The 461,373-nt window shown below is 64.6% G+C and carries 379 protein-coding genes, 3 tRNA genes, 1 other RNA gene, 2 pseudogenes and 1 riboswitch (2 of these 386 cut by a window edge); of the genes and pseudogenes, 146 read left to right on the top strand and 239 right to left on the bottom strand.

The features are described from left to right. The 3 genes from AC56PL_RS05010 to AC56PL_RS05000 form a co-directional block, all read right to left on the bottom strand. Window positions 1-748: the 5' portion of a GNAT family N-acetyltransferase gene (locus tag AC56PL_RS05010; RefSeq protein ID WP_497153164.1), read on the bottom strand. The gene continues 62 nt to the left of window position 1, outside the view; 748 of the gene's 810 nt are visible here — the first part of the coding sequence; its start codon is at window positions 746-748; its stop codon lies off the left edge, out of view. A gap of 162 nt (window positions 749-910) precedes the next feature. After that, the gene (locus tag AC56PL_RS05005) at window positions 911-1,867 is read right to left on the bottom strand and encodes an FAD-binding protein (RefSeq protein WP_495515276.1); all 957 of its coding nucleotides are present in this window, start codon (window positions 1,865-1,867) and stop codon (window positions 911-913) included. A gap of 51 nt (window positions 1,868-1,918) precedes the next feature. Further along, window positions 1,919-2,704, bottom strand: a complete 786-nt coding sequence (locus AC56PL_RS05000) for an electron transfer flavoprotein subunit beta/FixA family protein (RefSeq protein WP_495515275.1) — start codon at window positions 2,702-2,704, stop codon at window positions 1,919-1,921. Between the two features lie 225 nt (window positions 2,705-2,929). Here AC56PL_RS05000 and AC56PL_RS04995 point away from each other — a divergent pair, with 225 nt between their 5' ends. The 3 genes from AC56PL_RS04995 to AC56PL_RS04985 are packed head-to-tail and all read left to right on the top strand — an operon-like array spanning window position 2,930 to window position 6,634. After that, window positions 2,930-3,733, top strand: a complete 804-nt coding sequence (locus AC56PL_RS04995) for a class I SAM-dependent methyltransferase (RefSeq protein WP_497153163.1) — start codon at window positions 2,930-2,932, stop codon at window positions 3,731-3,733. 41 nt (window positions 3,734-3,774) lie between these two features. Next, the gene (locus AC56PL_RS04990; protein WP_497153566.1) at window positions 3,775-5,310 is read left to right on the top strand and encodes a 1,4-alpha-glucan branching protein domain-containing protein; all 1,536 of its coding nucleotides are present in this window, start codon (window positions 3,775-3,777) and stop codon (window positions 5,308-5,310) included. 31 nt (window positions 5,311-5,341) lie between these two features. Then, window positions 5,342-6,634, top strand: a complete 1,293-nt coding sequence (locus AC56PL_RS04985; RefSeq protein ID WP_497153162.1) for a glycosyltransferase family 4 protein — start codon at window positions 5,342-5,344, stop codon at window positions 6,632-6,634. 28 nt (window positions 6,635-6,662) lie between these two features. Here the strand turns inward: AC56PL_RS04985 and AC56PL_RS04980 are convergent, their stop codons facing one another. Then, the gene (locus AC56PL_RS04980; RefSeq protein ID WP_495515272.1) at window positions 6,663-7,418 is read right to left on the bottom strand and encodes an acyltransferase; all 756 of its coding nucleotides are present in this window, start codon (window positions 7,416-7,418) and stop codon (window positions 6,663-6,665) included. 102 nt (window positions 7,419-7,520) lie between these two features. Between AC56PL_RS04980 and AC56PL_RS04975 the strand changes: the two genes are divergently transcribed. Continuing rightward, window positions 7,521-8,858 (top strand): outer membrane protein assembly factor BamB family protein, encoded by a 1,338-nt coding sequence (locus AC56PL_RS04975; RefSeq protein WP_497153161.1) that lies wholly within the window; start codon window positions 7,521-7,523, stop codon window positions 8,856-8,858. Between the two features lie 14 nt (window positions 8,859-8,872). Here AC56PL_RS04975 and AC56PL_RS04970 read toward each other — a convergent pair whose 3' ends face one another. Further along, window positions 8,873-10,066, bottom strand: a complete 1,194-nt coding sequence (locus tag AC56PL_RS04970; protein ID WP_495515270.1) for a THUMP-like domain-containing protein — start codon at window positions 10,064-10,066, stop codon at window positions 8,873-8,875. A gap of 36 nt (window positions 10,067-10,102) precedes the next feature. On the opposite strand from AC56PL_RS04970, the gene AC56PL_RS04965 reads away from it, so the two are divergent. Further along, window positions 10,103-10,840, top strand: a complete 738-nt coding sequence (locus tag AC56PL_RS04965; RefSeq protein ID WP_495515269.1) for a GmrSD restriction endonuclease domain-containing protein — start codon at window positions 10,103-10,105, stop codon at window positions 10,838-10,840. A 68-nt stretch (window positions 10,841-10,908) separates the two neighbouring features. Here AC56PL_RS04965 and AC56PL_RS04960 read toward each other — a convergent pair whose 3' ends face one another. Next, the gene (locus AC56PL_RS04960; RefSeq protein ID WP_497153160.1) at window positions 10,909-11,874 is read right to left on the bottom strand and encodes a class I SAM-dependent methyltransferase; all 966 of its coding nucleotides are present in this window, start codon (window positions 11,872-11,874) and stop codon (window positions 10,909-10,911) included. Between the two features lie 47 nt (window positions 11,875-11,921). Then, the gene (locus tag AC56PL_RS04955; protein WP_495515267.1) at window positions 11,922-12,710 is read right to left on the bottom strand and encodes an enoyl-CoA hydratase-related protein; all 789 of its coding nucleotides are present in this window, start codon (window positions 12,708-12,710) and stop codon (window positions 11,922-11,924) included. Between the two features lie 46 nt (window positions 12,711-12,756). On the opposite strand from AC56PL_RS04955, the gene ligD reads away from it, so the two are divergent. Next, window positions 12,757-13,722 carry a non-homologous end-joining DNA ligase gene (gene ligD / locus AC56PL_RS04950; protein WP_495515266.1) on the top strand — a complete coding sequence of 322 codons (966 nt, stop codon included), beginning with the start codon at window positions 12,757-12,759 and terminating at the stop codon, window positions 13,720-13,722. A gap of 40 nt (window positions 13,723-13,762) precedes the next feature. On the opposite strand, the gene AC56PL_RS04945 is transcribed toward ligD, so the two are convergent. The 8 genes from AC56PL_RS04945 to ctaD (AC56PL_RS04910) all read right to left on the bottom strand — a co-directional run bounded on the left by AC56PL_RS04945 (window position 13,763) and on the right by ctaD (AC56PL_RS04910) (window position 23,698). Beyond that, window positions 13,763-14,578 carry an NUDIX hydrolase gene (locus AC56PL_RS04945; protein ID WP_497153159.1) on the bottom strand — a complete coding sequence of 272 codons (816 nt, stop codon included), beginning with the start codon at window positions 14,576-14,578 and terminating at the stop codon, window positions 13,763-13,765. Beyond that, complete coding sequence (locus AC56PL_RS04940) at window positions 14,575-15,405, bottom strand: ATP-binding cassette domain-containing protein (protein WP_495515264.1); 831 nt, start codon at window positions 15,403-15,405, stop codon at window positions 14,575-14,577. Before AC56PL_RS04940 ends, AC56PL_RS04945 begins: the two co-directional genes overlap by 4 nt. 70 nt (window positions 15,406-15,475) lie before the next feature. Beyond that, complete coding sequence (locus tag AC56PL_RS04935) at window positions 15,476-15,940, bottom strand: cupin domain-containing protein (RefSeq protein WP_497153158.1); 465 nt, start codon at window positions 15,938-15,940, stop codon at window positions 15,476-15,478. A gap of 39 nt (window positions 15,941-15,979) precedes the next feature. Beyond that, complete coding sequence (locus tag AC56PL_RS04930; protein ID WP_497153157.1) at window positions 15,980-16,756, bottom strand: aminoacyl-tRNA hydrolase; 777 nt, start codon at window positions 16,754-16,756, stop codon at window positions 15,980-15,982. A 2-nt stretch (window positions 16,757-16,758) separates the two neighbouring features. Further along, on the bottom strand, window positions 16,759-18,018 hold the full coding sequence (serB, locus tag AC56PL_RS04925; RefSeq protein ID WP_497153156.1) for a phosphoserine phosphatase SerB: 1,260 nt from the start codon (window positions 18,016-18,018) through the stop codon (window positions 16,759-16,761). 1 nt (window position 18,019) lies between these two features. Further along, entirely contained in the window at window positions 18,020-19,789 is a 1,770-nt protein-coding gene (gene ctaD, locus AC56PL_RS04920) for an aa3-type cytochrome oxidase subunit I (protein ID WP_497153155.1), read from the bottom strand. Between the two features lie 146 nt (window positions 19,790-19,935). Then, window positions 19,936-21,717, bottom strand: coding sequence for an aa3-type cytochrome oxidase subunit I (ctaD, locus tag AC56PL_RS04915; RefSeq protein ID WP_497153154.1), 1,782 nt, complete (start codon window positions 21,715-21,717; stop codon window positions 19,936-19,938). A 199-nt stretch (window positions 21,718-21,916) separates the two neighbouring features. Next, entirely contained in the window at window positions 21,917-23,698 is a 1,782-nt protein-coding gene (ctaD, locus tag AC56PL_RS04910; protein WP_495515259.1) for an aa3-type cytochrome oxidase subunit I, read from the bottom strand. A 258-nt stretch (window positions 23,699-23,956) separates the two neighbouring features. On the opposite strand from ctaD (AC56PL_RS04910), the gene AC56PL_RS04905 reads away from it, so the two are divergent. Continuing rightward, window positions 23,957-24,934 carry an ABC transporter substrate-binding protein gene (locus AC56PL_RS04905; RefSeq protein WP_497153153.1) on the top strand — a complete coding sequence of 326 codons (978 nt, stop codon included), beginning with the start codon at window positions 23,957-23,959 and terminating at the stop codon, window positions 24,932-24,934. Window positions 24,935-25,038: 104 nt separating this feature from the next. Continuing rightward, complete coding sequence (locus AC56PL_RS04900) at window positions 25,039-25,530, top strand: carbonic anhydrase (protein ID WP_495515257.1); 492 nt, start codon at window positions 25,039-25,041, stop codon at window positions 25,528-25,530. 14 nt (window positions 25,531-25,544) lie between these two features. Here the strand turns inward: AC56PL_RS04900 and AC56PL_RS04895 are convergent, their stop codons facing one another. Next, entirely contained in the window at window positions 25,545-26,918 is a 1,374-nt protein-coding gene (locus AC56PL_RS04895) for a DUF2252 family protein (protein WP_495515256.1), read from the bottom strand. Between the two features lie 123 nt (window positions 26,919-27,041). Continuing rightward, entirely contained in the window at window positions 27,042-27,995 is a 954-nt protein-coding gene (locus tag AC56PL_RS04890; protein WP_497153152.1) for a GlxA family transcriptional regulator, read from the bottom strand. A gap of 142 nt (window positions 27,996-28,137) precedes the next feature. Between AC56PL_RS04890 and AC56PL_RS04885 the strand changes: the two genes are divergently transcribed. Beyond that, window positions 28,138-28,770, top strand: a complete 633-nt coding sequence (locus tag AC56PL_RS04885; protein ID WP_495515254.1) for an isochorismatase family protein — start codon at window positions 28,138-28,140, stop codon at window positions 28,768-28,770. Window positions 28,771-28,855: 85 nt separating this feature from the next. On the opposite strand, the gene AC56PL_RS04880 is transcribed toward AC56PL_RS04885, so the two are convergent. Continuing rightward, a complete protein-coding gene (locus tag AC56PL_RS04880; RefSeq protein ID WP_495515253.1) occupies window positions 28,856-29,188 on the bottom strand; it encodes a PLDc N-terminal domain-containing protein in 333 nt (110 codons plus the stop codon). A gap of 280 nt (window positions 29,189-29,468) precedes the next feature. On the opposite strand from AC56PL_RS04880, the gene AC56PL_RS04875 reads away from it, so the two are divergent. Then, window positions 29,469-29,924 carry a hypothetical protein gene (locus AC56PL_RS04875; protein WP_497153151.1) on the top strand — a complete coding sequence of 152 codons (456 nt, stop codon included), beginning with the start codon at window positions 29,469-29,471 and terminating at the stop codon, window positions 29,922-29,924. A gap of 93 nt (window positions 29,925-30,017) precedes the next feature. After that, window positions 30,018-31,454, top strand: a complete 1,437-nt coding sequence (locus AC56PL_RS04870) for a hypothetical protein (RefSeq protein WP_495515251.1) — start codon at window positions 30,018-30,020, stop codon at window positions 31,452-31,454. A gap of 66 nt (window positions 31,455-31,520) precedes the next feature. On the opposite strand, the gene AC56PL_RS04865 is transcribed toward AC56PL_RS04870, so the two are convergent. From AC56PL_RS04865 to zapE, 7 genes are all read right to left on the bottom strand, one after another. Beyond that, entirely contained in the window at window positions 31,521-32,954 is a 1,434-nt protein-coding gene (locus tag AC56PL_RS04865; protein WP_497153150.1) for a DUF2252 domain-containing protein, read from the bottom strand. A 22-nt stretch (window positions 32,955-32,976) separates the two neighbouring features. Further along, entirely contained in the window at window positions 32,977-33,771 is a 795-nt protein-coding gene (locus AC56PL_RS04860; protein WP_497153149.1) for a DUF427 domain-containing protein, read from the bottom strand. A 116-nt stretch (window positions 33,772-33,887) separates the two neighbouring features. Then, on the bottom strand, window positions 33,888-34,886 hold the full coding sequence (gene nrdF / locus AC56PL_RS04855; RefSeq protein ID WP_497153148.1) for a class 1b ribonucleoside-diphosphate reductase subunit beta: 999 nt from the start codon (window positions 34,884-34,886) through the stop codon (window positions 33,888-33,890). Window positions 34,887-34,941: 55 nt separating this feature from the next. Further along, window positions 34,942-37,146 carry a class 1b ribonucleoside-diphosphate reductase subunit alpha gene (gene nrdE, locus AC56PL_RS04850; RefSeq protein WP_495515247.1) on the bottom strand — a complete coding sequence of 735 codons (2,205 nt, stop codon included), beginning with the start codon at window positions 37,144-37,146 and terminating at the stop codon, window positions 34,942-34,944. After that, on the bottom strand, window positions 37,122-37,652 hold the full coding sequence (nrdI, locus tag AC56PL_RS04845) for a class Ib ribonucleoside-diphosphate reductase assembly flavoprotein NrdI (protein WP_497153147.1): 531 nt from the start codon (window positions 37,650-37,652) through the stop codon (window positions 37,122-37,124). The genes nrdE and nrdI overlap by 25 nt, the downstream gene beginning before the upstream one ends. Window positions 37,653-37,736: 84 nt before the next feature. Beyond that, window positions 37,737-37,988 carry a glutaredoxin-like protein NrdH gene (nrdH, locus tag AC56PL_RS04840; protein ID WP_495515245.1) on the bottom strand — a complete coding sequence of 84 codons (252 nt, stop codon included), beginning with the start codon at window positions 37,986-37,988 and terminating at the stop codon, window positions 37,737-37,739. A 303-nt stretch (window positions 37,989-38,291) separates the two neighbouring features. Then, on the bottom strand, window positions 38,292-39,239 hold the full coding sequence (gene zapE / locus AC56PL_RS04835; RefSeq protein WP_497153146.1) for a cell division protein ZapE: 948 nt from the start codon (window positions 39,237-39,239) through the stop codon (window positions 38,292-38,294). Between the two features lie 41 nt (window positions 39,240-39,280). Here zapE and AC56PL_RS04830 point away from each other — a divergent pair, with 41 nt between their 5' ends. Beyond that, a complete protein-coding gene (locus tag AC56PL_RS04830; RefSeq protein ID WP_495515243.1) occupies window positions 39,281-39,844 on the top strand; it encodes a TetR family transcriptional regulator in 564 nt (187 codons plus the stop codon). A 104-nt stretch (window positions 39,845-39,948) separates the two neighbouring features. On the opposite strand, the gene AC56PL_RS04825 is transcribed toward AC56PL_RS04830, so the two are convergent. Next, complete coding sequence (locus tag AC56PL_RS04825; protein WP_495515242.1) at window positions 39,949-40,545, bottom strand: NAD(P)H-dependent oxidoreductase; 597 nt, start codon at window positions 40,543-40,545, stop codon at window positions 39,949-39,951. Between the two features lie 92 nt (window positions 40,546-40,637). Between AC56PL_RS04825 and AC56PL_RS04820 the strand changes: the two genes are divergently transcribed. After that, window positions 40,638-41,360 (top strand): TetR/AcrR family transcriptional regulator, encoded by a 723-nt coding sequence (locus AC56PL_RS04820; protein WP_497153145.1) that lies wholly within the window; start codon window positions 40,638-40,640, stop codon window positions 41,358-41,360. Window positions 41,361-41,371: 11 nt separating this feature from the next. Here AC56PL_RS04820 and eccB read toward each other — a convergent pair whose 3' ends face one another. Beyond that, the gene (gene eccB / locus AC56PL_RS04815) at window positions 41,372-42,820 is read right to left on the bottom strand and encodes a type VII secretion protein EccB (protein WP_495516046.1); all 1,449 of its coding nucleotides are present in this window, start codon (window positions 42,818-42,820) and stop codon (window positions 41,372-41,374) included. 88 nt (window positions 42,821-42,908) lie between these two features. Between eccB and eccE the strand changes: the two genes are divergently transcribed. Then, window positions 42,909-44,582, top strand: a complete 1,674-nt coding sequence (gene eccE, locus AC56PL_RS04810) for a type VII secretion protein EccE (protein ID WP_497153144.1) — start codon at window positions 42,909-42,911, stop codon at window positions 44,580-44,582. Here the strand turns inward: eccE and manA are convergent. The 3 genes from manA to AC56PL_RS04795 all read right to left on the bottom strand — a co-directional run bounded on the left by manA (window position 44,576) and on the right by AC56PL_RS04795 (window position 48,437). Next, a complete protein-coding gene (manA, locus tag AC56PL_RS04805; protein ID WP_497153143.1) occupies window positions 44,576-45,808 on the bottom strand; it encodes a mannose-6-phosphate isomerase, class I in 1,233 nt (410 codons plus the stop codon). The two genes, eccE and manA, sit on opposite strands and share 7 nt — an antisense overlap. After that, window positions 45,808-46,908, bottom strand: a complete 1,101-nt coding sequence (locus AC56PL_RS04800) for a hypothetical protein (protein WP_497153142.1) — start codon at window positions 46,906-46,908, stop codon at window positions 45,808-45,810. Before AC56PL_RS04800 ends, manA begins: the two co-directional genes overlap by 1 nt. A 107-nt stretch (window positions 46,909-47,015) precedes the next feature. Further along, window positions 47,016-48,437, bottom strand: a complete 1,422-nt coding sequence (locus AC56PL_RS04795) for a phosphomannomutase/phosphoglucomutase (protein WP_497153141.1) — start codon at window positions 48,435-48,437, stop codon at window positions 47,016-47,018. A gap of 98 nt (window positions 48,438-48,535) precedes the next feature. Between AC56PL_RS04795 and AC56PL_RS04790 the strand changes: the two genes are divergently transcribed. Continuing rightward, a complete protein-coding gene (locus tag AC56PL_RS04790) occupies window positions 48,536-49,753 on the top strand; it encodes a phosphatase PAP2 family protein (protein WP_497153140.1) in 1,218 nt (405 codons plus the stop codon). On the opposite strand, the gene AC56PL_RS04785 is transcribed toward AC56PL_RS04790, so the two are convergent. Next, window positions 49,674-50,099 (bottom strand): DUF3499 family protein, encoded by a 426-nt coding sequence (locus tag AC56PL_RS04785; protein ID WP_495515235.1) that lies wholly within the window; start codon window positions 50,097-50,099, stop codon window positions 49,674-49,676. The two genes, AC56PL_RS04790 and AC56PL_RS04785, sit on opposite strands and share 80 nt — an antisense overlap. Before the next feature lie 75 nt (window positions 50,100-50,174). Between AC56PL_RS04785 and AC56PL_RS04780 the strand changes: the two genes are divergently transcribed. Continuing rightward, window positions 50,175-50,681: a metallopeptidase family protein gene (locus tag AC56PL_RS04780; RefSeq protein ID WP_495515234.1), complete on the top strand. Its 507-nt coding sequence runs from the start codon at window positions 50,175-50,177 to the stop codon at window positions 50,679-50,681. 196 nt (window positions 50,682-50,877) lie between these two features. Here AC56PL_RS04780 and AC56PL_RS04775 read toward each other — a convergent pair whose 3' ends face one another. Further along, the gene (locus AC56PL_RS04775; protein ID WP_028462746.1) at window positions 50,878-51,111 is read right to left on the bottom strand and encodes a WhiB family transcriptional regulator; all 234 of its coding nucleotides are present in this window, start codon (window positions 51,109-51,111) and stop codon (window positions 50,878-50,880) included. Between the two features lie 494 nt (window positions 51,112-51,605). Here AC56PL_RS04775 and cofD point away from each other — a divergent pair, with 494 nt between their 5' ends. From cofD to AC56PL_RS04760, 3 genes are read left to right on the top strand one after another with little or no spacing between them, the layout of a single operon-like run. Beyond that, window positions 51,606-52,628, top strand: coding sequence for a 2-phospho-L-lactate transferase (cofD, locus tag AC56PL_RS04770; protein WP_497153139.1), 1,023 nt, complete (start codon window positions 51,606-51,608; stop codon window positions 52,626-52,628). 10 nt (window positions 52,629-52,638) lie between these two features. After that, window positions 52,639-54,012, top strand: coding sequence for a coenzyme F420-0:L-glutamate ligase (locus AC56PL_RS04765; RefSeq protein WP_497153565.1), 1,374 nt, complete (start codon window positions 52,639-52,641; stop codon window positions 54,010-54,012). Beyond that, window positions 54,009-54,575 (top strand): NUDIX hydrolase, encoded by a 567-nt coding sequence (locus AC56PL_RS04760; RefSeq protein WP_497153138.1) that lies wholly within the window; start codon window positions 54,009-54,011, stop codon window positions 54,573-54,575. Before AC56PL_RS04765 ends, AC56PL_RS04760 begins: the two co-directional genes overlap by 4 nt. A gap of 24 nt (window positions 54,576-54,599) precedes the next feature. Here the strand turns inward: AC56PL_RS04760 and glgC are convergent, their stop codons facing one another. After that, the gene (gene glgC, locus AC56PL_RS04755) at window positions 54,600-55,817 is read right to left on the bottom strand and encodes a glucose-1-phosphate adenylyltransferase (RefSeq protein WP_495515231.1); all 1,218 of its coding nucleotides are present in this window, start codon (window positions 55,815-55,817) and stop codon (window positions 54,600-54,602) included. 158 nt (window positions 55,818-55,975) lie between these two features. Here glgC and glgA point away from each other — a divergent pair, with 158 nt between their 5' ends. Then, window positions 55,976-57,145 (top strand): glycogen synthase, encoded by a 1,170-nt coding sequence (gene glgA, locus AC56PL_RS04750; protein ID WP_497153137.1) that lies wholly within the window; start codon window positions 55,976-55,978, stop codon window positions 57,143-57,145. On the opposite strand, the gene AC56PL_RS04745 is transcribed toward glgA, so the two are convergent. The 11 genes from AC56PL_RS04745 to dapE form a co-directional block, all read right to left on the bottom strand. After that, complete coding sequence (locus AC56PL_RS04745) at window positions 57,118-57,954, bottom strand: putative RNA methyltransferase (protein WP_497153136.1); 837 nt, start codon at window positions 57,952-57,954, stop codon at window positions 57,118-57,120. The two genes, glgA and AC56PL_RS04745, sit on opposite strands and share 28 nt — an antisense overlap. A 41-nt stretch (window positions 57,955-57,995) precedes the next feature. After that, a complete protein-coding gene (locus tag AC56PL_RS04740; RefSeq protein ID WP_023963302.1) occupies window positions 57,996-58,163 on the bottom strand; it encodes a DUF3117 domain-containing protein in 168 nt (55 codons plus the stop codon). Between the two features lie 130 nt (window positions 58,164-58,293). Then, window positions 58,294-58,614: a DivIVA domain-containing protein gene (locus AC56PL_RS04735; RefSeq protein WP_495515228.1), complete on the bottom strand. Its 321-nt coding sequence runs from the start codon at window positions 58,612-58,614 to the stop codon at window positions 58,294-58,296. 18 nt (window positions 58,615-58,632) lie between these two features. Beyond that, window positions 58,633-59,355, bottom strand: coding sequence for an acetoacetate decarboxylase family protein (locus AC56PL_RS04730; protein ID WP_495516044.1), 723 nt, complete (start codon window positions 59,353-59,355; stop codon window positions 58,633-58,635). Between the two features lie 32 nt (window positions 59,356-59,387). Continuing rightward, window positions 59,388-60,254 (bottom strand): SDR family oxidoreductase, encoded by an 867-nt coding sequence (locus AC56PL_RS04725; RefSeq protein ID WP_497153135.1) that lies wholly within the window; start codon window positions 60,252-60,254, stop codon window positions 59,388-59,390. Between the two features lie 132 nt (window positions 60,255-60,386). Then, entirely contained in the window at window positions 60,387-61,403 is a 1,017-nt protein-coding gene (locus tag AC56PL_RS04720) for a glucosyl-3-phosphoglycerate synthase (protein ID WP_497153134.1), read from the bottom strand. Beyond that, window positions 61,400-62,212 carry a dihydropteroate synthase gene (folP, locus tag AC56PL_RS04715; RefSeq protein WP_495516043.1) on the bottom strand — a complete coding sequence of 271 codons (813 nt, stop codon included), beginning with the start codon at window positions 62,210-62,212 and terminating at the stop codon, window positions 61,400-61,402. The genes AC56PL_RS04720 and folP overlap by 4 nt, the downstream gene beginning before the upstream one ends. A gap of 130 nt (window positions 62,213-62,342) precedes the next feature. Then, on the bottom strand, window positions 62,343-64,061 hold the full coding sequence (locus AC56PL_RS04710) for a long-chain-acyl-CoA synthetase (protein ID WP_497153564.1): 1,719 nt from the start codon (window positions 64,059-64,061) through the stop codon (window positions 62,343-62,345). A 158-nt stretch (window positions 64,062-64,219) separates the two neighbouring features. Next, window positions 64,220-64,759, bottom strand: coding sequence for a TIGR00730 family Rossman fold protein (locus AC56PL_RS04705; RefSeq protein ID WP_495515225.1), 540 nt, complete (start codon window positions 64,757-64,759; stop codon window positions 64,220-64,222). Further along, window positions 64,756-65,535 (bottom strand): TIGR00730 family Rossman fold protein, encoded by a 780-nt coding sequence (locus tag AC56PL_RS04700; protein ID WP_495515224.1) that lies wholly within the window; start codon window positions 65,533-65,535, stop codon window positions 64,756-64,758. The genes AC56PL_RS04705 and AC56PL_RS04700 overlap by 4 nt, the downstream gene beginning before the upstream one ends. Window positions 65,536-65,597: 62 nt before the next feature. Continuing rightward, window positions 65,598-66,710, bottom strand: coding sequence for a succinyl-diaminopimelate desuccinylase (gene dapE / locus AC56PL_RS04695; protein ID WP_497153563.1), 1,113 nt, complete (start codon window positions 66,708-66,710; stop codon window positions 65,598-65,600). An 88-nt stretch (window positions 66,711-66,798) separates the two neighbouring features. On the opposite strand from dapE, the gene AC56PL_RS04690 reads away from it, so the two are divergent. Further along, entirely contained in the window at window positions 66,799-67,209 is a 411-nt protein-coding gene (locus AC56PL_RS04690) for a VOC family protein (protein ID WP_495515223.1), read from the top strand. On the opposite strand, the gene AC56PL_RS04685 is transcribed toward AC56PL_RS04690, so the two are convergent. Beyond that, complete coding sequence (locus AC56PL_RS04685; protein WP_497153133.1) at window positions 67,191-67,880, bottom strand: helix-turn-helix domain-containing protein; 690 nt, start codon at window positions 67,878-67,880, stop codon at window positions 67,191-67,193. The two genes, AC56PL_RS04690 and AC56PL_RS04685, sit on opposite strands and share 19 nt — an antisense overlap. A gap of 172 nt (window positions 67,881-68,052) precedes the next feature. On the opposite strand from AC56PL_RS04685, the gene dapD reads away from it, so the two are divergent. Further along, on the top strand, window positions 68,053-69,003 hold the full coding sequence (gene dapD, locus AC56PL_RS04680) for a 2,3,4,5-tetrahydropyridine-2,6-dicarboxylate N-succinyltransferase (RefSeq protein ID WP_497153132.1): 951 nt from the start codon (window positions 68,053-68,055) through the stop codon (window positions 69,001-69,003). A 103-nt stretch (window positions 69,004-69,106) separates the two neighbouring features. Here the strand turns inward: dapD and AC56PL_RS04675 are convergent, their stop codons facing one another. The 3 genes from AC56PL_RS04675 to fdxA all read right to left on the bottom strand — a co-directional run bounded on the left by AC56PL_RS04675 (window position 69,107) and on the right by fdxA (window position 72,416). After that, on the bottom strand, window positions 69,107-70,771 hold the full coding sequence (locus AC56PL_RS04675; RefSeq protein ID WP_497153131.1) for an AAA family ATPase: 1,665 nt from the start codon (window positions 70,769-70,771) through the stop codon (window positions 69,107-69,109). A gap of 194 nt (window positions 70,772-70,965) precedes the next feature. After that, window positions 70,966-72,081, bottom strand: a complete 1,116-nt coding sequence (gene dapC, locus AC56PL_RS04670) for a succinyldiaminopimelate transaminase (RefSeq protein ID WP_495515217.1) — start codon at window positions 72,079-72,081, stop codon at window positions 70,966-70,968. An 8-nt stretch (window positions 72,082-72,089) separates the two neighbouring features. Beyond that, window positions 72,090-72,416, bottom strand: coding sequence for a ferredoxin (fdxA, locus tag AC56PL_RS04665; protein ID WP_331887121.1), 327 nt, complete (start codon window positions 72,414-72,416; stop codon window positions 72,090-72,092). A 355-nt stretch (window positions 72,417-72,771) separates the two neighbouring features. On the opposite strand from fdxA, the gene AC56PL_RS04660 reads away from it, so the two are divergent. Together AC56PL_RS04660 and AC56PL_RS04655 are read left to right on the top strand one after the other, a co-directional pair. Further along, on the top strand, window positions 72,772-73,320 hold the full coding sequence (locus AC56PL_RS04660) for a cysteine dioxygenase (protein WP_497153130.1): 549 nt from the start codon (window positions 72,772-72,774) through the stop codon (window positions 73,318-73,320). A gap of 52 nt (window positions 73,321-73,372) precedes the next feature. Continuing rightward, a complete protein-coding gene (locus AC56PL_RS04655; RefSeq protein ID WP_495515215.1) occupies window positions 73,373-73,756 on the top strand; it encodes a rhodanese-like domain-containing protein in 384 nt (127 codons plus the stop codon). Window positions 73,757-73,766: 10 nt separating this feature from the next. Here AC56PL_RS04655 and AC56PL_RS04650 read toward each other — a convergent pair whose 3' ends face one another. From AC56PL_RS04650 to typA, 6 genes and pseudogenes are all read right to left on the bottom strand, one after another. Continuing rightward, window positions 73,767-74,522: a hypothetical protein gene (locus tag AC56PL_RS04650; RefSeq protein WP_495515214.1), complete on the bottom strand. Its 756-nt coding sequence runs from the start codon at window positions 74,520-74,522 to the stop codon at window positions 73,767-73,769. Between the two features lie 17 nt (window positions 74,523-74,539). Continuing rightward, window positions 74,540-75,841 (bottom strand): annotated as a pseudogene (gene cofG / locus AC56PL_RS04645) (7,8-didemethyl-8-hydroxy-5-deazariboflavin synthase CofG); the annotation flags it as partial. Window positions 75,842-75,936: 95 nt separating this feature from the next. Next, a complete protein-coding gene (locus tag AC56PL_RS04640) occupies window positions 75,937-76,347 on the bottom strand; it encodes a hypothetical protein (protein ID WP_495515213.1) in 411 nt (136 codons plus the stop codon). Then, window positions 76,347-77,219, bottom strand: a complete 873-nt coding sequence (gene mshB, locus AC56PL_RS04635; RefSeq protein WP_497153129.1) for an N-acetyl-1-D-myo-inositol-2-amino-2-deoxy-alpha-D-glucopyranoside deacetylase — start codon at window positions 77,217-77,219, stop codon at window positions 76,347-76,349. Before mshB ends, AC56PL_RS04640 begins: the two co-directional genes overlap by 1 nt. 18 nt (window positions 77,220-77,237) lie before the next feature. Beyond that, window positions 77,238-79,139, bottom strand: a complete 1,902-nt coding sequence (locus AC56PL_RS04630) for an ABC transporter family substrate-binding protein (protein ID WP_497153128.1) — start codon at window positions 79,137-79,139, stop codon at window positions 77,238-77,240. A 106-nt stretch (window positions 79,140-79,245) separates the two neighbouring features. Next, window positions 79,246-81,156 (bottom strand): translational GTPase TypA, encoded by a 1,911-nt coding sequence (typA, locus tag AC56PL_RS04625; RefSeq protein ID WP_495515210.1) that lies wholly within the window; start codon window positions 81,154-81,156, stop codon window positions 79,246-79,248. A 173-nt stretch (window positions 81,157-81,329) separates the two neighbouring features. Here typA and AC56PL_RS04620 point away from each other — a divergent pair, with 173 nt between their 5' ends. After that, a complete protein-coding gene (locus AC56PL_RS04620) occupies window positions 81,330-81,512 on the top strand; it encodes a hypothetical protein (RefSeq protein WP_495515209.1) in 183 nt (60 codons plus the stop codon). A gap of 24 nt (window positions 81,513-81,536) precedes the next feature. Here the strand turns inward: AC56PL_RS04620 and AC56PL_RS04615 are convergent, their stop codons facing one another. The 4 genes from AC56PL_RS04615 to AC56PL_RS04600 form a co-directional block, all read right to left on the bottom strand. Beyond that, window positions 81,537-81,953 (bottom strand): (deoxy)nucleoside triphosphate pyrophosphohydrolase, encoded by a 417-nt coding sequence (locus AC56PL_RS04615; protein ID WP_497153127.1) that lies wholly within the window; start codon window positions 81,951-81,953, stop codon window positions 81,537-81,539. Then, the gene (locus AC56PL_RS04610) at window positions 81,922-83,004 is read right to left on the bottom strand and encodes an ABC transporter ATP-binding protein (protein WP_497153126.1); all 1,083 of its coding nucleotides are present in this window, start codon (window positions 83,002-83,004) and stop codon (window positions 81,922-81,924) included. Before AC56PL_RS04610 ends, AC56PL_RS04615 begins: the two co-directional genes overlap by 32 nt. Continuing rightward, window positions 83,005-84,588: an ABC transporter permease gene (locus AC56PL_RS04605; RefSeq protein ID WP_497153125.1), complete on the bottom strand. Its 1,584-nt coding sequence runs from the start codon at window positions 84,586-84,588 to the stop codon at window positions 83,005-83,007. It abuts the gene before it with no gap. A 65-nt stretch (window positions 84,589-84,653) separates the two neighbouring features. Then, a complete protein-coding gene (locus AC56PL_RS04600; RefSeq protein ID WP_497153124.1) occupies window positions 84,654-85,679 on the bottom strand; it encodes a thiamine ABC transporter substrate-binding protein in 1,026 nt (341 codons plus the stop codon). 439 nt (window positions 85,680-86,118) lie between these two features. Here AC56PL_RS04600 and AC56PL_RS04595 point away from each other — a divergent pair, with 439 nt between their 5' ends. The 4 genes from AC56PL_RS04595 to AC56PL_RS04580 all read left to right on the top strand — a co-directional run bounded on the left by AC56PL_RS04595 (window position 86,119) and on the right by AC56PL_RS04580 (window position 89,976). Further along, a complete protein-coding gene (locus tag AC56PL_RS04595) occupies window positions 86,119-86,880 on the top strand; it encodes an Rv1157c family protein (protein ID WP_495516040.1) in 762 nt (253 codons plus the stop codon). 249 nt (window positions 86,881-87,129) lie between these two features. Next, the gene (locus tag AC56PL_RS04590; RefSeq protein WP_497153123.1) at window positions 87,130-88,029 is read left to right on the top strand and encodes a hypothetical protein; all 900 of its coding nucleotides are present in this window, start codon (window positions 87,130-87,132) and stop codon (window positions 88,027-88,029) included. A gap of 34 nt (window positions 88,030-88,063) precedes the next feature. Beyond that, the gene (locus AC56PL_RS04585; RefSeq protein WP_497153122.1) at window positions 88,064-89,248 is read left to right on the top strand and encodes a lipase family protein; all 1,185 of its coding nucleotides are present in this window, start codon (window positions 88,064-88,066) and stop codon (window positions 89,246-89,248) included. Between the two features lie 8 nt (window positions 89,249-89,256). Continuing rightward, window positions 89,257-89,976: a lysoplasmalogenase family protein gene (locus AC56PL_RS04580; RefSeq protein WP_497153121.1), complete on the top strand. Its 720-nt coding sequence runs from the start codon at window positions 89,257-89,259 to the stop codon at window positions 89,974-89,976. A gap of 17 nt (window positions 89,977-89,993) precedes the next feature. Here the strand turns inward: AC56PL_RS04580 and AC56PL_RS04575 are convergent, their stop codons facing one another. After that, a complete protein-coding gene (locus AC56PL_RS04575; RefSeq protein WP_495515201.1) occupies window positions 89,994-91,466 on the bottom strand; it encodes a sugar porter family MFS transporter in 1,473 nt (490 codons plus the stop codon). 299 nt (window positions 91,467-91,765) lie between these two features. On the opposite strand from AC56PL_RS04575, the gene AC56PL_RS04570 reads away from it, so the two are divergent. Both AC56PL_RS04570 and AC56PL_RS04565 read left to right on the top strand, forming a co-directional pair. Continuing rightward, on the top strand, window positions 91,766-92,350 hold the full coding sequence (locus AC56PL_RS04570) for an HhH-GPD-type base excision DNA repair protein (RefSeq protein WP_495515200.1): 585 nt from the start codon (window positions 91,766-91,768) through the stop codon (window positions 92,348-92,350). 57 nt (window positions 92,351-92,407) lie between these two features. Beyond that, the gene (locus AC56PL_RS04565; protein WP_495515199.1) at window positions 92,408-93,163 is read left to right on the top strand and encodes a hypothetical protein; all 756 of its coding nucleotides are present in this window, start codon (window positions 92,408-92,410) and stop codon (window positions 93,161-93,163) included. Here the strand turns inward: AC56PL_RS04565 and AC56PL_RS04560 are convergent. The 10 genes from AC56PL_RS04560 to AC56PL_RS04515 form a co-directional block, all read right to left on the bottom strand. Further along, window positions 93,160-94,503, bottom strand: a complete 1,344-nt coding sequence (locus AC56PL_RS04560; protein ID WP_497153120.1) for a WS/DGAT/MGAT family O-acyltransferase — start codon at window positions 94,501-94,503, stop codon at window positions 93,160-93,162. The genes AC56PL_RS04565 and AC56PL_RS04560 overlap by 4 nt on opposite strands. Before the next feature lie 80 nt (window positions 94,504-94,583). Beyond that, window positions 94,584-95,894, bottom strand: coding sequence for an NtaA/DmoA family FMN-dependent monooxygenase (locus AC56PL_RS04555; protein ID WP_497153119.1), 1,311 nt, complete (start codon window positions 95,892-95,894; stop codon window positions 94,584-94,586). Beyond that, entirely contained in the window at window positions 95,891-96,739 is an 849-nt protein-coding gene (locus tag AC56PL_RS04550; protein WP_497153118.1) for an ABC transporter ATP-binding protein, read from the bottom strand. Before AC56PL_RS04550 ends, AC56PL_RS04555 begins: the two co-directional genes overlap by 4 nt. Then, complete coding sequence (locus tag AC56PL_RS04545) at window positions 96,729-97,595, bottom strand: ABC transporter ATP-binding protein (RefSeq protein ID WP_497153117.1); 867 nt, start codon at window positions 97,593-97,595, stop codon at window positions 96,729-96,731. Before AC56PL_RS04545 ends, AC56PL_RS04550 begins: the two co-directional genes overlap by 11 nt. Further along, entirely contained in the window at window positions 97,585-98,445 is an 861-nt protein-coding gene (locus AC56PL_RS04540) for an ABC transporter permease (protein WP_497153116.1), read from the bottom strand. The genes AC56PL_RS04545 and AC56PL_RS04540 overlap by 11 nt, the downstream gene beginning before the upstream one ends. 7 nt (window positions 98,446-98,452) lie before the next feature. After that, window positions 98,453-99,478, bottom strand: coding sequence for an ABC transporter permease subunit (locus tag AC56PL_RS04535; protein WP_495515193.1), 1,026 nt, complete (start codon window positions 99,476-99,478; stop codon window positions 98,453-98,455). Then, window positions 99,475-101,004, bottom strand: coding sequence for an ABC transporter substrate-binding protein (locus AC56PL_RS04530; RefSeq protein WP_495515192.1), 1,530 nt, complete (start codon window positions 101,002-101,004; stop codon window positions 99,475-99,477). Before AC56PL_RS04530 ends, AC56PL_RS04535 begins: the two co-directional genes overlap by 4 nt. A gap of 35 nt (window positions 101,005-101,039) precedes the next feature. Further along, the gene (locus AC56PL_RS04525; RefSeq protein ID WP_497153115.1) at window positions 101,040-102,422 is read right to left on the bottom strand and encodes an LLM class flavin-dependent oxidoreductase; all 1,383 of its coding nucleotides are present in this window, start codon (window positions 102,420-102,422) and stop codon (window positions 101,040-101,042) included. 149 nt (window positions 102,423-102,571) lie between these two features. Further along, window positions 102,572-103,936, bottom strand: coding sequence for an aminotransferase class I/II-fold pyridoxal phosphate-dependent enzyme (locus tag AC56PL_RS04520; RefSeq protein WP_497153114.1), 1,365 nt, complete (start codon window positions 103,934-103,936; stop codon window positions 102,572-102,574). Between the two features lie 44 nt (window positions 103,937-103,980). Continuing rightward, window positions 103,981-104,679 carry an alpha/beta hydrolase gene (locus tag AC56PL_RS04515; protein ID WP_497153113.1) on the bottom strand — a complete coding sequence of 233 codons (699 nt, stop codon included), beginning with the start codon at window positions 104,677-104,679 and terminating at the stop codon, window positions 103,981-103,983. A 224-nt stretch (window positions 104,680-104,903) separates the two neighbouring features. On the opposite strand from AC56PL_RS04515, the gene AC56PL_RS04510 reads away from it, so the two are divergent. Together AC56PL_RS04510 and AC56PL_RS04505 are read left to right on the top strand one after the other, a co-directional pair. Next, entirely contained in the window at window positions 104,904-105,905 is a 1,002-nt protein-coding gene (locus tag AC56PL_RS04510; RefSeq protein ID WP_497153112.1) for a GlxA family transcriptional regulator, read from the top strand. A 1-nt stretch (window position 105,906) separates the two neighbouring features. Next, entirely contained in the window at window positions 105,907-106,650 is a 744-nt protein-coding gene (locus tag AC56PL_RS04505) for a DJ-1/PfpI family protein (protein WP_495515187.1), read from the top strand. Between the two features lie 19 nt (window positions 106,651-106,669). On the opposite strand, the gene AC56PL_RS04500 is transcribed toward AC56PL_RS04505, so the two are convergent. Then, the gene (locus tag AC56PL_RS04500) at window positions 106,670-107,323 is read right to left on the bottom strand and encodes a response regulator (protein WP_497153111.1); all 654 of its coding nucleotides are present in this window, start codon (window positions 107,321-107,323) and stop codon (window positions 106,670-106,672) included. Further along, window positions 107,320-109,389 (bottom strand): sensor histidine kinase, encoded by a 2,070-nt coding sequence (locus AC56PL_RS04495; RefSeq protein WP_497153110.1) that lies wholly within the window; start codon window positions 109,387-109,389, stop codon window positions 107,320-107,322. The genes AC56PL_RS04500 and AC56PL_RS04495 overlap by 4 nt, the downstream gene beginning before the upstream one ends. Window positions 109,390-109,548: 159 nt before the next feature. Between AC56PL_RS04495 and AC56PL_RS04490 the strand changes: the two genes are divergently transcribed. The 3 genes from AC56PL_RS04490 to AC56PL_RS04480 all read left to right on the top strand — a co-directional run bounded on the left by AC56PL_RS04490 (window position 109,549) and on the right by AC56PL_RS04480 (window position 112,801). Next, a complete protein-coding gene (locus tag AC56PL_RS04490; protein WP_495515184.1) occupies window positions 109,549-110,235 on the top strand; it encodes a hypothetical protein in 687 nt (228 codons plus the stop codon). A gap of 116 nt (window positions 110,236-110,351) precedes the next feature. Next, window positions 110,352-112,619 (top strand): carbon starvation CstA family protein, encoded by a 2,268-nt coding sequence (locus AC56PL_RS04485; protein ID WP_497153109.1) that lies wholly within the window; start codon window positions 110,352-110,354, stop codon window positions 112,617-112,619. Next, window positions 112,616-112,801 carry a YbdD/YjiX family protein gene (locus AC56PL_RS04480; protein WP_497153108.1) on the top strand — a complete coding sequence of 62 codons (186 nt, stop codon included), beginning with the start codon at window positions 112,616-112,618 and terminating at the stop codon, window positions 112,799-112,801. Before AC56PL_RS04485 ends, AC56PL_RS04480 begins: the two co-directional genes overlap by 4 nt. Before the next feature lie 25 nt (window positions 112,802-112,826). On the opposite strand, the gene AC56PL_RS04475 is transcribed toward AC56PL_RS04480, so the two are convergent. The 3 genes from AC56PL_RS04475 to AC56PL_RS04465 form a co-directional block, all read right to left on the bottom strand. Next, window positions 112,827-113,636 (bottom strand): CPBP family intramembrane glutamic endopeptidase, encoded by an 810-nt coding sequence (locus AC56PL_RS04475; RefSeq protein ID WP_497153107.1) that lies wholly within the window; start codon window positions 113,634-113,636, stop codon window positions 112,827-112,829. A gap of 61 nt (window positions 113,637-113,697) precedes the next feature. Continuing rightward, the gene (locus AC56PL_RS04470) at window positions 113,698-114,783 is read right to left on the bottom strand and encodes an oxidoreductase (RefSeq protein ID WP_495515180.1); all 1,086 of its coding nucleotides are present in this window, start codon (window positions 114,781-114,783) and stop codon (window positions 113,698-113,700) included. After that, window positions 114,780-115,724: an SDR family NAD(P)-dependent oxidoreductase gene (locus tag AC56PL_RS04465; RefSeq protein ID WP_497153106.1), complete on the bottom strand. Its 945-nt coding sequence runs from the start codon at window positions 115,722-115,724 to the stop codon at window positions 114,780-114,782. The genes AC56PL_RS04470 and AC56PL_RS04465 overlap by 4 nt, the downstream gene beginning before the upstream one ends. A 119-nt stretch (window positions 115,725-115,843) precedes the next feature. Between AC56PL_RS04465 and AC56PL_RS04460 the strand changes: the two genes are divergently transcribed. Continuing rightward, window positions 115,844-116,416 (top strand): TetR family transcriptional regulator, encoded by a 573-nt coding sequence (locus AC56PL_RS04460; protein ID WP_495515178.1) that lies wholly within the window; start codon window positions 115,844-115,846, stop codon window positions 116,414-116,416. 71 nt (window positions 116,417-116,487) lie between these two features. Here AC56PL_RS04460 and AC56PL_RS04455 read toward each other — a convergent pair whose 3' ends face one another. Beyond that, on the bottom strand, window positions 116,488-117,420 hold the full coding sequence (locus AC56PL_RS04455) for an SDR family NAD(P)-dependent oxidoreductase (RefSeq protein ID WP_497153105.1): 933 nt from the start codon (window positions 117,418-117,420) through the stop codon (window positions 116,488-116,490). 125 nt (window positions 117,421-117,545) lie between these two features. Continuing rightward, window positions 117,546-117,612: riboswitch (guanidine-III (ykkC-III) riboswitch) on the top strand. 21 nt (window positions 117,613-117,633) lie between these two features. Here AC56PL_RS04455 and AC56PL_RS04450 point away from each other — a divergent pair. After that, complete coding sequence (locus AC56PL_RS04450; RefSeq protein WP_495515176.1) at window positions 117,634-117,948, top strand: SMR family transporter; 315 nt, start codon at window positions 117,634-117,636, stop codon at window positions 117,946-117,948. A gap of 34 nt (window positions 117,949-117,982) precedes the next feature. Here the strand turns inward: AC56PL_RS04450 and AC56PL_RS04445 are convergent, their stop codons facing one another. Then, window positions 117,983-118,630, bottom strand: coding sequence for a TetR family transcriptional regulator (locus AC56PL_RS04445; protein ID WP_495515175.1), 648 nt, complete (start codon window positions 118,628-118,630; stop codon window positions 117,983-117,985). 56 nt (window positions 118,631-118,686) lie between these two features. On the opposite strand from AC56PL_RS04445, the gene AC56PL_RS04440 reads away from it, so the two are divergent. Continuing rightward, entirely contained in the window at window positions 118,687-120,033 is a 1,347-nt protein-coding gene (locus AC56PL_RS04440; protein WP_497153104.1) for a cytochrome P450, read from the top strand. Here AC56PL_RS04440 and AC56PL_RS04435 read toward each other — a convergent pair whose 3' ends face one another. Continuing rightward, on the bottom strand, window positions 120,034-120,471 hold the full coding sequence (locus tag AC56PL_RS04435) for a hypothetical protein (RefSeq protein WP_495515173.1): 438 nt from the start codon (window positions 120,469-120,471) through the stop codon (window positions 120,034-120,036). Window positions 120,472-120,712: 241 nt separating this feature from the next. Here AC56PL_RS04435 and AC56PL_RS04430 point away from each other — a divergent pair, with 241 nt between their 5' ends. After that, window positions 120,713-122,125 (top strand): family 43 glycosylhydrolase, encoded by a 1,413-nt coding sequence (locus tag AC56PL_RS04430; protein WP_497153103.1) that lies wholly within the window; start codon window positions 120,713-120,715, stop codon window positions 122,123-122,125. Between the two features lie 9 nt (window positions 122,126-122,134). Here AC56PL_RS04430 and AC56PL_RS04425 read toward each other — a convergent pair whose 3' ends face one another. Next, entirely contained in the window at window positions 122,135-124,144 is a 2,010-nt protein-coding gene (locus AC56PL_RS04425; protein ID WP_497153102.1) for an MDR family MFS transporter, read from the bottom strand. Between the two features lie 162 nt (window positions 124,145-124,306). Here AC56PL_RS04425 and AC56PL_RS04420 point away from each other — a divergent pair, with 162 nt between their 5' ends. The 5 genes from AC56PL_RS04420 to AC56PL_RS04400 are packed head-to-tail and all read left to right on the top strand — an operon-like array spanning window position 124,307 to window position 128,602. Next, the gene (locus AC56PL_RS04420) at window positions 124,307-125,428 is read left to right on the top strand and encodes an ABC transporter substrate-binding protein (protein ID WP_497153101.1); all 1,122 of its coding nucleotides are present in this window, start codon (window positions 124,307-124,309) and stop codon (window positions 125,426-125,428) included. Next, window positions 125,409-126,482, top strand: a complete 1,074-nt coding sequence (locus AC56PL_RS04415; RefSeq protein ID WP_497153100.1) for a FecCD family ABC transporter permease — start codon at window positions 125,409-125,411, stop codon at window positions 126,480-126,482. Before AC56PL_RS04420 ends, AC56PL_RS04415 begins: the two co-directional genes overlap by 20 nt. Window positions 126,483-126,522: 40 nt before the next feature. Then, complete coding sequence (locus AC56PL_RS04410) at window positions 126,523-127,266, top strand: ABC transporter ATP-binding protein (RefSeq protein WP_497153099.1); 744 nt, start codon at window positions 126,523-126,525, stop codon at window positions 127,264-127,266. Then, a complete protein-coding gene (locus AC56PL_RS04405; protein ID WP_495515167.1) occupies window positions 127,263-127,931 on the top strand; it encodes a hypothetical protein in 669 nt (222 codons plus the stop codon). Before AC56PL_RS04410 ends, AC56PL_RS04405 begins: the two co-directional genes overlap by 4 nt. Further along, window positions 127,928-128,602 (top strand): hypothetical protein, encoded by a 675-nt coding sequence (locus AC56PL_RS04400; RefSeq protein WP_497153098.1) that lies wholly within the window; start codon window positions 127,928-127,930, stop codon window positions 128,600-128,602. Before AC56PL_RS04405 ends, AC56PL_RS04400 begins: the two co-directional genes overlap by 4 nt. Before the next feature lie 75 nt (window positions 128,603-128,677). On the opposite strand, the gene AC56PL_RS04395 is transcribed toward AC56PL_RS04400, so the two are convergent. The 3 genes from AC56PL_RS04395 to AC56PL_RS04385 form a co-directional block, all read right to left on the bottom strand. Further along, a complete protein-coding gene (locus AC56PL_RS04395; protein WP_497153097.1) occupies window positions 128,678-129,115 on the bottom strand; it encodes a carboxymuconolactone decarboxylase family protein in 438 nt (145 codons plus the stop codon). 19 nt (window positions 129,116-129,134) lie between these two features. After that, a complete protein-coding gene (locus AC56PL_RS04390) occupies window positions 129,135-130,382 on the bottom strand; it encodes an amidohydrolase (protein WP_495515164.1) in 1,248 nt (415 codons plus the stop codon). A 165-nt stretch (window positions 130,383-130,547) separates the two neighbouring features. Further along, on the bottom strand, window positions 130,548-132,974 hold the full coding sequence (locus AC56PL_RS04385; protein WP_497153096.1) for a glycoside hydrolase family 31 protein: 2,427 nt from the start codon (window positions 132,972-132,974) through the stop codon (window positions 130,548-130,550). 359 nt (window positions 132,975-133,333) lie between these two features. Between AC56PL_RS04385 and AC56PL_RS04380 the strand changes: the two genes are divergently transcribed. Both AC56PL_RS04380 and AC56PL_RS04375 read left to right on the top strand, forming a co-directional pair. After that, on the top strand, window positions 133,334-134,713 hold the full coding sequence (locus AC56PL_RS04380) for an NAD(P)-binding protein (protein ID WP_497153095.1): 1,380 nt from the start codon (window positions 133,334-133,336) through the stop codon (window positions 134,711-134,713). Between the two features lie 142 nt (window positions 134,714-134,855). Next, window positions 134,856-135,146, top strand: a complete 291-nt coding sequence (locus AC56PL_RS04375; protein ID WP_497153094.1) for a hypothetical protein — start codon at window positions 134,856-134,858, stop codon at window positions 135,144-135,146. Window positions 135,147-135,484: 338 nt separating this feature from the next. Here the strand turns inward: AC56PL_RS04375 and AC56PL_RS04370 are convergent, their stop codons facing one another. The 5 genes from AC56PL_RS04370 to AC56PL_RS04350 all read right to left on the bottom strand — a co-directional run bounded on the left by AC56PL_RS04370 (window position 135,485) and on the right by AC56PL_RS04350 (window position 143,452). After that, window positions 135,485-137,125 (bottom strand): hypothetical protein, encoded by a 1,641-nt coding sequence (locus tag AC56PL_RS04370; RefSeq protein ID WP_497153093.1) that lies wholly within the window; start codon window positions 137,123-137,125, stop codon window positions 135,485-135,487. A gap of 77 nt (window positions 137,126-137,202) precedes the next feature. Beyond that, complete coding sequence (locus AC56PL_RS04365) at window positions 137,203-139,272, bottom strand: heavy metal translocating P-type ATPase (RefSeq protein ID WP_497153562.1); 2,070 nt, start codon at window positions 139,270-139,272, stop codon at window positions 137,203-137,205. A 422-nt stretch (window positions 139,273-139,694) separates the two neighbouring features. Continuing rightward, window positions 139,695-140,909, bottom strand: coding sequence for an HNH endonuclease signature motif containing protein (locus AC56PL_RS04360; protein ID WP_497153092.1), 1,215 nt, complete (start codon window positions 140,907-140,909; stop codon window positions 139,695-139,697). Between the two features lie 288 nt (window positions 140,910-141,197). Continuing rightward, on the bottom strand, window positions 141,198-141,890 hold the full coding sequence (locus AC56PL_RS04355) for a response regulator (protein WP_497153091.1): 693 nt from the start codon (window positions 141,888-141,890) through the stop codon (window positions 141,198-141,200). After that, window positions 141,887-143,452 (bottom strand): sensor histidine kinase, encoded by a 1,566-nt coding sequence (locus AC56PL_RS04350; RefSeq protein ID WP_497153090.1) that lies wholly within the window; start codon window positions 143,450-143,452, stop codon window positions 141,887-141,889. The genes AC56PL_RS04355 and AC56PL_RS04350 overlap by 4 nt, the downstream gene beginning before the upstream one ends. Before the next feature lie 105 nt (window positions 143,453-143,557). On the opposite strand from AC56PL_RS04350, the gene AC56PL_RS04345 reads away from it, so the two are divergent. From AC56PL_RS04345 to AC56PL_RS04335, 3 genes are all read left to right on the top strand, one after another. Continuing rightward, the gene (locus AC56PL_RS04345) at window positions 143,558-144,955 is read left to right on the top strand and encodes a cation:dicarboxylate symporter family transporter (RefSeq protein ID WP_495515154.1); all 1,398 of its coding nucleotides are present in this window, start codon (window positions 143,558-143,560) and stop codon (window positions 144,953-144,955) included. Window positions 144,956-145,396: 441 nt separating this feature from the next. Continuing rightward, window positions 145,397-146,482: an SDR family oxidoreductase gene (locus AC56PL_RS04340; RefSeq protein ID WP_497153089.1), complete on the top strand. Its 1,086-nt coding sequence runs from the start codon at window positions 145,397-145,399 to the stop codon at window positions 146,480-146,482. 64 nt (window positions 146,483-146,546) lie between these two features. After that, window positions 146,547-147,527 carry a pseudouridine synthase gene (locus tag AC56PL_RS04335; protein WP_497153088.1) on the top strand — a complete coding sequence of 327 codons (981 nt, stop codon included), beginning with the start codon at window positions 146,547-146,549 and terminating at the stop codon, window positions 147,525-147,527. A gap of 17 nt (window positions 147,528-147,544) precedes the next feature. Here AC56PL_RS04335 and AC56PL_RS04330 read toward each other — a convergent pair whose 3' ends face one another. The 5 genes from AC56PL_RS04330 to AC56PL_RS04310 form a co-directional block, all read right to left on the bottom strand. After that, window positions 147,545-147,886 carry a DUF1801 domain-containing protein gene (locus AC56PL_RS04330; RefSeq protein ID WP_497153087.1) on the bottom strand — a complete coding sequence of 114 codons (342 nt, stop codon included), beginning with the start codon at window positions 147,884-147,886 and terminating at the stop codon, window positions 147,545-147,547. 26 nt (window positions 147,887-147,912) lie between these two features. Next, on the bottom strand, window positions 147,913-148,269 hold the full coding sequence (locus tag AC56PL_RS04325) for a zinc ribbon domain-containing protein YjdM (RefSeq protein ID WP_497153086.1): 357 nt from the start codon (window positions 148,267-148,269) through the stop codon (window positions 147,913-147,915). Beyond that, complete coding sequence (gene ychF, locus AC56PL_RS04320) at window positions 148,262-149,341, bottom strand: redox-regulated ATPase YchF (protein WP_495515149.1); 1,080 nt, start codon at window positions 149,339-149,341, stop codon at window positions 148,262-148,264. The genes AC56PL_RS04325 and ychF overlap by 8 nt, the downstream gene beginning before the upstream one ends. 83 nt (window positions 149,342-149,424) lie before the next feature. Then, on the bottom strand, window positions 149,425-150,651 hold the full coding sequence (locus AC56PL_RS04315; RefSeq protein WP_495515148.1) for an AI-2E family transporter: 1,227 nt from the start codon (window positions 150,649-150,651) through the stop codon (window positions 149,425-149,427). Window positions 150,652-150,867: 216 nt separating this feature from the next. Next, a complete protein-coding gene (locus tag AC56PL_RS04310) occupies window positions 150,868-151,116 on the bottom strand; it encodes a hypothetical protein (RefSeq protein ID WP_497153085.1) in 249 nt (82 codons plus the stop codon). 210 nt (window positions 151,117-151,326) lie between these two features. On the opposite strand from AC56PL_RS04310, the gene AC56PL_RS04305 reads away from it, so the two are divergent. From AC56PL_RS04305 to AC56PL_RS04295, 3 genes are all read left to right on the top strand, one after another. After that, window positions 151,327-152,844: an AlkA N-terminal domain-containing protein gene (locus AC56PL_RS04305; RefSeq protein ID WP_495515146.1), complete on the top strand. Its 1,518-nt coding sequence runs from the start codon at window positions 151,327-151,329 to the stop codon at window positions 152,842-152,844. Beyond that, window positions 152,841-153,362 (top strand): methylated-DNA--[protein]-cysteine S-methyltransferase, encoded by a 522-nt coding sequence (locus tag AC56PL_RS04300; protein ID WP_495515145.1) that lies wholly within the window; start codon window positions 152,841-152,843, stop codon window positions 153,360-153,362. The genes AC56PL_RS04305 and AC56PL_RS04300 overlap by 4 nt, the downstream gene beginning before the upstream one ends. Window positions 153,363-153,450: 88 nt before the next feature. Then, complete coding sequence (locus AC56PL_RS04295) at window positions 153,451-154,602, top strand: DNA recombination protein RmuC (RefSeq protein WP_495515144.1); 1,152 nt, start codon at window positions 153,451-153,453, stop codon at window positions 154,600-154,602. A gap of 145 nt (window positions 154,603-154,747) precedes the next feature. On the opposite strand, the gene AC56PL_RS04290 is transcribed toward AC56PL_RS04295, so the two are convergent. Next, entirely contained in the window at window positions 154,748-155,215 is a 468-nt protein-coding gene (locus AC56PL_RS04290; RefSeq protein ID WP_495515143.1) for a hypothetical protein, read from the bottom strand. A 124-nt stretch (window positions 155,216-155,339) separates the two neighbouring features. Between AC56PL_RS04290 and AC56PL_RS04285 the strand changes: the two genes are divergently transcribed. Beyond that, a complete protein-coding gene (locus tag AC56PL_RS04285) occupies window positions 155,340-156,269 on the top strand; it encodes a DUF6542 domain-containing protein (protein WP_497153084.1) in 930 nt (309 codons plus the stop codon). Window positions 156,270-156,295: 26 nt separating this feature from the next. On the opposite strand, the gene AC56PL_RS04280 is transcribed toward AC56PL_RS04285, so the two are convergent. Further along, window positions 156,296-157,102, bottom strand: coding sequence for a fructosamine kinase family protein (locus AC56PL_RS04280; RefSeq protein WP_497153083.1), 807 nt, complete (start codon window positions 157,100-157,102; stop codon window positions 156,296-156,298). A gap of 6 nt (window positions 157,103-157,108) precedes the next feature. Here AC56PL_RS04280 and nadE point away from each other — a divergent pair, with 6 nt between their 5' ends. After that, window positions 157,109-157,933: an NAD(+) synthase gene (gene nadE / locus AC56PL_RS04275; RefSeq protein WP_495515140.1), complete on the top strand. Its 825-nt coding sequence runs from the start codon at window positions 157,109-157,111 to the stop codon at window positions 157,931-157,933. Here the strand turns inward: nadE and AC56PL_RS04270 are convergent. The 3 genes from AC56PL_RS04270 to AC56PL_RS04260 form a co-directional block, all read right to left on the bottom strand. Next, on the bottom strand, window positions 157,902-158,852 hold the full coding sequence (locus AC56PL_RS04270; RefSeq protein WP_495515139.1) for an SDR family oxidoreductase: 951 nt from the start codon (window positions 158,850-158,852) through the stop codon (window positions 157,902-157,904). The two genes, nadE and AC56PL_RS04270, sit on opposite strands and share 32 nt — an antisense overlap. 28 nt (window positions 158,853-158,880) lie before the next feature. Continuing rightward, on the bottom strand, window positions 158,881-160,233 hold the full coding sequence (locus AC56PL_RS04265) for an N-acetylmuramoyl-L-alanine amidase family protein (protein ID WP_497153082.1): 1,353 nt from the start codon (window positions 160,231-160,233) through the stop codon (window positions 158,881-158,883). 246 nt (window positions 160,234-160,479) lie between these two features. Continuing rightward, the gene (locus AC56PL_RS04260) at window positions 160,480-161,094 is read right to left on the bottom strand and encodes a TetR/AcrR family transcriptional regulator (protein ID WP_497153081.1); all 615 of its coding nucleotides are present in this window, start codon (window positions 161,092-161,094) and stop codon (window positions 160,480-160,482) included. Window positions 161,095-161,190: 96 nt separating this feature from the next. On the opposite strand from AC56PL_RS04260, the gene AC56PL_RS04255 reads away from it, so the two are divergent. Further along, window positions 161,191-162,153 carry a zinc-binding dehydrogenase gene (locus AC56PL_RS04255; protein ID WP_497153080.1) on the top strand — a complete coding sequence of 321 codons (963 nt, stop codon included), beginning with the start codon at window positions 161,191-161,193 and terminating at the stop codon, window positions 162,151-162,153. Window positions 162,154-162,172: 19 nt separating this feature from the next. Here AC56PL_RS04255 and AC56PL_RS04250 read toward each other — a convergent pair whose 3' ends face one another. Beyond that, entirely contained in the window at window positions 162,173-163,195 is a 1,023-nt protein-coding gene (locus AC56PL_RS04250) for a CobW family GTP-binding protein (RefSeq protein ID WP_497153079.1), read from the bottom strand. 7 nt (window positions 163,196-163,202) lie between these two features. Next, on the bottom strand, window positions 163,203-164,060 hold the full coding sequence (gene trhO / locus AC56PL_RS04245; RefSeq protein WP_495515134.1) for an oxygen-dependent tRNA uridine(34) hydroxylase TrhO: 858 nt from the start codon (window positions 164,058-164,060) through the stop codon (window positions 163,203-163,205). 18 nt (window positions 164,061-164,078) lie between these two features. On the opposite strand from trhO, the gene AC56PL_RS04240 reads away from it, so the two are divergent. Together AC56PL_RS04240 and AC56PL_RS04235 are read left to right on the top strand one after the other, a co-directional pair. Then, complete coding sequence (locus tag AC56PL_RS04240) at window positions 164,079-164,792, top strand: hypothetical protein (RefSeq protein ID WP_497153078.1); 714 nt, start codon at window positions 164,079-164,081, stop codon at window positions 164,790-164,792. 80 nt (window positions 164,793-164,872) lie between these two features. After that, window positions 164,873-165,421 (top strand): DUF4190 domain-containing protein, encoded by a 549-nt coding sequence (locus tag AC56PL_RS04235; RefSeq protein WP_497153077.1) that lies wholly within the window; start codon window positions 164,873-164,875, stop codon window positions 165,419-165,421. A gap of 3 nt (window positions 165,422-165,424) precedes the next feature. Here the strand turns inward: AC56PL_RS04235 and AC56PL_RS04230 are convergent, their stop codons facing one another. The 9 genes from AC56PL_RS04230 to AC56PL_RS04190 all read right to left on the bottom strand — a co-directional run bounded on the left by AC56PL_RS04230 (window position 165,425) and on the right by AC56PL_RS04190 (window position 175,809). Beyond that, window positions 165,425-165,799: a hypothetical protein gene (locus tag AC56PL_RS04230; protein WP_497153561.1), complete on the bottom strand. Its 375-nt coding sequence runs from the start codon at window positions 165,797-165,799 to the stop codon at window positions 165,425-165,427. Between the two features lie 68 nt (window positions 165,800-165,867). Continuing rightward, window positions 165,868-166,503, bottom strand: a complete 636-nt coding sequence (locus AC56PL_RS04225) for an LON peptidase substrate-binding domain-containing protein (protein WP_497153076.1) — start codon at window positions 166,501-166,503, stop codon at window positions 165,868-165,870. 64 nt (window positions 166,504-166,567) lie between these two features. After that, complete coding sequence (locus AC56PL_RS04220; protein WP_497153075.1) at window positions 166,568-167,428, bottom strand: SDR family NAD(P)-dependent oxidoreductase; 861 nt, start codon at window positions 167,426-167,428, stop codon at window positions 166,568-166,570. A gap of 55 nt (window positions 167,429-167,483) precedes the next feature. Further along, window positions 167,484-168,047: a DJ-1/PfpI/YhbO family deglycase/protease gene (locus AC56PL_RS04215; RefSeq protein WP_495515129.1), complete on the bottom strand. Its 564-nt coding sequence runs from the start codon at window positions 168,045-168,047 to the stop codon at window positions 167,484-167,486. A 53-nt stretch (window positions 168,048-168,100) separates the two neighbouring features. Next, a complete protein-coding gene (locus AC56PL_RS04210) occupies window positions 168,101-169,192 on the bottom strand; it encodes an NAD(P)H-dependent amine dehydrogenase family protein (protein WP_497153074.1) in 1,092 nt (363 codons plus the stop codon). Between the two features lie 373 nt (window positions 169,193-169,565). Continuing rightward, on the bottom strand, window positions 169,566-171,137 hold the full coding sequence (locus AC56PL_RS04205; protein WP_497153073.1) for a GMC family oxidoreductase: 1,572 nt from the start codon (window positions 171,135-171,137) through the stop codon (window positions 169,566-169,568). Then, window positions 171,134-172,642, bottom strand: coding sequence for an aldehyde dehydrogenase family protein (locus tag AC56PL_RS04200; protein ID WP_497153072.1), 1,509 nt, complete (start codon window positions 172,640-172,642; stop codon window positions 171,134-171,136). The genes AC56PL_RS04205 and AC56PL_RS04200 overlap by 4 nt, the downstream gene beginning before the upstream one ends. Further along, the gene (betT, locus tag AC56PL_RS04195; protein ID WP_495515125.1) at window positions 172,639-174,816 is read right to left on the bottom strand and encodes a choline BCCT transporter BetT; all 2,178 of its coding nucleotides are present in this window, start codon (window positions 174,814-174,816) and stop codon (window positions 172,639-172,641) included. The genes AC56PL_RS04200 and betT overlap by 4 nt, the downstream gene beginning before the upstream one ends. Window positions 174,817-175,041: 225 nt before the next feature. Further along, window positions 175,042-175,809 (bottom strand): SDR family NAD(P)-dependent oxidoreductase, encoded by a 768-nt coding sequence (locus tag AC56PL_RS04190; RefSeq protein WP_497153560.1) that lies wholly within the window; start codon window positions 175,807-175,809, stop codon window positions 175,042-175,044. Window positions 175,810-175,980: 171 nt separating this feature from the next. Between AC56PL_RS04190 and AC56PL_RS04185 the strand changes: the two genes are divergently transcribed. The 5 genes from AC56PL_RS04185 to AC56PL_RS04165 all read left to right on the top strand — a co-directional run bounded on the left by AC56PL_RS04185 (window position 175,981) and on the right by AC56PL_RS04165 (window position 183,878). Beyond that, on the top strand, window positions 175,981-176,520 hold the full coding sequence (locus tag AC56PL_RS04185; protein ID WP_497153071.1) for a VOC family protein: 540 nt from the start codon (window positions 175,981-175,983) through the stop codon (window positions 176,518-176,520). A gap of 95 nt (window positions 176,521-176,615) precedes the next feature. Beyond that, a complete protein-coding gene (gene benA / locus AC56PL_RS04180; RefSeq protein ID WP_495515123.1) occupies window positions 176,616-178,001 on the top strand; it encodes a benzoate 1,2-dioxygenase large subunit in 1,386 nt (461 codons plus the stop codon). Further along, window positions 177,998-178,513 (top strand): benzoate 1,2-dioxygenase small subunit, encoded by a 516-nt coding sequence (benB, locus tag AC56PL_RS04175; protein ID WP_495515122.1) that lies wholly within the window; start codon window positions 177,998-178,000, stop codon window positions 178,511-178,513. Before benA ends, benB begins: the two co-directional genes overlap by 4 nt. An 11-nt stretch (window positions 178,514-178,524) precedes the next feature. Further along, window positions 178,525-181,179 carry a benzoate 1,2-dioxygenase electron transfer component BenC gene (benC, locus tag AC56PL_RS04170; RefSeq protein WP_497153070.1) on the top strand — a complete coding sequence of 885 codons (2,655 nt, stop codon included), beginning with the start codon at window positions 178,525-178,527 and terminating at the stop codon, window positions 181,177-181,179. Window positions 181,180-181,220: 41 nt separating this feature from the next. Further along, entirely contained in the window at window positions 181,221-183,878 is a 2,658-nt protein-coding gene (locus tag AC56PL_RS04165; RefSeq protein ID WP_497153069.1) for a helix-turn-helix transcriptional regulator, read from the top strand. A gap of 3 nt (window positions 183,879-183,881) precedes the next feature. On the opposite strand, the gene AC56PL_RS04160 is transcribed toward AC56PL_RS04165, so the two are convergent. The 3 genes from AC56PL_RS04160 to pcaD all read right to left on the bottom strand — a co-directional run bounded on the left by AC56PL_RS04160 (window position 183,882) and on the right by pcaD (window position 186,284). Next, a complete protein-coding gene (locus AC56PL_RS04160; protein ID WP_495516037.1) occupies window positions 183,882-184,661 on the bottom strand; it encodes an IclR family transcriptional regulator domain-containing protein in 780 nt (259 codons plus the stop codon). A 97-nt stretch (window positions 184,662-184,758) separates the two neighbouring features. After that, complete coding sequence (locus AC56PL_RS04155) at window positions 184,759-185,538, bottom strand: IclR family transcriptional regulator domain-containing protein (protein ID WP_495515119.1); 780 nt, start codon at window positions 185,536-185,538, stop codon at window positions 184,759-184,761. Beyond that, window positions 185,535-186,284, bottom strand: coding sequence for a 3-oxoadipate enol-lactonase (pcaD, locus tag AC56PL_RS04150; protein WP_495515118.1), 750 nt, complete (start codon window positions 186,282-186,284; stop codon window positions 185,535-185,537). The genes AC56PL_RS04155 and pcaD overlap by 4 nt, the downstream gene beginning before the upstream one ends. Before the next feature lie 91 nt (window positions 186,285-186,375). On the opposite strand from pcaD, the gene AC56PL_RS04145 reads away from it, so the two are divergent. The 3 genes from AC56PL_RS04145 (at window position 186,376) to AC56PL_RS04135 (ending at window position 188,879) form a co-directional block, all read left to right on the top strand. After that, window positions 186,376-187,125: a CoA transferase subunit A gene (locus AC56PL_RS04145; RefSeq protein ID WP_482135271.1), complete on the top strand. Its 750-nt coding sequence runs from the start codon at window positions 186,376-186,378 to the stop codon at window positions 187,123-187,125. Next, the gene (locus AC56PL_RS04140) at window positions 187,122-187,769 is read left to right on the top strand and encodes a CoA transferase subunit B (RefSeq protein WP_497153068.1); all 648 of its coding nucleotides are present in this window, start codon (window positions 187,122-187,124) and stop codon (window positions 187,767-187,769) included. Before AC56PL_RS04145 ends, AC56PL_RS04140 begins: the two co-directional genes overlap by 4 nt. 138 nt (window positions 187,770-187,907) lie before the next feature. Further along, on the top strand, window positions 187,908-188,879 hold the full coding sequence (locus AC56PL_RS04135; RefSeq protein WP_495515116.1) for a hypothetical protein: 972 nt from the start codon (window positions 187,908-187,910) through the stop codon (window positions 188,877-188,879). Between the two features lie 81 nt (window positions 188,880-188,960). Here AC56PL_RS04135 and catC read toward each other — a convergent pair whose 3' ends face one another. The 5 genes from catC to AC56PL_RS04110 all read right to left on the bottom strand — a co-directional run bounded on the left by catC (window position 188,961) and on the right by AC56PL_RS04110 (window position 193,785). Further along, window positions 188,961-189,242, bottom strand: a complete 282-nt coding sequence (catC, locus tag AC56PL_RS04130; RefSeq protein ID WP_497153067.1) for a muconolactone Delta-isomerase — start codon at window positions 189,240-189,242, stop codon at window positions 188,961-188,963. A gap of 28 nt (window positions 189,243-189,270) precedes the next feature. Then, window positions 189,271-190,392 carry a muconate/chloromuconate family cycloisomerase gene (locus AC56PL_RS04125; RefSeq protein ID WP_497153066.1) on the bottom strand — a complete coding sequence of 374 codons (1,122 nt, stop codon included), beginning with the start codon at window positions 190,390-190,392 and terminating at the stop codon, window positions 189,271-189,273. Window positions 190,393-190,398: 6 nt separating this feature from the next. Continuing rightward, window positions 190,399-191,253, bottom strand: a complete 855-nt coding sequence (catA, locus tag AC56PL_RS04120) for a catechol 1,2-dioxygenase (protein WP_495515113.1) — start codon at window positions 191,251-191,253, stop codon at window positions 190,399-190,401. 223 nt (window positions 191,254-191,476) lie between these two features. Beyond that, window positions 191,477-193,036, bottom strand: coding sequence for an alpha/beta fold hydrolase (locus tag AC56PL_RS04115; protein WP_495515112.1), 1,560 nt, complete (start codon window positions 193,034-193,036; stop codon window positions 191,477-191,479). Between the two features lie 164 nt (window positions 193,037-193,200). Beyond that, window positions 193,201-193,785 (bottom strand): TetR-type transcription factor C-terminal domain-containing protein, encoded by a 585-nt coding sequence (locus AC56PL_RS04110; RefSeq protein ID WP_495515111.1) that lies wholly within the window; start codon window positions 193,783-193,785, stop codon window positions 193,201-193,203. Window positions 193,786-193,893: 108 nt separating this feature from the next. On the opposite strand from AC56PL_RS04110, the gene AC56PL_RS04105 reads away from it, so the two are divergent. The 5 genes from AC56PL_RS04105 (at window position 193,894) to AC56PL_RS04085 (ending at window position 199,418) form a co-directional block, all read left to right on the top strand. After that, entirely contained in the window at window positions 193,894-195,669 is a 1,776-nt protein-coding gene (locus AC56PL_RS04105; protein ID WP_497153065.1) for an acyl-CoA dehydrogenase, read from the top strand. A 64-nt stretch (window positions 195,670-195,733) separates the two neighbouring features. Beyond that, window positions 195,734-196,519, top strand: a complete 786-nt coding sequence (locus AC56PL_RS04100) for an SGNH/GDSL hydrolase family protein (protein WP_497153064.1) — start codon at window positions 195,734-195,736, stop codon at window positions 196,517-196,519. Between the two features lie 360 nt (window positions 196,520-196,879). Continuing rightward, window positions 196,880-197,728, top strand: a complete 849-nt coding sequence (locus tag AC56PL_RS04095) for an SGNH/GDSL hydrolase family protein (RefSeq protein ID WP_497153063.1) — start codon at window positions 196,880-196,882, stop codon at window positions 197,726-197,728. Window positions 197,729-197,859: 131 nt separating this feature from the next. After that, window positions 197,860-198,915 (top strand): zinc-dependent alcohol dehydrogenase family protein, encoded by a 1,056-nt coding sequence (locus tag AC56PL_RS04090; RefSeq protein WP_497153062.1) that lies wholly within the window; start codon window positions 197,860-197,862, stop codon window positions 198,913-198,915. 110 nt (window positions 198,916-199,025) lie between these two features. Beyond that, on the top strand, window positions 199,026-199,418 hold the full coding sequence (locus tag AC56PL_RS04085; RefSeq protein WP_495515106.1) for a cupin domain-containing protein: 393 nt from the start codon (window positions 199,026-199,028) through the stop codon (window positions 199,416-199,418). Window positions 199,419-199,430: 12 nt separating this feature from the next. Here AC56PL_RS04085 and AC56PL_RS04080 read toward each other — a convergent pair whose 3' ends face one another. The 3 genes from AC56PL_RS04080 to AC56PL_RS04070 form a co-directional block, all read right to left on the bottom strand. Continuing rightward, complete coding sequence (locus AC56PL_RS04080; protein WP_497153061.1) at window positions 199,431-201,428, bottom strand: hypothetical protein; 1,998 nt, start codon at window positions 201,426-201,428, stop codon at window positions 199,431-199,433. Between the two features lie 197 nt (window positions 201,429-201,625). Next, window positions 201,626-201,698, bottom strand: a tRNA-Ala gene (locus AC56PL_RS04075). Window positions 201,699-201,821: 123 nt separating this feature from the next. Further along, window positions 201,822-202,568: a DsbA family protein gene (locus AC56PL_RS04070; protein WP_497153060.1), complete on the bottom strand. Its 747-nt coding sequence runs from the start codon at window positions 202,566-202,568 to the stop codon at window positions 201,822-201,824. 78 nt (window positions 202,569-202,646) lie between these two features. On the opposite strand from AC56PL_RS04070, the gene AC56PL_RS04065 reads away from it, so the two are divergent. Beyond that, the gene (locus AC56PL_RS04065) at window positions 202,647-203,450 is read left to right on the top strand and encodes a VIT1/CCC1 transporter family protein (RefSeq protein ID WP_495515103.1); all 804 of its coding nucleotides are present in this window, start codon (window positions 202,647-202,649) and stop codon (window positions 203,448-203,450) included. A gap of 15 nt (window positions 203,451-203,465) precedes the next feature. Here AC56PL_RS04065 and pgm read toward each other — a convergent pair whose 3' ends face one another. Continuing rightward, a complete protein-coding gene (gene pgm, locus AC56PL_RS04060) occupies window positions 203,466-205,106 on the bottom strand; it encodes a phosphoglucomutase (alpha-D-glucose-1,6-bisphosphate-dependent) (protein ID WP_497153059.1) in 1,641 nt (546 codons plus the stop codon). 214 nt (window positions 205,107-205,320) lie between these two features. On the opposite strand from pgm, the gene AC56PL_RS04055 reads away from it, so the two are divergent. Together AC56PL_RS04055 and AC56PL_RS04050 are read left to right on the top strand one after the other, a co-directional pair. Then, window positions 205,321-206,508: a lipase family protein gene (locus AC56PL_RS04055; protein ID WP_497153058.1), complete on the top strand. Its 1,188-nt coding sequence runs from the start codon at window positions 205,321-205,323 to the stop codon at window positions 206,506-206,508. Next, window positions 206,502-207,086 carry an alpha/beta hydrolase gene (locus AC56PL_RS04050; protein WP_497153057.1) on the top strand — a complete coding sequence of 195 codons (585 nt, stop codon included), beginning with the start codon at window positions 206,502-206,504 and terminating at the stop codon, window positions 207,084-207,086. The genes AC56PL_RS04055 and AC56PL_RS04050 overlap by 7 nt, the downstream gene beginning before the upstream one ends. Window positions 207,087-207,187: 101 nt before the next feature. Here the strand turns inward: AC56PL_RS04050 and AC56PL_RS04045 are convergent, their stop codons facing one another. The 3 genes from AC56PL_RS04045 to AC56PL_RS04035 form a co-directional block, all read right to left on the bottom strand. Further along, a complete protein-coding gene (locus tag AC56PL_RS04045) occupies window positions 207,188-208,033 on the bottom strand; it encodes an aldo/keto reductase (protein WP_497153559.1) in 846 nt (281 codons plus the stop codon). Between the two features lie 85 nt (window positions 208,034-208,118). Next, window positions 208,119-208,486: a transfer-messenger RNA gene (gene ssrA / locus AC56PL_RS04040) on the bottom strand. A gap of 210 nt (window positions 208,487-208,696) precedes the next feature. Beyond that, window positions 208,697-210,394, bottom strand: coding sequence for a cutinase family protein (locus tag AC56PL_RS04035; RefSeq protein WP_497153056.1), 1,698 nt, complete (start codon window positions 210,392-210,394; stop codon window positions 208,697-208,699). A gap of 434 nt (window positions 210,395-210,828) precedes the next feature. On the opposite strand from AC56PL_RS04035, the gene AC56PL_RS04030 reads away from it, so the two are divergent. Continuing rightward, window positions 210,829-214,731 (top strand): WD40 repeat domain-containing protein, encoded by a 3,903-nt coding sequence (locus AC56PL_RS04030; protein WP_497153055.1) that lies wholly within the window; start codon window positions 210,829-210,831, stop codon window positions 214,729-214,731. A gap of 33 nt (window positions 214,732-214,764) precedes the next feature. Here AC56PL_RS04030 and smpB read toward each other — a convergent pair whose 3' ends face one another. The 7 genes from smpB to AC56PL_RS03995 all read right to left on the bottom strand — a co-directional run bounded on the left by smpB (window position 214,765) and on the right by AC56PL_RS03995 (window position 220,205). Then, window positions 214,765-215,238 (bottom strand): SsrA-binding protein SmpB, encoded by a 474-nt coding sequence (gene smpB, locus AC56PL_RS04025; RefSeq protein WP_495515097.1) that lies wholly within the window; start codon window positions 215,236-215,238, stop codon window positions 214,765-214,767. A gap of 99 nt (window positions 215,239-215,337) precedes the next feature. Next, window positions 215,338-216,243 (bottom strand): permease-like cell division protein FtsX, encoded by a 906-nt coding sequence (gene ftsX / locus AC56PL_RS04020; RefSeq protein ID WP_495515096.1) that lies wholly within the window; start codon window positions 216,241-216,243, stop codon window positions 215,338-215,340. Window positions 216,244-216,349: 106 nt separating this feature from the next. After that, the gene (gene ftsE, locus AC56PL_RS04015; protein WP_495515095.1) at window positions 216,350-217,039 is read right to left on the bottom strand and encodes a cell division ATP-binding protein FtsE; all 690 of its coding nucleotides are present in this window, start codon (window positions 217,037-217,039) and stop codon (window positions 216,350-216,352) included. Window positions 217,040-217,121: 82 nt separating this feature from the next. Continuing rightward, window positions 217,122-217,619 carry an Rv3103c transmembrane domain-containing protein gene (locus tag AC56PL_RS04010; protein ID WP_495515094.1) on the bottom strand — a complete coding sequence of 166 codons (498 nt, stop codon included), beginning with the start codon at window positions 217,617-217,619 and terminating at the stop codon, window positions 217,122-217,124. Then, the gene (locus AC56PL_RS04005; protein WP_495515093.1) at window positions 217,616-218,554 is read right to left on the bottom strand and encodes a mechanosensitive ion channel domain-containing protein; all 939 of its coding nucleotides are present in this window, start codon (window positions 218,552-218,554) and stop codon (window positions 217,616-217,618) included. The genes AC56PL_RS04010 and AC56PL_RS04005 overlap by 4 nt, the downstream gene beginning before the upstream one ends. A gap of 75 nt (window positions 218,555-218,629) precedes the next feature. Continuing rightward, entirely contained in the window at window positions 218,630-219,748 is a 1,119-nt protein-coding gene (prfB, locus tag AC56PL_RS04000; protein WP_497153054.1) for a peptide chain release factor 2, read from the bottom strand. A gap of 49 nt (window positions 219,749-219,797) precedes the next feature. Continuing rightward, window positions 219,798-220,205: a hypothetical protein gene (locus AC56PL_RS03995; protein ID WP_495515091.1), complete on the bottom strand. Its 408-nt coding sequence runs from the start codon at window positions 220,203-220,205 to the stop codon at window positions 219,798-219,800. Between the two features lie 64 nt (window positions 220,206-220,269). Between AC56PL_RS03995 and hisN the strand changes: the two genes are divergently transcribed. Genes hisN through AC56PL_RS03980 form a run of 3 tightly spaced genes read left to right on the top strand, consistent with a single transcriptional unit; the run spans window position 220,270 to window position 222,487 of the window. Further along, window positions 220,270-221,079: a histidinol-phosphatase gene (gene hisN / locus AC56PL_RS03990; protein WP_495516035.1), complete on the top strand. Its 810-nt coding sequence runs from the start codon at window positions 220,270-220,272 to the stop codon at window positions 221,077-221,079. Between the two features lie 26 nt (window positions 221,080-221,105). Then, window positions 221,106-221,768, top strand: coding sequence for an MBL fold metallo-hydrolase (locus AC56PL_RS03985; protein WP_497153053.1), 663 nt, complete (start codon window positions 221,106-221,108; stop codon window positions 221,766-221,768). 56 nt (window positions 221,769-221,824) lie between these two features. After that, window positions 221,825-222,487, top strand: coding sequence for an MBL fold metallo-hydrolase (locus tag AC56PL_RS03980; protein ID WP_497153052.1), 663 nt, complete (start codon window positions 221,825-221,827; stop codon window positions 222,485-222,487). Between the two features lie 10 nt (window positions 222,488-222,497). Here AC56PL_RS03980 and AC56PL_RS03975 read toward each other — a convergent pair whose 3' ends face one another. The 3 genes from AC56PL_RS03975 to AC56PL_RS03965 all read right to left on the bottom strand — a co-directional run bounded on the left by AC56PL_RS03975 (window position 222,498) and on the right by AC56PL_RS03965 (window position 223,926). Then, window positions 222,498-222,944 (bottom strand): DUF2752 domain-containing protein, encoded by a 447-nt coding sequence (locus AC56PL_RS03975; RefSeq protein ID WP_497153051.1) that lies wholly within the window; start codon window positions 222,942-222,944, stop codon window positions 222,498-222,500. Beyond that, a complete protein-coding gene (locus AC56PL_RS03970; RefSeq protein ID WP_495515087.1) occupies window positions 222,941-223,360 on the bottom strand; it encodes an NINE protein in 420 nt (139 codons plus the stop codon). The genes AC56PL_RS03975 and AC56PL_RS03970 overlap by 4 nt, the downstream gene beginning before the upstream one ends. Before the next feature lie 146 nt (window positions 223,361-223,506). Continuing rightward, window positions 223,507-223,926 carry a nuclear transport factor 2 family protein gene (locus AC56PL_RS03965; protein ID WP_495515086.1) on the bottom strand — a complete coding sequence of 140 codons (420 nt, stop codon included), beginning with the start codon at window positions 223,924-223,926 and terminating at the stop codon, window positions 223,507-223,509. Window positions 223,927-224,191: 265 nt separating this feature from the next. Here AC56PL_RS03965 and AC56PL_RS03960 point away from each other — a divergent pair, with 265 nt between their 5' ends. The 4 genes from AC56PL_RS03960 (at window position 224,192) to AC56PL_RS03945 (ending at window position 228,837) form a co-directional block, all read left to right on the top strand. Then, window positions 224,192-225,559 carry an acyl-CoA dehydrogenase family protein gene (locus AC56PL_RS03960; RefSeq protein WP_495515085.1) on the top strand — a complete coding sequence of 456 codons (1,368 nt, stop codon included), beginning with the start codon at window positions 224,192-224,194 and terminating at the stop codon, window positions 225,557-225,559. 63 nt (window positions 225,560-225,622) lie between these two features. Continuing rightward, window positions 225,623-226,846, top strand: a complete 1,224-nt coding sequence (locus AC56PL_RS03955) for an acyl-CoA dehydrogenase family protein (RefSeq protein WP_495515084.1) — start codon at window positions 225,623-225,625, stop codon at window positions 226,844-226,846. Between the two features lie 189 nt (window positions 226,847-227,035). Next, on the top strand, window positions 227,036-228,166 hold the full coding sequence (locus AC56PL_RS03950; protein WP_497153050.1) for a lipid II:glycine glycyltransferase FemX: 1,131 nt from the start codon (window positions 227,036-227,038) through the stop codon (window positions 228,164-228,166). Between the two features lie 338 nt (window positions 228,167-228,504). After that, entirely contained in the window at window positions 228,505-228,837 is a 333-nt protein-coding gene (locus AC56PL_RS03945) for a transglycosylase family protein (RefSeq protein WP_495515082.1), read from the top strand. Here AC56PL_RS03945 and AC56PL_RS03940 read toward each other — a convergent pair. From AC56PL_RS03940 to AC56PL_RS03920, 5 genes are all read right to left on the bottom strand, one after another. Next, entirely contained in the window at window positions 228,828-229,907 is a 1,080-nt protein-coding gene (locus AC56PL_RS03940) for a zinc-binding metallopeptidase family protein (protein WP_497153049.1), read from the bottom strand. The two genes, AC56PL_RS03945 and AC56PL_RS03940, sit on opposite strands and share 10 nt — an antisense overlap. A 306-nt stretch (window positions 229,908-230,213) precedes the next feature. Continuing rightward, complete coding sequence (locus tag AC56PL_RS03935) at window positions 230,214-230,693, bottom strand: DUF5709 domain-containing protein (RefSeq protein WP_495515080.1); 480 nt, start codon at window positions 230,691-230,693, stop codon at window positions 230,214-230,216. A gap of 147 nt (window positions 230,694-230,840) precedes the next feature. Beyond that, window positions 230,841-230,914: transfer RNA gene (locus AC56PL_RS03930), tRNA-Met, on the bottom strand. Between the two features lie 218 nt (window positions 230,915-231,132). After that, window positions 231,133-231,206 (bottom strand) — tRNA-Met (locus AC56PL_RS03925). Between the two features lie 86 nt (window positions 231,207-231,292). Continuing rightward, complete coding sequence (locus tag AC56PL_RS03920; RefSeq protein WP_497153048.1) at window positions 231,293-234,280, bottom strand: UPF0182 family protein; 2,988 nt, start codon at window positions 234,278-234,280, stop codon at window positions 231,293-231,295. Between the two features lie 284 nt (window positions 234,281-234,564). On the opposite strand from AC56PL_RS03920, the gene AC56PL_RS03915 reads away from it, so the two are divergent. Beyond that, window positions 234,565-235,170, top strand: coding sequence for a PPA1309 family protein (locus AC56PL_RS03915; protein ID WP_495515078.1), 606 nt, complete (start codon window positions 234,565-234,567; stop codon window positions 235,168-235,170). Between the two features lie 4 nt (window positions 235,171-235,174). Here AC56PL_RS03915 and AC56PL_RS03910 read toward each other — a convergent pair whose 3' ends face one another. After that, a complete protein-coding gene (locus tag AC56PL_RS03910; RefSeq protein WP_497153047.1) occupies window positions 235,175-236,230 on the bottom strand; it encodes a YlbL family protein in 1,056 nt (351 codons plus the stop codon). A gap of 132 nt (window positions 236,231-236,362) precedes the next feature. Here AC56PL_RS03910 and AC56PL_RS03905 point away from each other — a divergent pair, with 132 nt between their 5' ends. The 3 genes from AC56PL_RS03905 (at window position 236,363) to AC56PL_RS03895 (ending at window position 240,112) form a co-directional block, all read left to right on the top strand. Beyond that, the gene (locus AC56PL_RS03905) at window positions 236,363-237,724 is read left to right on the top strand and encodes a zinc-dependent metalloprotease (protein WP_495515076.1); all 1,362 of its coding nucleotides are present in this window, start codon (window positions 236,363-236,365) and stop codon (window positions 237,722-237,724) included. A 123-nt stretch (window positions 237,725-237,847) separates the two neighbouring features. Further along, window positions 237,848-238,747: a hypothetical protein gene (locus AC56PL_RS03900; RefSeq protein ID WP_495515075.1), complete on the top strand. Its 900-nt coding sequence runs from the start codon at window positions 237,848-237,850 to the stop codon at window positions 238,745-238,747. 48 nt (window positions 238,748-238,795) lie between these two features. After that, a complete protein-coding gene (locus AC56PL_RS03895; protein WP_495515074.1) occupies window positions 238,796-240,112 on the top strand; it encodes an AarF/UbiB family protein in 1,317 nt (438 codons plus the stop codon). A 73-nt stretch (window positions 240,113-240,185) separates the two neighbouring features. Here the strand turns inward: AC56PL_RS03895 and AC56PL_RS03890 are convergent, their stop codons facing one another. Both AC56PL_RS03890 and AC56PL_RS03885 read right to left on the bottom strand, forming a co-directional pair. Continuing rightward, entirely contained in the window at window positions 240,186-240,509 is a 324-nt protein-coding gene (locus tag AC56PL_RS03890; protein WP_495515073.1) for a WhiB family transcriptional regulator, read from the bottom strand. A 498-nt stretch (window positions 240,510-241,007) separates the two neighbouring features. Next, window positions 241,008-243,092 carry a UvrD-helicase domain-containing protein gene (locus AC56PL_RS03885; protein WP_495515072.1) on the bottom strand — a complete coding sequence of 695 codons (2,085 nt, stop codon included), beginning with the start codon at window positions 243,090-243,092 and terminating at the stop codon, window positions 241,008-241,010. Window positions 243,093-243,246: 154 nt separating this feature from the next. Here AC56PL_RS03885 and AC56PL_RS03880 point away from each other — a divergent pair, with 154 nt between their 5' ends. Next, window positions 243,247-243,471: a mycoredoxin gene (locus AC56PL_RS03880; protein ID WP_495516034.1), complete on the top strand. Its 225-nt coding sequence runs from the start codon at window positions 243,247-243,249 to the stop codon at window positions 243,469-243,471. Between the two features lie 19 nt (window positions 243,472-243,490). On the opposite strand, the gene nudC is transcribed toward AC56PL_RS03880, so the two are convergent. Both nudC and AC56PL_RS03870 read right to left on the bottom strand, forming a co-directional pair. Continuing rightward, window positions 243,491-244,435 carry an NAD(+) diphosphatase gene (gene nudC / locus AC56PL_RS03875; protein ID WP_495515071.1) on the bottom strand — a complete coding sequence of 315 codons (945 nt, stop codon included), beginning with the start codon at window positions 244,433-244,435 and terminating at the stop codon, window positions 243,491-243,493. Window positions 244,436-244,715: 280 nt separating this feature from the next. Beyond that, window positions 244,716-245,951, bottom strand: a complete 1,236-nt coding sequence (locus AC56PL_RS03870; protein WP_495515070.1) for an amidohydrolase family protein — start codon at window positions 245,949-245,951, stop codon at window positions 244,716-244,718. A gap of 226 nt (window positions 245,952-246,177) precedes the next feature. On the opposite strand from AC56PL_RS03870, the gene AC56PL_RS03865 reads away from it, so the two are divergent. Then, on the top strand, window positions 246,178-246,870 hold the full coding sequence (locus tag AC56PL_RS03865; protein ID WP_497153046.1) for a TetR/AcrR family transcriptional regulator: 693 nt from the start codon (window positions 246,178-246,180) through the stop codon (window positions 246,868-246,870). A gap of 112 nt (window positions 246,871-246,982) precedes the next feature. Here the strand turns inward: AC56PL_RS03865 and AC56PL_RS03860 are convergent, their stop codons facing one another. Next, window positions 246,983-248,992, bottom strand: a complete 2,010-nt coding sequence (locus tag AC56PL_RS03860) for an aconitate hydratase (RefSeq protein WP_497153045.1) — start codon at window positions 248,990-248,992, stop codon at window positions 246,983-246,985. A gap of 244 nt (window positions 248,993-249,236) precedes the next feature. Continuing rightward, window positions 249,237-250,307, bottom strand: a complete 1,071-nt coding sequence (locus tag AC56PL_RS03855; RefSeq protein WP_495515067.1) for an NAD-binding protein — start codon at window positions 250,305-250,307, stop codon at window positions 249,237-249,239. A gap of 158 nt (window positions 250,308-250,465) precedes the next feature. Here AC56PL_RS03855 and AC56PL_RS03850 point away from each other — a divergent pair, with 158 nt between their 5' ends. After that, window positions 250,466-250,879, top strand: coding sequence for a DoxX-related protein (locus tag AC56PL_RS03850; protein WP_495515066.1), 414 nt, complete (start codon window positions 250,466-250,468; stop codon window positions 250,877-250,879). A gap of 41 nt (window positions 250,880-250,920) precedes the next feature. Here AC56PL_RS03850 and AC56PL_RS03845 read toward each other — a convergent pair whose 3' ends face one another. Both AC56PL_RS03845 and AC56PL_RS03840 read right to left on the bottom strand, forming a co-directional pair. Beyond that, entirely contained in the window at window positions 250,921-254,301 is a 3,381-nt protein-coding gene (locus tag AC56PL_RS03845; RefSeq protein ID WP_497153044.1) for an ATP-dependent helicase, read from the bottom strand. Next, the gene (locus tag AC56PL_RS03840) at window positions 254,294-257,662 is read right to left on the bottom strand and encodes an ATP-dependent helicase (protein WP_497153043.1); all 3,369 of its coding nucleotides are present in this window, start codon (window positions 257,660-257,662) and stop codon (window positions 254,294-254,296) included. The genes AC56PL_RS03845 and AC56PL_RS03840 overlap by 8 nt, the downstream gene beginning before the upstream one ends. A 129-nt stretch (window positions 257,663-257,791) precedes the next feature. Here AC56PL_RS03840 and AC56PL_RS03835 point away from each other — a divergent pair, with 129 nt between their 5' ends. Continuing rightward, the gene (locus AC56PL_RS03835) at window positions 257,792-258,571 is read left to right on the top strand and encodes an alpha/beta fold hydrolase (RefSeq protein ID WP_495515063.1); all 780 of its coding nucleotides are present in this window, start codon (window positions 257,792-257,794) and stop codon (window positions 258,569-258,571) included. Window position 258,572: 1 nt separating this feature from the next. Next, window positions 258,573-258,863 (top strand): MGMT family protein, encoded by a 291-nt coding sequence (locus tag AC56PL_RS03830; protein WP_495515062.1) that lies wholly within the window; start codon window positions 258,573-258,575, stop codon window positions 258,861-258,863. A gap of 71 nt (window positions 258,864-258,934) precedes the next feature. Here the strand turns inward: AC56PL_RS03830 and AC56PL_RS03825 are convergent, their stop codons facing one another. The 10 genes from AC56PL_RS03825 to AC56PL_RS03780 all read right to left on the bottom strand — a co-directional run bounded on the left by AC56PL_RS03825 (window position 258,935) and on the right by AC56PL_RS03780 (window position 272,317). Then, a complete protein-coding gene (locus AC56PL_RS03825) occupies window positions 258,935-259,633 on the bottom strand; it encodes a CbiX/SirB N-terminal domain-containing protein (protein WP_495515061.1) in 699 nt (232 codons plus the stop codon). Further along, window positions 259,630-260,796, bottom strand: coding sequence for a uroporphyrinogen-III synthase (locus AC56PL_RS03820; protein ID WP_497153042.1), 1,167 nt, complete (start codon window positions 260,794-260,796; stop codon window positions 259,630-259,632). The genes AC56PL_RS03825 and AC56PL_RS03820 overlap by 4 nt, the downstream gene beginning before the upstream one ends. A 19-nt stretch (window positions 260,797-260,815) precedes the next feature. Beyond that, a complete protein-coding gene (gene nirD, locus AC56PL_RS03815; protein WP_495515059.1) occupies window positions 260,816-261,181 on the bottom strand; it encodes a nitrite reductase small subunit NirD in 366 nt (121 codons plus the stop codon). Further along, entirely contained in the window at window positions 261,165-263,750 is a 2,586-nt protein-coding gene (nirB, locus tag AC56PL_RS03810) for a nitrite reductase large subunit NirB (RefSeq protein WP_497153041.1), read from the bottom strand. The genes nirD and nirB overlap by 17 nt, the downstream gene beginning before the upstream one ends. Then, window positions 263,747-265,213 carry an FAD-dependent oxidoreductase gene (locus tag AC56PL_RS03805; protein WP_497153040.1) on the bottom strand — a complete coding sequence of 489 codons (1,467 nt, stop codon included), beginning with the start codon at window positions 265,211-265,213 and terminating at the stop codon, window positions 263,747-263,749. Before AC56PL_RS03805 ends, nirB begins: the two co-directional genes overlap by 4 nt. Further along, window positions 265,210-267,348, bottom strand: coding sequence for a molybdopterin oxidoreductase family protein (locus AC56PL_RS03800; protein ID WP_497153039.1), 2,139 nt, complete (start codon window positions 267,346-267,348; stop codon window positions 265,210-265,212). Before AC56PL_RS03800 ends, AC56PL_RS03805 begins: the two co-directional genes overlap by 4 nt. Then, on the bottom strand, window positions 267,345-268,829 hold the full coding sequence (locus AC56PL_RS03795; protein WP_497153038.1) for a nitrate/nitrite transporter: 1,485 nt from the start codon (window positions 268,827-268,829) through the stop codon (window positions 267,345-267,347). Before AC56PL_RS03795 ends, AC56PL_RS03800 begins: the two co-directional genes overlap by 4 nt. A gap of 199 nt (window positions 268,830-269,028) precedes the next feature. Continuing rightward, window positions 269,029-269,883 (bottom strand): TIGR02569 family protein, encoded by an 855-nt coding sequence (locus AC56PL_RS03790; RefSeq protein ID WP_495516033.1) that lies wholly within the window; start codon window positions 269,881-269,883, stop codon window positions 269,029-269,031. Window positions 269,884-270,012: 129 nt separating this feature from the next. Then, window positions 270,013-271,179 carry an adenylyltransferase/sulfurtransferase MoeZ gene (moeZ, locus tag AC56PL_RS03785; RefSeq protein ID WP_495516032.1) on the bottom strand — a complete coding sequence of 389 codons (1,167 nt, stop codon included), beginning with the start codon at window positions 271,177-271,179 and terminating at the stop codon, window positions 270,013-270,015. A gap of 136 nt (window positions 271,180-271,315) precedes the next feature. Continuing rightward, window positions 271,316-272,317, bottom strand: coding sequence for a DUF3152 domain-containing protein (locus AC56PL_RS03780; protein ID WP_495516031.1), 1,002 nt, complete (start codon window positions 272,315-272,317; stop codon window positions 271,316-271,318). Window positions 272,318-272,614: 297 nt separating this feature from the next. Here AC56PL_RS03780 and fasR point away from each other — a divergent pair, with 297 nt between their 5' ends. Then, complete coding sequence (gene fasR, locus AC56PL_RS03775) at window positions 272,615-273,295, top strand: HTH-type transcriptional activator FasR (protein ID WP_482135332.1); 681 nt, start codon at window positions 272,615-272,617, stop codon at window positions 273,293-273,295. Window positions 273,296-273,306: 11 nt separating this feature from the next. Here the strand turns inward: fasR and AC56PL_RS03770 are convergent, their stop codons facing one another. Together AC56PL_RS03770 and AC56PL_RS03765 are read right to left on the bottom strand one after the other, a co-directional pair. Beyond that, window positions 273,307-273,540, bottom strand: coding sequence for a DUF3107 family protein (locus tag AC56PL_RS03770; RefSeq protein ID WP_495515054.1), 234 nt, complete (start codon window positions 273,538-273,540; stop codon window positions 273,307-273,309). 147 nt (window positions 273,541-273,687) lie between these two features. After that, complete coding sequence (locus tag AC56PL_RS03765; protein WP_495515053.1) at window positions 273,688-274,383, bottom strand: ferritin-like fold-containing protein; 696 nt, start codon at window positions 274,381-274,383, stop codon at window positions 273,688-273,690. 221 nt (window positions 274,384-274,604) lie between these two features. Between AC56PL_RS03765 and AC56PL_RS03760 the strand changes: the two genes are divergently transcribed. Beyond that, on the top strand, window positions 274,605-276,353 hold the full coding sequence (locus AC56PL_RS03760) for a DEAD/DEAH box helicase (protein ID WP_497153558.1): 1,749 nt from the start codon (window positions 274,605-274,607) through the stop codon (window positions 276,351-276,353). 6 nt (window positions 276,354-276,359) lie between these two features. Continuing rightward, a complete protein-coding gene (locus AC56PL_RS03755) occupies window positions 276,360-277,586 on the top strand; it encodes an Rv3212 family protein (RefSeq protein ID WP_497153037.1) in 1,227 nt (408 codons plus the stop codon). A gap of 41 nt (window positions 277,587-277,627) precedes the next feature. Here the strand turns inward: AC56PL_RS03755 and AC56PL_RS03750 are convergent, their stop codons facing one another. Further along, window positions 277,628-278,419 (bottom strand): AAA family ATPase, encoded by a 792-nt coding sequence (locus tag AC56PL_RS03750; RefSeq protein ID WP_495515051.1) that lies wholly within the window; start codon window positions 278,417-278,419, stop codon window positions 277,628-277,630. Between the two features lie 89 nt (window positions 278,420-278,508). On the opposite strand from AC56PL_RS03750, the gene AC56PL_RS03745 reads away from it, so the two are divergent. Next, on the top strand, window positions 278,509-279,162 hold the full coding sequence (locus AC56PL_RS03745) for an acid phosphatase (protein ID WP_497153036.1): 654 nt from the start codon (window positions 278,509-278,511) through the stop codon (window positions 279,160-279,162). Between the two features lie 26 nt (window positions 279,163-279,188). Here the strand turns inward: AC56PL_RS03745 and AC56PL_RS03740 are convergent, their stop codons facing one another. After that, window positions 279,189-280,091, bottom strand: coding sequence for an imine reductase family protein (locus AC56PL_RS03740; RefSeq protein ID WP_495515049.1), 903 nt, complete (start codon window positions 280,089-280,091; stop codon window positions 279,189-279,191). Window positions 280,092-280,172: 81 nt separating this feature from the next. On the opposite strand from AC56PL_RS03740, the gene AC56PL_RS03735 reads away from it, so the two are divergent. After that, complete coding sequence (locus AC56PL_RS03735) at window positions 280,173-280,502, top strand: winged helix-turn-helix transcriptional regulator (RefSeq protein WP_497153035.1); 330 nt, start codon at window positions 280,173-280,175, stop codon at window positions 280,500-280,502. A gap of 17 nt (window positions 280,503-280,519) precedes the next feature. Here AC56PL_RS03735 and AC56PL_RS03730 read toward each other — a convergent pair whose 3' ends face one another. Continuing rightward, the gene (locus AC56PL_RS03730; protein ID WP_495515047.1) at window positions 280,520-280,999 is read right to left on the bottom strand and encodes a hypothetical protein; all 480 of its coding nucleotides are present in this window, start codon (window positions 280,997-280,999) and stop codon (window positions 280,520-280,522) included. Window positions 281,000-281,116: 117 nt separating this feature from the next. Between AC56PL_RS03730 and AC56PL_RS03725 the strand changes: the two genes are divergently transcribed. After that, on the top strand, window positions 281,117-282,118 hold the full coding sequence (locus AC56PL_RS03725; RefSeq protein WP_497153557.1) for a diacylglycerol/lipid kinase family protein: 1,002 nt from the start codon (window positions 281,117-281,119) through the stop codon (window positions 282,116-282,118). A 269-nt stretch (window positions 282,119-282,387) separates the two neighbouring features. Then, entirely contained in the window at window positions 282,388-282,642 is a 255-nt protein-coding gene (locus AC56PL_RS03720; protein WP_023955875.1) for a WhiB family transcriptional regulator, read from the top strand. 223 nt (window positions 282,643-282,865) lie between these two features. Here the strand turns inward: AC56PL_RS03720 and AC56PL_RS03715 are convergent, their stop codons facing one another. Both AC56PL_RS03715 and AC56PL_RS03710 read right to left on the bottom strand, forming a co-directional pair. After that, entirely contained in the window at window positions 282,866-284,371 is a 1,506-nt protein-coding gene (locus AC56PL_RS03715) for a sensor histidine kinase (RefSeq protein ID WP_497153034.1), read from the bottom strand. A 37-nt stretch (window positions 284,372-284,408) separates the two neighbouring features. Next, on the bottom strand, window positions 284,409-284,627 hold the full coding sequence (locus AC56PL_RS03710; protein ID WP_495515045.1) for a biotin/lipoyl-binding carrier protein: 219 nt from the start codon (window positions 284,625-284,627) through the stop codon (window positions 284,409-284,411). A 121-nt stretch (window positions 284,628-284,748) separates the two neighbouring features. Here AC56PL_RS03710 and AC56PL_RS03705 point away from each other — a divergent pair, with 121 nt between their 5' ends. Beyond that, window positions 284,749-284,823, top strand: a complete 75-nt coding sequence (locus tag AC56PL_RS03705; RefSeq protein WP_369758845.1) for a 50S ribosomal protein bL37 — start codon at window positions 284,749-284,751, stop codon at window positions 284,821-284,823. 52 nt (window positions 284,824-284,875) lie between these two features. On the opposite strand, the gene rsrA is transcribed toward AC56PL_RS03705, so the two are convergent. After that, on the bottom strand, window positions 284,876-285,187 hold the full coding sequence (gene rsrA / locus AC56PL_RS03700) for a mycothiol system anti-sigma-R factor (RefSeq protein WP_495515044.1): 312 nt from the start codon (window positions 285,185-285,187) through the stop codon (window positions 284,876-284,878). Next, complete coding sequence (locus AC56PL_RS03695; protein WP_495515043.1) at window positions 285,184-285,918, bottom strand: sigma-70 family RNA polymerase sigma factor; 735 nt, start codon at window positions 285,916-285,918, stop codon at window positions 285,184-285,186. The genes rsrA and AC56PL_RS03695 overlap by 4 nt, the downstream gene beginning before the upstream one ends. A 129-nt stretch (window positions 285,919-286,047) precedes the next feature. On the opposite strand from AC56PL_RS03695, the gene AC56PL_RS03690 reads away from it, so the two are divergent. Further along, window positions 286,048-286,530 carry a YbaK/EbsC family protein gene (locus tag AC56PL_RS03690; protein WP_495515042.1) on the top strand — a complete coding sequence of 161 codons (483 nt, stop codon included), beginning with the start codon at window positions 286,048-286,050 and terminating at the stop codon, window positions 286,528-286,530. A gap of 10 nt (window positions 286,531-286,540) precedes the next feature. Here AC56PL_RS03690 and AC56PL_RS03685 read toward each other — a convergent pair whose 3' ends face one another. Beyond that, the gene (locus AC56PL_RS03685) at window positions 286,541-286,951 is read right to left on the bottom strand and encodes a winged helix-turn-helix transcriptional regulator (RefSeq protein ID WP_495515041.1); all 411 of its coding nucleotides are present in this window, start codon (window positions 286,949-286,951) and stop codon (window positions 286,541-286,543) included. A 126-nt stretch (window positions 286,952-287,077) separates the two neighbouring features. Here AC56PL_RS03685 and AC56PL_RS03680 point away from each other — a divergent pair, with 126 nt between their 5' ends. Further along, window positions 287,078-287,980, top strand: a complete 903-nt coding sequence (locus AC56PL_RS03680) for an NADP-dependent oxidoreductase (RefSeq protein ID WP_497153033.1) — start codon at window positions 287,078-287,080, stop codon at window positions 287,978-287,980. Between the two features lie 4 nt (window positions 287,981-287,984). On the opposite strand, the gene AC56PL_RS03675 is transcribed toward AC56PL_RS03680, so the two are convergent. The 4 genes from AC56PL_RS03675 to AC56PL_RS03660 form a co-directional block, all read right to left on the bottom strand. Beyond that, the gene (locus AC56PL_RS03675) at window positions 287,985-289,313 is read right to left on the bottom strand and encodes a diacylglycerol/lipid kinase family protein (RefSeq protein WP_497153032.1); all 1,329 of its coding nucleotides are present in this window, start codon (window positions 289,311-289,313) and stop codon (window positions 287,985-287,987) included. 10 nt (window positions 289,314-289,323) lie between these two features. After that, the gene (locus AC56PL_RS03670) at window positions 289,324-289,719 is read right to left on the bottom strand and encodes a DUF5313 family protein (protein WP_495515038.1); all 396 of its coding nucleotides are present in this window, start codon (window positions 289,717-289,719) and stop codon (window positions 289,324-289,326) included. Continuing rightward, window positions 289,716-290,456, bottom strand: coding sequence for an SOS response-associated peptidase family protein (locus AC56PL_RS03665; protein WP_495516028.1), 741 nt, complete (start codon window positions 290,454-290,456; stop codon window positions 289,716-289,718). The genes AC56PL_RS03670 and AC56PL_RS03665 overlap by 4 nt, the downstream gene beginning before the upstream one ends. Window positions 290,457-290,560: 104 nt before the next feature. Next, window positions 290,561-291,310 carry a hypothetical protein gene (locus AC56PL_RS03660; RefSeq protein ID WP_495515037.1) on the bottom strand — a complete coding sequence of 250 codons (750 nt, stop codon included), beginning with the start codon at window positions 291,308-291,310 and terminating at the stop codon, window positions 290,561-290,563. 133 nt (window positions 291,311-291,443) lie between these two features. Between AC56PL_RS03660 and aroA the strand changes: the two genes are divergently transcribed. Together aroA and rsgA are read left to right on the top strand one after the other, a co-directional pair. After that, complete coding sequence (gene aroA / locus AC56PL_RS03655; RefSeq protein WP_497153031.1) at window positions 291,444-292,706, top strand: 3-phosphoshikimate 1-carboxyvinyltransferase; 1,263 nt, start codon at window positions 291,444-291,446, stop codon at window positions 292,704-292,706. Next, complete coding sequence (rsgA, locus tag AC56PL_RS03650; RefSeq protein WP_495515035.1) at window positions 292,703-293,695, top strand: ribosome small subunit-dependent GTPase A; 993 nt, start codon at window positions 292,703-292,705, stop codon at window positions 293,693-293,695. Before aroA ends, rsgA begins: the two co-directional genes overlap by 4 nt. A 16-nt stretch (window positions 293,696-293,711) precedes the next feature. On the opposite strand, the gene AC56PL_RS03645 is transcribed toward rsgA, so the two are convergent. Together AC56PL_RS03645 and AC56PL_RS03640 are read right to left on the bottom strand one after the other, a co-directional pair. Further along, a complete protein-coding gene (locus AC56PL_RS03645; protein WP_495515034.1) occupies window positions 293,712-294,965 on the bottom strand; it encodes a fatty acid desaturase in 1,254 nt (417 codons plus the stop codon). A gap of 112 nt (window positions 294,966-295,077) precedes the next feature. Further along, on the bottom strand, window positions 295,078-296,385 hold the full coding sequence (locus AC56PL_RS03640; protein WP_497153030.1) for a fatty acid desaturase family protein: 1,308 nt from the start codon (window positions 296,383-296,385) through the stop codon (window positions 295,078-295,080). Window positions 296,386-296,802: 417 nt separating this feature from the next. On the opposite strand from AC56PL_RS03640, the gene AC56PL_RS03635 reads away from it, so the two are divergent. Next, a complete protein-coding gene (locus AC56PL_RS03635; RefSeq protein ID WP_495515032.1) occupies window positions 296,803-298,242 on the top strand; it encodes a DEAD/DEAH box helicase in 1,440 nt (479 codons plus the stop codon). 71 nt (window positions 298,243-298,313) lie between these two features. On the opposite strand, the gene AC56PL_RS03630 is transcribed toward AC56PL_RS03635, so the two are convergent. The 10 genes from AC56PL_RS03630 to mtrA all read right to left on the bottom strand — a co-directional run bounded on the left by AC56PL_RS03630 (window position 298,314) and on the right by mtrA (window position 311,572). Beyond that, window positions 298,314-299,435: a 2Fe-2S iron-sulfur cluster-binding protein gene (locus AC56PL_RS03630; protein ID WP_495515031.1), complete on the bottom strand. Its 1,122-nt coding sequence runs from the start codon at window positions 299,433-299,435 to the stop codon at window positions 298,314-298,316. 128 nt (window positions 299,436-299,563) lie between these two features. Beyond that, the gene (locus tag AC56PL_RS03625; RefSeq protein ID WP_495515030.1) at window positions 299,564-300,103 is read right to left on the bottom strand and encodes a DUF6912 family protein; all 540 of its coding nucleotides are present in this window, start codon (window positions 300,101-300,103) and stop codon (window positions 299,564-299,566) included. Window positions 300,104-300,137: 34 nt separating this feature from the next. Further along, the gene (locus tag AC56PL_RS03620; RefSeq protein WP_495515029.1) at window positions 300,138-301,574 is read right to left on the bottom strand and encodes a wax ester/triacylglycerol synthase family O-acyltransferase; all 1,437 of its coding nucleotides are present in this window, start codon (window positions 301,572-301,574) and stop codon (window positions 300,138-300,140) included. A gap of 129 nt (window positions 301,575-301,703) precedes the next feature. Continuing rightward, window positions 301,704-302,279, bottom strand: coding sequence for an Rv3235 family protein (locus tag AC56PL_RS03615; RefSeq protein WP_497153029.1), 576 nt, complete (start codon window positions 302,277-302,279; stop codon window positions 301,704-301,706). A gap of 183 nt (window positions 302,280-302,462) precedes the next feature. Then, window positions 302,463-305,309: a preprotein translocase subunit SecA gene (secA, locus tag AC56PL_RS03610; protein WP_497153028.1), complete on the bottom strand. Its 2,847-nt coding sequence runs from the start codon at window positions 305,307-305,309 to the stop codon at window positions 302,463-302,465. A gap of 198 nt (window positions 305,310-305,507) precedes the next feature. Then, window positions 305,508-306,164 (bottom strand): ribosome hibernation-promoting factor, HPF/YfiA family, encoded by a 657-nt coding sequence (gene hpf, locus AC56PL_RS03605; protein WP_497153556.1) that lies wholly within the window; start codon window positions 306,162-306,164, stop codon window positions 305,508-305,510. A gap of 440 nt (window positions 306,165-306,604) precedes the next feature. After that, window positions 306,605-307,303, bottom strand: a complete 699-nt coding sequence (locus tag AC56PL_RS03600; protein ID WP_497153555.1) for a ComF family protein — start codon at window positions 307,301-307,303, stop codon at window positions 306,605-306,607. Window positions 307,304-307,435: 132 nt separating this feature from the next. Further along, window positions 307,436-309,205, bottom strand: coding sequence for an MtrAB system accessory lipoprotein LpqB (lpqB, locus tag AC56PL_RS03595; protein WP_495515026.1), 1,770 nt, complete (start codon window positions 309,203-309,205; stop codon window positions 307,436-307,438). 49 nt (window positions 309,206-309,254) lie between these two features. Beyond that, on the bottom strand, window positions 309,255-310,898 hold the full coding sequence (gene mtrB / locus AC56PL_RS03590; RefSeq protein ID WP_495515025.1) for an MtrAB system histidine kinase MtrB: 1,644 nt from the start codon (window positions 310,896-310,898) through the stop codon (window positions 309,255-309,257). Then, window positions 310,895-311,572 carry an MtrAB system response regulator MtrA gene (mtrA, locus tag AC56PL_RS03585; RefSeq protein WP_495515024.1) on the bottom strand — a complete coding sequence of 226 codons (678 nt, stop codon included), beginning with the start codon at window positions 311,570-311,572 and terminating at the stop codon, window positions 310,895-310,897. Before mtrA ends, mtrB begins: the two co-directional genes overlap by 4 nt. 104 nt (window positions 311,573-311,676) lie before the next feature. Here mtrA and AC56PL_RS03580 point away from each other — a divergent pair, with 104 nt between their 5' ends. The 4 genes from AC56PL_RS03580 to AC56PL_RS03565 all read left to right on the top strand — a co-directional run bounded on the left by AC56PL_RS03580 (window position 311,677) and on the right by AC56PL_RS03565 (window position 314,683). Further along, complete coding sequence (locus AC56PL_RS03580) at window positions 311,677-312,312, top strand: dTMP kinase (RefSeq protein ID WP_495515023.1); 636 nt, start codon at window positions 311,677-311,679, stop codon at window positions 312,310-312,312. A gap of 117 nt (window positions 312,313-312,429) precedes the next feature. Beyond that, window positions 312,430-312,942, top strand: a complete 513-nt coding sequence (locus tag AC56PL_RS03575; protein ID WP_495515022.1) for a nuclear transport factor 2 family protein — start codon at window positions 312,430-312,432, stop codon at window positions 312,940-312,942. A gap of 175 nt (window positions 312,943-313,117) precedes the next feature. Next, the gene (locus tag AC56PL_RS03570) at window positions 313,118-313,930 is read left to right on the top strand and encodes an Rv0361 family membrane protein (protein ID WP_497153027.1); all 813 of its coding nucleotides are present in this window, start codon (window positions 313,118-313,120) and stop codon (window positions 313,928-313,930) included. A gap of 45 nt (window positions 313,931-313,975) precedes the next feature. Next, window positions 313,976-314,683, top strand: a complete 708-nt coding sequence (locus AC56PL_RS03565; protein ID WP_495515020.1) for a hypothetical protein — start codon at window positions 313,976-313,978, stop codon at window positions 314,681-314,683. A gap of 92 nt (window positions 314,684-314,775) precedes the next feature. On the opposite strand, the gene ahcY is transcribed toward AC56PL_RS03565, so the two are convergent. The 16 genes and pseudogenes from ahcY to AC56PL_RS03485 all read right to left on the bottom strand — a co-directional run bounded on the left by ahcY (window position 314,776) and on the right by AC56PL_RS03485 (window position 326,303). Further along, entirely contained in the window at window positions 314,776-316,251 is a 1,476-nt protein-coding gene (gene ahcY, locus AC56PL_RS03560) for an adenosylhomocysteinase (protein WP_495515019.1), read from the bottom strand. 40 nt (window positions 316,252-316,291) lie between these two features. Further along, complete coding sequence (locus AC56PL_RS03555) at window positions 316,292-316,951, bottom strand: TetR/AcrR family transcriptional regulator (protein ID WP_497153026.1); 660 nt, start codon at window positions 316,949-316,951, stop codon at window positions 316,292-316,294. A gap of 35 nt (window positions 316,952-316,986) precedes the next feature. Further along, window positions 316,987-317,166 (bottom strand): rubredoxin, encoded by a 180-nt coding sequence (locus AC56PL_RS03550; protein WP_497153025.1) that lies wholly within the window; start codon window positions 317,164-317,166, stop codon window positions 316,987-316,989. Then, complete coding sequence (locus tag AC56PL_RS03545; protein WP_495515016.1) at window positions 317,163-317,333, bottom strand: rubredoxin; 171 nt, start codon at window positions 317,331-317,333, stop codon at window positions 317,163-317,165. Before AC56PL_RS03545 ends, AC56PL_RS03550 begins: the two co-directional genes overlap by 4 nt. Continuing rightward, complete coding sequence (locus tag AC56PL_RS03540; protein WP_497153024.1) at window positions 317,330-318,586, bottom strand: alkane 1-monooxygenase; 1,257 nt, start codon at window positions 318,584-318,586, stop codon at window positions 317,330-317,332. The genes AC56PL_RS03545 and AC56PL_RS03540 overlap by 4 nt, the downstream gene beginning before the upstream one ends. 174 nt (window positions 318,587-318,760) lie before the next feature. Next, window positions 318,761-320,302 (bottom strand): amino acid permease, encoded by a 1,542-nt coding sequence (locus AC56PL_RS03535; protein WP_495515014.1) that lies wholly within the window; start codon window positions 320,300-320,302, stop codon window positions 318,761-318,763. Between the two features lie 142 nt (window positions 320,303-320,444). Continuing rightward, a pseudogene (locus AC56PL_RS03530) lies at window positions 320,445-320,609 on the bottom strand (cation diffusion facilitator family transporter); the annotation flags it as partial. Between the two features lie 236 nt (window positions 320,610-320,845). Beyond that, complete coding sequence (locus tag AC56PL_RS03525) at window positions 320,846-321,130, bottom strand: WXG100 family type VII secretion target (RefSeq protein WP_497153023.1); 285 nt, start codon at window positions 321,128-321,130, stop codon at window positions 320,846-320,848. 43 nt (window positions 321,131-321,173) lie between these two features. After that, window positions 321,174-321,512, bottom strand: a complete 339-nt coding sequence (locus tag AC56PL_RS03520; protein WP_495515012.1) for a WXG100 family type VII secretion target — start codon at window positions 321,510-321,512, stop codon at window positions 321,174-321,176. A 115-nt stretch (window positions 321,513-321,627) separates the two neighbouring features. Next, window positions 321,628-322,470 carry an ESX secretion-associated protein EspG gene (locus tag AC56PL_RS03515; RefSeq protein ID WP_495516025.1) on the bottom strand — a complete coding sequence of 281 codons (843 nt, stop codon included), beginning with the start codon at window positions 322,468-322,470 and terminating at the stop codon, window positions 321,628-321,630. Between the two features lie 5 nt (window positions 322,471-322,475). Next, window positions 322,476-323,510 carry a PPE domain-containing protein gene (locus AC56PL_RS03510; protein WP_497153022.1) on the bottom strand — a complete coding sequence of 345 codons (1,035 nt, stop codon included), beginning with the start codon at window positions 323,508-323,510 and terminating at the stop codon, window positions 322,476-322,478. Between the two features lie 16 nt (window positions 323,511-323,526). After that, window positions 323,527-323,832, bottom strand: coding sequence for a PE domain-containing protein (locus tag AC56PL_RS03505; RefSeq protein ID WP_495515010.1), 306 nt, complete (start codon window positions 323,830-323,832; stop codon window positions 323,527-323,529). 19 nt (window positions 323,833-323,851) lie between these two features. Then, window positions 323,852-325,189: a hypothetical protein gene (locus AC56PL_RS03500; RefSeq protein ID WP_497153021.1), complete on the bottom strand. Its 1,338-nt coding sequence runs from the start codon at window positions 325,187-325,189 to the stop codon at window positions 323,852-323,854. A 30-nt stretch (window positions 325,190-325,219) separates the two neighbouring features. Further along, window positions 325,220-325,537 carry a hypothetical protein gene (locus tag AC56PL_RS03495; protein ID WP_495515008.1) on the bottom strand — a complete coding sequence of 106 codons (318 nt, stop codon included), beginning with the start codon at window positions 325,535-325,537 and terminating at the stop codon, window positions 325,220-325,222. Between the two features lie 137 nt (window positions 325,538-325,674). Beyond that, on the bottom strand, window positions 325,675-325,995 hold the full coding sequence (locus AC56PL_RS03490) for a YbaB/EbfC family nucleoid-associated protein (RefSeq protein ID WP_497153020.1): 321 nt from the start codon (window positions 325,993-325,995) through the stop codon (window positions 325,675-325,677). Next, entirely contained in the window at window positions 325,992-326,303 is a 312-nt protein-coding gene (locus AC56PL_RS03485; RefSeq protein ID WP_497153019.1) for a hypothetical protein, read from the bottom strand. The genes AC56PL_RS03490 and AC56PL_RS03485 overlap by 4 nt, the downstream gene beginning before the upstream one ends. Window positions 326,304-326,541: 238 nt before the next feature. On the opposite strand from AC56PL_RS03485, the gene AC56PL_RS03480 reads away from it, so the two are divergent. After that, window positions 326,542-328,014, top strand: coding sequence for a MinD/ParA family ATP-binding protein (locus AC56PL_RS03480; RefSeq protein WP_497153018.1), 1,473 nt, complete (start codon window positions 326,542-326,544; stop codon window positions 328,012-328,014). A 27-nt stretch (window positions 328,015-328,041) separates the two neighbouring features. Continuing rightward, entirely contained in the window at window positions 328,042-328,545 is a 504-nt protein-coding gene (locus tag AC56PL_RS03475; protein WP_495515004.1) for an NINE protein, read from the top strand. A 107-nt stretch (window positions 328,546-328,652) separates the two neighbouring features. Here AC56PL_RS03475 and truA read toward each other — a convergent pair whose 3' ends face one another. From truA to infA, 8 genes are all read right to left on the bottom strand, one after another. Then, entirely contained in the window at window positions 328,653-329,558 is a 906-nt protein-coding gene (truA, locus tag AC56PL_RS03470; protein WP_495515003.1) for a tRNA pseudouridine(38-40) synthase TruA, read from the bottom strand. Between the two features lie 19 nt (window positions 329,559-329,577). Continuing rightward, on the bottom strand, window positions 329,578-330,141 hold the full coding sequence (gene rplQ / locus AC56PL_RS03465) for a 50S ribosomal protein L17 (protein WP_495515002.1): 564 nt from the start codon (window positions 330,139-330,141) through the stop codon (window positions 329,578-329,580). A 53-nt stretch (window positions 330,142-330,194) separates the two neighbouring features. Continuing rightward, window positions 330,195-331,250: a DNA-directed RNA polymerase subunit alpha gene (locus AC56PL_RS03460; protein WP_020109366.1), complete on the bottom strand. Its 1,056-nt coding sequence runs from the start codon at window positions 331,248-331,250 to the stop codon at window positions 330,195-330,197. Window positions 331,251-331,340: 90 nt separating this feature from the next. Continuing rightward, on the bottom strand, window positions 331,341-331,946 hold the full coding sequence (rpsD, locus tag AC56PL_RS03455) for a 30S ribosomal protein S4 (RefSeq protein WP_495515001.1): 606 nt from the start codon (window positions 331,944-331,946) through the stop codon (window positions 331,341-331,343). A gap of 24 nt (window positions 331,947-331,970) precedes the next feature. Further along, on the bottom strand, window positions 331,971-332,378 hold the full coding sequence (rpsK, locus tag AC56PL_RS03450) for a 30S ribosomal protein S11 (RefSeq protein ID WP_020109368.1): 408 nt from the start codon (window positions 332,376-332,378) through the stop codon (window positions 331,971-331,973). A 3-nt stretch (window positions 332,379-332,381) separates the two neighbouring features. After that, on the bottom strand, window positions 332,382-332,750 hold the full coding sequence (gene rpsM / locus AC56PL_RS03445) for a 30S ribosomal protein S13 (protein ID WP_482135384.1): 369 nt from the start codon (window positions 332,748-332,750) through the stop codon (window positions 332,382-332,384). 180 nt (window positions 332,751-332,930) lie between these two features. After that, window positions 332,931-333,044, bottom strand: coding sequence for a 50S ribosomal protein L36 (gene rpmJ, locus AC56PL_RS03440; protein WP_026917227.1), 114 nt, complete (start codon window positions 333,042-333,044; stop codon window positions 332,931-332,933). A gap of 137 nt (window positions 333,045-333,181) precedes the next feature. Then, window positions 333,182-333,400: a translation initiation factor IF-1 gene (infA, locus tag AC56PL_RS03435; RefSeq protein WP_020109371.1), complete on the bottom strand. Its 219-nt coding sequence runs from the start codon at window positions 333,398-333,400 to the stop codon at window positions 333,182-333,184. 341 nt (window positions 333,401-333,741) lie between these two features. Between infA and AC56PL_RS03430 the strand changes: the two genes are divergently transcribed. The 8 genes from AC56PL_RS03430 to AC56PL_RS03395 all read left to right on the top strand — a co-directional run bounded on the left by AC56PL_RS03430 (window position 333,742) and on the right by AC56PL_RS03395 (window position 345,075). Next, window positions 333,742-334,113, top strand: coding sequence for an L-rhamnose mutarotase (locus tag AC56PL_RS03430; RefSeq protein ID WP_497153017.1), 372 nt, complete (start codon window positions 333,742-333,744; stop codon window positions 334,111-334,113). 112 nt (window positions 334,114-334,225) lie between these two features. After that, window positions 334,226-335,611 carry an MFS transporter gene (locus AC56PL_RS03425; RefSeq protein ID WP_497153016.1) on the top strand — a complete coding sequence of 462 codons (1,386 nt, stop codon included), beginning with the start codon at window positions 334,226-334,228 and terminating at the stop codon, window positions 335,609-335,611. A 1-nt stretch (window position 335,612) separates the two neighbouring features. After that, window positions 335,613-336,782: an L-rhamnose isomerase gene (rhaI, locus tag AC56PL_RS03420; RefSeq protein WP_497153015.1), complete on the top strand. Its 1,170-nt coding sequence runs from the start codon at window positions 335,613-335,615 to the stop codon at window positions 336,780-336,782. Window positions 336,783-336,842: 60 nt separating this feature from the next. Next, window positions 336,843-338,879 carry a bifunctional aldolase/short-chain dehydrogenase gene (locus AC56PL_RS03415; protein WP_497153014.1) on the top strand — a complete coding sequence of 679 codons (2,037 nt, stop codon included), beginning with the start codon at window positions 336,843-336,845 and terminating at the stop codon, window positions 338,877-338,879. Continuing rightward, window positions 338,876-340,357, top strand: a complete 1,482-nt coding sequence (locus tag AC56PL_RS03410; RefSeq protein WP_497153013.1) for a rhamnulokinase — start codon at window positions 338,876-338,878, stop codon at window positions 340,355-340,357. Before AC56PL_RS03415 ends, AC56PL_RS03410 begins: the two co-directional genes overlap by 4 nt. Beyond that, window positions 340,354-341,601 (top strand): alpha-hydroxy acid oxidase, encoded by a 1,248-nt coding sequence (locus tag AC56PL_RS03405; RefSeq protein ID WP_497153012.1) that lies wholly within the window; start codon window positions 340,354-340,356, stop codon window positions 341,599-341,601. The genes AC56PL_RS03410 and AC56PL_RS03405 overlap by 4 nt, the downstream gene beginning before the upstream one ends. Before the next feature lie 101 nt (window positions 341,602-341,702). Continuing rightward, window positions 341,703-342,713, top strand: a complete 1,011-nt coding sequence (locus AC56PL_RS03400) for a substrate-binding domain-containing protein (RefSeq protein ID WP_495514994.1) — start codon at window positions 341,703-341,705, stop codon at window positions 342,711-342,713. A 103-nt stretch (window positions 342,714-342,816) separates the two neighbouring features. After that, the gene (locus AC56PL_RS03395) at window positions 342,817-345,075 is read left to right on the top strand and encodes a molybdopterin-containing oxidoreductase family protein (RefSeq protein ID WP_497153011.1); all 2,259 of its coding nucleotides are present in this window, start codon (window positions 342,817-342,819) and stop codon (window positions 345,073-345,075) included. Here the strand turns inward: AC56PL_RS03395 and AC56PL_RS03390 are convergent. Then, window positions 345,059-345,868, bottom strand: a complete 810-nt coding sequence (locus AC56PL_RS03390; protein ID WP_495514992.1) for a TIGR03620 family F420-dependent LLM class oxidoreductase — start codon at window positions 345,866-345,868, stop codon at window positions 345,059-345,061. The genes AC56PL_RS03395 and AC56PL_RS03390 overlap by 17 nt on opposite strands. A gap of 114 nt (window positions 345,869-345,982) precedes the next feature. On the opposite strand from AC56PL_RS03390, the gene AC56PL_RS03385 reads away from it, so the two are divergent. Together AC56PL_RS03385 and dtd are read left to right on the top strand one after the other, a co-directional pair. Further along, on the top strand, window positions 345,983-346,636 hold the full coding sequence (locus tag AC56PL_RS03385) for a hypothetical protein (protein ID WP_497153010.1): 654 nt from the start codon (window positions 345,983-345,985) through the stop codon (window positions 346,634-346,636). Between the two features lie 9 nt (window positions 346,637-346,645). Further along, a complete protein-coding gene (gene dtd / locus AC56PL_RS03380) occupies window positions 346,646-347,083 on the top strand; it encodes a D-aminoacyl-tRNA deacylase (protein WP_497153009.1) in 438 nt (145 codons plus the stop codon). A 17-nt stretch (window positions 347,084-347,100) separates the two neighbouring features. Here the strand turns inward: dtd and map are convergent, their stop codons facing one another. The 9 genes from map to rpsH all read right to left on the bottom strand — a co-directional run bounded on the left by map (window position 347,101) and on the right by rpsH (window position 352,682). Beyond that, window positions 347,101-347,892, bottom strand: a complete 792-nt coding sequence (map, locus tag AC56PL_RS03375) for a type I methionyl aminopeptidase (RefSeq protein ID WP_495514989.1) — start codon at window positions 347,890-347,892, stop codon at window positions 347,101-347,103. Window positions 347,893-347,923: 31 nt separating this feature from the next. Next, entirely contained in the window at window positions 347,924-348,469 is a 546-nt protein-coding gene (locus tag AC56PL_RS03370; protein ID WP_495514988.1) for an adenylate kinase, read from the bottom strand. Next, window positions 348,466-349,791, bottom strand: a complete 1,326-nt coding sequence (gene secY / locus AC56PL_RS03365; RefSeq protein WP_495514987.1) for a preprotein translocase subunit SecY — start codon at window positions 349,789-349,791, stop codon at window positions 348,466-348,468. The genes AC56PL_RS03370 and secY overlap by 4 nt, the downstream gene beginning before the upstream one ends. A 186-nt stretch (window positions 349,792-349,977) precedes the next feature. After that, window positions 349,978-350,418, bottom strand: a complete 441-nt coding sequence (rplO, locus tag AC56PL_RS03360) for a 50S ribosomal protein L15 (RefSeq protein ID WP_495514986.1) — start codon at window positions 350,416-350,418, stop codon at window positions 349,978-349,980. 5 nt (window positions 350,419-350,423) lie between these two features. Continuing rightward, window positions 350,424-350,603 (bottom strand): 50S ribosomal protein L30, encoded by a 180-nt coding sequence (rpmD, locus tag AC56PL_RS03355; protein WP_084835423.1) that lies wholly within the window; start codon window positions 350,601-350,603, stop codon window positions 350,424-350,426. Between the two features lies 1 nt (window position 350,604). Then, window positions 350,605-351,276, bottom strand: a complete 672-nt coding sequence (gene rpsE / locus AC56PL_RS03350) for a 30S ribosomal protein S5 (RefSeq protein ID WP_482135400.1) — start codon at window positions 351,274-351,276, stop codon at window positions 350,605-350,607. A 37-nt stretch (window positions 351,277-351,313) separates the two neighbouring features. Beyond that, window positions 351,314-351,733, bottom strand: coding sequence for a 50S ribosomal protein L18 (gene rplR, locus AC56PL_RS03345; RefSeq protein ID WP_495514985.1), 420 nt, complete (start codon window positions 351,731-351,733; stop codon window positions 351,314-351,316). A gap of 1 nt (window position 351,734) precedes the next feature. Further along, on the bottom strand, window positions 351,735-352,271 hold the full coding sequence (gene rplF / locus AC56PL_RS03340; RefSeq protein WP_495514984.1) for a 50S ribosomal protein L6: 537 nt from the start codon (window positions 352,269-352,271) through the stop codon (window positions 351,735-351,737). A 12-nt stretch (window positions 352,272-352,283) separates the two neighbouring features. Then, entirely contained in the window at window positions 352,284-352,682 is a 399-nt protein-coding gene (gene rpsH, locus AC56PL_RS03335) for a 30S ribosomal protein S8 (protein ID WP_084835419.1), read from the bottom strand. A gap of 368 nt (window positions 352,683-353,050) precedes the next feature. On the opposite strand from rpsH, the gene AC56PL_RS03330 reads away from it, so the two are divergent. Together AC56PL_RS03330 and AC56PL_RS03325 are read left to right on the top strand one after the other, a co-directional pair. Continuing rightward, window positions 353,051-354,427, top strand: a complete 1,377-nt coding sequence (locus tag AC56PL_RS03330) for an AIM24 family protein (protein ID WP_497153008.1) — start codon at window positions 353,051-353,053, stop codon at window positions 354,425-354,427. Between the two features lie 50 nt (window positions 354,428-354,477). Continuing rightward, window positions 354,478-354,816 carry a DUF4262 domain-containing protein gene (locus tag AC56PL_RS03325; protein ID WP_497153007.1) on the top strand — a complete coding sequence of 113 codons (339 nt, stop codon included), beginning with the start codon at window positions 354,478-354,480 and terminating at the stop codon, window positions 354,814-354,816. Window positions 354,817-354,905: 89 nt separating this feature from the next. Here the strand turns inward: AC56PL_RS03325 and AC56PL_RS03320 are convergent, their stop codons facing one another. From AC56PL_RS03320 to AC56PL_RS03300, 5 genes are all read right to left on the bottom strand, one after another. Continuing rightward, window positions 354,906-355,091, bottom strand: coding sequence for a type Z 30S ribosomal protein S14 (locus AC56PL_RS03320; protein ID WP_023955966.1), 186 nt, complete (start codon window positions 355,089-355,091; stop codon window positions 354,906-354,908). A 1-nt stretch (window position 355,092) separates the two neighbouring features. Continuing rightward, window positions 355,093-355,671 carry a 50S ribosomal protein L5 gene (gene rplE / locus AC56PL_RS03315; RefSeq protein ID WP_495514981.1) on the bottom strand — a complete coding sequence of 193 codons (579 nt, stop codon included), beginning with the start codon at window positions 355,669-355,671 and terminating at the stop codon, window positions 355,093-355,095. Window position 355,672: 1 nt separating this feature from the next. After that, a complete protein-coding gene (gene rplX / locus AC56PL_RS03310; protein ID WP_020109915.1) occupies window positions 355,673-355,987 on the bottom strand; it encodes a 50S ribosomal protein L24 in 315 nt (104 codons plus the stop codon). A 1-nt stretch (window position 355,988) separates the two neighbouring features. Next, entirely contained in the window at window positions 355,989-356,357 is a 369-nt protein-coding gene (gene rplN, locus AC56PL_RS03305; protein WP_495514980.1) for a 50S ribosomal protein L14, read from the bottom strand. 207 nt (window positions 356,358-356,564) lie between these two features. Continuing rightward, window positions 356,565-356,831 carry a LuxR C-terminal-related transcriptional regulator gene (locus tag AC56PL_RS03300; RefSeq protein WP_495514979.1) on the bottom strand — a complete coding sequence of 89 codons (267 nt, stop codon included), beginning with the start codon at window positions 356,829-356,831 and terminating at the stop codon, window positions 356,565-356,567. 202 nt (window positions 356,832-357,033) lie between these two features. On the opposite strand from AC56PL_RS03300, the gene AC56PL_RS03295 reads away from it, so the two are divergent. The 3 genes from AC56PL_RS03295 to AC56PL_RS03285 all read left to right on the top strand — a co-directional run bounded on the left by AC56PL_RS03295 (window position 357,034) and on the right by AC56PL_RS03285 (window position 358,798). Next, window positions 357,034-357,552, top strand: a complete 519-nt coding sequence (locus AC56PL_RS03295) for an MTB12 C-terminal domain-containing protein (RefSeq protein WP_497153006.1) — start codon at window positions 357,034-357,036, stop codon at window positions 357,550-357,552. 177 nt (window positions 357,553-357,729) lie between these two features. Beyond that, window positions 357,730-358,287, top strand: a complete 558-nt coding sequence (locus AC56PL_RS03290) for a DUF4190 domain-containing protein (protein ID WP_497153005.1) — start codon at window positions 357,730-357,732, stop codon at window positions 358,285-358,287. A 1-nt stretch (window position 358,288) separates the two neighbouring features. Continuing rightward, window positions 358,289-358,798 (top strand): VOC family protein, encoded by a 510-nt coding sequence (locus AC56PL_RS03285; protein ID WP_482135411.1) that lies wholly within the window; start codon window positions 358,289-358,291, stop codon window positions 358,796-358,798. Between the two features lie 16 nt (window positions 358,799-358,814). Here the strand turns inward: AC56PL_RS03285 and AC56PL_RS03280 are convergent, their stop codons facing one another. After that, complete coding sequence (locus tag AC56PL_RS03280) at window positions 358,815-359,582, bottom strand: SDR family oxidoreductase (protein WP_495514976.1); 768 nt, start codon at window positions 359,580-359,582, stop codon at window positions 358,815-358,817. A gap of 149 nt (window positions 359,583-359,731) precedes the next feature. Here AC56PL_RS03280 and AC56PL_RS03275 point away from each other — a divergent pair, with 149 nt between their 5' ends. From AC56PL_RS03275 to AC56PL_RS03260, 4 genes are all read left to right on the top strand, one after another. Continuing rightward, window positions 359,732-360,331, top strand: a complete 600-nt coding sequence (locus AC56PL_RS03275; protein WP_495514975.1) for a TetR/AcrR family transcriptional regulator — start codon at window positions 359,732-359,734, stop codon at window positions 360,329-360,331. Window positions 360,332-360,433: 102 nt separating this feature from the next. Further along, window positions 360,434-361,465: an endonuclease domain-containing protein gene (locus AC56PL_RS03270; RefSeq protein ID WP_497153004.1), complete on the top strand. Its 1,032-nt coding sequence runs from the start codon at window positions 360,434-360,436 to the stop codon at window positions 361,463-361,465. Then, the gene (locus tag AC56PL_RS03265) at window positions 361,462-362,109 is read left to right on the top strand and encodes a hypothetical protein (RefSeq protein ID WP_497153003.1); all 648 of its coding nucleotides are present in this window, start codon (window positions 361,462-361,464) and stop codon (window positions 362,107-362,109) included. Before AC56PL_RS03270 ends, AC56PL_RS03265 begins: the two co-directional genes overlap by 4 nt. Next, window positions 362,106-365,348, top strand: a complete 3,243-nt coding sequence (locus tag AC56PL_RS03260) for a helicase HerA domain-containing protein (protein ID WP_497153002.1) — start codon at window positions 362,106-362,108, stop codon at window positions 365,346-365,348. Before AC56PL_RS03265 ends, AC56PL_RS03260 begins: the two co-directional genes overlap by 4 nt. Window positions 365,349-365,414: 66 nt before the next feature. Here the strand turns inward: AC56PL_RS03260 and rpsQ are convergent, their stop codons facing one another. Genes rpsQ through rpsJ form a run of 11 tightly spaced genes read right to left on the bottom strand, consistent with a single transcriptional unit; the run spans window position 365,415 to window position 370,735 of the window. Continuing rightward, on the bottom strand, window positions 365,415-365,705 hold the full coding sequence (gene rpsQ / locus AC56PL_RS03255) for a 30S ribosomal protein S17 (RefSeq protein WP_495514971.1): 291 nt from the start codon (window positions 365,703-365,705) through the stop codon (window positions 365,415-365,417). Continuing rightward, window positions 365,702-365,944 (bottom strand): 50S ribosomal protein L29, encoded by a 243-nt coding sequence (rpmC, locus tag AC56PL_RS03250; RefSeq protein ID WP_482135418.1) that lies wholly within the window; start codon window positions 365,942-365,944, stop codon window positions 365,702-365,704. Before rpmC ends, rpsQ begins: the two co-directional genes overlap by 4 nt. Then, window positions 365,944-366,360, bottom strand: a complete 417-nt coding sequence (gene rplP, locus AC56PL_RS03245) for a 50S ribosomal protein L16 (protein WP_482135419.1) — start codon at window positions 366,358-366,360, stop codon at window positions 365,944-365,946. The genes rpmC and rplP overlap by 1 nt, the downstream gene beginning before the upstream one ends. 3 nt (window positions 366,361-366,363) lie before the next feature. Continuing rightward, window positions 366,364-367,197, bottom strand: a complete 834-nt coding sequence (gene rpsC / locus AC56PL_RS03240) for a 30S ribosomal protein S3 (protein ID WP_495514970.1) — start codon at window positions 367,195-367,197, stop codon at window positions 366,364-366,366. Continuing rightward, the gene (gene rplV, locus AC56PL_RS03235) at window positions 367,197-367,598 is read right to left on the bottom strand and encodes a 50S ribosomal protein L22 (protein WP_495514969.1); all 402 of its coding nucleotides are present in this window, start codon (window positions 367,596-367,598) and stop codon (window positions 367,197-367,199) included. The genes rpsC and rplV overlap by 1 nt, the downstream gene beginning before the upstream one ends. Then, entirely contained in the window at window positions 367,599-367,880 is a 282-nt protein-coding gene (gene rpsS / locus AC56PL_RS03230; protein ID WP_331883974.1) for a 30S ribosomal protein S19, read from the bottom strand. It abuts the gene before it with no gap. 19 nt (window positions 367,881-367,899) lie between these two features. Next, window positions 367,900-368,736 carry a 50S ribosomal protein L2 gene (rplB, locus tag AC56PL_RS03225; protein ID WP_020109931.1) on the bottom strand — a complete coding sequence of 279 codons (837 nt, stop codon included), beginning with the start codon at window positions 368,734-368,736 and terminating at the stop codon, window positions 367,900-367,902. A 40-nt stretch (window positions 368,737-368,776) separates the two neighbouring features. Then, a complete protein-coding gene (gene rplW / locus AC56PL_RS03220; protein ID WP_331883968.1) occupies window positions 368,777-369,082 on the bottom strand; it encodes a 50S ribosomal protein L23 in 306 nt (101 codons plus the stop codon). A 5-nt stretch (window positions 369,083-369,087) separates the two neighbouring features. Next, a complete protein-coding gene (gene rplD, locus AC56PL_RS03215) occupies window positions 369,088-369,759 on the bottom strand; it encodes a 50S ribosomal protein L4 (protein WP_495514968.1) in 672 nt (223 codons plus the stop codon). Further along, on the bottom strand, window positions 369,759-370,412 hold the full coding sequence (gene rplC, locus AC56PL_RS03210; RefSeq protein ID WP_028463742.1) for a 50S ribosomal protein L3: 654 nt from the start codon (window positions 370,410-370,412) through the stop codon (window positions 369,759-369,761). The genes rplD and rplC overlap by 1 nt, the downstream gene beginning before the upstream one ends. 17 nt (window positions 370,413-370,429) lie before the next feature. Further along, window positions 370,430-370,735, bottom strand: a complete 306-nt coding sequence (rpsJ, locus tag AC56PL_RS03205) for a 30S ribosomal protein S10 (RefSeq protein WP_003938093.1) — start codon at window positions 370,733-370,735, stop codon at window positions 370,430-370,432. A 561-nt stretch (window positions 370,736-371,296) separates the two neighbouring features. Here rpsJ and AC56PL_RS03200 point away from each other — a divergent pair. The 11 genes from AC56PL_RS03200 to AC56PL_RS03150 all read left to right on the top strand — a co-directional run bounded on the left by AC56PL_RS03200 (window position 371,297) and on the right by AC56PL_RS03150 (window position 382,759). After that, a complete protein-coding gene (locus tag AC56PL_RS03200; RefSeq protein ID WP_497153001.1) occupies window positions 371,297-372,061 on the top strand; it encodes a response regulator transcription factor in 765 nt (254 codons plus the stop codon). Further along, window positions 372,058-373,071, top strand: a complete 1,014-nt coding sequence (locus tag AC56PL_RS03195; RefSeq protein WP_497153000.1) for a HAMP domain-containing sensor histidine kinase — start codon at window positions 372,058-372,060, stop codon at window positions 373,069-373,071. The genes AC56PL_RS03200 and AC56PL_RS03195 overlap by 4 nt, the downstream gene beginning before the upstream one ends. A 54-nt stretch (window positions 373,072-373,125) precedes the next feature. Then, on the top strand, window positions 373,126-374,667 hold the full coding sequence (locus AC56PL_RS03190) for a DUF4153 domain-containing protein (RefSeq protein ID WP_497152999.1): 1,542 nt from the start codon (window positions 373,126-373,128) through the stop codon (window positions 374,665-374,667). A gap of 25 nt (window positions 374,668-374,692) precedes the next feature. Beyond that, complete coding sequence (locus tag AC56PL_RS03185; protein WP_497152998.1) at window positions 374,693-375,181, top strand: hotdog fold domain-containing protein; 489 nt, start codon at window positions 374,693-374,695, stop codon at window positions 375,179-375,181. 169 nt (window positions 375,182-375,350) lie between these two features. Next, window positions 375,351-375,836, top strand: a complete 486-nt coding sequence (locus AC56PL_RS03180) for an Rrf2 family transcriptional regulator (protein ID WP_495514963.1) — start codon at window positions 375,351-375,353, stop codon at window positions 375,834-375,836. Continuing rightward, window positions 375,833-377,089, top strand: coding sequence for a globin domain-containing protein (locus AC56PL_RS03175; RefSeq protein ID WP_497152997.1), 1,257 nt, complete (start codon window positions 375,833-375,835; stop codon window positions 377,087-377,089). The genes AC56PL_RS03180 and AC56PL_RS03175 overlap by 4 nt, the downstream gene beginning before the upstream one ends. Window positions 377,090-377,191: 102 nt before the next feature. Next, window positions 377,192-377,914, top strand: a complete 723-nt coding sequence (locus tag AC56PL_RS03170; protein ID WP_495514961.1) for an FCD domain-containing protein — start codon at window positions 377,192-377,194, stop codon at window positions 377,912-377,914. Window positions 377,915-378,138: 224 nt separating this feature from the next. Continuing rightward, entirely contained in the window at window positions 378,139-379,677 is a 1,539-nt protein-coding gene (locus tag AC56PL_RS03165; RefSeq protein WP_497152996.1) for an NCS1 family nucleobase:cation symporter-1, read from the top strand. Window positions 379,678-379,768: 91 nt separating this feature from the next. Continuing rightward, complete coding sequence (locus AC56PL_RS03160) at window positions 379,769-380,578, top strand: aspartate/glutamate racemase family protein (RefSeq protein ID WP_497152995.1); 810 nt, start codon at window positions 379,769-379,771, stop codon at window positions 380,576-380,578. 76 nt (window positions 380,579-380,654) lie between these two features. After that, window positions 380,655-381,521, top strand: coding sequence for a glycosyltransferase family 2 protein (locus AC56PL_RS03155; RefSeq protein ID WP_497152994.1), 867 nt, complete (start codon window positions 380,655-380,657; stop codon window positions 381,519-381,521). Between the two features lie 320 nt (window positions 381,522-381,841). Beyond that, a complete protein-coding gene (locus tag AC56PL_RS03150) occupies window positions 381,842-382,759 on the top strand; it encodes an alpha/beta fold hydrolase (RefSeq protein WP_495514957.1) in 918 nt (305 codons plus the stop codon). 74 nt (window positions 382,760-382,833) lie between these two features. Here the strand turns inward: AC56PL_RS03150 and AC56PL_RS03145 are convergent, their stop codons facing one another. The 3 genes from AC56PL_RS03145 to AC56PL_RS03135 form a co-directional block, all read right to left on the bottom strand. After that, on the bottom strand, window positions 382,834-416,826 hold the full coding sequence (locus tag AC56PL_RS03145) for a non-ribosomal peptide synthase/polyketide synthase (protein ID WP_497152993.1): 33,993 nt from the start codon (window positions 416,824-416,826) through the stop codon (window positions 382,834-382,836). A 315-nt stretch (window positions 416,827-417,141) separates the two neighbouring features. Continuing rightward, window positions 417,142-417,567 (bottom strand): hypothetical protein, encoded by a 426-nt coding sequence (locus tag AC56PL_RS03140; RefSeq protein WP_497152992.1) that lies wholly within the window; start codon window positions 417,565-417,567, stop codon window positions 417,142-417,144. Window positions 417,568-417,866: 299 nt separating this feature from the next. Beyond that, the gene (locus AC56PL_RS03135; protein WP_495514955.1) at window positions 417,867-418,190 is read right to left on the bottom strand and encodes a hypothetical protein; all 324 of its coding nucleotides are present in this window, start codon (window positions 418,188-418,190) and stop codon (window positions 417,867-417,869) included. Between the two features lie 352 nt (window positions 418,191-418,542). On the opposite strand from AC56PL_RS03135, the gene AC56PL_RS03130 reads away from it, so the two are divergent. The 3 genes from AC56PL_RS03130 (at window position 418,543) to AC56PL_RS03120 (ending at window position 421,594) form a co-directional block, all read left to right on the top strand. Beyond that, complete coding sequence (locus AC56PL_RS03130; RefSeq protein ID WP_497152991.1) at window positions 418,543-419,517, top strand: ATP-binding cassette domain-containing protein; 975 nt, start codon at window positions 418,543-418,545, stop codon at window positions 419,515-419,517. Beyond that, a complete protein-coding gene (locus AC56PL_RS03125) occupies window positions 419,514-420,332 on the top strand; it encodes an ABC transporter permease (RefSeq protein WP_495514953.1) in 819 nt (272 codons plus the stop codon). Before AC56PL_RS03130 ends, AC56PL_RS03125 begins: the two co-directional genes overlap by 4 nt. A 323-nt stretch (window positions 420,333-420,655) precedes the next feature. Further along, complete coding sequence (locus AC56PL_RS03120; RefSeq protein WP_497153554.1) at window positions 420,656-421,594, top strand: ABC transporter permease; 939 nt, start codon at window positions 420,656-420,658, stop codon at window positions 421,592-421,594. 92 nt (window positions 421,595-421,686) lie between these two features. Here the strand turns inward: AC56PL_RS03120 and AC56PL_RS03115 are convergent, their stop codons facing one another. The 3 genes from AC56PL_RS03115 to AC56PL_RS03105 all read right to left on the bottom strand — a co-directional run bounded on the left by AC56PL_RS03115 (window position 421,687) and on the right by AC56PL_RS03105 (window position 458,086). Next, on the bottom strand, window positions 421,687-421,914 hold the full coding sequence (locus AC56PL_RS03115; RefSeq protein WP_495514952.1) for an MbtH family NRPS accessory protein: 228 nt from the start codon (window positions 421,912-421,914) through the stop codon (window positions 421,687-421,689). A 140-nt stretch (window positions 421,915-422,054) separates the two neighbouring features. After that, a complete protein-coding gene (locus AC56PL_RS03110) occupies window positions 422,055-448,403 on the bottom strand; it encodes a non-ribosomal peptide synthase/polyketide synthase (protein WP_497152990.1) in 26,349 nt (8,782 codons plus the stop codon). 68 nt (window positions 448,404-448,471) lie between these two features. Beyond that, complete coding sequence (locus AC56PL_RS03105; protein WP_497152989.1) at window positions 448,472-458,086, bottom strand: amino acid adenylation domain-containing protein; 9,615 nt, start codon at window positions 458,084-458,086, stop codon at window positions 448,472-448,474. Between the two features lie 1,345 nt (window positions 458,087-459,431). Here AC56PL_RS03105 and AC56PL_RS03100 point away from each other — a divergent pair. The 3 genes in view from AC56PL_RS03100 to AC56PL_RS03090 are tightly spaced (each overlapping or abutting the next) and all read left to right on the top strand, a layout consistent with a single transcriptional unit that may run on beyond the window. Then, window positions 459,432-460,379 (top strand): ATP-binding cassette domain-containing protein, encoded by a 948-nt coding sequence (locus AC56PL_RS03100; protein ID WP_497153553.1) that lies wholly within the window; start codon window positions 459,432-459,434, stop codon window positions 460,377-460,379. Continuing rightward, entirely contained in the window at window positions 460,376-461,185 is an 810-nt protein-coding gene (locus AC56PL_RS03095) for an ABC transporter permease (RefSeq protein ID WP_495514948.1), read from the top strand. The genes AC56PL_RS03100 and AC56PL_RS03095 overlap by 4 nt, the downstream gene beginning before the upstream one ends. Next, window positions 461,182-461,373 carry the beginning of an ABC transporter permease gene (locus AC56PL_RS03090; RefSeq protein WP_497152988.1) on the top strand. Its footprint extends 942 nt past the window's final position, so 192 of the gene's 1,134 nt are visible here — the first part of the coding sequence; it begins with the start codon at window positions 461,182-461,184; its stop codon lies off the right edge, out of view. The genes AC56PL_RS03095 and AC56PL_RS03090 overlap by 4 nt, the downstream gene beginning before the upstream one ends.

Genomic DNA, 461,373 nt, shown 5'->3' with positions numbered 1-461,373 from the left:
GGCCGTCGAGGACCGTTACGAAATCGGCGACACCGAAGTCCGGGTCGTGTGCGGGCTCCCCGCAGATCCACGCGCCCATTCGGAGGTAGCCGGTGAGCAGAGGCGGCATCCGCAGCCTCGGTGACGGGTCGATGTCATCGAGATGCACTCCGTCGATTTCGACGCGGCGGTGCGGAAAGGCCTGCCACGGTCCGGCGTGCCGGTTACGCACGTGATCGCGGATCCCGCGGACCTGTGCGCCGGGACGGTCACACGACGGATCGCCGGAGATGGGTACCGAGGTGGCACCCATGAGGTAGCGGTATCCGCTGCGCTCGAGGTAGGCCAAGATGCCCGACCACATCAGTGCCAGCACCGCGCCGGATCGGTGTGCGGCGTCGACGCATGCTCGTCCCATCTCGATCGTTTGTGGTGCGATGCCGTCGAGTTCGGTGATGTCGAATTCGGTTGCGAGATATGGTCCGCCCGCGGCAATCGCGCCCGGCGGCGGCAGCAGGCGGTAGCTGCCGACCACGTCTCCGCTCAGATTGTGTCGGACCACCAGATGATCGCAATGTTCGTCGAAGCGATCGGTGTCGCGTTGATCCGCGGAGGCCGATGCCGGCGCGGTGAAGCCCGGCTCGCCGGCGAAGACGCGGTAACGCAGCCGGGCGATGGTGTCGATGTCGGAGAGGTCGTTGCTCAGATACAGGCTGTAGGTAGGGCCGGAGACGAGTGCGGTGTCGCGCTGTGCGGCATATGTCCTCATGGGCATAGGTGTATCGACCGCGCCGTACCGGGCGACTGCGCAGACGTTAGGTGTCGGTGCCAATTGGGTGAACAGGCAGGGTGGATGAACAGCAAACGACCCTCCACCCGATTCGGGTGAAGGGTCGTTCGATTGCCTGCGAAGCGCGGAGGCGCTAGGCGCTCACTTGCGCGCCTTGACCGCCTCGGTCAGCTGCGGGGCGACGTTGAACAGGTCGCCGACGATGCCGAAGTCGGCGATCTCGAAGATGGGTGCCTCTTCGTCCTTGTTGACAGCGACGATCGTCTTCGAGGTCTGCATACCGGCCCGGTGCTGGATGGCACCGGAAATGCCGAGTGCCACGTAGAGCTGGGGCGACACGGTCTTGCCGGTCTGACCGACCTGGAACTGTCCCGGGTAGTAACCGGAGTCGACGGCCGCACGCGAAGCGCCGACAGCGGCACCCAGCGAATCGGCGAGTTCTTCGACGACGGAGAACTTCTCGGCACTGCCGACGCCGCGGCCACCGGAGACCACGATGGTGGCCTCGGTCAGCTCGGGGCGATCGCCACCGATGTTCGGCTCGATCTTGGTGATCTTGACGGCGTTCTCGGGAACCTCGGGAACCTCGATGTCGACACGCTCACCGGCACCGGGCGCGGGAGCGGCCTCGACGCCACCGGGGCGGATCGAGAACACGGGGACATCGCCGCCGGCCTGAGCCTCGACGGTGTACGCGCCACCGAAGATCGAGTGGACGCCGATGCCGCCCTCTTTCACGTCGATGACGTCGGCGAGGACACCCGAACCGAGACGGGCAGCGAGACGGCCCGCGATTTCCTTGCCGTCGACCGTGGCAGCCACGATCACGCCTGCCGGAGCGGCCTGCTCGACGAGGGTGCCGAGGATGTCGACCTTGGGGGTGACGAGGTAGCCGTCGACTGCGTCGGACTCTGCGACGTAGACCTTTTCAGCGCCGGCTTCTTTCAAGCCGTCGATGATGGCGTCGGCGGTTCCGGGCTTGCCGGCGACAACCACCGACGGGCTGCCCAGGGCGCGGGCAGCGGTGATGAGCTCAGAGGTGACCTTCTTCAGGGCCCCTTCGGCGTCCAGCTCAGCGAGGACAAGTACTTCAGCCATGGCTTTTACTCCTTGGATGGTGGTCGATGTGGTGGTGTGTGGCGGAGAAGATCAGATGATCTTCTGGCCGACCAGGAACTCGGCGACCTTCGTGCCGCCGTCACCCTCATCGACGACCTTTTCGCCTGCGGTCTTCGCAGGCTTCGGGGTTGAGGCGGTGACCGTCGATCCGGCGTTGGCCAGACCGACCTCTTCGGGTTCGACGCCGATGTCCGCGAGCGAAAGGATCTGAACCTCTTTTTTCTTTGCTGCCATGATGCCCTTGAAGGACGGGAAGCGGGGTTCGTTGATCTTCTCGCCGACGCTGACGATCGCGGGCAGAGCCGATTCGAGGTGGAAGATACCCTCGTCGGTCTCACGCTCACCGGTCAGCTTCTCGCCGTCGACGGTCAGCTTGCGCAGGTGGGTCAGGTGCGGCAGTTCGAGGTACTCGGCGATGATCGCGGGCACGGCGCCGACGCGGCCGTCGGTGGCCTCGTTACCTGCGATGACCAGCTCGACACCTTCAACGGTACCCAGCGCACGGGCGAGAACCCACGCGGTCTGGATGGCGTCGCTGCCGTGCATTGCGTCATCTTGGACGTGGATAGCCTTGTCAGCACCCATCGACAGCGCCTTACGGATCGCATCGGTGGTCCGGGCGGGGCCCACGGCCAGCACGGTCACCTCGCCACCGTTGGCTTCTTTGATCTGCAGGGCCTCTTCGACGGCCTTCTCGTTGATCTCGTCGAGCACAGCGTCGGCAGCTTCGCGATCGAGGGTGTAGTCACCGTCGCTGAGCTTCCGCTCGGAGTACGTGTCAGGGACCTGCTTGATCAGAACGACAATATTTGTCATGGGTCTACGTCGACCTCCTGCGTAGGGTTCTGGACAACTTACCCGTCGGTAAGTACGCCTTGTTCTGTACCACCTTAGCGCGCACAAAGAGGAGGTCGACCACCCGATTCTGTCACAATGACCTCCGTCACATTCCTACGGTCGTGAACGCTCGGCGACGAAGATCTGAACTCTGGTTCCAAGTCGCCCTTCAGGTCCGACTCCGCGACCACTAGGCTCCCCTAAATGGCCAACCGCACGCGTGGATCGCAGGACACCGTCACCCAGCCCGACACGGGTGAATCGGTGCCGCCCGCGCTTGCCCTCACCGGCGAACGAACGGTTCCCGGCATCGCCGAGGAAAACTACTGGTTCCGCCGTCACGAGGTGGCCTATGAATACATACTGCAACGTTGCAGCGGTAAAGACGTGCTCGAAGCCGGATCCGGCGAGGGCTATGGCGCCGATCTGATCTCGACCGTGGCCGGCGGTGTCACCTGTGTCGACTACGACCTGTCCGCGGTGCAGCACACCCGCGCCCGCTATCCGCAGCTCACCATCCATCAGGCCAACCTGATCGACCTGCCCATCGCCGCCGAATCGGTGGACACGGTCGTGAATTTCCAAGTGATCGAACACCTCTGGGATCAGCCCGCATTCGTTGCCGAATGTCTGCGCGTCCTACGCCGTGGGGGCGAACTGCTGATCTCGACCCCCAACCGGATCACCTTCTCCCCCGGTCGCGACACCCCCCTCAATCCTTTTCATACGCGCGAACTGAATCCCGCCGAACTGCGCGAGCTCCTCGAAGACGCCGGTTTCACGGTCACCGAAACACTCGGGGTGTTCCACGGCGCCGGCATGCGCACCCTCGACAGCAAGTGGGGTGGTTCGTTCATCGACGCCCAGATCGAACGCGCCCTGTCCGGGCAGCCCTGGCCGCAGGAGCTGACCGATGACGTCGCCGGGGTCGGGACCTGCGACTTCGACATCAGCGACACCGACCTCGATGCGAGCCTCGACCTGCTGTTCATCGCGGTGAAGCCTTGAGGGACAACGCCTTGCCCGACAAGGCGAGCCCGGCACCGGGCATGTTCAGTCTGGTGCTGCATTCCCATCTGCCCTGGCTGGCCAATCACGGTCGCTGGCCGGTCGGCGAAGAATGGCTCTATCAATCGTGGGCCACGTCGTACCAGCCGGTGTTCGCCGCGCTCCGACGACTCGCCGCCGATGGCTTCACCGACCAGCTGACGCTGGGCATCACGCCGGTCCTGGCCGCCCAGCTCGACGATCCTCACTGCCTGAGCTCGATGTACGAGTGGCTCGCCGATTGGCAGCTCCGTGGCGCCGAGGCCGCGATCTCCCGCGCCGACACCGGTAGCACCGCACGTCCCACCGCATCGATCAACGAGCTCGGTACTCGTGAATACCGCAGTGCCGCAGCTGCATTGGACGACTTCGAAACACATTGGCGCCATGGCGGTTCCGCGCTGATCCGCTCCGTTGTCGACTCCGGCACCATCGAGTTGCTCGGCGGACCACTGGCCCACCCGTTTGCGCCACTCCTCGATCCCCGACTGCGTGAGTTCTCGCTCCGCGAGGGTCTGTACGACGCGCAGCAACGGTTCAACACCCGCCCCGAGGGGATCTGGGCACCGGAATGCGCCTACGCGCCGGGTATGGAGGCCGACTACCAGGCCGCCGGTGTCCGGCACTTCATGGTCGACGGCCCGGCTCTGCACGGCGACACCAGCCTTGGCCGCACGGTTGGCGACAGTAATGTGGTCGCCTTCGGCCGCGACCTGCAGGTGTCCTATCGGGTGTGGTCACCGAAATCGGGCTACCCGGGCAACAGCGCCTACCGCGACTTCCATACGTACGACCATCAATTCGGCCTCAAACCGGCGCGGGTCACCGGACGAACCGTCGCGGGGCCGGACAAGAAGCCCTACGAACCGGCCCGCGCACAGGCCGCACTACGCCGCCACGTCGACGACTTCGTCACCTGTGTCCGCGAACGATTGATCAGCGAGAGCCGACGAATCGGCCGTCCGGCGCATGTGGTCGCCGCGTTCGACACCGAACTGTTCGGTCACTGGTGGCACGAGGGACCGCAGTGGCTCGAAGCCGTCCTGCGCGCCCTGCCCGAGGCCGGGATCACCGTGGGCACACTGAAAACCGCACGCGATGAGGGCTATGTCGGGGCGCCCGTGGAGCTGAGCGAGTCATCCTGGGGTTCCGGAAAGGACTGGCGGGTCTGGAACGGTCCGGTCGTCGAGGATCTGGTGCGGATCAACGCCGAAGTGGTGTCGGCGGCGCTGGCCACCGTCCAGAAGCGCCGCGATCAGCAGCCCATGCGGGATCACGTCAGCGATCAGATCCTGCGCGAGACACTGATGACGCTGTCATCGGACTGGCCGTTCATGGTGTCCAAACAGACCGCGGCCGACTACGCCCGTAATCGTCTCTACACCCATGCCCACGCGACACGGGAGATCTGCGATGCCGCCGACCGAGGGCGGGAATCGGTTGCGGCACAACTGTCGTCGCAATGGAACCGGGCCGACAACCTGTTTGCCGGACTCGATGCACGTCGATTGAATTTTGCGGGGCGGGAAACACCATGAGATTGCACGAGATTCGGATGGCGGGGGCAGCATGAAGGTTCTGATCGTGTCGTGGGAGTACCCACCCGTGGTGGTCGGGGGCCTGGGCAGGCACGTGCACCATCTCGCAGTCGAACTCGCCCGCGCCGGGCACGATGTGGTGGTGCTGTCGCGGCAACCCGGCGGCAGCGACGGATTGACCAATCCCGGCACCGATGCCGAAAGCGAGGGTGTTCGCGTGATCGCCGCGGCCGAGGATCCGCCGCACTTCGTCTTCGGCGAAGACATGATGGCCTGGACTCTCGCGATGGGGCATTCACTCCTGCGCGCCGGGCTCAAGTTGGGTGACTCGAAAAACCTTGCTGCCGAAGGCCCGTGGATTCCCGACGTGGTCCACGCCCACGACTGGCTGGTCGCCCACCCGGCGATCGCGCTGGCCGAGCACTTCGATGTCCCGCTGGTCAGCACCATCCACGCCACCGAGGCCGGCCGCCACAGTGGTTGGGTCAGCGGTCGGGTGAACCGGCAGGTCCACTCGGTCGAATGGTGGCTCGCCGCCGAATCCGACGCGCTGATCGCCTGCTCGCAATCCATGCACGACGAGGTGAACCGGCTGTTCGGCCCAGAACTCGCCGAGATCCACACCATCAACAACGGCATCGACGTACAGGCCTGGCCTTTTGCTCAGCGCGTCGCCCACGGTGGGCCGCCGAGGCTGCTCTACGCCGGCCGCCTCGAGTACGAAAAGGGTTTGCAGGACGCGATTGCCGCACTGGCCCGCATCCGCCGGTCGTTTCCCGGCACCACACTGACCGTCGCCGGCGACGGCACGCAGCTCGACTGGCTGCAGGAGGTCGCGCGCAAACATCGTGTGTCACGGGCCATCAGGTGGGTCGGCAGTGTCGACCGGATCGGCCTGACCACGCTGATGCACGACTGTGACGCGATCGTCCTACCCAGCCGATACGAACCGTTCGGACTGATCGCCCTCGAGGCGGCCGCCACCGGCATCCCTCTGGTGACGTCCACCGCCGGTGGGCTCGGTGAGGCGGTCACCGACGGTGTCACCGGGATGAGTTTCGCACCCGCCGACGTGGCGGGTCTGACGGCTGCGATCCGCGGGGTCCTCGGCGATCCAGATGCCGCTCAGCAACGTGCCATCGCCGCCCGCGCCCGGGTGGCCGACGGTTTTGCCTGGAACCAGGTCGCCGAACGTACCGCCGGGGTCTATCTCGCTGCGAAGCGCCGCATCCGGCGCCCACTGGGCCGGCCCGACATCGTCGAACGTCCACTGCCCGAACGTGACCCGGCGGTGCCGGTGGTCGCCGCGCTTCCCGCCGACTGACAACAACGAGCGCAGGCCCCGTGTCCGGCTAGTGCTTCCGTGATGCCTGCGCGGCAGCCTTCTTACGTTCGATATCGGCCAGGGCACGCTCGAGTTCGGCACGCTCCTGCGCGTTCGATGCCCAGTCATCCTTGCGGTTCTTGACCACGCGGGCCGGTGATCCGACGGCGATGGAGAAGTCCGGGATCGTGCCCTTCACCACCGCATGGGCTCCCAGGACGCACCCGCGTCCGACGATCGTGTTGCGCAGCACGGAAACCTTGGTCGCGATCCAGGTGTCCGGGCCGACCCGCACGGGGCCCTTCACGATGCCCTGATCCTTGATCGCCACGGTGATGTCGTCCATCTTGTGGTCGAAGTCGCAGATGTACACCCAGTCGGCAACCAGCGTGGAGGCGCCGATCTCGATGTCGAGGTAGGCGTTCACGACGTTGTTCTGACCGAAGACGACCTTGTCGCCGATCCGCAACGAACCCTCGTGACAGCGGATGGAATTGCCGTCGCCGATATGAACCCAGCGACCGATCTCCATGCGGGCGAGCTCAGGGGTCGAATGGATCTCGACGTTCTTGCCGAGGAACACCATGCCCCGCAGGATGATGTGCGGATTGGCCATCTTGAACCGAAGCAACCGGAAGTACCGGACCAGGTACCAGGGGGTATAGGCCCTGTTCTGCACCACCCAGCGCAGCGAATCCCGGGTCAGGAAGCGGGCCTGCCCGTCATCCCGTCGCAGACCTGCACGCCACCGGCGACGCAGTGGCGCATTCCACATGCTCGTCATGGCTACGAAGACTAACGGGGGACGCCGATACCCGAGGTCGTGGGTCCCGCGCGATAGGCTCAGGCCCGATCAAGGCGAAGGGACGCAAGAATCACGATGAGGATGATGGAGACGCGGCCGAGCTCGACCACCAAACGGTCCGGGCGCCGGGTGAGTGCGCGGGCGGGCGCGGTGTTGGTGCCGATTCTCGCCGTACTCCTGAGCTCCTGTTCGGACGGTGTGGACGATGTCCGGTCCGTGGCCAGCGCGGGCTGGTCGAGCTACGGCGGCAACGCGCAGAACTCCAACTTCGCCTACCCCGAGATCCGGAGCGACCTGACGCTGTCGTGGTCGCGGCCGGTCGGTGGCCAGATCAGTGCTCCCCTGACGATCTCGGGGCGTTCCAATGTCAACGTCACCGCCACCACCGACGGCGGGTGCAACACCTTCCAGTTCGACCAGCGTGCCGGTCGCAAGAACTTCTGCAAATATCTCGGAGACGGTGTCGATCTGAACTCGATGCTCGTCGACCAATACGAGAACATCTACATCGGGCGGGCCGGGACGTTCTTCGGTCTCACCGGTAGCGGCGACACCAGGTGGCAGTTCGGTGTCGTCGGGGTCCCGTTGTCGGCCAAGTTCGCAAACCCCGGTTCGGTACTGATGGTCAGTCACCTCGGACAGGTCCTGCTGTTCGACTCCCAGACCGGCAAATTGCAGGCCCCCGGGATCGCATTGGTGCCCGGCGTCGACCCCACCAAACCACTCGAGGGTCTCGGAGACTGCATCACGGGCGGGCCGGCGTGCCCCGTTCAGGCACCACCTGCGGTCGACGACAACCGCGATCGCTTCTACCTCAACTTCTGGCCGAGAGGCGAGATCGCCTCTGGCGTCCGCGCATTCGACTACGGCGAGCAGGACGGCAGCCGCTCCATCCGCGAAGCCTGGAGCGCAGAGATCCCCGGTGGCGTGATCGGGCCACCGACCCTCTCGATCGACCGCTCCACGCTGTACGTGTTCAACCGCCTCGGCAGCATCTACGCGCTGGACGCGCAGACCGGTGAGCCGAAATGGGACTACTTCGTCGGCAACTTCGGCTTCGCCACGATGACGGTGGCCCCGGACGGACTGTTCATCCCGACCGGACCGCTCAATTCCCCGGTCCGGGCGTTCCGCGACGAAGGCGATAAAGCCGTTCCGGTGTGGGAGCGCACCGATCTGCAATCGGTCAGCCTGGCAACGCTGACCAACTCGGGCACCGCGTGGACCGTGGTTCGAGAACCCGGCGAAGACAACCTCACCCTGACCGAGCTGGACTCCGGTGATGGCACCACTAAACGCACCCTCGAGCTTCCGCGCGCTGTCGGTTTCACCACCGGTGTTGCCGTATCCGCGTCGGGCCAGGTGGCCGTGGCCACCCATCTCGGCGAGGTCTTCTTTTTCGACTCTCCCAAGAACTGACACCGCTGCGCCGACTACGTGCGGCGAACCCCGGCCTCACAGATGAACATGACCCCGCGACGGCCGATGCGGGTGATCACCACTGCCAGCGATCGTGAACCCTTGAGCTTCAGCCGCTTCCGCAGGGCATCGGGGTCGACGTCGATGCCGCGCACCAGGATCTCCAGTGCGCCGCAGTCGAGTTCGGCCAGTCGGCGTTTGAGCTGTTTCTCGGAGTAGGAAAGCTGTTCCAGCACCCGCCAGCCCCGCTCCCCGACCGGTAGTTCGTCGCCACTGAGGTATGCGATCTGGGGGTCGAGCTGCCACAGGTCGTGGGCTTTGGCGTAGTGCCGGACCAGACCCGCACGGATCACTGCGCCGTCGGGATCCATGATCCAGGTGCCTGCCTCATCAACACCGGCACTGTCGTCGGCGGCGTCGGTGATCTCGAATGTCGTACCTGTACCGGTCCGGATCACCGTGGCACGGCGCGTCACCCCAGGTGTCGGCTCGGTCCACAGGCAGGCCTCACGGACTCCCCCGTCGAGCGAAACCACCTGCACCTCACCGGTGAATCCATGGCGCTCCCGCAACAGGTCGTAGTCCAGGCCGGGTGCCGACTTCACCACCAGTGGCTTGCCGGCATAGACGTCGAGGACGTCGAGCAGCGGTGGTTCGGTGTCCTCGATCCGGAAGCTGCGACGGCCACCGCTACGCCGGGCCGGGTCGGCGATGAACACGTCGGCATCACTGCTGGGCACCAACGCATCTGCCCGGCGCAGTGTCGCTGCGGGGACGTTGTTCTCGGCCATCGCCAATCGCACCTCGTCGAGGTCGCTGCCGATCACATCGCCGAGGCCGTCTTGCCGAGCCAGTGCGGCGAGATCCGCGCCGATGGAACAGGTGACGTCGTGAACCCTGGCCCCCGGATAGCGGGCTGCCAGTTCGATCGCCCGGTGATCGGCCACCGGATAGGCCGTCGCCTGCTGCAACGCATCCGCGGTCAGCAGCAGTCGCTCGGGATCACGAAGTTTGCCAATCGCCTTGCGCCGCAACGTGACCGTCTCGACCAGCGCGGCCTGGTGTGGCGAGAACCTCCGTGCAAGTTTCTCGATGTCACCGAGCATCGTGTCGGGTTGCAGCACAAGCGAATCAGCAAACGCCAGGGCGCTGCGTCCGGCATCGGAACGCAGATATGCAACGTCGTCGATCGAGAAGTCGTAGCCCACGGGTATAACTGTAACGATGTCGAATTCGAGGAGATCGTGAGTAGTAAATCTCGGGGCGCGGGAATCCTGGCAGTTGTGATCGCGGCCGTGATCGGAGGAGTCGCCTGTACGGAAATATCCGGCGACACCCTCGTTTCGGCCCCGCCATCGGCCACACCGCAGCTCACCAACCCAATAGAAGCTGCCGCACCGGTATCAAGTGATTTCGACGCTGCCCGTACCCAATTGGAGATGCTGGCGGTCAAGGGCCGCGCACCCAAAACCGGTTACGCCCGTGACGAGTTCGGACAATCCTGGACCGACGACGTGAATGTGGAATTCGGTCACAACGGATGTGACACCCGCAATGACATCCTGCGCCGCGACCTCGCCGAGGTCACCGCCAGGCCAGGCACCCGGGAGTGTGTGATCCTGACCGGAGTGCTCGTCGATCCGTACACGGGCAAGACCATCGACTTCGTCCGCGGCGAAAAGACCTCTACCGCAGTGCAGATCGATCATGTTGTCGCATTGTCAGATGCCTGGCAGAAAGGTGCGCAGCAACTGACTCCCGAGCAGCGCACCGATCTCGCCAACGATCCGATGAACCTTCAGGCCACCGACGGACCCACCAATTCACGCAAGGGCGCCGGTGACGCCGCCACCTGGCTACCGCCGAGCAAGGCCTACCGGTGCACCTACGTGGCCCGCCAGATCGATGTGAAGGCCCGTTACGACATCTGGGTCACCGCTGCCGAAAAGGAAGCGATGACCCAGATCCTGACCACCTGCTGACCGAAGTTGGTGGGTTCTGGTGAGCGCGACCTGCGCATTTACTCGCCAGAACCCACCACTTCCGGTTTTTACTCGGGCTTGGTGCCGGTGATGATGACGTTGTAGAAGAACTTCGGGGGGACGACCTTGCGGAGGACGTTCTCGTCCAGCCAGGTGAGGTTCTTCCAGCCGCCGAAGGCGAAACGCGCCCAGCCCCAACCGAGCTTTCCGGGCGGAACCGCTGCCTCGAAGGTGCGGACCGGCCATCCGAGCATCGCTGCCGCGAACTCTTCGGTTGCGGTCTTCACATTCACCGCACCTGCCGAGCGCGACATCTTCTCGAGGTCACTCGGATCGAACGTGTGGATGTCGACAACCGCTTCGAGCGCTGCGGCCCGGGACGACTCATCGAGCTCCGCCTGCGGTCGGCGCCAGCTCTGCAGCGGACCGAACTTGGTGACGGTGGTGGTGGCAGCCCAGGTGGCCCGGGACAACCAGCGTGCGTAGAAGTCACCGATGGTCGACGGTTCGCCGGCGAAGATGAACCGGCCGCCCGGCTTGAGCACCCGGATGACCTCGCGCAGCGACTTCTCGACGTCCGGAATGTGGTGCAGCACAGCGTGCCCGACCACCAGATCAAACGTGTTGTCGTCGTACGGGATCGTCTCGGCGTCCGCCACGCGGCCGTCGACGTCCAGACCCAGGTGCTCGGCGTTACGCAACGCCACCTTGACCATGCCCGGAGACAGGTCGGTGACCGACCCCTTCTTGGCGATGCCGCCCTGCATCAGGTTCAGCAGGAAGAAGCCGGTGCCACAACCCAATTCGAGGGCGTGCTCGTACGGCAACGGCTCGTCGCCGGCCACCGCGTCGAAACGGCCACGCGCATAGTCGATGCAGCGCTCGTCGTAGCTGATCGACCATTTGTCGTCATACGACTCGGCTTCCCAGTCGTGATAGAGCACCTGGGCGAGCTTGCTGTCGTGCAGTGCTGCCTGCACCTCGTCCGCGGTTGCGTGCGGATTGGGTGCGGGATCGTTGGGAGACGAAGTCATACGCTCTACAACCACTTTCGCATCGATGTGCTTATTTACCGAGGTGCTTATTTGCCGACGAACTTGGCTTTGCCTGGACCGTTCTCGATGAACGAGGCCATACCGATCTTGCGGTCCTCGGTGGCGAACAGCGCCGCAAAGACGTGCTCTTCGATCTTCAGGCCGGTGGTCAGGTCGGTGTCCAGGCCTTCGTCGATGGCAGCCTTGGCGGCCGCGATCGCAACACTGGCCGCACCGCTGAACTGCGAGGCCCACTTGAGGGCGGCGTTGTACACCTCATCGGGTGCGACGACCTCATCGACCAGACCGATCTCGAGGGCTTCGGCGGCACCGACGAAGCGTCCGGTGAAGACGAGGTCCTTGGCCTTGGCCGGTCCGATCAGACGCGCGAGACGCTGTGTGCCACCGCCACCGGGGATCAGGCCGAGCAGGACCTCGGGTACGCCGAGCTTCGCGTTGTCGCCGGCGATCCGGCGGTCTGCGCCGAGCACCACTTCGAGTCCGCCGCCGAGCGCGTAGCCGGTGATGGCCGCGACTGTAGGCTTCGGGATGGTCGAGATCGAACCGATATCGCTCTGCAGCCGACCGGCCACCTTGCGCATCTCGGCGTAATCCATGTCGTTCATCTCTTTGATGTCGGCACCGGCCGCAAGGACCTTGGGTCCGCCGTAGACAACCACGGATTTGATGTCATCGCGCAGGGTCGCCTCGCGGGCGGCCTGCGCCAGTTCGGTCTGGACCTGACGGCTCAGCGCGTTCATCGGCGGGCGATTCAGAAGGATGGTTCCGACCCCGGGAAAGTCCTCAGAGGTCTGCAACGATACGAACTCAGGCATGCCTGGCAGGCTACCGGGTCCACCGCCGATACCCTACTGTCGGGTAATGGCAACAAGCTCGCACGGCGAGCCGGTTGAGGTCCAGGTCGGTGAGCGCCTCGTCCGCGTCTCGAGTCCTCAGCGCGTGTACTTCCCGGCGCGCGGTGAAACCAAGCTCGACCTCGTCCACTATTACCTTTCGGTCGGCGACGGCATCGTGCGCGCATTGCGGGATCGACCCTGCATGTTGCACCGGTATCCCAAGGGGGTGGCCGGCCAGAAAGTTCATCAGAAGCGGATCCCCGCCGGCGCTCCGGACTGGCTCGAAACCGTCAACATCTACTTCCCCCGATACGGCAGGACCGCCGACGAAGTCTGTGTGACCGAACTGGGCAGCGTGATCTGGGCCGTGCAGATGTCGACCGTCGAATTCCATCCGTGGAACTCCCGCCGCTTCGACACCGAGAAGCCCGATGAGTGGCGGATCGACCTCGATCCGATGCCGGACTGTTCATTCGACCGGGTCCGCCGCAGCGCACACGTCGCCCATGAGGTGCTCGATGACCTCGGCATGCGCGGGTTCCCCAAGACCTCGGGCGGTTCCGGATTGCACATCTACGTCCGCATCGAACCCGAATGGGGTTTCGCCGATGTCCGGCGGGCGGCGCACGCGTTTGCCCGTGAGGTCGAACGCCGCGCACCTTCCGAGGTCACCACCACGTGGTGGCGCAAAGACCGCGACCCGACAACCGTTTTCGTCGACTACAACCAGAACACCCGCGACCACACCATCGCCAGCGCCTATTCGGTACGCGGCAACCCCGAAGGCACGGTCTCGACACCGATCACCTGGGACGAGATCGACGACGTCGAGCCTGCGGCGTTCACGATCGCCACCGTCCCGGCCCGCTATGCCGACCTCGGCGATCTACATGCCGAGATCGACGACAAGGCCTATCGCCTGGACACGCTGCTCGAGTGGGCCGACCGTGACGAGCGTGACGGCGCCGAACCCACACCCGATCCCGAATGACCGACGATCGCGTCGGTTTCGGCCCACTCGACGGGTCAGGTCACTTCAGGAACGTGCGCTCGACGCCGTAGACATCTTCTTCGTCGAACACGATCCGGACGTGTTCGCCGGTCGAGACGAGGGTGGGCTCGATGGCCTCGATGGTCCGCTCACGGCTGAGTGCTTCGTCGACGCTGCCGCATTCGGTCAGGTCACGCAGTTGCGCCCAGGTCGGCGGCAGGAGCAGCGTGTTGCCCGCCTCCCAGTCCGCGAGGGCGGCCGCCGGTGTGCTCCAGCCACTCTCGGAGGCCTCGGTGGTCTCACCGTCGGCGTGCTGGCCCTGCGGGAGTACCGCAAGGAAGAAGCGGGTGTCGTAGCGCCTGCGCTCCCCGAGCGGGGTGATCCAGTGCGCCATCGGACGCAGCAGATCGGCCCGCAACAGCAACTTGTGGTCGCGGAGGAACTGGGCGAACGACAGCGACTTGTCGACCAGCGCCGCACGGTCCGCGCTCAGCGCCGAGGTGTCGGGAAATGTCCCATCGACGTCGGCGGCCAGCAATACACCGCATTCTTCGAACAGCTCGCGGACCACCGCGCACACCAACTCTTGTGCGGTCGCCGGATCGGTGTGGAACTGATCTGCCCACCAGTGCTCATCCGGACCGACCCAGGCGAGGTCGGCCTCGGCATCGCGAGAGTCAACGCCGCCGCCGGGAAAGACGGTCACGCCGCCTGCGAAGTCCATGGCTTTGACCCGGCGCATCAGAAATACGTCGATCGGGGTCTCGGGTTGCTGATTCTCGCGAATCAGCACCACGGTCGCGGCACCGCGGATCGGGACCGATTCCGGATCCTCCGCGAAGGTGAACCTACTCATTCTGCACGCCGCCGATGCCCGCCCGCGCGGCGCGATCGCCTGGCGAAGTAACGGCCGCCCGACCTGGTCAGGACGATCGACTGGCTGAAGGCCGCCGACAGGTTCGCCGACGTCACGACGTCTTCCATGAGTCCCTGCGCCACCACCACGCCCTCCTTCAGCAGCATCGCGTGTGTGAACCCGTTGGGGATCTCTTCTACGTGATGTGTCACGAGAACGGTCGCGGGAGCATCGGGATCGGCGGCCAGCACCTCCAGGCGCGCCACCAGTTCTTCACGACCACCGAGGTCGAGTCCGGCCGCCGGTTCATCGAGCAGGAGCAGTTCGGGATTGATCATCAGCGCCCGCGCCACCAGCACTCGCTTGCGCTCGCCTTCGGACAGCGTGCCGAACTTCCGGTTCGCCAGATGCTCGGCGCCCATCGACTCGAGCATCTCCAGCGCCTGATCGCGATCGACCTGGTCGTAGACCTCTTTCCAACGCCCCAGGACCGCGTAACCGGCCGAGACCACCAGATCACTGACCACCTCATCGGAGGGGATGCGATCGGCGAGCATCGCCGACGTCACGCCGATCCGCGCGGTCAGCTCCCGCACCTCGGTGCGCCCGACCGGCTCCCCGAGCAGAAACGCACTACCGCTGCTCGGATGGGTCTCGGCGGAAGCCATCCGCATCAGCGAGGTCTTGCCCGCGCCGTTGGGTCCCAGGATCACCCACCGTTCGTCGAGTTCCACCTTCCAGGTGATGGGCCCGACGAGGTTGTTTCCCTCACGTCGCAGCACCACATCTTCAAAGTCGATCAGCAGGTCTGGATCCGTTTCACGCACCCCCCTATCGTGCCGCACGGCATTGCCTCACACGGCGCCCAGGTTGGAGTGTCGGGAAACGAAACGAAAATCAGTTCTGCCCGAAATCGGGTTCGACCATCGAGAAATCGGCAAAATCGAAGCCGGGCACCACAATACAACTCACCAACGACGCCTCATCGCCGTGCGGCGAAGCGCGCTGCCATTGACCGGGTATCACCACATATTGGGGATGGTGACCGGCAAGCACGTCCGATCCGACGTACACCGTGTGTTCATCCGCCGGCGCGGCGCCAAGACCTCCCAGGCCCAACGCCACCGGAGCACCCCGGTGATGCAGCCAGATCTCGGACCCGCGCACGGTATGCCACGCCGATTGTTGTCCGGGCATGAGCAGGAAGAGGATCGCAGTGGCGCCCGACCGGCCGGCAGGATATCCCTGCGGTAGCACCGATTTCGGGATGGTCAGATCACTGATCCAGGTCTGGCGGTAGAACCCACCTTCCGGGTGTGGCGACAGATCGAGGTTCACAGCCCAGTCCGGAAATTCGGTCATGGATTCGAGCCTAGTCACCCGCGGCGGCCGTCGCAGACCTCATAGCGCGGCGATCACGGTCACCGAACCCGGTGCGATCTCGGTGAATCCGGCATCGCGGACCGCGACTGCCGTTCCGCCGGCATCGGCCGACAGCAACTGTTCCCACCGCGATTTCGACGACATCCGGACGCGAACCGGGCACCCGTCAGAAAACCATTGCGCTGCTTGACCGAGATCCATCAGTTTGACCGCCAGCATCGACGCATGACCGACCTGTGCCGCCAGCTTGCCCACCGACATCTCCAGGGTCGGGTTGACCCACAGGGCCGGACGGCCGGCATCAGCGTCGACATCGGATGGCGGGTTTTCACCGCGATCGTCGACCTCGGTACCACCGATCTGTAGTCGCGCGATCCGGCGATCGGTCTGACCCACCGGGCCCGGCACGATCGCTCTGGCCTGCGCCGACCCGTACGTGGCGGTGACCCCCTGAACATCCTGAGCCGCTTCCCAATGCGCGCCGCGGGCACGGCGGGCGATCTTCCGGATCCGGGCATCGCACCAGTTGTCCATCGCCGCCGCCCACGGACCACCCGGCCCGCTGCGCTCATCGAGACATAGCAGCGCCACCGCGGATGCGGCGGCGGTGAGCAGGTCGATCCGGTCAACCGGCTCCGACTTCGGGATGTGCAACACCATCTGCATCGCCAACACCTGTCCGGGATCGTCCGGATCGCTGTGTCCGCCAACGTATCCGACCAGGCGTTGGTAGCGCTGCCCGAACGTGTCCGGGCGCTCGACGGCGTCCGGATCCTCCGGCACTTCGGGTTCCATGGTCAATTGAGTGGCACGCGACGCATGACACCATCGACGGCATCTGCTGCTTCGATCTCGTCGCGCGTGACGCCGAGAATGAAAAGCACCGCGTCGAGGAACGGATGCGACAGCGCCGCGTCGGCAACTTCCTTCAGAGCCGGCTTGGCGTTGAACGCGATCCCCAATCCGGCAACCGTAAGCATGTCGATGTCGTTGGCACCGTCACCCACGGCGATCGTCTGCTCCATCGGTACACCCACGCTGTCGGCGAAGGCCCGCAGCGCGGTGGCCTTGCCGGCCCGGTCGACGATCTCGCCGATCACCTTGCCGGTCAACTTGCCATCGGCGATGTCGAGGGTGTTCGCCTTCACGAAGTCCAGTTCGAGCTCGTGCGCCAACGGTTCGATGACCTGACGGAAACCACCCGAGACCACACCGCAGTGGTAGCCCATCCGGTGCAATGTGCGAATGGTCGTGCGGGCACCCGGCGTCAGCTCGAGTTCGTTCGCGACCTCGTCGAGGACGGATACATCCAGACCCTCGAGTGCTGCGACGCGCTGATGCAGCGACTCGGCGAAGTCGAGTTCACCGCGCATCGCGGCCTCGGTCACGGCGGCGACCTCGGCCTCACGCCCGGCCCGGGCCGCGAGCATCTCGATGACCTCGCCCTGGATCAACGTCGAGTCGACATCGAAAACAATGAGTCGTTTTGCGCGTCGGGCCAGGCCACCGCGTTCGACGGCCACGTCGATGCCGTACTGACTCGCGATACCGGCCAGGCCCTTGCGGAGCGCGGCGTCGGCGGCGACACTGTCGCGGTCGACGCTGATCAGGAGTTCGAGTCCGGTGACCGGATAGTCGGCGATGCCGCGGATCGAGTCGATGTTGCAGCCCTGGCGGGCCAACTCCCCGGCGAGTGCACTGAAACCCTTTGCACTGACCGGACTTCCGAGAACAACCACCGCATGGGTCGAGAGCCGCCGGGTTGCGTTGTCGGCGCCGACCTCGACGGTGACGTCGATGCCCACCGAATCCATCGCCTGCTCGACGACCTCTTGGAGTTCTTCGCTGTCGCCGAAGCATTTCACCAGGACACCCAGCGTCAGGCGCGCCCGGATCACGACCTGTTCGACATCGAGAATGCTGACCTGCCGGTTAGACAATGCTCCGAACAGCACTGAGCTGACGCCCGGTTTGTCGTGTCCGGTGACAGTGATGAGGACAGTGGTTCCTTCGGTACCCGCGGACGCATTGGCACCGGGGTTGATGTTGCTGGTCACGTCAGTTCTGATCGGATTCTGTGGAGGATTCGTGGCTACCGACCTCGAGCGGCCCGTGCTTGGCCGCTTCGGCTTTCTCACTGGTGTGACCCACATGGGCTTCGTCGCGCATACGTCCAACCATATGCGGGTAGTGCAATTCGAATGCAGGCCGCTCCGACCTGATGCGCGGAAGCTCGGTGAAGTTGTGCCGCGGCGGCGGACACGTAGTAGCCCATTCGAGCGAGTTGCCGAAGCCCCACGGGTCATCGACGGTGACAACCTCGCCGTAACGGTAACTACGGAACACATTCCACAGGAACGGCAACGTCGAGACACCGAGGATGAACGCACCGATCGTCGAGACCACATTCAATTCGGTGAATCCGTCGGTACTCAGATAGTCCGCGTAACGACGCGGCATACCCTCACCGCCGAGCCAGTGCTGCACCAGGAACGTCATATGAAAACCGATGAATGTCAACCAGAAGTGGATCTTGCCCAAACGCTCGTCGAGTAACCGTCCGGTCATCTTCGGGAACCAGAAGTAGATGCCCGCGTAGGTGGCGAACACGATCGTCCCGAACAGCACGTAATGGAAATGCGCGACCACGAAGTAGCTGTCGGTGAGTTGGAAGTCGAGCGGTGGACTCGCCAGGATCACACCGGTCAGACCACCGAACAAGAACGTGACGATGAAGCCGACCGCAAACATCATCGGCGTCTCAAAAGTCAGATGACCCTTCCACATCGTGCCGATCCAGTTGAAGAACTTCACGCCGGTCGGCACCGCGATCACAAACGTCATGAACGAGAAGAACGGCAACAGCACCGCACCGGTGGCGTACATGTGGTGCGCCCACACCGCCACCGACAGCGCCGCGATCGCAAGGGTCGCGTAGATGAGCGTGGAGTAGCCGAAGATCGGCTTGCGGCTGAAGACCGGGAAGATCTCCGAGACGATGCCGAAAAACGGCAGCGCCACGATATACACCTCGGGATGGCCGAAGAACCAGAACAGGTGCTGCCACAAGATCACCCCACCATTGGCCGGGTCGTACAAAACAGCATCGAACTGACGGTCGACCTCCAGCCCCATCAGAGCTGCGGTCAGCAGCGGAAACGCCATCAAAATCAGGACACTGGTCACCAAAATGTTCCAGGTGAAGATCGGCATCCGGAACATCGTCATACCCGGCGCACGCAAGCAGGCCACCGTGGTCACCATGTTGACCGCACCGAGAATGGTGCCCAGCCCCGACACACCCAGCCCCATGATCCATAGGTCGCCGCCCGGTCCGGGCGAATGGATCGAATCAGTCAAGGGCGTGTAGGCGGTCCAACCGAAGTCGGCCGCGCCGCCGGGGGTGATGAAGCCGAGCAGCGCAACGGTCGAGCCGAACAGGAACAGCCAGAAGCTGAACGCATTCAGTCGCGGGAACGCAACGTCGGGAGCACCGATCTGCAGCGGAAGCACAACATTGGCAAAACCGATGACGATCGGGGTCGCATACATCAGCAACATGACGGTGCCATGCATGGTGAACAGCTGGTTGTATTGCTCGGTCGACAAGAACTGCAGACCGGGAACGGTGAGCTCGGCGCGCATCAACAGCGCCATCAAACCGCCGATGAGAAAGAACGCAAAACAAGCGACCAGATACATGATGCCGATCAACTTGTGATCGGTGGTCGTCAACATTTTGTAGAGGAACGTCCCTTTGAGCCCGGTGCGCTGGGGGTAAGGCCGCACCGGCACAACCGAGGTCGTGGGCTTGTCTACCGCGGTCACGGGATCCCCCTACCTGCAGGTCGGCCGCGACGTCCAACGATCCTTGATCAGTGACCGCGACTCACGAGCTCGGCACGATTCTTGGATCTGATCGTAAACCCAAACGACGACAGAAACCGGCCATCTCCTACGAACCGTAGGAGGTCTCAGCTCGGATCCGGATCCGAAGACGCCTCGTGGGTGCCGACCGTCAGTGCATCGCGACGCGCTTTCTCTGCGTGGTCGCTGGTCTTCCCGTGGCCAAGGCCGACATGTGCCTCGTCGCGCATGCGATCGATCATGTGCGGGTAGTGCAGCTCGAACGCAGGCCGCTCCGAACGAATCCGGGGAAGCTCGGTGAAGTTGTGCCGCGGCGGCGGGCAGCTGGTGGCCCATTCGAGCGAGTTGCCAAAGCCCCACGGATCATCGACCGTGACAACCTCGCCGTAACGGTAACTTCGGAACACATTCCACAGGAACGGCAGCGTCGAGACACCGAGGATGAACGCACCGATCGTCGAGACCACGTTGAGCATGGTGAATCCGTCGGTACTCAGATAGTCCGCGTAACGGCGCGGCATGCCCTCACCGCCGAGCCAGTGCTGCACCAGGAACGTCATATGAAAACCGATGAATGTCAACCAGAAGTGGATCTTGCCCAAACGCTCGTCGAGTAACCGTCCGGTCATCTTCGGGAACCAGAAGTAGATGCCGGCATAGGTGGCGAACACGATGGTTCCGAAGAGCACGTAGTGGAAATGCGCGACCACGAAGTAGCTGTCCGAGACGTGGAAGTCGAGCGGTGGGCTCGCCAGGATCACACCGGTCAGACCACCGAACAAGAACGTGATGATGAAGCCGACCGCAAACATCATCGGTGTCTCGAATGTCAGATGACCCTTCCACATCGTGCCGATCCAGTTGAAGAACTTCACACCGGTTGGCACTGCGATGAGGAATGTCATGAACGAGAAGAACGGCAACAGCACCGCACCGGTGGCGTACATGTGGTGCGCCCACACCGCCACCGACAACGCCGCGATCGAGAGCGTGGCGAAGACCAAACCGCTGTAACCGAAGATCGGTTTGCGGCTGAAGACCGGGAAGATCTCCGAGACGATGCCGAAAAACGGCAGCGCCACGATATACACCTCGGGGTGCCCGAAGAACCAGAACAGGTGCTGCCACAAGATCACCCCGCCATTGGCCGGGTCATACAAAACAGCATCGAACTGACGGTCGACCTCCAGCCCCATCAGAGCTGCGGTCAGCAGCGGAAACGCCATCAAAATCAGGACACTGGTCACCAAAATGTTCCAGGTGAAGATCGGCATCCGGAACATCGTCATACCCGGCGCACGCAAGCAGGCCACCGTGGTCACCATGTTGACCGCACCGAGAATGGTGCCCAGCCCCGACACACCCAGCCCCATGATCCACAGGTCGCCGCCCGGTCCGGGCGAATGGATCGAATCAGTCAAGGGCGTGTAGGCAGTCCACCCAAAGTCTGCTGCACCACCAGGGGTGATGAAGCCGAGCAGCGCAACGGTCGAGCCGAACAGGAACAGCCAGAAACTGAACGCATTCAGTCGCGGGAACGCAACGTCCGGAGCACCGATCTGCAACGGAAGCACAACATTGGCAAAACCGATGACGATCGGGGTCGCGTACATCAGCAACATCACGGTGCCATGCATGGTGAACAGCTGGTTGTATTGCTCGGTCGACAAGAACTGCAGACCGGGAACAGTGAGCTCGGCGCGCATCAACAGCGCCATCAAACCGCCGATGAGAAAGAACGCAAAACAGGCGACCAGATACATGATGCCGATCAACTTGTGATCGGTGGTCGTGAGCATTTTGTAGAGGAACGTCCCCTTGAGCCCGGTGCGCTGGGGGTAAGGCCGCACCGGCACAACCAAGGTCGTGGGCTTGTCTACCGCAGTCATGGGGTTCCCCCTACCTGCACAGGTCGGACGCGATCTGACCCATTCTCGATCAGTGACCGCGACTCACGAGCTCGGCACGATTCTTGGATCTGATCGTAAACCCAAACGACAACAGAAACCGGCCATCTCCTACGAACTGTAGGAGATGACCGGTTTCAGTTTGTCAAAGACCTGGGGTCAGCCTGTTAGAGACCTGAGGTCAACTCGGATCCGGATCCGAAGACGCCTCGTGGCTGCCGACAGTCAGCGGTTCGCGACGCGCCTTCTCTGCGTGGTCGCTGCTCTTCCCGTGGCCGGGTCCGACATGAGCCTCGTCGCGCATGCGATCGATCATGTGCGGGTAGTGCAGCTCGAACGCAGGCCGCTCCGAACGAATCCGGGGAAGCTCGGTGAAGTTGTGCCGCGGCGGCGGGCAGCTGGTGGCCCATTCGAGCGAGTTGCCAAAGCCCCACGGATCATCGACGGTGACAACCTCGCCGTAGCGGTAGCTACGGAAGACGTTCCACAGGAACGGCAGGGTCGAGGCTCCGAGGATGAAGGCACCGATCGTCGAGACCACGTTGAGCATGGTGAATCCGTCGGTACTCAGATAGTCCGCGTAGCGGCGAGGCATGCCCTCGTTGCCCAGCCAGTGCTGGACGAGGAAGGTCATGTGGAAGCCGATCATGGTCAACCAGAAGTGGATCTTGCCCAAACGCTCGTCGAGCATGCGTCCGGTCATCTTCGGGAACCAGAAGTAGATGCCGGCGTAAGTGGCAAACACGATGGTGCCGAAGAGCACGTAGTGGAAGTGTGCGACCACGAAGTAGCTGTCCGAGAGGTGGAAGTCGAGCGGCGGGCTGGCGAGCAGCACACCGGTCAGACCACCGAACAAGAACGTGATGATGAAGCCGACCGAGAACAGCATCGGCGTCTCGAAGGTCAAATGCCCCTTCCACATCGTGCCTATCCAGTTGAAGAACTTCACACCGGTCGGCACCGCGATGAGGAACGTCATGAACGAGAAGAACGGCAGCAACACCGCACCCGTGGCGTACATGTGGTGCGCCCAGACCGCGACAGACAGTGCCGCGATCGAGAGCGTGGCATAGACCAGACCGCTGTAACCGAAGATCGGTTTGCGGCTGAAGACCGGGAAGATCTCCGAGACGATGCCGAAGAACGGCAGCGCGATGATGTACACCTCGGGGTGCCCGAAGAACCAGAACAGGTGCTGCCAGAGGATCACACCACCATTGGCCGGGTCATACAGGTTCGCACCGAACTGACGGTCGACTTCCAGACCCATCAGAGCTGCGGTCAGCAGCGGGAACGCGAGCAGGATCAGGACGCTGGTCACCAGGATGTTCCAGGTGAAGATCGGCATGCGGAACATGGTCATACCGGGTGCGCGGAGGCAGACCACGGTGGTGATCATGTTGACCGCGCCGAGGATGGTGCCAAGACCGGACACACCGAGTCCGAGAATCCACAGGTCGGCGCCTGCGCCGGGCGAATGCACTGCGTCGGTCAGCGGCGTGTAAGCCGTCCAACCGAAGTCAGCTGCACCACCGGGGGTGATGAAGCCGAGTAGCGCAACGGTGGAGCCGAACAGGAACAGCCAGAAGCTGAACGCATTCAGTCGCGGGAACGCAACGTCCGGAGCACCGATCTGCAGCGGAAGAACGACATTGGCGAAGCCGATCACGATCGGGGTCGCATACATCAGAAGCATCACGGTGCCGTGCATCGTGAACAACTGGTTGAACTGCTCTGTCGACAAGAACTGCAGGCCGGGAGCGGCGAGCTCGCTTCGCATCAGCAGGGCCATCAGGCCACCGATGAGGAAGAATGCGAAACACACAACCAAGTACATGATGCCGAGCATCTTGTGATCAGTTGTCGTCAGCATCTTGTAGATGAACGACCCCTTTGGCCCCGTGCGCTCGGGGTAAGGCCTCACCGGAACCACCTGCTTGGTGGGCTGGTCTACCGCGGTCACTGATCCTCCTACCTGCGTGGCCACTCCGGTCCGTCGCGGCGAAAAATCTTCCGCTCACGACATGAGGGCACGGCGATGAATGTGCGCTGTGAAGATGGTAAACCCTCCCTTGCGAAGCAGCTGCGCGGGCTCCTACGAACTGTCGTATTTCGATGCGGTGCTCTCGATCCGGCGTACCGAGGGCAACCTTTGCCAAAGGGGTCAGTGCTAGTTTGGTCGGGAATTCGACCACCTCCAGACAACATCGAAAGAGTGGCAGTGAGCGATGTGATCCGCCCTCGGCGCGGCATGGCGGTGTTGGCATTGGCAGCGTTGGTCAGTGTCGGCGTGACCGGTTGTATCGACTCGACGGTGCCCGGTGGCGAGGGTTCGGTCGAAAGGACCACCTCCCGCGTTGCCGCGGTCGATCTGGTCGACCCAGATCGGGATGCCGACACGACGTGTCAGCCGACTGCCCCGCTCGACCCCGGCGCACCTGATCCGCTGCGGATCCTGGTGGCCGACCCGAGCCTGCTCGACGCGTTGTGCGCGCTCGGGCTCCAGGAGCGTGTGGTCGCGACGACAACTACCGACGGCACGCTGCCGACCTATATGGGCGATGCGGTGCATTCGCTGCCCACCATCGGCGACGTCGCAGACCCCGATACCGCCAAGGCTGCCTCCACCGACCCCGATCTGGTGCTGACGGTCGGGAACTCCCCTCTCACCGCCGCACTCGGCGATGTCCCGGACGCAACAGTCGATCCGAGAGCGGACTGGAAGCAACGGTTTGTCGCGGTCTCGGCCGCGGTCGGACGGACCGAGGCCGGAGACGAACGGCTACAGGGATATCTCGACACCGCCGCGACCATCGGGAAACGCAACGGAGCTCGATTCACCCAGGTGTCCCTGGTGCAGTTCACCGCAGATTCCACCATCGTCATGGGCACCGACACGTTTGCCGCGCGGGTCTTGACCGACGTCGGCGCACAACGTCCCCCGGGTCAGCGTGAACCCGAACCGACAGTGCTCGATGACAAGAACTTCGAGATCGCCGACGGCGACATCATCTACATCGGCTTCGACGGCCCCGAAGGCCAGGACTACGGCACGCCGGTTCTGGAGACCGATCGCTGGCTCGACATGGGCGCGCCCGCCTGGGGTCGCTCGCGGATCGTCGAAGATCAGGTCTGGTTCGGTAGCGGTGGACTCTGTGCTGCCAACATCGTCCTGCTCAACCTCCGCGGCTCCCTCTGAAACTCTCCTGAAACCGGGTTCATGCAGGTCAGCGCCACGAAACGAATTGCGATCACGGTGAGGGCAACCTTGTGCCCGGCGCACGCGGGGATCAGCATGAGTGCATGACTGTTACCGACGAATACCTGGAGAACAACCGCGCATACGCGGAGACCTTTTCTGGACCACTACCGTTGCCGCCGAGTCGTCACGTCGCGGTGCTCGCCTGCATGGATGCCCGGCTCGACGTCTACCGCATCCTCGGACTCGGCGCAGGCGAAGCCCATGTCATCCGCAACGCAGGCGGCGTGGTCACCGATGACGAGATCCGATCCCTGGCCATCAGCCAGCGACTGCTCGGGACCACCGAGATCATCCTGATCCACCACACCGACTGCGGAATGCTGACGTTCACCGACGACGAGTTCAAACGCGGCATCCAGGACGAGATCGGCGTCAAGCCGCCGTGGTCGGCCGAGTCCTTCCCCGACCTGGACGAGGACGTCAAGCAGTCACTCACCCGGATCGAGAACTCGCCGTTCATCACCAAGACGACGTCGTTGCGCGGCTTCGTCTTCGATGTCGCCACCGGCAAACTGGGCGAAGTCACGCGCTGACGCCGCCGCACCCTTCATGGGACGTCCGGCCAGCCCTTCTCCGACGGAATGTCGCCGTTCTCGACCGCCCGGGCCAACTGGGCATGATCGGCGGCATTCTGGTCGGCGTAGGCGCTGGCGAAGGCGACAAGCGCATCTTCGGCCTTGTGGCTGTGACCCAGGTAGTTCGCGATCGCTGCCGCATCCCCGCTCCGCGCATGCGCACGCGCCAGAACATGTCCGCAGGCAGCGGCAAATCGTGGCAGGACCGGGGCAACACCCTCGCCTTTCGGTATCACCTTCCCGTCCCGGTACTGCCGGACGTAGAAGTCGAGATCCAAGTTCAGCTCGGGATACTGAAACGACGTCCATCCCACGAACATGTCGGTTGCACTTTGAATCAGGTGTTGCCCCTGCACAACTCGGGCACCGTGATTGTCGTACTTGCTCTTGCCGAGGAACTGTTCGTAGACCGATGGTCCGGCTTGTTTGATCTGGAGGAACAACGGGTCCCCGGTGCGCTGCTCTTCGAGGAGGGTCAAGAACACCCGCATCCCCACGCTGCCGACACCGACCACCTGCCGCACCGCGTCGACGGCGTCATATCGGGCGAGGAGGCTTTCGAGATGGTCCGGGACCGACTTGTGATATTCGGCGAGCACGCTCCGCAGAATCTGCTCGGCAGCATCGCCGAAGCGGTGGGTGCGGTACGGCGGGTCTTCGGTGATCCTTCGCCGGCCTTCGACCGTCGTGAGGAGCTTCTTCGACGCACCCCGACTGGTGCGCTTGCGCGCCCGGCTCTCGATCAATTCGTCGAGGGCCTCCTCGTTCTCCTTTTTCGCATACTGGAGTAGTTGCTCGACCTCGATCCGGTCATACCAGACATCGATCTGCGGCATCTCGGAGTAGTGCTTGATGTTCTTGCGATAACTGCGATAGGCGTGTCGAACCGCCTCTTGCCCAGCCGATTCCGTCAACCCGTTGTCCCGTGCCAACACGATCACACTGGCGAGGTAGCGCTTGAGATCCCATTCGAACGGTCCCGGCAGGGTCTCGTCGAAATCGCGGAGGTCGAAGACCAGATGCCGTTCGGGCGAGATCCACATCCCGTAGTTGAGGATGTGGGCGTCGCCGCACATCTGAACCATGATCCCGGTGTGCGGTGTGGACGCGAGATCGGCAGCCATCACCGCAGCAGCGCCCCGATAGTAGGTCCATGGCGAGTGACTCATCCGCCCATGCCGGATCGGCAGCAGATCGGGGGCGCGAATGTCGCTCTGCGCCAATATCGTTGCCAGCGCATCATGCCCCCGCTTGGCGGGGTCCCACTGCCCCAGCTCGCGCCGGGAAACACGCGTCCGGGAGTCGCGGCCAACCTGTGAGTCTTGGGAAACCGAAGCAATCGTCATTTCTGCACCTCGCTGCACCTGGGTCACTGCCAAGTATTGCAGCCAGAGGCCGTCAATATCGGAAAGACTCCAGACCCACCCGGGGCAATCGGATGATGGAAAATCTGAGTCGCTTTGTGGGGATCACCGGCCGATAGTCGCGAACTGCCGACGGTAGGCCGTTGGTGTTGTGTTGTAAGCGGATCCGAAGTTCTGCCGAAAAGTGACACCGCTACCGAATCCACACGCCGATGCGATCTCGTCGATGCCCCAATCGGTTGTCTCGAGGAGCACGCGGGCCTCATTGAGCCGTTGCTCGAGCACCCAGCGCGCCGGAGTGGTTCCGGTCGCCTGATGGAACTGCCGCACGAAACTCCGCCTGCTCATCCGGGCCTGCTCTGCGAGCCGGTCGACCGATAGGGTCTCGTCGAGCCGTCCCAGCGCCCACTCCTGCACCACCGATATTGCCGTGTCCTCGGCGGGCCGGGCGAGGGGGCGCTCGATGTACTGCGCCTGCCCGCCGTCGCGGTGCGGTGCGACAACCAGACTGCGGGCGACCCGCGTCGCCACCGCCGATCCGAGATACCTGCGTACGAGGTGCAGGCAGGCATCGATCGACGACGCGGTGCCCGCAGACGTCATCACGTCGCCATGATCGATGTAGAGCACCGAGGCGTCGATCTGACTACCGGGACTGCGCTGCGCCATCTCCGGCATCATCTCCCAGTGCGTCACCGCCGAACGACCCTCGAGTACACCGGCATCGGCGACCGCAAACGCTCCGAGGCACAAGCCGGCAATCAGCGCCCCGCGCTCGTGTGCACCCACAAGCTCGCTTCGGAAGGTGGCCGTGAGCGGTTTGAGCGGAAGCGGCCATGACGGAATGATCACGACGTCGGCCCACCCGACCGCGCTCGGATCCGCCACGTCGCCAACCGAATAGCCCTCGGCCGTCCGCACCGACCCGGGCCGGTCGGACCACAATCTCGTTTCCCAATCCGACGCCAACCCGAGACGCCCCAGTTCACCGAAGACCATCAGCGGCGCTGCGAGATGGAACATCGTGATGCCGTCGAAGGCGTAGATCGCGATCCGCATGCGCACTCCCAAGTTGGCGTGATCTCATCGAAATTATGCATCTATGCCACTGGCAGGCGGTGCTGAATCGACGGAACAATCTAAGGCGTCCACCTTTCACCGGGTTCCGATCCGTGAATTGCACCGCCATCCAGGAGTCATCATGACCGCACCGCGCCGCGCCCTTGTAGTTGTCGATGTCCAGCAGGAGTACTTCGACGGACCGCTCCAGATCCAGTACCCGCCACGCGAGGAGTCGCTGGCGAACATCGTCGGCGCCATCGAGGTCGCCGATGCACACGGGATCCCGGTGGTCATCGTGTCGCACCACATGCCCGAGGGTGCCCCGGTCTTTGTCGAAGGGACGCCCGGATGGTCGCTTCATCCGGACATCGAAGCGGCAGGTAGCGGTCCCCGAAAAGCGGTCCACAAGCAGTACGGCAGCGTTTTCGCGGGCACAGACCTCGCAACATGGTTGCGGGACAACAACATCGATACCATCACCCTGGTCGGGTTCATGACAAACAACTGCGACCTGGCATCAGCAGTGGAGGCAGAAGGCCTGGGCTTTGCCGCGGAGATCCTGTCCGATGCCAGCGGCGCGATCAACCTGGCAAACGAGGTGGGCAAGGTGTCGGCCGAGAACCTGCACAACACCCTCATGGTGCTGTTGCACTCCAACTTTGCCGCAGTCGGCACCACCGCCGGGTGGACCGACGCAGTAGTGGCCGGCACCGAATTGCCCAAGAGCAACCTCGTTGTCTCTGCCATCGAGGGCAGTGCTGCCACAGTCTGACGAAAACCCCTCGGGAGCGACCTCAACTCATACGGCGATCCGAAACAGGCTGGTGCAGAGACATTCTGCCGTCATCAGTGCGGACTCACTCGCCACTCTCCCTGCGCCGGCGGTCGATTTCAGCCTGCCGCCGTTGCTGTTGCGCGCGTTCCCGAACTTGCCGGAGAAACTCCTCGTCGGCCTTCGGGTCTTGCGGTTCGAAGCGGCCGGGCTCGTCGTATTCGGGATACCCCAAGGCGGTGGCCCGGCCCGAACCGCTCAATCGTCCGTGCGACGTCCCAACGGGCCTGCCCGCGAAGAACCACACGATCGAGCCGACCATGGGCAGCACGATCACCAGCAGCAACCACCCCCACCGCGGCAGTCCCCGCACTCCGGCGTCGTCGCTTCCGATGATGTCGACCAACGCCGCAATCATGATCACAAGCACAATCAAACCCAGATACGGCACAATCAAGCCCCTCGTTTGTCTCCCCATTAATCGGCCCACTATCGCACACATCAGTATCGAAACAAATGTGGTATCCACAACCGGAATGTTCATTCCTTCGAAGGACGCGGCGCTCGATTGTCGCGGTGTATCAACATATTCCACAGTTCCGCCCGGCAACAACAATGCACGCCGACCTGGTGAACAAACCTTCGGACTCAATACGCCGAATCAGTAACATCACTTGCTTTGATTACGACACGAAGACATGAAGCTCTCCCGAATGGTCCGCATTTCGCCGTGTCTCGCCGCATTGTGTATGGCAGCGGTAGCCGCGATGGCGCCCGCGGCCGCCGCCGAAGTCGTTGATGTCACCGTGGTACCCGGCCTCAGCACCGGTTCCACCACCGCTTACGGCGCCGGCTGCACGTATCTCGTGATCGCCAGAACCGCGGACTCCCCCGGCACTCCGAGTACCGCCGAGGTCTCGTTCATCGACTACAACCGGGCTTCGATCTTCCTTCCCCAGGACCTCATCTTCGAGACGGTCAACCCCTACTACGTCACCCCGGTGATCTTCGACCACGCCCTCACGCTGTGGACCCCGACCGCACCCGGGCAACACGCCATCATGGCCTACCAGACGTCAGCCGGTGGACCCGTCGAGACCGTCCTGGTCAAACCCGCCACGCCAGTGGGCCCGGCCTGCCTCGTCGCACCCTGATCCACGCCGATGACCACAGATGGTGAGATTCTGCGGCACTGGCGGCAGATACGAGCACTGAACTACGGGACAGTCGGCCGGACAGTGCATGGGGTGGCACAGTATTCGGATCCCGGGCACACCGAAGAGTTCTGGTTCGACCCACCTTCGTTCTGGCGCACCGATACCCGCGGCGCCATCACGATGATCACGACCGACACTGACGAATACCGCCGTTCCCCCAATGGCATGGTCCACACCGCGTTGAACGATGGCACCATGCGTTTCATGTCCGTGCTCGGAGCGCACGTCAAACTCCTACTGGACGCCCATCGCAGCTGGCCCCTACCCGGTGGCCATGATTTCGGCACTCTTCCCGACCCCACGCACATCAGTGAAACGAACGTGCACGGACGGCACGGTTGGCGCGTCGAGTTCCCCGAGTCCGAACACCGTGGTGCGCAAACATTCGTCGTCGACGCCGAGACCGGATTGGCGATTGCCTGGTACAGCGGCACCGACCAGATCGAGTTGATCTCGTACGTGCTGGACGAGGTATTCGACCCATCCCTGTTCACGTGGACCGGCGAGGTCATCGAAGAGGCCGAAGAAATGTCCACGATGCAAGCCGAGCACGCGGCGAAACAGCGTCTCCTCGAGGACATTCCACGTCCTGCACCGACGTGGTTTCCGAGTGCCGTCGATGTGTCGGTGACCGACGGTGACCCCGCCACCGGAGCCGTGGATCTGAGCATGTCTGTCAGCGGGCCCTACTGGACGGTGCGCAGGTGGCTCACCGGCACCGACGACCCGCCGGAGTCCTTCCTCGCCTCCCACTACGGCGAGGCGGTCCGCGACGTCGGCGAGACCTGGACTCATGAACTGCGCTACTCGTCGGGGACAATGACCGACACTGACGCGCACCGGATCCTCGCGTCGATACCACCCGTCACGCCACCGCGACCGGCCGCCGAGATCGTGGCCGAGATCGATACCGCTCGGGCCGACCACCAACAGGCCCTGACCACCCCGGGCACGACCGCCGAGACCGGAGTTGTGTATGCCGGTCCGGTTCACGTCAGCTATTCGCAGTATTACCTTCAGTCTCAGGATGTCTGGGACGGTGATTACATGGCTGCGTTCGCCGGCCAGAACAACGGCCTGGTCGGTACCCGGTGCCGCGAGCAAGTGGTATTGGTCAGCGGACTACACACCGGAACCATCTCCGTCACCGTGGAAATCACCGACACACGTCCTGACCCGGACACTTCGGCCTGGGACGAGATCGTGGAAGCACCACTGACAGTCGATTCACCGCTAGTGCTCAACGACTGGGACGGCGGGGAACCCGGCATTGAACTACCCATCTCCCGCGGGACCTACCGGCTTCGCTACTGCGCCAACAACATGGATGCGGCCAGCGACGCCGACGTCGGTGAATACATCGACGAATATCGCATCACCATCTGGCCCAGCCCCCTCGCCGACGACGAGGTGATCAAACAAACCGCCGACATCGCCGTCTACTGGAACACTCAAGCGCATCGCTGACGGCGCGCGGGGTTACACAACCACCCTGAACATGGCGCACCACTCGTGCGTGGCCGTTCAGTCCACTCATTCCGACCAGCCCTCGACCGCCTCCACCCGACCGTCGTCGATGGCCTTCACCAGTTGCGCGTGGTCGCGATCGTTCTGGTCGGCGTAGGCAAAGGCGTATGACACAAACGCCTCTTCGACCTTGTCCGATGTTCCGAGGTAGTCGGCGATCGCGGCGGCATCACCGCTGCGGGCATGTGCCCGGGCGAGTACATGCCCGCAGGCCGAGGCGAACTGCGGTAACCGGGAGGCGATGACCTCACCCTTGGGAATCACCTTGCCGTCGCGGAATTGCCGAACGTAGAAGTGCATGTCGTTGATGGTCGTCCAGCCGACGAAGGAGTCGGTGGCGCTCTGAATCATGCGCTGACCGTGCACCACCCGCTCACCATGATTGCCGTAATGACTCGCAGGCAGGAACTGTTCGTATACCGACGGACCGGCCTGCTTGATCTGCAGGAAGAGCGGATCCCTGGTCCGGCGTTCCTCGATCAGCGTCAAGAACACCCGCATTCCGACGCTGCCCACACCCACCACCTGACGGACCGCGTCGACAACATCGAAACGCGATAGCAGGCTCGAGACATGGTCGGGGACCGAATTCTGATACTTCCCGATGATCTGATCGAGCATCGCCGCATGCTCGGCGAGCGCGTGGGTCCGAAATGGTGGATCCTCACTGATCATCCGTTGTCCGTCAAGCACATTCGTGAGCTTTTTCGACGCACCGCGACTTGATCGTTTGCGGGCCTGCTTGTCGATCATCGCGTCGAGGCGGCCTTCGTCGTCCTGCGCGGTGTATTCGATGAGCTGCTCGACGTCGACCCGGTCGTACCAGACGTCGATCTCCGGCATCTGCGCGTAGAGCCCAATCCATTCGCGATAACCGCGGTACGCCTCTGACACGGCCAGCTTGGCGTCGGATTTCGAGACGTTGTTGCTCCGCGCCAACACCACGAGGCTGGCCACAAAACGCTTCACATCCCATTCGAACGGCCCAGGAAGGGTCTCGTCGAAGTCGCGCAGATCGAAGACGAGATTGCGTTCGGGGGTATTCCACAGTCCGAAGTTGAGGACGTGCGCATCTCCGCACAGTTGCACGGTGATACCGGTATCGGGCGTCGAGGCGAGGTCCGCCGCCATCACCGCCGCCGCGCCCCGGTAGTACGTCCACGGCGAATGACTCATCCGTCCGTGCCGGATCGGCAACAGGTCGTCGGCGCGGATCGTATTCTGCGCCAAGATGGTCTCGAGCGGGTCGTGTCCTCGCGTTGCCGGGTTCCACTCCCCCAGCGACCGCCGCGGGACGAGTTTGCGCGAGGCGCGTCCGGCACCGCGATGCTCCGGAACCCGGGCACGGCCGATCAGAGTGCCGCCACCGCCCTGCCAGAGAATGTTTCCCGCATTGTCTTGGGCGGCAGGGCCGGTTGCCGCGCTGGTGGTGGTCGTCACTCCGGAATTATTGCAGGCGAACTCACTGCGACCACGGCGTCACCGGCCGCTGACCCCGGACACCGTCGACGACGAAGTCGACTTTCTCCTGATAGAAGCAGATCCGCCCGGTGATCTGATGCATCTCCGGCGGCGGATTCTCATAGCTCCACGCGATGTCGATGCCGGCGTCGCCGAGGCTGGGCGCGGACCAGTGGGTGGCCTCCCCCTTGTACGCACATGTTGTCGACGTGTTGCTGCGCACCAGATCTGCCAACACGTCGCCGGGTGAGAGATAGAACCGCGGCGGCAGGTGGGTTTCGAACAGCATCAGTGGATGCCCGGATTCGGCCAGGATGTCACCACCGGAAATCACGTGGACCACGCGGGCGCTGTGCCGGATATCTATGCGTGAGAACGGATCTCGAGGATGTCCGAAGATCCGCTCGTCCTCTTCGAACCAATCGAAGGGATTGAAGTCGAGCACGGCATACCCGTCGAGATCGTCGGGCAGGAACGCACCACCCGGGCCGGCCTCACCCCGAACAACTGCGGTGCGACCCGCACAGGTGTGCTGCGCAAAGCCGTTGCTCGGATCGAGCATCCCGGTGGGCATCTCCCCGACGGTGAACGGACGGATTTCTTCCAGCGGCGTTCGCAGGTCCGCGACCGGGACGGCATACGAGGGAACGATGCGCTGCGGTTCCCAGACCAGGATGGCCTGATCGGTGCGCGCGATGCCGTGATCGGCCGACGACACCGTCACCATCTTGGCCGTGGGTTCATATCGCAGACTCCCGAGCTCCGACATCAGGTACTGCCGCATCATGGTCGCCATCGTGACCACCTCCGCTCACCACCATACGACTGATCGTGGGCCCACTCGATGGAAAGAGACAACCTCCGTACCGAGGTGTCGGTACGGAGGTTGTTTGTCTTACAAGACCCAGACGGTCAGAAGTCCCAGTCGTCGTCTTCGGTGTTGACGGCCTTGCCGATGACGTACGAGCTACCCGACCCCGAGAAGAAGTCGTGGTTCTCGTCGGCATTGGGTGAGAGTGCCGACAGGATCGCCGGGTTCACATCGGTCTCGTCCCGCGGGAACATCGCTTCGTAACCCAGGTTCATCAGGGCCTTGTTCGCGTTGTACCGCAAGAACTTCTTCACGTCTTCGGTCAGGCCGACGTCGTCGTAAAGCGCTTCGGTGTAATCGATTTCGTTGTCGTAGAGCTCGAACAGCAGCTCGAAGGTGTAATCCTTGAGCTCCTGCCGACGCTCGGGTGTCTCCGTCTCCAGCGCCCGCTGGTACTTGTACCCGATGTAGTAACCGTGCACGGCCTCGTCGCGGATGATCAGCCGGATCAGGTCCGCGGTGTTGGTGAGCTTTGCCCGAGATGACCAGTACATCGGCAGATAGAAGCCGCTGTAGAAGAGGAACGACTCGAGCAGGGTCGAGGCGATCTTGCGCTTGAGCGGGTCGTCGCCACGGTAGTAGTCCATGACGATCCGAGCCTTGGCCTGGAGCTGTTCGTTCTCCTCCGACCAGCGGAACGCCTCGTCGATCTCCTTGGTGGAGCACAACGTGGAGAAGATCGAGCTGTAGCTCTTGGCGTGCACCGACTCCATGAACGCGATGTTCGTCAGCACAGCTTCTTCATGCGGGGTGCTCGCATCGGGGATAAGGCTGACAGCGCCGACCGTGCCCTGGATGGTGTCGAGGAGCGTCAGACCGGTGAACACGCGCATGGTGAGCTGCTTTTCCAGCTCGGTGAGGGTGCCCCACGACGGGATGTCGTTGGACACCGGCACCTTCTCGGGCAGCCAGAAGTTACCGGTCAGGCGATCCCAGACCTCGGCGTCCTTCTCATCGGGCACCCGGTTCCAGTTGATCGCCGAGACGCGGCTGACCAGCTTGATCGGCGCTCCGTCGGCGGGGCTATGGGTGGAGGTCATCGTGCTCCCCTGATGTTCGAAAGTGATGTGGCAAAAGGTGTTGTGTCACAGGTATTTACAGCATGCACGAAACGCAATTTTCCACCTCGGTCCCCTCGAGGGCCATCTGACGCAAACGGATGTAGTACAGCGTCTTGATGCCCTTGCGCCATGCGTAGATCTGCGCCTTGTTCACATCGCGGGTGGAAGCGGTGTCCTTGAAGAACAGGGTCAGGCTCAGGCCCTGATCGACGTGCTGCGTCGCCGCGGCGTAGGTGTCGATGATCTTCTCGTAGCCGATCTCATACGCGTCCTGGTAGTACTCCAGGTTGTCGTTGTCCATGAAGGGCGCCGGGTAGTAGACGCGGCCGATCTTGCCCTCTTTACGGATCTCGATCTTCGCCGCAACCGGGTGGATCGAGCTCGTCGAGTGGTTGATGTAGCTGATCGAACCGGTCGGCGGGACGGCCTGCAGGTTCTGGTTGTAGATGCCGTGCTCCTGCACGCTCGCCTTCAACTCGACCCAGTCGGCCTGCGTCGGAATCGTGATTCCCGACTGCGCGAACAACTCTCGGACCTTGGCGGTCTCCGGCTCCCACACCTTCTCGGTGTACTTGTCGAAGAACTCACCGGTCGCGTACTTCGACCGCTCGAAGCCGCCGAACGCCTTGCCCCGCTCCTTGGCGATCCGGTTCGATGCGCGCAGCGCGTAGAACAGCACCGTGTAGAAGTAGATGTTCGTGAAGTCGATGCCCTCTTCGGACCCGTAGTAGACGCGCTCACGCGCCAGGTACCCGTGCAGGTTCATCTGCCCGAGACCGATCGCATGCGAGTCGTCGTTGCCCTTCTGAATCGAGGGCACCGAGGTGATGGCGGTCTGATCCGACACCGCGGTGAGTCCGCGGATCGCGGTCTCGATGGTCTGCGCGATGTCCGGCGAATCCATCGTCTTGGCGATGTTGAGCGAACCAAGGTTGCACGAGATGTCTTTACCGATGTGCTCGTACGAGAGGTCGTCGTTGAACGTCGATGCAGTCGAGACCTGCAGGATCTCCGAGCACAGGTTGGAGTGGGTGATCTTGCCGTCGATCGGGTTGGCGTTGTTCACCGTGTCCTCGAACATGATGTACGGGTAGCCCGACTCGAACTGCAGCTCGGCGAGGGTCTGGAAGAACTCACGCGCCTTGATCTTGGTCTTGCGAATCCGGCGGTCGTCGACCATCTCGTGGTACTTCTCGGTCACGTTGATATCGGCGAACGGCACACCATAGATGCGCTCGACGTCGTACGGACTGAACAGGTACATGTCGTCGTTCTTCTTGGCCAGCTCGAACGTGATGTCCGGGATGACCACACCCAGCGAGAGGGTCTTGATGCGGATCTTCTCGTCCGCGTTCTCACGCTTGGTGTCGAGGAAGCGGTAGATGTCGGGGTGGTGAGCGTGCAGGTACACCGCGCCTGCACCCTGACGGGCACCGAGCTGGTTGGCGTAGCTGAACGAATCCTCGAGCAGCTTCATGATCGGGATGACACCGGAACTCTGGTTCTCGATCTTCTTGATCGGCGCACCGTGTTCACGAATGTTGGTCAGCAGCAACGCAACACCGCCGCCGCGCTTGGACAGCTGCAGCGCGGAGTTGATGGAACGGCCGATCGACTCCATGTTGTCTTCGATACGCAGCAGGAAGCACGACACCGGCTCGCCGCGCTGCTTCTTGCCCGAGTTGAGGAAGGTCGGGGTGGCCGGCTGGAACCGTCCGTCGATGATCTCGTCGACCAGGGCCCGCGCCAGGATGGTGTCGCCGTCGGCCAGCGTGAGCGCGACCATCGAGACCCGATCCTCGAAACGCTCGAGGTATCGCTTGCCGTCAAATGTCTTGAGCGTGTACGAGGTGTAGTACTTGAACGCACCCAGGAAGGTCGGGAACCGGAACTTCTTGCTGTACGCGTGGTCGAACAGACCCTTCACGAACCCGCGGTCGTATTTGTCGAGAACCTCTGCCTCGTAATAGTTTTCCTTCACCAGGTAGTCGAGCTTCTCGTCCAGGTTGTGGAAGAAGACCGTGTTCTGGTTGACGTGCTGGAGGAAATACTGGTTGGCCGCTTCGCGATCCTTCTCGAACTGGATCTTGTTGTCGGCGTCGTACAGGTTCAGCATCGCGTTGAGCGAGTGGAAGTCCATCTCCTCCGGCTGGTGGCCGGACGGATCTGCGTGGACGCCCGACTTGCTGGCCGAGGTCCCTGACCTTGAGTCGGTTACTGGGGTTGCGGTTGGCGACACTGTGAAAACTCCTGTGATTGCGCAAATTCGTGGAGACCGGAGCGGACCCGGTCGACGTCGTCGGCGTCACCCATCAGTTCGAACCGATACAGATAGGGCACCTGGCATTTAGTTGAGATGATGTTGCCGGCGAAACAGAACTCTTCACCGAAATTGGTGTTGCCGGCGGCGATGACGCCGCGGATCAGCGAACGATTGTGTTTGTTGTTGAGGAACTTGATGACCTGCTTCGGCACAAACCCTGAGTTGCGCCCCGGCTGGCCGACTTCCCCGCCATCCGATGCCTTGCCGCCACCATAGGTGGGACTGATCAGAATGTACGGCTCGTCGACGGTGAAGGATCCGTCGTGATCGATGAGTGGAATTCGCCGTGCCCGCATCCCGAGCTTTTCGACAAATCGGTGCGTGTTCTCCGAGACGCTCGAGAAGTAGACGATCAGCGGGGACTCGGAGAACTCAGCAACAGCGAACTCAGCCGCGGCGGCATGTTCGGGAACCTTCCCCATGTCCCGACCTCCACGAAATTGCTGACAGGTGATACTTGAACCAACTAGAACTACGGACCGCCTCGCGGACGGGGCCCGGGCAGATCAGGCAGCCGCTGCGACCAGAGCCTTGATGCGGTCCGGACGGAATCCCGACCAGTGGCTGTCACCGGTGACGACAACCGGAGCCTGCAGGTAACCGAGCGCCATGACGTAGTCGCGGGCCTCGGAGTCCTCGGTGATGTCGACGATGTCGTAGTCGAGACCGTTCTTGTCGAGGGCCTTGTACGTGGCGTTGCACTGAACGCAAGCAGGCTTTGTATAGACGGTGATCGTGGCGGTTGTCGCAGTAGTCATAATTCCCCAGAACTCCTTTGTGACGGAACCGATGATTGCTACCCACACCAGCACCAGATAGCGGCAAGACTTGACTTTCAAATAGTTATCCCGGCGGCTCTGCAGTGGAGAACTTGGCTGCGCTTTCGTTCCAACACCGTAGTGCCGTTCGGTGTTCCAAACACTACACCTAGTGTCTGACAAACGGTACCGACACAACACGTTGCGAATGACATTCATGAAAGTCCCAGGTCACGGGATCTGCACCAGCATGAATTTCGGCGTGTCTCGACGCGCCGGGCGTGTCCCCACAAGTCACATCCGTCACTGCGCGGCACCGGGCACCCTCATTGCACACCGCAACCCCGACAATCGGCTCCGCAGTCGCGCGCCGTCACGCACACCAGAGCACGATGCCAGCAGTTCGGTGACCGGGTGCGGGGTCGTCAGCCACAACGAAATCGAGCGGTCCGCCGCCACATCCACCAGGTGGGTGAAACGCACCGACCAATCCGGCGCACATCGGTCGAGCAGCGGTATGTCACGGATATGCCAGCCGGCCACGGAACCACGGTCGGTCATCCGATCCGCCTGGAACAGATAGTCGCGCGCCGACAGCGGCTGCCCACACACCTGATCGAAGGCACGGGCATCGGCCGAAGGGATCTCGACGAAGCCCCCGGCAAGTCGCCCGGCGTCGCCCGTCCGATAGTCACGATCTCCGGCGAGTTCGACCACCTCGGCCATCTCACGCAGGAGCGCAACACCAGGTGCGAACACCGGTCGAAACAACGGATCGGGCAGTAGCTCCTCTGGCACCAGGTTCGATGTCGCCACCAGGACGATGCCGCGCGCCCGCAGCTCACGTAGCAACCGGATGAGCAGCGTCGCGGTCCCGGGGTCGTGCACATGGAACTCGTCGAACACCACGACCTGAACACCGTCGCCGATCACCTGGCGGCAAGCGAGCTCGATCGCGCCCCGGCGTCCCGAATGCATGGTGACGGCGCGCTGCAGATCGTCGAAGAACTCGTGAAAATGCCATCGCACCAGTTCAGTCGCCCCCACCTGACCGATCATGCGATCTACCAGCATCGTCTTGCCGCGGCCAGGCGCACCCCACAGATAGAGGCCCGCAACCCTCCGTGGTCGACGATGCAGAAAACGGTGTGGCGGTTCGCGCATTTCTGCAAGCAGACGCCCCAGCTGCGCATCGACGACGCGTTGCTCGGGATCGAGTTCATCCTCTACATACGTAGAGCCACCAGACATGTGATGACCATATCTCTACGGAAGTAGAGGACAATGATCGTGTGACGGGCCAGACAAACGATCGACGCGAGCTCATCGCAGACGCAGCCGTCCGGCTCATCGCCGAGGCCGGTATCCACGGACTGAGCCATCGCGCGATCGATCGGCGACTCGAACTCCCGAACGGATCGGTGTCCTATTACTTCCGCACCCGGACTGCCCTGATCGACAGCGCCATCGAAGCCATCACCCGGCGCGCGCGCTCGGCGTTTACGCAAGCGGCACCAAAGCCAGACGGTAGGGATGCCGCACAGACCGTCGCCGATTACCTCGACGACCTACTGATGCACCGGGACGCGGATGCACGGGCACGATACGCACTGCTCGCCGAGGTCGCGGGCGACCCGGATCGGGTACGAACGCTGCGTGATTGCCTGTTTTCCGAACAGGATTCGCTGACGCTGATGCGGGCGATCGGATCATCCGAACCGGAGTCGGACGCCGCCGATCTGATCAGCCTCTGCGAAGGCCTGGTGTTCGACGGCATCACCGGCAGACGCGACGAAACCGGACGCCGGGACACGATGACCCGCACAGTGGACCGATTCTTGCGCGGCCTCCGATAGGACCGACCCACGGCAAAGGCACACGTTCCGGTCATAACCACACGTTGCGACGTGTGGTTATGACTGGAACGTGTGCCTTTGCCGAGATTTAGATCTTGTAGGACTCAGGCGTCGACGGAGGCCGAGCGATCGACCAGCACGGCAACGGCCGCACGCAGGATCTCGACAACCTCGGGGACGTCGGCGATGTGCTTGCCGTCGAGGCTGCCGATCGCCAGATGCAGATCCACCTCTTCGACGACCTTGCCGCCGGCGATACCGACCGCGCGGGCGGTATCGGCGTGCGACCACTTGCCGCCGTACTGCGCGAGCGCCGCACCGAGCACGCCCACAGGCTTGCCGCTGATCGCGCCGGAGCCGTAGGGACGCGAGAGCCAGTCGATCGCATTCTTGAGGACGGCGGGGATGGTGCCGTTGTATTCGGGCGTGGCGATGAGAAGCGCATCGGCATCGGAGACCGCCGCGCGCAGCTGCGTCACGGACTCGTCGACCTCATCGATGTCGAGGTCTTCGTTGTAGAAGGGCAGCTTCTCCAGACCGCTGTACACCGCGACGTCAACACCCTGCGGTGCGTTGTCGGCCGCCACTTCGGCGAGAACCCGGTTGACGGAATCGCGCCGAAGACTTCCCACCAGGACAAGGATCTTCGCGGTGGCGCCAGACGCCTCGTTCGTGCCAGTAGCTGTACCGGTCAAGGTCACTCCTCGTTGTTTCGCATTACTAATTGCCAAGTCCAGTTCATTCAACCGGACCCTGGTCCGAACGTATTCCCGATGTGGCTACCGTTACAGTCATGGCTGTGCCCAAGCCCCCTGCGCACTCGACTCCGAGTGCAGACCAGTCGCGAACCGGCACATCTGACGCCGCGATACCCCTCCTGACCACATCCACCACGGCACGACCGGCTCATCCTGCGCCGATGTCACTCGTCGCGCCTGCCGAGTCCGAACGCGCGGACGCCGCCCGCAACCGTCAACTCTTGTTGGAGGCCGCCACCCGACTCATCGACCGCCACGGAGCATCCGCGGTCACGATGGACGCCGTGGCTCGCGAGGCCGGGGTGGGCAAGGGCACCGTTTTCCGCCGCTTCGGCAATCGGTCCGGCCTCATGATCGCGCTGCTCGATCATTCGGAGTCCGCGCTACAGCAGGCCTTCATGAGTGGACCACCGCCGCTCGGACCCGGAGACGAGGTCGACCCACTCGACCGACTGATCGCCTACGGTCGCGCTCGACTGGCCACCACTGCCGCGCACCTCGACGTTCTGCTCGAAGCCGAAGACAGTGGACCACAACGATTTCTACATCCCACCCGCACTGTATCGGTCATCCACACCCGAACGCTGCTCGAGGCCATGGGGTTTTCAGGCGACCTCGAGTTGATGTGCATCGCGGTACTCGCTCCACTCGACGCGCCGGCGATCCATCATCTGCACAACCACAGGCACCTGTCCTTCGACCAGATCGCAGACCAGTGGGAATCACTGGTTCGGTCGCTCAAGCCCCCGAAGACCTGACCTGACTCGGTTCAGTTCTCGGGTGCGCCGATCCGGGTTCCGGCGAGATCCGGCGACATCCCGTCGTGCGAGACCAGCGCATTGCTCTGCGAGAGAGTCGGGCCCGCGGCCAGCAGTGAGATGATCGACCAGGGGGCAGGCACCGGACTCTCCCCCAGTCCCAGTGCAATCGCAGTGTTCTGATCCGGGATACCGAACCGAACGCCCGAATCACTCACGTAGAACAGCGATTCGGCCCGGGTACTGTCCGGCTCGGAGCCGGTGACCCGGATGTAATGCCCGCGGCCCGGTTCGACGAACACCGCATCAAGTCCGGGCCCGGGTCCGTCGGCGCCGGCGAGCAACACCGGCTCTGATTTCGAACCGAGCGGCAACGTCGATCCGAGCAGGACCCCGCGGACCGCCTGATGATCGTCCTTGGTGCGCGACCACGCGCTACACAACACCGGGTCCGCATCCACATCGGTCAGGACCGGTGTGACCGCCGGGAAGTCTGTCACCGGCAGCTCCTCGATGGTGTCGACTCCGGTCAGAGCACCTGGGCCCACCGTCGGGACACTGCCACCACCGGCGGTGTCGGCCTGCCTGATCACCTCGGCGGCGACCTCGCCGATCTGTTGAACACCCTTCGTCAACGCTACGTAATAGGTTGTCCCACCGGACAAACCGGTCACCTTGATCACCGATCCGACGGGTATGGCGCTCCCCAGCGCCGATGGTGCACCCGCACCGGAGATCGTCGGAACCACAACGGGTTCGACTTCCGGGATGGCGTTGAGCAGACCGGGGCTCACCATCCGCACCGGCGCCCCGTCGATGCCCAGCGCGCGCCGCACCGGAACGCTGTCGGTATCGATCCGGGCCCGCTTCCCCTCGAAGACGAGATAGGTGTCATCGCCGACGGTGACCAGGGAGGCATCACCTGCCGTTGCCTCCCGAATCCGATCGCCTAGTGCTGGTTCGCCGGCGACGACCGTGGTGACGACATCATCACCGGCCACCGTGTCGCACACCGTCCACTGCGAGACGTCGGCCGACCGCGGTCCCGGCAACGCCACCGGTGCACCGGGTATCCCGAGCAACGGGCCCCGCGGATATCCGGTGAGCTTCTTCTCGGCGATCGACTTCGGTGATTCGTCGCTGCCGCTGATCAACCGCGCAGAGGCGAGGTTGAGAACCGGATGCAACCTGTCGTCGACCACGACATACATCGCGCCGGCCTTCTTGCTCACGATGATCTTCGAATCACCCACGGTGCCTTGTGGTTTGATGAGTCCGTACACGCCGAATCCGGCCAACACCAGCAGCGCGAGAACCAACCCGACCAGCAGTGAACGGGCTTGTGACCGCATCGGGTCGTGCAACATCCTCACGTCGCGCCGAATCAGCGCGTGCTCGAGTCGGCGTAGCAGAAAGCGATAGCCGTTGACCTGAGCTTTCGTCGTCAATTGAGCAGGCAAAATATTCCCCCCCATCCTCCCGCCGTGTAGCGTATAGCAGCATTGAGCTCCGGGGTACGCCCGGAGTTCGACCATTGGATCGGGGCCGATGGCTGTGGGGGGGTTCATGATTGTTGTGGTCGCGATCGAGCTGTTGATCGGCGGCGCGCTCGTGCTGTCATATGACAACGGCGCGCTCTGGTGGATTGCGCTGGTCGGCGCCGTTGTCTTGTCAGCGCTGTTGGTCGCGTTGCCCGGCCGGGCGTCAGTGGCGCGGTTGTTGATGTTGCGGCTCGGACTCTGGCGTCGCCGTTTGCTGCGTGGTTCCGAACCAGACGGATCGAAGCCGGATCAGGCACCGTTCGACATCCCGGTTCCCGACGAGTCTCCCATCGGCGCCCGATGGGACGGCACGTCCCTGGTCACGGTCCTCCGGATCGACACACCGCCTCCGGCGATCGGACTACTCGACCCCCGTGGATGTACCGGAATCCCCGGTGTCCCGCTCTCTGCACTCGCCGAGAGCGTTCGCCAGTTCGACATCGAACTCGAATCGATCGACGTCATCAGCCACGGCATCCGCTCGCACGGCAACGGCCGCGTGGCGCAGGTCTACCTGCGCACACTGGGCCCGCTCCCGGCCACGGCCTACCGGTCGGTCCTCGTGGTCCTTCGGCTCGATCCCTCCCGGTGCCCGGAGGCGGTCGCCCGCCGCGGCGGCGGATCCGAAGGCGCGCTGCGCACCGCGATCGTCGCCACCCGTCGGGTCGCCAACCGGATCGGTGGTCGCGGACTGTCCGCAACCGCGTTGACCGCGGCGGAGATCACCGCGGCGACAACCCAACTCGCCCATGGCGCCGGTGGCGCAGAGGTGTCCGAGAGCTGGGATTCGGTGTCGGTCGGTCGATTGCAGATGTCGACATATGCGGTCTCGCCCGAACACCTTGCCCCCACTCTCGACGCGGTATGGGCTGTCCAGTCGGTGTCGACGACCGTCACGTCACGACTTCGTTCGACACCAGACGGAGAAATCTCGCTACGCACCCTGGTCAGGTTCAACACCCTGGCCCCCGAACAAAACAAGAGCGCCGGGCGTCCCGAGATCGCCGGGCTGCTCCCCCTCCATGGCCGCCAGCGCGCCGCCCTCGCCGCCAGCTTGCCCGTCGGCGCCGCCGACCGCCTGCCCCCGATCGCCGAACACACCATCTCCGGTGACGATCTGGCGCAGGTCTTTCTGGCCGCGGCCGGATGTGGCCAGCTCATCGGCGCCGACCACAGTGGACGCGCCGTGGCGGTCGACCTACTCGGTGGCCGACCGCATCGGGTCTCGATCGCCGGTGGGTTGCACCTGGCCCAGCAGGTACTGCTACGCGCGATCGGTGTCGGCGCCCGGGTACTGATCTACAGCGACCGTCCCGTCGACTGGCAGCAGTTCATCACGGCGATAGGCGATCCCGGACTCGTGGCATTGGCAGGCGGACGGGTCTTCCCGGGGCATTTCACCGTCGCGATGTTCGACGGTCTGACCCCGACCACTGTCGATGCATCGACGATCATCTCGTTGACACCTCCCGGAACGCACACCGAAGCCGCCGACGTCAGGCTTGTACAGAATCATGCTGCACCCCAGGACATCTGGATCTCGACACCCGGTGGCTCGGCGATGGTCACCATGGTCGCGACCGGGGATGAGATCAGCTTCATCGGCAACAGCCTGCCCTCGACCACCGGCGCCCCGGTACCCGGCCGGCATGCAGTTGCCGGGGCCTCCCCGGTCTATTGACCAGGGACCAGGGCGCGGAAGAACACGCTCCGCGCACTGGCCGCATGGACCACGACGTCGGGATCACAGTCCGCAAGCCAGACTGCGTGTCCTTGCGGGACCAACAGACTGGTGCCAGTCCCCCTCAACTCGATCGCACCGGACGTACACAGCAGGATCTGCGGTCCGGGCACGTCGAACAGAATCGATGACGGCTTGTGGATACCGGTGCCGTCGAGCTCCACCATCGACAGCCGGAACTCCGAGATCGGTGTCTGATAGATCAATTCGGCATTGAGGGTGCGCAGCGTCGGGGTGACGTCGGACGCGGCAACCGGGGTGAAATCGAGCACCCGGAGCAATTCGGGCACGTCCACGTGCTTAGGGGTCAGCCCACCGCGCAGGACGTTGTCGGAGTTGGCCATCACCTCGACAGCCGTGCCGCCCAGGTAGGCGTGCAGATTGCCCGCAGGCAGGAACAGACCCTCGCCCGGACGCAGCGAAATCCGGTTGAGCAGCAACACCGCCAGCACGCCGGAGTCGGCCGGGTAACTCTCGCCGATCTCCAGGAATGTTCGGACCGCGGCCCCGAAGTGGCCGTTGCCGGCCGCCAGATACCGGATGGCTCCGTCGAGTACCGCGGGGATCAGAGTTGTCAGCGCCGATTCCGGAAGCGTGATCCAGGTGGTGAACAACGCTCGCAATCCTTGCGAATCAGGTTGTCCCGCCAGCATTCCCAGGTAGGCGTCGAGCTCGGGCACCTGTAGTGCGCGCAGCAGGTCGACCGTTTCACCGACATCACGGAAACCCGCGAGCGCTTCGAACTCGGTGATGGCCACGACCAATTCGGGCTTGTGGTTGTCATCCCGGTAATTGCGGTGCGGCGCGCCGACCTCGATCCCCTGGGCATTCTCCCGGGCGAATCCGTCTTTTGCCTGTTCCAGACTGGGATGCGCCTGCAACGACAAGGGCTCATCTGCCGCAAGGATTTTCATCAGGAACGGCAGGCGCCCCTGATACCTCTCGGAGCACGCCGCACCGAGCTGACCCCGCGGATCCGCTTCGACGACGTCGAGCAGGGTCTTACCCTCTGCCCCACCGCCGACCGGTGCCGGAGCCGCCGGATGTGCACCGAACCAGAGTTCGGCCTCCGGATGCGGGCTCGGAGTGGGCAATCCACGCAGCTCCGCCAGCGCAGTTCGCGAACCCCAGGCGTATGGCCTGATCACACCGTCGAGCAAGTGCATCAGTGGCTGCCGACCAGCCGCAGGTACGCACCGGCCATATCGGCGCGTAACGCGAGAATCATCAGAGGCACAAGGTCTTCCATACCTGCAGCCCGGCCCGTGGGTTCGGCGCTGGGCTGCTCGGCGGGCCCGCTCGTCAGGATGTCGACATCGGCCAGCGATGCGGTGCGCTGACGGGCCAGCCATTCCCGATCCGGGGTGGTCAGCAACTGCACACGCACAGGCTCGCTCGGTATCGGACCGTCGATCGCAGCGTCATGAAATATCGGATCGTAGTCAGCCGGCATGGTGCCACCGTACCTCGCCAGCAATGCGCCCGCAGCGAGGACTTCGCCGAGATCCGTTGCGGTACTGACCACTCCGGCACCTGCGAAAACCGTCCGCGACGCGTGGATCGCGACGACCATCCCGGCTGCCGTATCCCCTGTCCAGACCGTTCTACGATCCGCAACACGAACCGCCAGTTCCTTTGCCGCGTTGTGAAACAACTCATGTCCGGGATGGTTTCCGGCAGCTTCCGAATCCAACTCGTCGGCCATGACCGACAGATCCGGATGTCGGCCTTCGAACCGCACCGCACGCAATCCGTCCAGTACTGCGAACATCGCAGCCACATAGTGCGCGAACCGATACGGCGCGGGGACATGTACGCGCGGTGACAGATCCACCACCGGACCGGACAGCGCCTCGCGTAACGGTCCCTCGACCGGTCCGGCGACGACGACCTCGGCGCGGCGGCGGCCGGCCCTGGCCGCCGCATCCGCAAGACGCGGGTCCCCGGCGTCGTCCCCGGCGATCACCACCACGTCCAGCGGCCCGATCCAGGACGGCACGGCTCCGCACTTGATGAGCGGGACATCGATGTGCGGGCCGGCCAATGCCATCACGAGATCGACGGCCCGCCCGGAGGTGCCGTCACCGCAGACCACGACCACCGCGCGGGGCAGCAATCGTTCGAGCGGCTCGAGCACACCTTCGGACCGGGCCGCGGCCATCGCGCGACACTGGGCGCCGGCCAGGGCCGAAGCCGGCAGCAGGCCTTCGACATCGGCGTCGAGCAACGCGGCGACGTCGTCGATTTCAGGCGCTCCGGTCAACATGGCTCCAGCCTAGTGCCGTGAGTCGAAAGTTTCTTGCGGGTATCCGGTGTCGCAGCTCGAACACCGGAGACAGCAAAAGGGCTTTCGACTCGCGGCAGTAGTGCCCATCAGCCCCGAACGACCCCCAGGATCCGTTCGGTCAGCTCATTCACCCGTTCGGTGGTCGCGGCCTCGACATTGAGCCGCAGTAGCGGTTCGGTGTTCGACGCCCTCAGGTTGAACCACGAACCATCGGCGAGATCGACCGTCACACCGTCCATCTGCGTCGTACCGGCGATCTCGTCGGCGAAATCGGCCAGCACCGCTGCCGTACGCGCTGCCTGATCGTCGACGGTCGAGTTGATCTCACCGGAACTGGCGTAGCGCTCGTACCGGGCCATCATCTTCGACAACGGCTGATCCGACGCCCCGAGGGCCGCGAGCACATGCATCGCCGCGAGCAGGCCCGAATCAGCACCCCAGAAGTCGCGGAAGTAGTAGTGGGCCGAATGCTCGCCACCGAAAACCGCTCCGGTTTCCGCCATCTGCGCCTTGATGAACGAATGACCAACTCTGGTCTCCAGTGGCTCACCACCCAGTTCGCGGACGAGTTCCGGGACCGCCCGGGAGGTGATCAGGTTGTGGATCACGATGCTGCCGGGGTGCTTCGCGAGTTCACGCTCGGCCACCAACGCGGTGACTGCGGACGGAGACACCGGATCTCCCAGTTCATCGACCACAAAGCAGCGGTCGGCGTCTCCGTCGAAGGCCAGGCCGATGTCGGCGCCGGTCTCCTTCACATAGGCCTGCAGGTCCACCAGATTCTTGGGATCGAGCGGATTGGCCTCATGGTTGGGGAATGTTCCATCGAGCTCGAAGTACAGTGAACGCACGGTGAACTCCTCGGAACCACCCAGGACCACCGGAACTGTGTGACCACCCATGCCATTGCCCGCATCCACGGCGACTGTCAAGTGCCGCAGACCGGAAAGATCGACGAGCTTGTGCAGAAACGCCGCATAGTCCTTCAACACGTCGCGCTCGTCCAGCGATCCTCTCGCGACGGGCGTACTTGCATCATCGGGTCCTTCGACCAGTTCACGCGAGATGGTCGCCAGCCCACTGTCCTGGCCAACCGGTTTTGCGCCGGCCCGGCACATCTTGATGCCGTTGTAGCTCGCCGGATTGTGGCTTGCGGTGAACATCGCGCCCGGCCGGTCGAGATCTCCGGAAGCGAAGTAGAGCTGGTCGGTGGAGGCCAGCCCGATGAGGGTCACGTCGAGTCCCTCGTCCAGGGCGCCGTCGGCAAACGCCGCAGCCAGTTCGGGGGACGACTCGCGCATGTCGTGTCCGACCACCAGCGCCGATTGGCCTTCACTCTTCATCAGACGTGCGAACGAACCACCCACAGCGCGGACGAAATGGACATCGATCTGCTCTCCGACAAGCCCTCGAACGTCGTAGGCCTTGATGACGGCACTCACCAGCTCACGGCTGAAGAGTTGCGCGGGACGATCCACGGATTGGCTCCTTCTATGTCGGTACAGCATCACGATCTTGCATACACACAGTCGCCGGCGCGGCCGTTCCATGGAGCTCGAAACGTGCCACCGGCCGGGTCGGTCGACAGCGGGGTCAGCACCCAATCATGACCGACCTACAGACCCCGAAAACCGACACCCCTCCAACATCTTGGTACTCCCGGCTCCGATTCGCTGAGTTCAAAGCTGCCCGCCTCGGTGCGGAGAGATTGAACTTGACGCTCATCCGGCGCGTGACCGTGACGATCTGGGCGCTGACGCTGCTCGTCTTGCTGGCCACCCGGACCATGTCGTTCGGCCGGTCCTACGTGCTTGTCGCGCTGGCAATCGGCCTGGCCGCCGCGTCTATCGGCCGACGCAACATACTGTCGGTGATCCGTGACTGGCTGCCGTTCGGCGTACTGCTCGCGGTGTACGACTCCACGCGCGGTCTGGCCGCATTCCTCGGTATGCCCACCCAGTGGCATCTCGCGGTCGACGCCGACCGGTGGATGTTCCATGTGGTGCCGACCGTGTGGCTGCAAGAGCATCTCAAGATGGCTGACGCCCAGTGGTGGGAAGTGTTCACGAGTTTTGTGTACATGTCCTACTTCATCGTCCCCTACGCGGTCGCCGGCTTCCTGTGGCTCCGCGACCGGGTGCAGTGGCGCCGGTTCGTGTTGCGGCTCATCACTATTTTCTTCCTCGGACTCATCGGCTACGTCCTGGTTCCCGCGGCTCCTCCATGGGCGGCCGCCAAATGCACCTCGGCCGAACTGGTCGGCGGGCCGGCCTTCCCGTCGTGCATCACCACACCCGAGCAGATCGTGCCCGACAACATCCTCGGTCAAGTGGAGCCCGAACACGAAGGTGCTGCCCCCTACATCGAGCGGATCTCCAGCCGCGGCTGGGAGGTGCTGCACATCGGTCCGGTGCGGGACGTGATCGAGGTCGGACAGGACAAGTCCAATCAGGTCGCCGCGATCCCGTCCCTGCACGCCGGGGTCACCGCGTTGCTCGCCATGTTCATGTGGGGCCGGACGAGAGCGTTCGGGCGCACCGTCTACACCGGCTACGCGCTGGTGATGGCGTTCACCCTGGTGTATTCGGCCGAGCACTACGTGATCGACCTGATCCTCGGGTGGGGTCTGGCCGCATTTGTGATGGTGATCTGCCACTACGGCGAAAAAGCCTGGTACAAGCGGAAAGGGCGCGATCCGGAGAGCACCACCGCATCCGCGGCGGCCGAACCTGCGAGGGTGGAACTCAGTCCACCGGATCAGGCAACACTCGAAGGTGTCCACGTCGACCCGGTCGCGGGCGCGGAAGCGGGTCGGGACCGTTGACCGGGGTCTGCGCCCGACTCAGATGAGGCGCAGAGTCGGCGCTGGGCACGGCGGACACGTGCGAGACCAAGGAGCCACCGGAGGCTTCGCGAACGGCCTCGGCCAGCGCCGTCAGATCGTCCTCATCACGGCCAGGCGCGGCGAATCCACCCGCGCTGCGCAGCATCTCCCAGCCACGCGGAACGGTGATGCGGGTTGCGTGGGTGTCGCACAGATCCCACGAGTGCGGTTCGGGAGAGGTCGCCAACGGCCCGACCACCGCGGTCGAATCTGAATACACAAAAGTCAGCGTTGCGACCGCCGGGTTGGCGCAGCCGGGCCTGGAACACTGACGTGGAAGCCTCACGGGTGGAAGATTATCCCTATCCCCTGGCGGGTCGAAGTAGGACACACCGCACAGACCTGCCTAGACTTGCGACTTATGGCACCCATTCGTCCTCCGCTGGTCCGACCACGGCGTCGACGATCGGTTCGAGGTGTTCCCCGGGTCCGCGATCGTCGTGGTCGTGGCCTGCGATCATCCCTGCTCCCGGTCCACGTGCCGGCCTGGACGAGCCGCTCACAGTCGTTCGACGCGGTGGTTCTGGAAGCCTTTGCCGAGATCGATGCCCGCTGGCACGACCGGCTCACCGGACTGGACATCGCGGTCGACGAGGTGCCGCGGATGCTTCCCCGGGATCCCGACACCGTGCAGTGGCCTGCCGAGGTCACCGCCGACGGCCCGATCCCGCTGGCCCGACTGATCCCGCCGGGCATGGACGCGGACGGCCGGGCGACCAAGGCCCGCATCTTGCTGTTCCGGCGACCACTGGAGAGTCGCGCCAAGAAGGGCGCAGACCTGTTGGACCTCGTCCACGAGGTACTCGTACAGCAGGTTGCCGCCCACCTGGGCGTCGACGAAGACACAATCGACCCGCCGCCCCAATAGGGACAGACGGGTCGCCATGTGCCATAACCGTGACCAGGAGTCGCGGTGTGCAGAAATTGTCTTGCAATTGGTTTGTGCCGAAAAGCCAATTGGTTTGTGCCGAAAAGCATTGTGCCGCAACAGTTAAAACTGCGCGGCCATCCCCCGATACCACCCCGTGAACATCACCGACGATCGGTGACCGAACCCCGCCGAACTAGACGATGCCGCGCTTGATGCGCCGGCGCTCGCGCTCCGACAAGCCGCCCCAGATGCCGAACCGCTCATCCTTGTGCAGCGCATACTCGAGACACTCCGCGCGTACCTCGCATCCCTGGCAGATCCGCTTTGCCTCGCGGGTCGAGCCACCCTTCTCAGGGAAGAATGCTTCGGGATCGGTTTGGGCACAGAGCGCCCGGTCCTGCCACTGATCTTCGACGATGTCGAACATCTCGTCGAATGCAGTGGTGACCAAGCTCAGTCTGGGACGTTCGTTCTGACGGTCCTCGGGTGCGTTCAATTGCGAATCGACTTGCGGTTCAAGGCTGTTGGTAGCCATGTGTTCCAGAGCCATCGCCCCGCCTCCTCATCTGGACTTCGAATTGTGCAGTTGGTCAGTCATATTCGAACAAGTGATCGATTCCTATGCCCCGCAACAATTCTCGTTGTCAAAACTGGGAATGACACTGATGTGATTAGACACGGTTTCGGGGGTCCAGGTCAAGCCGCGAGCGAAATTGCTTTACCACCCCATCGGGTGATTCCAGAGTCTCGACACGGCGTTGATGGCCAAAAAGACACTCGTCACGATTCGAACAGTTCGAACACCGCGCAATCGCCGACTGGGGCCCGACCCACCCGATGATACGTGCCCGCAGTGGCGATGCGGGAGCGAAAGCAGCGGGCAATCCGAGTCCCCGGCGGGCGGCACTAGGGTGGTTCCTTGTGAAGGTGACCGTTCTTGTTGGTGGCGTCGGTGGCGCCCGATTTTTGCAGGGTGTTCGTGAACTCCTTGGACACACGTCGTTCCCCGACGTCCTGGCGGAGGGGCGACCTCCCTCTGAACATGAAGTGACGGCGGTGGTCAACGTCGGCGACGACGCCTGGATGCACGGCGTGCGCATCTGCCCGGACCTCGACACCTGTATGTACACCCTCGGCGGCGGCATCGACACCGATCGCGGGTGGGGCCGCCGCGGCGAGACGTGGCATGCAAAAGAAGAACTGTCCGCCTACGGCGCCGACCCCGACTGGTTCGGGCTCGGTGACCGCGACCTGGCCACCCATCTCATCCGCACTCAGATGCTCGACGCCGGATACCGGCTCAGCGACATCACCGCAGCCCTGAGCAAGCGGTGGGATCCGGGGGTACGTCTGCTGCCTGCCACCGATGACCGGCACGAGACCCATGTGGTGGTCACGCGAACCAGTTCGATCGGGACCGAGGTTTCGGAAGAGAAGGTGGCGATCCACTTTCAAGAATGGTGGGTTCGCCACCGCGCCCAGATCCCGACGCACGGCTTCGCGCAGGTGGGTTCCGACGACGCCAAGGCTGCTCCCGGGGTGCTCGAGGCGATCGCCGAGGCCGACATCATCCTGTTCGCCCCGTCGAATCCCGTGGTCAGCGTCGGCGCCATCCTCTCGGTGCCGGGCATCCGCGGAGCCCTGCGCACCGCATCGGCACCGGTGGTCGGCATCTCCCCCATCATCGGCAACAGCCCGCTGCGCGGCATGGCCGATGAATGCCTGTCGGTGATCGACGTCGAGACGACCGCCGAAGCCGTCGGCAGACACTATGGCGCCCGCAGCGCCAACGGTGTGCTCGACGGCTGGCTCATCGCGCCCGGCGACACCGCCGACGTCCCCGGCGTGAAAGTCGCCTCAGTGCCACTGTTGATGACCGATCCCGCAACCACCGCGCAGATGGTCCGCGACGCCTGCGATCTGGTGGGTGTGTCCTATGAGTGAGTCCGCGTCGATGAATGAGTCCGGGCCCGGGCCTCACGCCCCTCAGGACCATGCCGCCCCGGGCAGCATCGAGATCATCCCGATCCCGGGTCTGCCCCGCTTCAACCCAGGCGACGATCTCGCCGCGGCGCTGGCCGAGGCCGCCGGATGGATCCGTGACGGCGACATCCTTGTCGTCACGAGCAAGATCATCTCGAAGATCGAGGGCCGCATGGTCCCGGCGCCCACCGATCCGGACGAGCGGGACGCCGCGCGCCGCGCTCTGGTCGATTCCGAGGCCGTCCGGGTGGTCGCGCGCAAGAACCGCACGTTGATCACCGAGAACAAACTGGGGATCATCCAGGCGGCCTCCGGTGTCGACGGATCGAATGTCGGCAGCGACGAATTGGCGTTGCTCCCTGTCGATCCCGATGCCAGCGCGGCCGCCCTGCGGGCGTCGCTGCGTGAGCGTCTCGGCGTAAACGTGGCTGTGTTGATCACTGACACGATGGGACGCGCGTGGCGCATCGGACAGACCGATGCCGCAATCGGGGCCGCAGGAATCGCCGTCACGCACCCCTACGAGGGGTCGGTCGACGAGTACGGGAACCCGCTCGTCGTCAGCGAGATCGCTGTCGCCGATGAACTGGCCGCCGCCGCCGACCTGGTCAAGGGCAAGCTCGGTGAGATTCCGGTGGCCGTCGTCCGCGGGCTAGATCCGCGCGAAAATGGAACCACGGCAAGGGATCTCGTACGCCCAGGCGAGGAAGACCTGTTCTGGCTCGGTACTGCCGAGGCACTCGAACTCGGCCGCAGGCAGGCATTGCTGATGCGACGGTCGGTGCGCACGTACACCGACGAGCGGGTACCGGAACAGATCATGCGGGCCGCTTTTGCCGAGGCGCTGACCGCTCCGGCTCCGCACCACAGCCACCCGGTGCGGTTCATCTGGCTACGAGACGACATTCGCCGCACCGCACTGCTCGATGCGATGGCCCGACGCTGGCGTGAGCATCTGACCGACGACGGCAAAACCGAGGTGTCGATCGGCAAGCGCGTGGCCCGCGGTCAATTGCTGTACACCGCACCCGAAGTGGTGATCCCGGTCCTGACCGGCGATGGCCGTCACGACTACCCCGACGATGAGCGCACGGCCGCCGAGCACACCATGTTCACCGTGGCAGGCGGCGCCGCGGTCCAGGGTCTGCTGGTCGCGCTCGCAACACGGTCGGTGGGTAGCTGCTGGGTGGGGTCGACGATCTTCGCTCCCGACCTCGTCCGCAGCGAACTCGACCTGCCTGCCGACTGGGAGCCGCTGGGCGCCGTGGCGATCGGCTATCCCACCGACCCCACCGACCGGCCCCGCCCGGCCGCGGTCATCGATTCACTGGTGGTGGAACTGTGAGCGGAAAGACCCTGCACGCATCGGCCACCGACCTCCTCACCCGGTGGCAAACCCCTGATCCACACCAGGATTCGCTGCGGCACACGGTCTTGGCGTTCTTGGCAGCCGCGCCCCGCGGATGCCTGCGTGAATGTGCTGCGGGCCACATCACCGCGTCGACGATCGTCTTCAACTCGGCGCGCACCCATGTGCTGCTGACGCTGCATCCGCGGGTCGGCAAATGGATCCAGCTCGGTGGTCATTGCGAAGAGGGCGACACCACGATCACCGACGCGGCCACCCGCGAGGCCCAGGAAGAGTCCGGTATCACCGACCTGCGGATCGTCGACGAACTCGTCCAGATCCACACCCATCCGATCACCTGCTCGCTCGGGGTCCCGACCCGGCATCTCGACCTGCGATTCGCTGCCTTCGCCGACGACCTCCCGGACGGCTCACTGCCCGAGTTCGTTCAGAGCGACGAGTCCGTCGACCTGGCGTGGTGGCCGATCGACGCACTGCCCGACAACACCGAACATCCGGCGATACCGGACCTGATCACCGCCGCCCTCAACCGGTTCTGACCGCAGGCCCCCGGGCCCCGCGGATCAGACCCGGATACCCTTTCCGATCGCGACCACACCGCCTGCGCTGAACGCGAACCGTTCGCGGTCGCGGGTTTCGTCGACGCCGACGATCTCGCCGTCCGTGACCACAACGTTCTTGTCCAGGATGGCTTTACGGACCACTGCACCCTTACCGACCCGGACGCCGGGCATCAGCACACTGCCTTCGACGGTGGCACCGTCCTCGATGATCACGTTGGAACTGACCACCGAGTTGCGGACGGTGGCCGCGGAGATGATGCTGCCCGCCCCCACCATCGACTCCTGCGCGAGTCCGCCTTTGACGAACTTGGCCGGCGCCACGAGGTAGTCGGCCGAGCCGTGGATGGGCCAGCGCCGGTTGTACAGGTTGAAGATCGGGTGCACCGAAACCAGATCCATGTGGGCGTCGTAGAAGGCGTCCAACGTGCCGACGTCACGCCAGTAGCCGCGGTCGCGGTCGGTGGCGCCGGGAACCTGGTTGTCCTTGAAGTCGTAGACGAACGCCTCGCCCCGCTCGACGAACGCCGGGATGATGTCGCCGCCCATGTCGTGGTCGGAGTCGCTGTTGTCGGCGTCGAGTTTGATCGCCCGCACGAGGGCATCGGCGGTGAAGACGTAGTTTCCCATCGACGCGAAGGTGGCATCGGGGTCGTCGGGGGTGCCGGGCGGATCGGCGGGCTTCTCGAGGAACTGGGTGATCCTGCCGCTGTCATCGGCATCGATGCAGCCGAAGGCGGTGGCCTCACTGCGCGGGACGCGGATCCCGGCCACCGTGCATTCGGCACCTGAGGCGATGTGCGCCTCCACCATCTGCTCCGGGTCCATCCGGTAGACGTGGTCGGCACCGAAGACCACGATGTAGTCGGGCTGCTCGTCGTAGACCAGGTTCAACGACTGGAAGATCGCGTCGGCGCTACCGGTGTACCACCGCGGACCGAGCCGTTGCTGGGCCGGGACCGGCGTGATGTATTCACCGTTGAAACCGGACGGCCGCCACGTCTGGGAGATGTGCCGGTCGAGTGAATGGGATTTGTACTGGGTGAGCACGCACAGGCGCGAGTACCCGGCGTTGACGAGGTTGCTGAGCACGAAATCGATCAGACGGTATCCGCCACCGAATGGGACGGCTGGCTTGGCGCGGTCCAGTGTCAGGGGAAAGAGCCGTTTGCCCTCGCCGCCCGCAAGAACGATCCCAAGGACGTGGCGCTGTGAAATCACCCTCTCAACCTATCCGCCAACCGACTGTGCGGCCATAGAGAGGTGCAGATCTTTTCGAAATCGTTTGGCCCCACCCGATTACACCTGCCGTCCCCGGGCTCTGTGATCTTTCCTGCCACCATTGGCGTACCGCTGTCCACCCGGCTAGCGTCAAGGTCATGCGCGTGGCAATGATGACCAGGGAATATCCGCCAGAGGTATACGGCGGGGCCGGGGTTCACGTCACCGAACTGGTCCGGCACCTGCGCACATTGGCCACCGTCGACGTGCATTGCATGGGTGCGCAGCGCCCAGGCGCCGAAGTCCACGGCGTCGATCCGGCGCTGATCGGCGCCAATCCGGCCATCACCACACTGTCGTCGGATCTGCGGATGGCGGTTGCCGCCGAAGGCGCTCAGGTCGCGCACTCCCACACCTGGTACACGGGCCTGGCCGGACATCTCGCCGCGCAATTGCACGGCATACCCCATGTACTGACGGCACATTCACTGGAACCACGCCGGCCATGGAAAGCCGAACAGCTCGGCGGCGGCTACCGGGTGTCGAGTTGGGTCGAGAAGAACGCCATCGAGTACGCCGACGCCGTGATCGCGGTGAGTTCGGGTATGCGGATCGATGTCTGCGACGCCTATCCCCGCCTGGATCCGGAAAAAGTACACGTGGTTCGAAACGGCATCGACACCCAGATCTGGCACCCGGTGGATCCGGCGGAGTCGGATGCCACACTGACCGCACTCGGTGTGGATCCACACCGTCCGATTGCTGCGTTCGTCGGCCGGATCACGCGACAGAAGGGTGTACGCCATCTGGTCGCGGCCGCCCACCACATGGATCCCGATCTGCAGCTCGTCCTGTGCGCAGGCGCACCCGACACCCCCGAGATCGGAGCCGAGATCGCCGCGGCCGTCGACGAACTCTCCCAGACGCGCTCGGGGGTGTTCTGGGTCCGGGAGATGCTGCCCACCAACAAGATTCGCGAAATACTATCTGCGGCAACGGTTTTTGTCTGCCCCTCGATCTATGAACCACTGGGCATCGTGAACCTGGAGGCCATGGCCTGCGGGACGGCGGTGGTCGCCTCAGATGTCGGCGGGATTCCCGAGGTGGTGCGCGATGAGGTCACCGGCCTGCTGGTTCACTACGACGAAGACAAAACCCGCGACTTCGAACACGATCTCGCCCACGCCGTCAACCGGGTGATCGCCGATCCGGAATTGGCCCGGGCGATGGGTGAGGCAGGCCGAGCGCGGGCGATTGCCGACTTCTCCTGGGATTCGATTGCCGAGCACACCCTGCGGATCTACGAATCCGTCTGCAAGACCGCCTGATACACCGCGACGGTCACCGACGCGGTGACGGTCACCGGATCAGGCAACGTGGACAGTTTCGTATCGACCTCGGCCCTGGTGAGATGAAACGCCGACGGGCCCATCAGCACCACGTCCGCGACGTCGTCGTGCGTGAGTTCGATCTGGTATTCCACCAGTGCTCGGTCGGTGCGGACGAAATGCCCGGACATGCTGTTGCCGATGCGTTCTGACTTGTCCTTGTCGACGCCGATCATCCCGACCTCCGACACCAATTCACCCAGGTGCCGCGGCGTCGGGGACACAACCACCAACATTCCGCCCGGGCGCAGTACCCGCGCGAACTCGGAGACGTTCCGAGGCGAAAAGATCGACAACGCAACGTCGATCGCGTCATCGGCGATCGGAAACCGCTGCCATCCGTCGGCCACCACGGCTCCGATGGAATCGGATAGACGACTCAGCTGACGCGCAGCCGACTTGGAAAGATCAAGTCCCACACCGCGTCCGCGGCAAGCCTTGACGGCGGCGGCGAGATAGTGTCCGGTGCCGGCACCGACATCGAGAATTGTTGCCGCAGGAGGGCATTGCCGCGCGACCGCCGACATGATCGGATCGAAGAATCCATTGTCGAGGAATCGGGTTCGCGCGGCGAGCATGTCGGTGGTGTCTGAGCGAAAATTGCTACCGGCCCCGCCCAACAGAGTGACGTACCCCTGTCGAGCGAGGTCGAAGCTATGGCCCGCCGGGCACCACAGGGTGCGGTCGGCGAGTTCAAGCGATCCTCGGCACACCGGGCAACTCAACAGATCGACCACAGCGGTCAACACGCGTTCGATCGTCTCCTTCAGTTGCCTTTACGGCGTGGCAATCAGGCGGTCACCCCGCGCAATTCTTCCCCCAGTGCTGCCGCCTCGTCCGAGGTCAGCTCGACAACCAGTCGGCCACCGCCCTCGATGGGGATGCGAACAACGATTCCTCGCCCCTCCTTGGTTGCTTCAAGGGGACCGTCCCCGGTCCGTGGCTTCATCGCCGCCATTTCTGCTCCCTTCAGGTTCGCTGCCGCAGTCGGCGTCGAAGTCTGATCTTATTAGGTCGATACCAGTGTTTGCTGACACCGCACGTTCGGTGCTGCGTGGTCGCGCTCCATACTACGGACCGCGGAGCCGTTATTCTTCCCGTTGCGCAGGGCTTTCGGCCTCTTCACGAGCTTGAAGATCGTGCAGTGCGTTCCGAAGCTCGTCGAGTTCGCGGGCGAGTTTCTCGAGCGCCCAGTCGACCTCACCGGTTTTGTAGCCACGGGTCACCTGGGCAAAGCGCAGTGACCGCACGTCCTCACCGGTGATTCCGGCCCGTGGTAGACGGGTCAGAGTGGTCCCCCGCTCCAGCGGGGGAAGATCCTCCGAACGACCGAAGACCAACCAGACGACGGCGAACACCACACCGATCACGACGACCATGATCAGCAGGTACAGCAGAAGTGTCAGCACGTCATCCACTATTCCAGGTCAGCCGGAGTGGTGTTGCGGACCGCTACGCTCCTCGGCATTTTCGAAGGTCATCTCGATGTGACCGACCGACGAGGTCATCAGCGCATGCCGACCCAGCTGCAGTTGCCGTAGCTCGTCTGCGATCGGATGTGACCCGAGTTGCAACCGCGCACCCCCGAGCCGGGTTCGCGTCTCTGCGGTCCGATTGAGCACCCAGGGCGTCTCACGCGTGACACCGCCGATGTGCGAGTACGCGCGAAGCACCGCGGTCGCATCAGAATCCGGAACCTTGAACCCCGGCCGGACCGTGAGCGCGACAATCAATTTTCCCGCTTCGCTCACGGCACCCCTCTTAGTTGCCGACGAATGGTCGACGTCGAAGTCTGCCAACGTTTTCGGAAAACCCCAGATCGCACGGCCTGCGGCGAGTGTGAAGTCACCGTCGACCGGGAGACGATGCACCAGGGCGCGAGCCTGCCCGGTCGCCAGCGCCCGGAGATTTCCCAAAATCGTCGACTTCCCGGGCGTGTCGGGATCTTCGAGCAGCATGCACACCCCAAACTCGTTGTACGGGCCGAGATCTCCGTCCACGTAGTCGACGAACACCAGCATGCACATCGTCCTACCCGGCCTGACCTGCATCACCCGGAGGCCGGTGTCGTCGATCATCGCCTGTGCCGCAACGGCAGAAGCTGTGAACCCGGCCACAAAACAGCTCGCATGACGGATCCGGACCGGCATCTGGACCTCGGTACCGAGCACCTCATAGGACGTCACGAGGTCACCGCATCTGTTGAAATGGTCGAGGTGTCGACGACGCCACGCAATCCTTCAGTGCCGAAGAGTGGTTCGAGCATCGAACTGAAGTCCGGCCCACGACGCAACATCTGGCCGCCGTCGACATTGATCACCTGCCCGGTGATCCAGGTCGATTCGGCGCCGAGCAAGAACAGAGCCAGACCAGCGACATCCTCGACCTCACCCACCCGCTGGAGCGGAGTGCTGATCCGGTAGTCCTCACTGAGTGCGGGATCCTGTGTGACGAGCCCGACCAGCTCGGTCCGCGTCAGTCCGGGGCGGATGCCGTTGACGCGAACATTGCTCGCGCCCAATTCGTCTGCGGCCAACGCGACCAGATGATCGACCCCGGACTTGGTGACCCCGTAGGCACCGAACCATCGGTGCGTATTGCTCGCAGCGATCGACGAGATCGCGACGATGGAACCGCCACCGCCCCGAACCAGTTCGCGCGCACCGTGTTTGATCGTGAACATCGTGCCGTTCAGATTGAGGTCGACGGTTCGCTTCCAGGCCTCAGTGTCCATCTGGGTGATCGGCCCGATGGTTTCGCTGCCACCGGCACAGGCGACGATCCCGTCGAGGCGGCCGGTACGCTGCGTTGCCGCGGCCACCGCCCCGGCGACCTGCTCCTCGGACGTGATGTCCGCGGGGTGCGCGAACACAGCGCCGTTTCCGGCGCCCGCGTTGAGCGTGTTGGCCACCCTCTCGAGTCTCTCGGCTCCGCGGCCGACGATGGTGACCTGCGCGCCGCGCTCATAGAGCAGTGCCGCGATCCCCTCCCCGATCCCGCTGCCACCACCGGTGACCAGAACTGACTTACCCACCATTGAATCCGACATCGACCCACTCCCCGTAGAACTAGAACATGTTCTAACTACGGTAGCTCGCAAAGCCCGCATACGCGCCACATACACGAAGACGAGCCGCATGAATGCGGCTCGCCTTCGTGGTACCGGCTCGTCTTTGGGGCGCTATGAAGCCCGGCGACCACGGACAGGGACCGGCGGGCGCAGCGTGTTCATCGCCGGCCGATCGGTCAGGTGGACTTCGGTGGTCTTCGGGATGAAGGTGCCATCGGGCTGGATCTTGAACTGTGTGAGGCCCACGCCGGAATCGACTATCCCGCAGCGACCCATCAACGTGCCGACGATCTGACGGCTCATCACTCCGAGCTCCACCAGCGGACGATTGCGGTGTGTCCGAACGCCCAGGTTCACCTGGCCGATGCCCGCCATGCCGTAACGGTCATAGGTGTCGACCAGCAGGCCGATCTCCACGCCGTAACCGGGCGCGAACGGCACCGCACACAACAACTCGCGAGTGCCTGCGTACTCCCCGCCCAGCGGCTGCAGCACCGCGGTCAACTCGGGTTTGAACGAGGCCAGCAGCGGGCGGGCGACGAGTTCGGTGACCCGGCCACCCCCATTGGCGTCCTCGCCCGCTCCGGTGCGCAACGGACGGCGGTAGAACCCCTTCACCAACTGGATCTCGGGGTTGATGAGAAGTGGGCCGAGAAGCTTGGGTACGAACATCGGATCGGGATCGATCAGATCGGAGTCGACAAATGCGATCAGGTCGCCGGTGGCCGCAGCCAGCGAACGCCAGAGCACCTCGCCCTTGCCACGCACGGGTTCGATCTCCGGGACAGCCTCTTCTCGGCTGACAACGCGAGCACCCGCTGCGGTCGCCCGCTCCGCGGTGGCATCGGTGGATCCGGAGTCGAGCACGATCAGTTCGTCGACGAGGGTGCCGACCAGCGGGCGAATCGAGGCGATCACGTCCGCGACGGTGTCTTCTTCGTTCAATGCCGGCAGTACAACCGACACGGTGCGGCCGTTCTTGGCCGCGACAAGTTCCTCGACGGTCCAGTCAGGACGGTCCCAACTGTGGTCGGCGGCCCAGCGGGCCGAAGGTGAGTCCTGCGGTGCCGATGCGATCGGCGCCCATGCACGTTCGGTTTTTCCGGTGACTTGCTTCCCAGCGGTCATGCCAAACCCCTTACTGTTCGGGCAGGTGGCCTGGTGCCCACTATCGCGGCCACCATGTCGACCACCCTTCGTGTGGCGGCTACCTCGTGGACGCGAAACACCCGGGCCCCCGAGGAGGCTGCCAGTGCCGTCGCGGCCAGAGTCCCCTCCAACCGATCTTCCAGGCCTACACCCAGAGTCTCCCCTACAAAATCCTTGTTGCTGAGCGCCATCAGGACAGGCCAACCGGTATTAACGAGAACGTTCACGTGACGTAACAAAGTCAGCCCGTGATGAGTATTTTTGCCGAAATCGTGAGTCGGATCGATCACAATTGAGTCGCGATTCACGCCCGCCGCGAGGGCTCGATCGGCGGCACCGGTCACCTCGGCGAGGACGTCGGAGACCACATCGGGGTACCGCACGCGGTGCGGGCGGGTACGCGGGACCGCACCCCCGGTATGCGAGCAGACGATCCCGACGGACAGCTCTGCCGCCACCGACACCAGGTCGGGATCGGCTCCGGCCCACGTGTCGTTGATCAGGTCCGCCCCCGCCGCAACCGCCTCGCGGGCCACATCGGCCCGCCACGTGTCGACGCTGATGATGAGGCCGGGGTGCGCGTCGCGGATCCAGGCGATCATCGGCAGCACACGCCGAATCTCTTCAGCAGCGTCCACGAGGTCGCCCGGACCGGCTTTGACACCCCCGATGTCGACGATGTCGGCGCCCTCGGCGACCACCTGATCGACCCGCGACTTGGCGGCATCGTCGGTGAAGCTCGCGCCACGGTCATAGAAAGAATCCGGAGTGCGGTTGACGATGGCCATGACCAGCGCACGATCAGTGGCAACCGGACGGCCACACAGAGTGGGTGACACCGCGACCTCCGGCAGCGGCGCCCCCGTTGTCGGTGTCCCGGGCGGGCCGGAACCCGCCCCGGCAGCACTGGGACGCAAGCTAGCCTCTGGGTACTTTCGCTCCGGCGACATCATTTGGATAGTCATCGTAGAACTTGACATACCCTTCGGCACGTCCGGTCAAAACATAGAGATCGTCATCGCCCACATCGGTGAAACCCTGTTCACGAAGCTCGACCTTTCGGTTCTTGAAGGTCGACGTCTGTTCGAGTTCCGGCACGACCCGGACGAACAGCGGAATCGCATACGACGGCAACTGCTCGTACAGATAGGTGCCCAATTCCTTCGGGTCGAGTTCCGCGCCGTCGCGCAGGGTGATGGCCGCCATCCCGGCTTTGCCGTCGCAGCCGGGGACCTCGACGCCGTAGACCACCACATGGTCGATCGAGCTGACCCCACCCAGCGCGGCCTCGATCTCGGTGGTTGCCACGTTCTCACCCTTCCAGCGGAAGGTGTCGCCGAGACGGTCGACGAATGCGATGTGATTCATCCCGAGATCGCGGACCAGATCACCGGAGTTGAACCAGCGGTCGCCGGATTTGAAGGCATCAGTGATGATCTTCTTGTTCGACGCGTCGGAGTCGGTGTACCCATCGAACGGAACCTTCGACGAGATCTCCGAGATCAGCAGGCCCGCTTCACCTTTGGCAACCTTGGCCAGCCGGCCCTGTGCGTCCCGCGCGGGTTCACCGGTCTCGTGGTCGTATTCGACGATCTTGAACGGCAGCGGGCAGAACCCGGCAGTCCGGTCGATGTTGAAGACATTGATGAAGGCCAGGTTCAGCTCTGAGGCACCGTAGAACTCAACCACCCGTTCGATCCCGAAACGCTTGGCGAAGTCGTCCCAGATCTCCGCACGCATGCCGTTGCCGACAATGGTCTTGATCCCGTTGGTGGCGTCGGTGGGCTTCTCCGGCTGCGCCAGCAGGTAACGGCACAACTCGCCGATATAGCAGAACGCGGTCGCCCCGTTGAGTTCGACGTCGTCCCAGAAGCCCGAGGCCGAAAACGACTTGCCGATGGCCAGGCAGGCACCAGAGGCCAGCACCGATGACAGCGCGACCGTCAGCGCATTGTTGTGATAGAGCGGCAGCGGCGAATACATCGTGTCGGTGTGCCGGAGGCGCACGCCCATCCCGCCGATACCGTCCATGCTCGTCATCCAACGGTAGTGCGACATGATGCTGGCCTTCGGCAAACCCGTTGTGCCGGAGGTGAAGATGTAGAAGGCCTTGGTCGACGCCGGGAGCTCGGCCGTGACCTCGGGATTGCTCTCGCTCAAACCCTCTGCTTGCGCATCGAGTTCGGTGAAGTCGACTGTGACGGAGGGTAGTTCCGACTTGTCGACGGATTCGAGCACGTCGGACACCTGCGGGTCGACCACCAGCACGACCGCATCCAGGATCCCCACGCTGTGGGACAGGACCTGCCCACGCTGGTTGTAGTTGAGCATCCCGGCCACCGCACCGAGTTTCACCGTCGCCAGCATCACCATCAATGTCTGCGGATGGTTCTTGGCCAGGACCCCGACCACATCGCCGACACCGACACCTTTGCCCGAGAGGAAGTCTGCGTACCGATTGATCTGACGGTTTGCCTCACGGTAAGTGATCGACTCGCCCTCGAACCGGACGAAGGGACGATCCGGGTGCTTGGCGACCACTTTGTTGAAGACCGAGCCGATGGTGCCCTGCGCCTTCGGCCGTCGCAGAACGAGTCCAGGCGCATGCCGGATGACCCCGGGAAGATCCGGGACCATCGCAACGGCGCCCCTGGCCACGTCGACTAGTCCAACACTGGTCCGGTTCTCGCTGACCACATAAGCTCCGATGCTCGTGATTTGTCCTGGCCCAACTATCGGGGTGCTCGCTGAACTATCAACGGTAAAGCCCCCCCGGTGATGAAGGTTACAGATAATCAGAGAGGAACCGCACAACCTGCCAGGGCCTCGGCCACCGTCTTGGTCCGCACCAATCGGTCCAGCGCTGATCTCGAGACGAAACCCGATTCGATCAGGGTCTCCAGCCAGTCGAGCAGCGGCGCATAGTGACCGTCGGGATCGAGCAGTACCACCGGTTTGGTGTGCATCCCGAGGTATCCGGCGGTCCAGGTTTCGAACAGCTCTTCCAGGGTGCCGATGCCACCGGGCAGCGTGATGAAGGCGTCGGCCTTGTCCTCCATCAACTGCTTGCGCTGGCGCATCGTGTCGGTGACCACCAACTCGTCGGCGTCGACATCTGCTACTTCCCTCTCCACCAACGCCATTGGGATGATTCCGATGGTGTGTCCACCGGCCGCGCGGGTGGCGTGGGCGACCGCACCCATCATCGAGACGTTGCCACCACCGGAGACCAGCGTGTGCCCGCCCGCACCGAGTGCGGTGCCCAGTTCGGTGGCCAACGCCAGATGGTGGTCGGCGACCGGGCCGGATGCGCAATACACGCAGATCGCGCTCATGCCTGGTCCTCCGGTGTGCCGGTCTGCTTCTGCACCTCGTGCTCCCGCTGCCGCGACGCCTTGACGATTTCCACCGCTTCGGCGACGGAGTCGGTCACCTGCAGCAACTCGACGTCCGCCACTGACACAAACCCCTGTTCGGTCAGCGTTCCCTTGATCCAGTCGAGCAGTGGTCCCCAGAACTCGGTGCCCAGCAACACGATCGGGAACTGGGTGACCTTGCGGGTCTGTACCAGCGTGAGCGCCTCGAACAGCTCGTCGAGCGTGCCGAAGCCGCCTGGCAGACAGACGAAGGCCTTCGCATACTTCACGAACATCGTCTTGCGGACGAAGAAATATCGGAAGTTGACCCCGAGATCGACCCACTCGTTCAGCACCTGCTCGAACGGGAGCTCGATGCCCAAACCGATGGACAGTCCCTCGTTCTCGCAGGCACCCCGGTTGACCGCCTCCATCAGGCCCGGTCCACCGCCGGTGATCACCGGATATCCGGCCTCGGCCAGCGCGGCACCGAGTTCACGGCCCAGGTTGTAGTACGGGGTGTCGCGCGCGGTCCTGGCCGACCCGAACACCGTGACGGCAGGCGGCACCGTCGACATGTTGTCGAAACCCTCGACGAACTCGGACTGGATGCGCAGCACCCGCCAGGGATCACGCGCAGAGTCCGCCGACCTCAGCAAACGCTGATCGGTGGTCTGGGTTGGGGAGGACGGATCTTCGCGGATCCGCGCTGCTCCGCGATAACTCAGCCGGGTGTCGCGATCAGGAGGTGCCATGACAAAGACGCTAGCAATGTGCAATGCGTCGCGTCCGACAGGCAAGCTCGGCGCAGCCGACCTCAGCCGAGCAGGTACCGCCGCAAGATGTCGGTCACCTCGGTGATCTGCGCGGTGGGCACCCGCTCGTCGCGCTTGTGCGCAAGGTTCGGGTCACCGGGCCCGAGATTGACCGCCGGGATACCCAGCGCAGAGAACCGCGAGACATCGGTCCATCCGTACTTCGCGCGGAACCGGCCGCCTGCCGCGGCAACCAGCTTCGCGGCCGCCGGATTCGACAACCCCGGAAGCGCACCGCCGGCCGCGTCGGTGATCTCAAAGGTGACGGCACCTGAATCGATTGCGGCGGCGAAGACTTCACGAACGTGCGCCGTGGCCTGTTCCACCGAGCGGTCCGGCGCGAACCGGAAATTGACGTCCACGCTCGCCACGTCGGGCACCACGTTGCCTGCGACCCCGCCGTCGATGCGGACCGCGGACAGGCCCTCGCGATACTCGCATCCGTCGATGTCGACCCAGCGCGGCGAGTAGTCGGCCATCGTGTGCAATACCGAACCGAGTTTGTGGATGGCGTTGTCCCCCAACCACGAACGGGCCGAATGCGCGCGGGTGCCCGATGCGGTCAGCCGTGCTCGCAAGGTGCCCTGGCAGCCGGCCTCGATCTGACCGGCCGTCGGCTCACCGAGGATCGCGACGTCGCCCACGAGCCAGTCGGGCAGCTCGCGTTCGATGAATCCCAGGCCGTTGTACTTGGCCGCGATCTCCTCGCAGTCGTAGAAGATCAAGGTGAGGTCGGCGGTCGGTTCATCGAGCGTGGCCGCCAGATGCAGGAAGACCGCGTCGCCGGATTTCATGTCGACCGTTCCGCAGCCATGGAGCACATCGCCTTCGGGGCTGTTGTGCTCGCGCCGACTCGGCACGTTGTCGGCGATGGGGACTGTGTCGAGGTGTCCGGCGAGGACCACGCGCCGATCGAGACCGCGGTTCGTTCGCGCCAGAACGCGGTTGCCGTGGCGGAACACCTCAAAACCCTTGGTCTGCTCCCGCAGGGCCGCCTCGACCGCATCGGCGATCGCGGCCTCGTCGTGGCTCTCGCTGGCGATGTCGACAAGCGCTGCCGTCAGGTCGATCGGATCGGCATGCAGGTCCAGGGCTCTGGTGGTCACGGTGAACACCGTAGTCGCCGACCCATGGCGGTCACGAGTCCCCTGATGTCCGAAATGTTCATGACTCGTCACCGCAGCCACAGATAACGTCGATGACATGACGTCTTCCACATCACCTGTGCCGACCCTCAATGCGATCTCGATCGTTGTCGACGACATGGCCGCGACACTGGCGTTCTACCGCGCCTGCGGCCTCGACTTCCCCGCCGACGCCGACGCCGCCCCGCACGCCGAGACCACTGCCGCCGGCGGGTTCCGGATCCTCTTCGACACCGCGGCCAGTGTGGCCACGTTCAATCCGGGCTGGTCGGCTGCTGCCGGCGGCCAGCGCATATCCCTGGCCTTCGAGTGCTCCGGCCCGTCGGAGGTCGACGCCAGATACGCAGCGTTGACCGCGGCCGGTCATACCGGAGAACTCGAACCATTCGACGCTTTCTGGGGTCAGCGGTATGCGTCCGTCCAGGACCCGAACGGCAACGGCGTCGACTTCTACGCCGCACTCGGCTGATCACCGAACTCCGTCGGTGATCGGTGCGTCACCGCCCGGAACTCGCGGAACATGTGGGCATAATCCGCGTATCCGCAGTGGTGCGCGGTGTCTGACAGAGCGTGGCCGCCGCGAATCCGCGCCATCGCAACGTTGACCCGCAGGATCCGCTGCAACGACTTGGCGCCGAAACCGTAGTGATGTCGCGACCAGCGTTGCAGCTGGCGGGGACTGGCGTCGATCCGCTGCGCCACCTGCGTGACCGGGGCGCCCGCCACCAACAGCGCCGTGGCCGGTTGCAACCAGCGTGGCGGTGGCCTCACATCGAGTTCGGCGGCCGCATGACGTTGCAATTCGGCGGCCCGATCGGCGGAATCCGCCACCCGGTGGTGCAGGCGGCGGGCCGGACCGGCTCCGACAAGGTCGGCCAGCGCGATCCGCCTGTTCACCAATTCATCTGCGGCGCAACCGAGAACAAGCGGCGCGATTCCGGGATCAAAACGCAGCGCGACCATCTCATCGGCGCCGGACGCGGCCATCGGGGACGTATCCGGACCGGCGACGAGCAACCCACCGGGTGTCCAGATCAGGTCCATGCAGCCGTCCGGCAAGATCTCCGCCACCTCGGATCCACCGGTCCGCGACCACACCGTCGCCGGGACCAGCGTCGATCGCCATTCCGCATAGGTCACCGCGGAAACGGCAACTACCGGTCGCGCTCCGCTCCGCTGCGTCTCCGACAAGATTGGTCGAGCTCCGCTCCGCTGCGTCTCCGGCGCAACCGGTCGAGCTCCGCTCCGCTGCGTCTCCGCCGACATGCTCTCCAGTATCCCGCCACCAAACGCCACGCGTAAACTCCTGCGCGTGACCAATGCATCTGGAGCCTCCGCAATCGGCATCGCCACCATCACCGACTCGGGCGCAGTGCTCGACACCCGGTACCCCTCACCCGAGCTGGGTGAGCAGTCCGCGTCCGGGACCACCGAGCTCGCCGCCGACGAGACCCCCGCCGAACTGACCTCGCTGGTGGGCACCGACGCCGACCGCGGTGTGCGGACCGTTGCCGTCCGCACGTCCATCGTGCTCGCCGACGCCCCGGCCGACGCCCACGATGCGTACCTGCGTCTGCACCTGCTCTCGCACCGGCTGGTCATCCCCCACGGCCTCAACATGGATGGCGTCTTCGGGAAACTGTCGAACGTTGTGTGGACCAATTTCGGTCCGTGCGCCGTCGAAGGGTTCGAGGTGACCCGGGCCAAGCTCAAGGCCCGCGGCCAGGTGACCGTCAACGGTATCGACAAGTTCCCGCGCATGGTCGATTACGTTGTGCCGAGCGGAGTTCGGATCGCCGACGCCGGCCGGGTGCGCCTGGGAGCACATCTCGCCGAGGGCACTACCGTCATGCATGAGGGCTTTGTGAACTTCAACGCCGGCACCCTGGGTGCGTCGATGATCGAGGGCCGCATCTCGGCCGGTGTCATCGTCGGCGACGGCTCCGATGTCGGTGGCGGCGCCTCGACGATGGGCACCCTGTCCGGCGGCGGAAAAGAGATCATCTCCCTGGGCAAGCGCTGCCTGCTCGGCGCCAACTCCGGCTGTGGCATCGCACTCGGCGACGACTGCGTCATCGAGGCCGGCCTCTACGTCACCGCGGGCAGCAAGGTCACCGGCCCGGACGGCACCGTCATCAAGGCGCGTGACCTCTCCGGCAAGAGCAACCTGCTGTTCCGCCGCAACAGCACCACTGGTGCCGTCGAGGTCGTGCCGTGGAAGGGCGACGGCATCGAGCTCAACGCCATCCTGCACGCCAACTGATCGCTGCGAACGCACATCCTCTCGGAATTCGCTACGCCCACCGGCAATTGCTGGTGGGCGTAGCAAATTTCGGGTGGCTCCGATGGGGGTACCCGTTGAGTCGTCACCGCATGGCCGCGACGCCATTTCCGATGTCGTCACCGGTCAGCGTGGTCAGCACGAGGCGATCGTAACTGCCAGCCTCAACACCGCCGAATAGCCGTTCATCTCTTGCGCGAGAAGCCTTTTCGATCATTGTGCGGACGAATCGCGCGTTGCCGAAATCAGGATCGGCCAGTCGCCCCTGCGTACTCAGTTTGTCCAGAACCCGCTGCAATTCCATGCGCGCGCTGTCATCAAGAGTCGCGCCGTGCCCTGCTGCCATCCGTCGCGCAATCTCCATGAGCTCACTGACCGAATAGCCGCCGAATTCGATCGTGGTGGAAAAGCGGGATCGCAGACCAGGATTCGAATCGAGAAATAGCTGCATCGGCTCCGGATAGCCTGCAGCGATCATAATGAACTTCCCGCGATCATCTTCCATACGCTTGAGGATCGTGTCGATGGCTTCCCGCCCGAACGGGTCACCGTCGGTAAAGCCTTGCCCGGTCAGCGCATACGCCTCATCGACGAAGAGAACACCATCACGGGCATCGTCGAGCGCCTGTTTGGTTCGCGCAACCGTATGACCGTGATACTTGCCGATCAGCCCACTCCGGTCGACCTCTACAACATGACCCGATTCGAGGATGCCGAGCGCCTTGTAGAGCCGCGCGATCATGCGTGCCACGCTTGTCTTACCGGTACCCGGAGGACCGGTGAACACGAAGTGTTCGGTGAGGGGCTGCGTCTGCTCGACCCCGGCACGCTGCCGCGCGGCTTGTGCGCGGACCTGAGCCAGTAACCCGTATACCTGCCGCTTCACCGGGTCCTGCCCGACAAACGCATCGAGATCTGCGAGAACGTCCTCGATGCGTTCCGTGCTCTCAGCTGTTTCGTTGCGGGCGGGAATATCGGTCGCCGCCGCTTGCTCTCGAACAACCTGCACCCGCGTGGCGGAACCAAGTTCGTCGATCATGTCCTTGAGCCCTGGAAGCAGCGGGTTTCGCGAGTAAGCCTCGCCGTACAGGGCGAACGCACCCTGCGCGTCACCCTCCGCGCAACAGATATCGCCTGCGACCTTCAGTGCCGCACCATGCAGACCTGGTACATGAGTCTGCCTGAGGAGCCAATCCAGATGGTCGCGTGCCGGTTTCACCACTCCTCGCTCGGCCAGCGCTACGGCGCTGATCAGCCGCCCCTCTGCTTCCACGAACTTGTCAGCTCCGAGCAGAGTCCTCATCAGAGCAATGGCGCGGTCATGGTCACCGACCTTGAACGCGAGAGCCCCTCGCAGAAAGACTGCGGGCTCTGCCGAATCACAGCACGCCAACGCCGACTCGGCGAGCTGATACTCATTGCGCTGCAGATGGAGCGCCGCCACGGCACACCACATTTCACTGGAGCTCGAGAGCTCGTGGTCGATGTACGTACCCAGCTGAAACCGAGAACTAAAAGTGGTGTTGTTTCGTTTGCGTTCCTCACCGAACCGCTCGGCATTGGTCGCCATCTCCCGCACGGCCCGGTCTTGGTCGATACCCACCGCGTGCAAACCCAGCCAGCCATCGGCCAGGCCCGGATCATGGGTGACTGCCCGTTCGAACTGATCAGCGGCCCCGACCCGATCCCCTACTCGCCAACGGCGAGCTCCGGATAGCCACGCACTGCGCGCTCGACTCTTTACCAGCATCCATTTCCCCCGGGAACCAATCGACGTGTACCTATTCGTTGCGAACTATCCTCACACATCACTGTGACAACCGCGTGGAACGTGACGGCACGATCAATGGCCTCTCCACCTGAATTAGCTACGCCCACCGGCAATTGCCGGTGGGCGTAGCTAATTCAGGTGGGTCGTGGCCGCAGAGTCGGGAACTACGCAGGTCAGGCGGACAGTCGCTCGGCCGCCGCAGCGATCCGTTCGTCGGTCGCGGTGAGCGCCAGCCGCACGTGTTTGGTGCCACGCGGTCCGTAGAAGTCACCCGGCGCCGCCAGGATGCCCCGATCGGCCAGCCAGTCGACAGTTGCGCGACTGTCTTCATCGCGGGTGGCCCAGAGATACAGGCCTGCCGCCGATTCGTCGATGCGCAGTCCGGCACCGAGTACGGCCGCGCGCAGGATCTCGCGTCGGGCCCGGTAACGCTCACGCTGCGCTGCGGTGTGGGTGTCGTCGTCCAGTGCCGCAGCCATCGCACCCTGCACGGGGAACGGCACGATCAGGCCCGCATGCTTTCGGACTGCGAGCAGTTCACCGATCAGGGCCGGGTCTCCGGCAAGGAAACCGGCCCGGTAGCTCGCCAGGTTCGAGGTCTTCGACAGCGAGTGAACGGCCAGCAACCCGGTGAAATCACCGTCGGTGACCCGTGGATCGAGGATCGACACCGGCTCTGCATCCCAGGCCAGGCCCAGGTAGCACTCGTCGGAGACGACGATCGTGCCGCGTTCGCGCGCCCACTGCACCACCTTGCGCAGATGCTCGACGGGCAGCACCTTGCCGGTGGGATTGGACGGCGAGTTCAGATAGATGAGCGCGGGCGTGCTCGGTCCGAGCTGGGTCAGGGAATCGGCCCGAACCGGTCGAGCGCCTGCCAGCAACGCGCCGACCTCGTATGTCGGATAGGCGATTTCCGGGATGACCACGTCGTCACCGGCACCGATACCCAGCGTGGCGGGCAAACCGGCGATGACCTCTTTGGTACCGATCACCGGCAGGATCATCGAGTTGTCGAGCCCGGTGACGCCGTGCCGTCGCGCCAACGATTCGCAGGCCGCGGTCCGGACCCTGGCGGTACCGATGGTGACCGGGTAGCCGGGGAAATCCGATGCCGCGTACAGCGCGTCGCGAATCAGCGGGTCCACCGGATCGACCGGGGTACCGACCGAGAGATCGACAATGCCGCCGGGATGCCTGCCGGCACGCTCCTTGGCGTCGGCGAGGGTGTCCCACGGAAACACGGGCAACCGCGACGACACCGGGGTCCGCCCACGCATCGACGTCATCGGTGGTGTCATTCCTCGGTGTTCATGGGTGGCAGTGCCTTCACAAACGGCGAGTCGTAGGCGACCTTGCCCAGTTTGCTGGCACCACCCGGGGAACCGAGATCGTCGAAGAAGTCGACGTTGGCGTTCACGTACGGCTCCCACTCGTCGGGCACATCGTCTTCGTAGAAGATCGCCTCGACCGGGCACACCGGTTCGCAGGCACCACAGTCGACGCACTCGTCGGGCTGGATGTAGAGCATCCGTTCACCCTCGTAGATGCAGTCGACGGGGCATTCCTCCACGCAGGCCTTGTCCAGGACGTCAACGCAAGGCTCAGCGATGATGTATGTCACCGACAACCCCTCCTCATCATTCAGTTCGGTGCGCGTGGGCTGTACGCGCTCAAAAGCGGGCATGCCTGGCGACTCGAAGGACGACGGCTGCCCGCTTGTCGCCTTCCAGTATCCGGGTCGCCGATTCCAAGTCAAAACCGGCCCCACCGCCTCTGTACCGGGGCGACGGTGTTCGCCACCCGTCGACGGGCGTCGGTTCAAATCAGAGGGGGCCTAAATCTGGACCGAAACACGTTCAAAAGGCACTGTGGTGAGCGTGACCGTGCGACCGAATCTCCAGTGGAACCGAATGTGTTGTTGCTGACTGCAACCTCTCCTCCCCTCATTCGAACCACGTCCAGGAGTCCAACACCGCATGACTTCCACCTTGTCCCGGCCGTCTGCTGCCGGATTGCCCAACCACCACCTGCCGACGCGACTGCGACCGGCTGATCTGCTCCGTCTGACAGATCAAAGTGCCTCCGACGTGCTCGACGGCACCTACGACCACCTCTTGCCGAAACGCTGGGATCGCGAGAACCGCTGGGCCACGCGACTGCACTACGACGACGACGTCGACGTCGACGTCTGGTTGATCAGCTGGACCCCTGACGAGTCGACGGATCTGCACGACCATGCCGGCTCACTCGGCGCGCTGACCGTGCTCTCGGGCGCGCTGACCGAGTACCGCTGGACCGGGAACCAACTGCGGGCCCGCACACTCGACGAGGGTGATCAGGCCTCATTCCCGCTCGGCTGGGTGCACGACGTGGTCCGCAATCCGAACCTCCCCGTCACCAGCGAACCCACCCTGAGCGTCCACGCGTACTCCCCGCCGCTGACCGCGATGTCCTACTACGAGGTCACCAACGCCCAGTCACTTCGCCGGACCAAGACGGTTCTCACCGACGGCGGCGCGGCATGAGTGTGCAGTCACTTCGCCGCACGAAGACCGCTCTCACCGACGGTGGGGCAGCATGAGCTCTGTGACCACCATCGACGATCTCCTCCTCCGGGCCCGCGCCGGTCTCGACCGGATCAGCGCCCCGGATCTACCGGCGGCACTCTCCGGCGGCGCACTGGTCGTCGACATCCGGCCGGCTGCGCAGCGGGCCGCCGAAGGTGAGTTCGACGGTGCACTGGTGATCGAGCGCAACGTCCTGGAATGGCGTCTCGACCCGGCCTCCGATGCGCGGATCCCCGAAGCCGTCGACCACGACGTCCCGTGGGTCGTGATCTGTTCGCAGGGTTATACGTCGAGTCTGGCCGCGGCGTCGTTGCAACTACTCGGACTGCACCGCGCCACCGACGTGATCGGTGGGTACGAGGCGCTGGTCGCCGCGGGTATCGACGGAATCTAGCGATCGAACGTCAAACGACCTCGCGGACAACGGCATCCGATGCCCGCCGGAGAGCGCCGGACTCCCCGATATAGCTGGCGACCGCACCGACCAGCGGAAGTCCGGACAGCAGTCGCCATGGCTGTTTCGACGACGGCCGCCGCTCCAGTTCACCGAGCACCGCACGCGATTTCTCGAGACCGGTCCACAGCTCCTTCACGAGCGCATCGTTTTCGGCGCTGCGATCGAGTTCTTCGGTCTCGCCGGTCAGCAGCGTCCGCGAGTTAAGGGTCCGACGGCACAGAACTTCGGCCAGCAGGTCGGTCTGCCGATACCGGTCGTCGACGCCGTAGGCGCGGGCGACCGCACACAGCAGGATCGCCTGGTGGCCGAATCCGAGCACGGTCTGAATCGGCAAGCGGTTCACCAGCGCACCGAAGACACCCGGGTACGCGACTCCGGCCGTTGTGATGGCCCCGACCCGGCCGATCCACCAATCGCGACGCTGGTCCGGCGTCCAGTCGGACCACTTCGCGGTACCCGGCAATCCGGTGGCATCGGCTGCCCACACCAGTGGTCCGTCGATGGTGCCGATGGCCTTGGCGACCAGCGCCCGGTCTGATTCCTCCGACTGCCGCTGCGCACCATCGAACGTTCGCCCTTTGATGCCGAACGGATCACTGTCGACCACATCGAGGAGTAGATCGACCACTCCGGTGGTCTGGTAGAGCATGCGCGCAACATCGTTGTCCGAGAGTGCTTTCACGGGCGGCAGCGGAAGTTTCATGCGGTATGCAGACCTTCGCCGACCGGCTCCCGGTCATCGCCCGATTCGCTCCAGGGACGACCGGTCGGGAGTACATCGGCAGCCAACCCGGTCACCGGGTCGGCCAGTGCCCACACGTGACCGCTGATCCGCTCGTCGATCCACGGGGCGCCTGCCAAGACGTATCTGGGTTGGGCCGCAACACGTTCGGTCAGGACATAACCGGTCTCGGCGGTCATCTTTGCCAGCGAATCCAGATGGGGCCAGGGCCGTTCGGGATTGACGTGGTCGGGGGTCAGTGGTGACACCCCACCCCAATCGTCCACGCCGGCGCCGACCAGCGCCGCACATTCGGCAGGCGACACCAGATTCGGAGGGGCCTGAATCCGCATTCCCGGGCCCAGGATGATCCGGGCCACCGCGACCGCTGCCAGGAACTCGTCGAACTCGGCATCGGCGACGCCGCGCATCGCGGTATCGGGTTTGGCCCGGAAATTCTGGACGATCACTTCCTGGATGTTGCCAAAAGTGTTCTGCACCTTGTGCAACTCGATCAGAGAATCAGCACGTTCGGTGAGGTTCTCCCCGATGCCGACGAGGATTCCCGTGGTGAACGGGACCGAGAGCCGGCCCGCGTCGATGAGCACCTGCTTGCGGACCTCGGGGTCTTTGTCGGGGCTGCCGTAGTGCGCGTTGCCCTTGTCGGTGAAGAGTCGGCGCGCGGTGGTCTCGAGCATCATGCCCATCGAGGGTGCAACCGGTTTGAGGAGCGCCATTTCGTCGGCACTCATCACACCGGGATTGAGATGCGGCAGCAGCCCCGTCTCCTCGAGCACCCGGATCGAGGCGGCCCGCACATAGTCGAGCGTCGAGGTGTACCCGCGCTCGGTGAGCCATTGCCGGGCTTCCGGCCAGCGCTCCTCCGGGCGGTCACCGAGTGTGAACAACGCTTCTTTGCAACCCATCTCGGCACCGCTGCGGGCGATCTCGAGTACTTCCTCGATCTCCAGGTACATGCCGTGGCCGTCGCGGGCGAGCTTGCCCGGCACCGTGACGAACGTGCAGTAGTGGCACCGGTCCCGACACAGGCGGGTGAGCGGGATGAACACCTTGCGCGAGTAGCTGATCTGACGCTCGCGGCCTTCGGCGATCAGCCCGGCGTCACGGATATCCGCCGCGATCGCGCAGAGTGCGGAGAGTTCGTCCCCGCGGGCCGCGAGCAGGGTCGCAGCCCGGTCGACATCGAGTTCGATGCCCTCGCCCACCTGGGCGAGCACCTGTCGGATCGCATCGCCATCAGGGCGCACCTCCTCCGTGGCTCCGGTGACGCGCGGCGGCATGGCCGGATCAGGCAGCAGCGTCCGATCCGGTGTGGCAGCGAGAGCTTCGGGGATCTTGGAGGTCACCCTTTAGATAATGCGTCATCGGCACCGGATCATTCCCCCGACCCCTTCACCACCGGCTTCGGAGTGGCCGTGGCGTCCGACTCGGGGTCGGGCAGCATGCCGGCAAACGCGGCGAACACCGGCACCACCAGACCCAGGCCGAGTAGCAAGAACACCGTCAGATCCTGCGGCACCACGATGTCCCCTCCGGGACCTCCTGCGGCCAACACAAAGAACGCGATCATGAAGGCGATCAGTGCGCCAAAGCGGGCGAACCCTTCAACCAGGGTGGCGCTGCACCACAACAGGATGTAGTTGGCGATCGCCGCGAGCACCGCGCTGATGGGGAACGGAACCGACCCGATGTGTAGCGGCAGAAACGCGAGGGCCAGAACTCCGACCAAGAAGCCGTCGACCCACAGCAGACCCAGCAGGGCCCAGCGCCACCACGTCGAGGCCATCACAGACCACCGAAGAGATCTGTTTCCCGCCCGGACTCATCGGTCGGTCCCTGCTCCCCGGCGACCAGCATGAAGTGTTCCTCGGCAAAAATCGGCTGGATGATGTTGTTCGACAGCGCATATTCGGTGCCCGACGCGGATACGGTCACCTGCGTTGCATGGGCGCTCAGCGCCCGCACCTTGCGATCGTAGACCTCGCGGACGTCGATGGCGGTGGTGATCTCCGCATCCGGGTGACTGGGCAGCTCCCCCGGCTCCGGCATCCGCCAACCCTTCGGCACCCGCGCCGCGGCCGCCGCCAGGCCCTCCTCGAGTGCGGACTTCTCGGTGACGGTCCAGTAGAGCTTCGACACCGACCAGCCCTGCTCACCGGTGGCCGCGAGTTCGACGGCCGCGTGAGCGATGGCATGGACCTGGATGTGGTCGGGATGACCGTAACTGCCAACGGGGTCGTATCCGACGACCACCTGTGGACGCAGCTCGCGGATCAGGTCGGCCAGCACCTGCGCCGGCTTCTCGGCGCCCGCGGCGATGAAGGCACGCTCGTGCTCGTTCGATGGTGCGCCCGACATCCCGGAGTCGCGCCAGCGACCGGCACCACCGAGGAACTTCGGTTCCACCGGGGCGAACGGATCGGGGCTCAGTTCGGCCAACGCGTCGGTCAGCTCCATGATCCGGTAGCCACCGAGCTGATCGGCACCGCCGTCGGCGACCAGTCCACTCCACCGGTCACCGATCACCTCGCCCTCCTCCCCCAGCGTGCAGGTGACGACGGTGACCTCGGCGCCGGCGTCGAGATACGTGGCGATGGTGCCGCCGGTGGTGATGGTCTCGTCATCCGGGTGGGCATGAACGAGCAACAGACGATTCATGGGAATTCGGGTTCGCTTTCAGTTACCGGTCTGCTGGCGCCAGAGGGCGGAGTCACCGTAGATGCCGGTCTGCACCGGACCGGTGACCGGGACGCCGGCGACAAGAGGAGAGACGGCGGTGGTCAGAACATCTTGGTACACCGGCAGATACACGGAGCGTTCATCGAGCAGGCGCTGAGCGGTTCGCAGGTCCTCGGCCGGATCTTCCGCCGAGATGGCGCGGGTCGCGATCACCTGCAATTCGGGGTCACACAGGCCCGAGACATTGCTCGTGTAACGCGGTTCGCTGCGTTCGGCCTCTTCGGTCTTCGATGTGGGGGCCTGCGAAGAGGTGGCGGATGGCTCCGCGGCCGACGTGTTCGACGGCTCGTCGCCCGAGTCCGGCGATGCACTCGTCTCGGCGGATTCTTCGGTGCTCAGACATTCGGTGTTCGACGCGAGCGCGGTGGCCGGTGATTCACCGGCCCGGCTCCAGCCAACCACCAGATCGACATCTCCGCCGGTCAGGCTCGAGCTGTACAACTCGGCGGTCGACATCGCGATAGTCGTGGCGCGAATTCCCGCACGGTTCAGCTGGTCGACGATGTTGGCTGCCGCAGCGCCCGTCCGAGGATCTCCGGTGACCGATCCGACCCGGACCACCAGCGGCTGCCCGTCCTCCTGCTCGACCGGCTGTGTGCCGGCAGGCAGTGTCGGCAGATCGCTCGGCGCGGTCGTCGATGTCACCTCGGTGGTGGTCGTCGTGGTCGTGGGGGCTGCACTGGTGCTCGGTGCGCCCGAAGATGTGGGCGGATCGGGTTCCGGCGTCGCCGGGCCGCGCCGGTATCCCGCGGCGGCCAGCCATCCTTCGATCTGCTCGGGGGCAACCACCGGGCGCGACACCGGGTAGTAACCCGGGTCGGACGGCGCGTAGACGGAGTTGGTGTCCGGCAGCACCTCGGTGTCGTCGGCGGCGGCGAAGGTCACCAGGGCCGTGTCGATGGTTCCCAGAACCGCACGGCGCAGGTCGATGTTCGCCATCGACTCCGTGCGGGTGTTGAGTGTGATGCCCAGGGTCCGGGATTGCGCGACGCGGCCGGTGAGTACGCCACCGATGCTGCCGAGAGTGGCCCCGAGTGCCTCGCCTGCGCTGACCGCGACGACCCGGGTGTCGCCGGAGCGCATCGAATCAGCCAGTTGGCTGGTGGTGCCCGCGCGGCGCAATGTCATCCGGTCGACGCCGGCCGGTGTCAGCCAGAACCTGTCGTTGCGGATCAGCCGGACCTCGTCACGGCTGTGATCGATGCCGCTGATCGTGAAGGGCCCTCCGGAGGCCGGGAAACCGCTGTCCATGCCGGTCTGGAAACCACCGGGTGCGCCTTTGAGGACGTGCGAGGGCAGCAGGTCGTTGAACAGTTCACGCCAGGCCGGGTACGGCGCCGCGAAGGTCGCGGTGACCTCTTTGCCGCCCGCCGAGCTGCGGACGTCGGTGATCATGCGGTAGCCGGCCGGTGCGCTCACGTTGGGTTGCCGGGACATCTGCTGCCAGAGATAGATGAAATCCTCTGCGGTGATCGGCAATCCGTCCGACCACTGCGCGTCCTCGTGGATTTTGTAGGTGACCGCGAACGGGTCGGTACCGGTGACCTCGGCGCTGGTCAGCAACGCCTCGTCCATCAGCCACTCGACCCGGCCGTCCTGCGCTGTCGGCCGGAACGAACTCGGCAGGGTCATCGCCGCCACCGCCGTGGTGACCGCCGACTGATCGGCGGCCAGATGCGGGTTGAACCCGTTGCCGATCGAGTCGGTGGCCACGTACAGCACCCGGCCCGAAGGCTCCGCGGGCTCCGGTGGCACCGAGTTCGTCTGCTGAACCGGCGGCGGCGGATCGGCGACACATGCTGTCAGAAACAGCAGGCAGGACAGCGCGACCGCGGCCATCGAAGTCGCTGTTGTCCGTCGTCTACCCAAAACTCGATTCCTCTGTCCGCCGGTCAAGATCAGTCGGCCATCGGCGGTCGGTACTCGACCGCCGATGGCGTCCCTGCTAGCTCACGCTCTGGTTACGGGACTTCGCCTTGGACCGCTCGCGGGCGCGGGTGTTGGAGTCGAGATTGACCTTGCGCACCCGGACCACCTCAGGGGTGACCTCGACGCACTCGTCGTCGGTACAGAACTCCATCGCAGCTTCGAGTTCGAGCTTGATGGGCTTGGCGAGCGTCTCCATCACGTCGGCGGAGGACTGACGCATATTGGTCAGCTTCTTCTCCTTGGTGACATTGATGTCGAGGTCTTCCATACGCGGGTTGATACCCACGACCATGCCCTCGTAGGTGTCGGCGCCCGGCTCGACGAAGAACGTTCCGCGATCGGCAAGCTGGATCATCGCGAACGGGGTGACCGTTCCCGCTCGGTCGGAGACCAGCGAACCGGTGTGACGGGCACGGATTTCGCCGGCCCACGGGCCATAGCCCTCGAACACGGCGTTGGCGATACCGGTTCCGCGGGTTTCGGTGAGGAAGTCGGTACGGAAACCGATCAGGCCACGCGAGGGGACGACGAACTCCATGCGGACCCAGCCACTGCCGTGGTTGGCCATGTCGCCCATGCGGCCCTTGCGGGCGGCCAGCAGCTGCGTGACCGCGCCGAGGTACTCCTCGGGGACGTCGATGGTCAGGTGCTCGAACGGTTCGTGCAGCTTGCCGTCGACCTGCTTTGTAACGACCTGGGGCTTGCCGACGGTCAGCTCGAAGCCTTCGCGGCGCATCTGCTCGACGAGGATGGCCAGCGCGAGCTCACCACGACCCTGGACCTCCCAGGCATCCGGACGACCGATGTCGAGGACGCGCAGCGAGACGTTACCGATCAGCTCGCTGTCGAGGCGGTCCTTGACCATGCGCGAGGTGAGCTTGTGGCCCTTGACGCGGCCGACCAGCGGCGAGGTGTTGGTGCCGATCGTCACCGAGATGGCAGGCTCGTCGACCGTGATCCTCGGCAGGGCGACCGGGTGGTCGACGTCGGTGAGGGTGTCGCCGATCATGATGTCCGGCATACCGGCAACCGCGACGATGTCGCCGGCGACGGCGGTCTCGGCGGGCGTCCGCGCGACGCCGACGGTGATCAGGAGTTCGGTGATCTTGGCGCGCTCGGTGACGGGCTCGCCGTTGACCTCGCGCAGCCAGGCCACGGTCTGGCCCTTCCTCAAGGTGCCTGCGTACAGGCGGACCAGCGCGAGACGGCCGAGGAACGCCGAGGCGTCGAGGTTGGTGACGTGGGCCTGCAGCGGTGCGTCGAGATCACCCTTGGGGGCGGGCACGTACGACAGCAGCACATCGAACAGTGCGTCGAGGTTCTCGGCATCCGGGACCTGACCGTTCTCAGGAGCGACCGTGCTGGCGACACCCGCACGCCCCGAGGCGTAGAGGACCGGCAGATCGAGTGCGAGCTCGGCGGCCGCGGCGGCCTCGTCGTCGACATCCGATGCCAGGTCGAGCAGCAGGTCGTGACTTTCCTCGACGACCTCGGCGATGCGGGCGTCGGGACGGTCGGTCTTGTTGACCACCAGGATGACGGGCAGCGACGCGGCCAGGGCCTTGCGCAGCACGAAGCGGGTCTGCGGCAGCGGACCCTCGGAAGCGTCGACCAGCAGCACAACGCCATCGACCATCGACAGGCCGCGCTCGACCTCACCACCGAAGTCGGCGTGGCCGGGGGTGTCGATCACGTTGATGACAACCTCGGTGCCGTCAGGCTGCCGACGGTGCACCGCGGTGTTCTTCGCGAGAATGGTGATGCCCTTCTCGCGCTCGAGGTCGCCCGAGTCCATGACCCGGTCGACAAGTTCCGCGCGTTCCTCGAACACTCCCGATTGCCGCAGCATCGCATCAACCAGGGTCGTTTTCCCGTGGTCGACGTGCGCAACGATCGCAACGTTGCGGAAATTGGGGGCAGAAGTCACTGAAGTTCTCCGGACGTGAAGTGGGCATGTCAAAACAGTCGAGCCTGGTGCTCAAACCACTCAAGGATACGTGGTCCCGCAATGAGAGCGGCGTCACAACCACTGAAGCCCTCAAATTAAGGTGGTGCTAACCTAACTTTCCACTAGGTGCGGAACCTTTGGAAGGCGGATACATGGGCAAGAAGAAGGCGGCAGACGTCTGCGATATGAAGCCGAAAAAGAAGTGCTGCCGCAGTTCAACCCGCTGTCTTCGCTGCCCCGTGGTCATCCACAAGATGCAAAAATACTCCTCTGCGGGCCTATCGAACAAAGAGCTGACCAAAGCCCTCAAAAAAGTTCGAACGCGCGCCGCCTGAGCGTCACCACCGCGGCGGCCCGGATCAGCGCAGCAGCGCGATGAGGTCGTCGAGCCACACCGCATCGGCAGGTACCAGTTGCCCGGCGTCTGCCATCCGCCGGAGGTCGTCGGCATCCACCCAGCCGACCGCAGAGTGTTCGTGCGGATGCGGCTCGCCGGCGAGCAGTGTCGCGGCCATCGCGACCAGAACCAGATCCGGACCCAGCGGTACGGGCTCCCCGATCTGGTCGGCGACCGCGACCGTGATCCCCAGTTCTTCGGCGAGTTCACGTTCGAGCGCCTGAACCCGGGTCTCCCCTATCTCGACCTTGCCCCCTGGCAGTTCCCACAACCCGGCCACCTCGGCCGGATACGTTCGCTGGGCAAGTAGCAACCGGCCTTCGCCGATGACCGCGCCTGCCACGACCTCACGCATTGCGGCCCGCTGTTCCCTGTTCATCGGTCTCCGACTTGGTGAGTGACCCGGCGGGCGGGCCGGAGATGATCGCGATCCGGTTGCGGTCGAGCGCCACCGAGACCTGATCATCGACCGCGAGCCGAGGATCGGCGACGGCATCGACTTCCAGACCGGCGACCGTCACCCGCACCCGAGTCCCCTCGGGCAGTGATGCGACATGCCGGACGACGCCGCGGGCGCCGCCTGCCCCGTCGACGATCGGTGCGGCCAGGACCGCCTCGGGGCGCAGTCCGACCCGAACGGCACCGTCGGGCAGATCGACCGCAACCCGACCGAGCGGGCTGTGTAGAACACCCGCGGAGATGTTTGCTTCGCAGATCGTCGTGCAGCCGATGAACTGTGCGATCCGTTCGGTCCGCGGTGCACGCCAAAGCTTTTCGGGATGATCGTCCTGAACGATCCGACCGTCGTCCATCACCGCGATACGATCGGCCATCATCGCGGCCTCGGAATGGTCGTGGGTCACCATGATGGTCGGAGTGCCGGTGGCACCGATGATCTCGGCGATCTGCAGTGCGAGGCGATCCCGCAACTGCCGGTCGAGCGCAGAGAGCGGCTCGTCCAGGAGGAGCAGCCGGGGTCGTGGGGCCAGCGCCCGGGCCAGCGCCACCCGCTGTTGCTGACCACCGGACAGCTCGGCCACCTTCCGGCCGCCGAGGCCGGGCAGGTCGACCAGCTCGAGCAGGTCGGCCACGCGGCGGGTGATGTCGGGCTTGCGCCAGCGCCGGACCCGCAGTCCGTAACCGACATTGTCGGCGACGCTGCGACCGGGCAGCAGCTGACCGTCCTGGAACACCACTCCGAAGTCGCGACGGTGGGTCGGGGTCGGCGCGAGGTCGATCCCGTCGAACGTGATCGTTCCCGCGGACAACGGCTCCAGTCCGGCGATGGCACGGATCAGCGTCGACTTGCCACATCCTGACGGCCCCAGCAACGCCGTGATGGTCGCACCCCCGGTCCCGATCGCCAGATCCAGATCGGAGATGACCGCTTCAGACCCATAACCCACTGTCACAGAGGACAATTCGAGCACTTAGAACTCACCTCCCTCGTCCCGGCGGACAACCTCGATGAGGGCCACCACCACCACGGTCACCACCAGCATCATCACCGAACAGGCCATGGCAGTGCCGAAGTTACCCGCACCCGGCCGCGACAGTGACTTGCCGATCAGCACCGGCACGGTGGTGGTGTCGGGGCGCGCCACGAAGCTGGTTGCGCCAAACTCGCCGATCGCGATCACAAACGCGAAACCGGTCGCCGCACAGAGCGCTCTGGAGATGATCGGGAGATCAACGGTGCACCAGACCCGCAGGGGCCCGGCACCGAGGGTTGCCGCCGCCTGCCGAAGCCTCAGATCGACCAGACCCATCGCCGGCACCAGGATGCGGATCACGAGCGGCGTCGCGATCAGCGCCTGCACGGCCGGAACAACAGCAGGCGACGTCGCGACCTCACGAGGCATCGAGCTCAAGATCACCAGATACCCCAGACCGACGGTCACGGCGCTGACGCCCAGCGGGAGCATCGCGACCCCCGTCGCGACCCCTCCGAACACGCCACGGGCACGGGAGAGAGCCAGGGCACCGAGCAGACCGAGGACCAGCGCGATCAGGGTCGCCCAGAGCGCGCTGATCAGGGAGTACTGCATGGTCTCCCAAGGCGTTTCACCGTTGATCGGTTCCGTCAGCGCCCGGTAGCCGTCCAGATTCCAGCTTCCACCGACCGTGGGCCGGACCGAACGCCAGACCAGGACGGCAAGCGGGGCCAGCAGTACGACCAGGACGAACGTGACGATGGCACCGACCACCACACGCTGCGCCCCTTGCGGTCGGCGGCGACGCCGGGGCGCACCGGCTCCCCGCACTCGGCGGCTCAACACCGCGCTGATAGCGACCACCACGGCGACCACGAGGATCTGGATCATCGACAGGGCCACGGCGGCAGGCAGTTTGAAGAACCCGATCGCCTGCCGGTAGATCTCGGTCTCGAGGGTGTTGTATCGGCCGCCACCGAGGATGAGGACCACACCAAAGCTGGTGGCACAGAACAGGAACACCACCGACGCCGCCGAGGCGATCGCCGGGGCGAGGGCCGGTAGGGTGACCGTTCGCAGCACGAGCCAGCGGTCGGCGCCCAGCGTCCGAGCGGCCTGTTCGGCACGCGGATCGAGTTGGCCCCAGACCGAACCCACGGTACGCACCACAACCGCAATGTTGAAGAACGTGTGCGCCAACAGGATCGCCCACACCGACGATCCGATGCCGAGCCATCCCAGCGGGCCACGCTCGCCGAGTAGTGCCGTGAACGCGATACCCACCACCACGGTGGGCAGCACAAAGGGAATGGTGACGATGACCCGTAGCGCCAGCGCTCCCCGCAGCTCGAAGTTGGCCAGTACCCAGGCCACCGGCAGGCCGACGATCAGGGTGAGCACGGTGCTCGCCGCGGCCTGGGCAACGGTGAACCACAACAGATGCGCGGCATTGGCATCGTCGAGCAACCCGATGAGGTCGATACCCGAGCCATCGCCGAATGCACGGACGGCCAGAGCGACCAGCGGCCACCCGAACATCACCCCCACGAACAACAGCGGAAGCGCGCCCAAGACGGCCACGACGCCTGTTCCGGACCCCCACGCCGAGGGTGGGCGCCGAATGGTTGCGCGAAGGGCCACCGCGGTCAGCGACCCATGGCGGTGCGCCACTCCTGCTGCCAGGCTTCGCGGTTCTCGGCGATGACCTCGAGCGGCATCGTGACAGCAGACTCGGGCTGGGGTGCGAATTGCGCCCAGTCGGCAGGCAGCGGCGTTCCGGTACGGACGGGGTACACGTACATGGATTCGGGCAGAGCGGCCTGGACCGGTTCGCTGAGCAAGAAATCGACCACCTGCTGGGCGCCGTCGACGTTCTCCGCGCCACGCAGGACGCCTGCGTACTCGATTTGCGCGAAGCACGTGTTCAACAGGGCCTTGGTAGTCGGCAGGAAGGCAGGCGACGACGCATACGAGACCACGATGGGCTTGCTGCCCTGTCCCTCCCCTGCGGTGAACTCCTGGTTGTACGCCTCGGTCCAGCCGGGGGCCACACTCACGTCGTTGGCGCGCAGGCGCTCCCAATACCCTTCCCATTCACCGTCGGCCGGATGGGCGGCGATCGTGGCGAGCAGAAATGCCATGCCGGGCGACGAGGTGGCCGGGTCCATCACGACGGTCAGACCCTTGTATCGGGGGTCGGTCAGATCATCGAGGTTCGCGGGCGGTGCGACGTCGCGTTCGGTGAACCATTCGGTGTCGACGTTGACACACACGTCGCCGCGGTCGATCGCGGTCAGCCGATTGGGTTCGCCGAGCGCATATTCCTGCGGTCCGAGGTTGTTGTCCGGGCTCGTATAGCGCTCGATCGCGTCGGCGTCGAGAACCCGGGAGGCAAAGGTGTTGTCGATGCCGTAGACCACATCACCTTGGGGCGAGCCTGCGGTGAGCGCGATCGACGACGACAACTGTCCGGCGTCTGCCTCTCGGACCACCTTGAGGGTCAGCCCCGTCTCGTCCTCGAACGAGGCCAGCAGTTCGTCCGGCAGCTCGAAGGAGTCGTGCGTCAGCAGGACCACTTCGTCCGAGGAACCGGAATCGCCACATGCGGTCAGGGCACCGGCCCCGACCGCGAGTGCAACGAGCGCTGCGGCGAGCTGGTTTCGTCGAAGCATCGACCCTCCAATTGGGTTTTTGGTCAGCGAGAACAGCAGGTTGGTTCCGCACACCGCGTGTTCGTCCCGTCATCGTGAATCTAAGCAGGCCCGGGAAGGTTGCCTGGAGTCGGAGCGTGACGATCACATCTGATGCGCCATCAGCGACTTCGGATCGGGCCGACCCTCACTTTCGTGCCCTCAATGTGACATCACAATTGCATCACCGGCACCACTGGTAACTCCAGTCACACGGTATGGTCCCAGGGCGACGAGAACCGGTCCGCCTGCCGACTAGGGCTACTGGCGGCAGAGGAATGAAACGGTTACCGTCAGCACGGCGATAGACTTGTCGAGCCGTGATCAGTCGGGCTCAACGCGAGATGGGACACCACGAACAGTGCTTTTGAACCAGCAGGCAGACCGCAGCCGCGGGCGCTTCCACAAGGCTTCCACAGGCCTGAACGTCCGCCGCGCGGTCACGGCCGTGGCCATCGCCGCCACCGCGGCGTTGACACTGCCCGCTGTCGCATCCGCTGACGAAGCCGCCTTCCCGCCGATACCCGCCAACCTCGAGATCGACGAGGCCACCTTGCAGTCGCTCGGCGCGTTCGTGCCGGCGATCATCGGTTCGGCCGCCACCCCCGGCGCCGACGGCAAGGTCGACGCCAGCCTGCTCTCCAACGCCAAGGTGCTCGCAGCCGATCCGGCGCTGCCGCCGGAACTCGCCGTCATCTGGGACAAGGTCGTCAGCTTCCTCGACGGCTCGGGCGGCGGCGGCCCGGACATCCCGTCCGGCCCTGGCGCACCGGTCATCCAGCAGTTCCTCTACCCGACCATCGGCCAGGGTTGCATCCCCGGCGGCAACTCCATCGGTTCCGCACTTGTGACCGCCGGACCGCAGCAGGCACCGGCCCCAGGCCCCAAGAAGGGCGAGGCCGGATACGTCTACACCAGCCTCGGCACCGGCCCGGCCTTGAACAACGACGCCGCTCCACTGACCGTTGCGTGGATCAACATCGACACCGGTCAGACCGGTCAGCAGAATCTGCGCCGCAATGACCGGATCAATGCCGCAGACGGCCCCGGCACCTTCACCACGATCGTGAAAACCGGTCAGGGCCGCGTGATTTCGGCAATCTACGGCAACGTGACCACCAAGACCGAGGACAAGACCGTGAGCTGCACGATCGTCCCCACAGTCGGACTGGCAGTCATTTAGCCACCCGAGAACTCCACAGCAGGCGTCGACCTTCGGGTCGGCGCCTGTTTTTGTTGCCCGCCACACTCAGCCGGCCACCCCAGATCTGTTGATGCACAGCCGAACACCGGAACGGTCGCGGTTGAGTCACAGGTTGAACTCGCAACTTGCACAGAGCTCCCACACCGTGGTCTTGTGTAACAAGAGCACCATTGGTCACACCTGTCACAGACGTAACAGGTGCGACCCCGCGTCTGTCCAAGGAGATCCATGCCCAGCTCAACGATGATTCGCCGCAGCGCCGCCACACTGGCGGTGGTGGCCTCTGCCGCCCTGCTGTCCCCGGCCATTGCCATCGCGGAACCGGTCGCACCCGACTCGGTGACACTGACCGCACCGAAGCAGGCCCCGGGTGACGACGCATTGAAGGCCGCGATCGCCGAGCTCGGAAAGTCTGCAGGCGACCCCGCCGCCCTGGCTGCCGCAAAGGCACTCTTGGGAGGCACCGCGCAGATCGAGTCCACACCGGCCGCCGAGATCACAGCGACGCCGGCCGCAGACGCCACCGACCTCGTCGGCTCACTGGCAGCGGCTGATGAGGCTTTGCGCAAACTGGGCATCCAATCCTTCATCAACCCGACCGTCGCCTTCAACTGTGTCGAGGCGACCGAGGACAACCCATTCGGACTGGTGCCTGCCGTCGGCGGCGCCGCGCCCGGCCCATACGTCATCCCCGGAGTGAAGATCCCGGACCTGTTCAAGAACCTGCTTCCCGCGACCTTCTCACCCAACATCGTCGACGACGGTGAAACGCTGTTCGGCTTCTTCCCGTCCGGGATCACCGCCGACGGCGAAGCCACCGGCATGCAGGTCGCCTGGTTCAACGTCAACACGCTCCAGGGCGGGTTCGAGGACATGGCCCCGGTGGGCACCACGATCGTCGACAAACTGATCGAACAGGTGAAGAAGGTCCGCAGCCTGACCCCCGGCGAAGAAGCAACGGTCCGCGCTGTCATCAACCCTGCGGCAAAGGCCATGAGCCTGCCCGGGTCACGGCTGGCACCGGTCCAGACCGGCAACGGCACCGTGCTTTCCGCCGTATTCGGCACCGTGCAGAACGGTGGCCGCAGTTGTTTCTTCCTCCCGATGATCGGGATCACGCAGGTTTAGTCCGCGTACGCGGACCTTGGTAGGAGAAGTAGTCATGAAGAGTGTTCACAAGCAAGCACTACGCCGGATCGGCACCCGCAGCCTCACCGCCACCGCACTTGCCGCGGTGGTCGCTGGCGGCCTCGGCGCCGCCGGTATCGCCACCGCAGACCCGGTCCCGACGGGCGGAACAGCAGGCAAGGTGTTTGCCAACATCGGCCTGCCCGACGATCGTTGGGTGACCGGCGCGGGATCCGCCGACCGCTTCACCTATTGGACGAATGCCGCCACCGACCGCACCGAGTTGAGCAGTGCCGCTGTCTATCTCCCTCGCGGAGAAGCACCCGAGGGTGGCTGGCCGGTGGTGGCCTGGGCCCATGACACCGTCGGATTGGCCGACAAGTGCGCACCGTCGTGGTCGGGCAAAACCGAATCGGCCGCCAACTGGAACGACATCACGCCATGGCTGCAGAAGGGCTATGCGGTTGTCGCCTCCGACTACGCCGGTCTCGGCGTCGAGGGCGCACTCCCCGACCTCCAGACAACCATCAAGGCCCACAACATCGTTGATGCCGTGAAGGCCGCCCACGACATCACTGGAGACCTCTCGGATCAGTGGGTTGTGAACGGGAACGGCAGCGGCGCAACAGCTGCGCTGGCCACGGCCCGCAGCGCAACGCAGATCCAGGGCCCGGAACTGGACTTCCGCGGCGCAACGGTCACCAGTGTTCCGGCCAACCTCGGCGAACTCGTGCTCAACGCAGGCCCCGAATTCATCCCGGTGCCACTGCCTTCCGACCTGACCGCCGAGGTGCTGTATGCCATCGCCGGTATCCGCGGGTCGCATCCCGAGCTGAACCTCGACTCGTACCTGACCGCAGAGGGCAAGTCGCTGGCCGACAAGGCTGTGACGATGTGTTCGGCCGAGCTGCAACGGGCTGTTGCGGCAACAAGTTTGAACGAGCTGTTCAGCCGGCCGGTGCTGTCGGTCCCGAATCTTCGTCCCATCGTCGAGGCCTACCTCGGAGTGCCCGACACCGGGTACGTCAAGCCGGTGTTCTTCGGCCAGGGCCTGCTCGATACCCAGGTGATCCTGCCGTACACCCTGGAATTCCTGGGCCGGGTCGAGACGTCTAGCCAGTCGACAACCATCCGTACCTACCCGGTGGACGGACAGGGAACGGCCGCGGCAGCATTGCCTGACGCTTCCGCTTTTGTGACCTCACTGTTCGCCCGGTAGACACGCAGATGCGTCTACCGGCCTGGGAGCTCCCGGAGCGAAAAGTGTTCGCCGCTGCGACGCTGGCGGTTTCGGCCGCCGGCGCCGCGGGGTGGCGGCCGGGTGTGGCCGTCGCCAAGCCCGCTGCCCTGGCCGCACTGGCCGTGGGTGTCGCGCGCGGTGCACGTGCGCGGTCCGGGGTCGACAATGCACTGTTGACCGCTGCGATCGCCGCGTCGGCCGCGGGCGATTACTTCATGTACCGCGAGGAGTTCGCAACCGGCCCCGAGAAGGATCGGCAGATCCAAACCGGTGCAACAATGTTCGGGCTCGCGCATTTGTCCTATCTCGGTGTGCTGACGCGACACGGAGCCCGGCCGGATAAACGCCGACTGCTCGCGCGCTTCGGGCTGATGAATGAGGTCACCGCCCTGCTGGTCCTCAACTCCCCCCGCCTGCTCCCGGTTTTGGGAACATACGGCGCGACGTTGGCGACCATGGCGGCGACCGCAGGCGATCCGGTACTCACCGGCGGGGACTCGAATGACCCCACCCGCCGACTGGTCGTCGGCGGAATCACGTTCATGGCTTCCGATGCGATCCTGATGAATCGTCGATACCTGCTGCGCAACAGGGACGGTCTCCGCGCGGCCGGTGAGGCCTTGGTTCTCTCGACATACTTCGTGGCGCAGATGTTGCTTCTGGACGGCCTGGACAGCGTCAGCCGACGCGCCCACGCCGCCAGGTGAACTCACGCCGGGGCGCGCTAATGTGCCTTCTTCTGCCTCTTGATAGCCGCCTCCACCTCTCCGAGTGAATCCATGTCTTCGAGCTCCATACCCTTGGTCTCGGGCACCTTGCTGTGCACATAGAACCAAGAAGCGAACGCGCAGAATGCAAAGAATCCGTAGATCCATGCCAGTCCCAGCACGCTGTTGAGTTCGGGGAAGAGCAGCGAGATGGTGAAGTTGGCAAGCCAGTTCACGCCCGTGCACACACCCAATGCCACCCCGCGGATGCGGTTGGGGAACATCTCTCCGAGCATCACCCACATCACCGGGCCCCAGGTGGCCGCGAATGCGACCACGAACAGGTTGGCACCGATGAGTGCGACCACACCCCACGGGTCAGGCAGCGAGATGTCGTCACCGGACCCGACCTGCTGCGTGAACGCGACACACGCCATCACGAGTCCGATGAACATGCCCACAGAGCCGATCAGCAACAGCTGTCGCCTGCCGATCCGGTCGACGAACATGATCGCAACGAAGGTCATCACCACGTTGATCACGGCCGTGATGACCGAGGTCCGGAACGATTCGCTTTCGCTGAATCCGACCGACTGCCACAGCGTGGTGGAGTAATAGAAGATTGCGTTGATCCCGACGAACTGCTGCAGCACAGCAATCCAGATACCCACCCACACCAGCGGATGCAGGCCGAACGACGGGCCACGAATGTCCTTGATGGACACCGCAGATTCGCGTTTGAGGGTCAACCGGATCTCTTTGACTCGGGCCAGTGGATCGGCCTCCCCCGTCACTTCGGTCAAAATGCGCGCGGCCTCTTCATCGAGATTGCTACCCACCAGATAGCGCGGTGACTCCGGGATGAGGAGCGCCAGCAGCCCGTAGACCAGTGCCGGGATCACGCCGACGATGAACATCCATCGCCAGGCCTCGAGACCCAACCAGAAATCGTTGGAGGCATTGCCTGCGCTGTCGGCGATCAGTGCGTCCGAGAGCAGGGCAACAAAAATGCCCATGGTGATGGCCAACTGCTGCAGTGATCCGAGTGCACCGCGGTAACGGGCCGGGGCGATCTCCGCGATATACGCCGGGGCGATCACCGACGCGATACCGATCCCGAGGCCGCCGATCACACGCCAGAACAACAGGTCTAGGACCGCAAACGCCAGACCGGTGCCGATCGCCGACGCGATGAACAACGCCGAGCCAAGCAACATCACTTTCTTGCGACCCCAGATGTCTGCCAGCCGACCCGCGAACCAGGCACCGAGGGCACATCCGAGCAGCGCGATCGCGACCGCGAAACCCTGCATGAAGTGATTCAGCTCGAACTGATCGCGGATGGAGTTGACGGCGCCGTTGACCACAGAGCTGTCGAAGCCGAAAAGAAAACCACCCACTGCAGCGGCCACGGTGACCCCGATGACCTTGGCCACGTGGGCTTCTCCGGCCGCCGCCGACGTGGGGTCCTTCGCAGCACCAGTGGACATAGGAATCACACCTACCTTCCGGGCGGAGGCTGTCAGCCCTGACAGGTTTCGCCACCAGCTGACGTTACGCCCTCACTCCACTACGAGTCCGTAAGTCGGTAGAAGACAATCCATCTCTGGCTCGATCACCACCGACCGACGACCCGAGTGTCAGAGGGTCGCCGGTCCGGAGCACGACCGAGCACTGCGGATTGACCTGACTCTTCTGCATTCAACCAGTTCGCCGGGACGCTCTGGGCCCCTCGCGGCACTGCCGATAAGCTGGACCGGCAGCATTTTCCCGGCCACCGGAGGTCCGCATGACCCGCCACATCTGTATCGCGCAAGAACCAGAAGCCGACAAGCTCCTGTCCGTCGACGACTTCGCGCTGGTTGTCGGTATGACCCTGGATCAGCAGTTCCCGATGGAAGCGGCATTCAAGGGCCCGCAGAAAATCGCCGAGCGGATGGACGGCTTCGATCTGCAGAAGATCGCCGCCTCCGATCCGGATGAGTTCGTGGCTCTGTGCTCGCAGACCCCGGCCATCCACCGCTTCCCCGGTTCGATGGCGAAGCGCATCCATGATCTCGCGGTTTTCATCGTCGACAACTACGACGGCAACCCTTCGGCCATCTGGACAGAGGGTGATCCGGACGGCAAGACGGTGCTCAAACGCCTCAAATCCCTACCTGGCTGGGGCGACATGAAAGCACGCATCTTCCTGGCACTGCTCGGCAAGCAGGTGGGTGTGCAACCGGAGGGCTGGCGCCAAGCTGCCGGGGATTACGGCAACGACGGCGAACGCCGATCGGTAGCCGACGTCGTCGACAATGTCAGCCTGCAGGAAGTCCGGGAGTTCAAGAAGCAGGCGAAAGCTGCAGCGAAGGCGGCCAAGACCGGCTGAGCCGGGCCAAGACGGTGAATGTGTCCGCGAGTTACGCCAACCCCCTAGGGTGAAGTCATGGATGCCAGATTGGTGATCGAGATCCCGACGCGGTTGGGGTTTGCGGTGGCAGGCGCCGCGCTCAGCGCCGTCGAAGCCACCGTTGCGCTCAGCCGGATCGCCGTGGAGAACGCACACCACGAAATCGCCGTCACGATGGGCATGCGGGCCACACCTGCGTTTCGCAGTCCGTTGCAGCTGCTCAACCAACTCGGTGAACTACTCGAAGAAGACCGCTCACTCGGACGAATACTCTCGCGCGGCGGCCCACTCGACCGACTGCTCGCCGAGGACGGCCTGGTCGAACGCGTCCTCGCCGACGATGGAGTGCTCGATCAGATGACCGAGGCCGGCGGCCCACTCGACCGGTTGCTGTCCCGGGGCGGTCCGGTGGATCGCCTGCTGTCCGAGGACGGAGTGCTCGCCAAACTCACCAAAGAGGGCGGTCTACTCGACCGGATCTCCGAGGACGAAGGTTTCCTCGATCGGCTGACCGTCGAAGAGGGCCTGCTGGAACAACTCGTCGGCGAGGGTGGCGCCCTGGAACGGGCGATCGCCCCGGGCGGCCCCATCGACCGCTTGTCCGAACTCGTCGAGATGCTGGCGCAGCTGCCCCCGAGTATCGCGAGCCTTCAGGAGACGGTGCTCGAACTCAATACTGCCGCCGAGGCGCTCAACGAGGCCGTCGCACCGCTCGGAGAACTCGTCGGACGGTTGCCGAAACGGTTGGTGCGCAGCAAGAACGGCCATGAAGAGCGCGACACGCGGCACTAGCGGCCAGAAGCCCTGACGATCTGGTTCCAGGCGATCGAGGCCTGCAACATATCCATGTAGCTGTCGATGTCGTCCATCGCCGACGCAGCGGCATGGACGCTGATCGCAACTGCGTCGCCGATGCCGTGCACACCGTGCGTGACACTCATCACCGGCGAGAGGGCCGGGTAGCCTGCGGTGAACACGACCGGTCTCTCCCCGAATCTCAGATCGGCGCCGCCCCGATTCACACTCGACACCACGGTGTTGCCATTGACCGTTTTCGGAATTACCGTCGGATCGAATTGCGCCACACCCCAACGCAGTAGGGGCGCCGGGATCGCCGCGAAGGCCTCGTCGGAGGCCCGCAGCGCCGGATGGCTGTTGCGCAGTTGCCGCTCCCCCAGCGCCTGCGCAATATGCGCCGTCCGATCATCCAGCGCGGCCGTCCCCGAGAACAATCCGATACCGACGTTGCGAAAGTGGTTACGTGCCATCGGTTTCCCGAACTTCTCCATCGTCACCTCGGCACCGAGGGTGGTCGGATCCTCCCCGATCGAACGCAGGTGATCGGACAGCGCCAGCGAGATCGCGGTAAGCGCACTGATGGTCACCGTCGGCCCTGGGAAGTCGTCGCGGCGCAGCACCAAAGTTCGGATCGTCCGGTCGCCTTCCGGACGGGTGTTGGTCGACAGCAGCGGTCGACCTTCCGATGGCGCAGGCACCACCCCGGCGGCCACGTCGTCGACCAGCCGGCGATGGGTGCGGGTGGCCTCCACCGCCCGCAGGCCCAGCGCTCCGATCTGTTGGGGTAGGCGCACGGCCGCCAGCGCGGCAGCATGCACCACCGAATAGGGCGAATCCACCTCGGCGGTGACCGATTCGCCGGGATCCTGCGGCGCAAAGACCGCGCGCGCCAGGTCCGATGAGCGTCGGCCGTCGGCCAGCGCGTGGCTCACCTGCAGCACTGCCACAGTGGCCGCGAGGCCACAGTTCGGCACCCTTTCGACGGCTTCGAACAGATGCAGTCGCCAGGTGCACTCCCGTGCGTCGAGCTGGTCATCGGCCAGTCCCGCCACGACACGCAGACAATCGGACCACTCGGTGGACCCTTCGGCGTGCACCACGATCTGGTCGCGGTCGACGCCGCGGCGGATCCAGTACGGGTAGTCGAGAGCGCAATCGACGTCGGCAATCCGCAGACCCAGATCGGTTGTCGCCCGCGCACGGTCGAGGACACCGTCGATCGCGACATCGATCTGGCGCGGCACACCATCAAAGGCATAGAGCAGGAACTGGTCGTTGGGGATCTTGTCCGACATCCAGTACATCTGGGCGTCGACCGGCGCCATTCGCTCCATGAGGAGAACCTACCCAAGCCGTGAGGCACGCACACGAGGTTCCGCGCTCCCCGGTCCGGAGACCTGACAAACCGATGCCATCAGCGGGTGTGCCGATTGTCCGGGGCCTTGAGTCCCAGATGACCCCGGAGTGTGTCGGCGGAATAGGCTCCGCGGGCAACACCACGCTCGACAAGAATCGGTACGACCTCGGTCCGAAATCGGTACCAGTCCAGCGGATCCTGCACGAACAGATTGAATCCGTCGACGGCACCACTGCGATACCAGCGCTCTATTTCGCCTGCCACGGTCACGGGTGACCCGACGAATCGTGCCCAGTGGTCGATCAGGCTGCGCAGGGTCTGCCGCAACGTCCAACCATTGTCGCGGGCCCGCTGGGCCAACGACACCGCCCCGGCCAAGGATTCGGGCGTGGTGGGGTCGACATCCGGGAACGGCTCATCCAGGTCGTAGTCCGCGAAACCACGGCCACCGAAGATCCGCTTGACCTGGGACAGGAGCCGTTCGATCGGGTAACTGTCGTGCGCGGCGGCGAGAGCGTGCCGTGCTTGCTCGTCTGTGTCGCGAATGATGACACTGAGCCCTGGCACGAACAACAGGTCGTCCGGATCTCTTCCGTACTTCTCGGACCGCGTGAGGATGTCGGACTTGAGTTGTGCCGCCGCGTCTTCGCTCGGTTCGAAACTGAATACGATCTCGGCCACCTCGGCACTGAGATTCCTGCCGTCATCAGAGGTGCCCGCCTGAATGAGGACTGGCTGGCCCTGACTCGAGCGCTGGATGTTCAGCGGGCCGGTCACCGAGAAGAACTCACCTACGTGATCGAGCCTGTGCTGCTTGTCCGGTTCCAGAAACCGCTCAGCTGACTTGTCGGTTGAGAACGCGTGATCCTCGTAGGAGTCCCACAGGCCCTTCACCACTTCGACACTCTCGCCTGCACGCCGATACCGGGTCGCGTAGTCCCCGTGCTCAGTTCGACTGAAGTTGCCTGCGGTCCCGGGATCTTGGCTGGTGACGATATTCCACGCTGCCCGGCCACGGCTGATCAGATCAAGCGACGCCACGCGTCGGGCGATGTCCCACGGCTCGCTGTAGGTGGTGCTGACCGTGGCGACCAGTCCGATTCGCTCAGTGGAGATCGCAACGGCAGACAGCAGAGTGAGCGGTTCCAGCCGATTGAGGTGGTGTGGCGGGAAGCCGGCGTCGATGTACTGGCTGTCGACCACGAAAACGAAGTCGAAATGCGCGTCCTCGGCCTCCCTTGCCTGCTTGACGTACCAGTCGATGTCGATACTCGCCGTGGTCGGGACGTCGGGATGCCGCCACAATTGCGCGCCTGCGTCGCCCGCGCCGATCAGGACGGCACCGAGTACCAGATGACGGTCTGTCATGCAGCGGTCTCCTCGGCCAGTGCGCGACGGAGTTCGCGACGGCGCTCACGACTGACGGTTCCGCCGGACAACGTCGGTGCCGAACCGATCAGCAACGCGGTATACGGGTGCCGGGGATCCTTGATCACCCGTGCGGTCTCGCCGAGTTCGACGATCCTGCCCTGGTACATGACGGCAATCCGGTCGACGAGCGCCGCGACCGCTCCGAGGTCGTGAGAGATGAAGAGTTGCGCGAGGTTGCGGGCCCGCCCCAGTTCGTCGAGGAGCTTCAGTATCTGGATCCGGTGCACCGAGTCCAAAGCGCTGACCGGTTCGTCGAGCAGCAGCAGCGATGGGTCGAGGATGATCGCCCGCGCGATCGCGACACGTTGGCGTTGCCCGCCCGACAGTTCCGCCGGTACCCGCGTCGCAAAGCTCCGATCGAGGCCGACGCTGTCCAGTACCTCGTCGACGCGCTTGCTGATCTCGGTGCGGTCATAGGTGCCGCGAACCGCCAGTCCTTCGCCGATGGAAACGCCCACTTCGATCTCGGGATCGAGGCTGAGCAGCGGGTCCTGGAACACGTACTGCACGGCACCGCCCAGCCGGTGTTTCCGCAGGTCGGCTTTGCCCAGTCCGTCGATGCGCCTGCCGTCGAGTTCGATCGACCCGGTGGTCGGCGTGATCAGACCGAGGACGGTGCGCGCCAATGTGGTTTTGCCGGAACCGCTTTCGCCGATCAATCCGACTTTCTCGCCCGCATCGATATGCAGATCGACACCGTGGAGAATTTGCTTTCGCGCTCTCCGGCTCCCCCGCTCGACGTGAACATCCTGCAGCCGCAGCAGCGGCGCGTTATCCGACACCGGCAATCTCCTTCTCCAGAATCGCCTCGAGACCGTAGTCGCGGTGGTTTTCGACGAGCTGCCTGGTGTAATCGTGCCGAGGCTCTTTCAGCAGTCGTTCCGCCGGTCCGGCTTCCACGACCAAGCCATCTCGCATGACGATCACGTCATCGCAGACCTGCGCCACGACGGCGAGGTCGTGTGACACCAGGACCAGAGCCAGACCCAGCTCGAGGCGCAGGTCGTCGACCAGGTCCAGAACGACGGCCTGCACGGTGACGTCAAGGGCCGTGGTCGCTTCGTCGGCGATGAGCAGTTCCGGTTCCGCGGAGACCGCGATGGCGATCACCACCCGTTGCAGCATCCCGCCCGACAGTTCGTACGGGTACTGGCGGTACACCGAGGCCGGATCGCGCAACCCCATCTTTGCGAACAGTTCCACCGCACGGGCCTTGGCCGCGGCGCGCGAGAATCCCACCGTGGACCGCAGTGCTTCGGCCAGTTGTTCCCCGACTCGAATGGACGGATTCAGGTACGCCGCCGGGTCCTGGAACACCGCCGAGATCCGGGTACCTCGCAGCGGTCGCCAGGCGTTGGCACCAAGGGTTCTGAGTTCGATACCGTCGAATTCGATCGAACCCGTTGTGGCCTCGACCCCGTTGGGCAGGATTCCGAGAATCGCCCTGCAGGTCAACGACTTTCCGCTGCCCGACTCCCCGACGATGCCGAGGGCGCCGCCGCGGTTCAACACGAAGTCGACCCCGCGGACCAGCTCGGTGCCGTCTCCCAGCGCGATATGCAGATCGGTCACCGTCAGCACCGGCCCACTCGGGGTGGTCGCACGGGTTTTGGCGACATCTATTGTTTCAGAAGACATCTGAGGTCAACTCCTGCTTGTCGTTGGTACGTCGCCGACGCGACGTGCTGGTCGCGTCGCGTAGAGCATCGGCGATGGCGTTGAGTGCCCAGACCGTCACGACGATCAACAGCGCCGGGACCACCGGAGCCCAAGGTGACTGGTACAGGTACTGCAGGCCGTCTGCGAGCAGTCCTCCCCAGGTGGGATCCGGCGGCACCACCCCGATGCCGAGGAAGGTCAGTGACGCGACGATCACAAGGCTGGTGCCGGTCATCGTTGCGAACGTAACGCCCACTGCCGGTAGCACTTTCTTCACCGCATGGCGCAGCACGATCCATCGAGTGGTCGCCCCCATCAACGCGGCCGCCTCGACGTACTGAGAGTTCGCGACCGTCAGCGCCGCCGCTCGCGTGACGCGGTAGAACGCCGGCGCGATCAGGATGCCGACAGCGAACATTGCCTGTGTCAGACCGTTCCCGAGCAGCGCTGTCATCGCCACTGCAAAGACCAGGAAGGGCAACGTGATGAGTGCATCCATCAGCCGAAGGGTGAACCATTCCACGCCACGGCCGAGGTACACGGAGAGAAACCCGGGGATCACCCCGAGGAGGAACCCTACGAGAACGGACTGCAGGGCAGACAGCACGGAGACAGTCGATCCGGCGAGCACTCGGCTGAAAACGTCGCGACCGACACTGTCCGTACCGAGCCAGTGCTGCGAACTCGGGCCGGCGAGAATGGCGCTGCTCTCTTGCTCCAGCGGATCGAACGGGGCCAGCATGGGACCGAAGACCGCAAGCAGCACGATGACTCCGAGGACTGCCATCGCCAACTGCGCAGACCGATACCGCAAAATCAGTGTGAACATGACGTTTTCACTCCCGTCGCTTGGCTGCCGGAGCAAGGGTGCCCAGCACGATGTTGACAACGAGGTTGCACACCAGGACGAAGACGATGGCGACGACGAGCGCACCCTGCACGATCGGTACGTCACCCCGTAGTGCAGAATCTGCTGCCAGCCGCCCGAATCCGGGCATCGAGAACATGGTCTCCATCACGACCGCGCCACCGATGAGTGTGGGGATCTTCATTCCCAGGATGGCCAGGGCCGGGCCTGCGCCGTTGCGCAGAGCGTGAACAAAGAGAATGCGCGTCGGACTGATTCCACGCACCACAGCCCCGACGACGTAATCCTGCTCCAGCTCCGCGACCAGTCCGGTGCGCAGTTGCCGAGCGATATCGGCGACCACGTCCATGCTCAGCGCCACCGCAGGCATGGTGATCAACATCAGCCAGCGGCCGGGATCTTCCTCCAGTGGAACGTATCCGGCGGATGGCAACCAGCCCAGCCAGACGCTGAAGACCAAGATCAGACCGATCGAGATGACGAACGGTGGGAGGGTCGAGACCACCGAGGTGTACGCGGTGACCAGACGATCGAAAACGCTCCCCCGATACACCGCGGCGAGCAGACCCAGGCCGATCCCGAATACGAGGCCGATCACCAACGCCAGACCGGCGATCGATGCGCTGACGGCCAGCCTCTGCCCGATCAACTCACTGACGGGGATCTTGTTGAACCACGACACGCCCAGATCTCCGGTGAGCATGCTCGACATCCAGTCGACGTACTGCTGCCAGAGCGGTTTGTCCAAGCCGAACTCCGCGTTGATCCTGGCGATGGTCTCGGGTGTGGCTGCGTCACCCGCGATTCCGGCAGCCGGGTTCATGTCGCTGGCGGCACCGAGCAAGAACGTGATGAGAGTCGAGAACAAAAAGACCGGGACGACGATCAACACCGTGCCGAACACCACTCGCAGCACCGAACGCACCGCGCCCGGCCACCCCGGGAGGGCGAAGGCGCTCCCGGTGTGGCCGGATCCGATCGCGGTCGAGGTCATGAGACCGTGACGCCTTCCCAACGAATCTGAGACGGAAGGATGTTGAGGTTCTTCAGCGCCGGATCCGAGACGATGATCCAGGGGTTGCTGAACAGGTAGTTACTCGGCGACTGCAGCACGCCGGCCTTCACCGCAGCCCACAGACGTGCCTGGTACTGAGGATCTTCGATCGGTGTCGCACGCACGGCATCGAGGGCTGCGACGAACTCCGGTGACGCATGCGGTCCACTCAGGTTCATGATTCCCTCGCTGCCGTACGTTGCGAGCAGGTTCTGAACCGGCGATTCACGACCGATCGTGCCGTCGGTTGCCAACTGTGGATTCTTGGCGATGTAGACCTCGCTCTGCCACGTGGAGGAGCCCGGGGGTACCACCGCGATGGTTGATTCCACACCGACCTTCTTCAGCTGCGCCTGAGCGAGTTCCGCACGGTTGGTGGCAACCGACTGGGCGGTGATGGTCAGCGACAACTCACCCGGGCCGTAACCGGCTTCCTGCAGGAGCCGCTTGGTGCGTTCGGGATCGTAGCTCCACAGCTTTTCGACCTCGGGATTGAAAGCCGGATTGCCCTCGGGGAACGGCTGACTGGTGACGCTACCGAGCCCGGCGGTGATCACGTCGACAAAGGCCTGCCGGTCGAACGCGTACCGAAAAGCCTCTACGACCTTCGGATTGTCGAACGGCGCCTTGTTCAGGTTGATCGACGCATTGTTCGCGGCCAGTGACGGCTCTACGGTTACGGTGAGGCCGGATGCCTCCGCCTGCTTGGCCTGCAGCGCAGGCAATGTCGCGAAGTCGATCGAGCCCGACTGAACGGCCGCGACGAGTGTCGCCGGGTCGGGGGCGACACTGAGCTGGAAGTTGTCGATGTGGATGTTCTCGGCGTCCCAGTAGTCGGGGTTCTTCTCGAAGTACGCGTGATCTTCGGCCACGAAGTCGGTGATCTTGAACGGGCCTGCACCGACCGGCCAGACGCTCAGTTTCTGTGTGTCAGACGCCGCCGCGGGACTCGAGATCGCCCCCGTGCGGCCCGCCACGAGGTAAGGGATCTGGTAGTCGGGCTGTGACAGCTTCAGGGTCACTTCGGTCGGGCTGTCGGCAACCACCTCGGTGACGCCGGCGAGCTGATCTTTGAGGAACGAATCCTCCTGTGTCTTACCGCGGTCGAAGAATGCCTTGACAGCAGTGGCGTCCAGCGCAGTGCCATCGGTGAATGTCAGTCCGTCCCGAAGCGTGAACGTCACCGCGGTTCCGGTGTCGTCATACTTCCAGCTCTGCGCCAGCGACGGCTCCACCTTCCCGTCTTTGTCCACGCGCGTCAGCGATGCGTAGGCGAGGCTGATGGTGTTGATGTCGTTACCGGTTCGGCTCGTCACCGGATCCCACGACGTAGGGAGGCTGAACGCCCATTTGACCTCGGAACTGCCTGTGCTGGCGCTGGTTCCACCACCGCAGGCGGTCGCTATCAGCGCGACGATCAACCCGAGTACTGCGGTGCCGGCACTGCGCCGACTCTTCCTGCTCACTGGATACTCCTGTTGAAGAAATTGGGTGGGATGTGTCAGAGGCTGGCGGAGAAAACACCGGGAAGTGGTGCGGGAGCAATCCCGTCACGCGCAGCTGTGGTGTGACGATTCTCGACGAAGCGCAAGCCGAGGTTGTCGCGCAACGTTTTTCCTTCGTATTCCTCCCGGACGACACCGCGCTCTCGCAGGATCGGCAGTACCTCGTCGACGAACCGGCGGAACTGCGCGGGATGCCCGATGTGGATGTTGATGCCGTCGAGTGCCCTGCCATCAAGCCACCGTTGCAATTCGTTCGCGATGGTCTCGGCGCTGCCGGTGAAGGGTGAGAGCTTCGGTGAACTCAGTGCCTCAACTGTCTGTCGCAACGTCAGTCCACGCTCGACGGCCAGGTCGGTGATCTTCTTGGCGTTGGTGTAGAAGCTGCGCTCGGCAAACTTCAGCGCTTCGGTGGGGAACGGAGCATCGAGGTCATACTGGCGGAAGTCGTGCCATCCGAATGGCCGGCCGAGCTCGTTGAGCGACTTGTCGAAGTTGTTGTCCGCCAATTGCTCCGCGCGTTCGATCTCACGCGCATCCTCATCGGTGTCACCGACGGTCACCGATACGCCGGGCAGGATCACGATGTCGTCGGCTGAACGTCCCAATGCCGTGGCCCGGCCTTTGATGTCCGCGTAGAACGCGGCGCCGGCTTCGAAACTCGGCGCATGCGTGAAGATTCCATCTGCGATCCGCGCGCCCAGATCACGGCCCTGCTCGGAGTCCCCCGCCTGGAAGATCACCGGTTGCCCCTGCCTGGAACGCTCGATGTTGAGCGGACCGACGACAGAGAAGTACTCACCACGATGATCCAGGGTGTGCAGCTTGCTCGGATCGAGGAATCGCCTGGACTCCTTGTCACGCGGGAACGCATCGTCCTCGTAGGAATCCCACAGCGCCTTGACGACCTCGACATGCTCCAGTCCGCGACCGTATCTCGTGGCGTAGTCGTAATGCTCTTCGAGGCTGTAGTTTCCGGCGGTTCCCGCATCCCCGCTCGTGACGACGTTCCAGCCGGCCCGACCTCGACTGATGAGGTCAAGCGACGCGAAACGACGGGCAACGTTGAAAGGCTGATTGAATGAGGTTGTCAGCGTTCCGACGAGGCCGATGTTCTTTGTTGCCACCGCCAGTGCCGACAAAAGGGTCAGCGGCTCCAGCCGGTTGAGGTAGTGCGGAGGCGAATCCGGGGTGATGTACTGGCTGTCGACGATGAATACGAGATCGAACTTTGCGTCCTCGGCGATGCGCGCATATTTGATGTACCAGTCGATATCGACACTTGCGTCGCCGGGGATCTCCGGGTCGAGCCATGAATAAGGATGACCTGGACCACCGGTCGGGGTCAGTACCGCCCCCAGCTTGAGTTGCCGCTTGGTCATGAAATGCTCCTTATGTGAATGCCGTTGGCGGAGTGGCTCGCCCGTGTTGCCTCGAAGTGTATGAAACAAAAGAACGGGTGCAGAGGTTTAGATTCTCCGAGGTTCGAAACATATTTCTTTGTTGCGGCGCAGCGCCAGAACATAGTTCGTCAGTCAAAGAACTCGCGTGTCGACTCGACAACCGCGCTGGCGACGAGGTCTGCGAGCTGGCCGATTCCCTCGGCGTCGTCAGGCAATTGGGTCGCCGAAATCCGCAGCAGTTCGCGGTTTGCTGATTCGACGAACGAGCGTGATCCTGCTCCGACCGAGATTCCTTGGCGCGCAAGGGCAACCAGCGCAGCAGTCTCATCCGACACCGTCACCCACACAACCAGACCGTGCGTTCCCGCACGCGCGTCGATGCCACGGGCCACCAGCTGGGCGATCAGCGCGGCGCGGCGCGCGGCGTATCTCTCCTGGGCCACGCGGACAGCGCGTTCGGCGTCGTCGCTGTCGATCAGATACGCCAGTGTGTCCTGCAGAATGCGACTGTTCGATCCGACGCCGTGGCTGCGCAGCCTCATCGCCGCCTCGATCAGTTCTCGAGATCCCCCCAAAACCGAAGTGCGAACGTCGATTCCGTAGGCCTTGCAGTAGCTGCGAATCCGCACGACCCGGTCCGGTAGCGCAGCGCCCATCGTCGGCAGCTCACCCGACCTCAGCGGTCCTATCGAATCATCCTCGATAACCCAGGCCCTGGGGTGGGCAGCAAGAACCTGCGCGAGTTCCTCGGTGCGTTCGTTCGTGACGACGTGATCGACGGCAAACGGGGCGCCCGGCTGGAAGACAAATGCCACTGCGCCGGCCGCCAAGGCCGCATCCAGTTGATCGGGACACGGACCGTCTGCGTCCGCACCGACACCGATCGCATGCAGACCTAGATCCCGAATCGTGTCCAGCACGCCGGGTCCGAGCGGTTCGTCCACGGCAATCGTCGACCCGGGCGGGGCCGCTGCCTCGAGCGCGAGTAACAACGCCTCGGTACCACCGCCCGCAGTCGCCCATGACTGCGGTTCGAACGGCCAGCTTTGCTCGACCGCCCGTTGCAACCGTCGGGTCATCAGTTCGCGGCCGAACACATTCAGGGTCTCCGCCCCGAGACTGGACATCAGCGCATCCGCCAACGACGGCTGTAGGGCCAGGTCGGGTGCGTTCTGCGCGAGATCGACTCCGCGCCAGTCGGCGATTCCCCTCTCGGGCACGCTGTCTCGCGGCGGGAGGACCACGGTCCCCCCACGCCGGCGGGTCTGCACAAATCCCTGGTCTTGCAGTTGCGCCCACGCCTGGACGATAGCGCCGACGGTCAACTCGGTCGTCTTCGCAAGCGAGCGGACCGTTGGTAGACGGTCTCCGACCGAGATCTCGCCCGACCTGATCAGATCGGCAATCGCATCGGCGAGGTTGTTCGTGCGACCGGAGATTCGGCCGCTCAGCCATTCTGCAGCAATCACTTCGGATTCAAGCGCCGCCGGCATCGCCGTTCCCTTCGATTGCTGCGCTGCAGCTCGGACGACCACGGCTATCCGGCGAGCACACCGGCCCGAACGCGATCGATGATGTCAGGCGCACCAGGCAGGCGGAGCCGTTCGAGGAACTGCACGATCTCGGCCGCCACAGATCGGTGGGCAACGTCGTTGAGGATGTCGTGCCGGCCGTCGTTGACGATCACCAGGCGCGCGTTGGGCAGGGACTGGGCCAACCGTTGTACCTCATCAGCCGGACTGATCACATCGGCAGAGCCGTGCACGATCAAGACAGGAACCGATGTTGCGGAAAGAGACTCGTGCGTCACGATCGTCGCCGCGTCTTCAAGAGCTCCCCGATCGAGACCGTCGGCCGAGCCGAGTACGCCTCGATGGACCGGGCATGCCGTCCTGATCTCGAGTTCCTCCGCCCAGTCCACGGACGGCGTCACTGCCGAGTCCACGAGAAGTCCGGCAACAACCACACCGGTGACGCCGGGTGTTGCTGCTGCGACTGCCAGAGCCTCTGTGGCGCCGGAGTCGGATCCCACCACGACAATCGGTAACGAAGCATCCGCGTCGGCAGTCGCGCGAAAGCTCGCGTCGAGGTCGCCGTCCACCACTGATACCCGGTACCCGTCGATTGCGATACGTCGAGCAAAACGTCCGTACACCCCGGCATGTTCACCGCGTCCGGCGATGACGATCACCGAACCACGCACAGTTGCTTCCGGTTCCAACCACTCGATGCTCACAGATGTCCTAACCCGAGATTTTCCCCGCACGGGGTTGTCAGGCAACCATCTCGCGGCCGGGCATGGTGAACAAGATTAAGGCTCAGGCCGAACAAAACTCGCACATCGGACCTTTCCTTGACCATTTGTTCGGAACATATTCGGTGCCGCCGCGTTGCGGACTTGTCTGAAATCGTGGGATCCACGTCCTGGACGCCGACAGCACGTTGGAAGATGCTGTACCGGTGACCAGAACAGTCGTCGTGCTCGCGTATGAGGGTGTCCAAGCACTCGACCTGGTCGGCCCTGCAGAGGTCTTCGACACCGCCACACTCCTGCTCCCGGCATCCGAAGGGTATGACGTCGTCGTGGCCTCCCCGACCGGCCGACCGATTCGGACCGGCGGATCGCTCACGTTTCACACCGTGCCGCTACCGGAACCGGGTCCTCACATTCACACGCTGATCATCCCCGGCGGGATCGGGGCCATCGACCACAGTACCGGACCATCCTGCGCGAAATGGCTGCGCGACAGACGCTTTGGGTCGACACGTGTCGCCACTGTGTGCACCGGGGCCTTCCTCGCAGCCGAAGCAGGTCTGCTCGACGGACTGGTAGCCACCACGCACTGGGCACTGGCCGACGAACTGGGGCTGCGATATCCGAACGTCACGGTCGATCCCGCGGCGATCTTTCGTCGCAGCTCGGACCGGATCTGGACCTCGGCCGGTGTGACATCGGGTATCGATCTCTCGCTTGCGCTGGTGGAAGACGACCACGGCCAGGACATCGCACAGTCGGTGGCCCAGTGGCTCGTGTTGTACCGCCGCAGATCCGGGTTTCAATCGCAATTCGCGCCACCGGTGTGGACGCCGCGGGCACGATCAACACCTATTCGCAACACGCAGGAGTGCATTGAGGCCGATCCCTCCCAGTCGTGGGGTGTGCCCGACCTCGCCCACCGCGCCGGGATGAGCGAGCGGCACTTCACCCGGTTGTTCACTTCCGAGGTAGGCACTCCACCGGGCCGGTACGTCGAGAAGATTCGCGTGGACGTCGCCCGAACGCATCTCGAAGCGTCGGGCGACACCCACGCTTCCATCGCCGCACGATGTGGCTTCCGTTCCGCCGAGGTGATGCGGCGTGCATTTCTGCGAAACCTCGGCATACCACCCGAAACGTATCGCCAATCCTTCTCGCATGCCCCGGAATCGACTGCGCACGACCTGAACCCACCGAAGGGCTGACATGACCCAGATTGCAATCGTCCTGTACCCCGGATTCACCGCACTCGACGTGATCGGGCCCTACGAGGTGCTCCGATTCCTGCCCGCTGCCGACATCAGGTTCGTGTGGCACGAAACGGGGCCCATCGCGGCCGACTCCGGAATCGCGATCCTCGGCGCCACCCACACCTTGGACGAAACACCCTCGCCTGACATCGTTGTGGTGCCGGGCGGTAGTTCGTCGGTGGGAATCCATGCCGGGGATGGAGTGCTGCTCGAATGGCTCGGGCGGGCACATGAATCCACGACGTGGACGGCCTCGGTCTGTGCCGGTTCCGTAATCCTGGCGGCGGCCGGGATCTTGAAGGGTCAGCGTGCCACCAGTCATTGGCAGGCGCTGCCCTCGCTCCGCTTGTTCGGTGTGACACCGGTCGCGGATCAACGCATTGTGTTCACCGAGCGGGTGGTCTCCAGCGCGGGCGTCTCGGCGGGGATCGATCTGGCATTCTCCATAGCGGAAAAGGTCAGCGGGACAACGCGGGCCGAGGCGATTCAACTGGCGATCGAATACGATCCGCAGCCACCTTTTGATGCCGGGCATTTCAGCAAGGCATCGACTTCCGCCCGGGCGCTCGCCATGAGCCTGCTCGCCAGGGAGACGATCAACCCCGCGCATCTGTCCGCATTGACCAAGCTCGCCTGGACGCAAGCGCTCGCGAAGGCACGCGCTCCCAGATCCGGCCGCCCGAGAATCCGCTCCACGTGAAACGATCCGTCCCGTGGGCTCAGTCCCGGGACCCACCGATACCGGCGTCGCGGGCACGGGCCACCGCTTCTGCCCTGGTCCGGGCCCGCATCTTGGCGAGGATCTCACTGACCCGGTTCCGGACCGTCTTCTCCGACAAGAACAGTCGTCGTGCGATGGCGGCATTGTCGAGTCCGGTCGCCATCAGGTCCAGCACTTCACGTTCGCGGCCGGTGAGCTCGGGAAAGGCCTGCGGCCCCGACGTCCGATGCCCGTTGGCGGCGAAAAAGCCGACCACCTGTTCGGCGACGCGCGGACCGAACACGGCATCCCCCCTGGCGACGGCGGCGATGGTGCGCTGCACATCATCGGCCTCTGCCTCCTTGAGGAGGTACCCGCGGGCACCGGCGCGCAATGCCGCAAAAACCGAGTCCGAATCCTCACTCATGGTCAACACGATGACCGCGACATCGGGGTACAGCTCGGCCACGCGGGCCGTGGCCGACAGCCCGCCGATACCCGGCATCCGCAGGTCCATCAGCACCACCTGCGGACGCAGTTCGCCGATGGCCACCAACGCACTTTCGCCGTCTGTTGCTTCACCGACCACCACGACGTCATCCATCGCGGCGAGCACCGCAAGCATCCCGGCCCGGAACAGGGCGTGGTCATCGACAACCAATACGGTGGTCACAGATTGACAACCTCTCCTTGTGCCGGAACGGTATTCATCGGGAGCGTCAGCCTTACCACGGTGCCGCCCCCGGCGGCGCCCAGATGCTCGACGCGGCCACCGACCTCGGCTGCGCGTTGCCGCATGCTGGTCAGTCCGACGCCCGGCGCTGGACGCACCGGCATACCGCGACCGTTGTCGCTGACGCGGAGTTCGAGATGGAGATCGTCGCGTTCGACGTCGATCCGCACACGCGATGCAGCACTGTGCCGGACAACGTTGGTGACCGCTTCGGCCGCAATCGCATAGGTGGCCACTTCTGCTGCTGCGGACAGGTCGGCGACATCGTCGCATTGCACCGATCCTTCGATGACGCCGAGCCCGTCCACCAGTTGCCGCAGGGCCAGCGCCAGGCCGAGCTGATCGAGGACCGGTGGACGCAACCCATGTGAGACCGCCCGCACTTGCACCACGGTCTCGCGGACTCGATCACGGATTCCTTTGGCCGTCTGCGCATCCGCCTCGTCACTGCTCTTGCGCAGTGACACCGCCAGCGCGTCCATCTGCAGGGCGATCCCAGCCAGGGCAGGTCCCACGCCGTCATGCAGATCATTGCGCAACCGCCGCCGCTCCTCTTCCCGCGCGGCAACGATGCGGGCTCGACTGTTCTCGGTTTCGGTGACCAGCGCAGCGGCGTAGGCCATCATCGCCGCATGCGCTGCGGACTGTTCCAACAGCTCCCGTTCGTCGCCGGTGAATCCTTCACCGGCCCGGCGCGGCGCCACCTCGAGCTGACCGACCCGGCGGCCAAGGGCAACTGCCTCGATGGCGATCACACGTTCGGGCCGCTGCCCTTCACCGACCCGGACCACACCCTCGAAAGCCACATAGGGCAACCGTAATTCGGTTCGCAAGGCCAGGATCAGATCGGCCAATGCCGCGCGGGGCTCCGACGACAACGACACCGCGGCCGAGATCTTCGGGGCCAGCGCCCTCGAACCCCGCAGCTGGGGAAACCACCAATCGTCGATGAGCCGTTGCAAACCGGCCCGAACCGCGAAGGCGCCGAGCACACAGACCACGACCAGCGCGACGCCCGCCCTCGAACCTGCCAGCTCCGGATCGATCTGCCACAACAGCAGCCCACCGCCCGCGGCGACCACACCGACGACCACCACCAGGACGATGGAGCGACTGAGCGCAAACTCGGCGTCCCGCAATCGATATCGCATGACGGCCGCGACCACCGCGACTGGTGGAGCCAACAACGCGATCACGAAAGCGGTGCTGCCGAGGTCGGACTCACCGAAGAGAATGGCCACCAGCAAGCCACCGGCAAGCACGATCCCGCCGACCATGAACCACTGCAACTGTGCCCGCTGCACCCCGACAGCGCGGCGGGTACGTCTGATGACCGCCACAACAGCGAGCGGCGTGGCCACACCCAGACAGAGGAATGAGCAGATGAGGGTCACATAGTTGAGCGCATACAACGCGTCGATCTGAATCGGATTACGCACCGCCGCATCGACATCGGCCCGCTCCGGCACCAGCAGCCGGGCCACGGTGGCCGAACAGGCAAGGGCGATCACCGTCAGCCCGAGGGTCCGCTCGAACCGCGAGCCGAAGCGTCCATCGGGAAAGATCAGTGGCAGCAACGGCAGAACAAAGAAGTAGACGACAAAGCCGAACATCGAGATCCAGTCGGTGAACCCCGCCAGCGGCAGCGGCGTCACCTTCTTGTCCCACACGCTGTACTGGCCGAGAAGCAGATACACACTGATCAAACCGGTGCCGACCAGCAACCAGCCACAACGGTTGCGCGGCTGATGCCACAGCACCGCGACCCCGGCCAGCGGCCACACCGAACCGAGCACCACGTCGCCGACGAACATCGGTTCGGTGCCGGCGCGGCCGGTCAATTCATGACGGAGCAGCACCGCCCCGACCGCACAGGCGACCGCGGTCAGCGCGCAGCCCAGAGCAAGTCGCCGCAGCGCGGAATCGCCCAACCCGTCGGCCCTGTCACGCAGCCGGGCAGCAGTGTCACCGAACCGGTTACCGACCGCGCGGACAGGAGATCTCACGCGCTCATCGTGGCATGCCGAATCCGTAGAAGTCGCTGCTCGGGCGAAGATTCCCGGTGATCCGGGGCAGGTGTCCCTGTTGCCCGGGACGGCTCCCGCCCCACAGTTCTCCCATGTCAACCGACGACAGCGACCGCCCCCGACCACAGGAGAATTGCGATGACCACACCGAGCACCCAGGTTTCGGAGACCGAGAACGATCCGAACACGTCGAAGAGCCGATGGCCCTGGCTGGGCGTGGCTGCCGGAATCGGAGCATTGGCCGGCACGCTGGCCTTCGACCTACATCCGGAGTGGGACGAGGACAAGGCCTACAACGCGGACATTGTCGACGACATCAGTAGCGGCAAGGCCCATGGTTCGATCATTGCCGGTTATCTGACCGTCGCGCTGCTCCTGGTGCTCGCCGCAGCCTGGCGCCGCCATGTCGAGCCGCGTACCCCCGGCAGCACCGCCGCTCGGGTGGTTCCGCTGGCCTTCACCGCCTCGGCAGGCGCCCTGTCCCTTGGCTACGGATGGAAAGGTGCGATGGGTCTGTACAACGGCGGCAACGAGGACGGCACCTTCGACAAGGACGGACTCTATGTCCTCTACGTCCTCAACGACTTCGGCTCGTTCATCGGCTATCTGGGTGTGACCATCGCGGCCGGGGCCATCGCCTGGATGGCCCTGCGCGAGCGCCTGATCTCCCGCTGGATCGGCGTGATCAGCATTCTCGCGCTGCTGCCGGTGATCGGTACCGTCGCGGCATTCGGGCTACCCGGATTCCCGGGTGTTGTCGGCGGCGCCTGGCTGGTGGTCGCCTTCGCCGGACTGGCGCTCGGCAAGAGCACCATCACCCGATGAGCGCAGCGACCATCGATCGGAAGGGTGAAGATCACTGATCTGGACCGGGCGTAGTGTGATGCGCGTCACAATGGGGAGGTAGCCTCCTACCGCCCACAACGCACCCAGGAGTCACGGTGACCGACACCCAGGAACGCCGACCGGAACCACACGTCGACCTGATCCGCACCGACCCCGATCTACCGCCGGTGGCGATCATCGATCGCAGTCCGATGACAGTCGGAAAACGGGTCATCTTCGCGGTGATCGCCATCATCGGCGCGTGCGCCTGGGCGATCATCGCGTTGGTGCGTGGCGAGTCCGTCAACGCCGTCTGGTTTGTCATCGCCGCGATCTGCACGTACATCATCGGATACCGGTTCTACGCGCGGCTGATCGAGATGAAGATCGTCCGTCCGCGCGATGATCACGCCACCCCGGCCGAGGTCCTCGACAACGCCCAGGATTACATGCCCACCGATCGACGGGTGTTGTTCGGCCACCACTTCGCGGCCATCGCCGGCGCCGGGCCGCTGGTGGGACCGGTGCTGGCGTCACAGATGGGCTACCTGCCCGGCACCATCTGGATCATCATCGGCGCGGTGTTCGCCGGGTGCGTCCAGGATTACCTGGTGCTCTCGATCTCGGTGCGGCGACGAGGCAGAAGCCTCGGGCAGATGGCCCGCGACGAACTCGGAGATGTCGGTGGATTCGCGGCGTTGATCGCTGTTTTCGCCATCATGATCATCTTGATCGCGGTGCTGGCCCTGGTGGTTGTCAACGCGTTGGCCGAAAGTCCCTGGGGTGTCTTCTCGATCGCCATGACCATCCCCATCGCGCTGTTCATGGGTGTGTATCTACGCGTTCTGCGGCCAGGCCGGGTGTCAGAGGTCTCGCTGATCGGCTTCGCACTGCTGATACTGGCGATCATCTCAGGACGCTGGGTCGGTGAATCAGGCTGGGGCCGAGACTTGTTCAGTCTTTCGCCCGTGGTTCTGAGCTGGTGCATCATCATCTACGGATTCGCCGCTGCGGTGTTGCCCGTCTGGCTGCTGCTGGCACCGCGCGACTACCTGTCCACCTTCATGAAGGTCGGCACGATCGTGCTGCTGGCACTGGGCATCGTGATCGCCCGGCCGGTGATGCAGGCACCGGCGGTCAGCGAATTCGCGAGCAACGGTGAGGGTCCGGCCTTTGCCGGAGCATTGTTCCCGTTCCTCTTCATCACCATCGCGTGTGGCGCGCTCTCGGGCTTCCATGCGCTGATCGCCTCGGGGACGACACCGAAGATGCTCGAGAAGGAAAGTCAGGCCAGGATCATCGGATACGGCGGCATGCTGACCGAGTCGTTTGTGGCGATCATGGCGTTGATCACCGCCTGCATCCTCAATCAGCATCTGTACTTCGCGATGAACGCACCGGCGGCGGTTACCGGCGGAACCCCGGAAACCGCTGCGGAATACGTCAACGGCCTCCCGGGCCTGCGGGGTGAACCGGCCACCGCCGCGCAATTGGAGGACGCGGCCAGAGCAGTCGGCGAAGAGTCGATCATCTCCAAGACCGGTGGTGCACCAACACTGGCGATGGGCATGGCCGACACCATGCAGAGTGCGTTCGGCGGAGAATCGTTGCGGTCCTTCTGGTATCACTTCGCGATCATGTTCGAGGCATTGTTCATCCTGACAACCGTGGACGCCGGGACCCGTGTCGCCCGGTTCATGCTCTCGGACGGGCTCAGCAACGTGAAGGGCGGCAAGCGTTTCAAAGATCCTTCGTGGCGGCCCGGCGCCTGGTTGTGCACCCTGATCGTGGTGGGCCTGTGGGGGTCGATCCTGCTGATGGGTGTGACCGATCCCCTCGGTGGCATCAACACCCTGTTCCCGCTCTTCGGCATCGCCAACCAGTTGCTGGCCGCGATCGCGTTGACCGTGGTGCTGGTGATCGTGCTCAAACGCGGACTGTTCAAATGGGCGTGGATACCCGGTGTTCCGCTGGTCTGGGACCTGGTCGTGACCATGACCGCATCGTGGGAGAAGATCTTTTCGGACAATCCCGCCATCGGCTATTGGCAGCAGCATCAAGATTTTGTCGATGCGAAGGATTCAGGCCTGACCGTCTTCAAAAACGCGAAGACGTCCGGAGAGATCGATGCCGTGATCCGCAATACGTTCATCCAGGGCACGTTGTCGATCGTGTTTGCGGTGCTCGTCCTGATCGTCGTCATCGCGGCAGTATTCGTGTCCGTCAAAGCGATTCGCAATCGCGGTCTCCCCACCACCGAGGACGAACCGACCGAGTCCAGGATCTTCGCACCCAGCGGCATGATCGCAACGCCGACAGAAAAGGAGGTGCAGCGAGAATGGGACGAGTACCTCAAGAAGAAGCCAACTCCGCTGTCTCGATGACCAGGCGCGTCATCGGGGCCGTGCGCTGGTACATCGAGTCGGTGATGGGCGACAACGACTATCAGCGCTACGTCGCACACCATCGCTCACGGCATCCGGACACGGCGCCGTTGACCGAGCGTGACTACTGGCGACATCGCTACGCCGCGCAGGACAACAATCCGCAAGGCCGCTGCTGCTGATCGCCGGCGACCGCGAGAACGCCTGCTACGCAGCAGACGTGACCGCGGCACCGTCGCGGCGTGACGGTTCGATGTCGTGCCGTTTGACGAACAAGATGATGGCCAGGATCGGGTAGACCAGGATCGGGGCGAAGGCCCCGACGTAGCTTTGGTCCAAGAGAATCGCCGAGCCGCTGAGCAGTGCGAAGTCGAAGAGTCCGTGCAGTACCGAATTGAGGGCGTTGCTGCCCGAGACCCGTCGGGTGAGATAGAAGAAGTATCCGGCGAAGCTGACCATGATCGCCTGCGGGATCGCGGAAGCCCCATTGCCGAAGACGTTTGTCAGGTGGACTGCACCGAAGATCAGGCTGGACCACAACGCAACCCGGCTCTCTCGCAGGCCATGGTTGCGCAGCATGGTCACACCGATACCGCGGAACATACCTTCCTCGCCCCACCCGACGAACTGGGTCGCAACGAGCAGCACAACGATGAACAGCCACCCCTTGTCGGCGAGCGCACTGTAGTCGATGCCGATCAGGATGGCGCCAAGCAGAACAATGGGCACCGCCCACACCCAGCGGTTGACCGGGCGGTCGTCCTTGATCACCGGTCGCCACCAACCCAGCGCTGCGACAACGGCATACGTGAACACCAGGGCGAGCCCGAGTGGGATCACCATCGTGAAGACGACCCCGCGGGTGGTCAGGGTGTCGTCCTCGCCACCCCAACCCGCGATGAGTCGGCCACCGAGCTGGATGATCACCAGGTACACGATGACGACGACCGCGAAGGCAATGTAGGAAAGTTGTCGCCCGCCAATTCGCGATGCAGTCATGGGTTTCGGTGCGTTCACTACGCCATATTAACGGTGCGCCGCCGACTAACTCAGGGCCGGCGTTGCTGTCCGGCCGAGGTCACCGCCACGCACCCCGGACGTACTGGGGTGCGTATGGCGCCTGGGCCGTATCGAGGCCGAGTTCGTGCGCGGCGCGCAGGGGCCAGGCCGGCTCGCGCAGGGCGGCGCGGCCCAGCAAGACCGCGTCGGCGGCTTCGGAGGCGAGGATCTTCTCGGCCTGTCCTGGCTCGGTGATCAGACCGACCGCGGCAGTCGGCACCCCCGACTGTTCACGAATGGTCCGGGCAAACGGCACCTGGTAGTCCGGACCCACCGGGATCTGCGCCGCGACGTTGCCGCCCGTCGACGTATCGATGAGGTCCACGCCCCGGGTCTCGAGAATGCTCGCAAGTTCCGCACTGTCCTCGGGTGTCCAGCCGCCCTCGGTCCAATCGGTGGCCGAGAGCCGGACGAACAGCGGCTTGTCCGGCGGCCACACCGCGCGTACCGCCTCGACGACCTCGATCAGAAAACGTGTGCGACCGGCGAAATCGCCGCCGTACATGTCGTCGCGCTTGTTGGACAGCGGTGAGAGGAACTGGTGGATCAGATACCCGTGGGCCGCATGGAGTTCGATGACGTCGAACCCGGCCTCGTCGGCGCGGCGGGCTGCAGCGACGAACGCCTGGACCAGGCCATCGATCCCCTTGTGGCTCAAGGCCTCCGGGGTGTTGTATCCGTCGAACGCGATCGCCGATGGGGCGCTGGTCACCCACCCTCCGTCCGCAGGCGAGATCGACCCACTGGCCTCGGCGAACGGCGCGTAGGTCGACGCCTTGCGTCCGGCGTGTGCGAGCTGCATCCCGATCGTTGATCCCTGATCGTGGACGAAGTCGACGATCCGTCGCCACGCCTCGGTGTGCCGATTGCTCCACATCCCGGCGTCTTGCGGGCTGATCCGTCCGTCTGCGGTCACGGCCGATGCCTCGGTCATGATGAGGCCGAACCCACCGGTCGCCCGGCTGCCCAGGTGGACCAGATGCCAGTCGGTGGGCAGACCGTCCTCGGCGAAGCAGCTGTACTGACACATCGGCGCCAGCCACACCCGGTTGGCGATCGTCAGTTCGCGAAGTGTGATCGGCGTGAAGAGCGCGGGAAGAGTCATACGCTCCACAACGATCGGGAGTCGTCATCGATTCCGACGGCCGACAGCCGGGTCCACAGTTGCTGTGCGAGTGACACATCCAGGCCGGCGCCGACGAACTCATCGCTCCAGATCCGCTTGTCTGACCGGCGCAGATGCCACCCGATGAGACGTCCGACGTGTGCTTCATCACTCGTCGCGGCGTACAGGATCGGGAGGGCGCCCTCGTCGGCATCTCGGGAGATGGTCGCGTGCGCGAGCGCCATGACCGTCTTCTGCAGAATGCCGGTTGCCGCGTCGTGCATGGGCGTGGTGCTCATGCCGGGATGTGCGATGAAACTGCGGACCGACGACCCCATCCCACGCAATCGCCGCTCGAGTTCGGCGGCGAAGAGCAGAGTCGCAACTTTCGAGCGCACGTACGCACCGTTGGGTGAGTGGTCATGACCGAACGTCAGGTCCCCGAACTCGAGGTCGGCCCGGAACCTGCGATAGAGGTTGGAACCCACGCTGACCACGCGGGCATCATCACCGCGTTCGAGCAGCGGCAACAACCGGTCGGTGAGTACAAAGTGTCCGACAACGTTGGTGGCGAAGGTGCTCTCGATCCCGTCGACGGTGACCACATGCGGCTGGTTTGCGATGCCCGCATTGAGGACGAGGACGTCCAGCGGGATGTCGTCATCCAGCATCCGGGCAGCAAACGCGTCCACTGAGGCGAGGTCGGCCAGATCCAGTTCGTCGACCCGGCAGCGCGCTTCCGGGTGCTCAAGGCGTATTGCTTCTGCCATCCGTTCCCCTTTGTCGAGATCACGGACCGCCAACACCACCTCGGCCCCGCGTGCCGCGAACTCTCGGGCCACGATCGCGCCCAGACCGCTACTGGCTCCGGTGACGATCACTCGCCTGCCGGTCTGGTCGGGCATCTGATTCAACGTCCAGTGGGTGGTGTTCTCGCTCATCGCTTCTCCTGGTCGTGGAATCGAGATCGAACTGATTCGGATAACTGATCCGCTTCGATAAAGGTAGCAGAAGCGGATAGATGATCCGAATGGATTTCCCCTCCGCTACACTCGCCCCTGTGGACGACATCCAGCACGCACATCGAGGCGAGGGCCTCCGCGCCGATGCGGTGCGCAATCGCGACGCGTTGCTGGCCGCCGCCCGTCACTGCCTCGCATGCGGCGACGACACCCTGGCGATGAACGCATTGGCCAAAGACGCCGGAGTCGGGGTCGGGACGGCTTACCGACATTTCCCCAACCGGCAGGTGCTCCTCGAGGCCCTGGCTGTCGACTCCTTCGACAAGCTGGTCTTGATCGCACGCGAAATCGCGGAAGACCCCGACACCGTGCACGCCCTGGCGCAACTGATCGGATCCGCGATCGAGTTCCAGCTCGACGACCCCGGCCTGGCCGCGGTGCTGGCATCCAAAACCCCCGCCTGCCCGGACACCAAGGAGCTGTTCGGCGAACTGGGACAACTGATTTCGCAGGTCCTCACGCGCGGCGTGCAAGAGGGTGTCATATCGGCCACACTCGACGCCGCCGACATCAAGCATCTGGTCTGCGGCACCGCGTTTGCGGTCCGGACCGCCGGTCGCGACTCGCTGGACAACTACGTCCAGGTGCTCGTCAAAGGGCTACGCGCCTAAACCGTCCCCGCCGGGCCCCGAACGTCACCGACGAACTCTGAACATGGCGGACATCGACCCCGTCCGGCACGTCATCCATTCTGGGCCGGACCCGCGGTCACCGCCTCGATCGCATCCCACATCTGTTGCGCCAGTTCATGATCGAGGCCCACGCCCCTGATCTCGTCGCTCCAGATCCGCTTGTCACCCCGTTTCAGGTGCCAGCCGATGAACCTGTCGGTTTCGGCGTGCTCGCTGGTCGCGGCAAAGAGGAGCGGCAGGACACCTTCCTCCGGCTCACGCGCCACCGTCGCATGTGCCATCGCCATCGCCGCCCTTGGCAGAACACCGGTCACCGTGTTGTGCATGGGCGTCTTGGTGAACCCCGGGTGTGCGACGAAACTCCTTACCGACGAACCACTTTCGCGTAGTCGCCGCTCGAGTTCTACAGCGAACAACACCGTTGCCACCTTCGCTCGGACGTAGGCACCGTGTGGCGAATGATCATGCTCGAAGGTCAGGTCACTGAAGTCGACTTCCATCTTGACCCGCCGGTAGAGGTTGGAGCCGACGCTGACCACCCGCCCCGCGCTTGCCCGTTCGAGAAGTGGCAACAGTCTGCCGGTCAGCTCAAAATGTCCGACGACGTCGGCCGCGAAGGTGCTCTCGATACCGTCCGCAGTCAGCAGATGCGGCTGATTGCCGACCCCCGCATTGAGGATCAGGCCGTCTACCGGCTCGTCCATGACGGCCATTCGTTCGGCGAAGGCGCGCACCGACTGCAAGTCGGTCAACTCTATCTCCCCGACCCGAACACGGGCGTCCGACCGCGCTGCCCGGATCTTGTCCACCACCCGCCGACCTTTGGCGACGTCGCGCACCGCCAGGACCACCTCGGCGCCGCGTTTCGCGAACTCCCGGGCCATGATCGCACCGAGTCCGCTGCTGGCACCCGTGATGATCACCCGCCGTCCACTCTGATCCGGCATCGCTTGCAGATTCCATTGGAAGTACCTGTCAGCCATCGGTGCACCTCCAGACGTCCGATGAACTATCCGGTGCACTTCGAATGTAACCCGTGCGAAAGTTGTCACCGGCAAAGTCGCGATTTGCCGATCCTGGCGGGGTGTCGCCCGTGTCGGTAAGGTCGAGCGAGATCAACAACGATCGATCCGGACGATCGGAACCGTACCCGGAGAGCGACAAGACGGTACTTCCTCAAGGAGGGCCGAAAAGTCATGGCATGGTTCGTACTGGTTGTATCCGGGGTACTCGAGGCGGTCTGGGCCACCGCTCTCGGAAGATCTGAAGGCTTCACGCGCCTGCAACCGAGCATCGTCTTCGGTGTTGCGTTGGTTGCCTCGATGGCCGGGCTGGCGTACGCACTGCGAACACTTCCCATCGGCACCTCATATGCGATCTGGGTCGGCATCGGCGCCGCCCTGACGGTCGCATACGCGATGATCAGCGGCAGCGAGACCACCTCGATCCTCAAGATCGCACTGATCGTGGTCATCGTCGGCGCGGTGATCGGCCTCAAACTGGCGCATTGACGTCAATCACGCATTGGTGCAGTGCGGGGTACGTTCAGCCAACCCTGTTGAGCGCGAGTTGGCGGGTGACCACGTCGACGATCCGGTCCGGTGTCGCGTTCAAGCCCCCCGAGACCCACTCGGCGGTCAGTTCCGCGATTCCGCCGACCAGCAACAGCGCCAAGGGCCGGCGATCCTCGACCGGTACCGCGTCGTCGCCGAAAATCTCCGGAATCCTGGCCGCGAGCAGGCCCGCGAACTCGTTGACGATGGCGCGGCGATGTTCGCGGGTCGCGGCCAGACCGAGAGACTCGGTGAGCACCACCCGCCCCTTGCGCTGATCTTCGGTCATGATGGCGATGAAAGCGCTTATCGCCGAACGTATCTGCTGTTCGGGTGCGGCACCCGGGTCGCCAGACAAGGCCTCCAGGACCGCGGCCCGGACCTCGGCGGCGAGCTCGTCGAGCAGATCGCTCATCAACGCATCGAGTCCACCGAAGCTCTCGTAGAAGTACCGCTCGCTCAGCCCCGCCGACCGACAGACCGCAGTCATCGTCGCCCGCTCCGCTCCCACGGACGAGACGACCTCCAATGCGGCATCGAGCAATTGCCTACGCCGACGGCTCACCCGCTCATGCGCGCTTGCGCCACCGTACTTCCGCTCCGAGACCGCCACCGCACCATGTTGACACCCAACACCCATGTGATGCACGCTACACAATCAGGAAGGCACGTCTGTCAGATAGGAAAGTGATCCATATGACCCACAGAACATCGCCCGCGCCGGTCGGCACCAAACCCATCACCGGTAGTCGCAGCGTGCCATTTCTGGGACACGCCTATGCCTACTTCCGTCGGCCACTGGAGTTGATGGACAAGCAATACCGGACCGGCGGTCCGGTGTCGGAGCTGTCGTTCTTGGGCCAGAAGTGGGCGCTGGTGCTCGGTCCCGACGCCCTCGGGGAAGCCATGATCAACCGCGACGGCGCGCTGGTCAACGGTGCCGGTTGGCGCACCCTGATCGGCCCGTTCTTCGATCGCGGCCTCATGTTGCTCGACGGCGACGAACATCGCAGCCACCGGCGCATCCTGGCGAAGGCGTTCACGCGGGAGCGATTGGCGGCCTACACCGAACTGATGCAGCCGACGATCGCCGAACACGTACGCACCCTGTCTGCGTCGGAGCACCACCTCGCGTACCCGACACTCAAGGAACTCACCCTCGACATCGCGACAGAGCTTTTCATGGGCGGCGCAGAGGGCCTGCAACCCGGGGAAATCGATCGCGTCAACCGGTCGTTCATCGACTGCGTCCAGGCCGCGACCTCGATCGTGCGCTATCCACTCCCCTTCACCCGCTGGCGCCGCGGCGTCCGCGGCCGGGCAACGCTCGAGGAGTTCTTCGCGCGGTATCTGCCGTCACGCCGAGAAGGCCTGGGCGACGACGTGTTCAGTGTGTTGTGCCGGGTCGAGGCCGACGGTGAGCGGCTGTCGGAGCGCGACGTCATCAATCACATGATCTTCCTGATGATGGCCGCCCACGACACCTCTACCAGCACCCTGAGCACGGTCCTCTTCGAACTCGGAAAGCATCCGGAATGGCAGGAACGCTGCCGCCAGGAATCGATGGCGCTGCAGACCAACTCCCCCAACCCGGACCAGCTCGGCGAACTGCATGCGGCGACCCTCGTGATCAAAGAGTGTCAACGGTTGATCACCCCGGTCCCGGTCATCGTGCGACGAGCGCGCGCGGACACCACCATCGCGGGCCATCACATCCCCAAGGGGACGCCGGTCGCGCTCGGTTTGCACCACAACCATCACCTACCCGAACTGTGGACCGATCCGGAACGCTTTGATCCCGAACGCTTTTCAGATGAGCGTCACGAGGACAGGGCGCACAAGTTCGCGTGGAACCCGTTCGGCGGTGGCGCACATCGATGCCTCGGACAGGTGTTCTCGGATCTCGAGGTGCGGTCGGTGCTGCACCACTACCTACTCAACTTCCGGTGGACAGTGCCCGCGGACAGGCCCGCACAGCTGAGCTGGCTTTCACTGCCGTATCCGACCGACGGCATGCCGGTAGACCTGCGCCGGATCAGCTGATCACGAGCGGTCCGCGGCCGCTGCAAGCGCCAGGTCGGCCAGGAAGTTGTCGGCGAGCGTGCGCACCCGCGTCCACTCCGGGGCCGACGCGAGCGCGTCGAAGGCCACCAGGTGAGAGTTTTCCGGCGAGGAGATCTCCGCCAGGAGTCGATCAAGGGACGCCAGATCGCGACGACAGGCCTCGCTGAGCCCCCACGGCATCGAGGTGGTCAGTTCGGTGAACTGCAGGGCGAGTTCATCGACGCCGACATCCAGACGCTCGAGGAATGCGAGCTGATCGACCGCCGGTGACGCCAGGCGGCGAATGACCGATACGAGCGCTCTCGTCCGCAATTCGCCCCCGCGCAGGTCCACCGATTCCGGCCGCCACCTATCACCCCCATTGCCCTCGATACGCGTCAGCGCATCAAAGCCTTGGGGGCCATCCCCTTCGAACATTCGTGACCATCCTCCGGCGGTTGGCGATCCCTCAGATGCATTAGCTATGCGCTGCATTCTTTACCAAAGTGTGCCATCTTGTCACCCGCACAGTGAAGGGGGTCAGCAAAACGCCGGGATATCTCGGATTTCGCACGTTTTGATCACAGCCCGGCCTCATCGGGCGTCGCAAACTCTCAAGTTCGGGTTCAGACTTATATGTTTGCCGGGACCTGCGCATCGCGCGCTGAAGAGGAGCACCATGCACAAGTCCGGGCACGTAGGTATCGCGATTCGCGCTCGGCAAGCCGTTGTGGTGGCGATCGCAGCCTTTGTCGCCCTGGTATTGATGCCGGTCTCCCCGGCAAGCGCACAATCCATCGTCCAACCGGTTGCCGCCGATCCGAGTGTGATCCGCGCCGACGACGGTCGGTACTACATGTACGCAACCGCCGATGACTGGGGCGACGGTGAAGGCGCACACAACATGACGATGTTCACCTCGTTCGACCTCGTCGACTGGGCCTACGTCGGCGACGTCTTTCCAACCGCTCCCTCATGGCATCCCCCCGGCAATCTGGGCTGGGCTCCGTCGATCCACAAGTCAGGCGGCACCTACACCCTGTATTACTCGCTGTATGACGTGACCAATCCGTGCATCGGTATGGCCACCTCCGAATCCCCGATCGGGCCATGGGCCGATCTCGGCCGACCCGTGTTCTGCGCGAATGATGTTGGCATCAAAGGCACCATCGACCCCTTCCTATGGGATGACGGAACGTCGAAGACGTTGTTTGTCGGAAACTTCCAGGGCATCTACGGTGTCCCGCTGACGGCGGACGGAACCGCACCGTCAGGTACCCCGATCAAGGTCGCCGACGAGCGCTTCGAAGGTCCCGAGATCGTCTTCCGCGATGGCTACTACTACCTCTTCGTCTCGGCAGGCAACTGCTGCAACGGCGCGGACACCGCATACCGGGTCCTGGCCGGCCGGTCCCAATCACTGGCGGGTCCCTTTCTCGACCGCAAGGGCGACGACCTCAACACCGGCGGCGGCGCTCTCCTGCTCGCAGGCAACCAGGCCTGGGCCGGACCCGGGCACAACACCGTTGTCACCGACGATGGCGGAACCGATTGGATGATCTACCACGCGGTTCCACGCGCGGATCTGGAACTGCCCAGTGGCGCTCAGCGGCGCGAGGGCATGATCGACCGCGTCGTGTGGGCGAACGGATGGCCCGAGGTCGGCGACGGTTCGCCGAACTCCACCGGGCCGGCATCGCCCGACGTCAAACTTCCTGTCCGCGTGACACTCACGCCGGAAACCCCCACCAGACTGCCCGAGGCCGGCGGTCCGGTCAACGCCAAGCTGATGATCACCGCACCCGCCGACCAGGCCTACACGGGGCAGATCTGGGTCAACGTCCTGACGCCGGGCGGCACCACTGCCACAACAATTCTCGGACCCGAGCCCGTCGACGTGCCGGCCGGCCAGACGATCGAAAGGGCCGTCTCCTACACGGTGCCTGCGGAGTCCCCCGGCGGCATCTACGGCGTGTTCGGCTTTGCAGGCCCGACCGTCGAGGCACCTGCGGAGATGGGGACGATCACCCTGGTGAAGGACGGACAGGCCCTGCCCCCGAACCCGGGCGGGACGAACTCCTCCCTCGCCTGACGGCGCGGCTCAGGCGGGAGCATGCTCAGGTTCAGGTGCCTCGGCATGCAGGCGCCGGGCGATCGAGTCGAGCAACTCGTCGACGTCGGCGTTCTCGCCACCCGGATAGTCGGCAACGTACTCCGCAAGTCGTTGTCGCTGTGCGGCCAAGAGTCTTTCGGCTTCCTTCACCCCGGCCGGGGTGATCACCGCCAGGCCATGGCCAACGGTGATCAGTCCGCGTTCCTCGAGCTGACGCGCTGTCTCCTCGACCTTGGGCAGCGGGGTCTGCGAGACCTCGGACATCGAACGGATGTCGCGGGTACCTTCCTCAGCGACCCTGCTGACCATCCACGCCTCGCCGCGCGACAACGGGCTGTTCGCGGCATCGACCACCACCTCCCACGCCCGCAGTTTGTCCTCACGGGCGAGTGTGCGCCAGATCTGAAGCCGCAACTCCTCCAGAGATGATCTCTCGCCGGACATGCCAAACGATGTCCCGGCATCCGGCATCTTGGTGACCTCACGCAGTGGAACCTCGGGCAACAGCCAGGAAAGCGCGAAAGCCAGTGCGCCGATCGGAACGGCCACGATGAACACGACCCCGAACGCGTCGGTGTAGCCATCGAGGAACCAATTCTGAACGTCTGGTGGACAACTGCGCAGCGCCGACGACGATGCTTCCAGAACCTCCCCCGAACATCGGCCGACGGCACCTTCGGGCGGGCTGCCGGACAGCTCCGAACTCAATCGGGAGTTGAAGACCGCGCCGAAAACGGCAACACCGACCGCTGCGCCGATCGTGCGGAAGAACGTCGCGCCGCTGGTCCCGGTCCCGAGATCTCGATATTCGATCCCGTTCTGAACTGCGAGGATCAAGACCTGCATCACCATGCCGAGCCCGAGACCGAGCACGAACAGGTACAGCGCGATCGCGATATCCGATGACGACCGCTCCATCGTGGACAGCAGGTACAGACCAACGGTGAAGACGGCGGTGCCGAGGATCGGGAACAACTTGTAGCGTCCCGTCCTACTGATGATCTGACCGCTGCCGATCGAGGTGATCAACAAGCCGATCATCATCGGGATCATGTTCAGACCCGATTCGGTCGGCGATTCGCCGCGCACGGTCTGCAGGAACAACGGCATGAACGTGATGGCACCGAACATCGCGAACCCGACCACAAAGCTGACCGACGACGCCACCGCGAACACCCGGTTGGCGAACAGCCGCAGTGGGATCACCGGCTCCGTCGCGTACTTCTCCACGTACACAAACGCCGCAATACACACCACTCCGAGTGCGCTGAGCCCCAGTATCAGCGCCGATGTCCAACCCCAGCGATCACCGAAACTGGTCACCAGCACGATGGAGGTCGCGGCAGCAGCGAGCAGGAACACCCCGAGATAATCGATCTTCGGTTTGACCTGCGCTGTCGTGTTCGGCAGGACGAAGAAGACCGCCACCAGAGCGATCGCGCCGATCGGCAGGTTGACGTAGAAGACCCAGCGCCAGCTGAGACTGTCGACGAAAAAGCCGCCGAGCAATGGTCCGGCGACACTGGCCAATCCGAAGACAGCGCCGAACATGCCCTGATAGCGGCCACGTTCACGCGCGGACACCACATCACCAATGATGGCCTGCGCCAGCACGATAAGGCCGCCGCCGCCGACACCCTGCAATGCCCGGAAGCCGATCAGCTGCCACATGGAGCCGGCGAGACCACACAGAGCCGAACCGACCAGGAAGATCACCACACAGAGGATGAACAGTGGCTTGCGTCCGAGCAGGTCTCCGAGCTTGCCCCACAGCGGTGTGGTCACGGTGGTGGCGAGCATGTACGCGGTCACGACCCAGGTGAGGTGGTCGGCTCCACCGAGATCATTGACGATTGTCGGCAGCGCGGTCGACACGATTGTCTGATCGAGTGCCGCCAAGAGCATCGCCAACATGAGTCCACCGAAGATCGCGTAGATCTTCCGCTTGTCGAGTTCACCCGTGGTCGCGTCCGCGTCCGCACTCTTGGCTTCGGTCATGTTCCGGTCCTGTCCTCGTCGACCCGGTATTGACCTCTTGAGTCTCGCAGGTAGCCGCGGCGCATATGCCAGAAAAACGATTCCAAACCCGGTACCGGACCTACGGCGTCGAACCCCCAGTTGTCCCTGCGGCCCCCACCAAGTAGCGTGTCGCGTCGCCAGATGATCAAATCGCTGGGTGTGGCGGCGACCGCACTTGCGGCCTTCGGTGCCACGGCGGCATGCTCCAATCGGACACCGGTCAACGAGGCTGCGGCCTCGGGTGGCGCGGGCAGACCCTACACACCCTTCACAGTGGTCGATCAGTACCAGAACACCATCGCCTTCGACACCCCCGTCGGACGCATCGTCTCGATCATCATCCCGGTGCCGTCCATGATCGCCGGTTCCGATCAGTCGATCGCCCGCAACGTGGGTGTGAACTCGAGCGCGATCGCGTTGGCCAAGAACGGCATCCTCGCCAGCATGTTCCCCGGATTCCTCGACACACCAGTGGTTTCCGGCCCCGACTTCGTTCCCAACGTCGAGCAGGTGCTCTCACTGGGCCCCGACGTGGTGATCCAGTGGGGCGACAAGGGCGACGACATCGTGGCGCCGCTGCGCAATGCCGGGCTCAAGGTCATCCTGCTCAAATACGGCACCCAGGAAGACCTCGAGGCCTGGATCAACATCTTCGGCGACCTGCTCGACAAGAAGCCGCAGGCCCAGGCGATTCTTGCGGCCATGGCCACCGACCGTAAGGCTGTCGAGTCGATCGCCGCTGCGAACACCGCCAAAGCACCTCGCGTCATGTACTTCTACAACACACCCGAGACCAAGGTGTCGGCAGACAACACCTACATGGACTTCTGGATCACCCTGGCCGGCGGAAAGAACGTCGCCCTCGGAGCCGGCAAGGGCACCAGCGTCGCCGTCACCAAGGAACAGATCCTGACCTGGGATCCGGAGATCATCGTCCTCGGCAACTTCGACCCCACGACTCCCCAAGACATCTACAACGATGCCACCTGGGCGTCGCTGACGGCGGTCAGGAACAAGCGCGTCTACAAGGCACCCATCGGTGGCTTCTCGTGGGATCCGCCATGCAACGAGTCGAACCTGATGTGGCTGTGGGTGGCTCAGGTCTTCTACCCCGACGCCGATCTCGACCTCGATCTCCGCGCGCGCATTCGCGAAACATACAAGTCGCTCTATGCATTCGACGTGTCCGACACCCAGATCGACGGCATCCTGCATCTGGAGAAGAACTCGGTGAGCACGGGCTATGACACGTTCCGCGCTTGACATCCAGGCCCGTGAATCCATACCGGTCAAGGCGCGCAATCTCAACACTTTCCTGGTTCCGGTTGTCCTGACCGTCGGCCTCATCGGTGTGGCACTGGCCGCACTTGCGCTGGGCCGCTACACCATTCCGGTCAATGAGGTCGCGCGTATCCTGATCAACGAGGTCTTCCCCCTGGAACGGACATGGACCGCGGTCGAGGAACAGGTTGTCCTGGGCGTTCGTTTCCCGCGTCTACTGCTGGGGATGCTGGTCGGTGGCGGACTGGCACTGGGTGGTTCAGCACTACAAGCCGTGTTCCGCAATCCCCTGGTCAGTCCGCAGGTACTCGGCGTCTCGTCGGGTGCATCATTCGGCGGCGTCCTGGTGATCATGCTCGGCCTGGGTTCGGTGTTCCTCGTCGGTGGCGCATTCCTGTTCGGTTTGGCCGCCCTGATGATGGTCATGGCGATCGGGAAAACCCGCACGGGCAGTTCAGTCCTCATGATCGTGCTCGGCGGTGTGGTGACCAGCGCGTTCTTCGCCGCGCTCGTCTCACTGATCACCTACCTCGCCGACCCCTACAGCACGCTGCCGTCGATTGTGTTCTGGCTCATGGGATCATTGGCCACCGCCGATATGGGCAAGGTGGTCATCGCGGCCATCCCGATCCTGCTGGGCAGTGCGGTCATCCTCGGCCTGCGCTGGCGGGTCAACGTGCTCTCGCTCGGCGACGACGACGCCGAAACACTCGGGGTCAATCCACACCGCATGCGCATGCTGCTGCTGGTCATGGTTGCCCTGATGACCGCGGGCGCGGTTGCGGTCTCGGGCGTCATCGGCTGGGTCGGACTGGTCATCCCACACCTGGCCCGGCTCTGGGTCGGACCCGATCACCGGATCTCCATGCCGACAACCTTTGTGCTCGGCGCCGCGTACCTGACGATCATCGACACACTCTCACGCACCATCAGCCCCAGCGAGATCCCGCTGGGGATCCTCACCGCGGTCATCGGTGCGCCGGTCTTTGTTGTCCTCCTCCGCAAATCGAACAGGCAGGCATTCATCAGTGCTTGAGCTAAAAGATCTCGGATTCCATTACCCCCAACAAGATTGGGTGTTCCGTCACACCAATCTGACCATCGCGTCCGGTTCGATCACCTCGATCCTGGGCCCCAACGGCAAGGGAAAGACCACGCTGCTCCGGTGCATCGCCGGTCTCGCCCGCCCGCAGGAGGGCCGCGTGGTCCGTGACGCGAACATCGGATACGTCCCGCAGGCGACGCTGTCGAACGTCGGATACACGGTTTTCGACATGGTGTTGATGGGATGCGCCAAGAAGGTATCGGTGTTCGGCACGCCTAGCAAGGCTGATCTGGCGCTGACCGGCCAGTCCCTGCAGCGTGTTGGGATCGAGCACCTCGCCGACTCGAGCTTCGCCGAATTGTCTGGCGGACAACGACAGTTGGTACTCATCGCACGCGCCCTGACCACCAGGTGCACCTTCATGATCCTCGACGAACCGGTCTCGGCGCTGGATCTGAAGAACCAGGCCCGGGTTCTGCGACTGCTTCGCGAACTCGCGAGAGAAGGGATGGGCATTCTGCTCACCACCCATCATCCCGACCATGCACTGCACCTGAGCGGTGATGCCATCGTGATGTACAGCGCCGAAGAGATCGAGCTCGGCGCCGTGGAAGATCTGGTGACCGGCGAAAACCTCTCGCGACTCTACGACATCGACGTCGCGACCGAGACCATCATCGACCGGGGCGACCCGCGGACGGTGGTGTACACCCGCTACGACAACATCGCGGTGGCCGACAATGGCCACCGCACCAAGGAAGGTGCATTGCAATGACAGCCGAAAGTCTTACGGCCCCTGAGGTTTCAGCCGATTCCGACGCACTGACCACCACACCCGTCCTCCATCTGGTGATGGGGTCCAATACCGGGATGTCGGGGGGTCCCACCACCTCCGGACCGACCTCCAACATCGACATCTACTCACTGGGGTCGGTCGACCTGGGTTCGGTACGCGGACTGATCATCAACGGCAACTGCGACCAGGTCTTCCTCGAACGCGAGCGGGATGTCCTGACCGACTTCGTCGCCGCCGGCGGCCGCGTTGCCGTGATGGGCCATCCGCTCACCGACTTCCTTCCCGGACTCGGGCAGTGGCGCAAGTTCGAATATTCCGGCCCGAAAGACCTTGCGATCCACGCCGGTACCCCCCATCCGGTGTGGGCAGGTGTGGACACTGCCGACCTGAGCTTCCGGCGAGAGGTGTCCGGATTCTACGGTCGCGGATACAGCCAGAAGCTGCCGGAAGGTGCGATCGTCACGAACTTCATCGGCAGGCATCTCCTTCCGATCGACTACGTGTACCCACTCGGCCGCGGTGAGGTTCTCGTCCACGGCGGCATCGATCTCGCTGTCTACCAGGATGATCCGAACACATCGTCGCGTGTGTTCCCACAACTGCTGAGCTGGCTCGCCCAACTCGATGGAAAGGACAACCGATGACCACCATCGAGCCCTTCAACCGCACGGACCGTGCTCCCCTGTCGACCGGCACGCTGGCGATCGTCCACGGCGGCTCGCATTTCCACCTGCAGACCATCAAAGACCCGGCGGTCAAGGCATTTCAGCCGGAATTCCATTATCTACCGGACATCAAGCCGGGCGACCTCGACAGTGTCACCACGCTGATCCTGGCCGACCGTCTGCATCCGGAACTTCTTCGCGCGCATGCCGACGAGTTCTTGGCCATCGCGCAACGTGGCGGAACCCTGGTGGTCCTCGGCGAGAATGCCGCACACACATGGCTGCCCGGTGTCTCGTGGAGTCCGCGCCCCACCAACTTCTGGTGGTGGCGCACGGGCGAAGATCCGCTGATCCGCACCCGCAGCCACAACCACGAGGCGTGGAAGTTCCTGACCACCAAGGCGGTGATCTGGCACCACCACGGATTGCTGCACACCGATGCCGATGTGGTGCCGTTACTGGTTTCAGAAGAACCGGATTCAGTCGGCAATCCGCATGATGCGGGAATGATGCTCTTCGAGGACACCACCTCCACCCGCGGCCGCATCATCGCCACCACGTTGGATCCGACCTACCACCACGGCAACAACTTCATGCCGGGTTCGACACGGTTCCTGTACGCCCTGCTGCGCTGGGTCGACCGCACCTGACCGGCGGCGGTCAGGGCCGCACGGCGTGCGGCAAGAAGAATGTCAGGCTTGAACAATGGCAGGCTTGAAACGGCGTCAGGGCTTCACCGGATAGTGGCTTCGAATTGCGATGCGGTTCCACGCATTCATCGCGATTGCCAGCCAGCTGACGGCGGAGACCTGCTCGTCGGTCAACGCCCCGTTGTCCCAATCATCGCGCGCCGGAACAGACAGCCTGGTGACTTCCTCGGCCAGACCCAGGGCCGCCTTCTCCTGGTCGTTGAAGTACTGCGACTCCCACCATGCCGCGATGACCGCGAGGCGATCGGCGGTTTCACCTTTCGCGAGTGCATCCCGGGTGTGCATCCGCAGGCAGAACGCGCACCCGTTGAGTTGCGAGACACGGATTTTCACCAGTTCGATCAGCAGCGGGTCAAGGTCTGCCGCGGCTGCCGCCCCGACGGCGGTCTTGTCGAGTTCGGCGACAAGCGCATACGCGTCCGGGTGCTGCTTGCTCAGATTCACGTTGGCCATCGCGGTCCCTTATCTACGCCTACGCCGCGGCCGGCAACCAGGTACGAGCGGCCACAACCAGCGCCTTGACCCCGATCGACAACGTCGGATCGATGACGGGAGCATAGTGCGGTGAGTGGTTGGACGGCACTTTGAGCAGCGCGGGATCCGTCATGTCGCCCGTCGTGAACAACGACGGGTCGGACCCGCCGAGTAGCCAATAGGACAGCGGCGCACCTGAACTCGTGGCGAAGATTCCCACATCCTCGCTGCCCGCACCGGCTCCGGGATCGAGAATGTTGCTCGCTCCCAGCCAACCGGCGAACACGTCCAGGGTCCTACCCAATGCAACCGCATCGTTGGTGACAACGGGGAACCGTTCGATCTCCGTGATCGTCGGTTCCTTCGGTGCCCCGGCGGCCGCAGCCTCACCTTTGACGATACGGTCGACACTGTCGAGAACGCGTTGCCGCACCGGTTCGGCGTAGGACCGGATGTTCAGCTGCAATTCGGCGTCGCCGGGGATGACGTTCGCAGCGTCACCGGAGTGAATGGAGCCGACCGTCAGCACAGCGGTGGCGGTGCTCGGGATCTCCCTGGAGATGATCGTCTGCAACCGAAGCACCGTTGCGGCGGCCAGGACCACCGGATCGACGGAGGCCTCCGGCATCGACCCATGCGCGCCTTTGCCGATGAGATGGACTCGGAGCGAATCCGATCCGGCGTACGAGGCCCCGGCATGACCGGCTATCTTCCCTGCGGGCAACGGGGCGACATGCTGGCCGAGAACGACATCCGGTTTCGGGATCTTGTCGAACAACCCATCATCGACCATGGCCTGCGCGCCGGCACCCAATTCTTCGGCCGGCTGGAAGACGAGTACCAATGTGCCTCGCCACGTGTCGGTTCCGGTCGACAAGACCTGCGCCGCGCCCAGCAGACACGTGGTGTGCAGATCATGCCCGCAGGCATGCGCAACCGGAACGGTTTTGCCGTTCTCATCGGTCGCGGTGACAGTGCTCGCGTAGTCGAGCCCGGTATCCTCTTTCACCGGAAGAGCGTCCATGTCGGCTCGGAGCAATGCCACCGGGCCTGACCCATTCTTCAGCACCCCGACGACCCCGGTCCCGCCGATCCCGGTGGTGACCTCAAAGCCCAGGGCGCTGAGCCGATCCGACACGATCCCGGAGGTGCGCTGCTCCTGGAAACCGAGTTCTGGGTGGCTATGGATGTCCTTGTACAGGTCCTGTAGCGCCGGATCGATCGCGATGTCGTCGTGGATGGCCATGGGATGGTCCTTCCCTGTTTGCCCGACTACGGGTTCACACCCGGGCGCCGTCGGCAGCGGCGTTGCTACCACACAGACCCCGTGAAACAACCCTACGACCGAACCACACTTCGGAAAGCAAGATTTGAGAAACCGGCCGCAGCAGTCGCTGTGAAGCGAAGGCGTTTACAGCACAGATCTGAGATCGGCAGTGTCCGGAATGCCCACCTCGGCAATGGCGGTCCGTCTCTCTGGCAAGTGGCGCCACCGCCCGTTCGCCACCGCAACTCCGTTGACCCGCACACCCGTCGGCGCCGCGTCGACGCCGATCAGTTCGATGCGGCGGATCGGCGGCCTGGGCGTCCGGGTGCCGGACCCAGGCGACGACGTCTCGACGGTGAGTTCACGGGTGGCATCGTCCCAGCTGAACATTGTCCAGGAGTACCCCTCCACGAGATGCTCGCTCGAGTGGCCGTCGTCTTGATACAGGCGCGATGAAGCATTGGCACCAGCGAACACCTTCAGCGACAACGGTTCCGCACTGTCGGCCGCCGGGGCCGCCGCACCGGCCAGTGTCGGGATGGTGGCCCCGGCCCGCGCATACACCGGGATGTCGAACAGCGTGACAGCAACATCTCGAATTGCTGGACCTTCGAACACTGCACCATCGAAGATGTTGACCCACTTACCCTCCGGGAACCAGATACGTTTTACCCCGCCACCGGCACTGCGCGGCCGCACCACCGGGGCCACGAGCAGATCATCACCGAGCATGTACTGATGGCGGAACTCGTACGCCTGCTGCTCTTTTGGCCAGTCGAGGTACATGCCACGGGCCATCGGCAATCCGGTGTCGTGCATCACCCGGGCCGCGGTGTAGAGATACGGCACAAATGCCGACCTTATCCGCAAGGTCTCGGCGGCGGCATCGTTGAAGGGCTGCGCGAACTCCCACGGCAGGCGTGGGGTGCCGATGTTCTGGGAATGGATTCGCATGATCGGCGAGAATGCGCCGAATTGCATCCAGCGAACGTATCTCTCGGGATCGGTGTCGCCTTTGAAACCGCCGATATCGTGCGACACGTACCCCATACCGATGTTGCCTTCGGCGTGGGTGAAGACCACTTCGAAGGCGAGGGTCTCCCACGTCGAATAGGTGTCACCGGTGAAGTGGATTGTGTGCCGGTGCCCGCCCCATGGTCCCGGCCGGGTACCCACCATGTCCCAGTACGATGCACCGTTGCGGGCCAGGAGTAGCCATCGGTTTGTCAACGCTTTCGGTCGTCGGCCATACGCCCGCGCGATCCACACATCGTCAGCGATTTCTGCCGGACCCGCTCCGACACACGACTCGTCGATGATCCAGTCCAGCCACCAGAAGTCGACACCTTCGGTCTCGAACGAATCATGCAGCCGCATAAAGGAATCAATATGGCCACGCTTGCCCAGGTCCCAGACATACGAGGGACCCGATGCTCCGGCAACGTCGAGTTCCAGCGCGGAGAAGAACCGGGACGCGGGGGTCAGTGCCGGCTGCAGTGTGCCGCCCGCCCGACTCGACGCGTCACCGAAACGACTGTCGTTGCCGGCGATACTGGGATGGATGTTCAGCCCGACCGCCATCTTCACCTGGTGCGCCCAGGCCAGGAACCGCTGCGGGTCGGCGAACAGCCTGCGATTCCAGCCCCACCCGTTCCACGAGTTGGGTTCTTTGAAGTCCGTGTCGATGATCAGCACGTCCAGCGATGCTCCCACCGACCTGTACTTCGGCACCAGTTCGGCGCGGTAGTAGCGCTCGTCGTAGGGCGCATACCGCGAGAACCAATTCCCGAATGCCTGTCGCGGCAGCAGAGGCGTTGCCCCGGAGAGGGTTCGGTAATCCGCAAGTGCCTGTTTGTAGTCGTCGCCATAGGCGAAGATGTATCCATCGCGGTATCCCGAGGCGCTGCGGCGAGGGACATACACGTCCGCGTCGTCGGGAACGAGGACGGACCGGGTGTCGTCGATGAAGAACCATCCGGCACGCGAGAGCAGTCCGGGTTGCAGCGACGTCTCACCACGAACCGAGTCGAGGCAGCGCAGCCAGCCGCCGAAGTTGTCCGGCGGCAACGGCGGGATCGACGCGGTCCAGACTTCGAGATTGGCGAGAAAAACGGTGCCCGTCACTTCCGGCGCATACTGATCCGAAAGCCATACGGGAGAAACTGTCTCGCCCGAATGCGCCAGATCGACCTCTGGCGCACCGGCATCGAACCGGGACACCGGACAACTCGTCGCCATCGCGTCGGTCTCGAGTCGGACGGAATCTCCCGACTGCAGCACCCGATACTCCGGCGTCCGCGCGGCGCGGTGATGGCCCAGCATCGTCGGACGATCCTCGAACTGCCTGTTCGGCGAGTATTCGTACCGGACCAGACCCGGCGTGATGACGGTCAGCCGAACATTGCCAACGGTGATCAGACCTTGGCCGTCGTCCACCAGATCAATCGCGTCGGCAGCGGCCGCGCCACCCGATACCGATAGAGCCCCCGCCGCTGCGGTGAGACCAATTCCCGCAATCGCCTGTCGCCTGGTGATACCCGCGTGCACACCCGGTGCACCAGTGTCTTCCACACGGCGGAGGCTACCTGCGGACCTGCGGCGATTCTCGGCTTCAACAGAATCTGATCAGCGGCCACAGACCCGTGGCTGAATCTTTTCGAATGTTGTCATTTCAGCCAATGGTGTCGGCATCTTGCCGCCTGCACACTGTCAATCATGAGCGTCGAAGTCTTCGAAATCGTCCTGGCTACAACCATGTTCACATTGGTCGCGGCGTCGGCAATCTCGCTCGCCGTCAGCAAGTGGCGGCGAGAAGTTCGCCCAGGATCGCGCGCGCCAACTGTCGACCACGCCGGAGCCCATCCGCCTGTGCGCACATTTTCGTCATCTCCGTAGCCCGGCAGTGGGAGAATCCGAGCAGGAGGTGTCCTGTGAATACCACCGATTATCTGGTCGTGGGGGCTGGCGCCAGCGGGCTCGCGTTCACCGATTCCCTGCTGAACGAATCGGATGCCGAGATGCTGCTCGTCGACCGACGCACGGAGGTGGGCGGGCACTGGCGCGACACCTACCCGTTCGTACAGCTGCATTCGCCGTCGGCGTACTACGGTGTCGGTTCCAGACCACTCGGGAAAGACCGGATCATCGAGTCCGGCCGCAACAGCGGATTCTACGAGCAGGCGTCCGGCCCCGAGATCCAGGACTACTTCGCGCGGGTCCTCTCTGAAGGGCTCGCACCGTCCGGACGGGTCGCGTTCTTGGGACGACACGACTTCGTGGGCAGCAACGACGGTGTGGCACACCTCCGCGACACGGTGACCGGAGCCGTCACCGATGTCACGGTGCGCCGACGGGTCGTCGACGCGCGCTATCAAGAGGCCTCCGTGCCGGCGACGCACACGCCGTCGTTCAGCGTCGAGCCGGATGCTCGATTCGTTCCGATCGGGCTGCTGCCGGAGCGGGCTGGTGACCATCGCCGGTTCACAGTCATCGGCGGCGGCAAGACGGCGGCGGATGCCGGCCTCTGGCTGCTCGATCACGGCATCGCTGCCGACCGGATCCGCTGGATCAGGCCGCGCGACATGTGGTTCAACGACCGGGCCGGGCTGCAGCCGCTCGATCAGGTCGGTGCACTCATGCACGGTTTGGCCGATGAGGCCGAGGCAGGCGCCCAGGCGCACGACCTCATCGACCTGTGCCGCCGGCTCGAGGACGTCGGCCGGCTGATGCGACTCGATCCCGACGTGGAGCCGACCATGTACCGGGGCACGATGCTGAGTCGGCGGGAGCTGGATGAGCTGCGAGGCATCGAGGACGTGGTTCGGCGCGGGCACGTGCGCGCCGTGGGCCCGAGCCACATCCGGCTCGATGATGGCGAGATCCCGACCGAGCCGGACACGCTCCTCGTCGACTGCTCCGCACGTGGTCTCGCGTCCTCGCCTGCGGCGCCGATCTTCGACGGCGACACGATCCGGCTGCAGCAGGTGCGCCACAACTCCCCCACGTTCAACGCAGCACTGCTCGGCTTCATCGAGGCGCACCGCGACGACGATGCCGAGAAGAACCGGCTGGCCCGGCCGAATCCGTTCCCGAGCACCTCGGCCGACATGGCGAACATGCTCACCCGCACCTGGGCCGGCGCCCGCATCTGGCAGAGCGAATCAGACATCCAGCACTGGATCGACAGCAGTCGCCTCAATCTGATGCGCGGGCTCGTCGAGCGGATGGGTGACGCGCATGTGCGGTCGGGGGTAGAGCGATTCGTGACCCACGTCGCCGACGCCACACGCCGGCTGCCCTCCCTGGTGTGAGGGGCTCTTCCGCCGGTTCTCCTCGAAATCCTGAGCCTCAGTATCTTGACTACGGCAGCGACAGTTTCTCGATCTCAGATTCTGACGGCTCCATCCGAGCCGCGGAACTCGGGTCTGGTGCGGCGACATACGCTTGAGCACGATGCCCAACCCACCCACTCCACCCCCATTTCCTTTCCGCCGCACCGGGCGGGTGATCTACAGCTCTCGCGGGCTCTACGGCTTGACCGTGTTCATCGTGCTCTTCGTCATGCTGATCGGAGCATTGGCATACGTCTACGCAGCCAATAACTCCACAACCAATATCGTGGTGATGTTGTGCTTCCTAGGTGTGCTGCTGACGATGGCCGGTTGGTGCATCTATTGCGGACGCCGCGTCCAGATCTGGGAACGTGAATATGAGCGCGTGATGGGCCACAAGTTCGGCGCCTAGTGGCGATAGTTTCTTGCTTGGATCCGGTGGAGCGATGAGTGCGTGGCAAGGCGAAGACAGGCCCGGCTATGGCGCACAACGGAATTCAACCGCGTCCCGGCGGTTAGGAAATATTTCCCCTGCGTCGCCGACTGGAGTGGTCAGGCAATCCATGGGTTCACCAGCTCGACCCCAGTGTGAGCGAAGTCCTTGGTGTTCCGAGTCGCACACGTTGCGGCATGTGCTCGACAGATCGCAGCAATCTCGGCGTTGGCCATTGTGATCGGTTCGCGAGTGAAACAGCCTTCGCCGCGTAAGCGGCTGCGCCCAACGCGTGCGCCCCCAAGGAACAGAGATCGTCAGCGAATCACCAGATCAGAGGTTGTGGCACTCAGGGTGATCGGTGCGATCGACTTTCCGCGCATCCACGTGCTCACGAACTGCGCCAGCTCGGGGTCGTCGGCACGCTGCGTGTACGCCACGTGCGGGATCTCGATCGCACCGATGAGATGGCGCGGCGTCGAAGTCAGGCCCACGTGGCCCGGCGTCATCCGCATGCCGTCCGCGGTGTGCAATTGCACCGGTATTCGGGCACCTGTCCCGGTCACGACCACCGCATCGCGCGTGGTCACCGCGGGGTCGAAGTTCGCGACCTCCAACCGGTACCCAGACGGTCCGGCGTGCAATCCCACCTGGTCGAGCAACCGCGGGTCGACCACGCTGTAGGGCAGGCCGATGTCGATCAGTGTCTGACCATCGACGGCGGCGTCACGCGACGGCAGCGACGCCGACAGGTTCCACGGCTTGAGCGGGGCCAATGTATCGGCGGAACGATCGGCCGCAGAGTTCTCGAGTGGGCTGCCCTGCAGCGGCGAATCGGTGGGCACGAACGTCCATGACGAGGCATGAATGTCTTTACGCCAGAAGCCGGTACGACCGTTGTCGCGGCCTTCGACTCGCAGCTCACGCTTTTCGACGCCTGGTCCGGTGGAGATCACGGTGATGCTGGACGTGATCTCACCCGGAACCTTCGGTTGTTGAGTCCAATCCGGCGCGGGCAACTGCACCGCCGCCGTCGAACGATCCCAGGTCTCCTGGTTGAGGTCCGTCGCACTCGGCTTACCGGTCTGCGGCTCCCAGCTGTAGCGGAAGAACACCGAGTCCGACCCGGAGGAATCGAAATCGAAAGTCCGCGTGTACATGTCGCCGTAGCGGTTCATCACGAAGGTGGTGGACGCCGCCGCCGACAGCGACACCGATTGGAAGCGTCCACCCAGCGGGCTACCGATCTCATAGCTGTTGTCGTTGGGTAGCCACGGATCGGCGTAGGTGATGCGGCTACCGTCGCCGGTGAGCGCTGGAATCATCGTCATCTTGGCCTGACCGCTGGGATGCACGCGGCCGGCGATGTCGGCGTACTCGCGGTTCGCGGTCGGCGACGTGACGCTGAGCGCCCACCCGCCGGTCCGCGTGTCCGGCAGCGTACGACCCGGTCCCAGCCACAGCAGCGCGCCCCACCCCGACGTCCAATTCCACAGCAACGGTGACTGGGTGACGTTGTCCATGGTGTAGATCCAGCCGTCACGATCAATGCCGACGAGCTCGTCGTCATCGAGTGAGATGGCGGTGATCGCGCCGTTCAGACACGACGGCAGCCGAACAATCCGCCAGGGAGCGCCCGCATCCCGTGGTCGCGTGAGCAGCTCCCCGTCGACGAGGGCGAACTCCCAATAGTGGTTGAACTGCGTGCGCTCGGTGCGCAGATCGACACGAGTAGGGGCATTTGCACCGCGGTACGTGGCGAAGGTGTTCAACCCGGTGCGATCACCGGTGGACGGCGCTCCCGGCGGCAGTTGCGCAGTCCCGAACGGAACACACCCCGCCGGTCCGGCGATGGCAGAGGGCGATGCGATGGCGGTGCCCGTGCCGACGACTGTCACGAGCGCGACAACGGCCCCGGCGAATCGAAGGTTGATGCGGCGGACCAAAGAACAGGGCATGCGAGCACTATGCCATGGGGTCCCCTGCTCGCTGTCCGTTCTACGTGCCGAAACCGTACGTCTGTGGCTGGTCGCTGTCAGGCGTCAGATCGGACCGTCCTGTCCAAGGGCGACTCGTACATGTGGCCACGCAATTCGGTACCGACACTCACCTCCGGGCGCAGATCGAGACGGCGCAAGAGCTGAGCGTTCAGAGCGACCACAACAGTCGACACCGACATCAGGATGGCGCCCACCGACATCGGCAGGACAAATCCGATCGGTGCCAGGACACCGGCTGCCAACGGAACCGAGATGAGGTTGTATCCCGCTGCCCACCAAAGGTTCTGTTCCATCTTGCGATAGGTGGCCTTGGACAGCCGGATCACCGAGATGACCGACCGCGGGTCGTCGCTCGCCAGGATCACTCCCGCAGAGCCGATCGCGACGTCCGTGCCGGCACCGATCGCGATCCCGACATCGGCCTGCGCCAGTGCGGGTGCATCGTTGACGCCGTCACCGACCATCGCCGTGACGTGTCCCTCGTGCTGTAATTCCTGCACTGTGGATGCTTTGTCCTCCGGCCGGACACCGGCGAAGTACCGATCGATACCGAGCGCCTGCGCCACCGACCGTGCGACCGCCTCGGCATCCCCGGTGATCATGACCACCTTCACGCCGAGGTCGTGCAGCGCGCCGACCGCTTGCCGGGATTCCGGACGGATCTCGTCGGCGAGGCGGACTGCTCCGATCAGTTCGTCGTCGGCCAGAACGTGCAGGATGATTGATCCGTCCGCTCGCCATGCGGCCGCCACGTCGACTTCGGCGCGCCCGTGGTTCTCCAGCAGACGGGGGCCTCCGACATGGATCTGACGTCCGCCTACCGTCGCCGAAACACCCACTGCTGGAGCCGAAGTGAAATCCTTCGCCGGCGGGATGGGTAAGCCGCGCTCCTGTGCAGCGCGCACGATCGCCTTACCGAGTGGATGTTCACTGCCGGCCTCGGCGGCCGCCGCGAGAGTGAGCACGTCGCTGTCCGAGTTCGCGCCGACCGAGTGCAGGCCGATCACAGTGGGCTCACCTTTGGTCAGTGTCCCGGTCTTGTCGAAAAGCACCATGTCGACGGACCGCATACTCTCCAGCGCGAGTCGGTCTTTCACCAACACCCCGCCGCGGGCGGCACGCTCGGTCGCGATCGCGACGACCAGCGGGATCGCCAGACCCAGCGCGTGCGGGCAGGCGATGACCAGCACCGTGATGGTGCGGACAACCGCGTCGTCGGTCTTGTCCAGACCCGTCCAGATCGCTGCGGTGATCACCGCAGCACCGAGTGCGTACCAGAACAACCAGCCCGCGGCCCTGTCGGCAAGACGCTGCGCGCGCGATGATGAGTTCTGCGCCTCAGAGACCAACCGCCCGATCCCAGCCAGTGCGGTGTCCTGCCCGATGGCCGTAACTTCCACCCGCAGACCGGAATCCGTGGCCACCGTGCCGGCGACCACCGTATCCCCCACGCCGCGCGCAACGGTGCGCGATTCGCCGGTGACCATCGATTCATCCATCTCGGCCGTACCGTCGACCACCTTTCCGTCAGCGGGCACGGAGGCCCCGGGCCGCACCAGGACCACATCGCCGACCTGCAGGTCGGACGGCGCCACGACGACGGTCGTGTCGCCGTCGACCCTTTCGGCCTCATCGGGGAGCAGCGCGGCGAGCGAATCGAGAGCCGAGGTGGTCTGTGCCAACGAACGCATCTCGATCCAGTGCCCGAGCAGCATGATCACGATCAGTAACGCCAGTTCCCACCAGAAATCGAGCTCGTGATCAACGATTCCGATACTCGCGGCCCAGGAAGAGACAAATGCGACCGTGATGGCCAGCGCGATGAGCAGCATCATGCCGGGGGCGCGCGCGCGCACCTCACTGACGCCACCGGTGAGGAACGGGCGCCCACCCCAGACGTACATGACCGTGCCCAACACCGGAGAGACCCATTCGAGCGCCTCGGAGTCGGGCAGATCGTAATCGAGCAGCGAGGCGAACATCGGAGAGCAGAGCACCACCGGGACGGCGAGGATCAACATGATCCAGAACAGGCGACGGAACTGCGCAACGTGATGAGCATGCCCACCTGGACCGCCGTGATCGGCGTGCCCGGCCGGATGCATGGCAGAACCGTCGTCGTGGACTGAATTGTCAGGGTGATGGTCGGTGTGATCGACGGCCGGGCCGACTGCCGCCTCGGCGCCCGGGTCACCGCCGCCGTCCCCATGTGTTGGGTCCATCAGCCCTGTGTACCCCTGACAGGAGTCGTTGTGGAGGGCCTTCGGTCACGCATCGCAGGAAAATTTGGACCGAATCCGGCGCCGTACCGCCGATCACCTCCCAGAAACGTCGACCTGCTCGACCCCACCAAACTCGTGCCCGAAGCGCCGCTGAAGTTTGATCACGTTGCAACCGGTGCTGCCGCCCAGCTGCCTGGACGGCAGCACCGTGTTTTCACACTATGGAGTTGTCAAGGATGCATGCGCGGTCCCGAAAGATCTCGGGTGCGCGGGAGTGGAGAGTCGGTTGAGTCAGGCGGCGAGGTTCAGGCCGCGAGGGTCAGGGTTCGGCGGTTGTAGGGCGGTAGCGGTCTTCGCAACGGATCGACATCGGCCGGTGGGATCAGCCAGGGATGGCCGTCGGAGCCCATGATCACGTCCCAGTCGGTGTTGTGGACTGCCATATGGCACGTCCGGCACAACAGGCATCCGTTGTCGAGGGTGGTCAGGCCGCCATCGACAAAGTGCACGATGTGGTGACAATCCGACCAGCCGGCTTTCGCCCCACATTTGATGCAGCAGGCATCGCGAATAATGATTGCTTTGCGGACCAACCCCTTGAACAATCGTTTGGGCGGGCTCAGATCGATCGGTACCTCCTGACCGTCCAGGGTGACCGAGGTGATCGACGAATCACACGCCAACGCAGCGGCGGTCGCCTCGGTGATCGGCCCCATCCAGGACAGCGACGCCGCCTGCGGGTGGTCCGCCGGAACGGTGACCGTCACCTCGGTCCGCGGCGCCGAGATCAGTGTTTGCCCACCACCACCACCGCAGTCCAACAGCTGGTGCAACGCATCGGCCCGACGCTGAGTCGGCGAGCGGCTGTCATCCGAGCCATCCGGCTCCGGACGCGCTCTGGACCACAAGTCCAACGCGGAGAACAACTTTTCCCCGATCACCGCGTCCACGTCGAACGTACCGACACATCGTCCCTCCTGGACTTTGTATTCCAGACTGTTCAGTGACCGGTCTTCGGCCGGCGGCGGACCACCGGTATCCGCAGCGATCTCATTGCCCAGCGCCCGAGCGACCGCACTGATCTCCGCCGGTGGGGCACCGGAAATGGCGTGACTCAACAGTTTCCGCTCAAACCCGGCCCACTGCTCGACCGTCAGCGATTCTTCGGACCGGTCGGCGATATGCGCTACCCCCTTGACCACCGCATCCACGTGCTCGGAGGACAGGAACCCGTCGCGTGAATAGCCCGCCGTCCGATCCAGCCCCGCGATACCCGCGCCGATGCGTAACCAGCGGTACGCCGAGGCCGGGGCGGCCCCGTTGGCCTGCAACAACTTTGCTGTGGTCGATCCATCCTTGCGGGCTATCCCGGATTCATCGATCATCGCAGCGCACACTGCGAGTTGATGATCGGTCGCGTTACGCAGGGTGATCAGGTCTCTGGTCATATCGAGTACCACGATGGGATCGTCGGGTGTGTCCAGGTCAACCAGCGAATCGACCGTATCGAGAAGTCGCATTACACAGCACCTTCCAAGAGCAAAGAGTAAACCGGGATGTCGACCGGAGCGTCTCTGCGGGGAAGGCGTCAGATACGTCGTGCTTGTGGTCGCCGACTCCACCGTACCGACTCGAACGCATGTTCGCAAGCAAATCTCGGTGAAACCTGTTGACCAACAACAGATTTAGATAGTTTTCCGAAGCAACTCGAACCAGTCCAACGCAGATCACCACGGGTGTCCCTGCAGACCGGTCTGAGCAAGATAACCGGTCCGTGTGACAAATCTTGCGAAGATTGGTGAGTCGGGTCAACGACGCCACTGATACCGGATCTTCGGCCGCCCGGCGTGGCCGTAGTCGGTGTGGCGTACCAACGTTCCCTCTTCGGCGAGCCGTTCGAGGTAACGCCATGCCGTCACCCGCGACACCCCGACGATCTTGGCCGCGTCGGCGGCAGTGATGCCACCGACGGTGTCGCGGACAACCTTTGCCACCTCGTCTGCGGTTCCCGGCGCAGCACCCTTCGGCGCAGCGGATCGGTCCGCGCCGGTGCGCAATTCGGCGAAGGCGCGGTCCACCTCGGCTTGACTGGCGGCGTCGGTACCGGCCGGGAGGGCCGCGCGGTAGCGCTGATAACGCTCGAGCCGATCGCGAAAGGCCGCGAAGGTGAACGGCTTCAGCAGATAGGCCAGCGCCCCGTTGGCGACTGCGGCGCGCACGACCTGCAGATCGCGTTCCGACGTGATCGCGATGATGTCCGGCGCGGGGCGTAGCCCGGACAACGCAGACGCGAGGTCGATGCCGGTGGCGTCGGGCAAGCCGATGTCGAGGAGCACCAGGTCGATCGGGGCTCCACTGACCGATGCCGCGACGGCGGCCTGCATTGCATCCCGGGCGGTATGGACCAGCGCAGCCGCGGTGAATCCGGGAATTCTCCCTAGATAGGTGCCGTGAGCCTCGGCGATCAATGGTTCGTCTTCGACGATGAGCACGTTGATCATCGCGCCGCCTTACCGATGCGCACCGTCACGACCGAACCGTATGTCATCTCCGCGGTGAGCGTGCCGCGGTGCCGATCGACGACCTGGGCGACCAGTGCGAGACCCAGTCCACGCCGCCCGTGCTCACTCCCGCCCTTCGTCGAATAGCCGCGCTGCATCGCCTTTGAGAACTCCGCGGGGTCCATGCCGTGGCCGCTGTCAGCGACCTGGATCAGCAGGTCGTCCCCGTCCAGACGGACCGTGACCTCCACCCACGGATCGTCCCGATCGCAGGCGTCGAAAGCGTTGTCGATCAAATTGCCGACGACGGTGACCAGCTCTGGCCCTGACAGCAGCACTTCTTCTGCGTCCGAGGACAATTCGGTGTCATCGGTGATGGTGAAGCCGATACCCCGCTCGTCGGCCTGGGCGCTCTTGCCGAGCAACAGCGCCGCGAGCGCGGGTTCGCCGACGGCTTCCGACAGACGGTCGACCAGACGTTGGGACAGTTCCAACTCGGTGGTCGCGAACTTCACGGCCTCATCGGCGCGGCCCATCTCGACGAGCGTCACGATGGTGTGCAACCGGTTCGCGGATTCGTGGGCCTGGGAGCGTAGCGATTCGGCAAACACCTTCATCGAGTCGAGTTCACCCAGCGCGCCCTGCAATTCGGTGCGGTCCCGGATGGTCACGACCTCGGTGTCGGGAGACCGCTCACCGGCTACGTGAGAACGGTTCACCACGAGCACCCGGTCGCCGGTGACGTGGACCTCGTCGCGCGCACCGGGAGAGTAGGAGCGCAAGAAGAGCGGCAGAGACTCATTGTCGATCTCGCCCGACGGCAGGGACAGCAAGCGCCGGGCCTCGTCGTTCGCCAACGCGACACCGCGGCGGTCGCGCACGATCAGTCCCTCCGAGACCGAGTGCAGGATCGCGTCGTGGTGCTCGTACATCACTTGGAGTTCGGTCGGTCCGAGGCCGTGGGTCTGCCGGAGCAACCGTCGCCCGATCGCCCAGATCCCGATCAGTGACACCCCCAATGCGGCGAGCGCGACCAGGATGATCTGCGGAAGCTCGTCCCGCCAGCGCTGCCCGAGAGTCTGCTGGGTGATACCCGCCGACACCAGGCCGATGATTTCCCCCGACGACGAACGGACCGGGGCCACCGCCCTGACGGAGGGCCCGAGAGTCCCGGTGTAGACCTCGGTGAAGGTTCGGCCTTCCAGCGCCGGTCCGATGGTGCCCAGGTAGTCCTGGCCGATGAGGGCCGGGTTGGTGTGGGTGAAGCGGGTCCGATCGGGCGCCATGATCGTGATGAATCCGATCCCGGTGTCCTCGCGAATGCGCCCGGTCACCGGTTGGAGGATCTGCGGCGCGGTACCCGATGCGATTGCCGCTGCCGTCGAGTTCGACTGGGCCAGGGTACTGGCGATACCGAGGACCTGTTGGCGCGCTGCCGAGTCGCTGTCTCGGCGGGCGTCGAGCAAAGCCAGTGCACTCCCCGCTAGCACGATCACCGCGACAACCACGAGTTGCAACACGATGGCCTGACCTGCCAGAGAGCGTGGCACCAATCTCGTCATCGACCTCTCCGCCTGAACGAAATGAACTTAACCGTGACCTCGCTCACTTTGGCGAACACCATTCTTTCAAACCCGTTCCTCGCTGCTTCACAAAGGAAGTCGATCATGACAACGACAGAAGACCGTCCGACACAAGAGCAGCCACCGGCTCCAAAGCGGCGTGACCGGACGCATTGGTTGTACATCGCGGTGATCATCGCGGTGTTCGCAGGTGTGATCGTCGGACTCGTCGCCCCCGGTGTAGGCGAGGACCTCGGTGTTCTGGGCACCATGTTCGTGAGCCTGATCAAGATGATGATCAGCCCGGTCATCTTCTGCACCATCGTCCTGGGCATCGGCTCGGTGCGGGCGGCAGCAACGGTCGGCAAAGTGGGTGGCCTGGCGTTCGGTTACTTCCTGCTGATGTCGACGGTGGCGCTGGCCATCGGGCTCGTGGTTGGCAATCTGCTCAGCCCCGGCAGCGGGCTCACGATCGATCCATCCAAGATGGGCACCGGCGCAGAACTCGCCGACAAGGCCCACGAAGCCGGCGGCACCATGGATTTCATCCAGTCGATCATCCCGACCTCGATGCTGTCGGCATTGACCGAGGGCAGCGTCCTGCAGACCCTCTTCATCGCTCTGCTCGTCGGCTTCGCGATCCAGGCTCTGCCCACCCGCAACGGCGACCCGATCCTGCGGGCGATCGAGTTGATCCAGAAGGTCGTGTTCAAGGTGCTCGGCATGATCCTGTGGCTCGCCCCGATCGGCGCATTCGGCGCCATCGCCAACGTGGTCGGCCAAACCGGTTGGAGCGCGATCACCGAGCTGTTGACCCTGATGCTCGGCTTCTACGTGACCTGCGCGATCTTCGTCTTCGTGATCCTCGGCCTGCTGCTGCGTCTGGTTTCAGGAGTCTCGATCTTCCAGCTGGTCCGTTACCTGGCCCGCGAATACCTGTTGATCTTCGCCACCTCGTCGTCCGAGTCGGCCCTGCCGCGGTTGATCGCCAAGATGGAACATCTGGGTGTCCAGCGCACCACCGTCGGCGTGGTTGTCCCGACCGGATACTCGTTCAACCTCGACGGCACCGCGATCTACCTGACGATGGCATCGCTGTTCGTCGCCGAAGCCATGGGTGACCCGCTCGCCCTCGGTGAGCAGATCTCGCTGCTGGTGTTCATGATCGTCGCCTCCAAGGGCGCAGCCGGGGTCAGTGGCGCCGGACTGGCCACCCTCGCCGGTGGCCTGCAGAGCCACCGTCCCGAACTCCTCGACGGAGTGGGTCTGATCGTCGGCATCGACCGGTTCATGTCCGAGGCCCGTGCGGTCACCAACTTCTCCGGCAATGCCGTCGCAACGATTCTCGTCGGCTCCTGGACGAAGACCGTCGACATGGAGAAGGTCGGCAATGTCCTCTCCGGCAAGGATCCCTTCGACGAGTTGTCCATGGTCGACGACGGAGACGACCGCTGGGACAAGACCGACGACTCGACCACTGCAAAAACGGTAGTCACTGCCTGAGGCGATCGACAACGCTGCGCCGCGGTTCCCTCCGGGAGCCGCGGCGCAGAACCAATTCCCTTCTCCCCTAACACCATCCGGGTCCCGGTCACGACCGCGTTCATTCCGATGGCAATCCGCTCCGCTTGGTTTCAGATACTCCAGGAGCACATGCGGTTCAGCGGAGCGAATTGCAGGGATGGTCTCGGAACTATCCCCAAACCTGTTGCGGCGAAGTAGAAGTGGTGCCGAATCAGGTATACCATGTGTGCCAAATCAGTCCGGCGCGTTCGCATGTACAGTGGATCTGTTGAGATCTTCTCAGCCAGCACGCCTTAAATGCTCGTCTACGGGTTCCGCAGTGAGCCAGACGCGTAAAACCGCATCCGAGAACGCTGAGTTCAATGTTCGTCGAGTGGGTCGGGTCCTCGTGGGCGGCAGATCTCGGATTGGATCGATCAAATGACTTCTAACAGCACGCCCGGTGTTGCCCTCGTCGTAGGCGCAACCGGAATCGCCGGGCAGACCATCAGCGCTGCGCTGGTTGACAATGGCTGGACAACTTACGGTTTGGCGCGGGGACCGCGTAATCCGGTGGATGGTGTCATTCCGGTTGCCGCGGATCTCCTTGATCCCGGGTCACTGACGGAGGCGCTGGCCGATGTCAGACCGGACATTGTCTTCCTCACCGCGTGGATGAAGCAGGACTCCGAGGAAAAGAACATCGAGGTCAACAGCGCTACGGTTCGAAACGTCCTGGGTGTACTGGGAGACAAGGACTCGGTACGCCACGTTGCACTCCTGACCGGACTCAAGCACTACCTCGGATCGTTCGACGACTATGCGACCGGCGTCATGGCCGATACTCCTTTTCACGAGTACGAGCCGCGGCTGAACACTCCGAACTTCTATTACGCCCAGGAAGACGAGCTCTTTGCCGCCGCCGAGCGATACGGTTTCGGCTGGAGTGTGCACCGGGCCCACACCGTCTTCGGCTATGCCGTTGGCAACGCCATGAACATGGTGCTGACCCTGTCCGTGTACGCCGAGATCTGCCGCGAAACCGGGGCACCGTTCGTGTTCCCCGGATCGAAAACGCAGTGGGACGGGTTGACCGATGTGACTGACGCGGATCTTCTGGGTGAACAGATGCTCTGGGCTGCAACAGATCCCAACGGCAAGGACGAGGCCTTCAACATCGCCAACGGCGACGTGTTCCGGTGGCGCTGGCTGTGGCCTCAGGTGGCCGAGATGTTCGGAGTGGAGCCCGTCGGGTTCGAACAGTCGCCGCGACCGCTCGACGACAGAATGGGCGATGCGCCGGAGGTATGGGCCAAGATCGCGCAGCGGTACGGCCTTGCCGAGCCGGACGTGGGACGGCTCGCGTCGTGGTGGCATACAGACAGTGACCTCGGTCGCGACATCGAGTGCCTGACAGACATGAACAAGAGCAAGCAGGCCGGGTTCCTCGGCTTCCGTTCCACGGTAGAGAGCTTTGCCGACAAGGTCAGCCGCTATCGGGAGTCCGGCATCCTGCCCGCCAGGTGATGTCGTCAGGCGCAGACGACCGCAGCAGACCCATGTTCATGGGCCTGCTGCGGAGGTCGGTGCGATGATGGCACACATGCCGATGCCCGCACCCCTACCCGTCAAGAACGGCGTCGGACCGACGAGGCTGCGTATCCCCACGTCCGGGCCGTGGACGACGGTCGCCGAGTTCATGGTCGCGACGTTCGACCACCTGGACCCCGTCGATCTGTACCGCCGGTTCGATGACGGCGAGATCGTCGGCACCGACGGCAGTCCGATTGGTCGCGGCACGGCGCTGGGCGGCGCGGACCCCTTCGTCTGGTACTACCGCGATCTACCGGCGGAGGAACCGGTGCCGTTCCGGGAAGAGATCCTGCACGTCGACGACGATCTCGTCGTGATCGACAAGCCGCACTTCCTGCCGACCACCCCGGGCGGGCGGTATCTGCGGGAGTCTGCGCTCATCCGATTGCGGACGCGCCTCGACAATCCGGACCTGACGCCGATCCATCGCCTCGACCGGGCGACGGCCGGCCTGTTGATGTTCTCGGCCCGGCCCGCCACCCGCGGCGCCTACCAGTCGCTGTTCGAGAAACGGCGGGTCACGAAGGTCTACGAGGCCGTGTCGGCGCTGCCGCCGGGGTGGGACCCGGACGCACCGACAATCGCCGGGCGCACAGTTCCCGTCGTCTACCGCAACCACATCGCGGCGCGGCGCGGCGAACTGCGGGTCACCATCGATGACCTCCTCGAGCCCAACGCCGAGACAGTGGTCGAGGTGCGGGGCCACGGCGTCAGCGCCTCCGGACGCGCTGTGCTGCACACGATCCTGCGTCCGCACACCGGCCGCAAGCACCAGCTGCGGGCACACCTGGCCGCACTCGACATCGGAATCCTCGGCGACAGTTGGTATCCCGATCTGCTCACCGAGGAACCGGATGACCATGCCCTGCCCATGCAACTGCTCGCACGGGAACTGGAATTCACCGATCCCCTGTCGGGTGAGCCACGACGCTTCATCACCCGCCGGACGTTGAGCGAAGCGCCCATCCCGGAGCACTGACGCGCTCAGACAGTTCGCTAACCCCGATTGAGCGCGACTGCGGCCTGGACCAACGCCTCGAAAGCATCGGCGTCGAGTGCATCCGCCTCGCCGATGTCAATCGCGCGCCGGACCCCCGCATCGAGACTCGCGTTGAACAGCTTCGCCGTGTCCGGCAGGGAGGCGCCCTTGGCAAAGGTCACCTTGATCTTGTCCTTGTAGGTCTCGACTGTGCAGATGAGGCCGTCGAGCGAGAACGTCGGCACGCCATCGGGATTCGAGGCCTTGCGCCACTTTGCTTCTTCGACGACGTCGGGCTCGGCCTGCCTGATCAATGACCTCACCTCGTCGACCCGGGATACCCGCCAATCGTCGCCCATGGGGCCACGGTAACGGAAAGCCCTCCTCAGAGAACCTTCTTCACCACACTCGACTTCAACTGCATCTGCCCGAAGCCCGGCACCTTCGCGTCGATGTCGTGGTCGCCCACTCCATCGGAGATCAGCCGAATGCTGCGTACCTTGGTGCTGATCTTGACCACCCCACCGCCGGCACCTTTGACCTTCAGGCTTTTGACGATGGTCACGGTGTCGCCATCGGCGAGGACGTTCCCGACAGCATCGGTGACGACGCCACCAACATCAGCAGCATCGTCCGCACCGGGCGCCCACTCGTGACCGCACATCGAACAGACGAGCAACGCGCCGGACTCGTACGCGAACTCATTCGCACACTCCGGACACGGAGGAAGAACGTCAGACATTGAACCTGAACTCGACCACGTCGCCGTCGGCCATCACGTAGTCCTTGCCTTCGATCCGGACCTTGCCCGCCGCTTTGGCAGCAGCCATCGAACCGGCGGCGTCGAGATCGGCGAAGGAGACGATCTCGGCTTTGATGAAGCCTTTTTCGAAGTCGGTGTGGATGACGCCTGCAGCCTTGGGAGCGGTGTCGCCCTTGTGGATTGTCCAGGCGCGGGACTCTTTTGGTCCGGCGGTCAGGTAGGTCTGCAGACCAAGGGTGTGGAAGCCGGCGCGTGCCAGGGCATGCAGGCCGGGCTCGTCCTGGCCGATCGAGTCCAGGAGTTCCTGGGCATCTTCGGGGTCGAGCTCGAGTAGTTCACTCTCCACCTTGGCGTCGAGGAACACCGCATCGGCAGGCGCCACAAGCTCTTTGAGCTTTGCGATGCGCTCGGGATCGGTCAGCACCGACTCGTCGGCGTTGAACACGTAGAGGAACGGCTTGGTGGTCATCAGATGCAGCTCACGCAGCTTCGCGAAGTCCAGCGAATCCTTCTGCGAGAACAGCGTCTTGCCCGAGTCGAGAACCTTCTGAGCTTCCTGAGCCGCGTTGAGGACCTCGACGAGTTCCTTGTTCTTCCGCGATTCCTTCTCCAGCCGCGGCAGCGCCTTCTCCAGCGTCTGCATGTCGGCGAGGATGAGCTCGGTTTCGATCACCTCGATGTCGGAGACCGGGTCGACGCGACCGTCGACGTGCACCACGTCGTCGTCGGAGAACACCCGGACCACCTGACAGATGGCGTCGGCCTCACGAATGTTGGCCAGGAACTGGTTGCCCATGCCTTCACCAACGGACGCACCCTTGACGATGCCGGCGATGTCGACGAACGACACGGTCGCAGGCAGGATCTTCTCGCTAGAGAAGATCTCGGCCAGGCGGTTCAGCCGCGAATCGGGCAGCTCAACCACACCGACATTGGGCTCGATGGTGGCGAACGGGTAGTTCGCAGCCAGCACATCGTTGTTGGTCAGTGCGTTGAACAGGGTGGATTTGCCGACGTTGGGCAATCCGACGATTCCGAGGGTAAGGCTCACGAGCAGCCAGTCTAGTTCGCCGCCGCAAGTCACCCGCGGGCCGTACGACCAGCGGCCCGATTGGGGGCCGCTGGTCGGCGCCGCTAGCTCGTCTCGGGTTCTGCGTTGCCGTTGCCATCGGGAAGGACGAGTTTGGCGTCCTTGCCGTTGGCGACCACTGTTTCGCCTGCCCTGATCCCGATCTGTTCGTTCAGGTACCGCAACACGACTGCCACCACCGCAGCCACCGGGACGGCAAGGAAGGCACCGATGATGCCGAAGAGCGTGCCACCGGCCGTCACCGACAACAGCACGATCGCCGCGTGCAGATTCATCGACTTCGACTGCAACCACGGCTGGAGCACATTGCCCTCGAGCTGCTGCACCGCGACGATGATGCCGAGCACGATCAAGGCGGTCCACGGGCCGTTGCCGACCAGCGCCACCAGCACCGCGAGCGCACCGGCGACGAACGCACCGACGATCGGGATGAAACCACCGAAGAACGTGATGATCGCCAACGCGTAGGCCAGCGGCACCCCGAGGATCACCAGGCCGGCGCCGATGAGTACCGCGTCGATCATGCTCACCAGGGCCTGTGTACGGATGAAGCCGCCCAGCGTCGCCCAGATCCGGGACAGCACCTCTGCGATGTGCTCAGAAGCCGGCGCGCCACTGGTCCGGCGCAACCAGGGCAGGAACTTCGGTCCGTCCTTGAGGAAGAAGAACGTCAGGAACAGGACCGTGAACAATGTGATGAGCACCGACGTCGCGGTGGTGACACCGGTGAAGACGCCGGAGGCGATGGTGGTGCTGGACTTTTGGATTCGGTCGGTTATCGCGTCGACCGCTGTGTTCAGCTGCTCGTCACTGACCCGGAACGGTGGTCCCTGCAACCATTCCTCGATCTCTTCGACGCCGTCGATGGCCTGTGACGCCAGATCACCGGACTGGTCGACAATCGAGGGTGCGATCGCGCTGATGATGCCTGCCACCACCCCAATGGCCAGCAAGAGCACCAGCAGCGAAGACGTCGCCGGGCCGACGCCCTTTTTCCGGAGCCAGCGCACCGGTGGCCACAGGACCGTGCAGACGATGATCGCCAGCACCGTCGGCAACAAGACGACCCAGGCCTCGCCGATGATCCACGCCAGCACCCATGCGCCGCCCGCGATCAGGATCAGACGGAGGGCGTGCTTTGCCAGCCACTGGCCGCCCTCCCCGATGATCTTGCCGCGATTCTTTTTCGTCGTGTCCTGCGCGCCGGACACAATCGTCTTCTCATTCTCGGGCCGCTTCTCGCCCGGTTCGCCCGCAGGTGTTGTTGCCATGCGTTGATGTTCACATGCCGCTCGTCCGGACACACTTCGACCTGCCGAGTCGCCATCAGATGCGTTACGCCTGACTGCGCCATCCTCGACCACGGCGTGCAGGATTCCGGACCCGACGGCGCGCGATGGGCTCTACGCATCCGAGGAACAGTGCTCGCAGCGCCTCGCCGAGTTTCGCGGCGCGACACTCGGCGCGGTCAAGTCCCGGTAGTTGCCTCAGCCGCGGCGGCGTTGCAGCCAGCGGAGCTTTCCACCGGCGGCATCGTCATCGCGTTGCAGCGCACTCGGATCCCCGGCCTGATCGCACACCTCAGCGGTCATCGCCGGCGCAGTGGACAGACCCTTTTCCGCTTCGATCGCCGATCGCACCGACTGTTCGCCGTAGAGACCCATCATGATCTCCACACCCCAACCGGGGAATTGCGACAACGGCGCTTCTTTGCGTCCCCATCGTGTTACGTACATGTGACCACCCTGGCACGCTCATCCCTGCCTTGTCCCCGTTTTCCTGCGGAAAGAGTCTAAATCCGGGACGTTAGTCCCAGACTGGACTCGATACGCAGTGTGATCTGTGCCACAGCATAATTTCCGGGTGCTGTCCAGCCTCCAGACGCTCGAATTGTCGCGTCCGATTTCCGCTAGTCCTGCACCGCGAAGACTGGGACAGTGGTTCCCATGCCCACCGAAACCGCGACGAATCCGAGACAGCTTGATTTCGATTCCTGTTTTCGTGCCCTCCAGGCCAGGGATGCACGATTCGACGGTCAGTTCTTTGTCGCAGTCCGAACCACCGGCATCTATTGCCGGCCCTCGTGTCCGGCCATAACTCCCAAGCCCACGAACGTCTCGTTTGTCCTGACCGCGGCGGTCGCCCAGCAACAGGGGTACCGGGCCTGCCGGCGCTGCCTTCCGGACGCGGTGCCCGGATCGCCGCGCTGGAACGTCAATTCGGACCTGGCATCCCGCGCGATGCGCCTCATCGAGGACGGCCTGGTCGACCGCACCGGTGTGACCGGCCTGGCCGACCACCTAGGTTATTCGCCGCGTCAACTGGGCCGGGTGCTGGGCGAACAGATCGGGGCCGGTCCCCTCGCATTGGCTCGCGCCTATCGCGCGACGACCGCCCGGATGCTGATCCAGTGCACAACCATGTCGATGTCGGACATCGCCTTTGCCGCCGGATTCGCCAGCATCCGCCAGTTCAACGACACCATTCGCGAGGTCTTCGCGCAGACGCCCACCCAGTTGCGCGCCAAGGGCGCACCGCGTCAAGCGGCCGCCACCGGCGCCGCGGTGACCCTCAAGCTTGCTGTTCGGCAACCCTTTTCGCCGCCCTGGTTGCACTGGTTCCTTTCCGCGCATGCGGTGCCGGGCATCGAGAGCTGGGACGGTGAGTTCTACCGGCGTTCGATGCCCCTGCCCCACGGACCGGGTGTGGTCGCCTTGCAGATCAACCCTGATCACGTCCGGGCCGACATCGCACTACACGACATGCGGGATCTCGGGGTCGCTGTGTACCGGATCCGCAAACTCCTCGATCTCGACGCCGACGTGGCGGCGGCCAACGAAGCACTCTGCGCCGACCTCTCGCTGATCCCCTTGATCGAGCGCATGCGCGGCATCCGCGTGCCCGGAAGCACCGATCCGACAGAGCTGTTGATCCGCACCATGATCGGCCAGCAGATCTCGTTGCCTGCCGCACGCACCCACACCGGAAAGCTCGTCGCCGCACTCGGTGAGCCGCTGGAAAATCCCCTCGGCGACATCACCCACCTGTTCCCCACCGCCGCGGCGATCGCCGAACACGGAAGCGAGGTCCTGACCGGCCCCACCGCGCGGACCACTGCCGTGAGCGGCGTGGCCCGCCAGATCGCCGACGGAGCCCTGGTGATGCATGCCGGCATGCCCGCCGCCGACGTGCGCGCCCAACTCGTCGCACAACGCGGAATCGGTATCTGGACAGCCGACTACGTCGCGATGCGCCTGCTGAACGATCCGGACGTCCTGTTGCACACCGACCTAGTGGTCCGACGGTCGGCAGCCGACCTCGGCATCGACCTCAGCAGAACACAGCACTGGTCGCCCTGGCGCTCCTACGTGTCGATGCACTTGTGGCACAACGTCATCGCCCGCAGCTCTCCCCTCCTGTCCAACGGCTCGACATCCGTCTCACCACGAAAGCAGGTCTCATGAGCACCGCAGCCTGGTCCACCATCGCCACCCCCACCGGTCCGTTCACGATGATCATCAACGACGACGCCGAAGTCCTCGCGTCGGGCTGGTCCGACGATGCCGACTACCTCAATGTCCTGATACACAAGTCAATTCGCCCATTGACGCTCGTCAACAAACCCGACCTGGGCGCGGTGACCACTGCCGCCGAGCGATACCACCAGGGCGAGGTGACCGCCATCGACAGCATTCCCGTGCGGCAACGGTCGGGCGAATTCCTCGAGCACGCCTGGGAGGTGCTGCGAACGATCCCGGCCGGGTCGCCGGTCAGCTACACCGAATACGCCGCCCTCAGCGGTCGCCCGGCCGCGATCCGAGGGGCCGCGAGTGCGTGCGCCCGCAATGCGGCGGCCCTGTTCGTGCCCTGTCATCGCGTACTGCGCTCGGACCGGTCGCTGGGCGGGTTCCGCTACGGCCTCCCCATCAAGTCCTGGTTGTTGGCTCACGAGGGACCTGACACGCCGAGTCCGCAGTTGTGAGGGCATCGGCCGAGTAGATCTCTTCGCCCCTGAGATCTCGCACCAGCCGCAACCGGTTGTGTCAGACCTCTGATGCACCATCAACACCATGAGTATCACCGCAGTCATACTGCTGATCGTCGGACTGGCGGCCGGGTTCGCCTTGGGTTGGCTGGTGCAAGCCAACAAGTCCGGGTCCGAGGTGGCTGTCGCCCGCGCCGAAGCCGATGCCGCCCACGCCAACCACGACCTGCTGGTCCGATCACTGTCTGCCGCCAGCGAAGATGCCGCACGCCGGCAGTCGGGAGCGATCGGGCAGCAGGTCTCCCACATCGTCGGACCGCTGCGCGAGACGCTCGATTCGCTGGCCGGGGAGCTCCGGCGCACCGAACGCAACCGGATCGCCGCGTATGCGGGGCTGACCGAGCAGGTCAGCGGTATGCGCGAGACCTCCGAGCATCTCGGACATCAAGCGCAACAACTGGCAGGCGCGATGCGCTCACCTCAGGCCCGCGGGCGATGGGGCGAGCTCCACCTCGAGCGGGTGATCGAGGCGGCGGGGTTGCAGCGCCATTGCGACTTCACCACACAGGTCAGCGGCACCACCTCCGACTCGTCGAAGGTGCGGCCGGATCTGGTGGTGCACCTCGCGGGCGGACGCGACGTGGTGATCGATGCGAAGGTCCCACTGTCGGCGTACCTCGAAGCCGCCGACAGCACTGACCCCGCCTTCCGCACGCAGGCCTACCGCGCACACGCCAAAGCGTTGCGCACCCACATCCAGCAGCTCTCATCCAAGTCGTACTGGGAAGCGCTGCAGAGCTCGCCGGAGTTCGTGGTCCTCTTTGTCCCTGGTGAGGCGATCCTCGAAATGGCCTGCCGCTCGGATCCCGAATTGATCGACTACGGCTTCACCAACAACGTGGTGATCGCCACCCCCACCAGTCTGGTGGCGCTCCTTCGCACGATTGCCCTCGGCTGGCGGCACGAGGCGCTGACCCGCGACGCCCAGCAGATCCATCAACTCGGCAAAGAGCTCTACCAGCGCATCGGCATGGTGAGCAGGCACATGGACAAACTCGGCGGATCGCTCACGAAAGCTGTGGAGTCGTACAACAGCGCCATCGGCACCATCGATTCGCGTGTGACGGTCACCGCGCGCAAGCTCTCCGACCTCGACGCCTTCTCCGATCTCGAGGACCTCGAGCCCCCGGTGGCCATCGACGCACAGCCCCGACGTACCGGAATCGGCCTCAGCTGACCCGATCGATTGCGGATTTCGTCGTGCGCTAGCCACTTGACTGAGCAACTTGGATGCACGGATCCGATTTTCCTAGTGAACTTCAAGCCCACTCCAAGCGGTTCAGGCCAACCTGATTCCAGTCGCCCTTCACCCCTGGAGTCGTTCACATGTATGTCAGCCACGATCGTCGGTCCGATGTCACGGCCAGCACCTGCTCGGGCAGTGTTGTTGTCGGAGGATGGCTCCTCACCATGGCCGCCGTCGCGGCATTTGCGTTCACCACCGGCGACACCTTGCGCGACGGACCCGACGCCGTCCTGGTGAGCCACACGAATGCGTCCTTCGACCAGAGTCTGTCGGCCGCACGCAGGACCTCGCCACGCATCGCCGAGACCGGCCTCGACGGCACCCTTGCACCGCCCCCGGAAACGCCCACCACGTCCATTGCCCCCAGGGGAACCTGCGGCACACACGCGACGACCTCCACCACCGGAAGCGTGCGGCGGGTCAGCAACCGCGAAATGACCTCTCGGTCGACCCACGTCCACAGCGGGGCGGGGATCTCGCGGATCACGGCCTCGGCGTGCCGCGTGGGTTCGTCACCGAAGCTGAACATCAGCGGGGTTTCCACCCCCTCTTTCAGCCGGGCCGCCGGAGCCGCACGTCCCGTCCGGACGGAACCGGCAGTGAAGTGACCCACGGCATCACGCGCGTTCAGTACCGGATTTCTCAGGATTTACCGGTACGGTCGGTATGTGATTTCTGGGCCACGCTCGCGCTCGGGGGTTCCCCTCGATGAGCAATCCGCACTTCCCACCGCACCAGGTGTGCCATGGTGGGGCGCTGTGCTGCTGGCAGTCGGCCTGACCTCGGTCGGAGCAGTGATCGTTGTCGCAGGCGATGACGAAGCACTCGGCTTTGCATTCAAGGCGCTCTACATGATCGGCTGCATCGCTGCGGTACTCGCCGTCCGGCGCCGCGCACTGTTCACTGCCGTCGCACAGCCACCGCTGGTTCTGTTCGGTGTGGCAGTGATCACGCTTTACTTCTTGGTGTCGGCCACCGATTCGGGGCTGAAGAAGCTCGTCTTCAATGTGGCCTTGCCGATAGCGAAACTGTTCCCGGTGATGGGGTGGACGTTCCTCATCGTTCTGGCCATCGCCGCCGCGCGGATCTGGCTGACACATCCCACGAACGCCGGGAAGGTCGTCAAGACCGGCGACCGCAAGACCTCCGCGTCCAAGTCGCCGAAGAAGAGCGCAGGCACGTCGGCGGCACGCTCGGCAGACAAGACCCGGACCGACAAGACCCGAAGCAGTGCCGCGAAGGCGCCCCGACCGCAACCCCGCCCGGCAGTGGCCGACAGCGACGGCCCGGCGCCAACGGCGGTCCCCAGGCCCCGCGTGTCCCAGAACCCACGGCCGCCCATCCGCACCACCGATCCCCGGTCCCGGGCAACCGAACCCAGAATCCCCGAATCTCGAATCCCCGAACGCGGAGATGATCTGGGCGGCCCGCCGCGACGCCGACGTGCGGCCCCGGAAGTGCCCGAGGCCCGGACGCGCCGCGCAGCACCCTACGACGACCGGCAGCCGCCGCAGCCACCCGGCGCACGGGCCTACCGCGCGCCCGAAGAAATCATCTACGCGCCACCACCCCGGATCCGCGACCGCGACCTGCGCTGAACGCGTAGCCCGCCCGTCCAGTCAGGTCAGACCGCCAGTTCGAGCGTCTGCCGAGCCGCCCGCCCCAGCTCGACGCCGTAACCCGGACCGTGGCCGACCGCATGTACCGCCAGCGGGTGCAGCTGGTGCAGAGCGATGCGTTCGGGCCAGCCGTCGACCAGCTGGTACTCCTCTTCATAGCCCGCGATGACCGCATCGAGGGCCGGGCAACCGAAGAGCGCGAGCATCGCCAGGTCGGTCTCACGATGCCCACCATGGGCGGCCGGATCGATCATCACCACGCCATCGGGTGTCCACATCACGTTGCCGTTCCACAGATCACCGTGGATGCGGGCCGGCGGCTGCCCATCATCGAACACCCCGGATGCGATGAGCTCGCAGGCCTCCCTGGTGTCCGATTCGTCGGCGCGCCGCAGGTTCCCGGCGGCCACGGCATCATCGACAAACGCGAGTACGCGTTGCTGGGCGTAGAACTCACCCCAGTGCGCGGTCGGGGTCGATGGCATGGGCCGGTTCCCGATGAAGATCTGACCGGTGAATCCGGCCGGAGCACTTCCGAAAGCATCGGCACCGCACCCGTGCATCCGGGCCAGCATTGCGCCGAACTCCTGCGCATGTCGTCGGGTCGGTGCCGCGGTGGTCAGTCGGCGCAGTGTGATGTGGTCGTCCCCGACGTCGAGTACCTCCGGAACCGGTGCCCCGGCATCGGCAAGCCACCGGAGGCCCGCTGCCTCGGCGGCGAAGAAGTCGCGAGGAGCGTCGGATCGATGTTTACGGAATTCGCGTGAGGTCACCGCTCCAGCGTGCCGGAACGGGACCGGTCCCACTACCATTTGTGCATGGCCAGCCTGCAAGAGCGAATCATTGCCGAACTCGACGTCTCCGCGACCATCGACCCCCAGCAGGAGGTGGACCGTCGGGTGGACTTCCTCAAGCAATACCTCCTGAGCACCGGCACCAGCGGGTTCATCCTCGGTATCAGTGGCGGGCAAGACTCCTGCCTGACCGGCCGACTCTGTCAATTGGCCGTGGAATCCGTACGTGCCGAGGGTGGCAACGCGACGTTTGTCGCGGTGCGGCTGCCCTACGGCGAACAGGCCGACGAAGAAGACGCCCAGATCGCACTGAAGTTCATCGACCCCGACCGCTCAGAGGTCTACAACGTCAAACCCGGCTCCGACGCCACCGCCGAAGTGGTTGTGCAGACGCTCGGTGAGCCGCTCCGAGACCTGGTGCGCGGCAACATCAAGGCCCGCGAGCGAATGATCCTGCAATACGCAGTTGCCGGGCAGGAGAACCTCCTGGTTGTCGGAACCGACCACGCCGCCGAGGCGGTCAGCGGATTCTTCACGAAATACGGCGACGGCGGAGTCGACGTCACGCCGTTGACAGGTCTCACGAAACGTCAAGGCGCCCAAATCCTCTGGCATCTGGGTGCCCCCGATTCGGTCACAACCAAGGTCCCGACCGCCGACCTCGAGGACGACCGCCCGGCACTGCCCGACGAAGAAGTGCTCGGCGTGACGTACAGCCAGATCGACGACTATCTCGAGGGCCTGGAGGTCGATGCCGAGGTCGCCGAACGCATCGAATCGTTGTTCCTGCGCTCGGCGCACAAGCGCACCGTCCCGGTCACCCCTTTTGACGACTGGTGGAAGAGCTAGCACCCGAATCCGACGCAGCGGCAGATGCTTCGAGACTTCGCGCACTGACCCGGGCGATGTGATCGAACTGGTTGTTCGCGATCCGCATGACGATCTCGTAGGGCAACGCGAACTTCCGGGACATCCAGTACCCGAACCGGATGTCGAACGAGGTGTACACCATGAACCGGTTTTTGCGTACACCCTTGAGGATGGCGTCTGCCGCCTGCTCTGGGGTCACCGCAACCTTGTGGAATCGCCCGATCTGCCGCGCGATGACCGGGTTGTCACGGTCGACCCCGGCGATCTCCACGGTGTTGACCAGCGGGGTGTCGACCCCACCCGGACAGACGAGCGAGACGCCGATCTTGTGTCGCCGCAGGTCCATTCGTAGAACCTCGGACACACCGCGGATCCCGAACTTGCCTGCACTGTAGGCAGCGTGCCACGGCAGTGCCAACAGGCCCGCCGCCGATGACACGTTGACCAGATGGCCGCCGCGACCCCGCCGGATGATCTGCGGGACAAAACACTCGATGATGTGGATCGGTCCCATGAGATTGACATCGACCATCTGCTTCCAATGGCGATGTTCGAGGTTTTCCACTGTGCCCCATGCTGATACGCCCGCGATGTTCATCACGACGTCCATCACGCCGACCTCGGCATCGACCTGCTGGGCGAACCGCTTGACCCACTCGTAATCGGAGACGTCGCCGGCGCGGTGGAAGACAACCTTGCCGTCGGCGCGACGCACCTGCGCAGCCGTCTCGTCGAGGTTCGCCACATTGATGTCGGTGAGTACCAGTGCCGCACCTTCCCTGGCCGCCGCCAACGCGGTGGCCCTGCCGATCCCGCTTCCGGCACCGGTGATCAGTACCCGCTTGGCTCGCAGGTCTTTCACAGGAGGTTTCATCACCAGTAGGTCTTTGACGCTCATACCTCAACCCTACGGGTCATATCTGTTCTCAGATGGGGAGTTTGCCGCCAAAGATCTCGTAGACGACCGAGAGCATCGCCTCCAGGACCTGCGACGCCACATCGTTGCCCTGCGTTGCCAACAACCCCTCGATTCCTTCGGAATCCTCGGCTTCGAGCAGCGAACTGATCAGCGGCAGAAGCGACTGCAGACCGGTCAGGTCAATACCTTCCGACTCTGTCCCGGACCCCGGCACCGTCGACGGTGCGCTCGTTCCGTTCTCACTGCCGAGCGGCTGGCTCGGCAGGCCCATACCCGGAGCGACCGTGCGTGTCGGTGTTGCGGACTTGGGTGTTGCGGACTTGGGTGCAGTGGTCTTCGGCGCTGCGCTCGTCGGTGCGGCCGTGGTCCGCGCTGCCGTTGTCGGGGCAGCGGTTGTCGGGGCAGCGGTGGCCGGTGCCGGTGCAGCCGGTGCCGCAGGGGTCGGTGCAGCGGTGACCGGAGCTGGTGAGGCCGGCGCTGCCGTCGTCGGGGCTGCTGTCGTCGGTGCCACCGCGGTCGGTGCGGCAGTCGTCGGGGCTGCTGCGGTCGGGGCCGGCGCGGTGGCCGTATCCCCGGTCAGCAAGAACCTGATCATTCCGTCGATCAGACCGATGGCGTACTTGATCTGGCCATCGGGACCGGTGAGTGCCGCGGCGTCGGCGGGATTGGACAGATTGCCCAGCTCGACGAAGACGTTGGGCACCTTGGTGAGGTTGGCCGCGGCGATATCCGCCCTGGTCTGCAGGCCGTCCTGCGCACCGGCGTAGTTCGCGGGCGCCAGCCCGGCGTCCTTGAACGCATCACGCATCAGTCCGGCGGCATTGAGGCCGGGACCGGACTGCACCTGCTGCACCGTGGCGTCGGGGACCGGGAGCTGCGGAACGATGATGTGGAAGCCACTCTTGCTCTCGTCAACTCCGGGAGAGGTCGAGTCGGCGTGAACATTGACTGCCATATCGGCATTCGAGGCGTTGGCCGCGTTGATCCGCTCGTCGATGCACCCGCCCCAGCCGGTGTCGTCCTGACGGCTCAGGACCACCTTGGCGCCCTGGCTTTCCAGGCCTGCCTTCACGAGCTGGGAGATGTCCCAGTTGACCTTGTGTTCGGCCACACCATTCGCGCTGGTGGCGCCGGTGGTCTGGCAGTCCTTCGTTCCGCCTCGGCCGTCGGGTACCGGCTTGTTCAGGTCCTGACCCGCGGACGAACCCTGATGTCCGGGGTCGATGAAGATGGTCTTTCCGACAAGCGAATCACCCTGTGCCGGGGCGGGCTCGGCTGACGCCGTCGCCGGCATCGCGATCAGTGAAGCGGCGAGGGCCAAGGTGGTGAGCCCGGCGACGCGCATGTTCTTCTTGGTCACGGTGTTCCTTTCGCGTGCGCCGAAAAGGGCCGGCGCGGCCTTCGGACCGATCGGTTGATGGTGTGGCCGGCCAGGACTCGACTCGGACGCCACTTACGCAACTTCAGTCACAGAATTCACTTCTGTAACAGTGAACCAGTCCTTGAGACTTTTGGGAAACGGGTGTCCGCTACGTCCGAAACCGTTGTCAGGTCGTGACCCGGCCGATGCTCAATCGTTCGGTCGCAGCCGATGACGACGCAGTTATCACCGGGTAGCCTGCGCAGCCTCGGCCGGCGGGCTGTTCGAGTCGGTGGCTCGAAATCCGTCGATCGCGAGGGCGGCGAATCGTCGGGCGGCAGTGGTCCGCCCCTCCAGTCGCGCTGTGGCCAGCCCCCGCCCGGCGAGCAGGACGAGGACAAAATCGTCCACGACAAAATCTGCGCGAAGCGCGCCGGCATCCTTGGCTCGACGGGCGATACCGGACAGTTCGCGCAACACCTCGCGGCGATGCGCCACGAGATCGATCGCCGCCGGCTGGGCCGACATGAACGCGTCCGTGAAGCCCTGGTTCTGTGCGTTGAGGACAGCGAGGCGCTCGATGACTGTGCAAAATGCCCGCCATGGATCGGGATCATCTACCGCATCGCGAACGATTCCTCGACAGGCATCGAGCTCGTCCATGAAGGCCTCGACCATGAGCGCGTGCTTGGTCGGAAATCGCCGGTAGAGCGTCGCCGGACCGACTTGGGCGTGGCGTGCGATCTGACGCATCGTGACCTCGAGTCCATCGCGGGCGAACAGCTCGCGCGCCGCGGACAGGACGCGATCCCGGTTCTCTTGTGCGTCTACGCGAAGCACCTGAGGCAATGTCTCGTCCATCTGTCTCACTTTAACGATGTGGACGCCTGCGTCCATTAACTTTCGATCCGGGGGCATTCCCCCGACAATTCGCGGAATCAGTTGAGGAGCAACCCAATGCGCGCAGTGACCATTCGAACCTTCGGCGACCCGGACGGCATGGAGATCGTCGATCTGCCGGAACCGACTCCCGCCACCGGCGAAGTTCTGATCCGTACCGAAGCGATCGGGGTCGGCGGTGTCGACGTCATGATCCGGCGCGGCACGCTCGGCGGACCCGACTTCGCCGAAGGCATGATCGCGGGCAGTGAGGTCGCAGGCATCGTGACCGCGGTCGGCGACGGTGTCGACTCGTCGTGGATCGGCCGCCGTGTCTGGGCGTTCACGGGCACCACCGGTGGATACGTCGAGCAGGCGGTGGCCGCCCTTGGCGACATCGTGCCGCTGCCGTCCGAGCTCACTTCTGTGGACGCCGTGACCCTCGGAAGCGCCGCGCCCGTCGCACATTTCGGTCTCGGCCGCGCACACCTGGCCAAAGACGAGACCGTGCTGGTGCGCGGGGCGGCGGGCAGCATCGGCATCGCAGCCGTGGAACTTGCGGCCCGGGCCGGCGCCGCGGCGGTCGCGGTCACCACTTCGTCCACTCAACGCGGAAATCGACTGCGCTCGTTCGGGGCCACCCATGTCCTCGATCGAGCCGGAAACGGCGACGCGGCCGCGCCCACCGAGTTCGACGTGATCCTCGACATCGTCGGCGGCCCGGCCCTGCCGTCTTTCATCGACAGACTCGCCCCGAACGGCAGGTTGATCGCCGTAGGTGTCGTCGGCGGGTTTCCACCGGCAGACTTCGGTACCGCGCTCCTCGGCGCATTCCGGAAATCGATCTCATTCGGCACCCTGAGTCTGGACACGGTGCCACGGAACGAACTCGCCCCCGTTCGCGCAGAGCAGTTCGACGCGGCGTTTCGGGGCGACATCCACGCCGTGGTCCACGACGTCCTGCCGTTGAATTCTGCTGCCGATGCGCACCGGCTCATGGATGCCGGCGAGGTGTTCGGACGGATCGTGCTGGTGCCGTGATACTGCGCACCGGATCGGCCTAGCGCAGGTATCGAGTGATGCTGAGCATCGACTGCTCGTCGACGCCACGTGCGGTGCGGCATGCATCGAGCCCCGAAAGAACCTGTGCCTCATCGATTCCCGCGCCGATGATCACCAGCTCGGTGCGACGCGACTCCCCCGGTTCCCACTTCTGTGCATGCACGCTGACGTAGTTGCCGACGGTGTGGACGAGATACTTGCGCCGGTGTCCCGCGACATCGAAATGCACAAAGCCCTTGATTCGAAATACTCCGGCAGGAGGCCGTTCCAGGAACGCGGCAAGCGCGCGCGGATCCATCGGACCCGACTCGGTGAAGGTGACCGCCTGATAGTCGTGATGCAGGTGCGCACAGTGGTCGTCTGCGCCGTCTGCCTCCATCAGCAACTCGTCCAGGCCCAGCTGGCGCGGGCCGTCGTCGGGTACCTGGCGGGGTGTCAGGTCGGTCAACAATCCCAGATCGACTGCGGAGTCGCGGGTTTCGATGATCGGAGCAGTCGGATTGTGCGTCCGGGCCACCGCACATGCTGTGTCGATCACCTCTTGCCCAGCGAGGTCGACCTTGTTGAGCACGATCAGGTCGGCAAGTGCCAGATGCTGATCGATCCGGGCGTGCTGAGCGCGGGTGTCAGCATAATTCGCGGTGTCCACCAGATACACCAAGCCGCCGTATTCGACGCGAGAATTGGTGCTGCCCACCACCATTCGGACCAGATTGCGCGGCTCCGCGAGCCCGCTGGCCTCGACGACGATCAGGTCCAAGCCGGCCTTCGGCGCCGTCAACGCCTCGAAGGTCGCATCGAGTCCGTCGTCGTCGACGGTGCAACACATGCAGCCGTTCCCCAACGCGACGGCGCCGTCCACCTGACCGGCCACCAGCATCGCATCGATGTTCACGGACCCGAAGTCATTGACCACCACACCGATTCGCAACCCCGAACGGGTGCGCAACAGATTGTTGAGGAGCGTTGTCTTCCCGGCACCGAGAAATCCGGCAACCAGCAGAACCGGAATCCGCCTCACGCGTCCCTCATACCTGGGCGTCGGCCGCACACTGCTCGCAGACCACCACCAGTTCCCGGCCGCCGGGATCGGGGTAGTTCGCGACGTTCTTCGTCTCCGCGCCACAGCGGGTGCAGGCCCCGATGACCTTCGCGTGGTCGGAGAAGTCCAGGCTCATCCGTTTGTCGAACACATACAGCGAGCCGTCCCACAGACCGTCGTCTCCGTACTTCTCGCCATAGCGGACGATGCCACCGTCGAGTTGGTACACCTCGTTGAAGCCACGGTTGCGCATCAGCACCGACAACACCTCGCAGCGCACGCCGCCGGTGCAATAGGTGACAACCGGTTTGTCCTTGAGGTGGTCATACTCGCCGCGCTCGATCAGGTCGATGAAGTCGCGAGTGGTCTCGGTCGGCGGTACGACCGCATCGCGGAACCGGCCGATCTGGGCCTCGAGGTGATTGCGGCCGTCGAAGAAGACCACGTCGTCGCCCCGTTCGTCGACCAGTTTGTGGACGCCTTCGGGGCTCAGGTGGGTGCCGCCGCCGACCACTCCGGACTCGTCGACCTGTACTTCACCGGGTGTACCGAACGTGACGATCTCGGGGCGAACCTTCACGCTCAGGCGAGGGAAGTCGTCGCCGAGCCCGTCGGACCACTTGATGTCGGCGTTCTTGAACGCCGGGTAGGCCCGCGTTCCGCGTACATAACGCTTGACCGCACCGATGTCGCCGCCGACCGTGCTGTTGATTCCGTGCTCGGAGATGATGATCCGGCCCGTGACCCCGACTGCTTCGCATAATGTGTGCTGCCAAAGCCGTATTGCCTCGGGGTCGGCGATCGGCGTGAAGACATAAAAAAGCACAATCTTGGGTGTCGACACACAGGTAAGGGTACTGACATGGGGAAATCAACGATCGGGATGGTGCTGGTGTGCGCCGCGGCGATCGTCACCCTCGGGGGATGTTTGGCCGAGGACGGGCCGAGTACCAAGGAGCTACCGCCCACCGACGAGTTGTCCACCGAGCGGCCGACGTCCACCAGCACCACGACCTCTCGCGGTACGTCGACCACCACCACCCGATCCGGCGCCCTGACGATCGGCGAGGTGATCAGCATCGCACCACGGGTCGACAACACCGATTTCCACGAGGCGGCCCCCGCCGCGGGTGAGGCGGTGCAGGACACCTCCGAGTTCCATTTCAGTACCACCGACGGCGAAGTCCACTGCTCGACCGTGGACCGCGACGCCGCCACCCTGGCGTGTGACGTGGCGGGCGAGGACGCGCGGTCCGAACCCAACTCGACTCCGGCGGCCTGCACCTGGGAAGGTGGCTACGTGGTCCTGACAGAGACGTCCACCCAGGGCACCTGCACCGACACACCGTGGGTATGGGTCCGCAGCGAACCGCTGCTGTCCGGTTCGACGATCTCGGTCGGGAACTTCCAATGCCTGGCAACCCCCACCGGGTTGTACTGCCTGAATACCAGGTCAGACAACGGTTTTGCCGTCCGGGACGGTGCATATCGGGCAATTTCCGGGGCCGATCCGGCACCTGCGGCGCTGACCGAGATCCCGGCGCCTGGCGAGCCGATCGCCACCCCGGCCGGTTGAGAAGAAACGGCTATAGACTTCAACGCATCACATGTGGCCTCGGCCGGAGGCGAAGTTGACGTCCGTGAAAGGTGAAGGTCATGACCTATCCCCCGCCGTACGACCCGAACAACGACCCGCTGCGCAAGCGCGACGACAGTTCCGATACCCAAGGCAGTACCCCGACCCCGGGTGACGAATACCAACAGCCCGGCTACCAGCAACCCGGGTATCAACAACCGGGATACCAGGCCCCCGGGTACCAGCAGCCGGACTACTCCCAGCCAGGCTACGAACAACCGGGCTTCGGTTATCAACAGCCTGGTTATCAACAGCCGGGGTACCAGCTGCCCGGCTACCCTGTCCCCGGTGGCTACGGGTATCCCGTCAATCGGGAGACCAACTCGAACGCCATCATCGCGCTTGTCTGCGGTATTGCCGCCTTCGTGATCTGCGGGCTCGGCGCCATCCCGGCGATCATTTTCGGCAACAAGGCAATTGACGAGATCAATGCATCGGGCGGCACCCAGGACGGCCTGGGGATGGCCCAGGCCGGACGCATCATCGGATGGGTCGCGGTCGCGCTGTGGACGATCGGCATCGCACTGTTCGTGATCCTGCTGATCGCGGCCGGGGCGTCGTCGAACTGATCGTCAGGACAGCAGCAGCACACCGCAGGCGATCAGTGCGGCGAACTTGACCACCTCGAAACCGATGTAGACCAGGTGCGCTCGCGAACCCGCACCGCTCTCGTCACCGGCCAGCACGCGATCCGAACGACGGGCCAGCGCCGGCCGCACACCCACGATCTGGACGACCAGCGCGCCGATGGCAACAGCGGCCGCCGCCACGGTGGCCGTTGTCGGTGATCCGATGATGAGCCCGGCCACCAGGGCGGCGGCAAGCACCGCCTCGGCAATGTTCAACGCGCGGAACACGAGTCGGCCGATGCCCAGTCCGATGCTCAGCGTCACCTCCGGCGCCCGGAACTTCAGGGGCGCCTCGATGAACGAGATCGCGAACACCATGCCGATCCACACGAATACCGCTGCTGTCGCCAAACCCACGTCGCAATCCCCCAACTCGTTTCCGCTGACTAATCCTCTGGCAGACCAGAGAATTCGATGACCGCTATCAGATCGTCGATGGCCTGACACAACTCGATGATCCGATCCACCGTGCCCGGCGCCGACAGAACCTTCAACCGGTCCGCAGGCCCCAGCCCCAGGCGGACCGCGGTGTCGTAGACCTTGGCATCGACCGGTCCATCGCCGCTCAGCGGCTCGACCAACCGATCTTCGACAACGATTCCGCGCACGCGGGACAGCACCGACGACAGTCCGTCGAGTCTCTCCCGAAGGGGCTCCAGATCTGCCGGATACGCGATGGGATCGGTGCTCGGCCACATCGTGATGTCTGCCATCGGATAAGGGTTGTCGGGCAGCCACGATCGGACCCGGAATCGGTCGGTACCGACGCACGTGAGGTGATAGCGCCCATCGGGTTGGGCGGTGCATTCTTCGATCTGTGCAAGTGTCCCGACGTCGACTCGTTCTTCACCGCCACCGACCTCACTGCCGCGCGAGATCAGCACGACACCAAAGCTGTTCGTTCCGTCGATCGCCGTGCAGTCGGCCACCATCTGCCGGTATCGGTGCTCGAATACCTGCAGACTCAGCGTTTCGCCGGGCAGCAACGCGATTCCCAGCGGGAACATCGGGTGTGCGGTCATCTCTCAAGCATGCCTGGCGAACTCGCCCCGGCACAGCCCGACCGGCCGATCTGGTCAGAAGTGCTCATCGCAGGCCACGGCCCAGCAGCCGGTCCGTTCCGGCGGCGCGAATCGCGGATACCCGCTGCAACACCCGCGCATACCGCGGCATCACCTCGACGGGTTGATGACGGACGGCATGGGTGATCCACGACGCCGCCTCGTCCGCCGTCAGCGCAGGCAGCCCGTCGTATTCGGCGGTGGGTGCGATCATCGGGGTCCGGATGAGGGGGAAATAGACCGTGGTGACCGCGATTCCGTCGCAGGCGAGTTCTGTTCCGATGCTCCTGCCGACGATGCTCAGGGCCGCTTTCGACCCCGCGTAGGCCGAGAACTTCGGCATCGATCCGGCGGGCACGCCCCACGTCGAGATGTTGATGATGTGCCCGCTCCCACGCACTTTCATGCCGGGCAGGAATCCCAGCATCAGGCCCACCGGACCGAAGTAGTTGACCGCCATGGTGCGGCGATAGTCGTGCAGTCGGTCGACCGAGTCGATGGCGGTACGCCGGATGGACCGTCCGGCGTTGTTGACCAACACATCTGGCGTCCCGTGTTCCTCGAGGATCTCATCGACGAGCCGCCGGACGTCCGCCTCGTCGGCCAGGTCCGCGGGATGGCAATGCGCAACACCGCCGTCGGCCACGATGCGGTCCCGAACGGCTTTCAATCCCTCCGCGCCGCGCGCAACCAGGATCAGTTCGGCGCCCTGTTTGCCCAGTGCCAGTGCGGCGGCTTCGCCAACTCCTGACGACGCGCCCGTGATCACGATCGCGGAATCACGGATCGGCGCGGATGTGCCGGCCATGAAGGTGGCGCCGAGCGAATGCGGACGGGCGAGGCCGAAGCGGGCCAGGTGCGCGCCGAGGCGCCGGGCTGTCGTCATGACTGCCCACCCTTACACACCCGCGGCGACGATCGGACAGAGGTCGAACCGAGGGTCAGGACTTGGCGGCCGCGAACTCCCGCACCAGGGCGTCATCGAATGCCGGTAGGTCGTCGGGATTGCGGCTCGTGATCAGCACGTTGGGTCCTGCGGTGCAGACCATGACCTCGCGGTCGACCCACTGGCCTCCGGCGTTGGTGATGTCGGTACGCACGCTCGGGTACGACGTCAGGGTGCGCCCACCGAGTACGCCGGCCTCCACCAGCGTCCACGGTGCGTGACAGATCGCGGCCACCGGTTTGCCCTCGGTGAAGAACGACGCGATGAACTGCACCGCGTCGGGGTCGGTTCGCAGGTTGTCCGGGTTGGCGACACCACCGGGCAACACCAGGGCATCGAAATCGGCCGATGGAACCTCCGAGACCACGGCGTCGACCGCAAACGTGTCGGCCTTGTCGAGGTGGTTGTAGGCCTGGATCTTGCCGGCCTCCGTTGACACCAGATGCGGCGTGCCACCGGCGCTGCGAACCGCTTCCCAGGGCTGTGTCAGCTCCACCTGTTCGGCACCTTCGGGTGCCACGAGAAACGCGATCTGCTGTCCGTCGAGTTCATGTGCCATGTTCTTTCACCTACCCGCGCCGGTGACGCCGCAAACCATCCGACGCCCTGTGGTCAGCGCACGGCGGCCGGCGCCGAGGCGGGCCGCACCAGCCCGCGCGGACGGACGATGCCGAGTTCGAGATGCGTGATCACTCCGGGTGGCGCATCGCAGACATCGGGGATGGCGTTGGCGCCGATATAGCCCGTCCACGGCAGAGCACCGTTGCCGTCCTCATCGTTGACGCGGACGCCGCGGGACAGGCTCAGGTCCAGGCCCGGTTCGCCCTCGATGACCACCCGGTAGTTGGTGTCGTCCCCGCAGTCGAAACGAGGTTCGATGTCATCGCCCATGACCCAGAAACCGTGGAACGTGATCAGCGGCGCGCCGTCGGCCCACGCAGTCCATTCGTAGTGCTGGCCGGCAACTGTTCCGGCCTCGACAACGCCACCGGGATACGCGATGTCCTTGGTGGCGGTGGCCAGTTCCAGCGTCGTGGTGATGTCGGTGATCGTCGCGCCCAGGGTCTGGGCGATCATCTCCATCGACTGCGCATAGATGTGATGGGTGTCGGGAGAGCGGCTCGGGTTGGCGAGCACCTCGTCGGGAGCGCGCCCGAAGCCAAGGGCCGGAATGTAGTTGGAGGGATGTGCAAGGAAGTCCGCGGTCTCGTACACGTGAATTCGGTCGATCCGGCTCATCAGGCGTAGCAAGGTCAGTGGCAGCAGATCGCTCGCGAATCCCGGATGCAGCCCGGACCCATGGAATGAGGTGCCGCCGGCTCGGCAGGCCTCCTCGACCGTGTCGAGGAACTCACTCGTGCGCTCTGTGCGGAAGAACGGGCCCATCGGGGTGACGACGTTCTTGCCGGATCGCAGCAGCCGACAGACCATGTCGAGGTCCGGCAACGTTCCGCGGGGTGCAAAGTGCACACAATCGGCGTCCAGCGCGATGATGGCATCGACGTCGTCCGTGGCGATCACGCCGGTATCCGGCAGATCCACGAGTTCACCGGCATCCTTCCCGACCTTGTCGGGGTCGGTGACAACGACTCCGACCAGTTCGAACGCAGGATTTTCCACGAAATGTCGTATCGCCTGGCGGCCGACCTTTCCGGTGGCCCACTGGATCACGCGGTAGACGGGCTCTGCATGCGACGTCGTCATGGGACTCCTGAGTGTGTGTCGGGTAACTCAACGTAACACGACAAAGAGTGCCCTTCTCGCAATCGAGAACGGAGTTCCGCAGCAAAAGATCCCGTGATCAGCACGTTTTAGCACCGGTTCGACAGCGGCACCCCGAACCACTGGACGTGACAGGAGTCACAGATTTACGGTGGGGTATGGCTACCAAGACATACAGAAAGCAGGTCGTCCACCACTGCCCCACCTGCGGCCAGCACATGGAGGTCGAGGTGCACGAGTTCCGCACGTTCGGGGGCGATATCCACAAAACGAAATCAGACCCGGCATGCACCAACACGGAGTGCCCTGAGCACAAGCCTCCGGGCTGAGCTGAGATCAACCCGGCCCACCGGGACTAGGTCCGGACGGCGCGAATCAGGTCCGCGCAACGCTCACCGACCATCATCACGGTGATGTTGGGGTTCACGGTGGTGTGTTCGGGGAAGACCGAGGCGTCAGCCACCCGCAGACCCTGCACGCCTTTGACGCGGAGTTCGGGATCGAGCGGCGAGTCGATGTCGTCGACGGCGCCCATCCGGACACTGCCCGCCAGGTGATAGACGGTGTTGTGCGTACGGCGGATGTAGTCGGCGAGGTCCTCGTCTGACTGGACGTCGATCCCCGGGAACAGTTCGATCCCCGTCCACGGCTCCATCGCCGGTTGGGCAACGATCTCGCGGGCGCGTCGGATCCCGGCGATCATGATTCGCATGTCGTAGCCGTCGGGGTCGGTGAAGTAGCGCGGATCTACCAGCGGCTTGTCCCGAAAATCGCGGGTCCGTAGCCGGATCGATCCACGCGAGTGGGCATGTGTCACATTCGGGGTGAGTACGAAGACGTTCTCCGACGTCGGGTACCCCTGCCGAACGGTGTGCATGTCGAAGGGCACAGATCCGTAATGCATCATCAGGTCCGGACGATCGAGACCATCGTCGATGGTGTCGAAGATGCCGATTTCCCACCACTGCGTCGACTCGGTTGGCATGGGCTGCTTCGCCTCCCAAGAGATCACACCTTCGGGGTGATCCTGCAGATGCGATCCGACACCCGGTGAGTCCACCAGCACATCGATGTCGAACTCCCGCAGGTGATCCGCCGGACCGATCCCCGACAACATCAACAGCTTCGGCGAATCCACCGCACCGGCCGACAACACCACTTCGGAGTTCGCCCGGATCGTCCGGGTGTGGCCGAACTGGTTGTCGACCACATCGACACCCACACAACGGGTCCCGTCGAAGACGAGCTTCTTGGCCCGCAGCCCGGTCAGCAGTGTGAAGTTGGAGCGATCGGCGATCGGATGGATGTACGACACCGACGACGACGAGCGGGTCCCGTCGGCGCGGCGATTGATCTGAAAGAAGTTGGCGCCGTGGACAACCGTGGGTCCGGTGTTGAACTTCTCGGTCGGGATACCGGCTTCGGCGCAGGCTTTGAGCAGTGCCACACCGCAGGGATCGGCGGGCGGGACATTCATCAGGTGGACCGGGCCGTCCGCACCGTGGTGCGGATACTCCGGGCCGGCATCTTCGTTGGTCTCGAGCCGCTTGATCAACGGCCACACCGACTCCTTGTTCCACCCCGTGGCACCGTATTTCGATTCCCATCCGTCGATGTCCTCGGCGGGTGGCCAGAATGCGATACACGAGTTGTGTGACGAGCATCCGCCCATCACCCGCGCCCGGGCGTGACGCAGGAACGAGTTGCCGTTCTCCTGCGGCTCCACCACATAGTCCCAGTCGTAACCGGACTCGAGCAGCTCCATCCAGCGATCCAGTTGCAGCACTTCAGGAATGCCGTGATCGTCCGGGCCGGCCTCGATCAGCGCAACACTGATCGACGGATCCTCCGACAGTCGTGCCGCCACCGCACAACCGGCCGATCCGCCACCGACGACCACATAGTCGAAAACCCGCTCTGTGCTCATTTGCCGTTCTCCGAACTCGTATCCTCGAACCAGCCGGTCACTGCCGGCGCGATGTTCTGGTAGACGTGCTTGGCCTCGCGGTACTCACCGAGACCCATGGGCCCCAACTCGCGTCCGACGCCTGATTGACCGAAGCCGCCCCACTCCGCCTGCGGGAGATACGGATGATAATCGTTGATCCAGATCGTTCCGTGCCGCAACCGATTTGCCACCCGCTGCGCTTTGCCCGCGTCCTGAGTCCAGACCGCGCCCGCCAGGCCGTAGACGGTGTCGTTGGCGATCGCCACGGCGTCGTCTTCGTCGGTGAAGGTCTCGATGGTGACCACCGGGCCGAAGGCCTCGTCGACCACCACGGACATGCCCCGGCGTACCTGATCCAGGACCGTCGGCAGGTAGTAATAGCCGGCATCGAGATCGGATTCGCCCGATGTGCCGGTGCCGTATTCACCACCACAACGCAACCGCGCACCTTCCGCGACACCCTTGCGTATGTACGCGTCGACCTTGTCCCGGTGCGCCGCCGAGATCAGCGGACCGGTCTCGGCCGCATCGTCGAATGGACCGCCGAGCCGGATCTGCTTCGCCCGGGCGACCAGCGCATCGGTGAACTTCTCGGCAATGCTGTCCTGCACCACGATTCGCGCACCCGCCGAGCAGACCTGCCCCGAGTGCACAAACGCCCCGTTGAGCGCGTTGTCGACGGCGGCGTCAAAATCGGCATCGGCGAAGATCACATTCGGATTCTTGCCACCCAACTCGAGCGCGACCTTCTTCACCGTTGCCGCAGCGGCGGCGGCGATGACCCGACCGGTGACCAGGCCACCGGTGAACGAGACCATATCGATGTCGGGATGCTCCGACAGGGCTGCGCCTGCCTGGGGTCCGGTGCCGGTGACCAGGTTGGCCACACCCGGAGGTAGACCCAGATCGTCGAAGACCCGCATCATCAAGATCGCGGTATGTGGCGTCAGTTCAGCAGGTTTGAGGATGAACGTGCAGCCGGCCGCCAGGGCAGGCGCCATCTTCCATGCCGCTTGCAACAGTGGATAGTTCCACGGCGTGATCATCCCGCAGACCCCCACCGGTTCGTACTGGACCCGGCTGACGACCTCGTTGCTGCCTGCATCCACCAGGCGACCGGCATCCTGCGCCGCAGCACGCCCGAAGTATTCGAAACAGGCTGTGATGTCGTCCATGTCGATCTCGGACTCGACGAGGCGCTTGCCGGTGTCGAGGGTTTCCGCCCGGGCGAACTCCGATTTTCGTTCCCGCAGCGTCGCGGCCACCCGGAGCAGGAAGGCACCACGATCGGCTGCGGGCACCGACGACCACCGGGCGTCATCGAATGCCTGGCGGGCTGCTGCGATGGCCCGCTCGGTGTCGGCTGGGCCGGCCTCGCTGACCGTGCCGACCAGCTCGCGCGTTGCGGGACACTCGATGTCGCGGGTGCCCCCGTCAACCGCGGATTCCCACGTGCCGTTGATGAACAGGGTTTGTGCGGTCATGGCTCCTCTTTGGTGGTGGGTGTCGCGCCTTCCGTTCCGTCGGCGTCATCTGCGTCTTCGCGCGTCGACTCGAAGTCGGTGGACCAGTCGATGACCGGTGCGGCGTCGACGGTGGTCGAATCGCCACCGACCGAGCGGCGCAAGAACTCGAGGTGGCGTTCATAGTGATCGAGCACATTGCTGATTAGCTGGTCCTTGGAGAATCCGAATACGTCGAACCCGCTGCTACCGGAGGCGGTGAAGACCTCGAGCCGGAAGAACTTGCCCGGACTCTTCGGCAGCCTTCCGTATTGCGGGATCAGATGTTCGGTCGGATAGACCTGGTAGTGGAAACCCCGCTCCCCCGCGTACAGGACGTCGATGTGATAGGCGTGGATGCCATACGATTCGACCAATTGTTCACCAACCGTCGCTTCCCTTCCGGCAGAGGTCAATTCGTCAGCGACCTCGCGCAGTGCCGGACCGACAACGGTCTTGGCGTAACGCTCGGCCGCGGCGGCATCGGGGTATCGCACCGAACGCGCGATGCGCTGACGCCAGTGCAGCTCTGTCCCGCCTGCCGTCCGGCTCGAGAGCACCTTCGGAATCGACAGACGCGCCGATTCGACCCAGTGTTGCTCCACCTGAAGCGCTTTGAACAAGCCCAGCATGATGAAGACGATCACGATGGCGAACGGAACACCCATGATGATCGTTGCATTCTGCAACGTGGCGATGCCGCCGATCAACAACATCGAAAAGGTCAGCACGCCGGTGGCCACGGCCCAGAAGATGCGCACCCAGGCCGGGCCGTCGGAGTCGTTGTCCGGCATCCGTGAACTGAAATGCGACATCACCAGTGCCCCAGAATCTGCGCTGGTCACGTAGAACAGCAACCCGGTGAAGGTGGCGACGACAATCAGGAATGGTGCGGCCGGGTACTCCTTGAGCAGGCCGTAGAAGCCCTCCTCCGGCACATTCACCGCGGTGTCGCCGAACTCTGTGTTACCGCCTCGGACCAGCTCGATCGCACTGTTTCCGAAGATCGAGATCCACAGCAGGATGAACATGAACGGAACCGTCAAGGTGCCGAGCACGAATTGGCGGATCGTTCGTCCACGGGAGATCCGGGCCAGGAACAAGCCGACAAACGGCGCCCAGGCGATCCACCAGGCCCAGAAGAACAGCGTCCACGACGACAGCCATTCATCGGGTCGATCGTAGGCAAACGTATCGAGAGTCATCCCGGGGAACCGGCTGATGAAGTCGCCGGTGTTCTGCACGATGCCGTCGAACAGGTACGCGGTGGATCCCGCGATGAGGATGAAGAGCATCAGGCACACGGCAACGATCACGTTGAGTTCGGACAGTCGGCGCACACCCTTGTCGAGGCCGGACACCGCCGACACGGTGGCGATCAGAACCGCGATCGCGATGAGCCCGGCCTGCGCCCAGGTGCCTCGTTCGATGCCGAAGAGTTCGTCGAGGCCCACATTGAGTTGCGCCACACCGATTCCCAGGCTGGTCGCCAAACCGAAGATCGCGCCGAGCAGGGCAGCTATGTCGACAAAATTGCCGAGGCCACCCTCGACCCGCTTCCCGAAGATCGGATACAGGGCCGATCGGATACTCAACGGAAGATTGTGCCGGTAGGCGAAGTAGCCCAGCGCCATACCGATCAGCGCGTACAGGGCCCAGCCGATGATCCCGTAGTGAAACAGCGTCCACGTCAACGCCTGTCGAGCTGCTTCGGTTGTCTGACCCTCGCCCTCCGGTGGCGCGAGGTACTGCGTGACGGGTTCGGCGACCGAGAAGAACATGAGGTCGATACCGATTCCGGCGGCAAACAACATGGCCGTCCAGGAGAACAGGTTGTAGACCGGTTTCGAGTGGTCGGGCCCGAGTTTGACCCGGCCCACCGCTGACAGCGCGGCCCACACCACGAACGCGAGGACGACCGTGACCAGCAGGATGTAGAACCAGCCGAGATTGGTGGCGACCCAGCTCACCGCCGTGCCGATAACGTCGTCGGCGCCCTCCTGATCGATCAGCGCCCAGACGATGATCCCGATGATCCCGACACTGGAACCGATGAAAACCGGCCAGTTCACGGAGACCTTTTGCGGCGATTTGGTCGATGCGTCAGAGCCTTCAGATGGGGCGGAACTCTGTGGGTTATCGGTAGAAATGGCCATATCGCGTCCTCAAGTGGTTGTCCGAAACTGCGTCGGGGTCAAACCAAAATCAGTCAATGTTTTCTCTGGCAAATCATCGCTTAACAACGTATCAGCGTTCGGAGTCCGACTTCCCCGGGATGCGGCAAGCAATAGGTCAGACCCAGCTCCATGGACAACGATCGCCTCAAGACGATGGTCTGATTGAGCGCCTCGCTGTGATCAGGAGTGTCGCACCATGAGGTTTCAGCGTGGAGCCATCCGAATCGCACCGTCGAGGCGGATGGTCTCGCCGTTGACATATCCGTTCTGTAGCAACGTAAGTGCCATCCCCGCGTAGTCTTCGGGGTCGCCGAGCCGCTTGGGGAACGGAACGTCGGCGGCGAGCCCTTCCCGGATGTCCTCGCGGAGGCGAGCAAGCATCGGTGTGTCGAATACACCCGGGGCGATGGTGTTCACCCGAATACCCACACTGGCGAGGTCTCGGGCCGATACGAGGGTGATGCCGTGGACCGCGGCCTTGGATGCGGTATATGACGTTTGCCCGATCTGCCCATCGAATGCCGCTACCGAGGCAGTCAGCACGATTGCGCCCCGTTCACCGTCGATCGGTTCATTGCGCGCGATGCGGGACGCCGCCAACCTCAGCACGTTGTACGTACCGACGAGGTTGACCTCGATGACATTCCTGAAACTGTCGAGCGGAGCCGGGTTCTTGTCCCGGTCCAGGATCCGCATCCGGTCTCCGCCGCGACCGGCGCAGTGCACGGCTCCGCGTAGGGGCCCGTGGACTTCGGCTGCATCGAGCGCTTCGGTGAGCGACACCTCGTCGGTGATGTCTGCGGGCACGAACAGCGCCGCGTCGCCGAGGCTCTTGGCGGTTGTCGTGCCGTCTGATGTTGCCAAGTCTGTGATCACCACTCGCCCACCTCCTTCGACGATGGCGGCAGCGGTCGCGGCACCTAGACCGGAGGCTCCGCCCGTGACGAGGAAGGTGTTGTCTTTCAGTTGCATGAAGTAGCCAGACTCTCTCGGGTTCATCAGCGCACGCGGTCGCGTAGGTCACATCAAACAATATGTACCGGATCACAGTGGCGCTTCGCCCGCGCACCGAACATAGGCTGAAGCCCAATCACTTCGTGCGCGTCGAGCCCGCCCCCACCCGAGCCAACCGAAGGAATTCAGATGTCGATCCGCAGCTTGAATCACGCTGTCCTGTTCGTCTCGGACGTCACGCGCAGCGCGGTGTTCTATTGCGACGTATTGGGATTTGAACGACTCCCGATCGATTTCCCCGGCGGCGCATTCCTCCGCGGCGCCGGTTCGGCCAACGACCACGATCTCGGCCTGTTTCAGGCCACCGGCCCTCGTGCCGCCGACGGTTCGGTCGGTCTTTACCACCTCGCCTGGGAAGTGGAGACCCTTGCTGAACTCGCACGGACCCGCGATCGACTCCAGGCTGCCTGCGCACTGAATGGAGCGTCGAACCATGCCGGAACCAAGGCCCTGTACGGCCGGGACCCCGACGGCCTCGAATTCGAGGTCACCTGGTTGGTACCCGATTCCCGACTCGACGAAGAGATCGTGCCCGGCGTGGCGCCGACCCGCGCCCTCGACCTCGACGTCGAGATCGAGCGATACGGCGCCGAGACCCCCGGCGGTCCGCGTGCTGATCGGGAGTTGATGTCACGGATCATGGCTCGTCTCGCCGACCACGCTCGTTGATCACCCCCCCCCTTGGTAATCACTAGGCATTTGCCTAGTGTGATGTAGGCCACTTCGTGTGACGGTGTCAGGAGAACTCACACCTGGAGGCACTGATGAGCGCACCGACAACCAACGAACATGGCCACGTGGCGGATGTCCTCGCCAATGCGGTGATCGACGATCCCGACGCCGGGATATTCCGTACCAATCGACGCATCTTCACCGACGAAGACATCTTCGAACTCGAGATGAAGCACATCTTCGAGGGCAACTGGATCTATCTGGCCCACGAGAGTCAGGTCGCGAATCCCGGTGACTATTTCACGACGAACATCGGTCGACAACCGGTGGTCATCACCCGGGACAAGCAGGGTGAGTTGCACTGCCTGGTGAACGCCTGCGCCCACCGCGGTGCCATGATCTGTCGGCGCAAGACCGACAACCGAACCACCTTGACCTGCCCGTTCCACGGTTGGACGTTCCGCAACGACGGAACACTGCTCAAGGTCAAGGATCCCGAAGGTGCCGGATATCCGGAGTCGTTCAACGTCAACGGTTCTCACAACATGACCCGGGTCGCCCGGTTCGACAGCTACCGGGGATTCCTGTTCGGCAGTTTGAGCGCCGACGTGCTGCCGCTCCGTGAGCATCTCGGTGACACCACGACCGTCATCGACATGCTCGTCGACCAGTCCCCACAGGGTCTCGAGGTATTGAGGGGTAGCTCGACGTACACCTACGACGGCAACTGGAAGGTGCAGGCGGAGAACGGCGCCGACGGTTATCACGTGACCGCGACCCACTGGAATTACGCCGCGACCACATCGCGCCGCGGAACCGGCGAGTCGAAGAACGACACCAAGGCACTGGACGCCGGCAGTTGGGGTAAGACCGGCGGCGGATACTGGTCGTATCCGAACGGCCATCTGTGCCTGTGGACCTGGGCAGGCAATCCGCAGGACCGACCGCTCTGGGACAAGCTCGATGAGCTCAAGGAAGAGTTCGGAGATGCCAAGGGCGAGTTCATGGTCAAGGGTTCACGCAACCTGTGCCTCTACCCGAACGTGTATCTGATGGACCAGTTCTCCACGCAGATCCGCCACTTCCGGCCAATCGCTCCGGACAAGACCGAGGTCACGATCTACTGCATCGCGCCCAAGGGCGAAAGCGATGAGGCCCGTGCACACCGGATCCGGCAATACGAAGACTTCTTCAACGCCTCTGGCATGGCAACCCCGGACGACCTCGAAGAGTTCCGGTCCTGCCAGCTCACGTTCCGGGCACAGGCCGCTCCCTGGAACGACATGAGCCGCGGTGCACAGCATTGGCGTACCGGTCCCGACGACGTCGCCATCTCCCTCGGGATGGAGAACATCATCTCGGCGGGTGTCAAGAACGAGGACGAAGGCCTCTACCCGGTCCAGCACGGGTACTGGCTCGACACCATGCGCACGGCATTGACCGCAGAAGAGCAGACCGAGACCGGAGCGAACCGATGACCACAACCGAAACCGGCACTGCCCTGATCACGCAGAACATCATCGAGCAGTTCCTCTATCGAGAAGCGCGATACCTCGACGACCGCGAGTTCGAGAAGTGGCTGGACTGCTATGCCGACGACGTCGTCTACTGGATGCCCGCCTGGGACGACAACGATCGTCTGGTGGAGGATCCACAGCGCGACATCTCGCTGATCTACTACGGCAACAAGGGCGGTCTCGAGGACCGGGTGTTCCGCATCAGAACCGAACGTTCTTCTGCCACATCGCTTCCCGAACCCCGAACCAGCCACAACATCAGCAACGTCGAGGTCATCGAACGGCGCGGGGATCTGGTTGATGTTCGATTCAATTGGCACACCATGTATTTCCGGTACAAGACCGTCGATCCGTACTACGGCACCTCGTTCTACACGATCGACTTCTCCCGAGAGCAACCCCTGATCCGGCGCAAGACCGTGGTGCTGAAGAACGACTACATCCACCACGTCGTCGACGTCTACCACTTCTAGAGGATCCGGATATGACAACCACCGAACAGGCGCCCACTTCGGCGGCCGCCCCTGAGCTCGACCACCAGATCGCGCTGTCGTTCGAGGACGGCGTCACCCGTTTCATCACCTGCCGGGAAGACCAGACGGTGGCCGACGCCTCGTACCGTCAGCGCATCAACATTCCGCTGGACTGCCGCGACGGAGCCTGCGGCACGTGCAAGGCGCTCTGCGAGTCCGGCGACTACGACGGTGGAACCTACATCGACGACGCCCTGTCGCAAGACGAGGCCGCGGCCGGGTACGCACTGCCGTGCAGCATGAAACCACGGTCGAACCTGGTGCTCCAGATCGCCGCCACCTCCGCGATCGCCAAGACCGAGGCGGCCACCTACACCGGCACACTCGTCGAACTCGAACACCTCTCACCGACCACGGTGCGGTTCGCGGTGGAGATCGCCAATCGGCCCGCACTGGCCTTCCTGCCCGGGCAGTACGTCAACATCTCGGTGCCCGGCACCGACGTCACTCGCAGCTACTCATTCAGCAACGACCCTGGCGCTGAGCGGCTGAGCTTCCTGGTCAAACTCAACCCTGGCGGCGCGATGTCGGACTACCTCGCCGACCGGGCGGCAATCGGCGACACCCTCACCTTCACCGGGCCTCACGGTTCGTTCTTCCTCCGCGAAAGCGACCGTCCCGTACTACTTCTGGCCGGCGGTACCGGACTGGCACCGATCCTGTCCATGCTGCGCAAGCTCGACACCGAGGGCAGCACCCGCAAGATTCACCTGATCTACGGTGTCGGCACCGACAACGACCTGGTGGAGACCGCGTCACTCGACGCACTGGCCACCCGGCTCGATGGATTCACCTGGGACCACTGCGTGACCGATCCGACCAGCGCCGCGCCCAACAAGGGGTACGTCACGAGTCTCATTGCACCGCAACATCTCTACGACGGAGATGTCGCGCTCTACCTCTGCGGTCCACCGCCGATGGTCGAGTCGGTGCGAGTCCACGTCAAGGACGCCGGGATCGAACCGACCGGCTTCTACTACGAGAAGTTCGCACTCGCGGTACCGGCCGCCACCACACCCGCGGCCACTGAATCACCGGCCGAGGAACCGAACTCCGATGAGGAACTGATCCCGGCACCGGAGGCACGTGCCATCGCCGCACAGACGATGTTGCCTGCCGCGCAGATCGAACCCTGGCCGACGCCGGTCGAGGTGATCGACGAGGGCACCGCGCCGCGGCAGATCGCCGCGCAGATCATGTTCCCCGCCGAACCCGTGACCGAACCCCACACCCGGGTCTCCGGTACGGACGCGGCCGAGCCCGAATCCGTCCGGGCGGCGGTCACGACGGCCCCGCGTGTGCCGGTGACGAGCCCGGTCACCGTGGGCACCGGCGGGTACCAGATCGGCGAGGATCATCCGGCCGTATACGAGTCCGATGCGATCTTCGAGGCGCGCTCGGCTCTGGAACTCGGCGCGCTCGAGGTCACCTTGGGCCGCTTGAGCACCAGGCAGCTGGCCGGGTACCGGTTGCTCGCCGAGTCCACACTGCCGCACGTGGCGGATGATCACTTCGTCGACGCGGCCGAATACACCGAGACCAACGCCGCGTTTCACGACTATCTGTTCACCCTGACAGGTAACGAACACCTGCTGCAGGCCTACACGGCGCTGGGGGTCAAAGGCCGGATGAGCGAGGTCTTGCGCAACGCAACCTGGTGCCATCCACTGTGCGCTCAGGACCACATGGGCATCGTTGCCGCCTTCGAAACCGGCGACCGCGACACCGCACGATCGCTGATCATCGCCCATGCCGACAGATCCAAGCAGACGATGCGCCGAGCCATGGCCGAAACCCGAGCGGCCCGCGCGCCACGCTTCGTCACGCCCGGCAGATTCACCGGGAAGGTTGTGGTCGTCACCGGCGCCGCGCAGGGTATCGGCGAGCACACCGCACGCCGCATCAGTGCCGAGGGCGGTGAACTCGTCCTCGTCGACCGGTCCGAACTCGTCAAAGACCTCGCCGACGAGTTGACCGCGGGCGGGACCAACGCCATCGCGGTCACCGCGGATCTGGAGCACTGGGAAGGTGCGGACAGCGTTGTCCACCAGGCCCTGTCGGCGTTCGGCCAGGTCGACGTCCTGATCAACAATGTCGGCGGCGCCATCAACTTCAAACCGTTCATCGAGTTCACCGACGCCGAGATCCGCGCCGAGATCGACCGCTCGCTGCTCACCACCCTGTACACATGCCGCGCAGCCCTGCCGACGATGGTCGACCGCGGCAGTGGCGTCATCGTCAACGTCTCCTCCGCCGCCACGCGCGGTATCAACCGCATCCCGTATTCGGCGGCCAAAGGCGGGATCAATGCCATCACCGCCTCCCTGGCGATGGAGTACGCCGACGCCGGTATCCGCGTGGTGGCGACCGCACCCGGTGGCACCGAGGCTCCCCCGCGGCGCATCTCGCGGGGCACACCGCTGCCGGTGGATGAGACCCAACGCGCATGGCAACAAGCTCATGTTGATCAGACGATCGGATCATCGCTCATGAAGCGGTACGGCACCCTCGAGGAACAGTCCGCGGCCATCTGCTTCCTGGCCTCCGACGAGGCGTCGTACATCACCGGGACGATCCTCCCGGTCGCGGGCGGAGACCGTGGGTGAATCTCCCCGGACATAGGTCGACCCGGTCCTAGAATGGATCGATGAGGTCTACGACGGTCTGTGTCGGGCGGGACCGTGAACTCGGGGCGATCGCTGCACGACTCGCAGCGACCGCCACCGACGGCGCGTGGATCGTCGCAGTGTGTGGAGAAGAAGGCATCGGGAAGACCACATTCGTGCAAGCCCTTGCCGACGCACACGACGGATCGGTGTGGTCGGCCGCCACCGCGCCGTGGGAGTCCGCAAGCGCCGGCGCAGTTCTCCACCAACTCTTCCGGCAAGACCTGCCAGGCAACGCTCTCGACGCCGCCGCGCGGATTGCCGAGTATGCCTCGGCTGCAACTGATTCCACCGGACCATGCCTGGTGATCATCGATGACGCCGAGCAATCCGATGCACTGTCTTTGCAGGCCTTGGCAACTGCGGTTCGCCATCATCGCAGCATCCCGCTGCTGGTGGTCCTGACCATCACCGACCCGGCATCGCAGGCGGCCGCGCTCGCCTCCGACATCGTGGTGCTCGACGGCCTCGACGCCGCCGCCGTCGATGAGCTCGCGCGTCGCCGGGCCACAGAGATCCATCCGGCGATGCTCACGGAGCTGACCGAGCACACCGGTGGCAACCCACGGCATGTCTCGGAGCTGCTCGATGAACTCCCGGCGGGGGTCTGGACCCATCCGGGCACAGCGCTACCCGCACCGGCGCGCGTGGTGTCGCGTGTGCGTGCACAGCTCGGCCGGTGCGGGCCGGAGGGGCGGTCGCTGATCGAGGCATTGGCCATCCTCGGAGATTCCGGTTCGTTCACCGAGGCTGTGACACTTGCCGATTCGCCCTCACCGTTGACCGCCATCGACGAGGGCAAAGCCGCGGGACTGCTCGTCGACGCACCCGAAATCCGGCATTCCTATGGCGCCGTGCTCCGAGATCGGCTCACCCGGGTCGCGGTCCTCGACATCATGGGTGCCGCCTCGGGGGGACGCACCCACCTGCGGGCCGCCGACATCATCGACGATCCGGTCCGCAGCCTGATCCACCGCGTCACCGCCACCGCCACCACCGATCAGGAGCTGGCCGCGGAGGCCGAGGTCTTGGCTCGCCAACGCGGCACGGCGGGCGCCTGGTCGGAAGCTGCCGAGCTCTTCCGGGCGGCCAGTCGTCTCTCGACCGACAAGTCGTCGCGCGAAGACCGTCTGACCCGCACCGCGGATTCGCTGGTGGCAGCGGGCCATACCGCGGCAGCACTCTCGCTGGTCCCCGAGATCGAGGCAATGCCCGAGACAGCACTGGGCAATGCGGTGCTCGCCTATCTCGCGATCGTTCGCGGCCGCGCCGCCGAAGCCGAAATCCGGATGCAGCGGGCGTGGGACATCGTCGACAGCAGCACCGACCCCGAGGCGGCAGCACTCATCGCCCAGCGCCACGTCCTGCATTCGTTGAGTCGCTGCCGTGGTCATGACGTGGTCGAATGGGTCGACCGGGCACTGGCTTTGGCGCAGCCCGACTCCCCCGCCGCCATCGAGGCGGAAGCGATCCGCGGCCTGGGTCTCGCGTCGGCAGGCCGGCCTGATCTGGCCAACGATGCCTATCGCGGCCTGGCACGGCGCGTGCACCCCGGCGTCCAGGCGCAGCGTGTCAGTCTCGGCCGAGGCTGGCTCCAACTTGCCAACGACGACATCGACGGCGCCCGTACCAATCTCGAAACCGCCGTTGCCACCGCCCATATGGGCGGTTCCGCGCGAATCTCGATGTGGGCCTACGGCTGGTTGGCCCGGTTGCAGTTCCTCACCGGCGATTGGGACCAGGCGCTGAGCACCGTTGCCGATGGTCGCCGGTTGGCTGATACGAGCGGAATCGTTCTGGCCACACCGCTTCTGGAATGGACCGCGGTCCAGGTCCATGTGTTGCGAGGATCCTGGGACCACGCGCACGATGCCCTGCACGCCGCCGAGTCCGTCACGCGGGATTACGAGATCATGCGGGCACCGGCCCTGATCGCCCGGGCCCAGATCGCCGAGGCGACCGCCGACTACGTAGCCGTGATCCGCGCACTGGATCCGGTCCGTGCCATGGCGCCGGGAACCGCGCTCGAACAGCCCGGCTTCTGGCCGTGGGCCGATGTTCTGGCCAATGCCCTGGTGATAGACGGACAACTCGCCGCCGCCCAATCCCTGTTGGACACACAGGAAGAACTCGCAGGCAAGACCGGTCACCGGTCGACACTGGCCCGACTCGGATACGCACGCGGGCGACTTCTCGGAGCGTCGGGCGATCTGCCAGGGGCCCGGCGGTCGTTCGAGAAGGCATTGTCGTTGCTGGACGGCCTACCGCTGCGCTATGACTTGGCGCGCGTCAATTTTGCCTACGGCCAGACCTTGCGCCGGGCAGGTAAGCGACGGTCAGCCGACCCACTCCTGTCCGCAGCGCGCGACATCTACGCCTCATTGGGTGCAACAACATACTCCGAACGCTGCGACCGGGAACTGCGGGCCGGGGGCGTGAACGCCACCCTCTCGCGCGCGGACGCCGACCTGACACCCCAGGAAGACGCGGTCATAAAGCTTGTTTCCCAAGGGCTTACGAACAAAGAAGTGGCTGCAGAGCTCTACGTCTCACCCAAGACGGTGCAATATCATCTCACCCGCATCTACTCGAAGCTCGGCCTGCGGTCGCGCGTCGAGCTGGCCAATCGGTACCACTAGCCCTCAGCGCTGCCTGCTGCCCAGATCCGCACTCAGATCGGCCGCGACCTCGACGAGGAAGTCAGCAGTCTGTGCCGCAAAGGATTCGGCAGTCGATCGCGCCGATGACGTCGAACAGGCCAGCGCACCGACCACCGTTCCGCCGGCATCTCGCACCGGTGCCGCGAGCGAGATCAACCCCACTTCGAGTTCCTGCTCGGTCAGCGCGTATCCGCGCGTCCGGACGTTGTCGAGCTCGCGTTCGAGGTCGGCGCCGGAAGCGATCGTCGACTCCGTCAACCGTTGCCCAAAATCGATCTGTTCGATGAGCGCCTCCACAGCGGCAGGCGACGCCCAGGCCAGCAGAACCCGGCCCATGGACGTGGCGTACGCCGGGATTCGCGTCCCGACCGACACATTGATGCTCATGATCCGACGGACCGGGACACGCGCCGCGTAAACCACGTCGAGACCGTCGAGCACACCCAACGATGCCGACTCATGGGTTGTCTCCGCGATTCGCAGCAGGTGGGGCATCGCGGTGTCCGCGAGCGAGTGCGATGCGGTGTAATGCTGCCCGATGCTCAGCACGCGGGGGGTCAGGGACCACCGCCCGCCGCTTCCGGCGACGTAACCCAGGCGCTGCAGGGTCAGCAGGATTCTGCGCACCGCAGGCCGGGAAAGCTCGGTGGCAGTGGCCAATTCGGCCAGGGTCGGGTTCGGCCGATCGGCATCGAAAGCCAGGAGCACGGCAAAGCCGCGCTCGATGCTCTGGATGTAGTCCCGATCTCTGTCCACACCGATCTCGGTCACAGGTGTCCCTCCTGGTTGTCCGCGGGATCCACCGTACGCATTGCGGGCAGACTGCGGGCCGTCAGGTGGCGGATTCGCCTGTTGTCGATCAGCGTGCGGATGCTGCACGGGCCACGTCGGCCGTGATGGCCGCCGCGGTCTTCAGCAGTTCGGGAAGCAGGTCGTCGCGCACAGCGTCGAGGCTGTACCGCGCGGACTGGGTGGACATGTTCACCGCAGCGATCACCGAGCCGTCACGCCCATGAATCGGTGCCGCCAGCGAACGCAGACCCAATTCGAGTTCCTCGTCGACGATGCAGAACCCGTCGTGCCGGACCCGCTCGATCTCGTCCCGCAGTTCGGTGGTCGTGAGCTTGGTGCGTTCGGTCAGGGCGACCGGCGACACCCGCTCGAGGTAATCGTCGAGGTCCGACGGTTCCAGACCCGCGAGCAGAACCCGCCCCATCGACGTCGCGTATGCCGGGAATCGGGTACCGATCGTGATGGACACCGCCATGATCCGGCTCACCGGCACACGCGCGACGTAGACGATGTCGTCGCCGTCGAGTATCGACACCGATGCCGATTCGTGCACCGCGGCGGTCAGCGCTTCGAGATGGGGTCCGGCGACCTCCGGCAGCGACAGGCTGGACAAATAGCTGTAACCGAGGTCCAGTACGCGCGGGGTGAGCCAGAAAGCAGTGCCGTCAGACCGCACGTACCCGAGATCGGCAAGGGTCAGAAGGAACCGTCGGGCAGCTGGCCGCGACAGCCCGGTGGACGCCGCGACCTCGCTGACGCTTTGCCGGGGATGCTCGGCATCGAACGCACGGATCACCGCCAGCCCGCGGGCAAGTGACTGGACATGATCACCGGAGCCGGCAGTCATGATCGCAAAATGTGGTCGCGAAGAAGCGCCGATACCGCGGCGGGCTGCTCTCGATTCACCAGATGCGCTCCGGGATCGAGGATTTCGAGCCGGGATCCTTCGATCCCGTCGACCAGAATCTGAAGTGTCGCCGGTGGTGTCGAGGGATCCTGGGCTCCGGCGATCGCCAGCGTCGGCGCGGTGATCTCTGTGAGTTCATCGCGAGAATCCCAGTGCGCCAACGCCTCGCAGCAGGCCGCATAGCCCTCACTGTCGGTGCCCTGCACCATCTTCAGTGCCATCTGTACCAGCGCGGGATCAGCGGCTGCCAGATCACTCGTGAACCAACGCCCGACAACGGCCTCGGCGATGGATGCGGCGCCCTGTGCACGGACGGTCGCCGCGCGCTCGAACCAGGCGTCGGACTCACCGAACTTGGCCGCGGTGCAGAGCAACGCCAAAGTCTTCACGCGGGCCCGATAGGAAATGGCGAGTTGTTGCGCAACGGCACCGCCTAGCGAGAGGCCCACGGCGTGAAAGTCGTTGACACCCAGTTCGTCCAGGGTGGCGATCACGTCATCGGCCAGGTCGGAGACGCGGTACGGTCCCGTCGGCGTCGGCGAGGTTCCGTGTCCACGGTGATCGAGGGCGATGGCCCGACACCCGGCACCCGCCAAGGCCTCTCGCTGCGGATCCCACATCGACCTGTTCGAACCGAGGGAACCCAGTAATACAACCGTCTGCTCTGCGTCGCCGGTACCGCTCACGACATGACCTAACCGAACAGGCATCATCATCCTTTCGTTGTACGCTATTCGTACACTTGTACTATATGCGTACAAGCGCTACGGTGTCCATATGCTCGACAAAGTCATCAGCACCCCAGCCCAAGCAGTCAGCGACATCCCCGACGGCGCATCACTCGCCGTCGGCGGCTTCGGCCTGGTAGGTGTGCCCGAGGTCCTCATCAAAGCCCTGCTCGAACAGGGCGCAACCAACCTCGAAACGGTGAGCAACAACTGCGGCACCAACGGATTCGGACTCGGCCTACTCCTCAATGACCACCGCATCCGGCGAACGATCTCGTCCTACGTCGGGTCCAACGAGGAGTTCGCCCGGCAATATCTGTCCGGCGAACTCGAGGTCGAACTGACCCCGCAGGGCACGCTTGCCGAGCGCCTGCGCGCCGGCGGTGCGGGCATCTCCGCGTTCTTCACCCCGGCCGGTGTCGGCACTGCGGTCGCCGAAGGCGGACTGCCATTGCGGTACGACGGATCGGGGGGCGTCCTCCTGGCCAGTCCACCCAAGGAAACCCGCGTCTTCGACGGTGAAACCTACGTCCTCGAGCGGGGCATCGTCACCGACTACGCACTTGTGCACGCATGGAAGGGCGATCGCCACGGCAATCTCGTCTTCCGTCGCAGCGCACGCAACTTCAATCCGCCTGCCGCGACCGCCGGGCGAATCACCATCGCCCAGGTCGAAGAGCTTGTCGAGCCCGGGGACATCGACCCAGATCAGGTACATGTCCCGGGTATCCACGTCCAACGCGTGGTGCACGTCGGCAAGGTCGAGGTGGGCATAGAGAACAGGACGGTACGAGCATGAGCTGGACACGCCCACAGATGGCCGCCCGCGTGGCCGCTGAACTCGAAGACGGTCAATACGTCAATCTCGGCATCGGTATGCCCACCCTCGTCCCGAGCTATCTCCCGCCGGACATCTCCGTCGAATTGCATTCAGAAAACGGGGTTCTCGGCGTCGGACCGTATCCCACCGAAGAAGAGGTCGACCCCGAACTGATCAACGCAGGCAAAGAGACCATCACCGTGAACCCCGGCGCCTCCTACTTCGACTCGGCCGATTCGTTCGCGATGATCCGCGGCGGACACGTCGATGTCGCGGTCCTCGGCGCCATGCAGGTCAGCGCCGGTGGCGATCTGGCGAACTGGATGGTCCCCGGACAGATGGTCAAAGGCATGGGCGGCGCGATGGATCTGGTCCACGGAGCCCGCAAGGTCATCGTGATGATGGACCACCTCACGCGCAAAGGTGCCCCGAAGATCCTCGACACCTGCGACCTACCCCTGACCGGAAAAGCCTGCGTCCAAAGGATCATCACCGATCTCGCGGTCCTGGACGTCACCCCCGCCGGTTTGCGCCTGGTCGAACTCGCTCCGGACGTGACCTACGACGAACTCCAGGCAAAAACCGGCACGACCATTCTCGTCGACGCCGACGTCCCCGCCTGACCTCTGCACCCACAAACCCACCCGCTCCAGTCATTTCCACACGTTGCAACGTGTGGAAATGACTGGAGCGGGTGGGTTTGTGGGTGGTCCACAGTTCGCTCATCCATCCACAGACGCTGCGCTAAGACGATTCTCGGCGTGCGTCGCACTGTCGCCGTTGCCGAAGATCCACACATGGACTTCACACCCAGCCCGGACGGCTTGATCCGACGCAGCGATCAGGTCCGTACCGGAGATCGTGGCGATCCCGAACTTCGGCGCGCACACCGGCATGGCTCACTGGAGCGCATCACCCGCGGTGTTTACCGCCCGACAACCATCGCTACCGACGCGGCGAACTCGTCGTATGACGAGAAGTATCGCCAACTCGTCATCGCAATTGCCGGACGGTCGAAGGAGCGCGTGGTGAGCCACACCTCCGCGGCGGCGATTCACAGGTTGAACGTGCTTGCACCTGAACAAGATCGTGTTCACTTCTATGTGAAGGCGGGTGGACGCCGCACGCGGCAACTGCACCTCCACGAAGGACCGCTGACACTCTCGGACGTCACAGTGGTCGACGGCGTGCTCCTGACCAAGCTTGCACTGACTGCCTGCGACATAGCTCGCCAGGGCACCTTTGCCCAGGCGGTAGTCGTCCTTGATCACGCATTACGCCTTGGTGTCTCCCATGCCGAGTTGCGGTCGATAGCCGACCGAGCGGGGAAGACGACAGGGATCGCGACACTTCGGCGCTCGCTCGAGGTTGCGGATGGGGATGCCGAGTCGGTGGGCGAATCCCTGAGTCGGGCACTGATGATCGAGTGGTGTGAGATACCGGTTCCAGCTCTGCAGACCGAGTATCGAGACGCCGAGGGACGGTTGGTCGCCCGCGTCGACTTCGACTGGGACGGAAAGGTGGTCGGAGAGTTCGACGGGCGTGTCAAGTACGAGAAACACAGACGCCCCGGCGAATCGGTGGCGGATGCGGTGATCAGGGAGAAGCGCCGCGAGGACCGGCTACGGGAGGAAGGCCTGCTGGTCATCCGGTGGGTGTGGGATGACTTCCGGAACCCTGAGCAGCTGCGGGCCCGGATCCGCAAGATACTCACCATCGCCGACGTCATCTGACGAACAAATCCACCCATTCCAGCCATTTCCACACGTTGCAACGTGTGGAAATGGCTGGAATGGGTGGGTTTGTGGCGCAGTTTATTTGATCGACGACGGATGTTTGGCGAGTGCCGTGACGTCGACGGTCATGTATGGGAACAGCGGGAGGTTCCACAGCAGGTCGTGGAGTTCGTCCGGGGTCTCGACGTCAAAGATGCTGACGTTGCTGTACTTTCCGGCGATCCGCCAGATGTGTATCCACTTGCCCTGACGCTGCAGATCCTGCGAGTACGCCTTCTCTTTGGCGAGTGTCTGCTCCCTGACCTCGGGATCGAGGTCGCGGGGGATGTCGACGTCCATGCGTACATGGAAAAGTGCCATTGCTGTGTACCTTTCGGATTCTTGCTGATCAGTCCCGGGTCAATTTCTCGACCATGTCCATATCGAGTTCCACACCGAGCCCCGGGCCCTCCGGCAACCGGACCTGGCCGTCGCCGTATCGCAACGGTTCCTGCAGGATGTCAACGGCGAAGAGCAACGGCCCGAAAAGTTCGGTCCCGAAGTTGATGCCTGGCTCACTGCAGGCGAAGTGGATCGATGCCGCGGTTCCGATCGGTCCTTCGATTGACGTCGCCCCGTGGCAGGCGATGCCGGCAGCCTTGGCGATGGCAGCGATTTCGCGGCTGCGCGCCAGGCCTCCACACTTGGTGGTCTTGATGGCGATGACGTCGGCGGCACCGAGCCGGACCACTTCGAGTGCGTCATGCGGCGTACTGACGCTCTCGTCGGCCATGATCGGTATCGGCAGAAGATGATTCAGTTCGGCGAGCACGTCGATCTGCTCCCCCGGCGTCGGCTGCTCGATGAGTTCGACACCGCCGTCGGCCAGGCGCGGCAGATACTTCAAGGCGGTGAACCGATCCCAGCGAGCGTTCACGTCGACGCGCACGCCGGCTCGCCCGCCGAGCCCGTCGACGATGTCGAGGATCCGCCGGGCGTCGACCTCGGGTTCGAGTGCGCCCATTTTCAACTTGAAGCTGAAATGCATTCGGGTGTCGAGCTTTTCCGTGGCCTCCTCGACGATCTCGGTGACGGGCGCGGCACCGAGCGCCCACGTCACGTCGACACTGTTGCGGAAGGCACCGCCGAGCAGTGTGTGGACCGGAACCCCGAGACACCGCGCCCATGCATCGTGCAACGCGATCTCGACCGAGGCTTTGGCGAACCGTGCATTCGCCACCACCCGCTCGATGTCGAGCATGATCTTGGTCAGGTCATCGACGGTGCGGCCCAACAGAATCGGGGTGATGTACTTCTCGACGATGACCTGCATGGTCTCGACCGATTCACCGCCCCACCACGGACCGCCCGGGACAACACCTTCGCCGTGGCCGACCACACCGCCGTCGGTCTTGATCGACACCAGCAGGATCGGCTGGGCGTCCATCGAGGTGGTCGCGAATTTGTGACTGCGGACCAGGGGGACGTCGATGATCCGGGTTGCGACCTCGACAATCTTCAGATCAGGCACTGGGCGCTACTTTCCCGCCGGATCGAGCGCAAAGTCGTAGTCGACGTGGTTCTTGCCGTCGTCACCGAGGGTCGGCGACAGGATCAACTCGGGCTTGGTGGCCGATGCGACGTCGCTGTCGATCCATTCTCCGCCGTCGAAGTAGAGCTGGGTGGTGACGGACTCTTTGCCCGGGGCCGAGACGATCAGGTGCAGGTGCGCCGGACGCCACGGGTGACCATTCTGGGCCAGGACGAATGCACCGGTCGGCCCATCGGTCGGAATCTGGTACGGCGCAGGCTGAATCGTGGTGATCTCGTAGCGTCCTTCGGCGTCGGTGATGATCTTGCCGCGCAGATTCCACTGCGGCAGGTGATCGGCGAACTGCGAATAGTAGCCGTCTGCGTCGGCGTGCCAGAGTTCGATGATCGCGCCGTCGATGCCCTTGCCATCGAGATCGGTGACCTGACCGCCGAACACCAGGAGCGTCTGCTCGCGGTCCACATCACGCATCGGCAGGGTGCAGACCGAGGGCAGTTCCGGAGCATCCGCGACGTAGTAGGGACCCTCGATGCTGCCCTTGGTGCCCTTGCGGCTGCGGGCCAGCACCTCCTCGACGGCGTGCTCGATGAAGACGTCGAGGAACAGGGGCCATTCGCCGCCCTCACCGACATCGATCAGCCATTGCTTGAGCACGCGGTACTCGGGATAGGTGACGTTGTGGTCGAGGATGACTTTGTGCAGGGCCGACAGCGCATCCTTGGCGATCGCGGCAACCCGCTCGGGTGAGGTGTCGGCACTGACCCGCTCGTTCTTGAACTTGTCGGTGGCGGCGGTGCCGGAACCGACCGCGGACGGGCTGTTGAAATCGGTGGTTGTCATGAGGGTCTCCCAGGTCGCAGACTTTGTGTGTACGCATTGCGTACGTCTGGATCGCATTGCGTACTCACACTGTGCGACCAATCACACCGGCTTGTCAAGTACCTCCCCGACCACTCCGCCCATCGGATGTCGAAATGCCGCCCCGCCGGCCGCAACAACGGCCGCGCCGTTGCGCTACTTCTCGGTGTGCGAATCCCTGCGACCGCGCTGACTTCGGAAGCGTTCAGCTGCGACGGGTGGTCGGGGCGAGGCGGGCCATCCCACGAAGGATCCACGGTGTCCGCCTCGCCATCATCCCCACGGCCAGGTCCGTTCGGCGCATCGCGAGACGAGGGCCGGGGGTCGAGGCGGACGCGAGTGCGGCCTCGGCCGATCTCTTCCGCGCATCATGCCGATCGACCGCCAGGAGTTGCCACATGCCGGGCACGCCACGCAACTCGACGCTGCCGCGGTCCTCGAAGCCTGTGCCCGAGCCGACGACCAGGTCGCGGACGGTGCCCGAGACGAGGATGTCCCCGGCACCGGCCTGGCCGAGGATCCGCGCCGCGATGTGTACGGCGAGTCCCCCGATGTCGTTGTCGAGCAGTTCGCACTCGCCGGTGTGGATTCCCGCGCGGATCTCGATGCCCAGCGTCTCGGCGTCAGAACGCAATGCCTCGGCACACCGAATTGCCTGCGTTGGACCGTCGAACGTGGCGAGGTGCCCGTCGCCGGTGTTCTTGACCAGCGTGCCGCCGAAACGTTGGGTGACCGCGGCGGTGATCTCACCAAAGCGCGCCAGCACCGCCCGCCACCGCTCGTCACCCGCTGCCGCAGCGTGTCGGGTCGAGGCAACCATGTCGGTGAACAACACGGTGCGCAGCGCGCGATGGGATTGAGCAGGCGCGGCATGGCTACCGGTGAGGAACTCCTCGATCGCGGCCAAGATCCTGTCGGGACCGGTGATCCAGGGCGCGTGGTCCATGCCGTCGACTTCGAGCCACCGCGCCTGCGGGATGTGGTCGGCGAGATAGCGGCCGCATTGCACCGGCATACAGTCCTCGCGCGCATGAATGACCAAGGAAGGCACGGTGATCGTCGGCAGGATGGTGCGGATATCGATCCGGAAAGCCGCTTCGGCCGTTGCCCGCACCATCCCGGGGCTTGCGCTCATCCGCTCGAACATTGCGAGCTGGCGTATCGACCGGACTGACGGGAACATGCACTTGGCTGCCGCACCGGTGCCCCACTCCGAGCGGGTCGCGCGTCCCATTTTTTGAAGGCGGACGATCTGCTCGGTCGACGGAAGGTAGTCCGCACCGGTCCCGGATAAATCCTCACCGGCGTCGACAACGAAGCGCTTCCGCACCTCCGCCGGATCTCGATCGAGGTCGTCCCAACCGGTTGCCATGAACGGGTAAGCGCCGTAGAGGATCAACGCCCGTGTTCGCTCTGGCCGTTTTGCCGCGAACAGGATGGAGGCCGTGCCTCCCTCGCTCATACCGAATACGGCGGCCTTTCCGAAGCCGGCGGCGTCCATGACGGCCTCGATCTCCGTCACCCGATCATCCAATGTACGAACTTTCGCCACCGGATCCGACAGCCCAACCCCTGCCTTGTCAAACAGTAGGACGCGACAGAACGTGGCGAGTTGGTCGAAGAAGGCCTTGAATTCGGGCAGAGTCCAGAACAGCTCGATATGGCTGACGAAAGGCCCGACAAAGACGAGGTCGACGGGTCCATCGCCGAACACCTGGTAAGCCAGACTCAGATCGCCGCAGGGCGCGTACGAGGTTTCTGGCACGGCCTTGATCCTACGGTCTCCACACGCTACAGACAACGATACGAAACCGGTTCGGCACCAGTATCGAACGAGTATCGACAACCTTCGCGATTCCTATCGAAGCACTCAAAAGCGTTGCGAAGCACCAATATTGGAGGTAGATAAACCATGAACGACCACAGCGCCTAACGCACCATCCGCACAGCCAGATCGCCGTACGCCTCACCCAGCGCCACCGGATCGCGATGACTCCGGGTCGGGAACCATCGGCACACATCGACACACAACGACGACAACGCCAGGACCGCATCGCCGGCAGCAGCGACGGTGAACTCCCCCGAGTCGACACCGCGGCGCACGATCGCCGCGAGTACCTCCGAGGTGTCGCGGCGGATGGCAGTGATCGTCAGATAGTGCTCGCGAGTGAGTTCGTGCAGTTCGTACTGCACCACCTTCGCCAGTTCGTGGTGCTCGGCCTGCCATCGCGCGAACTCGCCCACCACAGCCCGGAGCCGATCACTGTCAGACAAAACAGGCTCGTCAACCGCGCGCAACGCGGCCAGCACACCGCGGTGCCCCTCCAGCGAGATCGCGTACAGCAGTTCTTCTTTCGACCCGAAGTGCGGGTACATCGCCGCAGGACTCATGCCGAGGCGCTTGGCGATCTCACGGGTCGACGTGCCGGCGTAGCCCAGCTCGGCGAACGAGGCGATGGCCGCCTGACGGATCCGTTCCGCCGCAGCCGAGCCGCGTGTGTTCGTCACAGCCATCTGGCGACCTCGCTCCCCCGATCGTGCCCGGTTGACCCGATCGCACCGTCGAGGGCATCATAAGCGAACGCTTAGTAAATAAGCGATCGCTTGGTTTGAAGGAGTCCCATGGCCGCCCCACTGTCCCGTCGCGACGTCGAGTTCATGCTCTACGAATGGCTCGATGTCGAGAAGCTGACAAACCGTGACCGGTTCGCAGAGCATTCCCGGGAGACCTTCGACGCAATCCTCGAACTCAGCGAAAACCTCGCCACCAAGCGCTTTGCCCCGGTCAACAAACTCGGCGACCAGAACGAACCGTTCATCGGGGACGACGGCAAGGTCGTGCTCCCCGACGGGATCGGGGCCGGCATCGACGAGTTCGTCAAGGCCGGACTGCTGACGGGCTCGTTCGATGAATCGCTGGGCGGCATGCAGCTGCCCACTGTTGTCAACAGGGCGGCGATGGCGTGGTTCCAGGCCGCCAACGCAGCGATGTCGTCGTACACGTTCCTCACCGTCGGCAACGCGAACCTCATCGCCGAATACGGCTCCCCCGACCAGATCGACACCTGGGTGCGACCCATGGTCGAAGGCCGATTCTTCGGCACGATGTGCCTGTCCGAGCCGCAGGCCGGATCGTCGCTCGCCGACATCACGACCAAGGCCGAACCGATGTCCGACGGCTCCTACCGGATCACCGGGACCAAGATGTGGATCTCGGCAGGCGATCACGAATTGTCCGAGAACATCGTCCACCTGGTTCTTGCCAAAGCGCCCGGCGGTGGCCAAGGGGTCAAGGGGATCTCCCTGTTCATCGTGCCCAAATACTTGGCCGATGGCAGCCGCAACGACGTTGCGCTCGTCGGCCTCAACCACAAGATGGGCAACCGCGCGACCACGAATGCCCTGCTGAACTTCGGCGACGGAACCCACTCTCCCGGACCGGAATCGGGCGCGGTGGGCTATCTCGTCGGCGCGGAGCACCGCGGCCTGTCGTATATGTTCAAAATGATGAACGAGGCCCGGATCGGGGTCGGCTTCCTCGCCACCTCACTGGGTTACGCCGGCTATCTCGCCTCGCTCGAATACGCCAAGGTGCGCGCACAGGGCCGACCGGTCGACCAGAAGGATCCGGCGTCGCGGCCCGTCCCGATCATCGAGCACGCCGACGTCAAGCGGATGTTGCTGGCCCAAAAGTCTTATGTCGAAGGCGCTCTCGCGCTTGGCCTGTACTGCAGCAAACTGGTCGACGAGCAGACCACCAGCACCGGCGACGACCGGGATCGCGCCGGCCTTCTTCTCGACGTCCTGACCCCGATCGCGAAGAGCTGGCCGTCCCAGTGGTGCCTGGAGGCGAACAGCCTGGCAATCCAGGTCCTCGGCGGCTACGGCTACACCAAAGAATTCGACGTCGAGCAGTACTACCGCGACAACCGGCTGAACCCGATCCACGAAGGTGCGCACGGCATCCACGGGCTCGACCTCCTCGGCCGCAAGGTCGTCATGCAAGGTGGCGCCGGACTCACCCAGCTCGCCGAGACCATCGGCGAGACCATCAGCCGTGCCACCGACAACGATGCCGCCGCCGTGTACGCGGCAGACCTTCGAACCGCCCTTGACCAGCTGGTCACCACAACCACAACCGTCTGGTCGTCGGGCGATCCGGCACTCGCGCTGGCCAACGCAACCGCCTACCTCGAGGCCGCCGGTCACATCGTCATCGCCTGGATGTGGCTCGAACAGCTACTCGCGGTCGATACCAAGGCCGGCGACTTCTACGACGGCAAACGCGCTGCGGCCCAATACTTCTTCCGCTACGAGCTGCCCAAGACCGCCGCGCAGCTGTCGCTGGTCGCCGCGCTCGACCGCACCACCCTCGATGCCCGGCCGGACTGGTTCTGACGGGCGATCGGGCACAGATGTCAATCCGGTGACCCACCGGGAAGTCGAGAGTTACAGGAGCACAATGCGTTACGTTGCAGTCGGAGACAGTTTCACCGAGGGAGTCGGCGACGAACCCGACGGCGTCAACCCGCGCGGGTGGGCAGATCTCGTCGCAGCGGGTCTTGCCGCGGAACACGGCAGCGTCGACTACGCGAATCTCGCTATCAGAGGTCGCCTGCTCGCGCCCATTGCCACCGACCAGATCGACGCGGCGCTGTCGATGAACCCGCTGCCGACGCTGCTCACGTTCAACGGTGGCGGCAACGACATGCTGCGCCGCGGCAGCGACCTCCCCGGCCTCATCGAACTGACCCGCACCGCAGTGCGGCGGTGCCGCGATGCCGGGATCGAGGTCGTCCTGCTCGCCGGCGCCGACCCGTCCGATGGGCTGCCGATGCGCGAGAAGATCCGCGGTCGCGGCGAGTACCTCACCACCGAGGTCGCCGCCCTTGCCCACGCAGAAGGCATCACGTTTGTGGACATGTTCCACGACAGCGAGATCCGCCGCGCGGTCTATTGGTCCGACGATCGTCTGCACCTGAACCCGATCGGACATCAACGGGTCGCCGCCCACATCCTTCGCGCGCTCGGTGTCCACACGATCCCGATCCCCGACCGACCCACCGACGCCGACAAGCGACGGGTCATCGAGAACATGCGCTTCGTCCGCTCCCACCTGGCGCCGTGGGCGATCAGACGGCTGCGCGGCCGGTCCTCTGGCGACAATCGCGCCGCCAAACACCCCACCTGGGTGCGGGTGAACGCGTCCGACGTCCACTCGTCCGGCGAAGGTGCCAACACACCCTGATTCACCAAACGCGAGGTTTCCCTGCCGGCCAGATCAGATTCAGCGCCCACCCGGTAGCTCTCGGCGATGGCGTGACTCAGCCGCCGCGGGGGTGACACCGCCTTCGAACCGGTAGCGACCACATGATCGACCATCGAACGGATCTTCTCGACGTCGGTACGGCGCCCACTCTCGACGTCGGTACGGTTGGCCAATCTCATCGAACTGAACTCAACTCCAGCGCCTGAATTGAGCGCGAGTGTCCGAAATGCACCCGGGGTGACGGCGCCGAGACGCGGGCCCGAAATCAACACTCACGCGTTCATATGAGCGCTGGTGATTTGCGCTCTCACCGAGATCGGCCGCCCATACGCTCCGCCGGTGAAGATCCTGGTTGTAGTACTCGCAACGTTGCTCATGGTCGCCGGCACGGGGGTGGCAACCGCCGATGCCCGAGGGCCCGACTACGTGGCGCTCGGCGACTCGCGGGCCGCCGCGCCGACGTGGATGTCGGTTCTGATCGGCGACCATTGCGGCCGGACCGCAGATGCATATCCGGTGAAGGTGGCCGCCGTGATGGGCCTCACTTACCGCTCGGTGGCCTGCGTCGGCGCCACCTCCGCCAACGTCCTCGAAGGGCAGCAGATGCTCGCGGTTCGGCCGCTGCCGCCGCAAGTCGATGCGCTGTCGAAGACCACGAAACTCGTCACGCTGTCGATCGGGGGCAACGACATCGACTGGTGGGGGTTGATCTCATCCTGTTTCCCGTCGTTGCCCATTGCAGACGCACGCTGCCGCACGAGCGCCGCTGTCGGCGCGGCGATCGACACGAAACTTGCGGCACTGCCGGCCAAGCTCGATGCAGTACTGACCGAGATCAGCCGCCGGTCGCCGAAGGCTCGCGTTGTCGTCGTTGGCCATGGCGGCTATTTCGGATACTTCGGACCGCGGGGGTGCGTGCCGCAGGCGAACATCTCGGCCGCCGATTCGACGTTCGTCGGCAGGTTCTTCGAGCGATTCGACGGTGTGTTGTCGTCGGCCGCGCAGAGGGCCGCCGCGACCCATGTCGACATCGTGGCGGCAGCGGTCGGTCATGACGTGTGCACCGGGGCGAAGAGATGGTTCGAAGGGAACGCACCCCGATCAGCGACCCAGGTCCGGCACCCGACACCGTTGGGATCGTCGAACATGGCCCGGCTGATCGTCGCCCAACTCGATTCGACGATGTAGGTACGCCCGAGTTTCCCTGACCGGTCGGGTTGCCAGAGTTCCCAAGGCCCTGCGAACGACACCTTTGCCGACGAACAATGAAGGGTGTCCAGCCCTCAACGGGAGGACCGGATACCGCATAGGAGGCACTGATGAAGGCGCTTGTGTATCACGGACCCGGCAAGAAATCGTGGGACGACGTCCCGAACCCGACAATCAAACACCCAACCGATGTCATCGTGAAAATCGATACGACCACGATTTGCGGCACGGACCTCCACATTCTCAAGGGCGACGTGCCGGCGGTCGTCGAGGGACGCATTCTCGGCCATGAAGGCGTGGGCACCATCACCGAGATCGGCGACGCGGTGACCACACTGAACGTGGGCGACCACGTCATCCTGTCGTGCGTGAGCGCCTGCGGACGGTGCAGCTTCTGCAAGAACGGCGTGTACTCCCACTGCCAGGCCGACGAGGGGGCGCCGGGGATCGGCTGGATCTTCGGGCATCTCATCGACGGAACGCAGGCCGAATACGTCCGGGTGCCGTTCGCCGAGACCTCGGTATACAAGCTGCCCGACGGCGTCAGCGCCGCCGAAGGCGTGCTGTTGTCGGACATCCTGCCCACCGGCCACGAGATCGGCGTGCAGTACGGCCGGGTGAAGCCCGGCGACGTGGTGGCCGTGGTCGGCGCCGGCCCGGTCGGCCTGGCTGCAATGCTCACCGCAGGCCTCTACGGTCCCTCCCGGATCATCGCAATCGACCTCGATGCCAATCGCGTTGCCGAGGCGAAGAAGTTCGGGGCAACCGACGGGGTGGTGTCGTCGGACGGGGACTGGAAAGAACAGGTCGTCGCGCTCACAGACGGACTCGGGGTCGACGTCGCGATCGAAGCCGTCGGTATCCCTGCCACCTTCACGATGTGCCTCGACATCGTGCGCCCGGCAGGCACCGTCGCCAACGTCGGCGTGCACGGCACCGGGGTGAACCTCCCGCTCGACACCCTGTGGATTTCGAATATCGCCATCTCGATGGGGTTGGTCAACACCAACACCACCGACACACTGTTGAAGATGGTCGCCTCGAAGAAGCTCGATGCGACACCGTTTGTCTCCCACACGTTCGCACTGAACGACATCCTCGAGGCTTACGACATCTTCGGCCGGGCCGCGGAGACGAAAGCACTGAAAGTGGTACTGACCGCCTGAGCCCACCACCCAGCCCACAACAAAAAATGCGATCGGACTGTCGCATTGTGACAACGCCTTGTCACGCCTTCTGAGTGAAAGGGATCAACCACACGGTCAGGAGCATCGCCATGCACATCGCCAAAAACGACATCCCGGTCAAGATCGACGTCCCCGGAGCCAGGGCCCGCCAGTTGCCCGACTTCGGTACAGCGACGTCCGGCGCAATCGGCGCGGAGTACTTCAGCCTCGGCGCCGGGACCGACATCGCGCCACTGTTGCACGGTCTGGACAACGACGCCTGCCATGCCCCGCACTGGGGCTACATCATCTCGGGCGAGCTGGTCGTCAGCTTCACCGACAACACCAGCGAGACCTGTGTCGGCGGTGATCTCTACCACTGGCCGGCCGGGCACTCCGTTCGGGTCGTCACGGACACCGAGCTGGTGATGTTCAGTCCCCAGGTCGAGCACGGTGCGGTGATGGACCACATGCTCACCAAGCTCACGGGTGCAACGCCGTAGCCCGCAACCCGTTCAGCGAGTCACGGTCCAGGTGATCGGGACCACCGGGTCGGGAGCGTAACTGCAGCAGCTCCCCGTCCGGACGGTTCGCTTGAGATGCTCCCCGAGCACCTGATCGTGCTCGGCGAGTCGGTCGAGCGCATAGCGCAGCGATCGGGTGACGCTGGTCCGCGCACGCTCGGCGGCACCTCCGGTGCCGCGTAGTCGGCCACCGAGACCAACGGCACCTCTGAGTTCGGAGAGCAGGAACTCGCGATCACGGCTCGCGAGATCGGCACGGGCGATGTCGTTGTTGCCCTGCGCTTCCGCTATGTCCTCATCCACTTCGTGGAGTCTGCGTCGATACGCCGCGCGCGACTGCTCATCAATCGTCGGGATCGGGTCGGCGACCTCATGTCCGCCGCACAGGTCGAGTGCCTTCACCTCGTGTCCCGGCCGGGCGAGCAGCACTGCGAGGTACTGCAGACCTTTGAGGTCGGCCAGCACGATCTCGATCGCGCGAAAGGTGAAGTGCCACTGGTCGCCCGTCCGCGCCATCGAAGCGACAAGCGACGTCGGCTGCAGCGGGGATGCAGTTGTGTCGGCGAGGAGCGCGGCGACCTCCGCGGCGCGGCGTACTGCGCCGAACGAGATGAACTCGTCATGTGCGGCCTGCCAGTCCAGACGACTCCGCGCAGAGTTGCCGGCCGCGGCGTACGCAGAGCCCAGCACCACCCGGGCAGAGGCCGCCTCATACGACGCATCCAACTCACACCATTGCACCACCGCCGAAGTCGCCTCAGTGCTGGCCGACGCCGGGTCGCCGGCCAGCAGATGTGCCCGCGCAGTGGCCACAGCAGCGACTGCCGCGAGGCCAGGACTGGCGAATCGCGCTGCGATGCCGCGAAGATCCGCCGCGGCGTCACGGGCGGCCGCGGCGTCGCCACATCTGGCAGCGATCTCTGACTGAGCGTCGAGTAGTGGCACCAGGCGCAGGTCGCCGAACGGTGGACGTTCCTTCCACGGCAGGTCGGGCGGGTTGCTGACCGCGTCGGCGATCAGCCTCGCCGCGGTGGCCAGGTCACCCTGTTCCATCCGCAACAGAGCGATGCCTGGAAGTGACGGCCAAGCCCGTCGGTGCGCTTGCATGAACGCGTCCTCCGCACCGTCGAGATCGCCCAGTCGGAGCCGAATATTGCCGAGTTCCACCAGGGGCCAGCCGAACTCACGGCGCATCCATGGCCGCAACTCGTCACAGGCGGTCATGGCCTCGAGCTCTGCCGCAGGTCCCGGCCCACTGACGCGCAGGAGTTCGGCGCGGTGCACACGACACCGGCCATGGAGCCCACCGTAGGCATGCCCGTGACGCCAGTGCTCCATGACATCGGTCCATTCGCGTGCCCGATCGTAGGCAAACAACCCCTGCGCGGCGCACACCAACTCGCAGTAGAGCATCCCAGTGGTGAAGTGATCGACGGCACCGGACATGAGCCGTAGCGCCACATCGTCAAGCGCCGCGAGACCCTCATCGACTCTGCCGTCGCTGATGATCAAGCGTGCAGTCGCGACCTGTCCCAGAACAGTTGCCGACGGAACACCCAGTTGCGCACCGAGTTCCATCGCACGACCCGCCTGCCGCCGGGCCCCTTCGGGGTCACCGCACATGAACCGCTCGTAGGTTCGGACCATCGCGAGCAACGCGTGCGCCGGCAACTCGGCCGCATCGCCGAGTTCGTGGTCGGCACGTGCCACCCATCCGCGGACCGGGGCCATCAGCCCGGTATCGACCAAGAGGTGGAGCGCGACATTCGCTGCGGCCCAGGCAGCGGACACGTGGTCGCCCGCCGCCCGCTGCCGGTCGTACAGCGATTCCCACACGGCCACAGCGACTTCGAACTCACCATTGCCATAATGCGCCACCGCGAGGAGCTCAGCGGCTTCCGGCGAGTCGTCCCCCTCGACCAGAGCCAGGGCACCGACCCAGTCTTCGCACGCCAACGCCGCCCGGGCGTCGGCCAGACGAGTCATCATCTCAGTATTGCAAGAATGCGATATCCGATTGAGTGAACGCACAAATGTTCGCTCGACCCCGCGCGACGAGGTGACCGGTGTTGTCACCCGGTCCCAGACTGCCGGCGATCTTCTCGCCGAGAACCTGCCCATACACAACGATCCACCTACAGACGAATCGTCTTTGAGTAGGTGGATCGTAGGTCTTGCCTCAACGGTGGAGCTAAGGGGATTCGAACCCCTGACCCCCACACTGCCAGTGTGGTGCGCTACCAGCTGCGCCATAGCCCCGTATTCGGTTTTCGCAAGCTTTGCGGTTAATTTCTCCGCTCTGCTTGCTCGACCGAAATTACACCATCAGCGTGAGCCCGACCAAATCCGCTCGTCGGCGGGACCCGGTCGGGCCTCACCCGCTCAGCCGTTGTCGGAGCTGATCAGCTGTTCGACCCATTCCGGTCCACTGGTGACCGTGACCTGCTTGCCGTCACGGAGCACGCTGGGTGTGCCCACCTGGCCGCCGAGTGCGTCGGACAGCTCTTCCTGCGACTGCTTGGCAGAAGCCTGCGCAGCGGCCACCTCAGCGCCGTCTGCGATGCACTGCTGCGTTGCCTCACTGGCGCCGACGTCCTTTGCGTAAGCGGCCAACGCCTGATTGTCGTGGTCGACGTCACCTTCGACAGGCTGCTCCTGAAAGAGCTTCGAATGGAAGGCCAACTGGACGTTCTGGTCCTCACCGTCCGCCACACACTTCATCGCACCCGCGGCGCGCGAGCTGTAGTCACCCGATCCGGATCGCTTGTCCAGGAAATTCAGCATGTGATAGCGGACCTGCAGCTGGCCGCTGTTGATCGCATCGGTCAGCGCCGGACCCGACGACTCCTCCAGATTGCGGCAGGCGGGGCACTGGAAGTCCTCGAACAAATCGATGGTTGTCGGCGCCGTCGCCTCGCCCGCGGTGAAGGTGGCACTCGTGGCCAGGGCATTGACGTCCGCAGTTCCGCTGTCGCGATTGCTGTTCCAGATGATCCCGCCGATCACCACGGCGGCGATGACCACCACGGCCAGTCCGGCCAAGATGTACGTCGTGGTGCTCGACTGTGCACGGGGCTGGTATTTACCGCTCGACACCTTGGGCACCGACTGCTTCTTCTTGTTGCTCACTTTGTCCTCACCGAACCGATTCACACCGACTGAAGTCATCGCGCGACACACGCGCATCGCCTACCAGGGTATCGAGCGATGCCTGAGAACAATCTGAGCAGATCCGCCGATGGCCCGGCGTACGATCGCGAGGTGTCGCCGCGTATACCTCCGCATGAGCCACCCCATCCGCCCCAATCCGGGCGCAGCGAGGCCACTCACACCCATGCCAACGTCGCAGGCGGACGCCTGCGCGCCGCCACGTTCGGTGCGATGGACGGCCTGGTCACCAACATCAGCCTGGTCGCGGGCGTCGGTGCGGCCGGAGCCTCGGGCCACACGATCATCCTCAGCGGTGTGTCCGGCCTTGCGGCAGGCGCCTTCTCGATGGCGCTGGGTGAATACACCTCGGTGACCACCCAGAACGAACAGATCGACGCCGAAGTCGCGGTCGAACGCCGCGAGCTCGCCAAACACCCCGAAGCCGAACTGAACGAACTGATCGAGACGTTTGTCGACATGGGGATGAGCGAGCACACCGCACAAGCCGCCGCAACCGAGGTCCACGAAGACACCGAGCGGGCCGTGTATCTGCACTTGACCCACGAGCTCGGCGTCGACCCTGAGGAAAAGCCGTCGCCGATTGTCGCGGCCGTCTCGTCGTTCGCGATGTTCTCGGTCGGTGCGGTAGTCCCGCTGATCACCTACCTGCTGGGGTTCGAGTCACTGACCGCCGCCCTCGTGGTCGGCGCGATCGGACTGCTCCTGGCAGGTGGAATTGCCGCACAGTTCACCAATCAGCCGATCTGGAAAGGTGCGCTGCGACAACTTGCCTTCGGCGTGATCGCCGCCGCTGCAACCTATCTCGTCGGCTATCTGATCGGAGTCCCGGCATCCGGCTGATCCGGGGGCACCGGCTCAGCCAAGGACACCATCGACAAGTTCCTGCGCCTGCGCCTGCACTTGCGCCAAATGCTCTGGCCCGTTGAATGATTCGGCATAGATCTTGTAGACGTCCTCGGTACCCGAGGGCCGCGCGGCGAACCAGGCATTCTCGGTGGTCACTTTCAACCCACCGATCTTTGCCCCGTTACCCGGCGCCTCGGTGAGGATCGCGGTGATCGGCTCACCGGCGAGTTCGGTCGCGGTGACCTGATCCGCCGACAGCTTCGCCAGCGTGGCCTTCTGCTGCCGGTCGGCCGGAGCATCGATGCGCGCATAGGACGGCGAACCACCATGCTGCTGCGCCAATTCCGCGTAACGCTGCGAGGGCGTCTTACCGGTCACCGCAAGGATCTCCGAGGCCAGCAGGGCCAAGATGATGCCGTCTTTGTCGGTGGTCCAGACGGTGCCGTCGGTGCGCAGGAACGATGCCCCGGCACTCTCCTCACCACCGAAACCGACCGAGCCGTCGAGGAGTCCGGGCACAAACCACTTGAATCCGACCGGCACCTCGATCAGGTTCCGTCCGATACCGGCAACGACGCGGTCGATCATCGATGATGACACCAGCGTCTTGCCAACCGCTGCACTCGGCGACCACCCACCGCGGTGGGTGAACAGGTAGTCGATGGCAACGGCCAGGAAGTGATTCGGATTCATCAGCCCACCGTCCGGGGTCACGATGCCGTGCCGGTCGGAGTCGGCATCGTTACCGGTGGCGATGTCGTACTGATCGCGCGCACCGATCAGCGAGGCCATCGCGTTCGGTGAGCTGCAATCCATCCGGATCTTGCCGTCGGTGTCGAGGGTCATGAATGAAAATGCCGGATCCACAGAGGGATTGACCACGGTCAGGTTCGTCAGCGAGTAGCGTTGGCCGATCTCCCCCCAGTACCCGACCGAGGCGCCGCCGAGTGGGTCGGCACCGATCCGGACACCTGCGCTCCGGATGGCCGCCATGTCGATCACCGACGCGAGGTCGTCGACGTACGCGGCCAGGTAGTCGTAGGTCCCGAAGAACTCCGATTTCTGGGCGGCCTCGAAGGGGATCCGTTTCACACCGGACAATCCGCTGCGGAGCAGCTCGTTGGCGCGGGCGGCGACCACGCTGGTGATGTCGGTGTCCGCCGGGCCACCGTTGGGTGGGTTGTATTTGAAGCCGCCGTCACGGGGCGGATTGTGCGACGGGGTGACGACGATGCCGTCGGCCTGCGGGCCACTGCCCCGATTGTGGGTCAGGATCGCGTGGCTCACCGCGGGCGTCGGAGTGAAGCCGTCTCGGCTGTCGACCAGGACCCGGACACCGGCGGCAACCAGGACCTCGATCGCGCTCTGCCAGGCAGGGAGTGAGAGGGCGTGGGTGTCGCGGCCGATGAACAGTGGTCCGGTGATGCCGGCGCCGGCCCGGTACTCGACGATGGCCTGCGTGGTCGCCACGATGTGATCTTCGTTGAACGCGTTGTCCAAACTCGATCCTCGATGGCCGGAGGTGCCGAAAACCACTTGCTGCAAAGGGTTTTCAGGATCTGGTTTGCCGGAATAGTAGGCATCGATCACAGCCGACACATCGATCAGATCTTCCGGCAACGCCACGGTTCCCGCGCGCGGATGAGCCATTGGTCTTCCTTCCGGTTGTGCTGCAGCGGGCCGGCGAACCGTCTGCTGCGTCCTGGCGACTTCGACTGGACGTCCTGAATTCTGCCACCGATCGTCATTCGGGGCCCGACGAGCGGGCTACACTCCACCGTAGAAATGTCGCGCTCCGTAGAACCTGGAACCGACGAAACCTCGGTTGGGGGACGGAGGGAGCATCGTGCGTGTTCGGAAACCGGTGAGACGGCGAATCCTGCGGAGCTTTGCCGCCGTTGCACTCACCACCACGGCAGTCGTCGGCTTCTCCGTGGCTCCGGCCGGCGCGGCACCCTTCATGCCCGCCCCCAACAGCGACCCGTTCTATGCCGCGCCCGGCAATCTGGACTCGGCGGCCAACGGACAGGTACTCAAGGTGCAGAACCTGAGCAGTCCGTTCCCTGGGTCCACCGCCCAGAAGATCCAGTTCCGGACCACCAACTCCGCCGGTGACCCGATCGCCGCGGTGACGACGATCCTCGTCCCCGACGGCGGCAGTCGCCACGACCTGCTCTCCTACCAGCCGTTCACCAACTCCCTCGGCCTCCAATGCGCCCCGTCGCACCAGCTGTTCTCCGGCGGGCTGCAAGAACAACCGCTGATCGCTCTGGCCCTGGCCCGGGGTGTTGCGGTCAACGTGCCCGACCACCTGGGTCCCACCAGCGCGTACGGTGCGGCGAGGCTCGGCGGCACCATCACTCTTGATTCCATCCGCGCGGTGCAGTCCGACGCCCGAGTCCGCGTCGGCAGGACCCCGGCGGTGCTCGCCGGATATTCCGGTGGCGCGATGGCCAGCGGGTTCGCCGCGGCCCTGGCGCCGACCTACGCCCCCGAACTGAACCTCGTCGGACTCTCCGCCGGCGGGACCCCGGTCAACCTCGACTCCATCGCCCGAACCCTCGGCATCACCGCCAACCCGCTGTTCGGGCTGGGTTTTGCCGCATCGGTCGGCCTGGAACGCGAATACCCGGCAGAACTCCCCCTGTCCCGACAACTGAACGGACGGGGTGTGGCATTGGCCGACCAGATCCGCAATTCCTGCACGCAGCAGATCATCGACGCCGGCGCCAACCTCAGGATCTCCGACGTCGTGACCGGCGGTCGCCTGTCCGATGACCCGGCAGGCACCGCCGCCCTGAACCAGAACAGCTTGCAGGTGTCGCCCGAGGCGCCGCGGATCCCCGTGCTGCTGTATCAAGGCGCCGACGACCAACTCACCCCCACCTCACAGGTTCTCGCCACCGCCGCGAAGTGGTGTGGCCAGGGCACCCGGGTGCAGACGCTCATCCTGCCCGGCGACCACGGGTCGACCATCGCAACGGGTGTGCCGTTTGCGTTGGCGTTCATCAACGATCGACTGACGGGCGCGCCCGCACCGAGCACGTGCTGATCCCCGGCCGAAATCCGAAGGCGTCGGTCCTGGTGCTGCCGGGCGGCACCGACTCGTCCCACGAGCCGTACAGCCGCAAACAACCTGCGGCGTTGCGCATGTACCCGTTCACGTTGTCGCTCACCGCGCTGCCGGATGTGGCCGTCCGCCAAGCCGTGTACGAGGTGTACGGCTGGAACGGCGACGAGAACAGCCCCATGGCCAGGGCCCAGCAGGCACTCGACCGTCTGCTGCAGGCCGCACCCGACGCCCCGGTGATCGTCGTCGGGCATTCGATGGGTGGCCGGGTGGCCGCTCGACTGGCCGCCGACAAACGGGTGGCCGGAGTACTCGCGCTGGCACCGTGGTGGCAGCACGCCGATTGGCGCTACATCAACATCGACGCGAAAGTGCTTGCGCTACACGGAACCGCGGACATCCGAACGTATCCGAGCCGCACCGTCAAGGGTATCGCCGAACTGCAGGAACGCGGCGTGGATGCGACCTATGTGCCGATCGAGGGCGGCGGCCATGCCCTCCTCGACCATGTCTGGACCTGGCAGTCCACGGCCGTCCGATTCGTCCGCAGCTTCCTCTAGCCGCGAATTCGCGCCACCTACAGCGAAACGCGCCGGTTGCAACCGACGCGTTTCGAGGTAAGCGGCGCGAATTTCCGCAGCGAGCGGGGTCAGCCGATGGGTCAGCCGATGTAATCGAAGGTGTCGGGGTTGGGGCCGTTGCGGCCGTCCTCACCCTTGTCGAGTGCGGTGATTGCACTGATGGCGTCGTTGTCGAGTTCGAAATCGAAGATCGCGAAGTTCTCTTCGACGCGCTTTGCCGTGACCGACTTCGGGAAGATGATGTCGCCGCGCTGGATGTGCCAGCGCAGGACCACCTGTGCGGTCGACTTCCCGATCTTGTTCGCGATCTCGGTGATCACCGGATCGTCGAGAACTTTGCCCTGGGCGATGGGCGACCACGCCTCGGTCGCGATGCCGTGATATTTGCCGTACTGCCGGGCGACCTCGTTGGTGAAGTACGGATGCACCTCGATCTGGTTGACCGCGGGCACCAGCGACGTCTCGGCGGCCAACCGGTCGAGATGATCCGGTTGGAAGTTCGAGACACCAACAGACTTCGAGCGGCCGTCCTTGGCGAACTCGATGAGGGTCTTCCAGGTCGACACGTAGTCGCCGCCGTACTGGGTCGGCAGCGGCCAGTGGATCAGGAACAGGTCGATCTGCTCGAGTCCGAGGTCTTTGAGCGTGGTGTCGAAGGCCTTGCGGGCCGCATCGGGCTCATGGAACGTGTTGTTGAGCTTGCTGGTCACGAAGATCTCGTCACGGGCGATCCCGGACGCCCGGATCCCTTCGCCGACCTCTTTCTCGTTGCCGTACATCTCCGCGGTGTCGATGTGGCGGTAGCCGACCTCGAGTGCGGTCCGCACCGCGTCGGCGGTGTCTTCCGGCTTGATCTGGAACACGCCGAACCCGAGCTGCGGGATGGTGTTTCCGTTGTTGAGTGTGATGTTCGGAACCTGGGTCATCATCGTCCAATCCACTGTTGATCGGAGCCCTGAACACAAAAGCGGGGAGAGAACCTTTTCTGGTCCTCTCCCCGCTTCTGCGAGACGGTGGAGCTGCCGGGAATCGAACCCGGGTCCTTCGCCGTGTCAGTAGGGCTTCTCCGTGTGCAGTTCGCTAAGCCTCTACTCGGATCTCTCGGTCACGCGAACAAGCCGAGATGACGATCCCAGTCGCTGTTGGATGTCCCACCGTGGTCCGCGACCGACCACAGTGGTGAGCTCTCTGAATGATGCCGGTACCCGGGGCGAGAGCTCACCCGGGCCGACAGACCAGCCTTCGCTTAGGCAGCGAGGGCGTAGTCGCGCTGATTTTTGTCGGCGCTTAATTGGTTGCTACGACGCTTACGGTGGTCTCTAGCCTGCACCGACACGCTTCCCCTACCTCAACAAACCAAGTCGAAACCGTTCAGCCCCTAGAGGTGCATCTTCAGTAGGATCCAGCCGCTGGCAGCGACCGGACAAACCATTGTAACAAGCCTGTCGCCCTTGTCATTCCTTTTGTCGGCCGACACCGTCGGGCGTGGCAGGCCGACCACACGAAAAGGGCCTCACCTCCACCTGCCGGCGGGGATGAGGCCCTCTTTCAAGAGTTCATCGAGCGACTACCTCGATCAATCTCTGCTTTCAGTTGTCGACCACAACCGTCCCGGTCTGCGACACCGCGTCGGCGGTATCGCTGTGCGACGTCGCATCGGCGAGCTGCAGAAGCCCAGCGGGTCCCTGCTGCGCCGCGTCCACGACCTCGGTGACCTTGTCAACGGTGTCGACGACCTTCTCGACGGTGTCGATGACAGGTTGGACCTTCTCGATGATCGGCGCGACGGTATCGGTCACCGTCTGCTTGATCGTGTCGAGGCGTTGCTCGGCCCGAGCAACGGTCCGGTCAATACCGTCGAACACCTGGTCCACCACGGCAGCACTCTGATCGATTGCCCCGGTCACATCGGTGACCTGGGTCTCGACCGCGGTGCCCCGAGCAAGGTTGTCGACCTCGTCGGTGAGCGCGTCGGCAACCTTGGGCAGTTGCCGAACAACTGCCGCGTTCACCTGTGCAACCGCAACTCCGGTGGTCACACCGTTGGCGACCGGATCGATCGTCGACGATGTTGCCTCCGCCGGAGTCGAAACAGCTTCGACACTTCCCGACGGTGCGCTGCTGACCGCAGACTCCCGAAGCCACGAACTCACGTAGTTCGTGCCGGTGAGACCGCTCTGGTCAGGATCGTTGAAGTAGCTGGTGTGCGAGATTCCCGGGTACCAGTACTCCGGGTGCGCCGCCATGAGCAGCACCCCGACGTTGTTGTGGACACCAAGGACCAACTCTTGCGCCACTTTCGCTTCCCAGGCGTCCGACACCTCTGTTGCAAATGTCGCCACACCGTAAACGGACTGCAAGACAACCAACGGGTCCTTGTAGTCCGGCACGGTGTAGTACGGATCGGTCGTCGCGGCGACCACATCGCCCAACGTCTCCGACGACAACATCCAATGCGGTGTTGTCACCACGTGGAGTCCGGTCAGCAACGCCGACCGCAGTGCAACTGACCCCAGATCCATCGTGATCTGTCCTGGATCGGTCGGGTCGATGTGGATCTGTTCAGCCACATTGGCACCGATCCGGACCACCTGAGCATTCTCGGGGATCGCACAGGCGAAATCGCCGGTCATACACAGGGACACAACGCGCCCGGTCAGCTCACCGAACCCGGAACCACGTCCCGATCCCATCCCGGCGCCGAGTGCGGCGTCCGAACTCGACGCAGCGGTCCGCGCACCGTTCAACGGCGCCGACAATCCTGGCGCACCCGGAACCAGATCTGCACCCGCACCCCGGTTGGGGTCGGAGATCAGGTAGACACCACGCACCTGCGATGCGGGTACGGGTCCGTTGCCTGCACCGATATCGGCCGCTACCCGATCGGCGATTTCCGCACCCTGGCTGTATCCGACAATCGCAATCTCGGTGTCGGATCCACATTGCTTTTCGATCTGGGCGATCTGCGCTTCCGTCGCCGCCACACCGGCATCCACTGATTGTGCATAGGGAGTGCCGTCCGACGTGTAGCCGAAGTCTGCGGGATACGGCACGTAGGTCGTCTGCATCGACCCTTCGGGCGCACCCCGCTCGGCATCCGCGATCACCGGGGCGAGAACGCCACTTTGATCATGCGGATCCCGACTCTTACTCGAATCCAGTGTTCCCGGGACCGCCACCACATGGAGGTCCGGGCAGTCGCTGATCGGTCGTGCCGACACGTTCGACTGAACCAGCGCCGGCACCACACCCATTGTCATGGTCGCCGCGAGAGAGGCGAACATCATCGCCACCACCGGGCGCCATCGACGATGCCGACGATCCGTCTGGATCGTGGCACCACCCCCGGCCCTAGATCGTTTTCGGGTCATTGTTCGAATGCTCCTGTTGAGGCTCACGTCCATATGGACTGTGCGCGTGGGACTTGTGCATTGCCCCCAACTCAGAGTCGGACCGGACCCACGGCCAGTTCTTCGTTAGTTAGGCAGCCCTAATCCTTCATGTGAATCGCCTGTATGACTCCTGTGGAAACTCTCCGGAGCTGAAAGGTACTGTTCACAGGGCATGAATCCCTATCCGGTCCGGATCCTGAACAAACCGGGCCGCAATCTGCACCGCCGGGGAACCATGTGACCTACGTCTCGTTTGATTGTGGAAACAATTGGCACAATCAACAATCATTTAGCTCTCCTACAGATCGGCAGAACCGAGGTTGGACGAAGTGACACCGAGCATCGCGACCCGCGACGCCCGCCTCGAGTTCGCCGCACGCTTTCGTTTGCTGCACGAGACCGCCGGATCTCCGGCCCTCAAAACCCTCGCCTCGCGCGCCTCCGCATCGCTGCTCACCGGAGATTCACCCCGTGCCGGTGCGGTCTCCCCACAACGGCTGTCGGATTGGCGAACCGGCCGCAATGTTCCCGCCAAGTTCGACGGGCTCGCGGCCACACTCCGCGTTCTGATCGCCGCCGCCCGGAAACGACGCCCGGAACCGCCGTCGCGCGGGCTCTACTCGATCGTCGAATGGCAGAACCTGTGGAACCAGGCATTGACCTCACCGGCCATCCCGGAAAAGGGCAAGGAAACCCGGTCGAAACCGATCGAGAAGCCTGCTTCCACGCGCCTGGACGTCTGTCCGTTCCCCGGGCTGACACCACTGTCGGATTCCGATACGGACTTCTATTTCGGCAGAGCCAAGGCGACCTCGATACTCGTCGAGCGATTCACCGCCAACCTCGGAACCCGACGACTGACATTTGTGGTCGGAGCGTCGGGTTCGGGTAAATCCTCGCTCCTGCAGGCCGGCTTTGCCGTGGCGATCGGCGCGGACTACACGGTCACCTCGATGACCCCGGGCTCACGACCCACACAGGCACTCACCGAAGCATTGGGTTCGGAGAGTGCCGCCACGCCGCGGGTACTGATCGTCGACCAGTTCGAAGAGGTCTTCACCAACTGCGACGATCTTGAGCGCTCGAAGTTCATCTCTATGCTGACCGAACTGCCCGACAGCGACCACTGCGAACCGGGCAACTGCGCGGGCGTCGTCGTCGCGGTGCGTTCTGACTTCTACCAGCAGTGTGTCGAACTCCCGGCCCTCACCGACTCGCTGGTACACAACCAGATGGTGCTCGGCCGGATGTCGCGTGCAGATCTGACTTCCGCCATCGTCGGTCCGGCGGGCGCGGTGGGACTCTCGGTGGCGGACGGACTGGTCGACGTCATCCTGTCCGACCTCGGTGTCACCTCGCGGAGTGCAACCGCGGTCCCCTCCGATCCAGGCGTGCTCCCCCTGATGGCGCACGCTCTGCACCGCACCTGGGAAGCCAGGTCCGGCGACGTCCTCACCCTCGCCGGATACCGCGAGACCGGTGGCGTCCACGGCGCCATCAGGCTCAGCGCCGAAGAGCGCTGGTCGCAGTTCACCGACGTCCAGCGCGAAGTCGCCCGCGACCTGCTGCTGCATATGGCCCACATCGGAGAGGACGGGCGCGGCACCCGGCGCCACGTCCCGACCGCCGAGCTGCGCAACCGCCATCCGCAGGCCCCGGCGATCCTCGACGCGCTCGGTCAGGCCCGCATCGTCGTCCACGACGAACGCGGGACCACCCTGGCCCACGAGGCCGTCATCGAGGCGTGGCCGCGCCTGTCGCAATGGCTCGACGACGACCGCGAAGACGTCTTGCGCAGACAGCGTATTGATGCCGATGCCCGCGAATGGCGAGCGGGCGACAACGACCGGTCGCTGCTCTACAGCGGCACCCGCCTGGCATCGGCGACCGGGTGGCAGAAGGACTCCCGCGGTCCGATCTCACCGATCACCGTCGAATTCCTCGATGCGGCCCGGGAATCCTCACGCCGGGGTTCCCGGTTGCGCCGCGGCCTGGTCTTGCTGCTGGTGGTCTTGCTGCTGACGACGGCAATGGCAGCGCTGGTCGCGGTGCAACAGCAGCGCCAGGCCGACGCCGACCGCTCCGATGCCCAGTTCAACGCGTTGCTGGCGCAGGCCGCGCTGACACAATCGGTCGATCCCACGGTCTCGGCCCGCCTGTCCCTGGCCGCCGCCGAGCAACGTCCCGACGACCCGCGGCCCAGCGCCTTGCTGATGGGAACCCAGACGTCGGCGCTGGCAAGCGTGGTGGACGGACACGAAGGTGCCGTGTACGACGTCGCCATCAACAACCGGAATCTGGTCGCGACGGCAAGCTACGACCGCACCATCCGGCTGTGGCAGGAGTCGGGAACCGGCCTGCCGACCCCGATGGGTCAGCCGCTGGCCGGACACCAGTCGTGGATCACCAGCGTCGAGTACTCCACCGACGGCGACACCCTGTTCTCCGGCGACGGCAACGGCCTCGTCCAGGTCTGGGACGTCACGGACCCGGCCAATGCTCATCTACGCGCGGGCACGCCCCTGACCGGACACACCGGGGCCGTCTATCAGATAGCCGTGCGCCCCGAAGCCGACGGCGTCACCCGCTGGATCGCCACCGCAGGCGACGACCACACCGCCCGCCTGTGGAATCTGGAGACCGGCCAGACGCAAGTCCTGGCCGGGCACAGCGATGCACTTCGCACCCTGGACTTCTCCCCCGACGGCAAGACCCTCGTCACCGGCAGCGACGACCGGACCGCAATCGTGTGGGACACCAGCGATCCGTCCGCCCCCGAGCAGCTCGGTGCGCCTCTGACCGGGTACGACGCCACCGTGCATGCGGTCAGATTCAGCCCGGACGGATCACTGCTGGCAACCGCGAGCGACGACCAGACCATCCGGATGTGGTCGATGTCCGACCGAACCGCACCCAGGGCCATGGGCGCACCCTCCGAAGCGCATACCGCAGCGATCTGGTCGCTCGAGTTCAATCACGACGGTTCACTGTTGGCAACGGCCAGCTGGGACGGCACGGCCAAGGTCTGGAGCCTGACCGACCCGGCCCGTCCGGTGCTTCTCGGTCAGCCGTTGACCGGAAGCAGTGGCGGTCTGACCACGGTCGCGTTCGGCGGTCCCGGCGGCCGCTTGATCACCGGGGGCCAGGACGGCGCCGTCCGGTTCTGGACGTTGCCTGCCGGAACCGTCCTCGGCCACACGGGCCGCGTCGCGCAACCGGCGTTCAACGCATCCGGGTCATTGATGGCAACGGGATCGCGCGATGGCACGGTGCGGATGTGGGACACCACCGAGGGCACCGCCCCGCGCCCGATAGCCCTGTTGGTCGACCCGGCCGGACCGCAGGAGGTCGAGACCATCGCATTGTCCGGGGACGGACGCACGTTGGCGTACACCGGTGTGGGAACCGGCCAGGTACGCCTGTGGGATGTCGCCGACCCGGCCTCCCCGCGACCGCTCGGTGCGCCGCTGAACTCCCGCGCGCGGTATACCCACGGGCTGGCCTTCTCCCCTGACTCGATGTCGTTGGCGACCGCCTCCGATGATCAGAGCGTGCAGATCTGGAACCTGACCGACCGACGCAAGCCGGTCGCCGCGGGAGCGCCGCTGACCGGGCCTCAGGGCTGGATCAATGATGTGGCGTTCTCACCGGATGGGCGCTATCTGGCCGCCGCCAGCAGCGACAAGAATCTGCACCTGTGGGACCTGCAGAGGGGCGCCCCGCTGTCGCAGGTCTACCCGGGGCACAGTGGGCCCATCAACGCGGTGGCGATCAGTCCGGACTCACAGTGGGTGGCGACCGGCAGCGACGATCAGACCGTTCGGCTCTGGAATCTCGACGCCCCTGATTCGAATCCGGTGAAGGTGACCGGACACGAGTCGACAGTGCGTTCGGTGACCTTCGACCCGAGTGGCTCCATGCTCGCCACGGGCAGCGACGACCAGACCGTGCGCATGTGGGACCTGCGCCAGATGACCCATCCCACCGCGATCGGCCGGACGGTGACGCCGCCGGGCACCGTGCGCTGGAAAGTCGCGTTCAGCCCGGACGGCAAACATCTGGCAGGCGCTGGTGAGAACGGCGCGCTGCGCTGGTGGACCCATCAGGTGACGGCCGACGCCGGGCTCTGTCAGGCCACGGCAGGCGGGATGACCGAGAGCAAGTGGAAAGACCTCTTGCCCGACATCCCCTACCGACAGACGTGCTCGGGGTTCGAATCGGTGCCGGACTGAGATCGGGCGAAGGGCCGAGGCCTCGACCGTAGGTCAGCGCATACCCTTCACGCGACGGCCCAACTCCCGGGTGACCTCGCGTTCGGCGTCGCGTTTGGCCAGATCGTGGCGCTTGTCGTGGGCCTGCTTGCCTCTCGCAAGCGCCAATTCGACCTTCACCTTGCCGTCGTTGAAGTACATCGACAGCGGCACCAGGGTCAGGTTTCCGTCCCGGATCTTGCCGACCAGGCCGTCGATCTCCTTGCGATGCAACAACAATTTGCGACTGCGTCGCGGTGCATGGTTGGTCCAGGAACCGTTGCCGTATTCCGGGATGTGCAGTCCGCGGAGCCAGACCTCACCGTTGTCGACAGTCGCGAACGCGTCCACCAACGAGGCTTTTCCCTCGCGCAGGCTCTTCACCTCGGTGCCCAGCAGTGCAACACCGGCTTCATAGGTGTCGAGGATGGCGTAGTTGTGCCGCGCCTTACGGTTCGTGGCAATTGCCTTGCGGCCCTTTTCCTTCATCCTCGTCACCTACTCTCAGTTCGTCGATCACATCGGCGCCTGGCGGCGTCGTCGATGGCCCCGCAACAATACACAGCAGCAGGCGGGGGTGTCGCATCCTTATTCGCGGACGTAGAACCGCAACGTCGCGTAGGCGGTCAGACTCGACATCACCACACCGATGATGACCAGCCACGGCGCAACGAACAGCACGTCCGAGATCTCGATCTTGGCGAGAATGTTGACCCCGTACAGGTCCTCGAGCGCCTTGTCGAAGAACAGCACCTTCGCCCCGAAGAGTCCGCCGATCGCCAGCAACGAACCCACCAGTGTCGCGATCACCGCCTCGAGCAGAAATGGCAGCTGGGTGTACCAGCGGGTGGCACCCACCAACCGCATGATGCCCACCTCGGTTCGGCGGGTGTAGGCGGCCACCTGCACGGTGTTCGCGATCAACAGGATCGCGGCGATCGCCTGGACGAGGGCGATCGTGAATGCGGCGTTGCGGGCACCGTCGAGCACGCTGAAGATCCGGCTCACCAGTTCTCGCTGGTCCAGGACGCTGTCCACGCCTTCGGCATCGCGGAACTCGTCGAGCACGGCTCCGAACTGGTCCGGATCGGCCATGCGGACCTTGAACGACGCGGGCAACGTGTCCTCGCGGACCAGCGCGGCGATGTCCGGGTTGTTGGCGAAGGTCTTGGTCGTGGCGTCACGGAATGCCGCGGCCCGGTCGATGTATTGCACCGAGTCGACCCCGTCGGCCGCCTCGATCTGTTCCCGCAGCGTCAGGCACGGCGCGCTCTGGCAGTTCGGATCGGCATCGGTCACCTGATCGGAGATGAAGATCTGCATCTCCACCCGATCGAGAAAGATGTCCTGGGTCTTGTCGGCCATCTGGACCACCATCAGACCGGCACCGAACATGCCCAGGGTGATGGCGGTGGTGATGATCATGGCCATGGTCATGGTGATATTGCGGCGCAGTCCGTTGAGGACCTCGCTCAATATGAAACTCGCACGCATGTGAGTTGGGGTGTCCTCCCGGTCGGGACTGCAAAAAGTGACGTCTTGACTGATTACACGGGTCGAGCACCGCTGCGCTTCATCTCCGCGGCGGGCTACGGGCTACTCAGCCGCCGAGGCCGTACACGCCGTGCTCGTCGTCGCGGGCAAGGCGGCCGTTGCTGAACTCGAGGACCCGGCGGCGCATCGAATCGACGATCGCCCGGTCGTGGGTTGCCATCACGACGGTGGTCCCACGGCGGTTCACCCGGTCGAGGACCTCGACGATCTCTCGACTGGTGTCGGGATCGAGGTTTCCGGTCGGCTCGTCGGCAAGCAGGAGCAGAGGCCGGTTCGCGATGGCGCGGGCGATCGCCACGCGCTGCATCTCACCGCCGGAGAGCTCGTATGGCATGCGGTCGGCCTTGCCGGACAGTCCGACGTAGTCGAGGACCTCGGGCACCACCTTGTCGACGGTGCTGCGCGGCTTTCCGATGACCTCGAGGGCAAACGCCACGTTCTCGGCCACCGACTTCTGCTGCAACAGCCGGAAGTCCTGGAACACACATCCCACGGACTGCCGGAGCTTCGGCACCTTGCGGCTGGGCAGCTTGTTGACGTGGAAGTCGCCGACGTAGACATCACCCGTGGTGGGCTTGTCTTCTTTCAGGAGCAAACGAAAGAACGTCGACTTGCCCGAGCCGGAGGGCCCGATGAGGAAAGTGAAATCGCCTTTGTCGACGTCGAGGGACAAATCCCGCAGTGCGGGCCTGGTCGATGCCTTGTACTGCATCGTCACATTCTTGACGCTGATCACGGTCTGCCAGTGTAACCACGGATGTGTCGCAACCCGCTCAGGCGGGCCCGGCCGGGCCGGGCGCAGTTCCCGACAACCCGATTCACGGGGCGATACTCATCGTCGGCAATTCCAGGCCGGGCAGCAGTCCACGCGTCGACTGTGATGTCGATGCCGGCGGTGGCAGCGTTTCGGTCTGCTGACCGTTTCGCTCTTGCTCTGGCGTCTCGACGGTTTGATCGGTCTGACCGTTCTGCCCGGTCTGATCGGTCTCGGGGGTCGTGGTGGTCGACTGTTCTTGTGTGGACTCCGGAGTTTCGCTGTACTCCGATTCCGGCACGGGGGTCTCGGTCACCGGAGTGGTGGGTCGCGACTGTTGCAACTGCTCCGCCGTGGCCTGGCGTTTCTGCTCGTCCAGCTGTTGGTAATGCTCCACTCGCTCGCCGTAAAGGAACAGCGCTGCCAGGAACAGCAACCCCAGGGCAACAGTGGTGGTCCGGACCTTCCCGTGGAACAACCGTCGCGGAATGCGTTCCCACAACGACTTTTTCGGCGGGGCCTGCTGTGCGGCAGTGGGGTTGGTCGGTGTCTGGTCGCTCATCGGCTTGCCTCCTCGACAACGGCGGGATCCACCGCGCTGGTTTCGATGACCGATCCGGGTGCGAGCGCGATACCGGCCCGGCTGAGCGCCCGAACGAGCCGCGATCGCAGGTCACGACTGACCTCGAACTGGCGACCGGGCAATGTTCGCGCCACGATCCGCACGGTCACCGTGTCGACCTCGATGTCGATGACCCCCATCGCGGTGGGTTCGTCGAGCAGCAACTTGCCCATGCGGGTGTCGCTGAACGCCTGCTGCCCGATCTGGGCGATCAGATCGTTGACGCGGCCCATGTCGACCCCGATCGGTAGCGGGATGTCGACAACCGACCTGGCCCAGTCCTTCGACAGGTTGACGGCCTTGACGATCTGCCCGTTGGGAATCGTGATCATCTCACCGTCGGCCGAGCGCAGCTTGGTGATCCGCAGGGTGACATCTTCGACGGTGCCGTCTGCCGGTTCCGCGGAACCCACGATCGCCAGACTGACGACGTCACCGAATCCGTACTGCTTCTCGGTGATGATGAAGAATCCCGAGAGCAGGTCCTGCACGATGCGCTGCGCACCGAAACCGAGGGCCGCACCAAGCACTGTTGCCGGCGCCACGAACCCGGTGATGGGGACATTGAACTCGCGGATGATGTTGAATCCCGCCACGATATAAACGATCGCGATGGCACCCCACGCGATCACCTGCGCGACGGAATGGCGGTGTTTGATCGCCTCCGATCGCACCAGGGCGTCGGATTCGGTGAAACCCGCGTCGATCCGGCTGGTGACCTTGTCGACCATCCACTGGATGAACCGGGTCACCAACAGAGCCCCGATCACCCAGAGCAGGATCGATAGGCCCTGCAGGGACAGCACCTTGATCAATCGATCCGAGCCGGCCAAACCGTCCGGCGAAGCCGTGACAAGCGCGCTGAAGTCATGCATCACTCGGGTGGTCCTCCAGGTCGTGTGATGGCGGCGGCGGCTGCGAGATCTCCGACGATCGGGTGGCCGTCAGATTCAGGCGCTCGCGTTCTGCGCCATCCTCCACCGGATACCCGACTCGATGAATCCGTCGATGTCACCATCGAGAACCGCGGTCGGGTTGTTGACCTCGTATTCGGTCCGCAGGTCTTTGACCATCTGGTACGGATGCAGCACATATGACCGCATCTGGTTGCCCCAGCTGGACCCACCGTCGCCCTTGAGAGCGTCCATCTCGGCGCGCTCTTCTTTGCGTTTACGTTCGAGAAGCTTTGCCTGCAGCACGCGCATGGCGGCTGCCTTGTTCTGCAATTGGCTCTTCTCGTTCTGACAAGTCACCACGATACCGGTCGGAATGTGTGTGAGCCGTACAGCGGAGTCCGTAGTGTTCACAGACTGCCCACCGGGGCCGGACGATCGGTAAACATCAACGCGCAGTTCGGTTTCCGGGATGTCGATGTGATCTGTGGTTTCGACCACAGGGAGCACCTCAACCTCGGCGAACGACGTCTGGCGGCGTCCTTGGTTGTCGAACGGGCTGATCCGCACCAGCCGGTGGGTCCCCATTTCAATGGAGAGTGTGCCGTACATGTACGGCCCCTTCACGGCGAACGTCGCGGACTTGAGGCCGGCTTCTTCGGCGTAGGAGGTGTCGTAGACCTCCACCTTGTGATCGTGCTTCTCGGCCCATCGGATGTACATGCGCATCAGCATCTCGGCCCAGTCGGCGGCGTCCACGCCACCGGCGCCGGACCGGATGTTGACGAGCGCATCACGGTGGTCGTACTCACCGGCGAGCATGGTCTTGACTTCCATCGCCTCGATATCGGCACGCAGTGAGGCACGCTCGGCATCGGCATCGGCGAGCGCCTCGACCTGGGAGTCGCCTTCTTCGGATTCGGCCAGCTCGTAGAGCAGCGGCATGTCCTCGACACGCTGGCGCAATTCGGAGACGCGCCGCAGTTCGGTCTGCGCGTGCGAGAGCTCGCTGGTCACCTTTTGGGCGTGATCCTGGTTGTTCCACAGCTCCGGATCGGCGGCCTGATGCTCGAGTTCGTCGATCCGTCGCCGGAGCTCCTCGAGATCGAGAACCTTCTCCACTGTGGTCAGGGTCGAATCGAGGGAGTCGAGGTCTGCTGAAACGTCTGGATGCACGATCACTCAGGCTACCGGTCCAACGGACAGAGTCCTATCTGCGCAGTTCTCAGTCTTTGCGCAGGTTGGGTCCCGCGCCGCCGGGTTCGTCGCCGATCGGGCCCGCGATCTCCCACGTCGTCTCGGCTTTGCCCGGCTTGTAGGTCACCGGGATCTCGTCGCCGATCGACGGCCAGCTCATCGCCATGGTGACCACAAATCGGCCGTAGACGTCGGTCGGAGGTGTGTCCGGGCCGGTGATCGTTCCCGAGACCGTGCAGAAGACCTGGTTGTTCTTGTCCCCTTCGACGGGTTTGTCGGACACGCCCGTCACCTTCAGCGTGCCGGGCACGCGGTTCACGAAACGCGGGTCCCCGGGGGCGCCGCCGGTCGGCTGACCCGGCCGCGAGCGACGCCACTGGATCAGGACGGCGCCGAGCATCGCCGCGAACATGAGGATGATGATGATCTCGAACATGGCCGGTTGGCTCCTGGAGTGGTGGGGTCGGTGGGTTCCAGGTTAGTGCCGGGTAGCGTGGCAAATCGTGACCGACTCAAGTGGATTGCCGAATGTTTCGAGCGACCTGGAGCTCGCGTTGTCGCTGGCCGAACTCGCCGACATCATCACCCTCGACCGGTTCGGCGCCATCGACCTGCAGGTTGATTCCAAGCCGGATCTGACGCCGGTTTCCGATGCCGATCTGGCGGTCGAGACCAGCCTGCGCGATGAACTCCGCCAGATTCGGCCGGATGACGCGGTCCTCGGTGAAGAGTTCGGTGGCGATGTGGCCCTGACCGGACGCCAATGGGTGATCGATCCGATCGACGGCACCAAGAACTTCGTCCGCGGTGTTCCGGTCTGGGCAACCCTGATCTCACTGCTCGTCGACGGGGTCCCACAGGTCGGCGTGGTCAGCGCACCCGCGCTCGGCCGTCGCTGGTGGGCCGCCGCCGGGGACGGTGCCTTCGCCCAGTCCCCCGACGGTTCGGTCCGGCGTATCCAGGTGTCGCAAGTGTCCGACCTCGCCTCGGCGAGCCTGGCCTTCTCGAGCCTGTCGGGCTGGCGCGACCGGGGTATCCGTGACGAGTTCATCGATCTCACCGACACCGTGTGGCGGGTTCGGGGTTATGGCGACTTCTACAACTACTGTCTGGTCGCCGAAGGCGCGGTGGACATCGCCGCCGAGCCGGAGGTGTCACTGTGGGATCTGGCCGCACTCGACATCCTGGTTCGTGAGGCCGGCGGCGCATTCACCGGCCTCGACGGCGTCAACGGCCCGCATCAGGGCAGCGCGCTGGCCTCCAACGGGATCCTGCAGTCGCAGGTTCTGGCCGCGCTGACTTCTGACTGACGTCTTTCCGGCGCATACTTGATCTCATGCAGATCACACATTTTGGGCATTCCTGCATCCTCGTCGATCTCGACGGCACCAAGGTTTTGTTCGATCCGGGCAACTTCTCGCACGGATTCACCGGTGTCACCGGCCTCGACGCCATCTTGATCACCCATCAGCATCCCGATCACGTCGACGTGGCGGCATTGCCGGATCTGGTGGCAGGCAACCCCGATGCGGTGCTGTACGCCGATCCCCAGACCACCGCACAGCTCAACGGCGACGACGTCGCAGGTACCTGGACCGCCGCCCACCCGGGTGACGAGTTCACGATCGGCGAGCTCACCGCACGCATCACAGGCGGCACCCACGCGGTGATCCACCCGGACATCCCCACCATCGACAACGTGGCATTCCTGCTGGGCGACAACAAGAATCCGGCACAGCTCATGCATCCGGGCGATTCGCTGTTCATCCCCGACGAGAAGGTCGATGTACTCGCGATGCCGGCGATGGCTCCGTGGATGAAGATCAGCGAGGCCATTGATTACCTCCGCGCAGTGAGCCCGCGCCTGAGTTTCCCGATCCACCAGGGCCTGCTGTCGAATGCCGGACTGAAGTTGCACTACGCACGACTGTCCGAAATGAGCGATCCGGCAACGGAATTCATCGTCCTCCCCGATGAGGACGCGCTCACACTCACCTGATCGATGTCGGCGATGAGGGCGCTGCCCACTCGATCCATCGGCGTACCCTTGATGAGATGCAGATCACACATTTTGGGCATTCCTGCATCCTCGTCGATCTCGACGGCACCAAGGTTTTGTTCGATCCGGGCAACTTCTCGCACGGATTCACCGGTGTCACCGGCCTCGACGCCATCTTGATCACCCATCAGCATCCCGATCACGTCGACGTGGCGGCATTGCCGGATCTGGTGGCAGGCAACCCCGATGCGGTGCTGTACGCCGATCCCCAGACCACCGCACAGCTCAACGGCGACGACGTCGCAGGTACCTGGACCGCCGCCCACCCGGGTGACGAGTTCACGATCGGCGAGCTCACCGCACGCATCACAGGCGGCACCCACGCGGTGATCCACCCGGACATCCCCACCATCGACAACGTGGCATTCCTGCTGGGCGACAACAAGAATCCGGCACAGCTCATGCATCCGGGCGATTCGCTGTTCATCCCCGACGAGAAGGTCGATGTACTCGCGATGCCGGCGATGGCTCCGTGGATGAAGATCAGCGAGGTCGTGGACTACGTGCGCGCGGTGAACCCACGTCTGAGCTTTCCGATCCACCAGGGCATGCTGAACGACGCGGGAATGGGCCTGTACCGGAAACGGCTGACCGATCTGAAATATCCCACAACAGAATTCACCGTTCTACCGGACGAGGATGCACTGACGGTCACATAGGGACGCTCAGCTAAACCACATCGGGGAAGATGCCACTACCGGCGAGTTGATCGACCACGCGGGCGATTCCGTAGAGCACCCAGAGTGCTACGACGGCGATGAGGATGGGATTGCGCAGCACCCGAACGACCTGTGTCATCGGGCGCTTTCGCACTTGCAACACGGCAACCGCGATCACAAACGCGGCGACGGCGATCAAGCTGATCGGGCCGAAGAGGTTGTACGAGAAGGCGTCGGCGAAGTGTCCGTGTGTCGCAGCGGTCCAGCTGCGGGTCAGACCACAACCGGGACAGGGCAGTCCGGTCACCAGCCGCATCGGGCACATCGTGGGACCGGAGGTACTCATCGCCGGGGTGACGGCGAATGCTGTGACGATCGCCGCGGCACCGACGCCGGCCGCGACCCGAACAGCTCGTTCGGGTCGCCGTCGGGTCGGCAACGTCGGCAAGGCCGTCACTTCAGCGGCAGGCCGTCCGAGTCGGGAACCTTGCGCATCGCGATGAGCACGATGTCGATGAGCGTCCATATGCCCAGCCCACCACAGGTGAGGAGCTTGGCAACTCCCAGGCCGGTGTATCCGAGGTAGAAGCGGTCGATACCGAAACCACCCACGAATACCGAGATAAGCAGGGCGGTCAGCCACTCCTTCGAGGAGAACAGACCGGGTACCTGCGATACCGGGAACCAGCTGCTGTTCTGGGTACGAATCTGGGTCTCGGGCTTGACCTGACCGGACCGGACCAACCCGGCCAGATCCTGGTAGCCCATCGGACCCTGTTCCTGACCGAACAGCGAAACGATGAATGTGTCGTTCTGAGGACCGCCCACTGGCTGGGGCGGGGGCGGCGGAAAGCCGGGAGGAGGTTGCGTCATGGGGGAACACTAAGCCACGGAAGGTGCAGTTGGACACCCTGAAACGAAAAATGTCATTGATTGAATGACGCCGTAGGATCACTAGCCTGACCAGCGACGATAGGAAGAACACTTCATTCTTGCGACGAGCCCTCCGGCCGCGGGACTCAGCGGGGCGCGATGACGCCCCGGTCGCCGATCTCGGCACGGACATCGATGACTCTCCCGGACAGCAACCAGCCGGACGGTCCGCGTCGCCACTCGTCCCGGTACTCGCCGAGACATTCGTACGTCACCCCGGCAAGATCTCCGAGGCCGCAGTGAAAGGCCCGGAAGTACGATCGCGTACTTGCCGCGTCACCGTCGATCTCGACCTCGATGTTGCCGAGCAGATGTTGAGTGGCACCGCAGACGTCGAGGTGGGAGCGAACGCGGGCGACCACCTCGGTCGCCCCGGTCCGGCCGTAAGCCATGGCGTCCTCCGCGAGCGCCGCGGCGAACCCCGGCCAGTCTTTGCTGTCGAGCAAGGTGGCCACGTGGTGCAGACTGTCGATGATCTCGAAGCGATCGCGAAGAAAGTCGGGCATGGCTTCATCTTCCTCGGCGAGCCGGTGACGTCGGCCCTGCTGTCCCGCTCATCGAGACATTTCGGGAGCATCTGACGAGGTGGGCCCCTGCGCGTGCCGCAGCACCGCCGTCACCAAGTGCCGGCGAACCAGGCGAAAACCGGGGGCGTGACAAACCTCCTTACTCCAGAGTAAGGTTGTTCTTACTGTTGAGTAAGATCAACTGTGTCCGGGCACCGTCCGGACAGCAGTCACGCCCACACACGCACGAGACAAGCTGGTGAGAATGAGCACTCATACCGAGCCCCGCGACACGTCCGCTGTTGGCAAGAACCCCCGTCGACGCTCCGCAATCGGTACCGCCATGCGCGTGCTGACCACGGTGACGGGCTCTGAGTTCGCCGACAAGTACAAGATTCGCGAGCCACTCAACCGAATTGCGTACGAGGGCACCAAGACCGGGTTCAAGACGATCGGCGCCGCGAACCGCGCGTTTGCGGCAGCCCAGGGTGGCGGTAAGGCCAAACGCCTGACCACCACCCCCAAGGATTACTTCAACCTGTATCCCGATGACGAACAGAAGATGATCGCGGACACCGTCAAGGAGTTCGCAATCGAGATCCTGCGGCCGGCCGCGTACGACGCCGATGCCGCCGCCGCCGCTCCTGCGGCAATCCTCACCCGCAGTGCCGAATTGGGCATCACCATGGTGAACGTCCCCGAGGAATTCGACGGCGCCGCCAGTGAGCGCGGCGTGGTCACCAATTCGTTGGTCGCCGAAGCGATGGCATACGGCGACATGGGCCTGGCGCTGCCGCTCCTCGCTCCGAGCGGTGTGGCGACCACATTGACCCAGTTCGGCAGCGATGCCCAGCAGAAGACCTATCTCCCCGCCTACGCCGGTGAGAACGTTCCCCAGTCGGCGGTTGTCATCGCCGAGCCGCGGCCACTGTTCGACGCCATGTCATTGCAGACCAAGGCAACTCGCGTACCGAGCGGATACCGACTCAACGGCGTCAAGTCTTTTGTCCCGGCCGCCGGTTCGTCGGAGCTGTTCATCATCGGCGCACAGCTCGATGGCCGACCGTCGCTGTTCATCGTCGAGTCCGGAACCAAAGGCCTTGTCGTAGAAGCTGATCCGGGCATGGGCGTCCGCGCCGCCGGAATGGGCCGGCTTCTGCTGACCGACGTCACCGTGCCCACCGGCGCGTTGCTCGGTGAAGAAGAGGGTGAGGCCGCATACAACGCTTACCGCGACGTTGTCCGACTCTCGCGTCTGGGCTGGTCATCACTGGCCGTCGGCACCGCACATGCGGTTCTCGACTACGTCATCCCGTACGTCAACGAGCGCGAGGCGTTCGGGGAACCGATCTCCAACCGCCAGGCCGTGGCATTCATGGTGGCCAACATGGCAACCGAGCTCGACTCGATCCGTCTGGTGACCCTTCGCGGGGCCGCCCGCGCCGAGCAGGGCTTGTCGTTTGCGCGCGAGGCCGCCCTGGCCCGCAAACTCACCGCCGACAAGGGCATGCAGATCGGCTCGGACGGTGTGCAGCTGCTGGGCGGACATGGATTCACCAAGGAGCATCCGGTCGAACGCTGGTTCCGCGACCTACGCGGCGCCGCCATCGGCGAAGGCATCGTTGTCCTCTAGGGACATCGCCAACGCCTCCCCCATTCGTTCCCGACGTCACACTCTCTCTGAAAGACGACAGATATGGCTATCAATCTCGAGCTTCCCCGGAAGCTGAACGCGACGGTCGACCAGGCCCACCAGGCCGCTGCCCAGATCTTCCGGCCCATCTCCCGCAAGTACGACCTGCGTGAGCACGACTATCCGGTCGAGCTCGACACCCTCGCCAGCCTCTACGACGGCCTGTCCGAGGCCGGCGCTGCCGGCGCGGGTGCGGACGGCGGCCGCAGCCAGAAGAAGAGCAACAAAGAACTCCCCGCCGGCGCCGTGGTCAACGGCGGCAACATGCAGTCGGTGCTCAATGCACTTGAAACCTGCTGGGGCGACGCCGGAATGATGTTGACGATCCCTTACCAGGGTCTGGGCAACGCAGCCATCGCCGCAGTGGCCACCGATGAGCAGATCGCCAAGTTCGGCAAGGTGTGGGCCGCGATGGCCATCACGGAACCCGGTTTCGGATCCGATTCGGCCGCCGTGTCGACCACGGCCACCCGCGACGGCGACGACTACCTCATCAACGGTGAAAAGATCTTTGTCACGGCCGGTTCACGCGCCAGCCACATCGTGGTCTGGGCAACGGTCGACAAGAGCCTGGGTCGCGCGGCCATCAAGAGCTTTGTGGTGCCGCGCGAGAGCGACGGCCTCACGGTGGTGCGCCTGGAACACAAGCTCGGCATCAAGGTTTCCGACACGGCCGTGTTGCGCTTCGACAACGTCCGGGTGCCGGCCGAAAACCTGCTCGGTTCACCGGAAGTCGACGTCAAGAAGGGCTTTGGCGGGGTCATGCAGACCTTCGACAACACCCGCCCGCTGGTGGCCGCGATGGCCGTCGGTGTCACCCGCGCCGCACTCGAAGAGCTGCGCAGGCTGCTCGAAGAAGCCGGCGTCGAGATCGACTACGACAAACCGGTCAACAACCAGCACGCCGCGGCCGCAGAGTTCATCCGCATGGAGTCGGATTACGAAGCCGCATACTTGCATTCGCTGCGAGCAGCCTGGATGGCCGACAACAAGGAGCCGAACTCCAAAGAGGCTTCGATGTCGAAGGCGAAGGCCGGTCGCACCGTCACCGACGTCACCACCAAAACGGTGGAACTCGCCGGCACCCTGGGCTATTCAGAGCGGCTCCTGCTCGAGAAGTGGGCCCGCGACTCGAAGATCCTCGACATCTTCGAAGGCACACAGCAGATCCAGAACCTGATCATCGCCCGCCGGGTTCTCGGCAAGAGCAGCGCCCAACTCAAGTAGGCACCACCGGCGAGCTCACCACTCCCACACCAGAGAGTCCCGCGGCATCGAGGGGTTGCCTGCGGGACTCTCTGCGTTCTGGCTCAGCCCAGAGATTCCGCCGTGTCGGTCCGAAGTGACCTTCATCGCGATAAAGTGTCGCTCATCACGTACATGTGATCCACGTCACACGTTGGAGCTGGGGGCGGCATGTCAAACCTCATTGCGCGCAGCAAACTACTGCGCCAACGCAGCCACAACATCGAGTTCGATGGGTCGGCCAGGTTCGCAACTCCGACGGAGATCGAGCGCTGGGACGACCTGATCTCGGAGAACCCCGACGGTGGCGACGTATGGCGCAGTCGCGCCTATGCCGAGTTGAAACGGCTCGGTCGGTACCACCCCGTTTTTCTCCTGACGAACGGGATGGCCGTGACCGTCCACGAGAAGCGAGTACCGGCACTGGGCAAACTGTGGTTCCTGCCCGGCGGACCGGGTCGCACCGATATCGAGGGCGTGATCGAGACCGTGGATGCACTCGCCGGGTTCGCCCGCACCCGAGACGTGTTCGCGATCAAGGTCGAGCCCAGAATACGTTTCGAAGAATCGGGTCGCCGACAACTGATCGATCGAGGCTTCCGGCCGGCACGTGCCATCGCCCCAAATGTGTCGACAGTCATCCTCGACATCTCGGGCGAACCGGCCGACGTCATCGCCCGACTCGGGAGACGTGCCCGTCGCAACGTCCGGCAATCCCAGCGCGACGGTGTGATCGTCGAGCGGGTTCCCGCGTCCGAGACGAACTGCCGCATCATGTACGACCTCATGACGAAGACGGCCGGAAAGCGGTATCTGATCCGCGATTTCGAGTACTACTCCGCCTGCTGGACGATGTACGAGTCCGCCGGCGACGGGCAGTTGTTCTTCGTACGCATCGCGGGCCAGGTCATCGCCGGAGCCTTCGCAATGAAGTTTGCGCAGACCAGCGTGTACAAGGATGGCGCATCGGTGCGAAAGGCCCATTCGGCAGAGAAAGGCGGCCTCAGCGGCTACACCCACGGCATCGGACACGCCATCCAGTGGGAGATGATCCAGTGGGCCAAGGAGAGCGGTTGCGTGCGCCATGACATGTGCGGAACTCCCCCCGCCTCGCAGGCCCACGATCGGGCGCACCTCCTGTACGGCGTCGGCGAGTTCAAGCGGAGCTTCGGCGAGATCGTCGACCATATCGGCACCTACGACCTGCCGGTGCTGCCAACGGCGTTCGCATTCTGGAGCAGGGTCGGCGAACGCGAGGCCCGGCGGTTCTCACATATCCTGCGGCACGATTCCTACTACTGAGTGCGGGTTCCGAGCCATCGACGTGACCGATGGATCTACATGTGGCCCAATGATTTTCGACGCCGAAAAAAAGCCGACATAACCGGCACTCGGATTGTGTTCCCCGCCACAATCGGTGTTCAAGCACGCATTTGAAGTGACGTGCTTTCTCCCCACTGACCTGCATCGACCGAAAACCCAAGCAGCACTGGTCTTTAGCACTGAAACACCCTCGACGTGACCTTTCCGTGATCCACCCGTACCGTCGCCAACGTGCTCAGGGACCTGGGCATGTCAACGGAAGATCACCGATCCCCTGCTGCCCGAGATTCGGGAGCTGCGGTGCGAGGAGGAAACCAATGACCGATTTTCGTAAGCTTGCCGTCCGGACCGCTGTGACCGGCGCGCTGACCCTGGCACCGTTGGGTGCCTTCGCTGCCAACGCGTCCGCGGAGGGTGCGCACAACTGGGACGCTGTCGCCCAGTGCGAGAGTGGCGGCGACTGGTCGATCAACACCGGCAACGGCTACTACGGCGGACTGCAGTTCTCCCAGTCCACCTGGGAGGCCAACGGCGGTGTCGGCAGCGCCTCCGACAACAGTCGCGAAGAACAGATCCGCGTGGCCGAGAACGTCCTTGCCACGCAGGGTGTCGGCGCCTGGCCGGTCTGCGGCCAGAACCTCTACGCCTGACCAGCACCCTGAGTGGTCACCGCCGGAGCCGAACGCCTGGCTCCGGCGGTGGCCACCACGCGGTGCACGAACTCCAGCTTTGCCACGACCGGTTCCGAGATCGTGAACGGGTACAGGTCGCCCTTGCCCATCGACTGGTTGACCCGGTTGAACAGCTCGGAGAGCACGTGCCAGTCCCCGAGCAACGCGTCGATACCGGCGCCCGAATAGTCAGTGCGCGGTAGAACATCGGCCGCCAGTTTCCACTTGACCCGGTCGGCGTGCACGACCATCCCGGATTCGGACGCCGTCGCCAACGTGTCCGTGATGTGCAGGTAATGGGCAAAGCACTCGGCAAAGTCCTCCCACGGATGCATCGTGGCGTACTCGGAGATGTAGGAGCACTCCCAGCCCTGCGGTGCCCCGAACCTGTAGTGCCGGTTCATCGCATCGGCATAACTCGCTCGCTCGTCCCCGAAGAGGGTCCGGCATTCGTCGATCATAGGACCGTTCTCCACCAAGATGCTCTGGTAGTAGTGGCCGACCTCGTGGCGGAAGTGGCCGAGCATCGTCCGATACGGTTCACCAAGGCGCACCCGCAACGATTCGCGGTGCGCGTCAAGCGATTCAGCGAGGTCGATGGTGATCACGCCACCGGCATGCCCGATCACCACCGGGGTACCCGACGTTCGGCTCGAGAGCAGATCGAAGGCCAGTCCACCGTCATGGCGATAGTAGGGCTCGACAGGCAGGCGCAGATCGATCAACTGAAAAAGTAACCGGCGCAACGACTTCGCGGTCTGCGCCAGTTTTTCCAGGGCCAGGGTGTCATCGGCGTCCGGCCGCGTGCGGATGAACGATCCGGCAAAACACTGTCCGCTGCCGGAATCGTCGGCAACGAGCCAGTTGCACTCCCATGCCCAGTTCGAACACCGCAACAGTCGGGTGCCGTCGATCGTGACCGCGTCACCGGGGATGGCAACAAGTCGCATCGAGGGCAGGTGGAACGCCAGCGGTACCTGGCAGGTGGGGCAGCTCTGTGCCTCGAACGGGGCTGGTCCGCCACATTCCGGGCAGTCGAAAGCGCGCATATCCACAGCCTGGCACAGAGTGTCCGGATTGGTACGGGACACCGACCATCAAATCGTGAACATCAACCAAACCACCGCAATCGGATGATCTGCGGTGCCGGCCGGCCGCAGCGAATCCGAACTCACCACTGCATCGGCAGGCGTGCGGGCGCTACTGGCCTTCTACGGCTCCACACCGGCCTATCGACCCGCCCTGGAGGTGGCCGGATGCCCGGACATTCCAAACGCATGCCAGGGCCCGGGGACTACCCGCGGATGTTCGCTCTCATCGACGATGATCTGCTCTCGCAGCTGTCGGTCTTTCGATCAGTCCTCGTCGTCGATCACGTGCACGGCGGCTTCTTCGGCCGAGGCCGCCCCGCCGTCGATACCGGCGTCGGTCGCCACCCGTTCCTGGATGTCGTGGACCGCGGTGCCTTCATCGGGTGCGACCAACCGTCCGGCGCGCCGATTGCCGACCTCATAGTCGACGGGAAACTCCGGATCCGAGTCGAACTCGTCACTGCGCCAGTCCTCTTTCGGATTCTCCGGCTGGTACGCCGTCGAGGCGGGATCAGGCTCTTCCTCGGCCAGATGTTGGGCCAGACTCTCACCGGCGGCCTGCTCGGCCGGCGTCAGACCGAACTTGTCGGTCCCCAGCGGTCGTTCCGGCGGCGAATAGCCCTCATCGAGGATGTCGTCGACGCCCCGGTAGTCAAGGGTGTCTTCGGGCTGGAGCTGATCGTCCTCGTCCAGGCTGTACTCGCCGGTCGAACCTTCCGGCGTGCCGTCAGGAATGTTGGTCATCTACCCACGATGCCACCAGGATCGGCGCCGCGCATCTTTCTCATAGATGGGCGCTCCGCGGGCCTCGCAGGCATGAGAAAAATGCGCGCTTGGAAACGCAACGCAAAAGGCCCCCGAGACATTGTCTCGAGGGCCTCTTGACCTTCGTAGCGGGGACAGGATTTGAACCTGCGACCTCTGGGTTATGAGCCCAGCGAGCTACCGAGCTGCTCCACCCCGCGGTGTAAAAACAACATTACAGGCGAGGGCATCTGAAACCAAATCGCCTTATCTACCAAGGCAAAAGAACCCTTGACCGCTGCGTCGCACCCATCGTCGGGCTTGGTGCCCCGACATCTGTAGCCGACTTCTGAACCCTCGACCCATCGCCCTCGACCCACAAAGTCCGGACAACGCAAAAGGCCCTCGAGACATTGTCTCGAGGGCCTCTTGACCTTCGTAGCGGGGACAGGATTTGAACCTGCGACCTCTGGGTTATGAGCCCAGCGAGCTACCGAGCTGCTCCACCCCGCGGTGTGAATACAACGTTACAGGCCGACACTTCCAGCTCCAAATCGCCGGCCTGTAACGCGCATCACCTGCCCTGAACTGCGCGAACGCTAATTCGTGGGCAATGCCTCATAGTCCGCGATGGCCGTCTGCAGATCAGACTGAGCCTTGCCGTAGGCGGTGAAGTCGCCCGACTTCATGGCCTCTTCCATCGCCCCGATCGCCGTATTCATCCGATCGATGACCGCATCGCGCTCCGGCGAGGCCGGAACGGCTCCCTGAGTGCTTTCCGGTGCCTGTGTCTGCTCCGGGGTTCCCGACGTCTGTCCCTGCGGCTGCGGAGTGGTCGGTTCGACGTCGGCCTCGGAAATCTCGGCCACCGACGAAGGATCGATCCCAACACCTCGAAGGGCGCCGGCAACCGTCGGTGCGTACCCGATCTTGTTGTTGTACCGAACGATCACCCTGAACAGTCGCGGGAAGGTACCCGCGGTGCTCTTTGCCTGGGCGTACATCGGGACCACACTCAAGATGCCGTTGTCGCCGACCGGCAACGTCAGCAGGTTGCCGAACGTGACATTCGCGGTGTTCTCGAGGTTCTTACGACTCTCGGCGACTCGACCGTCTGTCTCCATCGCACTGAAAACCTGTTTCGGTCCCTCGCGCTGTGTATTCGCAGGCAATGTCTTAATGGTCATCTGCCCGTAGTTCTTGGGATCAGACGAGACAGTCAGGTATGCAGACAGGAACTCCTGCTTCAAGACGTTGAACACCGAGGTCAACTGGAACGATGGCTCCTTCGACTCCGGATCCGCCGCGACGAAGTAATACGGCGGCTGATCGAGGCCCCGCGTGACGGCCGCACTGTCGGTGGGATCGGCAGGCACCGACCAGAATGCGTCGCCCTGGAAGAAGGTCTGTGGGCTGTCCACGTGGTACTTGGTCAGCAGCGACCGCTGGATCTTGAACAGATCCTCCGGGTACCGCACGTGCTCACTCAAGCTGACGTTCTTGTCGAAATCGGCGCGCGACTCGACGGAGTCGGGGAAGACCTTCATCCAGGTCTTGAGTACCGGATCCTGTTCGTCGAACTGATACAGCTTGACCTCGCCCGAATACGCATCCACCGTCGCCTTGACCGAGTTGCGTACGTAGGACACCTGCTTGTTGACCTGAGATCGACCCGTCTGGCCTTGATTCAGTTCCTGCGCATCGGACGTCGCGTCGTCCAGCGACATCTTCTGTGCGTAGGGGTAGGCATCCAGGGTGGTGTATCCGTCCACGATCCACTTGACCGAACCGTCCGCCATCACGGCGGGATAGGTCTTGGAATCGACGGTGAGCCACGGCGCCGCCTTCTTCACCCGGTCGCGAGGGTCACGGTTGTAGATGATCTTCGAGTTCTCGTTGATCGCACCGGACAGCAGGATGTTGCGTTCGGTGTACTTGATCGAATACGCCATCCGGTTGAACCAATTCGACAGTGGCACACCGGCATCGCCCTGGTAGGTGTACGTCGAATCGGCGGTGTCGAACTCCCGCGACTGGCCGTTGTCCGAACCGACGATCGCGTAGTCGGGATTCACCTTGGCGATGAGCTCACCGAAGTAAATCCGCGGCTGGGCGACCTTGATCGGGGCGGTCTCCTTGTATTCCTCGGTCTCGTAGTTGCTCAGGTCACTGACGTAGAACACCGGCTCGCCACCACCGCTGGTGACATCGTTCTCGTTCGAAACCGCCTCGTTGACGGTGTTTGCCGGCGCAGCGATGAATCCGTTGCCGTGGGTGTACACGGTGTGCTTGTTGAGCCAGTTCTGCTGGTTGGCCTCGAACTTGCTCGGATCGAGCTCTCGCGCCGCGACCACGAAATCGCGCAACTGACCGTCGACGGTGTAACGGTCCAGAGCCAGTTGACTGGGGAAACCGTAGAAGTTCTGCTGACGCTTGAGCTGGGTGAATGCCGGCGACACGATATTCGGATCAAGGATTCGGATGTTGGACAGGGTCGGCTCGTCCGCATCGACCTGAGCCTGGTTGACCGGCTGGCCGGTCCAGTTCTCCTGATAATTGATCTTGTCCTCACCGATGCCGTACGCCTGCTCGGTGGCCGTGATGTTCCGGCTGATGAACTCGGCTTCTTTTTCTGCGGCGTTCGGCTTGACCGAGAACTGTTCCATCGCCGCGGGCCAACCGACACCGATGACCAGTGCCGAGAGCAGCATCATCGCGGTTGCCAGTGCCGGGATACGCAGATCCCGCAGCACGACACCGGCAAAGAAGGCCAGCGCACAGATGATCGCGATCGCCATCAGGATCAGCTTCGACGGCAGCACCGCATTGATGTCGGTGAAGCTGGCACCGGTGAAGATCTCTTGCTTTCGGGTGCTGCTGAGCAAGGTGTACCGGTCGAGCCAGTAGGCAACCGCCTTGAGCAGCAGGAAGGTTCCGGCGATGACCGCGAGCTGGATGCGGGCCGCATTGGTGAGCGATCCCCCACGTCCGGCCAAGCGGATTCCACCAAAGATGTAGTGGGTCACCAGGTTCACGATGAACGCGATCACCACGATGACGAACAGGAAGTTCAGGACAAACCGGTAGAACGGCAGATCGAACGCGTAGAAACCGACATCGAGGCCGAACTCCGGATCTTTGATCCCGAACGACTCACCGTGCAAGAACACCTGGATCGTTGCCCACGAGCCCTGTGCCACCAGACCGGCGAGAAGACCGACCAAGACCGACGGGATGATCGCGAACCAGCGGATCCGGCTCATGACGACCGTGCGGTAGCGCGCGATCGGATCTCCCGGCCCGCTGGTCGGCACGAAGACCGGCCGACTGCGGTACGCGAGCCAGAGCGCACCGAACACGAGCAGGCCGGCGATGACGGCACTGATCCCGAACACGGCCACGCGCGTCCAGATGATCTTGGAGAACACCGACTGATAGCCGATGTCGTCGAACCACAGCCAATCAGTGTAGATCGAGATGAACCTCGGACCCACCAACAAGATCAGCAGTACGGCTACTGCGACTGCGATGAGCGCCTTGCTACGTCGCGACAGCGATGGCATCGCTGCCGGACCCCGGATTCCCACGTGAACTACTCCCAGTCTTTTGCCGGACGCACCGCGGCCGGTCCTTGACGAACACTTTACTTAGCGAAAAGCCGCAGTCGGCAGGTGGTGAAAGCCGGGGCCTCGAGCGGGCGGCCCGCAAGTACTGTGCATTCGCTTAGAACACTACCCATCCCTGCGCAGACCGCCCTCTACGGCGAACTTCCGACGGTTTGTGTGGTTCTTGTCACTGCCAACGGTCGATCCAGCACACCGGTTCCCGAGGCGTTGCATAAAAGCCCCGTCGGCAATGCGACTATGGAGTTGTGACCGACTCGCAGCCACCCATCCTCTCCCCTGATGCGCTGGGCAGCGCGATCCGCGAGGTGATCGAGTTCGTCGATGCCGCCGGCTGGGGACAACCTCCTCAGTTGTTCGCCCTCGTGCCCACCGCGCTGCTCGCCGACACCCAACCCGATTGGGTCGACGACCACGACACCTCCGAGTTGACGCTCATCGAGCAAGAGCCTCTGCCGGTCTCCCCGGAAAGCGGGATGGCCGAGCTCGAACACGTCCTCGCCACCACGAGCTGGCCTTCCGAGGTCGAAGGTTGTGCGCTGGTGCAGGAGATCATCGTGTTGCCGCCCGAGGCGCAGCACGACCTCGACGACGCCGTCGGGCCCTTGGTGTCCGACCCCGATTCGGGCGACCACGTCGCCCGGAGCGCCGCCGAAGCCCTCCCGGACAGCCGGACCGCCCGATTGGCTGCCGCGGTCCTTCGTGACGGCCGGTCTCTGTGTCTGCTGCAACTGGCACCGGACGACGACGAAGAATCCGACGGTCCGATAGAACTGCTGCAGCATCCGGAGCTGGCACCGAACCTGGTGGCCGCATTGGCCGCGACGCTCGAGAACGTCCCGTTCGACGACTGATCGATCAGCAGGTCGGTGGGGTCCTGCCTGCGTCGATGTCGGCCATCGCGCTGATCGCGTCGGGGAGGGTGTCGACCTTGACCAGGGTCAGTCCGTCCGGGGCGTCGGTTTTGGCTTCGGCACAGTTTCCGGACGGGACCAGGAAAGCGGTGGCGCCTGCATCACGTGCGGCGCGCATCTTGTGCAGGATCCCGCCGATCTCCCCGACATCGCCCGACGAATCGATCGTGCCGGTGCCCGCGATGAATTCGCCGCCGTTGAGCTCACCCGGACTGAGCTTGTCGATGATGGCCAGGGTCAGCATCAGGCCGGCCGACGGTCCCCCGATGTCGCCGACATCGAAGTTGATGTCCAGGTTGGGATCACCGTTCTGTTCCGACAACGTGATCCCCAGAATCCCCTTTGACTCGTCTTTGGGATCCGGCTGCAACGTCACCGTTTCGGTCACGGGCTGACCGTCGCGGATCAGGTCGAGGGTGACCGGGGTTCCCGGCGGGATCCCGGCGAGTGCCTCACGAAGTGCGACGGACGTGGCGATCGAGGTGCCATTGAGCGCAACGATCTCGTCACCGGACTGCAGCTTGCCGACGGACGGGCCGTCATCGGCGACACCGGCGACCTCGAGGTCGATGGGACGGTCGAGATAATCCAATGCGGCGATGGTGGCCGAGTTCTCCGACCCCGTCATCTGCTGGCGGTTCTCTTTGTCGACCTCTTCGTTGGATCTGCCCGGCGGATAGACCCGATCACGCGGCTGCAGTTCGTCGTCGCCCGAGACCCACAAGCCGATCGCCTGGAAGAGGGTCAGGCCGTCGGTCACCGACACCGTCGTCAGGTTGAGGTTGCCGTTGGTCGGATCCAGGTCGGCACCGGTGATGTTCACCACCTCGCGGCCATCCACGGATCCCAGGGTGTTGACGGTCGGACCCGGGCCGAGCGCCACATAGGGCACCTTCACGAGAGTGCCGACCAGGACGAACACGATCAGGAACGCCAGCGCGACCAAGAGGGTGACAATCCGCCGGTATCCCGGACCGATTCTGAGGGACTGCAGTTTCACCAGCCCAGCGTAGAGGGTCGGCGCCGCGGGACCCCGCCCCACTCGGCCCCCGGTTCACCGGCTGCCCGGGTTTCGCGCAGAGCTGATCGATGACGTTCGGGGTACCGACCGATTCGCCGGTACCGTGGAGGCATGAATGACTTGCCCTTCGGTTTCTCCCCTTCGTCCGGCGACGACGGGGATGGTGATCCTGGCAAGAAGCCCGGAGACTTCGATCCGAACCAGCTCGGCCAGATGCTCTCGCAGCTCGGGCAGATGCTGTCGGGCATGGGCGCGGGCATGGGTTCGGGTGGCACCGGCGAACCGGTCAACTACCAGGTCGCGACGAGCCTTGCCCGCCAGCAGATCGGCAAACACTCTCCTGTCAGTCAGGGTGAGCTGTCGGCGATCACCGACTCGGTGCGCCTTGCCGAGGTGTGGCTCGACAACGTGACCACCCTTCCTGCCGGCGTCACCACCACCGAGGCGTGGACATCGGTCGACTGGCTCGAGAAGACGCTGCCGACGTGGAAGTCGCTGTGCAATCCGGTGGCCGAACAGATCGCGGGCAGCTGGTCGACGAATCTCCCGGACGAGGCGAAGCAGTTCGCCGGTCCGATGATGGGCATGGTCAGCCAGATGGGCAGCATGGCCTTCGGGACCCAGCTGGGCCAGGGCCTTGGCCAGCTCGCCCAGGAGGTGCTCACCTCCACCGACATCGGTCTTCCGTTGGCGCCCACCGGAACCGCGGTTCTGCTGCCGGAGGCGATCAATGCCTTCAGCGAGGGACTCGAACAGCCCAGTCAAGAGATCCTTGTCTTCCTCGCCGCCCGTGAAGCCGCGCACGTCCGGCTGTTCTCCCACGTGCCCTGGCTGCGTCAGCGACTTCTCGCAACGGTCGAGGAATACGCCCGCGGGATCAGCATCGACTTCTCCGGCATCCAGGACGCAGCCGCCGGTATCGATCCGGCCACCCTGTTGTCGGATCCGAGCAAGCTCGAAGAGTTGATGTCCGGTGGCGCGGCGTTCGAACCGAAGACCACCCCACAGCAGCAACACGCGCTCACCCGCCTCGAAACGCTCCTCGCACTGATCGAGGGCTGGGTCGAAACGGTCGTGTCCCAGGCACTTTCCGATCGGATCCCGTCGGTGGCCGCACTGACCGAGACCATGCGTCGCAGGCGCGCCACCGGCGGCCCGGCCGAGGAGACCTTTGCCACACTGATCGGATTGGAGCTGCGACCGCGCAAGCTCCGTGAAGCCGCCGACCTGTGGCGCAAGCTCGCCGAGTCCTCGGATGTCGAGACCCGCGACGGTGTCTGGGCACATCCCGATCTGATGCCGGATGCCGACGATCTCGATCATCCGGCTGCGTTCATCGACCGGGTGATCGGCGGCGGCAGCGACCCATTCGACGATCCGATGGCCCAGCTCGAGAAGACCCTCGCCGACGAGGCCCGCCAGCGCGAAGAAGAAGGCAAGGGACCCGCAGGCGACGACACCCCCACCGCCTGACCGACCGCAGATCCCGATCAAACATCAACAGGCCGCGTTCTCGCTGGTCCAGGCGTCGATGACCTGTGGATAACCCGCCGCTGACGGACACATCGGACGTCACTGGTCTGGTTCGGTGTTGCCATGACACTCGCGCCTTTGCCGCTGCTCCGGGCCGGAGCGGTGATCTTGCTCCGGCCCGGCGGCCGGATCCAGGTCGGATACGACCCCGACCGGGCAGTGATCATCGATCCGCCGGCACATGTTGTCCCGGACCGGCTTGCTGCGCTGTTGCGGTCGCTGACCGGTCCACAGACACCCGAGGACACCGCAGCTCGGGCAGCGGCGGCGGGTCTGACGGCCGACGAGGTCCGCGAGTTACTCGACGCGCTGGTCGACGCCGGTACCGCCCACCACAGCAGACCTTCGATCACCCCGATGCAGATCAGGATCCATGGTGCCGGTCCACTCGCCGACGCAACGGCGAGCGCCCTTGCCCAGCCGGAGTTCTCGATTGTGCAGTCGGTCCGGCGGCCACGACTGTTCGACGGCGAGGTCGATCCGATCACCCACGAGGACCGGATGGTCACCTGGGCCACGGATCTGGTGATCCTCACCGACTTCCTCAGTCACGATCCGTGGCTGGTGTCCTGTCTGATGCGGCACCGGATCCCACACCTGATGGTCCGTCTACGCGATGGAACCGGGGTGGTCGGTCCGATGGTGTTGCCCGGGTTGTCGAGCTGTCTGCACTGCGCCGACCATCACCGCCGCGATCGGGACCGGGACTGGCCGATCGTCAGTGCCCAGCTTCTGGGTCAGAGCGGCTGGGCCGGGTCGGCAACCATCGCCGGAACCGCCGCGATCGTGCAGGCCGAGGTCGAACACGTGGCAGCGGCAACCCGTCCCGATCGGCGCGGCGCCCGACCCCTTCCTGCGCCGACCAGCCTCGACGCCACCATCGAGTTCCGCGCGGACCCCTCATCGCTGGTCATCCGGGGCTGGTCACCACATCCATTGTGCGGCTGTCGGCTACCGCAATGAACCAACCGTCGTCCACTAAGCTCGGGTCCATCGGAAAGGGGAAACTCAATGGCTGAGATCACACGCGGAGGGGCGCGGCGCAACGCCAAGCTCGCCGCGCTTCCGCTAGGGGTGGCGGGACGAGCAGCATCGGGCTTCGGTAAGCGGCTCGCGGGTGGGGACAAAGACGAGATCACCGCGGACATGATGGAAAAGGCCGCGCAACAGCTGTTTGCAGTACTCGGCGAGCTCAAGGGCGGGGCAATGAAGGTCGGGCAGGCGCTCTCCATCATGGAGGCCGCGATTCCCGAGGAGTTCGGGGAGCCGTTCCGCGACGCGCTGACCAAGCTGCAGGCCGAGGCACCGCCCTTGCCGACCGCGAAGGTGCACGCGGTCCTGGACAACCAATTGGGCACCAAATGGCGTGAGCGGTTCAAGGATTTCTCCGATGAACCGGCCGCATCCGCGTCGATCGGCCAGGTACACAAGGCAATCTGGCACGACGGACGTGAAGTGGCCGTCAAGGTTCAGTACCCGGGAGCGGATCACGCGCTCAAGGCCGACCTGAAAACGCTGTCGCGCATGACCGGCCTGCTCAAACGACTCTCCCCCGGCACCGACGTCAAGTCGATGATGGATGAGCTGATCGAGCGCACCGAGGACGAACTCAACTACACCCTCGAGGCGAACAACCAGCGGGCCTTTGCCAAGGCCTTTGCAGGCGACCCGAACTTCGTGGTTCCGCGCGTGGTTGCCTCTGCACCGAAAGTGGTTGTCTCCGAGTGGATCGACGGCACACCGATGTCGAAGGTGATCAAGAACGGCACCGTGGACGAACGCAACGACGCCGCCGCCAAGATGACCGAGTTCGAGGTCAGTTCACCCACTCGCGTCGGTTTGGTCCACGGCGATCCACATCCGGGCAACTTCCAGTTCCTCGCGGACGGCCGCATGGCGATCCTCGATTTCGGCGCCGTTGGCCACTACCCGGACGGGCTGCCTGCGGCCACCGGGAAGATCCTTCGTCTGTGCCGCGACAAGAAATACGACGAACTCAAAGAAGAAATGGTGCGCGCGAACTTCATTCAGCGTTCCCACCAGGACAAGGTGACCCCGGCCGACCTCGAGGCGTATCTACGCCCGTACGTCGATCCGCTCTACAGCGAGTCGTTCCACTTCACCCGGAAATGGTTGCAGCGCGCCGCGGGTGCCGCCTCCGACCCGCGCGGTGACGTCTACAAGACCTCACGAAACCTGAACTGTCCCAAAGAGTATGTGATGGTGTTCCGGGTGCTCGGCGGATGCGTGGGCATCGCGGCACAACTCGACGCCGAAGCGCCTTACCGCGCCATCATGGAGAAGTGGGTTCCCGGCCTGGCCGAATAGGGCTTTCACATCAAAGAGCGGGCGGACACAAGAGTTGTTGTGTCCGCCCGCTTTTGGTTGCGAAAGGGAAATGTCATGCCGCTGTCTGGTTCTTGCGAGGTCGGCCACGCGGACGCTTGCGGGCGATGACGGCGCCCTGATCGAAGATCTCGCCACCCCAGACGCCCCACGGCTCAGCGCGTTCGAGCGCCTCGGCCAGGCATTCCTGCCGCAGCGGGCACTCGATGCACAGCGCCTTGGCCTGCTCGAGTTGACCCGGGTTCTCAGAGAACCACAGGTCGCTGTCCACCATCTGGCACGGAAGCTCCGTTTTGGATGCATCCAGTGCGAGTCCGCCGGCCCCGAAACTGTTGTCGCCGGACCTGTTGTCACGGTATGACTCGAGTAACTCGGTCATTGGGATTCCTCCACTGTCGAATGTGTGCTCGGATTGATCTGGGACCGGGCCTCGACTGTGGTGGAACAAGAATTGTTCTCAGATCACAAAAGAGGCCACGGTTTCGCTGTTGCGATTCGCCGTGGCCTCATCTGGAGTCTGAACTGTGTCAGATCCCTATTCGTTGAGAGAACACGGGAAACGCGTGGCGGGCTCGGCGACGGACTGCTACCACCGTCGGCGGCATGAACGCCGGAATTGCTGCTGTCATAGCCAGGAATTCCGGCTTGATGGCGGCGGCGTGCGCAGTATGAACGGCCTTCGGACGGGCAGCGAGGGGCGGCTGCCGATGCCATGAGGCACATGCCGTGACGGCATGATCGACTGCGCTCTCGGCGTTGTACAAATCAATCATCGAACCTCTCCTCTCCTGCTCCTCTGCGCAACCGCGCATGATTTTGTCCTCTGTGTCACACAATGTTGTTGTCCACAGTAGGGGCTGCCCAGAAAACGCACAACCTATTTTTGACCTGCGGTTTTCCCGCCCCGGACAAGCGTGAGGATGTCCTCCCCGTACTGATCGAGCTTCTTCTGCCCGATCCCCTGAATGCCGACCAAAGCCGAGACATCGCCAGGTTGCTGTTCGGCAATCGCGATCAGCGTGTTGTCGGTGAACACCACGTAGGCGGGAACCTTCTGTTCCTTCGCCCGTCCGCTGCGCCACTCCTTGAGCGCGAGCAGCAATCCCTCGTCGAGGTCGGAGGGGCATCGCTCGCAGCGGCCCAGCAGCGTTGCGGTCTTGCCCAACAACGGTTTTCCGCAGACACGACACTTGGGTCCGGACCGCGTTCGTTTGGGTTCGGCGATCTTCGAGGCCGGAGAGTCGTCGGGAACGAGATTGATCACAAAGCGAGAGCGGCGCCGCGAGGCCCGGCCACCCTCGTTCCGCGACAACGCCCACGACAGCTGCAGGTGCTCCCGCGCACGGGTGACACCCACGTACAGCAGCCGGCGTTCTTCTTCGATGGCGTCTTCGCCTGCCTTGATGGCCTGACTGATCGGCATCGAACCGTCGACGAGGCCAACCAGGAAAACCGCATCCCACTCCAGGCCCTTGGCGGCGTGCAGCGACGACAGCGTCACACCCTGAACCGTCGGTGGATGCCTCGCCTCGGCTCGCGCGGCGAGCTCGCGGGACAACTCGGTGAGGGTCAGGTCGGCGTTCTCGGCCAGCATGTCCTCGGTCATCGTCACCAGCGCCCGCAGGGACTCCCAGCGCTCGCGGGCCTGCGCACCGGCGGGCGCCTCTTCGGTCAGGCCCAGCGGAACCAGGATCGCCCGAAGGAGCGTGAGCGTCTCGGCTTCGGCAGGCAGATCGTCGCGCTGCGCGGTCTGGCTGACCGCGCGCATCGCCTGCCTGATCTCCGACCGCGAGAAGAACGCCTCGCCGCCTCGCACCTGGTACGGGATCCCGGCGGCGGTCAGCGCCTGCTCATGGGCCTCGGACTGGGCGTTGATCCGGTAGAGGATCGCGATCTCCGAGCCGGGCACACCGGACTTCATCAACCTTTTGATCGAACGGGCGACGGCTTTCGCCTCGGCCGGTTCGTCGTCGTATTCGGCGAAGTCGGGCTGCGGACCGGGGTCTCGCTGCCCGATCAACTGCAGACGTGTGCCGGCGATCCGCCCGCGGGCGGCCCCGATGACGCTGTTGGCCAGCTCCACCACCTGCGGAGTGGACCGGTAGTCGCGCTCGAGGCGGACCACGGTCGCGTCGGGGAACCGCCGCGAGAAATCCAGCAGATAGCGGGGCGTGGCCCCGGTGAACGAGTAGATGGTCTGGTTGGCGTCACCGACCACGGTCAGATCGTCGCGTGGCCCGAGCCAGGCGTTGAGCAGCGACTGCTGCGCCGGGGTGACGTCCTGGTACTCGTCGACGACAAAGCAGCGATAGCGATCCCGGAACTCCTCGGCGATCACCGGATGATCGTCGAGGATGGCCCGTGTCATCAGCAGCAGATCGTCGAAGTCGAGGAGCTGATCCCCCGCCGGAGAGACCTTCGCCTGCTCGTAGCGCTCGTACACCAGTGCCACCTGCTCGGCCGGGATAGGTGACTCGCGACGGCTTTTGGCCACCGCCGCCGGGTAATCCGACGGCCCGATCAGTGAACCCTTGGCCCATTCGATCTCCGAGATGAGATCGCGCAACGATTCGGTGGTGGTCGGCGCTCCGACGGCCCGCGCCGCGCGGGAGACAACGGGAAACTTGTTGTCGAGCAGCTCCCACTGGTTTTCGCCGATTGCCTGCGGCCAGAAGTACCGCAGCTGACGCATCGCGGCGGCGTGGAACGTCAACGCCTGCACCGCATTTCCCTGACCGGAGATACCCAGAGAACGGAGTCGGGTGCGCATCTCACCGGCGGCGCGTGAGGTGAAGGTGACGGCCAGGACCTGACTGGCCCGCACATGTCCGTCGCCGACCAGATGCGCGATCCGGCGCGTGATGGTGCGGGTCTTGCCTGTGCCTGCGCCGGCCAGGACACAGACGGGCCCGCGGGGTGCGAGCACAGCGGCCTGCTGCTGCGGGTCAAGTGAGGCATCCATGGCGATCAGTATCCCAACGGCCACCGACAGAGGTTCGGCCGGACGGTCCCGCACCGACTCGACCGGGCTCGGCGAGGACATCGAGGTGGTACGGGAACACCGTCGGCCCTCGTGATGTTATGTATGCGTGACTACCGACAACGCTGCTCTGACCATGTACTCCACCACCTGGTGTGGATACTGCAAACGCCTCAAGATGGGCCTGAAGTCCGCCGGTATCGAGTGGGTGGAGATCGACATCGAGCAAGATCCCTCGGCCGCCGAGTTCGTCGGCAGCGTCAACGGCGGCAACCACATCGTTCCCACCGTCAAGTTCGCCGACGGCAGCACCGCCACCAACCCGACGGTGGCCGACGTCCGCAAGAAGCTGGGCGTCTGAAGAAACCAGACGCAGTGGTTCAGCGCACCCCGGTTGCCGGCGTGTAGGCCCAGGCCCGGATCAGTGCGCTGGCGATCGAGATCGATCCCGGCAACCGCAACCGCGCGTTGTCGACGATCGGGTCACCGTCCGGACTCATCCAGTCCTGCTGCGCCTCAATCGCTTCGATCACCTCTGCCCGACCGAACCACTCGGCTGCCGCGATCTCACCGTCGATGAAGTCGAGTGGTTGGTCCGGGTCTGCGGTGACCTCGAAGCCCACCATCAACGAGCGCGGGAACGGCCAGGGCTGCGACCCGATGTACTGCGGATTCCAGCTGTCGAGGCCGACTTCTTCGTGGACCTCGCGAAGCACACACTGCTCGAGTGATTCCCCGGGTTCGACGAATCCGGCGAGTGTCGAGAACCACCGGTCGGGCCATTGCTTCTGCCTGCCGAGCAGGATCTGATCGCCGCCGTCGTGGACAACCGTGATGATCGCGGGATCGGTTCGAGGGAACTCCTCCCGGCCGCTGATGATGTTGCGACGGGCCCAACCACCTTTGATCGGTTCCGTGTGCGCACCGTCGACCGGTGAGAACCGGGCCGTGTCATGCCAATTGAGGACACCGAGTGCGGTCGAGAGAATCCCGGCCTCGTTCGGTCCGAGTAGCTGGGCGCCGCGCCGGGGATCGTCCTTCGGGCCGTCGATGACATCGAACCGCATCGCCCACATGTCGTGACCCTCTTCGGGGTGCAGTCCGAGGAACACCGCTTCCGGCGGCGGTTCGTCGCCGACGTCGACCGCCATGATCCAGCCGAGGCCGTCCTCACCCACCGGATAGCGCCCCGAGGGGTCGATCTGCAGCAGAAGTGCCCGCGCCCACCCGTCTTTCAGACGCTGATGGTCCTCGCGGATCTCGTCGGCACGGTTGTATACCGCCCGCGACAACATCGGGGGCTGTTCGAACTCAAAGCGCCGCACTGGTTTCCCTTCTCGAATCCCACTGTTCGGTCATCACCGCGCCCACCTGGGTGACCAGCGACGTGGCGAACCGGTCGGCACCGGTCGCCGGCGAGGACCACCCCCCACCCTAAGCCCGGATCCGCTTCTCGAGGGCACCACCGGCGAACGGCGACTGCGGTGCATATTCGACGGCCGGCTGAACCCGCCGCGCCGACTACTTGTCGCCGATGCCAACACCGACGACTGCGAGCAGCAAGGCGCCGATCACCGGAAAGATCTGGCATCGGCAGGCAGTGGATCAGGAGCCCAACCGGTTTCCCCTGCGCCAGACGGCGCGCGTATTGAGCGTGTCGCTGATGGTGATGGTGGGATCGCCGTCGACCAGCAACAGGTCGGCTCGCATACCTTCGGCAATATGGCCTCGGTCGGTGAGGCCGAATCGCTTGGCGGTGGTCGCGGTGGCGGCGGTGAGCGCCTGGGCCGGGGTGAGGCCGGCGCGCACCAGGTACTGGAGCTCGTGATGAACACTGGCGCCGTGCGCGAGTCCGCCCAGAAACGGCAGTGGCACAGACACATCCGTGCCGGCCAGGATGTCGACACCGGCATCGTGCAGTACCTTGACCGAGTTCAGGACATCGTCGATATTGCCTCGGGGGTAGGTGTTGAAACTCGAGCGCAACGTGGCGTCCCATGCTGTATCGAGACGCGAGCCCACCCGGGGGTCGTCGGCGAGTTCCTGTCCGGTGATACCGATCAGCGAGGCGTTCAGGACAACGCAGGGGACGACAAACGCGCCACTGTCCTTGATCGCGCTGATGATCTCGTCGGTATGGGGCCGGTCCATGAACAGATGCGCAAAACCGTCGATGCCAGCATCGATGGCCATCCGGGTGGCATCGATGGTGAGGGCGTGAGCGATGGTGAGCATGCCACGCTCGTGTGCCGCCGCGACACCGGCATTCAGTGTTTCCTGATCGAGCATCGGGATGCCCGGGTGTCCTTCCATGGACCCGTCATCGACCATGAATTTGATGTAGTCCGAACCGTCGGCGATCAGTTTGGGCACGACCGCCCGAGCTTCCTCCGGGGTGCTGACGTTGGCATGTACCGGCCGCGGACCGCTCGGCACCGGCGCCCCGGGAGGCGGACCATGGTGGAAGTCCTCGGGGAACAGCTCGTCGGGGTGTCCGCCGGGAGGGGTGAGCGCGAATCCGGACGAGCGGACGTCGGCCACCGAGTCGTCGTCGGAGATCTCGGCGCGGCGAACGGCAGTATTGGCGCCCTGCATCTCGAGTTCGGTTGTGATGCCGAATTGCAGCGCCAACCCGAGCGCTTCCCTGCTGGTGTGTACGTGGGCGTCGATGAGGCCGGGGATCAGTGTCGCTCCGTCGCCGGATATAACATCCGCTCCGGCCGGGACGTCGATGCCGATGCCGACGGCCGTGATCAGGCCATCTTCGATCAGCACCGTGCGGGCATCGAGTATCCGTTCCCCGTCGAAGATCTTCGCGTTGGTGATTGCTGTGACAGTCATGGTCTGGGTCCTTCTGGTGGTGAAATCGGGTATTCGTCAATTCCCCCAAAGAAGGCATCAACGAACATGTTCGTCAGCGACTGTATACGATCACGAACATGTTCGCCACGAATGTGTTCGTCCATAGGCACCACGTGAATGACACGTGGCTCGTCCTGTTCGCCTCGGGCCGGCTGCGTACTTACCCATTAGCGGCCTACGAACGTGTTCGTTACTGTTGTCTGTCATGAGCAACTCGCCCCGTAGCCGTAGGGAACGCCCCGCCAAGCCTCCGTTGTCGAAGGAAGCCATCGTCGCCGCGACCATCGCGATCATTCGCGATGAGGGACTGGAGAAAGCGACGATGCGCCGGGTCGCGCAGGCCCTCGATACCGGGCCGGCGTCCCTGTACGTCTATGTGGCCAACACGGCCGAATTGCGCTCGGTGGTTTTGGACGAACTCACCGGAACGCTGCCAGAGGATCAACCGGGTCGGTGGGATCAACGTCTGGAAGCGCTTCTGCAGGCATACGGCGAGGTGCTCTTCAGCTATCCCGGCCTGGCACGTTCAGCGATGGTGTTGCGCCCCATGGGCAGCAACACCATCGCGTTGGTGGATCGGTTGTTGGGACTTATGCTCGAGGGCGGAATCGCTGCCGAACGGGCCGCCTGGGGAGTTGACCTGTTGATGCAACTGGTCACTGCGGCCGCTGCCGAACACGGCCCACCCACCGCCGAGGACGTCGATTCGCGCTCCAGCGCGGAGAAGCTGGTGGTGTTGGAATCCCTTCTGCGGGAGGCTGATCCCCGCGAGGCGCCTAATGTCACGGCGAATGTCGATGCCCTGATGTCGGGGACCCCGTCGGGCCGGATGGCTTGGGCGATCCGGGCTCTTGTCGCCGGTATCGCGGTGACCCCCACCACCGCGGTTCCGTCCTGATGTCCAGCCTCCGGCGCCCCGGTTGCGTAAGCCGCGGGGCGGGATGGGATCTCCCTTCCGGCCCGCACGGCTGACCCCGCTGACGGCCACCGTCATGAAGAAACTGTCCGGGCTAGCTGATCTCGCCGCCGTCCTGCAGGACGGTCTCCTTCGCCTCCTGCACATCCGACTCCCCTTCGCGGCCCAGTCGCGGGATCAGGCCGCCTGCGAGGACATCGGCGACCTGTCGCTCGGACAACCGGTGCCGCACCGTGATCGGGGCACCTTTGGTGACGTTGTCGATGGTGAACGTATCGTGGGTTTCCAGCGTCTTCCGCAGGTCGTCGACGCGCAGGACATCGGCCTGTTCGATCTTCTCGTAGTCGGCCGGATCGTCGAATTCAACTGCCAGGACACCGAAGTTGGCCAGATTCTGCCAGTGGATGCGGGCGAATGACTTGGCGATGACCATCCGCACACCAAGGTAGCGAGGGGCGATGGCGGCATGCTCGCGGGACGATCCCTGCCCGTAGTTCTCGCCACCGACGATGATGTGCCCGGCCTCACCGGCTTGCTGCGCACGCTCGGGATAGGTCTCGTCGATGCGGGTGAAGGTGAACATCGCCAGCTTGGGGATATTGGAGCGGTACGGGAGGGCTTTTGCCCCGGCAGGCGAGATCTCGTCCGTCGATATGTTGTCGCCGACCTTCAACAGAACGGGAGCCTCGAGTTCGTCGGGAAGATCATCGAGTTCGGGCAGACTCGAGATGTTGGGACCCTTCACCGGTTCGACCCGTACCGCCTCATCGGCGTCGAGCGGCGGCACCAGCATGTCGACGTTGATCGAATGTTGTTGGGGCAGATCCAATGCCGGATAGTCCATGCCGACATCGGCGGCCCAGTCGCGCGGGTCGGTGATGGTGCCGGTCAACGCGGAGGCAGCCGCCGTTTCGGGCGAACACAACCACACCGCATCTTCCTTGGTGCCCGAGCGTCCGGGAAAGTTGCGGGGCATCGTCCGCAGGGAATTGCTTCCGGTCGCCGGCGCCTGTCCCATCCCGATGCAGCCCATACAGCCGGCCTGATGGATGCGGGCACCGGCGATGATCAGTTCGGTGGTCGCGCCCATCTTCGTCAGATCGGTGAGGATCTCCCGGGATGTCGGGTTGATGTCGAAGCTGACCTGGGGCACGGTCTGCCTGCCTGCGACCATCGCGGCGGCGATCGCGAAATCCCGAAGACCCGGGTTCGCGCTCGACCCGATCACCACCTGCGAAATATCCTCACCCGCGACCTCACGGACCGGCACCACGTTCCCCGGGGAGGAGGGCTTCGCGATCAGCGGCACGATCTTCGAGAGATCAATGGTCTCCTCCACGTCGTACCCGGCGTTCTCGTCGGCGACCAGTTCAACCCAGTCATCGGCTCTGCCCTCTGCGCGCAAGAACTCCCGAACAGCATCGTCGCTCGGAAAAACACTGGTGGTGGCGCCGAGTTCGGCACCCATGTTCGCGATGACGTGGCGATCCATCGCGGTCAGACTCTCCAGCCCCGGCCCGTGGTACTCGATGATCTTGTTCACGCCACCATTGACGTCGTGGCGCCGAAGGATCTCCAAGATGACATCCTTCGCCGAGCACCACGGCGGCAGTTCACCGTCGAGCCGCACACCCCAGATCTGCGGCATCCGAATGTTGAGGGGATGGCCGGCAATCGCCAACGCGACCTCCAGACCACCGACACCGATGGCGAGCATCCCCAGCGAACCCGCGGCAGGCGTGTGCGAATCAGATCCCACCATCGTCTTGCCCGGCGCCCCGAACCGTTGCATGTGTGTCGGGTGGGAAACACCGTTGCCGGGCTTGGAGAACCACAGACCGAATCGTTCGCACGCTGTCCGCAGGTATTCGTGGTCCTCGGCGTTCTTCTCGTCGGTCTGCAGCAGATTGTGATCGACGTACTGCACGCTGACCTCGGTGCGCGCACGATCGAGACCAAGTGCCTCGAGTTCTTGCATCACCAGGGTTCCGGTGGCGTCCTGGGTCAGTGTCTGGTCGATGCGCAGTGCGATCTCTTCACCGGGCTTCGTGGACCCCGACACCAGATGCGACTCGATCAACTTCTGAGCGACATTTGCCGGCATGCGCAAACTCCCTACGATGCGGACCACATCTGGACGAACGCCGGCGTCAGAGCCCGAGCGGATGGGTTACATACCGACACCGGTAGGCCGCTGGGCTCGACCCGGGTTCGCCAGAGGGGATCACAGTGCACTCGGAAGTCCCAAGTCTTCCAGCCGATATCGAATATCGCCCGGGTATGGCAAACCGCGCGGACACGAGTTTCGTTGTCCCGGGCAGCCCAGGCAGCCGGCCCTGAACGAACAGCTAGTCCGCGTTGCCCTGCCGGACATACAGCAATCTGTCGCCCTGCTCGATCGCATCGACCTTGCTGTCGTCGACGCGATGCAATTTACCGTCACGCACGACACCGAGCACGATCTGCGGCAGGTGCCTCGGCGATCCGCCGTATTCGTCGGGCTCCACATCGCGTTCGGCGATGGCAAATCCCTGGTCGGGTGTGAGCAGATCTTCGATCACTTCCACGACGGTCGGGGTGATCGTCGCCAGCCCCAGCAGGCGGCCCGCGGTCTCCGAACTCACCACCACCGAATCGGCGCCCGACTGTTTCATCAGGTGGGTGTTCTCCGCTTCCCTGATGGAGGCGACGATCTTCGCCTTCGGGGCCAGTTCTCGTGCGGTCAACGTCGCCAATACCGCGGTGTCATCACGGTTCGTGGCGACGATGATCGCCGACGCATGCTGGGCGCCGGCCAGCCGGAGGACATCCGATCGGGTGGCATCACCGCGCACGGTCACCAATCCCTTGGCCGCGGCGTTGTCGAGCACGGCCTGATCACCGTCGACAACGACGATCTCGGCGGGCTTCTGTCCGTCCGCGATCATCGCCTTCACAGCGGTCTTGCCTTTGGTTCCGTAGCCGATGACCACGGTATGGTTCCGCACCTTGTTCCTCCATCGCTGGATCTTGAGCGCCTGCCGCGACCGTTCGGTCAAGACCTCGAGGGTGGTACCGACCAACACGATCAGGAACATCACCCGCAGCGGCGTGATGACGAGCACGTTGATCAGCCTGGCCGACGGTGTGTACGGCGTGATGTCACCGTATCCCGTCGTGGACAGGGACACCGTCGCGTAGTAGAGGCAGTCCAGGAACGACAGTGGGCTGTCCTGCACATCCCGGTAGCCGTCCCGGTCGAGATAGACGATGAACACCGCGGCAAACAATGCGGCCAGAGCAAAGATGACGCGGCGACTGATCGCCCGGCCCGGGCTCGACTGCATCTCCGGGATGCGGACCACACCGACCAGGGCGTGGTCGGGCATATCTGTCAGCTCATCGTCCTTGAACCGCCGGCGTAGCCGACCCGCAGCCATCTATCCGACCCCTGTCTCGCCGCGACCTACCGGTTGCAGAGTTTGCGTACGCACAAACTGGGACTGTAGTCCTATCGGCCACCGGGCGGTCATGGCGACGGACACGACGGGACATCGTCAGGCCGTCGCCCTGCGACATCATGAGGCATGGTGGAGGGATGACAGCAACCAAACAGAGCTTGCCGCAGTTGGCGTTTCCGGACGAGCAGAAGCTGGCCACTCGCATGGGTGTCGCACTGCTGGGCATGGGGACCCTGCATTTCGCCGCCCCGAAACCCTTCGACCAGCTGATTCCCGCCGAGTTGCCGGGCAGCGCACGCGCTTACACCTACGGCTCCGGGGTGGTCGAGCTCGCGGTGGGTGCGGCATTGCTCGCCCCCAAGACGCGCCGGTACGGCGGACTGGCAGCCGTGGCGCTGTTCGTCGGCGTGTATCCGGGCAACATCAACATGGTCCGTCTGTACAAGAACAAGCCGTTGCCGCAGCGCGCCGTCGCGTGGGGCCGGTTGCCACTTCAGCTTCCGATGATATGGGCCGGGTGGCGGGTCTGGAAGTCCGCGCCGAAACGTTGAGGCGCGCAGGGCCGAGGCCCTCTCTCTGCGGAGCCGCCTGCTCAGGATGCGCCCTTCTCCCTGCGGATCAGGGCGGCCAGGCGGGCCCGGTCCGGTAGGTCACGCGGGCGCAGGGTCGAGTTCGACCGCACATAGTGGAACGCCGCCCGAACCTTCTCGAGGTCGGTGCCGGTCAGCTCCGCCCACGCCACCCGATAAGCGGCCAGCTGGACAAAGACCGAATGTTCTTGTGCCGGGGTCGGTTTCGCACCGGTTTTCCAGTCGACCACCGTGTATCCGCCGTCGGGTTCGGCAAAGACCGCATCGATGCGTCCACGAATGATGGTGTCGGCGATGACGGTCTCGAACGGCACCTCGACCTCGATCGGGTTGCGGGCCGCCCAATCCGATCGCAGGAACGCCTCTCGCAAGACCTCGAGGTCGGCATCAGAGCCGCCCTCGGCATCCGCCGCACCCGGCAACTCGTCGATGTCGAGGAGCCGGGTGGCACCGTATCGGCGTTCCACCCAGGCGTGGAATGCCGTGCCCCGGCGCGCCAGCGGGTTCGGCTTGAACGGCAGCGGCCGGCGAAGGCGTCGGGCGAACGCATCTTCGTCCTTGTCGAGTTCGACCAATTGACTCACCGAAAGGTGCTGCGGCATGGTCACTTCGATGTCGGAGCCCAGGCCTTCGGATCGCTCGGTCAGGAGTACCGCGAGATCGTTGGCCCATTCCCGGATCTGCGGATCGCCGTCCTCGACCTCGCAGCCGGATTCGGGGTCGGTCTCCTCCCCCATGTCGAACAACGCGGGTTCACCGCGCGCACGCAACGCCGCCCGGACGAGGTCGGCACCGCGCTCGGTTCCGGGACGCCGCGACCCCAGCGGATCGGCAGGCCAGGACGCCCCGGCCGCCAGCATCGCCAGCGGATTCTCGGCCCCCTCTTCGGGTTCGGCAGCCCACTGCGCAATGGTCAACCCCGGCGCGCCGTCCGGCGAGGTCTCGATCAACTCCTGTGCGATCTCGTGTAGTTCGGTCAGGAACACCGACGGGCCCTTGGGTTTGTCACCGGCGGCGGACCAATGGTGACCACTGATGATCAGCGCGCGTTTGGTTCTGGTCAGCGCCACATAGAGGAGCCGGCGGTCTTCTTCGAGCTTGCGCCCCCGCAGCGCTTCCTGGTGCGCTTCGATCGACTCCTCGAGCTCCTTGCGGTTCTCCAGACCATCGAGCACCAGCGGTGGAAAGCCTTCGCCTTCAGCCGAGTCCGCGAGATCGCCGCGCAATTCCGCAGGCAACTCCCTGGCGCTCTTGAGCCAGGTGCCCTCGGCCTTGCCGCCCGGGAAGATGTTGGTGCACAGGTGCGCGATCACCACGACGTCCCACTCGAGCCCCTTGGCCGCGTGCACCGTCAGGATCTGCACCCGGTCTTCGGCGATCTCGACCTTGCCGGGCTCGAGGCCCTTCTCGATGTCGGCGGCCGATGCGAGGAACGCCAGCAACCCGGGCAGGGTGGCCGCGGAACGCTCCGCGTAGTTCGCCACATATTCGGCGAAGGCATCGAGATGTTCACGCCCGGTGATGTTTCCGCGCAGTCCACGTGCCCGGATCTGCGCCTCGACATCGACACCGGTGACGCGCTCGACCTCGGCCACCAATTCGGGCAGCGGCCCACCCATACGCGCCCGCAGCACGGACAGCTGGTGCCCGAGCAATTTGATCCGGCGGTAGCCATCCGGTGAATACCGGGCTGCCGGACCGGGATCGGCGAGGGCATCGCCGAGCCCCGCCTGATCCACCGTCTCCGAGGGCACCGCCGAATCGAGTGCGCTGTCGAGTTCTTCGAGACTGGTCATGGTGCCCGAGACGGCGTTGACGCCTGCCGCCAGATCTCGCGCCCGCGCCCACAGCGCAGCGAGATCCCTGGCACCGATCCGCCAGCGGGGACCGGTGAGCAACCGGACCGCGGCGGTACCCGCCATCGGGTCCGACATCAGTCGCATCATCGCGACGACGTCCTGGACCTCGGGCACGCCGAGCAACCCACCGATACCCACGACCTCGGCAGCGATCCCACGATCGGCGAGCTGCGCGGCCAGTGGCGCCGAATCCTGGTTGCGCCGCACCAGGATCGCCACGGTGGGCGGCTTGCCGTCGGCCTGGTTGTACTCGCGCTCGATCTGATCGACGATCCACGTGCGTTCATCGGCAACCGTGTCGGTGAGCGCCATGTCGATGGTGCCGCGAGGGGCGTCGTCACGAGGTCGCAGGATGCTCACCGGAACTCCCCGGCGGCGCAGTTCGTCGGAGGCAGCGTTGGCCATGTCGAGGGCGTAGCGCGCGTTGCGCCAGCTGGTGAGCAGTTCCAGGCGCGGCGCCTGGGTGCCGTCGCTGCGCCGGAAGTCGGTGGTGAACCGCGGCAGGTTGGCCGCCGAGGCACCACGCCAACCGTAGATGGACTGGATCGGGTCACCGACGGCGGTGACCGCGATCCCGGCACCGGCCAGAACGCCCCGTGGCGTCCCGAACAGTTGCGAGAGCAACACCCGCTGTGAATGTCCGGTGTCCTGGTATTCGTCGAGGAGCACCGCCCCGATGGCGGCCCGCTCCGCCTGCGCCACTTCCGGGTGCGCGGTGACAAGCTTTGCCGCCAGCGACATCTGGCTACCGAAATCGAGCACGTTCGCGTCCATCATCGCCTGACCGAGCGCTGCCACCAGGGGTACCAGCGCACGACGCTCGTCGATCGCGGCCTGGATGTCCCGCAGCTTCGCGGGCGGTGTCGGCTTCTGCCGCCCGACCGGGGGCAGTGTGTCGATCAGCCGGTAGAGGTCGTCGCCCGCTGCGGCGAGCTGCTCGAGGCTCACCAGGTGTTCAGCCAACTCTCCGTACAGTTTGAGAACCGATTCCGTCACTCCCCCTGGCGTTTTGGGGGTATCGAGATCCTCGGACCAGCCGCCGACCACAGAGAACGCGAGTTGCCACAGTTCCGTCTCGCTGAGCAATCTCGCCGACGGCTCCACCGGCAGGAGCAATCCATAGTCGGCGATCAACCGGCCCGCATAGGCGTGGTAGGTGCTGACCTGCGGATCTGCCGAACGCAACTTGACGCGCAGCTCGCCGTCGGGATCCCAGCGCGACATCGCCGACGAGCCGGCCAGCATCGACAGTCGTCGCCGGATCCGCGCGGCCAATTCCTGTGCGGCTTTGCGCGTGAAGGTCAGACCCAGGACCGCGTCGGGTTCGACCAGGCGGTTGGCGACCAGCCAGACCACGCGCGAAGCCATCGTCTCGGTCTTGCCTGCGCCGGCCCCCGCCACCACCAGCACCGGTTCCAGCGGCGCCTCGATGACCTCGACCTGCTCATCGGTCGGTGGCGGCTGATCAAGCGCGCCGGCCAGCACCCGCGCGGAAATCCTTGTCTGAACCGCAGATTCAGCCATCGGTGACCATCCGTCCGTCGAGTTGGGCGGGGCAGCTCGACGTCAGCGGGCAATGCCCGCAGCCGTCGTTGATCGTCGCCTCGAACGTCGGCCCGATACTGCGATAGGCCGCCGACCGGACCACGGCCAGCCACTGATCGACTTGCTCCTCATCCAGCGGGTCCTGATTGCGTTGGGCCGCACCGGTCTTGCCGTTGGCGTTGTTCACGTACACCAGCGCGCCGCCACCCGGTTCGACGTTGCCGAGTTCCGGCACCCCGCCCAGGGTCAGCGCCAGCTGGTAGGTGGCGAGCTGGGCGTGGTCTTGGCCGGCTGCCACCGAGATCGTGTTCTTGCCGGTTTTGACGTCGACGACCACGGGCCGGCCCTTGCTGTCGGATTCGAGGCGGTCGATGCGGCCACGCAGCCGTACCTCGGGGATGTCGAGGATCTCGCCATCGGCGCCGGTCATCTGCGCCGGTTCCACCCGGGCATTGACGTCGATCTCGACTGCGACCTCGCTCAAACCCTCGCGAGACATCTTGAGCCACTGCCGGAAGTTGGTCAGCATCTCCTCGGTGCGCTCGAGTTCACGGCGTGAGAACCATGGTGCACCGACATCGACCTGGTCCCAGACGCGGCGAAGTGACGCCGTGACGTCCTCCGGCGGGATCTTGCCCGCAACGGCCTGCACAAGGGTGTGCACCAGCGTTCCGGCCACTGCCGGACGCGAGTCCCCGTCCCGGCCGCCATAGCGTTCCAGCATCCAGCGCAACGAACAGGTACCCAGCGATTCGACGCTCGACGGCGACAAGGTCAACGGGCCCGATGCCTCGGACCAGAGCGGCTCGGTGGTGCTCGGCCCGGCCAGCCCGTACCACTCGTCGGGGTGCGCTCCGGGCACTCCGGCATCCGCCAGTTCGGCCAGCATGTCGGCTGCCGCCCGCGTCCGCGGATCGTCCTGCCCGGTGCTGTCGCAGACCTGAGCCCGGAGTTCGGCAACCAGCGACGACAGCGAAAGCACCCGCCGCAGACCGGGTTCGACGGGCAATTCCAGTTCGGGTTCGCCCTCCTCGTCGGCACCGGAGACCACCGCGGCCAGTTCACCGACGAACCGCGACGGCGCAGCGTCGCCACTGCCGTCGTCCACAGCGCTGATCATCAACCGCCGGCGGGCCCGGCTGCAGGCGACCAGCAGTAGCCGCCGCTCCTCGGCCAGTGCGACCGCGGTCCGCGAGATGGTGTCGATCGCGTCGGCCGACATACCGTCGAGCAGGTCGACGAGTTGACCGGTGCCGAGGATGCTGCCGCGACTGCGCAGACTGGGCCACAGCCCGTCCTGCACCCCGGCCACCGCGACCACATCCCATTCCCGACCGGCGGCGGCGTGCGCCGAGAGCACCGTCACCGAATCGGACGAGGTCTGGGCCATCCTCGATTCGGTGGGGATCTGCAGGGCGTTGAGGTAGTCGATGAATCCGCCAAGGGTGGCCGCGGGCAGGCTGTCCGCGAAGTTGGCGGCCGCGTCGAACAGCGCCACCATCGCGTCGAGATCTCTGTCCGCCTGGGCCCCGCCGGGACCGTGGTCGCGGCGCATCACCTGATTGGACCAGCGTGGCCCCAATCCGCTCGCCTGCCAGGCCTCCCACAGGATCTCCTCGATACTGCGACGGCTCGCCGCAGCAGTACGCGCCGCCCGGATGACCGTCAGCACCCGCACCAGCGGCTGCTTTTCGGCGTCGGTCAGCCCGCCGAGGTAGTGCTCGACGTCGATGGCGGGCTCGCTGCCCTCGGGTTCGAGTCCCTCCGCTGCGGGCCGGGCACTGACCAGTTCGGCGATCACGGTGGCCGAATCGCGGTCGCGGGACGACTCGGTCTCGACCCGTCGCACGCCACGCCGCAGGCGCCGCAACGCCGCCGGATCGGCGCCGCCGATCGGACCGGACAGCAACTCCAGCGCCGAATCGGGCTCCAGCGGCATCTCCACCGCACGCAACGCCAGCAACATCGCCGACACCGACCGCGCCAGCGCCAGCGGTATCTCGCTGGCCGGGGTCATGACCGGGACACCGGCCGACCGCAGGGCCCGGCGCAGTGGTGCCATCGCCCGGGGAACCGACCTGACGATCACCGCCATCTGTGACCACGGCACGTCGTCATAGAGGTGGGCGCGACGCATCATGTCGGCGATCGCGGTGGCCTCTTTGGCGGCCGAGCCGTAGATGCGGACCACCGGGGCCGGGGCATCCGGGTGATCGGCCTCCGATTTTCGGCGGCGACGGCCCGGTAGCCGGGCCGCGATGGAGCCACCGAGATTGCTGATCGGCAAAGTCGATCGAAAGTTGTTGTCCAGCAGAATATCCCGCTCCGGGTCGTCGAGTTCGTCGAGGAACCGCGCACTGGCACCGCGAAAGCCGTAGATCGATTGATCGCCGTCACCGGCGACCACGGCCTGCCGCGTCCCGGCGCCCACGAGCTCGATCAGCGTGGCGGCCTGCGGATCGAGGTGCTGGGCGTCGTCGACCAACAGGTACCGCACCCGGGCCCGCTCGCTGCGCAGGAGTTCGGGGTCGGTGGCAAACGCGGTCAGGGCCGAGCCGACCAGCTCGGCCGCGTCCACCGCCGGGGCCGTGGCCTGTGGGGCCTCCAGACCGACCGCCCCGCGCAGCAGACCACTCTGCTCGTACTGGCGGTAGGCCTTGCCCGCTGCCTGCCATTCCGGGCGGCGATGGGTGCGGCCGAGCGCGATCAGGTCTTCGGGACCGACGCCGCGTTCGGCGGCGCGCATCATCATGTCGCGCAGGGCCTGGGCAAAACCGTTGGTACCCAAGGCCGGCCGAAGCCGCTCCGGCCAATACTCGGCACCGTCTTCGATGTCGCCTGCCAGTAGTTCACGCAGAACCGCATCCTGCTCGGCCCCGGTGATCAGACGTGGTGGCGGGTTGTCGTGGGCCGCGGCCTGCAGACGCAGGACCGCAAACGCGTAGGAGTGCAATGTGCGGACGATCGGCTCGCGCGTGGCCCGCGGCGTGCGCGCAGGCCCCACCCCCGTCGAGAGCAGACGGGAAGTGATCTGTTCACGCAGTTCGGTGGCCGCCCGACGACTGGAGGCGAGCACCAGGATCGATTCGGGGTCGGTGTCCGGATCGGACAGTCGCGCGACCGCGATGTCGACGATCAGGGACGTCTTCCCGGTGCCCGGTCCACCATGGACCCGGTAGGGGCGAAACCGCCCGGTCGCGGTGAAGTCGCCGTCGATGAGTGCCTGTACGTGCGCCGGCCAGGTGCGCGGGTGCGCTGCGGCGATCGGCGCGGATACCAATCGCGTGGTCAATGCGGGCACACACACATCCTTTCTCTCGACTGTGTTCGATGGTGTCATGTGCGTCCGACAGGTCCGGACCGGTGCACCCCCCGTCGCCGGGTTCACGCCCAACCACGTCGCGGTCGCCCCGGAATGTCGCTGTGACACCGCAGGCAGAACACCGGGGCGTCAGGCAAGATTGCGGCTATGTCTGCACTCAATGTGGAACTGTTCGGACCCGTCGACGGTCCGCCGGTTCTGGCCCTGCACGGCCTGACCGGACACGGCAAACGCTGGATCGATCTCGCAGACGCGCTGCCCCATGCCCGGATCGTGGCACCGGACCTCCTCGGCCACGGGTTCTCACCGTGGACACCGCCGTGGTCGATCGAGGCACAGACCTCGGCGCTGCGCGAGGTCGCCGACGAGTACATCGACGGACCGATGGTGGTGGTCGCCCATTCCTACGGAGGAGCCCTGGCGCTGCATCTGTCGCAGTCGCTCGGTGAGCGCATCCGGTCGCTGGTGTTGCTGGATCCGGCCATCGGGCTCGATCCGCAGTGGCTCGAGGAGGTGGCCGCAAGTTACATGTCGCACTACGACTACCCAGACGAGGCCGCGGCCCGCGAAGAAAAGCTCGGTGGGTCCTGGTCCGAACTCACGCCCGAGATCCTCGACCGAGAGATCGCCGACCATCTGATCCCGGTCGGCGATCGGGTGAACTGGCGCATCAATCCGGCGATGGTGGTCACCACCTGGGGTGAGCTGAGCCTCCCATTCGTGCTCCCTCCCAGCGGCATACCCGTCGATCTGGTGCAGGCGATGCGTGTGCAGCCGCCCTATGTCACCGACGCCTTCCGCACCGCGCTCGCCGAGCATCAGGGCGATCTGCTGAGGGTGTTCGAGGAAGACTGCGACCACATGGTCCCGTTTGCCAGAGCCGAACTGACAGCCACCCTGGTCGCGAAAGCGCTGGCCCGCAACTGATATGGCACCGGTGACGGAAGACCAGGTCGAGCGGGTGCGCGAGATCGTCGCAGCGATACCGACCGGCAAGGTGACCACATACGGCGATGTGGCCGCGGCGGCCGGACTGTCCAGCGCCCGGATCGTCGGCTGGATCATGCGGACCGATTCGGCCGACCTGCCGTGGCATCGCGTCATCGCGGTCAGTGGTCGGCCGGCACCCCATCTACGGACCAGTCAACTCGAACGCCTTCAGGCCGAAGGCGTCCCGGTCTTCGACGGCCGCGTCGACATGAAACTCGCCCGCCTCTGACCCCGATCTTGGTGGGTTCTGGCGAGGCCGACCTGCGGAAACGTCCACCAAAACCCACCAAAATGGGGGGGTTACCGGGCGACGGGGACGCGGACCGAGCGCATGCGGCGGACCACCAGGTCGACGACGCGAGGGTCGGCACCAAGTGGGGCACTCACACCATCTGCCCCGGCCTCAAACAGTCGATTGTGAAAAAGGCCATGGGCCAACAGGTATGACGCGATGAAGACCCGGCGTCCGGTCTTGGCCCGGGCCTCGGCGACAACGTCGGCGATCGACGGCTGCGCAGTGGCGATATAGCCCACCGGCACCCGCTCACCGAGCATCGAACCGAGCAGGTTGGCCTCTCGACGCACCTGGCCGAGCGCATAGGCATCCGACGATCCCGCGGCCGCGAGCACCACCGAATCCCCACGCTTCCAGCCACATTCGGTCAGGCGCTGGGCCAGCACCCGGGCGAGTTCGGGATCGGGACCCAAGGCCCGCGACACCGAGGTGGCCCGATGACCGCTGGCCACAATGTGTTCGGGAAGATCCTGCCGGACGTGGTAGCCCTCGGCCAGGAATGCCGGGACAACCACTGCCGGACCATCGACGGCGGACAGCACTTCCGAGGGCGACGGCCCGAGGACGTCGACGAATGCGACCCGCGTTCGTCCGATCTGCGCCGAGACCTTGTCGGCCAGATCCGCGATCATCGCCACACCATGTTCGGAACGTGTTCCGTGGGCAACCAGGATGGGCTGCGCACCAAGATGATTGAATGTCATGCGTTCTCGCCCTCCTCGTATTCGAGATCGACCGACAGTCGGTATCCGCGTTTCACCACGGTTTGGATCATGCGCGAATCGCCAAGACCTGCCCGCAGCCTGGCCATCGCGGTCTCGACCGCATGCGTGTCACCACCCCCGCCGGGCAACTGGGCCAGCAGCGCCTGCCGCGACACCACACGGCCCGGATTCTGCGCCAGCGCCTTGAGCAATGTCAGCCCGGCAGGCGACAGTTGCCGCAACTCACCGTCGACCATCACCGCACGACTGCGAATGCTCATGTCGTGCCCCGCGACCCGCATGTTCGGAACCCGTCGCGGCATTTCTTCGGCGATGTGGCGGGCCAACGCGCCCAACCGGAATCGACCCGGCCGTGAAGTCGGAACCTTCAGTGCGGCAAGTGGTCCCGCTGTAACGGGTCCGACGCACATCACCGCGACATCGGTCCGCAACGATTCGAGCAGCGCATCGAGACGGCCGGTGTCGTGTGCCCGGCCGAGCATCGAGGCGACCGCGGGCGCACTGGTGAACGAGACGGCATCGATGTCGAAGTTGATGATCTGCGAGATCATCTGGTCCAACTCCGTCGGGTCGTGCGGTGGCAGCCACCGATACACCGGAATCGGGAGCACCAGCGCCCCCGCCTCCCTGAGCACCTCGCAGAAGTCCGGCAACGGCTCCCACTCGGTGGTCGCGCCATGCAGTTGAACACCCACCCGGACTCCGTCGACACCTTCGGCGAGCAGGTGCTCGAGCACCTCGCTCGACGATTCACTCGGAGGCGACCATTCCTCCCGCAGGCCACCGGCCCGGATCGCACCCTTGGCCTTCGGACCACGGGCCAGGACCCGGGACCGGCTCAATGCCTCGACCAGCGACTCGGCCATCCCCCAGTCCTCCGCGGCCTCCAACCAGCCACGAAACCCGATACCTGTTGTGGCAACGACGATCTCAGGCGGATCGGCGACGACATCCTCCGTCGCCTTCCGCAATTCCGCATCGTCGGCGAGTGGGATGATCTGAATCGCCGGTGCCCGCTCGGTCACCGCGCCGCGACGCTCCAGCAGAGCAGCGAACTCATCGGCCCGGCGCGCCGCCGTGATCCCGATGGTGAAGCCGGTCAACGGGCCTGCTTCACCCTGCGTACGACCACCCGAACTCACTACGCCTCCATGTGTCACGCTATCGCGGCCGAACCTGTACCAGGCCGGCTCGTTGCCGTACTTCGTAGACGGGCAACCATACATTCTCATCACTGAGGCAGCGTCCGTCCACCAGGGAGAACACCTGCTTGAGCAGGGGTGAGGCGACGGTTGGTTCACCGTCGCGGTCACCGACCAGTCCGCGCGACATGACTGCCGCATTGCCGAACGGGTCGATGTTGCCAACGGCGTAGAGCGCGCCGTCGACCAACCGGAACAGCGCCACTTGCGCACCTCCCGGAAGGAGGACCGCGACCCCGAAACCCGGGACAAGTCGGTCAAAGGGGCAGGCTGCGGTCCAGGTCGCGTTGAGTGCTTCAACGCGGGTGTCATCGACGAGACTCATCGTGCGTTTCCTCCGTTCCCCGGCGCGCTGCACCGGGCTGCGGTGTCCCCAAGAGTACCGGCACCTTGCGTCCGCCACTCTCTGAGAAATCAATGGTGGGATCGGGCTGTTCGGGCGCATTCACAAAGGACACGAAGCGGGCGAGTTTGTCCTCGTCCTCGAGCACACCTGCCCACTCGTCCTTGTATCCGGCGACATGGGCACTCATCGCCGCCTCCAGCTCGGCGGCGATGCCGAGACTGTCTTCACACACAACATCTTTGAGATGCTCGAGTCCACCTTCGAGTGACGCGAGCCACGGCGCGGTTCGTTGCAGCCGGTCGGCGGTACGGATGTAGAACATCAGGTATCGATCGATGTACTTGACCAGTGTCTCGTCATCGATGCCCGCGGCCAGCAACTGTGCATGCACCGGACTCTGCCCGCCGTTGCCGCCGACATAGAGGTTCCAGCCGTGCTCGGTGGCGATGATGCCGACATCTTTGCCACGGGCTTCGGCGCATTCCCGGGCGCAGCCGGAGACACCGAACTTCAGTTTGTGCGGGGATCGCAGTCCCCGATAACGGTTTTCGAGGTCGACGGCCATCCCCACCGAATCCTGCACACCGTATCGGCACCAGCTGGTGCCGACACAACTCTTCACCGTCCGCAGGCTCTTCCCGTAGGCATGACCGGATTCCATGCCGGCATCGACCAGCCGCTTCCAGATCAGTGGCAGCTGCTCGACCCGGGCTCCGAACAGATCGATCCGCTGACCACCGGTGACCTTGGTGTAGAGGTCGAACTCCTTGGCGACCTGGCCGATCACGATCAGCTGATCGGCGGTCACCTCGCCGCCGGGCATCCGCGGGACCACCGAGTAGGTGCCGTTTTTCTGCATGTTCGCCAGGAACCGGTCGTTGGTATCCTGCAGTGCCACTTGCTGATCCGAGAGGATGTGATCACTCGAGGTCGATGCCAGGATCGATGCGACCGTCGGCTTGCAGATCTCACAACCCAGGCCGGTTCCGTGCTTGGCGACGAGTTCGCTGAACGTGCGGATACCGGTCGCCTGCACGATCTCGAAGAGTTCGGCACGGGAATGCGAGAAGTGCGCACACAGCGATTTCGAGATCGCGACGCCCGATTCGGCAAGCAACCGGGTGATCGACGGCACACAACCACCACAGGTCGTACCCGCCTTGGTGCAGGCCTTGACCGCTTCGACGTCTTGCGCCCCATGGGCGATCGCACCGCAGATGGCGCCCTTGTCGACACCGTTGCACGAGCAGATCTCGGCGCTGTCGGGCAAGGCGGACAGCCCCACACCTTCGCCGGCGGCCGGAGCGATCAGCGCCGCGGGATCGCCCGGAACCGGACCACCGACCATCGGTTTGAGCAAGGCGTACTGGGTCGCATCACCGACGAGCACACCACCGAGCAAGGTCTTCGCATCATCGCTGACAACAACTTTGGAGTAGGTTCCGGCCACCGGGTCGTTGAAGACGACCTCGAGGCAACCCGGCGTGGCGCCCATCGCGTCACCGAAGCTGGCGACGTCCACCCCGAGCAGCTTGAGCTTGGTCGACAGGTCCGCACCGGCGAACTCCGACTTGCCACCGAGCAGCCGATCCGCGACCACCTCGGCCGTGCTGTAACCCGGAGCGACCAGCCCGTAGCAGTGACCGTCCACCGCCGCGACCTCACCGATCGCGTAGATATCCGGATCGTGGGTGCGGCAACTGCTGTCGACGAGGACACCGCCACGCTCCCCGACCGCGAGATCGGCGTCCCGGGCGAGCTGATCGCGCGGTCGCACCCCGGCGGAAAAGACCAGCAGCGCAGCATCATCGATGGTGCTCTCATCGGAGAGCGTGATGGTCAGGGAACCACTCTCGGCCTGCTCGATGGCGGAAGTCCCCACACCCGTGTGCACGGTGACCCCGAGTTCTTCGACCAGGTTCGCCAGCAGGGCACCGCCACCGGTATCAACCTGCAGCGGCATCAACCGCGGCGCGAACTCGACGACGTGCGGCTTGAGACCGAGGAGTTTGAGAGCGTTCGCCGCTTCCAGACCGAGCAGTCCACCACCGACCACAACCGCCGTCGCACCGGCCGGGGCGGCCTCGGCGGCGGCCCGGATCTGATCCAGATCGGTCAGCGTGCGGTAGACAAAACAGTTCTCCGAGTCCGACCCGGGCACCGGTGGCACAAACGGATACGAACCCGTTGCCATGACGAGCGCGTCGAAGACAACGCTCGAATCGTCGTCAAGGACAGCGGTCCGCGCGACCCGATCGATCCGTTTCACCGACCGGCCCAGGAGCAGGGAGACCAGCGGGTCACCCGGGTAGGTGTTCCCGTCCAGGGCCAACGCCTGCCGGTCCCACTTGTTCACGTAGGACGACAACCCCACCCGATCGTAAGCCGCGGTCGGTTCTTCACACACGACCACGACCCGCCACTGATTTGTGACGTCACGCTGACGCAGTTCCTGCACAAAACGATGGCCGACCATCCCATGACCAACCACCACAACGGTTTTAGCGGACACGTGGGCCCTCCCTCTCAAGTCTTCTGTCTTTGTCATGCGTCTGCCGTCTTGAGCCAATCGCACAGCCCTTCGACAACGGATTCGCAACTGCCACAACCGGTTGTCGCGCGGGTTGCCTCTGCCATCGCACCCGTACTCCGGGCACCTTTTCGCCAGGCATCGGTCAGGTTCTTCTTCGACACCGTGTTGCACCGGCAGATGATGGCGTCGCCCGGCATCTGCGCGGGGCTCGCCGATTCGGTGGCGCCTCCGGTGAGGTGACCGAGCAGCAGACGCATCCGGTCGGTCGGCACCGGGGCCCCCGAGTCGAACAGTTGTGAGATGGTTCCGACCACCTCCGGGTTGCCCAGGAGAACCGCCCCGGCAACACGGTCCTTGCGCACCACCACCTTGGCGTACCGACCCCGATGGGGATCGGACAGTGTCAACACCTCCGCCTCGAGGTCGTTCGGGTCGGTGTCGACCTCACCCATGGACGCCAGATCGATGTCGTGCGCTTTGAGGCGCAGGATCTGCTGTGTGCCTTCATATCCGATCTGGGTGTCGTCGATCAGGTTCTGGGCCACGGTCTCTGCCATCTCCCAGCCCGGCTGCACCAGTCCGTAGACGATGTCGCGGTGTTGGGCGCATTCCCCGATCGCGTACACCGACCGGTCGCTGGTGCGGAGTTCGTCATCGACCACGATCCCGCGATCCACAGACAGCCCGGCGTCGGCGGCGACGTCGACGTTGGGGGCGATACCGGCGGTCACGATGACCAGGTCGGCGCCAAGGGTGGAGCCGTCGGTCAGGACCACCTCGCGGCCGGTCCGTGGATCGTCGCGGACGGCGCTGACCCGACCGCCGAGCACCACGTCCATCCCGATCTCACGCAGGATCCGGGTCAGAACCGCCCCACCCGCGCTGTCGAGCTGCTTTTCCATCGGGTGCGAGCGCGGATGCACAACCGTCACGGAGGCACCCTGCAGGAGTGCACCGCGGGCCGCCTCGAGGCCGAGTAGGCCGCCTCCGACCACCACCACCCGAATGCTCTTGCCGGAGACCGATTCACCGAGCGCAGAGACGATCGCCTCACAGTCGCGCAGGTTGCGGAAGGTGACCACTCCGGGCAGCGTTTTGCCTTCGTCGTCGAGGGCACCGGCGATCGGGGGGATGAATGCCCGGCTACCGGTGGCGAATACGAGCTTGTCGTAGTGGTGAACGGTCCCGTCGCTGCAATGCACCGACTGACCGGCACGGTCGACACGCTCGACGCGCACACCGACGTGGGTCTGCAGATTCCGTTCGCTGTACCAGTTCGCGGAGCGAATCATGGTGTCGGTCGGGCTGATCCGGCCGGCCACCACATTCGACATCAGGATCCGGTTGTATGCCGCGTTCGGTTCCTCGCCGATGACGACACTGGTGACATGATCGCCGCCCGGGTCGCGCCGGTGTAGTTCCTCCTGCAGGCGCGCACCGGCCATGCCGTTGCCGATTATCACCACACGCTTGGTCATATGGACTCCGTCGGTTCCATCCGCACGGCGCAGATCTTGAACTCGGGCATCCGGCTCGTGGGGTCGAGGGCGGGGTTTGTCAGCAGATTCGCGCGGCCGTCGCCGGCATAGTGGAAGGGCAGGAACACGGTGTCGGGCCGCAGCGAGTCGATGCACCGGGCCGCGGCAACCACGGAACCGCGGCGCGAGGTCAGTCGCACCTGATCCCCGTGCGCAATTCCCAGCCGCTCGGCGGTGTCGGAGTTCACCTCCACGAACATGGGGCCTGCGGCATCGGCCAGCGCCTTCACATGGCGGGTCTGGGCTCCCGACTGGTAGTGGCTCAGAACCCGGCCGGTGGTGCAGATCAGTGGGTAGTCCGGACTCACCGGTTCGGTGGGGCCGTGATGGTCCACAGCCACGAACTTGGCCCGCCCATCGTCGGTGGCGAAACGCTCCAGGAACATCCGCGGAGTCCCGGGGTGACCGAGTTCCGGGCATGGCCAGTGGATGGCCTCATCGTTGTCGAGTCGCTCGTAGGTGATGCCCGTGTAGTCGGCCGGTCCACCGGCAGAGGCCCGTCGCAGCTCATCGAAAACCTCGCGCGCATCGGTTTTGAACCGTTCGGCGGGCTGGCCGAGGCGGATTGCCAACTCCGACAGCACTTCCAGTTCACTGCGCGGACCGTCCGGAGCCGGGACCGCCTGGCGCCTGCGCAGCAGCCGCCCTTCCAGGGAGGTCATCGTTCCCTCTTCTTCCGCCCACTGCAGCACAGGCAGAACAACATCGGCCATCGCCGCGGTCTCCGACATCAGGAAGTCGTTGACCACCAGCATGTCCAGCGACTGCAACCGCTCCACGACATGCCCGGCCCGCGGCGCCGACACCGCCAGGTTCGCCCCATGGACCATCAGCATCTTCGGACCATCGGGCTGACCAAGGGATTCGAGCAGCTCGTATGCGCTGCGGCCGGGTCCGGGCAGGTCGTCGGGATCGATCCCCCACACTGCGGCAACGTGCGCGCGTGCTGCCGGGTCGGCGATCTTCCGGTATCCCGGCAGTTGGTCGGCCTTCTGGCCGTGCTCGCGACCACCCTGGCCGTTGCCCTGCCCCGTGATGCAGCCATAGCCACTGCCGCGACGCCCGCACAGCCCGAGGACCAGGGACAACCCGATCACCGCACTGACGGTGTCGGTACCGGTCGAATGCTGTTCGGCACCACGGGCGGTGAGCACATACGCGCCGGTACCGCGGTCGCGGGACGCTGCCAACAGCGCGACCGTACGTCGCATCGCGCTCACCGGAACGCCGCTGGTCCGCTCGGCGCGCTCGGGCCACCACTGCCCGGCGATCCGCCAGAACTCGTCGAAACCGTTGGTGCGGTCCGCGATGTAGTCCAGATCGGCGTACCCCTCAGTCACCGCGATATGAACCATGCCCAAGACCAGCGGGAGGTCTGTTCCGGGCGAGAGCTGCAGGTGTACACCGCCGTCGGCCACCGCGCGTTCCACCGTTGCCGTCCGGCGCGGATCGGCGACGACCAGGCCGCCGGCCCGGGCGGCCGTCATGAGGTGGCTGACCATCGGAGGCATCGTCTCGGCCACGTTGCCACCGAGCATCACGATGCACTCCGCAGAACCGATGTCGGCCAACGGGAACGGCAGTCCCCGATCGAGTCCGAACGACTTGATCCCGGCAGCGGCCGCCGAACTCATGCAGAACCGGCCGTTGTAGTCGATGTTCGAGGTCTGCAATGCCACCCGCGCGAACTTGCCGAGCTGGTATGCCTTTTCGTTCGTCAGACCGCCGCCACCGAAGATCCCCACCGCATCGGCGCCGTGCTCACGTCGGGTCCGGGCAAAACCATTGGCGACGATGTCCAGCGCGTTGTCCCACGTTGTCGGTATCAGCTCCCCGTCGACCCGGACGAGTGGCTCGGTGAGCCGGTTCGGGTTGCGCAGGACTTCTGCAGCCGTCCAACCCTTTTGGCACAGCCCGCCCTTGTTGGTCGGAAACTGCCGCGGGGCGATCTCGGCGTCGGCGGCGTCGTTTCCGGTGATGGCCATCGCGCACTGCAGTCCGCAGTACGGGCAATGGGTCCGGGTTCCGACCGACCCGTCGGCGTTGCGGTGCAGCGGGATTGTCTGCGTGCTCACGGCTGCACCACCGGCGCGACCGGCGCCGGTCCGGGCTGCGGTTGCGCCAGCTGCTCGGATGGGGCAGGCGCAGCGGCTGTTTCGTCGACGATCGACCCGGCGGCAACGGCTCCCGGGACCTCGATCGAACGCCGTACGTAGAACCAGTACGTCATGATGCCGGCGATGACGTAGAACGCCAGGAAGATCACGAAGGCCTGCGTCGCGGACTGGTTGGACTTGTAGCTGTCCCGCAAGACCAGGTTGATGGCCACACCACCGAGACCACCGAAGGCACCGGCGATACCGATCAGCGCGCCCGACATCGACCGCGACCAGTTTGCCTGGCCCATCTCGTTGAGTCCCGGGTTGATCTTGGACTTGTGCTCCCAGATCGCCGGAATGATCTTGTAGACAGAACCATTCGCGATGCCCGAGATGATGAACAGCAGCACGAATCCGACCACGAACGCGGTCAGGGTTCCGCCGGTGATCTTCTTGTCGTTGGCGTCCGACAGCGCACTCGCGGCGACCAGGATCGACGACGCGGCAACCATCGCGGCGAAGCAGTACATGGTGATCTTGCCGCCACCGATCTTGTCGGCGAGCTTTCCCCCGTAGGGCCGGCTGATCGAACCCAGCAGCGGACCGATCCAGGCGATCTGGGCTGCGGCGAGCGCGGGCTTGGCAGCACCTGAGGAGGTGAACGAGATGTTGAGGATCTGGCTGAAAGCGAATCCGAAGCCGATGAACGAGCCGAAGGTGCCGACGTACAGGATCGAAATGATCCAGGTATCACGGTATTTCAGGGTTTCCAGCATCGCCTTGCCGCTGGAGGTCTGGTGGTCGAGGTTGTCCATGTAGATCGCGGCACCGATACCGGCGACCGCCAGCAGCACCAGGTAGATCGCACAGACGATCTCGGGATTGTCCGCGGCGAGCCAGATCACCAACAGACCGACGAGTTGGATGGCAGGCACACCGATGTTGCCGCCACCTGCGTTGAGTCCGAGCGCCCAACCCTTGAGTCGTTGCGGGTAGAAGGCGTTGATGTTGGTCATGGAGGAGGCGAAGTTACCGCCACCGAAGCCGGTGAGTGCGGCCACGAAGAGGAACCAGCCGAATCCGAAGTCACCGGGGTTCATCATCAACATCAATGTGAGGCCGGTGGGGATCATCAGGACGAACGCCGAGAAGATCGCCCAGTTACGGCCGCCGAAGATGGCGGTTGCCTGGGTGTACGGGATGCGCAGGCACGAACCGACAAACGTGGCGGTGGCGCCGATGACGAACTTCTGGTCGAGGGAGATGCCGTACTCGGGACCCATCAGCAGGGCGAGGGCGGAGAACATCGACCAGATCGAGAAGCCGACGTGCTCGCAGATGATCGACCAGACAAGGTTCCGTTTGGCGATGGCGGCGTTGCCTTTGTCCCACGCCTGCACGTCCTCTGGATCCCAGTCGGTGATGTAGTGCTTTCGTTTGGTGGCCTTGGCAGTCACGTCGAGCCCCTCCTCGTATGTCCGGGTGAGTTACCGGATGACTTGAAGAGACCGTAGAAAATTGGTGTTGCCGCAGGTTTGCCACCAGTGACCGAACAGTCACAGTGTTCTCACAACTCACCCCACCAGCACGTGAGAAGTGTTCATCGACAGAACAGAAAAAGGCCTTTGACTATGTCAAAAAGCCTGATCAGCGGTACTAAACGAGGAATCTGACCATGTCGGAGACCCGCTTCAGACCCGGCAGTGCGCCAGAGGTCGACCGTGGGTGCAGTGCGTGAACGGCCAGTCTGAACATGACCGCACGCAACATCATCTGCGGCCATTCGGGCGTATCCGCCCAGCGTTCGACGAGGCCGTCATCGGCGCCACCCCACGCCAGGGCGTCGACCACAACGACTGCCGAAGCCCATGCCGCAGGTCGCCAGTACGGAGTGATGTCGGTGATACCCGGTGCGGCGGCGCCTGCGAACAGGACCGTGCCGAACAGGTCGCCGTGCACGAGTTGCGACGGCGATTCCACTCTCTTGCGAAGTGTGGACAGGGTCTGGAGCATCGCGAGGCTGGTCACGCCATCGGGCGAGGTCGGATCCCCCATCCCGGCGGCCCGGGCCGAACGCATCGGGACGTCATCCCAGGCAGCCCGATCGGCGGCGGTGAACACGTCGACGTCGCTGAACGGCGGCGCAGGCGGCTGCATGAGGAAGCGGGGACGCTCCAATTCTGCGGTGGCCTCGTGAAGACGGTCGGCCAGCGAGACGACCTCGTCGAAGCGGGGCTCGGGTGTTCCGGCGATATAGGTATCGGCCCGCCACCCCGAGACGACATAGCGACCGTCGGATGAACGAACCGGTCGGGCTATCCGAACACCATCGACGTAGAGGGTCTCCCGGACCTTCGCGGACCAGGCGGCCCTGGCGTGATCGGGCACCAGCGACAGGACCGTCTCACCGATCCGCCAGCCACCTTCCCAACCGTCGCCCAATGCCACCACGGGCTGCTCCGTCAACCCGAAGGTCTTGAGGACATGCTCGGGCGGCTCGACGGAGGTCAAGTCAGAGATCACGGTGCCAACGTTACCGGCGTGACCGCGAGAATCACCGTAGGACGCCCGGGTGTCGTCGCGCCCGAGCGCGACGACACCTCGGCAGACGGTCTGAACTCAGCAGATGAGTTCCAGAGGTCAATAAACGGGCAGGGCCGTGTCGACCTGCTTGGCCCAGGCGGTGATCCCACCCTGCAAATGTGTGGCGTCGGCGAAACCGGCCTTCTTGACCGCGGCCAGCGCCTCGGCGGACCGGATCCCGGTTTTGCAGTACAGGACCGCGGGCCGATCCTGCGGCAGCTTGGCCAGGCCCTCACCAGATTCGATGTCGCCCTTCGGGATCAGGGTGGCCCCTTCGATCTTGACGATCTCCCACTCCACCGGTTCACGGACATCGATCAGGGCGATCTTCTCGCCCGAATCCAGACGCTGCTTGAGTTCGACAGCGGTCAGGGTCGAGCCCTTGGCCGCCGAAACCCCATCGTCCGAGACCACACCGCAGAACGCGTCGTAGTCGATCAGCTCGGTGATCTTCGGCGCCTCGGGATCTTTGCGCAGATTGATGGTGCGATAACGCATGTCGAGTGCGTCGTAGACCATCAGTCGGCCGAGCAGGGTTTCGCCGATACCGGTGATCAACTTGATCGCCTCGGTACCCATGATCGAACCGATCGAGGCACAGAGGATGCCCAACACACCACCTTCGGCGCACGAGGGCACCATCCCCGGCGGCGGTGGCTCCGGGTACAGGTCGCGATAGTTCAGGCCCAGACCGTCGGGCGCGTCCTCCCAGAACACCGATGCCTGGCCTTCGAAGCGATAGATCGAGCCCCAGACGTACGGCTTGTGCGCGAGCACCGCGGCGTCGTTGACGAGGTAGCGGGTGGCGAAGTTGTCGGTGCCGTCGAGGATCAGGTCGTACTGCTCGAAGAGTTCCACGGCGTTGCTGTTGTCGAGCCGGAACTTGTGGGTGTGCACCGTGACGTAGGGGTTGATCTCGAGGATCGAGTCCTTTGCCGAATCGGCCTTGGGCCGACCCACATCGGACTGCCCGTGGATGACCTGACGCTGCAGGTTGGATTCGTCGACCTCATCGAACTCGACGATCCCGATGGTGCCGACTCCGGCGGCCGCCAGATACAGCAATGTGGGCGATCCCAGACCACCGGCTCCGATGACCAGCACCTTCGCGTTCTTGAGGCGTTTCTGTCCATCGACACCGATATCGGGAATGATCAGGTGCCTGCTGTAGCGGGCCACCTCTTCGCGGGTCAGCTCTGCGGCGGGCTCAACCAACGGTGGCAACTGTGACACGAGCTCTCCTCACGATCAACGCAACACGCGATGGCCTCGCAGCTGCCACCTGCCCTGTTGCTCTATCTGTAACGAGCGAACGGGGGCGAAGATTCCACCGCGGCCCATTCACCGCGGATCACTCCGGTCACCGCCCGGGGAAGGGCCAGGGGTTGGGCCGACAGACGTAACTCCGGTCGGCCTTCATCTCCGGGTCCAGGGCCATGATCTCGCTGTTGGCCGTTCCGAAGGTCTGCTGCATCATCACCGGGGCAAGTCCGCCGTTGACCTTGCACGGCTCGTGGCCGACGAACCCGATCGCGTGGCCGATCTCGTGGTTGATCAGGTACTGCCGGTAACCGAGATCATCGCCCTGATACGACAACGCACCACGAACCCAGCGGGCCTCGTTGAGGGTCACCCGGCCCTCCGGTGGGTAGTAGCAGGACGATTCGAGTTTGATCTCGTAGCCGCACAGCTCTCGTGTGGTCGCAGGCGAGGTCAGCGTGACCCGGAAGTCCGGCGTGCCCTCGTCGATCCGCCGGAACGTGAACTGCCCGTCGCCGATCCAGCTCTTCGGATTGGCCAGGGTGGCGTCGACCAATTTGGCGTACGTCGGGTCGCCCCCGTAGTCGCTGGAGTTGAGTCCGTTCTCCACCTCGATGGTGTACGTGTACTCCTGGCCGCCGGTACCGATCAGCGGCGTGGTCCCACGGACGATTCGATAGGTGCGGTCGCCGCTCTCGGTGAAGGGGCCGCCTTCCGGGAGCGTGCCTGCGGGGAGTTGGTCGGCCTGGACCTCGGCCGGTGGCGCGCCGATGGCGGTGGTCACGCTCTTGACGTCGGTGTTGCGGGCCGCATCGGGATCGGAATCGGCTGCGGTGGTGACCGGCGAGTCGCCCTGCTCCGACTGCACGGTGAGCACGATCATCACAATCGTGAGCACCACCAGAACCGGGATCGCGTACGCGCGCCAGCCGTATGTAGTGACAAAGCGTCCCACCGCGCTCTGCTTCTTACGATCTGTGTCACGTTCGGCGCGCTGCCGGCCGGGATCACCGGTCGGATCCCAGCGGGCCCGGAGCGGCTGATCCGGGGCGGGACGTCCCGATGACACCGGAGGATGGATGTCTGTGCGCTGGTTCGCCAGCCGCGCGTCTGCCTCGGCCTCTGCGCGGGCAAGCCGGCGGGCCCTCTCGGCAGCGCGTCGCGCCTGATCGGAGTGGTCGTCTCCGTCCGAGACTGCCGTGCGACGGCCGGACGATCGACGACCCGCGGCCTCGTCACCCCGGCCGGAGCGGTCCGAGGTCACCCGCGGCGAACGCCGCGTCCCTCTGGTCCCCGAGCCTCCCGCATCAGTCACCGCTCAACCTTCTCATAAGCATCCCCGAATCAGCTGTAGGCAACCACCGGTGGCGGCCTGCCAAGACAGATATACCCTCGATCCATGGATGAATCGGTCGCAGCGGGCACAGGAGTGAAGGCGAGCTCCGCCAATGCTGGACGCCGGAGCGTCCGCATGCCACGCAGCGCACGCAGACTGCAGTTGATGGATGCCGCCAGCGAGATCTTTGTCGAGCGCGGCTACCACTCGGCAGGCATGGACGAGATCGCAGTACACGCCGGGGTCAGCAAACCCGTTCTCTACCAACACTTCCCGAGCAAACTGGACCTCTATCTCGCGGTCCTGGATCTGCATGCCGAGTCCATGGTCAACCGGGTCACCGCAGCACTGCTGACCTCCACGAACAACCGGCATCGTGTCCGATCCGCAGTGGAGGCATTTTTCGACTTCATCGACGAGGACAACCAGGGATACCGGCTGATCTTCCAGTCGGATGCGCTTGATCCGGCCGCGATCCGTCGCGTCGAAGGTGCGACCGAGGCCTGCGTCGACGCCGTATACGGACTGGTGATGCACGATTCGGGACTCGATCCGCACCGATCCCGGATGCTCGCGGCGGGACTGGTGGGCCTGAGTCAGGTCAATGCCCGCCACTGGCTCGATGCCAAGCGGCCGATGACCAAAGAAGAAGCCATCGACATCACCGTCACCATGTTGTGGGGCGGACTCGCCCGCGTGCCGATGCAGCACGCGAACGACTCCGAACTGGACCCAGAGGCCTGAAACAGGCCTGACTAGATGGCGCCGAACCCGACCTTGCGGGATTCGGAGGTGCCGACCTCGATATAGGCGATCTTGGTGACCGGGATCAGGTACCGCGCACCCTTGTCGTCCTGCAGGCGCAGGAGCTGATCGCTTCCCGACAGTGCGGCCTCGACCGCGGCATGGGCTTCGTCGCTGCTCTGGTCGATGTGCACAACCAGCTCTCGCGCGCTGTCGGTGATACCGATCTTCACATCAACGGCCACAGATATCCTCCATAGATCTCAGGCGGTGTACTTCCTACAGGTGTGAATCTATCCCGCAACCCGGCCGGACCGGCATTCAGGCCGACGACCGCGAGGCGAGCTACGTCCAGCCCAAGCCACGGGTCCGGCCGAAGCCGGGTCCGATTCTCATGCCAGGCCCATGTCCGCCATCCGGCGCGCATGACGCTCCTGGATCGAGTCGAAGAAGCCGGCGATTCCGTTGAGGTCGGTCTCGACGGAGAAGAGCAGCTCTGTCAGGTCCTCTTGCCCGGCGAGAACGTACTGCGTCTGGGTGATCGCTTCACCGAGCAGCCGGCGTCCCCACAACGTGAGCGGCGATTTCAGATTCGGGTCGGCGGCAACGGCGTCGCGGATCGCGTCCACGGCAAAGTCCGAATGCCCGGTCTCCGCCATCACCGCCCGGACGACAGCCTCGGCCTCGGGCGGCAACGTACCGGCGATCTCGAGGTAGAAATCAGCCGCCAACCCGTCGCCGACATAGACCTTGACCAGCGATTCCTCCCACGTACTCGGCACCGTCGAGGCGTGATAGCGGTCGAGCACCTCCTCGTACGCGGCGATCAATCGATAGACGTCGGCCCCGCGGCGCTCGAGCTCGGCCTGGAGCGTTTCGAAGTGCGACATCTCCGCCGCGGCCATACTCGCCATGGCCACCCGGCCCCGGGCACCCGGAGCCATCAGGGCCTCGGACGTGAGGCGATAGAACGCGGCCAATTCGCCGCACGCCAGCACCCCGAAGAGCTCGGTGATTCCGGGATGATCGACCGAAACCGAGGTCGAGACCGCGGCCGCGGTCGGTTCGGTTTGTGAACCAGAAGACATGCGGTCGAGTGTAGTGCGCGCGCCCACCGGCGTTTCGCCGGAGCATTCCCCGAGAGAGTCGATTCTTCGAGACTGTCAAACGACACGTACACTGCCAGAGGTGAGTCATGCTCAACGCTGACTTGCACCGAATTTGTGCGCGCACCGACGGCGGCCCGATGTCGATCGGGCCCGATTTAGCCAGATACCGGTTGCAGAGTCCTCGGTTGTTCGAGGCCGGAATGCTGACCTGTTTGGTTGAACCCTTGCAGTGCGCGCGAGAGCACATTGCGAAAGGCAATCAACTGAACATCGAAAATGACACCCAGAACCCCGTACTCGACGTCGCTGAAGAAGAGCACGTCATCGTCGCGGAGGACCACATCTCCCCCACGTTCGCCGAACTCGGCGTCCGCAAGGAGATCGTCGACGCACTTGCCGCCGACGGAAAAGTAAACACGTTCGCGATCCAGGAACTGACCTTGCCGCTGGCGATGGCCGGCGACGATCTGATCGGCCAGGCCCGAACCGGCATGGGCAAGACCCTCGGCTTCGGCGTACCGCTGCTGCAGCGCGTCTCGCAGGCCAAGGCAGAGGTCGGCGAACCCGGGATCTGGAAGCTCGACGGCACCCCCCGGGCACTGATCATCGTGCCGACGCGCGAACTCTGCATCCAGGTCACCGATGACCTCGAGATCGCGGCCAAAGGTCTGCACGTCGACACCGTCGACGGTCAGAACCGGCCGATCCGACTTCTCTCGATCTTCGGTGGGCGCCCGTTCGAACATCAGATCAGCGAGCTGAAGATCGGCATCGACGTCGTTGTCGGCACCCCCGGCCGCCTGCTCGACCTCGCCCGCCAGGGCCATCTGATCCTGGGCAAGGTGCAGATACTCGTCCTCGACGAAGCCGACGAGATGCTCGACCTCGGCTTCTTGCCCGACATCGAACGCCTCATGAGTTCGCTGCCCGATGCCCGCCAGACCATGCTGTTCTCGGCAACCATGCCCGGACCGATCGTCACCCTGGCCCGCACGTTCCTCACGAAGCCGACCCACATCCGGGCCGAGCACGCGAACGACTCGGCCATCCATGATCGCACCGCCCAGTACGTCTACCGGGCCCACGCGATGGACAAGGCCGAACTTGTCGCCCGCATCCTGCAGGCCGAAGGTCGCGGCGCCACAATGATTTTCACGCGGACCAAGCGGACCGCACAGAAGGTCGCCGACGATCTCGCCGAGCGCGGATTCGCCGTCGGCGCCGTCCACGGTGATCTCGGCCAGGTGGCCCGCGAGAAGGCCTTGACCGCGTTCCGTGAAGGCCGCGTCGACGTCCTGGTCGCCACCGATGTCGCCGCCCGCGGCATCGACATCGATGACGTCACCCACGTCATCAACTACCAGTGCCCCGATGACGAGAAGACCTACGTGCACCGGATCGGACGTACCGGCCGCGCCGGACGCACCGGGATCGCGATCACCCTGGTCGATTGGGACGAGCTCCATCGCTGGGAGATGATCAGCAAGGCGCTCGATCTCGGCATGGACGAGCCGGCCGAAACCTACTCCAGCTCACCGCATCTGCGCGAGCAGCTGGGCATCTCTGAGTCGAAGACCGGACGTGTCGGTTCGGCCAAACCCGCCCGTGAAGAACGCGCGCCGCGTTCGGGTGGACGTTCATCTGACGACGAGAAGCGTGAGGTCGCAGGACGACGGGACGCGCCCAAGCGCCCGTCTCGCCAGCGTCGTCGCACCCGCGCGGGAGAGGGCGACGGCGCGGCTGTCGACTCGACCGGAGCCGTTGCCGCCGACGCGACCACGACTGTTGCCGCCGACGCGACCGCGACTGTTGCTGCAGAGCCCTCCCCGGCGGCCACGCCTGCCGGTGGTGCAGAGACCAGCGATCGTCCCCGTCGTCGACGTCGTCGCCGGTCGGGTGCGGGCAGCGGCGCCGACGCAGGCGACACCGCGGGTACCGCTTCGGAGTAGCTGGCGGTGCTCAGGCCTGAGCGGCGAACACCGCTCGACATCGTGGTGGTTGTTGTGCTGGTTGTGGTGGTCGCGGTTTCGGCCGTGGCCATCTGGGCAACCAGTTCGGCAAAGAACACCGAATCGGATCCGGCCGCGGTGGCCGCGCCTCCGGTTGTGGAGGCCACCGCGGTACCGAGCCAGTTCACCGAGGCCTGGCGCGCCACCAGTTCGGCCACCCCCACGCCGGTTGCGATCGGCGGGGTGGTGGTGACCGGAGACGGCGGAGCTGTGGTCGGTCACGACCCTTCCACCGGCTCTGCGCTCTGGTCCTATACCCGCGACCTCCCGCTGTGCACGGTCGTCGGGTGGGACGCGGGGGGCCGCAACTACGCCCTCGCGATCTATCGCAACGACCGCGGCTGCAGCGAGGTGACCGCACTCGATGCGGCCACCGGCAAGCGCGCCTCGGCGCGGAGCAGCGACGCGGACAGTTCCGTCGACGTCAGCGTCGACCGCGATTATGTTGTCGCACAAGGTGATACGCGCCTGGAGGTTTGGCGCACCGACCTTGTCCGCACAATCGAGTACGGCCGTGTCGACGCCCCGGTGAACCCCGAAACGCAACCCCGATCAGGTTGCGAGTTCGTCTCCAGCGGGATCGGCGCCTCACGCCTGGCGGTCATCGAACGCTGCGGCATCGAACCCGGCTATCGCCTGACCATTCTCGGCGCAACCCTCGACAGCGAGGAGAAGCTCGAGGAGTTCGCGTCGACGATCATCACGGGCGAACTCGGCACTCCGCCACGAATTATCGCCGTGAATCAGACCGGCGTGGCCATCTATTTGTCGTCACCGAGTCCCATGCTCGAAACCTATGGAATCGACGGGACGATCAAGAACCGCACCACCGTGCTCGGCGATGCAGTCGGCATCGAGAGCAAGCCCATCGTCAGCGGTGACGTGATCACATTCTGGACGGGCAAGGCGACGGTGGTGATCGATCCCGACACCCTCGCAGCGCGGTTCCAGGTACCCGAAACACTGGGCCCCGGCGTTGTCATGGCCGGGTCGCTGTTGCTACCTAGCGTCACCGGCATCAGCGAACACAACCTCACCGACGGCCAGCCGATCGGTTCGATTCCGGTGCAGCGCAACGGATACACCGGCGGGATCATCACACTCGCCGAAATCGGCGATCACCTCGTGCAGCAGTGGGGCTCGACCGTGTCCGTGCTCGCACCGACAGCCTGACCCGCGGCATCATCCCGACTTAGGCGTGACGACGCCCGCGCTCAGATCGCTTCGAAGGTCTTCAGCTCTATGTCTTCGCTCCAGTGATTCCAGAGATTGTCGGCCAGATCTCGATATGCCTGCGCACCCTTGCTCTTTCGCCCGGCGAGCAGACTGACACCCGAAGCCGATGCCTCCGCGAAACGGACCGTGCGTGGGATCGGAGGTGCCAGAACGGGCAGATCGTAGCGGTCCGAAACATCGGCGATGACGTCGCGACTATGGGTTGTCCTGGCGTCGTAGAGGGTGGGCAGGGCGCCGAGCAACTTCAGATCGGGATTGGTGATCTGCTGCACCTCCGTGACCGTGCGCAGCAACTGCCCCACACCTCGATGGGCCAGCGTTTCACACTGCAACGGCACGATCACCTCGTCAGCAGCAGTCAGCCCGTTGAGCGTGAGAACCCCGAGCGAGGGCGGGCAGTCGATGATGATGACGTCGTAGTCCTCTTCAACAGTCTTGAGAGCACGTTTGAGCGCGTACTCGCGGCCCGGACGCATGAGTAGCAACGCCTCGGCGCCTGCGAGGTCGATGGTGGCCGGAAGCAGCGTCACATTGTCATCGGTGTCGAGCAGGACTTCGGCGAGGGTTCCCTCCCCCAGCAGTACATCGTGTATCGAGATCGTGAGCTTGTCCGGGTCGTGACCCATCGAAAAGGTAAGGCAGCCTTGCGGATCGAGATCCACAACCAGAACCGACAACCCCTTGTTTGCCAACGCCGCGCCCAGCGAGACGACCGTCGTCGTCTTCGCGACGCCCCCTTTTTGATTGGCCACTGCAAGAACTTTGCTCATTGCTGACTCCCTCCAGGTCGAGCATGTCGAACGCTCAGCCGCAGTTTGCTTGCCTTGACCCTATGCGCAGGCAGTGCAGAATGTCTGGGGTGAGCACCACGAACTCGGCAATCCACCGATTTATTCTCATCCGTCACGGCGAAACCGAGTGGTCGAAGGTGGGAATGCACACCGGAACCAGCGACATCCCGCTGACACCCTTCGGCGAGAAGCAGGCGGCGAGCCTGCGCGAACCGCTCGACGACCTGCTGCTGACCGATCCCCTGGTGCTGTCGTCACCGCGAATACGGGCCATCCACACGGCCGAACTGGCCGGATTACGCATCTCGCACACCGACGAGAAGTTCGCCGAATGGGACTACGGCACCTACGAGGGCCTGACCACACCACAGATCCGGGAGACCGAACCGGGCTGGACGGTGTGGTCCCGCGGCGGGCGCGGCGGCGAATCACCCGAGCAGATGAGCGACCGGATCGACGCGGTGATCGCCGATCTACTCGATGATCTGCGCACCCGATCGGTTGTCCTCCTCGGGCACGGGCACCTGTCGAGGTCGTTGCTGGCGCGCTGGATCGGCGCACCCATACATGTCGGCGCTCATTTTGCGATGTTGCCGGCCTCGATCGCCGTCCTCGGTTTCGACGGCGAGACCCGGCAGATCCAATCTCTGGGCATCACCGGATATCGCAGCGCCGACTACGTCGACGCCGGCCGGCCCGCCCACGTACGCACGGGGCACTGATACCGGCGTCGGTTCTGCGTCCTGGGTTACGAGATCGGCGCCTCGGCCGAAGCCAGGAAATCCTCGGCGACGACATCCCAGTCGGTGTCAGGTGACCGATGTTCCATCGCCCGTGCGGAGGCATCGCGCACCAATTCGCTTATCCCCGGGTTGATTCCGGATTCACGACTCGATTCGACGATGTGCTCCAGAAATCCCAGGCACATGTCCAGACGCGCTTGGCCGCCGTCATACCGGCGTCGTTCCCACGACGCCGAAAGGCCGGGTAGCGAGGCGCCGAGCGTTTCGACGATGCCCTGCGCGTAGGGCAGGAAGCGGCCCGGATCGATGTTGTACGCAGCGGCGAGCGCAGTGGCATGCGAGTGGGCGTACATACCGGCGAAGTAGATGTCGAGCATCGCCAGGTCGAGGGCAGGCGGGACGGCGTGATCGGTTCCCACGACATCGCTGGTTCCGCCAAAAGAGTCGTACAGCGGCCCGAGGGTGGCCAGATCTTCGGCGGCCCCCGCGTAGATCACCATCGCTTGTGCACTCCCGACCATCGGGGTGGGAACCATGATCGCGCCGGTGACGTATCGGATGCCCAGCGCCGCGGCCCGCGCCGCGGATGCCTGCGCCTGCGCCGGGGTCGCGGTGGAGAGGTTCACCACCACCCGACCGGCGAGTTCGGGCGCGATCTGTTCGATCACGCTGCCGCTGGCGTCGTGATTTCGTACGCAGATCACCACGATGTCGGAGCCGGTGATCGCAGCGGCGAGGGAATCGGCAATCGTGATCTCGCCGGTGAAATCGAGTTCTTCTCTCGTTCGCATGGTCCTGTTCCAGGCGACCACGCTGTGACCGGCCGGCACCGCGGCACGGGCTATAGCCGCCCCCATCGCGCCGAGACCGAGGACTGAAATGGTTGCAGGAGAATGGTTTTTGTTCATGCCAACCATGCTGCGCGACCGTCTGTCCACGGTCCAGTACGTACAATTTTGTGCGTACGAACTTGTCGGTGAGGAGTGATCATGGCAGATCGGTCGAACGAGCAGTGCGGTGTCAACGTTGTGTTCGAACTCATCGGTTCGAAGTGGAAACCCACCATCATGTGGCTGCTGAGCGAGGGAGACCATCGCTTTGCCGAGTTGCGTCGCGCGATCGGCGGGATCTCCGAGAAGGTATTGGCGGCCCAACTACGCGAGTTGGAAAGCGCCGGACTGGTGATACGGACCGCTGGTGAAGGCTTTCCGCTGCGGGTCGACTACGCACTCAGCACCCGAGGTAACGAACTCAACGATCTGCTGACTCCGGTCGCCGAGTGGGGCGACCGGTTCGTCGCCGCAGGTGCCCGGGCGTAGCTACCGCGAACAGCGCCTCAGCGACGCTTTTTCCGGCGCCGTTCGAAGGTCTTCGCGACGGGCTTGGCTTCGACGTCCGCTTCGTCTTCCTCACCCGGGTTGATCTCATAGGCCTGCGCAAACCACTTCATCGAAGAGGGGCTGAACAGGAAGTACAGTGCGATCACCAGGATGACCAGCACCGGCGTACCGATGATCGGAAGCTCGCTGTCCGTTATCAAGGCAAACGCCACAGGCACCAACAGCACCTGGGTCATCACCGCGATCGCCCGGCCCCAGCGGCGACCGGTCAGCAGCGCGATGCCGCCTGCCATGACACCACCACCGAGGATCGCGAACCAGGCCGCGGTGCCGTAGCCGCTGATGAAATCGCCGTCTTCATGACCCATCAACTCCCGGACAACCATGTAGATCGCGGCCGCGACGCCCAGAGCGCCCTCGAGTGCGACTATCGCGCCGGCTCGACGAACATTGATCGGTGGAGTGGATTCAGACACCCGGCCAGCCTAATGGTCGTTCGCGCCGAGGTGCTGCCAGGTCCTTTCCGGACGCCGTGACCGGCGCAAAGGGCCAGATCCGCCCTTCTGCCATTAGGCTCAGTTCTCGTGCGCGCGATGCTGATCGTCAATCCCTTTGCCACCTCGACCACCGAGGCCGGCCGGGACGCGCTGCTGCATACCCTCGCCGCATCGCTGCGCCGCCCCGAAGATGGCCGCAGTTCGACAGCGGAGACGCAGCGCAGCGGAGGTCGGCCGGAGTATTTCGATGTGCGGGTCGAACACACCACCCACCGCGGTCATGCCGGGGAACTCGCCGCGCAGGCCCGTGCCGAGCGATACGACGTGGTGGTGGTTCACGGCGGTGACGGCAGCGTCAACGAAGTGGTCAACGGGCTGCTCGATCCCCCGTCGGCGCCCGAGAGTGGCAATCCCTCCCCGGCACTTGCGGTGGTCCCCGGCGGCAGCGCCAACGTATTCGCGCGCGCACTGGGCATCGACGCAGATCCGCTCAAGGCGACCGGACAGCTCGTCGACCTTCTCTCGACCGGGCAGCGCCGTCGAGTCAGCTTGGGGCACACGGACAATCGGTGGTTCCTGTTCAACGCCGGACTCGGTGTCGATGCCCGGGTGGTGAAGTCCATCGAGGAGCAGCGCAACGCCGGACGGCGTGCGACCTCCACGCGTTACCTGTGGACTGCGGTGCGGACGTTCATCGGTGCAGCACGAAGCAAGCCCACGTTGACCGTCACCATCCCCGACGCCCCGCCCCTCGAGGGCGCCCATTTTGCCTTCATCTCGAACTCCAGTCCCTGGACATATCTGGGTACCCGACCCATCGAAACCAATCCGGACACCAGTTTCGATGGCCGACTCGGAGTGTTCGCCTCGACGTCAATGGCCCCGATCCGCAATTTGCCTCTGGTCCGGCAGTTGTTGTCTGCGAAGGCAAAACCGCACGCCAAGCACTTATTGCGCGCCGACGATGTCGAATATGTCGAGATTCACAGCTCCGAACCCATCGACATGCAGATGGACGGCGAATACCTTGGCACCCGGACGGCACTGAACTTCGGCTGCCGTCCGGCTGTGCTCGAGGTCATTTCTCCCAAATCGTGAAGTTACGATCCTACGACACCGGAGAGATCCAGGTCACATTGACATTCGTATGTGATTCTCAGGATAAGTTCGCCGCACAGTAGTACAACGGTGTAAGGGCATATATAGGCACCCCCTACACAGTGATGTTGCCCACGTGTTAAGGGAACATCATTGACATCATCTGGATTCGTGAAAGTATTCACAAGCAACAGTGCGGAAACAAAACCTACGCACAAATGAACAGACGGTTACGAGCGGCGCAGAGAAGCGCCTGAAGGAGCAGTGGGATGGACTGGCGTCACAACGCAATTTGTCGCGACGAGGATCCGGAGCTGTTTTTCCCGGTGGGAAACAGTGGACCGGCCATCGCGCAAATTGCTGATGCGAAGCTCGTCTGCAACCGCTGCCCGGTTACAGCAGATTGCCTCACGTGGGCACTGGAGTCGGGACAGGATGCAGGCGTCTGGGGCGGAATGAGCGAAGACGAGCGACGCGCGCTGAAGCGGCGTAATGCCCGCAGCCGCACTCGCAGCTCGGTCTAGACCCCGGAATCAAGGCGGTCACAGCCCAGCGACCACCTCGACGACAAACCAACCCGGTGGCTTCAAGCCACCGGGTTTGTGTTGTCTATGGGCACAAGGTGTCACGGGTCACGTCTTCTGATGCGGTACAGGTCTTTTCGATGCAGCATCCGAACTGATCCCGTCCCGTCACTATCGATTCGGCGCACCGATCAGGGCAGAATCCGTTCTCCCGCCGGGTCTTTCAGCCCAAAGGGACGGTGAGGACCGCATCGGTGCCACCGGCCGCGCCCGGGCGCAGTTCGAGTTCACCGGCCAGCTCGATCCGCACCAACGTGTGAACGATCTGCAGGCCAAGGCGATCAGACTGCCGCGGATCGAAGTCCGGGTCGATGCCGACTCCGTTGTCCTGCACGGTAATTACGAGTTCCCTTGTGCTCCTGGATGTGTCGATCAACACCCGACCGGATTGTTCAGGCGCAAAGCCGTGTTCGACGGCGTTCTGGATCAATTCGGTGAGCACCATCACCACCGGCATCGCCAGATCGGACTTGAGCACACCGATTTTGCCGATTCGTCGGACGGTGACCGCGGTGCCACCTGATGCCACATCGGCCATCACGGGCACCAACCGGTCGATGACCATGTCGAGATCGACTTCCTCGTCCACACTGCCCGAAAGCAATTCGTGCACAAGGGCGATGGCTGCAACCCGCCTGACCGCCTCCCCCAAGGCCTGTCGCGCTTCGTCATTGGTGGTGCGCCGCGCCTGCAGTCGCAGCAGCGCGGACACACTCTGCAGATTGTTCTTGACGCGGTGGTGGATCTCGCGGATCGTGGCGTCCTTGCTGATCAATGCGAGGTCGCGACGCTTCACCTCGGTGACGTCGCGCACCAGGATCACGGCTCCGACGAGTTCACCGCGGGGCCGCAGGGGTACCGCCCGGATCAGGACGGTCGCGCGGCGGGCATCGGCCTCGATCCGCATTCCCGCTTCACCGTCGACCGCCGCCCGCAACATGGCGGCGGCTTCCTCGGACTCGAACGGATCGCTGAGGAGGCTGACCGTCACCTCGGCGAGGTCGTTGCCGCTGAGCTCGGACGTCCAGCCCATGCGGTGATACGCCGACAGCGCGTTGGGGCTGGCGTATTGCACAACCCCATGCTGATCGACCCGGATGAACCCGTCGCCGGCCCGAGGCGTCGACAGGCCCCTCGGGTTGCCCTCGTTCTGAGGAAACGTCCCTTCGGACACCATCTGGCACAGGTCGTACGCGCAGTCCTGGTACGCAAGTTCCAGCGGGGACGGCATCCGCGGCTGGGTCAGATTGATAGCGCGAGCGAGGACCGCCACCACCGCGCCCTCGAAACGAACGGGAACGGCTTCACGCCTGATCGCCACGGATCCGACCCAGGTCGGATCTTCTTCGCGAAGGATTCGGCCATGCCCGAGGGCTCCGAACACCTGCGGGTTGTCCGCCTCTGAGATCAACGTACCCACGCCATCGGCGGGGAAGACTGTTGGTGCAGTGTTGGGTCGGCATTGGGCCACACAGACCATCTGGGGCCCGGCACCATCTCTCCCAGGGTCTGACACCCCGGCCGGGTCCTGCGACTGCACCCACATCTGGAAATCCGCGAAAGACAGATCGGCAAGCAATTGCCATTCGGCCACCACACGTTGCAGGTGTCCGCCTGCGGACCCGGACAGTTCCGTGTGTTCCGCGAGCAACTCCGAAAGAGTCGACATCAGTGCCGAGCCCGTCTATCCGCCGGTTTTCCCAGCGTCAGTTGTCTATGACCGCGATGAGGTCACCGGCCTGGATCACGTCTCCGACGTGGACCTTGACCTCTGTGATCGTGCCTGCTTCTTCGGCCAGCACCGGGATCTCCATCTTCATGGACTCCAGCAAGACGAGCGTGTCACCGACTTCGACCGTCTGACCGGTACTGACAACCACCTCGAGAACGCTTGCAACGATTTCCGCCACAACTTCTTCTGCCATCGCCATCCTCCAGGTGTTCGGTTACGCCGGGTATCAACCTAGCGCAGCACCTTGCGCCCGGGCGATTCTGATCAACCGCCGTGCTCGTGTCACAATGGAGCGCTGTCGAAAGGAGACTGCCATGGGAAAGCGTGGACGCAAGAAGCGGGCTCGCAAGAAGAATGCGGCCAACCACGGCAAGCGCCCCAACGCCTGAGCGTTGAGGCCCTTACCGGGTTTGGATCCCTGGCAGATTCGTAAGTTAGGTTCTATCCCCGCGTATCGCGGACGATGACCGTCTTCCGAATCTCCAGGGTCAACCGTTCCCGCAACCCTTTCGGTGCCTGATCTCCGCCGCATTTGCGGCTCACCAGAGACTTCAATTGCTGCTCGATCCCGTAGTGCTCGAGGCACGGCGTGCAGCCATCGAGATGCGACTGCAATCGAGCTCGCGCATGCTGGTCACACTCGTTGTCCAGCAACAGCCAGACATCGGCGATGACCGCCGAGCAATCGAGCTGCTGGGTCTCGTCAAATTCCTGTTCGGCGTTCGATCCGCCGGCTACTTCTCCGGTACTCATCCGGCAACCTCCTGTTTGTGACCGGATTGGCCATCGGCCGACCGGCCGGAAGTTCCTCTGTTGAAACCACGCTCGCGAGCGACGTCACCGAGCAGTTCACGCAGCTGTTTGCGGCCACGGTGCAGTCGCGACATCACGGTCCCGATCGGGGTGTCCATGATCTGGGCGATTTCTTTGTATGGCAATCCCTCGACGTCGGCGTAGTAGACCGCCATCCGGAAATCTTCGGGGAGCGCCTGCAGCGCCGCCTTGATCTCGTCGTCGGGTAGCGCGTCGAGCGCCTCGATCTCGGCGGATCGCAGACCCTGCGAGGTGTGCTCGGCCGTGGCGGCCAGCTGCCAGTCGGTGATCTCATCAGTCGGGTACTGCGCAGGTTGACGCTGCTTTTTGCGGTACCCGTTGATGTAGGTGTTGGTCAGAATCCGGTAGAGCCACGCCTTGAGATTGGTCCCCTCCTTGAACGAGTGGAAGGCCGAGAAAGCCTTCACATACGTCTCCTGGACGAGATCCTCGGCATCGGCCGGGTTCCGCGTCATCCTCAGTGCGCCGCCATACAACTGGTCGAGCAATGGCAATGCATCACGCTCGAACCGCGCATAACGTTCTTCCGAGGTCTCTGGGTGGACTTCGGGTGTTTCGGCTTCGGTCACGACAATCCCTTCGAGACCTGCGGGAAAAACAGGTCTGTCGAGCAAGCCTACCGACCCACGCTGCTGCGAGTTGCTGTACACACCACACCTCCTTCAGCTGAGGTCAACAACGACTCGAAGCGACTTGTTCCGAAACCACATCTCTTTTGCCCACGATGGGCCGATGCTTGCCACCGATCGCCCCGGTCTGATCTGAGAGAATCGACAGCCATGGCAGCGACCGCGGCGATCAGCGCTCTAGAAAAGGCCGGGGTACGGCATCAGGTGCACAAATACGAGACCCGCTCCGATGGCGACTGGGGCCCGGAAGCCGCCGAGCACCTGCGGATATCGGTCGGCGCCGAGCCGGAGCAGATCTTCAAGACGCTGGTGATCGACGTCGGCGGAACCTTGGCGGTGGCAGTCATCCCGGTTCCCGAGCGGCTCTCGCCCAAAGCCGCGGCGAGCGCACTGGGCCTGAGTGGAAAGGCCGCCATGGCCGACCCGGCGGCGGTGGTGCGGGTCACCGGTTATGTCCTCGGCGGGGTTTCACCGGTCGGGCAGAAGAAGCCGCTGCCGACGGTCATCGACGAGACCGTCGATCTGTGGGATTCGGTGTTCTGCAGCGGCGGCAAACGGGGCCTGGAGATCGAACTCGCGCCTGCCGACCTTGTCTCTGTCACCGGTGCGGTGGTCGCGGACGTCCTCTCCTGAGGGCGCCGCCCTAGGACTGCTCTTGCAGTCGGCGGTCGTAGTCTTCACGGGCCTCGAAGACCTCGTCCATGTGTATCTCGGCCCAGTCTTTGACCCCACGCATCAGCTCTCGGAGCGAGTGGCCCAGCGGCGTCAGCGAATAGTCAACTCGCACAGGAACACCCACGCTCACCTCCCGCGTGAGGAGTCCATCACGTTCCAAGGTGCGCAGCGTCTGGGTCAGCATCTTCTGACTGACGCCTGCCACTGCCCGTGACAATTCTGAATACCGCATCGTCCGGTCCCCCAGCGCCACGACGATCAACGCGACCCACTTGTCGCTCATCCGATCGAGCAGCATTCGGCTCGGACAGTTCGCGACGTACGCGTCGTACTCCCGCTTCGCCTGCCCGCGGCGATCGGCAGCCGTCATCGTCGGCATCGGACTCCCCTTCCGGATCGTTACGCACTTTCAGGTGCCTACTTTCCATTAGAGAGTGCCATCGGCATCGTGGAGATCGCAAGGCCAAAACACGAAAAACCGCAAACACGAGATGGGAACGAACTCATGCGAACGATCATCACCACAGGCACAGACGACTTCACAATCGTCGACCGGCCGACGCCCGAACCAGGTGTTGGTGAGGTCCGGATCCGGATGGGCGCGGCATCGGTCAATCCGGTGGACATCGGTACGGCACATGGCATCTTCCACCGCCTCGGAATCATTCCAACCGGTACCGCGGTAGGACTCGGCTGGGACGTCTCCGGGGTTGTCGACGCGCTCGGCCCCGGCGTCACCGGACTGACCACCGGGACGGCGGTCGCCGGATTGCGCGTCGGGATCGGACCGGAGATCGGCACCTACAGCGAGTACGTCGTGCTTCCCACCGATGCAGTCACGCAGGTGCCCGCGGGACTCGATCCGGCGAAAGCCGCCGCGGCGCCGCTGATCGCGCTGACGGCAGCCCAGTCGATCGGACTGTTGAATCCCGATGGCCAGCGCTTGCTGATCGTCGGGGCGTCCGGCGGGGTCGGCGGTTGCGCCGTCCCACTGGCCGCCCGCCGCGGAGCCACCGTCACCGCGGTCGGCAGGCCCGACGATGTTGATGACCTGCGCCACCGCGGCGCCACCACCGTGGCGACCACGGTCGCCGATCTGGCAGGCCTGCGCTTCGACGCCGTCTTCGACCCGGCCGGGGTCGGCGTCCCGCTGCTGGATCTGATCGTCGACGGCGGACGGTACCTGGGCACCGCTCCCCGCAATGCACCCGCGCCGACCCGCGGGATCACCAGTGGCTGGATCGAAGTGCAGGCCGACGGCACCGAACTCACCCGGCTACTCGACGACGTCGCGGCGGGTGTGCTGCCCGTCCGTGTCGCAGGGGAGTTCCCGCTCGGGGAGGCGGCCAAGGCGCACCGGGCGTTCGAGGACAAGTCGGTGTCCGGCCGGTGGCTGCTCCGGGCCTGATTTCTCAGAGCCACGCCAACTGACGCAGACGCACCCAGTCGAGCGGGCGCTTGGGCGGCCTGACACCGGGCCGGTGCCGTGGCACGCGAACCCGCAGCGCTTGCGGGCTGATCGTGCACCGCACCGGAGTCGAGAGGACGAGAGCCTCCCCGTCGACCCCGACCGGGATCTGCGGTTGGTCGGCGTCGACGACCACTTCGGACCCGGTGTGCTGCGTCAGACCGTGTTGCCGCGTCCGGTTCAGCAGACCCACCGCTTGCAAAGTGCTGCTCACCGACACCACAACGATCCCGAGGGTGCCGGTGTCGAGGCGGGGTCTGCGGCCCAGACCGGCCAGATCGTGGATCTCGTAGGCGCCGTTGCTGACCAGGACGGCCTGCGGCTCGGTGATGGTCGCATCGCCCGTACGGACGAGCAATCGTGGACCGCGGGAGCCGGAGATCAGGTCCGGGAGCATCGCCAGCATCGTGCCGGTCTTGTCATCGCGATATGCCGGGCTCTGCACCACCTCGGCGTAGGCACCGAAGGACGCGTTGTTGACGAATGTCCTGCCGTTGACCGAGCCGAGGTCGACCCTGATCTCCACGCCGTCGGTGAGTGCGTCGAGGCAGGTGGACGGATCGTCGCGGTCCAGGCCGAGGTCGAGCGCGAAATGATTGCGGGTTCCGGCGCTGATCACCAGGAACGGCAGGTCGTGTTCGGCCGCGATACCGGCCACCAGCGCCTGGGTGCCGTCGCCACCTGCCACCCCGAGCAGGTCGGCGCCGCGCTCGACCGCCTGCCGGGTCAGTGCCGCGATGTCGACCATCTCGGGACCGTCGAGCATGGCCACCTCGACACCCAATGCCTCGGCACGCCTTTGCAATTCGAACTTCTCCACTTTTCCGCCACCCGAGCGCGGGTTCATCACCACAAACGGATGCTTCGGCGGCGAAACCTCACGCTCGGGCATCATCCAATCGTCACGATCGCGGACCAGCGCAGCCCTGGCACAAGCGCCGGCCAGCAGCGCGAGGGCCAGCACCACCAGCACCACCCACAGAAGATGCTCGCTGATGAGAAAGACCAGCAACGCGATCGGAATCACGATCGACACCGCGAGCGCGAGCCACCGGATCCGGCCGCGCACGCTGAGGAACCAGAAGACCGCGGCAAGCCCGATCACCAGCGCACCGACCGTCGCGATGAACACGATCAGGGTCTTGAGGCCGGCGAACACCACCAGCACGATCGCCGCGGCGACCACTGCCGCGATGGCGGCCCGCGCCAGCCACTGTTCGCGAAGGGTCTCGGCATCGACCTTCGGCTCCGGCTTCTCGTGTTCGTGTGCCATTGCGCCCCGTTCAGTTGGGTGTTCGTGGGTATTTCGCCTCGTACTCACTCTTGGTGATCTCTTGCCGGGCACGACGTTTGACCCCGATCAGATCCCCGTCGACGCCGTTGGTGGTCAGCAGGTGTCTGCGGTAGATGCTCATCAGCGCGATCTCGAAGTACACCAGCGGGATGAGCAACAGCGCGATCATCCCGAGGCGATACACCACCGGCCCGGGCACAAACGAGAAGGCGATGAAAATCGGCAGGAACGGCAGGACCCCTCGAATGATGTAGCGGCGCATACATCCCGGTCCGGTCACATCCCGGATCACCCAGTCCCGCATCGAGTCCGGCAACGGTCGGCCGAGAAGGTACTTGATCAGTTGAAAAGGGTTGGGGCGGGTCTGGCTCCGGTCGCCGCTCACACCGGCTCGATGAGATCGGCGCGGTTGTTGCGAACGCTGTTGACATCGGTTGACACGCGATACGGCACCAGATGGGGCTCTGGTAGGGCTTCGAGCAGGTCCTTTGCCACCGAGGGCTTTCCGCTCGTGCAGTCGAGCCAGTCGTCACGCAGGTCCGGTGTGACGATCACCGGGGTGCGGTCGTGGATGTGGCCGAGCGCGTCGGTTGCCGGACGGGTGATCACGGTGGTGGTCCACAGCCAGCGATCCGGATCGTCTTTGGCCTTGCCCGGGTCGGGCCACAGTTCATAGAGGCCGGCGAAGCCCAGGATCGGGGTGTCGGGGTCGTGCAGGAAGTACGGCAGCTTCTTTCCTTCCGGGTCCTTCGTCCATTCGAAGAAACCGGCAGCAGGAAGGATGCACCGGCGCCGGGCAGCGGCAGCCTTGAAGGAAGGCTTCTCGGTCAGCGTCTCCGAGCGTGCGTTGATCATCCGGCTGCCGATACCCGGATCTTTGGCCCAGCTCGGGACGAGTCCCCATCGAAGCGCGCGCAGCTGTCGGACGACCTCGGGCTCGGTGTCTTCCTGACTGTCGGGATCGGGGCGTGATGGCCGTTCCAGGATCACCGGCACCGCCTGGGTGGGTGCAACGTTGTACGAAGCGCTCGCGAGTTTGCTCGCATCGTCCTCCGCCAACGCGGCGTCAAATGCCGCAACCAGATCTGAGGTACTCGCCGTTGTCGCATATCGCCCACACATGGCGGTCATTATCCACCCAACAGCCCCGGGCACAGCGCCAATCGGACCGCCCCCGGTCATCACCAGGGGCGGTCCGAATCGGTCGAAGCGGTCGGGGTCGATGATTATTGCGCCGCAGCGTCTTGCACAACCGCGATCTGCTTGTTGAGCAACTCGACCAGGAATGCCTCGTCCGCGTTGTTCCAGCTCGAGGCGTTCTCACCGGTGAGGGTGATCTGAACGCTCACCGTGGTGCCATCGACGTAGGCACCGGTGGAACGAATCGTGATCGGGACAGTCTGCTCACCCACGGTCGCCGTACCCGTACTGATGATGGTCTTGGCCGGAACGGTCGAACCCTCGACGTCCTCCACCGAGTTCTCCATCTCGGCAACAAGCTCGGTGCCGTCATCGAGCGGGCCCCGCATGGTCATGGCCGGGCAGGTGTCGACCTGACTCGCAACGGTCTCGAGGTCACTGGTCTCGCCCAAGATCACCTGGGTCTCGATGGAGGTGCCATCTTCCATGTCGAACTCGACCCGGGCGCGGTCGTATTCGTCGGTGCCGTCTTCTTCCTCGACGATCGCCGCACAATTGGCAGGTGTGACCTCGGGGTCGCTCGACTTGTCCGCGTCGATCGCGGCCTTGTCGAGGATGACGTACTCGCCGGTGCCAGGGAAGTCCGATTCGGGCAGCATCAGATCTTCGACGCGCACGTCGAGCTGCGCCGCTGTGGCCTCCGCGGAGGTCGACTCCGCGGCACTCGTGGTGGATTCGGCGCTGTCGTCCGAGTCGTCCGAACAGGCTGACAGTGTCAAAAGCGCTGCCGCGCAGAGCGCAACGGCCGCTCCGCTGCGTGAAAGTCTCATGTTCATGGATCGAACATAGCGACCAAAAGGGCACCGGACACGTGATGTCCGCTAATTGACCGACCGCGTGACCAGCCCGGATCCACACCTGGTGAACAGGGGAAACAAGGGGCCCTGGCCAACATGAAAGACTGTCGGGGTGACTTCATGGAACGCACCGTTCGCGCCTGACCCGCTACACGCGACGGTCGCGCTGCCCGGAAGCAAGTCGATCACCAACCGTGCCCTGGTCCTGGCGGCGCAGGCCGATGGCCCGTCCACACTTTCCGGCACGCTGCGCAGTCGCGACACCGACCTGATGCTCGACGCACTGGCCGCCCTCGGGGTCCGGGTCGATGCAGACCCCGACGACGCCACCACGGTGACCATCACGCCCGGTCCCTTGCACGCCGCGAAGATCGACTGCGGACTGGCCGGAACGGTCATGCGGTTTGTGCCACCGTTGGCCGCATCAGCCCGCGGCGAGGTGCACTTCGATGGTGACGAGCAGGCCCGGTCCCGGCCGCTGCACACCATTCTCGACGCGCTGCGCGACCTCGGTGTCCGCGTCGACGGCAACGCCCTGCCGTTCACCATCGACGCCACCGGATCAGTGCGTGGCGGAGCCGTCACCATCGACGCGTCGGCTTCCTCACAGTTCGTCTCCGGGCTCCTCCTCGCCGGCGCCGGCTTCACCGAAGGCATCACGATCACCCATTCGGGCAAACCCGTCCCCTCGATGCCGCACATCGAGATGACCATCGAGATGCTTGCGGCCGCCGGCGTTGCCGTGGACACCTCGATCCCCGACCGCTGGCACATCGATCCGGGCCCGGTTCGCGCGGTGGACTGGCAGATCGAACCGGACCTGTCGAACGCGGCGGCTTTCCTCGCCGCCGCTGCGGTGACCGGTGGGAGCGTCGCCGTTCCACGGTGGCCGAGCGCCACCACTCAGCCCGGAGCCGCGATCGTCGACATTCTCGAGGCGATGGGTGCCCGCACCGACCTGACCGACGGACTGCTCACCGTCACCGGACCCCAAGTGTTGCAGGGGATCACGTGGGACATGAGCGCCATCGGCGAGTTGACCCCGACGGTGGCCGCGATGTGCGCACTGGCCGAGGGCACCTCGACACTGTCCGGTGTGGCACACCTTCGCGGCCACGAAACCGATCGACTTCACGCGCTGCGCACCGAGATCAATCGCCTCGGCGGGGCCTGCCGCGAAACCGACGACGGATTGATCATCGAACCGGCACCACTGCACGGCGGCATCTGGCAGTCGTACGCAGATCACCGGATGGCAACCGCGGGAGCATTGATCGGTCTGGTCACCGAGGGCGTCGATGTCGACGACATCGAGACGACGGCCAAGACCCTGCCCGACTTTCCGGCTATGTGGGCGAGGATGATCAGCGCTTGAGCAAACGGGAGTACGACGAAACCGATGTCCGGGTGCGCCCTGGCCGGAGCAGTCGGCCACGCACCAAAACCCGGCCCACCCATGACGACGCGGCCACCGCGATGGTGGTCTCGGTCGACCGGGGCCGGTGGGGCTGTGTACTCCAAGACAACCAGGACATCCGGGTTGTCTGTATGCGGGCGCGTGAACTCGGCCGGACCCCGATCGTTGTCGGCGACGACGTGTCGGTCGTCGGTGACCTGTCGGGTAAGGCGGACACCCTGGCCCGGATCGTGCGGGTCGCACCCAGGCGAACTGTGTTGCGGCGCACTGCAGATGACACCGATCCATATGAGCGGATCGTGGTCGCCAACGCCGATCAGCTGTTGATCGTCACAGCCCTTGCCGATCCGCCACCACGTACCGGATTCGTCGAACGAGCCCTGGCCGCAGCCTATGTCGGAGGACTACAACCGGTCCTGTGTCTGACGAAGAGCGATCTGGCCGATCCGGAGTCATTCCGTTCATCCTTCGCCGACCTGGATCTGCCGGTGCTCCTCGCCGGCCGCGACGACCCCTTGGAGCCGGCACAGAAACTCCTCGCGGGTAAGGTCACCGCGCTCATCGGCCACAGCGGCGTCGGTAAGTCGACCTTGGTGAATCGCCTTGTGCCCGACGCCTATCGGGCCACAGCCGTGGTGTCCGGTGTCGGCAAGGGACGGCACACGTCCACCCAGTCGGTGGTCCTGCCACTACCCGGTGGCGGGTGGGTGGTCGACACCCCCGGCATCAGGTCGTTCGGCCTGGCCCACATCGGACCCGAGGACGTGATCAAGGCGTTCGACGATCTCAGCGAGACCATCAAGGACTGCCCTCGCGGCTGCACGCACCTCGGGCCGCCCGCCGATCCCGAGTGCGCCCTCGACTCCTTGACCGGCCAACACCATCGACGGGCCATGGCCGTTCGCGAACTCATCAGCGCGCTCAGCGTCGCCAACCATTGGGACTAGCCGGACGCACTCAGAATCAACTGGAGCGCAAGGTCTTTCGACGTGCCTTGACTTCTGCGATCGCAGTCTTCAAGCCCTCACGCCTGCCTTCGCCCGCCGCCACGATCCGCTTTCCACGGTCGGCCGCAGCTGCCCGGAGACCGGCGAACTTCTTCTCCGAGGCCGTTTCCGGGGCGTCGTCAGCGGTGGCGGTCAGGTACTTGTCCGGCAGCGACAGCTTCGCGATCGTCCGGAATGTCTGCCAGTACTGCACCAGGATCGGACCCGTGGTGTACGGCAGGTCGTACTTCTCGCACAACTGCCGCACCCGGACCGCGATGTCGGCGTACCGATTGGACGGCAGGTCAGGAAAGAGATGGTGCTCGATCTGGTAGCAGAGGTTGCCACTCATGAACGCCATCGGACGCCCGGCGTTGAAGTTCGCAGACCCGAGCATCTGACGCAGGTACCACTGCCCCTGCGTCTCGTTGGCGATCGACTCTTCGGTGAACTTCTCTGCACCATCAGGGAAATGGCCGCAGAAGATCACCAGGTAGGCCCAGAGGTTGCGGACCAGATTGGCCGTCAGGTTGGCCGTCAGTGTCTTTCGCGCCGCCCTGCCCGACAGCACCGGGAAGATCACATAGTCCTTGGCCATCTGCCGGATGATCTTCTTGCTGAAGTCCTTGATCTGGGGAACCGCGATCTCCGCCGGTTTCTTACCCTCCAGATAGTCCTTCAGTTCGATGTCATGCAGCCCGATCCCCCACTCGAAGGTCGCGGCCAAGAACAGGTTCGCGATGGGCTGATAAGCGTGCTTCCACTGCCATTCCTCGTCGCGGGTGACCCGCAGCAGTTGGTAGCCGATGTCGTGATCCATGTCCATCACGTTGGTGTACTTGTGATGGATGTAGTTGTGGGAGTGCTTCCAGTGGCCCGAATAACACACCATGTCCCATTCCCAGGACGTGGAGTGGACCTCGGGATCATTCATCCAATCCCACTGGCCATGCATGATGTTGTGGCCCAGTTCCATGTTCTCGATGATCTTTGCCGCCGAGAGAAGCGCCGTGCCCGACCACCAGAAGAACCGGTTGCGGCTGCCCAGCAACGCAATCCGGCCACTGACCTCGAGGACACGCTGGGCCAGGATGGTCCGTCGAAGATAGGTGGCATCGCGTAGTCCGCGGTCGGATTCGATCTCTCGGCGCAGCGCATCGAGCTCAGCGCCCAGTGCCTCTACATCCGACTCGGTCAGATGCGTGTATTCGTTGATATCAGTGATTGCCATCGCGCCTGGTAACTCCTTGGTGGCGTTGATCCTCGGGCCGGGTGAGCGCTGAGCTCACGGCCAACCGCCATTGTCCTTCTCCAGAGTACGGTGTTCGGGCGTCGGGAGCCGATCAGGCAGCCCGCGCCCGCACATCCTTCGACTGGCGTTGACCGCCGAGTGTTGCCACCGATGAACGTCGCCGACGGAGTTTGCCGATCGCCGTACGCAGACCTCTCCGACGACCGGTGGCCGGATCGACCGTCGCGGCGAGCCGCTGCTCGGGATCGGACTTGAAGCGTCGCTCCGATGCCGTCTCGGGAGCGTCGTCGACGGTTCCCTTCAGGTACTTGTTCGGCAGTGACAACTTCGCAATTGTCCGCCAGGACTTTGCGTACTGCAGCAGGAACGGCCCGGTGGTGTACGGCAGGTCGTACTTGTCGCACAGAGCCCGGACGCGGACAGCGATCTCTGCGTACCGGTTGGACGGCAGGTCGGGAAACAGATGGTGCTCGATCTGGTAGCTGAGGTTGCCACTCATGAACGCCAGCGGCTTGCCGCAGTTGAAGTTCGCACTGCCCAGCATCTGCCGCAGGTACCAGTGGGCCTGTGACTCGTCTTCGAGATCCTGCTTCGTGAACTTCTCGGCCCCATCGGGGAAATGTCCGCAGAAGATGACCGCGTTGGTCCAGATGTTGCGAATCGTGTTGGCAGCAAACGTCGCGGTGATCGCCCGGGCCCAGCTGGTGCGTGAACGCGTCACCGCACCGACGAGCGCCGGGTACACCACGTAGTCTTTGCCGACCTGCCTGCCGACCTTGATCCCGACGTCACGCAGGTCCTTCTTGAAGGCGACCTTGTCCGGGTGCTTACCCGCGGCCGCACGTCCGAGTTCGAGGTGCTGAACCGCAACGCCGTACTGGAAGAACAGCATCAGCAGGGTGTTGTAGGCGATGTTGCCGAGATTGAAGGGCTTCCACCGCTGATCGCGCGTGACCCGGATCAGGCCGTAGCCCACGTCGTCGTCCATACCGAGCACATTTGTGTACTTGTGATGGATGTAGTTGTGGGTGTGCTTCCAGTGCGCGGACGGACCGGTGTTGTCCCATTCCCATCCGGTGGAGTGCACCTCGGGATCGTTCATCCAATCCCACTGGCCGTGCATCACATTGTGGCCGAGCTCCATGTTCTCGACGATCTTGGAGACACCGAGCACTCCGGCGCCGAGCGCCCAGGCCTTGCGGTTGGCGGCACCGAACAGCAGCGCGCGTCCCGACAGTTCCAGCCCACGCTGGAAGCGGATGGCGTTGCGAATGTATGTGGCGTCGTGTTCACCGCGTTCGTTCTCGATGTCGCGACGAATGGCGTCGAGTTCGCGGCCAAGCGCCTCGACGTCGGCCTCGGTCAGGTGTGCGTACTCCGGGATATCGGTAATTGCCACCGCTTCGAACCTCTCGTCGGGGGTAATAATGCGAGGTCAGCGCTGACGACAACCAACCTACGGACACGTAACTTACGCAATCGTAGGTTACGTCCCGGGAGGTGTCCAGCGCTGGGTGAGACTGATCTCACCTGGCTTCGGATGGGCGGAAAACGGGCCGGTCGGGCTATGCTGATTGGGTACTTCGCGCAAGATGCGCGGAACCGTCGTGGAACTGCTTCCTCGTGACGTGGCCCCCAGGGAAACCCGGACCACACTCATTGCGAGTTGATCAACCCCACTGAGCTATTCACACGGCGATCGTTACTGCCCACCGGCCTGCGGTGTCCGACTTCCGTCGGCCAGCAGATCAGGGCAGTCGCGCCACCCAGCGGTGAATCGTGCTCGAGACGCCGCGTAAATCAGAAACGTGATTCTTTGAATTCTGTATCCAGTCCTGCCACAACAACTTTTGCTGATCTCGGCGTACCCCCGAGCCTGGTCAAGTCGTTGACGGCCGGTGGCATCACCTCCCCCTTCCCCATCCAGGCAGACACCCTGCCGGACAGCCTTTCGGGCCGGGACGTACTTGGCCGCGGAAAGACCGGCAGTGGCAAGACGCTTGCCTTCGCCATCCCGCTCGTCGCTCGCCTCGCAGCCGGCTCGTCTGCCGGCGCCGGCCGCCCCCGTGGTCTGATCCTGGCTCCGACCCGTGAGCTCGCCACGCAGATCACCGCTGTGGTGCAGCCGATGGCACAGGCCCTCGGCCTGACCGTGACCACCATCTTCGGTGGTGTCCCCCAGGGTCGCCAGGCTTCGGCACTGCGCGCAGGCGTCGACATCGTCGTGGCCTGCCCCGGCCGCCTCGAAGACCTGATGCGCCAGCGCCTCGTGCGTCTGGATCGCGTCGAGATCTCCATCCTCGACGAGGCCGATCACATGGCCGACCTGGGCTTTTTGCCCGGCGTCACCCGCATCCTGACCGCCACCCCTGAGGGCGGCCAGCGACTGCTGTTCTCCGCGACCCTCGACAACGGTGTCGACAAGCTGGTCAAGCGCTTCCTGAACCAGCCGGTCATGCACTCGGTCGACGAGGCCACCTCGCACGTATCCGCGATGACCCACCACATCTATGAGGTCGCAGGCGCCGACGCCAAGAAGGGCGTCGTCTTCGCACTCGCCTCGGGCAAGGGCCGTCGAATCCTGTTCATGCGGACCAAGCACCAGGCCCGCAAGCTGGCCAAGCAGCTGACCGACGCCGGCATCCCCAGCGTCGACCTGCACGGCAACCTCTCGCAGGGTGCCCGCGACCGCAACCTTCTCGCGTTCTCCAGCGGAAAGGCGCGCGTCCTGGTCGCCACCGACGTCGCTGCCCGCGGTGTGCACGTCGATGACGTCGAACTCGTCGTCCACGTCGACCCGCCTGCCGAGCACAAGGCGTACCTGCACCGTTCGGGTCGTACCGCGCGCGCAGGCAGCGCCGGTGACGTCGTCACCCTGACACTGCCGGAGCAGCGTCGCGACATGTCGCAGCTGCTGCGCAAGGCCGCCATCAAGGCCACACCGATCAGGGTGACCGCTGATTCGGCAGAGCTCAAGACATTGGTCGGCGAGACCGCCGATCTGATCGCTCCGCCCGCCATCACCTCTGTTCCCAACCGTTCGGTGAAGTCGCCGGGCAGCCGCTCCAATGGCGCCCGTCGAGTTCGTCCGACCTCTGATGGCTCGGCTCCGTACGAGGGTCGCGGCCGTGGACAGAGCGCCCGTTCGCAGGGTGGTCGCGCGGCAGCAGGCCATTCCGAAGGCGGCCGTAGCCGTACCGGATCGACGCAGGGCGGCGCACGTCGCAGCCAGCCGCGTGCGAGCACCGCTCGCTAGTCTCGACCAGAACCAAAATGGGGCCCAAGTGAAAACTTGGGCCCCATTTTTTGTGTCGGTACGCGGCGGGATCAGACCTCCAGGGTGCAGTCCCCGGCCGCGACACTGATACAGGTCTGAATACGTTCTCCGGCAACATGTTCGGCACCGCTGCGCAGATCTCGGACAACACCCTTGTCGAGCATCACAACACAGCTCTGGCAGATACCCATCCGGCAACCGAACGGCATCTGCACACCGGCATCCTCGCCGGCGGTCATCAACGTGGTCGCGCCGTCGACGGTGGCCGTGCGCCCGGTCTTCGAGAATGTGACCGTGCCACCTTCGGCACCGACCTCACCACGCTCGAGCGCAAATCGCTCGATGTGCAGATGATCCCGCAAGCCGGCCTGCGTCCACATCTGGGTCAGCGAATCCAGCAGCGCGGCCGGACCACATGCCCACGTCTGCCGCTGCCCCCAGTCGGGACACAGTGCGTCGAGTGCCTCCGGGTCGATCTTGCCCTCGGCTCGCGTGTGCTGAATGTGCACCCGCAACAGGCCGTCGGCCTCGAACTGCTTGAGCTCGTCGGCGAACATCAGGTCTTTGTCGGTGGGCACCGAATGGATCAGCTGGACGTCGGTGTGCTGTTTGCGCGACGACATCGTCCGCAGCATCGACATGATCGGCGTGATGCCGCTGCCCGCGGTGACGAACAACAATTTCTCGGGCAGGTCCGCCGGAAGTACGAACTCCCCCTGGGGCGCAGCCAACCGCACCACCGTGCCGGGCTCCAGACCATTGACCAGGTGTCCGGACAGGAAGCCCTCGGCCATGGCCTTCACCGTGATCGACACGACCTTGCCATGGGTATCGGAGGTGGTCTGCGGCACCGAGGTTAGCGAATACGACCGCCAGGTCCAGCGACCTTCGACCAGAACGCCGATGCCCATGTACTGCCCGGGGTGGTAGTCGAACGAGAATCCCCAGCCCGGCTTGATGACAAGTGTTGCCGAGTCAGCGGTTTCGGGCCGGACCTCCACGATCTTGCCGCGCAGTTCCCGCGCCGACCACAGCGGATTCGCCAGATGCAGGTAGTCATCGGGGAGCAACGGTGTGGTCACACGCGCCGCCGCGGCACGGACAAGGTTGACCGCCCGGCTACGGCTCGCGATATCGCGAACCGGCTCCTCGAATCGTTCACGCCAACCCATCAAGTGCCTCCATTCGACAAGCTACGGTCGAGCTTCACCTCAGCTCGGATGCTGCTAACTTACGCTACCGTAGGTTAGGGTCCGGACACAGTGCGAGAGGCCGGGGTCACTGCACAGATACGACGCGCTCAGAGAAGTTCCAGCAGGAACGGGAGCTCCTGGGTGGCGTACCAGCCCAGGTCGAAGTCTTCGACGTCGCCGATGGCCAGTTCTGCGTCCTCGTCGCCCAGATCCGCAGCATCGACGACCTCCATCGCCCGCAAGACCTTCTCCTCGGCGTCGCTGCCATCGACCAGCAGGGATGCGACCGCCGAAAGCGGCACCACCTGAAAGGCTTTCACCACCGCGACGTCGATATCGGGACGAAGCTTCACCTCGTCGATGTCGGCGGCGATCACCACTCGCCGGGGCGGAAGCAGCGTCGTCTGACCTGACTCGTCGTCTTTGTCGACGGAGCCCTCTTCGTCTCGTTCGGCGGCGAGTAGCCGGAGCGAGGCGCGCGCGGCCTCCCGGATCGCGGCCTCGGCAAGCTCCTCGTCGTCGCCGTCGAGATACGACTCGCGTAGCGCAGGTGTCAGTGCAAACGCCGTTCCACCGACGGGCACGAACTCACCGGTGGTATTCAGTTCTGTCAGCATCGACAGGGTGGCGGGTAGATAGATTCTCATCGGGCCTTTCCAGGGTGTGAACGCGGTGGGGATGTCACCGTTGTGGGAGCAATTCTTCGAACGAGTCTGTGAGGTATTCGGCCATGGCTCCGAGATCCCACATCACCCGGCGATCGGCGTTGAAGCCGAAGCAGATTCGGCCGTTGTACGACGTCAGCCCGATTGCCAGTGCACGTTTGCGGACCAGGACCGGGACGGGATAGATGGCCAGGATCTCGTTGCCGCCGAGGTATTGCGCGGAGCGCGGTCCGCGGGCAATGGTGATCGGCACGTTGAACGACCGGCGCGACAACGACGCCGCCGCCCGCGCGCTCATCGCGTGGAACGTGGCGGGCCCGATTTCCGGGATCCACGGTTCGACCGCAGCCGACCAGTTCCGGTTCGAATGCGAGTGCCGTTCCGCCAGCTGCGCGACCTGCGACAGCCGCACGGCCGGATTCGGTTCTCCCACCGGGAGATCGGTGACAAATCCCTGTAGCCCGCCGACCATCCACGACGCCGACGACGACGCCCCCTGCGCATCGAGGTCCGAGTCGAACTCGGGTTCGTCCTCCCCCGCCGGATACGCCGACAGCGGCACCATGACACGCACGGTCTCCACTTGATCAACGGCCAGCGACCGCGAGAGCAGCCAGCGCCGGATCGCGCCTGCGATGGCCGCCAGGAGCACATCATTGGGGGTACAACCGTGGCGCTCGGCGATGTCCACACAGTCCTCGGCCGAACAGGACGCCACGGTGAAACGGCGGGTCGGGGCCGTGGCGCCGTTGAGTGGACTCGACGGTGCGGAGGTGGTGGCCATCTTCATCACCGATTCGACCCGGCGGAATGCGCCCGTCAGGGCCTGACCGGCCGACGCCAGTTGGTTGGACGCCGCCCGCACCTGGTCGACCATCTCCCACGGCCGGGTCAGGACATCGGTGATCGCACCGACCACCAGTTCACCACTGCCCGGCTCACGGTCGGGCAGCCACAGATCCTCGGGCATCGAGGGTGACTCGCGGGTGTCGTCGACGATGATCTGATTGATCTCGAAAGCCTCGGACCCGTCGACCAACGCGCGATGGGTCTTGGTCAGGATCGCCATCCGGTCATCGGACAGACCCTCGACCAGGTACATCTCCCACAGTGGCCGAGTGCGCTCGAGTGGGCGCGACATCAGCCTGGCAACAAGGTCATGGAGCTGATCGTCGGCGCCCGGACTCGGCAGGGCAGAGCGGCGGACGTGATAGGTGATGTCGAACTCGTGGTCATCGACCCATACCGGACGGGCCAGACCGAGCGTGACCTCACGAATCTTCTTCCGGTACCGCGGGACCAGTTGCAGCCGGCTCTCGACGGTACGCAGCAGCCCCTGGTAATCCAGACCCCCGGCGCGACGTTCCAGGATCAGCAGCGAACCCACCTGGGTTGTCGACCCGCGGTCATCGAGGTAGTAGTACATCGAATCCTGAGGCGACAGCCGGTTCACAGGGCCAATCGTAACCGCCGGGCCCTCGCCCGGTCGCCGCGAACCGCCCGCGCAGTGCGGCCCGAGCACTCGTCGTCAACCGAGCCCGCGGCGGCGCCGGTCGTCATCCCACCCCGGCGGCGCCGGTCGTCATCCCACACTGACCGAGACGAGGACACACCGTCGTGCCTTGCGCCGCGGACCCCCGGGGGTGGCGGGACGAATGGGCATCAGCCGGCGCTCGACGCGGGCGCCCATCGCCTGAACGCGCTCGCCCCTGCGGTAGACGACGGTGATCTCGGCGACGTCAGGGCTCGTGTGCTGAGTGTGCAAGCGCAGCAATGTGCACGCCGGACCCCTCGATTGATCGGCGGCAAGCAACACCCGGAATTGGTCGGCGATCTTCGGTACGGCCACTTCCGCCAGTTGTGCAAACGGCCGCCGACCTCCCATGACCTCGAGCAGCACCGTGGTCGCATTGATGGCAAACCGGCGCAGCTCGACGTCGACGGGCTCGGTCTGCGGAACCGGAGTGCGTTGGGCCGCACGGACTTCGATCCGGGTACCCGATGCCGGCACAGCTGCACTCGACCCGAGGCCGAGCGGCGGTGTCTCGCTGAAGGGCACCCGGCTGATCCGCAGGCCCCCGAGGCCGCCGGCGCCGTCCCCGACAACACCTGCCGCGACCGCGCCCTGGCCGGTCTCGGCGATATCCGTTGTTGTCATGGCGCCCCCCGGCTGTGTCCGCCCATGACCGGCGACGGCCGGCCCGATAGCCGGAAAACCCGGATACCAGCAGTACGACGTGCACTGCCCGGTCCTGGTTCCTTCGGAACCGGGAACGGAGGTATCCGGGTTGTCGAGCGTCCGTGCCGTCAGCGCCGGTTGTTCAGCGCTGCCTTGGCAGGGTCAGTGCTTCTTGCGTGTCTTGGGCGGCTTCGCAGCACCCTTCGATCCCGACCGCGCAGCTGCGCGGCGTTCCTTGCGGGTGCCTGCCTGTCCATCAGTGGATCCGCCCGTGGACGCACTCGACCGGCGCACCGTGGTGCCACCGGTTTCGGATGGACCACTGAACGTCAGACCGGCATTGGCCGACCCGTCATCGATTCCCTTGGCCCGCAACGCTGCCGGAGCCGCCGGTGCTGCCGGACGAGCAGGAGCGGCCTGTTCGGTTGGCAGTGGGGCCGGGGCCGCCGGGGCCTTTGTCATCGATGCCGGAGCCGCTGCTGCGGCGGCGGCCGGCTGGGCCGGGGTGGCCTCGACACTGACGTTGAACAGGAATCCGACCGACTCCTCTTTCAGTCCGTCGAGCATGCCGATGAACATGTCGTAACCTTCGCGCTGATACTCGACGACCGGATCGCGCTGCGCCATCGACCGCAGGTGGATGCCTTCACGCAGGTAGTCCATCTCGTAGAGGTGGTCACGCCATTTCCGGTCGAGAACGCTGAGCAGGATGGTGCGTTCGAGCTGACGCATCGCGGTGGGACCGGCGATCGTCTCGATCTCCGCCTCACGCTTGTGGTACGCCTCGCGGGCATCGGCCACCAGGATCTCGCGCAGTTCCTCGGACGTGATGTCTTTACGCTCACCGAACTCGTTCTCTTCGAGCAGGTCCTTGTAGTCCAGCTCGATCGGGTACAGCGTCCTCATGGCGGTCCAGAGCTGTTCCAGATCCCAGTCCTCGGTGTAGCCCTCGGACGTGGCGCCGTCGACGTAGGCACCGACAACGTCTTCGATCATCCGCTTGACCTGCTCGCTGTGATCCTCACCCTCGAGGATCGTGCGACGCTCGGCGTAGATGACCTTGCGCTGCTCGTTCATCACCTCGTCGTACTTGAGGACGTTCTTGCGGACCTCGAAGTTCTGCTGCTCGACCTGGGTCTGCGCGCTGCGGATGGCCTTGGTGACCATCTTCGCCTCGATCGGGACGTCGTCGGGCAGATTCACCCGGTTCATGATCGATTCGAGTGCGGCGCCGTTGAACCGGCGCATCAGCTCATCGCCGAGGGACAGATAGAAACGGGACTCGCCCGCATCACCCTGACGGCCGGAGCGACCACGGAGCTGATCGTCGATACGCCGCGATTCGTGCCGTTCGGTTCCCAGCACGTACAGACCGCCGAATTCCTTGACCTTCTCCGCGTCGTCGGCAACCTCCGCCTTGACCGCGGCGAGCACCTCGTCCCAGGCGGCCTCGTACTCGTCCGGGGTCTCCACCGGATCCAGCCCGGCCTTGCGCAGACGGATGTCGGCAAGGATGTCGGGGTTACCGCCGAGCACCACGTCGGTACCACGGCCTGCCATGTTGGTGGCAACGGTCACCGCGCCACTGCGACCGGCCTCGGCGATGATCTGTGCTTCTTGTTCGTGGAACTTCGCGTTGAGCACGTTGTGCGGGATGCCCCGCTTCTTGAGCTGCCGGGCGAGATATTCCGACCGTTCAACGCTGGTGGTACCGATCAGAACGGGCTGGCCCTTTTCGTGCCGCTCGGTGATGTCATCGACCACCGCGTCGAACTTCGCCTCTTCGGTCTTGTAGATCAAGTCGGTCTGATCCACCCGGAGCATCGGCTTGTTCGTCGGGATCGGGAGCACACCCAACTTGTAGATCTGGTCGAGCTCGGCGGCCTCGGTCTGTGCCGTACCGGTCATACCCGACAACTTCTCGTACATGCGGAAGTAGTTCTGCAGGGTGATCGTCGCCAGGGTCTGGTTCTCGGCCTTGATCTCGACCCGCTCCTTGGCCTCGATGGCCTGGTGCAGGCCCTCGTTGAAGCGCCGGCCCTCGAGTACACGACCGGTGAACTCGTCGACGATCAGAACCTCACCATTGCGGACGATGTAGTCCTTGTCGCGCTCGAAGAGTTCCTTGACCTTGATCGCGTTGTTGAGGTAACTCACCAGCGGCGAGTTGGCGGCCTCGTACAGGTTGTCGATGCCCAGCTGGTCCTCGACGAACTCCACACCCGCCTCGTGCACGCCGATCGTGCGCTTGCGGATGTCCACCTCATAGTGGACGTCTTTCTTCAAAAGCGGTGCGATGCGGGCGAACTCGGCATACCACTTGCTCGACGAATCGGCGGGACCCGAGATGATCAGCGGGGTCCGGGCCTCGTCGATCAGGATCGAGTCGACCTCGTCGACCACCGCGAAAGGATGGCCACGCTGGACCAGATCACCGAGCGAGTGGGCCATGTTGTCGCGCAGGTAGTCGAACCCGAACTCGTTGTTGGTGCCGTAGGTGATGTCGGCGGCATAGGCCTCACGTCGCGCAGACGGGGGCATCCCGGTCAGGATCACCGCGGTATCGAGGCCCAGGAATCGGTGGACGCGGCCCATCCACTCGGAGTCACGCTTGGCCAGGTAATCGTTGACGGTGACCACGTGGACGCCCTCACCCGCCAGCGCATTGAGGTAGGCAGGCAGAACACAGGTCAGGGTTTTGCCCTCACCGGTCTTCATCTCGGCGATGTTGCCGAAGTGCAGGGCGGCACCGCCCATGATCTGGACGTGGAAGTGCTTCTGCGACAGCACCCGCCAAGCAGCTTCACGGGCTACGGCAAAGGCCTCGGGCAGCAGATCGTCGAGGGTCTCCCCGGCGGCGATCCGTTCCTTGAACTCATCGGTCTTTGCCCGGAGTTCGGCGTCTGACAAGGCCTCGGTCGCTTTGTCGAGCGTCTCCACATGCGTAGCGATTGCATCCAGGCGTTTGACCATCCGGCCTTCGCCGACGCGCAGCAGCTTGTTGAGCACTGGTAATTCCCTCGATCCGGTCGAATACACACGAAATCCGACCTGCAGATTCCCGCAGGTCGGACTCCATGGTAGCGAGCGCCTCGGCCACCTGACTCACGCGAGGCGAATCAAGGCTTACGGCCGCGCCTTCAGAGCAGGCGATTCGAGCCGCCCGTCGTGCTTTCCGGCGAGGCGATCAAGCCCCACCGCCGAGCGTCAGGCGAGGCGGATCAACCCGTAGTCGAACGCATGCCTGCGGTAGACGACGGTCGGTTTGTCGGTTTCCTTGTCATGAAAAAGGAAGAAGTCGTGTCCGACCAGTTCCATTTCGTAGAGTGCGTCGTCGACCGTCATCGGCACGGCGGGGTGCTCTTTGACTCGGACGATGTGTCCTGGACCGGCTGCCTCGGGATTCTCCGCGGCCCAGCGGTCTTCGTCGCTCTGATGCACCGGGGCCTGGCCGTTCAACGTCGGATCAGCCGCTGCCGTGGCCTCGGCGACGGATATGGGTGTTCTCAGTCCGTGGTGGACCTTGCGACGATCTTTTGTCCGGCGGAGGCGCGACTGGAGTTTTGCCAGTGCGGCATCGAGTGCGGCGTAGAAGTTGTCTGCGCAGGCCTCTCCTCGAACCACCGGGCCTTTGCCAACCGCGGTGATCTCGAGTCGCTGGCAGATCTTGGACTGACGTCGATTTCGCTCGTGGTGAAGCTCGACATCAAATCGGAAGATCGTCGGGTCAAACCGTTCCACCCGGGACAGTTTGTCCATCACGTGTAAGCGGAAGTGGTTGGGGATTTCAACATTGCGGCCGCTGACCTGCACTTCGGCGTCAGGGCGGGAGAGTTCATCGGACGAATCGGTTCGGACGTAAATGCCCGGATCAAACGGATCGGTTCGGGTGATGGTGTCGGGACTCGTGCTGGAATCTGTGCTTTCTTCAGATTCGGAAACGGCTACTTTGCCGACGCTTGTCGTCACTTGCGATACCTCCTGGCTCGGTGAACTAAAGATCCCGGCCACCGCAGCGCACGCGCTCAGGCAACCGGTCTATGAGTTGGGCTCTCACCTCCCCCCGGCCACCACTTGCTTCGGCAACCTTTGTGCGGCTAACTGACGCACCTTCGACCGTAGTCCTCCGGCCAACTGTTCGCCACATATTGGCCGTTGGCCGTTCATCGGTACGTTGACCGGACAATCCGACTCGATGACTTTTCGGAATTCCTGAATGACTTTGGCCACCAGATCGTTTCGACGGGAATGTCGGTGTGGGAAATGTTGGCGCGGGAATTGTCGGGCATGGACTCGCCGATGACTCACGCTGCGGCAACGACGAGAACGAGGTGCACCTCGACGCCGGCGCGGGCGAGGACCGCCACGGACTCCGCCGCGGTCGCACCTGTCGTCAACACATCATCGAGTAGGACAACCGCGGCGTCGCGAGTGCGAGCCGTCGCCGCACCCGGAACGAGGTTTCGGCGGAGCCTGATCGCGCCGTCCAGGTTGTCGCCGCGCTGCCCGGCCGACAGGCGTGCCGAATCACGCGCCCACATCGAGGTGACGAGCATCGGCGTCACCGCCACCGGGCCACCTGATGCCTCGCCACACAATGACCGGGCCGCGGCGACGGCGATCGCCGTCACCGGATCGCCGCCGCGACGACGCGCGGACATCGGCCGGGTAGGCGCCGGGATCAACACCAGCCGATCGGCAGCAGGCAGCTCGGACCAGCGGTCGAGGGCGAGCAAACCGGCGGCGATCGCCCGGCCCAACGGAACGGACAGATCACTGCGGCCACGCTCCTTGAGCTCGAGGATCGCCTGCCTGCGAACGCCGGTGTACCGCCCCAAGGCGTATGCGGGGATCGCCAGGGCCACCCGGGTCCGGACCTCGATCGGGGCATCGGCGATCTGGGCAGCACACACCCGACACCACCGGGTCCCGGGTCTGGCACATCCACCGCAGTGCAACGGGACCACCAGATCCACCAGTGCCGGCCACACCCGCTCGACCATGGTCGGAAATGATGCCACCGGCGCCCGGCCCAGCGGCCGGACGCGGGCCTCGCGCAGCGAAATCATCCACAGTTCGCCATGCCGTCCACAGGTATTGCAGACCTGGTGTGTCAGAACTCGATGTGGCCGAATCTAATGCGGCAGAACGGGTATCGCCGACGAGCCCATCGTCGGCGGCACCTCACTCCAGTACTGATCCGGCTCGTCGCTGGTACCGCCGAGGCGCAGGACACCGCGGCTGTCTGCGGCATAGATGGTCGACGGACTTGCCACCACCGCCGTCACGGGAGGGGTGAGGTTGCCACTGGGCAGCGCTCCGGGCGGCATCCCGTCGATCCGTAACTGCACCACCGGACCTTCGGCAGAACTGCGTCCGATCACCAGCATCTCGCTGCTCAGCCAGTCCAGCGACACCGCGCCGACGATGTTCAGTGCCCCGGCCCCGAGCGGGTTGGCCAGCAGCAGTCTGCCGTCGGCCCGGTCCTCGATGATCGCGAGTACCACCTGTCCACCGACGATCAGCGCTGCGCGAGCACCGTCCTGAGAAACCTGCAATTCGGTGATCGGGCCTTGCGCAACCGCGCGGATCGCCGACGAGTCCACTTCCCGCTCGGTGACCTGACTGTTGCCCGACATCTGCGTGACCTGGGTGACCCGGTTGTTGTCGACAACCGCCCACACCGTTTGGGAATCACCGGCAAACGACGGCCGCGTGATGGTGCCGCCCTCGATGACCGGGGTCACGCCGGCACCGTAATCACCGATCGAGAGCGCCAGTGCAGGCGCCGGGCCCGGGGCCGGGTTCTGCGACACCACCGCCACCCGACCACCGTCTGCCGAAAGGTCTGCAGAAACCAGGTTCCGAGATTCCCCCAACGTGCCGGGAACCGGGGTCAGTGCGTCGTCCGCGACCACCTGCAGCGATCCACCCTCCACGACATGCAGGCCGACGGGACTGGCGGGCGGATTCGGATTGAGCGACTCCACGTCGTTGGTCTGCCATCCGTTCGCGTGACGTTCGTTCAGCGGCGCACCATCGGCGTCGATCACATACGGACCACTGATGTCGGCGTCACTGAGCGTCCAGATGATCTGCGCCGCCAGGCGGTTACGTTCGGCACCACCCAGGCCATTGAGACCGACCAGGTCGATCCGGATACCGCCGCCACTGAGCGACTCGATCGACCCGCGCAACGAGGACCGGGCCGGGAACTCGTTGATGACCGCGCCGCGCAGATCATCGACGGGTCCGGCGATCAACAGTCCGATCAGCTGGTCCGCCAGCTGATCTCCGCCGGTGTAGAACCACCGGGGATCGGCGACCAGGTGCTGGTCGTCGTAACTCGGGTAGTAGAGCACGTGCGGCCGATACGACAACTCGAACTGCTCGCGATCCATCAGGACACCGGCAGGCAACGGCCCGTTGATCCGCCATTCCCCGTCAACCCGCGTCAACGACAACTGGATCTCGATGCGCCCCGAACTCGGGATCAGTTGTCCGCTCGGCTGCAGTTCGCCGGTGTCTTCCCCGTTGACGCGGACCGTGATCGTGTCGTCGGTGCGCTTGTCGCTCAAGACGTTGATCTCGTCGAGCAACAGGGCACCACCCTGGTCGTCCCAGGAGTCCGAAGCGTCCTGGGTCAAGAACTGTCGCGCTGCGAGGTGCCCGGAACCCGGCTGCACCGAGGCTTTGAGGAAGCTACGGACCAGCGACTCCGGGTCCATCCCGGGGCTCGGTGTCGGGACGTTGGTGCTCGGCGGTTTGCGCTCGAGCGAACCGAGCGGTTGCGGACTGGAGTTGTTCGGGATCGAGACACAGGCCGACAACAGGCACACCAGAACCGCCATCACCCCGGCACACAGGCTGCGTCGACCGGCGCGATGCCGTGTCACGCCACTCATCGACAGCTCGCCTCGCCATGCTCGTCCTGCTGCCACATGTCGCTGAACCTCACTCATCGGAGGGCCCCGGATCACGGGGTGCGCGGCGCGACCCCGGCGGTTTGAGCGGCAGCGGGCTCCCCAGCACCTTGTGCCCGCGAACCAGTGGCAGGGTCAACCGGAAGCACGCACCCTTGCCCGGTTCGCCCCACGCCTCGAGACGGCCCTGGTGCAGTCGCGCGTCCTCGACGCTGATGGCCAGCCCAAGGCCGGTGCCGCCGGACCGACGGAATCGGGATGGATCGGAACGCCAGAATCGATTGAACACCAACTTCTCCTCCCCTGGCCGCAGACCGATGCCCCCATCGCGCACCGTGATCGCCACCGCGTCGCCATCGCTTCGCATGGTCAGCGTCACCGGCTTCTGGTCGCCGTGATCGATGGCGTTGGCCAGCAGGTTCCGCAGGATTCGCTCGACCCGGCGCGGGTCGACTTCGGCGATGACCGGTTCGTCCGGCAGATCCAGGATCAGTTCGGTGTTGGTCTCTTCGGCGAGATGCCGGACAGTCTTCACCGCAGCGTCGATCGGGATGGTCATGTTCAGCTTGTCGGCCGACAGTTCGGCAACACCGGCGTCGTGGCGGGAGATCTCCAGCAGTTCGCCAAGCAGGGTCTCGAACCGTTCGAGCTCCATGTCGAGCAGTTCGACGGATCGCTTCAGAACCGGTTCGAGCTCTTCGCGACTCTCGAACAGGACATCGGCTGCCATCCGGACCGTCGTCAACGGTGTCCGGAGTTCGTGGGAGACATCCGAGGTGAACTGCCGTTGCAACCCACCGAACTCTTCGAGGTGGGAAATCTGTTTCGAGAGACTTTCTGCCATGTCGTTGAACGACATCGCCAAACGGGCCATGTCGTCCTCGCCGCGGACCGGCATTCGTTCCTTGAGCCTGCCGTCGGCAAAGCGAACCGCGATCCGCGACGCGGAACGGACCGGGATCACCACCTGGCGGGACACCAGGATGGCGATGGCGGCCAACAGCCCGAGCAGCACCAGGAAACCGGTGAAGATCGTTCCGCGGACCAGGGAAACGGTGCTCTCTTCGTTGGTCAGCGGAAAGACCAGATAGAGCTCGAGGCCGGGGATGTCGGTGTTGGTCGGAGTACCGATGATCAGCGCCGGGTTCTGCTGTCCGTTCGACCCGGTGACCGACGAATACCGGTACGCCATCTGGCCGCCCTGAACCATCTGGCGAAGGTTTTCGGGGATCTCACCGATCGGCCCGACGCCGGTCGGACCGGTCGGGCCCGAACTCGGCACCAACAACACCGTGTCGAACGTACCGACCACACCTGAGCTGTCGCCGGAATCGATGCCCCGGTCGGTCAGGATGGATCGGGTCTGGCGCAGGCGGTTGAGCAACGAGGCGTCCGAGTCGGCCCCCGACAGATCACGCTCGACGGCCAGACGGGTGCGCTCGAGCTCTTCGGTGGCGGCCTGGAGCTTGAGATCGAGCAAACGGTCCGTGATCTGACTGGTCAGCACAAACGCCAGGATCAGCACCACGACAAACGACAGCACAAGGGTCGACACGACCACTCGTAGCTGCAGGGATCGACGCCACAACTGGCCGACAAACTTGCCGACCGAGCCCACCCGACGCATCGCCGGTCCGAAGGTCCCGTTGATGCGACGCCGCGGGCGTCCGATCACGGCGGTCCGGCCTTGTAGCCGACCCCCCTCACGGTCAGGACGACCTCAGGGTTCTCCGGATCTGTTTCAACTTTGGCCCGTAGGCGCTGCACGTGCACGTTGACCAGCCTAGTATCGGCCGGATGCCGGTAGCCCCACACTTGCTCCAGCAGCACGTCACGGGTGAAAACCTGCCGCGGTTTACGCGCCAACGCAACCAGTAGGTCGAACTCGAGCGGCGTCAGAGAGATGGGCACGCCCTCGCGGGTGACCTTGTGCGCCGGGACGTCGATCTCGATGGGACCGATGGACAGCAACTCGGCGGGTTCATCCTCCGTGCGCCGCAACCGGGCGCGTACCCGGGCGACGAGTTCCTTGGGCTTGAACGGCTTGATCATGTAGTCGTCGGCACCGGACTCGAGTCCGAGAACCACATCCACGGTGTCCGACTTCGCCGTCAGCATCACGATCGGCACACCCGAATCTGCACGCAACACCCGGCATACGTCGATGCCGTTCATGCCGGGCAACATCAGGTCGAGCAAAACCAGATCGGGCCGGATCTCCCGCACCGCTGTCAGGGCCTGGGTGCCATCGCCGACGACAAAGGGCTCGAACCCCTCTCCGCGCAACACGATGGTCAGCATCTCCGCCAATGCCGCATCATCGTCCACAACCAGAATCCTGGGTTTCATTGCCACATCGTGTCACCGAATCGTTGCAATGTGTGGTTGACGCGCCGACTTCCCCACGGCCCGGATGCAACACCAGCACTCCCCCGACGGTTAGTCTCGGTGGTGTGGGCGTATTGATAGCAGTAGAGGGCTTGGATGGCGCCGGTAAACACACTCTGGTCACCGGTCTCGTAAACCGTTGGGCCACAGAGGGCTATCGCGTTGCAACCATGACCTTCCCAAGGTATTCCGAATCAGTGACCGCCGACATCGCCGCAGAGGCATTGCACGGCGAACACGGTGATCTGCGGTCCAGCGTGAACGCAATGGCGTTGCTATTTGCGCTCGATCGCCGCGATGCCGACGCCGAGCTGCGGAAGTTGTTGTCCGCCAACGACGCCGTGATCCTCGACCGGTATGTCGCCTCGAACGCCGCCTACAGCGCGGCCCGACTCGGCGAAGCTGCCGACGGCGACGTTGTCGAGTGGGTCACCGCCCTCGAGTTCGGACGATTCGGACTGGCCGTGCCCGACCATCATCTACTGCTCGACGTCCCCACCGAGCTTGCGATCGGGCGGGCGAAGTCGCGCGCCGAGGCCGACGTCACGCGCAGCCGGGACCATTACGAACGCGATCACGATCTGCAGGAACGCACCGCGCTGGTGTACCGCGGTCTGGCCGAGCGCGGCTGGATGTCTCCATGGTCACGACTTGGTTCCGAACCCGACCCCACCCTGGCCGATCGGCTCATATCCATCTGATATCGCTCGGATTTGGTCACAACCCCATCAAGAGACCGTAACGCCGACCGTGACGTGCACAGATCGACCGCGCCAGATCACTAACGTCGGGTGTAGCCGCGTTGATGGGAGGTTGTGATGATTCATCTCCCGGTCCATGTGGGCCACGGCGGTTCCCACTCCATCCCGCCGATACCCGTGCGCCCCACCGCCGCGATCGCGGCGGGTGTGCTGGTGGTCAACATCGCGCTCCTGTGGCTGGCGTTTGGTCTCCGCACCGGCCCGACGAGTGATGCCGACCAGATCGAGGAACTCGTACATCGGCAGATCACCGCCCTCAACAACCGCGACGCGGCCGGCTTGCAACTCACCTACTGCGCCGAGAGTGGACCGATCGGCGCGCGGATCGTCGAGAGCCTCGGTCCCGCAGACGCCGGCAGCACCATCGCTGTAGCCCAGATAACCGACATTCGGTTCATCGGTTCGCCACCGGCAGATCTGGCGACCGCAAGCATCACGCTGACCGTCGTCGGCGCCGAAAACCCGGCGCTGGCCACACAGCCCCGGAGCGTCTCGTACTTCAAACGCGAGGAAACCGGCTGGAAGATGTGCCAACAGAACGATCAGCAACAGACCACGCGATATCTTTGATCGCCCGAAGCGCCTCAGAAGCACATGGACGACCCCCTGTGATCCGATCAGTGCGGGGCATCGCCGACGGTGTTCGGCGCAGGCCTCCCGACGTAGAGTTCCCAGTCAGCAATCACACCGGTTCAACCACCCCCTGCCCTGGTTCCGCCTGCCCTGATCCCACCCGGAGGCCTCGATGACGCAACCACCCAACGGTCCATACGGACCCGGCGACAATCAGGACGACAAGGGTTGGGGTCAGGGTCCGGGCAGCGGGCCGGATCAACCGGGCCGGGGCGATCAGCCGTCACCCGAACCCACCTGGGGCGGAACGGCCGGGCCCGAACCCACCTGGGGTGGAGCGCCGGGCGCCGGGGCCGATTGCGGCCAGAGCCGGCCACCCCGGTACGAGCCGACGACCGAGTACCGACCCGATCACTACGGCACCGGCGCGACGCCACCGCCGGCAGGACCGGGTGGAGCCGGACCGGCCGGGTACGGCCCCCCACCCCAAGGTCCGAAACCACCGAACAAAACCCCGTGGATCGCCGGGATCGCCGCCGCCGCAGTGCTCGTGGTGGTACTTGCGGTCGTACTGTTCATGACCCTCGGCGGCGACGAGGACACCGACCCGATCGTCGACCCCGGGCAACTCACCACCACGTCATCGCAGTCGTCGATGGCACAGGCAGAAGAGCAGATCGAAGACGCGATCCGGACGTACACGATCGCGTTCAGCGACGCCGACTGGGAGACCGCGCTGTCGGTCACCTGTGGCGCCGAGCAGGACATCATCCGCGACCTGCAGTCAGACACCGGCGTCCAGCTGAACGGGATGAAACTGAACTCGGTCACCGGGATCGCGGTCGACGGCAACACCGCCGAGGCAACGGTGTCTCTGACATACGTCGACCCGGCCGACCAGAGCCCGGTCGAGACGAGCCGCTTCACGTTCACCATGGAGAATCGACTGGACACCTGGAAGATCTGCGACACCCGCGAGATCTGACACACCAGGCTCCGACAACACGGTCAACCCTCAGGGGAGGAATTCTTGAGTTATCCGCCGACGGGTCCATCGGGATGGGGGAACCCCGATCCTCGTCACAATCCGCAGCATCTTCAGCCGCAGTACCCGCCACCGCAACCACAACCGGGATCATGGGCTCCGGGTCACGGCGCACAGCAGTGGGGGCAGCCGGGCCCATCCGGCTCGTGGGGCACTCCACCACCGCGTCCGCCGAGAAACCCGACCGGGCTGATCATCGGTGCGATCGTCGCTGTTGTCGTGGTCGTTGTCGGCGTGGTGATCACCGTGGCCGTGCTGGCGGGCCCTGACAACACCGACAGCGGTGTGGCGGCCGATCCATCCACCGCCACCTCGTCCGCGAGCAGTTCCGCTGCTTCGGCCGATGAGGGTGATCTCCAGGCCGCCGCCGAGAAACGCGTCGAGTTGATCAACACCCAGGACGCGGTGGGTCTGCACCGGATGGCCTGTGAGGCCGATTCGCGCACGGAGTCCACCGCCGGATATCAGGATCTGTTCGACGAGAACGGGCCGATTTCGGCGTCGATCGACGTTCAGGACGTGGTCGTCGACGGCTCCCTCGGCACGGTCGAGGGTGTGATGTCGATCGATCGGGACACCGGCGACATCACCTGGCCGTTCAAGAAAGAGGACGGCCAGTGGCGGTTCTGTCCGAGCCTGTCCCAGAGTCCGACCTCGGATACCGGCGGCGACGACGACATCATCACCGGCTGACCCGGCTGCGCAGGCAGAACCGAAAATGGTGGGTACAGGCGTTCGCCCGTACCCACCATTTCAGGTGTTGAAGAACCTTGCGGCCCTAAAACTCAGTAGCGGTAATGCTCGGGCTTGTACGGGCCCTCGACATCGACGCCGATGTACTCCGCCTGCTCTTTGGTGAGCCTGGTCAGAGTGCCGCCGAGTGCCTCGACGTGGATCTTGGCGACCTTCTCGTCCAGTGCCTTCGGCAGCCGGTAGACCTCGTTGTCGTACTCGTCGCTCTTGGTCCACAGCTCGATCTGCGCGATCACCTGGTTGGAGAAGCTGTTGCTCATCACGAACGACGGGTGGCCGGTGGCGTTGCCCAGGTTCAGCAGACGACCTTCCGACAACACGATGATCGACTTGCCATCAGGGAAGATCCACTGATCGACCTGCGGCTTGATGTTGATCCGCTTGACCTCTTTCGACGACTCGAGGCCTGCCATGTCGATCTCGTTGTCGAAGTGACCGATGTTGCCGAGGATCGCCTGGTGCTTCATCTGCTTCATGTGATCGAAGGTGATGATGCCGAGGTTGCCGGTCGAGGTGATGATGATGTCGGCGTTGCCGATCGCCTCCTCGACGGTGACGACGTCATAACCGTCCATCAGCGCCTGCAGGGCGTTGATCGGATCGATCTCGGTGACCTGCACGCGTCCGCCCTGGCCGGCCAACGATTCGGCACAACCCTTGCCGACATCGCCGTAGCCGCAGATCAGGATCTTCTTGCCACCGATGAGGACATCGGTGCCACGGTTGATTCCGTCGATCAGCGAATGACGGGTGCCGTACTTGTTGTCGAACTTGCTCTTGGTGACCGAGTCGTTGACGTTGATCGCCGGGAACACCAATTCGCCTGCTGCAGCGAACTGGTAGAGCCGCAGCACACCGGTCGTGGTTTCCTCGGTGACGCCCTGGACCGACTCGGCGATCGTCGACCACTTGGTCTTGTCCGTCTCGAAACGCTCGCGCAGCAGCGACAGGAACACCTTGTACTCGGCCGAATCGTTCTCGTCGACCGGTGGCACAACGCCCGCCTTCTCGAACTGCGCACCGCGCAGAACCAGCATGGTCGCATCGCCGCCGTCGTCGAGGATCATGTTGGCCGGCTCACCGGGCCAGGTGAGCATCTGCTCGGCAGCCCACCAGTACTCCTCGAGGCTCTCGCCCTTCCACGCGAAGACCGGCACACCCTTGGGCTCGTCGACGGTGCCGTAAGGCCCGACGACGATGGCCGCGGCGGCTTCGTCCTGGGTGGAGAAGATGTTGCACGACGCCCAGCGCACCTCGGCACCGAGTGCCACCAGGGTCTCGATCAGCACCGCGGTCTGCACCGTCATGTGCAGCGAGCCCGAGACACGAGCACCCTTGAGCGGCAGTACATCCGCATATTCCCGACGCAACGCCATCAAACCCGGCATCTCGTGCTCCGCGAGCCCGATCTCTTTGCGTCCGTATTCGGCCAGCGAAAGATCCGCCACCTTGAAGTCGATGCCGTTGCGGCTGTCCGCGGTGAGCGGGCCGTTCTGGACCGATGTCATATACCACTCCTCAAAGTCCCACTGGATATTGCCTACCAGGCTAACCCGTGGTCGAACGAGCGCCACCCCCGGCTGCGGCATCGACAACCGGGTCGAAGATCTCGGCCAGATCGTCTGCGACATCGCGGTCGGCCTCCGGCGGCATGGACACATAGCTCAGTGCCATCCGGACCATCGCGCGAGCGATCCGCACGGCCGCGGTTTCGTCGGCTCCGACCCAGCTGTGCTGCAAGAGCTCGCTGATCCTGCTGCTGGCCTGGTCGATCAACGGCCCGGCATCAGTGGTGATCAGCCGCAACAGATCCGGTTTCGCCTGCCCTGTCAACAACGACTGGATCAGCGGGTCCGTGGCCACAGAGGCAAAGAAGTCCGAAAAGCCCTCTGCCAACGCTATTTTGGTCTGCCCCTCGTGCGCGAGAACCGCCTCGGAGATCAAGTCCACCAACTCGTCGGCCAGGCGGAGTGCATACGCGGTCGCCAGTCCCTGCCGGGACCCGAACTCGTTGTATACGGTCTGCCTGCTGACCCCGGCCGCGGCCGCGACATCGGCCATCGTGACCGCCGACCAGTCCTTCGACCGCAACAACTCTCGCATTCCGTCGAGCAGACTGCCTCGCAGTAATCGTTTGGTGGCCTGCGCGAATGGAATTGGCGCAGCCGAGCCCACTGTGGCCGACGTGGGTTCCGAAACCTCTGACATGTCGGCCAGGGTAACGGTCGCGTCGGCCACCGGGGTCACGAGCGGGTGACTTCCTCCATGTAGAAGTCCAGTTTGGCGGCCCCACAATCCGGGCAACTCCAGTCGTCGGGGATGTCCTCCCAACGGGTTCCCGGGGCGATCCCGTCCTCGGGCCAACCCTTCGCCTCGTCGTATTCGAATCCACACTGCATACAGACGTACAACTTGAAGTTCATGACGACACCGTTTCCTCGAAATCGATCTTCTCCCGGACGCCGCAGTCGGGGCAGGGCCAGTCGTCGGGGACGTCGGCCCATCCGGTCCCGGCCGGAAAACCTTCGCGCGGCGCGCCGATCGCCTCGTCGTAGATGAATTCGCAGACCGGGCAGCGATATGCGCTCATTTCGCGGTTCCGTTCACTTCGCCGAGCATCGACGTGCGGTGCGCGGCAAGTATCTTCTCTCGCCGACGGGGCACGATGTTGGCCAACGACAGGTCGCCGCCATAGTGTTCGACAACCCTGTGGTCCATCACTTTTCGCCACAGCGGCGGGAAGTACGCGAGCGTGATCATGCTGGCGTAGCCGCTCGGCAGAGCGGGCGCGTCCTCAAAACTGCGCAGCACCTGGTACCGACGGGTCGGATTGGCGTGGTGATCGCTGTGGCGCTGCAGGTGGTACAGGAAGATGTTGGTGCAGATGTGATCCGAGTTCCAGCTGTGCTCGGGACGGGCGCGCTCATAGCGGCCACTGGCCGTCTTCTGTCGCTGCAACCCGTAGTGCTCGAGGTAGTTCACCGTCTCCAGCAACCCGAACCCGTACACGGCCTGAATGACCATGAACGGCAGGATCTGCCAGCCGAAGATCGCGGTCAGCACGCCCCACCCGACCACTGACATCAACCAGGCGTTGAGGACGTCGTTGCCGATGTTCCAGACCGGACGCTCCAGCCGTTGCATGCGGGTGCGTTCGAGATTCCAGGCCGACTTCAGACTCCCCCACACACTCCGCGGAAGGAACGCCCAGAAGGTCTCGCCGTATTTGGCGCTGGCCGGATCCTCCGGGGTGGCCACCCGTACGTGATGGCCACGGTTGTGCTCGATGTAGAAATGCCCGTAAAAGGTCTGCGCGAGAGTGACTTTCGATAGCCATCGTTCAAGCGAGTCTTTCTTGTGCCCGAGTTCGTGGGCGGTGTTGATCCCGATGCCACCCATGACGCCGACCGTCAGGGCGATACCCAGCTTCGAGAGGAGTCCGAGGCCGCCATCGATCCCCAGCCAGCTCAGGTCGCTCGCGGTCCACAGGTAGCAGGCGAAGACCAGGCTCGCGAGCTGGAAGGGAATGTACGCGTAGGTGCAATAGCGGTAGTACTTGTCGTTTTCCAGCTCTTCCATCAGCTCCTCGGGCGGGTTCTGGCCGTCGGGCCCGAAGAACAGATCCATGATCGGCAGCAAGCCGTAGACGAGCAACGGACCGATCCACCACCAGACCGGCGCAACAACGCCGGCGCCCAGCCAGTTGAAGCCGGCCACCAACGCGGTCGCGAGAAAAAGCGCGGTCGGCGGAATGAGGCCCAGCAGCCACAGGTGACGCTTTTTGTCTCGCCATTGCGCCACCGACTGCTCGACGGTCGACGATTCCGTAGTGCCCATCATCATCCTCCTGGCCTCTTCAAACTAGAACTTGTTGTGGACACTACCGACGCTGGAGTCGTGTGTCTATACATTGAGTTCGATTTGTAAAGCGACGCACTTCACAAAAAACCCCGATCCGGGAATCAGCCCGGATCGGGGCTTGTCAGATTTCAGGTCAGCCGTCGGCCACCAACGGACTCACTCGGGGGCAACGCCATCCTTGCCTGCCCCTGCGCGGATATCGTCACCGACCTGATCTGGGATCTCACCACGAGCACGCTTCCCGACCATCGAATGGCGCTGGCTGTACAGGAAGTAGAAGGCGACACCGATCACCATCCAGACCAGGAATCGCAACCACGTCAGCGCCGACAGGTTCAGCATCAACCACACGCAGGCGATGATCGCCAGGATCGGGATCACCGGCATCCACGGCACCTTGAATCCACGAGGCAGATCCGGACGGGTCTTCCGCAGCACAATCACACCGGCCGCAACAACCACGAACGCGAACAGGGTGCCCACGTTGACCATTTCTTCCAGCTTGGTGATCGGGAAGAACGCGGCCACCACCGCGACGACCAGGCCCACCAGGATCTGGATCCGGGCCGGGGTCCCGAACCGGCTGGTCTTCGCAAATGACCGGGGCAACAGTCCGTCTCGTGACATCGCGAACAAGACACGAGACTGACCGAGCATCAGCACCATGACAACCGTGGTCAGACCTGCCAGAGCACCGATCGAAATCACCTTCTCGGCCCAGGTCACCCCGTTCAGGCCGAATGCATAGGCAAGGTTCTTGGGTTCCCCGTCGCCGGCTGACGTTGCCAGGTCCTTGTAGCTGACCATGCCCGTGACCACGATCGTGACCAGGATGTAGAGCACCGTGACGATGGCCAGTGAGCCGAGGATGCCGCGCGGCACATCTTTTTTCGGATTCTTGGTCTCTTCGGCGGTGGTCGCGACGACGTCGAAGCCGATGAAGGCGAAGAACACGATCGAGGCCGCCGCCAGGATGCCGTACCAGCCGTAGCTGGAGTCGCCGCCGCCGGTCATGAGCGAGAACAGGGTCGACTCGACGGACCGGCCGCCGGACTCCGACGGCTGTGATTCCGGCACAAACGGCTTCCAGTTGTCAGTGTCGATGTAGAAGAACCCGACAACGATCACCAACAGCACAACCGTGACCTTGACGGCCGTGACCACAGCACTGAACCGGGAGGACAACTTGGTGCCGATGACCAGCAGCACCGTGATCGTGGCGACCACGACCAGCGCACCCCAGTCGACGTCGAGACCAGCGATTTCGGTTGTGCCACCGGAGAATCCGAAGACGGTGCCCAGATAGCTCGACCAGCCCTTGGAGACAACGGCCGCACCGACCGCGAATTCGAGGATCAGGTCCCAGCCCAGGATCCAGGCCAGGAACTCACCGAAGGTGGCGTAGCCGAAGGTGTAAGCAGACCCCGCCACCGGAACGGTCGAGGCGAACTCGGCGTAGCACAGTGCAGCCAAGGCACAGGCCACCGCTGCCATCACAAAAGACAGCGAAATCGCCGGTCCCGCTTTGTCTCCGGCCGTCGACGCGGTGATGGTGAAGATGCCGGCACCGATCACCACCGAGACACCGAAAACAGTGAGATCCCACCAGGTCAAACTCTTCTTCAGCTGCGAACCGGGTTCTTCGGTGTCAGCCATCGATTGCTCCACGGATTTTGTCCGTGTCAGCGGATTGCCCATCACAACTCCTCAAGTGACATGCGTGCATTGCGGCGAATGCAGCCTGCCTGAGAAACTATCCGACCAACCCAGCGAACACTGGTTAATCCACCCGGGATGGCGCGATCATTTTCCGCCCCGGCGAATGACGCAGTCGATCGAGTCAAGAGACCGATCCTCGATCGATATCGGGTTCGAGGTAGATCACCCGCGCGACCGGAACCCGTGCCCGCACGCTCGACTCCGCGGCATCGATGGCAGCGGCGACATCGAGTGCCGAGGACCCCGGTGTGATCGCGATCTTTGCGGCCACCAGCATTTCATCCGGAGCAGTTCCGGATTTCGGGACGTGCGGACGAAGCGCCACCATGAGCCCTCGCCCTTGAGCGGTTTCGATTCCCGGTACGCGGTCGAGAACTGTAGGACTCGAGCGCGATGGCCAAGACTCCCAGCCGCTGACTCCGGCCCGGACAACAAACCCCCTGCGGCACCTCTGAACCACCGAAACCCGCCGGCACTTTCTTCCGGCGGGTCTCGGGTGTCGAGCAGTCGCGGTTGGGCGATCTAGGCGAAGTAACCTGCGGTGCGCTTATCGGCGCCCTGCATCGTCGATCCCGCTTCGCGCACCTTCGTCGACAGGTTGTTCAGCAGCAGACGAGAGTCCGAAAAGCTCGTGTCCCAACGCTGCTGCGCGACGGCGTAAGCTTCGGCACCCTGCGGTGATTCCCAGTTCGAGTGCAGTCGAACGACTTCGGACTTGAGCGTCCCGGCCAGCTCCTCGAGCTGCTTGAAATCCGAATCGAGCTGAGCCGACAGCTCCTCGATCGCGGCAAAGTTGTACTTGATCATGGCATTGTTCCCTTTCAGGCGTTGGTGTTGGAGGGGCCGAGAATCACAGGCTCAGACCGGATCCCCCACCCATGACGGAGCCGATGGTTCCTGCGAGGTCCTGGTCTTCGTTGTCGTAGCCGTTGAATCCACTCTCCAGCGACGCCTTCAGACCGTCGAGAGCAGTCTTGAGCTGAGCCCCCTCGGCCTGCCACGCCGCTGCCGCATCCTGAAACGCCTTGCTGGCGGTGCCCTGCCACATCGCTTGCGCGTCTTCGGCATTCTTGTTCAGGCGTTGCAACACAACACCCATGTCCTCGATGAGCTGCCCCACCGATTTGGTCGTGATCAACGCGTCTGGGACGTCGAGTTTCAACCCGCTGTTACCGCCGTCGGCAGTCATGGTGAATCCCCTTCTTGTGTGATTGCCGCGGTATCGGTTGATATCCGCGGATTTTGTAATCTGCTCCGGTACCACGCCGGTTTGTCACCGGGTGGGCCCCCTCCGGTTGGCCGAATCACGGCAACCACCTCCGGGCCGGCAACGTCTCCATGAGGAGCGTGACAGCCTGGGAGATCCGATGACCGGTACCCGGCGACAATGTCGACCAGACCCGGCCATCGGGAGACATACTGGGGCCGGCGACAATCCGGCCCTTGGCTGTGTCGTAGACCGCCACCGCACCTTCCGAGCGACGCGTCCGTCCCGGCGCGCATTCGATGGCAACGATTTCCGTGTGCGCACAGCAGGTATCGAACGCAACCGCATAGGTCGCGGCATCGGCGGCCGCAACACCCATCGCATGGAGCGCATCGGCGTAATCAGCTGCGGACTGCGCTCCATCGAGCCGATTCTGCAATTCATCGGCGGGCACGCTGACCGACGGAACACTCACCGGGGGAACCTGCGTGGCCTCGGCCGGTTCGAGCAAACGTGCAACGAGCTGACCCACCTCGAGGTCACTGCCGATCGCAATGTCGCGGAGCACCAGACCCGATTCGGTCTTGGTCGCCAACACGTGGTGATCACCACGCCGCGCAAGGCAGATCCGACGAATCGAAGTATCCCGGTGGCAACGGATCTCGAGTAGTACGTCGGGGATCGACAGTATCGTGAGCGCCTCGGCCAGTGCGTCGGTGACACCCACCCCGCCTGCCGGGTCCGGGTCGACGGTCAGCCATCCGGCAGCGCTCAACTCCGCTGCTGCGGCAACACGCGCCTTCTCGCGCTCGTCGACGTACTCGTGACAAGGTCCGATCGCGAGCACCGACGGCCACGTCTGGAGGTCGAGAATGTCTGCCACATAGTCGATCTGATCCTGCGAGAGACTGAACTCGCATACCACCGGAGTAGCCCACATGTCGTTCACCCGCCTTGTTCCGTGGCGCCGAGAACCGCCGGCACCGACATGGCGGGCGGCAGGTCGAGAGTTCCGTTGCGGTACCGCGGATCCGGATGATCGCCGACGTTGACTGCCGCAGCAATCGGCGCACCGTGGAAGTCCTCGTCACCCACCCCCGATACGCCCACTGGATCGATGCCGGCTCCGGCCTGTGCGGGGGCTCGGCGCGAGACTGAATCCCCTCCATGACCGGGAGCACCCATCATGGGTGCCATCGGCGCCGCGGGCACCGACGGCCGCGCGGCGGCCGATGTCGACGCCGGTTGCACCATCACGGGCGACGCCGATGAACCCGCAAGAATGGTTGTGGCATAACGCGTCTGCTGACGCGGAACGGAAACCGGCGCGTATCCACTGATACCACCGGGCACCGCCCCGGCCGCGGCTTCCGGGCGTGCCGGTACCGCCCGGGCTGCCTCCCGAACTGCCTGTTCGGCAACCAGCGCATCGGGTGAGACGATCTCGGCCGGGCGCGGTACCGACCACCCGCGCGAAACGGGTTCGGTGGCTGCCTCGTAGGTTTCCATGACCCGCGCGGCACGTTGCTTCTGGTCAGCCGCTGCCCGCTCGGCATCGGCTGCCACACCGCCGACAGGCGCACCCGTCGCGGCACCGACGGCCACGGCCGTCGTATGGATGTCTTCGGTGGCCTGCAGTTCCGGTAGTCCCGGCATGCCGATCCGGGCCACGGTGGTCGCGGCCGCCTGTGCGCCCGCACGTGCTGCACTGTCTGCGGCGGCAGCGGCAGCATCGGAGAACCAACCGGCGAACGAGGCCAGTTTCCCGAAAGCCTCATCACTGGAAGCCGATTCCCAGGAGATGCCGAGCTTGGCCAGGATCCGAACGTAGTCGACACCCGCGTCGGTAAGCAGTGCGGAGACCTGCGCCCAGCCGAGTGCGGCAGCGATCAGCGGGCCGTCACCGGCACCGGCACCCAGATCGGTTGCCAATTGCTTGGTGGGCCTGGCCTCCCACACGACATTCGTGAATCCGGTCATGATCATGTCCCCGGCGTCAGAGCCGGAAGGTCCCCTCGATGTCGGCCTCGACCGTGCCGAAATCACGCGCCTGGGCGCGCAGCACCGCAGCGATCTTCCGGAGTTCGTGCACACCGGCGGCCGCAGTGTCGGTGAAACTCTCCGCGACGGCACCGAATGTGGTGGCAGCGGTGGTCGACACCTCGTCGCGACCTGCCGCCGCCACCACGAGTGCCGGACGGTGAACGGCCACACCCTGTTCGAGCTCATTTGCCAGCCGGTCGAGATCACCTGCGGCTCGCAATAATTCGCCCGAGTCGACGTTCAACTCACCTGTGGACATCGTTTCCCCCATGTTCGTGTCAGGCTTCTTGGTTGTGGTCAGGCTGGTTGCGGTCAGGCGGACCCAACCGCAGACGTACGTCCGGTGTCGGTGTCGCTTCCGGCGTCTGGGTTTCGCCCAGGACCGCGGGAGCAACAGCCGGCATCTCGCCGATGATCCTGGTGCCGTTGAGTTCGGTGACGAGATAATCCGCGGCCTCGTGCTGATCATCAGACGCACCGGCGCCGCGTCCGGCACCCATCCCGCCGCCGCCCATCGGTGCCATCGGCCCGGTCGTGCCGGCAGGAACCACCGTGTTCTGATTCCTGTTGACCGGTCCACCACCGGATTCCGGTGCCGAGCCGCCGAGCAGTCCCGGCGTTGTCCGTGCACTCAGCGGGCTGGGGCCGCTACCGCCGCCGCCTCCGCCACCGCCTCCACCGCCGCCGCCCCCGCGGCCGGCGGACATCGCACCACCGAGACCCGCCGGAACAGTCTTGGCTTCGTCGATGTCTTTGCTGTCGTACGCGGTTTGCAGTTGAGCCTGATGCGATTTCATGAGCTCGGTCGCGGCCTTTGACGACATGGTGCCGAGTTGTCCCACGCCGGTCATCATCGGTTTGCCGACCGAGTCGAGCACCGTGCTGGCAATCGAAAAGGGTGATGCTCCCGCTGCGGGAGCACCTGTCACCGGCACCGGTTGTCCGGTCGCCATCATGTGCGTTGTCGGCGCCAGCAATTGCGCTCGGGTGGCGGCAACCACCGCGGTCGCCTCGGCCAGGCCATCAGCGGCCGCTGCCAACGCCACGGCCTGGCCGGGCGGTGTGACCAGAAACGGTGCAGAAGCGGTGATGATGCCAACCGTTTTCGCGATGATTCCCTGGACGAGCCCGAGGCCGACGCCAACGATCGCTGCGGCTCCTTGGGTGTCGGCCGTCATCGTGGTGCCCTGTGTGGACAAGGCCGCGGTGTCGGCGCTGGCCTGCACCCCCTTGGCGGTCGCCGCCGTGGCGGACTGCCCGCTCCACACCTGATCGAGAACTTTCAATGCGCCGGAACCCATCGACATCGACGTGTCCAGGATCTGCGAAAGAGCCTCGAAGATCATGGTGGGGTCGAAGTCGCCTCCACCGAGGTTGCCCGAGCCGAAGCCGCCCAGCAGATCAGTCAACGGTTTGAGCAGGACGTCGAGGTCGAGCGGCGGCAGCGGCGGCAGATCTGGCAGTGGCGGCATCCCCGAGAACACCGGGAGCCCGGGCAGGCCAAGGTCTTTCAAGACCTGACTGACCGGGGTGTCGAGTATCGGCCCGAGTGGACTCGATTCGACCAGTTGGCGGATCGTCGGATCAAGCGGCGGCGGTACAGCTGCCGATGGCATCGTCGGAAAACTCACGTGGCCCGATCCGGTCTACAGCGCAGCCTGCACGGCGGCGAAACCCCGGCCGCTGCCGTCGTCCGCCTCAGCGATCTGCGCGGCCGTGGCAAACGCGGCTGCCGCGCTTCCGGCGTGGACCGCAGCGAGTTGCCCGACCCCGAACAGATGACTCGCCTGCGCCTGTGCGAACGCCAGCAGGAACTCCTGCCCGATCAACCCGAACACCGGCACCATCTGAGCGATGTTCGCGGCGGCGTTGATCGAACCCGCACTGGCAACCGCTGCCGACATCAGGGCAGCCGTGTCCCCATATGCCTCGATTGCCGCCGGTACCGCTGTTACGTCAGACATTTGTCCCCCCGTTTTTCGAAAACATGTGTACTGCCCCAACCCTCGGATTGCCCGACCCTCGCAACCCGCCACTCCCACAGTTCGGCGATAAGACGCCTCCCGAGCCGCAACGGTTCCCTCCCGCGTCGGCGCACCGCTCATGTCGGTCGGCTGTTCACCAGATCGGCAAAAGATTCGTTGAACTCCTCGAGGATCTCACCCCGGCGGGCTAACGCGCGCCCTGCCGCGACACCGGCCGTCGCGACGATCAGGTCCGAAAGCGCGCCGGCCCCGAGCTGCGGAGCCGTTGGCGCGAACCACAACCCGGTCAGCTCACCGATGCCATTCACCTCCGCGGTGACATGGTCTCCGGGCGAGGTCTCACGTGCGGAGATGGCGGCCAAACGTTCATTGACCTCGTGTAACCGATCGAGCTGTGCCCGGGCCCTGGCCTCGAGTTCATCCATCGCGGAGCTCATACCGACCTCATCCAGCTGCCCGGTTCGCCTGCGGCGGCGTCGTCCTCGTACTCGGCTCTGGCGAGATCATCGGGCCGAGGCAGATTCATCTGTTCGATGATGTCGGCGCCGACGCCCGCCGCGCGCAACTCTTCCCGACGCGCGACGCCGGCGTTCATCGCCGCCTGCCGGCACAGCCGGAGTACCTCCGCGGCGAGTATCGCCGGGTCCTTGTGCAATTCGGCAGGTTCGATCCGTACCGACATCGGCAGGCCCTGTTCCGTCGTGACGACAGACAGGCCTCCGGTGCGTGAAGTTGCAGCAGCCATGGTTCCCCCTCAAGAACTCCCCTTGGCGACAGATAGTACCCACAACCTGTGACACTGCGGAGATGCGGCACGGCATGGACATCCGCTCCACCCGACCACGGGAGATCGTGGTGGTCTATCATCGCCGGTATCCAGGGGTGGCGGGGTGGATTCGATATATGGAACACCTGGGGCTTTCATCGCTGGCAAGGCGAAATGCAACTGGTTAGACGAAGTGCAACAACGGGGGGCTGTTTCTGTGAGCTACAACAATGCCGACGTGCCGGCGGCACCACCATGGCTTCAGAGCGCGGCGGACATCGATGTCGCAGCGTTCGAGCGCGCCGATCAATCACCAACGGCGCCGCAGGCCCCGGACGTACCGGCAACGCCAGAGGAATCCGTACCCACACCACCTCACGCCGCGGCATCACCGCCGAGCCCACCCGGACCCGAGACACCACCGGTGACGGCGCACTCGGGCCGCCATGGCCATGCGCCCGATGCCGTCGGTGCGGACCCGTCGCAACCCGCTCCCCCGCCACAACCCCCGGTCGAGCAGCAGTTCTGGCCGCCGCACCAACCGCCGGCTGCGCCCACCTACCCGGCGGGGCCAGGCCCCTATGGCGGCAGCAACCCGTACGGTGAATCCCCTCCGCCCCAGGGCTTTCCGCCAGCAGGCATCCCGCCGCAGAGCAATCCGGCGGGGCCGCCCGGCTACTTTCCGGGACAGCAGCCGATGCCCCCGCACCAGCAGTACGCCCCCGGGCAGCCACCGGCGCCCGCACCGACGAGCCTCGACGAAGTGGCACTGCTCCGAAAAGCTCGCCGCGCACCGGCCAGCGGATGGCGGCGGACCGTACACAAACTATCGGCGGGCACCATCAACCCCGGCGAATCCCCGGACGACCTCGTCTACAAACAACTACTCGAACGCGTGAATCAGCCCGTCCGCGGCGACTATCGAATCGCGGTCCTCTCACTCAAGGGCGGCGTCGGAAAGACCACGACCACAGTCGGTCTGGGCTCGACATTCGCATCGCTGCGTGGCGATCGGGTGATCGCCGTGGATGCCAATCCCGACCTGGGCACTCTCGGGCAACGCATTCCGCAGCAGACCCGATCGACGGTGCGCGATCTGCTCGCCGACGAATCGATCTACCGCTACTCCGACGTCCGCGCGCACACGTCCCAGGCGCCGAGCCGCCTGGAAATACTTGCGTCCGAACGTGATCCGGCCAAGGCCGAGGCCTTCAGTGAAGCGGACTACCGCGGCGTGATGACGGTGCTACAGCGCTTCTACAACATCATCATCACCGATTGCGGCACCGGCCTGAGCCATTCGGCGATGAACGGTGTGCTCGACATGGCCAACTCACTGATCCTGGTGACCTCCCCTGCCATCGACGGGGCACGCAGCGCCGGAGCGACACTCGACTGGCTGCAGGCCCACGGGTTCGGGCATCTGGTGTCAGGAGCGGTCGTGGTTCTCAGCTCGTCACGGCCCGGCGCATCGACCATCGACACCGATCAGCTCAGCGCCCACTTCCTGACCAGATGCCGCGCCGTACAGCAGATCCCGTTCGACGACCACCTCGCCGAGGGCGCCGAGGTCGATCTCGATCTCCTCGGCAAGGACACCCGTCGCGCACTGGTCGAGATGGCCGCGACCGTGGCAGACGACTTCCCCTCCACCACGATGCGACGCGGAGACCCGTACTACACGTCCTGATCACCCGACACCTCAGACAAGGACACCGTGAACCATCCGGGCCCCTTCGACGGTTCTCAACAACCGGATTGGCAGAACCCTGCGCAGTCGTTGCCAGGGATTCCGCCTGCCTACCCGGCGCCATATATGCCACCGGCCGGCACAGACCCGCACGCCGCGGCATATCCTGTCATGCCTTATGGCCAACCGATATACGGTGCACCGGCCTATGGCCACCCCGGTTTCGGATTCGACCCCACCGCACCCTATGGTCGCGATCCGTACAGCGGAGAACCGTTGTCGGACAAGTCGAAGATCTCGGCAGGCTTACTGCAGCTGTTCCTCGGCGGATTCGGTGCGGGTCGCTTCTACCTGGGACACAACGGAATCGCAGTTGCCCAGCTGATCACGCTCATCCTCGGGTGGTTGCTGGCAATCATCCTGATCGGCTACCTCATCCTGCTCGGGCTGAGTATCTGGGTCTTCATCGACGCGATCATGATGTTCACCGGCGGCGTCCGGGACTCGCGGGGATTCAAACTCAGAAACTGATCGCGACCAGGGTCTCAACGATAGGAGCCAATACCGCGAAAGTGTGCCGTTCTGGCGAACAAAGCCCCAGGTGAACACCGCCAGAAGGCCACATCATCGGGGGTGGGTCAGTCTCCGCAGCAGCCGGACGGTTCGATCGCGGCCCGCGTCTCGCGAGTGATCGCATTACGTTGCGCCAGTGCACTATCGGGTGGATAGTCCACACCGATCAGCGTCAAACCACATGCAGGCGCCACCGGGACCTCACTGGAGCGCGCCCGCTGCTGCAGCAGTCCCGCGCACCAGTCCACCGAGCGACGCCCTTCGCCGACGGTCGCCACGGCACCGACCAGTGAGCGAACCATCGACCAGCAGAACGCATCCGCACTCACCTGTGCGACCAGAACGCCATAGTCATCGCGCATCCACGTGAACTGCTGGAGATCCCGAACTGTCGTGGCGCCCTCGCGGCGCTTGCAGAATGCCGCGAAGTCGTTGAGGCCGAGCAGCGTTGAGGCCGCTTCCTCCAGGAGGTCGGCGTTGAGCGGCCGACTCCAGGCGGCTGTGGTGCGCGCGACCACCGGCTCAGCGCCCCAGGGATCGTCGGTCAGTCGGTATTCGTAGTGGCGGCGCAGGGCAGAAAAGCGCGCGTCGAACTCCGCGGGCGCTTCCTCGATGTCCTTGACCCGCACATCGGTGGGCAGCATCTTGGCAAGCCGCCGAACGAGTTTGGCCGGGTCCCCGTCTATCGACCGGGTTTGCAAGGCAACTTCGGGCACATCAAAATGTGCCACCTGCCCGGTGCCGTGAACGCCTGCGTCGGTGCGGCCGGCAACGGTGAGCGTCACCGGTTCCCGCAGCACGGTGCCGAGGGTCTCCTCCAGCACGCCACACACTGTTCGCAGGCCGGGTTGTCTGGCCCAGCCCGCGAAGTCGGTTCCGTCGTAACCGATCTGCATCCGCAGCCGGACGAGCGGTCCCTCGAAATGACGAGACCCGCCACCGGAAAATCCGGTGGCGGGCTCTTGGGTCACTGACTCGCTCAGTGACCGACTACTTCTCGTCGGTCTTGGCGTCAACAGCGGTGGCAGCAGTCGACTCTTCGTCGACAGCCTCGGCCACAGCTTCAGCGTTCTCGACCTCGGCGTCGGTGGCGTCGGCTTCAACAGCCTCGACCACGTTGTCCTCGGTTGCGGCTTCTTCAGACTTCTTCTTCGAGGCCGCTGCGCGGGTGGCGCGATCGGCTTCCGACGAAGCGGTCTTGTCCCGAACCAGCTCGATCACTGCCATGGGGGCGTTGTCGCCCTTGCGCGGCAGAGTCTTGACGATGCGAGTGTAGCCGCCGTCGCGGTCCGCGTAGAACGGGCCGATCTCGGCGAACAGGGCATGCACGATGTCCTTGTTGCGGATGACCTTCAGCACCTCACGGCGATGAGCCAGGTTACCGGCCTTCGCGTGGGTGATCAGCTTTTCCGCGTACGGGCGGAGACGCTTTGCCTTGGTCTCGGTGGTGGTGATCCGGCCGTGCTCGAAGAGCGAGGTGGCGAGGTTCGCCAGCATCGCTTTCTGGTGCGAAGCCGACCCGCCGAGGCGGGTACCCTTTGTGGGCTTGGGCATTTCGAACTCCTAGGGTTCGCTCTCGACCTCTCGGCCGTGAGCTGGGGGTCTTGTTAGAGCTGTTCGGTTTCTGCGAAATCCTCGCCGGCATCGGCGTCGGAGAAGGAAGTGTCATCGGTCCAGGTACCGGTCGCGACGTCGTATCCGGCCACCTGGGACGGATCGAAGCTCGCGGGGCTGTCCTTGAGTGCCAGGCCGAGTGCGTGCAGCTTGACCTTGACCTCGTCGATGGACTTCTGGCCGAAGTTGCGGATGTCCAGCAGGTCCGATTCGGTCCGGGCCACCAGCTCGCCGACGGTGTGCACTCCCTCGCGCTTGAGGCAGTTGTACGACCGAACGGTGAGTTCGAGGTCTTCGATCGGAAGGCTGAACGACGCGATGTGATCGGCCTCGGCGGGCGAGGGTCCGATCTCCACACCTTCTGCTTCGATGTTGAGTTCACGGGCCAGACCGAACAGCTCGACGAGGGTCTTACCGGCCGAGGCCAGCGCGTCCCGCGCGGAGATCGAGTTCTTGGTTTCCACATCGAGAACGAGCCGATCGAAGTCGGTGCGCTGCTCGACGCGGGTGGCCTCCACCTTGTACGTGACCTTGAGAACCGGCGAGTAGATCGAGTCGACCGGGATACGGCCGATCTCGGCGCCGGACGCCTTGTTCTGGACGGCGGGGACATAGCCGCGACCGCGCTCGACGACGAGCTCGATCTCCAACTTGCCCTTGTCGTTCAGGGTGGCGATGTGCAGGTCCGGGTTGTGCACGGTGACACCGGCCGGGGGCACGATGTCGGCACCGGTGACAGCACCGGGGCCCTGCTTGCGCACGTACATGGTGACCGGCTCGTCCTCTTCGGAGCTCACGACGAGGCCCTTGAGGTTCAGGATGATGTCGGTGACGTCTTCCTTGACTCCGGGGACGGTGGTGAACTCGTGCAGGACTCCGTCGATCCGGATGCTGGTGACAGCGGCTCCGGGAATCGACGACAGCAGGGTACGGCGCAGCGAGTTGCCGAGCGTGTACCCGAAACCTGGCTCGAGCGGCTCGATGACGAACTTCGAGCGATCTCCCGAGATGATCTCTTCGGACAGTGTGGGTCGCTGTGAAATCAGCATTGAAACTTCTTCTCCTCTTGGACGCCCGCTATATGACGGCCGATTAGGTGCCGAACGCGCTGCCGGACATATGGATCCGACAACCGGCGATTACTTCGAGTAGAACTCGACGATGAGCTGCTCGGACAGAGGCACGTCGATCTGTGCGCGCTCGGGCTCCGAGTGCACCAGGATGCGCAGCGTGCCGGGCACGACCTGCAGCCAACCCGGAGCCTTGCGATCGCCCTGGATCTCCTTGGCGATCTGGAACGGAACAGTCTGCAGCGACTTCGGGCGGACATCGATGATGTCGTAGCGAGAGACGCGGTAGCTGGGCACGTCGACCTTCACACCATTGACGGTGAGGTGGCCATGGCTGACCATCTGACGCGCCTGGCGGCGGGTACGAGCGAGTCCGGCGCGGTAGACGACGTTGTCAAGACGGGTCTCGAGCAGACGCAGCAGCTCGTCACCGGTCTTGCCGTTACGACGGTTGGCCTCTGCGTAGTAGAGACGGAACTGCTTTTCCATGACGCCGTAGGTGAAGCGAGCCTTCTGCTTCTCCTGCAGCTGGAGCAGGTATTCGCTCTCCTTGATCCGCGCGCGACCATGCTGGCCGGGCGGGTAGGGGCGACGCTCAAACGCCTGGTCTCCGCCGACGAGGTCGACGCGCAGACGACGAGATTTGCGGGTTGCGGGTCCGGTATAACGAGCCATTTTTTAAAGTCCTCTTCTTTCCGATTAAACCCGGCGCCGCTTGGGCGGGCGGCAGCCGTTGTGCGGCTGCGGGGTGACATCGGAAATGGTGCCGACCTCGAGGCCAGCGGCCTGAAGTGATCGGATAGCAGTCTCACGACCCGAACCCGGGCCCTTAACGAAGACGTCGACCTTCTTGACGCCGTGCTCCTGCGCCTTGCGGGCAGCGTTCTCGGCAGCAAGCTGTGCCGCGAACGGGGTGCTCTTACGCGAACCCTTGAAGCCGACATGTCCGGACGAAGCCCAGGCGATGACGTTTCCGGCAGGATCAGAGATCGAGACGATGGTGTTGTTGAACGTGCTCTTGATGTGCGCGCTGCCGTGCGGGACGTTCTTCTTCTCGCGACGACGAGTGCCCTTCTTGGGGCCGGCGCTACGTGACTTAGGAGGCATGGATTACTTCTTCTTCCCGGCGATGGTCTTCTTCGGGCCCTTGCGGGTCCGAGCGTTGGTCTTGGTGCGCTGTCCGCGAACGGGCAGGCCACGACGGTGACGCAGACCCTGGTAGCAGCCGATTTCGATCTTGCGACGAATGTCGGCCTGCACCTCGCGACGCAGGTCACCTTCGACCTTGACCGAGGATTCGAGGTATTCACGAAGCTTCAGGACGTCTTCGTCAGTGAGGTCCTTGGCGCGCAGGTCGGCCGACAGGCCGGTGGCAGCAAGGATCTCCTTGGAGGTGGTACGACCAACTCCATAGATGTACGTGAGTGCGATCTCCAGGCGCTTTTCGCGCGGAAGATCAACACCAGCAACACGTGCCATGTGGCGTTTCCTTTGGTTCTCGGAGGTCTGCTCCCAATCCGTCCCCGACTCTTGCAGGGCCCCGGCCTCCGTGCCGGGGGTAGGCGGACTCCTGTGTGAGTCCGCTGGTGTTGAGAGGTCTTCTTTTGTTGCCTGTATGAAGTTGTGTCGCTCTTACAAGCGATCGGGTCGAAGTGCTGATCAGCCCTGACGCTGCTTGTGACGCAGGTTCTCGCAGATCACCATGACGCGGCCGTTACGCCGAATCACCTTGCACTTCTCGCAGATCGGCTTGACGCTCGGTTTAACCTTCACGTCACTCTCTCCTTTGCCTGTGCTGAGACCGACCTTGGTCGCTCAGCACGGATCTACTTCAAAGCACAGGGCACAGCCTTATAGCCGCACCCCAGCTGGTTGTCCTACCCGGAGGGGTCCGGGAAGTCTGTTGGGTCTTACTTGTATCGGTAAACGATCCGGCCGCGAGTCAGGTCGTAGGGCGAAAGCTCCACGACCACGCGGTCTTCCGGCAGGATGCGGATGTAGTGCTGCCGCATCTTGCCGCTGATGTGGGCGAGTACCTTGTGGCCGTTCTCCAGCTCAATGCGGAACATCGCATTGGGCAGGGGTTCGACAACGCGGCCCTCCACCTCGATGGCGCCTTCTTTGGCCATAGCCTCCACGATTCTGGTGTGTTGACCACACCTGAACAGTTGTCTTCGATTACCGTCATGACACACACGTGACCCGGGCTCTTTTGGTGGCAGTCGGCAGGCGTATCGAGCAAGCTCTGCAAATCTGGGCACGAAAACAATCCGGCGCGCGTGCGCACCGTTGATCAACATTACGCTGCCGCGCAGCTCAGGACAAATAAGCGCATTGTCCGGTGGACCCGGGTACCCCCGAAGCTCCCCCGATCGCCCCGATTCCGGTCTTGACGCGATCCTTCAGTTCAGTTTACGGTGACCGCACTCACGGATTGAAACGTTTCAAACTATCGATTGGCGACGGGCCCATGCAGCACGAACAACCGGAAACGGTTACCGAGACATCAGCCGACATTCCACGTCAGCGGGTGTGTTTCACCATGAACCTGCGGCCCGACCGCATCGACGACTACCTCGCTGCCCACGAGAATGTCTGGCCGGAGATGCTCGACGCACTGCGCGAGACCGGCTGGTCCAACTACTCGTTGTTCCTGCAGCCCGGCACCGGACTGGTGGTCGGGTACGTGGAAACCGAGAACTTCGACCGGGCCCGCGAACTGATGGCCCAGACCGCGGTGAACACCCGGTGGCAGGCCACCATGGCGCAGTACTTCGCCGATCCCACGTCCGGCCCCGACACCACGATGGCCGAGCTCGACCACTACTTCCATCTCGCCTGACCGGTTCTTCATCCGGATCGGATCTATCGGCCGTGTCACATTCGGCACCCACCCGAGCGCTTCGTCCGAGCCGGACCAATTACCCTGCGCCCACACCCCATGAGGAGAAACCATGAAACTCGGGGCCAAGAAAACCACCGGTTGGAAGGCAACGATCTCTGTTGCCATGTCCAACTACATCGAAGCCGGATCGATCATCGCGATCGCCACCAGCCTCGGTTTCTGGCAAGACGAGTTCGGCATCAGCAACTTTGCTGTTGGCTTGCTCGCCGCACTGAGCGCCAACGCGTTCGGCGCCGCCGTCGGTGCGGCCATCGGCGGTCCACTGTGTGATCGCTACGGACGCAAGGCGATCTACACATACGACCTGATGGTCTACATGGTCGGCGTGCTGATCGCGGCCTTTGCCTTCAACTTCGGCATGTTGATGATCGCGTTCGTAATAACCGGTCTGGCTGTCGGTGCAGGCGTTCCGGCGTCGTGGACCTACATCGCCGAGCAGGCCCCTTCGGGTGCCCGGGCCAAACACGTCGGTACCGCTCAGCTCGCCTGGTCGGTCGGCCCCCTGATCGGCTTTGCCCTGGCCGCCGCACTCGCACCGCTCGAGCTGCTCGGTTCACGCCTGATATTCCTGCATCTGTTCGTGGTCGCCGCAGTGGTCTGGTGGATTCGTCAGGGCCTGACCGAGTCGAAGCTCTGGACAGAAGAAAGCCTGGAGAACGCGAACGCAACCGCAAACGCCGGCTCGACGCCGGCGCCGATCGCCACCTCGGGCGGCGCAGGTCTGCGCGGCCTGTTCTCCAAGAAGGTGAACATCACTGCGTTGCTGGTGCTCATCGGTATCTACGGCTTCTGGAACACCGTCGCCGGACAGGCCGGAATCTTCATGCCGCGCGTCTACGAAACCGCAGGTCTGCACAGCGAGGTCCAGCAGAATCTGCTCCAGGTCCTGGTCTGGGGTATGACCGTGCTGTCCACCTATTTCGTCTTCATGCGCCTGGCCGACCACATGTCGCAGCGTCTACTGTTCGCCCTCGGTGCGATTCCCGGCATCTTCGCCTGGGGCGTGCTGGTCATGTTCACCGATGGCGGCATGACAACCTTGCTCATCTTCGCGATCTGCTGGGGCATCTCCAGCGGTGTCGGCGCGCAGGCCTTCTACAGCCTGTGGGCGAGCGAGTTGTTCGCCACCCCGTACCGCGCCAGCGCGCAGGGCGTCATGTTCTTCGCCGTCCGCACGGCCACCGGTGCGCTGAGCTACTTCTTCCCCACCCTGCTGGCGGCGGTCGGGCTCGCCTGGGTCGGACTCCTGCTGATCACCTGCCTGACCATCGCGCTGATCATCGGAGTCATCTGGGCCCCGGACACCCGCGGCAAGGAACTCAAGGACATCGAGATCGAGCGGTACGGGCGGCCCATCAGCCCTGAGCTCCTCGCAACAACCACCACCGCTACAACCACCACCGCACAAACGACCGGCAATGCTGGGAGCAACTGACATGAAAAACTTTGACGCCGCCAAGATTGAAACGTTTCAGAATCTAGCTATCGAGCTCCCTTCCTGGGCGTTCGGCAACTCCGGCACCCGATTCAAGGTGTTCGGAACCCCCGGGACCCCGCGCACGGTGCAGGAGAAGATCGCCGACGCCGCCACCGTCCACCGCTTCACCGGCCTGGCTCCCACCGTGGCGCTGCACATCCCGTGGGATCTGGTCGACGACTTCGCCGCATTGCGCCGCTACGCCGAAGATCAGGGCGTGGGCCTGGGAACGATCAACTCCAACACCTTCCAGGACGACGACTACAAGTTCGGCAGCCTGACCCACACCGACAAGAGCATCCGGCAAAAGGCCATCGATCATCACCTCGCCTGCATCGAGGTCATGAACGAGACCGGCTCGCGCGACCTGAAGATCTGGCTCGCCGACGGCACCAACTACCCCGGCCAGGGCGACATCCGCGGCCGCCAGGACCGGCTCGCCGAATCGCTGTCCACGATCTATCAGCACATCGGCGACGAGCAGCGGATGGTGCTCGAGTACAAGTTCTTCGAACCGGCCGTCTACATGACCGACGTTCCGGACTGGGGCACGTCGTACGCCCAGGTCAGTGCACTCGGCGAGCGGGCACTGGTCTGCCTCGACACCGGCCACCACGCACCCGGGACCAACATCGAGTTCATCGTTGCCCAGCTGTTGCGTCTGGGAAAGCTCGGTTCGTTCGACTTCAACTCCCGGTTCTACGCCGACGACGACCTGATCGTCGGGGCCGCCGACCCGTTCCAGCTGTTCCGCATCATGTTCGAGGTGATCCGCGGCGGTGGCCTGGCCACCGGTTCGCCCGTCGCGCTGATGCTCGACCAGTGCCACAACGTCGAGGAGAAGATCCCCGGTCAGCTCCGTTCGGTGCTCAACGTCCAGGAGATGACGGCCCGCGCACTGCTGGTCGACACCGAGGCGCTGACCGCGGCGCAGGATGCCGGAGATGTGCTGGGCGCCAACGGGATCTTCATGGACGCGTTCTACACCGATGTCCGGCCCGAGCTCGCACTGTGGCGCGCCGAGCGCGGACTGCCCGCCGATCCGATGGCCGCATACGCCGAGTCGGGCTACCGGGAGAAGATCGTGGCCGAGCGCGTCGGTGGAACCCAGTCGTCTTGGGGCGCTTGAGTTTTCGCTGAGATTTTTCAGTTTTCAATTTCTGTCTTGTCGATATCTGTAAGGAATGCAATGACCAACCCGACCGTCAAACAACTCATCGAACGTTCCAACCGCCTCGGCGCCGATCCCAAGAACACGAACTACGCGGGCGGTAACACCTCCGCCAAGGGCGTCGACCGTGATCCCGTCACCGGCCAGGACGTCGATCTGATGTGGGTGAAGGGTTCGGGCGGAGATCTCGGAACCCTCACCGAGGGCGGACTCGCGGTGCTGCGCCTCGACCGCCTGCGGGCGCTGGTCGACGTCTACCCGGGCCTCGATCGCGAAGACGAGATGGTCGCAGCATTCGACTACACCCTTCATGGCCGCGGTGGCGCCGCGCCGTCGATCGACACCGCCATGCACGGCCTGGTCGACGCCGCGCACGTCGATCACCTGCATCCCGATTCGGGTATCGCCCTGGCGACGGCATCCGACGGCGAGGCGATCACCAAGAAGATCTTCGGCGATCGGGTCATCTGGGTGCCGTGGCGTCGTCCCGGCTTCCAGCTCGGTCTCGACATCTCCGAGGTCAAGAAGCAGAACCCGCAGGCCATCGGTTGCATCCTCGGTGGACACGGAATCACCGCGTGGGGCGAGACGTCCGAAGAGGCCGAAGCCAATTCGCTCGAGATCATCTCCGCCGCAGAGGACTACCTGGCCGTCAACGGCAAGTCGGCGCCGTTCGGTCCCCCGCTCCGCGGTTTCGGCCCACTGAGTCCGGCCGAGCGGGCAGCCAAGGCCGCCGCCCTCGCGCCGACGTTGCGTGGCCTGGCATCGACCGACAACGCCCAGGTCGGACACTTCAACGACTCCGATCCGGTGCTCGAGTTCCTCACCGCCGCCGAACATCCCCGGCTCGCCTCGCTCGGCACGTCCTGCCCGGATCACTTCCTGCGCACCAAGGTCAAGCCGATGGTGCTCGATCTCCCTGCTGACGCGTCGATCGAGGACTGCATCACCCGCCTGAAGGAACTGCACGAGTCCTACCGGGCCGACTACACCGCCTACTACAACCGCCACGCCACCGAGGACTCCCCCGCGATGCGCGGCGCCGATCCGGCGATCATCCTCATCCCGGGCGTCGGAATGTTCAGCTACGGCAAGAACAAGCAGACCGCACGGGTGGCCGGCGAGTTCTACCTCAACGCGATCAACGTGATGCGCGGCGCCGAGTCCGTCTCGACGTACCTGCCCATCGACGAGGTCGAGAAGTTCAACATCGAGTACTGGGCCCTGGAAGAGGCAAAGCTCGCCCGGATGCCCAAGCCGAAGCCGCTTGCCACCCGGATCGCCCTGGTGACCGGCGCGGCCTCGGGTATCGGCAAGGCCATCGCGAACCGCCTGGCCGCCGAAGGTGCCTGCGTGGTCATCGCCGACCTCGACGAGGAGAAGGCAAAGGCCGCCGCTGCCGAGATCGGATCGACCGATGTCGCGATCGGTGTCCGCGCCGACGTCACCGATGAAGCCCAGGTCCAGGCCGCGGTCGATGCCTGCGTGCTGGCCTTCGGTGGTATCGACCTCGTGGTCAACAACGCCGGACTGTCGCTGTCGAAGTCGCTGCTGGAGACCAGTGCAGCCGACTGGGATCTGCAGCACAACGTGATGGCCCGCGGCTCGTTCCTGGTGTCGAAGGCGGCCGCCAAGGCCCTCATCGACCAGCAGATGGGTGGCGACATCCTCTACATCTCGTCGAAGAACTCGGTGTTCGCCGGACCCAACAACATCGCCTACTCCGCGACCAAGGCCGACCAGGCGCATCAGGTCCGTTTGCTGGCCGCCGAACTCGGCGAGCATGGGATCAAGGTCAACGGCATCAACCCCGACGGAGTCGTCCGCGGCTCGGGCATCTTCGCAGGCGGCTGGGGCGCCAAGCGCGCCGCGGTCTACGGCGTGCCGGAGGAGGAGCTGGGCGAGTTCTACGCGCAGCGCACCCTCCTCAAGCGGGAAGTGCTGCCGGAGAACATCGCCAACGCCGCGTTTGTGCTCTGCAGCTCTGACATGTCGCACACCACCGGACTGCATGTGCCGGTCGACGCCGGTGTCGCGGCGGCATTCCTGCGATGAGTTCCCGCAGACGGACCCGGAAGCTGGCGGCTGTCGATCTCGGCGCCACCAGCGGCCGGGTGATGTTGGCCGAGGTCGGCCCGGATCGCTTGCAGATCCGGGAGGTGACCCGGTTCGCCAACGGTCCGCTCCCGATCTGGGACGGTCACCGGACCGCGCTGCACTGGGATGTCCCCGGACTCTTCGCGCACATCCGCGGCGGGCTCGCGGCGGCAGGCCGCGAGGCCGACGACCTCGCCGGGATCGGTGTCGATTCCTGGGCCGTCGACTACGGGCTGCTCCGTGACGGACGCCTGTTGGGACTGCCGTACCACTACCGCGACGACCGCAACAACGGCGGCGTCTCGGCGGTGCACAGCGCCATCGACCCGGCAGATCTGTACGCCCGCAACGGTTTGCAGTTCCTGCCCTTCAACACCATCTACCAACTGATGGCCGAGAAGCAGGCAGGCACCCTCGAGTTGGCCGATCGGGCACTGCTCGTTCCCGACCTGATCGGGTACTGGCTGACCGGCGAGATGGCCACTGAGCGCACCAACGCCTCGACCACCGGATTGCTCGGTGCCGACGGGCAGTGGGACGACGAACTGCACCGCATCCTCGGACTGCCGACGGACCTGTTCCCCGGTCTGATCGAACCCGGATCGCAATTGGGCCGGCTGCTGCCGGACGTCGCATCCGGGCTGGGTCTGTCGTCGTCGGTGTCGGTCAATGCCGTCGCGTCCCACGACACCGCGTCCGCAGTGGTCGCCGTGCCGATGCGGCCGGAGTCGTCGGCGTACATCTCGTGTGGCACCTGGGGCCTGGTCGGGGTCGAGTTGACCTCACGGGTCACCGACCCGGCGGCCCGGGTCGCCAACTTCACCAACGAGGTCGGGGCCGACGGCCGGATCCGGTTCCTGCGGAACGTGATGGGTCTGTGGCTGCTCAGCGAGTCGGTGCGGCAATGGGAACGCTCCGGCGCCACCATCGATCTGGCCGAACTGCTCGATCAGGCTGCCGCTGCGAAGCCACCGGCAGAACTCTTCGACACCGACGACCCCGAGTTCCTCTCCCCCGGTGACATGCCGGCCCGGATCGCGCGGTGGTACACCGCCCGCGGCCTGCCGGCACCGGCCGAACCGGCGCAGATGGTGCGGGCAATCCTCGAGAGCCTCGCCGGCGCCTTCGCCCGGCGGGTGCAGGAGGCGGCGTCGCTGTCCGGCACCGCGGTCGACACCGTCCACCTGGTGGGCGGCGGAGCCCGGAACCGGCTGCTGTGCCAGCTCACCGCGGACCGACTCGGCATGCCCGTCCTCGCCGGACCCGTCGAGGCGACGGCGATCGGTAATGTCCTGATCACCGCCCGGGCCCAGCAATTGATCGCCGACGACCTCGAGAGCGCACGCGCGATGGTCGCCGCAACTTTCCCACTAGAGCGATACGAGCCACGTACGACCGGCCGGCATCGCAACGATTTTGTAGGGGTATCACGATGAAACGGCAGTTCCCCAAGGTCCACGACCTGGCGCCATTGATGAAGTTCAAAAAGCCCGAGATCAATGCCAAGAAGCGGCGACTCGACTCGGCACTGACCATCGAGGACCTGCGCAAGATCGCCAAGCGGCGGACCCCGCGCCCGGCCTTCGACTACACCGACGGGTCGGCGGAGGCGGAGATCTCGATCAGCCGCGCCCGCGAGGCATTCAACGACATCCAGTTCAACCCGGCGATCCTTCGCGACGTCTCGAAGGTGAACACCGGCTGGGACGTCTTCGGCGCCCCGGTGGCACTGCCGTTCGGTATCGCACCCACCGGTTTCACCCGGATGATGCAGACCGAAGGCGAGATCGCAGGCGCCCACGCGGCGGCCAGGGCCGGGATCCCGTTCGCGCTGTCGACGATGGGCACCGCGTCCATCGAAGACGTCAAGGCGGCCAACCCCAATGGCCGCAACTGGTTCCAGCTCTACATGTGGAAAGAGCGCGAGCGCTCGATGGCCCTTGTCGAGCGTGCGGCTGCCGCGGGCTACGACACCCTGCTGGTGACCGTCGACGTGCCGGTCGCGGGCGCACGTCTGCGCGACAAGCGCAACGGCATGTCCATCCCGCCTGCACTGACACCGGGCACCGTCATCAATGCGCTGCCACGACCGCAGTGGTGGATCGACTTCCTCACCACCGAGCCGCTGGCCTTCGCCTCGCTCGACCGGTGGTCGGGCACGGTGGCCGAGCTCCTGGACACCATGTTCGATCCGACCGTCACGTTCTCCGATCTCGCCTGGATCCGCGATCAGTGGCCGGGCAAGGTCGTGGTCAAGGGCATCCAGACCGTCGCCGACGCCAAAGCGGTTGTCGATCTCGGTGTCGACGGCATCGTGCTGTCCAATCACGGTGGCCGCCAACTCGATCGGGCACCGATTCCGTTCCACCTGCTGCCGCAGGTCGCGCAAGAGGTCGGCAAGGACACCGAGATCGTGCTCGACACCGGCATCATGTCCGGCGCCGACATCGTCGCGTCGATTGCACTCGGGGCCCGCTTCACCCTGATCGGCCGGGCCTACCTCTACGGCCTGATGGCCGGCGGCGAGGCAGGCGTGGACCGCGCCATCGAGATCCTCTCCGAGCAGATCGAACGCACCATGCGACTGCTGGGTGTCAACGCTCTCGAAGAGCTGACGCCCGCACACGTCACTCAGTTGACACGCCTGGCGCCCCGCGCGATGAACACCGAACGCGCCTGAACCCGCGTTAGCCTGTCCTGTGGACCCGTCGTCACCTGGTGACTGCGGGTCCACGGTGTCAGGGTTGGAGAGGTCCGCGTCGGCGAGAAAGAAGGCGAGTAATGGTGGTGAGCATGCGCGACGTGGCGGCGAGCGCCGCCGTGTCCATCGGCACCGTCTCGAATGTGCTGAACTCCCCCGACAAGGTCGCCCCGGCCACCGTCGATCGGGTGCACAAGGCCATCGCCGAACTCGGCTTCGTCCGCAATGACGCCGCTCGCCAACTCAAGGCCGGCCGGTCGCGGTGTGTCGGGTTGATCGTCCTGGACGTGGGCAACCCGTTCTTCACCGATCTGGCCCGGGCCGCCGAACGCCAGGCCACCGACAACAACCTCACGCTGCTGCTCGGCACTTCGGACGACGACGCGGACCGCGAGCACACCTACATCGAAACATTCGACGAGCAACGGGTTTTCGGCGTACTGGTCTCACCGGTCGGGGATGACCTGAGCCGACTCGAAGCGCTACAACTGCGCGGTACGCCCGTGGTCCTGGTCGACCGCAACGGCGAACAGACACCCTTTCCCTCCGTATCGGTCGACGACGTCGCCGGTGGCGCCCTGGCCTGTGGCCACCTGTGCGACACCGGACGTCGGCGGATCGCCTTCGTCGGCGGTCCGCAGGCCATCCGTCAGGTCGCCGACCGTCTGCAAGGCGCACGCGAGGCCATCGAACAGGTACCCGGCGCCACCCTCGAGGTCATCGAGACCCGCTCGCTCAGCGTCCTGGCCGGACGAGCCGCAGGCGAAGAGATCCGCAGACGGCCCGTCGCCGAGCGCCCCGACGCCATCTTCTGCGCCAACGACCTACTCGCGATGGGCGTCCTGCAGGCCCTGACGATGCTCGCCGACGTCTCGGTGCCCGGCGACATCGCCCTGATCGGATACGACGACATCGACTTTGCCAAGGCCGCGGTGGTGCCGTTGTCCTCGATCAGCCAACCGAGCAAGCAACTCGGTTCCAGTGCCATCGACCTCCTGGTCGGCGAGGCCACACGAAGTCCACACGTCCCACCCCGGCACGTGCGCTTCCAACCGCGACTGGTCGTCCGCGCATCCACTGCCCCGGCCTGACAGCACCCCGACCCGGCAACCCCTGTCAACTCCCTGCATCGATCGACCGAGACGTGCAACACTCGTGGTCAGATGCCAACGCCGGTCACCAGGGAGATGTCTCATGGCGCAGGAGAAGACCACCTACTGCCGGATCTGTGAACCACTGTGCGGGATGATTGCGACCGCCGAGGATGGCAAGCTGCTGTCGCTGCGGCCAGACCCGGACAACCCGCTGTCGAAGGGTTTCGCCTGCCCGAAGGGCATCGCGTTCAGTGAGATAGTCAACGACCCCGACCGCGTCCTGCATCCCCTCCGGAAGAACGATCGCGGCGAGTTCGAGCGGGTCTCCTGGGAGACCGCGATGCGTGAGATCACCGGCAAGCTCGCCGCGGTGCACCGACGCGACGGCGCCTCGGCCATCGGCTGGTACTTCGGCAATCCGGCGACGTTCTCCGCCGGACACGTGATGTGGGCCGCGATGTTTCTGAATCTGCTGGGAACGCCGCACATCTATTCGGCCGGCTCACAAGACGTGAACAACCGGTTCGCCGCCAGTCACTTCTTGTACGGCAACCCACTCACCTCCCCCATCCCCGACATCAACAGGGTGCAATTCCTTGTCATCATCGGTGCCAATCCCGTTGTCTCCCATGGCAGCGTGATGAGTTCTCCACGGATCCGGGAAGGACTGACCGCCATCACCAAACGTGGCGGTCGGGTGCTGGTCGTCGACCCCCGCCGTACCGAGACGGCCCGCGAGTTCGAGTGGCAGCCCATCGTTCCCGACACCGATGCACTCCTGCTGCTCTCATTGCTTCACGTGATGTTCGACGAGCACCTCGCGGACGAACGACTGTTGGCGGAGCGCAGTACCGGGCTGGTGGCGATCAAGGATGTGGCGCAGGCCTATTCACCCGAGACCACCGCCGAACACACCGGCGTCGACGCCGAGACGGTCCGCGGACTCGCCCGCGACCTGGTGTCGACCGAGCGGGCCGCGGTGTACGGCCGGGTCGGCACGTCGCTCGGTCGCACCGGAACCCTGACCACAGCGCTGCTCGACATGGTGAACCTGGTTGCCGGCAACCTCGACGAGGTCGGCGGGTCGATGTTCGGCGATCTCGGTATCCCCGGTCAGCGCCTGGGTGTCGCAGCGCTGCAGCGTGTTCCGCGGTTCGCCTGGTCCGGTCGGCGGAGCCGGATCGGCGGCCTGCCACAGATACTCGGGACCGCTCCGGCATCGGTGATGGCGAAGGAGATGACCACTCCGGGGCCCGGCCAACTCAAGGCGATGTTCATCAGTGCAGGCAACCCCGTGCTATCGGTACCAAATGGAGACGAATTGAGTGCGGCGCTCGACGAGGTCGAACTGTTTGTCTCACTCGACATCTACCAGAACGAGACCAACGCGCACGCCGACTACATCCTGCCTGCGACCACGATGTACGAGCGGTCAGACTTCCTGCTGCCGTTCCAGGCACTGTTCACCACACCGTTCAAACAGGCCACCGACGCGGTGATCGCACCACGCGGCGAGGCCCGCGAGGAATGGGTGATCATCAACGAACTCGTTGCCGCACTGGCGACCCGGGCCCCGCTGCTCGGTGCGCTACACCTGTGGAACCGGCTCGCCGACCGCATCGGGAAACCCTGGACGCCGGATCTGTTGTCAGATCTGCTGATCCGGATCGGCACCGGCGGAGACCGATTCGGACTGCGCAAGACGGGCCTGAACCTCCACCGGCTGGTCACCAGGTTCCCGCACGGCAAGATCGTTGCCGAGCACCTCGAACCCGGGCAACTTCGTGGCATCATCACCCACCGAAGTCGCAAGATCCGTTTGGACGCACCCGAATTGATCGCCGAGATCGATCGCCTCGACCACTCATCGGACCCGTCGTTCCCGCTGCGCCTCATCGGTATGCGTGAGATCCGCTCGGAGAACAGCTGGCAGCACAACGCTCCCCTGCTACTACGCGGCGGACGCACCCACGCGGCCCGGATGCATCCGGTCGATGCCCAGGCCCGCGACATCGCCGAGGGTGAACTCGTCACCGTCCGCTCGCGTCACGGACAGATAGCGCTGCCCGTGATGCTCACCGAAGACATCAAGCCCGGAGTTGTTGCGATACCGCATGGTTGGGGTCACAACGGCAGCGGCGGATGGACCCAGGCGAACACCGCGTCCGCCAATGACCTGGGGACAGGTGGCGCGAACGTCAACACGTTGATCTCGTCCGATCCCGATGACCTCGAACGGCTGGCCGGTATGGCGAACATGACCGGGGTGCCGATCGAGGTCCGCGCGCTCGATACGTCGATACGCGCCCGGTTGGCCGGGCAGACCGTACAGTCGGCCGCGCTCAGATCAACTGACTGAGCACCTCGACGATGTCGACGTCGCCGAGGACCTGGATGGCCACGTGGTCGGCGCCCTGGCCGAGGTGGGCGTCGATCTTCTCTCGGACGACCTCGGCGGTGCCGTGCGCCACGAGTTCGTCGATCAGCGCATCCGTGCCGCCATCGGCGAAGTCGGCGTCGGTGTAGCCGAAACGTTTGAGGTTGTTGGTGTAGTTCTGCAGGTGAAGGTACGGCTGGTCGACGTACGGGCGACCGACAGAACGTGCCAGCTGCGCGTCCTCGGTCAGCACCACCTTGTGCTCGGGGGCGAGGAACTTCTCCGGGCCGAGGATCATCCGGGCGTATTCGGTGTGGGCAGGCGGAACCAGATAGGGGTGCGAACCGAATGAACGCTCCGCGGCCAGTCGCAGCATGCGCGGGCCGAGTGCGGCGATCACCCGACGATCGACCGGAACACCGCCCTTGTCGAGGCCGTCGAGGTACGCACACAGAGCGTCATAGGGACTCTTGTACTCGTCGACGGCCTCCGGGTGACTGACGCCGACGCCGAGTAGGAAGCGGCCGGGGAAATCGTCCTCCAAGGCGCTGAACTGATCGGCGATGTCGGCCGGGTCTGTGTTCCAGATACTGGTGATCCCGGTGGCCACGCGAATCGAATCGGTGGCCTCGAGCAACGTCCGGGCCGGGCTCAGCGAAGGAGGCGAACCCCCCAGCCAGATGGCGCCGTAGCCCAGCTTCTCGATCTGCTGTGCCTGCTCCTGCGACAGCGCCGACGAACCCGCCCACACCCCATGCGTTCCAAAACCGGTCATACAACAATCCAACCCGACGCACCCACCACAACATTCCATTGGAGGGTCATTCAAAAGCCGTCAATGATCTCGCCAGGCTTCAAACAGGCAGTCGACGAACGTAGTCTCGCACTCATGCGGACTGCCGTGGCCCTGATCGCAATCTCGATTGCGCTGCTCTGCGGTTGCACCACGCAGAATCCCGATCCCGAACGCTCGACGAAGTCGACCACACCCGTTGCCGCCACCGAGGTCCGGACGATCAACCCGTTCGGACCCGATCGCGACGGCATGCTTGTGGACGGCTACAGCACCCACGACGTCGAAACCCTGGCTCCGCTGAAGTGCTTCACGGACATCAGCGGTGGTTACCGCTGTTCGGAGACCCCTGAAGGACTCAGATTCTGCTGGCAGGCCGCCGAGAACACCGCCGCCTGTCTCGCCGACCCACGCGACCGGGAGTTGGGCACGATGGGTGCCACGTTCGTGATGATGTCGGACGTCAGTCCCTATATCCCGGCCGGACTCGATCTTGCCGACGGATCCCGGTGCACCCTCGGACGCAACCCGATGGCCGTGGCGACCGGCGACGTGCAGTACGTGCATGTCTACGGCTGCACGGGCGGTCCCACGAAGGGCATCTACACCGAACCCCTCCCCGGGATCGGCAATCCGGTCCGGGATGTCATCGACACGTCAACCGCGCTGTGGACTGTGCAGGGCGGGGACGAGAGCGCACCCACCGGACCGGTCGAGGTCATCGTCGCCTACCAACTCGCCACTGGTTGAATTGACCGGGTGAAGGCACTCTTGCAACGCGTCACCTCGGCCTCGGTCAGCATCGATGGAGAAACGGTCGGCGCGCTACCGCTGAGCGACGGCGCGCAGGGACTGGTGGCCCTGATCGGCGTCACCCACGACGACACCGACGCCCAGGCCGCCACCCTCGCCGAAAAGATATGGCGCCTGCGCATTTTGGACGGTGAACGCTCCGCCGCCGATCTCGATGCCCCGATTCTGGCGATCAGTCAGTTCACGTTGTACGCCAACACGGCCAAGGGCCGACGGCCGTCGTGGAATGCGGCCGCACCCGGACCCGTCGCCGAACCACTTGTCGAGAAGGTCATCTCCGCATTACGTGCGCTGGGCGCCCACGTCGAAACCGGACGCTTCGGGGCCCATATGCACGTGGCATTGGTCAACGACGGACCGGTCACCATCGCTCTCGAGGTGTAGGTCCGGCGTACCCGACGTCAGGGCCGGGTGGTGAGAATTCGCGGCCCGTCGCCGGTGACGACAACAGTGTGTTCCCAGTGGGAGGCGCGGCTGCCGTCGTTCGTGACAACGGTCCAATCATCTTCGAGCACAGTGGTATCCACCGTGCCGAGCGACAACATCGGCTCGATGGCCAGCGTCGACCCGATCACCAGAACCGGGCCCCGCCCGGGTTTGCCCTCATTGGCCAGGAACGGATCGAGGTGCATCTCGCGCCCGATACCGTGACCGCCGTAGCCGTCCACGATTCCGAACTCGCGACCGAAGGTCTTCTCCGCGGCCCGCGTTGCGGTCTCGATCGCGTGGGAGATGTCGGTCAGACGCCCGCCATCGACCATCGCCGCGATACCGGCTTCGAGAGCCAGTCGCGTGGCGTCGTTGAGATCGGAGTCGGCCTGCGACAACTCGCCGATACCGAAGGTCCACGCCGAATCACCGTGCCAGCCGTCGAGGATCGCACCGCAGTCGATCGAGACCAGATCGTGCTCGGCCAGCACCACGTCTTTCGACGGGATGCCGTGCACCACGACCTCGTTCACCGAACTGCAGATCGAACCGGTGAACCCGTGGTACCCGAGGAACGACGGGACCGCACCGGCGTCACGGATGACGGCCTCGGCGATCGCATCGAGTTCGAGCGTGCTCACCCCGGGCTTGGCGCCTTCGCGGACAGCCACCAGTGCACGGCCGACGATCGCACCGGCGGCCGCCATGGCGTCCACCTCACCGGGACTGCGGAACGGGACCGGTTTCGGTTTACGAAACCCCATGATCACCTACTGATTCGAAGTTGAGGTGCGCTCAGGCGCTGAGCGCGCGCAGCACTCGCTGATGCACTTCGTTGACGTCGCCCATCGCGTCGATCGACTTCACCGCATCGCCGTAGTACTCACGCAGCGGTGACGTCTCTTTTTCGTAGACGTGCATGCGGTTGCGGATGACCTCTTCGGTGTCATCGGCGCGGCCACGGGCCAGCATCCGCTTGACAACGACGTCCTCGTCCACGCTGAACGACAGCACGGCATCGAGCTTGGTGTCGAGATCCGCGAGGATCTCGGTCAGCGCGTCGGCCTGCTCGGTCGAACGCGGGAACCCGTCGAGAATGAAGCCCTTCGCCGCATCCGGCTCGGCAACGCGTGCGCGCACCATGTCGACGGTGATCTGCGACGGCACGAGGTTGCCGGCATCGAGATACTTCTTGGCCTCGAGACCGATCGGGGTCCCCTGCGAAATGTTCGCCCGGAACAGATCGCCGGTCGAGATGTGCGGGATACCAATGCTCTCCGAGAGCAGTTCGGCCTGTGTACCCTTGCCGGCTCCGGGTGGGCCGAGAAACACCAGTCTCACTTGAGGAACCCTTCATACTTGCGCTGCATGAGCTGCGAATTGATCTGTTTGACCGTGTCCAAGCCGACGCCGACCATAATCAGCACCGCGGTACCGCCAAACGGAATGTTCTGGACGCCACCTGAATTACCGATTTCCAGGAAGAGGTTCGGCAGGACGGCGATGATGCCCAGGTAAATCGATCCGGGCAGGGTGATCCGGCTCAGCACGTAACCGAGGTAATCGGCCGTCGGCTGACCCGGACGGATGCCCGGAATGAAGCCGCCGTACTTCTTCATCTCATCGGCACGTTCCTGCGGGTTGAACGTGACAGCCACATAGAAGTACGTGAAGAAGATGATCATCAAGAAGTAGACGAGGATGTAGACCGGATTACTCGGGTCCACCAGGTATGTCTGGATCGCGCGCTGCCACCACGAAGGCTCTGCGGTCTGGCTCTGCGTCAGCTGCAGGATCAGGTTGGGCAGGTACAGCAACGACGACGCGAAGATCACGGGGATGACGCCGGCCTGGTTGACCTTCAACGGCAGGTACGTCGACGAACCGCCGTACATCTTCCGTCCGACCATGCGCTTGGCGTACTGCACCGGGATCCGGCGCTGGCCCTGCTCGATGAAGACGACACCGGCAACGATCGCCAGCGCAGCCAGGATCACCAGGAAGAACACCAGGCCACCGCGGGTGTCGAGGATGGTCTTGCCCTCGGACGGGATACGTGCGGCGATACCGGCGAAGATCATCAGCGACATACCGTTGCCGATGCCGCGTTCGGTGATCAGCTCACCGAACCACATCACCACACAGGCGCCGGCCGTCATGACCAGCACGATGATGAGAAGTCCGAAGATCGACTGGTCATTCAGGATCTGATCGCTGTTCGGGCAGTCGGGCAGCAGATTGCCCCTGGCCGCCAGGGCGACGATGCCTGTCGATTGGAGCAGCGCCAGCGCAACCGTGAGGTAGCGGGTGTACTGCGTCATCTTGGCCTGACCGGATTGGCCTTCCTTGCGCAACTGCTCGAAGCGCGGGATGACCACGGTCAACAGCTGCACGATGATGCTCGCGGTGATGTACGGCATGATGCCGATCGCGAACACGGACAGCTGGAGCAGAGCTCCACCGGAGAACATGTTGATCAGGGAGTAGATTCCGGCGGAATCTCCTCGGGAGACGACATCAAGACATGTCTGGATCTCTTGATAGTCGACACCGGGCGACGGAATGGTCGCACCGAGACGATAAAGGATGATGATTCCCAGAACGAAGAGAATCTTCCGCCTCAGGTCGGGTGTCCTGAAGGCCGATATGACGGCGGAACGCACTAACTCCTCCTGGGCAAAGTCGCTCCGGCAGCAGCGTTGCACCGGGCTACGAACAACTCTTGAACTCTAACAGTCACCGGTTCGGGGGACCGAGCGGTGACCACTGAAGTGACGAACGGCGCGGCAATGATGTCCGCGCCGTCCGCCACTGTAGCGAGTCCGGGTGGTCGATGGACTGCGGCTGCCTTACAGGACAGTCGTCGTACCGCCGGCAGCAGCGATCTTCTCGCTGGCCGACGACGAGAACTTGTTGGCGCTGACCTGCACGGCCACCGACAATTCGCCCTCTCCGAGCACCTTCACCAGTTCGTTCTTACGAACCGCGCCCTTGGCGACCAACTCTTCGACACCGATGGTGCCCCCTTCCGGGAACAACCGGGCGATGTCTTCGAGATTGACAACCTGGTACTCGACCCGATTGCGGTTCTTGAAGCCCTTGAGCTTCGGCAGCCGCATGTGGATGGGCATCTGCCCACCCTCGAAGCCGGCAGGCACGTTCTTGCGTGCCTTGGTGCCCTTGGTGCCGCGACCCGCGGTCTTACCCTTGGAACCTTCACCACGACCCACGCGGGTCTTTTCTGTCTTCGACCCCGGGGCGGGGCGAAGATGATGCAATTTGATTGTCATTGTGACTAAACCTCTTCGACGGTCACGAGGTGCCGGACCGCTTTGATCAAGCCGCGGTTCTGGGCGTTGTCCTCGCGGGTGACGGTCTGGCGGATTTTTCGGAGTCCGAGGGTCCGCAGGCTGTCACGCTGATTGCTCTTCTGCCCGATGGTGCTTTTCACCTGGGTGATCTTCAACTCGGCCATATCAAGCTCCCTGTCCTGCACGGGCGCGCAACATACCGGCCGGAGCGACATCCTCGATCGGCAGCCCACGACGTGCGGCAACCTCTTCGGGGCGCTGCAGCATCTTGAGTGCTGCAACAGTCGCGTGGACCACGTTGATGGCGTTGTCCGAGCCGAGGCTCTTGCCGAGGATGTCGTGGACACCCGCGCACTCGAGCACGGCACGCACCGCGCCACCGGCGATCACACCGGTACCGGGGCTGGCCGGACGCAGCATCACAACACCGGCAGCGGCTTCGCCCTGCACGGGGTGAGTGATGGTCGCGCCGATCATTGGGACGCGGAAGAAGCTCTTACGAGCCTCCTCGACACCCTTCTGGATCGCGGCCGGAACCTCTTTGGCCTTGCCGTAACCGACACCGACCAGTCCGTTGCCGTCACCGACGACCACGAGAGCGGTGAAGGAGAACCGACGTCCACCCTTGACCACCTTCGAGACGCGGTTGATGGCAACCACACGCTCTAGCTGATTCTTGTCTTCCCGACCGCCACCGCGCTGGTTGTCGCGCCGATCGCGGTTACCGCCACCACCGCCGCGGCGGTCGCCGCCTGCGTTGGCTGCGTTCGGGTCATTGCTGTTGCTTCCGGCGGGTCCGCTTCCGGTACCGCCATCACGCCGCTGACGTCCCGGCATCAGATGGTCCTTCCATTGCAAATCGTTGTGGTCGACATCAGAACTCGAGCCCTCCCTCGCGGGCGGCGTCCGCCAATGCGGCGATACGGCCGTGGTAGCCGTGGCCACCATGGTCGAACACCACGGCCTGCACACCGGCAGCCTTGGCGCGGGCGGCGATCAGTTCGCCGACCTTCTTGCTCTGTGCCGACTTGTCGCCACCGGTCGCGCGGACATCGGCCTCGATGGTCGAGGCTGCGGCCACGGTGTTACCGGCGAGATCGTCGATGAGCTGCACGTGGATGTGACGCGAGCTCCGCTTGACCACCAGGCGAGGACGCTCGGGGGTGCCGCTGATCTTCTTACGCAGCCGGAAGTGACGGCGTGCGTTGGAGACGCGACGACGGGTCGACGCGTCCTTGCCGAGGGGAGTGCGCTTTGGCTTTCCCGCAGTTTTAGTCACTGTTGCTTCACTCATGTCACTTACCCGTCTTTCCGACCTTGCGACGGATCTGCTCACCCTCGAAGCGAACGCCCTTGCCCTTGTACGGGTCCGGACGGCGCAGGCGGCGGATATTCGCCGAGATCTGTCCGACTTGTTGCTTGTCGATTCCCGAAACCGAGAATTTGGTGGGCGATTCCACCGTGAAAGTGATGCCTGCAGGCGCCTTGATCGGCACCGGGTGGCTGTATCCGAGCGCGAACTCGAGGTCGCTGCCCTTCAGTGCCACACGGTAACCAACACCGAAGATCTCCATCTTGCGGACATATCCCTCGGTGACACCGGTGACCAGGTTGGCCACCAGGGTGCGGCTCAGGCCGTGCAGTGCACGGTTGCGGCGCTCGTCGTTGGGACGGGTGACAACAACGGTCCCCTCCTCAACGGCGACAGCGATCGGCTCCGAGATCGTCACCGACAACTGCCCCTTGGGGCCCTTGACGTTGACGGTCTGGCCGTCGATCTTCACGTCTACTCCGGCCGGAATGGCGACCGGGTTCTTTCCAATACGCGACATAGTATGTGCCCCTTACCAGACGTACGCGAGGACTTCGCCGCCCACGCCCGCGCTGGCGGCTTGGCGATCGGTCAGCAGACCCGAGGACGTGGAGATGATCGCCACGCCGAGGCCACCGAGCACCTTTGGCAGATTTGTGGACTTTGCGTAGACCCGCAGGCCCGGCTTGGAGACGCGGCGCAGGCCGGCGATGCTCCGCTCACGGGTGGGGCCGTACTTGAGCGAGACGACGAGGCTCTTGCCGACTTCAGCATCTTCTGTGCGGTAGTCGGTGATGTAACCCTCGCGCTTGAGGATCTCGGCGATATTCGCCTTGATCTTCGACGCGGGCAGGGTCACCTCATCGTGATACGCCGAATTGGCGTTACGCAGACGCGTCAAGAAGTCTGCGATCGGATCAGTCATGGTCATAACAGACCGTCAACCTTTCTCGCAGCGGTTCCCATGCAGCATGCGCGCACCGGTTCCCTCGAATGCCGAGGCATTCTTCGGGCCTTCTACGTCACATCGTGGGCCTACAACGAAGTGAGTTCTGTCCTGACCGACCGTTGCCGGTCAGGGGTGGTGCTCCCCCGAATGCACAGGTGCACTCAGGAGTTTTCAAAGCTCAAAGGCCAAGAAAATTCTCAGCTACCTGGGCATTTCAAACCGACCGAAGGCACGGCTCTGCCGAGGCAACTGTCCCAGTGTAAGGAACACAGCTGCTCAGGCCAAATTGCGCCGTACCAGCTGCCGGTTCCCACCCCGAACCAGCCCGGCCTGGAACAATGGGCGGGGCCATGAGAGAACTTGCTCCAGGAGAAAATACTCCACTGCCCTCGCAGCTGATCAGCGTCTCCGTCACCTGCGCATCCCCGGTGAACACGTCGGCGGTGTTGCTCGCGTCGAACGGCCGGGTCCGCTCGGACGACGATCTGATCTTCTACAACCAATCCTTCGGTCCAGGTGTCGTCTACAGCAGCGACGCCCGCAGCGACATCGTCACGATCGACACGACCAAAGTCCCCGGAGACATCGAGACGATCGCGATCACCGCCAGCCTCGACGGCTCCGGTCCGACCACGTTCGCAACGGCAGGCACGCTGCGCGCCGAGTTGCGCGACGGCTCAGGCCGTCCGACCGTGTCGTTCACACCGGCGCGACTGACCTCGGAGTCCGGGGTTGTCTGCATGGAGGTCTACCGGCGCGGCGACGCCTGGAAGGTCCGTGCCGTCGGACAGGGTTACGACGACGGGTTGGCCGGTCTGGCAACAGCTTTCGGCATCCAGGTCGACGACGATCCCGCGCAGGCACCCACAACTCCGGACCCCTTGCCGTGGCCCCCGGCAGGCCAGAGCGCGGCACCGCCACCACCGGCCCGGCCCGCCGCCCAGACGTACTCACAGACCCCACCCCCAGCACAGCACCAGGGAGTTCCCGCCATGAACAGTGACCTTTTCGCACCGGCCCACGCCGAGGTGTCCGGCAGCGGCATCCAGAAGCAGGGCAGCAAGATGTGTCGCGTCGGAATGAACGGCGAGATCATGGCCCGCTCCGGATCGATGGTCGCCTACCAGGGCAATCTCACATTCGAGGCCCAGGGCTCCGGCGGCATCGGCCGCGCCATCCGGAACACCCTGAGCGGAGAAGGCGTGCCGCTGATGAAGGTCACCGGCCAGGGCGACCTGTTCCTGGCGGACGCGGCCGCCGACGTCCACCTCATCGACCTCGACGGTTCCGACGGTCTGACCATCAACGGCGCCAACGTGCTGGCCTTCGACTCGACCCTGACCTACGACGTCAAGCGGGTCCAGGGCGCGGCCTCTCAGAGCAATGCCGGACTGTTCAACTGCGTGTTCACCGGCCGCGGCCGGATCGCGATCACCACCGACGGAAACCCAGTGGTGCTGACCGTCGATCAGCAGACGTTTGCCGATCCGAATGCCGCGGTCGCGTGGTCGTCGAGCCTGCAGACCAGCATCAAGCGCAACGATTCGTTTAACCTCGGAACCCTGATGGGTCGCAGCACCGGCGAACGCTTCACCCTCGCCTTCAGCGGCCAGGGTTTTGTGGTCGTCCAGCCCTCCGAGCTCCCGCCGGGTGGTCTCATCGGCGGCACCGGTGGCGGCAGTCAATCCGGCGTCGCCGGCGGACTCGGCGGTCTCCTCGGCCGGTAACTCCCCCTCCCAAATCCACCCGTTTCAGTCAAAATCACACGTTGCAACAGGTGATTTTGACTGAAACGGGTGGCTTTGAACAGTCGAGCGGGATCTCACTGCAGTCACTGGACGTACCGGTCAGGCTGATCGAACTGATCGACAAGCAAGATCTGATCATCACCAACGAGCTGTTCCCGAATTCGCCTGCACTGCAAGTTGTTTGGTCTGACGACCACGGAACATTCCCATGGGATGAGGGTTACGCCCTGCAACCGGACCACCAGCAGATCAGGGGCATGCTGCCCGATGTCGGCGGCGGCCCGCGCCCGCCGCGGGTGATCACACCACCCACTGCCCCCAACCGGGCTCAGCGACGTCAGGCGCAACGACGCAAGAACAGACCCTGAAACAGCAAACGCTCCACAAACACAAAGACGCTCCACCTATAGGTGGAGCGTCTTTGTAGAAGTGGAGCGTTTAGCCGAGGGCTAAAAGATCACCAGCTGCTCTTCTGCACACCGGGCAGCTCGCCCGCGTGTGCCATCTCGCGCAAGCAGATACGGCACAGGCCGAACTTGCGGAAGACCGAGTGCGGGCGTCCGCAACGGTTGCAGCGGGTGTAGCCACGCACGGCGAACTTGGGCTTCTTGTTGGCCTTATTGACCAGCGCCTTCTTTGCCATGTCAGTTGTCCTTCGCGTTTGAGTCTTTGAACGGGAAGCCGAGCTGACGCAGCAGTGCCCGACCTTCGTCATCGTTGGTCGCGGTGGTGACGATGGTGATGTCCATGCCGCGGGGCCGGTCGATGTTATCGATGTTGATCTCGTGGAACATCGACTGCTCGTTGAGACCGAAGGTGTAGTTGCCGTTGCCGTCGAACTGGCGATCGCTCAGGCCACGGAAGTCCCTGATACGCGGCAGTGCGATCGAGACGAGGCGGTCGAGGAACTCCCACATGCGGTCGCCACGAAGGGTGACTCGCGCGCCGATGGGCATGCCTTCACGCAGCTTGAACTGTGCGATCGACTTGCGAGCCTTGCGGATCTCGGGCTTCTGGCCGGTGATCAGGGCGAGGTCTTTGACCGCACCGTTGATCAGCTTCGCGTCACGGGCGGCGTCGCCGACACCCATGTTCACGACAACCTTGACGACGCCGGGGATCTGCATGACGTTGTCGTAGTCGAACTGCTCGTTCAGAGCGTCTTTGATCTCCGCGCGGTAGCGGAGCTTCAGCCGAGGCTGGATCTTCTCAGTGGTGCTCATGTCAGATGTCCTTCCCGTTCTTGCGGGAAATGCGCACGCGCTTGCCGTTGTCGTCGGTGCGGTAACCGATGCGCGTGGGGTTGCCGTCAGAGTCAACGACCATCACGTTCGAGACGTGGATGGCGGCTTCCTGGGTGACAATGCCGCCCGAGGATGCGCCACGCTCGTTCTGCGAGGCGGAGGTGTGCTTCTTGATCCGGTTGACGCCTTCGACCAGGATCCGGTTGCGCTGCGGGTAGGACTCGATGACCTTGCCCTTTGCGCCCTTGTCCTTGCCGGCAACGACGATCACGGTATCGCCCTTGTGAACCTTCATATCAGAGCACCTCCGGAGCCAGCGAGACGATCTTCATGAACTTCTTCTCACGCAGCTCGCGGCCGACCGGGCCGAAGATGCGGGTTCCACGTGGATCGCTCTCGTTCTTGATGATGACGGCAGCGTTCTCATCGAACTTGATGTACGAGCCATCGGGACGACGGCGCTCCTTGGTGGTGCGCACGATAACGGCCCGGACAACTTCACCCCGCTTGATGTTTCCGCCGGGGATGGCGTCTTTGACAGTGGCGACGATGACGTCACCAATGCCGGCGTAGCGCCGTGACGAGCCTCCGAGTACGCGGATGCACAAGATTTCCTTGGCACCCGTGTTGTCGGCGACCCGCAGGCGTGACTCCTGCTGGATCACTTTTTCTCCTTGACCTGGCTGGTAAATATGTGTGGCGGATTTCCGTCCCGACACACGCGGTCCGTTGCCATCGGTGGCGCGCCTGCCTGCAGTTATTCACCACAGGGGGTTCGCTGCTCGACGTGCGGACACAAAAGTGCCGCGGGCAACCGGTCAAGCATAGGTGAAAGACCAGGTCGGATACAAATCATCCCTGGTCGCGACCGGTCACCAGTCGTCGAGAGAGGTGAAGCCGTCCTGGATCGCGCGAGCCAGTAGCTGCGATTTGGTCCGCGCCGGCCTACCCACGAGAGCGTATTTGGATCGGATCCTGGTGATGTGGGTATTGACGGTCGCCTGCGAAATGTACAACTTCGCCGCGGCCTGCCCTTTGGAATCGAAAGCAAACCAGGCCAACAGGACTTCGACCTCACGGGGAGACAAGACCGGAACCCGAGTTGCAGTAGGCGGCGCAATGGAACTGTCGACAGTCATTGGGCGACTCTTTTCGTCTGGTCTGTTCAAGTCATGGCACAAGCCGCCCGACGTCATCAAAGCGTAGAAAGCCCAGGCCAGATCGGTAAGTCCCAGTTCTAGGGGGACTCGCCTGGCACTGGCGGCGGCCCCGGCCCGACTCTGGATCAGGCAAATAACTTAGGTTAGTGTTGGCTAACAACTTGGTCTCCGAGGAGAAAATATGAACATTCGTAAGAGCGTGGCAGGCGCGGCCCTGATCGGGCTGGCCGTCTTCGGTGTCGCCGCCTGCAGCGATGACAGCGATTCCGACTCATCGACAACCACCACCTCGGCCGCCGAGACCTCCGCCGCGGCTTCGGGTAGCGCAACCAGCCCCGACGCAGCGGCCGATACCGCGCTCGAGGTCGGCGCCGCGCAGGAGATCATCGTCGGGGTCCTATCCCCCGACACCGACCCCGCGACGTACACCGATCTGGTCGACTCGGACGATCCGGCCGTCGCCGGACAGCTCGCCGGACTCGCCAAGGGTTTCTCAGCCGCCGGATACACCCCCGACAAGTTCACTGTGACGGAAGTGACCGCTGACGGCGACGCCGCAGCCACCGCGACCGTCGAGGTTGACAGCCCGCACACACCCGAGCCGGTGGCGATGCCGTTGGCCTTCGTCAACGTCGACGGCACGTGGAAGCTCTCCACCGATGCCATCACCGCTCTGACATCGATGGGCGGCGGTCACTGACCGTCTGTACAACACAAAATTGCCCGGCCGCATCAGCGGCCGGGCATCTTTGTATTCGGACTCGGCCCTGGAGCATCCGGTCACCAATCGCACCATTGCTCGAACGTGCTACAAGTCATACGGTCGACCACTTCGTCTCCCCTAAGGTGGAATCAACTCTTCCAAGAGAGGCGAACCATGACCGACAACAAGGACTTTGCCGATCGCGACCAGTTCGACCTGACCAAAGACGTCAACAGCCAAGATAGCAACGGCCCGAACAGCAACGCGACCCACGACACAGCGCCGCTGAGCCCGTACCCCACGTATCCGACGGCGCCGACCCTGCCGTCGGTCGGTGCGGAATATTGGCAGCCGTACGAACCCGGGGCCGGTCCCCTGGCAGGCCTCGACCCGGCCTATCCGCATTACCCCGTCGCGTACCCGCCGAGTCCATATCCGGCCATGTATTACCCCAACCCCTATCTGATGGCCCCGAAACGAACCAATTCGATGGCCACCGGCGCATTGATCTGCTCGATAGTCGCGATACCTGCGATGTTCTTCTGCTTCGCCGGCGTCCTGGTCGCACCTGTCGGTGTCATCCTCGGGATCATCGGCCTCAATCAGATCAAAGAGCGTCCGTGTGAAACCGGCGAAGGGCAGGCCTGGGCCGGGATCATCGTCGGCGGTCTTCTCACCGCACTGTGTGTTCTTCTCGCCACGCTCTGGATCACGTTCATCGTGGGCCACTGAGATGCCGATTGTCGGCGGACCTATCTTCCAGGTCGCGTGGGTGGTCGATGACATCGCTGCCGCCGAAGAGGAATTCACCAACCGTTACGGAGTCGAATCCTGGCTGCGCATACCGGATGTCATATTCACACCGGACGCATGCAGCTACCGCGGCGTACCGGCGGACTACACGATCCATGTATCACTCGCATACGCCGGCGGCCAGCAACTCGAGTTGATCCAGCCCGTGACGGGGACGAATCTGTATTCCGAAGCACTCGCAGCCCACGGCCCCGGGCTGCATCACGTCGCCTGGATTCCGGACGACTTCGATGCCACTCTGGCGCAGTTACGCAGCAACGGAGTGGCCATTCTTCAGGACGGCCAAATATCCGGCATAGGAATGGAATTCGCGTACATCGACGGAGGGCCGATCGGTTCGTATGTCGAACTCATGAAGCTCTCCGACGAGATGCGCGCATTGTTCGACGGGCTGGTGCCCGAGGGATCGGTCAATCCCTGGAATCGCTGAGGGGCCGAATACCGATTCAATCGGCCGAGCGGCCCTTGTCGGCGGCGTAGACGGCGCCGTGGACTGCGCTGGCTTCATCACTGGCGAGGAATGCGATCAACTTGGCCACCTCTGCAGGCTCCGACATACCCCGCGGTGACGCGGTCCGCATTATCAGTTCGAAGTCTGCCCCGTCGGGTACGACAAAATCGCTGACCTGCGGGGTGAGCATGCCCCCTGGGCATACCGCGTTGACCCGAACCGCAGTGTGCGCAAACTCCACTGCAAGAGCCCTGGTCAGCCCCACCAATCCGTGCTTGGCAGCACAGTAGCCGGCCGAATAGGCCTGGCCCTGGGTCCCCGCCGTCGAGGCGACGTTGACGATGTTGCCTCCGGACTCGAGGAGATGCGGCAGCGCCGCGCGACAAAGGTAGAAGGGCCCGCTCAGGTTGATCGCGAGGTCCTGCTGCCACTCTTCGTCGGTCACCGAGGGCGTGTGTCGCATGGTGTGTGCGCCGGCCACATTCACCAGCGCATCGATCCGGCCGAACGCGTCGATGCAGCCGTCCACTGCATCGCGGCAGGCGTCCGGGTCGGCGATATCGGTAATGCGGAATCGGCCGTCCGTCACCGCGGTGAACACTTCCGACAAACGTTGTTCGTCACGCGCGAGCCCGAACACCCTGGCCCCGCGCTCGGCCAGGATTCGAGCCACTGCCGCTCCGAGTCCCGATGAGGCGCCGGTGACAACAACGACCTTCCCGCCGAAACCCGACGTGTTCGTGTCCCCTCGTGACTCCGCCATACGACCATTTAAGCACGTACGCTTAACGGAGCGTCTATATTACGGTGGCCGAACTACGCGGGGTGTCTCCGAGCGTCGGTATGGATCACCAGTTTCACCTGTCCGGTCCACAACCTGTTCAACGTCCCTGGGCTATAGGCTCTTTATCGATGACAGACACCGGTCCGGACCGAGGGAAGCGCGAGTTGCTCGATACAGCGGAAAGGCTGATCGCAACCCGCGGATACGAAGTTCCCCTGCGCGACATCGCGGTCACCGCCGGTCACCGCAACAACTCGGCTGTGCAATATCACTACGGTAACCGCCAGGGCCTGATCGCAGCGATCGTCGCCAGACGCCTGGGCCCCATGGAGCGCGAACGCGCACGGATGCTGGAAATCTTTGCCGCACAAGGTAAGCAGCCCACGGTTCGCGACCTCATCGGCGTGCTGGTGCTGCCGATCCTGGAGATGAAGGGCACCCACTATGCCCGGTTCCTCGAGGTGACCCGCCCGTCGTGGCCCGATGAATCCATACCCACCGGGTACACCGAGTGGCCCAAAGTTCTTGACCAGCTCAACAAGTCACTCGTTGGCGACACCGTCACCCGTCATCGCCGGGTCGCCGCGGTGGCCACTGCGATGTTCGCGCTGATCGCCGACTTCGAGCGTCGAACCGAACTCGGCGATCAGTCGGAATCCGAACCGGACGAGATCATCGACATGCTCACATCGATGATGACCACACCCCTTCGAACCCAGACGAACTAGAGAGTCTGTTTCGGGCCGCTGCACAACGAGGTCATCGGCCCCGGGCGATCCGCGGATCAAACTGAACCTGCCGCCGCGATCAGTTGGCTGTAGGTTCTGGCCATGGATTGGTCGGCAGCACCGGTATCGGGAATCTCCGCGCTGACCGGCCTCGGTCCGAGCGCCCTGGCAATCGCCTTGGACGATCTTCCCGACGACGCACCCGCGGTCCTGCTGATCCGTCTGGACAAGGTCACCGATATCTCACAGGTGCTGGGAGATCTTGTAGCCGACCTCGAGACAACAACCTTCCAGCTGTACCCGGCGTGGCTGCCCGGCGCCGAAGTATCACCCGGTCGCGCCACCGTCGACCGGGTCGCCGCCCGAGCGCTCGCCTCGGAACTGGCTGCGCGATCAGACCACTATCGTCCCTTTCTGATGGATCTCGCCGCCAATGCCATCGCCGCGCACACCCGGACCGAGCAGCTCATGCTGGCGGAGAAATACTCCAACACCACCCGGATGTCCGGGCTGATCCGGGTGATCAAGGCCAGCTTCGCCCGCGATCGTGTGGTCCTCGCCTTGTATTCCCCGATTCCACTGTCGCGAGAACAGCAGAATTACGTTGCTGCGGTGTGTGATTGGCTGAGCAGCTACGTCGGCCTCTGGCTCCTGGACGACATCACGGCGGACATCGACCGCTTCCCGACGGTGCCCATACGCTCCGGCGGCATCACCTCGACCAGCGTTGTCGACGAATCCCCGTGGGTCCTGCCCACCGTGACCTTCCCACCGATCTCGGGCCGACCACATCCCGCAAGCGCAGCCGAACAACGACTCGAATCGCACCTGGCCCGCCTCCCCTGGGCCGCGGAGCGCAGATGGAATCACCTTGTACCCACCGGTGAACTTCAACCGTTCGTACGAGCCGATTTGCTGTGGCCGGATGCGAGACTGGTTGTCGAGATCGACGGCGCCGATCATCGAACCGCAAACAAGTATTCAGACGATCGGCGACGGGATGTCGCCCTGCAACTCGCCGGTTATATGGTGGCGCGCTTCACAAATGAACAGGTACTGAGCGACAGCACTGCGGTTGTGGACATAATCCACAGGTTGCGTACTCGCCGCTTGGCTGAAAAGGAGCTTCCGTGACCGCGTCGGACCTCACTGGTACCGAAATGATCGTCTTGTTGGTCTTGATGGCCGAGTCCCGTGGCCTCACGAACGGTGAGATCCGAGAGCGTGGACCAGAGCTCAAAGCCCCCGCCCGTCGCAAACTCAACGCGCAAGGGCTCATCGACAGCGACACCTCGAAAGTGCCCCACCACCATTCGCTGTCCGACCGTGGCTGGGCCAAGTGCAACGAACTCCTCGGCACGACGCCACCGGCCGGCACCACCCCGCAGGGCAAGGCGCTCTTCACCGTCCTTGCAGGTTTGGGACGTCACTTCGAACGGTCGAGCCTGCGATTGGCGGATGTCTTTCTGCCATCTGAAGATTCAGTCGGCAAAGAATCATCTGAACAGCCGACGCCGGACATCGAAACCCGCGTCATCGACACCTACCGAACACTCGCGAACAAACCCGGGGCGTGGGTCGGGTTGTCCGAACTTCGGGCAAACCTGCGCAGTGTCACACGAGCCGACCTGGACACGGTGCTTCAGTCACTGTATCGCCGGCCAGGGTTCCGACTGATTCCGGAAGAAAACCGTAAGGCGCTGACCCCGGAGGCCCGCGCCGCCGCCGTATCGATCGGCAATCAGGACAAACACCTCATCAGCATGGAGCCGACGTGACATCGGTATCGCAGCTCGACGCGCTCGCCAAGGCACGAAGCGGATTCTCCAACTCCGCCCATACCCGCGACGATGTGTGGCTCTCGCACAACGACATCCACGTCGACGGACTGCACGCCAACGCCTGGCGCGCAATCGAGCGCGCCGTCGCCGATGCTCAAGAAAGCGCCGGTCCGAGCCCGCTCGGTGTGGTGTTGCAGGGGCCCGCCGGGTCAGGCAAGACACATCTCCTCGGTCAGGTCCGTGAGTACGTCCAAGCCCAGCAGGGCTACTTCGTGATGTTGGACCTGCTCGACCCCAGCGATTTCTGGCGCACACTTCTCAGTTCGCTGCTCGATTCCCTCAACCGCCAGATCAAGCCGCCGGTGGACAAGACCCAACTCCACGACGTGATGCAGCGCCTCGCAGATCTGGCAGGTACCTCACGCGTCGCCCGCCGCGCGATCTCGGGCGAAACCCTGGTCACGCCCGCGATTCTCGATGAGTTCGTGAACAGCCTTCGCAAACCACTGCCTGCCCTCATCCGCGGTCACCATGCCACCCTGCGGGCACTTGTGTTGTCCGCGGCGCCGAGCTCGCGGCTCAACGATCTCGGTATCGCCTACCTCGAGAACAACATCGATGAGATCGACCCGGCCGAACGCTCCGAATGGCAACTGCCACCCCGCGCGCTTCCCTATGAGGGAACCGTGCGGGCGATCTCGGAGTACATGGCAGCCACCGGTCCCACCGTCCTTGCCGTCGACCAGATCGATACGCTGCTGGCCCAGGCGCGTTCCGGCACCGACGCCACCACCTCGGCTGACTCGTATGCCGAGACCGTGGTCGACCAGGTGGCCCACGGATTGATGTCTGTACGTGAAGTGCTTTTGCGCACCGTGACTGTCGTGTCGTGTCTTCCGTCCGTCTGGACCATCATCGAACTCCAGGCGACGGCCTCGGTACCGGATCGATTCCGCGCCAACATCATCCTCGAAGGTCTGCCGGACGATACCTTCGCCAGGACACTCGTCGAGCGCCGACTGTCGAAATCGTTTGCAGAACTGGACTTCACACCGCCCTACCCGACCTGGCCGATCCAGGATCCGGCGTTCTCGGCCGCGACGTCCCTCAATGCCCGCTTGTTGATCAAACGCGTCGACCGGCACATCACCGAATGTCTCGACAACGAGGCCGTGACGGAACTCGAATCGCTGATCGATCAACCCGACGACGATGAGCTTCCGCCGCGACGGAATAGGAACAACACCGGTGCGGACGATCAACCTCCGGGTGATCTCGACGAGGTGTACCAACGCCACATCAAGAATGCACTGACCGCGTCGGCAGTGGACCCGAAGAAGGAAGACGACGTTGTTCCGGCGCTGCTGACCGCCGGGTTGCGGGCCTGGGCAGTCGAATCCGGTTCTGACGACTTCACCATCGACCAGGTCGGAGGCCAATACCGCCTACACGCCCGACTGCGCCAGAGCCTCGACTCCCTCACCGACGACGAACATCATTGGGCTTTCCGTGCCATCTCGGCCACACACGCCGGCGCTGTCCAATCCCGCCTACGGAATGCGTCCATCGATGCCGGTCTGTCCTCATCGGTGCCGAGACGCCAACTCTTCATCTTGCGCAACATCGCCTGGCCGGGCGGACCGAAGACAGCCGAGATGGTCAACGAGTTCACCGCGAATGGTGGCCAGGTACTGGCCTTTACATACGGAGATCTCGCCAAACTCAGCGCTCTCAACGAGATGACCAAGGCCATGCCCGCGGGATTCGACTCCTGGCTCCGAACGCATCGACCGGCCCACGACATCGAGTTCTTGAGCGCCGCACTCGGCGATGCGGGTGCCACCCCCGCGCGTGAACCCATCCCGGCAGAGCGCACCGACTGGACTACGCCTGCCGCTCCGGCAGAGCCGCAGACACCCACGATCATCGAGCCGCCCGTACCGCCGACCTCTGAGTTGTCGGCGGAGATCACCACCGAGATACCGATCTTCACCCCCGCAACCCAGCACGTCACCGCGTCCACGACCATCAGTCTCGGCGTATCCCGATCAGGCAAGACCGCGACGGTCGATCTCGAGGCACTCCGCAAGCACACGGTCATCTTCGCCGGTTCGGGTTCGGGAAAGACGGTGATGATCCGTCGGCTCATCGAAGAATGTGCCTTGCAGGGTGTTTCGGCCATCGTTCTGGATCCCAACAACGACCTCGCACGTCTCGGAACAGCCTGGCCCCAAGCACCTTCGGGCTGGTCCGGCGACGACGCCGCCAAAGCGGCCGACTACATCGACAATGTGGAAACCGTCATCTGGACTCCTCGGATATTCGGTGGCCGACCACTGAGCTTTCAGCCACTTCCCGACTTCGCTGCCGTACGGGACAATCCGGACGAGTTCGACCTGACCGTCGACGCAGCGGTATCAGCCCTCAAGCCCTATGCACGGGTTGGCGGTGCCAAGGCCACGCGTCAGGAAGCAATCCTGAAGAAGTCGATGGCGTTGTACGGCAAGAACTCCAGCGGATCATTGGTCGGATATATCGATCTGCTGGCGGATATGACAGATGACATGAGCGGCCTCACTGACACCGAGAAGTTGGCCGGCCCACTGGCAGAGAATCTCAAAGCCGCGATGATCAACAACCCCATGCTCGGCGGTGAGGGAACCGCAGTCGATCCGGCGGTCCTACTGACCCCGACCGCCGGGAAACGTGCGCGTATCTCGGTGATCAGTCTCATCGGTTTGCCCGATGACGGACAACGCCAGGGTTTTGTGAATCAGCTCCAGCTCGCGTTGTTCGCGTGGATCAAGAAGAACCCGGCCGGAGATCGCCCGCTCGGCGGACTGTTCGTGATGGACGAGGCCCAGACTCTGGCACCGGCAGGTAGGAGCACCGCCTGTACGCAGAGCACCATCGCGCTTGCCTCGCAGGCGCGAAAGTACGGCCTGGGTCTGGTTTTTGCCACCCAGTCCCCCAAGGGAATCGACAACAAGATCGTCGGCAACGCTTCCACTCAGTTCTTCGGCCGACTCAATACGCCGGTGCAGATCAGCGCCGCAAACGACATGGCCTCCGCAAAAGGCAGCCGCATCAACGACATCGGCCATCTCGGCACCGGCGAGTTCTACGTCGCCCCTGACGGTGCCGCATTCCAGAAGGTCAACACACCCCTGTGTTTGAGCTACCACCCCAGCTCACCGCTGTCCGATGAGGAAGTCCTGGCCCTGAGCCGGCAATGACCCCAACACAACAAAGCGGCCCGCCCCCTTGTCAGGGACGGGCCGCTTTGTTTGTAAACCTGTGGCCTATTTGGCCTTCTCGAGGACCTCAACCAGACGCCAGCGCTTGGTGGCGCTCGTCGGGCGGGTCTCCATCAGCCGAACGCGGTCGCCGATACCGGCGGTCTCGTTCTCATCGTGAGCCTTGACCTTGCTGGTGGTGCGGATGATCTTGCCGTAAAGCGGGTGCTTCACACGATCTTCCAGCTCGACCACAATGGTCTTCTGCATCTTGTCCGAGACGACGTACCCGATGCGCTCTTTGCGCCGTGCACGGTCCTCGGCGGACGTTTCTGTCACTTCCTGGTCCTTACTCATGCGTCGTCACCGTCCGTAGCTTCGGGTCCGGCGGCCAGGCCCAGCTCACGTTCCCGCATCACTGTGTACACGCGCGCGATTTCGCGACGCACGGTACGCAGCCGGCGGTTGTTGTCGAGCTGACCGGTGGCCATCTGGAACCGAAGGTTGAACAGCTCTTCCTTCGACTCACGCAAACGTTCGACCAGTTCTTCGTCACTGAGCTCGCGGAGCTCGGCGGCGGCGATTCCGATACTCATCAGAACAGCTCCTCCCTGGTCACGATGCGGGTTTTGATCGGGAGCTTGTGCTGCGCGCGGCGCAGGGCCTCGCGAGCAGTCTCCTCACTGGGGTAGCTCATCTCGAAGAGGATGCGACCCGGCTTGACCGGGGCGACCCACCACTCGGGTGAACCCTTACCGGAACCCATGCGGGTTTCGGCAGGCTTCTTCGTCAACGGGCGGTCGGGGAAGATGTTGATCCACACCTTGCCGCCACGCTTGATATGCCGGTTGATGGCAATACGAGCTGACTCGATCTGACGGTTGGTGATGTACGCGCTCTCCAGTGCCTGGATGCCGTAGTCACCGAACGTCACCTTGGTTCCGCCCGAGGCCTGACCTTTCAGGCTGGGGTGGTGCTGCTTGCGGTGCTTGACCCGACGAGGGATCAACATGCCTCAGCCCTCCTGGTTCTCAGCCTGCGCGGGGGCAGGCGTTGTCGCTGGAGCGTCAGCAGCCGCAGAAGTACCGGCGGTTGCCGCACGCCCTGCTTCGGTGCTGGTCGCGGTGGTGCCCGACGAACCGCTCCGCTTCGGACGTGCGGGGCGACGCGGACGACGGTCTTCGCTCGGAGCAGCAGCCGAGGACAGAGCCTCGCGCTTGCCACCGACGATGTCGCCCTTGTAGATCCACACCTTCACGCCGATACGGCCGAAGGTTGTCTTGGCCTCGTAGAGGCCGTAGTCGATGTCAGCGCGCAGGGTGTGCAGCGGCACACGACCTTCGCGGTAGAACTCGCTACGGCTCATCTCCGCACCGCCGAGGCGACCCGAGCACTGGACCCGGATTCCCTTGACGTTGGGCTGACGCATGGCCGACTGGATGGCCTTACGCATTGCCCGGCGGAATGCCACGCGGTTGCTGAGCTGCTCGGCGACACCCTGTGCCACCAGCTGAGCTTCCGACTCGGCGTTCTTGACCTCGAGGATGTTCAGCTGCACCTGCTTGCCGGACAGCTTCTCCAGGTCGCCACGGATCCGGTCTGCCTCGGCGCCGCGGCGACCGATGACGATGCCCGGACGGGCGGTGTGGATGTCGACGCGAACCCGGTCACGGGTGCGTTCGATCTCCACCTTGGCGATGCCTGCACGCTCGAGGCCGGTGGCCAGGAGCTTGCGGATGGCAACATCCTCTTTCACGTACTCCGCGTACTGCTTGTCTGCGTACCAACGGGACTTCCAGTCCGTGGTGATACCGAGACGGAAGCCGTGCGGGTTGATCTTCTGGCCCACTACTGAGCTCCCTTCCGGCGGCTGCGGCTGGTCGCCGCACCCTTGTCGGCGATGCTCTCGACGACGACGGTGATGTGGCTGGTCCGCTTACGGATCCGGAACGCACGCCCTTGGGCACGCGGACGGAAACGCTTCATGGTCGGTCCCTCGTCGGCGAACGCCTGTGACACCACGAGGGTGCGACGGTCGAGGTCGAGGTTGTTCTCGGCGTTGGCAACGGCGCTGGCAAGCACCTTCGCCACCGGCTCGCTCGCTGCCTGGGGCGCGAACTGCAGGATGTCGAGGGCCTCGTCCACGTTCTTGCCGCGAACCAGATCGATGACTCGACGCGCCTTCATGGGGGTCACACGCACGAAACGAGCGGTGGCCTTGGCGGTCGGATTGGTTGTTTCAGTACTCATCTACCGACGCTTCGCTTTCCGGTCGTCTTTGATGTGTCCCTTGAAGGTGCGCGTCGGCGCGAACTCGCCGAGCTTGTGCCCGACCATCGAATCCGAGACGAACACCGGGACGTGCTTGCGACCGTCGTGGACGGCGAAAGTGTGTCCGATGAAGTCCGGAATGATGGTGGACCGACGGGACCAGGTCTTGATGACCTGCTTGGTGCCCTTTTCGTTCTGAACATCGACCTTGCCCAACAGGTGGTCGTCGACGAACGGGCCTTTCTTGAGGCTGCGTGGCATTCTCTAACTCCCTCCTGGGTTATCGCTTGTTCTTGCCGGTGCGGCGGCGGCGGACGATGAGCTTGTCGCTCGGCTTGTTCTTGCGGGTGCGGCCCTCGGGCTTGCCCCACGGGCTGACCGGGTGGCGACCACCGGAGGTCTTACCCTCACCACCACCGTGCGGGTGGTCGACCGGGTTCATGACGACACCACGGACGGTTGGGCGCTTGCCCTTCCAGCGCATACGGCCGGCCTTGCCCCAGTTGATGTTGCTCTGCTCGGCGTTGCCCACCTCGCCGACGGTTGCGCGGCAGCGCACGTCGACTCGACGGATTTCACCGGAAGGCAGACGCACGGTGGCGTAGGCGCCTTCTTTACCGAGCAGCTGCGCGCCGGCTCCGGCAGAACGGACCAACTTGGCTCCGCCGCCCGGACGCAGTTCCACAGCGTGGATCTGGGTACCGGTCGGGATGTTGCGCAACGGCAGGTTGTTGCCCGGCTTGATGTCGGCGGTAGGACCGCTCTCGACCACGTCGAACTGCTTCAGGCCCTTGGGCGCGATGATGTAACGCTTTTCGCCATCGACGAAGTGCAGCAACGCGATCCGCGCAGTGCGGTTGGGGTCGTACTCGATGTGAGCGACCTTTGCGTTGATGCCGTCTTTGTCGTTACGACGAAAGTCGATGAGACGGTAGGCCCGCTTGTGGCCACCACCCCGGTGACGGGTCGTGATGCGACCGTGCGCGTTTCGTCCACCGGTGCTGTGCAACGGACGAACGAGTGACTTTTCCGGAGTACTACGAGTCACCTCGGCGAAGTCTGCGCCAGACGAGCCACGACGACCGGGGGTCGTCGGCTTGTACTTACGAATTGCCATGAGTCTTCTTGTCCTCTACTTCTTCTGAGTCCGAGCGGCGTCAGCCGACCGGGCCTCCGAAGATCTCGATGGGCTTACTGTCGGCGGCCAGGGTCACGATCGCGCGCTTGGTGTCCTTGCGCTTGCCGTAGCCGTACTTGGTCCGCTTGCGCTTACCCTGACGGTTGGCGGTGTTCACGCTCGTGACCTGCACGTCGAAGATTTCTTCGATGGCGATCTTGATCTGGGTCTTGTTCGACTCCGGGTGCACGAAGAACGTGTACACGTTGTCCTCGATCAGTCCGTAGGACTTCTCGGAGATCACCGGGGCCAGAATGATGTCACGGGGGTTTGCCTGAACAGTCATGAAACTCAGGCCTCCTTCTCGTCTTTGTTCGCACCAGCAATGAAGGTGCCAAGGGCTTCGCGGCTGAAGACAACCTCATCGGCGTCGAGGACGTCGTAGGTGTTCAGCTGATCCGGAGCGATCGGCAGCACATGCTGCAGGTTCGCAACGCTCTTCCATGCAGCGGTGTCCTCACGGCCGACCACCAACAGGAACTTCCGACGATCAGACAACTCTTCGAGGAACAGCCGTGCCGTCTTGGTCGACGGGGCCTGCCCGGCAACCAGTTCGGTGATCACGTGGATGCGCTCGTTGCGTGCCCGGTCGGAGAGGGCTCCGCGCAGGGCGGCTGCCTTCATCTTCTTGGGGGTGCGCTGGCTGTAGTCACGCGGCTGCGGGCCGTGGACGATGCCACCACCGGCGAACTGAGGGGCGCGGGTCGAGCCCTGACGAGCGCGACCGGTTCCCTTCTGGCGGTAAGGCTTTGCGCCACCACCGCGGACCTCGGCCCGCGTCTTGGTGGAGTGCGTGCCCTGGCGTGCAGCACCCAGCTGGGCGACGACGACCTGGTGCAGCAGCGAGATGTTCGCAGGCGCATCGAAGATCGCGGCGGGCAGTTCGACGGTTCCGTCGGTCTTGCCACCGAAGCTCTTCACATCGACCGTGCGGGTCTGCTGCTTCTCGGTGTTGACAGTCATTAGCTCGCACCACCCTTCATGGCGTCACGGACGATGACAACCGCGCCCTTGCGACCCGGGATCGCTCCCTTGATCAGCAGCAGGCCCGATTCAGCGTCCACCTTGTGGACCTTCAGGTTCTGGGTGGTGACCTTGTCATTACCCATCCGACCGGCCATCCGCATGCCCTTGAACACGCGACCGGGGGTTGCGCAGCCACCGATGGAACCGGGTGAGCGGTGCACGCGGTGCACGCCGTGGCTGGCGCCCAGGCCCTTGAAGCCGTGACGCTTCATGACACCGGCGAAGCCCTTGCCCTTGGAGGTTCCGGTCACGTCGACGAGGGCACCGTCGGCGAAGATCTCCGCCGTCAGTTCCTGTCCGACCGTGTACGGCGAAACGTCGTGGACGCGGATCTCGGCAACATGCCGGCGCGGGGTGACCCCGGCCTTGGCAAACTGACCGGCAACCGGCTTGGTGACCTTGCGCGGGTCGATGGCGCCGTAGGCGAGCTGCACGGCGGTGTAGCCGTCGGTCTCCTCGGTGCGGATCTGCGTGACCACGTTCGGTCCCGCCTTGACGACGGTCACCGGGATCACCCGGTTGTCCTCGTCGAATACCTGGGTCATCCCGAGCTTGGTGCCCAGGATTCCCTTCACATTTGTCTGAGTCATCTGTTAAATCCCGCCACTCACTGGATGTTGACGTCGACGCTGGCCGGCAGATCGATACGCATCAAGGCGTCAACGGTCTTCGGCGTGGGATCGAGGATGTCGATCAGTCGCTTGTGTGTACGCATCTCGAAGTGCTCGCGCGAGTCCTTGTACTTGTGCGGCGAGCGGATGACGCAATACACGTTCTTTTCGGTGGGCAACGGCACCGGGCCAACGACACGTGCACCCGTACGGGTCACGGTCTCCACGATCTTGCGCGCCGACGCGTCGATCGCCTCGTGGTCATAGGCCTTGAGCCGGATGCGGATCTTTTGTCCCGCCACGCTGTGTCCTCTTCCGTCATTTTCGGCTGCACAGATGAACACCTCGTGGATACGACTGTGGTCGCATCCTCGTGACCATTACCTCACGGTGGTGATCGACGCTGTTCATCTGTCATTGTTCAAAACTCGCTTGCACGAGTCGTCGTACTGCGCCCAATCTTGCGGGCCTCCGGTCCACGCACTCGGGTGTGTCGCGGTGGCTACACACACTTATGCGCATGCGCTTACCGCTTGTATCCGACTGCATCTATCTGAACTCGGGTCTATCTTTGCTTGTTGTGCACCACAACGGAAGCTCGAACCAGTTCGCAAGCCGCTTAGTTCGTCCGGTGATGCTCTTCGGTCGACAGGCGCTCTGTAGCTGGTTGGACGCATGAAAGCTTCCAGCCGGGACATACAGGGCCGCACTGCCAATCAAGGCAACCCGACAAGTATGCAATAGATCCGGCTCAGGACCAAATTCGTCCGGTCGAGGCCGCCATCTGCCTTGCGCCCGGGTCTTCACAGCTTCTTCACAACTTCTCCGCAGTGCCTGTACAACCCCGGCCTAGTGTCACTTCCATGACCGCCGACCCACCGCAGACGCAGCGTAGCGAAGCCCGACCGGACAACTGCTTGCCCTCTGTCTTGGTTGTCGACGACGAACCGTTGATCCGGCAGGCCATCACCGAGCGGCTGCGCGCAGAGGGGTTTGACGTCGCCACCGCGGACACCGGCCCGATGGCAGTCGAAGAGCACCGCAACATCTGCCCCGACGTGGTGATCCTCGATCTGATGCTGCCCGGCATGGACGGCCTCGAGGTCTGCAGGCGGATTCAGGCGCACTCCCCCACCCCGGTACTCATGCTGACCGCCCGGTCAGGGGAGACCGATCTGGTGATCGGTTTGGGTGTCGGCGCCGATGACTACCTGTCGAAGCCGTTTTCGATGCGCGAGCTCGTGGCCCGCACGCGAGCGTTGCTCCGTCGGGTCGAACGCTACGGTTCGGCGGATCCGGGATCGGCGGAGGCGGAACCGGTCGACCCGCAGCGACAGGTTCAGACACTCGGTGAGCTCCGGATCGATCACTCCGCCCGGGAGGTCCGGGTCGCAGGCGAACCCGTGCACCTGACCCGGACGGAGTTCGACCTGTTGGTCTCGCTGGCGGACCGACCCGGTGCGGTCTTGAGTCGCGGGCAACTCCTCGAGTCGGTCTGGCACTGGCCGGGCGCCGGCGAAACGCGCACCGTCGATTCGCACGTGCGGTCATTGCGCCAGAAGGTCGGCGCCCATCACATTCGTACCGTCCACGGCGTCGGCTATGCCCTCGGTGGCGAGCGACGATGACCGTCTCGGTGCCCCGCCTGCGGTTGCCCCGACCTCTGGATGCGATCCAGTCCTTCAAGTTCAAGACCGCGATCGTCGTCGGCGGTGCCCTGTTCACCTCCAGCGTCTCGTTCTGGGTGACAGCTCAGTGGCAGTTCCGATACGCGTTGCTGACGGCGATGGTGGTCGCGTTCGTGGTGACCTATGTCCTCGCCCACGGCATGACCTCACCATTGCGCGAGATGACCAGAGCCGCACGCCGGATGTCGGGCGGCGACTACAGCGTCCGGGTCCGCGCCACCTCCAGGGATGAGATCGGCACCCTGGCCGACGCCTTCAACCAGATGGCCGACGACCTCGCCCATGAGGACAAATACCGCCGGGAGGTGATCGGAAATGTCGCACACGAGCTCCGGACACCGGTCGCGGCGTTACATGCCGTCCTCGAGAACCTGGTCGACGGCGTGAGTACACCTGATCCCCACACGCTCGAGATGGCACTCAGCCAGACCGACCGGCTGGGCCGGCTGATCAACGAGTTGTTGGACCTGTCCAGGGTCGAGGGAGGTGTCACGCCACTCGACTGCCACCGGGTGGACCTCCACCGCTTCGTCGTCGCCGCGGTCGGTGAGTGTCGACTGCGATCGAAACCGGGAATCGACTTCGTGGTCGAGATACCGCCCACCCTGTACGTCGAGGCCGACGAGGCGCGTCTGCATCAGGTACTCGCAAATCTGCTCGACAACGCCGCCCGCCACTCCCCGATTGACGGCCAGGTACTGGTGACCGCCCGGTCGGACGGCGACACCGTCGTCATCGACGTGGTCGACCAGGGACCGGGAATCGCCCCTGCCGAGCGCAGCCGGATCTTCGACCGATTCACCCGTGGCGGAACGCGCGACGGCGGAACCGGATTGGGCCTGGCGATCGCCCAATGGGTGGTCAACCTACATGCCGGCGACATCGGTGTCGTCGACGATCCGGGCGGATGCCGGATCCGGATCCGCCTGCCAGTGCGCGCAGCTGCCTGACCACTGCGCACCTGTTCACCGCTATTTCACACCATCACCGAGAGGGGCTGCCCCATGCCCGAAATCGCCCGTCCACTAGGCCCGTCCGTGTCGTTGGTCAAGAAGCCGAGGCACGAAGAAGTACGGCCCGACCGCTCTCCGTGGCCGACCATCTCGCCACGACTTCCTGTCGGCGCCCCACCGAAAGTGCTTGCCGCGGTGTTTGTTGCCACCGTTGTCGCCATGGCCTCGATGCCGACGACGGTCGCGGCGATCGGCATCGCCGCCACCGGCGTCGTGGCACTGGCTGCAGTGTTCGCGGGCTCCCCGGAGCGGCCAACCCCGTCCCAACTACTCACCGCGCTCGGCATCGTCGCACTGTTGCTGGTCGCCGGTTGGCGAAGCGCCGAATGGTTGGCACTGGTCTGTATCGCGACCGCGATGGTTGCCACCGGCGCGCTGCTGATCGGTGGCCGGACGATCCGCGACATGATCTTCACCGTGTTCGCACCGATCATTTTGTTCCCCCGGGCAATCGGGTGGGTGTTCCGAGGAACCTCTGCGACGTATGTGACCAGGACGTCGACCAAGAACTTCGGTGCGATCCTCAAGGTCGTCACGGTGACGCTGCTGCTGCTGGTTGTCTTCGGTGCGTTGTTCGCCGGTGCGGACGCGACATTCGGGTCGTTGATCAGCAAGGTCGTCCCCGACATCGGTGAGGTCGACGTCCGGTCGAACGTTGTCGGCGGGGTGTTCGTCGGCATCTTCACCGCCATCGGCTGCTACGCACGGTTTGGTCACCCACGTCTTCGTGATCGGGTATCCACGAAAGCGACCGAAGCCTGGATGTGGGCGGTACCGACCGGCACGGTTCTGTTCCTGTACATCGCATTCCTGATCACCCAGACCCGCGCCATGTTCGGTGGCGACGACTACGTCCAGAAGACCGCAGGGCTCACGTATGCCGCCTATGCACGTTCCGGCTTCTGGCAGCTCTTTGCCGTGACGGCCCTGACCATCGTGGTCGTGTCGGTGGCCTGGCAACGTGCCGACCGGAGCACACCCGCGGGCAGATTCCTGGTCCGAGTGATCCTCGGCGGACTGTGCCTGTCAGCGCTGGCCGTGGTGGTCTCGGCTCTGCATCGCATGAACCTGTACATGGACGCCTTCGGCGCCACCCGCCTGCGAGTCGGCGTGCTGGCAACTGAATTGTGGCTCGGCGCAGTACTCCTGGCCTTGATCGTGGCAGGTGCCGGACTCGGCACTCGTCAATTGGTTCGGACCATCGGCATCCTCACGATCGCCGGAGTGTTGGCGTTCGCCATCTACAACCCCGACCTTCGCGTCGCGCAGGCCAATGTCGACCGCTTCGAACGCACCGGCAAGATCGACGGCTACTACTTGTCGACGCTCTCCCCCGACGCGACCGGCGCGCTGCTCGGGCTTCCCGATGACCTCCGCAGGTGTGTACTGCGCAACATCGCCGCCGATGTATCGGACGAACAGAACGGCATGGACTTCAACGTGGGGCGCAGTCGGGCTCGATCCGAACTGGATGACCAACCGGCTATGGCGGCGGATGCGAACCCCGCTGAAGGCTGCTCGTACCGACGCTAACTTACCGATCGGTAATATCGAGCTCATGCCGTCCACACACAGTTCCGTCAGCCCCACCTACCGCCTGCGCCAGAAGCTGCCTGCCGGACGTCTGGGCTCAGCGCTCTTCTCGGTGGGGATCTGCTTCCGCGTTCCGTATTTCGCGACGATCCTGCCGTATGTCAAAACCATGGAACCCGGACGATGCGAGGTCACCGCCCCCAAGTGGTACGGCATCCGGAACCATCTGGGCACCTTCCATGCCATCGCCGCGTGCAACCTGGCCGAGACCGCGATGGGCATGCTCATGGAGGCCACCGTCCCATCGACACACCGCTGGATCCCGAAAGCGATGACCAGCCAGTACCTGAAGAAGGCCACTACCGGCTTACGGGCCGTTGCGACCCTGCGCGAACCACTCGACTTCGCCACCATCACCGAGGGCCGCGACGTGGTCGTCGACATCGCGATCACCGACACCTACGGGGTCGAAGTGGTCCACTGCGACATCACCACCTGGGTCACCCCGGCGTAACCGAACGCCACACACTCGGGTCGAACTCCGCCTCCCGGGTAGGTCGAAGGTCCCGGATTTGCCAAAGCTCACCGCGTAACCGCAGGTACAAAAACCGCACGTCACATGGTGTTTGACCACACATCGATAAAATGCGCATCCGGGATGCGCAATTACTACGGTGAGTCGTATGCAGCTGACCCGATTCACCGACCTCGGTCTGCGGGCGATGATGCTGCTCGCCGCGGCCGAGGAAGACGGCCATCGGGTCACCACCGGCGCAATTGCGCACAGCGTTGCCGCTTCTGAGAATCACGTCGCGAAAGCCGTGGCCCGACTCGTCGATCTCGGCCTGGTCCACTCGCAACGGGGCAGGCGCGGCGGGCTCTCCCTGACCGACGCCGGTCGCCATGCCTCGGTCGGTCGACTGATCCGCCAGCTCGAAGGCGACAACGAGGTCGTCGACTGCGCCGGGGACAACCCCTGCCCGCTCCTGCCTGCCTGTCGCCTGCGGCGTGCGCTCGCCGACGCCAAGGAAGCGTTCTACGCCGCCCTCGACCAGCACGTCGTCAGCGATCTGGTCAAAGGCACGCAGATACCGCTTCTCCCCCTCATCCGGCTTCCCCACCCTTCCGCCGAACAACTGTTGTCACCCACCGAGAGGACACATCCATGACCACTACCGCATCCACACCTGCCCCAGAGCGGCTCACCGCAACCCGGGCACAGACCCTCGAACCGCATCACGCGGAGATGATCGCCGCGACGCTGCCGCTGGTCGGCGCGAACATCGATGCCATCACCACCGAGTTCTACCGGCGCCTGTTCGCCGACCACCCCGAATTGCTCCGCAATCTGTTCAATCGGTCCAATCAGGCCCAGGGCACCCAGCAGCGCGCGCTGGCCGCATCCATTGCCACGTACGCGACGCACCTCATCGATCCGGCGTTGGAGGATCCCGCGGAACTGCTCAGCCGGATCGGACACAAGCACGCATCGCTCGGGGTGACGGCCGACCAGTACCCGCTGGTTCACACCCATCTGTTCGCCGCAATCGTCGAGGTCCTCGGGGCCGAGACCGTCACCGCCGACGTCGCGGCCGCGTGGGACCGGGTCTACTGGTTGATGGCGAACACCCTGATCGACCTCGAACATCGCCTCTACGCGGGCGCGGGGGTCGGGGACGGCGATGTCTTCCGCCGCGCGCGTGTCACCGCAAGGGCGGACGATCCCTCCGGGACGGTCGTGCTCACCGTCGCCGCCACCGACGGGACATTTCCGGACTTCCTTCCGGGACAATACATCTCGGTTGGTACAACACTTGCCGACGGCGCTCGGCAGATCCGCCAGTACAGCCTGATCAACACGCCCGGGTCCGGTGAGCTCACGTTCGCCGTCCGCCCTGTTGCCGCGACCGCCGACGCACCCGCCGGAGAGGTGTCGACACACATCGCCGCGCATGTGGCCGTCGGTGACCTACTGGACGTCAGCATCCCGTTCGGCGATCTCCCCGTCGCCAGTGTCGGTTCGCGGCCGCTGGTCCTGATCTCCGCGGGCATCGGGATCACGCCGATGGTCGGCATCCTCGAACACCTCGCGGCGCATGCCCCGGGCTGCCGGGTACAAGCCCTACACGCCGACAAGTCGCCGGACGCGCATCCGTTGCGGCAGCGCCAGCGTGAGCTGATCGGCGAACTCACCGACGGCAGCCTCGACGTCTGGTACGAGATCCCCGGCCAAGACGCGCCGTCGATCCACCATGGTTTGATGCAGGTCGACACCATCACATTCGATGAGGACGCAGAGTTCTTCCTCTGCGGGAACAACGGTTTCGTCCAGGCGATCCGAGGCCAGCTCCTCGCCCGCGGTGTGGCATCAGGGCGATTGCACTGCGAGCTCTTCTCACCCAACGACTGGCTCCTGGGCTGACGGGTCCGGTCGGGGCGGGCACGGTCGAGAAGCCAACTGTGTCATCGGCGCTTAGAATCCACCGATACCCCCCGCCCCGACCGTCCACCCACAGAGGTCGCCTTGCCATCACAACCACCGATTCGTCCATTGATCAGCTATCTGAACGGTGAACTCGCGGGCAGCGCACAGGCCAGTGTGTTCGATGAACTGCGCCGCGTCATCCTCGACGGCAGCGCCGCCCCCGGGTCGCCGATCCCGGTGGGCAGTGTCGCCGAATTGTTCGGCGTGAGCGCGATACCGGTGCGAGAGGCCCTGAAAACCCTTGTCGGCGAGGGCCTGGTGGGTCACCAGACGGGCGGCGGATACTACGTCGCACAGCTGACGCTGACCGAACTCCGAGAGATCTACTTCGTGCGTGGCGTGCTCGAACAGGCCGCGCTGACCCGGGCCTGCGCGGTGGCCACAGAGGCCGACCTCGACCGCGCCCGCTCCGAACACCGGGCGCTACAAGAGGCCACCATCGCCGGCGACCGCAAGGCCTATCACGTGCATTCACGCCGTTTCCATCAAGCGCTGGTCGGCCCCTGCGGAATGCATCGACTACTCAACATGTTCGACTCCACCTGGGACATCACCGAACCGTTCCAGGTGATGCAGCGGGCGACCGGCCCCACCCAGCTTCAGCTGCACAGCGACCACGAGAAGATGATCAACGCCATGGCCCGGCGCGATGCCATCGAGCTTGTTGCCGTTGCGCAAGAACATCATCGGCGCCTCGAATCGGTGATCATCGAAACTGCCGCCGAACTGAACGTCGCCCACGAAGAATCCACACCCACGTAGCGCCCGAACGCACCGGAACTACGTGGCCTCCTCTGCGATGATGGTCTGAACGCCAGACGAGCGCGGTCAATCCACAGCCCCTCGCGGAATATATCCACTTCCCTGGGCCAGACCCGCGCTAATTGTTACGCACGTAATCCCCGGGAAATATCGCGATCTTAGGTTTTCTTCAGTCCCACGAGGAGCCCGAATCCAGGTTCCGTTCCGACGCCGAAGGAATGCCCATGACCGATGTTCAATCCCCCGATTCAGAGGTCCCGACAAATCATCACAATGCCGCCGGCGAGAGCGTCATCAAGCTCAGCTACGACCAGCGGTTGACCAACGAGGATCTGGCTCCGCTGCGGAATCAGACCTGGACCTGGTACAACATCTTCGCGTTCTGGATGTCCGATGTGCACAGCGTCGGCGGATACGTGTTCGCGGGCAGCCTGTTTGCCCTCGGCATTGCCGCGTGGCAGGTGCTGGTCGCCTTGGTCATCGGCATCGTGATCGTCAACCTGCTGTGCAATCTGGTCGCCAAACCCTCTCAGCAGGCCGGGGTTCCTTATCCGGTGACCACCCGCATCGCTTTCGGTGTCCGCGGCGCCAATGTTCCCGCCATCATTCGCGGTCTCATCGCAGTCGCCTGGTACGGCATCCAAACATACTTGGCCTCAGTGGCTTTCGGATTGCTGGCCCTCAAGTTCTGGCCCTCACTCGACAAGTACAGCGAGAGCGGCGACATGTCCTTCCTCGGACTCTCGCCGCTCGGCTGGGCCGGCTTCATGCTCATGTGGGTACTGCAGGCGGTCGTCTTCTGGAACGGCATGGAAACGATCCGCAAGTTCATCGACTTCTGCGGTCCCGCCGTCTACGTCGTCATGGTCATCTTGGCCGGCTACCTGATCTGGAAAGCCGGCTGGGACAACGTCAGCTTCGACCTCTCGGTGGGTGAATCCAAGACCGGCTGGGCTTCCATCACCGCCCTCATCTCGGCGATAGCCCTTGTGGTGTCGTACTTCTCGGGTCCGATGCTCAACTTCGGCGACTTCTCGCGGTACGGCAAGTCGTTCAGCGAGGTCAAGAAGGGCAACTTCTGGGGCCTGCCCGTGAACTTCCTGTTCTTCTCGATCCTGGTGGTGTGCACGGTTTCTGCCGGTGCCACCGTGATCGGCAAGGACGACGCAGGCAACATCATCACCGACCCGGTCCACATCGTGGACAAGATCGACAACACCACAGCGGCGGTGCTCGGTGTGCTCACCTTTGCCATCGCGACCATCGGCATCAACATCGTGGCCAACTTCGTCTCCCCCGCATTCGACTTCTCGAATGTGGCACCGACCAAGATCACCTGGCGCACCGGCGGCATGATCGCCGCGGTCGGCTCGATCCTGATCACGCCGTGGAACCTCTACAACAATCCGGACGCGATCCACTACACGCTGGACACGCTCGGTGCGGTGATCGGACCGCTGTTCGGCATCCTCATCGCAGACTTCTATCTCATCAAGAAGCAGAAGATCGACGTCGACGATCTGTTCACGATGGACGAGAACTCGCAGTATTACTTCCGCGGGGGCGTCAACCCGGTGGCGGTCGTATCCACGGTCATCGCTGCACTGGTCCCGATCGGTGTTGTGATCTGGGGTACCGCATATCAGGCGAGTTTCACGTGGTTCATCGGCGCCGCCATCGGATTCGTCCTGTACATGGCGGGGATGAAGTACCTGCCGCAGCACCTGATCTACGGAACCCGCCCGGCCCCGGTCGAGGCCTGAGCCCTCCGATGATGTGGCCTTCTGGCGAACAAACCCGCAGGTCGCGGTCGCCAAAAGGCCACATCATCGGTGTAGCGAGGAGCATGAAGCAATGCGCATCTGCGTGATCAACCCGAACACGACGGCGTCGATGACCGACCAGATCGCCACCGCCGCACGATCGGTGGCCGGGCCCGGAACGGAGATCGTGCCGCTCACCTCGACGATGGGGCCCGCCTCGATCGAGTCGCACTACGACGAGGCACTCGCGGTACCCGGTGTGCTCGAGGCAATCCTGACGTCCGAACGCAGTGACCGCCGCGCGGACGGGTATCTGCTGGCCTGTTTCGGTGACCCCGGGCTTGATGCGGCGCGAGAAGTCTCGTCGGGTCCGGTACTCGGGATCGCCGAGGCCGGTATGCATGCGGCGTCGATGTTGGGGCGGCGATTCTCTGTGGTCACCACATTGGGCCGGACGATCGGCCGGGCCGAGGAACTGGCCGAAAGATACGGGATGAGCAAGCACTGCATCGGGTTCCACGCGTGCGAGATCCCGGTACTGGAGCTCGAATCCAACCCTGAGACCGCCGCGATCCTCATCGAGGCCTGCCGCTCGGCCGCCGAGGCCGATGGCTGCGACGCAATCCTGCTCGGGTGCGCTGGAATGGCAGACCTGGCCAAGACCATCAGCGCAAAAATCGGGCTACCGGTGATCGACGGAGTCGCCGCCGGGACAGCGTTCCTGCAGTCGTTGATCACCCTCGGCATGGCGCCGGCGGGTGTCGGCGAATGGGCGCCCCCGCGACCCAAACACTATGCGGGCCTGCTCGCCGGGTTTGGCATCCCAGCAACACAGCCGGCCCGGAAAACACCCGATAACTGCGCGCAGCAGTCGGATTCTGCACCCGTCTGGGTCCAATGAACATTTCTACCTGAGAAAAGCCTGTCATTGATACTGCTTTGTCTTCGCGTTCAATATTCAGGCACACTGGACTCCAATGCATAAACCGACGATGTCACTGGTAATACCCGCCTACAACGAGGCCGAGACAATCGGCTGGTTATTGGACTCGCTGAAAACCGAGCTCGACGAACTCGACGAGATCATCGTCGTCGACAACAATTCGACCGATGACACCGCAGCGATCGCCGCCTCGTTCTGCGAGCAGATCCCGCAGCTGCGGGTCGTCAAAGAGACCAGGCGGGGTGTGATCGCCGCACGAAATGCGGGCTTCGACGATGTCACCAGTGACATCATCGGCCGCCTCGACGCAGACACCCGTGCCAAGCCCGGATGGGCGGCCGCGGTCCGGGACTTCTTCGCCCGCGCCGACGAGACCGTCGGAGCCGGAACCGGGCTCTTCGACCAGTACGACATGCCACTGCAGTGGCTTCACCGGCGTCTCGTCAAGCTGGCGATGTCGAATGCCGACCGCAATGGTGGCGACATACCGTCGCTCTTCGGGGCCAACATGGCAATCCGCCGCACGACCTGGGAAAAGATCCGGCCGATCCTGCTCGAACAGGACGGAATCTTCGACGACCTCGATATCACGTTGTGTACCAAGGAGACCGGCCAGCGCAGCGTGTTCATCCCGAACATGGAGATCGGCGCCTCTGGGCGGCGCATGCTGTCGAGCACCGCCATCTATCGGCAGTTCACCGCGTATATGCCGGCCACCTTGGAAGCCCGCGGCATGCCCGAGGCGGCGAAGCGGTCGTGGGCAAACGTGCGCACGATGCGACTGCTCCACCGGCTTTTCTGGGTGCCCGCGCGGGCCTGGGACCCCGTCAAGGGCCGGTACTCTCCACGACAACTCTTCTCCGAGCGACAGCAGCGCGTCCTGCCCTACGGCTCCGACTGAGTCGACGCCGACAGCCGATCACGGTGGATCGGACGGGTGGTCGACCCCGCGTACCGGACACACAGGGCTTTCGGTCACGTACGCGGCGGGCTCGTGGTGTCAATTCGCTCACAGTTTCAAAACTGCATCGTCGCGAAAGATTGTCATCCAAAATTTGTGCGGAAGCCGAATACTGACAATAGCGGCGCCCTCACAGGGAAAATGCACAACAGCAAATCCGCGACCGGGGGAGTTGCAAGCGCGAATAATCGGCGTGCGATCATGAAATGTGGGGACAACCGATTCTTCGATGACATATCGCAGCTGGAGGTAGCACATTGATGCGTGATTGGCGGCGCCCGATCGGCGCATTGACTGTTGCTGTCCTGCTCAGCATCGGCGCCCATGTCGGCGTGAGCGCGCCTGCGCAGGCCGCGCCTGCGCGATCACCCCAAGGCGCCAATGATCCTTCGTGCGTTCCGTCCGCAGAGCACCCTCGTCCGGTTGTTCTCGTACACGGCACGTGGGCCGACATGGACACCACGTGGAAGACCCTGGCCCCCAGACTGAAAGACGAGGGCTACTGCGTATATGCCCTCAACTACGGGAAGAGTGTTCCGGGCTCCGGCCAGAACCTTCTCGATCTGGTCGGCGGCGACACCGTGGTCCGGTCCGCGCAGACGCTCGCCGGCTTCGTCGCACAGGTCCGGACGCAAACCGGTGCCGCGCAGGTCGATCTGATCGGCCATTCGCAGGGCGCCCTGGTGGCACGCGAATACTTGAAGAATGCGGGCGGCACCGACATCGCCAACCCGGCGCAGAACGCGGTGCACACGCTCATCAGTCTGGCGGGGACCAATCAGGGCACGAGCTTCCACCTGAACCAGGGACTCGGTGCCATCGCGCAGTTGCTCGGGATCCCGGTGATCGAGCTGTTCAACGCCGCAGTCGGTCCCTCGTATGTCGAGCAGATGGCGGGGTCACCTTTCCTCAGCGACCTCAATGGAGGCGGCGACACCCGGCCCGGCGTCGAGTACGTCGCCATCGCAACGCGTGACGACATGATGGTCACACCGGCCGAGAACGCCTTCCTCGTGCCCTCCCCCGGCCATACCGTGCGGAACGTCTGGGTCCAGGACGGTTGCGCCGCAGCAAAAGTCGACCACATGCAGGTGACCAGCAGCCCCCGCGCCATCTGGCTCACGCTCGACGCACTCGATCCCGGATACGGCGCGAACCATCCCGCCCCCTGCCCGTAGCGGCCTTCGCCTCTGATACCTGCTGCCCGTAACCCCTAGGATCCACAAGGGGTTACGGGCAGCAGGCGTTCACGTCAGCGGGCGGCGCGTTCGGCCAGTGCCTGCAGGGCCAGCATCCAATGCTGGACCAACTCGTCGAGGTCGTCGCGCTCGAGCACGTCCGGCAGGTAGGTCACATACGCCCGGACCACGGTCCCGTCCGGACCCGCGGTGGCCATCGACTGGATGTCGATCTCGGCCTGCGCCGGCATCCGGTTGCCACGCGCGATCACCTCGGCGTCATCGACGCTTCCCAGATCCGGACCGTTGACGTCGGGGAACCACGGCGCGCGGGCCACCTCGGCAGGCACATCGCCGCCGGGGATCGTCCCGATGTAGTTGAAGACGATCTGCGGGTCGGCGAACCTCGAGAGAACCTGGGCACCTTCGGTATCGAGATAGCGCAGCATTCCGTACCCGATCCCGCGTTCCGGGTTGGCCGCCATGGCCTCCCGGGTGCGGGTGAGTACGTCGTCGGCGATTTCTGCCCGGGCGTACAGCTCGTCGATGTTGATGCCGTCGAGGTCGATCCGGGTCGGGAACATCGACGTGAACCAGCCGACGGTCCGGGACAGGTCGGCACCCGGCACAACTGCTTCCTGCCTGCCGTGACCCTCGAGTGTGAGCAGGGTGTTGGTGATCTGGTAACCACGATCGCGCCGCCACCCGACAACGGCTGCAGCGAGTCCGGCGACCAACTGGTCGGCCACCGTGACATCGGCGCCTGCCGCCGCCAACAGCGGTTCGACGATCGCGGCCGGAATCTCGACCTCCATGCGGCTTTGCAGGTCCACCCGATCCCGGGTGACGTCGAGGCGGCGTGCACCCAGAGCCGGGTCCTCCCCACCGAGCACCGCCGACCAGTGGTCCAGCTCACCGCGGCGAGTTCCGGCCTGGGCGTGCTGTGCGACGGACCACTGGGTCCACGTGGTGCCGGCATCCGGTAGATCCACTGCCCCACCGGCAGAGACCTGCGAACCCGCAGTTGCGATGTCGGCGACCAGGATCCGCCACGACACCGCGTCGACAACGAGGTGGTGGGCGACGATGAGCAACCGGCCGGTGGCGTCCGGACCCGCGTCAAGCCACACGAACTGCAGCATGACCCCGGCCTCGGGATCCACGCGGTCGACGCCGTCAAACAGCGCATCACGCAGTGCGGTTTGGTATCCCGGCTCTCCCGGACGCGCATCACCGGCGAGTTCCACCCGCGACAGGAGCGACCTGACGTCCACGCCACCGGCAGGAGCGATCACCAGGGTGCGTTCATCGCTGTCCAGTCGCGAGCGGAGCACGTCGTGCTGATCGGTCACCGCACTCATCGTCGCGACGATGTCGTCTTCTGTCACACCCACGGGCAGGTTGACGACCATCGGCATCACGAACCGGCTGTGGTCGCCACCGCGTTCGATCATCTTCACGGCAACCGGACTCAACGGTGCGATACGCGTATGAGCGGCAACCTCTCCCGGGATCTCGTCCACAGATGCTGTTGCGGTTGTTGTCGATGCGGCCGCGGCCAGTGCGGCGATGGTACGCAACTCCAGGACGTCCCGGGCGGTGAACTTCAGGCCGGCACTGCGCGCCCGGCTCACCAGCTGCATCGCCATGATGCTGTCGCCTCCGAGCTCGAAGAACGAGTCATCGGCTCCGACTTCGTCGAGTCCGACGATGTCGGCGACGATCTGGCAGAGCAGTCGTTCGTCCTCGGTCTCCGGGGCGCGCCCTGCCGTCGAGACGGCCTCGGGCAACGGCAATTCGCGGCGGGCGATCTTGCCGGATCGTCCACGCGGGAACTCGTCGAGCACCACGATCGTCTCGGGCACCATGTAGGAGGCCAACATTCGCGCGGCGTGTTCGCGTATCGCGGCCGGGTCGACGTCGTGCCCGGCGCGCCTGCTGACGTATCCGACGAGTCGCTGGCGGCCGCCGTCGGTGTGTATGACCGCGGCGGCCTGCTCGACCAGGTTATGGCGGGCCAACGCCGTTTCGATCTCTTCGAGTTCGATACGCAGGCCGCGCACCTTCACCTGGAAATCGACACGGCCGACGTAGTCGAGGGTGCCGTCGGGTAGCCGCCGCACCCGGTCGCCGGTCCGGTACATCACCGAACCTGCCGGACCGTGGACCGCAGGCACAAACCGCTCAGCGGTCAGATCCGGCCGTCCGAGGTATCCGCGGGCGAGCTGCTGCCCGGAAAGATAAAGCTCGCCAACAGCTCCCACCACACAGGGACGCAACCAGCGGTCGAGCACCACGCTCCGGGTGTTCCACACGGGCGCACCGATCGGCGTGATGTCGGCCGCGACGCGAGCGTCGGTCCGGCCATCGGCACCGTCGGCAGCAACGTGCGACGTGGCGTCGACGGTGACCTCGGTGGGTCCGTACAGGTTGACCACTCGCGTCTCTGCGAGTGCGGCAACCCGTGTGGCCAGCGACAGCGGTAGAGCCTCGCCGCCGCTGAACACCAGCCGCAGTGTCGAGACGGTCTCGGGTGTGGCCTGCTGTGAGAAGACGGCCAGCACCGATGGCACGAACTGCACGATCGTCACCGCGTGGCGGGCGATCAGGGCCACGAGCTCGTCGACGTCCCGATGTGCCTGCGGTGGGGCCACAATCGTGCGGGCACCCACCAGTGCCGGTGCGAACATCTCCCACACCGAGGCGTCGAAGGTGAACGGTGTCTTGTGCAGCACGATGTCGTCGGCCGAGAAGTCGTGTTCGGCTGCCATCCACCGCAATTGGTTGACCAGCGCCCGCTGGGTGATCTGGACACCCTTGGGGCGACCGGTCGACCCGGAGGTGAACAGGACGTACGCAAGCGATTCCGGATGAATGCGTCCACGCCGCTCGGTGTCCCGGAGCGCACTCGCATCGGCTGGTTGCAGATCGGGTGCCGTCAGATCCACGCAGACAACACCGCGCAGTGCCGATCGCACACGGCTCAGCAGGTCAGCGCTTGCGACGACGCAACGCACGCCGGCATCGCTCACCACGGTCCGCAACCGGTCGTCCGGGCCGTCGATGTCCAGTGGCAGGTACGCCCCGCCTGCTTTGAGGATTCCGTAGACCGTCGCCACCTGTTCGAGCCCGCGCTGCATCGCGACGCCGACAATGCTGTCGGGTCCGATGCCCTGAGCGATCAGGGCCCGGGCACGCCGGTTCGTCAGCGCGTCGAACTCGGCGAAGGTCAGTTCGGTGCTGTTGTCCCCGAAGGCGATTGCCGAAGGCGTGGCCTTCACCTGATCGGCGAACAGCTGCATCGCGGTGCGGTCGGGGATCTCCCGATCGGTGGCGTTCCAGGTCTGCAATTGCGCAGTCACTTCGTCCTGGTCCAGCAGGTCCAGCTCATGCACCGGCGTCCAGCTCGCCTGCGCGATGGTGTCGAGCACCTGCACGATCCGGTTGGCCAGTATCTCCGCCCGATCACCGGAGATCAAGGCCGGGACGTACTTCAGGGTGAGCGCCAGATCCGGATCCGCCTGCGCGAGAACGGTCACCGGATAATGCGAGGCGTCGTTGATCTGCGCCCCGGCGATGAACATGCCATCGATGCCGGACTCGCCCTGCTGACGGGTCCGGTCCACCGGATAGGACTCGAAGACCGTCAGCGTGTCGAACAGCACCGGCAGACCCGCGGAACGCTGAATGGTCGGCAGACCGACGTGATGGGCTTCGAGCAAACCGGCCTGCTCGGACTGGATCCGTTCGAGCAGCCCGATGATCGTCTCGCGTTCGCCCAGCCTGATCCGCACCGGAATGGTGTTGATGAACAGGCCCAGAATCGATTCCACGCCTGCCACCTCTGGCGGGCGGCCCGAGACCGTCGCACCGAAGACCACGTCGTCGGTACCCAACGTGCGTGCGAGCACGATGCCCCAGGCTGCCTGCACCAGGGTGTTCATCGTCAGACCGCGCTCGCGTGAGAGATCGGCCAGACCGCTCGACGTGCGCCCACTGATGTCCAGCGCCAACTCGGTCGGCACGGTGTCACCGGCATCGGCGGCCGCGGTGTCAGTCGCCACGGTGTCCTCGACCAACAGCGTCGGCGAATCCAGCCCATCGAGCGCCTGCTGCCACGACGAGATCGCCGCGGAGGCATCACGTGCGGCGAGCCAGACCAGGAAGTCACGGTAGGACCGAGTCCGCGGCAGATGGGTGTCGTCGCCTCCGGTGGCGTAGAGGACGAAGAGCTGCTCCATCAGCAGCGGCCCCGACCAGCCGTCGAGCAGGATGTGATGGTTGGTCAGCGACATCCGGTAGCGCTCAGCGCCGTTCTCGTCCGGCCCCATCCGCAGCATCATCACCCGTACAAGCGGTGGTGCCGCCATGTCGAACCGGGCGCTGCGATGTTCGAACAGCAGTCGATCGGCCTCGCGGTCTGCAGCGGCGGCATCGTCGCCGTACTCCGCGCCCAGATCGATCAGCTGCCACGGCGCTTCGACACCGGCGGCCACGAACTGCACCGGCGAACCGTCGCCGATGTGCCGGAAACCGACCCGCAGGTTGGGGTTTCGGTCGATGAGGGCGCGCACGGCGTTCCGCATCCGCTCGGTGTCCACCGCGCCTGCCAACTCGAAGACGATCTGTGCGGTGTAGATGTCGATGTGCTGATCGGCGACCTCGGCGTGGAACAGCATGCCCATCTGCAACGGTGACAGGGACCAGATGTCCTCGATCGCCGCGAAGTCGTTCTCGAGTGCCTCGATCTCGTCCTGTGCGATCCGGACCAACGGCACATCGGACGGAGTCAGGCCACCCGATGCCGGCGAATTGTCATGTGCCGCCAGAGCAGCCGCGGCCGACGCCCACAGGTCACCCAGTTCGCGGACCTCGTCGGACTGCAGGATCCCGCCCGCGTAGGCCAGCGAGGCCGACAGCCGTGGACCATCCGGGTGATCGGTGGTGACAGCGTTGATGCTGAGCACGGCTGGTGCGACCATCCCCGCGTCCTGGGCGCCGCCCAGTGGCCCGCCGTCGGTCGCCCGCTGCCACCCGAAATCGGTTGCTGCGTCGGTGTTGCCGTCGTGTCCGGCCGCAACCCTACCGAGGTAGTTGAATCCGATCTGTGCGCCGCGGTAGTCGGCCATCGCGCGGGTCCGCTCATCGCCGCCGTACGCCAGCAGCCCGAAACCGATTCCGGCCTGCGGGACCGCGAGCAGCTGTTCTTTGACTGACTTGATGGCCGCACCGGCAGCGGGGCCACCGGTGAACGCGTCGTCGACGTCGATCCCGGACAGATCCAGCGCCAGCGGGTACATCGAGGTGAACCAGCCGACCGTACGGGAGAGGTCGGCACCGCCGACCGCATCTTCCTCACGACCGTGACCTTCGAGGTCGATGATGACTGAGCCGACGTCCGATCCCCGACGAGAACGCCACACCCGCACCGCCATTGCCAGCGCGGTCAGCAGCGCATCGTTCACACCACCGCGGTAGGTGGCGCTCACGCCGGTGAGCATCGACTCGGTCACCTCGGTGCCGAACTCGAGGTCCAGGCGCTCGATGGTCGCGGCCACATCCCGCTCCGGGTCGATGCGACGGGTCCCCAGCACGGGATCTTCCGTCTCGACGATCGTTGTCCAGTAGTCGATCTCGTCGCTGTGCTGCGGGGCGGAATCGACGAGTGCGGTGGCCCAGGCGCGCAGCGACGTGCCGATCTCGCCCAGTTGCGGCGTGCCGCCGTTCTCGCTCTGTCCCCAGGCCACGGCGAGGTCGGGCAACAGGATCCGCCACGACACCCCGTCGACGACCAGGTGGTGTATCAGCACGTAGAGCCGTCCGGTGACACCGGCCGGACTGCCGGCGGCAGGATCGAACCAGACCACCTGGACCATCGAACCGGTCGCCGGATCGAGGCGTGCGATCGCCTCGGCGGCCGCGGCCTGGGTGATCTCGATGAACTCGGGGCTTCCCGGCGCAGCGGCGAATTCGACCCGGGTCAGAACCGACCGTGGGTCGACCGAACCGACAGCGCCGACCTCGAGCCGGGCCGATCCGTCGCCGATCACCAGTCGGGACCGCAGGGCGTCGTGCCGATCGAGCACCGCGCCGACCGCGGCCAGCAATCGGTCCGCGCCCGGATCTGCGGGCAGCGTGAGGAAGCTTGCCTGCGAGAACTCGCGGTACTCCCGACGGCTTTCCACAAGCCAACGCATGATCGGGGTCAGCGGCAGCGAACCCACGCCGCCGCCGGGCAATTCGTCGAGCATCTGGATCTGTGCATCGGCCGCGACCTGGGCGACCTGGGCCAGTTCGGCGATCGTCCGCCGATCGAAGACGTCGCGCGGAGTGAACACGATGCCCGCGGATCGGGCCCGCGACACCAACTGGATCGAGACGATGCTGTCGCCGCCGAGCGCGAAGAACGAGTCGTCGACACCGATGCGACCGGCACCCAGGACCTCGGAGAACAGCTCTGCGAGTCGCTTTTCCATCTCGGTACCCGGCGCCCGATAGGCGTCGGAATCCGCACCGAAGACCGGTTCGGGCAGTGCCCGACGATCCAGCTTGCCCGCAGGTGTCAACGGCACCGAGTCCAGCACCGTGATCGACGAAGGAACCATGTGTCCGGGAAGACGTTCTCCCAGAGCCGAACTGAGCTCGGCAGCCATCACGTTCCGGCCGGGATGCGGATACACGTACGCCACCAACACCGTCTGTCCGGTATGCGGATGGCGGTGCCCCATGGTCACGGCGAAGCTGACGTCGGGATGATCGCCGAGCGCGGCATCGATCTCACCGAGTTCGATACGGAAGCCGCGAACCTTCACCTGATGGTCGCTGCGACCCAGGAACTCGAGCTCGAAGCGACCGGTGGACACCTGCTTCCACCGCACGACGTCACCGGTGCGGTACATGCGAGATCCCGGCTTGCCCAACGGATCGGCGACAAAACGCCCGGCCGTCAGGCCTGGCCTGCCCAGATACCCGCGGCCCACCGAAGCGCCCGAGACATAGAGTTCGCCTGCCACGCCCGGCGGCACCGGTTGCAGCCGCGAGTCGGCCACCAGAGCCCGCACACCCGTGACCGGCCCACCGATCGTGACCGGCTGCTCCGCATCCATCTTCCCGGTCGAGGTCGACCAGATGGTCGCCTCCGACGGCCCGTACAGGTTGAACATCGAGCGTCCGGGCGCCCAGCGCCGGACCAGCTCGGGAGGACAGACATCGCCTGCAACAGCGATCATCTCGATATCGCCGAGCCCGTCGGCGGGCACGGTGGCCAAGGCCGCAGGAGTCACGAATGCGTGTGTCACCCGGTGCTCGGCGAGCAACCTCGCCAGATCGGGTCCACCGAAGATCGTCGACGGTGCGATCACCTGGGCCGAGGCCGACGCCACCGCCATCATGATCTCGAAAATCGAGGCATCAAAGCTCGGGGACGCGAAGTGCAGGACCCGTGATGCCCGCGTGAGCTCGAATCGCGGAGCCATCTCGGCGATCAGGTTCGCCAGTCCGCGGTGCGTGGTGCCGACACCCTTGGGCCTGCCGGTCGAACCCGACGTGAAGATCACATAGGACAGATCATCCAGCGACGCCCGTACCGCGACCGGTTCGCCTGGACCGTCCCCACCATCGGTGTCGACGGATCCGTACTCCGAATCGGCAGACAGCGGTAGCCACTTGGTGAGCTGCGGAAGCCTGTCGACCAGGTCGCCGGTGGTCAGACCGATCGTCACGTCCGCGTCGACGATCATGTTCTCGATGCGCGCGGGGGGATAGTTGGGGTCGATCGGCAGAACTGCCCCACCTGATTTCACGATCGCCCAGAAGGCGGTCATGGACTCGATGGAACGGCCGATCGCCAGCGCCACCGGCGTGCCCGGCCCGACACCGTGTTCGAGGAGCTGCCGGGCATGACGACTCGCGCGCCGGTCGAGTTCACGGTAGGTCAGCGATGTGTCGCCACAGATCAGGGCGACTCCGTCGGGATGGGCGGCCACCGCTTCGTCGAAGATCTCGATCATGGTGCGCGGCGGTACATCCGGAGCCCCGGACACCGGCGAGAGGGCAGCCCGCTGCCCGCTCTCGAGGAGGTCGATGTCCCCGACCCGGACGTCGGGGTTGGCGGCAATGGCCGCCACGATCGCACTGAACCGCTGTGCCAGAGCGGCAATCGTCTCAGGATCGAACAGCGCCGTTGCGTAGGTGAACTGCGCCGACAGGCCGGTTGCTCCGGCCTCGTCGACGGTGTCGGCCAGTGTCAGCTGCAGGTCGAACTTGGTTGTGGGGGTTGTTGATTCCAGCGCCGAGACACGCATGCCCGGCAGTTCGAGTACGGCCCGCTCGTTGTTCTGGAATGCCAGCGCGACCTGGAACAGCGGCGCGTACGACGTTTCACGCTCCGGCGCCAGGTGTTCGACCAGTCGCTCGAACGGGATCTCTGTATGGGTGAACGCCGCGATGTCGGTGCTGCGCGTCCGGGCCAGCAGATCGCTGAACCGCTCACCGGGGTCAACAGCAGTCCGCAACACCAGGGTGTTGACGAACATGCCCACCAGATCATCGAGTTCGGGTTCACCGCGCCCGGCGATCGCCGTCCCGACGACGACGTCGTCAGTGGTACCGGAACGGGCGAGCAGCACTGCCAGAGCGGCGTGGCAGACCATGAACATCGTCGCCCGATGATCCATTGCCACCCGCTGCAGGCCATCACGCACCGACGTATCGAGCCCGAACTCGAACGAGGCGCCTGCCGTGGACTGCACCGGCGGACGGGGTCGATCCAGTGGCAGGTCGATGACGTCGGGGATGCCGTCGAGTTGCTTTGTCCAGTACTCGATCTGACGTGCGGCCAGGGATTCGGGATCGGCTTCGTCTCCCAGGACCCGGCGCTGCCACAGGGCATAGTCGGCGTATTGCACCGGCAAGGGAGCCCAGCTGGGCTCGCTGCCCGCGGTTCTGGCGGTGTAGGCGACCATGATGTCGCGCGCCAACGGGGCAACCGAGGAGCCGTCGCCGCTGATGTGATGGATCACCATCACCAATACGTGTTCGTTCGCCTCGCGCCGCAACAGCGCGATCCGTACCGGGATCGACTCGGTCACATCGAATCCGACGCCGATCAGCGAACGCAGCCGAGCATGCAGGTCGTTGTCGTCGGCGACCTCGTGGATGTCGAGGGTCGAGGCCGAATCGGGCAGGTCGCTGCCGTCGACGATCAGCTGCCGTGGTCCGTGGCCGTCGTCCGGGTACCGGGTTCGCAGGATCTCGTGGCGATGCACCACATCGGCCACCGCGGCGCGCAATGCTTCGGTGTCGAGTTCGCCCGACATCGCGATGGCGGCCGGGATGTTGTACGCCGGTGACGCCGTGTCGAACTGGTTGATGAACCACATCCGGCTCTGTGCCGGAGACAGCGGTATCCGGTCCGGACGCGGTCCGGCGATCAGCGGGGGACGATCGCGGCCACCGTCGGCCCGCTCGGCCAACTGCGCGAGGCCGGCGACCGTCGGTTCGACGAACAGATCACGGACAGCAAGATCTGATCCCACCGCCGCGTTGATCTGGGCCACGACCCGTGTTGCGGTCAGGGAGTTCCCGCCGAGCACGAAGAAGCTGTCGTGGACACCCACGAGATCGACACCGGCGAGATCGGCGAAAATGCCTGCCACGATCTCCTCGACCGGTGTCCGCGGCGGCTGATATCCCTCGGTGCTGGCGAATACCGGCTCGGGCAACGCCTTTCGATCGAGTTTGCCGTTGATGCTCAGCGGTAGCTCATCGAGCGGCACGACCACTGCAGGCACCATGTACGCGGGCAATTCCTCGGCGGCGGCCGCCAACACGGCGTGGGTGTCCGGCGCCGCGGCGCCCTCGGTCACCACGTAGGCCACCAGCTGTTCCCCCACGTGCGGGTCGCTGTGGACGGTCACGACTGCGGCCCGTACCTGCGGCGACTGCAGCAGGACACGCTCGATCTCGCCGAGTTCGATGCGGAATCCACGCACCTTCACCTGGAAGTCGCTGCGCCCGACGTATTCGAGCGTGGGCGATTCACCCGCGACCGCAACCCAGCGGGCCAGGTCGCCGGAGCGATACATCCGGGTCCCGTTGCCGCCGAACGGATTGGCGACAAACCGTTCGGAGGACAGATCACTGCGTCCCTGGTACCCGCGGGCGAGTTGGGCACCGGCGAGGTACAACTCACCGGTCACCCCGTCCGGCACCGGCTGCAACCGGGTGTCGAGGACGTAGATCTGCGTGTTCCACTCGGGGCGACCGATCGGAACCACCGAGCCGATCGTCGCGGGCACCGGTTGGTGCGTGACACTGACCGCGGCCTCCGTCGGCCCGTACAGGTTGTGCAACTGCGGAACGGGGCCGGTGCCTGCGGTCAGCTGCCGGAACCGGTGCACCACATCAGGAGTCAGCGCCTCACCGATGCAGAGCACGTGGCTCAGCGACGTCAGATGCTCGGGCCGGGCATCGGACAGGAAGGCTCCGAGCAGTGAGGGCACAAAGGTCACGGTGGTCACGCCGGTGCGTTCGATGAGTCCGGCTAGGTAGACCGGATCCCGATGCCCCTGCGCGTCGGCAACCACCAGACGGGCACCCGCGGTCACGGCCCACCAGAACTCCCAGACCGAGAGGTCGAAGGTGGCCTGGGTGCGCAGCAGCAGTGCGTCGTCATTGCCGAGCCGGAACTCGGAGGTGATCCAGTTGAGCTGGTTGACGATTGCCGCATGCGACACCGCCACACCCTTGGGCCTGCCGGTGGAACCGGAGGTGTAGATGACATAGGCGGTGTTCTCCGGGCGCAACGGCGCCAACCGGTCATTGTCATCGATCTCGTCCACCGACACCGACGAGGTGTCGAGTTCGGTCAGATCCACCACCTCGACGGCGTCGGGCAGGCCGGACGGCCGCTCCCCCGCCACCAGCACCATCACCGGCTGCGCGCTGTCGATGATGTAGGAAATGCGATCGAGGGGATGATCGGGATCGATGGGCAGGTATGCGCCACCTGCCACCGAGACCGCGTACATCGCGACCACAAGATCGAGTGAACGTGGCATGGCCAGTCCGACAACGGTTTCCGGACCGACACCGCGATCGATCAGAACCCGGGCAACGGCGTTGACCCGCGAACGGAGTTCAGCGTAGGTCACCGCCTGCTCGTTGTCGCACTCGATGGCGACGAGATCCGAGTTGTCGTTCCACGATTGCTGCAGCGCGGCGGCCAGTGTTCCTGCAGACAGCACCACCGAGGTGTTGTTGCGACCCCGCAGCACCTCCCGACGCCCTCGCTCCGTCAGCATCGGCAGATCACCGACGGCGGTGTACGGCTCGGCGACGATCTCACCGACAAGGGTGACAAAGCGGCCTGCGAAGGTGTCGACCGTCTGCGCGTCGAAAAGGTCGTCGGCATAGGTGAACACCGCGTCGAGGCCTGCGGGCCTGCCTGCGTCGTCATAGTTGTCGGACAGGATCAGCTGCAGGTCGAATTGGGCGACACCGTCCGGCAATTCGACCGGTTCGATGCTCAGACCGGGCAGTTCCAGACTGGACCGCTCCATGTTCTGGAACGACAGACCGACCTGGAAGATCGGGTGATGCGCGGTGGACCGGACCGGGTTGAGGACCTCCACCAGACGCTCGAAAGGCACGTCGGCGTGGGAGAACGCCTCAGCGTCCCGGTCGCGAACGGCATCGAGAAGTGTGTTGAAGCTGCGGCCGAGATCGATGTCGGTCCGCAACGCCAGCGTGTTGACGAACATGCCGATGACACCCTCGACCTCACTCTCACCGCGACCACCGATCGGTGTGCCGACAGTGATGTCGGTATTGCCGCTCAGGCGGGCCAGAAGCAGGGCGTAGGCGGCGTGGAAGGCCATGAAGGTACTCGCGCCCCTCGTGCGCGCCAGGTCCGCCATGCCGCGGTGCAGATCCGCCGAGATGCTGAACGCATGCTGCCTGCCGCGCAGCGACTGCACGGGTGGACGCGGACGATCGGCGGGCAGTTCCAGCTGATCGGGTACACCGTCGAGATTGCGTTTCCAGAAGTCGATCTGCGTCGACAGCAGGCTGTTCGGGTCCTTCTCGTCGCCGAGGAGTTCGCGCTGCCAGATCGAGTAGTCGGCGTACTGCACCGCCAACGGTGTCCAGCGCGGGCTCTCGCCCTGCGACCGCGCCGCGTAGGCCATCGCGAGGTCACCGACAAACGGTGCCACCGATTGGCCGTCGGCCGCCACGTGATGGATGACCATGGCCAGCACGTGCCGGGTCGGGTTGACCTGCAACAGGCCGATCCGCACCGGCACCGCGGTGGTCACGTCGAATCCCCGCGAGACGAATTCACGCATCGTGTCGGCGACCGTCTCTTCGGTCGTCTCCAGGAGCTCGATCTCGGGAGTCGCCTGGGCCGGCGTCAGGATCACCTGATGCGGTCCGGCCGGTGAATCCGGGTAGACGGTCCGCAACGACTCGTGTCGGGCCGCCACATCGGCGATCGCCCGCCGCAGTGCAGGCAGGTCGAGATCGCCGACCAGGGTGACCGCCGCCGGGATGTTGTATGCGACCGAATCGGGATCGAACCGGTTGAGGAACCACATCCGGGTCTGAGCCAGCGACAACGGGATCCGGACCGGCCGGGGGCGTGCCACCAGTGGCTGCCTCTGCGTGCGCACACCGGTCTCCGACGAGAGCCGCTGCGCGAGTTCGGCAACGGTGGGAGCTGCGAACAACTCCCGCACACCGATCTTTCCGCCGAGGGCGGCACTGGCGCGCCCGACCACCTTGGTGGCACTGAGTGAGTTGCCGCCGAGGTCGAAGAAGCTCTCGTCGATGCTGACCTCGGATACGCCGAGTACCTCGGCGTAGACCTCGGCCAACGTGGCCTCGATCTGGTTGCGCGGTGCGATGTATGTCCGCTCGCCCACGGTGAACACCGGCGCCGGTAGCGCCCGCCGATCCAGCTTGCCGATCGGGGTGAGCGGAATCGAGTCCAACAACATGACAACCGTCGGCACCATGTGCTGCGGCAGATGCTCGCCCACAGCGCGTTTGAGCGACTCCACATCGATCTCGCGATCGCGCTTGGCCAGGACGTAGGAGACCAGGACGTGATCGCCCTGCGGACCCGGGGTGCCGAGTGTGATCGCGAAGTCGACGTCGGGATGCGCGTCCAGCACCCGGTCGATCTCCCCCAGCTCCACGCGGAAACCACGAATCTTGACCTGGAAGTCGCTGCGGCCCACATACTCCAGCGAGTTGGGGTGCACATCCGCGTCCATGCTGTACCGCACGAGGTCGCCGGTGCGATACAGACGCGCCCCGGGTTCGCCGTAGGGATCAGGCACAAACCGTTCGGCGGTGATCTGCGGACGATTGAGGTAACCCCGCGCCACCCCGGGCCCGGCCAGGTAGAGCTCACCGACAACACCGCGCGGAACCACGCGCATCCTCGAGTCCAGGACGCGGGTGGTGACTCCTCGCAACGCAGAACCGATGGTCACCCGGTCGCCGGCATCGAGGGCGGGAGTGATGGTCACGATGACCGTGGCCTCGGTGGGGCCGTACGCATTTCGCAACGCGCCCGGCCAGCGGTCGGTCAGTTCCGGAGGACAGACGTCGCCACCGACGACAACCGAGCGCACCGAGTCGAGCCCGGCGGGGTCGACCGTCATCAACGCGGTCGGCGTCATGACCACATTGGTGACTTGTTCGGCGGCGATCAGCTCGGCCAGTTCGGAGCCACCGAAGACGTCCTGGGGTGAGACGACAACGGTTGCACCGGCGGTGAACGCGGCCAGCAGTTCGCCGACCGAGGTGTCGAAACTCGGTGAGGCGACGTGCAGGAACCGGGAGTCCGGGCCTACGTCGTAGTGCTCGCGCACGTCCTGAGCGAGGTTTGCCAGACCGCGGTGCGTGACCACCACCGCTTTCGGCCTGCCGGTCGAGCCGGAGGTGTAGATCAGGTAGGCGACCTGGTCGAGCCGCATGGGGCTGATCCGATCGGCATCGGTGACGGCAGCACCGGATTCGTCACCGGTGGCCAGCTCGTCGATGTCGTGCCAATCGACCACAGCGGGCAGATCGCCGGCGTCCGCGGCGACGGTGATCCCGAACAGCGCCCCCGAGTCGTTGAGCATCTCCACGATGCGTTCGCGCGGGTAATCGAGGTTGATCGGGAGGTAGGCGGCACCCGTTTTCGCGATGGACCAGGTTCCGACAACAGAGGCCAGCGAGCGGTGGGTTCCCAGGGCGACAACGGTTTCCGGTCCGGCGCCCGCCGAGATGAGGCGACGAGCGATGGTGTTGGTCAGGCGATCGAGCTGGGTGTAGGTCAGCTCGCGACCCTGGTAGGAGACGGCGACGCCGGACGGGTTGATCCCGACCCCGCGGCCGAGTAGTTCTGGCAGCGTCTGTGGCGCGGTGCCCTCAGGCCCGGACACCGACACCAGATCGGCGAACTCCTCGTCACCGAGCACGTAGATGTCGCTGACGACCATGTCGGGGTCAACGGCCACCGCAGCCAGGATGCGATTGAACCGTTCGGCGAAATTGCGGATCGATGACGGGTCGAACAGATCGCTCGCATAGGTGAACAGGCCGCGCATCGCCGCGCCCGGTTCGTCGTTGTCGCCGATCGACAACTGCAGATCGAACTTGGCGACGTCGAAGTCGGCGCGTACCGGTGACACCCGCAATCCGGGGAGCGTCAGTTCGGGAACCTCGTTGTTGTCGAACGACAACGCCACCTGGAACAGCGGATGGTGCGCGGTCGAGCGGGGCACGTCGAGCACTTCGACCAGGCGCTCAAAAGGTATGTCGCCGTGCGCCATCGCATCGATGTCTGCCGCACGCACGGTGGCGAGAAGGTCGGCAAACGTCTCTTTGGGATCGACCTCGGTGCGCAGTACGACGGTGTTGACGAACATGCCGACGAGCGGATCGAGCGCCTGTTCACCGCGACCGGCGATCGGGGTACCGACAGCGATGTCGGTGACTCCGCTCATCCGTTCCATGAACACGGCCAGTGCCGCATGGATCAGCATGAACATGCTGACGTCGTGCGTACGGGCGATGTGCTGCAGCGCTTCACGGACCTGCGCCGGAACCTCGAACTGGTGGCCGCCACCGCGCAGCGACTGTGTCGCAGGCCGCTGATGATCCGTCGGCAGGTTCACCGATTCCGGTAGCCCTGCCAAGGTCTTGCGCCAGAATGTGACCTGCTGCGCGGCAAGCGAATCGGCGTCTTTCTCGTCGCCGAGAACCTCCCGCTGCCACAGGGTGAAGTCGGCATACTGCACGGCCAGCGGTTCGAAATCGGGGGCCACTCCGGACCGCCGTGCCTCATATGCCCGCAACAGGTCCGCGAACAGGGGCGCCATGGAGGCGCCGTCGGCGGCGATGTGGTGAACCACCATCATCAGCAGGTGCTCGGTCTCGGACACACGCATCAGCACTATGCGGATCGGCAGTTCGGAGCTCACATCGAAGCCGGCCACCGCATGCCTGCGGAGTTCCGCCTCGATCGCCGCCTGATCGGCGCGCACCTCGATCTCGCGGTAGATGTCGGTCACCGCGGCGTCCGCTCCGTGGATCACCTGATGTGGTCCGTCCGATGAATCCGGGAACGTGGTGCGCAACGACTCGTGACGCTGCGCCACATCGGCGATGGCCGCGCGGAGGGCCGAGACGTCGAGTTCACCGGACAGCCGCAACGGCAGCGGCAGGTTGTATGCCGGTGAGCTGGTGTCGAACTGGTTGATGAACCACATCCGGGACTGGGCCAGCGACAGCGGGATCCGTTCGGGACGCTCGCGCGGGAGCAGTGGTGGACGGGTGGAGACCGCGCCCGTACGCCCGGCTGCCAGCTCCGCCAGTTCCGCAACGGTCGGATGGTCGAAGATGTCGCGGACGCTGATCTCGATACCGAGTGCTGCTGCCACCCGCGCTGCCACCCGGGTGGCCCCGAGTGAGGTGCCGCCGATGTCGAAGAACGAGTCCGTGGCGCCCACCTGCGCAGCCTTGGCGACGTCGGCGAAGACCGCGGCAACTGCACGTTCGCCGGCTGTCCGTGGTTCGACGTGCTGCGAGTCGTCGCCGCCCGATTCCGGTCGGGGCAGCGCGGCGCGGTCGAGTTTGCCGTTGACCGTGAGCGGGAGCTCATCGAGGATCATGACCACATCCGGGACCATGTAGCTGGTCAGGAAATCTGCCACCGCAGCCCGAACTCCGGTGGTACCCAACGCGGCACCGAACTCGGGAACGACGTATGCGATCAGACGTTCACCGGTGGACAGGCCCTGCCCGTTCGCACCTTCGACGATCGCGACAGCCGAAGCCACGCCGTCGGTCCGCAACAGCGCTGCCTCCACCTCACCGAGCTCCACCCGGTAGCCGCGTAGCTGAACCTGGGAGTCGCTGCGCCCCAGGTATTCCAGTTGATCGTGGGTATTCCAGCGCGCGATATCGCCGGACCGGTAGAGCCGCTCGCCAGGAGCCCCGAACGGGTTGGCGACAAAGCGTTGGGCGGTCAGATCTTGCCGATCCAGATACCCCCGGCCGAGCTGGACGCCCGAGACGTACAGATCACCGGCAACACCCGTGGTCACCGGGTGCAGGCGGCCGTCGAGGATGTGGACCCGCAAACCACTGATGGGCTCACCGACCACCGACGACGTTGCCTGCGCGGCGAACTCGCGATCGAGGCGCATCTTCGTGACGTGCACGGTCGTCTCGGTGATCCCGTACATGTTCACCAGCACCGGAGCGGTGTCGGCGTGGCGGGAGTACCACCGGTCCAGCTGTCCGAGATCGAGCGCTTCGCCACCGAAGATCACGTACCGCAACGCCAGATCGCCCGATTCGGCCACCCGATCGGCCTCGGCGAATTGATAGAACGCCGACGGTGTCTGGTTGAGGACCGTGACCTGTTCCCGGACGAGGAGCTCACGGAACTCGTGCGGCGAACGCGACGTCGCGAAGTCGACCATGACAAGCGCGCCGCCGTACAGCAGCGGGCCCCATAGTTCCCAGACCGAGAAATCGAAGGCGTACGAGTGGAACATCGTCCACACGTCATTTTCGTCGAAACCGAAGTCACGCTGTGTGTTCCGGAACAGGGCCACCACTGTTTCGTGGGTGATCACAACGCCCTTGGGACGTCCGGTCGAACCCGACGTGTAGATCACGTACGCGGTGTTCGCGGGTACGAGCGGCCCGGCGAGCTCGGTCTGCGCCACCGGTGATCCGTCGAGGGTCGCGAGTTCGTCGGCGACCGAGGGCGCGTCGAGCACCACTGTGGTCGGCAACTCCGACGGCAACGCCGGCCGGTGGTTCTCGGTCATCAGCACCAAGACGGGCGCCGCATCATCGAAGACGAACTGCAGACGCTCGGCCGGGTGGCTGACGTCGATGGGCAGATAACCACCACCGGCCTTCAACACCGCCAGCAACGCCACCACCAGATCCGCGGTCCGCTCGAGTGCGATCGCCACCAGCTTCTCGGGTCCGACACCGCGGGCGATCAGCAGGCGGGCGAGTTTGTTGGCGCGTGCATCGAGCTCGGCGTAGGTGAGGACCTGGTCCCCGTCGATGAGAGCCCGGTTGTCGGGAGTGCGCACAACCTGTTCGTCGAACAACCGCACCAGGGTGGCATCCCGTGCCGATCCCTCCCCCGATTCCATGATGACAGAGGCGAGCATGCCCGTGAACTGTTCGGCGAAGCCGACGGCGGAGTCGCCTTCGAGAAGTCCGGGAAGCAACGTCGACAGCGCGACCGTGATGGCGGCCTCGGCACCGACACCGACCGCCGCCAGTGTCACCACGAGTTCGGTCGACTTGGCGTGCAGGGCGCCATAGGTCACATCGGTACCGTTGTGCGAGAGCGCGATTCCGTCGGGATTGATCCGCGCAGCGGTCTCCAGCAGTTCCGAGAGCGACTTGCCCTTGAGCTCGGCAAGTGCCGATCCGAAGCCCTCTGCCTCTGCACCATCGATCGATCGATCGTGCGAGCGGCGTTCGGCCGCGGTCAGGATGTCGATGTCCCCGACGACGACGTCCGGATCAGCAGCGATCGCGGTCAACACCGAGAGGAATCGCTGCGACATCGCCTCGACGGTCGACTCGTCGAAGATGTCCACCGCGTAGTCGAGTACCGCGTCGATACCCCGGCCCCGGCCGTCGGTTCCGAAGGATTCCGAAACACTGAGCCCCAGATCGGATTTCACATAGCGCAGCGGCGACTCGAGTCCGCTGACCTGCAGACCCGGCAACGTGACGGTGGGGATGTCGATGTTCTGCATCGTGAGCATGGCCTGCACCAGCGGCGCGTACTTGCGCGAGCGCACCGGTGCGAGTGCTTCGACAACCTGCTCGAAGGGCAGGTCGGCGTTGTTGAACGCGGCCAGGTCCGACGCCTTCGTCTCGGCGAGCATCGAGGTGAAGGACGCCGAGAAATCCACCCGGCTACGCATCACCAGGGTATTGACGAACATGCCGACCAGTCCTTCGACGGCCGAGGCATTGCGTCCGGCGGTCGGGGTGCCGACGGCAACATCGACCGAACCGCTCAACCGCGACAACAAGATCGCGTAAGCGGCGTGGACCACCATGAACAGCGTGCTCTCGTTGTCCTTGGCGATGGCGTGCAACTGCTGCTGCAGCTGCGCTCCGATCGTGAACCGAACCTCACCGCCTGCCACCGACCGCTTGTCGGTGCGCGGCCGATCTGTGGGGATGTCCAGCAGCTCGGGGAGCCCGGCAAGGTGTTGCCGCCAGAAGGAGATCTGCTGCGAGGCAACCGAATCCGCATCTTCTTCGGACCCCATCACAGAGCGCTGCCAGATCGCGTAATCGGCGTACTGCACCGACAGTGGCCGGAAGACCGGCGAGCTGCCTGCGGCGCGCGCCGTATAGGCGGACATCAGATCGGTGGCCAGCGGCACCAGCGACGAACCATCCGCCGCGATGTGGTGGATCACCAGGAGCACCACGTGATCGTCAGGTCCGACCTGGATCAACAACGCGCGCAACGGAGGCGCCGCGGTGACGTCGAATCCCTCGGTGGCCGTCTCGAGGCAGAGCGCGAGGAGTTCGTCCTCGGAGCCCACGGTCCCCCAGATCAGCGTCGGCGCAGCCTCATCGACGGTCAAGACCTTCTGGTAGGGCCCCTGGACCGAATCCGGATAGACGGTACGCAGGATCTCCTGCCGCTCCACGACATCGGTCAGGGCAGCGGTCAATGCAGCCTCGTCGAGCCGTCCCCGCAGTCGCAGACCGAGGGGGATGTTGTAGTCCGCGGCATCGGGATTGAGCCGGTTCACGAACCACATCCGCTGCTGCGCGAGCGACAGTGGGATCCGGTCGGGGCGCGGCTGCGGCGTCAACGGCCGAATGGGCATGCCGTCGAGATCCGGGGAGGCGCTGATCGCCTCGGCGAGATCTGCCACCACCGGTGCCTCGAACAGTATCCGAACACCAAGTCGCACACCGAGAACCTCGTTGATCCTCGCGATGGCGCGCGTGGCGGCAAGCGAGTTGCCACCGAGATCGAAGAACGAGTCGTCGGCGCCCACTGCCTCGACCCCCAGGACCTCGGCATAGGCCGCGGCGATCGCATGTTCCATCGGTGTTGACGGTTCCCGGTGTTCGGTCGCCGTCGACGCGAACTCGGGCGCGGGCAGTGCCCTCTTGTCGAGCTTCCCGATCGGGGTCAGCGGCACCTCGTCGAGGAACACCATCGAGCTCGGAACCATGAACTTGGGCAGGAACCCACCGGCATAGTCACCGAGGTCGCGCGAGTCGATGGTGGCACCGGGCTTCAGTTTCAGATAGGCGGCGAGCGCGGTGTCACCGGTGGGGCCGTCGACACCGATGGTCACGGCGAAGTCCACCGCGGGATGACCGGCGAGCACCGCGTCGATCTCACCGAGTTCGATGCGGAACCCGCGCACCTTGACCTGTTGGTCGGATCGGCCCATGTAGCCGACCTCGTAGCCGACGTGTCCGTCGGGACCGGTGACCGCAACCCACCGGACGACGTCACCGGTGCGATACATCCGCTCGCCTTGGGCGCCATACGGATTGGCGACGAATCGGGTCGAGGTCAGATCCGGCCGGTCGCGGTAGGCGCGGGAGACACCGGGTCCGCTGATGTACAGCTCGCCCGGGACACCGACGGGTACCGGATGCAATCGGCTGTCGAGTACCAGCGCACTCACACCGGCGATCGGAGCACCGATGGTGATCGGTTCACCGGCCGTCATCGGATCACTGATGTTGGTCATGATCGTGGTCTCGGTGGGGCCGTAACCGTTGTACAGGCGACGGCCGGGAGCCCAGCGCTGCACCAGATCTGACGGCACTGCCTCGCCACCGGCCACCACATCGGAGAAGTGCGGAAGACCCTGCGGGTCGATCGACGCCAGGGCGGCAGGCGTGATGAACGCATGCGTGACCTGATGCTCGGCCAGCAGTGCGTGGAGCTCGCCGCCGCCGTACACCCCTGGCGGCACGATGACCATGGTGGCGCCTGCACCCACGGCCAGCAGCAGTTCGAGGATCGACGCGTCAAAGCTCGGTGACGCAAAGTGCAGTGTGCGCGAGGACGTCCCGGTCCGGTAGCGGCGCCGCTGCTCGTCGCTGAAGGCTGCCAGTCCGCGGTGGGTGACCTCCACGCCCTTCGGCTTCCCGGTGGTGCCCGAGGTGTAGATGATGTACGCGCAGTTCGATACCCGCACGCTGCCGCGCCGTTCGGCGGCGGTGATCGGATCACCTGCGTGACGGTGCAACGCCGGATCGTCGATGTCGAGCCAGTCGATTGTCTTCGGCAGCCGCATGGCGTCGACGCGACGCGTCATACCGATCCGCGCCCCGGAATCGGCGAGCATGTGCGCCACCCGATCGGCCGGATAGTTCGGATCGACAGGCACGAACGCCGCACCACTTCGAGCAACCGCCCACACCGCCAGCACCGATTCGATACTGCGGGTGATGCCCAGTGCCACCACGTCTTCGGGTCCCAGACCGCGTGAGATCAATTCCCTGGCAAGGCGGTTCGATCGGTTGTCGAGCTCGCGGTAGGTCATGGCCTGCTCGCCGCAGATCAGCGCGACACCATCGGGGTCAACGGCCGCTGCGTGGTCGAGCAGATCGATCAGGGTTGCCGGTTCCGGCGCGGGTACACCGCGCACGGGAACCAGGTCGGTGCGTGCCTGCTCGTCGAGCAGGTCGATCTCACCGATGAGTACGTCGTCGTCTGCGACCATGCCTTGCAGGATCCGCAGGAGCCGATCTGCCAAGGCCTGCGCGGTCGACGGATCGAAGATGTCCGTGGCGTAACCGAGGAAGCCGGCCAGTCCGGCGGCCGCTCCGCTCTCGCCCCACTGTTCGGTGAGTTCGAACGACAGGTCGAACTTGCTGAATGCGGTGTCCACCGCACCCGGGGTCACCTCGAGTCCTTCGAGTTCGAACGTGGGCCGGGCGTTGTTGTTCAACCCGAACACGACCTGGATCAGCGGCGTGTGTGCCGTTGATCGACTCACCGTCAGGGCATCGACGATCTGCTCGAACGGAACGTCACTGTGGTCGAACGCGTCCAGGTCGCGGGCCCGGACGTCGGACAGGAAGTCGCCGACCGACCGGTCCAGGGGGACATCGGTTCGCAGGACCAGGGTGTTGACGAACATCCCGACCACCGGATCGAGTTCTACGGCGCCGCGTCCACCGACGGGGGTTCCGAGGGCGACATCCTGGTCAGCTCCGCTGCGGGCCAGCAGAATTGCCACGGCGGCATGCAGGACCATGAAGCTCGACAGTCCGCGGGCCCCGGCCAGAGCCACCACCTGCTGATGCAGGTCGGCGGGCACGTAGAACAGGTGGCTGCCGCCCACATCACTGCGCACATTCGACCTCGGACGGTCGGTGGGCAGACCGATCACCTCGGGCATACCGGCCAATTGTGTTCGCCAGTAGTCCAGTTGAGCCGCTGCCGCACCACCGGGGTCATCGGTGGCGCCGAAGTTCTCCTGCTGCCAGATCGCGAAGTCGGTGTACTGCACCGCAAGTGGTGCCCACCCGGGCGCCCGGCCCTGGCTGCGGGCCTCGTAGGCGGTCAGCAGGTCCGACGCCATCGGACGCATCGACAATCCGTCCGACGCGATGTGATGGACAACGATCACGAGCAGGTGCTGTTCGCGGGTGTCGCCACCGGTGTTGTCGGTGTCGGCAGCGTTGTCGGCGTTGTTCCCGGCTTCCGGTTCGATGCGCCACAGGGCCGAACGGAACGGCACCGTTGTCGTGACATCGAAACCGATGCGGGCGAATGTCTGGAGGCGTTCCCACACCTGGTCCCGTGCGATCACATCGAGGCGGAAAGGCGGTAGGGCATCCATCACCGGAACCACGACCTGCTCGGGTCCGTTCGGCCCCTGCGGGTAGACAGTCCTCATCACGTGCTGACGATCGACCAGATCGACCAACGCCTCACTCAGCGCCTCGACGTCGAGTTCCCCGGTGAGCAGGAGCGTCATCGGGATGTTGTAGGCACCGGACTCCGGGTCATACCGATTGATGAACCAAAGCCGCTGCTGTGCGAGCGAGAGCGGTATCCGCTCCGGTGCAGGGCCTTCGGGCTTGGAGAAGCGGGTGACCGCATGCCCGGGCCTGCCGGTCCCGTCGGTACGGCGCAGCTCCACGAGCGCGGCGAGTTCGGCCGGGGTCACCGCATCGAAGACATCGCGCAGTCCGATGGCGGTTCCGAGGGCATCGGTGAGCCGGTTCGCCAGTCGGGCGGCGCTCAGGGAGTTGCCACCCTGTTCGAAGAACGATGCGGTGGCACTGACCCGATCGACGCCGACGGTATCGGCGAAGACCCCCGCGATGATCTCTTCGAGCGGTGTCCGGGGAGCCACGAACGATTCGCCGGTGTCCTGCCCGAATTCTGGGGCGGGCAACGCCTTTCGGTCGACCTTCCCGTTCGGGTTGAGCGGCAGCGAATCCATGACCACGAGAGCTTCGGGAACCATGTAGTCCGGAAGCACCTTGGCCAGTTCGGCGCGGACCGATGCGACGTCGAGTCCCGGATCAGCGGCCAGGTGGGCCGCGAGTCGACGGTCCGAGGACTCGCCGTGTGCCGACACCACGGCCTGGCGGATACCCGCCAGAGTCGTCAGCGCGGATTCGATCTCACCGAGTTCGATCCGCAGACCGCGGACCTTGACCTGGAAGTCGCTACGCCCGATGAACATCGCGTCGCCGCCGGGCAGGCGTCGCACCAGGTCTCCGGTGCGGTACATTCGGGCGCCGGGCGCGCCTGCGGGATCGGCCACGAATCGGGCAGCGGTGATACCGGGCATCCGGCCGTAACCGCGGGCAAGCGCGACACCTCCGATGTAGAGCTCCCCCACCACACCGATGGGTACCGGACGCAGGCGTTGATCCAGGATCTTGTGGGTCACGTTGGGGATGGTGTGCCCCAGCGTGATCGGGCCGATGTCACGGGTCTCGCCCTCGGCGTTGACCGCGTGATCGGACAGTGGCACCCACCGCGCCGCCGTGGTTGCCGCGGCCTCGGTGGGCCCGTACATGGAGAGCATCGCGGTGTCGGTCCCGAGCAGGGTGCGATAGGCGCGCGGCATCAGGGCCTCGCCGCCGGTCGCGACCGTGTCGAGCGTGGTCAGTACGTTCCCCGCGTCGAGCTCGGTGAGCAGCTCCAGCGCGCTCGGCGCGACGTTGAGCAGGGAGATGTCCTCGGATCCGATGATGCCGAGGATCTCTTCGGGGTCAAAGCCTTCGGTGACCAGTCGGATCACACCGCCGACGCGCAACGCGGTCCAGATGTTCTTCTGGGTCAAGTCGAAACGCGGTGACGACGCGATGATGACGGTGTCGCCGTCGGAGAACCGGAGCTGATCGCGATACCAGCCCCACATGTTCAGCAGCCCGCCTGCCGGCACCAGGGTCGGCTTCGGACGTCCGGTCGACCCGGACGTGGTGATCACGTAGGCCAGCCGCAGATCGGCGCCGGGTTCGGCCCAGCGGTCGGCATGGCCGGCGGCGTCGAGCCTGCCGAGTGCGGCATCGGTGTCGGTGTCGCCCAGTTCGATCAGGTGCGCCCCGGCAGCGACGATCCCGGCACGGAGATCCTCGGTGAGGACATCGTGGCTCGCGACAACCACGCGCGTACCGGCATCGGCGACGATCGATGACGCCCGCTCCGCCGGTGCAGCCGGATCCAGCGGAAGATACGCCGCACCCGCTTTCCATGCGGCGAGCATCCCGATCACCCAGTGCGCCGACCGTGCGGTGAGCAATCCGACCACGTCGTCGGGTCCGATACCCCGCGAGATCAGTTCGGTGGCAAGTTGATTGGCCGACCGGTCGAGCTGACGGCGGGTCAGCGACGCCTCCGGGCTCCGGACCGCCGGGGCGTCCGGGTTCTCCCGCACGCGCGCATCCCAGTCGGTGAGCGGGGTTGCGGTTGCTGCCACGGCAGCGGTGGTCGCCGGCGATGACGCAGGGGTACTGCGGTAGCCGGAGAGGTCACGGTCACCGAGCAGACGGGCGGCGTCGGCGATGACGTTGTCGAGGGCGACAGCGAAGCCGTCCGGGATCGCCACGATGGTGGGAACCAGGCTGGTGAGCACCACCGACGCGATGGCATCGGCATCCATGCCGCGCTCGCCGAGCGGACCCGACAGCGCGCCGAAGCGGTCACTGAAGTCGCGGTAGGTGATCTGGATGCCGTCGGCGTCGAGCGCCACCGCATCGGGATCGATGTCGACCGCGGCGGCGAGGAGCGCGGCGAGGTCCGCGGCGCTGTATGCCGGGGTCGCCGCGATCGCGGGTTCGGAGTCCTGCGCCACGAGCTCGTCCTCGAGATGTTCGGCTGCGGTGAGGATGTCGATGTCCCCGACCACAGCGGTCGGGTCCGCGGCGACCGCACGCGCCAGGATCGCGAAACGTTCGGCGATGGCCGCCACGGTCTCGCGCTCGAAAATATCTGTGGCGTAGGTGATCCGGCCACGCAGATCATGACGACCGTCGACGTCGGTCGTGTCGTCGATGGTGAACGTGAGGTCGAACTTGGCGCCCTGGATCATCCCGTCGACAACGGCCACGCGCAGTCCGGGCAGGTCGATCGAGGCGCTCTCATTGTTCTCGAACGACAGCAACACCTGGAACAGCGGAGAATGGGACTGCTGCCTGCGCGGCACGAGCGCCCCGACGACGCTCTCGAACGGGATGTCGTCGTTGGCGAAGGCGTCGAGATCGGCCACTCGCACCCGGGTGAGCACATCGTCGAAACGATCGGCGGGATCGATTGCGGAACGCAGCACAACGGTGTTGACGAACATGCCGACCAGATCGTCGAGAGCGACGTGGTCGCGTCCACCGACCGGCGTGCCGACGGTGATGTCTGATGAACCCGACAGCCGCGCAAGCAGAGTCGCGACGATCGCGTGAACCACCATGAACACCGAGGCCTGCCGGCGCTGCGCGTAGGCGTCCAGTGCGGCCACCACATCGCCGGAGATCACCAACGGCACCGATGCACCCTGCATCGTCCGCCGGGCCGGGCGCGGCCGGTCCAGTGGCAGGTCGACGACCTCGGGCACACCCGACAGTGCGGCGCGCCAGAAGTCGAGTTGGCGGGCGGCGAGGGATGCCGGATCGTCCGGTGAGCCGAGCACCTGCCGCTGCCAGTGCGCGTAATCGGTGTACTGCACCGGAAGCGGCGCCCAGGTGAGTTGCGGATCGCTCCCGGTGGTCCGGGCCGCGTAGGCGGTCACCAGATCACGGGCCAGCGGGGCCATCGAGGCGCCGTCGGCCACGATGTGGTGGACGACCACGATCAGCAGGTGTTCACCGCCGGCGCGCAGCAACCGGGCCCGAACCGGGGCCGCTTCGGTGACATCGAAACCGGAGGCGGCGAAATCTGCCGCAGCGGAGAGCATCTGACCCTCGTCGGCGACGTCCACCGGGTCGAGATCGACCTGGACATCGTCCGCGGACAACACCCGCTGGTACGGGCCGTGGGCGGTGTCCGGGAACACCGAGCGCAGCGTGTGCTGGCGTTCGAGAACGTCTGCGATCGCGGCCGCCAAGGCCTCGACATCAAGGGCGCCGGACAGTCGTAGAGGCAGCACGATGTTGTATGCCGGGGACTGCGGATCAAGACGATTGAGCAACCACATGGCCTGCTGGGCAAGCGACAGCGGTGGCCGCTCCCCCGCCTCGCCTGCCACGAGTTCGGGCAGGTCGGTCTCGCTCGGCGTGGTGTCGAGGCATCTGGCCAGCGTTTCGACGGTCGGGTTCTCGAAGATCTCGCGCACCGCCACGCGGCGACCGACGAGCGCGCTGATGCGGGCCGCCGCCTTGGTGGCCACCAGCGAGTTGCCGCCGAGATCGAAGAACGAGTCACTCACGCCGATCGACGACAGTCCGAGGACCTCCGCCAACACGGCGGCCAGCATCCGCTCGGTCTCCGTCGACGGCGCCGCACCGGCCGAGGCCAGCGCCGCCAGGTCCGGTTCGGGCAGCGCGGATCGGTCGAGTTTGCCTGCCCGGGTCAGCGGGATCTCGGCCAGGAAGACGATGGCGGCGGGCACCATGTGCGAGGGCAGTCGCTCTCCGACAAAGTCTCGAACAGCCTTGGTGTCCAACGGCTTCGACGCCAGCACATGCGCCACCAAAGTGGTGACACCCGAGGGCATCCGGGCGCCGGAGGTGACCGCGAAGTCGATGTCGGGGTGCGCGGCCAATGCGGCGTCGACCTCCCCGAGTTCGATGCGGAAGCCGCGGACCTTGACCTGGAAGTCGCTGCGTCCGACGTACTTCACCTCGAGGTCACGGGATTCGGTGCGGACCCACCGCACCACGTCACCGGTGCGGTACATGCGGGCACCGGGTGCTCCATGCGGATCGGCGATGAAGCGTTCGGCGGTCAGCGCGGCGCGCTTGTGATAGCCGCGGGCCACTGCAGGCCCGCTCAGGAACAACTCACCGTCGACGCCCACCGGGACCGGCTGCAGACGGCGGTCGAGGATCAGCGACGTGAGCCCACGCACCGGTGAGCCGATCGTGATCTCACCGGCAGGGTCCATCGGTCCGGCGATGCTCGCGACAATCGTTGTCTCGGTGGGTCCGTAGGCGTTGAACAGGCGTCGACCCGGGGCCCAGCGCGCGACCAGCTCGGGTGGGCAGGCCTCACCGCCGACGACAACGGATTCGAGGCGCTCCAGCCCCGCGGGGTCGACCGAGGCCAGCGCGGCCGGAGTGATGAAGGCGTGGGTGACGCCGTATTCGACGAGGAAATCGTGTAGTTCGTCGCCGCCGTAGATCTCTGTCGGCGCGATCACCATCACCGACCCGTGGGCCAGCGCCAGCAACAACTCCAGCACGGAGGCATCGAAGCTCGGTGAGGCGAAGTGCAGCGTGCGTGAATTCTCGGTCAGCACAAAGCGATCTGACTGTTCACCCATGATGCTCGCCAGGCCGCCGTGGGTGACGATCACGCCCTTGGGGACCCCGGTGGTGCCGGAGGTGTAGATCATGTAGGCCGGGTTGGTGATCCGGATCGGGGCTGTGCGGTCGGCGTCGGTGACCGGTGCGGCCGATTCCCGCGAGATCGCGGTGGCGGTCTCTTCGGTATCGAGTTCGAGCCAGTCGATCGTCTCCGGTCGCGCCGATCGCCACCTCGACGTCGAAAGTCCGTAGGCCGCACCCGAATCGGCGAGCATGTGTTCGATGCGCTCGGCCGGGTACTGCATGTCGACGGGCAGATAGCCGGCGCCGGTCTTCGCCACCGCCCACAGCCCCACCAGGAAGTCGATCGAGCGGCCCATCCCGAGCGCCACGATCTGATCGGGTCCGATGCCACGGGAGATCATGATCCGCGCCAGCGCATTCGACCGTGCGTCGAGTTCGCGGTAGGTGATCGAGCCGGTCGGCGACACGGCGGCGTCGCGATCGCCGCCCGCGGCGGCCGCGGCGGCGAGCAGTTCGGGGAGCGTGTCGAAGGCGGTCTCGCCGGACCCGTTCCGGCCGAGCAGTTCAGTGCGCTCCGGCGCGGACAGGACCTCGACCTGACCCACCCGAACCGAGGGATCCGCGGCGATCTCACCCAGCACCCGCAGGAACATCTGCAGGATCTGCTCGGCCTGATCCCGATCGACGGTCGCCGGCAGGTATTTCGCCGAGAGTCGCAGTCCCGGTTCGGTGGTCGCGATCAGCGTCAAGGGGTAGTGGGTGGCGTCGAGGATGTCGGCGTCGGCGACAGCCATCCCGTCGATCGCGGCGGCGGCGGCGAGCGCGCTGCGATCGAAGGGGTATGACTCGTACACCATCATCGTGTCGAACAGCGCGTCGGCATCGGTGGTCGCGGTGATCTCCGCGAGGCCGATGGTGTGGTGGTCGAGCAGTTCGGTCTGCTCGTGGGCGACCCGGGTGATCAGCCCGTCGAGATCTGCGTTGTTGTCCAGGCGCACCCGCACCGGCAGCGTGTTGATGAACAGCCCGAGCATCGACTCGATGCCGGCAACCTGCGGCGGCCGGCCCGACACCGTGGTCCCGAAGATGACGTCGTCGCGACCGGTCAACCGCGCCAACACGATTCCCCAGGCCGTTTGCAGAACGGTGTTGAGGGTGGTGCCGGCGCCCCGGACGTACTCGGTCAACCCGCGCGAGACGTCGTCGGCGACATCGACGTCGACCACATGCGGCACCTGGCCGGCACTGTGGGCGGTGGCCGCCGGAAAGAGCGTGGTCGGTTCGGTCACGCCGGCCAGCGCGGCGGTCCATGCGGACAGCGCCGCGTCGGTCGACTGCGACCGCAACCAGGTCAGATAGTTCCGGTAGGGAGCGGCCGGGCGCAGGGCATTCGCATTGCCGCCGGCACGGTAGATCTCGAGTAGGTCACCCATGAAGATCGGCATGGACCAGCCGTCGAGCAGGATGTGGTGATTGGTCACCACGAAGCGGTACGACGTGGCGCCGCGCCTGATCATCGTGAACCGGATCAGCGGCGCAGCGTCCATCTCGAACGGGGCGATCCGTTCCTGATGGGTCAGCTCCGCGACACGTGTCTCGCGATCGCTCTCGTCGACCTCGGACAGGTCGTGCTCGCCCCAGGGTGCGTCCACGTGTGAGGCGACCACAGCCAGGGCCGTGCCCTCGCTGTCGGTGACAAATGCGCTGCGCAGGTTGGGATGTCGGTCGATCAGCGCCTGGGCGCTGCGCCTCATCCGATCGGGATCGACACCGGTCAGATCGAGCACCATCTGCGCGGCGTAGACATCCATCCCGCCTGCGGCGAGCTCGGCATGGAACAGCAGCCCCTCCTGCAGGGGTGTCAGCGGCCACACGTCGACGATGTCGTCGAACCGTTGCTCGAGCTCGTCGACCTGCGGCTGCTGCAGGTCCACCAAAGCCAGATCGGATGGGGTCCACCCACCGGCCCCGGGCGACGACGCGTGCAGCGCAATCGATTCCAGCGCCCGGGTCCACAGTTCTGCGAAGCGGTCCACCGAGGCGTCGTCGAGCAGCGCGGCGGGATATTCGATCGTGGCCGAGAACTGCGGGCCGGCCTCCGATTCGGTGACCATCGCGTTGATGTCCAGCGCGGTCCGAACCGGCACCGCGGTGCCCCGGGTCCCCCGCAGGGCACTCTCGCCGTCCGGGATCCAGGGACCCGACATCCCGGTACCCGACAGCCGGCCCAGGTAGTTGAAACCGATCGCGGGTTCGGCGAACTGCGACAGTTCGGCAGCGCCTGCCTCGTTCAGATACCGCAGCAGGCCATAACCGACACCGCGCCGGGGCACCGCGGCGAGCTGTTCCTTGATCGACTTGACCAGATCACCCGCGGCGACGCCACCGGCCATCGCATCCTCGACATCGATGCCGGTGGTGCGCAGGAGTACCGGATAGGCGGTCGTGAACCAGCCGGCGGTCCGGGAGAGGTCGGATCCGGCGAGCAGTTCTTCCTCACGGCCATGCGCTTCGAGTGCCACGACGATCGACTGTCCGAGCGGTCCGGTGCCGTTGGGCTCCATCTGGGCTTCTCCGCGTTCACCCAGCCAGGTGCTCGCGGCCAGCGACAGCGCCGCGAGGAGCCCGTCGTTCACACCACCATGGAAGGCCTGCGGAACCCGCGTCAGCAGGGCGTCGGTGAGCGCGGGCGAGATCGTGAACTCCCGGCGCCGCAGGGTCCCAACCAGATCGCGGGCGGGATCGACCCGCAACGTCTGATTGTCGATCGCAGAGAGCACCGAACGCCAGTGGCCGAGTTCGCCGGTGAGCTCGGGCTGCGCGGCCAGTTCGGTCAGGTTGTGAGCCCAGCGGCGCATCGAGGTGCCGGTCGGTGCGAGCACCACCTCATCGCCTGCGGCGGCCGCCGACCAGGCAATGGCCAGGTCCGGCAACAGGATTCGCCAGGTGACACCGTCGACCGCGAGATGATGGAGCACGATCAGCAGACGCCGACCGAGCTCGGGAGCCCAGTCGCCGGTCACCACCGTCACCGACATGATCGACCCCGTGGCCGGATCGAGCGCCTCGGTGGCATCGAGCGCAGCGGCGGCAACGGCCTCGTCGAACTCCGCCGTCCCGGGCGCCGGGTTCACCGTGATCTCCGATACCGCAACAGCTTTGGCGTCGGAGGTGGGATCGATGACGTGGTGCAGGCGTCCCGAATCGTCACTGAACAGGCGCGATCGCAAGATGTCGTGGTGGGCCACCACGGCGGCAAGCGTGCGGTTCAGGGTGTCGACAGAGAAGGGCTCGGGGGCCGGGACCACCACCGACTGGGAGAATGCTCGTGCGTTCTCGGGCTCGGCGGCCATCCACCGCATGATCGGCGTCAGCGCCACCTCGCCCACTGCCCCACCGGGCAGTTCGTGGACAACGGCTGCCGAACCCTCGTCCCTGGCGACCATGGCCAGCGCGCCGATGGTGTTGTGCTCGAACACCTCTCGCGACGAGAAGTGCAGACCGATCGCCCGGGCGCGGGAGACGAGCTGAATGGACATGATGCTGTCGCCACCGAGACCGAAGAACGAGTCGTCGAGTCCGACCTCCGGATGTCCGAGCAGGTCGCCGACGAGTCCGGCGATGGCCTTTTCGGCGTCCGTTGCCGGAGCCCGGAATGCGGTGGTGCGTACCGTGAAGTCAGGTGCAGGCAACGCCTTGCGATCGATCTTGCCGCTGGGCCCCAGTGGCATCTGCGGGAGTTCGACGAACGCGTCGGGCAGCATGTAGTCGGGAACCATCGCCGCGACGGTGTTGGTCAAGGCGGCGGTGTCGATCGACGATTGCCCGGCGGCACCGACCACGTAGACCACCAGGCGCTGACCGTGTTCGCTCTCGTGGACCGTCACCACTGCCTCGCGGACCGTCACGTCGGACAGCACCGCGGATTCGATCTCCCCGAGTTCGATGCGAAGCCCGCGGACCTTGACCTGGAAATCGCTGCGTCCCTGGTACTCCAGCGCCCCGTCGGCCGACCAGCGAACCAGATCACCGGTGCGGTACATCCGGGTTCCGGCAGATCCGAAGACGGCAGGCACATATCGTTCCGCGGTCAGATCGGCGCGGCCGAGGTAGCCGCGGGTGAGCTGCTCACCCGAGAGATAGAGCTCGCCGACAGCGCCCACGACACACGGCCGCAGTTGCCGGTCGAGGACCCAGACCTGGCAGTTCCACACCGGACGTCCGATCGGGACACCGCGATCGACATCCGGGCCGACCGGCGCGGATGTGGCGTGAACGGTGAATTCGGTCGGGCCATAGAGGTTTTCGATCTGGACGCCGGGTAGCTCGCGACTCGCCCGGCGGGCCAGCCGCTCGCCGAAGGCCTCACCGGCCACCAGCAGCAGACGCAGGGCGGCAGGGTCGATGGGCCCGTTCTCGCCAAGGAAGAGCTGCAGCATCGAGGGTACAAATGAGGTCGCGGTGACGTGCTCCGACGTGATCACGTCGAGCAGGTACTGCGGATCCAGGTGTCCGTCGGGCCGGGCGATGACCACCCGGGCGCCCACGGTGGGTGCGAACAGCTCCCACACCGAGACGTCGAACGTCGTCGGTGTCTTCTGCAGGACAACGTCGTCGGGTCCGATCCCGTAGTGCCCGGCCAGCCATGCCATCTGGTTGACCACGGCGCGATGCGGAACCGCAACGCCCTTGGGTTTGCCCGTCGAGCCGGAGGTGAACAGCACGTAGGCCAGAGAGTCCGGACGCAACCGGCGCTCTTCGTCGGTCAGCGGCGCATCCGGGTAACCGGCGAGATCGATCTGTTCGAGTTCGACGGGCTCGACACCGGTGTCCGCGACCACGGCGCGATCGGCGCCGGCGACCACAACACAGATCGGCGCAGCGGTCTGCAGGACGTCGGTCGTCCGGCTCCGCGGATGGTCCGGATCGATGGGTACGTAGGCACCACCGGCCTTGAGGACCGCGTACACGGTCGCCACGAGCTCGAGGCCGCGGCGCAGGGCCACCCCGACGCGGACGTCGGGTCCCACTCCGGCGGCGATGAAATGTCGTGCGAGCCGGTTTGTCCAGGCGTCGAACTCGGCGAAGGTCATCCGGCGGGACCCGTCGACGAAGGCCGTCGCATCCGGGGTCCGCTCGACCTGGCGGCGCCACATCGCGATCAGGTCGGTCGCATCGACCGCGTTGTCGGTGTCATTCGGAGCCACCGTCGTTGCCGCGATCTCGGCGGATGAGCCCAGGGTGAGCGATCCGACCGGCGTTCCAGGGGCGGCCTGCAGCAGGCGGCCGAGGAAGTCGGTGAAGCGCTCATGGTGCCGGATGAGGTCGGCGTCGGAGTAGGACTGCGGGTTCGCCTCGAAGTCCACTCGCAGGTTCGAACCCGACACACCCGGATAGAGGTTCATCGAGAGGTCCTCGACGGGACCGGTGGTGAGTACGTGCAGATGTCCGACGACATCGCCGAGTTCCAGGATCGGATGGAACATCATCAGGTTGATGGACGGGCCGAACAGGCCACGCCTGCCGGTGCCCTGCCCGATGTCGCGGCGGATGTCCTCGTGCCGGTAGAGCTGCCGCCGCAGTGCGCCGGTCAGCTCGGTCTGCACGTCCGCGACGAGCTCTTCGATTGTCGTGGCGGGTGCCACCGTCAGGCGCAGCGGGACGATGTTGGAGACCATGCCGCCCGCACGGCGGAGTTTGGCGGTGTTGCGGCCCGAGACGGGCAGGCTCAGGACGACGTCTTCACTGTCGGTCATCCGGGCCAGGTAGGCGGCAAAGGCGGCGATCACCGTCGGTGCGGTGCTGCCTCCGGACTGCGCGGCCGCCTCGTCGAGCTTTGTGGCGATGTCGTCGGGAAGGGTGGCCGAGGCCAGTTGCGAATAGGCGCCGGGGGCAGCGCGGTGCGCGGACAGGGACAGCGGGCCGGGCAGGTCGGCCGTGCGCTCTGACCAATAGTCGCGATCCTTGACGAAGCGATCCGAGTCCCGGTACTTGCGTTCGTCCGCGACGATGTCGGGCAGTGCGGCGCCCTTGGACGGCGCCGACTCGCGTCCGGCCACCAGTGCCGAGTAGACCTCGGCGATCCGGGTGACCGTGGCCATCGCACCGAATCCGTCGAGGGCGATGTGGTGGGTACGGACGTACCAGAAGTGGTGGTCGTCGCCGAGCCGCAGCAGGGCACTGACCGTGAGTCGATCGGCCAGCACGTCGACGGGTCGGCGATATTCCTCACGCATCCATCGTTGTGCGGCGGCGTGCGGATCCGGTTCCCCGGACAGGTCGACGAACTCGATGCTGTCGTCGATCGACTCATCGACGAACTGGAGCGGTAGCGCGTCGGTCTCGACCAGGCTCAGATAGGCCGAGCCCATCTCGCGTCCGGCCACCTGCGAGGCCCTGGTCAGCAGGTCCGCATCGATGCGCCCGACCAATTCGACATACTGGGCAATATTGATCGGAATCGTACCCAGGGATTGCTGAGCGAAATAGATTCCGCGTTGCGCGGCCGAAAGCTCGAATGTTGCGTCACCGGACATATTTACTTGTTCGTCGGAGCGGCCAGCACTCAAAAGCTCTCGCTCCAATCTCGAACGAAATGCTCGCCTCGGGACACAAAGAACTCAGCTTACATGCATCTGCCGACGGCAAACTCCACGCCTCTGCCTATCCCGCATTTCGCCTGATCAGAGGTTGTTTACCACTCTAATTAAATTTCACGAATGGGTAGTTAGACAGGGAAATCTGTCAGATGCGGTTCCATGCCGGGGACCGGACGCAGCGCAGGACAGCACAGCGCGGCGCTGCAGACGAACAAATCCGTCAACGAGAGCCCCACGGGGTGCGGCAGGACTGCGCACGGGAAGATCCGCCGGAGTACTCACGGCGGATTGGGGAGTCGGTCAGGCGCCGGACAACCGGCTGGCGATGACGCGGAGGTCGATCTCATTCGTGCCGGCAGCATGCATCGGCGCAACGGGCGCAATGGTGTTGTGCAGGTCGACCACGTCGGTGGATATGACGCTGACGGCTCCGTCGACGACAGATGCCACCACAGTGGGATCGGGCTCGCCGCCAAGAGCGGGCAGGCCTGCGAAGATCGCAGCCACCACCGCGGACCGATCGTCCATCCGTTGACCACGGATCACCGGCATCATCAGCCTGATCGCAGAATCGAGTTCGTGGTAGGTCAGCGCACGCTCGCGGTAACGGACCACCACGCGTTCAGGTGTCGCGGCGGCGATCCGGGCGACAGCATCGGGCAGTTCGATAGGTCCAGAAGTCTTGTCCGCGACCTGGTGGTGGGACCGAACAGTTGAGGTAGCCATTTGCACTCCAAACCTGGGCCCTCCAGCGACTTGAGAGGGCCTTGCACAGCCCATGGTCACAGGACACGCACCATAAGGAAAGGTTTAGAGCAAACCCGTTACATCACCGAAATGTGAAATCCGTCACATTTGACCGTCAAGATCAGGGCGTCTGGACGTATAGAGGACGAGACCCGACGTCGGACGGAACCGGAGTCAAGGGATTCGGTGCCACCGGAACAGCAGTTTGCCCACCGCCACAGGATTTCTCCCACCCTCGGGCGGCATGTCGATGCAGGGTGCGGCGAACCGCCCGCGGCTCAGGCCTCCGCGAGGACGATCAGGGCCCGGAGCCGGATCGCGCCCAACGTCTCCTCGAGGGCACGGGGGCCGGACACAGCGAGCCCCGGAACGGTTGTCATCAGCGCGACCGTCAGCGCGGAGTCGTCGATGCGTGGGGAACCGGTCATGGCGGTGGCGGCGCCCTGTGCGCGTGCCCGCAGGTCCGCGAACGTCACCGTGAAGTCACTTCCGCTCACTGCGGGCCGGTCGGGCGCGGCGTCGGCCGCGACGGCCAGCAGTTCGGTAAGGGCTCGGGGGTCCCGCCGACCTCGGAGGGTCTGTACCCCGACTATGGGATACATCTCTTTGTCATCACCTCGGACCTGTGTTACCACAACGCCCACCCCTTTCGCGACCTGCTAATCAAACTGCACCTATCACACGACATTCCGCCTGCGCCCCTGGGATATTCCCCCATAACGACGCCGCTAAACTATGCATTTGTAGGCTATTACCAAGCAAAACGGAATTTTTCCTTTTCTGGGGAGGGTTATCGCCGGATGGCCACTTGGTGTTACTGCTGGATTCTGCGATACGTTCGATAACGTCAGGTAAAGGGCGATCGCGTCGCCGCGTGACCAAGATGACGACGGGATCGAAATGCAAGCTAAGCACAGTGGTGGTGCCCGAACGAGCCGGTCAGGTGAGTTCGAGGTGTCGGTCGCTGCGCATACGCACGGCGTGGTTGCCGACGGACTGGTGAAGCGTTTCGGCGACTTCACGGCCGTCGACGGAGTCAGCTTCGAGGTGCCCACCGGCACCGTGCTCGGCCTACTGGGTCCCAACGGTGCCGGGAAAACGACGACGGTCAACATGCTTGCCACCTTGCTCACACCGGACGAGGGCACTGCGCGCATCGCCGGCTACGACGTCGTCCGGGACCGGGCCGCCGTTCGCGCCTCGATCATGCTCACGGGCCAGTTCGCGGCTTTGGACGAGTCCTTGACCGGCCGCGAGAACCTGGTGCTGTTCGGCAAGTTGATGGGGCTGAGCAAATCCGAGGCGGCGCAGCGCGCTGCCGAGCTCCTCGATGCCTTTGATCTCGTCGACGCCGCGTCGCGACGGGTCGGCAAATTCTCCGGTGGCATGCGCCGCAGAATCGACATCGCGTGCGGTTTGGTGGTGCGGCCCGAGGTCGTCTTCCTCGACGAGCCCACGACCGGACTCGATCCGCGCAGCCGTCAGGATGTCTGGAACATCGTGACCTCGCTGCGAGACCTGGGGATCACCACATTGCTGACGACTCAGTACCTGGAGGAGGCAGATCTCCTCAGCGACCGGATCGTCGTGATCGACAAGGGCCGCGTCATCGCAGAGGGCACCGCGGCAGAACTCAAGGAACAGGTCAGTGGGACGTTCTGTGAAGTTGTCACGAGCAACCCGGACGACCTCGCTCGCATCAAGGCATTGCTGACCCAACTCGTGCCTGCCGACGAGATACGGATCGATCTGAACCGCAACTCGCTGACCATGCCTGCGGTGCGTTCGACGCAGACGCTGGTCGATGTCGTACGTCTCACCGATTCCGCCGGGATAGAACTCACCGATGTGGGCTTGCGGCGACCGTCACTGGACGACGTGTTCCTCAAGCTGACGGAAGGTCCGGCCGACGGCGCGGAGCACGCATGACAGTGACCAACGCCGCACGGGTGGCCATCTCCGCAGGCGGTCGCCGCCCCTCGGTCAGACCCGGCCGACAATGGCGGGCCCTGACCCAACGTTCCATCATCGGTATGAAGCGACAGGGCGAGTTCTACCTGTCCATCACCGCCCCCGTACTGCTGACGCTCTGCTTCTACATTCCGCTGCGAACCATCATGGATGGTTATCCCGGAATGGACTACGCGCAGTTCCTCATGCCCGTCATCTGCCTGCAGTCGGTGGGCTTCGTCGCGACGTCGGCCGCGATGCGTGCGGCGAACGACGGCAGTACGGGACTGACCAACCGGTTACGCAGTATGCCGGTGAACACCTTTGTCCCCCCGTTGGCCCGATTGGCCTCGAACGTCGTGCTGTTGGTCATCTCACTGGTGTGGGCGATCATCTCGGGTCTGGTGATCGGCTGGAGGCCCACCGCCGGGCTCGTCGATTTCATCGGGTTCATCGGGGTCGCGATGGTCGTCGGCGTGATTCTCGCCTTCGGCGCCGATACGATCGGCGCCGTCTCGAAGAACCCAGCGGCCACCAGTCAGGCCCTTGCCCTCCCCCAGTTGATCCTCGGAATGCTCTCGACCGGGTTCGTGCCCGAAGAACGCTTTCCCGAGTGGATCCAGCCGTTTGCGCGCAATCAGCCGATCTCACAGTTCACCGAACTGATGCGTGGATTCGACGCGGGCGACGTGTCCTGGGAACTGGCGCTGCCGTCCATCTGCTGGGCGGCAGGCATCACCGTGGCGGGTCTGGCCGCCGGTGCCCTCGTGACGATCCGGAGCAGCCGACGATGAGCAGGCACAGAGGAGACGACGGCGCCCCCCAACAGCACTGGTGGCGCAGCGATACCGCCGGATCGAGTCCTTCGCCGCGTCGCACCCGAACCGGCGATCAGCCCACAACAGGCATTCCCCAGCAGGAACGAGACCGGGCCGATGCCGGCCCCCATCAGACCCTCGTCGGTCCGTGGACCCTGCTTTCCCCCGGGGCGGCGGCGGCCGACTGGACCTCCGAACATTCCGCCGCGAGATACCCGCAGGCACCCGAACAGACCGGGCGCCCACTGACCCGGATCACCGACCGGAACTCCCTCGACCCGGCGGAACTGACCCCGGCGATGCAGCAGGCCCCCACGGTCCGGCTGGACCTCGGTCAGATCGCGGCGGCACAGACCGCGGCGGAGGCGGCGGAACAAGCCACAACGGAACAACCGGCCGCGCCCAGCGGAAGGTCGACGACGGCCGCGACACGATTCCCGGCCGCCAGGGCCACCGACGAGCGGGGTTTTCGCGCCTATCTCACGCATTCGAAGATTCTCACCGGACGACAGCTCCGAGTTGTCACCCGGGACCGGCTGACCCTGATTCAGAGTCTGCTGTTCCCGTTGCTGAGCATGGTCATGTTCAAGGTGGTGCTCGGTGACGCGGTCGGCGGTGCGACCGGGCAGAACAGTGCATACGGCACTGTTCCACTGGTGGTGCTCGTCGGGGCGATGTTCGGTTCGCTGGCAGTCGGGACCCGCCTGATCAGTGAACGTCGAACCGGCTTGCTGACGCGCCTGTACGTCATGCCGGTCCACCGCGGGGCCGACCTGACGTCGCGGATCACCGTGGAAATGCTGCGGATCCTCGTCGGAACGCTCGTGATCACGACGGCCGGAATGCTCATCGGCTGGCGTTTCAACGAAGGGCTGGCTGCGGCCGTCGGGATCTTCGCAGTGGCACTTCTCTACGGTGCGGCGTACTCGACCATCGTTCTCACAGTGGCGATGTCGGCGTCAAACGCTCCCCTGGTGCCCATCATGTCGCTGTGCACCAGTTTGCTGATGTTCTTCAATTCGGGGTTCTCGCCGGTCGAGGCCTACCCGGAAGTGCTGCAGCCTTTGGTCCAGAACCAACCGATGACATGCGCGATCGAAACGATGCGGGCGTTGGCCATCGGCGGACCGGTGGCCGAAAATCTCATCAAGACCCTCATCTGGGCCGTCGGCGTCCTGGTGGTCTTCGCCTATCCGGCACTTCTGTCCTACCGCCGGGCGGCCGCGGCGCGGGGTTGAGTTCACGAGGCGGTTCGATCCGGTTCGCCTACTCGCCCGGAAGACAACGACGAGGGGGACCGTCCGTCGGACGGTCCCCCTCGTGCGCGTTGTCAGTCTTTGTTCGTCTGGTCCGCGTTCATCGCGTCGATCAGGCTCTTCGGCCGCAGATCGGTCCAGTTCTGCTCGACGTATTCGAGGCAGGCAGCCCGTGAATCCTCGCCGAAAACCTTGTTCCAGCCCGCCGGGATCTCGGCGAAGGTCGGCCACAGCGAGTGCTGGTTCTCATCATTGACGAGCACGAAGAAACGGCCGTCCTCGTCGTCGAATGGGTTGGTCATGTTGATACTCCCTTCCACTCCGGATGCACCGAGAGTGATGTCGCCTGTTTGTCGTTCTGTCGGACCTTGTTGTTAGCCGGATCTGGTGCAGAAGACCCCGCTCTGACTTGCTCCGTCACCCAGGCCCATCGGATCGACCATCACCGGTCAACACTACTCGACCTGTTGGTGAGGAACTCTGCCAACATCGGGCCCGCCTCTGCGAGCGCATCCGCGCTCATCATCGCCCAGTGCGTGGCCTCGACGCTGTGGTGAACCACCTCTCCCGACACGGCGCCTTGCCATGCGCGCGGTGCGATGGTGTCGTCGTCGCGCCCCGAGCCCGCCGTGAACAGCAGGAGATCGCCGTCGACGGTCCGCGGTTCATAGCGGCGCATCAACGTCATGGATTGGGTGGCCGTCGCGATCATCGTCTCGAGCCACTCCGCGGTGACATCTGCAAATGCCGGACCGCCGACCTCCCGAAGTTTCCCGGCGACGATCTCGGGAGAATCCAGAACCGGATCGACCCCCATCTCGGCGGGCAGTCCCAGGCCGGCGATGATCTCGCTGGGTGCGACACCCTCCTCGCCGAGGACTTTGGCCGACTCCCCCGGGAAGCTGTCGAACATCACGAGCATCTCGACCTGCTGCCCCTCGTCCTGCAATCGTGCCGCGACCGCGTGAGCGATCACGCCACCGAGCGACCAACCCAGCAACCGGTAGGGACCATCGGGCCGGATCGTGCGGATCTCATCGGCATATCTGGCCGCTATCTCCTCGACCGATTCCGGATTCCACTGACCGGTCGCCGCCGGTGACTGGACACCATAGATCGGGATCGCGGGATCCACTGCGTCGATCAGCCCCCGATACGCCCAGGCCAGCCCGAGCACCGGGTGGATGCAGAACAGAGGAGTCTGGTCGCCGCGTTCGCGTATCGGCAGGACGACATCGAATACACCCGCCTGCGAACCACTTCCGGATTCGGCACTCGCCGCGATCCCGGCCACGGTCGGATCCATGAAGATCGCGCGCAACGACATCGGTGTTCCAAGATCATCGGTCAGCCGTGAGACCAGGCGGGTGGCCGACAGTGAGTTACCGCCGAGATCGAAGAACGACGCGTCCGCCGACACCCTTTCGAGCCCCAGAACCTCGGCCAGTACGTCCGCGACGATGCGTTCGGTCTCGGTGGCCGGCGCCACGTACTCTCCGGTCCGATGGAACTCGGGTAGCGGCAACTGTTTCCGGTCCAGCTTGCCACTCGGGTTCAGCGGGAACTCGTCGAGCACGACAACCGCATCGGGCACCATGTACTTCGGCAGCGAACGACCCACAACGGCTCGCAACTGTTCAGTGTCGAGGTCGGCGCCCCGGTGCGCGATCACGTAGGCGATCAGGTGGTCCCCGGTCCGCGGATCCTTGTGTACCAGCACCGCGCTCTGGCGAATCGGGGTATAGGCCAGCACCGCCGATTCGATCTCTTCGAGTTCGATACGCTGGCCGCGCAGTTTGACCTGGAAGTCGGTGCGTCCGATGTATTCCAGAGCCCCGTCGGCACGGCGGCGCACCAGGTCGCCGGTCCGGTACATCCGCTCCCCCGGCTGCCCGAACGGATCGGCGACAAACCGGTCGCAGGTGATCCCCGGCCGTTGCAGATAGCCACGTGCCAGCTGCGTACCACCGAGATACAGCTCACCGGCCACACCGGCCGGGGTCGGTCGCAGACCGGAGTCGAGCACGTGGGCGGTGACGTTCCACTGTGGGACACCGATGGGAACCGTCTGGGTATCTGCCGGTCCGACTTGCCAATTCGTCACGCTGACTGCCGCTTCGGTCGGACCGTACATGTTGTTCAGGCTCGCCGAACACAGTTCACGGAAGCGCTCCGCGGTCTCCGGCGGCAGCGCCTCTCCGATCACGAACGCATGGCGCAGGGTGCGCAGCGTGGACGGCTCCGCCTCGGCCACGAACACTCCCAACGGCGACGGGACGAAAGTTGCTGTCGTGATCCCGTACTGCTCGATGAGCGCAGCCAGATAGCGCATGTCCTTGTGTCCGTCGGGTTTGGCGATCACCAGGGTGGCGCCATTCTGCAGTCCCCAGAAGAACTCCCAGACCGACACGTCGAACGTCATCGCTATCTGCTGCAACACCACATCGTCGGTCCCGAGCCGGTACTCGGATTGCTTCCACAGCAACTGGTTGACGATCGCGCGATGGGTGATGACGACACCCTTCGGCTTTCCGGTGGAACCCGAGGTGAACATGACGTATGCGGTGTTGCCGGGCCGCAGTGACGCGATGCGGTCGACGTCGGTGACCGGGCCGGCCGGCAGATCGGAGAGATCAAGGGTGTCGATCTCGACGACCGCGAAATCCGCCGAGATGTCGATTCCGTCACCGACGGTGGTCAGCACACACACCGGATCCGCGATCTGCAGAACGTAGGTGGTCCGCTCCGCCGGGTGGTCGGGGTCGATCGGGACGTATGCCGCCCCGGCTTTGATGATCCCGTACATCCCCACCAGCAGGTCCAGTGACCGCCGCATTGCGATGGCGACCTTCGATTCGGGCCCGACACCCATCCCGATGAGATGGCGCGCGAGACGGTTTGCGCGGGAATCGAATTCGGCGTAACTCAACACCTCGCCTTCGAAGACGAGGGCGTCGGCGTCCGGGGTGCGGAGCACCTGTGCATCGAACAGATCGACCAGAGTGCGGTCCGGAACATCGACCTCGGTTGCGTTGAACTCCGCGAGTTGCTCGCACTCGGCCGGGACCAGCACGTCGACCCGGCCGACCAGGACATCGGGCTGAGCGGCGATCTGGGCGAGCATGTGATCAACCCGCGCCAGGATGACATCGACTTCGTCGTGGGTGAACACATCGGCGAGGAACTTCGCCTGCAGGCGCACTCGGTCGCCAGCAGTGATGAACAGCGACAGGGGGAAGTTGTTCGCGTCCACACCGGAGACATCGAGCACCCGCAAACCGTCGATGTCGGTGACCGAGCCTGATGCCACGGCATCGACCGGGTAGGACTCGAAGACCGTCAGCGTGTCGAAACCGGCTCCGGGCCCGACGCGTCCGGCGATCACCGGCAACCCCACGTAGTGGTGTTCGACCAGTTCGGACTGCTCGACCTGCAACCGCACCAGGAAGTCGGCGAGGGTCTCGGACCTGTTGATCCGGGCCCGGACGGGCAGTGTGTTGATGAACAGGCCGATCATCGACTCCACACCCTCGAGGTGCCCTGGCCGACCCGAAACGGTGGCGCCGAACACCACGTCGTCCCGGCCGGTCAGTCGCGACAGCACCAGACCCCAGGCCGCCTGGACGACCGTGTTCATCGTCACCCCAAGGCGTTTGGCGACCGCGTCGAGCTCCGTCGTCCGCTCCGGACTGATCTCGAGGAGCATCTCACCGGGCATGCTCTGCTGCTCGCGGGCTCGATTTGCCGGCGCCAGCAATGTGGGTTCGGTGACCTCGGACAACGCCGCGGCCCAATGTTCCACCGACGCCGCCAGATCCCGGCCGGCAAGCCACTGCAGGAACCCCCGGTATGAACGGGGCGCCGGCAGCACCGTGGCATCGCCGCTGGTGGCGTACAGCGTGAACAGCTCACGCAGTATCAGCGGCATGGACCAGCCGTCGAGGAGGATGTGGTGGCTCGTCATCACGAAGTCGACCCGATCGGCACCGAGCCGAATCGCCGTGAACCGCATCAGCGGTGGCGCGTGCATCTCGAATCGGCGATTCCTGTCTTCGTCGAGGATCGCAGCACGGACGTCCTCGGCATCGGGATCGGCACGCAGATCATGCTCTGCGAACGGAGCCACGGCGGATTCGACGACGACCGCGACGGCCTCGTCGGAGAGATCATCGCGGAACGCGGCACGCAGATTCGGATGGCGATCGAGCAGCGCCGCAGCTGCCGCGCGCAACCGACCGATGTCAACGGTGCCCCCCAATCGAAGGATCACCTGCGAGGTGTACACGTCGAGCGAACCCTCGGCGAGCCTGGCGTGGAACAACATCCCACGTTGCAACGGCGACAGCGACCACACGTCGGTCATCGACGGATAGTCGACCGCAAGCATGTCGACGGCGCGCTGATCGAGATTCACCAGCGGCAGATCCGACGGTGTGAACACCCGGCCGGACGCACTCGACGACCACTCGGCAACGGCTTTCGCGGCCCGCGTCCACAAATCGGTGAGCGATCGCACCTCGGACTCGCGCAGCAGTGTGTTCGGGAAGGCGAACGTCGCCTCGAGCCGATCGCCGGTCACCGCGGCGTTGATGTCGATGGCGGCGGCCACCGGCATGTCCGGATCCGGGCCTGCCGATGCGGTGAGTTCACCGCTCGGCGCCGGCAACCATCCGACGACACCCGGCGCGCTCTCGGTACCGATCCGGCCGAGATAGTTGAACCCGATCGCGGGTTGCGGATAGGCCGACAACTGTTGCGCGGTATCTGGATTCAGGTATCGCAGCATCCCGTAGCCGATGCCCCTGTCGGGTACCGCCACGAGTTGTTCCTTGATCGATTTCACGGCATCGGCAACCGCGGGCCCACCTGCCAGCGCGTCATCGATGTCGACGCCGGTCAGATCCAGCCCCAGCGGGAACATGGTGGTGAACCATCCCACCGTCCGCGACAGGTCGGCTCCGGCGACGACCTCTTCCTCGCGTCCATGGCCCTCGAGTTTGATCGTGGTCGCGTCGGTCTGGACCCCGCGGTCGCGTAGCCAGGCAATCGATGCGATCGCGAGGACGGCCAGCAGACCGTCGTTGACCCCACCACCGAAAACCCTTGGGACCGTGGTGAGAAGCGCGTCGGTCACATGCTCGGGCAGTTGTAGCTTCACCGATTCCACGGTGCCGAACACGTCCAGCGCCGGATCGAGCGGACGCCCGCCGATATCGGCGCTGCCCTGTTCCAGCAGATTCGTCCAGAAGCCGAGTTCGGCGACCCGGTCCGGATCGGCGGATTGTTCCGACAGTGCGTGCGCCCAGCGACGCATGGAGGTACCGACCGGTTTCAGCTGCGGCGGCTGGTCCTGCGAAACCGCCTGCCATGCCGTCACCAGATCTTCGACCAGAACCCGCCAGGACACACCGTCGACGACCAGGTGATGGGCGACGATCAACAACCGGCCACCACCGGACACATCGGGTCCGGGTTGCAGCCATACCAGCCGCAACACCTGCCCCCGGGCCACATCCAGTTGGGCAGCCGCACGATCGAAGGCAGGTTCGACCAATTCGGCGAACGCAGGCGTCCCGGGAGCTGCCGAAGCGCCGAACTCGACGCGTTCGATCATGCCTGCGATATCGAGCACCTGACGATCCCGGACAGTGATCGTGTTGTCCTCGTATGAGAGCGAGGCCCTGAGCATGTCGTGGTGATCGACGACCGCGGCGAGCGTGTCCACGAGTTGTGCGTGGTCGATGGAGTCGGGCAGCGCCACATACAGCGGCATGATCAGGCGGTTGTGCCCGCCACCTCGCTCGATCATCCATCGCACGATCGGAGTTGCGGGCATCTCACCGATGCCACCGCCCGGCAGCTCTTCGAGAACCGTGACCGCCGCGTCGGTGCTCATGGTCGCCACCCGGGCAATATCGGCGACGGTCTTGTGCTCGAATATGTTGCGCGCCGAGATCAGGACACCGGCCGCCTTGGCGCGGGATACCAGTTGGATCGAGATGATGCTGTCGCCACCGAGGGAGAAGAAGGAGTCGGTGACACCGACCCGTTCGACACCAAGGACATCGGCGAACACGGCGGCCAGGATCTCCTCGGTTGGCGTACTCGGTGCGACATACTCCTGGGCCGACTCCTCGAAGGTCGGTTGCGGCAATGCCTTTCGGTCGACCTTTCCATTGACGGTCAGCGGCATCTCGTCGAGCACCATCACCACCGCAGGCACCATGTGCGCGGGCAGCGATCGGCCTGCGAACGTGATCAGCGCCGACGAACCCACCGTGGCGCCCGCGGAGGCCACCACGTACGAGACCAACATCGTTGCCCCCGACGGACCTTGAACGCCCTGGGTCGTGACGAACTCGACCGAATCGTGCTCGGCGAGGACCGCGTCGATTTCCCCCAGTTCGATGCGGAAACCGCGCACCTTGACCTGGAAGTCGCTGCGGCCGATGTATTCGACCTCGAGCGCGCCGGATGGTGTTGGTACCCAACGGACCACGTCTCCGGTTCGATACATCCGCCGACCGGGATCAGCGGGGTCGGCGACGAAACGCTCTGCGCTCAACCCGCTCCTGGCGTGATAGCCACGTGCCAGTTGTATCCCGGAGATGTACAACTCACCGGGCGCACCGACCGGCACCGGGCGCAGGAACCCATCCCGTATCGAAGCCGACACACCGCGGATCGGGCCACCGATCGTGGGTCGGTCACCGGGGAGTATCCGATCGCTGATCGTCACCATGATCTGGGTCTCGGTCGGGCCGTAGCCGATGTAGAACTGCCGATCCGGTCCCCAGATCTCGACCAACCGGTTCGGCACGGCCTCACCGCCGACCACCAGGTGTTGCAGACTGTCCAGCCCCGCGGGATCGAGCGTCGCCAGGGCGGCCGGTGTGATGAACGCGTGCGTGACCCGGTGCTCTGCGATGATCGTCGCGAGTTCGTCGCCACCATAGACACCCGGAGGCACGATCACCAGCACCGCACCCACCGGGACCACAAGTAACAACTCCAGCATCGACGCGTCGAAGCTGGGTGACGAAAAATGTAGCGCCCGTGACTGTTTGGTCAACGCGTACCGTTCGGCTTGCTCGGCGGCGAAGTTCGCCAGACCCGCGTGCGACATCACCACGCCCTTGGGCAGGCCGGTCGATCCGGACGTGTAGATCATGTAGGCGGCGTTGTCGATCTGCAGCGCACGCGGACGTTCTTCCGGCAGGAGGGGCTCGTCGGGTCGCGTCGAGCACTGCATCTCGAACTGCTGATCGTCGAGAACGAACCACTCGGTGGCGGCAGGCAGGTCGGTGCGGTGAGCCTCGATCGTCAAACCGATCCGGGCACCCGAATCACGGACCATGTGCTCGATGCGGTCGGCCGGGTAGGCCGGATCCATCGGGACCAGGACACCGCCGGCCTTCGCGACCGCCCACAGCGCCAGGTTCGAGTACACCGAACGCGGCAGCGCCGAGGCAACTGTGACCTCGGGGCCGACTCCGAGCGCGATGAGCTCCCGCGCAAGGCGATTCGACCAGCGATCGAGCTCTCCGTAGGTGACTCGTCTGTCACCGAGGACCAGGGCGATGGACTCTGTTCCGGCAGCCTGAACCGCTGCGGCGAGCATCTGGGGCAGAACCACAGCGGGTTCGGCGGGTGCGCCACTGACCTGCTGCAATTGCGCGCGTTCGTCACCGGAGAGCAGATCTATCGCTCCGACCGCAACGTCGGGCGCGGTGATCAGGGCCGTCAGTGCGGCGAGGAGCCGCGCGCAGATGCGCCCCATGGTGGGCTCGTCGACCAATTCGGGCGAATAGCTGAACTTGAACTTCAGGGCTCCGCGCATGCTGGCGGTCAAGGTGACCGGATAATGGGCGGCGTCCTGTCCGCTGAACCCGGTCACCCGCATTCCGGCGATGTCGGTCTCGGCTGTGGCACCGGCCATGTCGACGGGGAATGACTCGAAGACGGCCAACGTGTCGAACTGCGCGGCCTCGCCCACCGCCCGTTGGATGTCGGCCAACCCCATGTGCTGATGATCGAGCAATGTCGACTGCTCGACCTGCACCCTGGCGAGCAGTTGATCGACCGTCTCCGAGGCCTTGACCCGCACCCGAACCGGAATCGTGTTGATGAACAACCCGATCATGGACTCGACGCCCGCCACATCGGCGGGTCGCCCTGAAACCGTCGCTCCGAAAACGCAATCGGATCGTCCGGTCAACGCGTTCAGCACGATCGCCCAGGCGGTCTGCACAAACGTGTTCGGCGTGACACCGAGCGCCCTTGACCGCGCTTGAAGCATCGTCATGGTCTCTTCGGTGATGCTCGCATGGAGTTCTGCGACACCTTCGTGTTGCCTGCGACCGCGATCACCGGAGATCAGCAGCGTCGGCCCTTCGACACCGCCAAGGGCATCGACCCAGGCCTGCCGCGATTCCTCCGGCTTCCGTCCCGCCAGCCACGACAGGAAGTCACGGTACGAGCGTGGCGCAGGCAGGACCGAGGCGTCGCCTCCGGTCGCATACAGGACGAGCAGTTCCTTGATGACCAGTGGTGTCGACCAACCGTCGATCACGATGTGGTGATTGGTGACCAACAGTTCGTACCGATCGGCGGCGGTTCGGAGCAGCGTGAACCGCATCAACGGCGGCTTCTCCATGTCGAAGGACGCCCGTAGATCAGCGGCCGCCAGCTCGTCCCGGGTCCGCTCGACCCCGGCACCCAGAGGATCCGTGCAATCCACTGTGCGCCAAGGGATGTCAACGTCATCGAGGACGACTTGCACGGTCTGTCCGGTCTCGTCGGTGACAAAGGCGGTACGGAAGGCCTGATGACGTGCGATCAATGCCCGTGCACTGCGGCGCAGTCGCTCTGGGTCGACGGTTCCGGCCAGGTGGAGCGACATCTGCGCCGAGTACACGTCCACCGCCCCCTCGGCGAGGGAGGCGTGAAAGTGCATGCCCCGCTGCAGTGGTGAGAGCGGCCAGATGTCTTCGAGATCCGGGAACGCTCGTTCCAGCGACTCGATCCCACCTTGCGTCAGCGTGACCAGACCGAAGTCGGACGGCGTCCGGCCACCTGCCCCTGGTGCGGACGCGTACCGGGCGACCTGCTCGAGTGCCGCCGACCACCCCGCAGCCAACTCCCCGACCTCGGTCCGGGTGAACAAACCCACGGGGAAGTCGATGGCTGCCGACAGTCGTTCCGCGCCTTCGCGCTCGGACACGACAGCGTTGATCTCCAGAGCGGGGACCGGCATGTCCGGGTCGAGCGACGATCCCAGTTCACCGCCGTCGCGGGCCGGAACCCAGCCGATCTCCCTCATCTCGTCGGTGAACTCGATCGCAGATGTGCGGCCGAGGTAGTTGAAGCTGATCTGTGGCTCCGGTCCGGTCAGCTCTGCGGCCGTCTGGTCGTTGAGATACCTCAGCAGACCCCAGCCGATGCCGTTGTCGGGTGCGGATCGGAGATTTTCCTTGGTTGCCTTGATCATTCGGCCGAGATCGTCACCGCCGGCCAGCGCGCCGTCGACATCGAGTCCGGCCAGATCGAGTCGGAGTGGATATGCCGTCGTGAACCAGCCGACCGTGCGGCCGATCTCGGCCCCCGGCAATGCCCGCTCCTCACGACCGTGGCCCTCCAGTTGCAGGTAGACGTGGTCGGCCGACCGGCCCCGCCTCGACCTCCACTTCGCCAGAGCCAACGCGAATCCCGCCAGCAGTCCGTCGTTGACGCTGCCACCGAAGGCCTCTGGGACCGCGGTGATCAACGCTCGCGTCGCTTCCTCCGAGAGCTCGAACCGCACGCGCTCGGTCGTTCCGACCGTGTCGGATGCGGGGTCGGGGGCCCGCTGCCCCAGCAGCGGGTCGTCCACGTCGATCACGGTGCGCCAGAAGCCCAATTCGGCCACCCGGTCAGGATTGTTCGCCATCTCGGCCAGCCCGTGCGCCCATCTGCGCAGCGACGTACCCACCGGCTGCAGCCTGGGCCCGTCACCTGCCAGGATGCCTCCCCAGGCCGCAGCCAGATCAGGTAACAGGACGCGCCAGGAGACACCGTCGACCGCCAGATGGTGGATCACGATCAACAGGCGGCCATTGGTGCGCAATTCGGCGGCCGGATCGAACCAAACGAACTGAGCGACGATTCCTGCCTCAGGATCCAATCGGTCGGCGGCCGAGCTGAACTCGTCCTGCACCAGGGCCTCGAAATCGTCTGTACCGGGCAGACTTTCGAACCGGACCCGATGCAGGATCGACCGACCCTGTTCGGGTTGCGGTTCCTCGACACGCAGATGCCCCACTGTGCCGTCGTCACCGCGCACCCACCGCAGCCGCAGTGCATCGTGATGCGATACCACCGCATCGACCACCAATTCGATGGTCGTCTGATCGATGCCGTGCGGCAGGGTGACGAAATTCGACTGCGAGAAACGCTTGTGCCCGCCGGGTGCGGATCCGAACGCGGCCATGATCGGTGTCAGGGGCAGCTCCCCCACACCGCCACCGGGAAGTTCGGCGATCGTGTCCCGCTGATCGTCTGCGAGATCCGTCGCCACCGTCGCCAGCGCGGCAACGGTCTTGTGTTCGAACACATCTCGTGCGGTCAGACCGATACCGAGCGCCTTCGCGCGGGATACCAGCTGGATCGACATGATGCTGTCGCCGCCGAGGGCAAAGAATGACTCCACGGCGCTCACCCGGTCCCGGCCGAGCACTTCGGAGAACACCGCAGCGATCTTGACTTCGGCGTCCGAGGCGGGTGCCACAAAGGCAGCGCTCTCCACGTTGAAAACAGGCTCGGGCAACGCCTTGCGATCGAACTTTCCGTTGGCCGAGATCGGCATGCTGTCGAGCACCGTGAACGAATCGGGGACCATGTAGTCCGGCAACGCTGCGGCGATCGCAGTGCGCAGGGTGGCCACGTCGATCGCGGCGCCGCCGGCGGGCGTCACATAGGCGCAGAGTCTGCGTCCGTGCTCACTCTGGACAGCCAGGACCGCAGCCTGCCCGATCGAGTCGTGCCGAGCGAGCACCGCCTCGATCTCACCGAGCTCGATCCGCAGACCCCGGATCTTGATCTGGTGGTCGGTTCGTCCCAGGTATTCGAGCCTGCCGAGCCGATCGATCCGCGCCAGGTCGCCGGTGCGGTACATGACCGCGCCCGGATCACCGAGCGGATCGGCCACAAACCGATCTGCAGTGAGGTCTGACCGCCCCAGATAGCCGCGGGCCAACTGGATTCCGGCAAGATACAGCTCACCTCCGGTTCCCGGCACCACCGGCCGCAGGCGGGCATCGAGTACGTAGGCCCGGGTGTTCCATACCGGGGTCCCGATCGGCATCGCGCCCGATTCCGTGCCGTCGACCCGATGCTGCGTCGCGGTGATCGTGGCCTCGGTGGGTCCGTATTGATTGTCGAGGAATGCCGTGCCGTGGTCGAGGACTCTCTGTGCCAGCGACTCCGGCAGGGCTTCGCCACCGACCGCGAGACCGCGGACCGATTCCGGCAACATCGAACGCTTCTCGTTCACCAGGAGTGCCAGCATCGAAGGAACGAAATCGAGTAGGGCCACATTCCACCGGCGGACGATCTCGATCAGGTATTCCGGATCCCGGTGACCGTCGGGTCTGGCGATGACCAGATGTCCGCCACATGCGAACGGCACGAACAACTCCCAAATCGACGCGTCGAACACCAGCGGGGTCTTCTGGAGGAAGGTGTCGTCGGCGGAGCACTCCAACGTGGCCGCCATCCATCGGATCTGATTCGCCGCGGCCGCATGGCTCACCACCACACCCTTGGGTTTGCCGGTCGAGCCCGAGGTGAAGATCACGTATGCAGAGTTCTGCGGGCGTAGCGGAGCACGTAGTTCGGATTCGTCCAACGGCTCGCCACCGAAACCCGACAGGTCCACCCGGTCGATCTCGATGAGCGGGTGGTCAGCAACCGGTTCCATCAGGTCCTGCGCGTTGGTCAGCACGCAGCCCGGTGCGGCCTGCTCGACGATCTCGGCGATCCGCACCCGCGGCTGATCCGGGTCAACGGGCACGTACACGCCGCCTGCCACCATCACAGCGTGGATCGCGACCATCATCTCGATCGACCGGCGCACCGCGACGACCACGGTCACCTCTGGTCCGACGCCCTGTGAGATCAGCAGTCGGGCCAGTGCGTTGACCCGGGCGGTGAACGACGCATAGTCGAGGGTGACGTCCTCGAACGTGACGGCCGGAGCCTGCGGTTCCACATCGACTGCGGCAGCGAGGAAGTCGGTCAGTACGCGTTCTTGCACCGGTCTGGCGGTGTCGTTGAGTTCGTGGAGGACCAGCGCCCGCTCGCGATCGTCGAAGAGATCGATGTCGCCGACCCTCAGGTCTGGTTGGGCAACGGCGGTTGCCAGTAGCCGAAGGAACCGTTCGCTCAACGCGGCAATGGTCGACCGGTCGAACAGGGCTGTGGAATAAGCGAATACACCTGAATATCCCGACTGCGCGCCATCGATGTCGACCTTGGGCGACAGCGAGAGTTCCAGGTCGTACTTCACCTCGAACAATTCGACCGGGAGCGGGGTGATACTCAGATCCGGCAGTTCGAGTGCAGGACGGTCGACGTTCTCGAAACCGAACGACACCTGCGCCAACGGCGCATACGCGGTGGACCGCTGCGGATTGAGAACCTCGACCACCCGCTCGAACGGCACGTCGGCGTGGGAGAAAGCACCGAGATCCGCGTCGCGTACCGCAGCGAGCGTCTGTGCGAACGTGGCATCGCCTTCCACGGTGGTCCGCAGCACCAGCGTGTTGACGAACATCCCCACCAATCGGTCGAGCGCCTGCTCACCCCGCCCGGCGATCGCGGTACCCATGGCGATGTCGCCGGACCCGGAGATCCGGGCGAGCAACACCGCAAATGCCGTCTGCAGCACCATGAACGTGGTGGTACCGGTGTTCCGGGCGATGCCTTCGACCGCCTTCGCGAGCTCCGCCGGAACCGAGAACGGCAACCGCTGCCCGGTGGTGGATTGCACCGGCGGCCGAGGTCGATCCGTCGGCAGTTCGAGCACATCTGGAAGATCGGCCAAAGCCTCACGCCAGTAGGCTATTTGCCGGGAGATCACCGATTCGGTGTCGGTTTCGGAGCCGAGCACCTCTTGTTGCCACAGACTGAAGTCCGCGTACTGCACGGGCATCGGCTGCCAATCGGGATCGCTTCCCTGTTGCGCACGTGACAGATACGCCAACATCACGTCCTGGGCGAGCGGTGCCATCGATGCGCCGTCGGCACTGATGTGGTGCACCACCACGACGAGTACATTGTCGTCGGGATCGATGGAGAACAGTGCGGCACGCAACGGCACCGACTCGGTGACGTCGAATCCCTGTCGACCGAACGCAATCGCCGCTGCGATCACCTCGTCTTCGGAAACCTCCACGGTTGTCAGCGACACCCCGGCGTCGACCACGGACAACACCCGCTGTTCGGGACCCTCTGGACCGGAGGGAAACACCGTTCGCAGCGATTCGTGGCGGGCCAGAACGTCATCCATCGCGACACGCAGCGCGTCGAGGTCGAGCGCTCCGGTCAACCTGACCGCCATCGGGATGTTGTAGGCCGCCGACGTGGTGTCGAACTGGTTGAGGAACCACATCCGTTGCTGCGCCATCGACAACGGGATCCGGGCCGGCCGAGTCCGTCGCGTGAGCGGTGGATGACCGGACTCACGCTTGGTCGCAACCGATGCGGCGGCGGCGATTCCGGACACTGTCGGAGCGTCGAAGATCGTCCGAACCCCGAGTTCGACGTCGAGGGCCTGGTTGACCCGGGCGACGACGCGGGTCGCCGACAGTGAGTTCCCGCCCAACTCGAAGAAGTCCGCATCGCTGGAGACCCGTTCGACACCGAGGACGTCGGCAATGACTCCGGCGACTATCTCCTCGACCGGTGTCCGCGGAATCTGGAATTCCCCGTCGGTCTCCCATACCGGCGCCGGAAGCGCCCGGCGATCGGTCTTACCGTTGGTGGTCAGTGGCATCGAGTCGAGCTCGACGAACGCGGCGGGCACCATGTGCGAAGGCAACTCTCGCCGCGCGTGCGACCGCAATTCCTGCGGATCGAGGGCCACTCCGGTGGTGCTCGTGACATAGGCGACCAACGCCACCGATCCGCTGGGAGTCCGCACATCCACGGTTGTCGACACCCCGACATCCGGATGACGCGTCAGCACGGAGTCGATTTCAGTCAACTCGATCCGGAATCCGCGAATTTTGAGTTGGAAATCCACCCGGCCGATGTAGTCGATCACGTACTCGTCGTCGTTGATCACCCAGCGGACAACATCGCCCGTCCGATACATCCGGCTACCCTCAGGGCCAAAGGGATTCGCGACAAAGGTTCCTGCGCTCAAGCCGGCGCGGTTCTGGTATCCCCTGGCCAGTCCGCCGCCGATCATGTAGAGCTCACCATTGACACCGACAGGCACCGGGCGCAGCCGGGAGTCCAGCACAACGGCCTGCATACCCCGGAACGGCGCTCCGATGTCGACCGGGCGATCGCGGCGCAACGGAACGCTGACCGTGCAGATGATGGTTGTCTCGGTCGGGCCGTACATGTTGAGTACATCCCGGCCTTCGGCCCATGCCTCGATCAGCTCCGGCGGTGTTGTCTCACCGCCGAGGACCACGGTTCGGTAGGTGTCCAGACCAGTCGGATCAACCGTGGCCAACGCGGCAGGCGGAATGAACGCCATCTCAACGGCCTTGTCCTGCAGCAGGCCTGCCAATTCTCGGCCGCCGTAGACCCCCGGCGGGACGACAACCATCGTGTTGCCGCCACTCGCGCCGAGCAGCAGGTCGAAGATCGCGCCGTCGAATCCCGGCGAGGAGAACAGGGCGGTACGGACCGCCGTATCACCACGGGTGACCCGCTTCTTTATGGCTTCGAAAACACCGGACAGGCCGCGGTGCGTGGCGACCACGCCCTTTGGTTTCCCGGTCGAACCCGAGGTGTAGATGGTGTACGCCACATTGTCGACCGACGCCGCGATGCGATCGGCATCGGCCAGTGGCGCGCTCGACAGGTGCTCGAGTTCCTGCAGCGTCGAGGGATCATCGAGAACCAGCCACTCGATGTCGTCCGGCAACGAGTCCCGGAACTGTGCGGTCGTGATACCGAACCGTGCCCCGGCATCGGCGACGATGAACTGCATCCTCGACATCGGGTACGACGAGTCGAGTGGGACGAAAGCCGCACCCGCCTTTCCGATCGCCCACACCGTGGTGACCCACTCGATGGACCGCGGAAGCGCGACCGCAAGGAACTCCTCGCGCCCGGCACCGCGCTCGATGAGCATGCGGGCAAGACGATTCGACTCGGTATCGAGTTCGCGATAGGTGACCGACCGATCGTCCTCGAGAACGGCGGGCATATCCGGGTACAAGTCGGCGCCCCGCGAGATGAGGGCGTCAAGCGTCATCGGCTCCGGATCCGGACCCGCGCAATAGGGCACCACTTCTCTGCGTTCGGCCCCGTCGAGAAGTTCGAGGGCTCCGACGGTCACCGTGGTGTCATCGGCCACGGCGCGACACACTCGCACGAAGTAGTCGGTGAAACGTTTCGCGGCCGCCGGATCGAACAGGTCGGCCGCATAGGTGAGCGTCGCGTCCAGCGCGGGACCGTCCTCGGTGTCACGCTCGATCATCATCAGCTGGAGGTCGAATTTCGCTGTCTCCAAGCCGGATTCGACCGGCTTGATGACCAGATCGGGGAGGTTCAGCTCAGCCCGTTCGACGTTCTGGAACGCCAGCGCCACCTGGGCCAACGGTGAGTGCGACCGGGAACGTTCCGGGTTCAGGGCCTCGACCAGCTGTTCAAACGGCAACTCGGAATGACTGAATGCAGCCAGGTCGGACTCGCGCACCTGTTGCAGCAGATCGATGAAGCGCAGATCGGGATCGGTGCGGGTTCGCAACACCAGGGTGTTCACGAACATCCCGATCAGGTCGTCGAGTTCACGTTCGCCACGCCCGGCGACCGGGGTCGCCACCGCGATGTCGTCACCACCGCTGAGCCGAGACAACAGCACCACCAGGCAGGCATGAACGGTCATGAAAAGTGTTGCACCACTGTCGGTGCCGATTTTGCTGAGGCCGGCCCTGGTCGCCGCGTCAACCGTGAAGTCGACGGTGCCCGCCCGGAACGACTGCACCGGTGGACGTGGGTACGTGGTGGGCAGTTCGAGCACCGTCGGCAGGTCGGCGAGCTCGGTCCGCCAGAAATCCAGTTGCTCGGTCGCAGCCGATGCCGGGTCGTCGATGGAACCGAGCCAGTTCCGTTGCCAGACGCTGAAGTCGGCGTACTGCACCGCCAGAGGCACCCATGCAGGCGCCCCGCCCTGCATACGCGCGACGTAGGCGGTGACCAGGTCCCTGGCCAGCGGAGCGCGAGATGCTCCGTCGGAGGCGATGTGATGGATCGACATCAACAGCACGTGCTCATCGAGACCGAACTCGATCAGCGCAACCCGCAACGGAATACGTTTCGCGACATCGAACCCCTGCGAGAAGAACTCGATCATCCGGATCGGGAGGTCGTCTTCACCGCAATTGATCCGGGCGACATCGATGTCTGCATCGACCACATCGAGAATGTGCTGGTGTGGTCCGGATTCGGAATCGGGGAATACCGTACGCAGCGATTCGTGTCGATCGAGCACATCGAGCAACGCCGCCGTGAGGACATCGATGTCGAGGCTTCCGGTGAGCCTGATCGCGACCGGGATGTTGTAGACCGGTGAGGCGGTGTCGAACTGATTCAGGAACCACATCCGCTGCTGCGCGAGTGAGAGCGGGATCGCGGCCGGTCGCACGGTGGCGATCAGCGGTGTCCGCGATCGCCCTTCTCCCGCGCTGCGGCCGAGTCGGGAGGCCAGTCCGGCGACCGACGAATCCTCGAACAGATCGCGCAGCCCCAGTCGCGCATCGCCTGCGGCGTTGAGGCGGGCGATGACCCGGGTCGCGATCAACGAGTCACCGCCGATGTCGAAGAACCGGTCGTCGACGGACACCCGTTCGAGGCCCAACACCTCACCGAAGACCGCAGCCACCATCTCTTCGTGCACGGTGACCGGCGCCCGATATTCGGCTGCCGCACTGCCGAACTGCGGATCGGGAAGGGCGCGCCGGTCGAGTTTGCCGTTGACGGTGAGCGGCAGTTCGGTCAGGACGACAACCGCCGATGGGACCAAGGCCGCAGGCAACACCGCTCGTGCACGTTCGAGCAGATCCTCCGGTTCACTCCCCGTGGTCTCCGGGACCACGTAGGCGACGAGCCGATCAACACCCTGCGGACTTGTCTTGAGCGCCACGGCGCAATGCCGAATCCGGTCGTCGGAGGCAAGTACACCCTCGATCTCGCCGAGTTCGATTCGGATGCCGCGAAGCTTGACCTGCAGATCGGCCCGGCCGAGGTAGTCGAGGGTTCCATCTGATCGACGCATCGCCAGATCGCCTGTGCGATAGAGCCTCGCACCGGGCTCTCCCTGCGGATCGGCAACAAAACGCTCCGCGGTCAGCACCGGCTTCGAGGCATACCCGCGCGAAAGCTGAACACCGCCGAGATAGAGCTCTCCCACCGCACCCGGCGGAGCTTCGCGCAGCGCCTGATCGAGCACGCGCGCGACCACATTCGCCACCGGGAACCCGATACCCACCGATCCGTGCAAGACGTCGTCGGCGGTGGTCTGCAGTCGGGTGGAGGTCACCGTCGACTCGGTCGGCCCGTACTCATTGTGTAGCGACGCGTTCGACATCGACCGGAAACGGTTCAGGGACGTCACCGACAGTGCTTCACCGCCGCAGAAGACCATTCGCAACGCCGAGATCTCGTCTGGTTCGACGGCGGAGAGAAAGACGTCGAGCATCGAGGGGACAAAGTGCATTGCGGTGATCCGATGGCGCGATACCGCCTCGGCGAGGTAGCGCGGATCGCGATGGCCATCCGGGGTCGCGATCACCAGCGCCGCGCCGTGCGTCAGGGGCCACCACAGCTCGCGCACCGACGCGTCAAAGGTGAACGGCGTCTTCTGGAGAAGCCGATCATCGGCCCCGAGCCGATAGACCGATTGCCGCCACTGCACCATGTTCACCACGGAGCCGTGGGTGACCTCGACCCCCTTGGGCAGGCCGGTTGACCCGGACGTGAACACCACGTAGGCCAGATGTTCGGAGCGCAGCGGCGAGTGCCGTTCGAGAGCATCGATCGGCGCATCGGCGTGGCGCGCAAGTTCATCTGCCAGCGAATCGATCTCGAGGACCGGACTGTCGCCGAGGACGTCCAGTGGTCGCTTCGAGGTGGTGAGGGTCAACATCGTTGCCGCCGCGCGCATCATGTGTTCGATGCGCTCCGGCGGGGCGTCGACGTCGACCGGGACGTACGCGGCACCTGCCTTCGCGACGGCATAGATCGCGATCATCAATTCCGTCGACCGCTCGATGACAAGCGCGACCCGCTTCTCGGGGCCGACTCCGTGCCCGATCAGCAATCTGGCGAGCCGGTTGACGCGAGCGTCGAACTCGGCGTAGGTCAGGACCTCGTCCTCGCCGATGAGTGCGGTGGCGTGGGGTGTTCGGGCAACCTGGTCCTCGAAGAGGTCGACCAGCGTCCGGTCCCCGATCGGTTCCGGTGACGGATTCCACCGGAGCACCGCGGTTCGTTCCTCTGGCGAGGTGGGATCGAGCGCGGCCAGTCTCGCTGCCGGATCAGCGATGAACGACCTGAGCACCCGCAGCAGTCGATCGAGGTGCGAGTCGGCGACGGCCTCGGTGAAACTCTCGCGCGCGAACTTGGCGGCGAAGTGCAGGCGATCGGTGTTCGCCGCCACGATCGACAACGGAAAGTGGCTGGCGGCAGCGGATTCCACATCGCGCAGCCGGACACCGGCGATGTCCACACCACCGCCGACCCCGGCACTGTCCACGGGATAGGACTCGTAGAGGACCGCGGTGTCGAAGACCGCCCCGGTGCCACCGTGGCGATGGATGTCCGCCAGCCCCAGGTACTGGTGGTCGAGCATGTCCGACGAAGCGCTCTGCAACCGCTGCAGGAACCCGGCCACGTCGAGGGCGTTGTCGACCCGGACCGCCACCGGCACAGTGTTGATGAACAGACCGATCATCGACTCCACGCCGGTGATCGACGGAGGCCGGCCGGAGACGGTTGATCCGAAGACCACGTCGGTACGGTTCGTCATGGCGCTCAGCACGATTGCCCAGGCACCCTGCACCAGGGTGTTCATCGTGACGCCCAGTCGGCCGGCGAGTGCAGCGGCCTGCTGCGTCTCGTGGGCGGTGAGTTCACGTCTGACCACGCCCGGCACCGTGGCATGGTCACGGCCTCGTGACTGCGGTGACAGCAACGTCGGTCCGTCGACGTCGGACAGTGCCCGCTGCCAGGCCGCCGTCGAGGCGGCGCGGTCCTGCTGCTGCAACCAATGCAGGTAGAGGCTGTACGGGCGGGTGGCAGGCATCGACGATTGGTCGGCATCGGTGGCATAGAGCACCATCAACTCGCGGAGCACGAGTGGCGTCGACCAACCATCAAGAATCGCATGATGATTGGTGATGACCACATCCCAGCGATCTGAGGCCAAGCGCAGTGCGGCGAGTCTGATCAGTGGGCCCGCCGACATGTCGAAACCGGTCGCCCGGTCGGCAGACAAGATCCGGTCGCGCTCGGCAGCCCTTTCGGCGTCGTCGATCGTCGTCAGATCATGAACCTCGACAACAACGTTCAGATCGGTGCGAACCAGCGCGACCGCGCCCAGGTCTTCGTCGATGACGAAGGTGGACCGCATACTCTGATGCCGCTCCAGCAGCGCATTGCAGGCCCGGCCGAGCCGTTCGACATCGAGCAGCCCGTCGAGACCGAGTACGAACTGCGCGACATACACATCGACCACCGACGTCGATTCGCGAGCCATCAACGCATGGAACAGCATTCCGTGCTGCAACGGCGAAAGCGGCCACACGTCAGCGATGCCGGGGTGGCCCTTCTCCAGTGAATCCAGTTGCGCCTGGGTCGCAGTCAGCAGGGTCAGGTCGGAGGGAGTCAATCCGCCCGCGTCGGGTTGTGTGGCGTGGCGGGCAATGGCCGAGACCGCGGTGGTCCAGTGCTCGGCCAGAGCAACGATCTCGTGTTCGGTGAACAAATTCGCGGCGTAGGTGAATGTTGTGGACAGTGTTCCACCACCGAGCACCGACACGTTGACGTCGATCGCGGCGCCGAGCGACATGTCGGGATCGGTCGCACCACCGAGGTTCTGGCCCTCGACCACCGGAACCCAACCGTGCCCGATCATCTCGTCGGTGATCTCTTGACCACCGAACCGCCCCAGATAGTTGAAACTGACCTGCGGGTCGGACGCTGCCGCGAGAACCGGCCCGGTCTCGGCGTTCAGGTAGCGCAGAAGGCCGTAGCCGATCCCGTTGTCGGGGACCGATCTCAGGGTCTCCTTGACCACCTTGATCACCCCGCCTGCCGCGGTGCCACCTGCCAACGCCTCGTCGATGTCCACACCACCGATGTCCAGGCGGATCGGATACACCGTGGTGAACCAGCCGACGGTCTTCGACAGGTCCGCGCCCGGGGCCACACTCTCTTCGCGGCCGTGGCCCTCGAGAGTGATCCCGAACGGGGCCCGCTCCTCGGCGACGCCGCGGTCACGGCGCCAGGCGGCAATCGCCAGCGCGAGCGCGGCCAGCAGACCATCTTGGACGCCTGCTCTGTATGCGCGCGGAACCGCGGTGGTCAACGCCTCGGTCAGTTCCTCGGGCAGGGTGACCGAATGCTTCTGTGCGGTCCGCATGGTGTCGGTCGCCGGGTCGAGAACACGTGCACCGATGGCTGATTCGACGGGATTGGACATCGACTGCCAGTAGGGCAGTTCCCCGATGCGCCCCGGGTCGGTCGCCTGCGCGGTCAACGCATGGGACCACCGCCGCATCGATGTCACCTCTGCGCCGAGGTCGAGGGTCACATCAGCCGTCAGTTCGGCCCAGGCACCGGCCAACGCGGGAACCAGTACCCGCCAGGAGATCCCATCGACCGCGAGGTGATGCAGCACCAGCAGCAGGCGTCCGTTTCCGTCGACACCCGCGGCCGGTTCGAACCATACGAACCGGGCCAAGGCGCCTCCGGCAGGATCGAGCCGGTCCGCGGCCTCATCGAGAGCCGTGCGTGCGAGTGCGGCGAAGCCCTCGGATGACGGCCTCGCGTCGGCGTCGAACTCCACCCTTGTGATCGCCGGTTCCACCTCGATTCCACCGACCTCGGCGACCACCAGCTTCGGAGCCGCCGCCTCCGCGGCAACAAGATGGGCGCGAAGCATGTCATGGCTGTCGACAACCCGCTGGAGTGTCGCAACGAGCGTGGAGTGATCAATTCCCACCGGCAATGTGAGCATCACCGCCTGCGAGAAGCGATCACCCATTCCACGCTCGAGAGCCCAATGCATGACCGGGGTCAGCGGCATCTCGCCGACCCCACCTCCGTCGAGCTCCTCGAGCACCGGTGTCATGTCCGCAGACTGTAGAACGGCCACTTCGGCCAATCCGGCAACTGTCTTGCGCTCGAACACATCTCGCGCGGTGATCTGGACACCCGCGGCCTTGACCCGCGAAACGAGCTGGATGGACACGATGCTGTCGCCGCCGAGCGCGAAGAAGGAGTCGGTCACGCCGACCCTCGGCACCCCCAGCACCTCCGCGAACACACCGGCCAGGATCTCTTCGAGCACCGAGGACGGCGCGACATACGATTTGGTCGCGATGGCCGCGAAGTCGGGTTCCGGCAGGGCTGCCCGGTCGAGCTTGCCGTTCACCGTCATCGGTACCGAATCGAGCACCATGACAACGGACGGGACCATGTACTCGGGAAGGGACTCGGCGGCATGTCGCAGCAGCTCGTCGGTGTCGACGGTAAAGCCTTTGACCGGAACGACCGTCGACACCAGGACCGTCGTGCCCGTCGGCCCGGTGCGCCCCTGGGTCACCACGAAATCGATGGTCTTGTGGCTCTGCAGAACTGCGTCGATCTCACCGAGTTCGATCCGGAACCCGCGCACCTTCACCTGGAAGTCACTGCGGCCCAGATACTCCAGGTTCGCTTCCCCTGCGGGATCACTCATCCACCGCACGACGTCACCGGTTCGGTACATCCGGGTCCCGCCATCGCCGAACGGGTTCGCCACGAACCGATCACTGGTCAACCCCGCCCGGCAGTGGTATCCACGGGCCATCTGCAGTCCGCTGATGTATAGCTCACCGCTGACCCCGACCGGTACCGGACGTAGGCTCCGGTCGAGAACCATCGCCTCGACACCGCGGATCGGGCCGCCGATGGTCATGGCGTCATCGGGCTGCAACCGCCGCGACATGGTCACCATGATGATGGTCTCGGTCGGGCCGTAGCCGTTGTAGAAGTGCCGGCCCGGCGCCCAATCCCTCATCAGACCCTCGGGCACGGCCTCGCCGCCGACCACCAACTCCCGAAGCGAATCGGCTTCGCCGGCGTTGACGGTGGCCAACGCAGCCGGCGTGATGATCGCGTGAGTCACCGAGGCCTCGGTGATCACCCGGGACAACTCGTCGCCGCCGTAAACCCCGGGCGGCACGATCACCAGGGCGGCCCCGGCCGACGCCGCGAACAGCAATTCGAGCATCGCCGCGTCGAAGCTCGGCGACGAGAGATGCAGGACCCGGGCCTGCGAGGTCACCGAGTATCGCTCTCGCAGTTCGGCGGCGAAGTTCGCCATGGCCCGGTGCGTGACCACCACGCCCTTGGGCACTCCGGTCGAGCCCGAGGTGTAGATCATGTACGCCGCATTGTCGATGCGCTGCGGTGACAAGCGAGTCGGGATGCCACCGTCTGTTGCCACCGCTTCGTCAAGCACCTGCCGGGTCTCCGGGTCGTCCAGGACCACCCATCGCACCGAATCGGGCAGCTGCGAGCGATGTTCTGCGAGGGTGACGCCGATTGCCGCTCCGGAGTCGGCGATCATGTGCTCGATGCGCTCCCGCGGGTAGGCCGGGTCCACAGGAACAAACGCGGCGCCAGATTTGACCACCGCCCACAGTCCGACCTGTTCGTCGAATGAACGCGGAAGTGCCAGTGGGACGAACTGATCGGCGCGAGCTCCTTCGGAGATCAAGATCTGCGCCAGCGCGCTCGACCGTCGGTCGAGTTCACGGTAGCTGTGGACCTCGTCGTCACAGATCACCGCAGCCGCATTCTCATCGACGCTCGCTGCGGAATGAAGAAGTTCGCCGAGCGTGACCGGAGTCTCACCCGCCCGGCCCACAACCGGACACAATTCCGCGATCTCGGAATCAGAAAGTACGCCGATCCGTCCGACGATGACGTCGGGCTGCGCGACAACCTGATTCAGGATCCGAACGAAGCGCTCGGCGAGTTTCTGGATCGATGCCTGGTCGAAGAGGTCCGTTGCGTAGACAAACAACCCCGCCAGGCCGCCCGCATTCGTCGGGTTCAGCGCCAGCTGCAGATCGAACTTGGCAAACGTGACACCGCTGTCATACTCGGCGATCGACAGATCCGGCGCATCCAGGACCGGGGGTTCGTTGTTCTGCAGGGCCAGCGTGACCTGGAAGATCGGGGTGTATGCGGTGGTGCGCTCTGGCGCAAGCACTTCCACCAACCGCTCGAACGGAACATCAGCATGGGCCAGGGCGCCGAGGTCGGAGTCGGCGGTGGACCGCAACAATTCTGCGAACGTGGCCCCTGGTTTGATCCTGGTGCGCAGCGCGAGGGTGTTGACGAACATGCCGACGAGCCCGTCCAGTTCGCGTTCTCCGCGGCCTTCGATCGGTGTCCCGATGACGATGTCGTCCATCCCGGACAGCACCGAGAGCGTCAGCGCGAACGCCGTGTGGAGCACACTGAACTCCGTGGTGCCGCGCTCCCGCGCCACCGCGGCGATCTGCTGGTGCAGGGCACCGTCGATGGTGAACTCCGTACGACCGCCGAGCATCGAGGGGCGGCCGGGCCGCGGCCGATCGGCCGGAAGCTCGAGTACCGCAGGTATGTCCGCCAGGGCATCGGTCCAATAGGAGATCTGCCGCGATACCAGCGAGTCCGGATCAGACTCCGACCCGAGCAGTTCATGTTGCCAGAGAGCATAATCGGCGTACTGCACGGGAAGCGGCTCCCACTGCGGGCCGTCATCGTCCGAACACCCCAGGTATGCGGTGACCAGATCCCGCGCCAGCGGCGACATGGACGCACCGTCGGCCGCGATGTGATGCAACACCAGGACCAGCACGTGCGAGGTCGGTCCGAGCCGGAAGATGGCCGGTCGAACCGGAACCTGAGCGGTCACGTCGAAACCCTGAGATGCCAACGCTGCCAACCGGCTCCGCAGTTCTTCCTCGTCGGCGACGTCGATCGGGTCGAGGGCGAGATCGACCTGGGTCGGGTGGAGAACCTGCTGCCACGGTCCGTCTTCACCCGACGGAAAAACAGTGCGCAATGACTCATGGCGCTCGATGACACCCCGGACCGCATTCGCGATGAGGTCGAGATCGACCGTGCCGGTCAACCGCACCGCCAACGGCAGATTGTATGCGGGCGAGGAGGTGTCGAATTGATTGATGAACCACATTCGGGACTGGGCCAGCGACAGCGGCGGATGATCAGGGCGCGCTCGGGGTTCCAGGCGTGGGCGATCGACCGTGCCCGCCGCCGATTCGCCCACGACGGCGAAGCCGGTCACGGTCGGGTTCTTGAACAGTTCGGCCAGGCCGATATCCGAGTTGAGCATGGAATTGACCCGGGCCACGACCCGCGTGGCAGACAACGAGTTTCCACCGACGTCGAAGAACGAGTCGTCCGCACCCACCCGTTCCACACCGAGGACTTCCGAGAAGACGGCGGCGACCGCGATCTCGGTCGATGTGCTCGGCTCCCGGTACGGGGTGGTCGATCTGGCGGCGTGCGGTTGCGGCAGTGCTTTGCGGTCGAGCTTCCCGTGTGCGGTCAACGGCAGCTCGTCGAGCGCGATGATCGTGGCCGGAATCATATAGTCCGGCAGGAACTCTGCCAGGTGTCTCCGCACCGCTTCGATGTCTTCGACATCCGAGGTCGGACGGACGACATAGCCGATCAGTCGTTCGAAACCCGAGTCGTCCGTATTGACCACGACCACGGTTCGGACCGCCCCGGTCACCCGGGCGAGTACCGTCTCGACCTCACCCAGTTCGATCCGGAACCCACGCAACTTCACCTGGAAGTCCGTGCGTCCCAAGTACTCCAGATCACCGTTGGGTCGTCGCCGGGCCTCGTCACCGGTCCGGTACATCACCTCGCCCGCCGAACCCGCGGGATCGGCCACGTAACGTGCGGCGGTCAGGTCCGGACGGCCCACGTACCCCCTCGTGATCTGCGGACCCGCGAGATAGATCTCACCCGGAATGCCCGGTGGGACCTCCCGGAGTCGGCGGTCGAGCAGGTGAGCGCGCAGACCCGGGTACGGGGTGCCGATGGCAACCACCGGTCGCGACAGATCGTCGTCGGCGCTCGCATACCGGGTGCCCGACACCGTGAACTCGGTGGGGCCATACTCATTGCTCACCGAGGCATCCAGTTTGGCGCGGATCTGACCGAGGAGATGCGACGTCAATTGCTCTCCGCCGCTGAGGATCTCACGGAGGGATTGCCCCTCTCCCGGTTGCAGCGCGTCGACGAACACCGCCAGCATCGACGGCACGAAATGCATCACCGTCACGCCGTGACGATCGACTGCGGCGGCGAGGTATCGCGGGTCCCGCTGCCCGTCGGCGGTGGCGATCGCCAGGCGCGCTCCGCTGACCAATGGCCACCACAGTTCACGCACCGCGGCGTCGAACGTCACCGGGGTCTTCTGCAACATGCAATCGGACGGTCCGACCCCGTAGACCTGCTGCCGCCGAGACAGGAACTCCCCGACCGAGCGGTGCGACACCACAACGCCTTTGGGACGTCCGGTCGACCCGGAGGTGAAGATCACGTACGCCGGGTTGTCCGCCCGCAGCGGCGTCCGGCGCTCCGAGTCGGCGATCGGGCCGTCGTCGTGAACCGACAGATCCAGCAGATCCGGATCGACCACACGCACTCCGGCCGGAACCGTCAGACCGTCAACATCCCGGGCGACGACACAGAGCGGGGCGACCGAAGAGATGACCTCCGCTACACGCGCCGCGGGATGATCCGGATCGACCGGCACGTAGGCGCCGCCGGCCTTCACGATCGCGTAGATCGCCACCATCATGTCCGGTGAGCGTCGAACACCCATCACCACCGGGATTTCCGGCCCGACACCGATTCCGATGAGATGGCGGGCCAGCCGGTTCACCCGCCGATCGAACTCGGCATAGGTCCACGTTGTCTCATCGCAGATGAGCGCCACCGCATCAGGGGTGGCCGCCACCTGAGCTTCGAACAGATCCGGCAGGGTCGCGGTCGCGGTCACCGCGGACTCCGCCTCTGCCACCGCCACCACCTCCCCGACGGCCCTCGCCAGTGCACCGTCCGCCGCGGCAATCGTCGGAGACAAGCCGGAGATGGCAACCGACAACACCTCGGTCGGGCCCAATCCCCGATCCGCCAACGGTGCGGCCAGCAAACCCAGGCGCGTGTCGAGGTCTACCCAGGTGACCCCGACCCCTTCGTGTTCGTATGCAACGGCACCGGGATCACGCGTTGTGAGTCGACTGATCGCATCGAGCAACTGCGCGAACGACAATTTGTCCTCCTGGTGGAACTGGATGATTGTGGTCTCGGATTCGCATTGCCCTGTTGTGCACTGTTCGGTCAGGCGATTCGGACGGGGTTCGACGACATCCTTGCCACCATCTGCGCTGCTGACGCGACGTCGGCGACGAGGTTGTCGACGATCTCCTCGAGATCGGGTCCGGTGCCGGGCAGGAGCAGATCCGGTGCCAGTCCGGACAACGCCGTCATCACCACTGCGTCGATGCCGATTCCGCTCGGGGCCAGCGATTCCTGCAGGATCGACAGCCGGTCGTGCAGATCCCTGAACGTCACCTCGGTCGACCCGGATCGCAGGGCAGGCCGGTCGGGATCCTCGCCGGCGACCAGCGCCACCATCCCCGGCAGGTCGGCGACCGTCGTCGGCTCCACCAGCGAATCACGCAGACTCTCGGGTTGCGCTGCGGCAGACCAGATGTCGATGTCTCCCACCACGGCACGCGGATCGGTGGCGACCGCTTCGAGGATCCGGATCAATTGGTCCGCGAATCGCACGATCGTGCTCCGGTCGAACAGGTCGGTCGCGTACACGAACGTCGCGTTCAGCGGACCGACAACACTGCCGTCCTCGCGGTTGTCCGCGAAAGTCAACTTCAGATCCATTTTCGCCGGCACGACTCCCCAGTCGTACTCACCGACGGTCAGGCCGGGCAGCAACAGCCCGGACACGGCTGGATTCTCCATCGCGAGCATCACCTGCGCAAGCGGTGAAAAAGCCTCACTGCGAACCGGTTTGAGCTGGTCGACCACCGAGTCGAACGGCACGTCGGCATGGGCGTACGCCTCGAGGTCGGTCTTCTGGGCAGCGTGCAGCAGATCGATGAACTCCGCGCCGGGATCGGCGTCGACCCGCAGGACCACGGTGTTGACGAACATCCCGATGAGGTCGTCGAGCGCCTCTTCACCACGCCCGGCGACCGGGGTTGCGATGGCGATGTCATCGCGTCCGCTCAATCGCGACAACAGGGCGGAGAACGCGGCGTGCATGACCATGAACAGGGTGGCTCCATGACCGGCCGCGATGTGATTGAGCCTGGAGACCAACTGTTCGTCGATCTCGAAGTCCACCCGGGCGCCGCGCATCGACTGTTGCGGCGGACGCGGACGATCGGCGGGTAGTTCGAGGAGTTCGGGCATGCCGTGCAACGCGCGTTCCCAGTACGACAGCTCGCGTCCGGCCACCGTGGCCGGATTGTCGGCGTCACCGAGCAGATCCCGCTTCCACAGCGTGTAATCGGCATACTGCACCGCGAGTGGTTGCCAGGCCGGCGCCGCTCCGTGCGAGCGAGCGACATACGCGACCATCAGGTCGCGTGCCAGTGGACCCATCGACTCACCGTCGGCACTGATGTGATGGGCCACAACCGCCAGCACGTGATGATCATCGGAGACCCGGAGAAGTCGCATCCGCAGTGGGGGTGCGACCGTCACATCGAATCCCTGTGCGGCAAAGGCGATGAGCTCGGCATCGAGTTGTTCGACGTCGACCGGCATCGGATCGAGGGAGACGTCGAACTCCGACGGCGCCAGGACAACCTGGCCCGGTACCCCGTCACGCTCCGGGTAGTGGGTACGCAACGATTCGTGACGGCCGATCACATCGCGGGCCGCGTGTTCCAGTGCTTCGACATCCAGTTGCCCCTGCAACCTGAGCGCGCCTGCGATGTTGTATGCGGGAGAGCTCTTATCGAGGCGGTTGATGAGCCAGATACGTTGTTGGGCAAGTGACAACGGCAAGAACTCAGGACGCGGCATCGCCGTCAGCTCCGGACGGGAACCAGCATCCGGCGCCGCTGCGAGACGGGCGGCGAGCGCTGCGGGTGACGGCGCCTCGAAGAGGTCGCGTACCCCGAGCTGACGTCCGGTGGCCGCGGTGACACGGGCGACCGCGCGCGTCGCCGACAAGGAATCACCGCCGAGACGGAAGAACGACTCGACTGCGGACACCCGCTCGATCGAGAGGACGTCGGCGAACACCTGGGCGATCGCAATCTCCTCCGGTGTGGACGGGGCGACGTATATCGCCTCCGCGGAATCGCCGAAGTCGGGTTCGGGCAATGCCGCGCGATCCACCTTGCCGTTGACGGTCAGCGGAACCGTATCGAGCACCATGATGCTCGACGGAACCATGTGAGCCGGAAGTGTTTGTGCGACAAATGTTGTCAGTTCGCCGGTGGTCACAGAGGCCCCCGGAACGAGAACGATGTATGAGACCAGGGCCGTGGGTCCCGAAGGCCCCTCACGTCCGACCGTGGTCACGAACTCAACTGATTCGTGGGCTGCCAGAGCCACGTCGATCTCGCCGAGCTCGATGCGGAATCCACGCACCTTGACCTGGAAATCGCTGCGTCCGACGTATTCGATCTGCAGGCGCGGAACCTCTCCGGCGCCGGCGCGATCAACCCACCGCACCACATCACCGGTGCGGTACATCCGGCCACCGGGGTTGTTCGGATCGGCGACGAACCGTCCCGCGGTCAGCCCGGGTTTACCGTGGTAACCACGCGCCAAACCTGCACCGGCTACGTACAATTCACCTTCAGCGCCCACCGGGACCGGACGCAGCCAGTTGTCGAGCACCACTTCGGTGACACCCCCGATCGGGCCGCCGACGGTAACCGGCGAATCGTCTGCCGTCAGCTGCTCGCTGACATTGGTGGCCACCGTTGCCTCGGTGGGTCCGTAGGCGTTGAACATCGCCCGCTCCACGCCCCACCGGGCCACCAGATCGGCGCCGCACGCGTCGCCGCCGACGATCACCGTGCGCAGCTGTGGCAAACCTTCGGGATCAACCGTGGCCAGGGCGGCAGGCGTGACAAAGGCGTGCGTGATCTCCTCACCGGCCAAAAGGTGATGCAGTTCTTCACCGCCGTAGACGGTTTGGTCGGCGATCACCATCGTCGACGACGCCGCGGTCGCGAGGAACAATTCCAGAATCGAGGCGTCGAAACTCGGAGACGAGAAGTGCAGGGTGCGTGACGACGCGGTCAGCCCGTAACGCACGCGTTGGTCATTGACGAAGTTCGTCAGACCGGCATGCGTCACCACCACACCCTTGGGCACGCCGGTCGAACCCGAGGTATAGATCATGTAGGCCGCCTGATGCGGCAGAACCGGTCGACGGGTGATCGGCCCGATCTGGGACGTGCGGGGCATCGCACACCGCTCGCGGAGTGCGGGGCGATCGAGTTCCAGCCACGTGACATTCTCCGGCAGCGCTGCGACATGAGCGGATGTCGTCAGCCCGATCGTCGCACCGGAGTCGCTGATCATGTGCGCAACGCGATCGGCCGGGTAGCCCGGATCGACCGGTACGAAGGCCGCGCCCGCCTTGGCAACCGCCCACTGGGCGACCTGCGATTCGACCGATCGGCCGACGGCGATTGCGACGAAGTTGTCGGGGCCGACTCCTTCGCTGAGCAGCACCCGCGCCAGCGAACTGGACAGCTGATCGAGCTCTCGGTAGCTGACGATCCGGTCGGCAGCCACAAGGGCAGTGGCATCCGGGGCGTTCCGGGCCGCGGTCCGGAGTAGGTCCGGCAAGGTCGTGACCGGTTCGGCAGCACTTCCGCGCACCGGCATCAGCAGCCGCTGCTCCGCTTCGCCGATCACCGGGAGCTGCGCGATCCGACGCTCGTGGTCCGCGGTGAACCCCTTGATCACCGACAGCATCCGGTCGGCGAGGTCCGCAACGACCGCCGCATCGAGCCCGGACGACAGGTACTTGAACTTGAGCTCGAGCCGCTCGCCCGGTATGCCCACCACGGAGAGCGGGTAGTGCGAACCGTCCCGCACGCCCACGCCCCGCAGCTGCATGCCCGCGATGTCGGTGTCCTCGGACAGCCCCTGCTTGTCGATCGGGTACGACTCGAGCACCAGCAGTGAATCGAACAGGTTTCCGCCGCCAGCGGTGGCCATCACCTCGTTGAGAGCCAGGTGCTGATGGTCCAGCATTGTGCTCTGCTCGCGCTGCAGCCTGGTCAGGAGGTCGGCAACGGACTCGTCGGGTTCCAGTCGGACCCTGACCGGCAAGGTGTTGATGAACAGGCCGACCATCGTGTCGACCCCACTGAGTTCTGCGGGCCTGCCGGACACGGTCGACCCGAACACCACATCCTGCCGACCGGTTTTGGACGCCAGCACCATTGCCCAGGCCGCCTGCAGAACCGTGTTGACGGTGATGTCCAGCGCCCGCGTCATCGAACGAAGCGCCCCGTCCAATTCGGGGTTCAGCGTTCGGGTCATGTCGATCGGCACGTCGGAGCCGTCCGGTTCGAAGCGCTCGACGAGCATCGTCGGTTCCGATCCCTGGAGCGCTTCCGCCCACCGGCGCGTGGCCTCTTCCTTGTCACGCGTCTGCAACCAGCCGAGGAAATCGCCGTAGGAGCGGACCCGTGGCAGCGCATCGGCCGAACCGATCGCGTACATCGTGAGCAGATCGCGGATCAGCAGGGGTGTCGACCATCCGTCAGCGATGACGTGATGGTTGGTGATCGCCAGGACCCAATGGCCCTCGTCTTGCCGGATCAGATGCATCCGGGACAGCGGAGCGGACGCGAGATCGAACCTCTCAGCGCGTTCGGCGTCGAGCAGCCCCTCGCGTGCCCCGGCCCGATCCGCAAGCGCGAGGGTGCTCAGATCAGTGAAACGCCAGGGCAATTCGACCTCGCGGCGCACCAACTGGATGACCTCTCCGGTGCCGGCGTCCTGGGTGATCGCCGTGCGCAACACGTCATGTCGCGCCAGCAGCCCCTCACCGGCGGCCCGCATCCGATCCGGGTCGACGATGCCCTCGAGTTCGAGCACGATCTGTGCCGTGTACATATCGCCGCCGTCAGCCAACAGGGAGTGAAAGTACATCCCCTGTTGCAACGGCGACAGCGGCCAGACATCGGTCAGTCCCGGGTAGTTGTCCTCCAGGGCGCCGATCTGGCGTTGGTCCAACTCGACCAGTGGCAGGTCGGACGGCGTGAGTCCACCACTTCCGGTGTCGCCTGCGTGGTGCGAAAGCGCTGTCATCGCCTCGACCCACAGCGCGCCGATCTCCAGTGCATCTGATTCCGACAGGACTCCGGTGGCATAGGAGAGCGAAGCCACCAGTCGTGCGGCGGCTCCATCACCCTCCACACCGGCGTTGATCTCCAGCGGAGCCGTCAACGGCGCGTCCGGATCCACGGTCGCCATGAACCCGCAGGTCCCCACGCTTTCCTCCGGCATCCAGGCCACCGCACCGGAGTCCGTTCCGGTACCGCCGACCGCTCGGCGACCGAGGTAGTTGAAGATCAGGTGTGGTTCGGTGCCACCCGACAACTGTTGGCGCCCATCGGCATCGAGATAGCGCAGGATGCCGTAACCGACACCGCCGTCCGGGATCTCGAGTAGTTGTTCTTTCACCGCCTTGATCGCTCGGGCGGCATCGGGGCCGCCGCGCAGCGCGTCGTCGAGGTCCGTGGCCGAGGGCAAGGTCAGTTGGACCGGGAACAAGCTGGTGAACCAGCCGACCGTGCGCGAGAGGTCGGCGCCGGCGACTATGTCGTCGTCGCGACCGTGACCCTCGAGAGCGACCAGGACCGAGTCCGAATCGTCGCCGCGCAACTGCCGCCAGCGGCTGACCGCGAGCAGCAACGCCGTCAGCAATCCGTCGTTGACACCACCGCGGAATGCAGCGGGGAGGCGGGTGAGCATCGCGCCGGTGACATCTGCGGGAACCGTCACCTGAACTGTCGCCGCTGTCGCCGCCTTGTCGACGTCCGAGTTCAGCGGCCGCGATCCCAACGGCTCCTGCGGCGAGTGGACTGTTCGAAGCCACAGCGGCATTTCGTCGCGGCGGCCACCGGCTGCCGCGATCTCTGTGGTCGCGTGCGACCATCTGCGCAGCGACGTCCCCACCGGTTCGAGCGAAACCGGAAGCCCGGCAACACTTTGCGACCAGGCGATCGCCAGATCTGGCAGCAGTACCCGCCACGAAACTCCGTCCACCACAAGGTGGTGTGCAACGAGGAGCAGTAGACCGCCGGTACCACTCGAGCCCGGCAGATGTACTGCCTGGAACATCACTCCCCGACCCGGATCCAGCCGCTTTGCGGCCAGTTCGAGCTCGGCGGCGATGAGAACGCCGGAGGTGGTGTGGTCATCGACGACGACGCTCAGTACATCGCGCGCATCGACGGCGCCGCGCTCGCGGCCGTGCATCCGCCATTGACCATCGACCTCGATCAGGCGGGAACGAAGTGCATCATGATGATCGATGATCGCCTGCAACGCCGGTTCCAGGCTTTCGGTGCGCAGGTCTTCGGGCAATCTGATCGCCGTCGCCTGTGAGCGCCGCGTCCAGTGTTGCTGCTCGATCATCCAGTGTCCGATGGGTAGCAGCGGCAGATCGCCGACGCCGCCGCCGGGTAGTTCTTCGAGCACCTCCACCACATAATCCGTTGCTGCTCGCTGGGCGATCAGATCTGCCAGTCCGGCAACAGTTTTGCAGTCGAAGACATCACGGGTGGTCAGGGCGACACCGGCCTCCCGCGCTTGGGAGACCAACTGGATCGACATGATGCTGTCGCCACCCAGGACAAAGAAGCTGTCGGCGGTACTGACTCGCGCCAACCCGAGTACGTCACCGAAAACGCCTGCGATGGTCTCTTCGAGTTGCGTGGACGGGGCAACGAAGGTGGTCGAGCGCACACCGAAGTCGGGCTCCGGCAACGCCTTTCGATCGACTTTCCCGTTGCCACTGAGCGGCATCGCATCGAGTACCACCACCGCCGCCGGAACCATGTAGCTGGGCAGGGTCTCTGCCAGGTATTCGATCACCGCCCATCGATCGGGGTCGGTGCCCTCGGTGGCCACCACATAGCCGATCAATCGGGTGCTCGGGCCACTCGTGTCGATGGTCACCACCGCTTGAGCCACATCGTGGTGCGACAGCAATGCGGACTCGATGTCGCCCAGCTCGATCCGCAAACCGCGAATCTTGACCTGGTGATCGGCACGACCGAGATAGCGCAGCTCGCCCTGCCGATCCCAGCTGACGACATCGCCGGTTCGATACATGCGCTCGCCGGATCCGTAGGGGTTGGCGACGAAGCTCGCAGCCGTCGCCCCGAATCGATTCGCGTATCCCCGTCCCACGCCGACGCCGGCGAGGTAGAGCTCACCGGGCACCCCTTGCGGTACCGGGCGCAAGCGCGAATCCAGCACATAGAGCGAGATGTTGTCGACAGGACCACCGATCGGTACCGCTCTGGCGGCATAGGCGTCAGGTGCGGAGTCCATCTGGTGGAACGAGACCACATCCGAGAATTCCGTCGGCCCGTAGCTGTTGTAGATCGCCGTGCCTGCTGCCAGATGCTCACGCACCTGATCCGGCCGCACCGGCTCGCCACCGAGTACCAGAGATTTCACCGACGTGGTCACCTTCGTCGGATCATGTTCGGAGAGAACGGCAAACGCGCTCGGCGCCATGTTCAGCACGTCGTCGGCACCACCACTGATGCGGGCCAGGATGTCTTCCGGATCGAATCCGTCATTCGCCAGACTGATCGTCGCACCGTCCGCCAGCGCGGCCCAGATGTTCTTCTGGGTGAGGTCGAAGCTCTGCGACGAGGCAACCAGCACGCCGTCTCCGTCACCGAGTGACATCGTTCGCCGGTACCAGCCGAGCGTGTTGGCAACCCCGGCCATCGGCACCAGCACCGGCTTGGGACGCCCGGTGGAACCCGACGTCGAGATGACGTACGCCAGACGCGCGCCGGCACCGGGCTCCGTCCACCGATCCGATGGCGTCGCGGAGTCGCGCCGGGCGATGCTGGCAGCACACTGCGGGTCGTCGAGCACGATGATGTGGCTGTTCGCGGCGGCAGGTGCTGCCGCGTCCGTCCACGATGCGGTGGTGACCACAACCCTGCTGTGGCAATCGTCGAGAATCGCTGACACCCGGTTGCGCGGGGCATCGGGGTCGATGGGTGCGTAGGCGGCGCCGGCTTTCCACGCGGCCAACATCGACACGACCCAGTCCGAACCACGCGGCAAGATCAGGCCGACGACATCGTCGGGCCCGATTCCACGCGAGATCAATTCGTTGGCGAGTTTGTTCGCACGTTCATCGAGCTCGGCGCGCGACAGGCCGGCTCCGGCACCGACCACGGCGACGCGGTCGGGTCCGGCGCAGACCTGCTGATTCCACGGTCTGAGCGGACTCGGATCGACCACGACGGCCGAGCCCGTGCCGGACTCCAGGATCCGCCCGGTCTCGGCCTCGTCGAGCAGCTCGAGATCGCTGACCGCCGCATCGTCCCCCGCTTCGAGGTACCGGTGCAGAAAGGCCAGGAAACGCCTGTGGTGATCGGCCAGTTCATCAGCGTCGTAGAGATTCGGGTTCGCCTCGAAATCGATTCGCAGATTGTCCGATTCGCCCGTATAGATGTTCAGCGACAGATCCAGAACCGGGCCGGTACTGAGTACCTGAGTGGTACCGGTTGCCGTTCCCAGCTCCACCGTCGGCGAGAACATCATGATGTTGACCGCCGGACCGAAACGTCCGTGTTCACCGGCGATACCGATGTCCCGGCGCATGTCCTCGTGCCGATACAGCTGGTGGCGCAGAGCGCCGGTCAACTCGGTCTGTGCCGCCTTTCGCAGCTCGCCGACCGAACGGTCGAGCGCCACCCCGAGGCGGAGCGGAACGATGTTGGAAACCATACCGCCGCAACGCCGTAGCGCGGCGGTGTGACGGGCCGAGACAGGGAGACTGAGGACGACGTCGTCTGCTTCGCACATCCGGGACAGGTACCCGGCGAACGCTGCGACGACCACCGGCGCCGCACCGCCGACCGACTCGGCCGAGCGCGAGAGCAGCTGCGCGGTCTCGGTGTCCAATTCGGTGGACGCCACGAGCGAATAGGGGCCGGGGGCGGCGACCTTCGGACTGAGCGACAGCGCGGCCGGGAGCCCGGCCGTGCGCTCAGACCAGTACTCACGATCCATTGCGAACCGCGTCGATTCCCGATATTTCTGCTCATTGGCAACGATCTGCGGAAGATCGGGCGCCTTGCCCGGTGACGGGCTCTGCCCCTCCGCCATTGCGCTGTAGACGTCGGCGACCTGACGCAAACCGGTCATCGCGGAGAATCCATCCGCGGCGATGTGGTGACTGCGCATGTACCAGAAGAACCTGTCGGTGCCGACCTTCAAGAGTGCGGAGACGGCGAGCCGGTCGGTGAACAGGGCGACCGGACGACCGTAGTCAGCACGCATCCAGGCCATGGCCGCCGCGCGGGGATCGGACTCTCCGACGAAGTCCACGAATTCGATCGTGTCATCGAAGCGGCGGTCCACCACCTGCATCGGAAGGCCATCGGTTTCGATGAGTTTGAGATACCCCGAGGCTGTCTCGTGAGCAACGGCCCGGGTTGCCTCGGTCAGCAGTCCCAGATCGACCGGACCTGACAGATCCACAAAAAGCGCAATGTTGATCGGGGTGTCCCCCAGAGCGTGCTGGGCGAACCATATTCCGCGTTGCGCAGCAGAAATTGGAAACGCACTGTCGCGAAGATCGCGCTGTGAACCTGTAACTGCACCAGTCACACCCACCGCTGCTCCGATCCCGGTCCAGATGTCCATGACGTCATCGCAGAACACTCCCCCGATCTTTTCCGACAAAACTCACGAGAATGAAATGGTATCCAAACCCACTGGCCCATCCGTCCGGTTGCAGGCGGGTTAGGTTGAAGGGACGACAATTCATTCTCCGGATCACCAAAGAATGCCTCTTGCAATATCTCCCCTGCTCCCCCAGGCGTTACACACCTATTCGGCGACATGGCCGAACAGCTTCATAATGCCCTTATCGAACCGAGACCCGAAATGGTTACGACACTCGCGCGGTCTCATCGCCCAACCTCCGTCCTCTGCGGGCAATGGTCAGTCAATCGACTGATTTGCCCATCGTTCCGGTAGATATCAGGACCGATCACGATCTCGCCGAATCGGCCGTGCCAGACGTTCGCAGCCGCGCCCGGTTTCCGATTGGTACTCGTATCCCTGCGCAGTCGGCGGCGAATGCAGTAACCGTATCGCCGCAGGTCGCCGGGAACACGAGTAGGCGGGTACCCGAAAATCCCAGTCCCTGAACACCGCGATGCGAGTAGGAGTTTCACGCGATGAGTACGTCGCGGACCCCACGCGTCGACCGCCCCGACCCGACTCCTGACCGTGCGGCTGAAGCGGACATTTCGCACGAATCGTCCGAATCCGACACACCACCCGAAGTCCTGCACTAACCTTGATGACCGTATGCGGACGTGGAAATACGTCACCACGCCTGCGTATTTCTTTGCTTCTTTCCGCTACGATCAAGTCCCGTCCGGCACATCGCCGCGTGGCTGAAGATTTGGATCATCGGACGCGCACCGATTCGGTGGCGGTCGTGAGTGAATTCGCTTTTGCCGCCACCCTGGGCCCGCTATTTTTTGCATGAAAGACGCCGCGGACGCAAGATAAAACTTACCTAAAGCAATTAAAAGCTCTGCTAAACATTAGTTGTAACAACGACACCTCCGGCACGATGAATAGGACAGCCGATCGGCATGGTAATTGTGGAATCAAAAGAGGGCGGGCAGCAGAGCATGGCAGAACCGACCTGGCGATGACCGTCGGCGACGAAGAAGCCCCGACAGCTCGCGCGACGCAAACTAGAACGGAATGGACAATGCAGGCGCAGGCGCAACCTGATACGGCTGACTCGGACGTCGACCCACAGACCAACGTGCCCGGCGCGCGCCATCGGGCGCCCGAATCGCTTCCGGGTGCACCGGCCCCGGCCGAGGGCGCACAGGTCGGTGAAACACAGATCAGCGACACACCGGCCCCTCACCCACAGGACACCGGAACCGGGCACCCTGCCGATCACACCGATACAGACAGCGCATCTGGTGACCGGCCAGAAGCATCAACACCTGCACCAACACCGGTACCGGCACCAAACCTTGCCGGCGACGATGCGGTCGTGGTCGACGGACTGGTCAAACGGTTCGGCGACTTCACGGCTGTCGACGGCATCAGTTTTCGGGTCGCGCGTGGTCAGGTCCTCGGGCTTCTCGGCCCGAACGGCGCGGGCAAGACCACCATGGTCAACATGTTGTGCACACTCCTGCGTCCCGACGGCGGACAAGCGTTCGTTGCCGGCCATGACATCGTCAAAGACCGTGCAGCCGTTCGCAAATCGATCATGCTGACCGGCCAGTTCGCCGCCTTGGACGAATCCTTGTCCGGCCGTGAGAATCTCGTCCTGTTCGGCAGGCTGATGGGCCTGACCAAAAAGGCGGCGACCCAGCGTGCCGACGAACTGCTGGTCGCATTCGACCTGGAGGTCGCAGGCTCCCGGCGCGTCGGTAAGTTCTCCGGCGGGATGCGCCGCCGAATCGACATCGCCTGCGGCCTGGTGGTTCGACCGGAGGTGGTCTTCCTCGATGAGCCGACCACCGGGCTCGACCCCCGGAGCCGACAGGAGGTCTGGAAGATCGTCAGTGCCCTGCGCGAACAAGGCATCACCACCGTTCTGACCACCCAGTATCTCGAGGAAGCAGATCTGCTGAGCGACAACATCATTGTCATCGACAAAGGCAAGGTGATCGCCGAGGGTACCGCCGCCGAACTGAAGGAACAGGTCGCCGGAACATTCTGCGAGATCCTCCCCGAACTGCCCGCCGATCTACCGCGCATCCGCGAGTTGCTCACCGGCCTCGTGGCAGATGATGCGATCCGGGCCGACGCGGCCGGGAGCTCGCTCATCGTTCCGGCGCCCCAGGGGGCAGCAACGCTCGTCGAGATCGTCCGCCGCACCGACGAAGCCAACATCACGCTGACCGACATCGGTCTACGCAGGCCCTCTCTCGACGACGTGTTCCTGACACTGACCGAACACTCGCACGTTCAGCAGGATGACAAACCGTGAGTACCGTCATCAATCCCGGCACCCTCGATTCGGCGCGCCCACCGATATACCCGATCCGCCAGTGGCTCGCACTGAATCGGAGGTTCCTGACCACGATGTGGCGCCACGGCGAGTTCGCGCTGTGCGTCCTGGCGCCGGTACTCCTGACACTCTGCTTTTTTGTGCCCCTGAACAAGGTCATGGGCCTGTACGCGGGCATCGACTACGCCCAGTTCCTCATGCCCATCATCTGTCTGCAGTCGACGAGCTTCGTGGCAACCTCAGCGGCAATGCGTTCGGCCAACGACCTCACGATCGGTGTGACCACCCGCCTGCGAACGGTGCCCATCAGCCCGATGGTCTCGCCACTCTCACGACTCGGCGCGAACACTGTTCTGCTCGTCGTCTCCCTGACGTCGGCGATGATCTCGGGACTGGTCATCGGATGGCGGGCACACCACGGACCGTGGTATCTGCTCGGATTCCTGGCGGTCGCTTTTGTGGTCGGTGTGGTCTTCGCCTTCGGGGCCGACGTGATCGGAACGCTGGCTGGCAACCCGGAATCAACGAGCCAAGCGATGACACTGCCCACGCTCATCCTCGGCATGTTGTCGACCGGATTCGTTCCCGAGTCCCAGTTCCCGGAGTGGATACAACCGTTCGCCCGCAATCAGCCTGTCTCTCAATTCGCCGCTCTGATGCGACAATTCGACGAGGGTGCGGTGACAATCGGACAGGTGATCCCAGCGGTGTGCTGGGCTGCCGGGCTGGTCGCACTCGCAGTCTCCGGGATCGTGCTCGCGGCCTTCCGGACCTCACGCGCATGACAACAACCGAGAATTCGACGTCGGAGTCGACAACCCCACGGCATCGGGCCGCGAGTGCAGATCAGCAGAATCATTGGTGGCGGGCCCATCTGGACCCGGAGCGCGCGCGAACAAGGCGGGCGGTCGACAGGGAGGAAGACGAGACGATCAACTTTCCGGGGACCGGGTCGCTGCGCAATGCGGTGGGG

The sequence above is a fragment of the Williamsia sp. Y721 genome (assembly GCF_059683565.1).
Note: the sequence above shows the minus strand (reverse complement) of the source record. Positions and strands in the feature narration are given on the sequence as shown.

Coding starts and splice junctions, on each gene's coding strand:
- AC56PL_RS05005 (WP_495515276.1), bottom strand. CDS start 1,867: ATGGCTGAAGTACTTGTCCTCGCTGAGCTGGACGCCGAAGGGGCCCTG.
- AC56PL_RS05000 (WP_495515275.1), bottom strand. CDS start 2,704: ATGACAAATATTGTCGTTCTGATCAAGCAGGTCCCTGACACGTACTCC.
- AC56PL_RS04995 (WP_497153163.1), top strand. CDS start 2,930: ATGGCCAACCGCACGCGTGGATCGCAGGACACCGTCACCCAGCCCGAC.
- AC56PL_RS04990 (WP_497153566.1), top strand. CDS start 3,775: ATGTTCAGTCTGGTGCTGCATTCCCATCTGCCCTGGCTGGCCAATCAC.
- AC56PL_RS04985 (WP_497153162.1), top strand. CDS start 5,342: ATGAAGGTTCTGATCGTGTCGTGGGAGTACCCACCCGTGGTGGTCGGG.
- AC56PL_RS04980 (WP_495515272.1), bottom strand. CDS start 7,418: ATGACGAGCATGTGGAATGCGCCACTGCGTCGCCGGTGGCGTGCAGGT.
- AC56PL_RS04975 (WP_497153161.1), top strand. CDS start 7,521: ATGATGGAGACGCGGCCGAGCTCGACCACCAAACGGTCCGGGCGCCGG.
- AC56PL_RS04960 (WP_497153160.1), bottom strand. CDS start 11,874: ATGACTTCGTCTCCCAACGATCCCGCACCCAATCCGCACGCAACCGCG.
- AC56PL_RS04955 (WP_495515267.1), bottom strand. CDS start 12,710: ATGCCTGAGTTCGTATCGTTGCAGACCTCTGAGGACTTTCCCGGGGTC.
- ligD (WP_495515266.1), top strand. CDS start 12,757: ATGGCAACAAGCTCGCACGGCGAGCCGGTTGAGGTCCAGGTCGGTGAG.
- AC56PL_RS04945 (WP_497153159.1), bottom strand. CDS start 14,578: ATGAGTAGGTTCACCTTCGCGGAGGATCCGGAATCGGTCCCGATCCGC.
- AC56PL_RS04935 (WP_497153158.1), bottom strand. CDS start 15,940: ATGACCGAATTTCCGGACTGGGCTGTGAACCTCGATCTGTCGCCACAC.
- AC56PL_RS04930 (WP_497153157.1), bottom strand. CDS start 16,756: ATGGAACCCGAAGTGCCGGAGGATCCGGACGCCGTCGAGCGCCCGGAC.
- ctaD (WP_497153154.1), bottom strand. CDS start 21,717: ATGACTGCGGTAGACAAGCCCACGACCTTGGTTGTGCCGGTGCGGCCT.
- AC56PL_RS04900 (WP_495515257.1), top strand. CDS start 25,039: ATGACTGTTACCGACGAATACCTGGAGAACAACCGCGCATACGCGGAG.
- AC56PL_RS04895 (WP_495515256.1), bottom strand. CDS start 26,918: ATGACGATTGCTTCGGTTTCCCAAGACTCACAGGTTGGCCGCGACTCC.
- AC56PL_RS04890 (WP_497153152.1), bottom strand. CDS start 27,995: ATGCGGATCGCGATCTACGCCTTCGACGGCATCACGATGTTCCATCTC.
- AC56PL_RS04885 (WP_495515254.1), top strand. CDS start 28,138: ATGACCGCACCGCGCCGCGCCCTTGTAGTTGTCGATGTCCAGCAGGAG.
- AC56PL_RS04880 (WP_495515253.1), bottom strand. CDS start 29,188: ATGATTGCGGCGTTGGTCGACATCATCGGAAGCGACGACGCCGGAGTG.
- AC56PL_RS04875 (WP_497153151.1), top strand. CDS start 29,469: ATGAAGCTCTCCCGAATGGTCCGCATTTCGCCGTGTCTCGCCGCATTG.
- AC56PL_RS04860 (WP_497153149.1), bottom strand. CDS start 33,771: ATGGCGACCATGATGCGGCAGTACCTGATGTCGGAGCTCGGGAGTCTG.
- nrdF (WP_497153148.1), bottom strand. CDS start 34,886: ATGACCTCCACCCATAGCCCCGCCGACGGAGCGCCGATCAAGCTGGTC.
- nrdI (WP_497153147.1), bottom strand. CDS start 37,652: ATGGGGAAGGTTCCCGAACATGCCGCCGCGGCTGAGTTCGCTGTTGCT.
- nrdH (WP_495515245.1), bottom strand. CDS start 37,988: ATGACTACTGCGACAACCGCCACGATCACCGTCTATACAAAGCCTGCT.
- zapE (WP_497153146.1), bottom strand. CDS start 39,239: ATGTCTGGTGGCTCTACGTATGTAGAGGATGAACTCGATCCCGAGCAA.
- AC56PL_RS04820 (WP_497153145.1), top strand. CDS start 40,638: ATGGCTGTGCCCAAGCCCCCTGCGCACTCGACTCCGAGTGCAGACCAG.
- eccE (WP_497153144.1), top strand. CDS start 42,909: ATGGCTGTGGGGGGGTTCATGATTGTTGTGGTCGCGATCGAGCTGTTG.
- manA (WP_497153143.1), bottom strand. CDS start 45,808: ATGCACTTGCTCGACGGTGTGATCAGGCCATACGCCTGGGGTTCGCGA.
- AC56PL_RS04800 (WP_497153142.1), bottom strand. CDS start 46,908: ATGTTGACCGGAGCGCCTGAAATCGACGACGTCGCCGCGTTGCTCGAC.
- AC56PL_RS04795 (WP_497153141.1), bottom strand. CDS start 48,437: ATGCTGTACCGACATAGAAGGAGCCAATCCGTGGATCGTCCCGCGCAA.
- AC56PL_RS04790 (WP_497153140.1), top strand. CDS start 48,536: ATGACCGACCTACAGACCCCGAAAACCGACACCCCTCCAACATCTTGG.
- AC56PL_RS04780 (WP_495515234.1), top strand. CDS start 50,175: ATGGCACCCATTCGTCCTCCGCTGGTCCGACCACGGCGTCGACGATCG.
- AC56PL_RS04775 (WP_028462746.1), bottom strand. CDS start 51,111: ATGTTCGACATCGTCGAAGATCAGTGGCAGGACCGGGCGCTCTGTGCC.
- AC56PL_RS04765 (WP_497153565.1), top strand. CDS start 52,639: ATGAATGAGTCCGGGCCCGGGCCTCACGCCCCTCAGGACCATGCCGCC.
- glgA (WP_497153137.1), top strand. CDS start 55,976: ATGCGCGTGGCAATGATGACCAGGGAATATCCGCCAGAGGTATACGGC.
- AC56PL_RS04740 (WP_023963302.1), bottom strand. CDS start 58,163: ATGGCGGCGATGAAGCCACGGACCGGGGACGGTCCCCTTGAAGCAACC.
- AC56PL_RS04730 (WP_495516044.1), bottom strand. CDS start 59,355: ATGCCGGTCCGGATCCGTCATGCGAGCTGTTTTGTGGCCGGGTTCACA.
- AC56PL_RS04725 (WP_497153135.1), bottom strand. CDS start 60,254: ATGTCGGATTCAATGGTGGGTAAGTCAGTTCTGGTCACCGGTGGTGGC.
- AC56PL_RS04720 (WP_497153134.1), bottom strand. CDS start 61,403: ATGACCGCTGGGAAGCAAGTCACCGGAAAAACCGAACGTGCATGGGCG.
- folP (WP_495516043.1), bottom strand. CDS start 62,212: ATGGCCATCGTCAACCGCACTCCGGATTCTTTCTATGACCGTGGCGCG.
- AC56PL_RS04710 (WP_497153564.1), bottom strand. CDS start 64,061: ATGGTCCCGGATCTTCCCGGGGTCATCCGGCATGCGCCTGGACTCGTT.
- AC56PL_RS04705 (WP_495515225.1), bottom strand. CDS start 64,759: ATGAGCGCGATCTGCGTGTATTGCGCATCCGGCCCGGTCGCCGACCAC.
- AC56PL_RS04700 (WP_495515224.1), bottom strand. CDS start 65,535: ATGGCACCTCCTGATCGCGACACCCGGCTGAGTTATCGCGGAGCAGCG.
- AC56PL_RS04690 (WP_495515223.1), top strand. CDS start 66,799: ATGACGTCTTCCACATCACCTGTGCCGACCCTCAATGCGATCTCGATC.
- AC56PL_RS04675 (WP_497153131.1), bottom strand. CDS start 70,771: ATGCTGGTAAAGAGTCGAGCGCGCAGTGCGTGGCTATCCGGAGCTCGC.
- dapC (WP_495515217.1), bottom strand. CDS start 72,081: ATGACGTCGATGCGTGGGCGGACCCCGGTGTCGTCGCGGTTGCCCGTG.
- AC56PL_RS04660 (WP_497153130.1), top strand. CDS start 72,772: ATGACTTCCACCTTGTCCCGGCCGTCTGCTGCCGGATTGCCCAACCAC.
- AC56PL_RS04655 (WP_495515215.1), top strand. CDS start 73,373: ATGAGCTCTGTGACCACCATCGACGATCTCCTCCTCCGGGCCCGCGCC.
- AC56PL_RS04650 (WP_495515214.1), bottom strand. CDS start 74,522: ATGAAACTTCCGCTGCCGCCCGTGAAAGCACTCTCGGACAACGATGTT.
- AC56PL_RS04640 (WP_495515213.1), bottom strand. CDS start 76,347: ATGGCCTCGACGTGGTGGCGCTGGGCCCTGCTGGGTCTGCTGTGGGTC.
- mshB (WP_497153129.1), bottom strand. CDS start 77,219: ATGAATCGTCTGTTGCTCGTTCATGCCCACCCGGATGACGAGACCATC.
- AC56PL_RS04630 (WP_497153128.1), bottom strand. CDS start 79,139: ATGGCCGCGGTCGCGCTGTCCTGCCTGCTGTTTCTGACAGCATGTGTC.
- AC56PL_RS04620 (WP_495515209.1), top strand. CDS start 81,330: ATGGGCAAGAAGAAGGCGGCAGACGTCTGCGATATGAAGCCGAAAAAG.
- AC56PL_RS04615 (WP_497153127.1), bottom strand. CDS start 81,953: ATGAACAGGGAACAGCGGGCCGCAATGCGTGAGGTCGTGGCAGGCGCG.
- AC56PL_RS04600 (WP_497153124.1), bottom strand. CDS start 85,679: ATGCTTCGACGAAACCAGCTCGCCGCAGCGCTCGTTGCACTCGCGGTC.
- AC56PL_RS04590 (WP_497153123.1), top strand. CDS start 87,130: ATGCCCAGCTCAACGATGATTCGCCGCAGCGCCGCCACACTGGCGGTG.
- AC56PL_RS04585 (WP_497153122.1), top strand. CDS start 88,064: ATGAAGAGTGTTCACAAGCAAGCACTACGCCGGATCGGCACCCGCAGC.
- AC56PL_RS04580 (WP_497153121.1), top strand. CDS start 89,257: ATGCGTCTACCGGCCTGGGAGCTCCCGGAGCGAAAAGTGTTCGCCGCT.
- AC56PL_RS04575 (WP_495515201.1), bottom strand. CDS start 91,466: ATGTCCACTGGTGCTGCGAAGGACCCCACGTCGGCGGCGGCCGGAGAA.
- AC56PL_RS04570 (WP_495515200.1), top strand. CDS start 91,766: ATGACCCGCCACATCTGTATCGCGCAAGAACCAGAAGCCGACAAGCTC.
- AC56PL_RS04565 (WP_495515199.1), top strand. CDS start 92,408: ATGGATGCCAGATTGGTGATCGAGATCCCGACGCGGTTGGGGTTTGCG.
- AC56PL_RS04560 (WP_497153120.1), bottom strand. CDS start 94,503: ATGGAGCGAATGGCGCCGGTCGACGCCCAGATGTACTGGATGTCGGAC.
- AC56PL_RS04555 (WP_497153119.1), bottom strand. CDS start 95,894: ATGACAGACCGTCATCTGGTACTCGGTGCCGTCCTGATCGGCGCGGGC.
- AC56PL_RS04545 (WP_497153117.1), bottom strand. CDS start 97,595: ATGTCTTCTGAAACAATAGATGTCGCCAAAACCCGTGCGACCACCCCG.
- AC56PL_RS04540 (WP_497153116.1), bottom strand. CDS start 98,445: ATGTTCACACTGATTTTGCGGTATCGGTCTGCGCAGTTGGCGATGGCA.
- AC56PL_RS04535 (WP_495515193.1), bottom strand. CDS start 99,478: ATGACCTCGACCGCGATCGGATCCGGCCACACCGGGAGCGCCTTCGCC.
- AC56PL_RS04525 (WP_497153115.1), bottom strand. CDS start 102,422: ATGACCAAGCGGCAACTCAAGCTGGGGGCGGTACTGACCCCGACCGGT.
- AC56PL_RS04520 (WP_497153114.1), bottom strand. CDS start 103,936: ATGCCGGCGGCGCTTGAATCCGAAGTGATTGCTGCAGAATGGCTGAGC.
- AC56PL_RS04505 (WP_495515187.1), top strand. CDS start 105,907: ATGACCCAGATTGCAATCGTCCTGTACCCCGGATTCACCGCACTCGAC.
- AC56PL_RS04490 (WP_495515184.1), top strand. CDS start 109,549: ATGACCACACCGAGCACCCAGGTTTCGGAGACCGAGAACGATCCGAAC.
- AC56PL_RS04480 (WP_497153108.1), top strand. CDS start 112,616: ATGACCAGGCGCGTCATCGGGGCCGTGCGCTGGTACATCGAGTCGGTG.
- AC56PL_RS04470 (WP_495515180.1), bottom strand. CDS start 114,783: ATGACTCTTCCCGCGCTCTTCACGCCGATCACACTTCGCGAACTGACG.
- AC56PL_RS04465 (WP_497153106.1), bottom strand. CDS start 115,724: ATGAGCGAGAACACCACCCACTGGACGTTGAATCAGATGCCCGACCAG.
- AC56PL_RS04455 (WP_497153105.1), bottom strand. CDS start 117,420: ATGGCTGACAGGTACTTCCAATGGAATCTGCAAGCGATGCCGGATCAG.
- AC56PL_RS04450 (WP_495515176.1), top strand. CDS start 117,634: ATGGCATGGTTCGTACTGGTTGTATCCGGGGTACTCGAGGCGGTCTGG.
- AC56PL_RS04445 (WP_495515175.1), bottom strand. CDS start 118,630: ATGGGTGTTGGGTGTCAACATGGTGCGGTGGCGGTCTCGGAGCGGAAG.
- AC56PL_RS04440 (WP_497153104.1), top strand. CDS start 118,687: ATGACCCACAGAACATCGCCCGCGCCGGTCGGCACCAAACCCATCACC.
- AC56PL_RS04435 (WP_495515173.1), bottom strand. CDS start 120,471: ATGTTCGAAGGGGATGGCCCCCAAGGCTTTGATGCGCTGACGCGTATC.
- AC56PL_RS04430 (WP_497153103.1), top strand. CDS start 120,713: ATGCACAAGTCCGGGCACGTAGGTATCGCGATTCGCGCTCGGCAAGCC.
- AC56PL_RS04425 (WP_497153102.1), bottom strand. CDS start 124,144: ATGACCGAAGCCAAGAGTGCGGACGCGGACGCGACCACGGGTGAACTC.
- AC56PL_RS04420 (WP_497153101.1), top strand. CDS start 124,307: ATGATCAAATCGCTGGGTGTGGCGGCGACCGCACTTGCGGCCTTCGGT.
- AC56PL_RS04415 (WP_497153100.1), top strand. CDS start 125,409: ATGACACGTTCCGCGCTTGACATCCAGGCCCGTGAATCCATACCGGTC.
- AC56PL_RS04405 (WP_495515167.1), top strand. CDS start 127,263: ATGACAGCCGAAAGTCTTACGGCCCCTGAGGTTTCAGCCGATTCCGAC.
- AC56PL_RS04400 (WP_497153098.1), top strand. CDS start 127,928: ATGACCACCATCGAGCCCTTCAACCGCACGGACCGTGCTCCCCTGTCG.
- AC56PL_RS04395 (WP_497153097.1), bottom strand. CDS start 129,115: ATGGCCAACGTGAATCTGAGCAAGCAGCACCCGGACGCGTATGCGCTT.
- AC56PL_RS04390 (WP_495515164.1), bottom strand. CDS start 130,382: ATGGCCATCCACGACGACATCGCGATCGATCCGGCGCTACAGGACCTG.
- AC56PL_RS04375 (WP_497153094.1), top strand. CDS start 134,856: ATGCCCAACCCACCCACTCCACCCCCATTTCCTTTCCGCCGCACCGGG.
- AC56PL_RS04370 (WP_497153093.1), bottom strand. CDS start 137,125: ATGCCCTGTTCTTTGGTCCGCCGCATCAACCTTCGATTCGCCGGGGCC.
- AC56PL_RS04365 (WP_497153562.1), bottom strand. CDS start 139,272: ATGCATCCGGCCGGGCACGCCGATCACGGCGGTCCAGGTGGGCATGCT.
- AC56PL_RS04360 (WP_497153092.1), bottom strand. CDS start 140,909: ATGCGACTTCTCGATACGGTCGATTCGCTGGTTGACCTGGACACACCC.
- AC56PL_RS04355 (WP_497153091.1), bottom strand. CDS start 141,890: ATGATCAACGTGCTCATCGTCGAAGACGAACCATTGATCGCCGAGGCT.
- AC56PL_RS04350 (WP_497153090.1), bottom strand. CDS start 143,452: ATGACGAGATTGGTGCCACGCTCTCTGGCAGGTCAGGCCATCGTGTTG.
- AC56PL_RS04345 (WP_495515154.1), top strand. CDS start 143,558: ATGACAACGACAGAAGACCGTCCGACACAAGAGCAGCCACCGGCTCCA.
- AC56PL_RS04340 (WP_497153089.1), top strand. CDS start 145,397: ATGACTTCTAACAGCACGCCCGGTGTTGCCCTCGTCGTAGGCGCAACC.
- AC56PL_RS04335 (WP_497153088.1), top strand. CDS start 146,547: ATGATGGCACACATGCCGATGCCCGCACCCCTACCCGTCAAGAACGGC.
- AC56PL_RS04330 (WP_497153087.1), bottom strand. CDS start 147,886: ATGGGCGACGATTGGCGGGTATCCCGGGTCGACGAGGTGAGGTCATTG.
- AC56PL_RS04325 (WP_497153086.1), bottom strand. CDS start 148,269: ATGTCTGACGTTCTTCCTCCGTGTCCGGAGTGTGCGAATGAGTTCGCG.
- AC56PL_RS04315 (WP_495515148.1), bottom strand. CDS start 150,651: ATGGCAACAACACCTGCGGGCGAACCGGGCGAGAAGCGGCCCGAGAAT.
- AC56PL_RS04310 (WP_497153085.1), bottom strand. CDS start 151,116: ATGTACGTAACACGATGGGGACGCAAAGAAGCGCCGTTGTCGCAATTC.
- AC56PL_RS04305 (WP_495515146.1), top strand. CDS start 151,327: ATGCCCACCGAAACCGCGACGAATCCGAGACAGCTTGATTTCGATTCC.
- AC56PL_RS04300 (WP_495515145.1), top strand. CDS start 152,841: ATGAGCACCGCAGCCTGGTCCACCATCGCCACCCCCACCGGTCCGTTC.
- AC56PL_RS04295 (WP_495515144.1), top strand. CDS start 153,451: ATGAGTATCACCGCAGTCATACTGCTGATCGTCGGACTGGCGGCCGGG.
- AC56PL_RS04280 (WP_497153083.1), bottom strand. CDS start 157,102: ATGGTAGTGGGACCGGTCCCGTTCCGGCACGCTGGAGCGGTGACCTCA.
- nadE (WP_495515140.1), top strand. CDS start 157,109: ATGGCCAGCCTGCAAGAGCGAATCATTGCCGAACTCGACGTCTCCGCG.
- AC56PL_RS04270 (WP_495515139.1), bottom strand. CDS start 158,852: ATGAGCGTCAAAGACCTACTGGTGATGAAACCTCCTGTGAAAGACCTG.
- AC56PL_RS04260 (WP_497153081.1), bottom strand. CDS start 161,094: ATGGACGAGACATTGCCTCAGGTGCTTCGCGTAGACGCACAAGAGAAC.
- AC56PL_RS04255 (WP_497153080.1), top strand. CDS start 161,191: ATGCGCGCAGTGACCATTCGAACCTTCGGCGACCCGGACGGCATGGAG.
- AC56PL_RS04240 (WP_497153078.1), top strand. CDS start 164,079: ATGGGGAAATCAACGATCGGGATGGTGCTGGTGTGCGCCGCGGCGATC.
- AC56PL_RS04235 (WP_497153077.1), top strand. CDS start 164,873: ATGACCTATCCCCCGCCGTACGACCCGAACAACGACCCGCTGCGCAAG.
- AC56PL_RS04230 (WP_497153561.1), bottom strand. CDS start 165,799: ATGGTGTTCGCGATCTCGTTCATCGAGGCGCCCCTGAAGTTCCGGGCG.
- AC56PL_RS04225 (WP_497153076.1), bottom strand. CDS start 166,503: ATGACCGCACACCCGATGTTCCCGCTGGGAATCGCGTTGCTGCCCGGC.
- AC56PL_RS04220 (WP_497153075.1), bottom strand. CDS start 167,428: ATGACGACAGCCCGGCGCCTCGGCGCGCACCTGGCCCGCTTCGGCCTC.
- AC56PL_RS04215 (WP_495515129.1), bottom strand. CDS start 168,047: ATGGCACATGAACTCGACGGACAGCAGATCGCGTTTCTCGTGGCACCC.
- AC56PL_RS04210 (WP_497153074.1), bottom strand. CDS start 169,192: ATGACGACGTCGCATGCAGAGCCCGTCTACCGCGTGATCCAGTGGGCC.
- AC56PL_RS04205 (WP_497153073.1), bottom strand. CDS start 171,137: ATGAGCACAGAGCGGGTTTTCGACTATGTGGTCGTCGGTGGCGGATCG.
- AC56PL_RS04200 (WP_497153072.1), bottom strand. CDS start 172,642: ATGACCGCACAAACCCTGTTCATCAACGGCACGTGGGAATCCGCGGTT.
- betT (WP_495515125.1), bottom strand. CDS start 174,816: ATGGCCATTTCTACCGATAACCCACAGAGTTCCGCCCCATCTGAAGGC.
- AC56PL_RS04190 (WP_497153560.1), bottom strand. CDS start 175,809: ATGCAACTGAAAGACAACACCTTCCTCGTCACGGGCGGAGCCTCCGGT.
- AC56PL_RS04185 (WP_497153071.1), top strand. CDS start 175,981: ATGTCGATCCGCAGCTTGAATCACGCTGTCCTGTTCGTCTCGGACGTC.
- benA (WP_495515123.1), top strand. CDS start 176,616: ATGAGCGCACCGACAACCAACGAACATGGCCACGTGGCGGATGTCCTC.
- benB (WP_495515122.1), top strand. CDS start 177,998: ATGACCACAACCGAAACCGGCACTGCCCTGATCACGCAGAACATCATC.
- benC (WP_497153070.1), top strand. CDS start 178,525: ATGACAACCACCGAACAGGCGCCCACTTCGGCGGCCGCCCCTGAGCTC.
- AC56PL_RS04165 (WP_497153069.1), top strand. CDS start 181,221: ATGAGGTCTACGACGGTCTGTGTCGGGCGGGACCGTGAACTCGGGGCG.
- AC56PL_RS04155 (WP_495515119.1), bottom strand. CDS start 185,538: ATGACTGCCGGCTCCGGTGATCATGTCCAGTCACTTGCCCGCGGGCTG.
- AC56PL_RS04145 (WP_482135271.1), top strand. CDS start 186,376: ATGCTCGACAAAGTCATCAGCACCCCAGCCCAAGCAGTCAGCGACATC.
- AC56PL_RS04140 (WP_497153068.1), top strand. CDS start 187,122: ATGAGCTGGACACGCCCACAGATGGCCGCCCGCGTGGCCGCTGAACTC.
- catC (WP_497153067.1), bottom strand. CDS start 189,242: ATGGCACTTTTCCATGTACGCATGGACGTCGACATCCCCCGCGACCTC.
- catA (WP_495515113.1), bottom strand. CDS start 191,253: ATGACAACCACCGATTTCAACAGCCCGTCCGCGGTCGGTTCCGGCACC.
- AC56PL_RS04110 (WP_495515111.1), bottom strand. CDS start 193,785: ATGGCTGTGACGAACACACGCGGCTCGGCTGCGGCGGAACGGATCCGT.
- AC56PL_RS04105 (WP_497153065.1), top strand. CDS start 193,894: ATGGCCGCCCCACTGTCCCGTCGCGACGTCGAGTTCATGCTCTACGAA.
- AC56PL_RS04100 (WP_497153064.1), top strand. CDS start 195,734: ATGCGTTACGTTGCAGTCGGAGACAGTTTCACCGAGGGAGTCGGCGAC.
- AC56PL_RS04090 (WP_497153062.1), top strand. CDS start 197,860: ATGAAGGCGCTTGTGTATCACGGACCCGGCAAGAAATCGTGGGACGAC.
- AC56PL_RS04085 (WP_495515106.1), top strand. CDS start 199,026: ATGCACATCGCCAAAAACGACATCCCGGTCAAGATCGACGTCCCCGGA.
- AC56PL_RS04080 (WP_497153061.1), bottom strand. CDS start 201,428: ATGATGACTCGTCTGGCCGACGCCCGGGCGGCGTTGGCGTGCGAAGAC.
- AC56PL_RS04065 (WP_495515103.1), top strand. CDS start 202,647: ATGCCTGAGAACAATCTGAGCAGATCCGCCGATGGCCCGGCGTACGAT.
- pgm (WP_497153059.1), bottom strand. CDS start 205,106: ATGGCTCATCCGCGCGCGGGAACCGTGGCGTTGCCGGAAGATCTGATC.
- AC56PL_RS04045 (WP_497153559.1), bottom strand. CDS start 208,033: ATGACCCAGGTTCCGAACATCACACTCAACAACGGAAACACCATCCCG.
- AC56PL_RS04035 (WP_497153056.1), bottom strand. CDS start 210,394: ATGATGTTCGCCTCTCTCGCGGCGACCATGACAATGGGTGTGGTGCCG.
- smpB (WP_495515097.1), bottom strand. CDS start 215,238: ATGAAGGAAAAGGGCCGCAAGGCAATTGCCACGAACCGTAAGGCGCGG.
- ftsX (WP_495515096.1), bottom strand. CDS start 216,243: ATGCGTGCGAGTTTCATATTGAGCGAGGTCCTCAACGGACTGCGCCGC.
- AC56PL_RS04010 (WP_495515094.1), bottom strand. CDS start 217,619: ATGAGCGACCAGACACCGACCAACCCCACTGCCGCACAGCAGGCCCCG.
- AC56PL_RS04005 (WP_495515093.1), bottom strand. CDS start 218,554: ATGCATGACTTCAGCGCGCTTGTCACGGCTTCGCCGGACGGTTTGGCC.
- AC56PL_RS03995 (WP_495515091.1), bottom strand. CDS start 220,205: ATGTTCGAGATCATCATCATCCTCATGTTCGCGGCGATGCTCGGCGCC.
- AC56PL_RS03985 (WP_497153053.1), top strand. CDS start 221,106: ATGCAGATCACACATTTTGGGCATTCCTGCATCCTCGTCGATCTCGAC.
- AC56PL_RS03980 (WP_497153052.1), top strand. CDS start 221,825: ATGCAGATCACACATTTTGGGCATTCCTGCATCCTCGTCGATCTCGAC.
- AC56PL_RS03970 (WP_495515087.1), bottom strand. CDS start 223,360: ATGACGCAACCTCCTCCCGGCTTTCCGCCGCCCCCGCCCCAGCCAGTG.
- AC56PL_RS03965 (WP_495515086.1), bottom strand. CDS start 223,926: ATGCCCGACTTTCTTCGCGATCGCTTCGAGATCATCGACAGTCTGCAC.
- AC56PL_RS03960 (WP_495515085.1), top strand. CDS start 224,192: ATGAGCACTCATACCGAGCCCCGCGACACGTCCGCTGTTGGCAAGAAC.
- AC56PL_RS03955 (WP_495515084.1), top strand. CDS start 225,623: ATGGCTATCAATCTCGAGCTTCCCCGGAAGCTGAACGCGACGGTCGAC.
- AC56PL_RS03950 (WP_497153050.1), top strand. CDS start 227,036: ATGTCAAACCTCATTGCGCGCAGCAAACTACTGCGCCAACGCAGCCAC.
- AC56PL_RS03945 (WP_495515082.1), top strand. CDS start 228,505: ATGACCGATTTTCGTAAGCTTGCCGTCCGGACCGCTGTGACCGGCGCG.
- AC56PL_RS03940 (WP_497153049.1), bottom strand. CDS start 229,907: ATGCGCGCTTTCGACTGCCCGGAATGTGGCGGACCAGCCCCGTTCGAG.
- AC56PL_RS03935 (WP_495515080.1), bottom strand. CDS start 230,693: ATGACCAACATTCCTGACGGCACGCCGGAAGGTTCGACCGGCGAGTAC.
- AC56PL_RS03905 (WP_495515076.1), top strand. CDS start 236,363: ATGAATGACTTGCCCTTCGGTTTCTCCCCTTCGTCCGGCGACGACGGG.
- AC56PL_RS03900 (WP_495515075.1), top strand. CDS start 237,848: ATGACACTCGCGCCTTTGCCGCTGCTCCGGGCCGGAGCGGTGATCTTG.
- AC56PL_RS03895 (WP_495515074.1), top strand. CDS start 238,796: ATGGCTGAGATCACACGCGGAGGGGCGCGGCGCAACGCCAAGCTCGCC.
- AC56PL_RS03890 (WP_495515073.1), bottom strand. CDS start 240,509: ATGACCGAGTTACTCGAGTCATACCGTGACAACAGGTCCGGCGACAAC.
- AC56PL_RS03885 (WP_495515072.1), bottom strand. CDS start 243,092: ATGGATGCCTCACTTGACCCGCAGCAGCAGGCCGCTGTGCTCGCACCC.
- AC56PL_RS03880 (WP_495516034.1), top strand. CDS start 243,247: ATGTACTCCACCACCTGGTGTGGATACTGCAAACGCCTCAAGATGGGC.
- AC56PL_RS03870 (WP_495515070.1), bottom strand. CDS start 245,951: ATGACTGTCACAGCAATCACCAACGCGAAGATCTTCGACGGGGAACGG.
- AC56PL_RS03865 (WP_497153046.1), top strand. CDS start 246,178: ATGAGCAACTCGCCCCGTAGCCGTAGGGAACGCCCCGCCAAGCCTCCG.
- AC56PL_RS03860 (WP_497153045.1), bottom strand. CDS start 248,992: ATGCCGGCAAATGTCGCTCAGAAGTTGATCGAGTCGCATCTGGTGTCG.
- AC56PL_RS03855 (WP_495515067.1), bottom strand. CDS start 250,307: ATGGCTGCGGGTCGGCTACGCCGGCGGTTCAAGGACGATGAGCTGACA.
- AC56PL_RS03850 (WP_495515066.1), top strand. CDS start 250,466: ATGACAGCAACCAAACAGAGCTTGCCGCAGTTGGCGTTTCCGGACGAG.
- AC56PL_RS03845 (WP_497153044.1), bottom strand. CDS start 254,301: ATGGCTGAATCTGCGGTTCAGACAAGGATTTCCGCGCGGGTGCTGGCC.
- AC56PL_RS03840 (WP_497153043.1), bottom strand. CDS start 257,662: ATGACACCATCGAACACAGTCGAGAGAAAGGATGTGTGTGTGCCCGCA.
- AC56PL_RS03835 (WP_495515063.1), top strand. CDS start 257,792: ATGTCTGCACTCAATGTGGAACTGTTCGGACCCGTCGACGGTCCGCCG.
- AC56PL_RS03830 (WP_495515062.1), top strand. CDS start 258,573: ATGGCACCGGTGACGGAAGACCAGGTCGAGCGGGTGCGCGAGATCGTC.
- AC56PL_RS03825 (WP_495515061.1), bottom strand. CDS start 259,633: ATGACATTCAATCATCTTGGTGCGCAGCCCATCCTGGTTGCCCACGGA.
- nirD (WP_495515059.1), bottom strand. CDS start 261,181: ATGAGTCTCGTCGATGACACCCGCGTTGAAGCACTCAACGCGACCTGG.
- nirB (WP_497153041.1), bottom strand. CDS start 263,750: ATGACAAAGACAGAAGACTTGAGAGGGAGGGCCCACGTGTCCGCTAAA.
- AC56PL_RS03805 (WP_497153040.1), bottom strand. CDS start 265,213: ATGACCAAGCGTGTGGTGATAATCGGCAACGGCATGGCCGGTGCGCGC.
- fasR (WP_482135332.1), top strand. CDS start 272,615: ATGGATGAATCGGTCGCAGCGGGCACAGGAGTGAAGGCGAGCTCCGCC.
- AC56PL_RS03765 (WP_495515053.1), bottom strand. CDS start 274,383: ATGTCTTCTGGTTCACAAACCGAACCGACCGCGGCCGCGGTCTCGACC.
- AC56PL_RS03760 (WP_497153558.1), top strand. CDS start 274,605: ATGCTGACCTGTTTGGTTGAACCCTTGCAGTGCGCGCGAGAGCACATT.
- AC56PL_RS03750 (WP_495515051.1), bottom strand. CDS start 278,419: ATGAGCAAAGTTCTTGCAGTGGCCAATCAAAAAGGGGGCGTCGCGAAG.
- AC56PL_RS03740 (WP_495515049.1), bottom strand. CDS start 280,091: ATGAACAAAAACCATTCTCCTGCAACCATTTCAGTCCTCGGTCTCGGC.
- AC56PL_RS03735 (WP_497153035.1), top strand. CDS start 280,173: ATGGCAGATCGGTCGAACGAGCAGTGCGGTGTCAACGTTGTGTTCGAA.
- AC56PL_RS03725 (WP_497153557.1), top strand. CDS start 281,117: ATGCTGATCGTCAATCCCTTTGCCACCTCGACCACCGAGGCCGGCCGG.
- AC56PL_RS03720 (WP_023955875.1), top strand. CDS start 282,388: ATGGACTGGCGTCACAACGCAATTTGTCGCGACGAGGATCCGGAGCTG.
- AC56PL_RS03715 (WP_497153034.1), bottom strand. CDS start 284,371: ATGTCGACTCTTTCGGAGTTGCTCGCGGAACACACGGAACTGTCCGGG.
- AC56PL_RS03710 (WP_495515045.1), bottom strand. CDS start 284,627: ATGGCAGAAGAAGTTGTGGCGGAAATCGTTGCAAGCGTTCTCGAGGTG.
- rsrA (WP_495515044.1), bottom strand. CDS start 285,187: ATGAGTACCGGAGAAGTAGCCGGCGGATCGAACGCCGAACAGGAATTT.
- AC56PL_RS03690 (WP_495515042.1), top strand. CDS start 286,048: ATGGCAGCGACCGCGGCGATCAGCGCTCTAGAAAAGGCCGGGGTACGG.
- AC56PL_RS03685 (WP_495515041.1), bottom strand. CDS start 286,951: ATGCCGACGATGACGGCTGCCGATCGCCGCGGGCAGGCGAAGCGGGAG.
- AC56PL_RS03680 (WP_497153033.1), top strand. CDS start 287,078: ATGCGAACGATCATCACCACAGGCACAGACGACTTCACAATCGTCGAC.
- AC56PL_RS03675 (WP_497153032.1), bottom strand. CDS start 289,313: ATGGCACACGAACACGAGAAGCCGGAGCCGAAGGTCGATGCCGAGACC.
- AC56PL_RS03665 (WP_495516028.1), bottom strand. CDS start 290,456: ATGTGTGGGCGATATGCGACAACGGCGAGTACCTCAGATCTGGTTGCG.
- AC56PL_RS03660 (WP_495515037.1), bottom strand. CDS start 291,310: ATGAACATGAGACTTTCACGCAGCGGAGCGGCCGTTGCGCTCTGCGCG.
- AC56PL_RS03645 (WP_495515034.1), bottom strand. CDS start 294,965: ATGGCAATCACTGATATCAACGAATACACGCATCTGACCGAGTCGGAT.
- AC56PL_RS03630 (WP_495515031.1), bottom strand. CDS start 299,435: ATGGGTTGGCGTGAACGATTCGAGGAGCCGGTTCGCGATATCGCGAGC.
- AC56PL_RS03625 (WP_495515030.1), bottom strand. CDS start 300,103: ATGAGAATCTATCTACCCGCCACCCTGTCGATGCTGACAGAACTGAAT.
- AC56PL_RS03615 (WP_497153029.1), bottom strand. CDS start 302,279: ATGACAACAACGGATATCGCCGAGACCGGCCAGGGCGCGGTCGCGGCA.
- AC56PL_RS03600 (WP_497153555.1), bottom strand. CDS start 307,303: ATGGTCGAGCGGGTGTGGCCGGCACTGGTGGATCTGGTGGTCCCGTTG.
- lpqB (WP_495515026.1), bottom strand. CDS start 309,205: ATGAGTGGCGTGACACGGCATCGCGCCGGTCGACGCAGCCTGTGTGCC.
- mtrA (WP_495515024.1), bottom strand. CDS start 311,572: ATGAAACCCAGGATTCTGGTTGTGGACGATGATGCGGCATTGGCGGAG.
- AC56PL_RS03575 (WP_495515022.1), top strand. CDS start 312,430: ATGATTCATCTCCCGGTCCATGTGGGCCACGGCGGTTCCCACTCCATC.
- AC56PL_RS03570 (WP_497153027.1), top strand. CDS start 313,118: ATGACGCAACCACCCAACGGTCCATACGGACCCGGCGACAATCAGGAC.
- ahcY (WP_495515019.1), bottom strand. CDS start 316,251: ATGACATCGGTCCAGAACGGCCCGCTCACCGCGGACAGCCGCAACGGC.
- AC56PL_RS03555 (WP_497153026.1), bottom strand. CDS start 316,951: ATGTCAGAGGTTTCGGAACCCACGTCGGCCACAGTGGGCTCGGCTGCG.
- AC56PL_RS03550 (WP_497153025.1), bottom strand. CDS start 317,166: ATGAACTTCAAGTTGTACGTCTGTATGCAGTGTGGATTCGAATACGAC.
- AC56PL_RS03545 (WP_495515016.1), bottom strand. CDS start 317,333: ATGAGCGCATATCGCTGCCCGGTCTGCGAATTCATCTACGACGAGGCG.
- AC56PL_RS03540 (WP_497153024.1), bottom strand. CDS start 318,586: ATGATGATGGGCACTACGGAATCGTCGACCGTCGAGCAGTCGGTGGCG.
- AC56PL_RS03535 (WP_495515014.1), bottom strand. CDS start 320,302: ATGGGCAATCCGCTGACACGGACAAAATCCGTGGAGCAATCGATGGCT.
- AC56PL_RS03525 (WP_497153023.1), bottom strand. CDS start 321,130: ATGATCAAGTACAACTTTGCCGCGATCGAGGAGCTGTCGGCTCAGCTC.
- AC56PL_RS03520 (WP_495515012.1), bottom strand. CDS start 321,512: ATGACTGCCGACGGCGGTAACAGCGGGTTGAAACTCGACGTCCCAGAC.
- AC56PL_RS03515 (WP_495516025.1), bottom strand. CDS start 322,470: ATGTGGGCTACTCCGGTGGTATGCGAGTTCAGTCTCTCGCAGGATCAG.
- AC56PL_RS03510 (WP_497153022.1), bottom strand. CDS start 323,510: ATGACCGGATTCACGAATGTCGTGTGGGAGGCCAGGCCCACCAAGCAA.
- AC56PL_RS03505 (WP_495515010.1), bottom strand. CDS start 323,832: ATGTCCACAGGTGAGTTGAACGTCGACTCGGGCGAATTATTGCGAGCC.
- AC56PL_RS03500 (WP_497153021.1), bottom strand. CDS start 325,189: ATGCCATCGGCAGCTGTACCGCCGCCGCTTGATCCGACGATCCGCCAA.
- AC56PL_RS03495 (WP_495515008.1), bottom strand. CDS start 325,537: ATGTCTGACGTAACAGCGGTACCGGCGGCAATCGAGGCATATGGGGAC.
- AC56PL_RS03490 (WP_497153020.1), bottom strand. CDS start 325,995: ATGAGCTCCGCGATGGATGAACTCGAGGCCAGGGCCCGGGCACAGCTC.
- AC56PL_RS03485 (WP_497153019.1), bottom strand. CDS start 326,303: ATGGCTGCTGCAACTTCACGCACCGGAGGCCTGTCTGTCGTCACGACG.
- rplQ (WP_495515002.1), bottom strand. CDS start 330,141: ATGCCCAAGCCCACAAAGGGTACCCGCCTCGGCGGGTCGGCTTCGCAC.
- AC56PL_RS03460 (WP_020109366.1), bottom strand. CDS start 331,250: ATGCTGATTTCACAGCGACCCACACTGTCCGAAGAGATCATCTCGGGA.
- rpsD (WP_495515001.1), bottom strand. CDS start 331,946: ATGGCTCGTTATACCGGACCCGCAACCCGCAAATCTCGTCGTCTGCGC.
- rpsK (WP_020109368.1), bottom strand. CDS start 332,378: ATGCCTCCTAAGTCACGTAGCGCCGGCCCCAAGAAGGGCACTCGTCGT.
- rpsM (WP_482135384.1), bottom strand. CDS start 332,750: ATGGCACGTGTTGCTGGTGTTGATCTTCCGCGCGAAAAGCGCCTGGAG.
- infA (WP_020109371.1), bottom strand. CDS start 333,400: ATGGCCAAAGAAGGCGCCATCGAGGTGGAGGGCCGCGTTGTCGAACCC.
- AC56PL_RS03430 (WP_497153017.1), top strand. CDS start 333,742: ATGCAGCACGAACAACCGGAAACGGTTACCGAGACATCAGCCGACATT.
- AC56PL_RS03425 (WP_497153016.1), top strand. CDS start 334,226: ATGAAACTCGGGGCCAAGAAAACCACCGGTTGGAAGGCAACGATCTCT.
- rhaI (WP_497153015.1), top strand. CDS start 335,613: ATGAAAAACTTTGACGCCGCCAAGATTGAAACGTTTCAGAATCTAGCT.
- AC56PL_RS03415 (WP_497153014.1), top strand. CDS start 336,843: ATGACCAACCCGACCGTCAAACAACTCATCGAACGTTCCAACCGCCTC.
- AC56PL_RS03410 (WP_497153013.1), top strand. CDS start 338,876: ATGAGTTCCCGCAGACGGACCCGGAAGCTGGCGGCTGTCGATCTCGGC.
- AC56PL_RS03405 (WP_497153012.1), top strand. CDS start 340,354: ATGAAACGGCAGTTCCCCAAGGTCCACGACCTGGCGCCATTGATGAAG.
- AC56PL_RS03400 (WP_495514994.1), top strand. CDS start 341,703: ATGGTGGTGAGCATGCGCGACGTGGCGGCGAGCGCCGCCGTGTCCATC.
- AC56PL_RS03395 (WP_497153011.1), top strand. CDS start 342,817: ATGGCGCAGGAGAAGACCACCTACTGCCGGATCTGTGAACCACTGTGC.
- AC56PL_RS03390 (WP_495514992.1), bottom strand. CDS start 345,868: ATGACCGGTTTTGGAACGCATGGGGTGTGGGCGGGTTCGTCGGCGCTG.
- AC56PL_RS03385 (WP_497153010.1), top strand. CDS start 345,983: ATGCGGACTGCCGTGGCCCTGATCGCAATCTCGATTGCGCTGCTCTGC.
- map (WP_495514989.1), bottom strand. CDS start 347,892: ATGGGGTTTCGTAAACCGAAACCGGTCCCGTTCCGCAGTCCCGGTGAG.
- rplO (WP_495514986.1), bottom strand. CDS start 350,418: ATGACAATCAAATTGCATCATCTTCGCCCCGCCCCGGGGTCGAAGACA.
- rpmD (WP_084835423.1), bottom strand. CDS start 350,603: ATGGCCGAGTTGAAGATCACCCAGGTGAAAAGCACCATCGGGCAGAAG.
- rpsE (WP_482135400.1), bottom strand. CDS start 351,276: ATGCCGGGACGTCAGCGGCGTGATGGCGGTACCGGAAGCGGACCCGCC.
- rplR (WP_495514985.1), bottom strand. CDS start 351,733: ATGAGTGAAGCAACAGTGACTAAAACTGCGGGAAAGCCAAAGCGCACT.
- rplF (WP_495514984.1), bottom strand. CDS start 352,271: ATGTCGCGTATTGGAAAGAACCCGGTCGCCATTCCGGCCGGAGTAGAC.
- rpsH (WP_084835419.1), bottom strand. CDS start 352,682: ATGACCATGACTGATCCGATCGCAGACTTCTTGACGCGTCTGCGTAAC.
- AC56PL_RS03330 (WP_497153008.1), top strand. CDS start 353,051: ATGAGAGAACTTGCTCCAGGAGAAAATACTCCACTGCCCTCGCAGCTG.
- AC56PL_RS03320 (WP_023955966.1), bottom strand. CDS start 355,091: ATGGCAAAGAAGGCGCTGGTCAATAAGGCCAACAAGAAGCCCAAGTTC.
- rplE (WP_495514981.1), bottom strand. CDS start 355,671: ATGAGCACCACTGAGAAGATCCAGCCTCGGCTGAAGCTCCGCTACCGC.
- rplX (WP_020109915.1), bottom strand. CDS start 355,987: ATGAAGGTTCACAAGGGCGATACCGTGATCGTCGTTGCCGGCAAGGAC.
- AC56PL_RS03300 (WP_495514979.1), bottom strand. CDS start 356,831: ATGACTGTCGACAGTTCCATTGCGCCGCCTACTGCAACTCGGGTTCCG.
- AC56PL_RS03295 (WP_497153006.1), top strand. CDS start 357,034: ATGAACATTCGTAAGAGCGTGGCAGGCGCGGCCCTGATCGGGCTGGCC.
- AC56PL_RS03290 (WP_497153005.1), top strand. CDS start 357,730: ATGACCGACAACAAGGACTTTGCCGATCGCGACCAGTTCGACCTGACC.
- AC56PL_RS03285 (WP_482135411.1), top strand. CDS start 358,289: ATGCCGATTGTCGGCGGACCTATCTTCCAGGTCGCGTGGGTGGTCGAT.
- AC56PL_RS03280 (WP_495514976.1), bottom strand. CDS start 359,582: ATGGCGGAGTCACGAGGGGACACGAACACGTCGGGTTTCGGCGGGAAG.
- AC56PL_RS03275 (WP_495514975.1), top strand. CDS start 359,732: ATGACAGACACCGGTCCGGACCGAGGGAAGCGCGAGTTGCTCGATACA.
- AC56PL_RS03270 (WP_497153004.1), top strand. CDS start 360,434: ATGGATTGGTCGGCAGCACCGGTATCGGGAATCTCCGCGCTGACCGGC.
- rpsQ (WP_495514971.1), bottom strand. CDS start 365,705: ATGAGTAAGGACCAGGAAGTGACAGAAACGTCCGCCGAGGACCGTGCA.
- rpmC (WP_482135418.1), bottom strand. CDS start 365,944: ATGAGTATCGGAATCGCCGCCGCCGAGCTCCGCGAGCTCAGTGACGAA.
- rplP (WP_482135419.1), bottom strand. CDS start 366,360: ATGTTGATCCCTCGTCGGGTCAAGCACCGCAAGCAGCACCACCCCAGC.
- rplV (WP_495514969.1), bottom strand. CDS start 367,598: ATGAGTACTGAAACAACCAATCCGACCGCCAAGGCCACCGCTCGTTTC.
- rpsS (WP_331883974.1), bottom strand. CDS start 367,880: ATGCCACGCAGCCTCAAGAAAGGCCCGTTCGTCGACGACCACCTGTTG.
- rplB (WP_020109931.1), bottom strand. CDS start 368,736: ATGGCAATTCGTAAGTACAAGCCGACGACCCCCGGTCGTCGTGGCTCG.
- rplW (WP_331883968.1), bottom strand. CDS start 369,082: ATGACTGTTCAGGCAAACCCCCGTGACATCATTCTGGCCCCGGTGATC.
- rplD (WP_495514968.1), bottom strand. CDS start 369,759: ATGACTGTCAACACCGAGAAGCAGCAGACCCGCACGGTCGATGTGAAG.
- rplC (WP_028463742.1), bottom strand. CDS start 370,412: ATGACTCAGACAAATGTGAAGGGAATCCTGGGCACCAAGCTCGGGATG.
- AC56PL_RS03200 (WP_497153001.1), top strand. CDS start 371,297: ATGACCGCCGACCCACCGCAGACGCAGCGTAGCGAAGCCCGACCGGAC.
- AC56PL_RS03195 (WP_497153000.1), top strand. CDS start 372,058: ATGACCGTCTCGGTGCCCCGCCTGCGGTTGCCCCGACCTCTGGATGCG.
- AC56PL_RS03190 (WP_497152999.1), top strand. CDS start 373,126: ATGCCCGAAATCGCCCGTCCACTAGGCCCGTCCGTGTCGTTGGTCAAG.
- AC56PL_RS03185 (WP_497152998.1), top strand. CDS start 374,693: ATGCCGTCCACACACAGTTCCGTCAGCCCCACCTACCGCCTGCGCCAG.
- AC56PL_RS03180 (WP_495514963.1), top strand. CDS start 375,351: ATGCAGCTGACCCGATTCACCGACCTCGGTCTGCGGGCGATGATGCTG.
- AC56PL_RS03175 (WP_497152997.1), top strand. CDS start 375,833: ATGACCACTACCGCATCCACACCTGCCCCAGAGCGGCTCACCGCAACC.
- AC56PL_RS03165 (WP_497152996.1), top strand. CDS start 378,139: ATGACCGATGTTCAATCCCCCGATTCAGAGGTCCCGACAAATCATCAC.
- AC56PL_RS03160 (WP_497152995.1), top strand. CDS start 379,769: ATGCGCATCTGCGTGATCAACCCGAACACGACGGCGTCGATGACCGAC.
- AC56PL_RS03155 (WP_497152994.1), top strand. CDS start 380,655: ATGCATAAACCGACGATGTCACTGGTAATACCCGCCTACAACGAGGCC.
- AC56PL_RS03150 (WP_495514957.1), top strand. CDS start 381,842: ATGCGTGATTGGCGGCGCCCGATCGGCGCATTGACTGTTGCTGTCCTG.
- AC56PL_RS03140 (WP_497152992.1), bottom strand. CDS start 417,567: ATGGCTACCTCAACTGTTCGGTCCCACCACCAGGTCGCGGACAAGACT.
- AC56PL_RS03135 (WP_495514955.1), bottom strand. CDS start 418,190: ATGTATCCCATAGTCGGGGTACAGACCCTCCGAGGTCGGCGGGACCCC.
- AC56PL_RS03125 (WP_495514953.1), top strand. CDS start 419,514: ATGACAGTGACCAACGCCGCACGGGTGGCCATCTCCGCAGGCGGTCGC.
- AC56PL_RS03120 (WP_497153554.1), top strand. CDS start 420,656: ATGCAGCAGGCCCCCACGGTCCGGCTGGACCTCGGTCAGATCGCGGCG.
- AC56PL_RS03115 (WP_495514952.1), bottom strand. CDS start 421,914: ATGACCAACCCATTCGACGACGAGGACGGCCGTTTCTTCGTGCTCGTC.